410 protein-coding genes, 4 tRNA genes and 1 other RNA gene (2 of these 415 running past the window's edge) are annotated in these 461,373 nt (G+C 58.3%); 211 read left to right on the top strand and 204 right to left on the bottom strand.

All coding sequences use genetic code 11. The features are described 5' to 3' along the window. The 5 genes from KI792_02805 to KI792_02785 form a co-directional block, all read left to right on the top strand. On the top strand, positions 1–95 hold the end of the coding sequence (locus KI792_02805) for a branched-chain amino acid ABC transporter permease (protein ID MBV6631944.1). Its footprint begins 1,117 nt before the window's first position; the window shows 95 of its 1,212 coding nt (coding positions 1,118–1,212); the start codon falls outside the window, past its left edge; it ends in the stop codon at positions 93–95. Positions 96–131: 36 nt separating this feature from the next. Then, on the top strand, positions 132–887 hold the full coding sequence (locus tag KI792_02800; protein MBV6631943.1) for an ABC transporter ATP-binding protein: 756 nt from the start codon (positions 132–134) through the stop codon (positions 885–887). After that, positions 884–1,735 (top strand): ABC transporter ATP-binding protein, encoded by an 852-nt coding sequence (locus KI792_02795; GenBank protein ID MBV6631942.1) that lies wholly within the window; start codon positions 884–886, stop codon positions 1,733–1,735. The genes KI792_02800 and KI792_02795 overlap by 4 nt, the downstream gene beginning before the upstream one ends. A 28-nt stretch (positions 1,736–1,763) precedes the next feature. Further along, complete coding sequence (locus KI792_02790; protein MBV6631941.1) at positions 1,764–2,234, top strand: cupin domain-containing protein; 471 nt, start codon at positions 1,764–1,766, stop codon at positions 2,232–2,234. A 139-nt stretch (positions 2,235–2,373) separates the two neighbouring features. Continuing rightward, the gene (locus KI792_02785; GenBank protein MBV6631940.1) at positions 2,374–2,787 is read left to right on the top strand and encodes a response regulator; all 414 of its coding nucleotides are present in this window, start codon (positions 2,374–2,376) and stop codon (positions 2,785–2,787) included. A gap of 44 nt (positions 2,788–2,831) precedes the next feature. On the opposite strand, the gene KI792_02780 is transcribed toward KI792_02785, so the two are convergent. Further along, positions 2,832–2,916 (bottom strand) — tRNA-Tyr (locus tag KI792_02780). 177 nt (positions 2,917–3,093) lie between these two features. Here KI792_02780 and rlmB point away from each other — a divergent pair. Continuing rightward, positions 3,094–4,008 (top strand): 23S rRNA (guanosine(2251)-2'-O)-methyltransferase RlmB, encoded by a 915-nt coding sequence (rlmB, locus tag KI792_02775; GenBank protein MBV6631939.1) that lies wholly within the window; start codon positions 3,094–3,096, stop codon positions 4,006–4,008. Here the strand turns inward: rlmB and KI792_02770 are convergent. Next, a complete protein-coding gene (locus KI792_02770) occupies positions 4,005–4,577 on the bottom strand; it encodes a hypothetical protein (GenBank protein MBV6631938.1) in 573 nt (190 codons plus the stop codon). The two genes, rlmB and KI792_02770, sit on opposite strands and share 4 nt — an antisense overlap. Positions 4,578–4,878: 301 nt before the next feature. Between KI792_02770 and KI792_02765 the strand changes: the two genes are divergently transcribed. Then, positions 4,879–4,954, top strand: a tRNA-Thr gene (locus tag KI792_02765). A gap of 55 nt (positions 4,955–5,009) precedes the next feature. Here the strand turns inward: KI792_02765 and KI792_02760 are convergent. The 7 genes from KI792_02760 to KI792_02730 all read right to left on the bottom strand — a co-directional run bounded on the left by KI792_02760 (position 5,010) and on the right by KI792_02730 (position 12,602). After that, complete coding sequence (locus tag KI792_02760) at positions 5,010–5,879, bottom strand: Brp/Blh family beta-carotene 15,15'-dioxygenase (protein ID MBV6631937.1); 870 nt, start codon at positions 5,877–5,879, stop codon at positions 5,010–5,012. Then, entirely contained in the window at positions 5,876–7,024 is a 1,149-nt protein-coding gene (locus tag KI792_02755; GenBank protein MBV6631936.1) for a lycopene cyclase, read from the bottom strand. Before KI792_02755 ends, KI792_02760 begins: the two co-directional genes overlap by 4 nt. Then, a complete protein-coding gene (locus KI792_02750; protein ID MBV6631935.1) occupies positions 7,011–7,913 on the bottom strand; it encodes a phytoene/squalene synthase family protein in 903 nt (300 codons plus the stop codon). The genes KI792_02755 and KI792_02750 overlap by 14 nt, the downstream gene beginning before the upstream one ends. Further along, positions 7,913–9,406, bottom strand: coding sequence for a phytoene desaturase (gene crtI, locus KI792_02745; protein ID MBV6631934.1), 1,494 nt, complete (start codon positions 9,404–9,406; stop codon positions 7,913–7,915). The genes KI792_02750 and crtI overlap by 1 nt, the downstream gene beginning before the upstream one ends. Positions 9,407–9,440: 34 nt before the next feature. Further along, the gene (locus KI792_02740) at positions 9,441–10,310 is read right to left on the bottom strand and encodes a polyprenyl synthetase family protein (GenBank protein ID MBV6631933.1); all 870 of its coding nucleotides are present in this window, start codon (positions 10,308–10,310) and stop codon (positions 9,441–9,443) included. Between the two features lie 173 nt (positions 10,311–10,483). Next, on the bottom strand, positions 10,484–11,233 hold the full coding sequence (locus KI792_02735; GenBank protein ID MBV6631932.1) for a bacteriorhodopsin: 750 nt from the start codon (positions 11,231–11,233) through the stop codon (positions 10,484–10,486). A gap of 418 nt (positions 11,234–11,651) precedes the next feature. Further along, complete coding sequence (locus tag KI792_02730) at positions 11,652–12,602, bottom strand: LysR family transcriptional regulator (protein ID MBV6631931.1); 951 nt, start codon at positions 12,600–12,602, stop codon at positions 11,652–11,654. A gap of 225 nt (positions 12,603–12,827) precedes the next feature. Here KI792_02730 and KI792_02725 point away from each other — a divergent pair, with 225 nt between their 5' ends. From KI792_02725 to KI792_02710, 4 genes are all read left to right on the top strand, one after another. Beyond that, entirely contained in the window at positions 12,828–13,532 is a 705-nt protein-coding gene (locus KI792_02725) for a hydrolase (protein MBV6631930.1), read from the top strand. 125 nt (positions 13,533–13,657) lie between these two features. Next, positions 13,658–15,454: an amidohydrolase gene (locus KI792_02720; protein MBV6631929.1), complete on the top strand. Its 1,797-nt coding sequence runs from the start codon at positions 13,658–13,660 to the stop codon at positions 15,452–15,454. A gap of 70 nt (positions 15,455–15,524) precedes the next feature. Continuing rightward, positions 15,525–17,225, top strand: a complete 1,701-nt coding sequence (locus KI792_02715; GenBank protein MBV6631928.1) for an amidohydrolase — start codon at positions 15,525–15,527, stop codon at positions 17,223–17,225. A 9-nt stretch (positions 17,226–17,234) separates the two neighbouring features. After that, positions 17,235–18,851, top strand: coding sequence for an MFS transporter (locus KI792_02710; GenBank protein MBV6631927.1), 1,617 nt, complete (start codon positions 17,235–17,237; stop codon positions 18,849–18,851). A gap of 26 nt (positions 18,852–18,877) precedes the next feature. On the opposite strand, the gene KI792_02705 is transcribed toward KI792_02710, so the two are convergent. Next, on the bottom strand, positions 18,878–26,146 hold the full coding sequence (locus KI792_02705; GenBank protein ID MBV6631926.1) for a DUF4347 domain-containing protein: 7,269 nt from the start codon (positions 26,144–26,146) through the stop codon (positions 18,878–18,880). A gap of 268 nt (positions 26,147–26,414) precedes the next feature. Here KI792_02705 and KI792_02700 point away from each other — a divergent pair, with 268 nt between their 5' ends. Then, positions 26,415–27,059, top strand: a complete 645-nt coding sequence (locus KI792_02700) for an N-acetyltransferase (GenBank protein MBV6631925.1) — start codon at positions 26,415–26,417, stop codon at positions 27,057–27,059. A 1-nt stretch (position 27,060) separates the two neighbouring features. On the opposite strand, the gene KI792_02695 is transcribed toward KI792_02700, so the two are convergent. The 5 genes from KI792_02695 to KI792_02675 form a co-directional block, all read right to left on the bottom strand. Further along, positions 27,061–28,062 carry an asparaginase gene (locus KI792_02695; GenBank protein MBV6631924.1) on the bottom strand — a complete coding sequence of 334 codons (1,002 nt, stop codon included), beginning with the start codon at positions 28,060–28,062 and terminating at the stop codon, positions 27,061–27,063. A 17-nt stretch (positions 28,063–28,079) separates the two neighbouring features. Next, entirely contained in the window at positions 28,080–29,258 is a 1,179-nt protein-coding gene (locus tag KI792_02690; GenBank protein ID MBV6631923.1) for a PLP-dependent transferase, read from the bottom strand. A gap of 27 nt (positions 29,259–29,285) precedes the next feature. Next, entirely contained in the window at positions 29,286–30,695 is a 1,410-nt protein-coding gene (locus KI792_02685) for a pyridoxal-phosphate dependent enzyme (GenBank protein ID MBV6631922.1), read from the bottom strand. Between the two features lie 161 nt (positions 30,696–30,856). Beyond that, entirely contained in the window at positions 30,857–31,327 is a 471-nt protein-coding gene (locus KI792_02680) for a hypothetical protein (GenBank protein MBV6631921.1), read from the bottom strand. Positions 31,328–31,362: 35 nt separating this feature from the next. After that, positions 31,363–32,529, bottom strand: coding sequence for an SPASM domain-containing protein (locus tag KI792_02675; GenBank protein MBV6631920.1), 1,167 nt, complete (start codon positions 32,527–32,529; stop codon positions 31,363–31,365). A gap of 285 nt (positions 32,530–32,814) precedes the next feature. On the opposite strand from KI792_02675, the gene KI792_02670 reads away from it, so the two are divergent. Then, positions 32,815–33,387 carry a hypothetical protein gene (locus KI792_02670; protein MBV6631919.1) on the top strand — a complete coding sequence of 191 codons (573 nt, stop codon included), beginning with the start codon at positions 32,815–32,817 and terminating at the stop codon, positions 33,385–33,387. Positions 33,388–33,516: 129 nt separating this feature from the next. Here KI792_02670 and KI792_02665 read toward each other — a convergent pair whose 3' ends face one another. Further along, complete coding sequence (locus tag KI792_02665) at positions 33,517–33,759, bottom strand: hypothetical protein (GenBank protein ID MBV6631918.1); 243 nt, start codon at positions 33,757–33,759, stop codon at positions 33,517–33,519. 105 nt (positions 33,760–33,864) lie between these two features. After that, positions 33,865–35,172 carry an isocitrate lyase gene (gene aceA / locus KI792_02660; GenBank protein ID MBV6631917.1) on the bottom strand — a complete coding sequence of 436 codons (1,308 nt, stop codon included), beginning with the start codon at positions 35,170–35,172 and terminating at the stop codon, positions 33,865–33,867. Positions 35,173–35,552: 380 nt separating this feature from the next. Between aceA and KI792_02655 the strand changes: the two genes are divergently transcribed. The 5 genes from KI792_02655 to KI792_02635 all read left to right on the top strand — a co-directional run bounded on the left by KI792_02655 (position 35,553) and on the right by KI792_02635 (position 41,192). Next, on the top strand, positions 35,553–36,290 hold the full coding sequence (locus tag KI792_02655) for a hypothetical protein (protein MBV6631916.1): 738 nt from the start codon (positions 35,553–35,555) through the stop codon (positions 36,288–36,290). Between the two features lie 169 nt (positions 36,291–36,459). Next, positions 36,460–37,956: a hypothetical protein gene (locus KI792_02650; protein MBV6631915.1), complete on the top strand. Its 1,497-nt coding sequence runs from the start codon at positions 36,460–36,462 to the stop codon at positions 37,954–37,956. A gap of 89 nt (positions 37,957–38,045) precedes the next feature. Continuing rightward, on the top strand, positions 38,046–39,488 hold the full coding sequence (locus KI792_02645; protein ID MBV6631914.1) for a DUF2083 domain-containing protein: 1,443 nt from the start codon (positions 38,046–38,048) through the stop codon (positions 39,486–39,488). A gap of 171 nt (positions 39,489–39,659) precedes the next feature. After that, complete coding sequence (locus KI792_02640) at positions 39,660–40,052, top strand: hypothetical protein (GenBank protein MBV6631913.1); 393 nt, start codon at positions 39,660–39,662, stop codon at positions 40,050–40,052. A gap of 21 nt (positions 40,053–40,073) precedes the next feature. After that, entirely contained in the window at positions 40,074–41,192 is a 1,119-nt protein-coding gene (locus tag KI792_02635; GenBank protein ID MBV6631912.1) for a hypothetical protein, read from the top strand. On the opposite strand, the gene KI792_02630 is transcribed toward KI792_02635, so the two are convergent. Continuing rightward, positions 41,149–44,334 (bottom strand): glycosyltransferase, encoded by a 3,186-nt coding sequence (locus tag KI792_02630; protein MBV6631911.1) that lies wholly within the window; start codon positions 44,332–44,334, stop codon positions 41,149–41,151. The genes KI792_02635 and KI792_02630 overlap by 44 nt on opposite strands. Before the next feature lie 226 nt (positions 44,335–44,560). On the opposite strand from KI792_02630, the gene KI792_02625 reads away from it, so the two are divergent. From KI792_02625 to KI792_02610, 4 genes are all read left to right on the top strand, one after another. Continuing rightward, complete coding sequence (locus KI792_02625) at positions 44,561–45,388, top strand: sulfotransferase (protein MBV6631910.1); 828 nt, start codon at positions 44,561–44,563, stop codon at positions 45,386–45,388. 354 nt (positions 45,389–45,742) lie between these two features. Next, entirely contained in the window at positions 45,743–47,038 is a 1,296-nt protein-coding gene (locus tag KI792_02620) for a pentapeptide repeat-containing protein (GenBank protein ID MBV6631909.1), read from the top strand. A 157-nt stretch (positions 47,039–47,195) separates the two neighbouring features. Continuing rightward, a complete protein-coding gene (locus KI792_02615) occupies positions 47,196–49,709 on the top strand; it encodes an SLBB domain-containing protein (GenBank protein ID MBV6631908.1) in 2,514 nt (837 codons plus the stop codon). Further along, positions 49,709–50,506 (top strand): hypothetical protein, encoded by a 798-nt coding sequence (locus KI792_02610; protein MBV6631907.1) that lies wholly within the window; start codon positions 49,709–49,711, stop codon positions 50,504–50,506. The genes KI792_02615 and KI792_02610 overlap by 1 nt, the downstream gene beginning before the upstream one ends. On the opposite strand, the gene KI792_02605 is transcribed toward KI792_02610, so the two are convergent. The 3 genes from KI792_02605 to KI792_02595 are packed head-to-tail and all read right to left on the bottom strand — an operon-like array spanning position 50,500 to position 53,706. Next, positions 50,500–51,360 carry a glycosyltransferase family 2 protein gene (locus tag KI792_02605; GenBank protein ID MBV6631906.1) on the bottom strand — a complete coding sequence of 287 codons (861 nt, stop codon included), beginning with the start codon at positions 51,358–51,360 and terminating at the stop codon, positions 50,500–50,502. The two genes, KI792_02610 and KI792_02605, sit on opposite strands and share 7 nt — an antisense overlap. Positions 51,361–51,364: 4 nt before the next feature. Then, the gene (locus KI792_02600) at positions 51,365–52,411 is read right to left on the bottom strand and encodes a hypothetical protein (protein MBV6631905.1); all 1,047 of its coding nucleotides are present in this window, start codon (positions 52,409–52,411) and stop codon (positions 51,365–51,367) included. Beyond that, the gene (locus tag KI792_02595; protein MBV6631904.1) at positions 52,411–53,706 is read right to left on the bottom strand and encodes a glycosyltransferase; all 1,296 of its coding nucleotides are present in this window, start codon (positions 53,704–53,706) and stop codon (positions 52,411–52,413) included. Before KI792_02595 ends, KI792_02600 begins: the two co-directional genes overlap by 1 nt. Before the next feature lie 342 nt (positions 53,707–54,048). Between KI792_02595 and KI792_02590 the strand changes: the two genes are divergently transcribed. Further along, a complete protein-coding gene (locus KI792_02590) occupies positions 54,049–55,254 on the top strand; it encodes a hypothetical protein (GenBank protein MBV6631903.1) in 1,206 nt (401 codons plus the stop codon). Here the strand turns inward: KI792_02590 and KI792_02585 are convergent. The 4 genes from KI792_02585 to KI792_02570 all read right to left on the bottom strand — a co-directional run bounded on the left by KI792_02585 (position 55,223) and on the right by KI792_02570 (position 59,930). Continuing rightward, positions 55,223–56,512: a hypothetical protein gene (locus KI792_02585; GenBank protein ID MBV6631902.1), complete on the bottom strand. Its 1,290-nt coding sequence runs from the start codon at positions 56,510–56,512 to the stop codon at positions 55,223–55,225. The genes KI792_02590 and KI792_02585 overlap by 32 nt on opposite strands. A 9-nt stretch (positions 56,513–56,521) precedes the next feature. After that, positions 56,522–57,331: a sulfite exporter TauE/SafE family protein gene (locus tag KI792_02580; protein ID MBV6631901.1), complete on the bottom strand. Its 810-nt coding sequence runs from the start codon at positions 57,329–57,331 to the stop codon at positions 56,522–56,524. 122 nt (positions 57,332–57,453) lie between these two features. Continuing rightward, positions 57,454–58,677: an EAL domain-containing protein gene (locus tag KI792_02575; GenBank protein MBV6631900.1), complete on the bottom strand. Its 1,224-nt coding sequence runs from the start codon at positions 58,675–58,677 to the stop codon at positions 57,454–57,456. A gap of 155 nt (positions 58,678–58,832) precedes the next feature. After that, the gene (locus KI792_02570; GenBank protein MBV6631899.1) at positions 58,833–59,930 is read right to left on the bottom strand and encodes an agmatine deiminase family protein; all 1,098 of its coding nucleotides are present in this window, start codon (positions 59,928–59,930) and stop codon (positions 58,833–58,835) included. A gap of 338 nt (positions 59,931–60,268) precedes the next feature. Here KI792_02570 and KI792_02565 point away from each other — a divergent pair, with 338 nt between their 5' ends. The 3 genes from KI792_02565 to KI792_02555 are packed head-to-tail and all read left to right on the top strand — an operon-like array spanning position 60,269 to position 62,538. Next, on the top strand, positions 60,269–61,441 hold the full coding sequence (locus KI792_02565; GenBank protein MBV6631898.1) for a hypothetical protein: 1,173 nt from the start codon (positions 60,269–60,271) through the stop codon (positions 61,439–61,441). Between the two features lie 38 nt (positions 61,442–61,479). Then, positions 61,480–61,917 carry an MmcQ/YjbR family DNA-binding protein gene (locus tag KI792_02560; GenBank protein MBV6631897.1) on the top strand — a complete coding sequence of 146 codons (438 nt, stop codon included), beginning with the start codon at positions 61,480–61,482 and terminating at the stop codon, positions 61,915–61,917. Between the two features lie 9 nt (positions 61,918–61,926). Next, positions 61,927–62,538: a cobalamin biosynthesis protein CobQ gene (locus KI792_02555; protein ID MBV6631896.1), complete on the top strand. Its 612-nt coding sequence runs from the start codon at positions 61,927–61,929 to the stop codon at positions 62,536–62,538. A 31-nt stretch (positions 62,539–62,569) separates the two neighbouring features. Here KI792_02555 and KI792_02550 read toward each other — a convergent pair whose 3' ends face one another. Beyond that, positions 62,570–63,223 carry a heme-binding protein gene (locus KI792_02550; GenBank protein ID MBV6631895.1) on the bottom strand — a complete coding sequence of 218 codons (654 nt, stop codon included), beginning with the start codon at positions 63,221–63,223 and terminating at the stop codon, positions 62,570–62,572. Positions 63,224–63,486: 263 nt separating this feature from the next. Between KI792_02550 and KI792_02545 the strand changes: the two genes are divergently transcribed. Continuing rightward, a complete protein-coding gene (locus KI792_02545) occupies positions 63,487–64,332 on the top strand; it encodes an EF-hand domain-containing protein (GenBank protein MBV6631894.1) in 846 nt (281 codons plus the stop codon). 14 nt (positions 64,333–64,346) lie between these two features. Here KI792_02545 and KI792_02540 read toward each other — a convergent pair whose 3' ends face one another. Further along, complete coding sequence (locus KI792_02540) at positions 64,347–65,219, bottom strand: hypothetical protein (protein ID MBV6631893.1); 873 nt, start codon at positions 65,217–65,219, stop codon at positions 64,347–64,349. Positions 65,220–65,313: 94 nt separating this feature from the next. Further along, on the bottom strand, positions 65,314–66,213 hold the full coding sequence (locus tag KI792_02535; GenBank protein MBV6631892.1) for a LysR family transcriptional regulator ArgP: 900 nt from the start codon (positions 66,211–66,213) through the stop codon (positions 65,314–65,316). Positions 66,214–66,321: 108 nt separating this feature from the next. On the opposite strand from KI792_02535, the gene KI792_02530 reads away from it, so the two are divergent. After that, a complete protein-coding gene (locus KI792_02530; protein MBV6631891.1) occupies positions 66,322–66,918 on the top strand; it encodes an amino acid transporter in 597 nt (198 codons plus the stop codon). Positions 66,919–66,975: 57 nt separating this feature from the next. Continuing rightward, on the top strand, positions 66,976–67,329 hold the full coding sequence (locus KI792_02525; protein MBV6631890.1) for a (2Fe-2S)-binding protein: 354 nt from the start codon (positions 66,976–66,978) through the stop codon (positions 67,327–67,329). 40 nt (positions 67,330–67,369) lie between these two features. Here KI792_02525 and KI792_02520 read toward each other — a convergent pair whose 3' ends face one another. From KI792_02520 to KI792_02510, 3 genes are all read right to left on the bottom strand, one after another. After that, the gene (locus tag KI792_02520; GenBank protein MBV6631889.1) at positions 67,370–68,269 is read right to left on the bottom strand and encodes a hypothetical protein; all 900 of its coding nucleotides are present in this window, start codon (positions 68,267–68,269) and stop codon (positions 67,370–67,372) included. A gap of 43 nt (positions 68,270–68,312) precedes the next feature. Next, positions 68,313–69,254 carry a hypothetical protein gene (locus KI792_02515; protein MBV6631888.1) on the bottom strand — a complete coding sequence of 314 codons (942 nt, stop codon included), beginning with the start codon at positions 69,252–69,254 and terminating at the stop codon, positions 68,313–68,315. A gap of 91 nt (positions 69,255–69,345) precedes the next feature. After that, complete coding sequence (locus KI792_02510) at positions 69,346–69,777, bottom strand: SufE family protein (protein ID MBV6631887.1); 432 nt, start codon at positions 69,775–69,777, stop codon at positions 69,346–69,348. A gap of 174 nt (positions 69,778–69,951) precedes the next feature. Between KI792_02510 and fumC the strand changes: the two genes are divergently transcribed. From fumC to KI792_02485, 5 genes are all read left to right on the top strand, one after another. Then, positions 69,952–71,352 (top strand): class II fumarate hydratase, encoded by a 1,401-nt coding sequence (gene fumC, locus KI792_02505; protein ID MBV6631886.1) that lies wholly within the window; start codon positions 69,952–69,954, stop codon positions 71,350–71,352. Between the two features lie 38 nt (positions 71,353–71,390). Next, the gene (locus tag KI792_02500) at positions 71,391–72,029 is read left to right on the top strand and encodes a LysE family translocator (protein MBV6631885.1); all 639 of its coding nucleotides are present in this window, start codon (positions 71,391–71,393) and stop codon (positions 72,027–72,029) included. Positions 72,030–72,340: 311 nt separating this feature from the next. After that, positions 72,341–73,684, top strand: coding sequence for a pentapeptide repeat-containing protein (locus tag KI792_02495; GenBank protein ID MBV6631884.1), 1,344 nt, complete (start codon positions 72,341–72,343; stop codon positions 73,682–73,684). Positions 73,685–73,719: 35 nt separating this feature from the next. Continuing rightward, entirely contained in the window at positions 73,720–74,019 is a 300-nt protein-coding gene (locus KI792_02490; GenBank protein MBV6631883.1) for a ribbon-helix-helix domain-containing protein, read from the top strand. Between the two features lies 1 nt (position 74,020). Then, positions 74,021–74,197, top strand: a complete 177-nt coding sequence (locus tag KI792_02485) for a DUF4169 family protein (protein ID MBV6631882.1) — start codon at positions 74,021–74,023, stop codon at positions 74,195–74,197. Positions 74,198–74,221: 24 nt separating this feature from the next. Here KI792_02485 and KI792_02480 read toward each other — a convergent pair whose 3' ends face one another. The 4 genes from KI792_02480 to KI792_02465 all read right to left on the bottom strand — a co-directional run bounded on the left by KI792_02480 (position 74,222) and on the right by KI792_02465 (position 80,883). Further along, a complete protein-coding gene (locus KI792_02480; GenBank protein MBV6631881.1) occupies positions 74,222–75,151 on the bottom strand; it encodes a hypothetical protein in 930 nt (309 codons plus the stop codon). A gap of 174 nt (positions 75,152–75,325) precedes the next feature. Next, entirely contained in the window at positions 75,326–78,985 is a 3,660-nt protein-coding gene (locus KI792_02475) for a hydantoinase B/oxoprolinase family protein (protein MBV6631880.1), read from the bottom strand. 29 nt (positions 78,986–79,014) lie between these two features. After that, on the bottom strand, positions 79,015–79,449 hold the full coding sequence (locus tag KI792_02470) for a GNAT family N-acetyltransferase (GenBank protein MBV6631879.1): 435 nt from the start codon (positions 79,447–79,449) through the stop codon (positions 79,015–79,017). Positions 79,450–79,458: 9 nt separating this feature from the next. Continuing rightward, positions 79,459–80,883: a hypothetical protein gene (locus tag KI792_02465; protein ID MBV6631878.1), complete on the bottom strand. Its 1,425-nt coding sequence runs from the start codon at positions 80,881–80,883 to the stop codon at positions 79,459–79,461. A gap of 223 nt (positions 80,884–81,106) precedes the next feature. On the opposite strand from KI792_02465, the gene KI792_02460 reads away from it, so the two are divergent. The 25 genes from KI792_02460 (at position 81,107) to KI792_02340 (ending at position 111,086) form a co-directional block, all read left to right on the top strand. Continuing rightward, positions 81,107–82,024, top strand: a complete 918-nt coding sequence (locus tag KI792_02460) for a TerB family tellurite resistance protein (GenBank protein ID MBV6631877.1) — start codon at positions 81,107–81,109, stop codon at positions 82,022–82,024. 11 nt (positions 82,025–82,035) lie between these two features. Beyond that, complete coding sequence (locus tag KI792_02455; GenBank protein ID MBV6631876.1) at positions 82,036–82,764, top strand: N-acetylmuramoyl-L-alanine amidase; 729 nt, start codon at positions 82,036–82,038, stop codon at positions 82,762–82,764. 13 nt (positions 82,765–82,777) lie between these two features. Continuing rightward, positions 82,778–83,191, top strand: an RNA gene (rnpB, locus tag KI792_02450) — RNase P RNA component class A. A gap of 423 nt (positions 83,192–83,614) precedes the next feature. Further along, complete coding sequence (gene mraZ / locus KI792_02445; GenBank protein MBV6631875.1) at positions 83,615–84,082, top strand: division/cell wall cluster transcriptional repressor MraZ; 468 nt, start codon at positions 83,615–83,617, stop codon at positions 84,080–84,082. Further along, on the top strand, positions 84,082–85,104 hold the full coding sequence (gene rsmH / locus KI792_02440) for a 16S rRNA (cytosine(1402)-N(4))-methyltransferase RsmH (GenBank protein MBV6631874.1): 1,023 nt from the start codon (positions 84,082–84,084) through the stop codon (positions 85,102–85,104). Before mraZ ends, rsmH begins: the two co-directional genes overlap by 1 nt. Next, a complete protein-coding gene (locus KI792_02435) occupies positions 85,101–85,577 on the top strand; it encodes a hypothetical protein (protein ID MBV6631873.1) in 477 nt (158 codons plus the stop codon). The genes rsmH and KI792_02435 overlap by 4 nt, the downstream gene beginning before the upstream one ends. Beyond that, positions 85,574–87,505 (top strand): penicillin-binding protein 2, encoded by a 1,932-nt coding sequence (locus tag KI792_02430; GenBank protein ID MBV6631872.1) that lies wholly within the window; start codon positions 85,574–85,576, stop codon positions 87,503–87,505. Before KI792_02435 ends, KI792_02430 begins: the two co-directional genes overlap by 4 nt. Positions 87,506–87,509: 4 nt before the next feature. Next, entirely contained in the window at positions 87,510–89,024 is a 1,515-nt protein-coding gene (locus KI792_02425; GenBank protein ID MBV6631871.1) for a UDP-N-acetylmuramoyl-L-alanyl-D-glutamate--2,6-diaminopimelate ligase, read from the top strand. Continuing rightward, the gene (locus KI792_02420; protein MBV6631870.1) at positions 89,021–90,493 is read left to right on the top strand and encodes a UDP-N-acetylmuramoylalanyl-D-glutamyl-2,6-diaminopimelate--D-alanyl-D-alanine ligase; all 1,473 of its coding nucleotides are present in this window, start codon (positions 89,021–89,023) and stop codon (positions 90,491–90,493) included. Before KI792_02425 ends, KI792_02420 begins: the two co-directional genes overlap by 4 nt. A gap of 31 nt (positions 90,494–90,524) precedes the next feature. After that, positions 90,525–91,610, top strand: a complete 1,086-nt coding sequence (gene mraY / locus KI792_02415) for a phospho-N-acetylmuramoyl-pentapeptide-transferase (GenBank protein ID MBV6631869.1) — start codon at positions 90,525–90,527, stop codon at positions 91,608–91,610. Between the two features lie 10 nt (positions 91,611–91,620). Continuing rightward, a complete protein-coding gene (locus KI792_02410; protein MBV6631868.1) occupies positions 91,621–93,039 on the top strand; it encodes a UDP-N-acetylmuramoyl-L-alanine--D-glutamate ligase in 1,419 nt (472 codons plus the stop codon). After that, positions 93,036–94,208: a cell division protein FtsW gene (locus tag KI792_02405; GenBank protein ID MBV6631867.1), complete on the top strand. Its 1,173-nt coding sequence runs from the start codon at positions 93,036–93,038 to the stop codon at positions 94,206–94,208. Before KI792_02410 ends, KI792_02405 begins: the two co-directional genes overlap by 4 nt. Further along, entirely contained in the window at positions 94,205–95,392 is a 1,188-nt protein-coding gene (murG, locus tag KI792_02400; GenBank protein ID MBV6631866.1) for an undecaprenyldiphospho-muramoylpentapeptide beta-N-acetylglucosaminyltransferase, read from the top strand. The genes KI792_02405 and murG overlap by 4 nt, the downstream gene beginning before the upstream one ends. Next, a complete protein-coding gene (locus tag KI792_02395; GenBank protein ID MBV6631865.1) occupies positions 95,389–96,837 on the top strand; it encodes a UDP-N-acetylmuramate--L-alanine ligase in 1,449 nt (482 codons plus the stop codon). The genes murG and KI792_02395 overlap by 4 nt, the downstream gene beginning before the upstream one ends. Further along, positions 96,834–97,778: a UDP-N-acetylmuramate dehydrogenase gene (murB, locus tag KI792_02390; GenBank protein MBV6631864.1), complete on the top strand. Its 945-nt coding sequence runs from the start codon at positions 96,834–96,836 to the stop codon at positions 97,776–97,778. Before KI792_02395 ends, murB begins: the two co-directional genes overlap by 4 nt. Continuing rightward, on the top strand, positions 97,775–98,707 hold the full coding sequence (locus tag KI792_02385) for a D-alanine--D-alanine ligase (protein ID MBV6631863.1): 933 nt from the start codon (positions 97,775–97,777) through the stop codon (positions 98,705–98,707). The genes murB and KI792_02385 overlap by 4 nt, the downstream gene beginning before the upstream one ends. Continuing rightward, positions 98,695–99,609, top strand: a complete 915-nt coding sequence (locus tag KI792_02380) for an FtsQ-type POTRA domain-containing protein (protein ID MBV6631862.1) — start codon at positions 98,695–98,697, stop codon at positions 99,607–99,609. Before KI792_02385 ends, KI792_02380 begins: the two co-directional genes overlap by 13 nt. Before the next feature lie 35 nt (positions 99,610–99,644). Then, positions 99,645–100,916 carry a cell division protein FtsA gene (gene ftsA, locus KI792_02375; protein ID MBV6631861.1) on the top strand — a complete coding sequence of 424 codons (1,272 nt, stop codon included), beginning with the start codon at positions 99,645–99,647 and terminating at the stop codon, positions 100,914–100,916. 160 nt (positions 100,917–101,076) lie between these two features. Further along, positions 101,077–102,894 (top strand): cell division protein FtsZ, encoded by a 1,818-nt coding sequence (ftsZ, locus tag KI792_02370; protein MBV6631860.1) that lies wholly within the window; start codon positions 101,077–101,079, stop codon positions 102,892–102,894. A gap of 299 nt (positions 102,895–103,193) precedes the next feature. Then, entirely contained in the window at positions 103,194–104,126 is a 933-nt protein-coding gene (locus KI792_02365) for a UDP-3-O-acyl-N-acetylglucosamine deacetylase (protein MBV6631859.1), read from the top strand. A 176-nt stretch (positions 104,127–104,302) separates the two neighbouring features. Beyond that, positions 104,303–105,139: an outer membrane protein assembly factor BamD gene (locus tag KI792_02360; GenBank protein MBV6631858.1), complete on the top strand. Its 837-nt coding sequence runs from the start codon at positions 104,303–104,305 to the stop codon at positions 105,137–105,139. Positions 105,140–105,235: 96 nt separating this feature from the next. Beyond that, positions 105,236–106,903: a DNA repair protein RecN gene (gene recN, locus KI792_02355; protein ID MBV6631857.1), complete on the top strand. Its 1,668-nt coding sequence runs from the start codon at positions 105,236–105,238 to the stop codon at positions 106,901–106,903. A 14-nt stretch (positions 106,904–106,917) separates the two neighbouring features. Further along, entirely contained in the window at positions 106,918–109,032 is a 2,115-nt protein-coding gene (ligA, locus tag KI792_02350) for an NAD-dependent DNA ligase LigA (protein ID MBV6631856.1), read from the top strand. 151 nt (positions 109,033–109,183) lie between these two features. After that, positions 109,184–109,792, top strand: a complete 609-nt coding sequence (locus tag KI792_02345) for a hypothetical protein (protein ID MBV6631855.1) — start codon at positions 109,184–109,186, stop codon at positions 109,790–109,792. A gap of 151 nt (positions 109,793–109,943) precedes the next feature. Further along, the gene (locus KI792_02340) at positions 109,944–111,086 is read left to right on the top strand and encodes a hypothetical protein (GenBank protein MBV6631854.1); all 1,143 of its coding nucleotides are present in this window, start codon (positions 109,944–109,946) and stop codon (positions 111,084–111,086) included. Between the two features lie 9 nt (positions 111,087–111,095). Here the strand turns inward: KI792_02340 and KI792_02335 are convergent, their stop codons facing one another. From KI792_02335 to KI792_02315, 5 genes are all read right to left on the bottom strand, one after another. After that, the gene (locus KI792_02335; GenBank protein MBV6631853.1) at positions 111,096–113,879 is read right to left on the bottom strand and encodes a DUF2339 domain-containing protein; all 2,784 of its coding nucleotides are present in this window, start codon (positions 113,877–113,879) and stop codon (positions 111,096–111,098) included. Between the two features lie 174 nt (positions 113,880–114,053). Then, on the bottom strand, positions 114,054–115,442 hold the full coding sequence (locus KI792_02330; protein MBV6631852.1) for an NAD(P)(+) transhydrogenase (Re/Si-specific) subunit beta: 1,389 nt from the start codon (positions 115,440–115,442) through the stop codon (positions 114,054–114,056). A gap of 16 nt (positions 115,443–115,458) precedes the next feature. Further along, positions 115,459–115,929 carry an NAD(P) transhydrogenase subunit alpha gene (locus tag KI792_02325; protein ID MBV6631851.1) on the bottom strand — a complete coding sequence of 157 codons (471 nt, stop codon included), beginning with the start codon at positions 115,927–115,929 and terminating at the stop codon, positions 115,459–115,461. 17 nt (positions 115,930–115,946) lie between these two features. Beyond that, positions 115,947–117,272, bottom strand: a complete 1,326-nt coding sequence (locus KI792_02320) for a Re/Si-specific NAD(P)(+) transhydrogenase subunit alpha (protein MBV6631850.1) — start codon at positions 117,270–117,272, stop codon at positions 115,947–115,949. A gap of 218 nt (positions 117,273–117,490) precedes the next feature. Then, positions 117,491–118,843: an AarF/ABC1/UbiB kinase family protein gene (locus KI792_02315; protein MBV6631849.1), complete on the bottom strand. Its 1,353-nt coding sequence runs from the start codon at positions 118,841–118,843 to the stop codon at positions 117,491–117,493. A gap of 302 nt (positions 118,844–119,145) precedes the next feature. Between KI792_02315 and KI792_02310 the strand changes: the two genes are divergently transcribed. Beyond that, the gene (locus tag KI792_02310) at positions 119,146–120,366 is read left to right on the top strand and encodes a hypothetical protein (protein MBV6631848.1); all 1,221 of its coding nucleotides are present in this window, start codon (positions 119,146–119,148) and stop codon (positions 120,364–120,366) included. Here the strand turns inward: KI792_02310 and KI792_02305 are convergent. Further along, complete coding sequence (locus tag KI792_02305; protein ID MBV6631847.1) at positions 120,363–122,180, bottom strand: M3 family oligoendopeptidase; 1,818 nt, start codon at positions 122,178–122,180, stop codon at positions 120,363–120,365. The genes KI792_02310 and KI792_02305 overlap by 4 nt on opposite strands. Before the next feature lie 306 nt (positions 122,181–122,486). Here KI792_02305 and KI792_02300 point away from each other — a divergent pair, with 306 nt between their 5' ends. Then, positions 122,487–126,032, top strand: coding sequence for an indolepyruvate ferredoxin oxidoreductase family protein (locus KI792_02300; GenBank protein ID MBV6631846.1), 3,546 nt, complete (start codon positions 122,487–122,489; stop codon positions 126,030–126,032). Positions 126,033–126,148: 116 nt separating this feature from the next. Next, positions 126,149–126,979, top strand: coding sequence for a hypothetical protein (locus KI792_02295; GenBank protein MBV6631845.1), 831 nt, complete (start codon positions 126,149–126,151; stop codon positions 126,977–126,979). Between the two features lie 3 nt (positions 126,980–126,982). On the opposite strand, the gene KI792_02290 is transcribed toward KI792_02295, so the two are convergent. From KI792_02290 to KI792_02255, 8 genes are all read right to left on the bottom strand, one after another. Further along, positions 126,983–127,276 (bottom strand): DUF2312 domain-containing protein, encoded by a 294-nt coding sequence (locus tag KI792_02290; GenBank protein ID MBV6631844.1) that lies wholly within the window; start codon positions 127,274–127,276, stop codon positions 126,983–126,985. Between the two features lie 101 nt (positions 127,277–127,377). Next, a complete protein-coding gene (locus KI792_02285; GenBank protein ID MBV6631843.1) occupies positions 127,378–127,719 on the bottom strand; it encodes a tRNA-binding protein in 342 nt (113 codons plus the stop codon). Between the two features lie 118 nt (positions 127,720–127,837). Next, positions 127,838–128,275, bottom strand: a complete 438-nt coding sequence (locus KI792_02280; GenBank protein ID MBV6631842.1) for a phasin family protein — start codon at positions 128,273–128,275, stop codon at positions 127,838–127,840. A 248-nt stretch (positions 128,276–128,523) separates the two neighbouring features. Then, complete coding sequence (locus KI792_02275) at positions 128,524–129,201, bottom strand: TetR/AcrR family transcriptional regulator (GenBank protein MBV6631841.1); 678 nt, start codon at positions 129,199–129,201, stop codon at positions 128,524–128,526. Between the two features lie 71 nt (positions 129,202–129,272). Further along, complete coding sequence (locus KI792_02270) at positions 129,273–130,106, bottom strand: pyrroline-5-carboxylate reductase (GenBank protein MBV6631840.1); 834 nt, start codon at positions 130,104–130,106, stop codon at positions 129,273–129,275. A gap of 32 nt (positions 130,107–130,138) precedes the next feature. Beyond that, on the bottom strand, positions 130,139–130,645 hold the full coding sequence (locus KI792_02265; GenBank protein MBV6631839.1) for a YbjN domain-containing protein: 507 nt from the start codon (positions 130,643–130,645) through the stop codon (positions 130,139–130,141). 301 nt (positions 130,646–130,946) lie between these two features. Next, positions 130,947–131,492 (bottom strand): glycine zipper 2TM domain-containing protein, encoded by a 546-nt coding sequence (locus KI792_02260; GenBank protein ID MBV6631838.1) that lies wholly within the window; start codon positions 131,490–131,492, stop codon positions 130,947–130,949. A 275-nt stretch (positions 131,493–131,767) separates the two neighbouring features. Continuing rightward, the gene (locus KI792_02255) at positions 131,768–132,331 is read right to left on the bottom strand and encodes an accessory factor UbiK family protein (protein ID MBV6631837.1); all 564 of its coding nucleotides are present in this window, start codon (positions 132,329–132,331) and stop codon (positions 131,768–131,770) included. A 170-nt stretch (positions 132,332–132,501) separates the two neighbouring features. Between KI792_02255 and rfaD the strand changes: the two genes are divergently transcribed. The 10 genes from rfaD to KI792_02205 all read left to right on the top strand — a co-directional run bounded on the left by rfaD (position 132,502) and on the right by KI792_02205 (position 144,585). Next, complete coding sequence (rfaD, locus tag KI792_02250; GenBank protein MBV6631836.1) at positions 132,502–133,488, top strand: ADP-glyceromanno-heptose 6-epimerase; 987 nt, start codon at positions 132,502–132,504, stop codon at positions 133,486–133,488. 117 nt (positions 133,489–133,605) lie between these two features. Next, complete coding sequence (gene lgt, locus KI792_02245; GenBank protein MBV6631835.1) at positions 133,606–134,517, top strand: prolipoprotein diacylglyceryl transferase; 912 nt, start codon at positions 133,606–133,608, stop codon at positions 134,515–134,517. Positions 134,518–134,541: 24 nt separating this feature from the next. Continuing rightward, positions 134,542–135,666, top strand: coding sequence for an SAM-dependent methyltransferase (locus KI792_02240; GenBank protein MBV6631834.1), 1,125 nt, complete (start codon positions 134,542–134,544; stop codon positions 135,664–135,666). Continuing rightward, positions 135,663–136,430 carry a peptidoglycan editing factor PgeF gene (gene pgeF / locus KI792_02235; GenBank protein ID MBV6631833.1) on the top strand — a complete coding sequence of 256 codons (768 nt, stop codon included), beginning with the start codon at positions 135,663–135,665 and terminating at the stop codon, positions 136,428–136,430. The genes KI792_02240 and pgeF overlap by 4 nt, the downstream gene beginning before the upstream one ends. Positions 136,431–136,574: 144 nt before the next feature. After that, positions 136,575–137,510: a ribose-phosphate pyrophosphokinase gene (locus KI792_02230; protein MBV6631832.1), complete on the top strand. Its 936-nt coding sequence runs from the start codon at positions 136,575–136,577 to the stop codon at positions 137,508–137,510. Positions 137,511–137,753: 243 nt separating this feature from the next. After that, complete coding sequence (locus tag KI792_02225) at positions 137,754–138,428, top strand: 50S ribosomal protein L25/general stress protein Ctc (GenBank protein ID MBV6631831.1); 675 nt, start codon at positions 137,754–137,756, stop codon at positions 138,426–138,428. Between the two features lie 173 nt (positions 138,429–138,601). Next, entirely contained in the window at positions 138,602–139,243 is a 642-nt protein-coding gene (pth, locus tag KI792_02220) for an aminoacyl-tRNA hydrolase (GenBank protein MBV6631830.1), read from the top strand. Further along, entirely contained in the window at positions 139,240–139,884 is a 645-nt protein-coding gene (gene ddpX, locus KI792_02215) for a D-alanyl-D-alanine dipeptidase (protein ID MBV6631829.1), read from the top strand. Before pth ends, ddpX begins: the two co-directional genes overlap by 4 nt. Before the next feature lie 32 nt (positions 139,885–139,916). Then, a complete protein-coding gene (gene ychF, locus KI792_02210) occupies positions 139,917–141,017 on the top strand; it encodes a redox-regulated ATPase YchF (protein ID MBV6631828.1) in 1,101 nt (366 codons plus the stop codon). 394 nt (positions 141,018–141,411) lie between these two features. Then, complete coding sequence (locus tag KI792_02205) at positions 141,412–144,585, top strand: ATP-dependent Clp protease ATP-binding subunit (protein MBV6631827.1); 3,174 nt, start codon at positions 141,412–141,414, stop codon at positions 144,583–144,585. Positions 144,586–145,194: 609 nt separating this feature from the next. Here KI792_02205 and KI792_02200 read toward each other — a convergent pair. The 3 genes from KI792_02200 to KI792_02190 all read right to left on the bottom strand — a co-directional run bounded on the left by KI792_02200 (position 145,195) and on the right by KI792_02190 (position 147,975). Continuing rightward, the gene (locus tag KI792_02200) at positions 145,195–146,394 is read right to left on the bottom strand and encodes an MFS transporter (protein MBV6631826.1); all 1,200 of its coding nucleotides are present in this window, start codon (positions 146,392–146,394) and stop codon (positions 145,195–145,197) included. 118 nt (positions 146,395–146,512) lie between these two features. Further along, the gene (locus KI792_02195) at positions 146,513–147,373 is read right to left on the bottom strand and encodes a VOC family protein (GenBank protein MBV6631825.1); all 861 of its coding nucleotides are present in this window, start codon (positions 147,371–147,373) and stop codon (positions 146,513–146,515) included. Positions 147,374–147,378: 5 nt separating this feature from the next. After that, complete coding sequence (locus KI792_02190; protein MBV6631824.1) at positions 147,379–147,975, bottom strand: DUF924 domain-containing protein; 597 nt, start codon at positions 147,973–147,975, stop codon at positions 147,379–147,381. A gap of 178 nt (positions 147,976–148,153) precedes the next feature. Here KI792_02190 and KI792_02185 point away from each other — a divergent pair, with 178 nt between their 5' ends. Further along, complete coding sequence (locus KI792_02185) at positions 148,154–148,771, top strand: hypothetical protein (protein MBV6631823.1); 618 nt, start codon at positions 148,154–148,156, stop codon at positions 148,769–148,771. Positions 148,772–148,790: 19 nt separating this feature from the next. Here the strand turns inward: KI792_02185 and KI792_02180 are convergent, their stop codons facing one another. From KI792_02180 to petA, 3 genes are all read right to left on the bottom strand, one after another. Beyond that, on the bottom strand, positions 148,791–149,585 hold the full coding sequence (locus tag KI792_02180; protein MBV6631822.1) for a cytochrome c1: 795 nt from the start codon (positions 149,583–149,585) through the stop codon (positions 148,791–148,793). After that, positions 149,585–150,862 carry a cytochrome b/b6 gene (locus tag KI792_02175; protein MBV6631821.1) on the bottom strand — a complete coding sequence of 426 codons (1,278 nt, stop codon included), beginning with the start codon at positions 150,860–150,862 and terminating at the stop codon, positions 149,585–149,587. The genes KI792_02180 and KI792_02175 overlap by 1 nt, the downstream gene beginning before the upstream one ends. Positions 150,863–150,949: 87 nt before the next feature. Next, positions 150,950–151,534: a ubiquinol-cytochrome c reductase iron-sulfur subunit gene (gene petA / locus KI792_02170; GenBank protein MBV6631820.1), complete on the bottom strand. Its 585-nt coding sequence runs from the start codon at positions 151,532–151,534 to the stop codon at positions 150,950–150,952. 305 nt (positions 151,535–151,839) lie between these two features. On the opposite strand from petA, the gene KI792_02165 reads away from it, so the two are divergent. Both KI792_02165 and hemF read left to right on the top strand, forming a co-directional pair. Beyond that, a complete protein-coding gene (locus KI792_02165; GenBank protein MBV6631819.1) occupies positions 151,840–152,331 on the top strand; it encodes a hypothetical protein in 492 nt (163 codons plus the stop codon). Between the two features lie 13 nt (positions 152,332–152,344). Then, positions 152,345–153,259: an oxygen-dependent coproporphyrinogen oxidase gene (gene hemF / locus KI792_02160; GenBank protein MBV6631818.1), complete on the top strand. Its 915-nt coding sequence runs from the start codon at positions 152,345–152,347 to the stop codon at positions 153,257–153,259. Between the two features lie 11 nt (positions 153,260–153,270). On the opposite strand, the gene rapZ is transcribed toward hemF, so the two are convergent. The 4 genes from rapZ to KI792_02140 all read right to left on the bottom strand — a co-directional run bounded on the left by rapZ (position 153,271) and on the right by KI792_02140 (position 157,460). Further along, positions 153,271–154,140 (bottom strand): RNase adapter RapZ, encoded by an 870-nt coding sequence (rapZ, locus tag KI792_02155; GenBank protein ID MBV6631817.1) that lies wholly within the window; start codon positions 154,138–154,140, stop codon positions 153,271–153,273. A 12-nt stretch (positions 154,141–154,152) separates the two neighbouring features. Continuing rightward, the gene (locus KI792_02150; protein ID MBV6631816.1) at positions 154,153–154,665 is read right to left on the bottom strand and encodes a hypothetical protein; all 513 of its coding nucleotides are present in this window, start codon (positions 154,663–154,665) and stop codon (positions 154,153–154,155) included. Beyond that, a complete protein-coding gene (locus tag KI792_02145) occupies positions 154,665–156,590 on the bottom strand; it encodes a stimulus-sensing domain-containing protein (GenBank protein ID MBV6631815.1) in 1,926 nt (641 codons plus the stop codon). The genes KI792_02150 and KI792_02145 overlap by 1 nt, the downstream gene beginning before the upstream one ends. A gap of 123 nt (positions 156,591–156,713) precedes the next feature. Beyond that, positions 156,714–157,460, bottom strand: coding sequence for a response regulator transcription factor (locus tag KI792_02140; GenBank protein ID MBV6631814.1), 747 nt, complete (start codon positions 157,458–157,460; stop codon positions 156,714–156,716). 323 nt (positions 157,461–157,783) lie between these two features. Here KI792_02140 and KI792_02135 point away from each other — a divergent pair, with 323 nt between their 5' ends. Further along, positions 157,784–158,641, top strand: a complete 858-nt coding sequence (locus KI792_02135; GenBank protein ID MBV6631813.1) for a DUF2470 domain-containing protein — start codon at positions 157,784–157,786, stop codon at positions 158,639–158,641. Here the strand turns inward: KI792_02135 and KI792_02130 are convergent. The 13 genes from KI792_02130 to rpsA all read right to left on the bottom strand — a co-directional run bounded on the left by KI792_02130 (position 158,638) and on the right by rpsA (position 171,500). Next, on the bottom strand, positions 158,638–159,435 hold the full coding sequence (locus KI792_02130) for a DUF1223 domain-containing protein (protein ID MBV6631812.1): 798 nt from the start codon (positions 159,433–159,435) through the stop codon (positions 158,638–158,640). The genes KI792_02135 and KI792_02130 overlap by 4 nt on opposite strands. 87 nt (positions 159,436–159,522) lie before the next feature. Continuing rightward, positions 159,523–160,827, bottom strand: a complete 1,305-nt coding sequence (locus KI792_02125) for a bifunctional folylpolyglutamate synthase/dihydrofolate synthase (GenBank protein ID MBV6631811.1) — start codon at positions 160,825–160,827, stop codon at positions 159,523–159,525. A gap of 5 nt (positions 160,828–160,832) precedes the next feature. Then, a complete protein-coding gene (gene accD / locus KI792_02120; protein ID MBV6631810.1) occupies positions 160,833–161,777 on the bottom strand; it encodes an acetyl-CoA carboxylase, carboxyltransferase subunit beta in 945 nt (314 codons plus the stop codon). A 72-nt stretch (positions 161,778–161,849) separates the two neighbouring features. Further along, positions 161,850–162,671 (bottom strand): tryptophan synthase subunit alpha, encoded by an 822-nt coding sequence (gene trpA / locus KI792_02115; GenBank protein MBV6631809.1) that lies wholly within the window; start codon positions 162,669–162,671, stop codon positions 161,850–161,852. A 26-nt stretch (positions 162,672–162,697) separates the two neighbouring features. Then, complete coding sequence (gene trpB, locus KI792_02110) at positions 162,698–163,939, bottom strand: tryptophan synthase subunit beta (protein MBV6631808.1); 1,242 nt, start codon at positions 163,937–163,939, stop codon at positions 162,698–162,700. A 72-nt stretch (positions 163,940–164,011) separates the two neighbouring features. After that, on the bottom strand, positions 164,012–164,710 hold the full coding sequence (locus KI792_02105; protein MBV6631807.1) for a phosphoribosylanthranilate isomerase: 699 nt from the start codon (positions 164,708–164,710) through the stop codon (positions 164,012–164,014). A gap of 50 nt (positions 164,711–164,760) precedes the next feature. Then, on the bottom strand, positions 164,761–165,504 hold the full coding sequence (pyrF, locus tag KI792_02100; GenBank protein ID MBV6631806.1) for an orotidine-5'-phosphate decarboxylase: 744 nt from the start codon (positions 165,502–165,504) through the stop codon (positions 164,761–164,763). 49 nt (positions 165,505–165,553) lie between these two features. Next, positions 165,554–166,723 carry an FAD-dependent oxidoreductase gene (locus tag KI792_02095; GenBank protein ID MBV6631805.1) on the bottom strand — a complete coding sequence of 390 codons (1,170 nt, stop codon included), beginning with the start codon at positions 166,721–166,723 and terminating at the stop codon, positions 165,554–165,556. Between the two features lie 17 nt (positions 166,724–166,740). After that, positions 166,741–167,688 carry an ornithine cyclodeaminase family protein gene (locus KI792_02090; GenBank protein ID MBV6631804.1) on the bottom strand — a complete coding sequence of 316 codons (948 nt, stop codon included), beginning with the start codon at positions 167,686–167,688 and terminating at the stop codon, positions 166,741–166,743. 38 nt (positions 167,689–167,726) lie between these two features. Then, positions 167,727–168,128 (bottom strand): LapA family protein, encoded by a 402-nt coding sequence (locus tag KI792_02085; protein MBV6631803.1) that lies wholly within the window; start codon positions 168,126–168,128, stop codon positions 167,727–167,729. 26 nt (positions 168,129–168,154) lie between these two features. Continuing rightward, the gene (gene ihfB / locus KI792_02080) at positions 168,155–168,436 is read right to left on the bottom strand and encodes an integration host factor subunit beta (GenBank protein MBV6631802.1); all 282 of its coding nucleotides are present in this window, start codon (positions 168,434–168,436) and stop codon (positions 168,155–168,157) included. A 378-nt stretch (positions 168,437–168,814) separates the two neighbouring features. After that, positions 168,815–169,645, bottom strand: a complete 831-nt coding sequence (locus KI792_02075; GenBank protein ID MBV6631801.1) for a class I SAM-dependent methyltransferase — start codon at positions 169,643–169,645, stop codon at positions 168,815–168,817. A gap of 121 nt (positions 169,646–169,766) precedes the next feature. Continuing rightward, entirely contained in the window at positions 169,767–171,500 is a 1,734-nt protein-coding gene (rpsA, locus tag KI792_02070) for a 30S ribosomal protein S1 (protein MBV6631800.1), read from the bottom strand. A gap of 352 nt (positions 171,501–171,852) precedes the next feature. Between rpsA and KI792_02065 the strand changes: the two genes are divergently transcribed. Together KI792_02065 and KI792_02060 are read left to right on the top strand one after the other, a co-directional pair. Continuing rightward, entirely contained in the window at positions 171,853–172,398 is a 546-nt protein-coding gene (locus KI792_02065) for an AAA family ATPase (GenBank protein ID MBV6631799.1), read from the top strand. Positions 172,399–172,477: 79 nt separating this feature from the next. Beyond that, positions 172,478–172,780 carry a hypothetical protein gene (locus tag KI792_02060; protein ID MBV6631798.1) on the top strand — a complete coding sequence of 101 codons (303 nt, stop codon included), beginning with the start codon at positions 172,478–172,480 and terminating at the stop codon, positions 172,778–172,780. On the opposite strand, the gene aroA is transcribed toward KI792_02060, so the two are convergent. After that, complete coding sequence (gene aroA / locus KI792_02055; GenBank protein ID MBV6631797.1) at positions 172,777–174,165, bottom strand: 3-phosphoshikimate 1-carboxyvinyltransferase; 1,389 nt, start codon at positions 174,163–174,165, stop codon at positions 172,777–172,779. The genes KI792_02060 and aroA overlap by 4 nt on opposite strands. 186 nt (positions 174,166–174,351) lie before the next feature. Between aroA and KI792_02050 the strand changes: the two genes are divergently transcribed. From KI792_02050 to KI792_02035, 4 genes are all read left to right on the top strand, one after another. Continuing rightward, positions 174,352–174,855, top strand: a complete 504-nt coding sequence (locus tag KI792_02050) for a TIGR02300 family protein (GenBank protein ID MBV6631796.1) — start codon at positions 174,352–174,354, stop codon at positions 174,853–174,855. Then, complete coding sequence (locus KI792_02045; GenBank protein MBV6631795.1) at positions 174,842–175,954, top strand: lipid A deacylase LpxR family protein; 1,113 nt, start codon at positions 174,842–174,844, stop codon at positions 175,952–175,954. Before KI792_02050 ends, KI792_02045 begins: the two co-directional genes overlap by 14 nt. Before the next feature lie 51 nt (positions 175,955–176,005). Further along, a tRNA-Ala gene (locus KI792_02040) sits at positions 176,006–176,081 on the top strand. A 125-nt stretch (positions 176,082–176,206) separates the two neighbouring features. Next, the gene (locus tag KI792_02035) at positions 176,207–178,342 is read left to right on the top strand and encodes a mechanosensitive ion channel family protein (protein ID MBV6631794.1); all 2,136 of its coding nucleotides are present in this window, start codon (positions 176,207–176,209) and stop codon (positions 178,340–178,342) included. A 2-nt stretch (positions 178,343–178,344) separates the two neighbouring features. Here KI792_02035 and KI792_02030 read toward each other — a convergent pair whose 3' ends face one another. From KI792_02030 to KI792_02015, 4 genes are all read right to left on the bottom strand, one after another. After that, entirely contained in the window at positions 178,345–179,574 is a 1,230-nt protein-coding gene (locus KI792_02030) for a hypothetical protein (protein MBV6631793.1), read from the bottom strand. A gap of 36 nt (positions 179,575–179,610) precedes the next feature. Further along, a complete protein-coding gene (locus tag KI792_02025) occupies positions 179,611–180,420 on the bottom strand; it encodes an outer membrane lipoprotein-sorting protein (protein MBV6631792.1) in 810 nt (269 codons plus the stop codon). Between the two features lie 29 nt (positions 180,421–180,449). After that, a complete protein-coding gene (locus KI792_02020) occupies positions 180,450–182,831 on the bottom strand; it encodes an MMPL family transporter (GenBank protein MBV6631791.1) in 2,382 nt (793 codons plus the stop codon). Between the two features lie 173 nt (positions 182,832–183,004). Then, the gene (locus tag KI792_02015) at positions 183,005–183,673 is read right to left on the bottom strand and encodes a TetR/AcrR family transcriptional regulator (GenBank protein ID MBV6631790.1); all 669 of its coding nucleotides are present in this window, start codon (positions 183,671–183,673) and stop codon (positions 183,005–183,007) included. Between the two features lie 234 nt (positions 183,674–183,907). Between KI792_02015 and KI792_02010 the strand changes: the two genes are divergently transcribed. Beyond that, the gene (locus KI792_02010; protein MBV6631789.1) at positions 183,908–184,828 is read left to right on the top strand and encodes a LysR family transcriptional regulator; all 921 of its coding nucleotides are present in this window, start codon (positions 183,908–183,910) and stop codon (positions 184,826–184,828) included. A gap of 141 nt (positions 184,829–184,969) precedes the next feature. Continuing rightward, a complete protein-coding gene (locus KI792_02005; protein ID MBV6631788.1) occupies positions 184,970–185,500 on the top strand; it encodes an SRPBCC family protein in 531 nt (176 codons plus the stop codon). A gap of 439 nt (positions 185,501–185,939) precedes the next feature. Here the strand turns inward: KI792_02005 and KI792_02000 are convergent, their stop codons facing one another. Further along, complete coding sequence (locus KI792_02000) at positions 185,940–187,058, bottom strand: hypothetical protein (protein MBV6631787.1); 1,119 nt, start codon at positions 187,056–187,058, stop codon at positions 185,940–185,942. 377 nt (positions 187,059–187,435) lie between these two features. Between KI792_02000 and KI792_01995 the strand changes: the two genes are divergently transcribed. Together KI792_01995 and KI792_01990 are read left to right on the top strand one after the other, a co-directional pair. Further along, the gene (locus KI792_01995) at positions 187,436–187,912 is read left to right on the top strand and encodes an Hsp20 family protein (protein MBV6631786.1); all 477 of its coding nucleotides are present in this window, start codon (positions 187,436–187,438) and stop codon (positions 187,910–187,912) included. 115 nt (positions 187,913–188,027) lie between these two features. Beyond that, entirely contained in the window at positions 188,028–188,264 is a 237-nt protein-coding gene (locus tag KI792_01990) for a DUF1150 family protein (GenBank protein ID MBV6631785.1), read from the top strand. Between the two features lie 58 nt (positions 188,265–188,322). Here KI792_01990 and ptsN read toward each other — a convergent pair whose 3' ends face one another. The 9 genes from ptsN to KI792_01945 all read right to left on the bottom strand — a co-directional run bounded on the left by ptsN (position 188,323) and on the right by KI792_01945 (position 196,230). Beyond that, positions 188,323–188,784 carry a PTS IIA-like nitrogen regulatory protein PtsN gene (ptsN, locus tag KI792_01985; GenBank protein ID MBV6631784.1) on the bottom strand — a complete coding sequence of 154 codons (462 nt, stop codon included), beginning with the start codon at positions 188,782–188,784 and terminating at the stop codon, positions 188,323–188,325. An 85-nt stretch (positions 188,785–188,869) separates the two neighbouring features. Continuing rightward, complete coding sequence (raiA, locus tag KI792_01980; GenBank protein MBV6631783.1) at positions 188,870–189,475, bottom strand: ribosome-associated translation inhibitor RaiA; 606 nt, start codon at positions 189,473–189,475, stop codon at positions 188,870–188,872. A 344-nt stretch (positions 189,476–189,819) separates the two neighbouring features. After that, positions 189,820–191,388, bottom strand: coding sequence for an RNA polymerase factor sigma-54 (rpoN, locus tag KI792_01975; GenBank protein MBV6631782.1), 1,569 nt, complete (start codon positions 191,386–191,388; stop codon positions 189,820–189,822). Between the two features lie 52 nt (positions 191,389–191,440). Then, positions 191,441–192,295, bottom strand: coding sequence for an LPS export ABC transporter ATP-binding protein (gene lptB, locus KI792_01970; protein MBV6631781.1), 855 nt, complete (start codon positions 192,293–192,295; stop codon positions 191,441–191,443). After that, positions 192,295–193,149 carry a hypothetical protein gene (locus KI792_01965; GenBank protein ID MBV6631780.1) on the bottom strand — a complete coding sequence of 285 codons (855 nt, stop codon included), beginning with the start codon at positions 193,147–193,149 and terminating at the stop codon, positions 192,295–192,297. The genes lptB and KI792_01965 overlap by 1 nt, the downstream gene beginning before the upstream one ends. Further along, positions 193,149–194,249: an LPS export ABC transporter periplasmic protein LptC gene (gene lptC, locus KI792_01960; GenBank protein ID MBV6631779.1), complete on the bottom strand. Its 1,101-nt coding sequence runs from the start codon at positions 194,247–194,249 to the stop codon at positions 193,149–193,151. Before lptC ends, KI792_01965 begins: the two co-directional genes overlap by 1 nt. A 3-nt stretch (positions 194,250–194,252) precedes the next feature. Continuing rightward, positions 194,253–195,362, bottom strand: coding sequence for a KpsF/GutQ family sugar-phosphate isomerase (locus tag KI792_01955; GenBank protein MBV6631778.1), 1,110 nt, complete (start codon positions 195,360–195,362; stop codon positions 194,253–194,255). A 146-nt stretch (positions 195,363–195,508) separates the two neighbouring features. Then, the gene (locus tag KI792_01950) at positions 195,509–196,123 is read right to left on the bottom strand and encodes a ribonuclease D (GenBank protein MBV6631777.1); all 615 of its coding nucleotides are present in this window, start codon (positions 196,121–196,123) and stop codon (positions 195,509–195,511) included. A gap of 20 nt (positions 196,124–196,143) precedes the next feature. After that, positions 196,144–196,230, bottom strand: a tRNA-Leu gene (locus KI792_01945). A 211-nt stretch (positions 196,231–196,441) separates the two neighbouring features. Between KI792_01945 and KI792_01940 the strand changes: the two genes are divergently transcribed. After that, entirely contained in the window at positions 196,442–197,437 is a 996-nt protein-coding gene (locus tag KI792_01940) for a complex I NDUFA9 subunit family protein (GenBank protein MBV6631776.1), read from the top strand. A gap of 3 nt (positions 197,438–197,440) precedes the next feature. On the opposite strand, the gene KI792_01935 is transcribed toward KI792_01940, so the two are convergent. The 6 genes from KI792_01935 to groES form a co-directional block, all read right to left on the bottom strand. After that, a complete protein-coding gene (locus tag KI792_01935; GenBank protein ID MBV6631775.1) occupies positions 197,441–198,604 on the bottom strand; it encodes a tetratricopeptide repeat protein in 1,164 nt (387 codons plus the stop codon). Positions 198,605–198,685: 81 nt separating this feature from the next. Next, the gene (locus tag KI792_01930) at positions 198,686–199,984 is read right to left on the bottom strand and encodes an MFS transporter (protein MBV6631774.1); all 1,299 of its coding nucleotides are present in this window, start codon (positions 199,982–199,984) and stop codon (positions 198,686–198,688) included. An 8-nt stretch (positions 199,985–199,992) separates the two neighbouring features. Further along, complete coding sequence (locus KI792_01925; GenBank protein ID MBV6631773.1) at positions 199,993–204,837, bottom strand: NAD-glutamate dehydrogenase; 4,845 nt, start codon at positions 204,835–204,837, stop codon at positions 199,993–199,995. A gap of 301 nt (positions 204,838–205,138) precedes the next feature. After that, positions 205,139–206,299: a hypothetical protein gene (locus tag KI792_01920; GenBank protein MBV6631772.1), complete on the bottom strand. Its 1,161-nt coding sequence runs from the start codon at positions 206,297–206,299 to the stop codon at positions 205,139–205,141. Between the two features lie 206 nt (positions 206,300–206,505). Further along, on the bottom strand, positions 206,506–208,152 hold the full coding sequence (gene groL, locus KI792_01915) for a chaperonin GroEL (GenBank protein ID MBV6631771.1): 1,647 nt from the start codon (positions 208,150–208,152) through the stop codon (positions 206,506–206,508). A gap of 62 nt (positions 208,153–208,214) precedes the next feature. Next, complete coding sequence (gene groES, locus KI792_01910; GenBank protein ID MBV6631770.1) at positions 208,215–208,526, bottom strand: co-chaperone GroES; 312 nt, start codon at positions 208,524–208,526, stop codon at positions 208,215–208,217. A gap of 364 nt (positions 208,527–208,890) precedes the next feature. On the opposite strand from groES, the gene KI792_01905 reads away from it, so the two are divergent. After that, positions 208,891–209,151, top strand: a complete 261-nt coding sequence (locus KI792_01905) for an usg protein (protein MBV6631769.1) — start codon at positions 208,891–208,893, stop codon at positions 209,149–209,151. Between the two features lie 15 nt (positions 209,152–209,166). Here the strand turns inward: KI792_01905 and KI792_01900 are convergent, their stop codons facing one another. Continuing rightward, positions 209,167–210,291, bottom strand: coding sequence for a hypothetical protein (locus KI792_01900; protein ID MBV6631768.1), 1,125 nt, complete (start codon positions 210,289–210,291; stop codon positions 209,167–209,169). A gap of 288 nt (positions 210,292–210,579) precedes the next feature. Here KI792_01900 and KI792_01895 point away from each other — a divergent pair, with 288 nt between their 5' ends. Next, complete coding sequence (locus KI792_01895) at positions 210,580–211,692, top strand: COX15/CtaA family protein (protein ID MBV6631767.1); 1,113 nt, start codon at positions 210,580–210,582, stop codon at positions 211,690–211,692. Positions 211,693–211,765: 73 nt separating this feature from the next. Here the strand turns inward: KI792_01895 and KI792_01890 are convergent, their stop codons facing one another. Continuing rightward, entirely contained in the window at positions 211,766–212,338 is a 573-nt protein-coding gene (locus KI792_01890) for a DJ-1/PfpI family protein (GenBank protein ID MBV6631766.1), read from the bottom strand. Positions 212,339–212,889: 551 nt separating this feature from the next. Between KI792_01890 and KI792_01885 the strand changes: the two genes are divergently transcribed. Beyond that, positions 212,890–213,717 (top strand): hypothetical protein, encoded by an 828-nt coding sequence (locus KI792_01885; GenBank protein ID MBV6631765.1) that lies wholly within the window; start codon positions 212,890–212,892, stop codon positions 213,715–213,717. Positions 213,718–213,729: 12 nt separating this feature from the next. On the opposite strand, the gene KI792_01880 is transcribed toward KI792_01885, so the two are convergent. The 3 genes from KI792_01880 to KI792_01870 form a co-directional block, all read right to left on the bottom strand. Beyond that, positions 213,730–214,641 (bottom strand): calcium-binding protein, encoded by a 912-nt coding sequence (locus tag KI792_01880; GenBank protein ID MBV6631764.1) that lies wholly within the window; start codon positions 214,639–214,641, stop codon positions 213,730–213,732. 80 nt (positions 214,642–214,721) lie between these two features. Then, positions 214,722–215,246, bottom strand: a complete 525-nt coding sequence (gene msrA, locus KI792_01875) for a peptide-methionine (S)-S-oxide reductase MsrA (protein MBV6631763.1) — start codon at positions 215,244–215,246, stop codon at positions 214,722–214,724. Positions 215,247–215,421: 175 nt separating this feature from the next. After that, on the bottom strand, positions 215,422–216,237 hold the full coding sequence (locus tag KI792_01870) for a hypothetical protein (GenBank protein ID MBV6631762.1): 816 nt from the start codon (positions 216,235–216,237) through the stop codon (positions 215,422–215,424). A 181-nt stretch (positions 216,238–216,418) separates the two neighbouring features. Here KI792_01870 and KI792_01865 point away from each other — a divergent pair, with 181 nt between their 5' ends. Beyond that, complete coding sequence (locus KI792_01865; GenBank protein MBV6631761.1) at positions 216,419–217,072, top strand: outer membrane lipoprotein carrier protein LolA; 654 nt, start codon at positions 216,419–216,421, stop codon at positions 217,070–217,072. Here the strand turns inward: KI792_01865 and KI792_01860 are convergent. Further along, positions 217,031–217,876, bottom strand: a complete 846-nt coding sequence (locus tag KI792_01860; protein MBV6631760.1) for a sterol desaturase family protein — start codon at positions 217,874–217,876, stop codon at positions 217,031–217,033. The genes KI792_01865 and KI792_01860 overlap by 42 nt on opposite strands. A gap of 72 nt (positions 217,877–217,948) precedes the next feature. Here KI792_01860 and KI792_01855 point away from each other — a divergent pair, with 72 nt between their 5' ends. The 6 genes from KI792_01855 (at position 217,949) to KI792_01830 (ending at position 222,987) form a co-directional block, all read left to right on the top strand. After that, positions 217,949–218,791, top strand: coding sequence for a gamma-glutamyl-gamma-aminobutyrate hydrolase family protein (locus KI792_01855; protein ID MBV6631759.1), 843 nt, complete (start codon positions 217,949–217,951; stop codon positions 218,789–218,791). Positions 218,792–218,841: 50 nt separating this feature from the next. Beyond that, on the top strand, positions 218,842–219,543 hold the full coding sequence (locus tag KI792_01850; protein ID MBV6631758.1) for a fumarylacetoacetate hydrolase family protein: 702 nt from the start codon (positions 218,842–218,844) through the stop codon (positions 219,541–219,543). A 27-nt stretch (positions 219,544–219,570) separates the two neighbouring features. Next, positions 219,571–220,371: an exodeoxyribonuclease III gene (xth, locus tag KI792_01845; protein MBV6631757.1), complete on the top strand. Its 801-nt coding sequence runs from the start codon at positions 219,571–219,573 to the stop codon at positions 220,369–220,371. A gap of 4 nt (positions 220,372–220,375) precedes the next feature. Continuing rightward, entirely contained in the window at positions 220,376–220,990 is a 615-nt protein-coding gene (locus KI792_01840; GenBank protein ID MBV6631756.1) for a histidine phosphatase family protein, read from the top strand. A gap of 2 nt (positions 220,991–220,992) precedes the next feature. Next, entirely contained in the window at positions 220,993–221,571 is a 579-nt protein-coding gene (locus KI792_01835; GenBank protein MBV6631755.1) for a PH domain-containing protein, read from the top strand. 159 nt (positions 221,572–221,730) lie between these two features. After that, positions 221,731–222,987, top strand: coding sequence for a hypothetical protein (locus KI792_01830; protein ID MBV6631754.1), 1,257 nt, complete (start codon positions 221,731–221,733; stop codon positions 222,985–222,987). A gap of 21 nt (positions 222,988–223,008) precedes the next feature. Here the strand turns inward: KI792_01830 and KI792_01825 are convergent, their stop codons facing one another. Continuing rightward, positions 223,009–223,179, bottom strand: a complete 171-nt coding sequence (locus tag KI792_01825; GenBank protein MBV6631753.1) for a DUF1674 domain-containing protein — start codon at positions 223,177–223,179, stop codon at positions 223,009–223,011. Between the two features lie 175 nt (positions 223,180–223,354). Between KI792_01825 and htpX the strand changes: the two genes are divergently transcribed. Both htpX and rsmB read left to right on the top strand, forming a co-directional pair. Further along, on the top strand, positions 223,355–224,305 hold the full coding sequence (htpX, locus tag KI792_01820) for a zinc metalloprotease HtpX (GenBank protein MBV6631752.1): 951 nt from the start codon (positions 223,355–223,357) through the stop codon (positions 224,303–224,305). A 66-nt stretch (positions 224,306–224,371) separates the two neighbouring features. After that, a complete protein-coding gene (gene rsmB, locus KI792_01815) occupies positions 224,372–225,784 on the top strand; it encodes a 16S rRNA (cytosine(967)-C(5))-methyltransferase RsmB (GenBank protein ID MBV6631751.1) in 1,413 nt (470 codons plus the stop codon). Between the two features lie 9 nt (positions 225,785–225,793). Here the strand turns inward: rsmB and KI792_01810 are convergent, their stop codons facing one another. The 5 genes from KI792_01810 to KI792_01790 form a co-directional block, all read right to left on the bottom strand. Next, on the bottom strand, positions 225,794–227,389 hold the full coding sequence (locus KI792_01810) for a hypothetical protein (protein MBV6631750.1): 1,596 nt from the start codon (positions 227,387–227,389) through the stop codon (positions 225,794–225,796). A 185-nt stretch (positions 227,390–227,574) separates the two neighbouring features. Beyond that, on the bottom strand, positions 227,575–227,931 hold the full coding sequence (locus KI792_01805; GenBank protein MBV6631749.1) for a hypothetical protein: 357 nt from the start codon (positions 227,929–227,931) through the stop codon (positions 227,575–227,577). Between the two features lie 131 nt (positions 227,932–228,062). After that, positions 228,063–232,676: a glutamate synthase large subunit gene (gltB, locus tag KI792_01800; GenBank protein ID MBV6631748.1), complete on the bottom strand. Its 4,614-nt coding sequence runs from the start codon at positions 232,674–232,676 to the stop codon at positions 228,063–228,065. Continuing rightward, positions 232,610–233,101, bottom strand: coding sequence for a response regulator (locus KI792_01795; GenBank protein ID MBV6631747.1), 492 nt, complete (start codon positions 233,099–233,101; stop codon positions 232,610–232,612). The genes gltB and KI792_01795 overlap by 67 nt, the downstream gene beginning before the upstream one ends. A gap of 129 nt (positions 233,102–233,230) precedes the next feature. After that, positions 233,231–234,688, bottom strand: a complete 1,458-nt coding sequence (locus KI792_01790; protein ID MBV6631746.1) for an NAD(P)-dependent oxidoreductase — start codon at positions 234,686–234,688, stop codon at positions 233,231–233,233. 436 nt (positions 234,689–235,124) lie between these two features. Here KI792_01790 and KI792_01785 point away from each other — a divergent pair, with 436 nt between their 5' ends. From KI792_01785 to KI792_01765, 5 genes are all read left to right on the top strand, one after another. After that, entirely contained in the window at positions 235,125–235,925 is an 801-nt protein-coding gene (locus KI792_01785) for an undecaprenyl-diphosphate phosphatase (protein MBV6631745.1), read from the top strand. 356 nt (positions 235,926–236,281) lie between these two features. Next, on the top strand, positions 236,282–237,955 hold the full coding sequence (locus tag KI792_01780; GenBank protein ID MBV6631744.1) for a mannitol dehydrogenase family protein: 1,674 nt from the start codon (positions 236,282–236,284) through the stop codon (positions 237,953–237,955). Between the two features lie 163 nt (positions 237,956–238,118). Then, positions 238,119–239,600 (top strand): mannitol dehydrogenase family protein, encoded by a 1,482-nt coding sequence (locus tag KI792_01775; GenBank protein ID MBV6631743.1) that lies wholly within the window; start codon positions 238,119–238,121, stop codon positions 239,598–239,600. 111 nt (positions 239,601–239,711) lie between these two features. Next, positions 239,712–240,578 carry an HAD family phosphatase gene (locus KI792_01770; GenBank protein ID MBV6631742.1) on the top strand — a complete coding sequence of 289 codons (867 nt, stop codon included), beginning with the start codon at positions 239,712–239,714 and terminating at the stop codon, positions 240,576–240,578. A 55-nt stretch (positions 240,579–240,633) separates the two neighbouring features. After that, complete coding sequence (locus KI792_01765; protein ID MBV6631741.1) at positions 240,634–241,062, top strand: hypothetical protein; 429 nt, start codon at positions 240,634–240,636, stop codon at positions 241,060–241,062. Positions 241,063–241,084: 22 nt separating this feature from the next. Here KI792_01765 and purH read toward each other — a convergent pair whose 3' ends face one another. The 3 genes from purH to KI792_01750 all read right to left on the bottom strand — a co-directional run bounded on the left by purH (position 241,085) and on the right by KI792_01750 (position 244,509). After that, positions 241,085–242,668 carry a bifunctional phosphoribosylaminoimidazolecarboxamide formyltransferase/IMP cyclohydrolase gene (gene purH, locus KI792_01760; GenBank protein ID MBV6631740.1) on the bottom strand — a complete coding sequence of 528 codons (1,584 nt, stop codon included), beginning with the start codon at positions 242,666–242,668 and terminating at the stop codon, positions 241,085–241,087. Positions 242,669–242,792: 124 nt separating this feature from the next. Continuing rightward, positions 242,793–243,692 (bottom strand): glycosyltransferase family 2 protein, encoded by a 900-nt coding sequence (locus tag KI792_01755; GenBank protein ID MBV6631739.1) that lies wholly within the window; start codon positions 243,690–243,692, stop codon positions 242,793–242,795. Positions 243,693–243,789: 97 nt separating this feature from the next. Beyond that, positions 243,790–244,509: a TetR/AcrR family transcriptional regulator gene (locus KI792_01750; GenBank protein MBV6631738.1), complete on the bottom strand. Its 720-nt coding sequence runs from the start codon at positions 244,507–244,509 to the stop codon at positions 243,790–243,792. A 221-nt stretch (positions 244,510–244,730) separates the two neighbouring features. On the opposite strand from KI792_01750, the gene KI792_01745 reads away from it, so the two are divergent. Together KI792_01745 and KI792_01740 are read left to right on the top strand one after the other, a co-directional pair. Then, positions 244,731–245,933: an efflux RND transporter periplasmic adaptor subunit gene (locus tag KI792_01745; GenBank protein ID MBV6631737.1), complete on the top strand. Its 1,203-nt coding sequence runs from the start codon at positions 244,731–244,733 to the stop codon at positions 245,931–245,933. Between the two features lie 14 nt (positions 245,934–245,947). Continuing rightward, on the top strand, positions 245,948–249,097 hold the full coding sequence (locus KI792_01740) for an efflux RND transporter permease subunit (GenBank protein ID MBV6631736.1): 3,150 nt from the start codon (positions 245,948–245,950) through the stop codon (positions 249,095–249,097). Positions 249,098–249,109: 12 nt separating this feature from the next. On the opposite strand, the gene KI792_01735 is transcribed toward KI792_01740, so the two are convergent. The 6 genes from KI792_01735 to KI792_01710 form a co-directional block, all read right to left on the bottom strand. Beyond that, on the bottom strand, positions 249,110–249,598 hold the full coding sequence (locus KI792_01735) for a nucleoside kinase (GenBank protein MBV6631735.1): 489 nt from the start codon (positions 249,596–249,598) through the stop codon (positions 249,110–249,112). Positions 249,599–249,611: 13 nt separating this feature from the next. Then, entirely contained in the window at positions 249,612–250,475 is an 864-nt protein-coding gene (locus tag KI792_01730) for an ornithine carbamoyltransferase (protein ID MBV6631734.1), read from the bottom strand. 77 nt (positions 250,476–250,552) lie between these two features. Continuing rightward, positions 250,553–250,987, bottom strand: coding sequence for a hypothetical protein (locus KI792_01725; GenBank protein MBV6631733.1), 435 nt, complete (start codon positions 250,985–250,987; stop codon positions 250,553–250,555). A gap of 158 nt (positions 250,988–251,145) precedes the next feature. Continuing rightward, positions 251,146–252,852: a heparinase II/III family protein gene (locus tag KI792_01720; GenBank protein ID MBV6631732.1), complete on the bottom strand. Its 1,707-nt coding sequence runs from the start codon at positions 252,850–252,852 to the stop codon at positions 251,146–251,148. Continuing rightward, the gene (locus tag KI792_01715; protein MBV6631731.1) at positions 252,849–253,523 is read right to left on the bottom strand and encodes a ribulose-phosphate 3-epimerase; all 675 of its coding nucleotides are present in this window, start codon (positions 253,521–253,523) and stop codon (positions 252,849–252,851) included. The genes KI792_01720 and KI792_01715 overlap by 4 nt, the downstream gene beginning before the upstream one ends. Positions 253,524–253,576: 53 nt before the next feature. Further along, entirely contained in the window at positions 253,577–254,476 is a 900-nt protein-coding gene (locus tag KI792_01710) for a LysR family transcriptional regulator (GenBank protein ID MBV6631730.1), read from the bottom strand. Between the two features lie 137 nt (positions 254,477–254,613). Between KI792_01710 and KI792_01705 the strand changes: the two genes are divergently transcribed. The 4 genes from KI792_01705 to KI792_01690 all read left to right on the top strand — a co-directional run bounded on the left by KI792_01705 (position 254,614) and on the right by KI792_01690 (position 257,360). Next, a complete protein-coding gene (locus tag KI792_01705; protein MBV6631729.1) occupies positions 254,614–254,847 on the top strand; it encodes a hypothetical protein in 234 nt (77 codons plus the stop codon). 98 nt (positions 254,848–254,945) lie between these two features. Continuing rightward, positions 254,946–255,617, top strand: a complete 672-nt coding sequence (locus tag KI792_01700) for a glutathione S-transferase family protein (GenBank protein MBV6631728.1) — start codon at positions 254,946–254,948, stop codon at positions 255,615–255,617. A 60-nt stretch (positions 255,618–255,677) separates the two neighbouring features. Next, complete coding sequence (locus tag KI792_01695; protein MBV6631727.1) at positions 255,678–256,460, top strand: hypothetical protein; 783 nt, start codon at positions 255,678–255,680, stop codon at positions 256,458–256,460. 24 nt (positions 256,461–256,484) lie between these two features. Continuing rightward, positions 256,485–257,360, top strand: a complete 876-nt coding sequence (locus KI792_01690) for an SDR family NAD(P)-dependent oxidoreductase (GenBank protein ID MBV6631726.1) — start codon at positions 256,485–256,487, stop codon at positions 257,358–257,360. A gap of 30 nt (positions 257,361–257,390) precedes the next feature. Here the strand turns inward: KI792_01690 and KI792_01685 are convergent, their stop codons facing one another. Both KI792_01685 and lepA read right to left on the bottom strand, forming a co-directional pair. Continuing rightward, positions 257,391–258,269: a methyltransferase domain-containing protein gene (locus KI792_01685; GenBank protein MBV6631725.1), complete on the bottom strand. Its 879-nt coding sequence runs from the start codon at positions 258,267–258,269 to the stop codon at positions 257,391–257,393. Beyond that, the gene (gene lepA, locus KI792_01680) at positions 258,266–260,068 is read right to left on the bottom strand and encodes a translation elongation factor 4 (protein ID MBV6631724.1); all 1,803 of its coding nucleotides are present in this window, start codon (positions 260,066–260,068) and stop codon (positions 258,266–258,268) included. Before lepA ends, KI792_01685 begins: the two co-directional genes overlap by 4 nt. Positions 260,069–260,403: 335 nt before the next feature. Between lepA and KI792_01675 the strand changes: the two genes are divergently transcribed. The 3 genes from KI792_01675 to KI792_01665 all read left to right on the top strand — a co-directional run bounded on the left by KI792_01675 (position 260,404) and on the right by KI792_01665 (position 264,583). Continuing rightward, positions 260,404–262,788: a hypothetical protein gene (locus tag KI792_01675; protein MBV6631723.1), complete on the top strand. Its 2,385-nt coding sequence runs from the start codon at positions 260,404–260,406 to the stop codon at positions 262,786–262,788. Between the two features lie 183 nt (positions 262,789–262,971). Next, positions 262,972–264,240, top strand: a complete 1,269-nt coding sequence (locus KI792_01670) for a hypothetical protein (GenBank protein MBV6631722.1) — start codon at positions 262,972–262,974, stop codon at positions 264,238–264,240. 37 nt (positions 264,241–264,277) lie between these two features. Next, entirely contained in the window at positions 264,278–264,583 is a 306-nt protein-coding gene (locus KI792_01665; protein ID MBV6631721.1) for a hypothetical protein, read from the top strand. Positions 264,584–264,669: 86 nt separating this feature from the next. Here KI792_01665 and acnA read toward each other — a convergent pair whose 3' ends face one another. Then, a complete protein-coding gene (gene acnA / locus KI792_01660) occupies positions 264,670–267,381 on the bottom strand; it encodes an aconitate hydratase AcnA (GenBank protein ID MBV6631720.1) in 2,712 nt (903 codons plus the stop codon). 497 nt (positions 267,382–267,878) lie between these two features. Here acnA and KI792_01655 point away from each other — a divergent pair, with 497 nt between their 5' ends. From KI792_01655 to KI792_01625, 7 genes are all read left to right on the top strand, one after another. Then, positions 267,879–269,846 (top strand): AMP-binding protein, encoded by a 1,968-nt coding sequence (locus KI792_01655; GenBank protein ID MBV6631719.1) that lies wholly within the window; start codon positions 267,879–267,881, stop codon positions 269,844–269,846. Beyond that, entirely contained in the window at positions 269,843–270,697 is an 855-nt protein-coding gene (locus tag KI792_01650) for an ABC transporter ATP-binding protein (GenBank protein MBV6631718.1), read from the top strand. Before KI792_01655 ends, KI792_01650 begins: the two co-directional genes overlap by 4 nt. Continuing rightward, positions 270,690–271,625, top strand: coding sequence for a branched-chain amino acid ABC transporter permease (locus KI792_01645; GenBank protein ID MBV6631717.1), 936 nt, complete (start codon positions 270,690–270,692; stop codon positions 271,623–271,625). The genes KI792_01650 and KI792_01645 overlap by 8 nt, the downstream gene beginning before the upstream one ends. 10 nt (positions 271,626–271,635) lie before the next feature. Continuing rightward, positions 271,636–272,715 (top strand): branched-chain amino acid ABC transporter permease, encoded by a 1,080-nt coding sequence (locus tag KI792_01640; protein MBV6631716.1) that lies wholly within the window; start codon positions 271,636–271,638, stop codon positions 272,713–272,715. A gap of 141 nt (positions 272,716–272,856) precedes the next feature. Next, positions 272,857–274,191 carry an ABC transporter substrate-binding protein gene (locus KI792_01635; protein ID MBV6631715.1) on the top strand — a complete coding sequence of 445 codons (1,335 nt, stop codon included), beginning with the start codon at positions 272,857–272,859 and terminating at the stop codon, positions 274,189–274,191. A 93-nt stretch (positions 274,192–274,284) separates the two neighbouring features. Beyond that, positions 274,285–275,142: an ABC transporter ATP-binding protein gene (locus KI792_01630; protein ID MBV6631714.1), complete on the top strand. Its 858-nt coding sequence runs from the start codon at positions 274,285–274,287 to the stop codon at positions 275,140–275,142. 37 nt (positions 275,143–275,179) lie between these two features. Next, positions 275,180–276,412: an AMP-binding protein gene (locus KI792_01625; protein MBV6631713.1), complete on the top strand. Its 1,233-nt coding sequence runs from the start codon at positions 275,180–275,182 to the stop codon at positions 276,410–276,412. Between the two features lie 6 nt (positions 276,413–276,418). Here the strand turns inward: KI792_01625 and KI792_01620 are convergent, their stop codons facing one another. Continuing rightward, complete coding sequence (locus tag KI792_01620) at positions 276,419–277,066, bottom strand: hypothetical protein (GenBank protein MBV6631712.1); 648 nt, start codon at positions 277,064–277,066, stop codon at positions 276,419–276,421. Between the two features lie 175 nt (positions 277,067–277,241). Here KI792_01620 and ccmA point away from each other — a divergent pair, with 175 nt between their 5' ends. The 9 genes from ccmA (at position 277,242) to KI792_01575 (ending at position 283,989) form a co-directional block, all read left to right on the top strand. After that, entirely contained in the window at positions 277,242–277,940 is a 699-nt protein-coding gene (gene ccmA, locus KI792_01615) for a heme ABC exporter ATP-binding protein CcmA (GenBank protein MBV6631711.1), read from the top strand. After that, positions 277,937–278,641, top strand: coding sequence for a heme exporter protein CcmB (locus tag KI792_01610; protein ID MBV6631710.1), 705 nt, complete (start codon positions 277,937–277,939; stop codon positions 278,639–278,641). The genes ccmA and KI792_01610 overlap by 4 nt, the downstream gene beginning before the upstream one ends. Before the next feature lie 91 nt (positions 278,642–278,732). After that, on the top strand, positions 278,733–279,482 hold the full coding sequence (locus KI792_01605; protein ID MBV6631709.1) for a heme ABC transporter permease: 750 nt from the start codon (positions 278,733–278,735) through the stop codon (positions 279,480–279,482). 104 nt (positions 279,483–279,586) lie between these two features. Continuing rightward, positions 279,587–279,724 carry a heme exporter protein CcmD gene (gene ccmD / locus KI792_01600; GenBank protein MBV6631708.1) on the top strand — a complete coding sequence of 46 codons (138 nt, stop codon included), beginning with the start codon at positions 279,587–279,589 and terminating at the stop codon, positions 279,722–279,724. A 41-nt stretch (positions 279,725–279,765) separates the two neighbouring features. Then, a complete protein-coding gene (gene ccmE / locus KI792_01595; GenBank protein MBV6631707.1) occupies positions 279,766–280,242 on the top strand; it encodes a cytochrome c maturation protein CcmE in 477 nt (158 codons plus the stop codon). Further along, positions 280,239–282,251 (top strand): heme lyase CcmF/NrfE family subunit, encoded by a 2,013-nt coding sequence (locus KI792_01590; protein ID MBV6631706.1) that lies wholly within the window; start codon positions 280,239–280,241, stop codon positions 282,249–282,251. Before ccmE ends, KI792_01590 begins: the two co-directional genes overlap by 4 nt. Further along, positions 282,248–282,856 (top strand): redoxin family protein, encoded by a 609-nt coding sequence (locus tag KI792_01585; GenBank protein ID MBV6631705.1) that lies wholly within the window; start codon positions 282,248–282,250, stop codon positions 282,854–282,856. The genes KI792_01590 and KI792_01585 overlap by 4 nt, the downstream gene beginning before the upstream one ends. After that, a complete protein-coding gene (locus KI792_01580) occupies positions 282,853–283,338 on the top strand; it encodes a cytochrome c-type biogenesis protein CcmH (GenBank protein MBV6631704.1) in 486 nt (161 codons plus the stop codon). The genes KI792_01585 and KI792_01580 overlap by 4 nt, the downstream gene beginning before the upstream one ends. Positions 283,339–283,356: 18 nt before the next feature. Beyond that, positions 283,357–283,989 carry a hypothetical protein gene (locus KI792_01575; protein ID MBV6631703.1) on the top strand — a complete coding sequence of 211 codons (633 nt, stop codon included), beginning with the start codon at positions 283,357–283,359 and terminating at the stop codon, positions 283,987–283,989. Positions 283,990–283,997: 8 nt separating this feature from the next. Here KI792_01575 and KI792_01570 read toward each other — a convergent pair whose 3' ends face one another. From KI792_01570 to KI792_01560, 3 genes are read right to left on the bottom strand one after another with little or no spacing between them, the layout of a single operon-like run. Further along, positions 283,998–284,678, bottom strand: coding sequence for a hypothetical protein (locus tag KI792_01570; protein ID MBV6631702.1), 681 nt, complete (start codon positions 284,676–284,678; stop codon positions 283,998–284,000). Further along, on the bottom strand, positions 284,669–285,337 hold the full coding sequence (locus KI792_01565) for a hypothetical protein (GenBank protein ID MBV6631701.1): 669 nt from the start codon (positions 285,335–285,337) through the stop codon (positions 284,669–284,671). Before KI792_01565 ends, KI792_01570 begins: the two co-directional genes overlap by 10 nt. 42 nt (positions 285,338–285,379) lie before the next feature. Then, entirely contained in the window at positions 285,380–286,117 is a 738-nt protein-coding gene (locus tag KI792_01560; protein MBV6631700.1) for a hypothetical protein, read from the bottom strand. Between the two features lie 269 nt (positions 286,118–286,386). On the opposite strand from KI792_01560, the gene KI792_01555 reads away from it, so the two are divergent. From KI792_01555 to KI792_01540, 4 genes are all read left to right on the top strand, one after another. Further along, positions 286,387–287,223, top strand: coding sequence for an ATP-binding cassette domain-containing protein (locus tag KI792_01555; protein MBV6631699.1), 837 nt, complete (start codon positions 286,387–286,389; stop codon positions 287,221–287,223). A gap of 64 nt (positions 287,224–287,287) precedes the next feature. Beyond that, a complete protein-coding gene (locus KI792_01550; GenBank protein MBV6631698.1) occupies positions 287,288–288,094 on the top strand; it encodes an ABC transporter substrate-binding protein in 807 nt (268 codons plus the stop codon). 83 nt (positions 288,095–288,177) lie between these two features. Further along, the gene (locus KI792_01545) at positions 288,178–288,900 is read left to right on the top strand and encodes an ABC transporter permease subunit (protein ID MBV6631697.1); all 723 of its coding nucleotides are present in this window, start codon (positions 288,178–288,180) and stop codon (positions 288,898–288,900) included. 17 nt (positions 288,901–288,917) lie between these two features. Then, positions 288,918–289,709, top strand: coding sequence for an ABC transporter permease (locus KI792_01540; GenBank protein ID MBV6631696.1), 792 nt, complete (start codon positions 288,918–288,920; stop codon positions 289,707–289,709). Between the two features lie 11 nt (positions 289,710–289,720). On the opposite strand, the gene KI792_01535 is transcribed toward KI792_01540, so the two are convergent. The 4 genes from KI792_01535 to KI792_01520 all read right to left on the bottom strand — a co-directional run bounded on the left by KI792_01535 (position 289,721) and on the right by KI792_01520 (position 292,409). Beyond that, positions 289,721–290,218, bottom strand: coding sequence for a hypothetical protein (locus tag KI792_01535; GenBank protein ID MBV6631695.1), 498 nt, complete (start codon positions 290,216–290,218; stop codon positions 289,721–289,723). A gap of 56 nt (positions 290,219–290,274) precedes the next feature. Beyond that, a complete protein-coding gene (locus KI792_01530) occupies positions 290,275–290,805 on the bottom strand; it encodes a response regulator (protein MBV6631694.1) in 531 nt (176 codons plus the stop codon). Positions 290,806–291,070: 265 nt separating this feature from the next. Then, entirely contained in the window at positions 291,071–291,646 is a 576-nt protein-coding gene (locus KI792_01525) for a hypothetical protein (GenBank protein MBV6631693.1), read from the bottom strand. A gap of 244 nt (positions 291,647–291,890) precedes the next feature. Further along, positions 291,891–292,409, bottom strand: coding sequence for a response regulator (locus KI792_01520; protein ID MBV6631692.1), 519 nt, complete (start codon positions 292,407–292,409; stop codon positions 291,891–291,893). Positions 292,410–292,679: 270 nt separating this feature from the next. Between KI792_01520 and KI792_01515 the strand changes: the two genes are divergently transcribed. Continuing rightward, a complete protein-coding gene (locus tag KI792_01515; GenBank protein ID MBV6631691.1) occupies positions 292,680–292,964 on the top strand; it encodes a YggT family protein in 285 nt (94 codons plus the stop codon). Between the two features lie 43 nt (positions 292,965–293,007). Beyond that, positions 293,008–293,919, top strand: a complete 912-nt coding sequence (gene folD / locus KI792_01510; protein ID MBV6631690.1) for a bifunctional methylenetetrahydrofolate dehydrogenase/methenyltetrahydrofolate cyclohydrolase FolD — start codon at positions 293,008–293,010, stop codon at positions 293,917–293,919. Here the strand turns inward: folD and KI792_01505 are convergent. The 4 genes from KI792_01505 to KI792_01490 all read right to left on the bottom strand — a co-directional run bounded on the left by KI792_01505 (position 293,916) and on the right by KI792_01490 (position 296,854). Further along, positions 293,916–294,188: a DUF3253 domain-containing protein gene (locus tag KI792_01505; protein ID MBV6631689.1), complete on the bottom strand. Its 273-nt coding sequence runs from the start codon at positions 294,186–294,188 to the stop codon at positions 293,916–293,918. The two genes, folD and KI792_01505, sit on opposite strands and share 4 nt — an antisense overlap. Before the next feature lie 9 nt (positions 294,189–294,197). Beyond that, the gene (locus KI792_01500; GenBank protein MBV6631688.1) at positions 294,198–294,779 is read right to left on the bottom strand and encodes a hypothetical protein; all 582 of its coding nucleotides are present in this window, start codon (positions 294,777–294,779) and stop codon (positions 294,198–294,200) included. 55 nt (positions 294,780–294,834) lie between these two features. Continuing rightward, on the bottom strand, positions 294,835–295,392 hold the full coding sequence (locus KI792_01495; GenBank protein MBV6631687.1) for a response regulator: 558 nt from the start codon (positions 295,390–295,392) through the stop codon (positions 294,835–294,837). Positions 295,393–295,633: 241 nt separating this feature from the next. Then, positions 295,634–296,854 (bottom strand): argininosuccinate synthase, encoded by a 1,221-nt coding sequence (locus tag KI792_01490; GenBank protein MBV6631686.1) that lies wholly within the window; start codon positions 296,852–296,854, stop codon positions 295,634–295,636. A gap of 250 nt (positions 296,855–297,104) precedes the next feature. On the opposite strand from KI792_01490, the gene KI792_01485 reads away from it, so the two are divergent. Beyond that, entirely contained in the window at positions 297,105–299,198 is a 2,094-nt protein-coding gene (locus tag KI792_01485) for a M10 family metallopeptidase C-terminal domain-containing protein (protein ID MBV6631685.1), read from the top strand. Positions 299,199–299,214: 16 nt separating this feature from the next. Here KI792_01485 and rlmN read toward each other — a convergent pair whose 3' ends face one another. Both rlmN and KI792_01475 read right to left on the bottom strand, forming a co-directional pair. Next, positions 299,215–300,381 carry a 23S rRNA (adenine(2503)-C(2))-methyltransferase RlmN gene (gene rlmN, locus KI792_01480; GenBank protein ID MBV6631684.1) on the bottom strand — a complete coding sequence of 389 codons (1,167 nt, stop codon included), beginning with the start codon at positions 300,379–300,381 and terminating at the stop codon, positions 299,215–299,217. Between the two features lie 150 nt (positions 300,382–300,531). Then, positions 300,532–301,065: a hypothetical protein gene (locus KI792_01475; protein ID MBV6631683.1), complete on the bottom strand. Its 534-nt coding sequence runs from the start codon at positions 301,063–301,065 to the stop codon at positions 300,532–300,534. 331 nt (positions 301,066–301,396) lie between these two features. On the opposite strand from KI792_01475, the gene KI792_01470 reads away from it, so the two are divergent. Both KI792_01470 and KI792_01465 read left to right on the top strand, forming a co-directional pair. Next, positions 301,397–301,981 (top strand): sigma-70 family RNA polymerase sigma factor, encoded by a 585-nt coding sequence (locus KI792_01470; GenBank protein MBV6631682.1) that lies wholly within the window; start codon positions 301,397–301,399, stop codon positions 301,979–301,981. A gap of 88 nt (positions 301,982–302,069) precedes the next feature. Further along, on the top strand, positions 302,070–302,768 hold the full coding sequence (locus KI792_01465; protein MBV6631681.1) for a ChrR family anti-sigma-E factor: 699 nt from the start codon (positions 302,070–302,072) through the stop codon (positions 302,766–302,768). Between the two features lie 24 nt (positions 302,769–302,792). Here KI792_01465 and KI792_01460 read toward each other — a convergent pair whose 3' ends face one another. Beyond that, the gene (locus KI792_01460; protein MBV6631680.1) at positions 302,793–303,326 is read right to left on the bottom strand and encodes an RNA methyltransferase; all 534 of its coding nucleotides are present in this window, start codon (positions 303,324–303,326) and stop codon (positions 302,793–302,795) included. Positions 303,327–303,331: 5 nt separating this feature from the next. Then, the gene (locus KI792_01455) at positions 303,332–304,867 is read right to left on the bottom strand and encodes a hypothetical protein (protein ID MBV6631679.1); all 1,536 of its coding nucleotides are present in this window, start codon (positions 304,865–304,867) and stop codon (positions 303,332–303,334) included. A 481-nt stretch (positions 304,868–305,348) separates the two neighbouring features. Here KI792_01455 and KI792_01450 point away from each other — a divergent pair, with 481 nt between their 5' ends. Continuing rightward, positions 305,349–305,888 carry a tryptophan-rich sensory protein gene (locus KI792_01450; protein MBV6631678.1) on the top strand — a complete coding sequence of 180 codons (540 nt, stop codon included), beginning with the start codon at positions 305,349–305,351 and terminating at the stop codon, positions 305,886–305,888. A 117-nt stretch (positions 305,889–306,005) separates the two neighbouring features. Continuing rightward, complete coding sequence (locus KI792_01445; GenBank protein MBV6631677.1) at positions 306,006–306,830, top strand: SDR family oxidoreductase; 825 nt, start codon at positions 306,006–306,008, stop codon at positions 306,828–306,830. Positions 306,831–306,839: 9 nt separating this feature from the next. Here the strand turns inward: KI792_01445 and KI792_01440 are convergent, their stop codons facing one another. Further along, positions 306,840–307,484 (bottom strand): hypothetical protein, encoded by a 645-nt coding sequence (locus KI792_01440; GenBank protein ID MBV6631676.1) that lies wholly within the window; start codon positions 307,482–307,484, stop codon positions 306,840–306,842. A gap of 93 nt (positions 307,485–307,577) precedes the next feature. Here KI792_01440 and KI792_01435 point away from each other — a divergent pair, with 93 nt between their 5' ends. Beyond that, positions 307,578–308,360, top strand: a complete 783-nt coding sequence (locus tag KI792_01435) for an SDR family NAD(P)-dependent oxidoreductase (protein ID MBV6631675.1) — start codon at positions 307,578–307,580, stop codon at positions 308,358–308,360. On the opposite strand, the gene KI792_01430 is transcribed toward KI792_01435, so the two are convergent. Both KI792_01430 and KI792_01425 read right to left on the bottom strand, forming a co-directional pair. Beyond that, the gene (locus KI792_01430; protein MBV6631674.1) at positions 308,357–309,529 is read right to left on the bottom strand and encodes a hypothetical protein; all 1,173 of its coding nucleotides are present in this window, start codon (positions 309,527–309,529) and stop codon (positions 308,357–308,359) included. The genes KI792_01435 and KI792_01430 overlap by 4 nt on opposite strands. Before the next feature lie 349 nt (positions 309,530–309,878). Continuing rightward, the gene (locus KI792_01425; protein MBV6631673.1) at positions 309,879–310,523 is read right to left on the bottom strand and encodes a CoA transferase subunit B; all 645 of its coding nucleotides are present in this window, start codon (positions 310,521–310,523) and stop codon (positions 309,879–309,881) included. 225 nt (positions 310,524–310,748) lie between these two features. On the opposite strand from KI792_01425, the gene KI792_01420 reads away from it, so the two are divergent. Next, positions 310,749–311,819, top strand: a complete 1,071-nt coding sequence (locus KI792_01420) for a hypothetical protein (GenBank protein ID MBV6631672.1) — start codon at positions 310,749–310,751, stop codon at positions 311,817–311,819. 82 nt (positions 311,820–311,901) lie between these two features. After that, a complete protein-coding gene (locus tag KI792_01415; GenBank protein ID MBV6631671.1) occupies positions 311,902–312,747 on the top strand; it encodes a hypothetical protein in 846 nt (281 codons plus the stop codon). 100 nt (positions 312,748–312,847) lie between these two features. Here KI792_01415 and KI792_01410 read toward each other — a convergent pair whose 3' ends face one another. Continuing rightward, complete coding sequence (locus tag KI792_01410; GenBank protein ID MBV6631670.1) at positions 312,848–313,555, bottom strand: CoA transferase subunit A; 708 nt, start codon at positions 313,553–313,555, stop codon at positions 312,848–312,850. Positions 313,556–313,829: 274 nt separating this feature from the next. Between KI792_01410 and KI792_01405 the strand changes: the two genes are divergently transcribed. Together KI792_01405 and KI792_01400 are read left to right on the top strand one after the other, a co-directional pair. Continuing rightward, the gene (locus tag KI792_01405; protein MBV6631669.1) at positions 313,830–314,471 is read left to right on the top strand and encodes an RNA polymerase sigma factor; all 642 of its coding nucleotides are present in this window, start codon (positions 313,830–313,832) and stop codon (positions 314,469–314,471) included. A 512-nt stretch (positions 314,472–314,983) separates the two neighbouring features. Continuing rightward, a complete protein-coding gene (locus KI792_01400; GenBank protein ID MBV6631668.1) occupies positions 314,984–316,681 on the top strand; it encodes a VWA domain-containing protein in 1,698 nt (565 codons plus the stop codon). Between the two features lie 57 nt (positions 316,682–316,738). Here KI792_01400 and KI792_01395 read toward each other — a convergent pair whose 3' ends face one another. Beyond that, on the bottom strand, positions 316,739–316,915 hold the full coding sequence (locus tag KI792_01395; GenBank protein ID MBV6631667.1) for a hypothetical protein: 177 nt from the start codon (positions 316,913–316,915) through the stop codon (positions 316,739–316,741). A gap of 214 nt (positions 316,916–317,129) precedes the next feature. Here KI792_01395 and KI792_01390 point away from each other — a divergent pair, with 214 nt between their 5' ends. The 9 genes from KI792_01390 (at position 317,130) to KI792_01350 (ending at position 328,420) form a co-directional block, all read left to right on the top strand. Further along, on the top strand, positions 317,130–319,409 hold the full coding sequence (locus tag KI792_01390; protein ID MBV6631666.1) for an NADP-dependent malic enzyme: 2,280 nt from the start codon (positions 317,130–317,132) through the stop codon (positions 319,407–319,409). 178 nt (positions 319,410–319,587) lie between these two features. Continuing rightward, complete coding sequence (locus KI792_01385) at positions 319,588–321,126, top strand: PAS domain-containing protein (GenBank protein MBV6631665.1); 1,539 nt, start codon at positions 319,588–319,590, stop codon at positions 321,124–321,126. Positions 321,127–321,463: 337 nt separating this feature from the next. Then, positions 321,464–322,483, top strand: coding sequence for a substrate-binding domain-containing protein (locus tag KI792_01380; protein MBV6631664.1), 1,020 nt, complete (start codon positions 321,464–321,466; stop codon positions 322,481–322,483). A 161-nt stretch (positions 322,484–322,644) separates the two neighbouring features. Further along, positions 322,645–324,027 carry a phosphate ABC transporter permease subunit PstC gene (gene pstC / locus KI792_01375; protein MBV6631663.1) on the top strand — a complete coding sequence of 461 codons (1,383 nt, stop codon included), beginning with the start codon at positions 322,645–322,647 and terminating at the stop codon, positions 324,025–324,027. After that, positions 324,027–325,373, top strand: a complete 1,347-nt coding sequence (gene pstA, locus KI792_01370) for a phosphate ABC transporter permease PstA (protein ID MBV6631662.1) — start codon at positions 324,027–324,029, stop codon at positions 325,371–325,373. Before pstC ends, pstA begins: the two co-directional genes overlap by 1 nt. Before the next feature lie 11 nt (positions 325,374–325,384). After that, entirely contained in the window at positions 325,385–326,215 is an 831-nt protein-coding gene (locus tag KI792_01365; GenBank protein ID MBV6631661.1) for a phosphate ABC transporter ATP-binding protein, read from the top strand. A gap of 62 nt (positions 326,216–326,277) precedes the next feature. Further along, positions 326,278–327,042 (top strand): phosphate signaling complex protein PhoU, encoded by a 765-nt coding sequence (gene phoU / locus KI792_01360; GenBank protein ID MBV6631660.1) that lies wholly within the window; start codon positions 326,278–326,280, stop codon positions 327,040–327,042. A gap of 67 nt (positions 327,043–327,109) precedes the next feature. Beyond that, positions 327,110–327,823: a phosphate regulon transcriptional regulator PhoB gene (gene phoB / locus KI792_01355; protein ID MBV6631659.1), complete on the top strand. Its 714-nt coding sequence runs from the start codon at positions 327,110–327,112 to the stop codon at positions 327,821–327,823. Between the two features lie 138 nt (positions 327,824–327,961). Then, entirely contained in the window at positions 327,962–328,420 is a 459-nt protein-coding gene (locus tag KI792_01350; GenBank protein ID MBV6631658.1) for a cyclic nucleotide-binding domain-containing protein, read from the top strand. Here KI792_01350 and KI792_01345 read toward each other — a convergent pair. The 3 genes from KI792_01345 to coaBC form a co-directional block, all read right to left on the bottom strand. Next, entirely contained in the window at positions 328,417–329,148 is a 732-nt protein-coding gene (locus KI792_01345) for a HesA/MoeB/ThiF family protein (GenBank protein MBV6631657.1), read from the bottom strand. The two genes, KI792_01350 and KI792_01345, sit on opposite strands and share 4 nt — an antisense overlap. Before the next feature lie 23 nt (positions 329,149–329,171). Continuing rightward, the gene (dut, locus tag KI792_01340; GenBank protein MBV6631656.1) at positions 329,172–329,678 is read right to left on the bottom strand and encodes a dUTP diphosphatase; all 507 of its coding nucleotides are present in this window, start codon (positions 329,676–329,678) and stop codon (positions 329,172–329,174) included. A 65-nt stretch (positions 329,679–329,743) separates the two neighbouring features. Continuing rightward, the gene (gene coaBC / locus KI792_01335) at positions 329,744–330,988 is read right to left on the bottom strand and encodes a bifunctional phosphopantothenoylcysteine decarboxylase/phosphopantothenate--cysteine ligase CoaBC (protein ID MBV6631655.1); all 1,245 of its coding nucleotides are present in this window, start codon (positions 330,986–330,988) and stop codon (positions 329,744–329,746) included. 202 nt (positions 330,989–331,190) lie between these two features. Between coaBC and KI792_01330 the strand changes: the two genes are divergently transcribed. Next, positions 331,191–331,403: a hypothetical protein gene (locus tag KI792_01330; protein ID MBV6631654.1), complete on the top strand. Its 213-nt coding sequence runs from the start codon at positions 331,191–331,193 to the stop codon at positions 331,401–331,403. A gap of 1 nt (position 331,404) precedes the next feature. On the opposite strand, the gene KI792_01325 is transcribed toward KI792_01330, so the two are convergent. Next, complete coding sequence (locus tag KI792_01325) at positions 331,405–332,262, bottom strand: class I SAM-dependent methyltransferase (GenBank protein MBV6631653.1); 858 nt, start codon at positions 332,260–332,262, stop codon at positions 331,405–331,407. Positions 332,263–332,338: 76 nt separating this feature from the next. Between KI792_01325 and mutM the strand changes: the two genes are divergently transcribed. The 5 genes from mutM to dnaA all read left to right on the top strand — a co-directional run bounded on the left by mutM (position 332,339) and on the right by dnaA (position 337,519). Continuing rightward, positions 332,339–333,202 (top strand): bifunctional DNA-formamidopyrimidine glycosylase/DNA-(apurinic or apyrimidinic site) lyase, encoded by an 864-nt coding sequence (mutM, locus tag KI792_01320; GenBank protein ID MBV6631652.1) that lies wholly within the window; start codon positions 332,339–332,341, stop codon positions 333,200–333,202. An 89-nt stretch (positions 333,203–333,291) separates the two neighbouring features. Continuing rightward, on the top strand, positions 333,292–333,690 hold the full coding sequence (locus tag KI792_01315; GenBank protein ID MBV6631651.1) for a hypothetical protein: 399 nt from the start codon (positions 333,292–333,294) through the stop codon (positions 333,688–333,690). A 59-nt stretch (positions 333,691–333,749) separates the two neighbouring features. Further along, a complete protein-coding gene (locus KI792_01310) occupies positions 333,750–334,526 on the top strand; it encodes an enoyl-CoA hydratase (GenBank protein ID MBV6631650.1) in 777 nt (258 codons plus the stop codon). Positions 334,527–334,843: 317 nt separating this feature from the next. Further along, positions 334,844–335,107, top strand: coding sequence for a 30S ribosomal protein S20 (gene rpsT, locus KI792_01305; protein MBV6631649.1), 264 nt, complete (start codon positions 334,844–334,846; stop codon positions 335,105–335,107). Between the two features lie 828 nt (positions 335,108–335,935). Next, positions 335,936–337,519, top strand: a complete 1,584-nt coding sequence (dnaA, locus tag KI792_01300) for a chromosomal replication initiator protein DnaA (protein ID MBV6631648.1) — start codon at positions 335,936–335,938, stop codon at positions 337,517–337,519. A gap of 38 nt (positions 337,520–337,557) precedes the next feature. On the opposite strand, the gene KI792_01295 is transcribed toward dnaA, so the two are convergent. The 3 genes from KI792_01295 to KI792_01285 are packed head-to-tail and all read right to left on the bottom strand — an operon-like array spanning position 337,558 to position 341,424. After that, a complete protein-coding gene (locus KI792_01295; GenBank protein MBV6631647.1) occupies positions 337,558–339,684 on the bottom strand; it encodes a hypothetical protein in 2,127 nt (708 codons plus the stop codon). 7 nt (positions 339,685–339,691) lie between these two features. After that, complete coding sequence (locus KI792_01290; protein MBV6631646.1) at positions 339,692–340,192, bottom strand: low molecular weight phosphotyrosine protein phosphatase; 501 nt, start codon at positions 340,190–340,192, stop codon at positions 339,692–339,694. Then, positions 340,189–341,424, bottom strand: coding sequence for an ion transporter (locus KI792_01285; GenBank protein MBV6631645.1), 1,236 nt, complete (start codon positions 341,422–341,424; stop codon positions 340,189–340,191). Before KI792_01285 ends, KI792_01290 begins: the two co-directional genes overlap by 4 nt. Positions 341,425–341,668: 244 nt before the next feature. Here KI792_01285 and KI792_01280 point away from each other — a divergent pair, with 244 nt between their 5' ends. From KI792_01280 to KI792_01230, 11 genes are all read left to right on the top strand, one after another. Beyond that, the gene (locus KI792_01280) at positions 341,669–342,811 is read left to right on the top strand and encodes a DNA polymerase III subunit beta (GenBank protein MBV6631644.1); all 1,143 of its coding nucleotides are present in this window, start codon (positions 341,669–341,671) and stop codon (positions 342,809–342,811) included. Positions 342,812–342,875: 64 nt separating this feature from the next. Beyond that, positions 342,876–344,036 carry a DNA replication/repair protein RecF gene (gene recF, locus KI792_01275; GenBank protein ID MBV6631643.1) on the top strand — a complete coding sequence of 387 codons (1,161 nt, stop codon included), beginning with the start codon at positions 342,876–342,878 and terminating at the stop codon, positions 344,034–344,036. Between the two features lie 67 nt (positions 344,037–344,103). After that, positions 344,104–346,641 carry a DNA topoisomerase (ATP-hydrolyzing) subunit B gene (gene gyrB / locus KI792_01270; GenBank protein ID MBV6631642.1) on the top strand — a complete coding sequence of 846 codons (2,538 nt, stop codon included), beginning with the start codon at positions 344,104–344,106 and terminating at the stop codon, positions 346,639–346,641. A 53-nt stretch (positions 346,642–346,694) separates the two neighbouring features. Continuing rightward, positions 346,695–347,912, top strand: a complete 1,218-nt coding sequence (locus KI792_01265) for a J domain-containing protein (GenBank protein ID MBV6631641.1) — start codon at positions 346,695–346,697, stop codon at positions 347,910–347,912. A 129-nt stretch (positions 347,913–348,041) separates the two neighbouring features. Then, on the top strand, positions 348,042–350,132 hold the full coding sequence (locus KI792_01260; GenBank protein ID MBV6631640.1) for a PBP1A family penicillin-binding protein: 2,091 nt from the start codon (positions 348,042–348,044) through the stop codon (positions 350,130–350,132). A 535-nt stretch (positions 350,133–350,667) separates the two neighbouring features. Beyond that, the gene (locus tag KI792_01255) at positions 350,668–351,216 is read left to right on the top strand and encodes a hypothetical protein (GenBank protein ID MBV6631639.1); all 549 of its coding nucleotides are present in this window, start codon (positions 350,668–350,670) and stop codon (positions 351,214–351,216) included. Between the two features lie 169 nt (positions 351,217–351,385). Then, entirely contained in the window at positions 351,386–352,126 is a 741-nt protein-coding gene (gene cobB / locus KI792_01250) for an NAD-dependent protein deacylase (GenBank protein ID MBV6631638.1), read from the top strand. Positions 352,127–352,363: 237 nt separating this feature from the next. Next, positions 352,364–352,651, top strand: a complete 288-nt coding sequence (locus KI792_01245; GenBank protein MBV6631637.1) for a GFA family protein — start codon at positions 352,364–352,366, stop codon at positions 352,649–352,651. Beyond that, a complete protein-coding gene (locus KI792_01240) occupies positions 352,648–353,235 on the top strand; it encodes a uracil-DNA glycosylase family protein (GenBank protein ID MBV6631636.1) in 588 nt (195 codons plus the stop codon). Before KI792_01245 ends, KI792_01240 begins: the two co-directional genes overlap by 4 nt. Continuing rightward, on the top strand, positions 353,232–353,702 hold the full coding sequence (locus KI792_01235; protein MBV6631635.1) for a DUF4149 domain-containing protein: 471 nt from the start codon (positions 353,232–353,234) through the stop codon (positions 353,700–353,702). The genes KI792_01240 and KI792_01235 overlap by 4 nt, the downstream gene beginning before the upstream one ends. A 49-nt stretch (positions 353,703–353,751) precedes the next feature. Next, positions 353,752–354,042, top strand: coding sequence for a 4a-hydroxytetrahydrobiopterin dehydratase (locus tag KI792_01230; protein ID MBV6631634.1), 291 nt, complete (start codon positions 353,752–353,754; stop codon positions 354,040–354,042). Between the two features lie 14 nt (positions 354,043–354,056). On the opposite strand, the gene KI792_01225 is transcribed toward KI792_01230, so the two are convergent. Then, positions 354,057–356,402: a primosomal protein N' gene (locus KI792_01225; protein MBV6631633.1), complete on the bottom strand. Its 2,346-nt coding sequence runs from the start codon at positions 356,400–356,402 to the stop codon at positions 354,057–354,059. Positions 356,403–356,600: 198 nt separating this feature from the next. Here KI792_01225 and fsa point away from each other — a divergent pair, with 198 nt between their 5' ends. Genes fsa through KI792_01210 form a run of 3 tightly spaced genes read left to right on the top strand, consistent with a single transcriptional unit; the run spans position 356,601 to position 358,969 of the window. After that, entirely contained in the window at positions 356,601–357,281 is a 681-nt protein-coding gene (fsa, locus tag KI792_01220) for a fructose-6-phosphate aldolase (protein ID MBV6631632.1), read from the top strand. Positions 357,282–357,284: 3 nt separating this feature from the next. Continuing rightward, a complete protein-coding gene (locus KI792_01215; GenBank protein ID MBV6631631.1) occupies positions 357,285–357,977 on the top strand; it encodes a DUF484 family protein in 693 nt (230 codons plus the stop codon). A gap of 5 nt (positions 357,978–357,982) precedes the next feature. Further along, positions 357,983–358,969: a tyrosine recombinase XerC gene (locus tag KI792_01210; GenBank protein MBV6631630.1), complete on the top strand. Its 987-nt coding sequence runs from the start codon at positions 357,983–357,985 to the stop codon at positions 358,967–358,969. 33 nt (positions 358,970–359,002) lie between these two features. Here the strand turns inward: KI792_01210 and KI792_01205 are convergent, their stop codons facing one another. The 12 genes from KI792_01205 to KI792_01150 all read right to left on the bottom strand — a co-directional run bounded on the left by KI792_01205 (position 359,003) and on the right by KI792_01150 (position 375,432). Then, positions 359,003–360,409: a dihydrolipoyl dehydrogenase gene (locus KI792_01205; protein ID MBV6631629.1), complete on the bottom strand. Its 1,407-nt coding sequence runs from the start codon at positions 360,407–360,409 to the stop codon at positions 359,003–359,005. A 158-nt stretch (positions 360,410–360,567) separates the two neighbouring features. Then, a complete protein-coding gene (locus KI792_01200) occupies positions 360,568–361,575 on the bottom strand; it encodes a hypothetical protein (protein ID MBV6631628.1) in 1,008 nt (335 codons plus the stop codon). Between the two features lie 177 nt (positions 361,576–361,752). Further along, positions 361,753–362,997 (bottom strand): 2-oxoglutarate dehydrogenase complex dihydrolipoyllysine-residue succinyltransferase, encoded by a 1,245-nt coding sequence (gene odhB, locus KI792_01195; protein ID MBV6631627.1) that lies wholly within the window; start codon positions 362,995–362,997, stop codon positions 361,753–361,755. Between the two features lie 93 nt (positions 362,998–363,090). Continuing rightward, on the bottom strand, positions 363,091–365,973 hold the full coding sequence (locus tag KI792_01190) for a 2-oxoglutarate dehydrogenase E1 component (protein ID MBV6631626.1): 2,883 nt from the start codon (positions 365,971–365,973) through the stop codon (positions 363,091–363,093). Between the two features lie 201 nt (positions 365,974–366,174). Then, positions 366,175–367,050, bottom strand: a complete 876-nt coding sequence (gene sucD, locus KI792_01185) for a succinate--CoA ligase subunit alpha (GenBank protein MBV6631625.1) — start codon at positions 367,048–367,050, stop codon at positions 366,175–366,177. Positions 367,051–367,052: 2 nt separating this feature from the next. Then, positions 367,053–368,222 carry an ADP-forming succinate--CoA ligase subunit beta gene (gene sucC, locus KI792_01180; protein MBV6631624.1) on the bottom strand — a complete coding sequence of 390 codons (1,170 nt, stop codon included), beginning with the start codon at positions 368,220–368,222 and terminating at the stop codon, positions 367,053–367,055. An 81-nt stretch (positions 368,223–368,303) separates the two neighbouring features. After that, positions 368,304–369,263 carry a malate dehydrogenase gene (gene mdh / locus KI792_01175; protein MBV6631623.1) on the bottom strand — a complete coding sequence of 320 codons (960 nt, stop codon included), beginning with the start codon at positions 369,261–369,263 and terminating at the stop codon, positions 368,304–368,306. Between the two features lie 251 nt (positions 369,264–369,514). Continuing rightward, a complete protein-coding gene (locus KI792_01170) occupies positions 369,515–370,819 on the bottom strand; it encodes a DUF2336 domain-containing protein (protein MBV6631622.1) in 1,305 nt (434 codons plus the stop codon). A 79-nt stretch (positions 370,820–370,898) separates the two neighbouring features. Beyond that, positions 370,899–371,801 carry a hypothetical protein gene (locus tag KI792_01165; protein MBV6631621.1) on the bottom strand — a complete coding sequence of 301 codons (903 nt, stop codon included), beginning with the start codon at positions 371,799–371,801 and terminating at the stop codon, positions 370,899–370,901. A gap of 330 nt (positions 371,802–372,131) precedes the next feature. Further along, complete coding sequence (locus tag KI792_01160; GenBank protein ID MBV6631620.1) at positions 372,132–373,295, bottom strand: AFG1 family ATPase; 1,164 nt, start codon at positions 373,293–373,295, stop codon at positions 372,132–372,134. 167 nt (positions 373,296–373,462) lie between these two features. Continuing rightward, a complete protein-coding gene (locus KI792_01155) occupies positions 373,463–374,239 on the bottom strand; it encodes a hypothetical protein (GenBank protein MBV6631619.1) in 777 nt (258 codons plus the stop codon). 230 nt (positions 374,240–374,469) lie between these two features. Continuing rightward, positions 374,470–375,432: a DMT family transporter gene (locus tag KI792_01150; protein MBV6631618.1), complete on the bottom strand. Its 963-nt coding sequence runs from the start codon at positions 375,430–375,432 to the stop codon at positions 374,470–374,472. 114 nt (positions 375,433–375,546) lie between these two features. Here KI792_01150 and KI792_01145 point away from each other — a divergent pair, with 114 nt between their 5' ends. Beyond that, on the top strand, positions 375,547–376,098 hold the full coding sequence (locus KI792_01145) for a hypothetical protein (GenBank protein MBV6631617.1): 552 nt from the start codon (positions 375,547–375,549) through the stop codon (positions 376,096–376,098). A gap of 79 nt (positions 376,099–376,177) precedes the next feature. After that, positions 376,178–377,302, top strand: coding sequence for a hypothetical protein (locus KI792_01140; protein ID MBV6631616.1), 1,125 nt, complete (start codon positions 376,178–376,180; stop codon positions 377,300–377,302). Between the two features lie 14 nt (positions 377,303–377,316). Here KI792_01140 and KI792_01135 read toward each other — a convergent pair whose 3' ends face one another. Continuing rightward, positions 377,317–378,582, bottom strand: a complete 1,266-nt coding sequence (locus KI792_01135; GenBank protein MBV6631615.1) for a malonyl-CoA decarboxylase — start codon at positions 378,580–378,582, stop codon at positions 377,317–377,319. A gap of 88 nt (positions 378,583–378,670) precedes the next feature. On the opposite strand from KI792_01135, the gene KI792_01130 reads away from it, so the two are divergent. After that, positions 378,671–379,237 (top strand): cysteine hydrolase, encoded by a 567-nt coding sequence (locus tag KI792_01130; protein ID MBV6631614.1) that lies wholly within the window; start codon positions 378,671–378,673, stop codon positions 379,235–379,237. On the opposite strand, the gene KI792_01125 is transcribed toward KI792_01130, so the two are convergent. The 10 genes from KI792_01125 to KI792_01080 all read right to left on the bottom strand — a co-directional run bounded on the left by KI792_01125 (position 379,229) and on the right by KI792_01080 (position 391,540). Then, positions 379,229–379,762 (bottom strand): hypothetical protein, encoded by a 534-nt coding sequence (locus KI792_01125; GenBank protein ID MBV6631613.1) that lies wholly within the window; start codon positions 379,760–379,762, stop codon positions 379,229–379,231. The genes KI792_01130 and KI792_01125 overlap by 9 nt on opposite strands. A gap of 40 nt (positions 379,763–379,802) precedes the next feature. Then, complete coding sequence (locus KI792_01120; protein ID MBV6631612.1) at positions 379,803–380,909, bottom strand: alanine racemase; 1,107 nt, start codon at positions 380,907–380,909, stop codon at positions 379,803–379,805. Between the two features lie 15 nt (positions 380,910–380,924). After that, the gene (locus KI792_01115; protein MBV6631611.1) at positions 380,925–382,166 is read right to left on the bottom strand and encodes an HlyD family secretion protein; all 1,242 of its coding nucleotides are present in this window, start codon (positions 382,164–382,166) and stop codon (positions 380,925–380,927) included. A 4-nt stretch (positions 382,167–382,170) separates the two neighbouring features. Next, positions 382,171–382,638 carry a hypothetical protein gene (locus KI792_01110; GenBank protein MBV6631610.1) on the bottom strand — a complete coding sequence of 156 codons (468 nt, stop codon included), beginning with the start codon at positions 382,636–382,638 and terminating at the stop codon, positions 382,171–382,173. A gap of 184 nt (positions 382,639–382,822) precedes the next feature. Further along, positions 382,823–383,122 (bottom strand): hypothetical protein, encoded by a 300-nt coding sequence (locus KI792_01105; GenBank protein ID MBV6631609.1) that lies wholly within the window; start codon positions 383,120–383,122, stop codon positions 382,823–382,825. Between the two features lie 354 nt (positions 383,123–383,476). Beyond that, positions 383,477–384,127, bottom strand: coding sequence for a hypothetical protein (locus tag KI792_01100; GenBank protein ID MBV6631608.1), 651 nt, complete (start codon positions 384,125–384,127; stop codon positions 383,477–383,479). Positions 384,128–384,217: 90 nt separating this feature from the next. After that, the gene (locus KI792_01095; protein MBV6631607.1) at positions 384,218–385,180 is read right to left on the bottom strand and encodes a ribonucleotide-diphosphate reductase subunit beta; all 963 of its coding nucleotides are present in this window, start codon (positions 385,178–385,180) and stop codon (positions 384,218–384,220) included. A gap of 305 nt (positions 385,181–385,485) precedes the next feature. Next, on the bottom strand, positions 385,486–387,429 hold the full coding sequence (locus KI792_01090; GenBank protein MBV6631606.1) for a ribonucleoside-diphosphate reductase subunit alpha: 1,944 nt from the start codon (positions 387,427–387,429) through the stop codon (positions 385,486–385,488). A gap of 721 nt (positions 387,430–388,150) precedes the next feature. Next, on the bottom strand, positions 388,151–390,622 hold the full coding sequence (locus KI792_01085) for a DUF1217 domain-containing protein (protein MBV6631605.1): 2,472 nt from the start codon (positions 390,620–390,622) through the stop codon (positions 388,151–388,153). A gap of 105 nt (positions 390,623–390,727) precedes the next feature. Next, positions 390,728–391,540, bottom strand: coding sequence for a hypothetical protein (locus tag KI792_01080; GenBank protein ID MBV6631604.1), 813 nt, complete (start codon positions 391,538–391,540; stop codon positions 390,728–390,730). A 239-nt stretch (positions 391,541–391,779) separates the two neighbouring features. Between KI792_01080 and KI792_01075 the strand changes: the two genes are divergently transcribed. Next, complete coding sequence (locus KI792_01075; GenBank protein ID MBV6631603.1) at positions 391,780–392,286, top strand: MmcB family DNA repair protein; 507 nt, start codon at positions 391,780–391,782, stop codon at positions 392,284–392,286. A gap of 3 nt (positions 392,287–392,289) precedes the next feature. On the opposite strand, the gene rfaE2 is transcribed toward KI792_01075, so the two are convergent. Genes rfaE2 through KI792_01060 form a run of 3 tightly spaced genes read right to left on the bottom strand, consistent with a single transcriptional unit; the run spans position 392,290 to position 395,847 of the window. Continuing rightward, positions 392,290–393,810, bottom strand: a complete 1,521-nt coding sequence (gene rfaE2, locus KI792_01070; protein MBV6631602.1) for a D-glycero-beta-D-manno-heptose 1-phosphate adenylyltransferase — start codon at positions 393,808–393,810, stop codon at positions 392,290–392,292. A gap of 49 nt (positions 393,811–393,859) precedes the next feature. Continuing rightward, on the bottom strand, positions 393,860–394,453 hold the full coding sequence (locus KI792_01065; protein ID MBV6631601.1) for an ActR/PrrA/RegA family redox response regulator transcription factor: 594 nt from the start codon (positions 394,451–394,453) through the stop codon (positions 393,860–393,862). Positions 394,454–394,509: 56 nt separating this feature from the next. Continuing rightward, positions 394,510–395,847 (bottom strand): ActS/PrrB/RegB family redox-sensitive histidine kinase, encoded by a 1,338-nt coding sequence (locus tag KI792_01060; GenBank protein MBV6631600.1) that lies wholly within the window; start codon positions 395,845–395,847, stop codon positions 394,510–394,512. A 145-nt stretch (positions 395,848–395,992) separates the two neighbouring features. Here KI792_01060 and KI792_01055 point away from each other — a divergent pair, with 145 nt between their 5' ends. From KI792_01055 to KI792_01045, 3 genes are read left to right on the top strand one after another with little or no spacing between them, the layout of a single operon-like run. Beyond that, entirely contained in the window at positions 395,993–396,829 is an 837-nt protein-coding gene (locus KI792_01055) for an ABC transporter ATP-binding protein (GenBank protein MBV6631599.1), read from the top strand. 56 nt (positions 396,830–396,885) lie between these two features. After that, entirely contained in the window at positions 396,886–397,674 is a 789-nt protein-coding gene (locus KI792_01050) for an ABC transporter permease (GenBank protein MBV6631598.1), read from the top strand. Positions 397,675–397,682: 8 nt separating this feature from the next. After that, a complete protein-coding gene (locus tag KI792_01045; GenBank protein ID MBV6631597.1) occupies positions 397,683–398,411 on the top strand; it encodes a histidine phosphatase family protein in 729 nt (242 codons plus the stop codon). An 8-nt stretch (positions 398,412–398,419) separates the two neighbouring features. Here the strand turns inward: KI792_01045 and KI792_01040 are convergent, their stop codons facing one another. Both KI792_01040 and nhaA read right to left on the bottom strand, forming a co-directional pair. Then, positions 398,420–399,427, bottom strand: coding sequence for a cobalamin biosynthesis protein (locus tag KI792_01040; GenBank protein ID MBV6631596.1), 1,008 nt, complete (start codon positions 399,425–399,427; stop codon positions 398,420–398,422). 20 nt (positions 399,428–399,447) lie between these two features. Next, complete coding sequence (gene nhaA / locus KI792_01035) at positions 399,448–400,728, bottom strand: Na+/H+ antiporter NhaA (GenBank protein MBV6631595.1); 1,281 nt, start codon at positions 400,726–400,728, stop codon at positions 399,448–399,450. Between the two features lie 515 nt (positions 400,729–401,243). Between nhaA and KI792_01030 the strand changes: the two genes are divergently transcribed. Further along, positions 401,244–402,539: a polyhydroxyalkanoate depolymerase gene (locus KI792_01030; protein ID MBV6631594.1), complete on the top strand. Its 1,296-nt coding sequence runs from the start codon at positions 401,244–401,246 to the stop codon at positions 402,537–402,539. Between the two features lie 79 nt (positions 402,540–402,618). Here the strand turns inward: KI792_01030 and KI792_01025 are convergent, their stop codons facing one another. The 4 genes from KI792_01025 to KI792_01010 form a co-directional block, all read right to left on the bottom strand. After that, the gene (locus tag KI792_01025) at positions 402,619–403,494 is read right to left on the bottom strand and encodes a class I SAM-dependent methyltransferase (protein ID MBV6631593.1); all 876 of its coding nucleotides are present in this window, start codon (positions 403,492–403,494) and stop codon (positions 402,619–402,621) included. A 76-nt stretch (positions 403,495–403,570) separates the two neighbouring features. After that, a complete protein-coding gene (locus KI792_01020) occupies positions 403,571–404,008 on the bottom strand; it encodes a VOC family protein (protein MBV6631592.1) in 438 nt (145 codons plus the stop codon). Positions 404,009–404,029: 21 nt separating this feature from the next. Continuing rightward, positions 404,030–405,202, bottom strand: a complete 1,173-nt coding sequence (locus KI792_01015) for a TMEM43 family protein (GenBank protein ID MBV6631591.1) — start codon at positions 405,200–405,202, stop codon at positions 404,030–404,032. 31 nt (positions 405,203–405,233) lie between these two features. Further along, the gene (locus KI792_01010; protein ID MBV6631590.1) at positions 405,234–406,076 is read right to left on the bottom strand and encodes a DUF3445 domain-containing protein; all 843 of its coding nucleotides are present in this window, start codon (positions 406,074–406,076) and stop codon (positions 405,234–405,236) included. Positions 406,077–406,147: 71 nt separating this feature from the next. Here KI792_01010 and KI792_01005 point away from each other — a divergent pair, with 71 nt between their 5' ends. The 3 genes from KI792_01005 to KI792_00995 all read left to right on the top strand — a co-directional run bounded on the left by KI792_01005 (position 406,148) and on the right by KI792_00995 (position 409,150). Next, on the top strand, positions 406,148–407,431 hold the full coding sequence (locus tag KI792_01005) for a multidrug effflux MFS transporter (protein MBV6631589.1): 1,284 nt from the start codon (positions 406,148–406,150) through the stop codon (positions 407,429–407,431). Further along, positions 407,394–408,101 (top strand): M48 family metallopeptidase, encoded by a 708-nt coding sequence (locus KI792_01000; protein MBV6631588.1) that lies wholly within the window; start codon positions 407,394–407,396, stop codon positions 408,099–408,101. Before KI792_01005 ends, KI792_01000 begins: the two co-directional genes overlap by 38 nt. Before the next feature lie 83 nt (positions 408,102–408,184). Then, complete coding sequence (locus KI792_00995; GenBank protein MBV6631587.1) at positions 408,185–409,150, top strand: DMT family transporter; 966 nt, start codon at positions 408,185–408,187, stop codon at positions 409,148–409,150. Here KI792_00995 and KI792_00990 read toward each other — a convergent pair. Continuing rightward, positions 409,147–409,725, bottom strand: a complete 579-nt coding sequence (locus KI792_00990; protein ID MBV6631586.1) for a DUF3429 domain-containing protein — start codon at positions 409,723–409,725, stop codon at positions 409,147–409,149. The two genes, KI792_00995 and KI792_00990, sit on opposite strands and share 4 nt — an antisense overlap. Further along, a complete protein-coding gene (locus tag KI792_00985; protein MBV6631585.1) occupies positions 409,722–410,024 on the bottom strand; it encodes a DUF1232 domain-containing protein in 303 nt (100 codons plus the stop codon). Before KI792_00985 ends, KI792_00990 begins: the two co-directional genes overlap by 4 nt. A gap of 315 nt (positions 410,025–410,339) precedes the next feature. On the opposite strand from KI792_00985, the gene KI792_00980 reads away from it, so the two are divergent. The 5 genes from KI792_00980 to KI792_00960 all read left to right on the top strand — a co-directional run bounded on the left by KI792_00980 (position 410,340) and on the right by KI792_00960 (position 413,894). Next, positions 410,340–411,191: an SPFH domain-containing protein gene (locus KI792_00980; protein MBV6631584.1), complete on the top strand. Its 852-nt coding sequence runs from the start codon at positions 410,340–410,342 to the stop codon at positions 411,189–411,191. A gap of 112 nt (positions 411,192–411,303) precedes the next feature. Further along, the gene (locus KI792_00975) at positions 411,304–412,068 is read left to right on the top strand and encodes an SDR family oxidoreductase (GenBank protein MBV6631583.1); all 765 of its coding nucleotides are present in this window, start codon (positions 411,304–411,306) and stop codon (positions 412,066–412,068) included. An 85-nt stretch (positions 412,069–412,153) separates the two neighbouring features. After that, a complete protein-coding gene (locus KI792_00970) occupies positions 412,154–412,855 on the top strand; it encodes a hypothetical protein (protein ID MBV6631582.1) in 702 nt (233 codons plus the stop codon). Between the two features lie 25 nt (positions 412,856–412,880). After that, entirely contained in the window at positions 412,881–413,567 is a 687-nt protein-coding gene (locus KI792_00965; protein ID MBV6631581.1) for a 1-acyl-sn-glycerol-3-phosphate acyltransferase, read from the top strand. Between the two features lie 3 nt (positions 413,568–413,570). Further along, positions 413,571–413,894 (top strand): hypothetical protein, encoded by a 324-nt coding sequence (locus KI792_00960; protein MBV6631580.1) that lies wholly within the window; start codon positions 413,571–413,573, stop codon positions 413,892–413,894. A gap of 2 nt (positions 413,895–413,896) precedes the next feature. Here the strand turns inward: KI792_00960 and KI792_00955 are convergent, their stop codons facing one another. The 3 genes from KI792_00955 to KI792_00945 all read right to left on the bottom strand — a co-directional run bounded on the left by KI792_00955 (position 413,897) and on the right by KI792_00945 (position 415,925). Then, the gene (locus KI792_00955) at positions 413,897–414,724 is read right to left on the bottom strand and encodes a carbon-nitrogen hydrolase family protein (GenBank protein MBV6631579.1); all 828 of its coding nucleotides are present in this window, start codon (positions 414,722–414,724) and stop codon (positions 413,897–413,899) included. After that, positions 414,721–414,990, bottom strand: coding sequence for a glutaredoxin 3 (grxC, locus tag KI792_00950; GenBank protein ID MBV6631578.1), 270 nt, complete (start codon positions 414,988–414,990; stop codon positions 414,721–414,723). The genes KI792_00955 and grxC overlap by 4 nt, the downstream gene beginning before the upstream one ends. A 95-nt stretch (positions 414,991–415,085) precedes the next feature. Next, positions 415,086–415,925, bottom strand: a complete 840-nt coding sequence (locus tag KI792_00945) for a ComF family protein (GenBank protein ID MBV6631577.1) — start codon at positions 415,923–415,925, stop codon at positions 415,086–415,088. Between the two features lie 19 nt (positions 415,926–415,944). Here KI792_00945 and KI792_00940 point away from each other — a divergent pair, with 19 nt between their 5' ends. The 7 genes from KI792_00940 to KI792_00910 all read left to right on the top strand — a co-directional run bounded on the left by KI792_00940 (position 415,945) and on the right by KI792_00910 (position 422,654). Then, complete coding sequence (locus tag KI792_00940) at positions 415,945–416,946, top strand: methyltransferase domain-containing protein (protein MBV6631576.1); 1,002 nt, start codon at positions 415,945–415,947, stop codon at positions 416,944–416,946. A 43-nt stretch (positions 416,947–416,989) separates the two neighbouring features. Continuing rightward, a complete protein-coding gene (gloB, locus tag KI792_00935; GenBank protein MBV6631575.1) occupies positions 416,990–417,757 on the top strand; it encodes a hydroxyacylglutathione hydrolase in 768 nt (255 codons plus the stop codon). 57 nt (positions 417,758–417,814) lie between these two features. Continuing rightward, a complete protein-coding gene (locus KI792_00930) occupies positions 417,815–418,435 on the top strand; it encodes a 2-hydroxychromene-2-carboxylate isomerase (GenBank protein ID MBV6631574.1) in 621 nt (206 codons plus the stop codon). Beyond that, the gene (locus KI792_00925) at positions 418,419–420,479 is read left to right on the top strand and encodes a hypothetical protein (GenBank protein ID MBV6631573.1); all 2,061 of its coding nucleotides are present in this window, start codon (positions 418,419–418,421) and stop codon (positions 420,477–420,479) included. The genes KI792_00930 and KI792_00925 overlap by 17 nt, the downstream gene beginning before the upstream one ends. Before the next feature lie 2 nt (positions 420,480–420,481). Beyond that, entirely contained in the window at positions 420,482–421,477 is a 996-nt protein-coding gene (locus KI792_00920) for a glycosyltransferase (GenBank protein MBV6631572.1), read from the top strand. Between the two features lie 107 nt (positions 421,478–421,584). Beyond that, positions 421,585–422,196 carry a glutathione S-transferase N-terminal domain-containing protein gene (locus tag KI792_00915; GenBank protein ID MBV6631571.1) on the top strand — a complete coding sequence of 204 codons (612 nt, stop codon included), beginning with the start codon at positions 421,585–421,587 and terminating at the stop codon, positions 422,194–422,196. Beyond that, entirely contained in the window at positions 422,196–422,654 is a 459-nt protein-coding gene (locus KI792_00910; protein MBV6631570.1) for a cupin domain-containing protein, read from the top strand. Before KI792_00915 ends, KI792_00910 begins: the two co-directional genes overlap by 1 nt. A 16-nt stretch (positions 422,655–422,670) precedes the next feature. Here the strand turns inward: KI792_00910 and KI792_00905 are convergent, their stop codons facing one another. From KI792_00905 to KI792_00880, 6 genes are all read right to left on the bottom strand, one after another. Then, positions 422,671–424,407, bottom strand: a complete 1,737-nt coding sequence (locus tag KI792_00905) for an EAL domain-containing protein (protein MBV6631569.1) — start codon at positions 424,405–424,407, stop codon at positions 422,671–422,673. Between the two features lie 183 nt (positions 424,408–424,590). Continuing rightward, positions 424,591–425,016, bottom strand: a complete 426-nt coding sequence (atpC, locus tag KI792_00900) for an ATP synthase F1 subunit epsilon (GenBank protein MBV6631568.1) — start codon at positions 425,014–425,016, stop codon at positions 424,591–424,593. A gap of 39 nt (positions 425,017–425,055) precedes the next feature. Then, positions 425,056–426,486, bottom strand: a complete 1,431-nt coding sequence (gene atpD, locus KI792_00895; protein MBV6631567.1) for a F0F1 ATP synthase subunit beta — start codon at positions 426,484–426,486, stop codon at positions 425,056–425,058. 63 nt (positions 426,487–426,549) lie between these two features. Continuing rightward, positions 426,550–427,470 (bottom strand): F0F1 ATP synthase subunit gamma, encoded by a 921-nt coding sequence (locus tag KI792_00890; GenBank protein ID MBV6631566.1) that lies wholly within the window; start codon positions 427,468–427,470, stop codon positions 426,550–426,552. 36 nt (positions 427,471–427,506) lie between these two features. Further along, entirely contained in the window at positions 427,507–429,039 is a 1,533-nt protein-coding gene (atpA, locus tag KI792_00885) for a F0F1 ATP synthase subunit alpha (GenBank protein MBV6631565.1), read from the bottom strand. Next, positions 429,039–429,599 carry a F0F1 ATP synthase subunit delta gene (locus KI792_00880; GenBank protein MBV6631564.1) on the bottom strand — a complete coding sequence of 187 codons (561 nt, stop codon included), beginning with the start codon at positions 429,597–429,599 and terminating at the stop codon, positions 429,039–429,041. The genes atpA and KI792_00880 overlap by 1 nt, the downstream gene beginning before the upstream one ends. Before the next feature lie 394 nt (positions 429,600–429,993). Here KI792_00880 and KI792_00875 point away from each other — a divergent pair, with 394 nt between their 5' ends. Further along, complete coding sequence (locus KI792_00875; protein ID MBV6631563.1) at positions 429,994–430,809, top strand: hypothetical protein; 816 nt, start codon at positions 429,994–429,996, stop codon at positions 430,807–430,809. Positions 430,810–430,819: 10 nt separating this feature from the next. Here the strand turns inward: KI792_00875 and KI792_00870 are convergent, their stop codons facing one another. From KI792_00870 to KI792_00850, 5 genes are all read right to left on the bottom strand, one after another. Further along, positions 430,820–431,743 carry a phosphatidate cytidylyltransferase gene (locus KI792_00870; GenBank protein ID MBV6631562.1) on the bottom strand — a complete coding sequence of 308 codons (924 nt, stop codon included), beginning with the start codon at positions 431,741–431,743 and terminating at the stop codon, positions 430,820–430,822. A gap of 85 nt (positions 431,744–431,828) precedes the next feature. After that, positions 431,829–432,437 (bottom strand): CDP-alcohol phosphatidyltransferase family protein, encoded by a 609-nt coding sequence (locus KI792_00865; GenBank protein MBV6631561.1) that lies wholly within the window; start codon positions 432,435–432,437, stop codon positions 431,829–431,831. Between the two features lie 99 nt (positions 432,438–432,536). After that, positions 432,537–434,459, bottom strand: coding sequence for a bifunctional tRNA (5-methylaminomethyl-2-thiouridine)(34)-methyltransferase MnmD/FAD-dependent 5-carboxymethylaminomethyl-2-thiouridine(34) oxidoreductase MnmC (gene mnmC, locus KI792_00860; protein ID MBV6631560.1), 1,923 nt, complete (start codon positions 434,457–434,459; stop codon positions 432,537–432,539). Between the two features lie 41 nt (positions 434,460–434,500). Further along, entirely contained in the window at positions 434,501–435,607 is a 1,107-nt protein-coding gene (locus tag KI792_00855) for an alkene reductase (GenBank protein ID MBV6631559.1), read from the bottom strand. A 204-nt stretch (positions 435,608–435,811) separates the two neighbouring features. Further along, positions 435,812–437,959: a hypothetical protein gene (locus tag KI792_00850; GenBank protein MBV6631558.1), complete on the bottom strand. Its 2,148-nt coding sequence runs from the start codon at positions 437,957–437,959 to the stop codon at positions 435,812–435,814. A 336-nt stretch (positions 437,960–438,295) separates the two neighbouring features. Between KI792_00850 and kdsB the strand changes: the two genes are divergently transcribed. The 4 genes from kdsB (at position 438,296) to KI792_00830 (ending at position 442,503) form a co-directional block, all read left to right on the top strand. Next, positions 438,296–439,099: a 3-deoxy-manno-octulosonate cytidylyltransferase gene (gene kdsB, locus KI792_00845; GenBank protein ID MBV6631557.1), complete on the top strand. Its 804-nt coding sequence runs from the start codon at positions 438,296–438,298 to the stop codon at positions 439,097–439,099. A gap of 40 nt (positions 439,100–439,139) precedes the next feature. Further along, the gene (locus KI792_00840) at positions 439,140–439,817 is read left to right on the top strand and encodes a histidine phosphatase family protein (protein MBV6631556.1); all 678 of its coding nucleotides are present in this window, start codon (positions 439,140–439,142) and stop codon (positions 439,815–439,817) included. A gap of 141 nt (positions 439,818–439,958) precedes the next feature. Next, positions 439,959–440,795 carry a mechanosensitive ion channel gene (locus tag KI792_00835; GenBank protein MBV6631555.1) on the top strand — a complete coding sequence of 279 codons (837 nt, stop codon included), beginning with the start codon at positions 439,959–439,961 and terminating at the stop codon, positions 440,793–440,795. Between the two features lie 82 nt (positions 440,796–440,877). Then, on the top strand, positions 440,878–442,503 hold the full coding sequence (locus tag KI792_00830) for a rhomboid family intramembrane serine protease (GenBank protein ID MBV6631554.1): 1,626 nt from the start codon (positions 440,878–440,880) through the stop codon (positions 442,501–442,503). Here the strand turns inward: KI792_00830 and KI792_00825 are convergent. Continuing rightward, entirely contained in the window at positions 442,469–443,374 is a 906-nt protein-coding gene (locus KI792_00825) for an aminoglycoside phosphotransferase family protein (protein MBV6631553.1), read from the bottom strand. The genes KI792_00830 and KI792_00825 overlap by 35 nt on opposite strands. Before the next feature lie 111 nt (positions 443,375–443,485). Between KI792_00825 and KI792_00820 the strand changes: the two genes are divergently transcribed. From KI792_00820 to KI792_00805, 4 genes are all read left to right on the top strand, one after another. Continuing rightward, positions 443,486–444,505, top strand: coding sequence for a flippase-like domain-containing protein (locus tag KI792_00820; GenBank protein ID MBV6631552.1), 1,020 nt, complete (start codon positions 443,486–443,488; stop codon positions 444,503–444,505). Between the two features lie 65 nt (positions 444,506–444,570). Then, the gene (locus KI792_00815) at positions 444,571–446,409 is read left to right on the top strand and encodes a hypothetical protein (GenBank protein ID MBV6631551.1); all 1,839 of its coding nucleotides are present in this window, start codon (positions 444,571–444,573) and stop codon (positions 446,407–446,409) included. Between the two features lie 82 nt (positions 446,410–446,491). Beyond that, on the top strand, positions 446,492–447,049 hold the full coding sequence (locus KI792_00810) for a thioredoxin family protein (GenBank protein MBV6631550.1): 558 nt from the start codon (positions 446,492–446,494) through the stop codon (positions 447,047–447,049). 147 nt (positions 447,050–447,196) lie between these two features. Continuing rightward, positions 447,197–448,102: an alpha/beta hydrolase gene (locus KI792_00805; protein MBV6631549.1), complete on the top strand. Its 906-nt coding sequence runs from the start codon at positions 447,197–447,199 to the stop codon at positions 448,100–448,102. Here KI792_00805 and KI792_00800 read toward each other — a convergent pair. Continuing rightward, entirely contained in the window at positions 448,091–448,663 is a 573-nt protein-coding gene (locus KI792_00800; protein MBV6631548.1) for an N-acetyltransferase, read from the bottom strand. The two genes, KI792_00805 and KI792_00800, sit on opposite strands and share 12 nt — an antisense overlap. A gap of 412 nt (positions 448,664–449,075) precedes the next feature. Between KI792_00800 and KI792_00795 the strand changes: the two genes are divergently transcribed. The 4 genes from KI792_00795 to KI792_00780 all read left to right on the top strand — a co-directional run bounded on the left by KI792_00795 (position 449,076) and on the right by KI792_00780 (position 452,969). Then, entirely contained in the window at positions 449,076–449,927 is an 852-nt protein-coding gene (locus KI792_00795) for an OmpA family protein (protein ID MBV6631547.1), read from the top strand. Positions 449,928–450,111: 184 nt separating this feature from the next. Continuing rightward, positions 450,112–450,510, top strand: coding sequence for a Co2+/Mg2+ efflux protein ApaG (apaG, locus tag KI792_00790; protein MBV6631546.1), 399 nt, complete (start codon positions 450,112–450,114; stop codon positions 450,508–450,510). A 178-nt stretch (positions 450,511–450,688) separates the two neighbouring features. Further along, a complete protein-coding gene (folE, locus tag KI792_00785) occupies positions 450,689–451,336 on the top strand; it encodes a GTP cyclohydrolase I FolE (protein ID MBV6631545.1) in 648 nt (215 codons plus the stop codon). 178 nt (positions 451,337–451,514) lie between these two features. After that, entirely contained in the window at positions 451,515–452,969 is a 1,455-nt protein-coding gene (locus KI792_00780) for a TrkH family potassium uptake protein (protein ID MBV6631544.1), read from the top strand. A gap of 9 nt (positions 452,970–452,978) precedes the next feature. Here KI792_00780 and KI792_00775 read toward each other — a convergent pair whose 3' ends face one another. From KI792_00775 to KI792_00740, 8 genes are all read right to left on the bottom strand, one after another. Then, positions 452,979–453,617, bottom strand: a complete 639-nt coding sequence (locus tag KI792_00775; GenBank protein ID MBV6631543.1) for a hypothetical protein — start codon at positions 453,615–453,617, stop codon at positions 452,979–452,981. After that, positions 453,604–454,668, bottom strand: a complete 1,065-nt coding sequence (locus tag KI792_00770) for an Hsp33 family molecular chaperone HslO (protein ID MBV6631542.1) — start codon at positions 454,666–454,668, stop codon at positions 453,604–453,606. The genes KI792_00775 and KI792_00770 overlap by 14 nt, the downstream gene beginning before the upstream one ends. Positions 454,669–454,732: 64 nt before the next feature. Next, positions 454,733–455,695 carry an ornithine carbamoyltransferase gene (argF, locus tag KI792_00765; protein ID MBV6631541.1) on the bottom strand — a complete coding sequence of 321 codons (963 nt, stop codon included), beginning with the start codon at positions 455,693–455,695 and terminating at the stop codon, positions 454,733–454,735. 2 nt (positions 455,696–455,697) lie between these two features. Then, on the bottom strand, positions 455,698–456,858 hold the full coding sequence (locus KI792_00760) for an aspartate aminotransferase family protein (protein ID MBV6631540.1): 1,161 nt from the start codon (positions 456,856–456,858) through the stop codon (positions 455,698–455,700). A gap of 330 nt (positions 456,859–457,188) precedes the next feature. Further along, positions 457,189–458,118 carry an exopolyphosphatase gene (locus KI792_00755; GenBank protein ID MBV6631539.1) on the bottom strand — a complete coding sequence of 310 codons (930 nt, stop codon included), beginning with the start codon at positions 458,116–458,118 and terminating at the stop codon, positions 457,189–457,191. Positions 458,119–458,319: 201 nt separating this feature from the next. Beyond that, positions 458,320–459,027: an EamA family transporter gene (locus KI792_00750; protein ID MBV6631538.1), complete on the bottom strand. Its 708-nt coding sequence runs from the start codon at positions 459,025–459,027 to the stop codon at positions 458,320–458,322. Between the two features lie 27 nt (positions 459,028–459,054). Next, a complete protein-coding gene (locus KI792_00745) occupies positions 459,055–459,291 on the bottom strand; it encodes a hypothetical protein (GenBank protein MBV6631537.1) in 237 nt (78 codons plus the stop codon). Continuing rightward, entirely contained in the window at positions 459,288–460,088 is an 801-nt protein-coding gene (locus tag KI792_00740; GenBank protein MBV6631536.1) for an ABC transporter permease, read from the bottom strand. Before KI792_00740 ends, KI792_00745 begins: the two co-directional genes overlap by 4 nt. A gap of 344 nt (positions 460,089–460,432) precedes the next feature. On the opposite strand from KI792_00740, the gene KI792_00735 reads away from it, so the two are divergent. Then, a protein-coding gene (locus KI792_00735) for a L,D-transpeptidase family protein (GenBank protein MBV6631535.1) crosses the window boundary here: on the top strand, positions 460,433–461,373 show its 5' portion. Its footprint extends 484 nt past the window's final position; 941 of the gene's 1,425 nt are visible here — the first part of the coding sequence; the start codon lies at positions 460,433–460,435; its stop codon lies off the right edge, out of view.

The following is a 461,373-nucleotide window of genomic DNA, read 5'->3' as shown; positions in this document are numbered from 1 at the left end:
GCGCACAACGTCTTGCACGCCTATTCAAGCAGCGTCGCGACAATAAGAAGTCGGACGAGCCACCAGCGGCCGCTACCCCAGCACCAACAGAGTAATCGGCACCCGATAGGCCGAGTGAGAAGAGACAGCGTATGGGCATTCTAGAGATTAAAGACGTCAACAAACGCTTCGGCGGCCTAAAGGCGCTCGACGCGGTGAATATCAATGTGGAGGAAGGCAAGGTCCACGCGATTATCGGCCCGAACGGTGCCGGTAAGTCGACCCTGCTGAACTGCCTGATTGGTCGCCTCGAACCCGATACCGGGACCGTGCAGTTTGATGGCCAATCCCTGATGAACCGTAAGCCGCATGAGATCAATCAGATGGGCGTCAGCCGGGTGTTCCAGACACCTGAGATCTTTGGCGACCTAACCCTGATTGAGAACGTCATGATCCCAGCCCTAGCGAGCCGTGATGGTGCGTTTACGGTGAATGCCTGGGGCGCACTTGAAAAGGATATCGAGGTTCGCGACCTCGGCATGCAAAAGCTGGCGGAGGTGAACCTCGCCGATAAGCATGAGGTTCGTGCCGGTGAGCTAAGCCGTGGTGATAAGCGGCGGCTAGAGCTGGCCATGTGCCTAATCCAGAACCCGAAACTGCTGCTGCTTGATGAGCCAACCGCTGGCATGTCACGGGCAGATACCAACGACACCATTGAGTTGATGAAGACCATCGCTGACACCGGCGTGACCATGGTCGTGATTGAGCACGACATGCATGTGGTCTTCTCACTCGCCCACAAAATCTCAGTGCTGGCACAAGGCACCGTGATTGTTGAGGACCTGCCCGAGAACATTAAGGGCAACCCGAAAGTACAAGAAGCCTATCTGGGAGGGGCTCACCAATGACCGCGTCAGACAGCCAAACCCCAGAAGCAGAAGCTACCGAAGCAGAGGGCAAGCCCAAGCAAGTCGGTGAAGGTTCCCTCGGTTTTGATTACGCCAGCGCGAAGGCACCAGGCGTCGATCCTGTAACCGCGCGTGGTAGCCAGCCAGCCTTCTTCTCTTGCTGGGATCTGCAGGCCTATTACGGCGAAAGTTACATCGTCCAGGGCATTAGTTTTGAGGTCCGAGAGGGTGAGATCCTTGCCCTGCTTGGCCGGAACGGTGCCGGCAAGACCTCCACCCTTCGCGCAATCGCTCGGGTCGATAACCCTGAGCTGCGCCACGGTGAAATCTGGCTCGACCATAAGCCACTACATGAAATGAAATCCTATCAGGCGGCACAGGCTGGCCTGGGCCTCGTGCCAGAGGATCGCCGGATCATTCAGGGCCTAACGGTTGAAGAAAACCTCAAGCTGGCACAGATCGCCCCCGGTCATGGCTGGTCGTTGGAGCGTGTCTATGACCTGTTCCCACGTCTTGGCGAACGCCGCACCCAGGAGGGCACCACCCTCTCCGGTGGTGAGCAACAGATGCTCGCCATTGGCCGCGCCCTATCCCGGGATGTGAAACTGCTGCTGCTCGATGAACCTTATGAGGGCCTCGCCCCTGTGATCGTTCAGGAGATCGAGAAGACGCTTGAGAAGATTAAGACCCTGGGCATGACCACAATCATCGTTGAGCAGAACGCCATTGCCGCCCTGCACCTCGCTGATCGGGCAATCATCCTTGATACCGGTCAAGTCGTCTTCGATGGTGTCGCCAAAGAAGTGCTCGATAACGAGCAGCTTCGTAAGGATTACTTGGCGATCTAAAGCCTCACCGTTACGGGATGCATCTGACATGGGTGGACGGTTCAGCCATTTGCCTCCGGGCGAGGGCGTCGATTACGACCGGGAAAATGACCACACCTTCGTGAAGGTTGCCGCAGAGGATACCGACGGCGCCTACACGCTAATGGAAGATAACCTCAAGGCATCTTTCCAGCTCGGCCTCCACCGCCACGACCACCATGCTGAGACGTTCTATTTCCTCGAAGGGGTGGTGGACTTCTATGCCGATGGACGATGGATCAAGGCCGTGCCCGGCACCACAATCCATGTGCCACCTGGCATGCCGCATGCCTGCCGGGCCGGCAATGGTGAACCAGCTAAGATGCTGATGATCTATCAGCCCTCAGGCTTCGATGGTTTTTTGGCGGAACTCGGTCAGATGGCCGAATCAGACTTCCAGGACGAGGCCAAGATGATGGCGCTGAATGAGCGCTATGACATCATTATGATGGGACCTGTTCCCCCACATCCCGACGACTAACCTCGCAAAGCGATCACGGCCGATCACAAACCGGTCGTGATGTCTCACGCGCCCTCAACAGCCTGTGAGAGCCCCTAGTCGAACCACGTACCAGAATAAACAATCCCTTAAGCGACGCAGCGACAAGGGAGAGCGCGCAATGTTGGACCGCCGAGGCCCATCACTGGATTTCATTCGGATATTGGTCGTGGAGGATGACCACGGCCTCTGCGATGTGATCGCCGAGACACTGCGATTTCTTGGTATCCGGCATATTCGCACCGCCAATGACGGTGGTGAAGCATTTGAGGAGCTGATTGGCCAACGGCCGGATATGGTTCTCTGCGATATCGATATGGAACCGGTCTCAGGCCTAGACTTCCTCGCCAAGCTTCGCGGCGTGGCAGATCGTGATGTCGCAGAAACGCCGGTTGTCTTCCTAACCGGTAACACAGAGGAAATGACCGTGATGCGGGCCAAGGAATTGGCCGTAAATGGGTTCCTGGCCAAGCCACCGCGGGCAGGCACCATTAAGACCGCGATCAATCGCTGCCTGGGCACCGTATTCGACTAAACTGATTGTCCTGGAAGACTGGGTCGTCGCCGCTTAAGGGCTGATGGTGGAGGGGGTAGGATTCGAACCTACGTACGCTATGCGGGCAGATTTACAGTCTGCTGCCTTTAACCACTCGGCCACCCCTCCAAACCGGGTCCCATCGTCTGGGAAGGCCAGGAGCAGGGAAGTAAGGCGATTGCCCCCGACCTGTCAACGGCTAAGCGCCAAGAATCTCCGCTTTCGCTTTCCACTTGGCGCGTAATGGCAAACTGCGATAGTGCACAGCGCTAGACAACGCCTTCGCGCCAACCTGATCAGCCCCATATGAACGACCAATCCAAATCCAAGAACCGCCGTCGGCGGCGCCCCCATCGTCCGGATGGTAAGGGTGGTGGCAAGCCGCAGCATCAGCGCGGCGGCAAAGGTGGTGGCCAGGATCAACGACGCGGCCGTGGTGGCAGCGGCGGCGGTGGACAGATGCTGCAAGCCAAGGGTTATTGGTTGCACGGCCTGCATGCGATCGCTGAGGCCCTCCTGAACCCCAAGCGTCGGATCTATAGCCTCAACACCACCCAGTCGGGCTTGGAACTGCTGCAGCCGCATCTAGATGCGGCCGTGGCCGCTAAGATGGGTCGCCCAACCCCAACCCTGATGAGCCCGCCGGATTTCAACGCCAAGATCACCGACGCCCCTGGCCATAACGGTATCGCAGCCGATGTGGCTCCCCTTGATCAACCAGACCTACCATCACTGATCGACAAGCTGCCAGATGGTGCGGGGGCGGCACTGGTCATCCTCGACCAGGTGACGGACCCACATAACATTGGCGCGATTATCCGCAGTGCCGCGGCCTTTGGTGCCGTTGCCGTTATTGGCCAGGATCGGCATGCGCCGGATGAGACGGCAATCATGGTCAAAACCGCATCCGGTGGGATGGAACATGTGCCCTATGTGAAGGTGACCAATATCGCGCGCACCCTCACCTGGCTCGATGAGCATGAGTTCCTAAGCGTCGGTCTGGATGAGCGTGGTGAGACAACCCTAGCTAAGGTTGAGATGCAGCCACGCATCGCCTTCGTGATGGGCGCTGAGGGTAGTGGCCTTCGCCGGCTGGTTTCTGAGCGATGCCAGAAATTGGTCCGCCTGCCGACCCAACCACCGATTGCCAGCCTTAATGTCTCCAACGCCGTGGCGGCCAGCCTGTATGAATGGCGACGGCTTGATGAGCCGGGCGCCTAAGCAAAGTAGTCGACGATATCGCCGGGGAACCGGCGATCAACGGCGCTGTACGGCCCACTCATCTCCATAAAGCCTGATGTACCGCCACCGGTTGCACCCTGTGATGCGGGCATCGGCGTCGCCAGCACGCCATCCGGCGTCATCTCAAAGGCGACGATTGCGTCATCGCCCGTCGAAACTGGTGGTGCCAGATCAACGTCGACAAAGCCTGGCTGAGTTAGCTTTGGCACTTCTGGAAAGTCAGCTTGCGGTGCGCGGCTAGCGCCCGCTGGCGGCGCATCGAACAGGCCCAAATAGGCCGTCACGGCAAAGCCTGTGCGATCAGTTAGGTTACTGGGCGTGCGGCCATAGACCGGGGCACCGAGCTGCAACTGCTCATCCGCGGCCCGTCCGGCCATCAAGGCACTAACCTTGTCCCGGGCGGAAAGCTGGGACCAAATCTCGGCCCGCTCTGTCGCGATCAATCCCATATTGGGCAGAAAGGTTGCCGGTGCGGTTAGAGGCCGAACCTCCGCCGCCACCGACAAACCATTCCCAGATGGCCGCCCACTGGCCATCTGCCCGGACATCGCCGCTTGCGCTAAAGGAATGCTAACACCCACGTTTCTCGCTTCCCCGAACCAATCCGTGTCAAAATGCGTTCTGCATCACCAAGCGGCGTTCAACACCAACCCGGTGACAAAGGTTTACAAGTGATGAACGCCCCATCGCCAACCTGACGTGCCATTCATCTTGGTAAACAAGTGATGCCCGATTTCGGTTAACGGGCCCTGAATTGACCGGAACTGAATTAAGAAATGAGTCAGCTGAGAGCGGTTGCCACAAAGCGCGCGTAGCGTTAGTTTCCCGCGCAGCCCATATGTGGCCATGGCCGGCTTAGCTCAGTTGGTAGAGCAGTGGTTTTGTAAACCGAAGGTCGGGGGTTCAAGTCCCTCAGCCGGCACCATTCGCCTTAAAGCACCGAGCAGCTCAGCTTTGACCACTGCGCCCGACAGTGAAAGTCAGCTGGCTAGATCCCGGCGCCATAGGCTCTCAACCAACAGCATATGCGGCACCGTTAGCGCGGCGAGGCCGATAAAGATCACCTGAACGGTGGCCACGGATAAGGCGGCCGGCAACAGCACGACCGCGCCCCCAGCCCCAATCATCGTGACCAGCCAAATGGGCAAGGCCCGACGGATACCGTTGGTGAACGGCATTTTAAGCGCTGAAAGTGTGTCGCCAATATGCTTGGGCGAATGCGCGATACAGAAATAGACGGTGAAGAACACCAATGGCGGCGCCAATAAGCCCAGCGCCATAAGGCAGGTGAACTCAACCAGAACGACCCGCTCAACACGAGTTGCGAGCATGATGCCAATACTGGCCGGCACCACCGCACATGCCGTCCACTTCATGGCCAGTGCGATGCTAACGGCCCAATCTTGCGGGGCCAAGAAGGCAAGAATCTGGATCGTCTGCTCGATCTGCAGAAGTGCAGCAACCGAGATGATGGCAAAGCCGGGGAGCAGATGCAGGCCGCGCTTCAAATGCTGACGCCAGTCACCGCCAAAATGCACCGCTGAATAGATCAGAAACGCAACCAGCGCCGGTCCGGGCGCCGCCATCCAGGCAAGCAGCACAGCGCCAGCAATCAGCAGGTAAAGGCCCAGAAAGGCGACTATAGATTGCACTGATGGCAACGGGCGTAAAACCTTGGCAATCTCAAGGTCCAGGCATCCATGGGGCAGCCCCAGCACGGCAATCATCGGCACGATGAACCACAGCTGCCAGGTTAGGTCGTTGCCCAGCAAGACGCTCGCCATCACCGCAGCCGCGCAGCTTGCGATAAGGATAAGGGGCCCAACCCTTGGCTGGCTCTCCGAACTCATGATTGCAACCTTAGGCCCAGCGCTTGCTGCAGGAATGGTTGCATTGGCAGCGCCCGCATCACCGCATAGCGATCGGTCATCCTCTGCGGCCCACTTAAGAACCGCTCAAGCCGGTCTTGGGGCACATGCTCAAACAACTCATTAAACATGGCGGGTGCGCGATCTGGCATGGCTTCCAGGACCCCAAGGAACACACGGTCCATCCAGCTGGTGAAGAAGCCATCTAGCTTGGCCCTCGGCGCCTGCTGTCCAGCTGCGACCTGTGTTGCCAGTTGTTGCGCCTGATCAAGAATACGGAGGAAGGCGTAGCCGGTGCTGGCCCGCGCACCACCACCTGAGAGGCCAATCTTGCAGTAGCCGGGATCCCGTGCGCCATCGGTTCGGTATCCAGCCACCATTGGTATGAAGCCCTGTTCCCGCCGATACTCGGTGACCATGCTGCCATCCGTGATCAATGCCAACTCATCAATCAGCCAACGTTCCATCTCGGCCTGATCCGGTTGGCTGGCGCTAAACCTCGTTACCTCGATCAGTGCGTGATCCGGTGCAAATGGCAGGAGGTAGAGGAAATCGATGGCGCCTGGTTCAGCTGTTTTACGAAACTGCATGAGCTGCACTGTTACATGGTCAAAGCATCGGCGATCAGTGCGAACCTCACAGCCGAGGAAATGCTGGCCATACGGCAGCGCATTTGAACGGCCGGGGCGGCTATCGAAAACGACCTGTGAGCGGATTTGGCCGTCACTCGTCTCAGTCACCCAAGTCTGTGACCCAGGGTCAAAGCTGGGCATGCCATGGGCTGTGTGGCCCAGCTTGAGGTCAACCACACCAGGCAAGTCGAGCAAGGGCGTGGTCAGGTTTTGATAAACCCTGGCGGAGTCTAGGGTGGTGTAGCGGTAGCGATCGCCATGCCGTATGATCTGCCGCTCACCAACACCAACTGACCAACATTGCCATTGCCCTTGAATGGCATCATCGAATGGTGGCCGCCCTTGATGCCAAAACGACCAAGTACGGTCAGCTGCATACTGCTCCCGCGGTTCAACGATGATGGCACGGATATTGCGGGCCCATAGGGCGTTACCAAGGGCCAGGCCGGACAGGCCACCGCCCAGGATAACCGCATGGGTATCAACCGCTGGCATGGGCAATATCGGTCAGCGCCGCCTGAAGGTTTGCATCATGGGGGGCTGGCCATCCCTTATCGCTAGAGAGGGTGATAACGGTTTTGGCCGATACCAGTGCTTTCCGCCACTTCGGCACGACGACCCGCTTGCGATCATATCGGTAACCCCGACGGGTTATTGTTTGACCAATCTCGCGATAGACCGCCGCCGCAATTGCAATACCCTGGCGGGTGCGTCCCGGTAGATAGTCGAGACCAGCTTGGCCAGATTGATAGTACCGCTCGGCCAGCGTCAGCAGGCGTTTCAGGGCCTGTTCAATCTGCGTTTGCTGTTCCGATGATGGGGCAAGCAGGTCATCGGGTTCCAGTCGAACCCAGCGTGCTGGCAGATAGCGCCGGTCCATCCCGGCATCCTCATAAACATCGCGGCCGATATTGGTCAGCTGCATCGCAATGCCAAGGTCAATGGCATGACGCCGTGCGACCGGGTGATCAATGTCGAGCACATCGCACATCATCAGACCAACCGTGCCGGCGACGCGGTAGGCATAACGGACCAACGCATCCTGATCCTTTAGCCTCACCCGGGTCAAATCCTGCTCGACGCCATCGATCAGATGATGAAGCGCTGACATGGTCAGGCCGACCGAGCCTTGCAGTTCAACAATTCGCGCGGCCAATGGGTGATGCCCCTCACCAGCCAGCGCAGCGCGAAGACAAGCAAGCTCAACCCTCGCCAGATTGGCCGGCTGATCATCGGCGATATCATCAATGGTGCGGCAAACGGCATAGAGGCGCGCCGCCTGTTCGGCCTGGCTTGACGGTAAGAACCGAGCGGCCCAGGCAAAGCTTTTGCCGTGGCGTGCCAGCGCCTCATCGGCCGATTGCTGAAGCGCCCTCTGTTCCATCACAAGGCCTCAGTCGCTGCCGGGATCAATTGATCCACCACCTTCGCTGAGGACACCACGCCCGGTAGCCCCGCACCGGGATGGGCGCCAGCACCAACCAGGTAGAGCCCAGGTATCGCCTCGGCCCGATTGTGAAACCGGAACCAGGCTGACTGGGTGAACTGGGGTGCGATGGAGAAGCCAGCGCCGTCAACGCTCAGATAATCCTGTGCGAAACTGTCTGGGGTCATCGCAAACTCCGAGCAGATGGACCCTTTAAGCCCGGGTAGGATGCTGCCATCCAGCGCATCCACAATGCGCTGCCGCAGCTTTGGCTCCTCAACCGACCAATCAATTCGGCCCTGCTGATTTGGCACCGGGCAGAGCACGTAGAAGCTGTCACAACCATCGGGGGCAAAGCTTGGGTCCGTCGCAGTCGGCCGATGCAGGTAGAGAGAGAAATCATCGGCCAAACGCTTACGGTTGAAAATATCGTCCAGTAGACCGCGATGGCGTTTGCCAAACCAAACCGTGTGGTGTGCCACATCTGGCCATTGATGTTTTGCGCCGAAGAATAGGACGTAAAGGCCCATCGACAGCCTTGCGTGTTTCGAGCGCAGCTTGGCCGTCGCATTAACTGCATCGGCGGGCAACATGTGACGATAGAGGTGAACCGGATCCGTGTTGGAGATGATCAAATCAGCACGATGGATTTGCCCGTCCTCAAGGCGGATTCCAGCCGCGCGACCATTCTCAATCACGATCTTATCGACCGTGGTGCTGGTATGGATGCTGATCCCCTCCTCACCCATCAGCTTAGTCAGGCCATCAACCAGCGCCCCCGTGCCGCCCATGGGAAACCAAACCCCATGCTCCCGCTCAAGGTGATTGATCAGACCATAGATGCTGGTTTTCTGATACGGGTTCCCGCCCAGCAGAAGTGGCTGAATTGAGAATGCCCGGCGGATGCGGTCATCCTTCATAAACCGGCAAACCATCTGCCAAACCGTCTCGTAGCTGCGCAAACGGAGCAGCGACGGCAGGTACTTCACCATCAGTTTGGGATCATGAAACGGTGCATCGGATAGCTTGGTGAAAGCGAGGTCATAGATGCGGCGCGCATGCTCGTTAAAGCGGCGATACCCCGCCACATCAGCGGGGTTGATACGGGCGATCTCAGCTTCGGTCGCTTCCTGTGTCGGGCCATAATCGAACTGGGTGCCATCCTCGTGAAAGAAAAAGCGGTACCATTGCTCTGGCTCAACCAGCGTCACATAGTCCTTCAGCTGCTTGTCATAGAGGGCAAATAGCTCCTCAAACAGGAAGGGGGCGGTAACGACCGTGGGCCCGGCATCATGGTGAAAACCATCACGCTCAAACACCTGTGCGCGGCCACCCAGCCGTGGGCAACGGTCAAAGATATCGACCTCATAGCCCTTGGCCCGTAAACGCAAAGCGGCGGCAATGCCGCCAAAACCGCCACCGATGACTATGGCATTCTTCGCGCCACGCATGGAGGATTGGGGTGGTTCCCCAATGATTTCCGGATCACGGGGCATCGGCGAGAAGATCCTTAAGCTTTGCCTCTAACCGGTCAGCAAGGCTGGCCAGTACTGCACCGCAATCGCCATGCAACATCGCGGCTTGGCGTCTGGCGAAATCTAGGTGCTGTCGCGTCGTGGTCGCGGCTTCTTGGATTGCGATGCCAATGTTGTTCTCATGGCCTTCCGCCAGAACCCAAACGCCATTCATGGCGCCCTGTTCCGCATCCTCGGCAATGTCACCGAGATCATCGACCAGCTGATAGGCGATGGCGATAGACCTAACCGCTTGGTTCAAGACCTCAACCGATTGCAGCTGACCCGCAATCACCAAGCTCAACTCGATCGGTAGGCCAAGCAGCGGGCCAGACTTCTCTGAGGCGATCGTCTCGTAAAGGGTGAAGTCATCGAGCTTTTGGCCGCGCTGCTCAATGTCGGCGGTCTGACCATTGATGGTTCTGGCAACCGCCTGATAGGTGCGTTGTAGCAACTGACCGAGGCCACCCTGCACATCAACATGGGCAAGCGCCGCATAAGCAGCCGAGAGCATAAGATCACCAGCACACAAGGCATGCTCGGCGCCATGGGTGGCCCAAAGTGATGGACGATTTCGGCGCTCTAAGTCCTGATCCTGAATATCATCATGGACGAGCGACGCGTTGTGTAAGAGCTCACAGCAAGCCGCGACGGCGACTGCGCTTTGCTCATCAATCTGAAGTTTCTGGCCGGCATCTAGGGCCATTAGGGCGCGTATACGTTTGCCACCGGCGGCAAAGTGTTCGCGGACCGCTTCCGCGGTTGTGGTGGATCCAGCGGAGGCAGTGGTTGCCAGATCCAACATCAGTGCTTCAACCTCGCGCAGCATTTGCTGCAGCATCGCCGGGTGCGAAGAGGCCAACTCCCGATTTGATAATGTTGATTGCATAAATTTCACCGGCGGATACCCGTAGGATTTAAGCGAGCTACGGCGGCGCTGATCATCAACGCCGCCGCAACCAAACTCACTTTAACAAGCGAGATCCAAGCTTACTCAGCGGCAGCCGGAGCTACTTAGTGGCCACCATCATGCGCGGACTTACGAACCGCAATCATGTAGATCAGGACACCAAAGCCAGCCTTGGAAACGATGTCAGCAATGGTGTAGCCGACTTCCACAACCGTGGTTGCGGTCGCGCCATCAAGGCCGATTGCACCGGCGAAGAAGACAACCGGATAGAAGCTCCAAGACAGAACCAAAATCCAACGGGCGGAGTTCACAAGCCCGCGCACATCTTCTGGCTGGCTACCGATTGAATCCCGCAGACCCGTGAACAGTGAGAACACGATGTACAGGAATGGGATCATGGACAGACCACCCCAGAGCCAGCGATCACCAGCGGAGGCCGCAACCTCACCTGGATAACCAAGGATAATCATGAGAGCTGCAGCTGCACCAAGCTTGGTTGCCTTTGAGAACGTCTCTGAGCGGGAGAGGTTCATCACGAGGATAAGCTCAATCAGCAGAAGCGGAACGGTCAGCAACCAGTCGACATACCGATAGGCCGCGTTGAACGCATAACCCGTCGCTTCAATGGTGCCGTTATTGACCTCGAAAGCTGCTTCCCAGCTTTGGAAAATACGAAGGTAGTGATACGCCGCAATAAAGGTCACCAGACCGGTAATGGTCATGGCCGTCTTATAGGCCGGGGCAACCTGGCTTCGGCCAAACCAAAAGAACAAGGTCGCGGCCGCCATTGTGGCAAAGGTAAATGAGAAAGCGTTGTAGATAAGGTCGTATTGACCGACCGAAATTGATTCCATGTGATCCTCCCTGCGGTCTTGGCGGCCGCAGAATTAGTTTAGTTACTCCTTTTAATTACTAGTACTGACCGGCGATTAGATCATTTGCCTGCGTATGAAAAAACTGGGAAAAACGTGCAAAGAAACCTATAAGCATCTAATTTTATTGAATTAATTAGAGTGAAATATTTTTATAGATTGGCATTAACACAGCCAAAACGACTACCAAATACACAAATATTTTACAGAAGAAAGGTCGCTGCAATGCAGCATTTATTTGCCAAATAGCAAAATTTGGTAATTTTTCAATTCTTGCTTATAGAATTTATTGCACTGCACTATGTATTTTCTACCAGACTACTTGAAAACGGTTCTCATCGAATTCTTGTACGTCACAAACGACCCGTCCCTAGTGGGCAGGGCTGCCTTTAAAGGCAGCCTAACTGGCGACAATGCCAGCCAAGAACTCATCACGGATGCGGAGGTTTTCAGCACTCTCGCCTTCCAGCCAATTCATGAAGGTTTGCAGGCATTCCCGGTCGGCAAATTCGCGCGGGCAAACGACGTAATAGTCACTGCCGGTTTCCAGGACCGGCCCAAACGGACAGACCAGTAGCCCCGCCCGGATGTCATCAATCGCTAAGCCCAAGCGACCCAACAAAACCCCTGCGCCGGAGATTGCAGCATTTAGGGCAAGATCGGCGGCACCGACAAACCGGGTGCCATGCCCAGCATTTCGAGGGTCCAACCCCACCTCTGCAAACCAATCATCCCAGGTCGGCATTGTTGCCACCACATGGGAGTGGCTGAGGTCATGGATCAGCGGTGCCCGCATGATGTCGGCGGGCTTCTCCAGATCTAATTGCTGCACTAGCCCTGGGCTGGCCAAGGGCAGCACAAGCTCTGAGCACAGTTTTCGGAAATAGAGTTCTTCACCCGGCTCTCGGCCACAGCGCACCGCCACACTAGGTCCGCCATCCCCCAACGGCACCACATCATAATGGGCCATGATTTGCGGTGTTAGCTCGGGGTACTGCTCACTGAACTTATGAATGCGACGGCTCAACCATTTTGAGGCAATGGCCGGGGATGTTGCGATGGCAAGTTCTGGGGACTGGCTCTGCAGCAACTGCTCAACCGTGTCCCGCATCTGAAAGAATGCCTGACTCAACCCCTGGCTAAGCTTTGCACCATCTGGGGTTAAGGACACGGCGCGGGCACCGCGATTGAATAGATTTACCTGCAGATCCTCCTCCAGCGTTTTGATCTGCTGACTAATCGCTGCCGGGGTCACCGATAGCTCGGCAGCGGCCTCTTTGAACGACCCCAACCGGGCGGCCGCTTCAAAAGCGCGAAGAGATGACAGGGGTGGCAGGCGACGAAACGGCATAAGGCAAAAGTGTAGCTGGAGGGACAGTTAAGCTGAACTTACCTCAGAAGTTAGAACTCCTCATTTGTCGAAGAATAGGTGTGCACCCATTTGACGCCGCGTAACGAGATCCCGAACACCAACATCTAAAACAGAATTTCAGCTTTGTTTTCAAAATATTGAGATGAGAGCCGATCACCGGCGCACCGTTTGAGAGTTGGTTCCCACAGCGAAGGCGAGGAACAAATGAGCAAGAAATTAGAAGTACTAACCCCAGAGAATTCACAGCTGATCTTTATCGATCAGCAGCCGCAGATGGCGTTTGGCGTGCAATCCATCGACCGCCAGACCCTAAAGAACAATGTGGTAGGCCTGGCCAAGGCGGCGAAGATCTTCAACGTTCCAACCACCATCACCACGGTTGAGACCGATAGCTTCTCCGGCCACACCTTCCCTGAGCTGCTTGATGTGTTTCCCGATGCGCCATTGCTTGAGCGTACCTCCATGAACTCCTGGGATGATCAGAAGGTTCGCGATGCCCTGGCCGAGAATGGCCGTAAGAAGGTCATCGTCTCTGGCCTATGGACTGAGGTGTGCAACACCACCTTTGCCCTCTCAGCGGCACTTGAAGGTGGGTATGAGATTTACATGGTCGCGGACGCTTCCGGCGGCACCTCGGTTGATGCCCATAACTACGCGATGGATCGGATGACCCAGGCTGGCATCGTGCCAATGACCTGGCAGCAGGTCCTGCTTGAGTGGCAGCGTGATTGGGCCCGCCGCGACACCTATGATGCGGTCATCGGCCTGGTTCAGGAGCACTCTGGTGCCTATGGCATGGGCGTCGATTACGCCTACACCATGGTTCACAAGAATGCTGAACGGGCGAAGCATGGTGAGACCCTGGCCCCAGTGCCAGCCCCGATCACGCCATCTGTAGCCGCAGAGTAATGACCTAAAGGGATGGGGGTGCCAAAGCCCCCATCCACCCGTTTCACCAACGCTTACCGTCGGTTGTGCTGTTTGCCCCTAGGCAAGCAACCCCACCGCTCGGCCTGATCAAAGGGGAGCAAGCCATGGACACGCCCGTGAACACATCTATGAACCGCCGCCATATGATGGCTGGCCTCTCCACCCTCATTGCCGCATCGGGCGCACCGCTTGCCTATGCGCAAAGTGGTGGTGCCGACCTCGTTCTACTGAATGGTCGCATCACAACCATGGATCCGGAAAAGCCGGACGCGACCGCGCTCGCCGCCCGTGATGGCCGGTTCATTGCCGTTGGTTCTGATGATCAGATGCAAAGCTTGATTGGCCCGTTCACCCAGGTGATCAATGCCCGGGGCCAGCGGGTGATCCCCGGCCTCAATGACAGCCACACCCATGCGATCCGTGGTGCGGTAAACTACAACCTCGAGGTTCGCTGGGACGGTGTTGATAGCCTGGAAGAAGCGCTGCACCTGCTGCGTGTGCAAGCCGAGCGCACACCCGAGGGCCAGTTTATCCGGGTTGCTGGTGGTTTCTCTGAGTTCCAGTTTAAGGAAAAACGGCTGCCAACCATCGCTGAGTTGGATGCGGTTGCGCCCAACCATCCGGTTCTGATCCACCACCTCTATAAGCTGACGCTGCTCAATACCAAGGCGGTAGAATGGTATGGCTACGACACGCCTGGTCACCCTGAGTATCCAGGCGGGATTATTGAGAAGGATGCGGGCGGCAATGCCACCGGCCGCCTACTCGCCGCCCCCTCGGGCCTGGTCATGTACAAGACCCTAGCCGCGGCGCCGAAGCTCTCCATCCGTGATCAGATCAATAGCTCACTCCAATACTTTGACGAGCTGAATAGCCTCGGCATCACCTCGGTCTCTGACGCCGGTGGCGGCGGGATGGAGTTCCCGGATGCTGATCCCTACAAGGTCATCCGCTGGATGCATGGCGAGGATCTGCTGACCACCCGTATCGGCTATCACTCCTTCCCCCAGCATAAGGGGCAAGAGCCCGACGACTACAAGCGCTGGACCGCCGATACCCGCGCGGGAACCGGCGATGACATGCTGAAGTTTGTCGGTGCCGGTGAGAACCTTGCCTGGGCGTCCTACGACTTTGAAATCTTCGCCGACGCACGGCCGGATATCGACCGAAATGCGGAGGAGTACCAACACCAGGTCATGACCGTACTGGGTGAAGGTGGTTGGCCATTCCGCCAACACATCACCTATGAGGAAACCGGTGATCGCCTGCTGCCCGTCTATGAGGATGTGGCCAAGGGCGCCGGCCTAACCCCAGGTTGGTTCGTTGATCATGTGGAGACCTTCAGCCAACGGAACCTGGAGCGGATTGCCAATCTGGGCGGCGGTATTGCGCTTCAAAACCGCATCCAATTCCAGGCAGAGGACTTCGTCGCCAATTACGGTGCGGAGGCACTTAAGAAGACACCGAACTTCCGTGCCATCCTTGATCTCGGCGTGCCGGTTGGTGGCGGTACCGATGCCACTCGCGTGACCTCGTTCAACCCTTGGTACTCAATCCAATGGATGACCACCGGTCTCTCACGCGGCGGCCTCAACATGTATGACGACGCCAACCTGCTAACCCGTGAAGAAGCCTTGCGCATCTGGACCACCGGCTCGGCCTGGTTCACCGGCGATGCGGGCAATAAGGGCGCGATCCAGGCCGGACAGCTGGCCGACTTCTCTGTCCTCGACCGGGATTACTTCACCGTGACAGATGCCGAGATTGCCCGTCTGCAGTCTGAGCTGACCGTCGTTGGTGGTGAGGTGGTCTATGGCGCCGGTGCTTTTGCCCGGGAAGACCTGAAGCATATCCCGGCAGTCAGCCCGGATTGGTCGCCCGTCATCATGCAACAAGGCTAACCAACAGTTAGGGGCGCGGCATCGGCTGCGCCCCTCTTCCCACGATGATCGCCGATAAGAGCTAAACCCTATGGAACCGACCCTTATCCTGCGCAATGGCCGTGTCACCACCTTCGACCCAGACAAACCGGAGGCCGAGGCAGTCGCTATCCGCGATGGCAACATTCTGTCGGTCGGGACCGATGCTGAGATCATGGCCAATGCTGGGGAGGCAGAGGTTATCGATCTCGATGGCCGCCGCGTTATCCCAGGGCTAATCGATAGCCACACCCACATCATCCGCCAGGGCAATAACTTTGCGATGGAGTTGCGCTGGGACCATGTGCCGTCGCTCGCCGATGGCCTGGCCATGTTGAAACAACAGGCAGAACGAACACCAGCCGGCCAATGGATAAGAGTAGTCGGCGGCTGGTCAGCCGATCAGTTCGCTGAAAAACGCCTACCCACCCTGGATGAGATCAATGCCGTGGCACCGGATGTCCCGGTCTATGTGCTGCACCTCTATGATCGCGCCTGGTTGAATAAGGCTGCTTTACGCGCGCTGGGCATCGACAAACATTTCTATGAACCCTTCGTCTCCGGCAGGTTGGAGCGGGATGATGACGGCAACCCCACCGGACTTGCCATGGCCCGGCCGAATGCACAGCCGCTCTATGCCCTGCTCGACATGGCGCCCAAGCTCGATTTTGAACAGCAAGTGCTATCGACCAAGCACTACTTCCGCGCACTAAACGGTCTGGGGCTAACCTCAGCCTTGGATTGCGCTGGCGGCTTCCTCAACTACCCGGATGATTACGGTGTGATCACCGAGCTAAACCGACGCGGCGAGCAAACCGTCCGCATCGGTTATCAACTCTTTGCGCAACGCCCAATGTTTGAGCTTGATGACTTCAAACGCTGGCATGACATCGTCAAACCCGATGAAGGCAACGAGTACTTAAAGTGTGTTGGGGCGGGCGAGATGCTGGTCGCCTCCGCCTATGATTTTGAGGACTTCTCATACCCGCGTCCAGACTTGCCCAAGCGGATGGAGGGGGACCTCCGCCCCGTTCTGGAGTTCCTGCTAGAGAACCGTTGGCCGATCCGCTTCCACTGCACCTATGAGGAAAGCGCGCAACGACTGCTGACTGTGTTGGAAGAGGTTGGCCGCGATAAGGGCCTCGAAGAACTGAACTGGATCTTCGACCATGGTGAAACGATCACCGAGAGCACGATGGAATGGGTTGCGCGACTAGGTGGCGGTATCTCTTACCAGAACCGGATTGCGTTCCAGGCAACCGCCTATCGGGATCGCTATGGTGAGCAGGCCCTGCGGGAGGTGATGCCGGTGCAAAAGATGATGGCATCCGGCGTGCCGCTGGCCGCTGGCACTGATGCGACCCGTGTCTCTTCCTACAATCCGTGGTTGGCTATTCACTGGGCCGTCTCAGGCAAGGGACGCGGTGGTGATGTCATCTGGGCCAAGGACAACACCTTGAGCCGTGAAGACGCCCTCCGCCACTGGACCGCCGCCGGTGCCTGGTTCAGCCGCGAGCAAAGCATCAAGGGCCAGATTAAGGCGGGGCAGTTTGCCGATATCGCTGTGCTGGATCGTGATTACTTCGCAGTTACCGAAGATGAGATTGCGGATATCACCGCCGACCTCACCTTAACCGGCGGTAAGGTGGTTCATGCCAAGGACGGGCTGAAGGCCCATGGGCCGGAGGCGCTGGGTGAACTCCCCGACTGGTCACCAATCAACGCCTTTGGCGCGCCGGGCGCTGCGGCCTAAGGTGACATGATGAACGCAACCTCTAAAGCAGCATCAGACGGCGCCACTAAAGCGACAAGCAACAGCGCCTGGGCACCGTTTGGCGAACGCGCCTTCGCTGTCCTATGGGTCGCCACGGTCGTTTCCAACATCGGCACCTGGATGCATGATGTTGGCGCGGCCTGGTTGATGACAGAGTTATCGCCCTCCCCGGCCATTGTCTCCTTGGTACAGGCGGCGACGACGCTGCCGGTCTTCCTATTCGCCGTTTTGGCCGGTGCGGTTGCCGATATCTGTGATCGCCGCCGGTTGCTGATCGTTGTTAACATTCTGATGGCCATCACGGTGGCGATCTTTACCGGGCTAGTTGCAGCCGGTTTGGTAACGCCCGTTGTGCTGCTGGTCTTTACCTTCCTGCTGGGCACCGGTGCGGCCTTCATGGCGCCAGCCTGGCAAGCGATCGTGCCTAGCCTGGTTTCACGCGACAGCTTACCGGCCGCCGTTTCCCTTAACTCCGTTGGCATCAATGTCAGCCGGGCAATTGGCCCTGCCTTAGCGGGCATTCTCATCGTCTCCGTCGGGATTACGGCGCCCTTTGCCCTTAACTTCATCTCAACAATCGGCATCGTTGTTGCGCTGATTTGGTGGCGCCCACCGCCGGTGAAGCAAAGCAAGCTGCCGCCTGAGCATATTCTGGGCGCTATGGGCGCCGGTCTTCGCTATGCCCGGCATAGCGCGCCATTGAAACAGACATTGGTGCGAGCCGTTGGCTTCTTCCTGTTCGCCAGCGCCTATTGGGCCATGCTGCCGCTTATCGCACGGGATGTGCTGCAAGGCGGTGCCACGCTCTACGGCATCCTAATGGGGTGTGTTGGCGCTGGCGCGGTGGCCGGGGCCATGGTGATGCCGCCCATTCGTAAGAAGCTGGGCGCTGATAAGACGGTCGCCGCTGGCTCTATCGGCACGGCCTTGGTGCTCGCCATTTTTGCTGTTGTACCCAATCAAATCCTGGCGGCTCTCGCGGCAGGGTTAGCCGGGGCAAGCTGGATTGCCGTGCTCTCCACCCTCAATGTCTCGGCGCAAACGTCGCTGCCCAATTGGGTGCGTGCCCGAGGGCTGTCGGTGTTCCTGATGGTATTCTTCGGCACCATGGCGCTCGGCTCGATCCTCTGGGGTCAGGTTGCCAGCTTCTATGATGTCAGTACTGCCATGCTGATCGCCGCCGCCGGCCTTGTGCTCGCCATTCCGGTTACTTGGCGGGCGAAGCTGGGCACTGGCGCTGGCACGGACTTCACCCCCTCCATGCATTGGCCAACGCCAGTACACGTAGATGAGGCCGACCATCACCAACCGGTGACGATCACAGCCACCTATCGCGTATCCGATGACAACCAGGATGCGTTCTTAGACCAAGTACAGAAGCTGAAGCATATCCGTCAGGGATATGGCGCCTATGGCTGGCATATCCTGCAAGATGCGGATGATCCAACCGTGTTCGTGGAGAGCTGGTCCGAGAGCTCATGGACTGAGCATCTACGCCATCATGAGCGGGTATCGGTTGCCGATCAGGCGGTGCAGGAGGCCGTGGCCGCCCTAACCATTGACGGTCAGGGCGCCACCATCGCGCACCTAATCCAGAAGCGCTGACACGCGGGTAAGGGCGAGGGCCGCCCCTATCCAAACACCACATCATTGATGCTGGTCACACCGATTAGCAGCAGCGTTGCGCCAGCTTCGTTTTGGATCAGCAGGCCCTCATTGGTCAGCGTCACGGTATCAGCGGCATCGAAGCCGTTTCCGATGATCACATCACCCGTGCCGCCGTCATAGTCGGTGATAACAGACGCACCGCTATTGGTACCAAAGTCGAAACTGTCGGCGCCCGGACCACCGGTTAGGGTGTCATCACCAACGCCCCCGACTAAGGTATCGGCACCTTCGCCACCGCTGACCTGATCATTGCCCTGACCGCCGAACAGAAGGTCGGCGCCACGATTGCCAAACAGCTGATCCTCACCCTGGTTGCCATAGACGATGTCATTGCCTTGGCCACCGAAGGCAACATCATTGCCGGTACCAGCGATAACCGTGTCCTGCCCCTCATTGCCATAAACGGCATCGTCGCCGGGACCACCATTCACAAGGTCATCGCCGCGATTACCGAAGAGCAGATCATTATCGGCACCACCACCGACAAAGTCGTCGTCCTGCCCGCCATAGAGGGTGTCCTGACCATTGGCGCCTTCGAGACTGTCCTGCCCCTGATTGCCGTAAACAAGATCGGCAAAGATGCTGTCACCGGCAGTATCGTTGCCGCCCTCAAGGCTGATTGGCACGTTAGGCAGCTGGCTTAGATCAACGAAATCCGAGCCTGATGTCACCACAGACTCCGGTGACGCACCGCCACCACTGCTTGGCACCGTAACGGTGGCGGTGACGGAGGCCACCTCACTCGTATTGCCGGTTGGGTCGGTGATGGTCACATCAAAGCCGCCGGCTGACGCAACATCGCCGGTGAATTGCAGGTTCTGCAGGAAGGCCGTCTGGGTCGCCCGGGTCGCCGCCACGGTGTTGAGCGCCAGTGTTAGGGCGTTCGTGCCCTGGCCATCCGCTGTCACGGTGGCAATTGCCAGGCCACCAACAAAGATCGTGTCACCAAGGGTGATGACGGCATCAGCTGTGCCCACCGTCGTGCCAGAGGTCGCGGTAGTGCCGTCCAGCGAGAAATCGCCGCTGATCGTACCGGTGCGCGCAATGTTGAGCGTGCCACCAGTGAAGTCATTGGTGTCGGTATCGCCAACCGCCACATCGGCATCGAACTGGGTCAGCACACCCACATTCGATGAGATACTGCCGCCGTCCAGGTTGATCAGGGTTGGGCGGTCGGTGACGTTAACGGTGAAGGTGTCACTGTCGGTGTCCGTGCCATCATTGGTCAGCACCGTCACCGTCTGGGCGAAGGCAGCATCAACCGCCGGGGTGTAGACCAGATTACCAAGGGTCGTGTTCACGTCGGCGACCGAACCGACCAGCTGGATTGAGTTCGTGTTGTCACCCGTGATGGTCGCAGCACCGGTCGTGGAGAAGGTGCCATCGCCACTGGTGACAGAGACGGTGGTTGTTACGGTGCCACCATCGGCATCGGCAACGCTGATGCCTGGAATGGCGAGCGCCGTGCCATCCACGGCGGCTTGCGCCCCCGGCACAGTGTTCACCGGCAGGGCATTCACATTGATGGTGAAGCTAGACGTGAGGGAGGTGGCGCCCGTGCCATCAGCGATGGTCACGTCGAAGCCCTGGGCACCTGGTGCCGTGCTGGTATAGGTCAGCTCTTGCAGCACCGTGGACAGCCGCGCCGGGGTGGCGTTGGCGTTCAGGGTCACCTGAAGATCTTCGGTCCCTTGCCCCGTGTTACTGGCGACCAGCGTGCCAATGGCCGTGCCACTAACCGAGAGGGTTGCACCAGCGCTGAAGCCGGGGCTCACGGTTACAGAAGTACCGTCGAGGCCAAAATCACCGGCGAGCCCACCCTGCCGGGCAATGGTCAGCGTGCCGGTGTTGAAATCGGCTGAGTCCGCATCGGTGACGGCGGCATTGCCCCCCACATCCACATTCGCGGTACCACCATTGGCGAGGGTCAGGCTGTCGCCATCCAGGCCAGCAATGACCGGCGGGTTCGGTGTCACGGATAGGCTGAAGCTACCGGTAACATCCTGATCACCACCGCCGACAACACCATCATTGTCATTCAGCGTGAGATCAAAGGCGCGGGTATCAATCACGCTTGGCGCGTCAAAGGTCAGATTGCGGATCAGTGCTTGGATCGCCACATCATCCGCACCAGCCGTGTTGAAGTTGATGGTCAGATCATTCCCGCCCTGGCCATCATCGGTGACATTGACGGTACCGATCGCGACGCTGCTAACTGAAATCACCTCACCCGCAGAGATCGTTGCGTCACCGCCAGAGGTGACAGTGGTGCCATCCGCGCCCCAGCTGCCATTCGTCGTGCCGGAGGTCTGCGCAATGGTGAGAAAGCCACCATTGTGGTCATCGGAATCCGGGTTGCTAACCGTCGCATCATCGAGGCCGACAAGGTTGCCCGGGCCAGTGCCAGCAACAACCTGTGAGCTGGTATCGCCGAACACACCACCGATCACTGGTGGATCATTCACCCCAACCACCGTCACGGTTGATACGGTGTTTGGTGCTGCCGTCGCGTCACCTGAATTCGCCGTGCCACCATCATCGATCAGCTCAGTGATCGTCACTACGCGGTTGCCCAGGGTGGTTGGGTCATCCGATGTGTTTTGATAGGTCAGCGTATCAATCAGCGTACCCATCTGTGCGCTGGACAGTGAGGCACCCGTCACCTGAACCGTCGCGGTCGTGCCAGCAACGCTAACATTGGCGGTCAGGCTGTTCGTTGCTGTGGTGACGCTGTTGCCATTGGTGAGGGCGACATTCGAGCCATCAAAGCTCAAAATCTCATTGGCGCCGTCATTCACATTAGTGACCGTAAGCGTGATGCTGGTGAAGTTCTGGCCAGTCTCGACCGTGCTTGCCGTGACTGTGTTGAACAGATCTTGGGCACCGCCATCCTCCGTGAAGGTCGGGTTACCGCCAGTGGCAATCAGGGTCGGCTCATCGTTTACATCGGTGAGGCTAACCACCACCTGGTTGGTACCAGTCGACGGAGCAGTTCCATCATTAAACGTATAATCCAACGTGACATTGGCTGGCTGGTTATCACTCGTGTTCTGATAACGAACCGCCTGCAGCACCTCATCAGCCAGGGCAGAGGTTGGGATGGTGCCGGTATTGGTAAAGGTGACGGTGAGTGTACCGGTCGTGCTGGTGAAGGTGGCGATGGTATTGCCGCCCGCCTGGATGTTGCCGCTTGAGACAGTGAGGTTGCCACCGGTGACAAAGCTGAACACATCGTCACCGTCCGCACCGCCATTGCGTGCGACGGTGAAGCTAGCGCCGTCATAGTTGCCAACCCCTGTGTTAAGCGCATCAAGCTCCGTATCCGACACCGTCGCATCGGTATCGAGCAGGACGGCAGCCGCGCCCTCGATATAGCTTGGCGTACCATCAACACCGGCCAAAACAGGCGGGAAATTAGCCGTCGTAAAATCGATGGTGGTGTCGCTGCCATCATTACTAACACCAATATCGAGGCTGGCACCCGGCGTATTACTAAGGTTGATCTGAACCTCAAACCCGTTGCCCGTATTCCCGTCAGTATCGATCCGCAGAACGTCGTTACTGCCGTTGAAGCTGACTTCTGACGAGCCGAGTGCAAAACCAGTCAGGATAACGGTATCACCGGCCTCAAGATCGGCAATGGTATCACCATTGAGGTCGCTGTCGCTGCCGGTGAAGGTGTCATTGTCGAACCCACCGGTCATGACATCGGCACCGCTGCCGGGGGCAATCAGATCAGCTTGATTGTTGCCGTTGATCGTATCGGCACCAGCACCACCGTAGATGGTATCGGTACCCGCACCACCAAAGAGTGTGTCTGAACCCGCCGAGCCATTGATGACCTGGTTACCGGCGGCACCAGTGATGTTGAAGGCGTCGCTGCCGGTATCGGCGGCGGTCAGTGTCTTATTGTTAACAATGCTCGCTGATGCCTGAATGATCTCCGTGCCACCGCTGGTGGTCGAGAGCGTCTCAATGGCACCAAGATTGGTATTGGTGATCGTCCCGCTATTGGTCAGGTTGATCGCATTGGTACCGGTCGCCGTGATCGTGCCGGTAAAGGCATTCAGTTGCGCCACGGTCATGGAAACACTGGCGCCAGAGGCGATGGTCAGGTTTTCAATATTGCTAAGCGTGGCACCACTGACATCGGTGCCATTGACGACTGACAGCGTGTCATTGGTGAAGCCATTGCCAATAAGGCGACCGGTGAAGGCGCCGGTGCCAAGGCTGAACGTTACCGCATCATTGGCGGCGAATGCGGTGACATCAGTGTCGCTGCCATTGATCGTGATGGTCCGTGTGTTGGTACTGTCATCCCCGACGGAGAATTCCTCAACATCGGCGAGCGTGGTGAAGTCGCCATCGCCGCTGACATTGACAAACTGCGGGCCAACATTGGCGGTCACCGTGCCGGTAAAGGAAGCCAACTGTGCGGCCGTCATGCTGACGGTGGCGCCATTGGTCAGCGTCACATTCTCAATATTAGTGAGGGTGGCACCGGTAATGGACGCGCCATTACCAAGGGTGACGGTGTCATTGACCGTTCCGTTGCCAACCAGGGTGCCGGTGAAGGTCAGGGTACCAATGTCAAAATTGATGGCATCATTGCCGGTGGTCGCGGAGACGCTAGCATTGGCTGATGCAACCGTGATGGTCCGCGTGTTGGTCGTGTCATCGGCAACAGAGTAGACCTCAACATTGGCGAGGGTGGTGAAATCACCATCGGCATTAACATTGATCTGTTCGGAGCCTGCAGCCGTGATCGTACCCGTGAAGCCGGCTAGCTGTGCTGCGTTGAGCGTTACCGTCGCACCGGTGGCCAGGGTCAGGTCTTCGATATTGTTGAGCGTTGCGCTTGAGACAAAGGCACCGTCAGCGAGCGAGAGAACATCGTTAACCGTCCCCTCACCGGTCAGCGTGCCGCCATAAGTAATTGAACCAATGGCAAAGGTGATCGCATCGGTCGCTGAGGTTGCCGAGACATTAACGCTTATCTGATCAACCGTGATGGTACGGGTGTTTGTGCTGTCATCACCAACGGAGAAGCTCTCGATATCAGCCACGGTGGTGAAATCGCCATCGCCGCTGAGATTGACCTGTTGCGTGCCTGTTGCGGTTACGCCGCCGGTGAATGAATTCAGCTGCGCCACCGTCATACTGACGGTCGCGCCACTCGCGATTGTTAGGTTCTCAATATTGGTCAGCGTTGCGCCGGTGATGTTGGCGCCATTGCCAAGCAACACCGTGTCATTCACCGTGCCGTCACCGATCAGGGTGCCGGTGAAGGCTAGCGTGCCGACATCGAATGTGACCGCATCGGTTCCTGAAGTGGCCGAGACATTCGTCCCCGCCTCCGCGACCGTAATGGTGCGGGTGTTGGTGCTGTCATCACCAACAGAGAAATCCTCAACATTGGCGAGCGTGGTGAAGTTGCCATCGCCCACCACATTGATGGTCTCGCTGCCTGCCGCCGTAATGGTGCCCGAGAAGATGCCGAGCTGGGAGGCGCCAAAGGTGAAGGTGCCACCGCTTGCCAGCGTCAGGTTCTCAAAATTACTGACCGTCGCCCCACTTAGATCGACACCAGTAACCAACACCAGCGTGTCGCTGCCCGCCTGACCGTTAAAGGTGGACCCGGATCCATGGCTCGCATTGGCAACGGTCAGCGTTTCATTGGCAGTGTCAAAGATGATGCCGGGGGAGAGGTTGGCGCCGGTATTGGTATTGGCACCGGCCGCGGTCGTGCTGGCTGATGTGCCGTTGTTCAGCGTGACCGACACCTGGTTGGTGCCAATGCTGTCATCGGTACCGTCATTGAAGGTGTAGTCGAGCACCGCCGAGCCAAAGGGTGACGGGTTGGTATTGCTGTAAAGAATGCGCTGCACCACCTGATCGACCAGGGCAGAGGTCGCCGTGGTGCCAGAGCTGGTGAAGTTAACGGTAAGCGTGCCACCAGAGTTGGTGAAGGTGGCAAAGGTCAGGCCACCGCTTTGCAGATTGCCGCCGCTAACCGTGAATAACGGGCCGCTCTCACTGAAGCTGAAGCTATCGTCGGTATTGGCGCCGCCATTACGCTCAACGGTCAGGGTTGCCCCGTTGTAATCCCCGGCCGTGCTGAGGGCATCCAGCTCGGTATCCGACACCGTCGCATCAGCGTCCAAGAGGACCGGCACACCCTCATTGTAAACAACAGTGCCGCCTAACCCGGTGAACACTGGCTCACTGTTGGGAATGCCTAGACTAGAGACAACCAAGTCATCGAAATGAGCGTAAGCGCCAATGCTACCGGTGACGGTAAAGCTCGTAATGCCGGTAAAGCCGCCAGCTGTGGCCAGATCTATAGACTGTGTTCCGTTAGACGGCACAGATCCTGAGGTATAGTTGCCACCAGCGTTGCTGGTGAATGTGAATGTCTGGGGTGCCAGAAAGTTCAATATAGAGAGCGAGGAAATGTCGAATTGATACCCGCCAGAAAAAGAGAAAGTTACCGACGTTTCTCCACTAGATGAATAGGCATACCCATTCGTGGGATCTGCATAAATACGCGTATTGCGTACCGCGCCGTCGACTACCAGGGTATATCCACCATTAGTGTAGGTAGCATTGACCGATCCATCGCCACCGCCACTGCCGGCATTGGACGCGGTGGCAAACGCAATAGTTCCCGGTATCGGCAGCAGGCTCGACATCGACGCAAACACGCTTGGCGCAATGGCGGCCTCGGCATCCACATCACCAACGGTAATTTCCAGCTCACCATCACCGCCCAGATGGGCCGCACCGGTTAGGTCATCGGAGGCGGCGACATCAACATTGGCGCCCTCGCTGATGATGGTCAGCAGCTCCTGGCCAGAACCATCCCCGCCAACCTCACAGCCATAGAGAAAGACATCACCACCATCGACCATGGCGGCATCCAGATTGGCGAGCAGGCCGCCATTGGCCTGAAGGGCAGCGGCATCGACCAGCGTGTCGCCCAGCTGGATCGCACCCGCCTCACCGTGGGAGACGACGTGCAAGCTCTCAAGCCCGCTATAGTCGCCCAAGATTCGATCCAGCTCGGCCAGGCCATCGCTACCAGCGGGGATTTCGACGATCGCCACATCTGCTGATTGCTGGGCATAGAACAGATGCTTATCCGGCGCCGCGCTATCGATAACGATCAGCTCTTTAACGGATGAAGAGCCTTGGGTTACACGCAGATCGGCGGGCGGGGTGATCATGTTCATTTTGGGCACCTTAAGCGATGGCGACACAGCTTGCTTAGCCAACGGCCAAGTGGGGATTTTGCTGTTTTGATTCTGGGCCTCGGGAACCAAAGCGATTGGGCGTCGGTATAGCCCTTAATCGCGGAAGCCACAATGTGGGTAACTAGGGCGTGTCGGGGCATGCCTAACGCGCGGTAAATATGGCCCGCATGCGCTTTTATGCTGAGGGCTTTCATTGTTGCCGCCCTTAATACCATTAAGAGAAGATTAATGATCATTAGAGCAGACCGTGACGCAATCTGACTTCGCGCCCATCCCGCTTCGGCCCGGCCAAGCGATGACAGCAAACCAAGCCACCGGCAACGGCGGCCAGGACCAATCCATGCCAGAAATTATTGGTACGCAGGACGACCTCGCCATCCGGCATGAGGCGCCAACCGATTGGCCGGTTATTGCCCAGCTAAACCGCGATGCGTTTGGTGGGGATTTTGAGGTAACGCTGGTCCAGGACCTCCGCCAGGACGGCCTGATCGCGGCTGCTTACGTTGTCATCGCCGAACAACAGATTGTTGGTCATGCCATCTTTAGCCACCTGCCGGTTAAATTGGATGACCGCCCGGTGAAAAGCCTCGCCCTCGGCCCGATCTCAGTGCGGGAAGACTACCGCAGCAAGGGTGTCGGCAAGTTCCTGATCAATACGGGCCTTCAGGCCGCACAGGCCCAGGGCACCAAAGCCGTGTTCGTCCTCGGTGATCCCGCCTATTACGGTCGCTTTGGCTTCAACGCTCATCTCGCATCCCACCTCAACGCACCGTTTGAGGAAGATAGCTTCATGGCGTTGGAGATAGTTGATGGCGCCCTGGACGGTGATCGTGGCGTGGTTACCTATCCCGATGCTTGGGGCCTAAACACGCCTGGCTCAATCAGCCTTTGACCTAGCTGGCGACCACCACCTCAATCCGACCGATTTGATCACCCCGCGCATTTGTCAGGGCACGGGTCGCTGGCTTCCAATGCTTGGCCAGCTCTGCATCCGTTAGGTCCAGCACGCCCTCATTAGCTAATAACTCGGCCATGGCCTGCTCCGCCGCCCGCTGCCCACCATCTAATGCCTTGGTCGCCAGGGCCACACCAGTTGATGGAATCAGGGCGGCCTGCACCCCCTCCGCACCGCATTTGGATAGGATCTGACTATTGGTCGCCAGCATGACGGCGGTATCAAACCGATCAGCGCCGGCAATAAGGTCAGGTCGTTTAGCCCAGGCATCGAGCAGGCGACCACAGGCATCCGCCATATCATCGGGTGGTGCGTTCAGCCTGGCATAGCCAATGGCCAGGGCGGAAAGGTGCATCGCATAATTCGGCACGGCGCAGCCATCAGCCGCCCAAGGGGCCGCGCCCAAATCCACATCCAAAAACCGCTCTGCGATCTCTCGTGTCTTCACCTGAACCGGGTGATCGTAATCTTCATAGTCCGGCGCAGCACCGAGATGCTTCATCAGGGCCAACATGCCCGTATGCTTGCCAGAGCAGTTGTTATGCCGCGCCGTTGGCTCACCACCGCTGCGATAAACATCGGCGGTTGCCTTAGTGCCCATTGGTATATGGCTGCCGCAATGCAGGTCCTGTTCAGTAAGTGACAACTGATCCAGCCAGGCGGTTACTGCCTCCACATGGCGCGCCTCACCATTATGGGACGCCATGGCCAGGGCAAGCTGATGCGTCTGCAGATCAAACGCATCGGCGGCACCCAAGGCAATAACCGTCAGGGCCTGAAATGGCTTAAAGGCAGAGCGTGGGAACACCGGATGGGAAACATCGCCCCATCGGGCCTGCACCCCGTCCGTAGTGGCGCGAACGGCCACCACCTCATGGGTGCTCTCAACCGTGTCACCGCGGGTATAGTGGACCTGGATCGGTCCATACTCTGTGGCCATGGCTTAGCGGACCGGCCTTAGGCGAGCGCCTGGGCCAGATCAGCCTTCAGATCATCAATATCCTCAACACCAACGGACAGCCGGATCAGGGTATCGCTGATGCCGAGCTCGGCCCGTTGCGCGGGTGGGATTGAGGCATGGGTCATAATCGCCGGATGCTCAATCAGGCTCTCAACACCGCCAAGGCTCTCAGCAAGAGCAAAGACCTCCACCCGCTCTAAGAACCGGCGGGCATCATCGAGGTCGCCCTTGATGAAGCAGGTGATCATCCCGCCACCGGCCGGCATCTGCCGTTGCGCCAGCTCATATTGCGGGTGGGATTTGAGACCCGGATAGATCACCCGTTCGATCTTGTCATGGGCTTCCAAGAACGCCGCGATCTCGCCGGCGCTTTGGCAATGCCGCTCCATCCGCAGATGCAGGGTCTTCAAGCCACGCAGGGCAAGGAAGGCATCAAAGGGACCCTGCACAGCACCAACCGCGTTCTGCAGAAACGCAATCTGATCGGCGAGTTCCTGGTCCTTACCAACCACCAGAATACCGCCCACCATATCGGAGTGACCGTTTAGGTATTTGGTGGCGGAGTGCATGACCATATCGATGCCGAACTCTAGCGGGCGCTGAACCCAAGAGCTGGCAAAGGTGTTATCGGCGCAGGTCAGAATGCCCTTGGATTTCGCCAGCTGGGCAACCGCTTCCAGATCGACCAATTTCAGCATTGGGTTGGTCGGTGTCTCAATCCAGATCAGCTTGGTATTGTCCTGGATCGCCGCCTCAACTGCCGCCAGGTCGCCCAGATCAACGAAGGTAAAGCTGAGGCCAGCGGTGCGGCTGCGCACCTTGTCAAACAGACGGAAGGTGCCGCCATAGACATCATCCATAACGATGATGTGGCTGCCTTGGTCAAACACCTCAAGCAGGGTCGCGGTCGCGGCTAGTCCGGAGGCAAAAGCAAAGCCGCGAATGCCCCCCTCAAGATCGGCGATGCAGCCCTCATAGGCAGCGCGGGTTGGGTTATGGGTGCGGCTATACTCATAGCCCTTATGAACGCCGGGGCTCTCCTGCACATAGGTGGAGGTGGCGTAGATCGGCGTCATGATCGCGCCAGTGGTTGGGTCTGGCCGTTGGCCCGCATGAATGGCACGGGTGCCAAAGCCAGCGCGGTTGCCGCGCTTGGTGTCAACGCTGTCAGGCATTGTTCTTATCTTTCGTGTCAGTTGCGCTTACGCATTCACCTTGCGGCGCAGATGGTTCAGCAGATCAATTCGTGTGATCAGGCCTAAGAACTGGTCACCATCCATCACGATCGCAACCTTATCGGCATCGAAAATCGGCAAAAGATCGGTAATGGGGGAGCGAACCGGCACGGTTTCCAGCTTACCCGTCATGGCAGCGGCTACAGGATCACTGAACCGTTTCTCATCCCGCTCCACATGGAGCAGCAGGTCACTCTCATCCAAAATACCGGTCAGGGTGCCGGTCTCGTCCATCACGGGGAGTTGCGAGACGTCGTACATCTTCATCCGGCCCATCGCCATTAACAGCGTGTCCTTAGGACCGATGGTGACGGCACTGCCCTGATCGTGGCGGTAGGCAATCAGATCGCGCAGATCATTGGCGACCTCACGTTGCTTAAAGCCCTGATCATAGAGCCACAGGTCATTGAACACCTTGGTCAGGTACTTGTTCCCGCTGTCACAGACAAAGGTGCAAACCCGCTTTGGCTCGGTCTGCTCCCGGCAATAGCGAAGGGCGGCGGCGATCAGTGTGCCGCTTGAAGAGCCAGCGAGAATGCCCTCTTTCTCAAGCAGTTCACGGGCGACGGCCATCGCCTCGGAATCATGGATGGTGTAGGCGTCATCGGCGAGCGACATATCGCAAACCGGTGGGATGAAATCCTCACCGATCCCCTCAACAGTCCAGCTGCCAACCTCGGTCAGCAGCTCACCCGTTTTGACGTAATGCGCGACGATGGAACCAACGGGGTCGGCCACGATCATCTGGGTCTTGGGCGAAACACGCTTGAAGTAGCGGCCCAAGCCGGTGAGCGTGCCGCCAGAGCCAACGCCACAGATCATGGCGTCGATATCGCCGTCCATCTGCTGGAAAATCTCGGGCCCCGTGGTGTCCTCATGGGCCTGCGGGTTTGCGTCATTGCCGAACTGGTTCACATAGAACGCCCCGGTTTCCTCCGCAATGCGGGCGGCAATGTCCTGGTAGTATTCGGGGTGCCCCTTACCCACGTCTGAACGGGTTAGTCGCACATCGGCGCCCATGGCCTTTAGGTGGAAAATCTTCTCCCGCGCCATCTTATCCGGCACGACGATGATCATCTTATAGCCACGCTGCAGGGCGACCAGCGCCAGGCCGAGGCCGGTGTTACCCGCCGTTGCCTCAACCAAGGTGCCGCCCGGCTTCAGCGCGCCAGAGGCCTCAGCGTCGGCAATCATGGATAGGCCGATACGGTCCTTGATCGAACCGCCGGGATTTTGGCTATCCAGCTTGAGGAACAGCTCACACGGGCCGGTGTCGAGGTTGCTTACTTTGAGCATCGGCGTATTGCCGATCATCTCAAGCACGGACGTAACCGGTGCCGGGGCATTCACACCGGACGTGGAGGACATATCGTTCATTGTTCCTTACCTCTAGGCTTAGCCATGACCTGCAAATCAATGCAGCGTCTTACCGCGAGACGAGGCCGAGCGAAAGAGGCGACAACAAACAACAACCCAGCTGCGTGGTTAGATCAGCCCGGTCACAAAGCTTTAAAGTAGGTCGAACAACCCGTTACGGGTCAGCGCATCTGACGGTGTAGTGGACCGTTGATGATCAAGCCGGCGTACTCAGTATCGGCTTTCTGAGCCAGCTCATCACGCTGATAGCGGGCCGAATAACCTTCATTGCCGCTACCCAGCGCTTCAAGCGCGGTATCGTAATTCGCCTTGGCAAAGGTTGAGAAAGACGCGGCACCGTCCTTGGGTTCCATCTTCAAGGCGCCATCAAGCTCGCGATGGGTGGCCTGTAATAGTGTCTGCGTGCCCTGTGGCAGTGGTGACCCAGCCTTACGCTGATCACGCAGAACCTCGGCAATGTCATCGCGCATTTTCATCGCGTTCTCGGTGAAAGTATCTGCCGGGGATGAGGACATGCTGCGCGCACCGGTGATGTAGCCAATTGTGCGCAAAACCACCTCATCTTGGCGATCAGAGGCTTCCTGCCTGGCTGAGGCTCGTGCATCCCGTGCAGCGTACTGTTTCGCAAACATTTTTGTTCCCCCGGCTCTTTGGCCTTCTCAGCGATCTATTCGGCCGCGACCTGCGGCGCCATCTTTGGTGTGGCGATATCCCGGCACCATTGTGCCACAGCTTCAACGCCTTCGCGTTCAATTAGTGCATCAACATGTGAAAACACCGACTCCCAAACATTGCATAGCTCCGTCCTGCCATAGGGGGAGCCAGTGTGATGCACCGCTTCAGACATGCAGCCACCCTGGCAGGAAGCGAGCCATTTGCAGGACCGACACTTCTCGTCGAAATGGTCACGACGGTTGGCTAGCCCTTCCCAAACTTCACGCTCAAATCGGCCCTCAACAGCGTTGCCAAGCTTAAACTGGTCACTATCTGCCATGTCGAGGCAGACATAGAGGTCACCATTCGGGTCCAAGTTAAGAGAGACAAAGGCGCAGTTCTTCTGGAACGGGCAACCAAAGTTAGCCTGGTACAGCCCCTCATCCTGCGCGATATCGGAAAGCCTGGTGGTCAACAGCTGATAGAGCGGCTGAACCATCACCCGGCCCTTCATAGCCCAGGCATCAAAGATATCAGTATAGAGCGTGGCTAATTCCGGAACAGTGGCAGCCCCAACGTCCCGACCGCCATGGAAAACCGCTCGAAGGGTTAGGTCGTAACCTTCCTCATTGGCGATCTCATACTCTGCCATCGCATTGGGCAAACCCTCGGCATCCACAACAAAGATCGCGGGTGCATTGAGGCCGCGGCGGCGTTTTAGCTCTTTCCGGCTCTTATTCATCATGGCGCGGTACAGCTCTGGCGAGCCCTTAACCGTGCGTTGTGAGCCGAAGTTGTCGACCGACGTACTAAGCCGATGACCAAACAAGGTTTGGAGTGCAGCAATGCGGTCGGATGAGCCAATAAGGTTGGTTTGGCACCCATCGGTGACCACATCGAACATCGAGCCAAACCGGTCACGGGCGTAATAGACTGAGCGGCGCAGCTGTGCCTTGGGCACAAGCATGATCTCACCACCGACATACTGAATAGAGAGGTGACCGCCATCGCCCTGGCGCCACCCCATTAATGGCAGCACCTCCTCTGCGATGAAGTCGACGGCACGCGCGTAATCCGCCGCACTCATGTAGCGGTCTGGATATTCCTGCCATGATGAGCAATAGCTGCAATCAGCGTTGCAAGCCTTGGTCATCCGCATATGGAGTGTAAAGCGCTCCATTTCCCCCCGAAATCGTCAGCCCGTTCAATCCCTTAACTGGCTGAAAGTCATGTAGACCGCCAAACGGCCCAGACTAGACAGACGTGCCTAAATGGCGCCGTCTGACGGCATGAAAAAGACTATACCCGAGTTTTTGCTTTGTTTCACGGCAATCACCACCGACAAACGAAGCGTTTACTGGCGACATATGATATCATGGCGAAAATGTGGCTAGACGCAGTTAGCAAACGCCACGCTCGGGGGTTTAACAGCGATCAGATGATGCATTTGACGGGAATGCAGAAGATGAGAACGCCGCGCCGCAAATCGCTGCGCAACGCGCGTCAGCGTGGCCTAACGCTAACCGACACTATTCTTGTTTTGGTCATCTCTGGCATCCTGATTTCCGGGGTCGGCATCTTGTTTTTGCGCGGGCTCACCGACACCAAGACCAATGTCGGTTTTCAGCAATTCATCTCGATGCAAAAATCCGTCCGCGAACTCTATTCCGGCTCCGCAAATTTTGCCGGCCTCGACAACACCGTGATGGACAACTCCGGCTTTGTCCCGCCAGACATCAAGACCACAACAGTTGGTGAGTTCAGGAATACCTGGGGCGGCGAAGTCATCGTTGAGACCAATGGCGGCACACCCGACCGGTTTGATATCGCGTTCGAAGGCGTTCCGTCTGAGGCCTGCTCTCGCATCATTTCCTACAGCGGTAATCAGACCGGCACTACCGATGGGCTGGACTCCATCATCGTTACGGCCAATGGCTCTGATACGACATTTAGCAGCTTCCCAACCGATGTTGCTGCAGTCGTGGCCGCCTGTGATGACGGGTCCGATGAGGCCACCATGCGCTGGGTTCTCTACTAATCATCAGCGCCAAGCTTTAGCTACACATAAAAAAAAGGGATGATGCCGAGGCACCATCCCTTTTTGCTTTAGCCCGGCCATCCAGCGTGCACGGACCAAAATTCGTTAATCCCTAACTCAGACCGTTGTTCAGGCGCCCATTGGTTCGCGGGCAATCGAGAACCGCGCGGTGCAGATTGAGCGGCTTGCCTCTGATAGCGCCTGCCATTCTTTGCGCGCCTGGCGGTAGCAATCGAATGGGCCGACGACGCGACGGGTTTGCTCAACGATCTGCTCAAACTTGGTGTCGACATACTCACCGCCGACAATCCAGAAGCGCTCGCCCATGCTTGGCTGCGTTGAAATCTCTGGGTTGTAAGTACGGTTTTGCATTGGTCTTCTCCTCTGCGTTACGCGCCTTCCGGCACCTGAATAGTGTTCCTTTACTTTGGCTTTGGACGGGCCGGGTATCCGGCCCGTCAGCCAATTGTTATTGGATTAGAATTGTTGGGTTTCGGTGCTCTCGCCCATGGCGGTGGTGGAGCTTTCGCCCGCTGAAATCGCCATGCTGACCGCATCGAAGTAACCGGTACCGACCTCACGCTGGTGACGGGTAGCGGTGTAGCCATCCTTCTCAGCGCCGAACTCAGCCTGCTGCAGCTCAGAGTAAGCAGCCATGCCGCGCTCTTTGTAGCCTTTAGCCAGCTGGAAGGCAGCGTGGTTGAGGGAGTGGAAACCAGCCAAGGTCACGAACTGGAACTTGTAGCCCATGGCACCCAGCTCACGCTGGTACTTCGCAATGGTTTCGTCATCCAGGTTGGCTTTCCAGTTGAAGCTCGGTGAGCAGTTGTATGCCAACATCTTGTTCGGGAACTTCTCGTGGATCGCTTCAGCGAACTTACGAGCATGATCCAGGTTCGGCGTGGACGTCTCCCACCAGATTAGATCGGCATACTCAGCATAGGCCAGGCCACGGGCGATGCAGCGATCAACGCCATCATCTGGGCTTGGCTTCAAGCGGTAGAAGCCTTCTGGGGTGCGGCCGCTCTCGAAATCGATAAACGGTGCATCACGCTCATCATGATCAGAGGTGATCAGTTGAGCAGACTGCGCATCGGTACGGGCAACCAGTAGGGTTGAGGTACCGCATACATCAGCCGCCAGGCGTGCCGCGTTTAGGGTACGAACGAAGGTCTTGGTTGGGACTAGGACTTTACCGCCAAGGTGGCCACACTTCTTCTCAGACGCCAGCTGGTCTTCGAAGTGAACGCCAGCGGCACCGGCCTTGATCATGCCCTTCATCAGCTCAAAGGCATTCAGCGGGCCACCGAAGCCAGCCTCAGCATCGGCAACGATTGGCGCATACCAGTGGGTTGGGTCATCGCCCTTACCATCCATACGCTCCATCTGGGCGATCTGGTCGGCACGCTGCAGTGCGTTGTTGATCCGCTCAACAACCATTGGCACAGAGTTGGCCGGATAAAGGCTTTGGTCAGGATACATTTGACCAGCGATGTTGGCATCGGCAGCGACCTGCCAACCGGAGAGGTAAATTGCCTCAAGGCCAGCCTTAACAGCTTGCACAGCCTGGTTGCCGGTTAGGGCACCCAATGAATTTACATATGGGCGGGTGTTAAGCAGCTCCCAAAGACGGCGGGCAGTGTGCTCGGCGATCGAATAATCGACTTTCAGCGTGCCACGCAGGCGCTCAACATCACGCTCGGTGTAGTCGCGTTTGATGCCGTCAAAGCGGCGAGCATGGATCTCAGCAGTATCTGCTGCCTGGTTCTGATCTAGCGGTGCCATTGTTCTAAACCTCTCAAAAAACGGGCAAAATTGGGTTTCTCTTACAGCGTCGCCCACTATTTGGGTAAGGCGCTAGTTTCTTCCTCAGCGGCCAAACCGGCCGGATGATTTCTGGGTGCGCCCGCTTTCCGGGTCGTTCTATTAATCGTAAGCTGGCAAACTAAATCCCGCGATGCAACAAAGCCGATTGAAAAAGCGGTCACATTGAAAATGTTGATACAATTATCTTTGTGTAATTTGTAAATTTGTAAATATTGAGGTTGATTTCTGCCCCTTGGCCAGACCGCCGAACCCAACACTCAATACATTGAAAACATGACAATCTTGCCGCCGAACCCGCATAGTAACCGGCGATACAGGCACCAGGACCTTGCTAGCCAATGCAGCCCAGCGGACACATGCAGCATGACGGCACCTCGTCAAATCTCGACGAGCTAGCCAAGTGCCTGATCGATCCGCGCTTCCCACGCTGGAATCGGGATCGCCCGATGGGCAGCCCGGCGGAGCTTACCTTCAGCTTCCGTCGCGACCGACCCCATGATGCCTATATCGATAAGATCCGCGACTTCCGGGTCTTCACACCAGAGATGGAAGCCGCCACACGCAGCATCCTTCGCCTGTTTGAGGCCAATACGGGCCTCCGCTTTACCGAGGTAACGGGCGATCCCGCCAGCCAATATCTGGGGGGCGAGCAACGGGGACATCTGGCCTTTGGGATGTATAGCGAACGGGATGACGTGCCGAGCAACATTCCTAATGACGGCGAATCCCTGCCCTTACCGATCAAGCAAGACCAGCGGGTCGATGTCTGGGTCAACTGGACCAGGGCTGATGACGAGGACCTAGTTCCAGAACCGGGCAATGACGGTTACTTCCTACTGACCCATGAGATTGGACATGCTCTGGGGCTCAAGCACCCAGGCAAATACGGAACCTTTGATGTTGGGCCGTTTCTGCCCGTCGCACTGGACCACACGGGAAACACGGTTATGAGCTATCGGCATACCGCCCCATGTGACGGACCAGCACCGCTGGATCTGATGTCGTTGCGCCAACTCTACGGCACTGGCGATAAACCAATTACTGATAAGCAGTTGATCTGGCTGGATAGACTTTGACCCAGGGGCAGACCGCCACACTGGCACCGCTCGGCAACCCATGATCACATTTTCCGGACGATTCGAACTGCGTATTGGCGCAACCAGACCATCAGCGTAAGAAGCATAGCTAACACACCAGACAACAGCCCCAGCTAGCGAGGATTGAGATATGTCCGGCGGCCTTACAATGTCTGATAACGCGCAAAGCGCAGAGATATCATCCCCACACGCTGTGACCTGCGCCTGCAGCCACTGCAAGATATCAGCAGTCGAGAAATCATCCGAGCTGGGTTTCAATGGCCGTGATGTGCCAATTGATGGGAATGGCGATCCGGTACTCACCGCTGATCCCATCATCAACGCCCTTGTAGGATCTGGTGAGTTCCGTTGGAACTGGCGTTTGCCAATCGGCACGCCAGTTGAAGTGACCTACAGCTTCCGCAACTCAGAGCCTGGCCCTAACTACTTCGATACGATCAATGACTTTCGGGTCATGACCGTGGAGCAGCAGATCGCCGTCCGGCAGATCCTAGACCAGTATGCCGCCAATACCGGCCTAACCTTCCGCGAAGTAAGCGCGGAAGATGGTGGCGATATGAATTTCGGCCTCTACAGCGGCCGAAACGGCATCCCAAGCGGCATCCCCAATGACGGTGAGGCAATTCCCCCGATTGAGAACCTGAATGGCAGTGGCGACGTTTGGATCAACTGGACCCAGGCCGACGCGGAGGATTTCGCACCCAGCCCGGGCAACCAGGGTTACTTCCTACTGACCCATGAGATCGGTCACGCCCTCGGCCTTAAGCATACGGGCAATAACAGCTTCTTTGACTCAGGCCCTTTTCTACCAGCGGAGTTGGACAATACCGCCAACACGGTGATGAGCTTTAATCAGACCGTTGGCACCACCGGCCCGGCCCCCTTCGATTTTGCCGCACTGCAGGCGCTCTACGGCACGGCAGGCGGTGCGTCTGCTGTCGATACGTTCCAGCTGTTCTTTGATCCGGCGATTACCTTCCAAGTCACAGAGGATTTAGTCCCGGTCGCGGCCAACACCTACTTGATCGAACTCGTACCCAGCATCCGATCCCATGAGTTTAAGGCAACCAACGCGAACGAAATCATTACGGGCGCCGCCAACCCCGATGGGTTTGAGGCAATCACCGCACTGGGCGGTAATGACATCATCTATGGCCGCCAGGGCACCGAGGTCATCTATGGCAATGTTGGCGCCGACCAGCTATTCGGCGGCCAGGATCGCGACACCTTGTTTGGTGGCAAGGATGGCGATCGTCTCTTCGGCAATAAGGGTAATGACATCATATACGGCAACAATGCCGAAGACCGCGTATTTGGCGGCCAGGGAGACGATTTGATCTTCGGCGGTAAAGGCGCTGACACCATCAATGGCAACCTTGGCAACGACACCATCAACGGTAACCGCGGCAATGACATCCTGATCGGCAATGACGGGGCGGATCAGTTTGTCATGCGGGCCGGCGGCGGCATCGACACCCTCGTCGACTTCAATGCCGCGGAAGGCGATACGCTGAACATCATTGCAAGCCAGGTGACAGCAATCTTCACCGACACCTTCGGCAATACCCAGGTGCAGTTCTTCGATGGCAGCATCCTAATCGTCGCCGGTGTGGATTCCTCCGCCATCAGCCCGCTTATTGGGTAGCGAGTCACACTGATAAATTTACAAGCCTGACGGCGCCTCTATACTGGCGGTTATAGGTGTTTACACCGTAATTAGGACAGTGGATCGCTATGGAAGCCAAGGCCATGCTGGGGCACAAGGTTCGACGCCTGCGTCGCGACCTGCAACTGACCCAAGCGCAGATGGCGGAAGATCTCGGTATCTCCGCCAGCTACCTCAATCTGATTGAGCATAACCAGCGGCCCGTCACCGTGCCGATCCTGCTCAAGCTTGCCCAGATTTTTGAAATCGACCTGCAAAGCTTTGCCGAGGATGAGGAGTCCCGCCTAAAGGCTGAACTCACTGAAATCTTTGCGGACCCTATGTTTGAGGCGAGCGAGGTTCGGAAAACCGACCTCCGCGACCTGGCGAATGTGGCACCAGGCATCGCACGGGCGGTTCAGACCCTCTACAGCGCCTATCGCGGCACGCGACAGGATTTGGAAAACCTAGCTGAGCGTGTGGCGGACCAGGAGCAGTTGCAAAACCTCGATATCCAGGTGTTCCCGGTTGAGGAAGTGCGCGACTTCTTTGAGGCCAGCCACAACCACTTCCCAGTCTTGGAGCAAGCGGCTGAGAACTTCTGGGCCGAGGCAAATATCAATCCAGACCACCTGTATCGCGGCCTGACCGACCATCTGGAAAATACCCTGAATGTGCGGGTGAAGGTCATGCCCATTGATGTGATGGGCTCCCTTCAGCGGCGCTTTGATCGCCATGCAAACCGGGTCCTGTTGTCAGAAATGCTACCCCAGACCGCCCGCAATTTTCAGATCGCGACTCAGATTGGCTACCTGACGCAAACTGAGGCGATCGACGACATCATCAGGGCGGCCGATTTCAGCAATGACGATGCGAAGCGACTGGCGCGCCTCGGCCTAATCAACTACTTCGCCGGCGCCATTCTGATGCCGTATCAGCGCTTCCATGAGGCAGCGAAAAAGCTGCGCTATGATTTGGATGTGCTGTCACGGCGCTTCCACGCCAGCATCGAACAGGTATGCCATCGCCTCACCACCCTGCAGCGGGCCGGGGCAAAGGGCATTCCCTTCTTTCTGATTCGGGTCGATAAGGCTGGCAATGTCTCCAAACGCTTTAGCGCCGGCGGGATGCGTTTTGCCCGCTATGGCGGCGCCTGTCCGCGCTGGGCTGTCCATGATGCCCTACGCCAACCGGATCGCTTCCTCACCCAATTTGGAGAGATGCCAGACGGCACCCGCTACTTCTCTATCGCTTGCCAGATTGGTAAGCCGAGCCTGGGGCACCACCTGCCCGCCAATGAGTATGCCATCGGCCTGGGCTGTGAGATCAGTCATGCTAAGGACCTGATTTATGCCGACGGTATTGACCTAGGCAAGACCGCCAAGCCCGTCCCCATCGGAGTCAATTGCCGCCTGTGCGAACGCCTGGATTGCAGCCAACGTGCCTTCCCACCGCTGAACCACCGGCTACAAATTGAAGACCATCTGCGTGGGCAGTCACCCTATGGCTTCTCCCCCGTGGTTGAAGCCTAAGGGAACCAGGCATTCGGCTATGCGAGTTGCCTGGTTTGGAGCGGCCAATTAAACCTTTCTCTACGGCCTTCGAAGCCCACCCCGCCCGTTAGTGGCAATTTCCCGCGCGAGAGCCTATGCTATCTCTGTGCATCATATACCTATTACCGCTTGTTACTTTCGATGATTGATGTGCTTATAAGCCCAGGGAAAACGCCGATCATCGTTGGGGAGGAAGAGGATCTGAAAGGGATCAGCCTCCTTGTCATCGGGGAAGACGGCAAATCAATCTGGATGGAGCAAGCGGACACCACCCGCAAAAACCTTGGAATCCTAGCGGATGAGGTCATCACCGGCCTAAATGACGGTTTTGACGAAATGGTGGTAGCAGCGCTCGATGGGGATGACCTCGCATGGTCTTACGCCGTTGATTTCGGCACCTTCCGGAACCCGCCGCGGGCACTCCTCGAGGAGACGATCCAGCGGCTTATGGATGAGATGGCCGATCAAGATGTAACGTTCGCCGTTAGCCAACCGGCAGAGGACGAACGAGCAAGAAAGAAAAGAGAAAGGACGCGGCGCTAAGCCTCGTGAGAAAAACCGAAGATGTCAGACAGACCAAAACGTGCAATTCGCCTCGCTAAAGCTGTTAAATCACCAAAAGTGGTTGCCATGGGGGCCCTCGCCATCCTGACCCTTGGCGGTTGCGCGACCGTGACACCACAAACCGGCGCTCAATCCACTGTGCTGCGAACTGGCCCGCTGGCCGATGCCCGCGCTGGCGGCAACTACACCTTGCCAGCTTACAACGCGCCTGAGACCACCGCTGGTCGTCCAATCTTCGGAACCTATCGAATTCCAAACCGCGTTGACCCTTATGGCCGCCGCGACTATGGCGCGAATAAGGACCGCATCACCCGCTGGCTTGGCGGTCAGGGCGTCTTTGGCGGCATCGCTGAGCAGCACCCAGAGACGATCCGTGAGGTCACGCGCGGCGCCCTGGATCGCGCGCGCCTTACCGAACGGCGCGAGCCATGGATGGATCAGGTTACCCGGGACAACAACGTATTTGCCCAGGGCGGCACGGTTGGCAGCTTCTCAGCCCTTATGGTCATGGAAGATCCACAAGACTTCGCAACGATCTATAAGAACCTCTTTGACCGTGCTACGGGCCCAAATGCCAATGAAGAGCGCACCCGCCTATTGCAGGCCTATCGCGACACCATGGCAGCACGTGAGAACACAGCCCTATTGCTGCAAGCCGACCCACGGGTTGAGAACTTTGTCGATTACGCCCGCTTAGAGCTTGGCCGTCGCCTATTGGGTGATGTCTTAGAGCGGTCTGGAGTGTTGGTCAGACGTGAGGTCCGGCAGGACGCCGTGCCAACATACGGCTTCTTGCAATCAACCGCGATTGGCCTCGCAGGGGCTCAAAGCCCTTATATCGGCCCAACGCAGTCCTTGCTCGCCGATGATCGCGCCCAGCGCTTTGGCGGTCATTACTCACCGAAAGCAGGTACTGAGGCACGCTATGTGCGCGGTATCTACCGCCAGATCCAGCGTGAGGCTCAGCTGTTCAACCAGAACCGCAATCGCGCTGCACAAGAGCGTCGCGATGCCAATGGCCCACTGATCATCGGCAGCGCCTTTGATCAGATCCATGATCCGAGCAAAGAAGGCGCTAACTGGGGTTCGAAACCGAGCCAACCAAGGCGTCGGGCTTAACCACTTCTTTAATCAGGCTACTGGCATCCGGCTGCGTCGGTCCCTTCGGCGTGGTGCGGGTGCGCGTTAGCGCCTTCCCAGCTTTTGGCCATTGCTCACGGCTCCACGGGCGGTATGCACGCGGCGGGCTTGCCAGGGCGAAGTTCTCGCTCTCTAACCCCAGATTGGGGTTGTAGCTTGGATCGACCTCTAAGAAGTCGCCCCATCGATCCAGCATCTCCTGCACTTCACTGTTAAAGCGCACGATCTTATCCGGTGTATCCTCAAGCCCGCGGCTAACCGACTCTAGGTGGTAGAGCTCAGCATGCGGGGTGTAGAGGTTGCGGTAACCAGCCGCGGCCACGCGCAGGCAGAAATCAATATCGTTGAAGGCAACGGCGAGGGTTTCATCCAACCCGGCCACCTGCTCATAAACCTCCCGCCGGACGAGGAGACACGCCGCGGTCTGGGCGGTGAATTGATGGGCCAATACCAAACGACCGAAATAGCCGGGTGCTGAGCGCGGGAAGTACTTATGGGCATGGCTCGCAACGCCCAAAAGACCACAGATGACGCCAGCATGCTGAACCGTGTCATTGGCGTAATAGAGGCGCGCACCAACACAGCCAATCTCTGGCCGCACCACATGGCGCACCATCTCTTGCAGCCAATCGGCGTGAATGACCTCAATATCATTGTTAATTAGGCCAATGATGCTGCCGGTCGCCTGCTCAGCGGCGAAGTTATTGATGGCCGAAAAGTTGAAGCGGCCACCAAAAGGCAGCACGCGCACCCGCTCATCCACCGATACCTGCTTGAAGTAGTCGAGGGTGGCCTGCTCTTCACTGTTGTTATCGACGATCAGCACTTCCAGATCGTCGTAGTCAGTGTCGTTCAACAGGCCATCAACACAGCCTTTAAGCAGCTCAACCTTATCCTTGGTCGGCACGATGAGGGAGACACGCGGCAGTTTCGCTGGCAGCCCGTGTTTGGCCCGGTGGAATGCCTCAATACCCAGCTCAGGCGCGGCGGGTACCATCTCAACCGGCATCCTCAGGCGCTTGAAGTGATCCTCCAGCGCCCGCTTGGCGGCATCGGCGGCGTAGTCCTTCTCCCCCGCCCCGGCGGCAACAGAACCGGCAATAGCACGCCAGTGATAGAGGATCAGCGGGATGTGGATGATCTTCTCATCCGGTACCTGTTCAATGATCCGCAGCAGCAAATCATGGTCCTGCGATCCCTCATAGCCAAGGCGCCAACCGCCCACATCACGGATCCGGGCGGCACGAATAACGGTGAGGTGGTTCAGGTAATTCTGGGTCCAAAACAGATCCCGGTCCCAGGCAGCTTTGAAATGGGGATCGTAGCGACGCCCCTTCTCATCCACCTTATCCTCATCACTATAGATGATGTCGGCGTCGGGATGTTCCTCCAATGCGGCGGCCACCATCAGCAGGGCGTGGGGGCGCAACACATCATCATGATCCATCATCGCCGCAAAATCACCGCGGGCCAGGCCAAACGCGTCATTCGTGGCGCCAGAGATATTCTGGTTATGGGCATTCACCTGAAGCTTGATGCGCGGCTCTTCCGCCGCCTGTGCCTCAAGGAATGCAATGGTGTCAGCATCACCGGCACCATCATCGACCAGGCATAGCTCCCAGTTCTGATAGACCTGATCGCGCACCGACTGGATGGCCTCCTGCAGTACATCCATCGGCGGCTTATAGACCGGCATAATGACCGAGATCAGCGGCTGGTCCTGCATGGTATCGGCATAGGCGCGCAGCCGACGCATATCCTCAACGCTGAGCGTGTCGTATTGCGCCACCCATTGGTCATAACCCTTAACCGGGCTGGCCGCCGCAGCGCCGCGCAACACGCGCTTGATTCCCCGCCCAATGGCCCGCCAATCGCCCTGACGCAGGGCGCAGAACAACCGAACCATCAGGTAGCGATAGCGGGCCACCCGGACCTTGAAGAAATGGGTCACGGCCCGCAGTGGTGCTGTAATCCGCCAAGACTTCGACGCGTAGGTGATCTCAAGCGTCTGCTTCAAGGCATCGCGCTGTTCAGTCACCGCTGCGATATGGGATTGGCTATCGACGATGGTGGTGCGGTGACGCACAGCCTCAGCCTTCAGCTCTTCCTCAAGCCCGTCGATGTAATCCTGCTTTTGATCCAGCGCCTGGTCGTAATCTGTGATGATCTGATTGATGCGGGTATCCCGCTCCTCAATCATCTGATCACGCGCCTCAAACTCGGCAATCATACCGGCGCTACGGCGGGCCCAATCACTCGCCTCATTCCGCGCGGTCATGAAGGCACGGCTTAACTCATTCACGATATCGGGGGCCGCGTCGACAGCCTCGAAATAGGCGGTTAACGGCGCGATATCATCATCCGTCAACGCCTCACCGGGGCCGAGGTTGAGAAGCCGCCGATAGAGCGCGACACAATCGGCCGCCAAACCGGCTGGCGGGTCGGCAGGTAGGTTGTGACGAAGGTCACTGGCGACAAACGCATCCGCATCCTCTGCCATGTCATCGAGGCTAACTGGCCATTCGAGATCGAGGCCCTTGCCAATGCGGCCGATGGTGGACCGCCAATCGCGTAGACAATCATCGTAATCGATGACCACACGCGGCATGCCACGGCTATCCCGCTCTGACTCAAGCGTATGCCGAAGCCATAGCAGCAGGGCGTTGTTGAAGCCCATGCCATCCCGCTTAATCAGCGAGTTAATAACCGCCATTGGGTGGCGCAGGCTGAGAATGACGGCAAGGTCACGATCGGTGGCGGTGGCCACACGCTGCCAAATCGGGATCAGTCGACAAATCTTGGGGTCTTTTACCGCCGCAATAGGATCGGCGAACTCATCCTCAATAACCGCTGCGAGGTCCTCAACCGCACGGCCGCCGATACCGCCGTCAAAGGCATCCGCAGGCAACGCAGACGGTGTGTTCCAGGCAAGACCAAGATGGTCGAACAGCGCTTCTTGGATCTTGAAGCAGCTTAAGTTCTCCCAATACCCCTTCGGATTGGCATCCTGGGCTGGCAGCATATCACCACCCAGATCGGCGCCCGCAAGGTTGACCAGACGGGTCACCAGCGACGTGCCGGAACGATGCATCCCTGCGATGAGCAATAAATGTTTGGCCATGATCTCGCTTGATCACCCAAAAAGCCTAATGCGCCTAAACCATAGGCGCGTCCAATCATAAAGCATAGCAAAGGCCAGCAAATCGCGGCCCTTGGCAATTCACTGGCGCAACGTCGCCGCATCGCCTAATGCTTGCCGCTGATAAGTCACGCTAAGCACCCTGCCAGCGGCGTGTTCCTAACCGTTTTCCGCGCCGGATGCCAGCCCAGCGCCCATTCTGACAGTTATGACCGACGTAGCGACCCCAGCAGCAACAACCACCAAATGGCAGCCCGTCGTTATAGGCGCCACGGGCGGATCGGGGACCCGGGCGTTCCATGGGATTATGGGTGAGCTTGGCCTGTTTATGGGCGAGCGGGTGAATGGCGCCGGCGACGCCATGGATTTCGAGCCGTTTTTGGACCGCTGGATCAATCCGATCATTAGCAGCCAAGGGCGCCTGGATTACGATTGGTCGCAGACCAGCTGGTGGATGCGTCTGCGCGCCAACACTGGTTTTAATCGGGCCATGAAGCAGTTCCAAACCGAACGGCCAGGCGGGTCGCCCTGGGGCTGGAAGAACCCGCGCTCCATGTATGTGCTGCCGATGATTGCCGCGTTAGTGCCGGGTATCCGGTTCATCCATGTGGTGCGCGACGGCCGGGACATGGCGTTCTCAGACAATCAAAACCAACGCCGTAAACACTTCGCTGCCCTGTTTGGTGAGGGCCCCCAGCACACCTTTGACCCCGACACACCGGCAGCTTCAGCGGCGTTATGGGCAACGGCAAACATGCAGGTGGCTGATTGGGGCGAACGGCATCTAGGGCCGTCACGCTATCGCCGAATCCGGTTGGAAGAACTCTGTGCCGATCCAACCAGCACGGTCGCTGGACTGGGCAACTGGCTGTTCCCTGATGCGGCACCCTCAGGCGATCAAACGGCCTCTGCGGCCGCCACCGTTAAGGCGCCTAGCACCCTCGGCCGTTGGCAGGGGGAGCCGCAAACATCACAGGACGCGGTAACGGGTGCTGCACAAACCGCACTACAAAGATTTGGCTATATCACCGGATAGAGCCGAATAGCCCTATTAAACCAAACAGTTCTAACGGATCCGTCCGGAACATCGGCATGCAGAACTGTTTTTTGATCCAGCAAAATTGCGCTATAACTAGAAGCGGATTGGGGATCAAATTAGGAAATCAGGTAGCGATTGATCATGGATAGGGAATGACCTGTCCTTTGGTCACAGCAGCAACCGGTTCGCACAAACTGTGACCGGGTACGCTTGACGACGCCAGGTACAATGGCAATCTGACAATAACAAACACGTCAAACGCACGCTGCGAGACATTACCTAAGCCTAATAACCACCTCTGATCCGAGATGGTTTGTTGACCGGGTAGCCGATTAGTTTTTTGGGACGCATATGACCCCCCACGAGTTGCTGGATATTCTTCAAAAGCACAATCGCTGGCTTAACTCTAAGCCAGGCGGCGCACGCGCAAACCTGTCTTTTGAGACACTTGAGGGTGCATCCCTGAGCCGCGTTAATCTGAGCCAGGCTAAGATGTCTGGATCAAACCTCGCCAATTGCGATCTGACCGGCGCTAATTTGAGCGAGGTCGACCTGTTCGCCGCCAACCTTTCCGGCGCCAATCTGACCGATTGCGATCTGACCAATGCCGATCTGCGCGGTTGCGACCTAAACGGCGCAATCCTCAAAGGCGCGATCATGAAGGGCGTGGACTTACGCGGTGGCGCGCTGTTCGGCACGAAGCGTAAGACCGAGGGCGCGGTTCGTGCATCTGACCTCTCCGGTGCCGATATGGATGAGGTGACGCTGACCCGTGCGAATGTCAGCGGGGCCAACCTCGCGAATGTGAGTATGGTCGGTGCAACCTGTGAGGGCGCCAAGATGGATGGCGTGAACTTCGCCAATGCCAATCTGGCCGATGTAAGTTTTGATGGCGTCGACCTCAAAGGTGCAAACCTTCAGAACGCATCCCTTAAAGGTGCCAAGCTAGGCAAGGCCAACCTGACCGGCGCGGATGTGACCGGCGCCAAAATCGAAGGTGCGCATCTCGATGGTGCCAACCTGACCGGCGTTGATATCAGCACGGCAATTGCGCAATCGACCGATGCGGGCAAAACCCCATCATCGCTGATCGAAGATGAGCGTATCGATAAGCTGATTAAGGACCATATTGAGTCCCATATCGAATGGCTGCAGACCAACGGCGCTAAGGGTGAGCGGTGTAACCTGCCGGGTGAGAACCTCTCAGGTATCGATCTATCAGGCGTAAACCTTTCCGGCGCCAATCTGGCTGGCTGCGACCTGACTGATGCCAACTTCTCCGGCTGTGAGATGCTGATGGCTGACCTGTCCAATGCCAAGATGGCTGGGGTCAACCTAACCGGCGCGAACCTCAACGGTATCAACCTGCGTAAGAGCAACATGACCGGTGCCGACCTAACCGACGCAACGGTTAGCGGCGTTGACTTGAAGAATGCTAACGGCAAATCAACCGGCCGCATCTGGGCCTCGAACCTATCCGGTGCAATCCTGAAGGGTGCCACCATGGTTCGAACTAAGCTGGATGGCAGTAACCTCGCAGAGGCTGATCTGACTGACGCTGATCTAAGTGATGCCGTGTTAAGCAACGCAAATACTGATCGCGCCAGCTTTGAGGGCGCCATTATGGACAACGTTGTCCGCGGCTAACCGTTAAGCGCCAACGCTCAAACGCACACCCAAATATTGCTGTATTCTGCTACATTAGCAGTATACGATTTACCCCGATGAACAGCTTGTCTGCGGCAAGGCGCTGTCGTGACGTCACGACAGCCCAAGGCACAAGGTTCTCAGGGGGCTTTTAACAATGATTGGACGACGCGCAGGACGCGGCCTTCTACGCGTGGCCTCATGCGGTGCGGTGCTGTCACTTGCGGCTTTGCTTGGGCACGCCAACCTAGCGGGCGCGCAGAGCTTTGAGCGCGATGTACCAAGCATTCAAACCGAACCGCTAGGGGCCTTGGAGAACCCGGTTGGTCAGCCCTCAGACGCATTCACCAGAACTGACCGAGACCAACAGTTCGACCGCCGCCTCCAAGCAAACGAACAACGCCTCTCGACGAGAGAGGAAGAGCCACCCCATCCGCTAGCAGAACTGTTTAGTGAGCGAGCTGGAACGGAGCTTCGTCTATTCGGCGCAGCGTTACGGCAAAGCCTCGCCCCCAAAGACGAGTCGACTACAACACGGGCTGACCGACAGCCCCCACCCGTTTTGGGGCGCATCAGTGATGATTATCGATTGGGCGTGGGTGATCGGCTGGTTATCCGCCTGCGTGGCCAACAAAACGCCACCGAGACCGTTACGATTGATCCCACAGGCGAAGTCGCCGTTGATCAACTGCCGCCCATCGCAGCGGCTGGCCTGACCCTTGGCACCTTCCGCGCCCTGCTGGCGCAAAGCTTGGAAGACCGGTTCCTCGACACCCAAGCCTTCGTCACCGTCAGTGGCATCCGGCAAATTGCCGTTACCGTGACCGGCAGCGTCGCGAAACCGGGCCTTATCCAACTTAGTGCCCAGAGCACAGCACTCGACGCCATCGCAAAGGCTGGCGGTATCGATGCACTTGGTAGCTTACGCGGTATTCGCCTGTTCCCCGCCGATGGCGGACGCGTATCTGTCGACCTGTATGACCTCCTACTAGGCGGAGCTGCGACGGGTGCTAGCCAGCTGCTCAGCGATGGGGACCGACTTCATGTGCCGCCGATTGGGGCCACCCTCGCCCTCACAGGCGATATCAAACGCCCTGGCATCTTTGAACTCGCACCCGGGCAAACGAGCATTGATCTAACGGAAGCGATTATCATGAGCGGTGGGCCACTCAGCCCCGGCGCCCATGATGTGGTGGTGTCGCGCCTCGGCGCCGATGGGCTTGAGCAGCACATGCCCGTTTCACGCACCGGCCAGATACGGTTTGGCGATGGTGATTTGGTGATCTGGACCACACCGAAGGCCGTTGCCCAAGGCCGGGTGCGAATTTCAGGCTATGCCGGAAGACAGGGCACCGTGGCCCTGGATAAGGCAGTCTCGCTAAGCCGTCTGCTTGCCGAACCTGGGGTTATGCGCCCCGACACCTATGGTTGGTTTGCGCTAATCGGACGTCATGGTGCGCCCAGTGGCGGCATCCGCTACATCGCCTTTGCCCCCCAGGCAATCATCGATGGCCAAAGTGACCGACGCCTTCAGGACCGTGATCAGATTATTCTGTTCGAGGCAGACCGCTTCCCAATGCCTGCGGTTGATACCGTCAGTGTTGATGAAGCGCAGTCAGAGGATGAAGTGCTGGACCGTGCAGGCTTAACAACCGATGGGCTGCGTGAGCTGACCACACCGCTGCTGGTTGATTTAGGCGGTGCCGTTCAGCGGCCAGGTCGGTATCCCGTGGCAGCCGAGATCGGTGGTAGTGACCTATTGGCGCTTGCCGGTGGTCCTCGACCCGGTGCCGATATCGACCGCATTGCCCTGCGGCTGAACGAGCGTGGCAGCCAACCCATTGATCCCATCACAAACCTGGCCGCGCTCGACAGTGTTCAGGTATCGGCTGGCGGCTCCCTAAGGTTGCAGGCTGGGGAACCAACCACCCTTCGGCAGGTCTCAATCACCGGTGCCGTTCGGCATCCGGGTGATTACACGGTCACCCCAGGCGATCGCCTATCTGACCTAATTGCGCGTGCTGGTGGCCTTACCAACCAAGCCTTTGCCGCCGGTGCCGTGTTCACCAGGGCCGCCGCCCGCCGGGAAGAGCGACAACCGAACCAGCGCGCTGCACGGGAACTGGACCAAGCCGTTGCCCGCCTATTGATCCGTGAGGAAGAACCGGACCGCGACCTCGTCTCCATGAGCCAGCGCCTGGCGGAGGAGTTGCGTAGCGCTGGTGCCTTGGGCCGGATTACCGTGACCGCAGACCCGGACACGCTGGCCACGCGGCCCGACCTGGACCCCTTACTGCGGGACGGGGATGCCATCTTCTATCCTGAGCGTGATTTGACCGTGCGCGTTGCCGGTGAGGTGCTGTCCCCCGCCGCCCTGCAATTCACGAGTGAAAAGACGCCCACCGATTACCTGCGCGAAGCTGGCGGCTTCACCCGCCTCGCCGATAAAAGCCGGGCCTTCATCGTCTATCCTGATGGCAGTGCGCGGCCACTCAGCATCTCCGCCTGGCAGTACGACCCGGCCAATGTGGTGCCAGGCTCAACAATCGTGGCCCCCAGGGATCCGAAACCCTTCGATGCCGTGGAGCTGACCGCAAATATTGGCAACATCCTCAGCCAGATCGCCGTCACCGCCGCCTCAATCGCGGTGATCGCAGATGATGACGACTAATGACCGGGAGCGCCGCCCCACCGCTGCTGACCATCATCACGGTCACTGAGAATCCAAACTCACCGGCGTTCTTGGATACCGCACGTAGTATCGGCGACGCCCTTACCACTGACATGCCGGTTGAATGGCTAATTGTCCCGGGCAAGGCAGGTGCAAACTCGCCAGCGGGCGCAGACATTCTTCCCACCAACAATCAGGGCATTTACCCGGCCATGAATGACGGCCTGACCGCCGCCAAGGGCACGTATGTTTGGTTTCTGAACGGTGGCGACCGGCTAGCCAGCCCGGCCGCGCTGGAGGCCGTTTTGGAGTGCCCCAGCTCTGAGCAACCAGATTTCCTATACGCTGATAGCCATGAGTTCGGTGGAACAGTACCTGCTGACGTCAGGCTAAAACCCGCCCGCCCGGCACTCGCCTGGCCGCTTGGAATGTTCACCCATCACCAGGCAATGATCTATCGACGGATGCTAGTGCCCGATGCCCATTATCCTACCCACCACGATGTGGCGGCCGATTACGCCTTCACCATTCAGCACCTGCAATCGGCGGCTAGGACAGTCCGATTACCGATGGCCATTGCCGATATCTCGGTTGGCGGCTTCTCCAGCCAGAACTCGGCACGAGGTAGAGAGCAGCAGCACCAAATTCGCTGCCAGCTTGGCGGTGTTCCCAGGTTTCTGAGCCTGACGATTAGGGGAATGCAGTGGTGCAGTCAGGGCGTTCGGGCTCGTCTTCCCTGGGTTTGGCATCGATTGCGGATGGAGCGGCCAACACGGTCAGCCACTACCAGCTACTGAACCCGCTGAACGCGATGCGCCCGGTCGATGGCCCGATAATAGCGGAAACGATCAGCCGCATAGGCTAGACCAGCACGACCATCCCGCCATCCCTGTTGCCAGAGGTAACTATCAGCCCAGGCCAATAGGGGCTTGGCCGGAACCCGGTTTAAGGTACGTTTAGCGACCCGGCGGCCCAAAGGCTCGGCAGCCTCGACATCCCGCAACGCATCCCGGCGTCGCATCTCAGCCGCCCAGAGGGCATAGCGCCGATGGCGGGAAATCCAGGCGTCACGTCCCTTGGCATCCAAATGGATGATCGGGGCAGCAAAGCGGCCAATCGGGCCATTAATGATGGGCTGATAATGCCCCTCAACCTCCCACATCGCTTGGATGTCGAGGTCATCAATCTCTGGGAAACGCGCCGCGTCGGTTCGGAACAGGGACAGCTTTCGATGCTTTCGCCCGTGGCGCAGAATTCGCCCGTCATAGCCGACCTGGGCGGTGATATAGAAGCCCAGCTCAACCGCATCATCACTCAGTCGTTCAGCCATCTCCGTGCGCATGGCGGGGGTCAGCTGCTCATCAGCATCCAACAGCATGGTCCAGGGTTGGCTGATGTTTAGGTTCTCCAGGCACCACTGCTTCTTCTTCGGGTACCGGCCGTTCCAGCGGAAATTGATAATCTCCACCCCGTGCTTGGCCGCGATTGCTGCCGTGCCATCGATGCTGCTGCTATCGACCACAACCACCTGCGCACAATATGGGACACAGCTGGCGAGACAGGCATCGATATTCACCGCCTCATCCCGGGTCATGACGATGATCGTCACCGGCAGCTTGGCTGATCGACCTGTTGGTAGATGTGCAGTCATCGCTCTACTCATCCACCCCTCGGTTCTTCAGGGCGATTGCCAAGCCAAGCCCAGCAAATAGACCAAACAGCGCGGATACGCCCAGCATCGGCAGAACCGCCGGCCAATCCGGGCGTCGTGGTGCCGTGACCTGCTCAATCACATCACGGGCAAAAGGCAAATCGACCGCCAACATCATGGAGAGTTGAAGCTCTTGGGTCAGCAGGCGGCTCAATGCTTCCCGATGGCTGGCAAGGTCAGCCCGCGCCATCTGGGTCGTCAGGTGATCAATCTGAACCGCAACACGGCGCCTAGCCTCTGCGCGCAACAGCGCATCGGCTTGATCGGTCAGCCAGGACAAGGTGGCAATCGCAACATCTCGGTCCCGGTGCCGAAGCGACAACCGGTACAGCGCCGTCTCCCCCACCTTCACGATGGAAACTTCCTGGGATAGCCACTGGGACAGATGCACCCCGTCATCGCCATAGGCACCGATGTAGCGAGCGGCATTACCTGGGCTATCACCTGCATCAACACCCCTAATCCAATCAGCAAGGCGGTGGTGCCAGGCGCTGCCAGCTGGCACCCAATGGCCAGAGCCATCGGAGGCTTCCGCTTTCCACAGGTTGAAGCGAAGCGCCCGCATCGCCGCCTCATCCTTGGCCAGCCCCATAGCGGTTACTGGCGAGACCAAGAGCTGGCGGAAATGCTCAAAATCCGTAAGCACCTCATCGGCCCGCCGTTCCATCGGATTTGCGGTAACGTCATTGGCCGTGCCAGCGGGAATACGAAGCCCCATTCCAACTAAGCCGGCCTGTGCTGTTGGTCCCACCACAATCGTCGCGGTGTATTCGGCATCGACGGCGCGCAACCAAATCATGGCGGCCAGCAGCGCCAACACCAATCCCGCCAAGCCCGCGCCAAGGGCCAACCTGAAGCCAGGCAGAATGAGAGGCTGGCTGCCCCAGCGAAGCAGGCTTTGGTTGGATTGCTGGGAGATAGCGTCATCAGTCGTGGCTGAGTTCGCCTCGGCAGTGATCGACGGGTCTTGGCCTGGGGGGTGGTCTAGCATTACGCAGCCTCCGGCATCGCCAGGGGACGCTCTGCAACGGTGTCTGTTGGGCCTTCTCCGGTCAGCAGTGTGACCAAGCGGGACGCCCCATGCTCAAGACCCAATGATTGGCCGAGCACCATGGCGTTCGCCCCCATGGCCTCGAGTGCGGATCGTTCGGCCGACATCCAGTCCAACCAATCAATCAACCCAGTGGCATCACCGGGTTTTGCCACATACCCAGCGCCACCCTCTTCGATCAGCTTGGCCATGCTGCTCTTCCCAGTGCCCAGCAAGATCAAGGGGCGGCCAACACGGCATGCTGCCAGCGCCTTACAGGGAAACACGGTTCCCTCTGCCCCCGGCTTAATCGAGACAACATGGATATCGGCCGCTGCCAAATGATCCTGCAGGTCAGCATTAGCAACCTGGCCGCCAATGGTGAGGTTACCAATCTGTTCGGCCATCGGATGGCGAGACAGGAAGCGCTGAAGCCCCCGCTCGGATAAGGCGAGGTGGATATCAATGGGGAACCCACTTTGCCCAATCAACGCGGCAGCCTGAACGAGGTCGGTCAGATCATGGGCAACCCCATAATGGCCTGAATACAAAACCCGGATGCGTTGATCAGCGGTTGTCGACGTCGGGGCACTTGGTTTCAGATCGGCCTCTGCCCAGTTGGAGATAACCTCAACCGCTCCATCAAAGCCGTGGTCGCATAGCCGGTCCCGGAGGCATTCGCTCGGCACCACTACCCGGTCACATCGCGCCATGGATCGACGGTGTAGTAAGCGGAGCGGCGCCAAGGCGAAACGAAGGAATGATCCCGCCCATCCGGACCGTGCTTCAAGCACATCCGGATACAAATCCTGGCACCAATAAATCACCGGCATCCTTAGAGCCGTGCCCAACATCACGACGAAAGGCAGCATCAAGGGCGGGTCGGTCATGACAACCAACGTCGTCCCGCGTCGTTGCGATGGATGGCATAGCAGCCGCCTAACCAAACGAGTGGCCTGTCTTAGATAGCTAGCCAATCGCGAGGTAGGCATCCGGTGCTGGTCATCGGCAATCAATTCAGCCTGGTACCCAGCATCGGCAAGGCCCCTGCACAGGTCGCGGGCAAGGCGGCCAGTTGGTGGGCCAACACCATCGATACCGCGATCATAAGTGACCGCACGACCAAACCGGTTGAGCACTAGGAACCGTTGCGGGGCCTCTGCCCTCGCCCGTTCCAGCGCATAACCGTCACCTGGATCGCCCACAGATTTTGGCATCCACGCCCAATCACCGGCGCGGTTTAAGATGCCAGACATTGAAATTTGCCCCGCCCAATAAAATCCGTGATTACCCCCGTTGGCACCGCGGATTTCAAAGCCCAAACATTTATTACTTCTTGCTAATGATCCTATCGGCTTGGACCCGGAAAGTCATCTGAGATCGTATGCAAATTTCCTAAAATACAAGGGATTTCAAGGCTTCTAGCGCTATGAAGCAAATTGCGATACGCTACACCCCGTCGCGGCATCAAAAATTTATGCTTGTTTGAAACGCTTTACCTGCCGCAGCCGAGCATTCGCATAGCCCTATCGTGCAGCTAAATTGCCTGCATAAGATAGCACCGCCTTGCCAGGTTGCGCCTGAACCATACGGACCCGATGAAGGACAAGTATCTCCGCTATACGCTTGAGGCAGGCAGCGCGCGTATTTTCAACTGCCTTGCGATCACCCGCGAAATCCTTGGTGAGACCATGGATGATGGCGCCGGTGACACCGCCGTTTTGGATGCCCCAGAGACATCGCTTAGCAACGGCAATCGCGCTGCCTATCACAATGGTAATGGCGCAAATGGGGCTAACGGCAGTTCCCGCCTGTTCTTTGAGAATTTGGGCCTGAACTACACGATCTTCATCAAGGATCTGAACCCCAACTATCGCCGGGATGATGAGGAGTCAGACGAGAAGCCAATCGGTACGAAGATTTATGTGCCGTTTGACCTGAACAACATCTATGGCGGCGGCAAGTCGATCTTTGCCAGCGATCGCGGGTTCAGGAACGCAATTACCGAGCTTATCGGTGAAGGTGATCATATCTGCCCCCAGGCCATCGCGCGTGATCTGGAACTAATAGAAATCCTCGACAACATGCCGGCGCTGGACCCGTTCCTGGTCCGCGACATGATGCAATCACGGGGCATGACGCTAGACGATCGCTACTTCCAGATCGCCGAGGCTGAATGGGACCGCATTCAGGACCATATCCGCCAACGCATCCGCCCAATGGTCGCGCTTGCCTTGCCGGATGGTGTCATGCACTCCGACGAACGCATGGCCGAGATGATTGATGCGATCTGGAAAGCATCAGACATGCGGCGGTTGGAGCCGCTGATTAAGGCCTTCCTCCTGCCGGTTGAGAAGACGAGCGAAATTTTCCATGCCTGGAAGGGTGTCGCCTTCTTCGAGTACCACTACATGCAGCTGTCAGAGCCTGCGATCCAGTTTGCCAAATGGCTGCAGACCGGCGCCGTTCCTTCACACTCGGTCAACCGGGATGAGCAGGCGGTTTTAGACGACCTCCGCGATGCGGTGCGGGCTAAGCTGAAGACCCATTGGGGTAAGGCGACAGAGATCCTGAAGAACTACAACTACTCTTACGAGCGGCTGTTTAAGCAGCAGGGTAGTGCGGTCGACTTCATGAAGTTCATGGCCAATGCACCGAACCATTTCTGGCATCTCGGCGATGCCATCATTCGTCTTCAACATGCGATTGAGACATGGGAACGGATGACCGGCCTGGTGCCGGAACGCAAGCTTGAGGCCGAGAGCCTGCGCGTCATGCTGATTGTGATGGATGATCTGCTTTAGACGCAGCCGCACTGATCAGCAGCAACAGCACCCCCAACCCCAAGTGCTTATAGCTGGTGTAGAACAGCAGCGCTGGTATCAACGCCGGTAAGCTTGCCAGGGCAATAGCGGCCGATAGGGCCGATATACGGCAGCATTGGACCAGCCAGCGCACCACCACGACAAGCCAAAGTGCCAGGGCTGCTAGCCCTATTAGCCCCAGCTTGAGCAATAGATAGGGTGCAAGACCATGGGCATAGCCGACTTGGTAGTTGCCAACGGCCGGGGACGCATAATGGGCACCCCAACCAAGCCCCCAAATCAAATCCATTGGGTTGGCGGAGATTGCCTGCCAAACCGCCGACCATTCCAGAAGCCGGGCGTTACCGCCAACCAGGCGGGTTTTCTCAATAAAGGCAGGGCCAATGGTGCCCGTCAGGTAAGCCGCCAAGGTAAGCAACGGTATGCCAACGGCCAATGCGATCAGCACATCGGACCGGCTGACCTGCCCCCTTGCCGTCCGCACTCCAAAGACGGTGATTGCCGTCATCAGGATCACTAGGCTGATCCCAAGGGGCGCCCGCTGGGTCGTTGTCGCCATCGCGGCCCAGGCGAGCAGCGCAATTGCCAGCAGGGCCATTGCCAATACCGGTCGGCGCAATACCGTGCTTGGCCTGAACACCAGCCAGACCGGTCCAAAACAGGCGGCAAACGGTACCAAGGGCGAGTTAGCTAGATAGTTGAGGCCGGTAGGGTGTGACACCTGCCCCCAAAGCTCGATTGGTAGTTCGGTCCAGATGAAGAAACGCCAAGCAAACAGGGCACCGCCAACGCAACAAATGACCGCGATCAGTAAGATCGGCAAGTTGGTTCGCAATCTGGGCGCCACCAACAAACACAAGAACAAGAAGGCTAGCGGAATAAAATCGCGCAGCGCATCGTCGATGCTGGCACCAGCTGCCGTAGCCCGAAGGGTACCCAGCCAAACCATGATCAGAAAGACGGCACCAAGCAGTCGCTCGTTGAGAGAGAATGATGCCTTGGTAAGTGTCCCCACCGTCATAACGGCAAGCGGTTGGCGCCAGCCACAGAACAGCATCAGCAACAGCCCAATGGCGATCTCAATCATACCAAAACCGGCTGGTGCCGGTTGCGACAGGCCAGCGTGGATTAGGATCAGCGACGTCAGACAAAGCCAGGCAAGATCAACGCCCAACCGGGGTTGGGTTCCGGGTTGGCTTACGATGCTCGTCAATGTTGAGGCGGTTGGCTCTGCCATCGCCTACCCCTAACTACCGTTGATCAATCCATAGATCATACGGACAGCAACGATCAGGAGGAAGCAGGCAAATACCTGCTTCAATCGCTGCCCAGGAAGCGCGTGCGCCAACTTTGCGCCCCAAGGGGCCGCCAGCATGGTCAAGGGAACGATCAGCGCGAAGCCGATTAGATTTACATAACCGACCGAGCCGAAGGGCAGACCAACAGACCCAAAGCCATTAACGGCGAAGCTGCTGGCCCCAAAGATTGCGATGACCAAGCCAATGGCCGAGGAGGTGCCAACTGCGGTTGTCGGGGTGACGGCACACATCACCATCGTCGGTACCGACAGCGTACCACCGCCAATGCCCATCAATGATGAGACCACGCCAATGGTCGAGCCAATACCGGCGCTACCAACCGGTCCAGGCAGGCCCTGACGCAATGGCTTATGGCTCGGGGCCAGCGCCATATTGATGGCAACCAACATCGCCAAACAGGCAAAGAAGGCGGTTAACCCCTCACCCGATACGAAATTGGCAATCACCCCACCCGCAACAGCACCCAATGCGACGAAGGGTGCCCAGGCGCGCACGATGCTAAAATCAACGCTGCCCCGCTTCTTATGGGCACGGATTGAGGAGATAGAGGTCGCGATAATGGTCGCCAGCGAGGTGCCAATCGCGCTGTGCATGCGCACCTCATCCGCCACGCCCATAACACCGTAAAGCTCAAACAGAACCGGGACGAGGACAATGCCACCACCGACCCCAAGCAGCCCCGCGAGCAATCCTGCAAAAAGTCCAGCCGCCGTCAAACCGGCCAGCAGAACCATCATGGTCTGGGCGTCGAAATCCACTTACTGGGTATCCTTGGGCAGCTATAGGGGAAACTGGCGAATGCACGATAGCACCCGGGCGCATAGCATGGCCGGGTGCCGTTTGCCCAGAGAGGCCTAGCTTAAGCGTTGGCTGACTGGCTCATAGCTGCCTGCTCATCAATCAACCAGCCCTGATACATCTCAATGCCCAGGGTGCGGCCAACGGTGATGGCCCCCTCATGGTCACAGCGGCTGAAGACGATCTTCTCAGGCGGCAGCTGGCGTAGCGCCTTCACGCATTCATCATCCTGCAGCAGGCGAACATGGTCGCGGAACAGGTGGATCTTGATGAGTTCGGTGTTGAGCTTTGCCACCCGAACATAAGGCAGCAAATCGAGCGTCATGCCATCGATTGCCACCCCGAAACCAAGGCGATGTAGTTTGGTGATTGCCTCAACCGCGCGGGCAATATCCTGAAACACCTCACCGCGATGGATCTCAAAGACCAAATTCTCGCGCTCTTTGACGTCCAGATGGCTAGCGAACATGTCGAACAGGCTGTCGAACACCGTATCGAGGGCCAGATTCACGCTGATCTTATGGGTAATCCGGGTCTTGGCCACCATCAGGTAGTGCAAGAGCCGCTCATCCAACAGTCGGCAAAGCTGGTTAAACAGTGGATCCGACGGGCGGATAATGACCTGCGGGAACAGCTTCCGCTTTAGATCGGCCAGGCTGACAAACCGCTCTTCAAAGACTGGCCACCAACCGGTTTGACCGCGATTGATGAAGACATCCTGCTTTTTCAGGAAGGGCCGTATTTCACACCGGTTAATCCGATACTCAATCCGGCTCAACATGGCGGCGTTTAGCGGGCCATCCAGCTCAACATCCGGTTCTTCATCTTCCTCAGTGTCATTGCTGAGGTCGATTTTCGCCTGGGTACCACCTTTTAGGTAGCGATTGGTATTCTCCCGAAACTCCGGATAGGCATCTGGGATCTCATAGGACTCAACCAGCTTCCTGATCTTCTTCTCCGGTACATCCGGGTCGCGCAGGATCGAGGTGACAAGCTCGTCGACCAGGGACTGCGCGTTATCGATCATGTCATGGCGAACAACGATCACGGCATCGCCATTGTTCATGATGAAGCACTGGCCGCGAAAACGGTTGGTCATCTCCTGAACCAGGCTCTGCTGTAGGCGGATTAGGCGTGAATTACCGCGCAGCTGAGAGAAGGTCGCCAACCCAATGGTAATGGCAACATACTTATACTGCGTTCGGATCAGGCGCCGACAAAATGCCAGCAGCTCTTCTTCTGCACTCATCTGGCGTTCCTGCCAGGGAATGAACGGTCCCATCATGCCGATGAACTCGGCGATCAGAGTTGCGCTTTATCCCGATGGTTGGGGGGTGTCATTCGTTGATCAAATGATCCGCCCAAATTGCTAAAGCTAGCCTAACACAGACCAACTTGGTTGTTGATAATGAAAGCTTATTCAGGCCACCGCTGCTTTGATTAACTGCTCTCTTCAGGGGTTTCGGCGGTTTCATTTGTCAGAAGGGCTGGCTGCTGTTGCGTAATGCAATGAATGCCGCCGCCGCCGCGAATAATGTCGAGGGCAGGCACCTGCACCAGATCACGGCCTGGGAAAGCCGCGCTGATTAGCTTTGCCGCCTCATCATCCGTGGATTGGCCAAAGCTCGGCATCACAACCGCACCGCCGCCATCTTCACCGCCAGCCAGGTAGAAATTGATGTATGACGCAGAAAGGCGGCGCCCGGCCTCAAAAATCGGCTTCGGCTGGGGGATGGTGGTCACCTCAACCTCGCGCCCTCTTGCATCCTCTGAGCGTGTCAGGCGGGACAAGGCATCCTGGCCAATCGCGAAATTTGCGTCTGCCTCATCGCTCGGCATGTTTAACAATACATGCCCAGGCCCGGCGAAACAGGCGATGTTGTCGACATGCCCTCTGGTCTCGTCCTCTTCAAACCCTTCAGAGAGCCAAAGCACCCGTTCAGCGCCGGTGTAGTCGAGCAGCATTTGCTCAACCGCATCGCGTTCCATATCGGGGTTGCGGGCTGGGTCTAGAAGGCTGGTCTCAACCGCCAGCAACGTGCCCTCACCATCGGTATGAATGGCGCCGCCCTCGGTTACCAGTGTCGACTCAAAAACACCCCAGTCAAACCGGGTCGCTAGGGCCTGAACCAAGGCCGCATCCATGTCGAAATCATCAGACAGGCCGCCCCAGCCATTAAAGGCCCAATCAGTAACGGCACGGCGGCCATCCGGATGCAATAGGAAGGTCGGGCCCGTATCCCGGGTCCAGCAATCATTGAGATCAACCGGCAGGATATCAATGCCGCTACCCACCATCATGGAGGTGTCGGCCACATCCTCTTGTCGGCACATCATGGTGACAGGCTCGAAGGCGGAGATGGCCTTTGCCACCTCGGCGACCGCCTCGCGGCCGGCTTCGATATCGCCATCACTATTGGCCCAGCTTTTCTCACGCGTGGGCCAGGCCATGAAACAGCGCTCATGCGGTGCCCATTCCGCTGGCATGAAAAAGCCAGCAGCACGCGGCGTGCCGCTCAAAATCGTCGTTTCTGTCATGCAGGTTCCGTGGGCGGTTGCACTAAAGATCGGGCCGATCGTGCGTTGACTTCACACGTTTTTTGCTTGGCCTCTTGTCATCACCGGCGAGAAATTACCGCTCCTGGCCAGTCGGTGCAACCCACGGCAGATTGATGTGATGCCAGACGACCGGAAACACCTGTCCCGATTTTAGGTCACAGCACTGATCACAATCGATGCAGAATGGGGCAATTAGTTTGAGCTCGATAAGCTCTTCGCATACTGTTCAATGCTCACGCGCCAACGCAGAAGGCAGCTGGCACCCGCGTCGCACCAATGCGCCGCTTAAGAAATTCTGGCCACTGATTCTTGCCCCTATGCTGTTTGGAACACGCAACAAAGCCCGATATGAGATCCAGATTCTGAGCCGTGGCCGATGGAGCCAGCGGGAGAATGTGGCCGAGCAAGAGCACGCGATCGCAAAGGCCCGCGCCTTGTCTCAGAACGATAAGACAGCTGAGGCAATTAAAGTCGTGCAATGCACAACGGAAAAGAGCGGCGCTGTCTCCGAGACTGAAATCCTGCTGATCGACCGGCCGGAAGCATTCCGCCGTGCGGAGTTCCAGGTTGGTGCCATCGATGAGGTTGAGCCCTGTGCGACCCGTGATGACCTATTCAAACTAGATGCCCGCCGGGTTATGGAGCGCCAGCTGCGCCCCTATCTGGGTGCCGAGGCCCTCACCCCCACAGAATTTCTGCATATCGCCACCTATCACCGGCAGATTGAGCAGCAGGGCAGTCTGGTTCTGGCGGCCGCCCACACCGCCGCCCGGGTCCGCAGCAAGGCTGACGGCTCCGTCATTGCTGAAACTAAAGAGCAGATCCTGAACTGGGGTGATGAGATCACCGAGATGGCCCAGGACTTTGCCAAGAACGGCAAGAACCTGCCCAAGCTCTCAGACACGCCGTTTCAGGACGTTGCTAAAGCGGTTAACGAGGCAGCACCCGAAGGCCGTGAGGGCTACTGGCTAACAGCGGCCGTCTGTATGGATCTAACCCAGCATCGGGCGATCAATGACAAGCTTGAGCGCCTCGTGGCGTTGTTGAGCAGCAGTGATACATCCGGCGTTAGCATTCTCGATAAGCTGTTCGCCGATTGCATCCTGTCACCAGAGAGCCTGCGGGAGATGTTGGGCCAACAGGTCTCCCTGCTCGCGCAGATTGAGCTGTGCCTCGGCATTCTTCGCGGTCAGTTCACCGGCAAGACCGCCATGGGTGGCAACTTCCTGCAGGTGATCAGCAAACTGGTGGCCGCTGGCCTATGCCCAGATACGGCCGGGGCGCTACGCCTTCACATGATCAGGGCACTCGCGAGCAACACACCTCTCGATAGCCGTGAGCCAGACCCAAACCCTGAGCGGGGTAAGCTGATGCGGCTAACTGCGGCCATCTCGGATGACCCGATGATCCGGCCTGACTGGCCAAAATTCCAGGCACAGATTGACCGGCGTGAGCGGCGTCTAGTTAATGATCTTGAGAGCTACGGCTAACCGCAGCCTTCGATCACTGATCTCATCAAACTGCCTTTATGCGACCCGAAGCGTTCAATGATTTCTGCGGCTCCCTGCTCGCCACCAACCATGTGGTCCAATGGGGCGGTGCCGATGTTTGGAAGGTAGCGGACAAGATGTTCGCCATTGGCTTCTTCGGCACCGATTATCGGAACTGGCCCGGTGGAAAACCACCCAAGGGTGATGATCAGCGACCGACACCGGACCATGGCTTCTTCACCTTTAAAGTCTCGCCGCTGTCTTTTGACATTCTGAAAGATCAGCCGGGCCTGCGCCCCGCCCCCTACCTAGCCTCACGCGGGATGAGCTGGATCCAGCACTATGATGATCCTGGTCTGAGCGATGACGATCTCAAAGCCTATCTGACCCGCAGCTACTATTTGGTGGCAGCAGGGTTGAGCCGGAAGAAACGAGACGGCTTGGGCATCACCATACCGGATGGCCTAGATGGCTAATCCGCACAGATGAACACCCCTACACATATCGCCCTGGGCTTCTTTGCCCTCTGCCGCCCCGATCTAAAGGGTGAAGGCCAAGATCAGGTTGCAGTACCGGGCTTACGTGATCATCTGGTGGTTTTGGCCGGATCACTAGCCCCAGATGCCATTTTGTACGTGCTGTACGCCTATGCGCGTTTAGTGCAGGGGCTTACCGACGAGCGCATCTTCCGGGTCGAGTACTTTTCTGATAGCTGGCAATCGGTCCTCGCCATCGGTAACAGCGCGCCGCTTTATGCCGCGCTGTTGGCGGCTGGGGTCGCCGCGAAGCTTCGGCCGCTCTGGCTATTTGCCGCCGCTGCCCTGCTGCATATCGCAACGGACCTTCCGCTGCATCATGATGACGGCCACGCGCATTTATGGCCGTTCACGATGTGGAAGTTCGAGAGCCCCGTCTCATACTGGGACCCAGCGCATTTCGGAAACATTGCCATGCCGGTCGAGGCGGCCCTGTTCACCGTCCTCTGCGTCGCACTATTCCGCCGCTATCAGAACATCTGGGCTCGCGGCGGCATCCTGCTCGTCCTCACGGCCCAGCTGATCGGCTTTGCCTACTGGGCGTTCATCTTCGGCGGGTAGCTCGGCGAGCAGCAAGAGGGCCAAACCGCAACTATTCAGCGATTTTGAACATTACCTCGTTGCGGCGTAGGAACCATGGGGTGAAAGGCGCGTTGTAGATGGCGTAGATGGCCGGCTCTTCAATTTGAACACCCTCGGCCTCGATGAAGGCACGCAACTCCGCCTCGCGCTCGGCCATCCGCTCATCCGTTGGTCGGCCTGAGAAGCGCAGCACGACGCGCTCATCGCCCGGTACTGTTAACAGCTCAATTCGGTCATCATTGGGGATTGGTGCCGTGTCCGGCGTGAACTCGCGCGGCAGGAAGAAGGCCATGCTCCACCCCTCTGCCTCCGGCACCTGGGTGACCGGTGTGGTCATGGCGATCTCTGTTCCAAGATCCGAACCAGCTGTCGGGGTTTGGGTAACCGGCGCGGTCATGGCAATCTTCCGATCACCACCATTATTGCCCCGGATGTAATCGAACAGAAAACGGAAGGCCTGGCCGGAGGATGCCTCGCGGTCAGCGGCCACCGTCACCTGAACAGCCACCGATGGCTGATACTGCCGAAACTCCACATCACCGACAGTGCGGGTGACCTCATAGGCCGGTCCGGCATCAGCGGCCATGGCAGCTTGCCCCCATGTTAAGGCGATCAGAATGCCGGCGGTCAACGCGGCAAAGGCAAACAAACGTGTGAAGGGCATGCATCCAAATCTCGTCCATTAAGTAACTGACCTCAATACGCCAGCAAGGACCAACTGGATCGCAAATCAAGTCCCGCCAATAGGCGCAAACCGGCAGAAAACTTATGTCCGGACAAAATTTTGCCGCTGTTCTGGCACGATAATGGTTGCGACTTGGGCCCGGGCTGCGGCCTCATGGGCGCAGTTTTGAACGGCAGTTCTAATAACCGCCACCTGATTGGCAACGCACCAACTGCCCGCTTAAGCGAATGGAGGATTTGGCCATGAGCAAGAAAACCGAAACCATTGAATTCCGCGTCGCACCGGAGACCAAGCAGCGCTGGGCATCCGATGCCGCCGATGCTGGCCAAAGCTTGAGCGAGTATATCCGCAGCCGGGTTGAGACCGCCAATACGCCCCCGCTGGCAAAACCATCGGCCTGGCAGCGCTATCAACCGGTCGCGATTGCGGCGGCGGCGATTGTGGCCCTAACCGTTGGTTGGCAGCTGGGCGGGCAATCAAGTGCCCAGGCCCAGAGCGAGATGCGCGTCTGGTTCTCAGAGATGGATCAGAACCTCGATGGCCAGGTGGTGTTCGGTGAGTTCGAAGCCTTCCACCGCCAGGAGCACCTGATGGAAGCGCGGGAGATACAGGCCATGGGGCGCCTCAATGGTTGCGCTAATGATGCCCAACGGATCCTGGCAGAGTTCCAGCAAGAACTGTCCGAGGGGATGGACTGGATCAGGGAAGACTTTGCCGAAATGGATCGGAACCGCGACCAACGCTTGAGCTACCCCGAGCTAATCGCCATCGAACAGGCAGAGCGGACCGAATTCTTCGCCGAGGTCGATATGAACGGTGATGGCCGGATTGAAATCGCCGAGTTCCGGCAGATGATCGAGGCTGACATTGCAGAGGAAGCCGCCGAGGCCTCAGAAGAGTTCGATGAGGAGGATGAGTTCGCCGAGCTAAGCCCGACCTGTCGCAACACGATCCAGGCGCTAGAAGCGGCAGAGAATGTTGAGGATGACGGGCCAGAGGCTATGGAGCGGATGGTCCGTGCCGAGTTTGCCGCCATGGATGCCAATTACGACCGGCAGATCACCCGGGATGAGTTCCTAAACCACTAGGTCGACCGGTAACCTTAGAGCCGCTGACCAGGCGGCGGCATCGACCGCTGCTGCCGCCGATCTTCCTCCCGCTGCCACTCGCGGTAGAGCTGGTTGAGGTTTGAAGCGAAGCCCTGGTCATATTGCAGGATACTTCGACGACGGTCGGCTAGCTGATCACCATTGACCGCCCGCTCCATCGCCGCTTGCAGATCGGTGCAGAGGCCGGGATCCAATTCTTGCCCGGCTGCCTCAAGCACAGATCGAACCGCGTTGGTTTCACGCTCCAACGCCTCGGCACGCCCACCCGGAAACAGCACCGATCTCAACTGCTGCATCAGTGGCTTGGACCGGAAATGCCCCTCTGGCATCTCAAACTCTGGGTTCACGGCTTGCGCCGCCCGGGTTAGGCGGAAGCTTAAATTGGCGAGGTCGCGGTGCAGCTCGATGAAGTGATCACGGGCAGGCGTACCTGGGGTTGGGCTTGGCGGTCCCTCACCCAGTGGCGACACGCCCCGGCTGAAGCGATCAACACCATCCCTGGCACAGATACGCGTTACAGTATTCTCATTAATCGGTGCGGTTTCAGCCAGCACTGGGCTGTCAAACCAGATGCACTCGACGCCTGGGGTTGTCGGTAAGAACTCATTCGATGGAACCGGTGGGATACCGGCCCGCAGATCGCAGGCCATGGCGGCGGTGGGCACCACAACGCTGGTCAGGGCGATGGAGAGTGCAACGGCTCTCTTTGACGGAAGTGCGTTCCCAAGCCCCTCTAGGGCCTGCTTTAGAATGCCGAAAGGTCCAGATTGCGGAGTCTCGGCCGTGCCCGCCAGGTTTGGCAGGGGACCAGACGGCAGAACCGCAGAGGGCCGAAGCAAATCAGCCGTTATTGATCCGTCGGGCATAGGGAGAACGACCGCAAAAGTGATCAATCAAATGGACTAGTCGCGACCCTAGCTGCCATTGATGAAAACACAAGCGCCCAATTGCTGTTCGGGCCTAATCCAACTGATCCTCGAGGGGTTCAAGCTTAGCGTGCGCAATCTCCCGAACGGCCTTGTTTAGATCGCTTAAGGCCGGGGCCGCCAGGCGACTGCAATGCCAGTAGAGCGGCACATCCAGCGGATGGCCGGGCACCAACTCCGCAAGGCATCCATCGGTAATCAAGGGCTGTACCAGCACCTCTGGGTTCATGCCCCAGCCGAGCCCAGCCTGGGCGGCATCAATGAACGCCTGCGTTGAGGGTAGAAAATGGCTCGGCAGAACAGGCTCCGCCCCCACCGCACTTTGCGCCCAGTTATCCTGCAACCGGTCCTTCACGTTGAACACCATGCTGGGTGCCCGCTCTAACGCCTGTGTAGTCACACCGTCAGCGAACCATTTATCGATAAAGCCCTGACTCGCCGTCGCCACGTAGCGCAGCGCGCCGAGCGGACGACAATCGCAGCCCTGAACCGGTTTGGCCTGACTACTAACCGCCGCCACCACCTCCCCTTTGGCAAGCCAGTCGGCACTGTAATCCTGATCATCCACCACTAGATCGAACAGCAGCCCGTCAACCTCGGCGAGGGCCGCAACGAACCAGGTGGCAAGGCTGTCGGCATTCACCGCGATCCGAACCGTGGTGGCCTGGGCAAGCGGTGCCGGTTCACCAAGGTCGCCCTGCACCGCCCGTTCTAAAAGCTCAACCTCACCCACATGCTGCACTAGGCGATGCCCAGCCTCGGTCGCCGTACAGGGCTGGCCGCGTTTGATCAGCACGGTGCCCATCCGCTCCTCCAGCTGGCGAATGCGTTGGGAAACAGCCGAGCGGGTCACACCAAGCTGACGCGCTGCCTTCTCAAAGCTGCCGGTGCGGATAATGGCGGTGAGGGCCGAGAGGGCCTGGTAATCCAACATGGTTAGATTTTCTAAACGAACAAAAGATTTTTGAGCTTAACTTATCGAGCGGCATCGCGATATCTGAAACCATCCATCGGCTATCAATACAAACACGACCAAGGCCCCATGAGTGCATTCCTCCCCGGCTTCTTTCTCGGCCTCAGCCTGATCATCGCGATTGGCGCGCAGAACGCTTTTGTTCTGCGTCAGGGGTTGCGGGGTGAGCATGTAATGATGGTGTGCTTTGCCTGCGCGACATCTGATGCGCTGCTGATTGCCGCCGGTGTCGCTGGCTTTGCCGCGATCACCGCCAATGCCCCATGGATTGAGCCTGCGTTCCGCTATGGTGGTGCCGCGTTCTTGCTGGTCTATAGCCTGCGCGCGTTTTGGTCGGCGACCCGCCCAGGTGGTGCCCTGAACCCGGCGGATAAGGCCCCCGGCGCCTGGCAGCCCGTGCTCGGCACCACGCTGGCACTCACCTGGCTGAACCCGCATGTTTATTTGGATACGCTGGTCCTACTGGGTTCAATTTCGACCCAGTATCCGGGGGCAGAGGCGATCTTCGGCATCGGCGCCGTCACGGCATCCTTCACCTTCTTCTTCGCCCTCGGCTACGGCGCCAGCCTACTTCGCCCCATCTTTGCCAAGCCCGCCGCCTGGCGCATCCTCGACGTGATTGTCGGGCTGGTCATGCTGACCATCGCGGTGAAACTGATCATCTAAGCTTTCATCAGCAGCGGCCATGGTGTGTCCATCGACCTTTGAGGGCACCGCCACCCTATGTATGTCTGCCGCTGCACCGGAATTGGTGAAAAGAGACTAGAGGAACTCATTGATGATGAGGGCGCCCGGTCTGTGCGCGATGTCTTCAGAGGCCACGGCGCCCGACCCCAATGCGGTAGCTGCGCTGTCGAAATTCAACAAATTCTCAAAGACCGCGAAGATCCAGATGTCACGACGGCAGACGCCATCGCAAAATGGAAGCGCCCCATTCTGTCGAGCGGGCCCCAAGCGCCCAAGCCAGAAACGCCAAAGGATGATCCAGGCACGGCCAAGAAATCTGAGGGCTCAGCGCCCCCAGATTTGAGCGGCACCCCAATCAGCCCAAACTGCACAGCCAATAAGAAGCCCTAAACCGCTAGGCTAGTCTGAAATCTGACGAATTGAGTTGAGTTCATTTCTGCGAGGCAGGAAGCGCGAGCTCGCAGTAGCCGAAGTCGTTGTAGTCGCTTAACCCAAGCTGATTAAGCGGCGCCAAATTCACCTTCCCCCCAACCATTGACGTGCTCAACACCCTAGCTTGATAGGCCTCATCGGTCATTTGCAGGTAGTCAGACCTGGACAATCCCGGTTGACCAGACAGCCCTATGGACGGGCCCGAAAACACAGCATAGGCCTGGTCTTCGTAAAAGATGATCTCGGTGGCGGGGGCCGACCCCACAAGGGCAGAGTTATCCATAAACAGGGTACTGAAACTCTCAGCATCCGGGCTTGGTTCAAACGGATGCACGATCCTAGAGGCACCGTGATAAATCAGATGGGGATGTGAGCCATGGAAGCGAAACGCCCAGCCATGCGGATCGCTAACACGCACTAAGGCTACCGTCTGATCACCAAGTGGCACGTCAGCTGTTTCAAGAAACAGACCGCTCTCCAACCAGACACGCCACCACTTATAGAGCTGGTCCTGCTGGAAGTAATGCGCATACAACCCCTGTAGCAGGCCATATCGCTCAATGAGGAGCTGCCAAAGCGCGTCTCGATAAAAGGCCTGCTGCTTTTCAGTTGCAGGGCGCCATTCCGGCAGCGTCACGCCTTCCGGGTAGATCAGCCCAAGATCACTCGAGAAGCGAAGGTTGGCCGCCAGGAAGCCACAAACCCCGTCCTCATCCCCCCGCTGAAGCTGGAAATCGTCGAGCTCAAACTCAAGCTGAACCAAACCCGAGACAGAGCCACCGCGCTCATCCGGGCTTGCGAACGCAGCAAGGGGCTGAAACGCCAGCAGCAGGATAACAATCCAAAGGGTCCCTCTGCCCGCAAGGTTGGGCAGTTTCAACAACGCATCGCTGATCATTCCACGTCCTAACACTGCCGCCCAACAGCTTTAGCCGAGATGGCTAAGGCAGGCTGATCCCATAGAGCCAAGACTGTTGCCGCGGCTGTCCAGGAAAGTACAAATGGCAATAGTTTCCATTGCCGTTTCTTTGCAGCCCTAACTCTTTCAACGGCGATACCAGTACGCGCCCCCTCAGATTTTCCTGAGGTTCAATCAAAGCACGAACTTGGTCATCACTCAGGGCTAACCAAGGCTGCGGGCTAAAACCCTTAGACAGTGATAGCGGCCCGCCGACATCTGCACGAACGCCATAGGGCTCGCCTTGGTAGATGACCACGTCGTTCGCAGGCACAAATCCAACATTAGGCACGTGCAAAATGTTGAGGCCTTCCAAATGGTTAAGATTATAGAGATTGAGGCCCTCAATAAGCTCTGGCGCTCGGTCCAAATCGTATGGGCTCACCATAGGGCCATTGCCCCTATAGTTGATGATTGCTCCGTGTTTCCGAACAGAAAAACGCCACATATGCGGGTCGCTAAGCCGTATTAACCGAGTACTCTCACCCGCGATCGTTACCTCGGTGGCTTCAAGGCTCTGCCCCGGAGGCAGCTGGAAAGACCATTTTGGCGTCGTACTACTGTCGTCAAAAAACGTGACCTGCACCCATTCCATGAAGCCAATTTGGCTCACGGCAAAAAGTCGTGCGCGCTCCCTAAAAAAGGCGAGCTCTTCTGCTGTCGCTGGCTGCCATTCAGGAACTGTGATCTCGTCCGGAAAAATCAGACCCTGCTCCGTTGAGAACCGGAGGCGGCCTGAGAGGTATGCACAGATCCCGTCCTCAACACCGTAGGCACGCTGGATATCGTGAACCTCAACATCCAAGGAAATTGTTTGGGGCTCCCCAAGTTCCCGAGGCGTCTGGGCGAGCACATTTGAGCCAGCCGTTAACAGCGCCAGAAACGCGATAACGCTCAACCAACCAGCCGTTAACCTATCGGGCATATCAAAAACCCAAGCATCAAAACTGCACTACAAGATATGTAGCACGGAATGACCCCATCCGCAGCGAGATTCTGTTGATTTCAGCTCGAACTTAAGCCGCCTGGGCGAGAGCGGCGACGGTTTTGATGCGGTCGATCATGGAGAAGAAGCCGTTGCGACGGTTGGGACTTAGGTGTTCTTCCAACTGCAACTGGGCGAAGGCGGCATCGATGTCGACGGCGAGGATCTGTTCCGGTGTTTTGTCAGAGAACAGCACGATCAGAACGGCGATCAACCCCTTCACGATATGGGCGTCGCTATCGGCGGCGAAATGGATTACCGCCTGCCCCTCAATCTCACGCTTATCATAGGTCATCCAGACCTGGCTCATGCAGCCCTTGACCTTGTTCTCATCGGCATAGGCGGCCTCGGGCAGTGGTTCCAAATCCTTGCCCAGATCGATGATGAAGCGATAGCGCTCCTCCCAATCATCAAGGAATTCCAGGGTCTCAACCAAATCGTCAAAATCGGTAGGTAGGGCCATGAAGCGTACAGGTCGGTCTTGGTTTCAGCGACAGCTTGGAAGCTAGCTGCTTTCTGCCGAAGGGCAAGTGGTTACGGCAACTCAGCTTCCGCCAATTAGCGAATTGCCTTGGGCGTTGTGCCGCCTTACAACTGCGTCGTCCTTTTCTCGCCGATCCACATCATCATTCAGGCCATGACCGCAAAAGACGTCCGCATCGAAACCGACAGCATGGGTGAGCTCGAGGTTCCCAATGACCGTTACTATGGCGCGCAGACCGCACGCTCGCTGATCAACTTCAAGATCGGTGGAGAGACCATGCCAGCGCCGCTGGTCCGGGCCCTCGGCATCGTTAAGAAGGCGGCGGCCGTCACCAATGTTGAGCTTGGCGCGCTGGAAGACAAAATCGGCAACGCCATCGCCGATGCGGCGGAAGAGGTGATCGACCTTACCCTGCTCGACCATTTCCCACTGGTGGTTTGGCAGACCGGTTCCGGCACCCAGTCGAACATGAATACCAATGAGGTGATCGCCAACCGCGCGATTGAGATGCTGGGCGGTACGCTGGGCTCAAAAGACCCGGTGCACCCAAATGACCATGTGAACCGTGGCCAAAGCTCAAACGACACCTTCCCAACCGCGATGCATATCGCAGCGGTTGAGCAGATCCATCATGAGCTGATCCCCGCCCTGCAGCGCCTGCACGCCGCGCTGAGTGAGAAGGCGGGTGAGTTTGATGAGATCATCAAGATCGGCCGGACCCACCTGCAAGACGCGACCCCGCTGACCCTTGGCCAAGAATTCTCCGGCTACGCTAAGCAGATTGAGAATGGCATCACCCGCGTCCGGGCCTGCATGCCGCATCTGTTGGAACTGGCCCAGGGCGGTACCGCCGTGGGTACCGGCATCAACTCAAAGCGTGGCTTTGCTGAAGGCTTCGCCGCCGCTGTCGCAGAGATCACCAGCCTACCCTTTGTCACCGCACCCAATAAGTTTGAGGCGCTGGCCGCCCATGACGCGTTGGTTGAGACCTCAGGCATGCTGAATGTGCTGGCCGTCTCCCTGATGAAGATTGCCAATGATATCCGGCTGCTCGGCTCTGGCCCACGCTGCGGGATTGGCGAGATTTCCCTGCCTGCGAATGAGCCTGGCTCATCGATTATGCCGGGTAAGGTGAACCCAACCCAGTGTGAGGCCATGACCATGGTCTGCACCCAGGTGATGGGTAACCACTCAACGGTCAGCATTGCCGGTTCCAACGGTCATTTTGAGCTGAACGTCTTCAAGCCGGTGATGATCTACAATGTGCTGCAGTCGATCCGCCTAATCGCCGATGCGTGCAACAGCTTTACCGATAACTGCGTTGCTGGCATCACCGCCAATCCTGAGCGGATTGAGAAACTGATGCGTGAGAGCCTAATGCTCGTTACCGCGTTGAACCCGCATATCGGCTACGACAACGCCGCCAAGGTGGCGAAGAAGGCGTTTGAGGACAACTCAACCCTGGAAGAGGCCTGCGTCGCCATGGGGCTGATGACAGCCGAGGAATTCCGGGCCGCGATCAAGCCGGAAGAGATGATCGCCCCGAAGGACTAAGGCGAGGCAAACGAATGAGGCTGGAGGGCTGAACAACAATGGAATGGTCGCAAATCATCGCCTTCACCATTGTTGCCAGCCTGTTGGTGATGTCGCCGGGACCCAACGGCGTGTTAATCGCCAAGACGGTGCCCACCTCTGGTCGTTTGGCTGGGTTTGCCAATGTCGGCGGATTTGTTGCCGCCTTCTATCTCCACGGCGCGTTATCGGTGCTGGGCATCTCGATCATCCTGGTCCAATCGGCCACCGCCTTTGCCATCGTGAAGTATCTTGGGGCCGCCTATCTCTGCTGGATTGGCATCAAGGCGTTGATCGCCGCCTATAAGGGTGCAGCGGCACCACAAGTGACGGAGCCCGCCAAACGCCCGCGTACATTGGGCAAGGCGTTTATGGAGGGGTTGCTGACCAACGCCCTCAACCCAAAGGTCTCGATGTTTTACCTCGCGGCCTTCCCACAGTTCATTAATCTCGGTGCCAGTTCGGCCGCATCATCCTTCACCCTGGTGTTCATCCACTCACTGCTGAACGCCATCTGGTTTTGCGCCATGGTGCTGGTGCTTGATCGATTAACCGCCCTCACCAGCAGCAACCGGGCTCAGCGCTGGTTGAACGGGATTACCGGCCTCGTCTTCATCGGCTTTGGGGCGAAGCTGGCCACCGTTCGGGCAGCCTCTTAACCGGGGCGCTTAAGCCAAAATCCAGTTTTCTCAGGATTTCCGTTTTTTGCGGCAAGTTGAGACAGGCAAAATGCTTTCTCTAGGCGGATCAACTGCTTGCGCCAGCCAAGTTCTCGCAAAATGCGATTTAGACTTAAAAAAGCTAAAATTGAAGTATTTGTAAGCCCCGCCGAAATCGGTCATAGCTGATTTGACGCAAACGCTGAAAGTATTTGTAACACTCTTATCTCAAGCTTTTACGGGCCATGCCTAAAAGTCAGATTTGATTAAGTGTTTAGCGCCATTGTAGGCGTTTTAAGGTGACTGTTTGAATGGGTGATAGCACCGTATCAATGTTGGCGGAGGCCGGCGGCGCCGAGGCGGTAAGTCGGCTAAACCAAGAGCAGCTCGACAATCTGATTGCCGAGCATCAGCAATACCTGGCCAACCGACGGGGCGGGCCACGGCTCGACCTCACGCGCCATGACGTCAGCCAACTCGATTTCTCTCATCAGAATTTGGCTCTGGCCGAGCTGGCATCCAGCGACCTGTCAGGCAGCAATCTGAAAGGCACCGACCTTTCCAACGTCAATTTGTTCGGCACCAAGCTGACCGATGGCGATTTATCGAGCGCCAACCTAGCCAATAGCGACCTTCGCGCGGCTGGTCTGCGCAACGCCAATCTGCGGCACGCCAACCTGCGTGGTGCCGACCTCCGTGAGGGGGTGATTGAGCATGCCGATGGCACCTTCACCTTCCAGAAGGCGGATTTACGGTTTGCTGATCTGAAGGGTGCCAACCTGACCGATGTTTTGGCCTATAACGCGGATATGTCGCTTACCGACATGACCAATGCCCGGCTGAACAATGCAGAGCTTAGTAACTGCAACCTGCGTGGTGCTGAAATGGAGGGGGCAGACCTGACCGGCGCCAACTTCGCTGGCTCCAACCTGCAGGGCGTCAACTTTGCTAACGCCATTCTTGACCGCACCAATCTGGACGGCGCCGATTTGACCGCTGCCATTCTTGAGGGTGCCAAGGTCCGGCGCACCGATCTAAGCCAGGCGAAGATGTCTGAGCAGCTGGAGAATTTGGAGGAGGCGCTGCGCTCAGTCCTCAAGCAGCACGCCCAATGGATTGAGAGCCTGGGCCGGATCGGGAAGCGTGCCGATCTAAGCCGCTATGATTTGAGTGAGGCAACGCTGGAGGGCGTTGAGCTGTCTGCTGCCATCCTCTGCCTAACCCTACTGCGTGGCGGCAAGATGGATAGCTCTAAGCTCGCCATGGCTGACCTTACCGCCTCCAACGCGCCTGGCTTAACCGCAGTTGGTGGTGACCTCCGCGGCATTGTTATGTGTGAGGCAAACTTGCGGAACGGTAAGTTTGACCGTGCCGATTGCTCGCCGCTCGTCGTCCGCCGCCCCGAGGGTAAGGTGGATTGTGAGGCGAACTTCGCTGGGGCCAACCTATCTGGTGCCAGTTTTGTGCAGGCTGACCTTCGGGATGTGGACTTCACAAGTTCTATCCTGCGCCGGGCCAATCTTCAGGACGCGGATTTATCGGGTGCGGTCCTGCGCAATGCTGACTTAACCGGCGCCCTGTTTGATGGTGCACGGCTCGACGGCGCCGACACCACCGGTGCGATCGGCCTGCCAGATCATATCCGCAACGCCTAAGGCATCGGGACTTCCCGCTTATCAGCTAGGTCGATATGCTTGATCGCATGTCGAGCGACCTGCTTTCCGAACCCGTGATCGATCAAACCGTGCGCAAGCGCTCGGTGCGCCTGTTCGGGCATATGACATCGGTTAGTTTGGAGCCACTATTCTGGGAAGAGCTCAACCGCCTGGCCAAACGCGACGGCGTCACCCTGACCGCGCTGATTGAGCGGATTGATAGCGCCAGAACGACAACGTCGGGGGCTGATGCCAGTAACACAACTACCGGCAGCCTATCCAGCGCGCTGCGCCTCTACATCCTCACCGAAATTATCGCCGAACGGGATCACTGACATGGCCGACATCGTCAATCTTCGCCAGGCCCGCAAGCAAAAGGCCCGGGAAGAAAAGGCTAAGCAGGCAGAGGCCAACCGAACCGCCCATGGCCGCACCAAGGCTGAGAAGTCGAAAACAGCGGCACAGAAGAAGATTGAGGCCGACCGCCTAGATGGGCATCGGTTGGATGACTAGCCCCACAGAGCCCCAGAAAGCGTTCTAGTTGGAGCTCTGATCAAAGGCGTCAATCAACTCAAGCCGATCAACAATCTCAGATGCCTGTTCATCTGAGATTAATCGAGGTGCCCCAGACGCCGAGGCGGTCTGATCAGCAGACGTCGGCGAGAATAGTGGCTCACCGTCCATATAGTCTCGTGACAGATCTCGGTTTCCAGCGACAAACTGATTAGCAAACTCCACAGCGCCTGGATCAGACAACACACCGCCCAGCAAAAGCGGATTGGATAAAATAGCGTCCATAACGTCAGCAGATACTACCGGTGCCTGACCACCACTTGATTGGCGCCTATTGTAGAGCCGAAGCACCTTGGCCTGATCGGCGGTGAGCTTTTTGTTCTGAACCTTGGTAGAGAAGTTAAAGCCGGCCTCATCAGCCATGCCCAAGGCGTGACGAAGAAAATCACGCCGGCTATCTCCCCACTCTAGCCACTGAGCCCCATACCGACGAACCAAGAGGTTCTCTCGACCAAAGACGGCAGCCCAGCGATCGAGGCTTGCCTTATAGTCATAGTAAACGGTGTCCAGGCCTAGGTCTGATAGCCTTTGATTGAACTCAACCAGCCCCAAGGGAGAGCCAGACTTCAGGGCCGTTGAGTACAACGATAGCCGGGCATCAGATTGTTCACGCAGGTAACAAACGACCCGGATACTCGTGAAATGAGCGTTGAGAAAACCAGCCAGAGCTGAAATGGATTTTTCGCTCCTGAAACGACTGTGGAAATGCTCCGACGAGACAATCATTCGATCGAAGCGAGAGCTTTCGACCCTGATCTCAGCAGATAGCCTCTCCAGAAAGGGGACACACACAGCCCGCCGCTGCTCTTCATCAAAGATGTCATTGGCAGCATGTAGGTCGTCTAGATCATCTTGAAAGCACGCAGCGAGTTCGCGATTTACACCCGGTAACATGACCCGGCTTTGAAAAACCCCATGCGCTTCTAGCTGCGACTGGTTCCCGCTCAACCAGGTCTGAATGGCCGTTGAGCCGGTCTTCTCAGCGCCAATATGAAGTACGCATCTCATGCGCGATCGATCCGCAACGCAATATTCTGATGGCCTAGACTATGGGGGTAGAAGACGAGATCACACGCCAAAACCACCACCACCTGGCGTTTCAATAGTGATGAGCTCACCGGTTTCCATATCTACGCTTTCGGTACTGCCCAGCATCTGCTGGCTGCCGTCTAATCGCTGGACATAGGTTTTGCCAGGGGCGCCTGGTGCGCCGCCCTCTAAGCCGAAGGGTGGCTCAATCCGCCGATTAGATAGGATCGAGGCCCGCATAGGTTCTAAGAACCGAAGTTGGCGGATGACACCCTCGCCACCTTGATGCTTACCAACGCCGCCCGACCCGTGTCGCAGAGAGAACCGCTCCAACAACACGGGATACCTTGCCTCCAGCACCTCAGGATCGGTAAGGCGGGAATTGGTCATATGGGTGTGTATGCCCCCGCAGCCATCGAACGTACGCCCGGCACCAGCACCACCACAGATCGTCTCATAATACTGATAGGTATCGTTGCCGAAGGTGAAGTTATTCATCGTCCCCTGGGCCGAGGCCAGAACGCCCAAGGCGCCAAACAGACAATCGGTTACGCATTGTGAGACCTCAACATTCCCGGCCACCACCGCAGCCGGATAGTCAGGGTTCAACATTGAGCCGGCGGGAATGCGAATATCCAGAGGCTTTAGGCAACCGGCATTAAGTGGAATATCAGCATCGATCAGGGTCCGAAACACATAAAGCACCGCAGCCCGGCAGACAGCGGCAGGGGCGTTGAAGTTGCTGCCTTGCTGCTCGCTGGTCCCAGCAAAATCGATGGTGGCGGCGCGTGCGGCCTGGTCAACGGTGATTGCCACGCTGATGTTGGCGCCGCTATCGAGCTTTACGGTGTGGCTGCCACCCTCAAGGCTTGCCAGAACCTCCCGCATCAGGCGTTCAGCATTATCTTGTACGTGCCGCATATAAGCACGTACGCGTGACAAGCCAAATTGCCCAACCATCTTGGTGAGTTCAGCAACGCCCTTTTCATTGGCCGCAATCTGCGCCTTCAGGTCACCGATGTTTTGTTCGATGTTTCGAGCGGGGTATTTGGCGCCGCCAAATAGATCACGCACCACCTGCTCCTGAAACGTGCCTTGATCAACCAGCTGCACATTGTCGATCAGTACCCCCTCATCATCGATATGGGTGCTCATCGGTGGCATGGATCCTGGGGTTAGCCCCCCAATATCGGCATGGTGACCGCGAGAGGCGACGTAGAACAGCACGGCTGTGCCCGCCTCATCAAAGACCGGGGTGATAACGGTGACATCGGGTAGATGGGTGCCGCCATTATAGGGGTCGTTCAGCATGAAAACGTCGCCCGGCTTAACGCCATCCCCACGCCGTTCGATAATCGTGCGAACGCTGTCGCCCATGGAACCTAAATGGACCGGGATATGCGGCGCGTTAGCGACCAAACCGCCCTCGGCATCAAAGACCGCGCAGGAGAAGTCCAGCCTCTCTTTGATGTTCACGGAATAGGACGTGTTCTCAAGCGTTGTGCCCATCTGCTCGGCAATCGCCATGAACAGATTGTTGAAAACCTCCAGTAGCACTGGATCGGGTCTGGCGTCGGCATCCTGACCCGCTTCAACATCGTTGGCTGCTGTGCGTGCCTGATAGCGGTTGATCACCACGGCACCCGAGGCGCGGATCTCCGCTCGCCAGCCCGGATCCACCATAATGGTGGAGGTATCCTCAAGCAGGATTGCCGGCCCCTCAATCTGCGTTCCCGCCGCTAGAGCATCACGTTTGAAGACAGCGGTGTCGTGATACCGATCCTCAGTAAACACCTGCACAACCGTGACTGGCTCGGGTGCCGGCGCGTTACCTGAACTGGCTGACTTATCGCCCTCGACCTCAGTACCGGAGGCACCAATCGCCTCCACCGCCACCATCTCAACAATCAGATCGCGGTCGGCCATGGTGAAGCCAAACTGCTGGCGATGCAGATCATTGAACGCGCTGGCCATCGTGGCGGGATCAGCCGCGGCAACCGGCAGGGCCTTATCCGTACCGGCATATTTCAGGTGATAGCGGATCTCTAGCCGGATATCGGCCGGATCTACGCCCTGCTCCACCAGCTCTTGCCGCGCCTGTTCGCCGACGTCATCGGCGCTCTTTCCGGCCTTGGCGGCGGTTTCGTCATTCAACGGTGCCTCAACCGATATCTCACGCAGGGAGCGACGATCAGCGAGCCCCATGCCAAAGGCTGAGAGAACACCGGCAAACGGGTGCAACAACACCGTCTCAATGCCCAGCGCATCGGCGACCAGACAGGCATGCTGGCCACCGGCACCGCCAAAGCTGTTTAGGGCGTATCGGGTCACATCATGGCCGCGCTGCACCGAAACCTGGCGGATCGCGTGGGCCATATTGTCGATGGCGATCCGCAGAAAACCGGCGGCAACGGCCACCGGTTCCCGTTGATCACCCGTCTTATCCGCAATCTCAGCGGCCAACTCAGTAAAGCGGTGGCGCACCGCATCGGCGTCCAAGGGCTCATCGCCGCCAGGGCCGAACACCCGGGGGAAGAAGTCCGCCTGCAACTTACCCAGCATGACATTGCAGTCGGTCACCGTAAGTGGGCCGCCACGGCGATAACTGCACGGGCCGGGGTTGGCGCCAGCACTCTCTGGCCCGACGCGGAAGCGACTGCCGTCAAAATGGCAGATGGAACCACCGCCGGCCGCAACCGTATGGATATCCATCATGGGTGCGCGCATCCGAACACCCGCAACCACGGTCTCAAAGCTGCGTTCATACCCGCTGCCCTGGGTGCCATCATAATGGGCCACATCGGTTGAGGTGCCGCCCATATCAAACGTGATGATCTGGTCAAACCCATGGGTTCTGGCGGTTTCAACCGCACCAACAATGCCACCGGCTGGGCCAGATAGGATGCAATCCTTGCCCTGGAAGCGCTCAGCCTCAATCAGGCCACCATTGGACTGCATGAACAACAGGCGCGGCCCGTCTTCACCGGCGGCTTCTAAGTCACCGGCTACCTGCTCCACGTAACGGCGCAGGATGGGCGAGAGATAGGCATCAACCACCGTCGTGTCACCGCGCCCGACAAGCTTAATCAGCGCGCTGACCTCATGACTAACGGATACCTGGGTGAAGCCAACATCTTGGGCGATCTTGGCCGCCGCCTGCTCATGGGCTGGATAGCGATAGCCATGCATAAACAGGATAGCGCAGGCACGAATACCATCGGCATAGGCGGCCTCAAGCCCCTGCCGCAGCACCTGTTCATTCAGCGGCGTCTCCACAGTACCATCGGCACGCACCCGCTCCGGCACCTCGAGCACCTGCTCATACAGTTGCTCTGGTAGCTTGATATCGAGATCAAAAATGCGGGGGCGTGCCTGGTAACCGAGGCGCAGCGCATCCTTAAACCCCTCTGGCACAATAAGCAGGACCCGCTCACCCTTACGCTCCAACAGCGCGTTAGTGCCGACGGTGGTGCCCATCTTCACCGCCTCAATATTGCTGGCGGGAATATCCGTCACCGCCTCAGCATCAAGCAGATCGGCAATGCCCCGGATGGCAGCATCGCGGTACCGCTCAGGGTTCTCAGAAAGCAGCTTGTGGGTGGTCAGCGACCCGTCAGGGCGCTTGGCCACAATATCGGTGAAGGTGCCACCGCGATCGATCCAAAACTGCCACTTCGCATCAGGGGCGGTGTTACTCATAGGTCGGTACTTATCTTTAGACGGGTGAATTAGCGGTCAAACTCAAGGCGCATATGTAGGTGGGAGATACCAGCATCGAGGAACTCTTCCCCCTCCTCGACAAAGCCTAGACGCCGATAGAAATCTAACGCCTGTATCTGGGCGTCTAGCCGAATGGTTGAGAGCTCACCGCGCTGCCGCTCATATTCGATCATGAACTTCATAATCTCAGCGCCGAGGCCGGTCCCCCGCGCCTCCTTCAGGATGCAAACACGCTGAATCTTCGCGTAGTCCGGCAGGTATTTGATCCGTGCGGTACCAACCGGCAGACCGTTATGCCTGGCCAGAATCTGGACACATTGATCATCCAGGCCGTCAATCTCCTCAGCCTCCGGCACCCCTTGCTCTTGGACAAAGACGGTGCGGCGAATATCAAAACAGGCGGCGATATCCGCCGGGTTGGTGACAATGGAAATCTCGGTCATGGCGCTTGATCAGTAAGGCAGAACAACAAATGAGAGGCGATGATAGGCGCGGCGGGCATCACCGCCAGTGCCGTCGGTTGAGCCGATAACATAGTCACCTGGCTCTAAAACCCGGGCGCATCGGAATTCGCCCCGGTTGGCCCCGGTGCGGGCAGGTACCGAATTCTGACAGGCTGCCCCGTTAACTTGAATGCCAGCGTTCCCCGTAAGCGTAATGCCCTGCTGTCCGGCAACCGGGCCAATGGCGGCATCGGCCACCAAATAGCCACGTTGGGACAGGGTAAAGCGCTGGCTGTTTACCGTTGGGCCAGTTTGACTGAGACCACCGTAATGTAAGGCGATCGGCAAGCTCACGGGCTGCCAAACCTTGCTTATACAGACAAGGGTCTGATTCCGGTTGTCGGTTGATATGGCAAGCGACCGCTCTGGGGCGCAGGCACTACCGGCAATCGCTGCGGTGTTATCTGACTTCACCGGCGCGCGCGTTGGCGCGATAGGGGTGAAGGTGGGCTCAGGCTCCGGTGGTGGCTCGGGTGCCCGACGTGGCGCTGGCCTTGTTGAGGCTGGACGGATTGGTTCATCCAGGAAGCTTGTGCGGTCACGGCTGGTAAATGCATCAGCATTAAACGAACGACCAAAACTCCCGCCAATTCGACCAACTGGCTCCTCAGCTTGAGTATTGCTGCGATTATTGCGGCGGGTGTTAAGCCGATCCCGTTGCTGCTGGACCAAACTGCCAACCCCACCACGCGAGGCGATGGCGTCGGTGGTTGGCAATTCTTCATACTCATCCCGTCGCGAGGGAATATTCACAGCATAGGCGTCGACATAAGCGCCTGTTCCCGACCGGAAGTAAGCGATCATTGCCAGCGTTCCGGGCGCTATCCGATAAATCGGCGGAAGCTCAGCTAAAGGAATATCCCAGCTGCCATAAGCACCACTGATCCTGGTCCCATCAAGTGACATGCTGCCAGCCTCAGCGCCGGCGATGGATACAATGCGCCCAGCCTCGGTTGCGGTCAGCGGCTTCCCGCCATCGGTAACGGTTAACAGTTCCAAGGTTGGCGGCGGCTTATTGCCATCAGTTCGGCGGACTAACAACCGGTAGGTTTGGGCGTATGGGTTTAACCGGAGCACGCCATTTACGACCATAAAGTCGGGCAGATAGCCTTCGGCCAACAATCGACCCGGCAGAATTTCTGTCACGCCCCTCTGGGCCGTCTCACCCAGTAGTTCGCCGAGTTTATCGCGGACAAATCGCCGGGCGGCATAATGCACAATCCGGTGCTGCTGTGCCGCGACCGCGGCCTTCTCATAGTTGATCTGGCCGATTTGTAGCGTTGTGATGATCGCAAGGCCGGCGGCGATAACGCCCACACTCAACAGGCCCTCAAGCAGGGTAATACCGGCTTGACCGCGCCTTTGAGCGCTCACGTCTGCTTGGCGTAAAAATCTGCGCAAGGTCTTCAATAGCTTTGCAATGGCGACCTTTGCCGCCCCATCCATCTTCACTCTAGCCGTATCGGCAATGCCGCGCATCCTTTGCAATGATTACTGGGTTAATTGGCATGCTTGGCGATTGGCGCCAAAGAAAGCTATGGTTCGTGGCGTCATATAGGCTGTTATGCCCTCTCAATCATTTCGGTAGATAATTGTCGTGGTTGGATTTCTCGCCAAAGTAGCAATCGGTTTTGTTGCGGCCGCCGCCTATGGGCCAATATCTTATGTCCTGAAGGAAGCCTATGACGGCATCACTGCCGGTGACGGCGGTGAAGGCAATCCGCTGAAAGGCGGGTTACCGCTTGAGGACCTGACCGATCAGGAAAAGCTCGCCTTCTTCGTTGGCACGGTAAGCCTTATCGCCAAGATGACTGCTGCCGATGGCGATAGCAGCTTTGATGAGGTTCGCGTCTTTCGGCAGGTGTTCCGCATTGATGGTGACAACCTTGATGAGGTCACCAAGATCTACAACACAGCTAAGAAGAGCTCTTTTGGTTATGAAGAGTTCGCGGATGAGCTGGTTGAGATTTTCGGCGCGCGTCATGACACACTGGATGCCCTCCTCGACGCCCTGTTCTCAATCGCCTATGCCGACCATGTCCTCACCGGCGCTGAGCTTGAGTTCCTACGCGATGTCGGGAAGATCTTTGGCCTGAACAAGGTCGAGTTTGATCAACTGGCCGCCCAGCATGACGCGAAGAAGGTCACTGACCCATATATGGTCCTGGGCGTCCGAAGAACTCAGGCCACGGTTGAGATTGAGCATGAGTACCGGCGCCAGATGGAGCGTTACAGCCCACAGATCCTATCGGACCAGGGACTGCCCAACGCCTTTGCTGAATTGGCCGATATGCGCATGGCGCTGCTGACCGAGGCGATGGAGCGTATTCTGACCGAACGCGACCAAGGCGGGCTGGAAGATGGCGAGACACCGACCCAGCACTTCCAGCGCTACCTGGATCTGCGCCCGCTGGGAATGGACTTCAAAGGCTTTGGCGTTGGTGAGGACCCACGCTATGCCTCAGAGGAAGAGCGCGAGGTCTGGCGCGCCCGGAATGAGAAGTTCCGCGGATAAGCGGTCGGGCCATGGCCGACACCCTTAACATCATTGAGCATCCCTCACCTAACTTCAGCACCCGGCTGGAGGACGGTGAAGCCGCGCCCATTGATCATTTGATCCTGCATTATACTGGCATGACCAGCGGGGCCGAAGCCCTAGAACGGCTCTGCGATCCTGATGCCAAGGTCTCATCCCATTACCTTGTTGAGGAAGATGGCCGCATCTTCCGACTGGTCGATGAGCAGGAACGCGCCTGGCATGCCGGTGTCGCCTACTGGCGAGGCTCTAAGCAGATCAATCGACGCTCAATCGGTATTGAGATTGTTAATCCGGGCCATGAGCACGGGTACCGCGCCTTCCCAGACGTTCAGATCAATGCGGTCGTTAAGCTCTGCCAAGACATATTGAACCGCCACCCAATACCCACGCAAAATATCCTCGGTCATTCCGATGTGGCGCCCTGGCGAAAAGAGGACCCAGGCGAGCTATTCCCCTGGGCTGCGCTGGCCGTAAGCGGGATTGGTCAATGGCCAAATGAGCCAGGTGAGACATTAGACGCTAACACCGCCAAAGCTGCGCTGAGCAACATTGGGTATCTAATGGACGAGCCCAGCGACCTAACCAGCACGGTCATCGCCTTTCAGCGGCGTTACCGTCCGAAACTGCTCAACGGTCAGTTGGATGACGAGACATGCAGACTGATTGCAGCCGTCGCGCAAACGCTGGATATCGACGTTAGCGCCAACCCAGGCTAGATTGCCGTCACCGCCAGATGGTTGGATGATCGCGGTCGGGGCTTTGCCGCCGGTCGAGGAAAGTCCGGGCTCCACGGAAACACGGTGCCGGGTAACACCCGGCGGGGGCGACCCCAGGGACAGTGCCACAGAAAACAGACCGCCCACATGTCTAGGCATGGGGGTCAGGGTGAAAAGGTGCGGTAAGAGCGCACCGCGGCCCCAGCAATGACGGCCGGCAAGGTAAACCCCACCGGGAGCAAAACCGAATAGGGATGGCCGGGCAGAGCGGCTTGCCGCCGCTGCCAGATGGGTTTTCGCATCGCTATCCGGGTTGGTTGCTAGAGGCATTCGGCAACGGATGCCCCAGATGAATGGTCATCCAGGGGTTGGACTTTATGGTCCTTTGAACCCCGGACAGAACCCGGCTTACAGACCATCTGGCGGTTTTTCCCCTTACACATCGATTTCGCGCTTCAGGATGCAGCTGCGCCGTCGCTTGGGCATTCCATCGCAAACCCATGGGAATTCATGGGCCAAATTTTGCGAACATCGATGAAAAACAAGATCAAAAACAGAACATTTATAGAACAAATCGTCGTTTTGACTGTTCAGCAGCATAGAAGTGCTGTGGATCAGATTTAAAATCTCTTCAAACAATCGGCTAAAACACCTGAAAAACTAGGGTTTTTATTACTCATTTTATTGACGACCCATAAAATCCCATGATACCCCAAGATATCCCGTAGCGGTGGTATCAAGGGCTAGAACGGTGCCTGACTGCTCAACGGGGTGTTTGTGGGAACCGGTCGTGAGCGGGCTTTACAGCCAGATTTGATCAGCTGAACGACCACTGTTTGGGGATGGGTTGATGGCCCTATTTTTGGCCACACACCACAACCGAGTGGATAAGAAAGGCCGGGTTTCCGTGCCTGCCCAGTTCCGCACGGCCATCGCCGACCAAAGCTTCCAAGGCATCGTTGTTTTCCCATCCCATAAGGTGGGCGCGCTTGAGGGCTTCTCGATGGCGCAGATGGAAGAGCTGTCCTCAGGTATCGACAGCTTTGAGATGTTTTCCGATGCCCATGACGATCTAGCGACCACCATCTTCGGTAGTGCTGTGCCGCTGCCATTCGATGGCGAGGGGCGCATCGTCCTACCTAAAGAATTGTCGGCCCATGCTGGGATTGACGACCAGGCGGCTTTTGTCGGCCTCGGTCGCAAGTTTCAGATTTGGCACCCAGAGGCACTCGCCACCCATCAGGCCGCCGCTTACGAGCGGATGCGGGAGAAGGGGCAGACCCTGCCAGCCCGCAGCCCAGCGGAAGGTGGCAAATAATGAACCAGGCAGCCGCTCCCCACCTGCCCGTTCTGCTAAACCAAGTTTTGGCCGCGATGCCGAACAGCCAAGAAGCCGTGGCGGTTGATGGCACCTTCGGCGCTGGCGGTTATAGCCGCGCGATGCTCGAAGCCGGCCTGGGTCAGCTTTACGGTGTAGATCGCGACCCATCGGTGGGCGAATTCGCCGCCCTGATGAGCAAGGATTTCGGCCCACGCTTTAAACTGCTGCAGGGCCCGTTCAGCGATATGGAAGACCTGCTCGCTGAACAGGGCGTATCGGCGGTTGATGGCATCGTCCTAGATCTCGGCGTTTCCTCAATGCAGCTGGACCAGCCAGAGCGCGGGTTTAGCTTCCGCTTCGATGGCCCGCTGGATATGCGCATGGCCGATACTGGTGAGACCGCAGCCGATGTGGTCAACCAGGCCGAGGAAACAGAGCTCGCTGACATTATCTATCAGCTGGGTGAAGAGCGCCGCGCCCGTCAGGTCGCGCGCGCCATCGTCCATGCCCGTGCCGAGGCTCCAATCGAAACCACCCTACAGCTGGCTGAGATCGTCCGCGCGGTGGTGAAGCCCGGTAAGGGCCAGAAGATTGATCCGGCGACACGCACCTTTATGGCGCTGCGCCTTCATGTGAATGACGAACTCGGTGAAGTGCAGCGCGGCCTCCGCGCCGCTGAGCGCCTGTTGAAGGAAGGCGGCGTGCTCGCCGTTGTGACCTTCCACAGCCTCGAAGACCGGATCGTAAAACTGTTTATGCGGGACCGCTCTACCCCCCCTGACCGCGGTTCCCGCCATCTTCCTGCAACCCCCACGCCCTCCCCCCAGGGTCATTCGCAGGAGATGACGACCCGGCAGCCTAGTTTTCGGCTGCCGGGTCGCCAGGATAACCCGCTGCTCGGCGGCCGTAATGGCGCCACGGCGGATGAGGATGAGCTTGCCCGCAACCCGCGCTCACGCTCCGCACGCCTTCGCGTGGCATTCCGCACCGACGCCCCCGCTTGGGAGTCTGCGGCATGACCGGTTTTGCCCATCACATCGACGCTGATCGCAGCGAAGTTGAACGCCAGGCCTGGCGCCTGCTGCGTCATGGCCAGTTGGTTAGTGGCCTCACCCTCCTGGGCCTGATCATTGTTGCCGCCGGCACCATGATGGCCATTGCCCAGCGAGTTGATGGCCTGCGTGACCAGCGCGACCAGCTAACCGCCGAGATCGAGCATGAGCGCAAGGCGCTGCATATGCTGCAGGCGGAGTGGGCCCACCTAAACCAGCCAGCGCGCCTTCGCACCCTGGCATTAGAGATGACAGAGCTTCGGCCATTGACCCTAGAACAGTTGGTCGATTGGTCCGGATGGCAAACCGAGCAAGAAGAGCTCGCGCTTGCCCCAACGGCACCCCACTGCGCTGGGCTGCCACCACCACCGCGTAAGCCCACGGTCGATGGGAACGGCATTTTGCTGGCGACCTATGGGATGGGGGGAGATCCGATATGACGGGGTTTGATCAGGTTGGGCAGAATGGCCCTTCCACCCGCAGCTTAGACAAACATCGCCAAGGGTTTGGTGCCATGCATTATGGCGCCGCCGAGGAACCCGCAGCGACCGCAGCCGAGCAAGGCTATCAGCCGCCGCATCGGCGCGATCCGACTGAAACCCTGGCCTGCACGCCAGATTACGCCAATCAAAAGACCATGCGCTGCCATCGGATCGACAGCACCGACCGGCCAGCCCACAACCGCGCCCGCGGCCGCCTAATGCTGGCCGCCACCGTGTTTGCCTGCGCTCTAACCGGCGTTGCTGCGCAGCTGGTGAATGTGGCGCTGTCGGACGCCCCTAATGCCAAACGCATCGCCTCCCCACTTGAAGGTGACTTCCGCGCTGACATCACCGATCGCAATGGTGTGCTGATCGCAACCCAGGTTCAAACTGCCTCACTCTATGCTGATCCGGCCAAGGTTTTGGACCCGGTGATGACGGCTGAGAAGATTGCCAGCGTCATTGAGGGCACCGATGCCGACCGTCTTGCAAAGAACCTAACCCGCGATACCCGCTTCATGTGGATCAAGCGGCACCTGACGCCAGAGCAGCATGCCGCCGTGCACCGCCTTGGCCTGCCAGGCGTTGGCGTACGGGATGAGACCCGTCGCTTCTACCCGCAGGGCAACAGCATGGCCCACATCCTGGGCTTCACCTCTATCGACAATGAGGGCCTAGCCGGGGTTGAGCAGGCATTTGATGACCGCCTGCGTGAGCGTGAAGAGCCACTGAAACTGACCGTCGACACCCGGGTTCAGGCCGTTCTGCGTGAGCGTCTGGCCGATGCCATGGCAGAGTTCAGCGCGGTTGGCGCAACCGGCGTGGTGCTGGATGCAAAAACCGGCGATGTGGTCGCCATGTCCAGCCTGCCTGACTTCAACCCGATGCGTCCAGCGGAAGCGCCAAGCGACCATCGCTTCAACCGTGCGGTTCAGGGCGTTTACGAGCTTGGCTCCACCTTCAAGATTTTCACCACTGCCATGGCTCTCGACAGCGGTCGGGTCAGCATGCGCGACGGCGTTGATGCCACCGACCCGATCCGGGTTGGCCGCTTCACGATCAATGATTTCCACCCGCAAGAGCGTTGGCTCTCGGTTCCGGAAATCTTCATGTATTCCTCCAATATCGGCACCGCCAAACTGGCCATGTCCGTGGGCACTGAGGGCCAGCGCCGGTTCTTGAGCAATCTGGGCCTGACCCAGCGCGCCGCAGTTGAGCTGCCGGAAGCGGCCAATCCGCTGGTGCCGCGCACCTGGCGCGACGTGAACACGATGACCATTTCCTATGGTCACGGCATCGCCGTCACCCCGCTGCATCTGGTTGGCGCGGTTGGCGCCATGGTGAATGGCGGCGTTTACAACCCACCGACCCTGGTGGCCGACCATGATCATGAAAAGACCACTCGGGCGCCTTCTCACCGCATCGTTTCGCCTGAAACCTCCGCCAATATTCGCAAGCTAATGCGGCTGGTGGTTGAGCATGGCACCGGTGGCCGGGCAGAAGCCCAAGGTTACCTGGTTGGCGGCAAGACCGGCACGGCGGAGAAGCCAAAAGACGGTCGCTACGCTGAACGCTCCCTGATCTCCTCCTTCGTTGCGGCCTTCCCTATGCATGACCCACAATATGTCGTGCTCGCGACCCTGGATGAGCCACGGGGCACGAAAGACACCTTTGGCTATGCCACGGGTGGTTGGGTCGCAGCACCAGTGGTGGCGAAGATCATCTCTGAAATGGCGCCAATCCTGGGGCTTGCACCGATGAGTGCGGACGACCCCAAGATCCGTCAGGCGCTAGATATCCGTTTCGACCGCCCGGTGATCGAGAACCCGACACCAGCGCCTAACCCACCGACTCCGTACCGGGGAACAACCCTTGCGTCGTATTGATGTGATGACAGGAATCGCGGATCAGATAGCAACACCGCCCACCCCATCAGATGGGGGGCAGATTTCTGTGGAAAACGCCACGGGACTGCCGGACCAGCTCTCGATCACAGGCGTTACAAGCGATAGCCGTCGGGTTACCCCCGGCGGCTTATTCTGTGCCATCCCAGGCCATATCACTGATGGCCGCAACTTTATCGGCCAAGCCGTTGAGAAGGGTGCCGCAGCCATCCTCGCCCCGACAGGCACCGACTGGCCCAGCCTGAACGACAGTGTTCGAGCGCTAGAGGCAAAGGAACCACGTCGCGTTCTGGCCCTTGCAGCAGCGGCGTTCTATGGTCGGCAGCCAAATCACATTGCCGCAGTCACCGGGACTAGCGGCAAGACATCCACCGCACTGTTCACCCAGCAACTGCTGGAGATTGCGGGACATCGCACCGCCTCACTGGGCACGCTCGGCCTGCGCGCCGATGGCTTCCCAGAGACCGAGGCACTAACCACACCCGCGCCGGAAGACCTACACGACCTGCTCGCCAAGCTGGCCGATCATGGTTTTGACCACTGCGCGATGGAGGCGTCCTCCCACGGGCTCGATCAATATCGCCTGGACGGTGTGAAGGTACAGGCGGCGGGCTTCACCAACCTGGGTCGTGACCACCTGGATTACCATGCCGATGCTGATGAATATTTCGCTGCCAAGGCGCGCCTGTTCTCAGAATTGCTGATCGATGGCGGGACCATGGTCATCAATGCCGATGATGAGCGGTTTCCCGAGCTAAAGACCATCGCCGCCGAACGCGGCCTGCGGGTGGTTGATTACGGCTATGCCGCAGAAACGTTGAAGCTGGTTGAGGCCATCCCCCACACCACCAGCATCGCCCTGACGATCAGCGCGGCTGGCGAAACCCATCAGGTTGATGTGCCACTGGTCGGCACCTTCCAGGCCCATAACGTGCTGTGCGCCATCGGCCTTCGCCTCGCTTTGCGTGGTGAATTGGATGATCCAAGGGCGATCAGCGAATCGATAGCCGATTCTTCGCGACTCGTTGGTGCGCCTGGTCGAATGGACCATGTAACGACCCATAAAAGCGGTGCTCCAGTGTTCGTAGACTACGCTCACAAGCCAGATGCGCTCAAAGCCGTGTTGCACGCGCTACGCCCGCACACTGAGAACCGGCTAGTTGTGGTCTTTGGCTGCGGTGGGGACCGTGATCAGGGTAAACGTCCAGAGATGGGGCGGATTGCCGCTGACCTCGCTGATCGTGTGATTGTCACCGATGACAACCCACGCGGCGAAGACCCAGCCTTTGTTCGTTCCCAGATCATGGCGGCCTGTCCGGAGGCCACCGAGATAGGCGACCGTCGCGAAGCGATTGCCGCCGCCATAGAAGGGCTAGAACCCGGCGATGTCTTGGTTATCGCCGGCAAAGGCCACGAAACCGGACAGAAAATCGGCGACCGGGTTTTGCCGTTTGATGACACCACAACCGCTCAAGAATTGATCGGGGAGCCAAAATCATGACGCGCAAAGCGCCCGCCTCCATCCTATGGACCGCTGCAGAAGCAGAACGTGCCGTTAACTGCCTCGAGCCACAGGCCGCTGAGAACCCCTGGGAAGCCACCGGGATTTCCATCGACAGCCGCACCGTCAAACGCGGGGACCTGTTCATTGCCCTGGAAGGCGAACACTTCGACGGCCATGACTTTGTCGCTGATGCCTTCGTCCAGGGTGCCGCCGCAGCGATTGTGAGCCGCCGCCCAGATGATGTGCCAGAGGATTGGCCACTGGTGCTGGTCGAGGACACTTTCGAGGCGCTGAATGACCTCGCCCATGTGGCCCGCCACCGGAACGAGGGCAAGATGATCGCCCTTACCGGCTCGGTTGGTAAGACCGGCACAAAAGAGGCGCTGCGTCTCTGCCTCGGCGCCCAGGCCCCGGCCTATGCCAATGAAGGCAACTTCAACAACCACATCGGCGCGCCGCTTAGCCTTGCAGGCCTGCCAGCCGACAGCTTCTACAGCGTCTTCGAGCTCGGCATGAACCATGCCGGTGAGATTGAGCCGCTGGCCAAGATGGTCCGCCCCGACATCGCGATCATCACCAACGTCCATGACGTGCATATCGAGTTCTTTGAGAGTGAAGAGGGCATCGCCGACGCGAAGGCTGAAATCTTCGCCGGGCTCGGCCCGAACGGCACGGCGATCCTAAACGCCGACAACCGTCACTTCCCTCGCCTCTTGGCCCATGCCAAGACCCGCGGCATTCGCAACATCCTGACCTTCGGCACCGATCGCGATTGCGATGCCTACATCGTCGATGCGCAGGTACACGCAACCTCCAGCGCGGTATCAGCCGTGGTGCGCGGTGAGCGACTGATCTACAGCCTCTCTGTCCCTGGTAAGCACTGGGTGATGAATAGCCTGGCCGTCCTGCTAGCGGCCAATGCGGCTGGGGCTGACGTCCCAACCGCCGCACGGGCGCTCAGCTATCTGAAGCCAATGAAGGGTCGCGGCTCACGTAGCCGGGTCGCAACGCCGTTTGGCGCCTTCACCCTGATTGACGAGAGCTACAATGCCAGCCCGATTGCCATGAAGGCAGCGATTGGCGTTCTGGACAAAACTGACCCACAGCCAGGTGGCCGCCGGATCGCGATCCTGGGCGATATGCTTGAGCTGGGTGATGATGGCCCACGCCTCCACGCCTCGCTGAAGCGTGACCTGGTCCGTGCTGGCATCGATACCGTTCACTGCAGCGGCCCGCTGATGGCCAATCTGTATGAGCAGCTCGATGAGCGGATGAAGGGCTACTACGCTGAAGACAGCCTGACCCTCGCCCCGCTGGTCGCCAATGATGTGATGAGCGGCGATGTGGTGCTGGTCAAAGGCTCCTATGGCAGCCGCATGCGTGCGGTGATTGAGGAGCTGACATCCCTTTCCGATGAAGAGCCCATCTTCCACGTCTCAACCGCGCAAGCGGTTAATGACGGCTGATTAACCGAAGTGAGGGAAGCAGCCTGGCCCCATGCTATTCAACCTGATCGCTCCTTATGCCGGTGATATCCCGCTCGCCAACCTGTTTCGGTACCTAACCTTCCGAACTGGTGGCGCGATTATGACCGCGCTGCTGATCAGCTTTATCTTTGGGCCCGCCATCATCCGTTGGTTGAAATCCAAGCAGGGTGAAGGCCAACCAATCCGGGAAGACGGCCCGGAAACCCACTTCGTGAAGAAGGGTACGCCGACAATGGGCGGGACGATGATCCTGCTCGCAATCTCGGTCTCAACCCTGCTTTGGGCCGATCTGACCAACATCTATGTCTGGATCGTTCTAGGTGTGACCGTCGGCTACGGCATGCTTGGCTTTGTCGATGATTATCTGAAGTTGACCAAGCGCAACACCAAGGGCATGCCGGGCAAGGCGAAGCTTGCCGGGCAGATCATCATCGCAATCATCGCCGCCTGGGTTTTCACGGCCAACACCGCAGATCCACTTGCAACCGGCCTCGCCATTCCTTTCGTTAAGGACCTGCTGGTTAATCTCGGCATCTTCTTCATCCCGTTCGCGGTGTTCGTGATCATCGGCTCATCCAATGCGGTGAACCTGACCGACGGTCTGGATGGCCTCGCCATTGTGCCGGCCATGCTGGCGGGGCTTTGCTTTGGCTTGATCGCCTATCTGACGGGTAATGCAATCTTTGCTGAGTATCTGCAGATCCACCACGTCCCGGGCGTGGGTGAGTTGGCGGTGTTCTGTGGTGCACTGGTTGGTGCCAGCCTTGGCTTTCTGTGGTTCAACGCCCCACCGGCCATGGTGTTCATGGGCGATACCGGTTCACTCGCCATCGGCGGCGCCCTGGGCTCGATCGCTGTGATCACCAAACACGAGCTAGTGCTCGCCATTATTGGTGGGTTGTTCGTATTGGAGACTGTGTCAGTCATTGTGCAGGTGGCGTCATTCAAGCTGACCGGCAAGCGGGTATTCCGCATGGCCCCGCTACACCACCATTTTGAGAAGAAGGGTTGGCAAGAGCCGACCATCGTTATCCGGTTTTGGATCATCGCCTCGATCCTGGCGTTGATCGGCCTCTCCACCCTCAAGCTTCGTTGAGGCGGGTGGCATGGCGGATCATGACACCATCGCGATCCAGGCGGACGGCAAAACAGCCGTTCTTGGCCTTGCACGCTCAGGCCTCGCAACGATTAAGGCTTTAGGGCGCGGCGACAGCAAGGTTGTCGCCTGGGACGATAATGAGGAGCGGCGCAAAGAGGCTGCCAAGCTTGGCGCTGAGATTGCCGATTTAGGTAGTGCCGATTTCGGCGATATCGAAACCCTGGTCATGGCACCGGGCGTGCCCCTCACCCATCCAACACCGCATCCGGCCGTGGTTCAGGCGAAGGCCGGCGGCACCGAGATTGTTGGCGATATTGAGCTGCTGTACCGGGCCCAGCCAGCGGCCCGCTATGTCGGCATTACCGGTACCAATGGCAAATCAACCACCACGGCGCTGATCGACCACATCCTAAGAAGTGCTAAGCCAGAATGGCACTCTCTGATGGGTGGTAATATCGGTCAGCCAGTGCTCGACCTCCCCATGCCAACGGCCAATCAGCCGGTTGTACTGGAGCTATCCTCCTACCAACTCGACCTTACCGTGAATGGTGTGTTCTCCGTCGCGTGCCTGCTCAATGTCACGCCGGATCATTTGGACCGGCATGGCGGAATGGAAGGTTATATCGAGGCGAAGAAACGCATCTTCCGCCGCGGTGCCATGGTTCAGCATGCGGTGGTTGGCATTGATACCGCCCCCACCGGCACCGTCGCGACAGAGCTTGAGCGTGGCGGCCATTGGAAGGTGACGCGGATCAGCAGTGAGGGCCGGGTTGAGGGCGGTGTCTATGTCCTAAACGCCGTCCTTTATGATGATCTCGATGGGTTTGATAAGGCGATTTGCGACCTCTTGCCGATTGAGACGCTTCCCGGCATGCACAATTGGCAAAACGCCGCCGCCGCCTTTGCCACCTGTCGTCACTTAGGTGTCGAGGCAGAAGCCATTGCAGAGGCCATTGCGACCTTCCCGGGCCTCGCCCACCGCCAGCAGATTGTTGGCCGGTACAAGCGCATCACCTTCGTCAATGACAGCAAGGCGACCAACGCAGATGCCGCCAGTAAGGCCCTTGGCTCCTACGCCAATATCTATTGGATTGCCGGTGGTAAGGCTAAAGATGGCGGGCTGAACGGGCTTGAGGGCCTGGTGGACCGGGTTGAGCATGCCTTCCTGATCGGTGAGGCGGCAGATGATTTCGCCGGTTGGTGCGACGGTAAGCTTGAGAGCACGATCTCATCCACCATGGATAAGGCAGTTGAGGCCGCAACCGCCATGGCGGTTGAGACCCGTAAGCCATCCATCGTTCTGCTATCACCCGCCTGCGCGAGCTTTGACCAGTTTGATAGCTTTGAACAACGCGGCGATGTCTTTGCCAAATGTGTTGAGGATACGATCCGTAAGCGCCAGCAAGCGTTGGAGGCGCAGCAATGAGCCAACTTCGCTCTGCTCCCGCAAACTCTCAACTCGCTGTCTGGTGGCTAACCATTGATCGGTGGCTGCTCACCGCCATTGTCGGCCTCGCCTTATTCGGCGTTCTCGTCATTGCGGCAGCTAGCCCGCCGGTGGCTGAGCGTATTGGCCTTCACGGCAGCCACTTCCTAAACCGCCATTTAATCCTGCTATTGCCGACACTGGCCATCATGGTGGGCTTATCCTTCCTCTCCACCGCCGGTGTGAGACGGGCTGGTATCCTGGTTTTCCTGGGCGCGCTGACCCTGCTGATCCTAACGCCATTCCTGGGCAATGAGATCAAGGGGGCGAGCCGCTGGATGCGGATTGCCGGCTTCTCAATCCAGGGCTCTGAGTTCATGAAGCCGGCCTTTGCCATTATGGCGGCCTGGCTCTTTGCCTTGCATCAGAAGGGGGAGGGTTTCCCCGGCAACTGGGTGGCCATGGGTGTTTGCGGCCTGGTGGCGAGCTTGCTGCTAATCCAGCCTGATTTGGGTCAGACCTTCGTCCTGCTGACGATTTTTGGGGTTCAGTTCTTCCTTGCTGGCCTGCCAATCCTACTGGTCATTTGCCTTGGCGTGACCGGGCTTGCGGGCTTGGTTGGCGCCTATTTCACATTCGACCACGTGCAGAGCCGAATTGATCGGTTCCTCGACCCATCAAGCGGCGACACCTATCAGGTTGAGAAGTCGCTGGAGGCGTTCCGCCATGGCGGCTGGTTTGGTACCGGCCCCGCGCAAGGCGAGGTAAAGCACCAGCTACCCGACGCCCATGCTGATTTCGCATTCTCCGTCTTAGGTGAGGAGATGGGGCTGATCGCCTGCATTCTCTTGCTAATGCTGTTTGGCTTTATCGTGCTGCGCGGTTTCCTCCGCGCCAGCCGTCAGCCAGACCTTTTTGTCCTGCTGGCCACCGCAGGCATCCTGACCCAGTTTGGGGTTCAGGCGCTGATCCATATGGCCTCCGCCCTGCACCTGATGCCGACCAAGGGCATGACCCTGCCGTTCATCAGCTATGGCGGTTCATCCCTGCTTAGCCTTGGCATTGCCATGGGCTTTGTTCTGGCGCTGACGCGGTCACGCCGTGCCATGCCGGTGAACATCCGCCTTCAGGCCGATGCCGCCCCACCGATTGGGGGGCAAACAGCATGAGTAAGCAGCGCCCCATCATTCTGGCCGCTGGCGGCACTGGCGGGCACCTATTCCCAGCCCAGGCACTTGCCGAAGCACTCATCGCCCGTGGCCACCGCGTCATCCTAGCGACCGACCGTCGCGGCCTAAACTTCGGTGGCGGCCTCGCCTCACTTGAACTGCACCATGTGCAGGCCGCTGGTCGCAAGCCTGGCCTGAAAGGCCTGATCCGCATGGTGATTAAGCAGGGGCTCGGCTACCTGCAAAGCCATTGGCTGCATTTGACGGAAAGGCCCGCAGCGATTGTTGGCTTTGGTGGTTACCCATCCCTGCCAACCGTGATGGCAGCCCTTCACCAGGGTCGGCCGGTCATCCTGCATGAGCAGAATGCCGTGTTGGGTCGAGTAAACCGCCTGCTCGCCGCCAAGGTGAAGGCGATCGGCACGGCCTTCCCAACCGTTGAGCGACTACCCGCCAAAGCGGCACCACAGCATCAGGTCGGCAACCCAGTGCGGGCCGATATCGCTGAACTGCACGGCAAGGACTATGCCGCACCGTCTGAGGATGGCCCCTTAAACCTACTCATCATCGGCGGCAGCCAGGGCGCCACGATCTTCAGTGAGATTTTACCCAAGGCGGTGGAACGCCTGCCGAGCCATCTTCGGCAGCGGCTCGTCATCACACAACAGGCCCGCCCCGCCGATATTGAAGAGGCGCGCTTTGCCTACGCCCAGATCAATCAAAAGGTTGAGCTGCAAACCTTCTTCACCGATATGCCGAAGCGGCTGGCCGAGGCCCATTTGGTGGTCGCCCGTGCTGGCGCCTCAACGGTGGCAGAGATGACGGCAGCGGGTCGCCCGGCGATCCTGGTGCCCTACCCATCGGCCATGGATAACCACCAGCATAAGAACGCTGAGCAGATGGTTGAGCAGCATGCCGCCTGGCTGATGCCGCAAGATGGCTTCACGGCTGAAGCGCTAGCGACTCGCCTTGAGTTATTGCTTACCACGCCAGAAAAACTGTCCGAAACGGCCGCGAATGCGCGTAACGCCGCCCATATCGATGCCGCCGACAAACTCGCAGATCTAGTACTAGGCCTTACAGGCCAAGCGCTTAGCCACCCTGGCGCCAAGGCTGGTCAAGAAACCGCCTCAAATACGCCTAACGAAACCCCCAATCAGCTGGGTATGGAGATAGCACCATGAGAGCTATCCCATCCAATATCGGTGCTCTGCACTTCGTCGGCATTGGCGGTATCGGCATGTCCGGTATCGCGGAAGTGCTGCACAATCTCGGCTATATCGTTCAGGGCTCAGACATCGCCGACAGCGCGAATGTGAAGCGCCTGCGCGGCCTGGGCATTAAGATTGAGGTTGGCCACCGGACTGAGAACTTGGGCGACGCCGTGGTGTGCGTAATCTCCTCCGCGGTAAAGCCAGATAATCCCGAGGTTGCAGCCGCACGCAAATCCCGTGTGCCAGTTGTGCGCCGGGCTGAGATGCTGGCTGAGCTAATGCGGCTTAAATGGTCGGTCGCGATTGGCGGCACCCATGGCAAGACCACCACCACTTCCCTAGTCGCGGCAGTTATGGAAGCGGCTGGCCTAGACCCAACCGTCATCAATGGCGGGATCATCAATGCCTATGGCACCAATACCCGTCTTGGTGATGGCGACTGGATGGTGGTTGAGGCGGATGAGAGTGACGGCACCTTTGTGCGCCTGCCCGCGACCGCTGCTGTGGTTACCAATATCGATCCAGAGCATATGGATCACTACGGTGATTTTGATGCCCTACGCGGCGCCTTTGACCGCTTTGTCCTGAACCTGCCCTTCTATGGCTTTGCAGCTGTCTGCATTGACCATCCGGAAGTGCAGGCGATGATCCCACGGGTCGCCGATCGCTGGGTGATTACCTATGGCTTCTCACCCCAGGCGGATATCCGTGGCATTGACCTGACCACCGACACTCGTGGCAGCCGCTTTACCGTTCAGATCAGCGAACGCGCCGGGCGCGATGGGGCAGAGGGCGAAATCCGGGACCTGTTCTTGCCAATGTATGGCGACCACAATGTGCAAAACGCCCTGGCCGCCATCGCGGTTGCCCATGAGATGGGCGTCGGCGCTGATGCTATTCGCAAGGCCTTCACCACCTTCTCAGGTGTGAAGCGTCGGTTCACCACCACGGGTGAGGTGAACGGCATCCGCGTCATTGATGATTATGGCCACCACCCGGTGGAGATCGCCGCCGTCCTGAAGGCCGCACGCCAGGCCGCCGGTGAGGGTAATGTGATCGCGGTTATGCAGCCGCACCGCTACACGCGCCTATCCGATCTGTTTGAGGAATTCTGCACCTGCTTCAACGATGCCGACAGTGTGGTCATCGCCGATGTCTATACCGCTGGTGAGGATCCAATCCCCGGCGCGGATAAAGATTCCATGGTCGAAGGCCTGCGCATGCATGGCCACCGCGATGTCCAAGCGCTGAAGAGCCCAGAGGCGCTGCCAGAAGTAGTCGCCGCCATGGCCAAGCCTGGTGATCTGGTTGTCTGCCTGGGCGCTGGCAACATCACGGCCTGGGCCAATGCCCTACCAGACCAACTCGCCGAACGCTTTGATATGCCCGTTGCCAAGCAAGGGGGTGCCGCATGATGGCCGCACATGCCCTTGCCACCGATTGGCGCGATGCCCTGCCTGAACTAAACGGCCGGGTTAAGCATGATGCCCCGCTAGCCGCCCTCACCTGGTTCCGCGTGGGTGGCCCGGCGGAGCTGTTGTTCCGCCCGGCGGATACCCAAGACCTCGCGACCTTTATGGCGGCCCTGCCCGGCGATGTGCCGGTGACACCGATTGGCGTCGCGTCAAACCTGTTGATCCGCGATGGCGGGATCGATGGCGCAGTGGTGCGTTTCGGCGGCCCATTTGCCGAAATTAGAGTTGAAGGTGATGTGGTTGAGGCAGGTGCAGCGGCCCTTGACCTAAATGTCGCCCTAACCGCCCGCGATGCTGGTCTGGCTGGCCTCGAGTTTTTGGCCGGCATCCCTGGCACCATTGGCGGCGGCCTGCGCATGAATGCCGGCGCCTATGGTGGTGAGATCAAAGACCGATTGATTGAGGTCGAGGCCGTCACCCGAGACGGCGACATCAAACGCGTTCCGGCAGGTGAGCTGGGCCTAAGCTATCGCCATAGTGAGGCACCAGCCGATTGGCTTTACACCCGCGCATGGTTCCAGGCTGATCCCGGCGATACCGATGCGATTGCGGCCCGTATCACCGAGATCCAGACACAACGGGCGGAAACCCAGCCGATCAAAGAGCGAACCGGCGGCTCCACCTTCGCTAACCCCGAGGGGCATAAGGCCTGGCAGCTGATCGATGCGGCGGGTTGCCGTGGCCTGATGGTGGGCGCCGCCCAGATGTCTGAACAGCACTGCAATTTCATGATCAATACCGGTGATGCAACCGCCGCTGATCTGGAAGCCCTAGGTGAAGAGGTTCGCCGGCGGGTGATGGAGCATAGCGGCGTTGAGCTGCGCTGGGAGATCAAGCGGATCGGCAATCCGGCACAAATTGAGACAGGAGCGAAAGGATGAAGACCATGCCCAAAGGCACAGAGGTCGCCGTACTACTCGGCGGTTGGTCAGCTGAACGCGAAGTCTCTCTCGTCAGTGGCGCGGCGATCGCCGATGCCCTCGAGGCGCGAGGCCATAAGGTGCGCCGGGTCGATGTTACCCGCGATATCCAGGCCCTGCATGAGGCCCTAACGCCCAAACCAGATGTCGCCTTCAATGCCCTCCATGGTGAGGGAGGTGAAGATGGCGTGATCCAGGGCGTGCTGGAAATGATGGGCGTGCCCTACACCCATTCCGGCATTAGTGCCTCAGCAATGGCGATGAAGAAGCCGGGCGCGAAACGCGTCGCCTCCTTCGCTGGGCTTAACATTGCCGACGCACAGGTTTTGAGCCGGGCCGAGATCGAGAATGGCGGTATCGAGCTTAAACCGCCTTATGTGATCAAACCGGCATCGGAAGGCTCCAGCGTTGGGATCAGCATTGTCCATCCCGGCCAAAATGACCTGAAGCTTGAGCATGGTGATCCTGACACTCTGTTCCTGGTTGAGGACTTCATTCCCGGTCACGAATTGACGGTTGGTGTGATGGGTGACCGTGCCCTCGCCGTTACCGAAATTTTCCATGAGGAAGGCTTCTTCGATTACCACGCCAAATATACCGAGGGCGTTGCCCACCATGTGATCCCAGCCAAAATCCCTACTGAGATTGAGCAGGCGGCCAAGGAGCAGGCGCTGGCGATGCATCAAGCGCTGGGCTGTCGTGGCGTGACCAGGACCGATTTCCGCTGGGATGACACCAAGCCAAGCACCGACGGTCTGGTGTTCCTAGAGATCAACACACAGCCAGGATTTACGCCAATTAGCCTTGTGCCTGAGCAAGCGGAGCATATTGGCATTAGTTTTGGTGAGTTGTGCGAATGGTTGATGGAGGATGCCCTATGCCGCGTGTAAGCAAAGGCACCCAAAAATCCCAAACAGTTAAGAGGACGGCCAAGGCTGGCCAGTCAGATAAGCCAATGCCGGTTTGGCGACAAAAGCTGGCTGATTGGCGCCGCCAACAGATTGCCAAATGGCGCCGCCCGTTGATCGGGGTCGCCATGGCCCTGCCCATTCTCGGCACTGTCGTTGGCGCTGGCTATTGGGCCGTTGCGTCAGGCTGGGTTGCCCGCACCCAGAATGCCGTTGTCCACGACCTTTTGGATTGGAGCGCTGATCTCGGCTTCGCGGTCGCTGACGTTCGGGTTGTTGGCCGCCAAGAGGTGCCGAAGGAAACCATCCTCGCCATTTTGAATGTTGAGCAGGGTGACCCGATCCTGGGCTTTGACCCTGAAACCGCGCGCGTTCAACTTGAGCGGTTGAGCTGGGTTGGCTCGGTCACGGTGCGTCGGCAACTGCCCGACCTGATCCAAATCCGCTTGGATGAGCGTGAGCCCGCCGCCCTTTGGCAGCGCGACGGTGAGATTTCACTCATCGATGCCGATGGCCATGTGCTGGATACGGCTGACGTGACTGATTATCGCCACCTCCCACTCTTGGCTGGCCACGGTGCCGCGACCAAGACGCGGGACCTATTTGGCCTCATCGCCTATGCGCCTGAGATTGCTGAGCGTCTCGTCGCGGCTGCCTGGATCGGTGATCGGCGCTGGGATTTGACCTTAGATAATGAGGTGGTGATCCGCCTGCCTGAACTGGGCGCGTCTGACGCGCTTGAGCGTTTAATGCGGGTTCAGGGCGAGCACCAAATTTTGGACCAAGATGTGTTGAGCATCGACCTGCGCTTTGATGACCGGCTGGTGGTGCAAACCCCATCCCCGGAAGTGGCACAGCGCATCGATCCCCAGCAAAGCTTGTAACGGCAAGGCCTGAAGAGAAGAGAGACACGGGACCGATGGGCTTTACCAGCATTCGCCATAACCGGCGCCGACCAGCCGGCAGCTTAATCACTGCGCTTGATGTTGGCTCAACCAAGATCTGCTGCTTCATGGCGCGGGTTGAGGAGGCAGGCCATCTGCGCATTGTCGGGATTGGTCATCATGCCGCCGCCGGCGTTAAGGCCGGTGCCGTTGTTGATATGGAAGCGGCATCAGTGGCCATTAGCCATGCCGTCCATCAGGCTGAGCGGATGGCCGGGCAGGCGATTGAAACCGTGCTGGTAAACCTCTCCGGTCCGCATGCCCGATCCCACCGGGCTGAGATCGATATTACCGTCCCGGGTGAGCAGGTAACCGAGGCCGAGGTATATCGCGCCATTGGCCAGGCACAGGCCGTCGATCTTGGTGAGGATCAAGACCTCGTCCACGCTATGCCTGTTGGGTATTCCCTTGATGGGCAAGCCGGGATCGAAGACCCGCTCGGCATGTATGGCAAACGCCTAGGTGTGCATCTGCATCTCGTCAGCGGCGCCACCGGCCCCATGCGCAACCTCTCCGCCTGTATTGAGCGGTCTGAGCTGAATGTTGAGGCCTTCTGCCTTGGCTCTTACGCCGCTGGCCTTGCCAGCCTGACCGAGGATGAGATGCGCCTCGGCGTTACCCTCGTTGATATTGGTGGCGGCACAACGGACATCGCGGTGTTCAGCGATATGGGAACGGTTCATACCGATTGCCTGCCCGTTGGCGGTAGCCATGTGACCAATGATCTGGCGCGCGGCCTCGGCACTGCGGTTGGCCATGCTGAACGGATCAAAACCCTGTTTGGCAGCGCCCTGCCCGCCAGCGGAGATGATCAAGAGTTGATCGATGTACCACTGCTTGGCGATGACCAAGATGGCGGTGGCCAACATCAGGTCCCACGCTCAATAGTGGTTGGCATTATGCGCCCCCGGCTTGAGGAAATATTTGAACTGGTCCGCCTACGCCTGGAACGGGCCGGCGCCGACCAGATCGGTGGCCGCCGTGTTGTGCTGACCGGCGGATCGAGCCAAATCACCGGTATCCGTGAGCTTGCCGGTGTTATGATGGACAAACAGGTCCGCTTAGGCCGCCCGAATCGATTGCTTGGTTTGGCCCCAGCGACCACTGGCCCGGGCTTTGCCACCACGGCAGGTCTGCTGCATTACGGCCTCGAACACCGCATTGAAACCATCCCGGAAATGACCGCCGTGGCGACGGAAACGCCCTGGTATCAACGGGTTGGCAGTTGGCTGAAGGAAAATCTGTGATCCGCCTTGCGATGCACAAGACACACAGGGGCCCAAAAGCTGCCCTTACCCCGCCCAACCGGGGATGCATCACGGATTCCAGCCAGCCTAGCTTAATGAGTCCGGCCAATTACCGGCCGCCATCAGTTCACGCCCGCGCAGCAGCCAATCGGAGAGCGTTATGATCAATGTCACGGTTCCCCAGAATGAGGACTCAGCCCTGACACCTAAGATTTTTGTCATCGGGGTCGGTGGTGCCGGCGGTAATGCCGTCACCAACATGATCCGCTCAAATCTTGAGGGCGTTAGCTTCGTCGTTGCCAACACAGACGCGCAGGCACTGCACGGCAACCCATCGGACATGAAGGTCCAGCTGGGCCATGAAACGACGCAGGGCCTGGGCGCTGGTTCTCGCCCAGAGGTTGGTAAGGCCGCCGCTGAGGAAGCGCTGGCTGAGATCATGGATCACCTGGAAGGTGCCAACATGGTCTTCATCACCGCCGGCATGGGCGGTGGCACCGGCACCGGCGCTGGCCCGGTCATCGCACAGGCCTGTCGCGAAGCTGGCATCCTAACCGTTGGTGTTGTGACCAAGCCGTTCCAGTTTGAAGGCGCGCACCGGATGCGGACCGCTGAGGCTGGCATCAAAGAGCTGCAGGCCTATGTCGACACGCTGATCGTTATTCCGAACCAGAACCTGTTCCGCCTCGCGAATGAGAAGACCACCTTCGCTGATGCGTTCAAGATGGCCGACGACGTTCTGCACGCTGGTGTACGGGGCGTGACCGACCTGATGATCATGCCTGGCCTGATCAACCTCGACTTCGCCGACATCAAGACGGTGATGCAAGAGATGGGTAAGGCGATGATGGGCACCGGCGAAGCTTCTGGCGAGCGCCGCGCGACCGAGGCTGCAGAAGCCGCCATCTCCAACCCACTGCTGGAAGACACTTCCATGCAGGGTGCTCGCGGTATCCTCATCAACATCACCGGCGGCATGGATATGACGCTGTTTGAGGTCGATGAAGCCGCCAACCGCATCCGTCAGGAAGTGGACCCAGACGCTAACATCATCTTCGGCTCAACCTTCGATGAGGCGATGGATGGCCTAATGCGCGTCTCCGTTGTCGCCACCGGCATCGATGTTGAGGCAGGCGCCCAGCCACGCCCGATTGAGACCCCAGTGACCAAAGCCGTCGCCAAGCCGGTTGTTGAGGAAAAGGTCGAAGAGGTCATCGAGGAAGAGCCAGCGGTCGCCGCTGCGCTACCAGAGATGGATGAAGATGTGGTCGATCCAGTCCCAGCACTGGACGATATGGAACCAGCGGCAGAGCTAGGCCGTGATATGGATGACCCACAGGTCGATCTGGAAGATCTGACGGCACCAATGGCGAAGCCAGCGGCCGCAGCTGCACCAGTGGCGCCACCAGCAGCAGTTGCCCCACCTGTCGCACCAGCGGCGATGGTACCACCAAGCCTGCTGGACCAGGCCGCACCAAAGCCGGTTGAAGAGCCAGCTGCCAGCGCCCGCCCACTGCCAGAGCGCCGCGACGATGCGTTCATCCCACCCGCACCGGTTGACCCAGGCATCAAGCCAGAGGTTGCCCGTGACGCCCAGCCAGACCCATTTGCGGCAGCTGCCCTCGCCAATGGCGGCGGGAACGGCCAAGAGACCCGCAAGCGGTCCCTATTTGACCGGGTTACCGGCCTAGGCTGGAGCAAGGATGAGCAATCAAATGCTGACCAAAAAGTCACAGAAAAGGCACCACAGGCACCTGCAGCGGCCCGTCCCGTGAGCATGCCAGCGGCCGCTCGACCAAGCCTGGATCGTCCTGCTGCGGCAGCGCCCCAACCAGCCCGTCCGGCTGGGCCGGCCCGAACAGCAGCCGCCGCTGCGCAACCAAGCCTGAATATCGCCCCTGCCTCACCGGCTGAGAGCCCAGAGGCAGACGAGGAAATGCTTGATATTCCAGCATTTTTACGTCGTCAGGCTAACTAAGCGGTAGCTGATTACAAAATCGGGAGCTGGCCACAGCCTGTTATCCCCAAGCAATTAAGCCCCGGCCTCTAAAAGCCGGGGCTTTTTGCAGTGCACCATTTCGCTATCAAATTCGATTCGCTTATATTTCCGACTGTTACAGAGAGTAACAATGGTTGATTTGAGAGGTTGTGCTGCGACTGCTAAATCCGCATCGTCAACAAAAGCGACCACCTTTCGCGCTTCAGGCGTATTGGTCTGGTCACGATCACAGTTAGATGCGAGCCCCCGTGCACTATCTGAACAACACCGTGGAAGCGATGATGCAGCGGTCTATTAAGACCAGCATTCACTGCACCGGCATTGGCGTCCATTCGGGTCGTAAGACCTCACTGCGCCTTGTGCCTGCCCCGATCAACAGCGGTATCCGCTTTGTGCGTACCGATGTGACGGACCGGGACAATGTGATCCCAGCCGCATGGGACCGGGTTACCGAAACCCAGCTCTGCACGGTGATCAGCAATGACGCTGAAGTGACGGTTAGCACGGTTGAGCACGTGATGGCTGCCCTTCGTGGCTGCAGCATCGACAATGTGGTCGTCGAGCTTGATGGCCCAGAAGTGCCGATCATGGACGGCAGCTCTGAGCCATTTGTCTTCCTCATCGAATGTGCTGGTATTGAGGTGCAGAGCGCGCCACGCCAGATGCTGAAGATCCTGAAAGAAGTCGTGATTGAGGAAGAGGGCAAGTTTGCCAAGCTTCTCCCCAATGCCGAGCAGGTCTTTGGCTTTGATATCGATTTCGCGCCGCGCCTTGATGTGCAGCAGCGCTATGAACTGACCGTGACCCCGGCGAACTTTAAGCGCCATGTCAGCCACNCCCGCACCTTCGGCTTCCTTGAGGATGTGGACAAGCTGCGCGCTATGGGCCTCGCCCGTGGCGGGTCCCTGGACAACGCCGTCGTGATTAGCGGCGACAAGGTCATGAATAAGGGTGGCCTCCGCTATGAAGATGAGCTGGTTCGCCACAAGGTGCTGGACGCCGTTGGTGACCTCTATCTTGCCGGTGCGCCTATCCTGGGCCGGTATGAGGGCTACCGTGCCGGTCACGCACTGAACAACCAGCTGCTGCACGCCGTCTTTGCTGATCCAGAGGCCTATGTGCTGACCAGCGCTGCCGATGCGGGTGTGAGTGCCGTACTCACCGCCGATAGCGGCTCCTGGCAGGATGCACCGCTGGCGCGGACTGCATAATTTACGGGTAACAGCCCGCGCAGAACTGTTTTGCTTTGGCCGCTCAGCGTTGCGCTGTGCGGCCAAATGCTTAGAATGCCGCCAACTCGGGAACCAAACGACCACAGCCGCCAGCTGGCATAAGGCCAGGATGGCATAAGGATCGAAACACCATGGCTCGCCAGTTCTTGCCCCACATGTTTCTGCCCAGCTTGCGCACACTGCGCACAATCAGTCTTAGCGCCATTGCCGCGATTGTTCTGATTGCCTGCGCCGGTGATGATGAAGGCCTGGAATATGTCGAGCGGCCCGCTGAAGACATCTATACCGAGGCAGCCAACGCCATGGATGCTGGCAGCTTCCAAACAGCGGCCCAGCTGTTCGATGAGGTTGAGCGTCAGCACCCCTATTCCGAATGGGCCACCCGCGCCCAGCTGATGTCCGGCTATGCCTATTATTCGGATTTGGATTACGACCAGGCGGTGATCTCACTGGAGCGGTTTATCCAGCTGCACCCAGGGCATAAGGACATTGCCTATGCCTATTACCTGCGCTCGCTCTCCTATTATGAGCAGATCACCGATGTGAAGCGCGATCAGGCAGTCACCCAGAGTGCGATGGCCAGCCTGCGCCAAGTCTTCACCCGGTTCCCAGAGAGCAAATATGCACGTGATGCCAAGCTGAAGTTTGAGCTGACCGAGGATCACCTAGCGGGCAAAGAGATGAGCATTGGCCGCTACTATCTGGATCGCAAACAGTACCAGGCAGCGATCAATCGGTTTAAGCGGGTGATCGAGAATTATCAGACCACCAGCCACGTGCCAGAGGCGCTGCACCGCCTAACCGAATCCTATCTCGCTTTGGGCGTTATTCCCGAGGCCCAGGCCTCCGCCGCCGTACTTGGCCACAACTTCCCGGGTAATGAGTGGTACATCGACAGCTATGCGCTGCTGGTTGATGAGGGCGTAAGGCCCGCCGCGCCTGACCAAGGTTGGATGGCCGATGTTATGGACAGCATCGCTAGCGTTTTTTAGGCCGATTTCCGCCGGATCGACTTGCCAGCAGCACGGCCTGACCGCATCTTGAAACCAGCCGCCTAGCGGCCTCGTTTCACCTGCGCCAGGCGACCGATGCTGTCATCCCTGACCATTCAGAACATTGTGCTGATTGATCGGCTCACGCTCGATCTCGCCGATGGCTTGTGCGCGCTAACCGGTGAAACTGGGGCCGGTAAATCAATCCTGTTGGATGCGCTGGGCCTCGCCCTGGGTGCACGGGCCGATACTGGTCTTATCCGCCATGGGGAGGACCAAGCCGCCGTCACTGCCATCATTGAGGCGGGTGCCGTTAAGGACCTGGCTGAGGTGGTTGAGGATTTGGCCCTTGGCGACATTGATGACCTGATCCTTCGCCGTGTGATTACGCGGGATGGCCGCAGCCGGGCCTTCGTCAATGATCAGCCGGTTAGTGTCGGCACCCTCAAGACCATCGGGCAGCATCTGGTTGAGGTGCATGGCCAGTTCGAGACCCAAGGGCTGCTAGAGCCCGCCGCCCATGCGTCACTGTTAGACAGCTTTGGTGGGCTGGATAAGAAGCGGGTGAAGGTGGCGGGCGCTTGGGATAGCTGGCGCCAGGCTGAAACCGCAAAAGAACAGCTGGAAGCTGAGATCGCCCGCGCAAGAGCTGAGGAAGACTACACCCGTCATGCGTTGAGTGAGCTTGATGAGTTGGCGCCTGAAACCGGCGAAGAACTGGCCCTTGCCGACCGGCGAACCCAACTCATGCACCGTGAGAAGGTGCGTGAGGGGCTTAGCACCGCCGCGAGCGACCTTGCCGGTGATGCTGGTGCCGGACGCGCCATGGCTACGGCCAGGCGCTTGCTAGAGCGTATCGGCGATAAGCTGGGCAGTGCGGTGGATAAGGTGTTAGAGCCGCTGGACCGGGCACAGTCCGAGCTCGACGAAGCAATGGCCGCCCTGGATGGGCTAAGCGCGGATTTGAACCACGACCCGCGAGGGTTGGAGGAGATTGAGGAGCGGCTGTTCAGCATCCGCCAGCTCGCGCGTAAGCACAATGTGGGCCCCGATGACCTGCCGGTCTTGCGTGACCGCTTCGCTGAGAAGCTATCCATGATCGATGACCAGAGCGCCCATCTAGATCGCGCCGCCCGCGAGGCCGCTGCCGCCCGCGACGCTTATATCAGCGACGCCAAAAACCTCTCCGCCGGTCGGGAGAGTGCCGCATCAAAGCTGGATAAGGCAGTGATGAAGGAGTTGGAGCCGCTAAAGCTTGGCAAGGCTGTCTTTACCTCCGAACTAACTCAGCTTGATGAGGCGCAATGGGGTCCGGCAGGTATGGAGCGGGTCCGGTTTGCCGTTGCCACCAACCCAGGCCAAGCCCCTGGACCGATTGACAAGATCGCCTCTGGCGGTGAGTTGGCGCGCTTTATGTTGGCGCTCAAGGTTGCCTTACGCCGCGTGAATTCGGTGCCAACCCTGATCTTTGATGAGGTGGATTCTGGTATTGGCGGTGCAGTGGCCGATGCGGTTGGCGAACGCCTGGCACGTCTGGGCGAGGATGTGCAGGTGCTTGTTGTCACCCACTCCCCCCAAGTTGCCGCCCGGGCCGGCCATCACTGGCAGATATCTAAAGCCGAGCAGCGCGGCGGTCTCGCCTCAACCAGCATTACCCCCCTTGATAATCAAGCCCGGCGAGAAGAGATTGCTCGCATGCTGTCAGGTGCGGAGATCTCCGACGAGGCCCGCGCCGCTGCCGATAAGCTGCTTGCCCCCGCCTAAGACCAAATACCGCCATGACCATGACCAGCGCCCTTCGAGATCGGGCTATTGATGACCTGACTGAGGCCGAAGCCGCCGATGAACTCGCCGCCCTCGCTGCCGAGATCGCGTCCCATGACAAAGCCTATCACCAGGAAGACGCGCCAACGGTCAGCGATGCCGATTACGATGCCCTGCGGCGGCGTAACGAGGCGCTAGAGAGCGCCTTCCCCTCCCTGATCCGGGAGGATAGCCCGACCCAGAACGTTGGTGCGGCGCCAGCTTCCGGCTTTAGCAAGGTGCGTCACCAGGTGCCGATGCTGTCCCTCTCCAACGCGTTTGAGCGTGAGGATGTGGAGGACTTCTTCAAAACCGTCCGCCGGTTCTTCGATTTACCTGAAGATGCCAAAGTGCCTGTGGTGGCGGAGGTTAAGATTGATGGCCTCTCCTGCTCTCTCCGCTATGAGGGCGGAAAGCTGGTGCAGGCCGCAACACGTGGTGATGGTCAAGAGGGTGAGGACATCACCGCCAACGTCATGACCATTGATGACGCCTATATCCCCAAGACCCTGCCGCCAGGCTCCCCTGACCCAATTGAGATCAGGGGTGAGGTCTATATGGACCGGGATGAGTTTCTGACCCTCAATGAAGCACGGGTTGAGGCGGGCGAAAGCCCATTTGCCAACCCACGTAATGCGGCGGCCGGGTCCCTACGCCAACTGGACCCAAGCGTCACGGCCAAGCGTAAACTGCGGTTCTTCGGCTATGCCTGGGGCGCGCTACCAGCCCCGGCCAAGGAGCTATTCGGTACCCAGAGCGGTGCGCGCCAGCAGATCGCTCAAATGGGCTTCCCACTCAACGAACCATCGATCCTGTGTGAAACGGTGGATGAGTTGATGGCGTTCTATGAGCGTGTGCAGGTTGAGCGGCCCGACCTTGCCTTCGACATTGATGGCATCGTCTACAAACTCGACAGCCTGGATTACCAAGACCGCATGGGTTTCGTAAGCCGGGCACCACGCTGGGCCATCGCCCACAAGCTACCCGCCGAGCAGGCACAAACCGTGCTGGAGCATATCGACATCCAGGTGGGCCGCACTGGCGCGCTGACCCCCGTTGCGCATTTGAAGCCCGTTACCGTCGGCGGTGTCGTGGTCTCACGCGCCACCCTGCATAATGAGGATGAGATTGCCCGCAAGGATATCCGGGTGGGCGATACCGTCGTGATCCAACGCGCCGGGGATGTAATCCCACAGGTAGTACGGGTGGTGGAGGATCGCCGCCCTGTTGGCATCCAACCCTTCATCTTCCCAGATCATTGCCCCGCCTGCGGCAGCCTTGCCGTGCGTGAGGGGGATGATGTGGTCAAGCGCTGTACCGGCGGCCTCATCTGCCCCGCGCAAGCAGTTGAGCGCCTACGCCATTTTGTTAGCCGCGATGCCCTCGATATCGATGGCCTGGGTGCCAAGATCGTGCAGCAATTCTGGGATGAAGAGCTGATCAAGAAGCCCGGCGATATCTTCCGCCTGCGGACAGCAGATGCCAACAGCCTAACCCGGCTTCGGAACCGTGAGGGTTGGGGCAAGGCGTCAGCGGCCAAGCTGTTTGATGCGATTGATAACCGACGGCAGCCCGATCTCGATCGTTTCATCTTCGGCCTCGGCATTCGCCAGATTGGCCAGACCACGGCACGGCTATTGGCCCGGCACTACGCCACGTTTGATGCCCTACGCACGGCCATGGCCGCCGCCGCGGACCGTGAAAGCGACGCATACCAGGACCTGATCAATATCGACAAGATCGGTGCGCTAATGGCCGATGACCTAATCGCCTTCTTTGCAGAACCACATAACCAAGAGGTTCTCGACGATCTGTTGAGTGAGGTGCAGCCCGCCCGCTTTGAAATCGAGATTGATGAGGGCTCTGCCGTCTCCGGCAAAACGGTGGTGTTCACGGGCACGCTTGAGACCATGTCGCGGGCAGAGGCCAAGGTGCAGGCCGAGAAGCTGGGCGCCAAGGTTGCCGGTTCGGTATCAAAGAAGACGGATTACGTCGTTGCGGGCGCCGATGCTGGGTCAAAACTGACCAAGGCGCGCGACCTCGGCGTAGCGGTGTTGAGCGAGGCGGAATGGGGCGAGTTGATCGCCTAAGCCCGCCGAATCGATTGATGATACAGGCCGCAAAACCTGCCGTTTTTCGGCATCTTTTTGAAGATTGGCAGTTGGGGTGACGGGTTTCCGGGGCTCACGCCCCTACCTTTAGGCGCAAACTGGCCTGTGACACCGCCGCTTGGCTATTCTGATGGCAGTATCTAGCCAACGGATTGAAGCCGCCATGCGTCTGCCAGCCCACCCATTTGCCATCTTGGTTCTTGCCCTCGCCCCGCTTCTCATCGCGTGCGAGCCCGATACCGGCACGGCGATTGGTGAGCGTGCCCGCATCGTCTCGGACAAAGACCCGACCGGCCAGAAGCTTGAGGAAGAGATCTACCGGACGCCGAGCCGCCTCGTTGCCTCAATCCAAACCCTAACCGGTGCCGACCTCTACGAGTTCCAGCTTGTGGAGCTCGTTAAGATTGATGCCGCCCTGGCAGCTGGCTTTGACCAGATTTCCCGTAACTACATCGCCGACCTGTCACGGGTAACCGGTGTGGAGAGGGAGCGGCTCGAGCCGCTACGCCGTCAGTTTGATACCCAGACCGTGTCAGTCGACAAGACCGTGCTGTTCCCCTTTGTTGAGGCGAAACGCCAGCGGCTACTGTCTGAAGATCAGAAAGAGCTCATCCGCCGCCTGGATCGCCAACGGCGCCTTGATATGACCCATCTGCGCAATCGCTATGTCCAGCAGGTGGCCGCGATTACAGGCCTGCCAATCCCCGATGTGGCTGGCGTTCTGACCCGCGAATTCTGATTGAATTCAGCCCGATTTCTAAGGCTTGCGGCGGTGTTAAACCGGTCCGGGCTGGCTTTCACAAAACTGTCATAGTATCCCTGGCTAATCGACAAGCCACTTGATGGCTATTGGTCGCCACAACGCCAAGAAACCCAGGGATTCCAACCCGGTGACAGACGACCCGCTCTGGCAAATGATGGATGAGTTTGAGCAGGCCTTCCCCAGCATCTGGGCGAAGACCTGGATCATTGATCCACGGGTTGAGGAAGACTGGAAGGCAGCGGATCAATGGGTCCGTGAACGCCTCCGCCAGTCCGGCATGGCTGAGCGAGATATCCAGAGCAAGTCTAACAACCTATTCGTTAACCTGCGCACCCGATCGCCGCAGTTCTTTGGCGCTGGGAAGCACCTGAATGGCGTTATCGCAGGTGTCATCGTGCCGGTGGTCAGCAAAAGAAGTTGGGCCGAGCGCATCCCCGATGCGATGACCTATATGGATCAGCAGAAATGGTCGGTGCCCGAGCTAGAGCCCTTTGAAAACCTGTCCCGACAGTATGCGGTCTATACCTTTGATCATGAGACGGCCCACGCCGTATTTCATGAATTACCCCAAGCGGATCGACCATCTGCCCGAGGTTTTGAGCGCTACACCTTAACCAAGCAGCAGGATGAAACCTTCGCTGATATGGCTGGTGGCCTGGGCCTCGTTCGCCATTTCGATGCTGAAGAGGCTATCGATATGATTAGGCGGATCTCCCATATGCGCGCGATATCAGCCATTAATCACCGTGATACCGAACACCTAACAACGCGCGGTCTGAAACGCGCTCTAACCGCCATTGCTAACCCAACTGATCAAGTTATTCGCTGGCAACAGGATGGGATGGATGGAGCCAAGGCCCTAGCCAAGGATGTGCACATCTACGCGCTGAGCAAGCAACAGCAGCAGGCTATATCAGAGGTGTTTCGACAAACGGTGCCTGGCGACACCTTCAGTCCAGAACGAGCATTGGAAACATTCTCCACCATTGGCGGCGAGACCAAGAAGTCGACTGTCTATGAGTTGATGCGGGACTACATTGACGCCATTGAAGCCATGGTCCCGGCAGACCGCTATGACGCAGGCCAGATGATGCGGGCCAAGTTAAAACTGCGGCGCAATCCAATTGCTAAGGGCGTGGACGAAGCCCACCCCAGGGTCGAAACCATGGTCGCCGAAGCGCGGGAGCGCGTTGCGATCCATAAGGCGAAGAGCCTTGCGGCGAACCAGCTTGGTGGACCACCAAGAGACCGCGCCGCGCCAACTCTTTAAGTTCGCCCACTAGCCCGGTTGCTCAATCTCTGCCTGAAGGCGTGGTTTGATCTGGTTGTTGAGCCAAGCGAGGCCAGCCAGTACCAGACCGAGGCCGAGGAATGAGACCACGCGCAGCAGCCCCTCAAGCCCCGCCATATCCACCAGAAATGCTTTGGCCAAGGTAATCGCAACGGCCGCGAGCGCCAGGCGGTACAGATCAACCGACCGACGGAAATAGGCAAGCAATAGCAGCGCCGTCGAGGCAAGCAGCAGCAGCACCGTATAGCTGTAAAGCTCTGGGTCGGTTGTACCCGGCACCGATAGGATATCCCCGCGCCAGAAACGCCTAGTCTCAAGGCCAAGGTAGAACACCACAGACAGGGCCACGACGCCCTGCACCAAACGTTGGGCCTCACTCCGCAGGGTTGGGAACAAGCGCAGTGAGCCAGCCAGCACCAGGGCAGGCAGGACATAGGCAACAAACAGCGTGTCGAGGATCATGGGCCCACGGACCAGTTGATCATCAAGTACCAGCGGGTTGTAGACGACGATGGCACCGAGCCAGCAGGAGGCCGCCAAGAACCCAAAGATCAGGGCCAAGCCATAGCGCAGATTATAGAGCCACCCCTTCGACACCGGCAGGCGGTAGATCTGCGCCATACTGGCAATCAAGAAGGTGCAGGCGAACAGGCCTTGTACTGCATGGCTCTCCACATCCCCATCAAGGGCGCGGAACAACATGATGACCACAAAGATCGCAGGCACGCTGAGCAGGACAGATTCCGTCACCGTTCTGGCCGCTGGACGCTCCGCCGCCGATAGCTGCCACCAGGCTGCGAATAAGGCAGCGAGACTACCACCAAAGGCCAGCAGTACTTCCGGCAATGGTGCCTCAACCGCCCAATCAATGCCGGGCAACAGGACCAGCCTAGCCGACACCACCACAACACCGATCTGAACAAAGATCGACATCAGTGGCAGGTTAAAGCGCTTATCAGCCAACACGGCCAAGGCGATGGTAATCGCCAGTGCCACGGTCAGCGCAACCTCAGTCAGCAGGATGATCAGGGCAAAGCTCAACATGCCGACGGCGGCCAAGGCGGCCAGGGCGACACGCCCTCTCTCCTCACCATCAACCCGCGATAACTGTCCCGCAGCGATGGTCATCAAGGCCGCCAGGCCAAGCGCCATGCCGCCCCAGGCGAAAGAGCCGATCAGATCAGTTGGCTTCCAAGTAAGCTCAAGCACCACCAGGACCAGCGGCGCGAAGAGCGCCATGCCATAGGCCCAATACAAGCCGTACTGGGTTGGCTGTGTTGCCCGCCATAGCGCCAGGGCAGAGCCCAAAAGACCAACACCGGCAAGGCCCAAAACAATGGGCATCGGGTCCATACCGGAATCCAGGGCGCCGGTATCAAGATAATGCTGGAATAAGGAGCCCTCATTCACCGCATGAATGCCGAGGATGGCGAGGTACAGAACCGGTGCAACCAAGTTCAGATCGGTGAGCGCATGGGCTGGACGAAGCCAGACCGCCACCATGACCTGCAGCAGCACCAAAATGACCATGGCGGTCAAGAACTCAGTCATGCCGCGATCAAGCAGGGCAACCAAGGTGACCGAAGCAAAGGCCGCCAAGCATGCGGCCATGGCGATTAGGGTTGGTGGCTTGAGCGATAGCGGCTTTAGGGAATACATCACCTCGCCCAGCATCGGGCCATCATGGGCGGGCTGCAGTTGGCGATAGGGAATGGTCAGCGCACCCAACGCCACAAGCAGGGCAAAGGCGATGAAGTGCGGATCATCCGCCCCGACGAGATAGAGCAGTAAGGCGGCAGTGTAGGTGCAGACCAGCCCTAGGATTGAGGGCCAGAGCCACTGCTTCATCGTATCAATGCCAAGACCTGTCAGGGCAATTAGAGCGAAGTAGTAGAAGAATGCCTCAGGGCTATCGCTGGACCCGCCAACAATAAAGGGCGTCAGCGTGGCACCGACCAAACCAATGGCGGTCAGAACCGGGCCATAAACCCAGCCCAAAACAACCGTGCCGACAGACACGGCAACCAGCGCCATGAACGAGGTATCAGCACCAATGAGGCCATAGAGATACCTGGCGCCCAGGATCGCCGCAAACAGCACGATCACCCCTGCCCCGGATAGGGTTGAGGGCAGATAGGCGGTATGGCTGGCGGCGTCATCGCCAAAGCGGCGACGGATAACCTCACCCGCCATGATCAGGATTGCACCAAGGGCGAGTGCGGCAGCCACACGTGCGGTGGGCGTCAGCAACCCGCGCTCAACGCCATAGATAATCAGGAAAATGCCCGCCAGGCCGAGGCAGACGGCAGAGATGGCATAGAACCAATTCTCTTTAAGCCATCCCTCAAGCCGATCGGTCCAACCATCCCCATCATTGGCGGGTGGTCGGTATTTTGGCGGTGTGGGAATATCCAGGGGTTCATCGATACTGGCGCCCGGTTCGGTCAGCAGTGGGCTTGCCACCGCAGGTTCACCATCATCGATGGGCAGGTTGGCAACCGCATCGCCATAATCAGGCACGTCATTGGATGGCGCCGCAGGCTCTGGCTCCAATGCGGGTTCTGGGACATCGGGCACTTCTGGTGCCGCTGGCCGTTGGGCCGTTTCAAACGGGTTGGGCGTTTCGGTCTGGGTGGGCGCAAGCGCTTGGCCCTGGCGCAGTAGGCCGACAGTCTCGGCCAGCTCATCGGTCTTACGCTTCAGCTTGGCCACCCGGCGGAACAGCACAAACACGGCCACGATCAGCGCCAAGATAATTAGTTCGTCGTCCACGGTCCTACACCCGTCACATTGCCCAAGTTAGCAACCTAGGACGGTGATTGCCGGGGATGCAACGGCACTGGCGAGAGCCGCACTCCTATTGCCCGCAACCGTTGCGCCAACAAATGCAAAAGGCCGGGCAGTTGGCCCGGCCTTTCGACAAATCTCAATCACGAGATAGATGGCTTATTCCATCGCCTTCACGATGTCCTCGGACATCTTCTTCGCATCGGCGAGCAACATCATCGTGTTGTCAGCAAAGAAGAGTGGGTTCTCAACCCCCGCATAACCGGAACCCATGGAGCGTTTAACGAAGAGCACGGTCTTCGCTTTCTCAACATCCAGGATTGGCATGCCGTAGATCGGTGAGGAGGTATCGGTTTTGGCGGCCGGGTTGGTCACGTCATTGGCGCCAATCACGAAGGCCACATCCGCCTGACCGAAGTCGCGGTTGATATCCTCAAGCTCGAACACCTCATCATAAGGAACGTTCGCTTCTGCTAGAAGGACGTTCATGTGACCCGGCATCCGGCCAGCGACAGGGTGGATCGCGTATTTCACGTCCACACCCTCAGCCTTAAGGATATCCGCCATCTCACGCAGCGTGTGCTGTGCCTGGGCGACGGCCATACCGTAGCCAGGCACGATAATGACTTTACCGGCGTTCTTCATGATGAAGGCGGCATCATCAGCCGACCCCTGTTTGAAGGTCCGGTCCATATCATCGGCACCGCCACCCGCGGCCGCTTCACCACCGAAGCCACCAAGGATCACGTTGAAGAAGGAACGGTTCATGCCCTTACACATGATGTAGGACAGGATCGCACCAGAGGAGCCAACCAGCGCACCAACGATAATCAGCAGCGTATTGCCGAGGGTGAAGCCGATACCAGCAGCAGCCCAACCGGAGTAGCTGTTCAGCATCGAGACAACCACCGGCATATCCGCACCACCGATTGGGATGATCAGCAGCACACCGAGGGCCAGCGCAATCAGGATAATCGCCCAGAAANCGACATCAGAATTGGCCGAGGCCATCACAGCGATCAACGCGATCAAGGCCAGACCAAGTGCCGCGTTCAGCGGGTGCTGACCGGGGAACACCACCGGCTTACCGGAGACGAGCCCCTGCAGCTTGGCAAAGGCGACAATCGAACCGGTGAAGGTAATGGCACCAATCGCGGTACCGAGAGCCATTTCGATCAGGCTGGCGAGGGCGATATTGCCTCGCTCACCGATGCCATAGGCTTCCGGCGCGTAATAGGCGGCCATGGCGACGAAAACAGCGGCCAAACCAACCAGCGAGTGGAAGGCAGCGACAAGCTGCGGTAGCGCCGTCATGTCGATGCGCTTGGCGATCACGGTACCGATGGCACCACCAATGGCGACGCCAATAATGATCATCCAGAACGAGACCACACCAGGCAGCATCAGCGTGGTGCCAACGGCAACCGCCATACCGGCGATACCAAACTGGTTACCGCGACGGGCTGTTTCTGGGTGGGATAGGCCCCGGATGGCCATGATGAACAATACCGAGGCGACGATGTAGGCTAGGCCTGCAAAGGTTTCCATGGAATGCGGCCCCTACTTAACTTTGTTTTTTCTTGAACATGGAGAGCATTCGGTGGGTCACGATAAACCCACCAAATATGTTCACCGAGGCGAGAATAACGGCAAAGAAGCCCATCACCTTGGCAAAGCTCATCCCCTCAGGACCGGCGGCGATCAGAGCGCCGACGATGATCACCGATGACACCGCATTGGTCACCGCCATCAAAGGCGAGTGCAGCGCTGGGGTCACGGACCAAACCACGTAATAGCCAACGAAACAGGCCAGAACGAGGACGGTCAGCGCGGTGATAAAGAACCCATCGCCGTGGCCACCACCATGGGCAGCTGCGGCGGTTGCCGCTTCCATACCGGCATGGGCAACATCGCCCATTTGGGTGGCAACATTGGCCTCAATCTCATTCAGGCGGGTTTGGGCGGCATCAAGGGCGCGGCGGACGATGTCCAACTCACCCTGTGCATCAATTTGCGGCGCGCTTGGAGCGGCCACTGCTGCTTCCTGTTCGCTCATGATTGCTTGTCATCCTTGCTCGCGGTGTCGTTGGCCGCGCCGTCAGGCTTGGCCGCTGCCGCTTTGGTGGTTGCTGGCTTCTTAGCTGCCAGCTTACGCGTCGTGGTCTTAGCGGCCGTGGTTTTCTTGGCCGCCGGCTTACGCGTGGTCGTCTTCTTCGCGGTTGAGGAGCCGGTGGCGCCCTTAAACTGCTCATGGACGATGCTGCCATTCTCGGTCAGCAGGCAGCCGGCAATGATCTCGTCCTCGCGGTCGAGTTTAATCGCCTTGCCCTCATCGGCCACGACGAGACCAAGCAGGCTCAACAGGTTTTTAGCGAACAGGGCCGAGGCATCAGCCGCCAAACGTGATGGCACATTGATATGGCCAACGATCTTCACGCCGTTTGCCGTCTCAACCACCTCACCCGGCTTGGAGCCTTCACAGTTACCGCCTTGCTCAACGGCCAGATCGATGATCACCGACCCCGGCTTCATATCGTCGACCATGGCTTTGGTGATCAGGCGCGGGGCCGGACGACCAGGGATCAGAGCGGTACAAATAGCGATATCGGTTTTCTTAAGCGCGTTGTGAACGGCCTCAGCCTGGCGCTTTTTGAAGTCGTCACCGGCTTCTTTCGCGTAACCGCCAGCGGTCTCCATATCCTCCATGCCCTCAACCATCAGGAAGGTGGCACCAAGGCTCTCAACCTGCTCTTTCGCGGCAAGTCGGACATCAGAGGCGGTCACAACGGCACCAAGGCGACGCGCTGTTGCGATGGCCTGAAGACCGGCAACGCCTGCACCCATGACCAGCACGCGGGCTGGCGCCACGGTACCGGCCGCGGTCATCATCATTGGCATGGCCCGGCCATATTCGGCAGCGGCATCCAAGACAGACTTATAACCAGCCAGGTTGGATTGGGAGGACAGAACATCCATCGCCTGGGCCCGGGTGATCCGTGGCACAAGCTCCAGCGCGAGTGCGTTGATCCCAGCCTTGGCATAGGCAGCGATATCATCGGCTGACTGGTAGGGGTTCAAACCCGCGATCAGCACGGCGCCCTTAGGGATCAAGGCAACCTCATCCAAATCACCTTCGCCAGCCATCAAGGGCTTCTGCACCTTCAAGACGATCTTGGCGTCCTTATAGGTTTCCTTCGCATCTTTAGCGATCTTGGCGCCGGCGGTTGTGTACTGCTCATCGGTGATCGACGCACCTTTACCGGCACCGGTCTCGATGACTACATCGAGGCCCATTCCGACCAGCTTCTTAACCGTGTCTGGGGACGCCGCAACACGGCGCTCATGGGGGCGCCGCTCTAGCGGCACTGCCAATTTCATCTAGGGCTCTCCCGGTAACGGGCCGCATTGAAGGCATCGGCTGATGCAAGTGACGCGGCTTATTGATTGGCAAGGGGCAGCGATGTGCCCGAGGACACGGCAATTTGCATGATGCGGTGGTTGAGCGCAAGCAGACGCTAATGCGTCAGGCACAATTTAGGTACGTACGGCACGCATTTCGGCGGCAATGTACGCGTACGGGGCCAAAAGATCGGGTTTCAGGCCGCTTCAACCGGTGGCAGATCATTTGCCGCAAGCAGTTGCGACTGGCGCTGACGCAAGCTGTCTTCATCGAAATCTTTGATCACGCTCTGAAACAGCTCATACCAATTGATATTGGCCTTAAGGTGCAGAAACACTGATCCAAGGCCGATTGCCGCCCGGTCCATAAAGACAAACTCGCGGGGCACCTCGACACCACCAACCTCACGCAAGGCCATATGAACCTTCCGTGCCGTTTCCCGGCCATACATGCCGGAGTTGGTTTCCTCAATCAGCCGCGTACGATCCTCAAGAATTGGGGCATAGATAAAGTTTGCCCAGATATTGAGGACGTCGATCAGCTCTTTGGTCAGGTTCTCAAAGCCCCAAGTCTCATAGGCATGGACCGCGAGATCCGGATCATCATCCTTCAAGGCGTTGTAGAGGTCGATGACACCACGCACGAAATGCGCCGGGAAGACCCGGATACAGCCGAAATCGAGCAGGTTGATCGAGCCATCCTCGCGCACCTGGTAGTTACCCAGATGGGGGTCACCATGGATCAGCCCGTAATTATAAAACGGGATGTACCAAGTGTAGAACATGTTCATGGCGAGCTTGTTGCGCAGCTCTTCATGACTATCGACGAAGTTTAGGATCCGATCGCCCTCAAGCCAGCTCATGGTTAGGAGGCGCTTGGTGGTCAAATCGTGGTGGACGTCGGGAACAAACACTCGGTCGTCATCGGCAAACACATCGCGATACATGGCCATATGCTTGGCCTCACGGGTGTAATCCAACTCTTCACGCAGGCGCTCAGAAATCTCAGCATGGATTTGCTTGGTTGAAATCGCCTTATCTGAGCGCTCAAAAATGCCGAGGATAAGCTTTAGCTGCTTCAAGTCAGCCTCAACCGCTGACTGCATGTCGGGATATTGGAGCTTACACGCCAAGGCTTCGCCATCCGGCGTGGTGGCGCGGTGCACCTGGCCCAACGAGGCGGCGGCGCAGGCCTCTTTCTCAAACTCACCAAAACGGGATTGCCATTTCGGCCCTAACTCATTGGCCATCCGGCGCTTAACAAACGGCCAGCCCATGGCGGGCGCGTTGGACTGTAGCTGCGAGAGCTCGTGCACATATTCCTTCGGCACGGCATCCGGAATGGTGGCGAGCAGCTGCGCCACCTTCATCAGCGGGCCTTTCAGGCCACCCAGCGCTGACTTTAAGTCCTCTGCTGCTTTCCCACGCTCAACCTTGAGTCCTAGATACCGTTCACCCGCCATCCGGGCAGCGATACCGCCCATGGCACCAGAAACGCGGGCGTAGCGGGCAACGCGCCCGGCTAGGGTGTTCTCTTCATTATCGCTCATGATAATCCGGCCAACGGTATCAATGGGTTGTGCTGATGATTGCGTTTAGTGGGGCGTATAGCGGTACGTCGCTCAACGCCACATCCTTCATATAACTCACACGGCGAGCATTCCTAGCACTGCGCTGATATTTCCGCGCTTTTGGACAATGGTGCGGGGGGCACCAATCGTCATACAGCAGAAGCATGACTGATCTGTGTATCCGGTGTCTTTTCCACCATCGCTACTTTCGAGCAGTTGAAACACCATGCGCCTAGATCAACGCTCCGGCTCGAGTGTCGGCGCCCTAGGGATTGGAAAGCATGGCGAACCCAGACCGCCATACAGCAAAACGCTGGCACAGCGGACCAAGCGGTGAGCAACCCTCACCGCTTGATCGGTTTATGGCGCTCTGCCGTGCCGAGGCGAAGGATCCGCGTGGCCCGCTTATGCGCGTGGGGTTGAGCGGTGTGATCCTGATCGGCAGCACGACCCCGACGAAGAGCCCAGCGCCACGGGGTGAAGACCCGCGCCTGGGCGCGCCGTTTGATCCCCCATCGCCACCAGATGGCCAAAGCCATATCCGGGTGCAGGTTGACCCGAATGGCAAGACCCCACCTCAGGTTGTGGTAACGCAACCGGCGGCGAATGATGAACCGACGACAGATCAATCAGCGGCAGAAGAACCAATGGCTGAAGAAAAGGTTGCGGTCGTTGCGGCACCGCCAGCCATAGCCGTACCGATCCCAACACCAAGCCCTCATGGCCCGCCACAATCAGTTGAAACCCTGAACCCCGAACCCTCAGCGACCCAGGGCCCTTTCCGCGCAGGCATGAGCACCGGGTTCCATAACGCGCCGACCCTGACCGCACCGATGGCCGCCTCCATGAACCTGGTTTATGACCGGCTGCGCGATTTTGGGTTCACCCGCAACGCGTCGCTCGCCTGGTCCCTCCATGGCATTCACGAGAGTGAGGGCGGCACAATCTTTACCCAGATTGGTGGTGGCGACGGGGTTGGTTATTTCCAGCTGTCTGGCTGGCGCGGCGGCGGGGCTGGCAGCTTTACCTCACAGTTGATTAAGCCTGGAACCGACCGCAACTGGGCCCGCAGTGATTTCGAGGTTGATACCGGCGCCACAGACGCCCTGGCTGACCGAGAGCGTATCCTGATCAACTCAGCGGACGCCCTGGTTCACCTATTGGCCGAAGATGGGGATGAAACCTATCGGCGGCTCTACAACCGCTCTCGCTTAGAACGCTATAGCTTGAGCGATATTGCTGATCGATCCACGCGCGATTTCATCCGCCCCGGTGCCGTATCCTACAGCGCCAGGGCCCGCGATATCCGCGAGACCTATCAGCAGAACCAGGCTGCGATTGACGCGAATACAGACGCGTTCGAGGGACTGCGCGCAGACCATCGCAGGACGCTGCTGCCGAACGGCAATCCGTTCCCGGTTCCCGTTCCGCGCCCTGCCGATCTGGGTGTGTCCCAGGATGAGGCGGCACCACGGCAAGAACCAGCCCTGGTCTCGCCTTAGGCGACAGCCTCAAGCTCGTCGATCATGCTGGCGATGATATCCAGACCCTTGTTCCAGAACGCTGGATCAGTGGCGTCGAGGCCAAATGGCGCCAGCAGCTCTTTATGCCGCTTGGTGCCACCGGCACGCAGCATGTCCATATATCGCTCGGCAAACCCCTCATCCGCATCTTGGTATACGGCATAGAGTGCGTTCACCAGGCAATCGCCGAAGGCATAGGCATAGACATAGAAGGGCGAGTGGATGAAGTGCGGGATATAGGCCCAGAAATGCTGGTACTCATCCTCAAACTGCAGCGCCGGGCCTAGGCTCTCAGTCTGTACATCCATCCAGATCTTGCCGATCTCCTCTGCGGTCAGCTCCTGCTTCTGCCGGGCGTTGTGCAGGCGCTTCTCAAACTCGAAGAACGCGATCTGGCGCACAACGGTGTTCAGCATGTCTTCAACCTTGCCAGCCAGCAGGATGCGCTTTGCCTTCGGATCGGTTTCGGCATCAAGCAGGGATCGGAAGGTCAGCATCTCACCGAACACGCTGGCGGTTTCAGCCAGGGTTAGCGGTGTTGATGCCTGAAGGTGGCCCTGGCTGCCCGCCAGCACCTGGTGCACGCCATGGCCTAACTCATGGGCAAGGGTCATCACATCCCGAACCTTGCCGTGATAGTTCAGCAGCAAATAGGGATGCGCGCTCGGCACCGTCGGATGTGCGAAGGCACCGGGTGACTTACCCGGGCGCGGCGGCACATCAATCCAGGCGTTGTCGAAGAACTTCCGCCCCACATCGGCCAGCTCTGGTGAGAACTGACCATAGGCATCAAGGACAATCTTAGTTGCCTCGGGCCAAGTGATCTCACGGTCCACATCATCGGGCAGCGGCGCATTGCGATCCCAATAGGCCAGTTTCTCATCACCTAGCCACTTTGCCTTCATCGCATAGTAGCGGTGGGACAGCTTGGGATAGGCAGCGGTCACCGCACTGCTCAAGGCCTCAACCACCTCATCCTCAACATAGTTACCGAGGTTGCGGGCAGAGACCGGGGTGGCATAGCTCCGCCAGCCATCATCGATCTGCTTTTCCTTCGCCAGTGTGTTGGTGATCAGGGTGAAGACGCGAATGTTGTCGCCGAAAACCTGCCCCACAGACTTCGCCGCATCCTTACGCTTATCCGCGTCAGGGTCGCTCATCAGGTTGAGGATCTCACTGGAGGTCAGCTCCTCGCCCCGGAACGGGAAGCGCAGACCGGCAACCGTCTCATCAAACAGCCTGGTCCAGGCAGAGCGCCCAACCACATGCCGTTCATGCAGCATGCGCTCAATTTCATCATCAAGCTGGTGCGGGCGGAAGACACGGATATCGCGCAGCCAGCTGGCGTACCCCTGAAGCGCCGGGTCCTTCAGCTTTGCATCCATTGCATCTTCTTCGATCTTGTTGATCTCAAGCGTAAAGAACAGCAATGGGGTTGAGATGGTGGTCACCCGCTCCTGCATGGATTGATAAAACCGACCAATCTCTGGGTCGGTCATATCACCGGCATAGGTCAGATGGGCAAAGCTCATGATCCGCGAGAGCGTCTCATCAATATCTTCGTAAGCCTCAATCGCATGGGCTAGGGCGGCACCGTCTAGGCCAGCAATCTTACCCTTAAACTCCTCATGGAATTGCTGGGCTGCTGCCTCCATCCGGTCCAGATCTTTGGCGAGCTCACCGGACTCCATACCAGGGTAGAGATCATTGAGATCCCAGCTCGGCAGGTCGGCATCCATATTGGCTGCGGTTGCACCATCGGGTTGGTGGGGAATTGTGGTCTGGCCAAACATCAAGGCAGCTCCAGGTGACGGGCGATTGATCTGATCTGTTTCAGGTATGCCGTTTTACCCCGGCTTTCCAGGGGAGATTTAATCGCAGCCAAATCGGCTGGGGATTTCGCCGCCGCCAAAGGCATCAAAATGGAAATATATTTGCCAATTGCTGCGGTGCTTCCGTTCGATCCTTGCTTTTTGACCCAAGGGCTCGCCGCCTTTCTCGCCAAATAGGTCAGCAAGCATTACCTTTTTGTGACCAAGGCAGCCCCGGATCAAAGTGAGGGCAGCCAATAAGACAAATGTGATCGGGAGCAGCGCAAGATGGCCTCAGACATCGCCACGGCTGACGTAACGCTTCGCGACGTTAAGCTCGACGACAAATACACCCTGGAAGATGGCCGGGCCTACATGACCGGCACCCAAGCATTGGTGCGCTTGCCCATGCTGCAGCGGGCACGGGATGCCGCCGCCGGGTTGAACACGGCTGGCTTTATCTCCGGCTATCGCGGTTCCCCCTTGGGGGCGTTGGACCAACAGCTTTGGCAAGCCGCCAAGTTCCTGGATCAAAATCACATCAAGTTCCAACCAGGCGTGAACGAAGACCTGGCCGCCACCAGTGTTTGGGGCAGCCAACAGGTCGGCCTGTTCCCCGGTGCCAAATATGATGGCGTCTTTGGCATGTGGTACGGCAAAGGCCCGGGCGTTGATCGCTCCGGTGATGTGCTCAAACACGCTAATGCCGCTGGCACGGCGAAGCATGGCGGTGTCCTGGCGCTCGCCGGTGATGACCATGCCTGCAAATCCTCAACCTTCCCGCATCAGTCTGAGCAGGCGCTAATCGCCGCCATGATCCCGGTGCTGAACCCCGCCAATGTGCAGGAGTTCATCGACCTGGGCCTCCTCGGCATCGCGATGAGCCGCTACGCCGGTATCTGGGTTGGTTTCAAAACCCTGGCCGATACGGTTGATAGCTCCGCCTCGGTAATGATCCACCCGGCCAATCTAGAAATCGCCCTGCCAACCGATTTTGAGCTACCGCCCGGTGGCCTCAACATCCGCTGGCCGGACCCGCCACCAGACCAAGAGAAGCGCCTAGTTGATCTGAAACTGCCCGCGGTTCAGGCCTTCGCTCGGTTCAATCCGGTTGACCGCACCATCTTCCGCAGCGACAAGCCACGCATCGGCATCATCTCCACCGGTAAAACGGTGACTGAGATTGGCCAGACACTCACCGATCTTGGCATCTCAGATGAACAGGCCAAGGCCATGGGCCTGTCGCTTTATAAGGTCGGCATGGTCTGGCCCTTGGAGACGGAGGGCCTCAAGCGCTTCGCCGAGGGGCATGAAGAACTGCTGGTGATTGAGGAGAAACGCTCAATCATCGAGACCCAGGTGAAGGACGCGCTCTACCACCTGCCGGCGGATAGCCGCCCACGGGTGATTGGCAAGACTGATGAAACAGGTCGGCCCTTTATCAAATCCACTTATGAATTCGCGCAGATCGAACTGGCGACCGCGATCATGGATCGCCTTGGTGACCTTGCCCCATTAAATGCGCGCGAGCGCATGGCACGGATGAAGAGCCAAGAGGATTTGCGGACGGTTCCAGCAAAGACGGAACGGATCCCCTATTTCTGCTCAGGTTGCCCGCATAACACCTCGACCAATGTGCCAGAGGGCAGCCGTGCCATGGCCGGCATTGGCTGTCACTACATGTCGGTTTGGATGGATCGGCGCACCGAGACCTTCACCCAGATGGGTGGTGAGGGCACGCCATGGATCGGCCAGGCGCCGTTTACCGAAACCGACCATGTCTTTGCCAATCTAGGCGATGGCACCTTCTATCACTCTGGCTCGCTCGCCATCCGGGCCGCCGTCGCGGCCAAGGTGAACATCACCTATAAGCTGCTCTACAACGATGCTGTCGCCATGACCGGCGGCCAGCCTGTGGACACCCGTGACCAGGGCATTGCCGTGCCGCAGGTCCTGAAGATGCTGGTTGCCGAGGGCGTGGACCGGATTGAGGTCATGACCGAGGAGTTGGAGCGCTATAACGGCGTCGCCCTGCCCGGCTTCACCGGCCTGCACCACCGCGATGATCTGGACAAGGTCCAGCGCGAGCTGCGCCAGACAGAGGGCGTTTCCATCCTGCTCTATGACCAGACCTGCGCGACTGAAAAGCGCCGCCGTCGGAAGCGTGGCCTGATGCACGACCCGAATGAGCGGATCATCATCAATGAGTTGGTCTGTGAGGGCTGTGGCGATTGCGGTGAGAAATCGAATTGCCTGTCTGTCGTGCCGGTGGAAACCGAGTTCGGCAGGAAGCGGAAGATCGACCAATCGACCTGCAATAAGGACTTCTCTTGTGTGAACGGCTTCTGCCCAAGCTTTGTCACCGTGAAGGGTGGCCAGCTGCGCAAGCCGAATAGCGGCATTACCAAGGATAGCGGCCCAGAGCTGGTCATCGACCTGCCTGAGCCAAAGCTGCCCAGCCTGGATAAGAATTATGCAATCCTGGTCACCGGTGTTGGTGGCACGGGCATTGTGACCGTTGGTGCCCTTCTCGGCATGGCGGCGCATCTTGAGGGGCGCGGCATCTCCGTTCTCGACCAGGCTGGCCTGGCGCAGAAGGGGGGGCCGGTGATTAGCCACCTCCGTTTTGGCAAGACGCCTGAGGCGGTTCAGGGCTCCCGCATTCCTAGCGCTGGCGCCGATCTGATCCTCGGCTGCGATCTGCTGGTTGCGGCGGGTGGTGAGGCCATGGCCAAGATTGATCCAGGCCGCACCCATGCGGTGATCAATGGCCACCGCACCATCACCGGCCAATTCACCAAGAACCCGGATCTGCAAATCCCTGGTGAAGCAATGCTTGAAGACATTGCGAGCCAGGTTGGTGACGGCAAACTGTTCTCAATCGACGCGACTGAGATGGCGACCCGGATGATGGGCAACTCTATCGCCACCAACCTGTTTATGCTGGGTATTGCCTATCAACGCGGCCTGATCCCGGTATCCGCCAACGCGATCATGACCGCGATTGAGCTGAACGGCGTTGCGGTGAAGATGAATGCTGATGCCTTCCTATGGGGCCGACGGACCGCAGAGGACCCAGAGGCCGTGCAGCGGGTCATGGAGCGTCGCCGCGCCATGGCGCGTGAGCAGCTGGGCGTTACCGCCAACAAGCCGAAGCACCGCCAACTGTCCCAGTCATTGGATGAGTTGATCGACCGCCGGGTTGATGACCTGACCATCTATCAAAACCGTGCCTATGCCGACCGCTATCTGAAGCTGGTGAAATCAGTCCGGGCAGCAGAAGCCAAGCTGGGCATGGACACGACCGACTTGGCCGCTGCCGTCGCCCGCTATGGCTACAAGCTGATGGCCTATAAGGACGAGTATGAGGTTGCCCGGCTATACAGCGACGGCCGCTTCCTGGCCCAGCTGAACGAGCGGTTTGAGGGTGACTTCGCACTGAACTTCCACCTGGCCCCGCCCATGATCGCCCCCCGTGATGAGCGGACGGGCGAGATGAAGAAGGTAAGCTTTGGTCCCTGGATGCTGCGTGCCTTTGGCCTGCTGAAGCACTTCAAAGGCCTTCGTGGCACCCGCTTCGACCCGTTCGGCAAAACCGAGGAACGGAAGATGGAGCGGCAGCTGATCGCAGACTATGAGCAGCTGATGGAAGGCCTGGTCGACCGCCTGACCCCGCAGAACCATCATCTGGCCGTCGATATCGCCAGCATCCCAGAGATGATCCGTGGCTATGGCCATGTGAAAGAGCGGCATTTGGCCAAGGCAAAGGCACGTGAGGGCGAGCTGTTAGCAGGCTTCACCGACCCAACGCCACAGCCCGTTGCGGCCGAGTAGGTAGCGGCTCACCTCACGACAAGGTGTATGGCGGCAGGGTTGCGATGGTTGCAATCGCCCCTGCCGCTGCCAACCTATTCGTTAAGCATCCTGCCTTAACGGATAGGAGAGAGACCGTGTCTATAACCACGACAAGGGCCGTCCGTTTGGACGGCAACAGCAACTCGAGCCCATTCGAAACGCTGTATAACAACCCACTACCCCACCACTATTTTGGTTTCCTGGCACCGGTGAGTTACCGCGCGCCGGATGAAACCATGGCTGTCTTACGGCCCTGGCTCGCCGAGAAATGGCGTAGCAATGGCAGTGAGCCCGTTCGGGTTCTCGATTTCTTCAGCGGCTACGGCGCCAATGGCATTCTATTGCGCACTGGCTTTGGCATGGCTGAGATCAGTGAACTCTATAGCCGTGGCGCCTTATCGACCGAAGATTTAGACGCCCATACAGCGTTCTTCAAAGACGCTGCGGTTGGCCCCGACAAATTGCACCTAAGTGCACTCGACATCGCACCAAACGCCCTCGCCTACTCAAAAGAGAGCGGCGTCTATCAGAACGCGTTTGGTGAGAACTTGTTGGAGAATGCGCCGAGCGAGGCGTTAAGCGAGGCTGCTTATAACGCCGATATCATCATTGAATCCGGCGGGCATCATGAGGTGTCACCGGCGATCATCGATGGGCTGCTTGGTGCCACCAATCCCGACAAGCGGCCACCACTGGTCATGAGCGTGGCCCGCGACTTCGATCTGGTGCCGATCAGGGCCGCACTAGCCAAGCATGGTTATGAGGCCAGGCTAGTGAAGCCTGACTTCCTGCTTCGTACCTTTGTCGATGATGTTGAGAAGGCGACGAAGCATGAGCGGACGCGCGCCCTTGGCCTGCCAGAGGGCGGTGTGCTCGGCGATAATGTCCGTTACGCGAATTTGTTTTGGGCTGAGTTTGCGGGCTAGGGATTAGCCGCCAGGCTGCATGCCGATGGCTGCCAGATAGAGGTCGAGCAGTTGCTCCTGCTCTTCCCTGTCTTGGCGGTCCATCTTGCGCAGCTTGACCACCTGGCGCATCACCTTGGTGTCAAAGCCAACGCCCTTTGCCTCAGCATAGATTTCGCGGATATCAGCCGCGATGCCTTGCTTCTCTTCCTCCAGACGCTCAATCCGTTCGATGAAGGATTTCAGGCGATCACCGGCGACGCCGCCCACATTGCTGGTTTCGGGCTGGTCGTTCTGGTTGATGGCTGGGTCAGACATGGGACGCCTTTTGGTCGGAAGGAATTCGGAGGGGTTGGATGGCGGATGGTAGCGGGTGAGTCAAGCCGCCATAGCGCGCAGCCTGACCGCATTGCACCGGGTCAGTACATGCGCCCGCCATTGGGCACGTCGAGGCTTGGCTGCAGCAGGACCACTTCCCCATCCTCATCCGGCACACCTAGGACCAGAAACTCAGACATAAACTTACCGATTTGCTTAGGCGGGAAGTTCACCACGGCGACAACCTGACGACCGGGCAAGGTTTCCGGATCGTAATGCTTAGTGATCTGGGCAGAGCTTTTGCGCTCCCCAATCTCCGGGCCGAAATCGACCCAGATTTTGATCGCTGGGCGACGCGCCTCGGGATAGGGCTCTGCCTTAGTGATGGTGCCGGTACGGATTTCCACCTTGAGGAAATCATCAAAGCTGATGTGATCGGTCATGGGCTTAGCCTGGGCGATATGCGTTTCAGAGAGCGCCAACCAATAGAAAACGGCGGTGTCAGGCAAGACTACCCGGACACCGCCGTTTCAGATTTCTGTGTAAAGCCGTTAGTCGGGCTTACTTCTTGATCGCTTCGACCTGATTTTTCAGCTCAGAAAGGCTCTCAGAGAAACGCTTGGACAGAACATCAGCGCAGTCATTGTTGGACTTCGCCATCAGCTCAGCCAGCTCACGCATGTTCTCAAGCAGCTTCTCGAAGTTGTCTTGCAGCAGTTCGGTCTGCTTGGCGACTTTGTCTTCTGGCGCAGATTGGGTCATCAGCTCATTCAGGCTGCCCTGCATCTCACCCATCATTTGCTGCATGATTTCTTGCTGGCGACGCATCACGGCCTGCATGCCCTCAAAGGCAAGACGGTTGGCCTGGGTCACCGCATCGATGTTGCGACGCTGGGTGCTGATCACCTGGTCCATATCGACACCAGGGACCTTCATGTCGGTCATGATTTTAGCAAAGTCAGTTTCAAAGAAGTTCATCGGGTTGCTACGCGCGTTCATGGTCGATGTCTCCGCATCTTGGGGGGCGCCATAAAGGGGAGCGAGACGCCCGGAGTTATCCGTGAGCGTGCATGTGGCAATTTCCAGCAAGAAGGTCAAGCTTTTTGTGCGCTGCACAATAAAACTGTGAACAGCAAAACTCGTTCTGTTTCAGATGTTTGTGTGCCTATGAACTTGAGAGCACCGAAAAATCTGCCGCAAATTGTGCGTATGCACACAAAATACGAATGGCATATCAAACTATGCGCTTACGACGCTTGTGCACCATCGTCGGTCTTACCGGACCGTAGGGCTGTTAGCATGCTGCGGATGAAGCTGAGCGGCCCGTCATTGAATGAATTGGCCAGGATCTCAGCCTGCCCCAGTGCCTTGTCCAGCGCGGCCATGGTTTGCGCCTGATCTTCGCTATCATCATCCAGCCATTTACGCATGACAGTCAGCCAGATCAGGCCAGAGGCCGCGATCTTTGATTGCACACCGCGACCGCAAGGGTCCTCGCCCGCCGCTTCCAGCATACGGGACATGGATCGGCCCAGCTGTGGCAAGACCGGCAGGATCAGCTGTGGCTTCTGCCGTGCTTCGGTCAGGATCGCCTTCAAGCCTGGCTTAAACGGTGTCAGCGCATCAAAGCGGCGCATCAGCAGATCAAACAGGGCATCACGCACCGTCTCATCCAGAAGATCATCGGTGCCATCGGCCAACACATCGGCATCGGCCTGCCGCGCCAGGGCCAACAGGATATCACTGCGGTTACTGAAGTGGCGGCGTACCTCGCCCAAGGGCAGGTCTGCCGCTTCCGCAACATCGCGTAGACCAACCTCTGACCAGGGACGTTCAGCCGCCAGGATCATGGCTGCCTCAATCGATTGGCGCACCGGATCTGTAACGGCTTTACCGTTAGATTTTGATGTGGATTTTGCGGCCATGGTTACTGCTCATACTCATCAGCGGTGGGAGACTGCCTTTAGCACACATATATGACCGGAATGGGCAGCGTCTAGCCGCCAAGCTCACGGGAGCGGTTGGCCGCGGCCGTAACCGTTTCAGTCACCAGCTTGGTTAGGCCATCATCCCCCATCAGCACCTTTAGACCAGCCTCGGTGGTACCCTTCGGGCTGGTGACATTCTTACGCAGGGTTGCAGCACTCGCCTCATCAGTTTCCATCAGGGCGCCAGCACCGGAGACGGCGGCGCGGGCCAGCTCCATCGCAAGATCGGGCGCTAGGCCATTTGCCTCACCAGCGGCGGCCAAGGCCTCCACCATATGGAAGACATAGGCAGGGCCACTGCCAGCGACACCAGTCACGGCATCGAACTGGGTTTCATCTTCAAGCCAGACGCCCGTGCCAGCGGCATCAAGCAGCCGGTCAACCATGGAGCGGTGGCGGCTACCCACATGATCATTCGCAAAGGCGGCAGTGATCCCCTTACGAACCGCTGCCGGCGTATTCGGCATGGTGCGAATAATCGGCGTGTCCTTACCGAGATGCCCAGCGAGCCCATCAATAGTGACGCCTGCCATGATCGACAGCACGGCGGCATTATGGCGCCGGGGCACAATGGCTGACATTGCATCGGCCACCATCTGCGGCTTGATCGCCAACATTAGGATGTCGGGCTCAAACGTCTCTGGCACCTCATCAAGGCTAGAGACCAACGGCACATGGCCGGGAAGATCCAGGCGTTCGGCGCCGGGATCCACGATATAGGAGAGGTTTAGGAGGTCAGCGGCAATCCATGCATCAAGCAGTGCGCCGCCCATCTTGCCGCAACCGATCTGCAGGAGATTGATCGGTGTTTCGATCTCAGCTGTTTTGCTGTCAGCTGCCATCGCATCAGACATCGCGGATAGGGGTTTGTGACTTAGGCTTCGCCCAAGATATCGACGATCGCGGCACGCAGAGCCTGATCCGCATCGCCGCCGCCCATGATCACATACTGGAATGCTGGGTAGAAACGCTCAGCTTCCGACAGGCCGAAATCAACCAGGTCTTCGATCTGCTCAAGACTGGCACCGCTGGTACCACGCATCAACAGGGTATGGCGGAAGACCGGTGACACTTCATCAGCCGGGAACATGAAATGGCCGAGCCAAAGACGCTCATTCACCTTTGCCAGCAGCGGGTAGAGGTTTGGTCGGATCGCCTCAGGCACCGCGATGCAGTACTGACAGAAGAACTGCAGCGAGCTGAAATCATCCTGCCAGATGAACAGGAGGCGATAGTTACACCAAGTGCCCGCCACTTCGACCGCTAGCTCATCACTATCGGCGCGCTCAAACACCCAATCATTGGCCAGCACGATTTCTTCAACCAAATCGAGCGGGTTGACGGATGTTGGCTCGACGGCCTCACTCCACTGAATGGACATACCGGTTAAGCTCCTTCTGGGTTACCGGCGTGGGGATGTGGCGACCGACCGAGAACCGATGCCGCCTTAAGCGCGTTCAGCGCTTTCATCAAAACGTCATCGAGACGGTGCCAGAGCCCTTGGGCGCGGACAATCCGGGGGTTTGAACGTGACTGGCGCGAGCGCGCAACAGCCCGATCATTAATCAATAAATTCAAAGCGTTAAATGCCGCCGCAATTGCGCCACACCACCAGGAAAACGGATTGGACCCGGTGGTTGTGTCAGCCATGACACGGAATTGGGCATGTGCGGCGGCGTAAATCACGGACGATAGCTCCAACCGCCAAATCGATCCGGGCAGTAACGAAGCATCCGACCATCGGGATTAGCGACATGGGTACAGCCATGGAGGCTGAGTGGCGCCGTGCCCTGCTGATAGACGGTCACGTCAGAAACCGGGGACCAGACCACCTCGCGATAGGCGGGGTATTGGTACTGAACCGTTGGCACTGAGAAGACATTGTTCTGGATGGTCTGTGACACGCGAGGTGGCTGACCAACCAGATAGGCGCCGTGATGTGGGTCACCCCGATAGGCATAGCCATAAGGGGCGTAATATCCGGCGTGATAGTAATTTGGATAATAATTGGTGGCATCGATCTGCGCACCGGCGGCATTGCCGATACCGGCACCGACCAGCGTACCAATCGCGGTTGCCGCCAGTTGCCCGGAGCCGCTGCCAATCGTGGAGCCGATGAGGCCACCAGCAGCTGCGCCCAACAATGTGCCACCCGTTTGATGCGGGCCACCATATGGGCTGTGAGTACAACCAGCTAACAGCACCACCGCTGCCGCTACAGCCGTCATCCGGCCAACTAAACCAGCACGCAACCGCTTAGAAATCGCCCGGAAACCACCACGCGTGGAGACCTGGGCGCCGGATTGCGGGCCCACACAAGAATTGTGCATGGAACCTTCCCCTTTACCGCCAAGATGCTCGATAGACCGCCGCCAAGCGGCCCTGAACATCGTAATTCCGGTTTGATCCTGGGTTAAGCCCGGCACCATCCGCGATTCCCCAACCGCAGCGATGCCCGCCAAGATCTCACCAACTCAGTAAGCCCGAGGATAGGTGATCGACCTTACTTTGTCGTCTTGCCTTTTGCGCTACTGCGCGTGGTGGTGGTCTTGCGTGTTGTTTTGGTCGCGGTCTTGGTCGCGCCTGTCGCCTTTGCGCCACTCTTTGCCCGGGTTGAGGTGGCTTTCGCTGCCGTCGTCTTCTTGGCAGCCGGCTTCTTCGGCGTTGCTTTCGTTGTTGTTGCCTTCTTGGCTGGGGCCTTTTTCGCTGCCGGCTTAGCCGTGGTCTTTGCAGGCGCTTTGGCTGCCGCCTTTGGCGCCGCCTTTGCTGTGCTTCGCGTGGTCTTCGCCGCTGGCTTCTCAAGCGCAGCCAGGCGCTTCTCCAACGCCGCGATGGTCTCAACCGCCTCTTCGGCTGCGATCTTCGCATCCTGGGCAACGGCGCTCATCGCGTCGAAATCCTCACGGCTAACGAGGTCAAAGCGTTGCATGACCCGCTCAACATTCTGGCGAACCTGGGCCTCAAACTCTTCCCGCAAGCCAAAGATAGTGCCCATGGCACCGGAGGCGAGCCGCGCCATATCGTCGAAGAATTTGTTGTCAGTGAATTTATCCTGATCGCCAGACATGAGTGTTTTCCCGGTTTGATAATGCGTTCCACGCGGCACGCATCTTACGCGGCTGCGCTTGTGCGGCCAAGCGGGACCGGGGCTATTGCGGCAATTCAGTTGCCCGTTTATCAAGCGCCCCTGGCCGCACCGATCCGGCCACATCGAAAACGCGCATTGGATAGACCCCCATGTATATCGTCACTGGCGGCGCCGGCTTCATCGGCTCAAACATCGTTGCAGGGCTTGAGGAAGCGGGCCTCGGCCCCATTGTCGCCTCCGATTGGTTTGGCACCGATAACAAGTGGCGCAACATCGCCAAGCGGGCGCTGTTCGATATCGTGGTGCCCGAGGCGCTACCGACCTTCCTGGCCAACCATGCGGGGGAGATTAAAGGTGTCATCCATATGGGTGCCATCTCCGCGACGACCCATAAGGATGTCGACGAGATCGTTCAGAACAATGTGCGCCTTAGCCTGGACCTCTGGGAATGGTGTGCCCGCGCACGCGTGCCATTTATCTACGCCTCGTCGGCCGCCACCTATGGTGATGGGAATGAGAGCTTTGATGATCAGCGTGATGCCAAGGGCCTGACCCAGCTGCAGCCTCTCAATGCATATGGTTGGTCTAAGCATATCGTCGACCGACGTATTCAAGCTGACCTCGATGCCGGTCGCCCCCACCCGCCCCAATGGGTTGGGCTGAAGTTCTTTAATGTCTATGGCCCGAACGAATTCCATAAGGGCGACATGATGAGCGTGCCGTGCAAACGCTATCCTGAGCTGAAGGCTGGTGAGCCGTTTCGCCTCTTCGCCTCAGACCGTCCTGACTATGAAGATGGTGGGCAGCGCCGTGACTTTGTTTATGTGAAGGACTGCATCGACGTCATTCTTTGGGCCCTAAAGAATGAGCAGGTGAGCGGCCTGTTCAATTGCGGTACCGGCCGGGCCGAAAGCTTTAAAGACCTGGCTGAGGCGACCTACGCCGCCATGGGGATGACACCCAACATCGAATACATCCCCATGCCCGATCAGCTGAAAGGCAAGTACCAGTACTTTACCCAGGCTGAGATGGGGAAACTGCGCGATGCTGGCTATAACGGCCAATTCCGCACGGTTGAGCAGGGCATGCAGGACTATGTCGCAAATTATCTAAGCCAGGCCGACCAATATCGCTAAGCCGTGATGTGGCCCCGGGCCCCACTCTATGGCACAGTGCCTGGCGGTCAGATGCCCCCTGACAATGGCCAGCAAGCGGTTGGTCATCTCACTGATGAGAACGGATAGTCGCCCCGTATGGCGCTTGAATACCCGACAATCGATCCGGTCGCCCTCGACCTCGGCGTGATCCAAATCCGCTGGTATGCCCTCGCCTATATCGCGGGCTTCCTCGCCGGTTGGCGCTATGTGGTCGTGCTGGCCAATCGCCGGGCCAAGCTTCTTGGCTTAAACCCGAAGCTTGAGGTTGATCGCGCATTTATGCGGCCCTCGGCGGATCAGATCGCTGACCTCGTCAGCTGGATGATTATCGGCGTCATCTTAGGTGGGCGGCTTGGCTATGTGCTGTTTTATCAACCCGCCTACTTCCTCGAGCACCCGCTAGAGATCATTCAGGTCTGGCGGGGCGGCATGGCGTTCCATGGCGGCCTGCTGGGCGCCATCGTCTCAATCATTCTGTTCGCCAGACGCCAGGGCATCCCGATGATGGTGCTGGGTGACTTTGTAGCAGCCGCCGCTCCTATCGGCCTTTGTTTGGGCCGGGTCGCAAACTTCATCAATGGCGAGCTTTATGGCCGGGTCGCAACCGATGTGCCCTGGGCCATGGTGTTCCCCGGTGGCGGCCCCGACCCACGTCACCCAAGTCAGCTTTACCAAGCCAGCCTGGAAGGCCTCGCCCTCTTTATCATTATGGCAGTGCTGGCCCTGTTCCCGCAGGTCATGCGCCGTCCTGGCATCATGGCGGGAGTGTTCCTCACCGGCTATGGCATTGCGCGCAGCATTAGTGAGGTGTTCCGGGAACCGGATCCGCAGCTTGGCTTTCTATTCGCAGAGGTGACCATGGGTCAGCTGCTGTCAGTGCCGATGATCTTACTCGGCATCGCCCTGACAATCTGGGCGGCCCGGCAACCAGCGCAGATGACGGCGAAGGCGCCCGATGCAAAGGCAGCGACCCCCGGCGCCAAGCTGGCGGACCAGCCAAGCAAGTAACCACCACTGGTCACCATCCCAACCATGACAGATAGCGCCCTCACCCCGCTAGACCTTCAAATACGCGCCCAGATTGCGGCCAGTGGCCCAATGCGTCTGGATGAGGTGATGGCCATCGCTCTCGGCGATCCCGACCATGGTTACTATCAAAAGGCAGAGCCGTTCGGTCAGGATGGCGACTTCATAACAGCGCCTGAGATTAGCCAATGCTTTGGTGAGTTGATTGGCCTTTGGGCCGTTCAGCTTTGGCGTGATGCCGGAGCGCCAGCGCCATTTAACCTGGTTGAGCTTGGCCCGGGACGCGGCACATTGATGGCCGATGCACTCCGCTCAGCGCGGTTAGACCCAACGTTTATCCAGGCTGCACAGATCCATCTGGTTGAGACATCAGAGCGATTACGCGAACAACAGGCAACCAAGCTTGCAAATCTCGCGAGCCCAACCTGGCATGACACGATCGATGGGGTATCGGACGACTTCTCAATCTTTATCGCTAATGAGTTTTTCGATGCTCTCCCCATCCGTCAGTTCCAACGCCTGACCTCAGGCTGGGCAGAGCGGATGGTCACCGATAATGGCACCAGCCTAACCATCGGCGCTGAGGCTATCGATAAGAGCGCAGCACCACTCGACCGCACACAACAAACCGCCCCCATGGATAGTGTGGTTGAGGTCTCCGAAGCCTCAATCGAGGTTGCCCAGCAGATCGCCAAACGGATCGTGAGCCAGGGCGGCGGCGCCCTGATCATCGATTACGGCTATAGCGATCAAGATCGCCCAACGGGTCAACCCTGGGCGCAGACGTTACAGGCCCTGCATGGACAGAAACCGGCCCCTGCCCTTACACGGCTGGGTGAGGCAGACATTACCGCCCATGTTGATTTTGGCCGATTGGCACGTGCCGCCGTGGAGGTTGGCGCAGCCGCCTCGCCCGTCATTCCCCAAGGCACTTTTCTAGAAGCGCTCGGCATCGGTGTCCGCCTTCAACAACTCTTGGCCAATGCCAAAGATGGTGAGCAGGTTGAGCGGTTAAGAAGTGGGGTTGCGAGGCTGACGGACCAGACCCAGATGGGTAGTCTGTTTAAGGTGCTCGCCTTACATCATCCGCAGCAACCACCGCTCGCCGGTTTTCCAGTGACAACGCCATGATCACCCTGAATGCCCTAAACACACTGTCCGGTATTCGCCACGGCTTCTTCACCCGGCGCGGCGGGGTCAGTACTGACTTCTATGACTCCCTGAACTGTGGTCTGGGCTCAAATGATGAGCTGGAGACTGTGCGCAAGAACCGGACGATTGCCGCCGAGAAATTCGGCGTAGCTCCAGAACAACTCGTCACGATGTTTCAGGTACACGGCAAAGAGGTGGCCAGGGTGACCGAGGCATGGGCCGACACATCAGCGCCAAATGCCGATGGCGTGGTGACGGATCAACCCGGCATCATGTTGGGGGCGCTGGCCGCCGATTGTGCGCCGCTGCTATTTGCTGATCCGGACGCCAAGGTGATTGGCGCCTGCCATGCCGGGTGGAAGGGGGCCCTCGCCGGGGTTGCGCAAGAGACCATCACCGCGATGGAAGCACTGGGTGCGGATCGCTCAAACATCACAGGTGCCATTGGCCCCTGCATCTCCTTTGTCTCTTATGAGGTGGGACCGGAGTTCCGGAAACCGTTCATGGAGCAGGACGAGGCCAATGATCAGTTCTTCGCCGCCGGCGATCACGGTGATCGGGAGCGGTTTGATCTGGCCGGGTACCTTACCCATCGGCTGGGTGAGTTTGGCCTCGGAACCCTGGTCACCGCCAATCGCGACACCCTAACGGATGAGGCATCATTCTTTAGCTATCGCCGGTCTTGCCATCGCCAGGAACCTGATTACGGGCGCAACCTTTCCGCAATCATGCTTGAGGGTTGAACATGGCAGGGTCAGCGCCGCACTGATCACTTGTATGAAACGGCGCATACAGCTAATTCTTTGATCGCCTTTCAGCCCGGTCACAAAGGCGCCTTATCGCGCCTGCCATTCCGTGCCCGCCAAACCAGTTCCGGCCGTCATTCCATGAAGCTGCTCGCCTGTAACAGCAACCGCCCACTTTCCGAGGCGATTGCCGCTTCCCTTAACCTCCCTCTGACGAAGGCGAGCATTCGCCGCTTCTCCGATATGGAGGTGTTTGTCGAGATCTTGGAAAATGTGCGTGGTGAGGATGTGTTCGTCATCCAATCAACCTCTTTCCCGGCGAATGACAACCTGATGGAGCTGCTGGTCACCCTGGATGCCCTGCGCCGTGGCTCGGCCCGCCGGATCACCGCGGTCGTTCCTTATTATGGTTATGCGCGCCAGGATCGTAAGACCGGCCCACGGACACCAATCTCCGCAAAGCTGGTCGCCAATCTGATGACCGTTGCCGGTGCCGACCGCGTCCTGACCATGGATTTGCACGCCGGTCAGATCCAAGGCTTCTTCGACATCCCGCTGGATAATCTGCTGGCCGCACCTGTGTTCGTTAAGGACATTAAGGACCAGGTTGGTAGCGGCAAAGACATCGTCATCGTCTCACCTGATGTTGGCGGTGTGGTTCGCGCCCGTTCAGTGGCGAAGCGCCTCGATGCTGATCTGGCGATCATTGATAAACGCCGCGAGCGCGCTGGCGTGTCAGAGGTGATGAACATCATTGGTGACGTGGATGGCCGCGAGTGCATCCTGCTTGATGACATCGTCGATAGCGCTGGCACCCTCTGCAACGCCGGTGTCGCGCTAAAAGAGGCTGGCGCCAAATCAGTCCGCGCCTATGTCACCCACGGTGTGTTGAGCGGCGGGGCCGTTGCCCGGGTTGGTGCATCCCCGCTGGTTGAGCTGGTCACCACCGACAGCATTACCGCCACCGAGGCCGTGCGCGTTGCCACCAATATCCGTCAGCTTTCCATCGCGCCGCTAATGGCCGAGGCAATCAGCCGGATCTCTGATGAGCGGTCGGTTTCCAGCCTGTTTGACTGATCCGGCAGCGCCGAACCCCGGCACCGGTCAAAAACAATAAAAAACTGGCACTAATCGGCGGTTTGGGCTATTTCCCCCGGCCTAAGGCCGGATTAAGTCCTGCCATTGGCGTTTGAAACCGCACCCCTGGAGGCGGCAAAGGCCAGTTTCGCAATGATGCAAGAACCTCGGATGGGCCTCACCATTGGTTGGGCAACGCCCCGCTTTTGGCCAAAACCCATCCCGAACCACGAGTTTTGAACAATGAGCACTGAAGTTCGTAATTTGGAAGCGGAAGCACGCGAGCGGGTCGGTAAGGGGACCGCCCGGGCCGCACGCCGCGCCGGTCGCATTCCAGCCGTTATCTATGGTGATAAGAAAGAACCTGTCACCATTACCCTGTCTGATCATGAAATCCGCATGTTGCTGCAAAAGCCAGGTTTCATGACCACGCTTTGGGACATCAAGGTGGGTAAAGACACCCACCGCGTGCTGGCCCGTGATGTGCAGGTCGACCCTGTGATGGACTTCCCAGTCCACCTCGACTTCCTGCGCGTGACCGCGAAGACCAAGATCGCGATTGAAGTGCCGGTGAACTTCGTTAACGAAGACACCTCCCCAGGCCTGAAAGCTGGCGGCACCCTGAACGTCGTCCGCTACGCTGTTGAGTTGCTGGTTAGCGCTGGCAACATTCCAGAGAGCCTGGAAGCCAATGTCGGCGAAATGGAACTGGGCGATGCGCTGAAGATCAGCGATATCGACCTGCCAGACGGTGCGACCCCGACCATTACCGATCGGGATTTCACCATCGCCACCGTCGCCGCTCCATCCGCACTCAAGTCCGAAGCTTCCGAAGCTGAAGATGGCGAAGAGGGTGAAGAAGGCGAAGCCACTGAAGCTGCAGCTGATGGCGCAGCTGAGGGCGACAGCGAAGAGTAAGACCGACCAGGTGCCATTGGCGACCTCTAGGTCTCGACCAATGGCGCGGACGGAACTAAGTATCTCGGGCCGCGTTGTGCCACCATCGGTTCTGACTGGGACCGTGGTTGCGCGAGCGGCCCGAAGTCTTTGCGGCCAACAAATCTGAAGCCTGCATATCTGAAGTAAGTGACATGTTGATCTTCGCCGGCCTGGGCAATCCCGGGCCCAAACATGCAAAACAGCGGCACAATATCGGCTTTATGGCCGCCGATGCCATTGCCTCACTGCACGGGTTTGATGCCTGGCGCAGCCAATTTCGCGCGCTAACAGCACAGGGGCGTATTGGCGGGAAGAAGGTGCTGTTGGTGAAGCCGCAGACCTTTATGAATGACTCAGGTGCCGCCATTGCCGGTGCCATGCGCTTTTATAAGGTCGATACCGACAACCTTATCACCTGCCATGATGAGCTGGACCTCGCCGCCGGGAAGCTGCGCATGAAGCGCGGTGGCGGGCATGCTGGCCATAATGGCCTGCGCTCAATCGACAGCCATCTGGGCCCGCATTATTACCGCCTGCGCCTTGGCATTGGGCATCCAGGTGAGAAGTCACGGGTGTTGGGCCATGTGCTGGGCGATTTCGCCAAGAGTGACCAGCCGTGGCTCGTCGCCATGATTGGCGGCATCGCGCAGGAGTTTCCGAGGCTGGTTGAGGGTGACCACAACGGTTTCACGAGCCGGGTCGCAATGATCATCCATGACGCGACCAAGCCACCAGCGCCACCTAAGGAAGCCAGTAAAGCGGCAGACACAAAAGCAAGCGGATCACCGGCATGAGTGAGCAAACCGAATTCGATCAAGACGCGACCCTAGTGCGGATCAATTCACCGGCCATGCCGATTGACTGCCAACCCGTCTATGCCTCCACGCATAACGTGATCCACCATCCGATCTATAACCGGCTGGATTGCTATCTGCGCCCACAGGCGGCGGAAGCATTGGCGGAGGCCTGCCATATGGCGGCAAAGGATGGCTTTACCATTCGCCTGTTCGATGCCTATCGCCCGCTAGAGGCGCAATACATCTTCTGGGAGCACACACCGCATCCCGACTTCGTCGCCGATCCGCGCCTGGGCTCAACCCATGGCCGCGGTGTGGCCGTGGACATCACCCTGCTTGATGAGCAGAAGATGCCCCTGCCGATGGGAACAGAATTCGATGACTTCACCGAAGTCGCCCATCACCGCTACACCGACCTACCCGAAGAGGTGTTGGCCAACCGCCAGCGCTTGCGTGGCTATATGGAGATGGCGGGATTTGTTATTCACGCGCCGGAGTGGTGGCATTACAACCTGCCCGCCGCTGACCGGTTTGACCTTATTGCTGACGGCACCGCCGTACCGCCAATGCTGCGACCTGAGATGGCGGCACGGGCACAGGCCGTCATGGCCAAGCTTGGCGTCAGCCCTGGCGCCTAACCCCTATTCACCCCAACCCGAGCTAGAAAATCATGGGCTTTAAATGTGGGATCGTCGGCCTTCCCAATGTTGGTAAGTCGACCCTGTTCAACGCGCTGACCGCAACCGCCGCCGCGCAGGCTGAGAACTTTCCGTTCTGTACCATTGAGCCAAATGTTGGCCGGGTCGCGGTGCCCGATGCACGGCTCGACACGATCGCCAGAATCGGTGAGTCAGCCAAAATCATCCCAACCCAGCTTGAGTTTGTTGATATCGCTGGACTGGTCCGCGGCGCCTCTAAAGGTGAAGGGCTGGGCAACCAGTTCCTCGCCAATATCCGCGAGACCGATGCCATTGTTTACGTGCTGCGCTGTTTTGAAGATGGCGACATCACCCATGTGGAAGGCTCCGTCGACCCCTTACGCGATGCCGAGATCATTGAGACCGAGCTGATGCTCGCCGATCTGGAGAGCATTGAGCGCCGCATGCAGAACGCCGTTAAGAAGGCACGCGGCAACGATAAGGAAGCCAAAGAGCAAATGGCGGTGATGGAGCAGGTCAAACCCCTGCTTGAAGACGGCAAACCAGCCCGCATGGTCGATCTCTCCGATGATGAGATGCGCACCTTCAAGATGCTGCAACTGCTGACCGCGAAGCCCGTGCTTTATGTCTGTAACGTGGAAGAGGACAGCGCCGGTGACGGCAATGACCTCAGCGCTAAGGTCGCCGAGATGGCGACCGAGAAGGGCGCGGAAACCGTTGTGATCTCTGCCAAGATTGAGAGCGAGATTGCCCTGATTGAAGACGCGGCAGAGAAAGCTGAGTTTCTCGAGACCATGGGGCTGGAAGAGCCGGGCCTCAACCGGGTGATCCGTGCGGGCTATAAGCTGCTCGACCTGGTTACCTTCTTCACTGTTGGCCCGAAGGAGGCGCGCGCCTGGACCGTGCGTCGCCACTCCACCGCACCGGAGGCCGCCGGGGTCATCCATACTGATTTCCAACGCGGCTTTATTCGTGCCGAAACCGTCGCCTATGACGAGTTTGTCGAATTGGGTGGCGAGGCCGCAGCCCGGGAAGCAGGAAAGCTACGTCAGGAAGGCAAGGAATACGTCACCCAGGATGGCGACATATTCCACTTCAAATTTAACGTCTGACGACACAAAACGACCTGCGCTAGCCGCAAAAACATAGCCAAAATTATCGATTAAAAGCCGATGCCCACGCGTCGGCTTTTTTGCGTTTTTGGGTTTTGACATCAACAAACACCAACATCGTCAACTTAAGCGACCATCAACCCGCTTGCTTATCAGCTATGCAAAACGCGCAGATGGGCCATAATTTAGACGCATATCGTGTTTGTTATATAATCTTCCCATTCTCAGAAAAATTATTTCTCAAAACCGTAACAATCGCGCTTTCCGCTTTCGGAAACGGCATTTTAGCTCGTGAGGGTCACCGCCCTGACAACGCTGCCATGCACTAAACGAATAAGCAGTGAGGGGTGGTGGAGGAAATCGCTCCCCATTCTGCATGAAAGTAGATTGATTTATGTCCCAACGGTCGCTCGATCCGAGCACGTTCTTTTCTGAGCTTGGCATCTATTTGGAAGCCAGCCGGGAAGAGAGAAACACCGACAAGATCGATATTGATGATCTTTATTATGCGCTCACCCTGATTGATGAGGGTGGGTACATGGCGCAGACCCGTACCCTGGATCAGTTTGGCCTGACCAACGATCTGGACTACGTCCAGCAATTCGGTCGCCCGAAGGGTTATGAGCGCCCAGACCTGACCCAGGCCATCGCTGAGGCCTATGTCGAGGTAGCCCCCGCCGTTCACGCTGACTTCGAACAGCGTATGGCCGACGTGATCGACAACCTGGATGAAGGCTATGAGGCCTATGCCGCCGCTGCCCTGGATCATGGCGAAGAGCAATATATCGAGCAGGCCACCGAAGATTATTACGGTGAGACACCGCCATCGCTCCACGGCCTGGCCCAATACCTAGCCCGCCGCATCATCGTTGCCGCCCAGAAGCAAGAGCGGGCCTCAACAAAAGACGATCTACCGCTTGAGATCACCCAGACGGTGACGTCTCGCGCGCAAAACCATCTTTACGCCCTCGCCCGCGATCCAGTGCTGCTGCTTCAGGGGCTTGAGGGACGCGGCAGTGAAGTCAGCCAGGTCAACATCCGTCGGTTTGCCCAGGCCGTTGATCCCGATTTCTACCGCCTCATTACCGCCCGCAATAACACCCAACTCGCTAATTCTAGTGCCGTTCCGGAGTCCGATATGCCATCTCAACAGCTCATTAAGTTCGTCATGAAAGCCCAGCGCGAAGCACGCGCCATGGGTGATGATAAGCTGCTGCCAAAGCACCTATTCGTGGCGCTGCTCTCTGATGATCAGGTGCAGTCCGAGCTGAACCACCTCAATCAGAGTGCTCGCAAGATCAACTCTGCTGAGATCCGCGAGGCACTTCGCGCTGATGTTGATGATGCCACCCTGTCCAACGATGACGAGGAAGCGGATCTGACCTCACCTGAATTCGTTGAGGCGCAGCTGAAGCTGGATGACATCTTTGAAGCGGAGCAAGGCAAGTTTGCTGCCTCTAAAGCCGTTCAGCAGATGCTGGAAGACTACCCAGAGCTGGAAGATGCACTGCGTGAGGTTGGCTTCACCGACCGCCGCCTGAAGCGTTGGGGCGAAATCTCTGGCAACGAACTGCCAGTGTCCTCAACCACGCCGTTCAAGATTGATGAAGGGCAATTCCAAGCGGTTCTGCGTGAGTTCACCACCGACATCACCGAGCAAGCCCAGAACGGTAAGCTGGACCCAATTATCGGTCGTGACCAAGAGCTGGAGCAGATCAAGACGATCCTGACCCAGCGGAAGAAGAAGAACCCAATCGTAATTGGCGAGCCTGGTGTTGGTAAAACCGCCATGCTGCACGCCTATGCCCAGGCAGTTGTCGCCGGTGACGTGCCAGACTCTCAGGTTGGCGCCAAGGTACTAGAGCTGGATGTGGCTGGCCTGGTTGCCGGTACGCGCTATCGCGGTGACTTTGAAGAGCGCCTGAAGGTTCTCGTCAACGGCATCGCCGAGCGTAATGCCCGCGGTGACCGTCCACCGATCATTCTTGGTGTTGATGAGGCGCACATGCTGGTTGGCCTCGGCGCCAATAGCGGCGACGCCCAGGGTGCCTCACAGTTCATCAAGCCTGCACTGCAGCAGGGTGACCTGATCACCATGATGTTCACCACTGAGGACGAGTATCGCAAGTTCATCGCCAAGGATGGCGCGCTTGAGCGTCGTATCCAGCCGGTGAAGGTCGATGAGCCATCCCCAGAGGACACGGTCACGATCCTTAAAGGTCTGCGCACCAAATACGAAGATCACTACGATATCACCATCACCGATGAGGCTATTGAAGCCGTGGTGCAGCTGGGTGGTCGCTACATCCATGACCGCAACTTCCCAGACAAGGGCCTCGATGTGATCGATGGTGCCGGTGCTGCCGCCCTGCGCGATGGCAAAGAAACCGTCGACCGCGAAGCGATCATCGAGACCGTGGCCCGGATGGCCAAGCTGAAGAAGGAGTATCTGGGCGAGGAAGATAATGCCCGTTACGCCGCTCTTGCTGAGCGCCTCAGCGAGGACGTCTTTGGTCAGGACCAAGCGATTGAAGAGGTCGCCCTATCCCTCGCCGTTGCGAAGGCTGGCCTTCGTGAGCCGCACAAGCCAATTGGCTCATACCTGTTCGTTGGCCCAACCGGTGTTGGTAAAACCGAGCTTGCTAAAAGCTTGGCGAAACACACCTCCGGGTCCGTTGACAACCTGGTTCGCATCGACATGTCCGAGTACATGGAGAAGCACTCGGTCAGCAAGCTGATCGGTGCCCCTCCAGGCTATGTCGGTTATGATCAGGAAGGTGAGCTGGTTGGCGCGATCCGCCGCAATCCAAACTCTGTCATCGTGTTCGATGAGATCGAGAAGGCGCACCCAGACGTCCAGAAAATCCTGCTGCAGGTGATGGATGACGGCAAGCTGACCGACTCTCAAGGCAAGACGATCGACTTCTCAAACAGCCTGATCGTCATGACCTCCAACCTGGGCGCGCAAGCGGCCAATGAGGCAGAGGCCAAGCGGACCATCGGCTTCACGCAAACCGAAGAGAAGGTTGATCGCACCGCCATTATGACCGGTGAGGTTGAGCAGTACTTCTCACCTGAGTTCCGCAATCGCCTCGACGGTGTGGTTCCATTCGGTGAGCTGACCAAAGACGTCATGGCACCGATCCTGGACAAGCAGATCGACCGCCTGGTCAACCAGATGGAAGAGGCCTGGGGCATGAAGCTCGAGCTTTCTGACACTGCCAAAGAGCAGCTGATGGATGAAGGCTTCGACCCGAAGATGGGTGGTCGCCCATTGAAGCGTGCTCTGAACCAGTTGGTTGAGCGTCCGCTATCTCTATGGCTACTGAAGAACAAGAACATGCGCGACCGGCCAGGTACGACCCTCAAGGTCGATGGCATCGGTGCCGAGTTCTCAGTGACCGAGGACAAGCCAGATCAGCTGATCGATCCAAAGCGGATCCAGAACCGTGGCCCAGACACCGACCTGCCAGGCGATACCGTCGCGCGACTGCGTCGTCGCCGCGAAGGTTATCGGGACCAGCGCCGGGAGCCACCAGCACCTGCACCGGGTAAGCGCTTCGGCTAAGCCTTAACTNTAAGTGTTAGAGAATAAAGAACGGGAGTGACCGGTAACTTGGTCACTCCCGTTCGTCACTTCGAGACCTGGACCACCAGGGGTCGGGCAGGATCATCGGCCGTGTGAGGCAGGAAAGCCGATGAATTGGTAACCCAAATCTCGAACTATGGGGCCTCGACGTACAGTGGGCACGGAACGTGTCGGCCTTGTTCACATATCAGCGCTGAAGGAGGCTTCTCGGGGGGTGTTGGGATGGCCGCCCTCACTGCTGATAGGTGAATAATTGGCCAGTTTTTATTGAGCCGCAAATATTTTTATTTAGCTTATACAAGCATAAAAATCGGAATTACTTTAGGGAAATGTTGCGGCGAATATGGATAAAATTTGCCGCTATTTTTTCAGCCCAAATGGCGCCATCAGGCGCCGTATGCGGCCACAACTTAAAGCAACTCAAGATACTGATTTAAAACAATAGTTTTTGGCCGCACTAGAAGCAGTACTGGGCGATGCCGGCCAGTAGGATGGTCACCCCGTGTATCGACCAGAGGTAACTGGCGCCCATTAAGGGCAGGCCCAGCGCAAGAATCAGCATCGATTTTTTTATTAGATTACTTGTCATCATGCGGCCTGACCCACCGGTTTATGCACTGGTTTGTCCTCAATCGGGAAATGCAGAACCGCCGCAATGATACCAAGCGCGATGCTCGCCAGCCAAATCGGCTCATAAGAACCAAAGCGTTCAAACGCCTCCCCGCCCAGCCAGGCACCAAAGAAGCTACCAACCTGGTGCCAAAGGAAGACCACGCCATAAAGGGTGGATAGGTAGCGGGTGCCGAAGATCTGGCCGACCAACCCGCTGGTCAGTGGCACCGTGGCAAGCCACAGGAAGCCAATGACAGCGCCAAACACAATCCCACTGGTCGCGGTAACCGGCAGCATCAGGAAGACGGCAATCGCCACCGCCCGCGCCATGTAAAGGAAGCTCAGCAAATACTTCTTCCGGAACCGGCCGCCCAGCTCCCCGAATAAGAAGGAGCCAAAGATGTTGAACAGGCCAATCATGGCAAAGCCAATGGCCGCGTCGAAGGCCGTGACCCCCTGATCCAACAAATAGGGCTGATAGTGAACCGCCATAAAGGTGACGTGGAAGCCGCAGACAAAGAACCCGGCATTCAGCAACCAATAGCCGCGATGCCGAAACGCCTCCCGAACCGCATCACTGAGGCTCTGATCACGCCCGGCATCCGCGGCCGCTACCGGCTTACCTGACAGGCTGTAGGCCAAGACCGCCATAATTGAGAGTAGGATTGAGAGGCCAACCAACGCGCCCTGCCAATCCACCTGCTCAATCAGCGCTTGGGTACCAGGGACAAGGGCAAACATGCCAAAGCTGCCAACCGCCGTGGTCACACCAAAGGCCCGGGACCGGTGCTCCAACGGCACAGCACGTCCAATGGCCCCCAACACCACCACATAGGTTGTGCCCGCAAGACCAAGACCGGTCAGCACCCCAAGTGTTAGATGAAGGCCCAGCGGGTCGGCACTTACCGCCATCAGCAGCAAGCCAGCAATATAGAGTGCCGTACCGCCAACAATGACCCGGCCGGCGCCATATCGGTCAGCGATGGCACCAACCAAGGGCTGGACCAAACCAAACACCAGGTTAGAGATGGCGATCGCTAGGCCCATCACATCACGACCGACGGCAAGGTCCATGCCCACGGGCTGCACAAACAAGCCAAAGCTCTGCCGCACACCCATCGCCACCATGACGATGATTGAGCCGCATATGATGATGGTCCAATGCCTGGCCGTCATAACCCTATCCTTGATTACGTGAATACCGAGTGTGCGCCCTGCCCGCCCCATCTGCAATCGAATAGGCGCCGGAATTATCCCGCTCAGATCAACGCTGCTATCAGGCCCGGACTCGCAATCAGCTCATCGCAAATTCAATGACGGTGCCATCGGCATCATCCGGCCCAACAACCAGACGCAACCCCTGCTCCGGGATGATTGCGATGCCTTGCGCGGATAGATAACGTTCGGTCTCGGACAGATCACTGACCAGGATGGTGGTGACCAGGGGGCCTTCCCGGTCCAACCATTTGGGATCAAGCCCCCGATATCGACGCGCCGCCCGGTCCGGGCTTAGGAAGCGAAGCCAGCAACCATCACCAACGGGCACATCAAGGCGCCCCTGACCGGCCAACATCTCATTATCCGGCATGTTCAGCGTCGCCAACAGCCGGCGATACGGCACCTCTAGTGAGGCGGGATCAGGGTGGAGGAGTGTTACCCCTTCAATGCCGTAGGCCCCGTTGGGATGCTCCAACCAATCGGCCTCACGGATCAGGTCACGGGATAGATGCTGGCACCAGAAGCAACTTAGCCCCGGAGTGGCGTCGGTGGTCCCATATGCAAGGCGGAAAGAGACATCACGGGTGCCGTCGGGATGTTCAAGCAATCTGGACAATTCGGCCTGCCGGTCAGCTAAACCACCCTGCCCTAACCCCTCAAACACCCGCTGGGCATCATGGGTGGCGAAAGCGAGGCCAAGCAGACCAGGCCCCCGTCCCTCCAGCTTCTGGTCAAAACCATTGAGTGGCTGGCTCGGGTCAACAATGCCCAGCAGCTCCAGATAATCTTCTGGAAACATCACACAGTAGTTTGCCGTGCCCCACCCCACATGACGGCCAAGGGGCGTCAGGGTAAAGCCGAGCCGCCGGTAGGTCCCGGCAGTCGCCTCAAGATCACTGGAGATGGCCAAGGTGTGGTCGAAACCAGAGCTAAGCATGGGGTTTAGAAGCCACCGGGCTTCTCTTCCAACCAAGCAGCTTCAGCCTTGGTCGTCTCTCGACCCAAAACCGCGTTGCGGTGGGGGAAGCGGCCAAACTTCTCAATCGGTGCGTGGTGACGCCGGGCATATTCGGTCAGCTCCACCCAATGCTCCGCATCCTCGCCGCTATACCGGTCAGCGAACTGATCAAATAGCTGCACACAGCGGTTCTGCAGGTCTAGATCCTCCGCATGCTCTAGTGGCAGTAGGACGAACAGCATTTCAAACGGGCCAAGACTGGCCAGCTCATCGGCATAACGCTCCAACGTAAACAGCGCCAAGGACTGCGCCAGCCGATCATAGGCAAAGGCCGTTGCATCATCGCGGAAGCAATTGCGTGGCACCTGGTCCAACAGAATCAAAAGCGCCCGCACACTGTCCAGGCTGTCGCGCCAGCTATGCAGCGAGCCTTTCTGGGCAAATGGCAGTAATGGGGTAAACCGTCGGCGGATTTCATCATCCACCGCATCGCTGCGTTTAAACCAATCCTCCATCGTTAGCTCATCGAACCAGAACGACAGCAAGGCACGGAAACGGGGGTCGGGTGGGAAGGTCTGCATGCCCCCTATTTGAACCAAAGCTGCCAAAATACCAATGGTTGATGGCACGGTGTTTGGGTAAAACCCGCCAATCGCCTATACTTTTTGGTTCATGCAGGCAGGTTTTAGGGTGCTTTGGCCCGTTCCTCGCATTAAGCATGGCCTAAATGGCAGGCATTTAACGACCGGCAGCTAGGCTTTGGATCAGTTCGAAATCGACCATCGCGCCTATGAGGCAATAAATGAGGGATCGGCGGCACTCGCCAACCTTGTGCTGTCTCACCTCCGGGCTGCCAGCAAGTTTGACCCATCGACCATTCTGGCCGGTATCGGCTTCGTCCTCGGCGACACCCTATTGCGGGTGTCCGGCCAGGATCTGGACGAGTATGAGCCGGGCACACCGGTTGAGAACCCGTGGATCGATGCCAATGGCCAACGGCTTAGCATCCTAATGGCGGGTTGGCTGACGGCCCAGGGGCTTAAGGTCCTGCCACCTGGCTTTCCCTCAAATGACCAGGCCCGTGGTGGGATTGAGGGTATCAACCCCGCTTATGAGCCAGCTCAGCTTGCCAATGAGCTGCGCCCCTCCATCAACCGGTTGATGGAGAGCCGGGATCTCGGTTTTGAGGATCGGGTGCTGACGGCGTCCCTGGCCGCTGTGCGCCTCTTGATTGGCCTCCGGGAGGCTATCGGGCCTGAAGAGGGTGCCAGCATCATCATGCGCGCCGTTGCCATTGCAGGCCGCCATGCACCCATGAAAAAAGCCGACGAGCAGGTGCCGCCGGCTTTATCCATGATGTCTGTCGCGAACGGTTAAAACCGCCGCTACGCCCAGCTTAGTGGGCGACGTCTGCCCAGATCCGACGCTTCACACCGTACATGATGCCGGTGAAGACGATCAGGAAAAGGATAACCTTAACGCCAGTTTGCTTTCGCTCCTCAAGGTGCGGCTCAGCTGACCACATCAGGAAGGCAGACACATCGGCCGCCATCTCTTCTGGGGTTGGCTCAAAATCAGCCTCGCCATCTAGGCCCTTATAGGTGACCAGACCCTCAACGATTGGGTTAGCCATGGCGATCAGGTGACCTGGGTAATACTCGTTATAGTGCATGCCCTCTGGCACATCCTTGCCCTCAGGCGCGTCGTGGTAACCGACCAGCACACCGTAGATGTACTCAGCGCCATAAGGACGGGCCTTGGCGAGGAGTGACATGTCTGGGGGGTAAGCACCGCCATTGGCAAAACGAGCGGCCTGCTCATTCGCAAATGGGTTTACAAAGCGATCTTTTGGCAGGCCTGCCCGCTCAAACATCTCACCTTCGTCATTCGGGCCATCAACCACCGTGTACTGGGATGCTAGAGCACGGACCTCTGCTTCTGAGAAGCCAAGATCAGCGAGGTTACGATAGGCCAGGAGGTCCATGGCGTGGCAGCCGGAGCAAACCTCTTTATAGACCTGGAAACCGCGCTGTAGTTGAACCCGGTCATAGACGCCGAAAGGCCCCTCAAAGGAGAAATCAACATCGGGCGGGGTAACCTGCTCACCCGCAGCCTGGGCGGTGCCCATGCTGGTGATTAGCAAGCCAGTGGCCAGGGCGGCTGCCGCAAGGAAGTGTCGCGCAAAGCCCATCAGGGTTTCTCCATCGGTTTTGTAGCAGGTGCAGCCCCGGCAACGCCGTGGGATCCACCACCTTTAAGAACGGCCTCACTAATACTCGCCGGTAAGGGCAGCGGTTTCTCGAGTTTACCGAGAACCGGCAGCACCACCAGGAAGTGGGCGAAGTAGTAAACGGTCGCCAGCTGACCAACGATCACATACCAGCCTTCAGCAGGCTTAGCACCGACATAGCCGAGAACCAGGCAGGTCACGACCAACAGCCAGAAGAAGAACTTGTAGATCGGACGGAAGGTGGTTGAGCGAACCTTAGACGTATCAAGCCATGGCAGGATGAACAGCACAGCAATCGCGGCGAACATCAGCACCACGCCGCCAAGCTTGTCCGGCACGGCACGCAGGATCGCGTAGAACGGCAGGAAGTACCATTCAGGGACGATATGCGCCGGCGTCACCAGCGGGTTGGCCGGGATGTAGTTGTCTGGGTGGCCGAGGAAGTTTGGCGCGAAGAAGACAAACCCAGCGAAGAAGATCATGAACACCCCAAGACCGAAGATGTCCTTCGACGTGTAGTAGGGGTGGAATGGCAGGGTGTCTTTCTCAGACTTCGGCTCAACGCCCAGCGGGTTGTTAGAACCCGTGATGTGAAGCGCGGCAACGTGAAGAACCACAACACCGACAATCACAAATGGCAGCAGGTAATGCAGCGCAAAGAACCGGTTCAGCGTTGGGTTATCAACCGAGAAGCCGCCCCAGAGCCAGATCACAATCTGCTCCCCGAATATCGGGATGGCCGAGAATAGGTTGGTGATCACCGTGGCACCCCAGAAGCTCATTTGGCCCCAAGGTAGGACGTAACCCATGAAGGCGGTGGCCATCATGAGGAGCAGGATCACAACGCCCAGCATCCAAAGCAGCTCACGCGGCGCTTTGTAGGAACCGTAATAGAGGCCACGGAACATGTGGATATAGACCACGATGAAGAACATGCTGGCGCCGTTCTGGTGAACATAGCGGAGCAGCCAACCATGGTTCACATCGCGCATAATCCGCTCAACGCTCTCAAAAGCGTAGTCGGCATGGGCGGTGTAGTTCATCGCCAGCAATATGCCGGTGATGATCATGGTCACCAGGACGAACATGGCGAGGGCGCCAAAGTTCCAGAAATAGTTGAAGTTCCGCGGTGTTGGGAAAACCCCATACTCGCGTTGCATCAGGGTGAAAATAGGCAGGCGGCTATCCACCCACTCAATCACCGGATTTTCAAACTTCGCGCGTTCGCCGCCAGCCATGGCAACCTCTTCTGCGTTTTCTCTCAGCGGTAAATCCGCTGGGGTTAATCAAAAACCGGGTCAATGCCCCGGTCATCTGACGATGATTTAGCCAATCTTGATCGTCGTATCGTTCTCAAAAACGTACTCAGGAACTTCTAAGTTAGTTGGCGCAGGGCCTTTTCGGATGCGACCAGACGTATCGTAGTGCGAACCGTGGCACGGGCAGAACCAACCATCGTAGTCGCCCTTGTTGTCAGCGGCCTTCTGGCCAAGCGGGACGCAGCCAAGGTGCGTACAAACGCCAACCATGACCAACCACTCAGGTTTCTGGACCCGATCCTCATCGGTCTGGGCATCGCGAAGCTCGTCAGGATTGACGGCGCGCGCCTCTTCGATTTCTTCCGCCGTCCGGTGGCGAATAAAGACCGGCTTACCACGCCAGGTAACGGTGATCGCCTGACCTTCGGTGATGCTGGATAGGTTCACATTGATCGATGCCAGCGCCAGGGTATCAGCCGCTGGGTTCATGCTATCGATCAGTGGCCACGCCACGCCACCCGCTGCAACCGCGCCCATAGCGCCCGCAGACAGAAACAAGAAATCGCGCCGGGAACCAGCGGTTTCATTGTGGTGGGGATCATCGGCCGCGCTGGTTTTCCAGCCATCATCCGTGACATTCGTGTCGGTCATTACTCAATACCTGCTCGTCAACCTTAAGACCGCTAAGCTGCCTCGAGAGTGAGGCCAAAAGCTTGGTCATCGGTAAATAACTCATATCATGCCGGGACGCAGCGTGAATGCGGCGCGGGGCCGCATAAAACCTGGATTTAAAAGCCGTTAACAGAAAGCCCGGTCAAATCCCAAGGGCCAGAGATAACAGCGTTTCAAGACCGCCCACCCGACAACGCAAATCCTTGCCAAATCTCGCGTAGGAAGCTCTATACAAAAGCTACGTCTGCATTGCCAGTGGGCGGCTCACCAAAAACGATTTGATCATGCCCAGACTGTGTCTGTTTCAGCCCGATATCGCCGGTAATGTTGGCAGCATGCTTAGGCTCGCCGCCTGTTTGGCCGTGCCTTGCGAGGTGATTGGTCCCTGCGGATTTCCTTGGGATGACCGCCGATTGCGGCGTGCCGGCATGGATTACATCGACCAGACCGATTACCGATTTCACACCGATTGGGCGGCATTCGGTCGCTGGCGCGAAGAAAACCTCCCTAAATCACGGCTGATTCTCCTGACCACCAAGGGTGACGGCGCCCTTCCTGACTTCACATGGTCAGAGGGCGATCTGATCATTCTTGGCCGGGAGAGTGCCGGGGCGCCGGAAGAGGTGCACCAAGCCGCTGACGCTAGGCTTCGTGTTCCGGCGGCGGCGCGGTCACTCAATGTTGCAACAACGGCGGCCCTTGCCTTAGGTCATGCGGTCAACCAATTGAACGCCTGGCCGGTGAACGCGCCCGCCAGCAATAGTGCCGTCAGTTAAGGACCGAAATTCGATGCCGGATGGAGCCACACCGGATACGCCAGAGCGACGGCAGCCCACCACCAAACCAAGCGACGCGCAGAAGCAGCAAGCCGCAACCTGGTTTGCAACGCTGCGCGACCAAATCTGTGAGAGCTTTGAACGGCTCGAGGATGAGCTGACCGGAACCTTTGCCGACAAACCGGCTGGTCGGTTCGGGCGCAAAGACTGGCAGCGCACGGACCAAGTATCGGGTGAGCCCGGCGGCGGTGGCACCATGTCGATCATGCGAGGCCGTGTGTTTGAGAAGGTCGGCGTCAACATCTCCACGGTTCATGGCCAGTTTTCCCCTGAGTTTCGAGGCCAGATCACCGGTGCTGGTGAAGATGGTCAGTTCTGGGCTAGCGGCATCAGTCTAGTCGCCCATATGCACTCCCCACTCGTGCCAGCCGTGCACATGAACACACGGCATATCGCGACATCTGTCGGGTGGTTTGGCGGCGGCGCTGATATGACCCCCACCTTCCCGGATGAGGCGGATACGGCGGCTTTCCACAACGCGTTGAAGTCGGCCTGTGATGCCCATGATCCGAGCTATTATCCGGACTATAAGGCCTGGTGTGATCGCTATTTCTATCTGCCGCACCGGCAAGAGCCGCGCGGCATTGGCGGCATTTTCTACGATCAGCTGGATACCGACGATTGGGCTGCGGATTTTGCGTTCACCCAGGATGTAGGCCGCGCCTTTGCCGAGGTTTATCCAGAAATCGTGCGGCGACACATGAACCAGCCCTGGACGGACGAGCAGCGCGAGGCTTTGAGGGCTAAACGGGGCCGATATGTTGAATTTAACCTGCTCTACGACCGCGGAACGCTGTTTGGCCTAAAAACCGGCGGGAATATTGAGGCGATCTTGATGAGCCTGCCGCCCGACACCGCCTGGCCGTAATCAAACCCGACCTATTTCGGTAAGTCCCGATGGGCGATCTGGGGCGTGAACTCCCCATCATTGAGTGCGGCACCCAGCCTCTCAGCCAGGAAAACCGACCGGTGACGGCCGCCGGTGCAGCCAATCGCAATGGTCAGGTATCGCTTGCCCTCAGCGCGATAGCGGGGCAGCAGCGGCCGCAGCAGGCCCAGCAAATGCGCCTCAAAATCCTCAAAGCCGGGGTCGGCCTGTACGGCATCGGCCACGGCCTGGTCCAAGCCAGTTAGTGGCCGCAGCTCTGGGTCGTAATGTGGGTTCTTAAGGAACCGGACATCGAAGACCAGATCAGCCTCTCTCGGCACCCCACGCTTAAACGAGAAGGAGGTAACAAAGATCGAGAGACCACCGCGCCCCTCCTCACCAAAATGCCCGGCCACAAGGCGCCGAAGATCATGGATTGAGAGGTCGCTCGTATCGATGGTGAGATCGGCGGCATCCCGAAGCGGGCCAAGCAACTGCCGCTCATGGGCAATGCCATCAGCGACGGGCCGGTCCAAGGCCAAGGGATGGCGGCGGCGTGTCTCTGTAAAGCGCCGGGTCAACACCTCATCACCGCAATCTAGGAACAAGAGCGCTGCTTTAACACCGCTTTGCGCCATCAACTCATCCCTAGCACTGATCAAGGTTGGCACCTCGAAACCACGGGTTCGGGTATCAATGCCAACCGCCACATGACGGCGGAGAAAATCGCCCTGGGCGATCAACCCCGCTAGCAAAGGCAGCGGCAGGTTATCAATCGCCTCAAAACCCACATCCTCCAGGGCCTTAAGCGCGCTGGACAGGCCAGCGCCAGACAGGCCGGAGACAATGACAAATTGTGGGGTATCCGCCTGGTCGCGCATGGGGTGGGGCTATCAGTCCGCACCTATCGGCGCGGTTCGCGGGTCAGATTGCGATGCGATCTTGGACCAATGCCCGGCGGCAAGCAATCGCAACCCGGCAATAACCCGTAGGCCCAGGGCATCAATATCTGTGGGCAGGGTCAGGGATGGCACTCGAACACCAAGCACCTCGGCGAAGGTTGGTTCTGGCAGCCGTTCAACCAGATCCGGTCCGCCCCGTACTAACTCAATAACCAGATCGATGGGATGCGGCTTCCCAACATACGGGTAAGGCACCAAACCGACACCACGCACCTCTAGCAATCCAGCTATATTTGCCGGACAATCCGACCAAACACTACCATTATATGTTTTAGAAACAATAACTTGATCATCGGCAATCAGGAGGGCGTCAGATTGCTCAATCAAGGTTAATGCTAGGGTCGATTTGCCAGTACCGCTCGCCCCGACGATCAAGGCGCCAAAGGCAGCATCGGTGCCAGAGAGCGGCACCCGTAGGGCAGTGCCGTGTTTGTTGGTTCGCATCAGGCCGCGCTCTTGCGCTTGCCGCGCCCCTTCTCAACGGGACGATCACGGCGGGCAGCGCGGGTGACACTTGGGTCGGCCGCAGGTAGGTCGATGATGAACCGGGCGCCAATCACATCCTTGCCGCTATACCGGTTTTCGACACGGATGGTGCCGTTATGGGCCTCGATGATCTGCTTTGAGATCGAAAGGCCGAGGCCAGAATGAGTGCCGAACTTCTCCGTCTTTGGTCGCTCTGAATAGAAGCGGTCAAAGATGGCATCGAGCTTACCCTCTGGAATGCCAGGACCATCATCTTCAACTGTGATAATCGCCCGCTCACTGTGATGGGTGGCGGTCAATATGATGCGCCCACCGGCGGGGGAGAATGACATCGCGTTGGTGATCAGGTTCTGAAGCACCTGTACCAAACGCCCCTCAAGGCCCAACACATGCAGCTTACCGGCTTGCGGGAGCGAGAGAATGAACTCAACCGGCGCCTCATCCTCACCATCGCTGGCGATCGTATGGCGATACATATCCGCAAGCATCCCAAGCATCTGGGATAGATCAATAACCTCAGCATTCGCACGGGACAACTCCGCATCCAGACGTGAGGCATTGGAGATATCAGTGATAAGGCGATCAAGACGGCGAACATCATCCTGAACAATCGCCATCAGTTTCTGTTGCTGCACCGGATCCGTGACCCGCGAGGCGGTCTCGACCGCCGATCTAAGCGACGTCAGCGGGTTCTTAATCTCATGGGCTACATCGGCGGCAAAAGCCTCAATCGAGTCTAGCCGCTGCCAAAGCGTTTCGGTCATCTCGCGCAGGGCGAGAGACAGATCGCCAATCTCATCCCGACGGGCTGTAAAGTCGGGAATTTGGCTGGTTCGGCCGGGGCTGTTGCGGACACGGTCAGCGGCCCGCGCAAGGCGACGTAACGGCCGCTCAATCGTACCAGCCAGGTATAGCGAGAGCAGCACGGTGACCGACAAGGCGATCATAGAAATATAGAGGATCGAGCGCCGAACCTCGGTCATCGCCGCTTTTAACTGGCTACCATCACGGATTAGCAGAACGGCGCCCAGCACTTGTTTAAACTGCTGCACTGGCGCGGCGGCGGTGAACGCAACATCATCGCCATCAGATGCCCAAGCGGTGGAGCTTACATGGCCAACCAGCGCGCGGTTAACATTCTCCATCGCCGATTGGGTGATGGCGGTTCCCCTGGCTAACTGCCGTCCACCATCATCTTCGGCCGGGGCTGGCATGCCGAGCAGATCTGCCCAGCGATCAGAGAGGTGCCAGGAATTGTTCCAAACCGCCGTCTCATCATTAACAAGGGGTGGCAGTTCCTCAATCTCAACAATGCCTAGGCCACCGCGCAGCATGTGGCTGTCCGCAACCACCTGGCCATTGCCTAGGAATAACCTTGAGCGGGTTTGCGTGGTTTCGTTAAGACGGCGGACCATCTGTCGGCCAAGCGGTGGCGACAGGACAATCTCGTTATCAACATCTTCAACCACCGCACCCTCACCGACCATCGCGGCAAAGATCTGTGCTTCCGTGGCAAGGTTTGTCAGCTCCCGCTCAATCAACTGACGACGGTATTGGTCGAGGAACATCACGCTGCCGACCAGCACCAAAAGCGCCATTAGATTAACCGCGAGGATGCGCAGCGTCAGTGTTGAGAAAGCCCGCTGTCGGTTGCCTTTAACCGGCTCTGCGTCGGCTGGGCGATTGTCAGCGCTCGGGCTCTCTAGCTCGGGCAACACATCGCCCGGCGCCGGGCCAACATTCAGGCGGGTGTTTGGGTTGAACGGACCAGCGGCGGCAAGCGGACGTGCGGCGCTGGCTGAGCCTGCGCCACCATCTTGGCCCAAATCCCGCTTAATCTCGTTCAAGACCGCTGCCCTTCCAAACCACAGCCCTGGCGGCATCGCGCCAGGATGGGTTAATCGCGATAACCCTTATGGGGTGAAGTATACCGCACAGCAAGCCAGCACCACAAACCAGCGCGGCCTGCGGTGCTAGCGATTCATTTGTGCTGGTAAGAATTGCCCTTAAGCGACGGACTCTGGCTCATCACCAGGTGCATCATCAAGCTGATCGCCCGCCTGACGATACCGGTACCCCACACCGTACAGCGTCTCAATGCCCGCGAAGTCGTCATCGATGGATTTGAACTTCTTACGAACTCGCTTCACATGGCTGTCGATCGTCCGATCATCCACATAGATGTGCTCGCCGTAGGCGGCATCCATCAACTGGTTCCGGGTCTTAACATGGCCGGGTCGGTCGGCGAGGGTTTTAACCAACAGGAACTCCGTCACGGTTAGCGGCACCTCAATGCCCTTCCAGGTGCAGAAGTGTCGGTCCATATCGAGGACCAACTCACCACGCACCATGGCGTTCTCTTCCTTCTTGGAAGACTGGCCACGGGCTGCTTCCCGGCGCAGCAGGGCGCGAATACGCTCAATCAGCAGACGTTGTGAGAATGGCTTCTTGATGTAGTCATCGGCACCCATGCGAAGGCCGAGTAACTCATCAACCTCGTCATCCTTAGAGGTTAGGAAGATCACCGGCACTTGGCTTGTCTGACGTAGCCGAGCCAGGGTTTCCATTCCATCCAGACGCGGCATCTTGATGTCGAGCACAACAAGGGAAACAGGCTTTTCGGCAAGGCCGCGTAGGGCCTCATCACCATCGCCATAGGTATCCACGAGGAACCCTTCAGCCTCTAAGGCCATCGAGACCGAGGTCAGGATGTTCCGATCATCATCCACCAGGGCGACCGTGGCTTGGTCCATGATTTCATCCTCAATGCTGCCGGCGGTTGCGGCTAAAGCCATACTCATCACGATTGATCCTTAAAAACACCTGTCATTGCCAGGGTCATCCGCAGACCAACCGCGTTTTTGCCGAGTTATTCTAGGCGAATAAACGCGTGTTTTTCCGGTGATGCCCCGAAACCGTCACGATTGCTAGTGTTGAGCGCCATTATGGCGGCAATTCGGCGGAATTTCGGGCATCTAGGGCAATATCCCATGGTCGTTTCATGGCAATGCTGCCCCTTCCCTGCCATATTATGGGTGACAGGGCGGTGATTAGGCAATTTCGGGAATTCTCAGCGATGGCAGAACCAGGTTCCAGCCCGGAAACAAACAAGCCGCGAAAACACCGCGATGCCACAACCCAGCCAGCCCGTCTGGCCAGACTGCTGATCCGGCGGGCCCGCTTCGGCGCCCTTGGTACCGCAGATCATGGTCACCCCCATGTCTCCCTGATCGCAGTTGCATCCGATCAACGTGGCCAGCCCCTAATGCTGATCTCTGATCTGGCGAAGCATACCCAGAATATCGGCCGGGATGTCCGCGCCTCCGTCCTGATTGAGGTGGCGCAACCTGGCGTGATCCAGGATGTCGGAGACCCGTTCAATAACGGCCTCCCAACACCCCAGCGGGCGGACCAAGCAGACCCGCTGACCTTGGCACGGGTGACCTTAACTGGCCGGGTAGAGGCCGTGCCGGCCGAGTTACGTGCCGCTGATCAAGAACGCTTTTTGGCCCGCCATCCGGACGCCCAGCGCTATGCTCATTTCAGTGACTTCAACCTGTACAGATTGGTGGTTGAAGAAGGGCATCTGGTCGCCGGTTTCGGCGCCATTAACGACCTGACCGCCGAACAACTACTAATCGCGGAGGAACGGGCACAGGCCCTGGCAGCAGCGGAACCAGGCATGATCGACCATATGAATGCCGACCATGCCGATGCCATCGCCGATATGGCGACCGGCCTGCTAAACCTGCCTAAAGGCACCTGGCGGATGACCGGCGTAGATTGCGAAGGCTATGATCTGGTTGACGGTAATCGAGGTTGGGCGCGTGGCACGTTTGAGCAGCCGTTGCGGAACCCAGCCGGGGCCAGGGCCGTTTTTGCAAGGCTGACCAATCTGGCACGCGGGATCGATTTGACGGATGACGCGCCTTAAATGATGGCGTCGGGTCGCAGCTGACCAGCCCCAATAATCGGGCCGTAATTCCGCTCCTGCACCAATACGGCAAGACCGGCATTGTCGTAGCCTGGCTTTGGCACCTTGAACTGCACAGGCTCACCGCGCCAACGACCCAGCACACGGCGTTCGCGCACCACATGGTGATAGTTGAGGGTCCGGCCACCATTCTCACCACGACCGATCTTGGTTTGATGCAGTTCGTCGTAACGCATCAGCAGTACTTCAGCCTCGACATTGTTCGCCATGCCGCTGAGGTCGACGGTCACCTTCTCACCATTGGGTATGAAGGCAACCTTCACCCTTGGCTGATGCTGGGCTTTTGCCAGCTCGTCCTCAACCGCGCGCAGCACCATGTTGCGGCGGGAGCCGATCACATCGACCTCACCATCCACAATCATCTGCGGGGTATAGTTGTTCCGGCGGTTATGCCGGCGGCTATAGCTGGATTGCAGCTGTGTTGCCCAGCTTGAGGAAAATGGATCCTTCCACCCCAACCGGTCCCAATAGTCCACATGATAGGCAAGGGCGATCACGTCCTGGCGTTTGGAAAGCTCAGCCAGGAAGGCATCCGCTGGCGGACAGGATGAACACCCTTGGGAGGTGAACAACTCCACAACCACAGGATAATCAACGGGGGCGCCACGGAACTGCGCTTGCGCGTCACCGTGGCTGCCCTTGGCACCAAGCAACCAACCACCGAGACCGGCGGCGGCACCTGCCAAAAGGGATCGACGCCCAACCGGGCGAATTTGGGGGCTTTGCGATGTCATGCCCTATAATGAAGGGAATCTCGAAGCCTGACGCAACCCAAGCGGCGTCACAGCTGCGTTATAGGTTGTGAACAGTCGATCTGCCGCTTACGTGCCGACCAGGGCAAGCCGTTGATTTTGATCATCTTGATCGCGAAGGATGCCGCCGATCAGATAAAGCGATCCGGCGATCAATAATGGCGCCTCAGTCTGGCCAAGCTGGGCTAGGGCGTCTTGCCAGCCACTGGCCACTCGAGTCGGAATGTCGTGGCCAGCTAGGTGCTGACTAATCGCATGCGCCAAATCTTCGGCTGGCAGGCCAGCATCGGTGTCCGGCACCGGCACAGCAACGATCCGGGCAAAGCGGCCGACAATCGCATCCAGCATAGGATCCAAGGCCTTATTGGCCATCACGCCGATCACCAAATCACCCTTAGGCTGGCCAGCTGTCATCTGATCCCATGCGCCCATCACCGCACGCATCCCCTCAGGGTTATGGGCACCATCGAGATGAGCTTGCCTATGAGTGCCGTCGGTCGTCAGCGTGACCGGCTGCAAACGACCCGGCCATTTGGCCATCGCGAGCCCTGCTGACAGCTTGTCATCAGTGAGAGGGACCGAACGGTCCGCGGCAAACTGCTTAAACGCCGCCAGGGCCGTGCGGGCATTATCTTGTTGGTGAGCACCTGTCAGGCCAGGCTCACCTGGTAACTCATCTGGTAGGGCAACGATGGGGGCCTGAAGCTCCGCCGCCCGCGCCTGGATGACCGAAAGCGCCTCGGGCGCTTGTGGGCCGATGACCACGGGGCGTCCGGGCTTGATAATGCCGGCCTTCTCACCCGCAATCGCGGCCAAGGTCTCGCCCAGGAAGCCCATATGGTCCATCCCAACCGGGGTGATGGCCGTCACCGCCGGGGCGAGCAGCACGTTGGTTGCATCGACACGGCCACCTAGACCCGTCTCCAGCAACAGCAAATCAGCCTGATTATCGGCAAAGGCCAAGAATGCGGCCGCTGTGGTGATTTCGAAAAAGGTGATCGGCTCACCGCCATTGGCTGCTTCTACCTTGGCGAGATAGGCCTCAAGCGGCGCGTCATCAATTGGTTGCGGCAACTGTCCCGCGCCGGGTGAGAGTGCGATCCGTTCGTTGAACCGGGTTAGATGTGGCGAGGTATAGCAGTGAACCCGCAGCCCATGGGTGGCGGCCAGTGCGGCGATGAAGGCAATTGTTGAGCCCTTGCCATTCGTACCCGCCACATGGATTACCGGTGGCAGCTGTTGATCCGGACGCCCTAGAGCATCAAGCAGCCGCTCGATCCTGCTTAAAGACAGGTCGATTAACTTGGGGTGCAGGGTCAAAAGCCTGGCAAGGATCGCGTCGACCGGATGGTCCGGTGTCCCTGGCCCGGCCATCACATTTAAGCCTTATCGGCGGTTTCAGCCTCAGCCGTCTCGGCTGGTTCAGCAGTAACCTCAACGGGCGCTTCTTCCGGCTCGGCCGTCAGCTTGCGAACCGGTTGACGCAGCAGGGTCAAAACCTGGCCGAGGGTCTTACGCAGTTCACGGCGGTGCACGACGATATCAACCATGCCGTGGCTGTGCAGGAACTCCGCACGCTGGAAGCCGTCTGGCAGGGTTTGGCGCATGGTTTCCTCGATTACCCGGGCACCGGCAAAACCGATCTGAGCACCACGCTCCGCGATATGGATATCGCCCAGCATTGCAAAGCTGGCGCTAACACCACCGGTGGTTGGGTCAGAGAAAACAACGATGTAGGGCAAGCCAGCTTCTTTGACCTGCTGGGTTGCCACCACGGTGCGGGGCATTTGCATGAGGGATAGAATCCCCTCCTGCATGCGCGCACCACCGGAGGCTGGGATAACGATTAAGGCGGCATCTTGCGCCACGGCGAGCTTGGCAGCGGCAACGATACCCTCACCAACACCGATACCCATCGAGCCGCCCATAAAGGCAAAGTCAAAGGCCGCAACAACCGCGTTGTTGCCACCGATGGACCCATGGGCCACGGCAATTGCATCATCCTGGCCAGTTTTCGACTGGGCATCACGCAACCGGTCGACATAGCGTTTGTTGTCACGGAATTTCAGCGGATCAACTGGGTTTTTTGGCAGCTCAATCCGCTCATACTCACCATCGTCGAACACCATCTCCAGGCGCTCTTCAGCGCGCAGGCGCATGTGGTGATCACATTGGGTGCAGACCTTCATATTGGCGATCAGGTCTTTGCGGAAGATCATCGCATCGCAGGACGGGCACTTATCCCAGAGGTCTTCAGGCACATCACGCTGGGCACCAACCAGAGCGCGAATACGCGGACGTACATAGTTGCTAAGCCAGTTCATTGGCGGAAATCCTCGTCCCACAACGGCCAGGACAACCCAGCCGTACGTGTCAAAATCAAAATTCCAAAGGGGTTAGCGCTGACGTACCGCGTCACCCAGCGTACGGACAAACTCAAGCGTGGTGCCTGCAGCACCTGCTGGATCGCTTTCATAGGCGTTTTGCAGCCGATCCACAATAGCGGAGCCGACAACAACTGCATCTGCAACATCGGCCATGTCACCCGCTTGCGCCGGTGTTTTGATGCCAAAACCGATGGCGATCGGCAGATCGGTGGATTGACGCAGGCCATCAACGGCTGCCTGTACGCGCCCCATATCGGCAGAAGCCGTACCGGTGATGCCGGTAATCGAGACGTAATACACAAAGCCAGAGGTGTTGGCCAAAACCGCTGGCAAGCGCGCCGCATCAGTGGTCGGTGTGGCCAGACGGATAAAGCTCAAACCAGCCTCAAGCGCGGGCAGGCAAAGCTCCTCATCCTCTTCCGGTGGCAGATCAACGACGATAAGACCATCAACGCCGGCCTTGGTTGCCGCCTCTAGAAACGCACTGACGCCGAAATGATGGATTGGGTTGTAGTAGCCCATCAGCACAATCGGCGTGGTTTGATCCTTGGTCCGGAAGGCCGACACCATATCCAGGGTCTTGGCGAGGGTCATACCAGCCTTTAGGGCCCGCTGGCTTGCCGCCTGAATGGCGGGACCATCAGCCATGGGGTCGGTAAATGGCATGCCGAGTTCGATGATATCGGCGCCTGCAGCTGGCAAACCGTCCAATACGGCCTGGCTCACACCCGGCTCTGGGTCACCAGCGGTGATAAAGGTGACGAGCCCGGAACGCCCTTCCGCCTTCAGGGCTGCGAATTTCGCGTCAATCCGTGCTTGACCGCTGACCATTTGTGCCTGTCCTTCTGGTACCGCGCTCATTCGCCTGCCCCAATCTCAACACCCAGGGCATCGGCGACGGTGAAGATATCCTTATCGCCCCGACCGCACATATTCATCACCATCAGGTGGTCACGCGGCAGGGTTGGTGCGCGCTTAATCACCTCAGCCAGGCAATGTGAGGGTTCCAGGGCAGGCAGAATGCCCTCGGTTTTGGCGCAGACCTGGAACGCCTCAAGAGCCTCAGTGTCAGTTGCGGGCACATACTCAACCCGCTCCTGATCATGGAGCCAGGAATGCTCTGGCCCAATGCCGGGATAGTCGAGACCAGCGGAAATTGAGTGGGCTTCGGTGATCTGCCCATCATCATCCTGCAGCAGATAGGTGCGGTTACCGTGCAGAACACCAGGCGCGCCACCGGTTAGGGAGGCCGCATGCTTGTCGGTATCAATCCCCTCACCACCTGCCTCAACCGCGATCATTTTGACATCACGGTCATCAAGGAAGGGGTGGAACAAGCCAATCGCGTTCGAGCCACCACCAATACAAGCAACCAGGCTGTCAGGCAGGCGACCTTCCGCTTCCATGATCTGTGCACGGGTTTCATCGCCGATCACCGACTGGAAGTCGCGCACCATGGCGGGATAGGGGTGCGGGCCAGCCGCCGTACCAATCAGGTAGAAGGTGTCTTCCACATTGGTGACCCAGTCACGGAGCGCGTCATTCATCGCATCCTTTAGGGTGGCAGAACCGCTGGTCACGGGCCGCACTTCGGCACCTAGAAGCTTCATCCGGAATACGTTCGGGGCCTGCCGTTCAATATCGGTCTTGCCCATATAAACAACGCAGGGCAGGTCAAACAGGGCACAAACCGTGGCCGTCGCAACGCCATGCTGCCCAGCGCCAGTTTCGGCGATAATCCGGGTCTTACCCATGCGTTTGGCGAGCAAGATTTGGCCAACGCAGTTATTAATCTTATGCGCGCCGGTGTGGTTCAGCTCATCCCGCTTGAAATAGATCTTCGCCCCTTTATCCGGGTCGGCATCTTTGCGCAGATAGTCGGTAAGGCGCGCCGCATGGAACAGTGGGCTCGGCCGACCAACATAATGCTTCAGATAATATTCAAACTCGGCCTGAAACTCAGGGTCCAGCTTGGCCGCCGTATAGGCTTCCTCAACCGCCAGAATAAGCGGCATGAGGGTTTCAGCGACGTAGCGGCCACCAAAGATGCCGAAATGGCCATCTTCACCTGGCCCAGCACGATATGAATTAATGTTCATGGCAGTCGTGTTGGTGTTGTGATGCGCGATTGAAGTTAGGCGCTAAGGGCAAAGCCCACGCGGGTCGCGACCTTAACGGTCAGCAGCGCCTAAGCCAAGCAAAGCGGCACCTGGGAGCGGCGATTTGCCAGCCTCCCGCGCGGCAGCAAGCAGCGCCTCAATCTTCTCAGGGCTTTTGCGGCCGGGATGATCCTCAACGCCGGAGGACACATCAATGGTTGTGGCACCCGTCGCCGCGACGGCCTCGGCCAGATTATCGGCGTTTAGACCGCCAGACAGCATCCATGGACGGCCAAAACTACGCCCGGCCAATAGTTGCCAATCAAAGGCAATGCCATTGCCACCGGGGAGTGAGGCAACATTCTTTGGCGGGCGGGCATCAAATAACAGCCAATCGGCCACCGCCTCATAATCCGGCACCACATCAAGGTCGGCAGCAGACCCGACCGGAAATGCCTTCATAAGGGGGATTGAGAACTTCTCACGGATCTCGCGCACACGGCCCGGTTGCTCATCCCCATGCAGCTGGATCATGTTGAGCGGCATCTGGGTAACCACCTCATCGAGGAAGTCATCCGATGGCTCAACGAATAGGCCGACAATCCGGCTCGTCGTGCCAACTTGCCAGGCCAGCTGGCTCGCCTGTTGTGGTGGGACGAAGCGTGGCGACGGCTCATAGAACACAAAGCCGACATAGCGGGCACCACCATCCACCGCCGCACGCAGTGAGTTAGGCTCGTTAATCCCGCAGATTTTTACATCGACCGGCATGTCGTTAGTTCCTTGGCTTGGCTTCTGTTTTGAAGGTAGGGCCTTCCGCCTTAAACGCCAGCGGCAATCTCTTCAGCGATGCGTTTTGCCGCTGCCGCCTGATCATCAGCGGCGGTGATTGGGCGGCCGATGACGAGATAGTCAGCACCGGCCTCAACAGCCTCAGCTGGGCTCATCACCCGCTTCTGGTCATTCTTCGCAGCCCAGCTGGGGCGAACGCCAGGCACGACCAACACCACATCGGGGCCCAAAGCATCACGAAGGAAACCAACCTCAAACGGCGCACAAACAAGGCCGGTCGCACCAGATTCAACCGCTAACTCACCGAGGCGCTTGACCTGGCTGGCCACATCGCTGTCTTGGCCAACGGATTCCAAATCACCCTGGTCCAGGCTGGTCAGCACGGTAACCGCCAAGAGAATTGGCGTCGCAACACCTTGGCCTTCCGCTGAAATTGCGGCGGCATCGCTGGCAGCGCGGATCATCGCCGGGCCACCGCTGGCATGAATGGTCATGAAGGCCGGTGTCGGCTCCATCGCAGAACGAACGGCACCGGCCACCGTGTTGGGAATATCGTGAAATTTAAGGTCGAGGAAGATCGGCAGACCCAAACCCGCAATCGCACGGACACCATCGGTGCCAAGCGCACTATGGAATTCCAGCCCCAGCTTAATCCCACCAACCAAGGGCTCACCCTCCGGCGTCAGGGTGTTCACCAAGGTCTGGGCCTTATCGAGTTCCGGGGTATCGACAGCGCAGAGGATACGTTGGGCGGGGGTCAGGTCGCGGGCCATGGCGATCTCATTCATCAGACGGGGAAGGATGGCCCCGTATGTATCGCCTTTAGGCGGCGGCGGCTAGCCCAGCCGCCCAACGTGCGACCGCATCGGCGTCCTGACGCGCGGTCTTGCCTAGCACCAGATCAGCCATGGTTTCCCCCATCACCGCGCCAAACTTAAACCCGTGGCCGGAGAAGCCGGACATGACAAAGCCAGCACCACCAATCGGTTCAAGCAGGAACCGCTCTTCCGGCTGGACGGTGTAGAAGCATGCCTTTGCCGCGTTCAAGCGCTCTGGACCCAAATCATTGATCCGTCGCCCGGCCCAATGCAGCACATTCTCGGCCTGTTCAAGCGCCACTTCGCGGTCGTCATCGGGGTCACCGATCATGGTGAATTTGTGATCGCCAATCTTAAGCCGGTCAGAAGTTCTGGGCGGCACGGTGTAGAAGCCATTCTCTGGGTCAATATCAAGGATCATTGGCCCGTCGCGCCAGGTTGCCAACTCCTCAGTCGTAAGGTCGACATAGACGACCATCTGCCTTGATGGCGTCACCCGCTGATTGAGGTTGGGAAGCAAGCGGCCGACCCATGGACCAGCCGCGATCACCACGGCATCGGCGCCCTCACTCGTGCCATCACCAAAATCGACGATCGCGCGTTCAACATCCACAGACTTCACCTGGCGATGCGGGTGAATACCGATACCTGCCTTCATCAAATAATGGCTCGCCAACTCAACAATCCGGCCCGCATTCAGCACACCGCCAGCGGGTTGGTAGAAGGCATCCAACACAATGTCTGGCTTCAGGTTTGGCACTAGCTCGGCGCATTGCGCACCGGTCAAATCCTGAAAGGGGATATCGAGCTTGCTTAGACACTCACGGGCCTGCACCGCCCATTGGCTGCCACTACCGCGCCCATCAGCGGCGGCGGTGTCCAGCACCAGTGCACCCGTCTCATGATAGAGCTGCTCGCCCGGTGCAACGCTCTCCAAATCGCCAAACAGCCGGTCCCAGGCGGCAAAGGCATCAGCCACCATTCGGGTGTAACCAAGCTCACCGCCATAGGGGTACCGGATCAGGCGAGTCTCATCGATTGAGCTACCTTTCGGGTTTGGCACCGGCCCCTGCTCAAACACCTGCACCTCAGCCCCGTGCCGATGCAGGGCCCAGGCAGTCGAGATACCCATAATGCCGGCGCCGATAACACTGATCTTTGGCTTTGATGACATGAGGTCTCCTCCGCCGGTTAGGCGCGCTCAAAAGCGAGTTCGGCGGCGGCCAAGTCTTCCAGCGCCGTGCCAACAGATTTGAACATGGTGATCTGGTCGTAAAAGCGACGGCCACCGCGATCCCCGCGGGTCAGGTCAAACAGATCACCGGCGATATCATCCTCGCTAAGGATACCACTCTCTATCGGCTGCATGATGTCGCCCGCCTCACTTAAGGCACCGTCGCGGGTGTCGACAAAGACCCGCGCACGCTCCACGACCCGATCATCAGATTCCCGCATATTCGGCCGGAACGCGCCTACCAAATCCACATGCACCCCATCTTCCAGCCAATCACCATAGATCAACGGCGCGGCGGATAGGGTGGCACAGGAGACGATATGGGCGCCGCCCACGGCAGCCTCCAAATCATCGGTTGCTTGAATACTGAGCCCACGCTTGCCAACGAACCGGGTTAGCTTCTTTGCTAGGCTCTTCGCCTTATCCTGGGAGCGACCCCAGATCAGCACCTCATTAATCGGACGCACGGCGGCGTGGGCGAGGATCAGATGTGGCGCAAGTGCGCCCGTTCCCACCATTAAGAGCCGGGTTGCGTCACTACGGGACAGGTAGGCCGATGCCAAGGCAGAGGCACAGGCGGTGCGCTTAACAGTCAACGCCGAGCCATCAATCAGCGCCTTAGGCTTACCGGTCTTAGCATCCATCAGCATGTAGCTGCCGATTACCGCTGGCAGGCTCTGGCTCGCATTGTCAGGAAAGACTGAGACGAGTTTCACACCAATATGCCGCCCAACCTGCCAGGCTGGCATGATCAGCAGATTGCCGTCATTCTCACCATGGGTGGGGATGGTTAGATGCTGGCGCAACGGCACCTCAGCGCCAGACCGAAACGCCTGACGCAACCGCTCGATTAGCATGGGGTAGTCCAGGGCGGCCTCAACCTCAGCGGCGGAAATAATGCGCATGGCTGAGTGTTCGCTCCCTGATCTTTAGCTGCTTGGGTTTAAGAGGCTTTGGCCTCTGGCTGCTCTTGAACCAATAGTGGGTTCGGCGGGCTGAGCACAGCCTGCGGTGCCGGTGGCGGTGGCCGCTTAGCCAGCTCGGCGTTTAAGCGTTTGGTATCGTCTTCCAGCTCACGCACCCGGCGTTCAGCGGCCCGCTTTGCCTTGCGGGCTGCAGCCCCGTTACGCCAGGAGACAAAGCCACCAATGAAGGCGCCCAAAAGCATGAAGACGAGCAAGGGCAAGAACATCGGCATTGCCACCGCACCCGGCAGCGGGAACAGCGACAGCTCAACTGGCCCTCGGTTGCTAAGGGCAAAGGAGATCAGAACCAGCGAACAGATCGCGATAACCGGCATGCCGATAACGCGCCCTAAGAAGCTGCTTTTCTTACTCTCGGTCATTGGTTTCCAGCGTAACGGTTTCTGGCTTAATCGGTGTTCAGACGCTCGCGCAGCTGCTTACCGGTTTTGAAGAATGGAACGGACTTCGCTTCCACATCGACGCTGGCGCCGGTGCGTGGGTTACGGCCGGTACGGGCCTCACGATGCTTTACTGAGAAGGCACCAAAACCGCGAAGTTCAACCCGGTCACCACGTGACAGGGCATCGGTGATTTCATCGAAAACGCATGCAACCAAGCGCTCAACATCGCGTTGGAACAGATGTGGATTGCGTTCGGCCAGCCGAAGAATGAGTTCGGATTTGGTCATGCGGGTCGCTTCCTCCTAAAAATTACGGGCGCCCCTGATTAGGCGGCGGGCCCGTGATGGCCATCTGGTTCACCAGCGACCGGTCTCATCTTAAATGCCGTCAGGCTTATTGCCCTTGATGGCCACTTGCGATGGCTGCTTGTTACTGAACCAGTTGATCAGACAATCCGTGTTGGAAAACCGTTTCGGGGACCCAGTGAGGATTTATCCAATAGCCAGAATTTTATGATTTAAATCATAGCGTTGGCAGAGTGCCAAAGCGGGCCATGGGGCGTCAAGCGTGGCGTTGGGGGTTTTTGAGCAAAAAAGCGGTTGCATCGGAAAAATCGCCCCAAATTGGGGCGACACCACCCGAACCAATCACTTTTTCAATGATTTTTAAGCCGGTTTCTCCAACACGCAGACGGTCTGACCAAAGGCGGCGCTCTCTTTCAGAACCGTGCCATCATCCAGTTTGGCGGGTGCGGATAGCATGATTGCCTCCTCATTCCCCGGCACAATCTGATGGATGGTCAGCCCCAGATGCTCGGCCCAAAGCTCCAGAACCGGACGCTCAATAAAGACATTGAGGTGGGTTCGGGTGTTGGCCTTCGCCTGGTCCTTGGTGACGGTGAACACATTCCAATGCGACAGCATTGAGAATTCCAAGAATGAGAAAACAATCCGGCCGCCCGGCTTCAGAACCCGCGCCACCTCTTCCAGGTAGAGGTAGGTTTCCTCATGCTGCAAATGGGTGAACAGGCTGAAAGCGGAGATCAGATCGACCGAGTTATCGGGTGCATCGATGTCAAAATTCTCAGAGATCACGAAACGGAAATGCTCAGGCGTGATCTTGGCGGCATAGGCGATCAGATCCGGCACCACATCAACGCCGAGATACTCAACCTCATGATGCTTTGCGATTGCAGAGGCTGTGCGCCCTGACCCGCAGGCCAGATCAACAAACGAGATGCCGTCCTTCAGGCCGAACATCCGCAGCAGGTCGAGCTGGATCTGACCGAAGCCCTCAAACTGACCACCGATAGCGAGCGCCATGGCGGTCTTCTCGTCGGTCGCTGATTTCAGGTGGCTTACGTAATTCCGATAGTCCGACACAAAATGGCGGGCAGGCGTGCCATCACCCTCTGCCTCAGCTTCCTCAGCCGCAGGCGGCGGTGGTGGGGCGGGTCGGAAAGGCCGGGTCAAACGAAACCAAACACGACGAAGCATGGCGTCAGTCCGCTATATGGAATGTGTGGGGGTGGGTAACGGCCAGAACGGCCAATCACCAAAGGCATAAAAACAACCGGCGGAGCGCTGCTTAGCGATCCGCCGGTTGAGTGTTTAAGGCTTACTTGTCGGCCTGTTCAGCGTCGTCTTCGCCGGCGCCCTCGGCTTTCGCCATGGCGGCACCGAGAATGTCGCCGAGTGAAGCGCCGCTGTCGGTAGAACCGAACTCAGCCATGGCTTGCTTCTCTTCAGCGGCTTCGCGCTGCTTGATCGACAGGGTGATCTTACGACCACTGCGATCAACATTGGTGACCAACGCGTCGACCTTCTCGCCAACGGCGAAGCGGTCTGGACGCTGCTCAGAGCGATCGCGGGACAGCTCAGCCTTACGGATGAAGCCGGTGACGCCTTCGCTGACTTCGACTTCAATGCCGTTGTCTTCGAGCTTGGTAACCGTACAGGTAACGACTGCGTTCTTCTTAACGGAGCCAGCGGCACCTTCGAACGGATCGTCAGAAAGTTGTTTCACGCCGAGGGAGATACGCTCTTTCTCGGTGTCGACCTCAAGGACTTTAACCTTAATGGCATCGCCCTTGTTGTAGTCCTTGATCGCTTCTTCACCGGACCGCTCCCAGTCCAGATCGGAGATGTGGACCATGCCCTCGATATCGCCAGGCAGGCCAACGAACAGGCCGAACTCGGTGATGTTGCGGACATCGCCATCGATCTCTGCGCCAGCTTGGAAGTTGGCGGAGAAGCTGTCCCATGGGTTTTCCATGGTCTGCTTGAGGCCGAGGGAAATACGACGCTTGTTCGGGTCGACATCCAGGACAGCCACATCGACTTCCTGGCTGGTGGACACGATTTTGCCGGGGTGGACGTTCTTCTTGGTCCAGGACATCTCAGAGACGTGGACCAGACCTTCGATACCGGCTTCCAGCTCAACGAACGCACCGTAGTCGGTGATGTTGGTAACGCGGCCAGAGAACTTGGCACCGACTGGGTATTTGGCTTCAACGCCATCCCATGGATCAGCTTCCAGCTGCTTCATGCCAAGCGAGATACGCTGGGTTTCAGCATTGAAGCGGATGACCTGAACTTCAACCGACTGGCCGATTTGCAGGGCTTCCGATGGGTGGTTGATGCGACGCCAAGAGATATCGGTGACGTGCAGCAGGCCGTCCACACCACCCAGATCAACGAACGCTCCGTAATCGGTGATGTTTTTGACCACACCTTGCAGGACCTGGCCTTCTTTGAGGCTGGAGACCAGCTCGGACCGTGCCTCGGCGCGGCTTTCCTCGAGGACAGCACGACGTGAGACAACGATGTTGCCGCGGCTGCGATCCATTTTGAGGATTTGGAATGGTTGTGGCGTACCCATGAGTGGGGAGACATCGCGCACTGGGCGGATATCAACCTGGCTGCCTGGAAGGAACGCAACAGCGCCGTTCAGATCAACGGTGAAACCACCCTTCACGCGGCCAAAGATGGTGCCGGTGACGCGGTTGTTGTCGTTGAAGGCAGTCTCAAGCTGCTGCCAAGCTTCTTCGCGGCGAGCTTTCTCGCGCGACAGCATGGCCTCGCCATTCTTGTCTTCCATCCGCTCGACGAACACCTCAACGGTGTCACCGACCTTCAGATCAGCCTTTTGACCTGGTGCAGCGAATTCACGAAGCGGCACACGCCCTTCGGATTTCAAGCCCACATCGATCAGGGCGGCGTCGCTATCCAGGGCGATCACAACACCCTTAATAACGGTACCCTCAAAACCTTCAGAATCCCCGAGGGACTCATCCAGCATATCCGCAAAAGAAAGCTTTTCTTCTTGCGCAGCAGCGGCAGCTTTAGCCATGAAAACTCCAGTTATCACGCGACGGGTAAGAGGTTGATGGAGACCCGTTGGCAAAACCATCAAAGTCCCGCACCGGTCGCGTAAGCGGCGCGTCTTCAACGGCTTTAAGGTCGTTTGTGTTCAGCGGCGTCCCTGCCAGCGCTTCAAAAATGAAAAACGCCCGAGGGTCAGATCACACCTCGCGCGCCGGCAAGCAGCAGAGCAGGATGTGTAAGCCAAACCATTGAACGCCGCGGGTTATAGGCGTCACGCTGGCGAATTGCAAGCATCGTGGCGGCCATGCTGGCGGGCGCGAATTCCTGGTGCTACAACCCCGGCCCAGATCCACCCCAATCACTGGTTACTTACCACCATGATCATCGCAGCTGTAGGCATGCCCGGTTCGGGCAAATCCGTGTTTTCTGAAGAGCTTCGCCGTCGCGGCTTGCCGATCGTCTATTTCGGCGGCTTGGTCCTGCAAGAGGTGCGTGATCGCGGCCTACCCGCAACGCCGGAGAATGAGCGCGCGGTGCGCGAAGAACTGCGGGAAAAGCACGGTATGGATGCCATGGCACAGCTAGCCCTGCCAAAGCTGCGCACTCACCTCTCAACCGAGAAGGGGGTTGGCATTGACGGGCTCTATAGCTTCTCAGAGTACAAAACCCTGCGCGCTGAGTTTGGTGAGCATCTGGTTCTGGTAGGGATCGTGGCACCCCGCAGCCTACGCCACCAACGCCTGGCGGAACGGGAAGTGCGCCCCCTCACCTTTGATGAGGCCCGGCAGCGAGATATTGCCGAGATTGAGAAGCTAGAAAAGGGCGGGCCTATCGCCATCGCTGAACACTACATCCACAACCATGGCGATTTGGATGATTTCATCAGCGAAACCAACACCTTACTCGATCAACTGCTAACCTAAACCCGCAATCGGTACGCGGATTGCTTGTTCGGTCATATCGGGCAGACCTTTTGGTGTGAGGCATCAGGGAGGTTTTTGCATGACCGACATGATCAATTGTCCGCACTGCCAGACAAGAATACCGGCAGTTGCAACCCATTGCCGAGGCTGCGGCGCGAAATACGGCTACCGCAGCTATTTCGGCGTGCAATCATCACTACATGCCAAGCCAATCGCTATTTTCGTTGGTTTAACAATAGCTTTGGCGGTCTACGGCTTCGGCATGGAAGACGCGTATGTGTCGATGATGGTGCTGCCTATGCTGGCTTTTTCAGCGATTTTCGCGCTGAAACTCAGCATTGAGCTGATCATCAACTCAAGCGGGAAGCAGTGGTACCGCTAAATCGGCGCGCGCTGCAGTTTCGCCCCTAGCCCTTCCATCAAACTCGTGAAGTTTGGGAAGCTGGTGGCGATTGGGCTGGCATCATCGACAGTGACCGGTTCTGCAGTAGATTGACCCAAAATGAGAAAACTCATTGCAATTCGGTGGTCTAAAGCCGTTTCCACCTCTGCACCGCCGCGTGGCGGTTCTCCCGTTCCGCGAATGGTAAGGTCCTCTTCACCCTCGGTGAGATCAACACCGCAAGCGGCCAGACCCTTGGCCATCATCGCCAGACGATCACTCTCCTTCACCCGCAACTCATGCAGACCCGGCATATAGGTTGTGCCCTTGGCACAGGACGCCGCCGCCATCAGCACGGGATATTCATCAATCATGCTTGCCGCGCGCTCGGCTGGCACCTCAATGCCTTCAAGTTTGCTATAGCGAACCCGCAGATCAGCGACAGGCTCGCCGGCCTCAACCCGCTCGTTCAGGATGGTGATATCAGCACCCATTTCCTGCAGCGTGATGAACAAGCCGGTCCGGCGTTCATTCATGCCCACCGCCTCAATCGTCACATCCGACCCAGGCCGCAGCAGCGCTGCAACCAATGGGAAAGCAGCCGAGGATGGATCGCTCGGCACCTGGATCGCGGCGGGAACCAGCTCTTGCTGCCCTGTGACCGTGATCTTGGACGCACCGTCATCAAGCTCGGTGATGCTGGCTGGAATGCCGAAATGCTTGAGCATGTTTTCCGTGTGGTCACGGGTTGGCACATCCTCAATCACGCTGGTCTCACCTGGCGTGTTCAGACCGGCCAGTAGAACCGCTGACTTGACCTGCGCCGAGGCAACCGGCAGGCGATACTCAATCGGGATTGGTAGTTCGGCACCAATAACCGACATGGGCAAACGCCCCGTACCCAACTCACCTGAGCGGGTGAGGAAGTTCGCCCCCATCTGACCCAGCGGCACGGTAACCCGGGCCATGGGGCGCTTCACCAGCGATGCGTCGCCGGTGAAGAAGGTGGTGATTGGATGGGTGGCAACCAGGCCAACCAACAGCCGGGCGGCGGTACCGCTATTGCCCATATCGAGCACACGGTCAGGTTCGGCGAGTGCACCAACACCAACACCGTCAATACTGACCGAGCCGCCCTCGCTGCTCATCCCGCCACGGCCCTTGCGGTACTCAATGCGGGCACCGAGCGCTTGCATGGCAGCCATGGTATTTAGGACGTCTTCCGCCTCCAAAAGGCCGGTGACTTCGGTTCGACCAACGGTCAATCCGCCGAAGATTAGAGAGCGGTGGGAAATCGATTTGTCGCCAGGTACCCGGATAGTGCCGGTTAGCGCATCGGAACGGCGCGCCACCATTGGGCGCTTCATTGTGGCATTCGAGGCCATGGTTTTCGTGGATCATGTCGTAAAAGCGACGCGTTTTGCGCGACCGAGATGTACCCCCGGATTAAACCGCCAATTTGACTTTGACAAGGCGTCCCGCCCATGGCAAACGCCCTAATCACCTACCGATTTATCCGAAACATCCCCGTTTCGGCCCATAAAGCCTTATCCGATCAGGAGCTTGACCCCGTGAGCAAGGTTGACCTTGGCATCAAACGCATCTGCCCTAACTGCGGCACTCGCTATTACGACATGGCGAAAAATCCACCGGTTTGCCCATCATGTGGCACCGAATACGACCCTGAGGCGCTGCTGAAGTCACGCCGCAGCCGGACCGCACCGGACGACAAACCTGCACCGAAGAAGGCTTCCAAGAAGAAGGCTAAAGAGGCGGAGGTCGAAGAAGAGGAAGAAGATCTCGAAACCACGGCGGCTGAAACCGACGAGGACGAGCTCGAGGAAGAGGAAGACGAGAACATCAAAGAGATTGATGAGCTCGACGGCGATGACGACGCAGTTGCCGCTGGCGCCAAGGACGAAGACGAAGATGACGATGGCGATGATGACGCCGACGATCTTGATAGCGACCTCGGCGATGACATCGATGATGATGACGTCCTCGTCAGTGATGACGACATGGATGGTGACGAAGACCTCGGCGATGTGAAACGGCGCGGCGGTGACGACGAATAAGTCACCCAGCTACGTCACCGGACGGATGACTAAAATCCGAAAAGCATTGGGGCCAGTGGCGGTGGTAATCACCGCCCTGGCCTTTTGCTTGCCATCCCTCAGCGCCCTTGCAGATGAGGTGGCACAGCGCCTCGATGATAGCGACCGCCGCAACCTGATGCCGGATGAGAAAGGCACCTTCACCTTCATCTGGGAGAACGACACCTTCGGCGGGACGGATCGCAACTACACCAACGGCAACCGCATCTCGTACCTGTCACCAACACAGAGGTTGGGCGCTGACGCGTCAAAGGCGGCGCGACTGCTGTTGGATGCCGACGGCACAGACAACATCCGCTTTGGCCTCGCCGCCGGGCATAGCATCTTCACGCCAGAAGATATCGAGGCGACCCAACCCCTGCCCGACCAGCATCCCTATGCTGGTTATCTCTATGGTGAGGTTGCACTGCAGGTTGAGCGACCACAGGCGCTGGATACCCTAACCCTGCAATTGGGCATCGTCGGCGATGCCGCACTGGGCGAGCAGGTTCAGAACAACTTCCACAAACTGATCGGTGTCGATGAGGCGAATGGCTGGGACAACCAACTGGCAAACGAACCAGCGCTGCTGATCAGCTATGACCGAAGCTTCCGCAGCGTCTTCGACTGGCAGGGCGCTGAAGACGACCTGTTTGACGGTTACGGCTTTGACATCACGCCCAGTGCGGGCTTCTCCGTCGGTAATGTGCTTACCCAGGCGCAGCTCGGCGTCACCTTCCGGTTTGGCCAAGATCTCCGCAATGATTTTGGCCCGCCGCGGGTAAGGCCAGCGCTTGCGGGCGGCGGCTTCTTTGATCCAAAGGATGATTTCAGCTGGTATGTGTTTGGCGGCGTTGTGGGACGCGCTGTTGGCTACAACATCTTCCTGGATGGCAACCTGTTACGCAGTGGCGGGCCCAGCGTTGATCGACGTCCGTTGGTCGCTGATTTTCAGGTTGGTGTCGCCATGCAGGTTCGAGGCGTGCAGCTGGCTTACACCTATGTCACCCGCACTGAGGAATTCATGACCCAGGGTGGTCGCCAGCAATTCGGTGCCTTTAGCATCTCAGCGAAATTTTGAGGCTTGCCAGGCCGGTGCTAACCGCCTAAATACCTCCGCTCAGACTGGTGCGGGGCTATAGCTCAGCTGGGAGAGCGCCACAATGGCATTGTGGAGGTCAGCGGTTCGATCCCGCTTAGCTCCACCAGTCTTAATCTTCCCAACATTTCGACCATCAACCGATGCTCACACAGCCATATTGTGGTTGTGAGTTGGCGTGACCGTGGCTAACCGCCTAAACTGAAAAGAAAAAGCGGGAGCATCGAGACGGCCATGGCCGATACCAACACGGATCAATTGACCGCCGAGGATTTGGCGCGCCTCTCAGATGGTGAGCTGCGCACCCTGTTTGTTGACCGGCTGACCGAGGAAACCGCCAACCAGGGTGCCGCCTGGACCCCGGCCGATCTCGCCTATCAGTTCCAACAAGCCTTCACCACGGTCCAGACCCGCCTTGGCGATATCTTTGGCAGCTATGGCGAGCTGGGTGACGCCCTTACCGCCGCCACCACCGCCCTGACCCAGGGCCGCGAGGACGGCGGGTTGATGCAGTTTGTCCTGCTATTCCTGCTCTCGGTCGGTATTGGCTGGGCTGCTGCCCATTTCGCCTCGCCCCGACGGCGCCCACCACCCGCTGGCGCTAATGACGCCGCGGTGCCCCTATCACGCAAACTACGCGTGATGGCGCTAAGCCTGAGCCGTGATGGCGCTGAGATGGTGATCTTTGCCGTTATCGCGACCACTGTCTTCATGCTGTTGGGCGGTGCGGACCCGCGGGACCGCGTGGCCTTTGCCTTCTATCTGGCGGCCATCCTGATCATGCGCGTCGTCTCTGGCGGTATGCGCGCCTATCTAAGCCTACCGGCCCCGGCCTACCGCATTCCGGCCTTTGACGATCCATCGGCCCGGCGGTTGAACACGACAATCTTGTTTGCCACCGCCCTTGGCGCCTTTGGCTTCTTCACCTGCTCACTGTTCGGCGTGTTGGGAGTTACCGGTGATGCCCATTACCTGTTCCTGACCTCGGTCGGCTTAGCACTCGCCGGTGGCCTCGCCGCCGCATTCGTTATCAATCGTGGTGCGTTGAGTGAGGCGCTGTTGGCCGATGATCCTCGCTCTTACCGGGGGCGCATCGCGCGATCCTATCCTTGGCTTCTGGCCACTGCCGCCATTGTGCTCTGGCTGGCCGCGTTGGTGAGTGGCCTGCTGGGTTTTGTCCCGCTATTTGGTGCTGCCCTATTCACCGTGGTTCTGGGCCTCACCCTGCCGCCTGTGGATGCGGTGTTAGGGCGTGAGGTGCGCGGGCTTGAGGAGCCAATTCCGGCGGCCATCACCCGTGTGGTTCGCCTTGGCCTTTGGGTGGCTGCCATCTTTGCCCTCACCGTCGCTTGGCGGGTGAACTTCTTAGGTGCCGCTGATGATGCCAGTGTTGGCGCCTTGATCATGCGGGCACTGACTGAGGTGGCGGTCGTTGTGCTGCTCGCCTACGCGACCTGGGAGAGCTTGCGGATCTGGCTTGATAAGAAGATCGCCGATGAGAACGAGGCCTTCGCCGCTGAACAAGGAGATCTGGCTGAGATGGAGATCGGCGGCGCCGGCATGTCCCGCCTTGGCACCCTATTGCCGCTAATCAAACGGACCGGCCAAGCCATCATCCTGGTGATCGTCAGCATGATGATCCTGTCCTCCCTCGGTGTAGATATCGGTCCGGTTCTAGCCGGTGCTGGTGTTGTGGGCCTCGCCATCGGCTTCGGCTCCCAGACCCTTGTCCGGGATATCGTCTCCGGTGCGTTCTTCCTCATCGATGATGCCTTTAGGCAGGGTGAGTACATCGATCTGGGCTCGGTGAAGGGCTCAGTTGAGAAGATCAATGCCCGTTCCCTTCAACTCCGCCACCACCGTGGGGCACTGAACACCGTGCCGTTTGGTGAGATTGCGACCATCCAGAATTACAGCCGCGATTGGGCGATTATGAAGCTGCGCTTCCGCCTCGCCTTCGACACGGATTTGGAGAAGGTGCGCAAGCTGCTGAAGCGTACCGGGCAAGAGCTGTTGGACCACCCGGATGTGGGGGAGGATTTCATCCAACCCTTTAAATCCCAGGGTGTGATTGAGGTGGATGATTACGGCCTCGTCATCAGCACCAAGTTCATGTGTAAACCTGGCAAACAGTTCCTGATCCGGCGTCATGCCTATGCCGCCGTGCAGGCTGCCTTCGCTGAGAATGGCATCGAGTTCTCAACTCCCGAGGTGCGTGTCGCCATTGAGGATGAGGATGAAGAGAGCCGCAACCAGCGCGCCGAGAAACAGGCCGCCGGAGCTGCCGCCCTCAAGCATCAGCTGCGCCAAGAAGCAGCGGAGCAACAGGGCTCAACAGGCGGTTCAGGCTCTAGTTCCGGCGCCGGGTAAGTTTAGAAATACTTGGAAATGCGCAGGGTGACAAAGCTGTCCCGGTCAAAGACCGAGGCAGGATTATCCGGATCATCTTCAAGGAAGGCCTGCGCCTCAAGTTCAACGAACCAGCTATCGCCAAATCGGCGCTCAGCCTCTAACCGGAAGCCGCCCAGGCCATCCTCAGTATCAACCGTCACACCAAACAACATGGCGGTGTCTTGGATATCGTTGAGGGTCAGACGCGTGCCCATGAAGACATCACGCTCAAGCACGGAGGGGAAGACCGACGGGTCATCATCATCCCGGCCGTCATAAAGCACCTCACCGAGAAAACCGAGATCGGCATCACTCTCCAATACCTGGAACAGCGTGTACTCAAACCCGGCAACGGCGGCGGCAAAGGTATCGCCCTGCCCCTCACGCACCAGGCCTTCAAATTTCCAAAGCCAGGCATCGGTTGTGTATTGGAGATCAGCGCCAACCTGATTGATCACCACATAGCGGGGGATCAGGCGTGTGCCATCGGCGGATAGGCGGAAGTCAGGCTCCCGCCCAGTGCCGTGGAAGTAGTGCAGGCCGACATCGAAATCACCGATGAAATGGGCATAGCGGAGCGCAATATCAGGGCGCAGCTCTTCCAAATCGCTCTCATACTCTGCCCGGTCGGTATCAACCGGCAAGGGACCACGCAGGCGCCCGTCAGGACCGGCGAAGGTCCGCTCCCGGAAATACGGCATTAGGAACGCATCAAAGCGACCGATATCGGTTTGGTGCCCTACCTGCACCATGGGCTGGCCGAGGAAATCCTCCTCAGCCGTGTCTTCCAGCGTATCGATCTGATTGATGATGTTGACTAGGTGGCGGGATTCCGTAACGCCCCAGAAAACCTGGTTCAGGCCCACCAACACTTCCCAATCATCAATGATGCGGCGGAAGTAGGCTTCCCGCATGTCGAAATGGGTGCGTTCATCATCCTGGGCATCGAGGCGCAGGAATGGGGTCAAGGCAACCTGGGCATCCCTGTCATCATTCTCCCAGAAGATTTCAGGTTGAATGAAGCCCGAGAACTGAATGCCATCAAACTGATCGGGGAAGGCCGGGTCACTGGGGAACCAGCGCGGCTCAAAGGCGAGCTGGGTGCTGATATCCGTGTTCTCCCACACCCCACCCAGATCAAGTTCCTGGGCCAGGGCAGGCGTCGCAATCAGTGCCAGCAAGGCCGCACTGCCTCTCGTAAACCAACGCATAAGCTTGCCTACCCCTTAAAGCCCAAGCCCCCAGCCTTAACGCTGACGGCGCAGCACACCTTTCACAAAGTCACCATCGTCGAGGCCCACCTCAAAGATGTAATCGCCAAAGATTAGATCGGTGCTCTTACCGGTTTGGTGGTTCACCATCCGGAACACCTGGGCACGCCAGAACTTGTCGTTATAGAGGCGGTAATCCTCAAAAGTCTGGGTCTTCAGCAGATCATCCTTGCGGTCGTAGTACTCAACCTTACGGACCTGGAAGTCGGTTTGGTCAATCCAGGCAACCTGACGGGTATAGCCAGAGTTTTCGTAAAGCGGGTACCGCTCGACCACGTCACAGTTCAGATCACCGCAGGCCTCTTCACGCAGCCAGACATAGTCGAACTTGTTCAGCTCTTGCGAGGTGATGTCCTCAAACGCGAATTCAGACCCGACGAACGGGCCAGATTTGTTGGCTGAGGAGATGCGCTTCACCCGCTTCAGCGCTGGCAGATAAAGCCACTGATCATCGGGATCCAAGATGCGAGCATGGGACAACAGCGCCGTGCCTTCGATATCCCGTGGGGAGGAGAAGGTTAGCAGACTGCGGTCACCGATATCTTCATCGGGCAGCTCCAAGGTGGAGATTTCCATGTCCCGGCTGGTTTCAGCGCCGGCGGCATTGCGCAGCACCATCTTCAACTCAACCCGGCTATCACCAAAGCCACGGTCGGAGCGATCGGAACGGGCCGCAATCTCAAAGCCCTTCTCCTTCGCTTCCTGACTGGCATCGACGGCCCAAACCATCTCAGCTGGCAAGGCGATGAGGGCCGTAACGGCCAGCGTCGCGAGTAGTTTCTTCATCGTATTACTCCGGTCGTATTGCGTTGGGTTTAAGCGGGTTGGGCGGCGGTGTCATCCACCGGCTTACTTGCCGTGTCGACCGCTTTATCAGAGGTCTTCTCACCACGGCCATGGCCGAACAGCAGTAGGGCCGGCAGCAGTAAGAAGTCGAGGATCAGGGCAACAACGATCGCGATGATGGTCATCAGGCCCATATCCACATTCATCTTGAAGCTTGAGTAAGCCAGAACCGAGAAGCCGAGCGCCAAGACAATTGTATTGACGATTAGAGCAGAGCCCACGGTTTCAAAGGCATAGCGGATCGCGTCCGGCGGCTCGAGCGCCTTCTCTCGCCGAGCACGTTGATACTTGGTCAAGAAGTGGACCGTGTCATCAACAATGATACCAAGCGAGATCGAGGCAACCGTCGCAACCGAGAAGCCAACCGTGTTGACCAACAGCGCCCAGATACCAAAGGTCACCAAAATCGGCAGCCCGTTCGGGATCAATGACAGCAGTCCGAGTGAGAAACTCTGCAGGCTGAACATCATGATCACCGAGATTGCCAAAATGGCGATGGTGGTGCCCAGGATCATCTGCTGCACATTCCGGTCGGTGATATAGGTGAACATCACCTGGGCAGAGGTTGGCTTGGCCTGCTGCTCGGGTGGGAAGTTCTCTGCGATATAGGTATTCGCCGCTGCCAGAAACTCCTTGGTTTCCGCCGTGGTGATATTGCCAAAGGTCACGGTGACCCGGGTCGCCGACTTATCAATATTCACACGGTCATTGAGGTCCAGGCCATAGGGTAGCGACAGCTCATAAAGCAGGAGATACTGGGCCGAAAGCTCACGGTCCTGTGGTGTGCGGAAGTAGCTCTGATCATCGGCATGCATGTTCATATTCAGCCGCTTGAAGATGTCAGACAGCGAATAGACATGGGTGACGTTTGGTTGCTCACGCAGCCAGATCGTGAAGGCCTCAAGCCGGTTCAGGAAGTCGGGCTCTGAGATACCGCCCGGCGCCCCGGCTGGGATTGAGAACTCAATCGGATAAACGCCAAAGTGCTTAACAGCCTGGTCGGTATCGCGGCGGAATTCCACCCGCTCATCGAAATACTCAACCCACTGATCGTTGAAGGTGATGGTCGGGATCATCGCGATCAGACCAGTGACCACCAGAATGCAGATAACGGCCAAGCTACGATGCCGTTCGATCACCCAATCGGCAAACCGGCGCATCACCGGGTCGCGACCATCCTGATCCGCAACCTTCACCTTCATCGGCAGCAGGCTGACCAGGGCCGGTAGCAGGGTGATTGAGAACAGCCAGGCGGCGAAGATGCCACTCGCGGTGATATTGCCCAGATGCCAGAACGGTGGGGCATCAGAGAAGTTGAGCGCAAGGAAGCCAACTATCGTGGTCAGCGAGGTGATTGAGACCGCCAGGAAGTTGATCCGGATCGCATCGACCAGCGCCTCACGCTTCGCCATGCCACGCCGCATATTCGATCGCATCGACATCATGATGTGAATGGAATCTGCCACCGCTAGGGTCATGATCACGGTCGGCGCGCTGAATGAGATCGGCGTCATGTCGATATGCATGAGACCAGCCGCACCCATGGCAAACATCACCGACAGGGTGATTACCATAAGGGTTGCAAACACTGCCGAGAGTGAGCGCAAGGCGACAATCGATGCCAAGAGGACAACTAGATACATCAGCGGCACGAGAGAGCTCATATCGCCCAAACCAGCCTCTGAGAACGCGTTGTTCAACACGGCCACGCCGGTCAGCTTGATCTCAAGATCTGAGAATTGAGACGCAATCTCCGCTCGCAGCTCACGCGCGGCATTCACCGCCGAGGGCACCTCGGTCAAATCCTTCTCAGGGAATTGGAGCACCACATTAACAGCGGTGGCATCGACCGATGGGGTGATTAGCTGATTGCGCAGCAGCGGCTCCGCTAAAGCGATCTGCTGCTTCTCCGCCCGGGTTTGGGCATTGAGCCCCGCACCATCAATGACTAGGTCTTCGACGATCAAATCGTCTTCAATTGCCCGGGTTGATTGGAAATTCGTGATGCTATCAACGCGGATGGCGAAGGGGATTTTCCAGGCCTCGGCGGTCAGCGCCTCAACGGCCGCAAGGGTACTGTTGTCGAAGCTCTCACCGCTCTTAGGGCGGATCACAAAGAGGATGTTGTCATTCTTGGTGTAGGTGGTCTGGAACTCCTCAAACGCCGTTAGCTCAGGATTATCGGCGGAGAAAAAGACCCGGTAGTTATTCGCGATGCCCAGATTGGCGGCGAAGGTAGCCATACCAAAGGCAAGGCCAATACAGGCCAAAATGGTCAGATAGCGCCAACGGATGACGAACTCAGCCAACGCGACAGCAAAGCCGTCCAGCGCCTTAATTGTCTCTTTCATCGAGAGGTTCCTTTTGGACAACCGCGCGGCATGGGCAGCCTGCGGCGAGAAAATTTCAGAGTTGAGGCTCTCTTACAGACTTTCCAAACAGATGACCAGAACGTTCATTCTGTTTTTAGATAGATTACGAAAATTTGTCGTCAACTCGCCGTGATCGACACGCTGTCAGCGGATCAATTGGGTACCGGAGCCTTTGGAAATGAGGCGATCATCTCTTCAGGCAGGACGATCTTTGGCGGATCAATTGGTGACCAGGCACCAGGTGCTGAGATTGCCGCCATCGCCGCATGGGCAATGCTCTGCAGGGTCTCGCGGGGCGCTGCCGCCTGAATGTAGAGCCCCATGCTCATCTCAGCGGCAAAGACGATGCGTGCCGCCATCTCGGGCGTCAGGTTGGGGTTCAGATGCCCAGCCTCCATCGCATCCCGCATAGGCATGGACATGGCCTCCAGGATGCGATCGAAGAATTCATTCACCGCGGCACAGACGGTCTGGTCGCGGTCACTCTCCTTCACCGCGACATGGCAGATGTAACAGCCCTGCCCCTGATGGAGGGTCAGCTCAATCATCGTGTAGAGGCCATGCTCAATCCGCTCCAGCGCGGGCCGGCTGGTGTCGTTGATGATTGGATAGAACAGCGCCTCGCCATGGGCGAAGTATGATTCCAGCGTTGCCAGGAATAAATCACGCTTGCTGCCAAAGATTGAATAAATGGCATAGCGGTTCAGGCCGGTCGCCTCGACCAGCTCGGTCATTGAGGCCTCTTCATAGCCATTGCGCCAAAACACATCGCGGGCGGCCATGATGGCATGGTGCCGCTTATCGGAAGTCACTTGGGTCATCGGCGTTGAGATAGCCTGATCTGGGGGCGAAGAAACCATCATTGCTCAAGAACGGTTGTTCTACCTAATCTGAAAATAGTTTTCAGAATGGTCATTCTAAGCCCTGTTTGAAAAAATGTTAGGGAAATCTGCAACCATGCAGGCCTGCCTGCCGTGGCGCCGATTGAATTCCCGAACCGCAAACGGTGACTATCAAGTTCCCGCCAGGACGTCGCGCAAGAAAGAGAATTAGGAATGGTTAACCGCCTGATAGATCAGATCGACTGGAATGATCTGCGCCTTATCTCTGCCATGGCAGAAACGAGGCAAGTGTCCCTGGCTGCCAAGCTACTGCGCATTGATCCGACCACCGTGACCCGGCGCTTGCGCCGCCTAGAGCTTGATATCGGCATCAAGCGGGTTGAGCGGATCAAGGGTGGGATTGAATTCTCAACCGAGGGCGATGACCTGGTCCTGGCCGCCAGGCAGCTAGAGCGGACAATGGAGGATCTGCTGCCCAATCTTGATGGGCAGGATCAGATAGAAGGGACGGTCCGGGTCTCCAGCCTCGATTTTCTGTTTGAATTGATGGCCCCAAAGTTGGTCCCGATCATGAAGGCAAATCCAGGCATCCATCTGGAGCTTCGGGAAAGCTACGAGAATGTAAGCCTGGATCAACGCGAGGCCGATATCGTTCTGCGGTTCACCGAAACCCCCAGCCCAGGACTGTTTGGCCGCCGACTGGGTTATGCAAAGTTTTCGGTCTTTGGTGCCGCCGATCAACCGGACCAGCAGTTGGGAACGTCGCCCTGGATGTCATACATGCAACCGCACGCCCATTCGGTCCATGATCGTTGGATTAATGACATTGACCCGGGGGCCAAGATCATTGCCCGAACCACCTCTATCATCACTCAGACAGCCGCGATTAACCCGGGGCTAGCGATTGGTGCGTCCTCTGACGCTTATATTGAGTACCGGACCGACCTCACCAACCTCCGCTCCTTGGGCCACTCTTTCTGGATTAGCCTTTGGCTGCTGACCCATGAGGAACTTCGCCATGTGCCCCGCATCAGGGTGGCCATGGATATGCTGACCCGGGCGACCAAGCACGTACTTGAAGCCAATGGGAATGAGACGGCAGAACCAGCCAGCCAAGCCCGGGGCGGCCAGTAACCGCGCCTCCCAACCTGCATCCTTGCAGATCAGCATGCGCAACCCTCCATTGAGCGGGCTCTAAGCTGCGTCCCATCATCGGCGCTAGTGAAGCGGCACGGATCAAGAGGCCGCACCAACATTGCGAAGGATGACGTGACCATGAAGATTACCAATGTGCTGGCAATTGATGCGCCGGTTGAGAGCGTTTGGGACGTGCTGGGCCCGAACTTTGTGCATGCTGGCGACTGGGCCAGCAATGTCTACGCCTCCACCCCACGCCCTGGTAAAGCGAGGGTAGCAGCCGCCCCCTGTGCTGGCCGCATCTGCGAAACCAGCATGGGCCCGTTTAACGAGACGATTGTTGGCTATGACCCCAGCCGGTATCGCCTGGCCTATGCGGCAACTGGCGCCAAAATGCCTGGCTTCATGCGCTCAATGGTGGCGTCATGGTCCCTAGCGCCAAACAACGTTAACGGCACCAATGTGCGCATGACCCTGAACGCAGATATCGCCCCACCCTTCAACATTCTGATGGGGTGGATGATGCGGATGCAGTTCAAGAAGGCCATCGATGAGAGCTTAGAAGAGCTCAAACACTTCATCGAAACCGGGGAGAAACATCCCCGCAAACTGAAGGTGGATGGCACCAAGAAGGCGGGCCTGGCACGTCAGCAAGCAGCAGCAGCTTAATCCCAACACCGCATCTGGTGAGAGGCCCCAAACATCAGAGCTGACCATTGCATTTTGGCAGCCTAGCAACCCATACCATGATGTTCGCTAAACGTGCTTTAATGTTTAAAATCCAATGCTTACGCATCACGGGCGAAAGGATGCTCGGCATTCGCACAATGCGTTACCGCCGCAGAAAATCTCGCAGAACGCATGGCCAAGTCGTTTTTTCTCTCAAAACCCTTGGTTTTTAAGCGATTGCCCTATTGTGAACGCAATTTTTATTTTTATATGTAAGTCCGGACCGTCGGGATGTCCCCCTTCCCTTCAACGGGAACTTGGCTGAAGTCCCTTGCCCCCCTACCCCAGACTTCACCGGCCCGGCGGTCCGCCCCTATTTTCCGATTTAACTGATTTGTTCGCCACTTGTTCCGACAAAAGTGGCACTTAACGGCGCGTATTAGAGCTCGTTCATTGGCACTTCATCGAAGGCCCGGTTGTTACGCGCATCGGCGGTGGGAAGGCCGAGATAGATTGAACTGCCATCATCGAAGTGGAAGTTGATCTTGCCGTTGAAGGCAATGTGCTTGAAGCCGTGCTTATCCTCGACGGCGAAACGATCGACCATATAGGTGCGATCCACCTGCCGACCGGTCAGATAGAATTTCGCCTCGCGCAGTTTCGATCCAAAGAGCTTACGGCCACAGAATGCCCGCAGCTTGTCATTCACAATCTCGACGAAATCCTTTGGCGTGAAGATCTCACCACCCGGTGTTGGGCGCATGAAATTGCCGATCAGAATCTGACCAGGATCGGCAGCTTCCATCAGGCGGGCCAGCTCAATCGTCACATCGCCAACAATGTAGTTGGAGCCACGCGGGTTAAGCCGCTCAACCGAGAAATAGGTGTAGTGCGATCCGATGGAGGCGCAGGTCTTGATGGTCGGGATGAACTTCTCTGTCTCGTGCTGCATCATGTATTTCAGCAAACAGAGGGTAATCGCCTTAAAGGCAAAGATACTGGCATCAGCGTCAAAGCCCTCCCGCCGGTTCCAGCAGTAGAAACCATCACCCGTTGTCGAACGGCTGATCTCAACATGGATACGGGCATCCGAGACAACCCGCTGCGCCACATTGATGGCGTGGTCGAGATAGCTCAGCTGTGCCACCTGACCCAGCGGTGGCAAACGGCCAAAGCTGGTGATGTCGAACAAGAGAACGCCGCGATGCTCGGTCTCAATAATTGAGTACCGGCGCATCAGCACCTCAACCGCCGACAGGCTGATCCGGCCGGGCCCCTCACCAAACTGTTTGGAGACCGACAGGCTAATGGTTTCGACATTCAGCTGGCGGGCACGGCGATGCAGCTCATCCTGGCTCATCAACCGTTCACCACGCACGATACGTGGGTCAGTGCCAGCGACATGGAAAATGCGAGAGCGCGGGGCGATGATCAGGCGCAAGCCCACCCGCATGAGTGACCAGCCAACCACCAGGTTGCGGCCGTAACCCCATTGCTTGGCAAGGAACGCATTCAGCTCGTCTACCGAGCCGATGGCGCTGTGCTCCAGCATCGACATGGCAAAAACCTATCCCCAAACCCGCATCAGGAGGATACGGGCCCAATTCCTGGCGACAGCCCCATCCGCGAAGCCCGGGCAAGCAGGAAAGACAGCCGGTATTGGGCAACCAGAACTGGTTGGGGTAACCGGGCAATCCACTGCATTTGTCACCAATTTGTGCAGTGTAGCATTAAACCCGGTCCAGCAACATCTCTGGCATCGCCAAATACTGCGTGATTGGCCCCGATATCATAGTCCTCGGCCGCCGATTGATTCCGCTTGATGGCACAAAACCACTCCCCACATAGAAGATGTGGCTGGTGCCTAATGCAGGGCTGGCCAACATCTGCCCTTTCATGGGCCGCTCGCTGATCTTGAGAACGGGAGTGACGGTAATGAGTGGACGCCTATCAGGCTTTAGCAGCCCATTTCTGCTGGGTTTTGACCATTTGGAGCAGACCCTGGACCGGTTGAGTAAGGCCGGTGCGGATGGCTACCCCCCTTACAATATCGAACAATTGAGCACCGGTGATCTGCGCATCAGCATCGCGGTCGCTGGCTTCACCATGGATGATTTATCGATCCAGTTGGAGGACCGCCAGCTGGTCATTCGCGGCAAACAACAGAGCGCCGCCGAGCAAGAGCGCGTGTTCCTGCATCGGGGAATCGCGGCACGTCAGTTCCAGCGCGCGTTCCTTTTAGCCGACGGTATTGAGGTTGATGGCGCCCATTTGAGCAATGGTTTGCTGCATGTCGACCTGCGCCAGCCCGAAATCACCACCAAGGTTCGCAATATTGAGATCCGTGATGGGGATAAGAGCCAGAAAAGTGGAAAAGCCACCGTCACAATCGACGAAGCGCAGGCATCGTGAGTTGAGGTTTATGCACGTTTCTTGCATGCTTCTAAGACAAGAAAAATCGTGTTGTAGACCTAATTTAATATTTATGTGCTGGCCTAGAGGGTCAGAACGACCGAAAGTCAAAACTATGAACGACACAAACGAAGATAAGTTAGGCGCCTTCAAGGCCCCAATCTCCCGAAGCGATTTTCTGATGTTCGGCATGGATGACGTTGCCTACATCAAATGCGTGAAGGATGAGCAGGGTGAGCGGCAATTCGCGATTTACGCGGCCGATGGCACTGAGATTGTGATGATGGAACATAAGGAAGCGGCCGTGGCTGCGATCCGCCATCATGAGATGGAGCCAGTTAGCCTTCACTAGGGCGCCCTCGCTGGGACTTGATTAGACCCAACAACTCGCTTCCACAGGGATGGAATACTCAGGCTGCGCGGCTATCCGCGTGCTGGCTCAACAGGGCCTCAATCGCATCTGACCCTTCAGCGCCGCGCAGTTTCTCACACAGCGCCTGTTCTTTCAGCAGACGTGAAACCTTCGCCAACGATTTTAGATGATCAGCGCCAGCGCCCATTGGGGCCAGCATGGCGAAGATGAGATCAACCGGCTGATCATCATGGGCGTCGAAATCAACCGGACGCTCAAGCCGCGCAAAAACCCCGACAACCTCATCCAGATCCTGCAGCTTGCCATGGGGTATCGCAATCCCACGGCCAACGCCGGTCGAGCCAAGGCGTTCACGTTCCAACAGGGTGTCAAAGACTTCCCGCTCAGCCAGGCCGTGGACCTTCGCGAAAACCGCGGCGATCTCCTGTAAGGCCTGCTTTTTGCTGGTCACCTTCAAGTCCGCGCAGATCGTATCGGCGGTCAAGTGTGGTGCGCCCATGAATGTACCCCTGGTGAGACGTTACGGTTTTGCCCAACGCGCTGCCCCAGCGCGACCGGTATCAAGCACAGATAAAGCGGCTGGCTTACTCAGCCGGCACCGCTTCGGGTTGTTTAGATTTGGTTTCGATGGCGTCAGGATCAATCCATCCGATATGGCCATCAGCGCGGCGGTATATCACGTTCAGGCCGCCATGGGCACGGTTACGGAACATAACCGCTGGTAGCTCACCCAGATCCAGGCGCATAACCGCCTCAGACACGGTTAGCTCTTCAATCATGATCGGCATTTCCGCGACGATTGTGGGCTCACCCTCGGTGACCTCACTATCGGGCTCTGACGCCTCGCTATGGTCGATCACATACTGGCTGGCCTTAATCTCCTCAACCGCATCACGGTTGTGGTCGCGCAGCTTACGCTTATAGCGGCGCAGGCGCTTCTCAATCCGCTCACCAGCCGCGTCGAAGGCTGGGTATGGCTCATGGGCACGGGCGCTCGCCTGCAGCAGGATATTGCGGCCTACATGAACCGAGATATCGACCATATACTGATTGGCATCCTTGGCAACGATAACCTTACCGTTGAGTGGGTTGGAAAAGTACTTCTCGGTCAATGCGCTGAGGTTCTCCTCAACGTATTCCCGGAGTGCTTCCCCGATATCCATGTTCTTGCCAATGATGCTGAGTTGCATAGTTATGCCCCTAATGTTGTTGCGGCGATGGCTGTTCAAGCGCTGGCGGATAACCCCGTTGCCGGGCGTTAAACCGATCTAACGCCCTAAACCAACGCTGGTCCCACTGGTTGAAGACAACCAAAAAACCGATTTTCTTGCCGCTTATTCGCGCGGGATTGCCGTGTCATTACAAGCCGTTAGCCATTGCGGACAGGCTGGCCGGGAAGACCGGCCACCGCATTACAGGTTTGTCCTATAACCCTGCGACGGATCATGCCCGGGGTCAATAGTAACCGGGAGAGATTAACCCTCTCCTGACCGATAATTGACCTGGCTCAAAGGATGGTAACCCCGGGAAACCGTTACAGATTAAGGCGTTTCTCACGTCGACGCTGTACGGAGGACGGGATCCGCATGGCCTCACGGTATTTCGCCACCGTCCGGCGCGCGATATCGACACCGTCATCACGCAGCAGGCTCACGATCTTGTCGTCCGACAAGATTTTGTCCGCTGGCTCCGCATCGATCATGGTTTTGATCCGGTGCTTAACCGCCTCGGCTGAGTGCGAGGCCTCACCATCAGCACCTGCAATGGCTGCGGTGAAGAAGTACTTCAGTTCAAAAATCCCGCGCGGGCAGGATAGGAACTTGTTCGTCGTGACCCGGCTGATGGTGCTCTCATGCATGTCCACCGCCTCGGCGATGTCACGTAGGACAAGCGGTTTCAATGCCTGCACCCCATGGCGGAAAAAGCCATCCTGCTGCCGCACCAGCTCAATCGAGACCTTCAGGATTGTTGAGGCGCGTTGGTGAAGTGATTTCACCAGCCAGTTGGCGGATTGGAACTGCTCGCTGACATATTCCTTATCCGTCTTATCGGTCAGCTTAGCGCTTACCTCGGCATGGTAGGCCTGGTTGACCAGAACCCGTGGCAAGGCATCTGGGTTCAACTCAACCAACCATTCACCGCGCGGGTTTGGCCGGACAAAGATGTCAGGAATAACCGGCGCCGCCGCTGGGATGTCAAAGCTGGCCGCCGGCTTGGGGTCGAGGGCACGGATCTCACCGATCATCTCGGACAGGTCTTCGTCATCGACCTCGCAAAGTTTACGAAGCTTGCCAAACTCCCGGGCCGCGAGGAGGTCGAGATTATCGAGCAGAGCAGCCATCGCCGGATCAAACCGATTCCGATCAATCAGCTGCAGTTTCAAGCATTCGGGCAGGTCCCGGGCAAAGATACCCGGCGGGTCCAAGCGTTGCAGTAGGCCTAGGACATCCTCAACCTGTGCTGGCTCGCAGCCGAGTTGTTCGGCCATCCCAGCGCAATCTATGTCGAGATATCCTGCCTCATTCAAATGATCGAGCAAGGACAGGGCGATCATCCGCGCCTGCGGGTCTGGAATCTCTAGCGGAATTTGTTCGTTTAGATGCTCGCGCAGATCTGGCGGACGGCTATAGCGCTGCTCTAACGCCTCATCATCCTCATCAAAGCGCTGGGAACCACCGCCACCACTGCCCGCCTGCTCCCAGCTGGGCATGGATGGGGTTGGCATCTCGGCATCCGCGTTGGTCCAGACATTCTCGTATTCGTCATCAAAGGCAGATTCAAACGCCTCACTGCTTGATGATTGTTCGGTAAGGTCGGGCGCCTCCGCCGGTGTCTCGCTCTCCACCGGCTTCTCAGCCGTCGCATCGGTGCCATTAACGGCCACGGCCTCGAGGCCGCTCTGCGCCTCTTCGGTCACCGGCGCGTCATCGCCGGTACCCTGCTCGGCCCGTTCCAGCAGTGGGTTGCCTTCTAACTCTTGATCCACATAGTCCTGAAGTTCGACCGCCGAGAGTTGCAGCAGCTTAATCGCCTGCTGCAATTGCGGCGTCATCACCAGCGATGTGCCAAGCCGAAGTTCGAGGCGTTGTCCTACCGAAGACATGGCTACCTACCCCGCCATGGCTGTGCGACCGTGGTCACCTGGTGGGTCACCGTCATAAACGGAACCTCTCACCTAGATAAACCCGGCGGACATCTTCGTTTTCCACGATCTCATCTGGCGCGCCCTCCATCAGGACGCTGCCATCGTGGAGGATATAGGCGCGATCAACGATCACCAGCGTATCGCGCACATTGTGGTCGGTGATCAGTACGCCAATGCCGCGATCCTTTAGATGCGCGATCAAATCCCGGATTTCGGAAACGGCGATGGGGTCAATGCCGGCCAGCGGCTCATCAAGCAGGATGAAATGCGGTTGGGAGGCCAGCGCCCGGGCAATCTCAACCCGGCGGCGCTCACCACCGGACAGTGCAACCGTCGGTGTATGGCGCAAATGGCTGATCGAGAATTCGGCCAGCAGCTCATCCAACATCAACTCACGGACCGAGGGATCTTCCTCAACCACCTCAAGCACGGCGCGGATATTGTTCTCCACCGTCATGCCCCGGAAGATCGAGGCCTCCTGCGGCAGGTAGCCGATGCCCATCCGGGCACGCCGATAGATCGGTAAGCTGGTGATGTCCTCACCATCCAATAGGATCTGACCATAATCGGGCCGGATCAGGCCGGTGATGATGTAGAACGATGTTGTCTTACCGGCACCGTTGGGGCCCAGCAGGCCAACAGCCTCACCACGCTGCAAAGCAATCGACACATCCCGCAGAACCGGGCGACCGCGATAGCGCTTGCCCAGATGCATGGCTTGAAGGCCGGCATTGCTGTGCACCAGCTGTGGGCCAGCGCTGTAATCTTCAGGCGCGTGATCAACCGGCTGGCCATCGGGGCCAACCAAGCGTGGGCCGGGGGGCACTTCGGCAGGACGTGCTGGGGGACGACGATCAAAGACCATTAATTGCCCCCATCCTGTTCAAGTTCTGACGGTGTCAGTACACCGCGCACCCGGCGCTGGCCATCTGGGCCGGGCAGGGTGAAGAGCCGGGAAACACCCGTCTCCATATCAACCTCGGCGCGATCACCATTCAGCTGCGTTGTACCCCGGGTCAGGCGTACATCGCCGGTAAGCGTCGCGATATTGCTGTCCACGTCGAACCATCCCTGGCTGCCCCGCACCAATTCCGTGGGGGTCTGGATCACCACACCACCCGTTGCATCCACCATACGCATGGCCAACTCACCGCCCTCATCTTTGACAAAGCGGGCAATAAGATTGTCGGACCGTAAGACATTTTCGGCACGGGTTGCCTCGGCATTCCCACGCGCCACCGCAAGGTTGCGGGCCTGCCAAAACTCTAGGCTGTCCTCAGCGGTGATCTGGTCGGTTTCAGTGCGCAGCACCAGCGTATCGCCGGTAATGACCGCAACCTCTTGTGCCACGTCATAGGCGGCCTCCGCCCCCTCAACCACGGCATCAGCAGAGGTCAGGCGTACATTGCCACGGGCATCGAGGCGGTAGATCTGGTTAGCGCCGCCATCATCGGGCCGGTAATAGGCGATTAGGATATCAGCGGCGACCTCAAGATCACCACGCGCCGCCACCGCATTGCCCCGGGCCACATAGGCCTGAGCATCGCGCTGCCATTCGAGCGCGCCATCGGCAATGATCTCAATCGGCCCGCCACCATCAGTACCCGGCAGGTTCACAGCAGGGCCAGACGGTGCTGCGTTCTGCGCAACGGCATGGCCAATCATCGCCAAGCCAGCGACCGCCGCAATTGAGCTGAGAGCGAAAGCACGGACCAGCATCAGCCGCCCCCATTGGTTGCAACTTGATCCAAGGTCAGGCGACCCGGACCCGGAAAGACCAGAAAACGGCCATTTTCCAAAATCTGAACGGCACTACCGGCGATACTGCCGCCGGGGCCAGTGCCGGTAACTGGCTGATCGGACCAGGCGGCGCGTTGGCTTGTATCCACCTGTAGGCGTGACGTGGTGAACTCAAACCCGTTGGGTTGGAACATATTCACATCACCCTGAAGCAACAGCTGCTGTCGTTCTTCGTCAAACCGGCCCTGATTGGCACGGATCGCAACGCGGGAGCCGTCATCGTAAGTGATGTCGGCCAGTGGCTGCTCTAGGTCGATGAGGTTGGTGTCGCCAGTCGATCGGGTGACCTGGTCAGCGGTGATCGAGACCAGACGGTCAGCATCGTCATACCCCTCAAACCGGGCATTCAACATGGCGCTCTCACCACGTCCCAACTGCCGGAGGCCATTCTGATCTGCATTGATCAGCGGCCAAACCAGCGTCCCGATCAACAGGACCGCTGCCAATGATGGCACTGCCACCCGCAGCATTCGGATCACAACAGAGCGACGCGGATTGACCCGGTCGGCGGCGCGCTGTCTGTACCAATCACTACCCTTGGCACCGGGGGCAGCCTGAATGCTCAACGGCTTGGCATCGGCGCGCGGTGTGGTTTGCAGCGTGGCGGGGCGTAGAGCCTCGGGCGGTGCCTGCTCAACAACCTCGTCAACGACAGGCGCAGCGGCCTCCAAAAGCGGCTCGGGTTCAGGCTCTGGTGCAGGTGGGGGGTCAGGTTGCGCTGGCGGCGATGGCTCAAAAACGGCCTCAGCCACCGGTGGCTCGACCATCTCCGGCTCGGCGGCGGCGATATGGATTGCTTCAGCTTCGAACAGCTCTTGGGATGAAACATCCTCGGCCAAAGCCTCGGGCACCGCTGATGTAGCTGGGTTTGGCCCAAGATAGCTTGGGCGGCCAGCATAGTATTCTGAGCCCGCCTCAAACCCACTCAACCCAACGGCACCGCCAGCAAGGTCGAGGGTTGGCTGCCGTTCGGCGCCTTTGCCTCTCTCTTTGGTGGTTGGGTCGCGCAGGTCTGTCATGGGTTAGGCAACACCCGAACGCAGCAGATCATGGACATGGATGATGCCAACCGGTTTGCCATCTTCCAGAACGAACAGGCTGGTGATCGATTTCTCATTCATCACAGCCAGTGCCTCAGCGGCCAGCGCCTGCGGCCGGATCGTCTTCGGCCCTTTGGTCATGATGTCCAAGGCCGGGCGGGTCAGCAGGTCGGGCGCCATATGGCGGCGCAAATCACCATCGGTGATAATGCCGAGCAGCTTACCGGCCCCGTCGATGAGGCCAGCACAACCAAAGCTCTTCTCACTGATCATCACCAGGATATCAGCCATGGAGGCATCTTCTGGCAGCAGTGGCAGCGCATCCCCCTGGTGCATCAGGTCAGCAACCCGCAGAAGCTTCTGCCCCAGTGCGCCACCAGGGTGGAAGATGCGGAACTCATCCGCTGAAAAGCCACGACGCTCAAGCAGCGCCATGGCCAGCGCATCGCCGAGAGCCATCATCATGGTGGTTGAGGTGGTCGGCGCCAGATGCAGCGGGCAGGCTTCCTCAAAACTTGGCAGGATAAGCGCAATATCCGACTGCTCAGCCAAAGGTGAGGCAGCATCCTTAGTCATCCCAATTAGTGGGATCTGGAACCGCTTAGCGTATGGGGCCAGGGTCGCCAGTTCGGCCATACGGCCAGAGTTTGAGAGCGCCAGGATCACATCATTCGGCGTGATCATGCCAAGGTCGCCATGCTGGGCCTCAGCGGGGTGAACAAACAGGGCTGGCGTACCGGTTGAGGCCAAGGTGGCGGTAATCTTATTGGCGACGTGACCGCTTTTCCCGATCCCGGTCACAACAACGCGGCCCTGCGCTTGACCTGGCGCCTGTCCAGGGGCAGCAACACCGCCGGTTACCTTGAAGATCAAATCAACAGCAGAGACAAAGACGTCATCGATTGATGCCGCGAGCGCCTCCAGCCCCTCAGCCTCAAGGCCGAGCGTCTTGCGGGCGACGGCCACGACGTCGACGGGCTTATCGGTAGCATCACCGGCATCGGTGGCTGCTGGATTTACTGCTGCGGGTTGGGTGCTCACGCGTAACCGCCCCTTAACCGAGGGCCCGAGGGTCACAAGGGCAAAAGCCATTGAAATATCGGGCAAAAATAATGGCGACCGGCAGGCGAGACATGTGTCTGCATGCAGAATACGTGCCAAACGTCAAAGAGTATGGGGACGGGACGGGTGCCGGTCAACCACCACATCACTTAAATTCGGCATGGATTAGCCAACACTTATGAGTGGCTGAAAATGTCCACTTCCGGCCAACCGGCTAGGTCTAACTGGCATCGGGTTGGCAGAAAATCAAAGCAAGAGAGCGCTAAATCGAGCCGCCCTTCACGCTCCAGCATCTCATTCAAACGCTCACAAAGCTGATGCAGATAGAGGACGTCACTGGCAGCGTAGCCCATCTGTTCTTTGGTCAGCTCCTCCGCTGCCCAGTCGGAGCTTTGCTGCTCTTTCGACAGGCTAACGCCCAACAGTTCCTGACACAGGGTCTTAAGCGAATGCCGGTCGGTATAGGTGCGCACCAGGCGTGAGGCGATCTTGGTGCAGTAGTTCGGTGCGCTCATCACCCCATAGCTGTCGAACAGCATGGCAATATCAAACCGGGCGTAGTGATAGAGCTTCAGCACCTTCTCGTCCGCCAGGATGCGGGTCAGGTTGGGGGCTGGCGCGATCTCTTTGCCCACCTTCACCAAATGCGCATCGCCATCGCCGGAGGAGACCTGAACCAGGCAGAGGCGGTCACGGCCAGGGTGCAGGCCAGTGGTCTCACTATCGATAGCGACAGCTTTGCCCGGATCGAAATCGTCAGGCAGGTCGTCTTGATGCAGATGAATTGTCATGATTTGAGTGCTGCTTGTAATGGTGCCCAGGAGAAGACTCGAACTTCCACGGCCTTGCGGCCACAGGTACCTGAAACCTGCGCGTCTACCAATTCCGCCACCTGGGCACAATCCAACGGGGTTGCCGTCGGAGAGCGAGCGGTTGACTTAGAACCGGGGCGCGCCGTTGTCAATCACCGTTGCGCATAACATGCGTGCATTCGCCATGTTAACAGCATGGTATTGGCCGTTTGATAATGGATTTAGGGGTTGGCTTGCGCCCAACCGCGCCATATCACTGCTTCATCATTTGATCACACCAGCCAAACGGCGGACATCATGACCCTCAATCAGTCTGGCAAGACCGCCACCGTCTTTGGTGGCACCGGTTTTCTTGGTCGCTACGTGGTGCAGGCCCTGACCCGCGCCGGTTATGAGGTGCGCATCCCAACCCGCGCGGCGGCCCGTGCTAACCGCCTTCGGGTTAGCGGTGTGGTTGGCCAGGTGGTGCCGATCACCGCCAACATCAAAGATGACGCGACGGTCCATCGCTTGGTTGAGGGCGCGCAGGTTGTTGTAAACCTAGTTGGTATCCTTGCCGAGAACCGGCGCCAGAAATTCCCGGCCGTCCATACTGACCTACCCGAGCGGATTGCCAAGGCATCGGCCGCCGCCGGGGTTGAGAAGCTGGTTCATATCTCTGCCATCGGCGCCGATAAGAACAGCAAGGCTGCCTATGCTCGCAGTAAGGCCCTGGGTGAAGAGGCCATCTTGGCGGCGTTCCCAAACGCCACCATCCTGCGCCCCAGCGTGGTGTTTGGACCGGAGGATGAGTTCCTCAACCGCTTTGGCGAGATGGCGATGCTGGCCCCTGCCCTACCGCTAATCGGTGGTGGCCATACCCGGTTCCAGCCAGTTTATGTGGGTGATGTCGCCGATGCCGTGATGGCCGCCATCACCCGGCGTGAGGCTGCAGGACAGACCTATGAGCTGGGCGGGCCGCGCCGCTACAGCTTGAAGCAGATCCTCGACTACATCAATGAGGAGACGGGGCGTCATCGCCGCCTGGTCAATCTGCCATTTGGCGTTGCAAAACTGCAGGGCGCCGTGTTTGAGCGCCTACCAGGCCAGATGCTGACCCGTGATCAGGTTGAGCTTTTGAAGAGCGATAATGTGGTGGCGGATGACGCCAAGACCCTGGCTGATTTGGATATCGAGGCGACCACGCTAGAGGTGATCGCACCGACCTATCTCTATCGCTTCCGCAAAGGTGGTCGCTTTGCACCGCGCAAGGCAGCAGGCACCACAACTGAGGCAGCGACCTCAGACAGCTAAGGCTTAAGCCAAGCGCTGCAGCAGCACCATCCAGCCCGCAATCGGCTTGCCATATTCTAGGCGCAGGGTCTCATTGGTGATCTGCATCACATCGAACCCATGTTCAGCGGCCAACCGCTCAATGTAATCGCGGTGCTGCGCATAGCGGCCGGAGTGACGGAGGATGTGGTCCACCGCGCCAGCATCAACCTCGTTATAGGTCATGGATTCAACGGTGAAGAGGAAACCACCCTGTGGCCGCACCAGGCGTGCAACCTGGGCAAAGGTATCCTCAAGCGCACCGATATAGCAGAAGACGTCACCGGCAACCGCGAGGTCGTAGCTGTTCTCTTCCAGCCCTTCCATAGCGCTGACCAGCTCGCCCTCGATTAGCTCGTTATAGATGCCCTTCTTGCCGGCCTCTTCCAGCATCACTGGCGATAGATCGATGCCGTCCAACCGGCTGGCGTTTGGCGCCAGAAACTCGCCGCAAAGCCCGGTACCGCAGCCGAGGTCGAGCACATCACGCTTATCACCATCGAGCAGACCAGCCTGAGCTGACACCTGCTTCAGGATCTTAGGCCCCTGGTAGCGCAGGACAGACGCCGTATGGCTGTCGAATGTCTTGGCATATTGGTCGAAATAGCTCGCCACGTATTTGTCATCGGCGCGGTCAGGACCGGCATTGTTACCGTCGAGGAAGGCCTCAACTGACTTCACCATATGGGCAGCCTTGGCGTCATCGGGCGCCAGCTCCAACCATCGCTTAAAGGCCACCAAGGCCTCAGGCAGGTTTTCAGCCGTGCGTTGACTGTCAGCCAGTTGCTGCCAGGCGGCAAGGTTATCGGGATCCTGATCGACAACAGCTTGCAGTTGCTCAATCGCCTTATTCAGACGGCCAAGCTTCTTGAAAGCGATCGAGAAATTGATGCGCCCCGGCGCGTAATTCGGGTTCAACTCAACCAACACCCGGTAATAGGGCAGGCATTCCTTCGGCATGTTGTTACTGAGCAGAAGGTTACCGAGGCGGAACAGCGCGCGGCCATCGCCCGGGTCCATGGAGATCAAGAACCGGTAGAAGGCGATGGCCTGTTGAACATCGCCTTTGCTCTCAAGTTCGGCGGCTTTATCCAGCACCTGCTGGGGCGTCATTTGCGCGGCTTGGGTGATCTGCTGCTGCGGCGACATGGGGCCATTCCTCTGGCATTGGTAATCTGGTGCCCGGCATAGCCCCCGACTGCCCGGAACGCAAGCGCCCACGCTAAGAGTTTACTGGGAAGTCTGCTTTGCAGGTGGGCGGACGGTGAGCAGTAGCAGCGCACCGGCGGCGAGGAAGACGATGATGGTCGCCATGCCCCAGCGCTGGCTATCCGTGGCGGTGGTCACCACCCCGAATAGGAGCGGGCCCAGAAAGGCAATTGATTTGCCGGTCAGGGCGTAGAGGCCAAACATCTCGGTTACCTGGGCGGGATCACTTAACCGCGCCAGCATTGATCGGCTGGCCGCCTGGGCCGGCCCGACGAAGATGCCGAGGCCAAGGGCAAGGGCCATAAAGACGGTCTTATCCGTCACCAAGAGCGTTGCGGTGCCAAGGCCAATCAGACCAGCCAAGGCCAACAAGATTGTTGGTTTCGGCCCAACCCAATCATCCACCCAGGCGAAGAGAGCAGCACCCAGGCCAGCGGTTACATTGAGCCCAATGGCGAAGATCAGGATCTCATCGAACTCCATCCCAAAAGTGCCCGCGGCATAGAGGCCACCAACGGCAAAAAGCGTGCCCAGACCATCGCGGTAGAGTGCTGACGCAATCAAGAAACGGAGCAGGTTTCGCTGCTGCCACAGCTCAACCAGGCTAGCCCGCAACTGCTTAAGCCCACGCGCCACAGCGTCACCCAACCCAACGCTGTCGCCACGCCGCTCTACTGGCGCAAGGAATAGCGGAAGGGAGAATAGGGCAAACCAAACCGCCACCAGCAGGGCCGTCGCCCGAACCGGCTCTTGCGCTCCCTTATCCAACCCGAACATGGGCGGGTCAGGCTGGATCAACAGCGTTAGGCAAAGCGCCAAACAGCCGAGCCCACCGAAATAGCCCAGGCCCCATCCCCAGCCGGAGATACGGCCCGTCATGGCGGTCGGCGCCACCCCGGTAAGCATGGCGTTGTAAAACACCTGTCCCCACTCAAAGGTCACGCTGGCAATGATCACAAGTGCCAGAACATAAAGGGCGAAACCGGGATCAGGCTCCGCAAACCAAAGGGCAGCGGTGGCAAGAACGGTGATGGCAGTGAACAGAGCCAACCACGGTTTGCGGGCACCGGCATGGTCGGCAATGGCCCCCAAGACCGGGCTGGTGAAGGCAACAATCAAACCGGCCAGGCCAATGGCAATGCCCCATTGGCCGCTGCCTGCTGCCTCATCCCCCACAACGCCCTTGGCGAAATAGACGCTGAACACAAAGGTCAGCACCACCGTATTGAAGGCAGAATTCGCCCAATCATAAAGGCACCAGGCACCGATCGCGGGCCAGCGTGGCCGGTCCGTAGCTGGCGCTTCAGCCGCCTCTACCATGGTGATCCCTAGACTTCTGAGAGGCTACGCAGCTGTCGGTTGGCAATGGCGAGCATGGACAAACCAACCTCTGGCGAGGATCGGAACTCGGCGAGCAGGCTATGCAGCCGTGCTACCTGCTGGGTCCGGTTGGCCGTCCACTTCTCAATGAGGTGCAGATTGCTAGCCTCTGGGCTGAACTCACCCTCAACACCGGTCAGGATCTCACGGGTCATCTTGGCCTGCAGGGCATAGAGGTCATCAAGAATGGCGATCACCGCCTGCTTACGCCAGTGATTGGCGCGCGGGAGGCCAATAGCCTGCAGTCGCAGCCAGGACGTGCCGAAGTAATCACCAATCTCCGTGTAAAGCTTGGCAGCAACTGCAACAGGCACCTCGGCATGCTCTGCCGTACGGGCAATATCACAAGCACCGAACAGCACCGGGATACGGGCCACGCGGCGCGCCAGCTCAGGGGCAGCACCAGCCGCCTCAAAGGCCTCACGCCGCTGCTTAATACCCTCGAGCTCCGGTTCTGGCGCCATAGTCTCAAGGCAACCAACAGCAACCTCCAGCGGCTCTTTAAACCGTTCGACGGTTGCGGCGATGTCCAGCGGCTGCGGCAGGTTGTTCAAGAACCAGGCGCTGCCCCGCTCAATCAACCGGATGGTCCAGCGCATCATGTCGCACTGATCGGCGGCGTTGATGTAGTTGTCGCCAGCCTGGATCTGGCCCCACATCTCCCGCAGGCTGAAACACTCACGAACCACGGCATAGGCGCGGGCAATCTCCGATGCCCCCATGCCGGTCTTGTCCGCCAGCTCAATCGCGAAGGTTGGGCCCGCGCGGTTGACGATGGAGTTCGCCTCAACTGTGGCAATGATCTCCCGGCGCAGCTGGTGGCTTAGAATATCGTCGCGGTACTGCCTGCGGATTGGACGTGGGAAGTACTTCACCAAATCAGAAACGAGGTAATCATCATCCGGCAAATCGCTCGCCAGCAACTCGTCATAGAGTTTGATCTTGCTGTAAGCGAGCAGGACAGAGAACTCAGGCCGGGTCATCCCGCGGCCATCGCGGGATCGTTGGGATACCGCCTCATCGTCAGGCAGCCCCTCGATCTTGCGGTTCAGGATACCCTGCCGCTCCATCTGCCGCATAAGGCGGACATGATCCTCAAACCGCTTTGGCCCCTCGGCCAAGGCGAGGCTAATCGCCTGGGTTTGGAGGTAGTTATCCATCAGGACCAGATCGGAAACCTCATCGGTCATATCGGCCAGAAGGGTGTTTCGATCCTCACGGTTCAGGCGGTTTTCGGCCATAACCTGACGTAGGAGAATTTTGATATTCACCTCATGGTCAGAGCAATCGACACCGGCCGAGTTATCAATGAAGTCGGTGTTGAGACGCACGCCATATTCAGCCGCCTCAATACGGCCAGCCTGGGTCACACCCAGATTGGCGCCCTCACCGATCACCTTGGCACGCAGCTCACGGCCATCGATGCGGATTTGGTCATTGGCCTTGTCGCCCACATCGCCATGGCTCTCGTCAGCGGCCTTGATATAGGTGCCGATACCACCGAACCACAGCAGCTCGGTTTCCGCCAGCAGGACTGCGCGGATAAGCTCCGTCGGTGTCAGCTTATCCCGGTCCAGGCCTAAGAGCTCTTGGATCTCTGGGGTAATGGTCAGGGATTTGGCGCTGCGGTCATAGACGGCACCGCCCTTTGACATCACCGCCTCGTCATAATCGGTCCAGGCACTGCGCGGCAGCTCAAACATCCGCTTACGCTCAGCGAAACTCTTGGGCGGATCCGGATCGGGATCGATGAAGATATGCAGGTGGTTGAACGCGGCAATGAGCTTGGTTTGCTCACTCAACAACATGCCGTTGCCGAACACATCACCGGACATGTCACCCACACCGACACAGGTGAAGGGCTCTTCCTGGATGTTTTTACCAATCTCGCGGAAGTGGCGCTTCACGCTCTCCCAACCGCCTTTGGCGGTAATGCCCATGCCCTTATGGTCGTAGCCTGCCGAACCGCCAGAGGCGAAGGCATCATCGAGCCAGAAATCATGCTCAGCTGCGACGCCATTGGCGATATCGGAGAAGGTTGCCGTCCCCTTATCGGCGGCGACCACCATATAGGGGTCGTCATCATCGTGACGTACCACGTCCTGCGGCGCCACAATGGCGCCGTCAATGATGTTGTCTGTTATCTCTAACAGCGCCCGAATGAAGAGCTTGTAGCAGGCCACCCCTTCGGCTTGGAACGCGTCGCGACCACCTTCGGTCGGTGGCTGCTTCAAAACGAAGCCACCCTTGGCGCCAACCGGCACGATCACCGCGTTCTTAACCATCTGGGCTTTCATCAGGCCCAGGACCTCGGTACGGAAATCGTCATTACGGTCTGACCAACGCAGGCCGCCACGGGCCACCAAGCCACCACGCAGATGCACCGCCTCAAAGCGTGGGCTGTAGACAAAGATCTCACGCTGCGGGCGCGGCAATGGCACCTCATCAATCGCGGCGGCATTCAACTTGAAGGCGATCCATGGGCGGATGCCGCCAGCCTTGTCCCGCTGGAAGTAGTTGGTGCGCAAGGTCTCACGGATCACGCTGATGAAGGCGCGGATGGCCCGATCATCGTCGAGGCTGTTCACATCCTCCAACGCATGGTCTAGGGCCACCAGATGGCCACCAACCGCACTGTCACGCGCGGCCTTATCCTCTGGGCCCGCCGGGTCATGCATGGCGTGGTGGAGGGATACCAGCTCTTTGGTAATCTTGGGATTAGCCGCCAAAATCTTGGCCAAGGCCAACTGGCTGAGCGGGAAGCGCAGCTGACGCAAATAGCGGGAATAGGCGCGCAACAGCGCGACCTCACGCCAGGTAAGGCCTGCCGATAGAATTAGACGGTTTAGCGGATCATTCTCCGCCGCCCCGGCCCAGATTTCGGCAAAGGCGTCGTGGAAGGCTTCACGGCGACTTTCCAGATCTCCATCGAAATCTACGGCGAGGCGACCTTCGAAATCATGCAGCCAGATGCTGTTGTCATGATCCTTGGGCCGGATCTCAAACGGCCGTTCCGTCGTGATTTGCAGCCCCAGATTATCCAGGGTCGGCAGCACCTTGGATAGTGAGAGCGGACGACCAGGATGGCATAGGCGGAAATGCAGCTGCCCAGCCTCGGCATCGACCGGCTTGTAGAGGCTCATCGCTAAGGGTGAGCCAGACAGAATGTTTTCGATCCGGGCGATATCCATAATCGCCTGGCGGGCTGTCTCACGCTCCCGGTAACCAGCTGGGAACGCAACGCCATAGAGTTCGAGCAGACGCTCGGCCTCCTCCTCACCATGCGCTTCAATCAATGCGTCCTGGAGGCGGTCTTCCCAGACCCGCGCAGCCTCGGCGAGGCGCTTCTCAACCTCTTCAACATTGACGTCATCCAGCGGATCCTGGGTTGTCAGGATGAACTGAATACGGGCAAGTACCGTCGCGTCGAGGGTGACGAAATAGCTTGATACCTCGGCGCCAAACTCTGTCTCCAGCAGCCGCTGCCAACGTTGGCGCAGGCTGGTGTCGTAGCGATCGCGCGGCACATAGACCATGCAGGAAACAAAGCGATCAAATGGGTCACGCCGGATAAACAGGGCAACGCGAGGTCGCTCAGTGAGGTGCAGGACGCCCGTGGCGATGTCCAGCAACTCATCATCCGTCATCTGGAACAGCTCATCTCGCGGATAGGTGTCCAGAATATGGGCGAGTGCTTTACCGGTGTGGCTTTGCTCTGGCAGGCCAGCAGCGGCAATCGCGCGTTGTACCTTGGCGCGCAGATAGGGGATGTCCCGGGCGCTGCGGTTATAGGCGATGGAGGTGAACAGGCCGAGCAGTAGGTGCTCGCCAATCGTCTTACCCTCGGCATCCCGCTCTTTCACGATGATCGCATCCATCGGCACCGAGCGGTGAACCGTCGCCGGGCGATTGGATTTGGTCAGGAATAGCGGGTTCTCGCGCCGGAATAGTTCTTGGGCGTTTACTGGCAGCTGCTGGAAGTTCCGCAGGCCGTCAAAGACGGAATAGGCCTGATCAGCCAGGATACCCAGGCCATCGGCATGGTTGATCTTCAGCATCATGCCATCGCCATCACCCTCAAACTGATAATGGCGATAGCCGAGGAAGGTGAAGTGGTTGTCAGCCGCCCATTTCAGGAAGGCCTGCGCCTCGGCGATATGGTCATCATCCTCGTCAGTGCCAATACGCTCCGCGATCTCAACGCAGAGCTCACGCATGGCGCTCCAGTCATTTACCGCCGCCCGCACATCATCGAGAACGGAGCGGAGGCGTCGGATAATGCTGTCCTGGCGCTCTTGATCCGTGGTGCGGTTGATCTCGATGTGCATGATCGATTCAAGGCCGAGATCTTCGCCGGGGCCGGTGATCTCCCCCTCAAGTGCCGGTGCCACCTCTTGCAGCAGCCCGGTATCATCGCGGGTTACCCGCAGCACCGGGTGCACAACCAGCTTAAGCGTCAGCCCCATGCGTTGCAGGGCCGCCGTTACACTGTCGACCAGGAACGGCATGTCGGCGTTAACGATCTGGATCAGACTAGCCCGTGCGGTCCAGCCGGCATCCTCGGTCTCGGGGGTGAAGATGCGGATCTTGGCGCCGGGGCCGCCGCGTTCTTGTGAGAACTGCCATAGTGACAGGGCCGCATGGGCCAGATGCCCAACCGACCGGCGAGACAGGTCATCGGGCGCCACATGGGCGAAGGTCTTGCGGGTAAAATCGGCAATGCCGTCGCGGCTCGCCTCTGGCACGAAATCGGCCTGGACCTCAATAATCCGGTCTAGCAGCGCGGCCTTCATCCCATCGTCTCGGTTAATTCGGTCGCGCATTTGCAGATTACTGCGTGGGCGAGGAATAGGATCGTTCAGAGGGGTATCAGGCGGTGTCATTGGCGACCTTTCAAGGGCAGTGTCTGGGGCGCGCTGTTTCCAGGGCGCGGTACCCAAAACCCTTAAGGCTAAGATGCTCGCGTTTCGCCTTGTGATCGGCGGTTAAGGCAGGCGCACCATGCCCGGTCTGGGGCCCAATCTCAATCATTGTCGGTGCTGCGGCGCAGCAGGGTTTTCATCCCTTGCGCGCAGATACCCGACCCCAAAGGCCTTACAGCAAATCGTCTAAGATCATGTAAAGATCGAGAAGGGGCTCACCCTTCATGCGTCGCCCAGGCAAACGGTGGGTTAGCTTGTCCCAGATTTCCACCGACTGGTAGAGCTTGGTGATCACATCACCGAGCGACCAGAAATATTGCGGCGCGTTCCCCATGAAGGTGGCAAACGGCGCTGGGCTGCCCTTACGAACGAATAACTCGTCATAGGATTCGTTGTACTCGCCAAAAATCCGGGCCGAGCGGGACCAACCCTTTTTGATCTTGTCCTTGGTCAGCTGCTTATACTCTTTCAGCAGCTGTTTCTGCTCTGGCTTCACATGGTCCAGCGGCTCAGCAGCCGTGGCGAGCCATTCGGCGATGCGCTTAATGCGGTCCTGGTTGCGGGCATATTGGAACTCGTAATAGGCGAGCCCCTTCCAGGCATAGAAGATGTCTTCGGTCTTATCGATCGGCAGGCGGAAAGCCTGGATCAACGGCACCATGTCGGACATATCCTCCATGTGCCAAATCTTATCGACGAACTTTTTGACCTGGTCCTGACCACCCTTTTGACCTTGCAGGGCCAACATGATCATCGGCTCTAGCTTGGCACGGATATGCAGCTGGATTTCGGCCCATTCTTCCGGCTGGATCGCAAAGTAGCGATCATCGCATTCGACGCCTTCCTTCTGCATCTTATCGCGCACGAGGAAAGGATCGAGGGTCGGCATTGAATTGATGATGTCGAGGATCTTCAGATCCGCCGCGTAATCATCCGGGTTCAGATTGGCATCCCAGCCAATATGCTCTTTGAGCGTGTCTAGGAACGTCTCTTCATTGAAGAAGATCGATTGCCCACCAGCGTAGATGTTGTTGTTATCATAAGGAAAATAGAGCTTGGTATTGACCTGATAGGTCACCTGCCCTGGTGCGGCGGCCACCTCTGTTTCCGCTGCTTCCTTGATGAAGATCACGTCATTCAGGTCCTTAAACCTGAACAGAAGATTTGGCTGGGTCGCATCCGAACCATCCGCCATTTCACCTTCAGCCGCTTTACTGATCTGGGCTGAAATCTTCATACAATTGAAGACACGGGCCGAGCCGGAATCCAGCGTATAACGCAGGAAGCGGTCGGCGCGCCCGGAAGTCTTCGATGAGCGGACAGAAGCGATCATTTGTTGTGATTCCTCAATAACCTGCCGGTCACGTTACCCTAACATTAGCACATTGGGAAAATCTTAAGGCTGGCCCTTCATAGCCAAAAACGAATCGGCTGGCGAATCGGCAACGTCTGAGTGGTTTGCCCCATGTGGCGGCAAAGAAAAAGGGGCCAGCGGATGCTGACCCCTCTCTCAATTCTATAGGCTTGGTGCCAGACTTCTTAGAAGTCCATGCCACCCATGCCGCCCATGCCGCCCATATCAGGGGCGCCACCGGCTTCTTTCTTCTCTGGCAGCTCAGCAACCATTGCTTCGGTGGTGATCAGCAGACCAGCGATAGAAGCGGCGTCTTGCAGGGCAACACGCACAACTTTAGCTGGGTCAATCACGCCGAATTTGAACATGTCGCCATATTCGCCAACAGCAGCGTTGTAGCCGAACTTAGCGTCGTTGGCGTCGCGGACTTTGCCAGCAACGATGGACGCATCAGTACCAGCGTTTTCAGCGATCTGACGGATCGGTGCTTCCAGTGAGCGGCGAACGATTTCAACGCCGGTGCGCTGGTCGTCATTGGCTGGGGACGTGGTGTCCAGAGCCTTGATGCCGTACAGAAGAGCGGAACCACCGCCAGCGACAACGCCTTCTTCAACTGCAGCGCGGGTAGCGTGCATGGCATCGTCAACGCGGTCTTTCTTCTCTTTCACTTCCACTTCGGTAGCACCACCGACGCGGATCACGGCAACACCGCCAGCCAGCTTGGCCAGACGCTCTTGCAGCTTCTCTTTGTCGTAGTCAGAAGAGGTCGCTTCGATTTGCTGTTTGATCTGGCTGACGCGCGCTTCGATGTCAGCTTTCTCACCAGCACCATCAACGATGGTGGTTTCGTCTTTGGTGATGCGGACCTTCTTAGCGGTGCCGAGCATCTCGAGGGAGACGTTCTCAAGCTTGATGCCAAGGTCTTCGGAAACCAGCTCACCTTTGGTCAGGATCGCCATGTCTTCCATCATCGCCTTACGACGATCACCGAAGCCTGGGGCTTTAACAGCAGCAACCTTCAGGCCACCGCGCAGCTTGTTGACGACGAGGGTCGCCAGCGCTTCACCTTCAACATCCTCAGCGATGATCAGCAGCGGACGGCTGGACTGAACAACAGCTTCCAGGATTGGCAGCATAGCTTGCAGGTTGGAGAGCTTCTTCTCGTGATAGAGAATGTATGGGTTCTCCAGCTCGCAGACCATCTTGTCAGCGTTGGTGACGAAGTAAGGGGACAGGTAGCCGCGGTCGAACTGCATACCTTCAACGACTTCCAGCTCGGTCTCGAGGGACTTGGCTTCCTCAACGGTGATGACACCCTCATGGCCAACTTTCTCCATCGCTTCAGCGATCATGCCACCGATTTCGGTGTCGCCATTAGCGGAGATGGTGCCAACCTGGGCGATCTCAGCGTTCTCGCTAACTTTGCTAGCGCGACCTTTAAGGTCAGCAACGACTTGCTCAACAGCCATGTCGATGCCGCGNTTGAGGTCCATTGGGTTCATGCCAGCAGCGACGGACTTAACGCCTTCGCGAACGATGGCTTGAGCCAGAACAGTAGCGGTGGTGGTGCCATCGCCAGCGAGATCATTGGTCTTGCTAGCAACTTCGCGCACCATTTGGGCGCCCATATTCTCGAACTTATCTTTCAGCTCGATTTCTTTCGCAACGCTAACACCGTCTTTGGTGATGCGTGGCGCGCCGAAAGCTTTGTCGATAACAACGTTACGACCTTTTGGGCCGAGGGTGACTTTGACCGCGTTGGCCAGAACGTCGACACCTTTCAGCATGCGCTGACGGGCATCGGCATCAAATTTAACTTCTTTTGCAGCCATTGGAATGTGGCTCCTCTTAGCAGAATTGATTGGTGACTTTTAAAGCGGATCGAACGCGCCAATTAGGCAGCGTTAGCGGCAGCCTTGCCTTCGATCACACCCATGATGTCGCTCTCTTTCATGACCAGCAGCTCTTCGCCGTCGATCTTGACTTCGGTGCCGGACCATTTGCCGAACAGAACGCGGTCGCCAGCTTTCACGTCGAGCGGCTGAACTTTGCCGGTCTCGTCACGGGCGCCATTGCCAGCGGCAACGACTTCACCCTCTTGTGGCTTTTCCTTAGCGTTGTCGGGAATGATGATCCCACCAGCGGTTTTCTCATCGCTCTCGATCCGACGGACCAGAACGCGGTCATGCAATGGGCGGAAGCTCATTGACGGTTCTCCCTCTCTCTTGGGTAGGTTGAATTCAGTAGCGCGACTCGGTGACCGAAAGCGGCGCCAAAACGCAAACTGGGCGCTTGTTAGCACTCTCGGTCGATGAGTGCCAGTTAGTTATGAAACCACCGCCGGGAGATCAAGGGTGGGCACCTGCTTAATCTTTGTGCATTCGTTGCTTTTTTTCGGCACAAAACGATAGGAAATTAGCAGCACTCTCATCCGCAGAGTGCTAAATAGCTGTGATTAAACGATTTTTTATTTGATCAGAGTACTTAATACACCTCAGACTTTTGATATGGGCATTCAAGCGATGCCGACGAAAGCCGAGAACCGGCCGAACAAGTCGAGAGGTGAAACCATGAGCTTGATAAAACAGCTAGATGATTACCGACTAACCACCGCCGAGATCCTGTACCACATGCCGGATCATCCAGACCTGCTGCAGAGCTTTGTCTGGCAGGACTACGACATGGCCCCCCGCTACCCTGTATTGCAGAAGTTTCTGACCTTTTGGGAGCGTGAGATCGAGGGCAAGCTGCATTCAGTGCAGGTCGCCAGCAAAGGCATCATCAGTGCCGGTGAGCTGGACATGGTGAACGCTGAGTTCACCATAAACTAAGTTTACTTGAACGATTTACGGCGTGCGCGGTGGAGTGGCGGTCGCCGTTTGGGCAGCGGCTGGCTTAGGTGCATGAGACTCACGCCAACCAGCGAGCACACCTGCGGTTTCAGCAGCTGGGGTCGCAACAGCGGCAACACCATCCGCCGTGGACGGAACTTCCGGAAGCCCCTGCTTCGTCTTAAACAGTGCACCGGAATCCTCAACGAAGGTTGCACGGCGCATCTTCTCTGCCCGCTTCTCCAACGGAACAACCGAGAAGTTACCAGAGCGCTTCGCACTATGGTCTGACATCAGACCTTGGAGTGATGCAAAGTTCAGATCACCGGACTTTTTCTCGACAAACGAATACTCGCCAGTCCCGGTATCCTTCTCGCGCACTTGGTAGGACCAACGCGCCTCACCCGGCTTATCGGGGTCTGACACCATATCAATCCGGCCACCACCGAAATGGAACCGGGCACCATGTTCTGGCACTGGATCGTCTTTGGAGCCCTTAGACGCCCCGGTACTAGGGCTGACGCTGTTGTGCGTGGATTCACGCAAGTTGAACTCGCCAATCATGGCCTTAGCGTTGGCGAGTGGTAAGGCGGGAGAGCCTGTAGATTGTCCGACGGCCGCTTCGGCGCGGTGGGCGAGGTGATCCTTTGCGGCGCGTTTGGCCAACAAACCAACCTCTTTGAAATACACACCTTCTTGGTGAAGCTTCACACCATCGCTACCGGTCACGCCTTCAAAACTGGCGTGATGGCCAAATACATCTTTGTCAAACGGGCCGATCTTGAACTCCACCTCACCCGGAATAAGCGCGCCCATATTGGTCTCGGCGCGTTCGGTGAGGATCGCTTTGCCGCTATCTTTATCTTGTTTGAAGGTATGGACGCTAATACCGCGCTCAGCGCCGTAAGCGAGAACTGCGCGGTCGAAGGCGTTTACGTAAGCCTGGGCCTCAACCCCGTCAGCAACTGGTGTCGTCCCGATATGCTGAATACCGCTAACGCCGGATAGCTTGGTCTTTGTCTCGACGACAAAACCACCATCGGTGCCCTTCAGAGAGTGCGTGTATAGCGGATCACGAAATACCCCGCTCTCCAGTGGTGAAGCGGCGTGTTGATCATCAAGCAAATCAAGTGCGTTCATAGAGCCCCCAGCGATCGATCGACAAACTCAATAGTCTCAAGTTTTTGAGCATTTTAGTCGAGATCTGAACACCTTCTTCCAAGTTAAACATTGGGCGGTAGCAAGGGGAGTAGGTTTAGGTTACCCAAGGCACAGGAAAGCGCAAGGGATATTTAAAAAGCGAACTGTTCATAAAACGCTAACCACTCCCTGACCAAACAGGGGTGCGGCGCTCAGGCGCGCTGTTCTGGCGGTTTTAACGATCCCAGATTATGACAACGCAGAATTTCTCACGTCATGGTCAATAAGATGTCAGACGCAGGCACGGCAGCCCTCGATGGCTCACAACAGATAGACTCCGCAGAGATTGATGATCGGGACAAGGCTCGCCGGGCCATTGCGATCTGGCTTTGGGCGAGTGCCGGGATGGTGTTTGCCATGGCCATCATTGGCGCGATTACCCGGCTTACCGAGTCTGGTCTGTCGATGACCGAGTGGCGGCCACTGATCGGGGCCATCCCTCCGCTGAATGAGGCGGAGTGGCAGCGTGTCTTTGACCTATACCGCGCCACGCCGGAGTATCAGTTTAAGAATGCCGGCATGGGCCTCGACCAGTTCAAGCTGATCTTTTTCTGGGAGTGGTTTCACCGGCTATGGGGCCGCCTAATAGGTGTGGTCTATGCCCTGCCCTTCTTCTGGTTCCTATTTCGTCGCCAGATTCCGCTTGGGTTCCACGGTCGGCTTTGGATCCTGTTGGTCCTCGGTGGCCTTCAGGGTGTGATCGGCATGTTTATGGTGATGAGTGGTCTGGTCGACCGGCCCTCGGTCAGCCATTACCGCCTAGCGCTGCATCTGGGCATGGCGACCTTTATCTTCGCCATGCTGGTGGTAACAGCAATCCAGATCGTGCGCCCCGCTGGCCAATCCCTGTCAACGGCGTCCAGGGGGCTGATAACCCATGGCTGGCTTGGCCTCGCCATGGTATCCGTGACGATTGTCTGGGGCGCCTTTGTTGCCGGGCTAGATGCTGGCCTGTTCTACAACACCTTTCCGTTGATGAACGGTGCCTGGCTGCCGAGTGAGCTCTTTGATGTACGCCCGCTTTGGTTTGGCCTCGTGGATAATCCAGCGCTGGTGCAGTTCACCCACCGCTATCTGGCCATTGCCACAGCCATCGTACTCGCGGCGTTTAGCCTACGGGCCTGGCGACAGACCGCGCTGCCAATGCCCATTCGGGTGTTAGGCGCCGGCGTGGGGGGCATGGCGCTGTTCCAGACGTTGCTGGGCATTGCCACCCTGTTAAGCCAGGTCTGGATACCCCTGGCTGCCGTACACCAGGCTGGTGCGCTTATCCTACTTGCCCTGTTAACGGCCTTTATGTGGAGTGTTCGGGGCGAGGCAAAATCAGCCGCCACCGCATAGAGTGGGCATAAACCGCGCATAGAAAAAGGGCCGCAAAAATGCGGCCCTTTAAACTTGGTGCTAGCTTGCTGACTTAGGCAGCGTCGGCGACTTGGCCGGTAGCAGAGATCAGCTCGATTGCTTGATCCAGAACCTCACGAAGTGGCTCTTCCTCAACAACGGTTGAGGTCATCAGAGAACCGCTCAGGGTGGTCATCTCTTCGCTAACGGTGGCGCCAGCGCCGGTCAGGCTCTCAGCGACAGCAGCTTCCGCGCTCACCTTGGTGCCAGCGGCGCGCTCGAAAGCGACCAGCAGGTTCGGTGCGTGACCGAAGGCCAGGACTGGCTTCTCAGCGTCAACGAAACCAGTCACGATGCGGCGCGCATGGGGGTTGGCTGCCAGCTTATCGATGCTGCGTTGACCACCAGGAATGATGATGGCGGTGTAATCAGCGGCGAGCACGTCGCTCAGCTGCTTGTCGATTGGGAAGTAATGGCCCCAGGAGCCTTCATGCCAACCGTTGACCAGGCCATTCTCTGGGCTGATCACAGTCACTTCGGCGCCAGTGCCAGCGAAACGACGCTGGGTCTCAGTGAAATGAACTTCTTCGAAGCCATTGGCGACGAGCATTGCAATCCGGGTTCCTGCGAGGGTGCTGTTGGTCATGTAAATCTCCTTACGATTTTCTGTCTCTAATCCGTATGTGGCTGGGCTGTGCAGAGCAGAGCAGCGTGCCGAGCCTAGCGATCCGGGTCTCTTAACCGCGCCGTAAACGGCTGCGCTGACCAGGATCGATCAATCGAAAGATCCGCCTATTACCGGGTGCCGGTTTGATGGCGCCGTCACCCAACTGTAAGCGGGGGCGCTTAACCGGTTCTTGATAGTTGAACGCGTGCCCCTGCAAAGCGCCTCATAAACGATGCAGTGCCGCGGAAGACCCAAAGTGGGAGGCCATTCCGATATGGCGGCGGGCGATCTCGTGATGGGCTTATAGATGGGGCCAATCTTACTTTCAGTCAATTGCCCAAGCCGGGGGGCGCCCATGCGTATAATCGATACATCACACAACATTCAAAAAAGCTTCGAAACGCGAAATATTCATGCGCTTGTAGGCAGTTCTGAGGCTAGTTGAGAGACATTCTGCGCCTGCCTTTTTGAAAACTTTCTAAATGATTCGTGGCGATCGATGATGAAAGCGCGATGAAACAGAAAGATTGATGGTCAAGATGACACCGTTCACCGGTCGACATGTCTTTCTAGCGATCACCGCCGCCCTTCTCAGTGTCGGCGCCACGATCACCTTCTGGTTGGACGCAGAGACCCCAAATCTGAATGCCTCGGTACGCCATGCGCAATGGCAGATCACCAGTCAAAACAGCTGTGACAGCGTCAAGGTTGAGCAGATTGACGGCTTGGTCGTCGCATTGGCCTACAAGCCCGGACAGTTGGAAGACCTAACCGCAATCGAGTTCAAACCCTATAGCGGCGAGGACGAGCTGACGGTTTCGGCCCAGCGCTCGAACGGGCGCCTTAAGGCAAACTTTGGTGCCTCCGGCTCTGCCACCTGGTTGCATAGCGAACCAGCCTGCCGCGACGGCTTCTGTGACGTTGATATCGCCCTCTTCCCGAACCAGCTTGGCCCCTGGCTCGAGGGCTTTACGATCACCGGACGCAGTGAAGGGGCCCCGCCGCTTGCCCTTGGCGACATTCCAGGCCCGCTGCCGGCGCTATCCGGTCAGCCCGCCAGCTTCGCCAGCATTCATGCCATTCAGGATAACGATACGTTGCGGGTCACGGCCTCCCCGGCTCAAAAAGGTGATGGATCGATGCAGCTGGCTCTGGAAGCCGATGGCATGACGGACTTCAGTGCCTTTGCGCTACCAACGGATGCGTTTGGCCCAATTGACCTCAGCATTCCAATGCCAAACGCGCCCCGGTATCTGGCGATCGCTCATGTGGCGCTGGATGATGTGCGCAATCGGCGCCTCGAAAGCCGTCTGATTCTTGCCGACGATCAAGACAGTTTCTTCAGCTGCGCAGAGTAAGCGGGCGCGATATCAAATCATCACTAAGCGCGCGGATAGGCTCGCCGCGTCGATGCCAAGTACGATTACCTCACTCACACCAGTGTTGATGATGGCGCCATTCTGGGTATCAAAAACGTCGATAACCTGTTCGGCACCGACCAGATCAATCCCCGCTTCAAAATCCAAAATCAGGTCAGCGCCAACATCGCCCCTGAGCACGAAGAAGTCGGCCCCCTCGCCGCCTACCAGGGTATCGGCGCCTGGTCCACCGTCGAGCACATCATCATCGCGATTGCCAAACAGGACATCGTCATCGCGATTGCCCTGCAGAACATCGGCACCCTTGCCGCCGAACAGCCTGTCACTGCCGGCGCCACCATAAAGGAAATCATCGGCCAAATTGCCGTAAAGCTGATCACCCGCCAGATTGCCGTAGAGGACATCCACACCCTGGCCACCGAACATGGCGTCATCGCCCTGACCACCGAAAAGGAAGTCCGCATCCTGGTTGCCATAGATGATATCGGCACCGCGATTGCCATAGATCACATCACCGCCGCCATTGCCGACGATGAGGTCATTACCCTCAAACCCGAAGAAACGGTCCGGGCCGATGCTGCCCAAGAGGTCGTCATTCCCCTGTAGGGTCTGAAAGACGATATCCCCAGCCTCACCACCAACCTGATCGAATGGCAGGGTGAAATCCGTCAGCGTAAAGACGGTGCTGTTATCAACAGAGTTCAGGAGTGAGTAGCCGGTGACCAACCCATCGGGCGCACCAAGATTACTGCCGGTATAACGGTCGATATAGCCGTTGAAGCGGAGGATCTCGATCACCCCAGCATCAGCGGTCAGTAGTTCAAAATCCGGGCTATCAAGATCGACAAGACCGGTCGGGTCAAAGGCGAGCCCGGTTGGGATCACCACCGTCAATACTGTCATACCCCGCCCCCATATTAGCTCATGCTAAAGCTAACAGCAGGGCGGTATCCCCGGCAACGACTTAACAGGCAGGCGCGGGGTTAGCTGGCCAGGCTTTCGCCGGTCAGCACCCAATCGGGGCGCACCCAATGGCAGGTATAGCCATTTGGCTGCTTCACCAGATAATCCTGGTGGAAATCCTCCGCTTCCCAAAACGGTTTTGCGGCTGTGATCTCAGTCACCACCCGGCCTGGCCAGCGGCCAGAGGCGTTGACGGCTTCCGTCACCTCTTCGGCAGCCTGCTTCTGCTCATCCGTTAGGTAGAAGATCGCAGAGCGATATTGGGTGCCGCGATCATTGCCCTGGCGATCCACCGTGGTTGGGTCATGGATCTGATAGAAGAACTCGAGCAGACGACGATAGGAAAGCGCGCTTGGGTCAAAGGTGATCTCAATCGCCTCAGCGTGGTTGGTATCGCCCTTCTTAATGTCGTTATAGGTCGGGTTCTCCAGCTCGCCACCGCTATAGCCGACACGGGTGTCACGCACGCCAGGAACCTTGCGGATCAAATCCTGCATGCCCCAGAAGCAACCACCGGCCAGGATCGCTCGCTCTAACTCTGCCATGATGCTTTTCCTTATCTTTCTGTCCTCATCCCGCCAGTCGGCGGGGGATGGGCGACGGTCGTCATCCGTCGATGTCTGATACTTTAAATCGGTGTTCAGAAGACAATTTGCCAGGGTCCAGCGCCACCAAACTGGCGTCAAATAACCGTGAAAAGCCTGTAGCGCGGGCTTTCGATCAGTCGACAAACCCAAAACGCGGGGTATCAGCCTGGGGCATCCCGGCAGATAGGGTCGCGTTCATCGCATGGAAATTGTGGAAGCTGATCAGGTTATCGATCACCTCAACCGATACAAACAGCACGCAGCCATTCACATAGATGAAATTCGCCGCATTCAGCTTCGGGATGTTGTAGATCCCGGCCACGTTCACCGTGCTCACATCATAATAGATGAAGTGCTCGTCATTCAGATAGAACGTGTTGTTAAACAGATAGTTAGCCGCACCATACTCAGCCGGCCGTGTCTTCTGCACCGTCTGCAGATAGTTCTTAACCTTCTGTGATCGCTCAACCAGGCCAGCCGCCACGCGTTGATTGATGCTTTGGAAATCCTGAACCGTGAAGGAGCCTTGCATCTCCTCATTCCGGTTCATGATGCCGACACTCACCGTCGATGGAACAGCCCACTGCTCATGCACGTAGAAGCTGCTTTGATAGACAGCTGAGAAGGTGTTGTTGATCAGCTGATCGTTTAAAAACTCAGTCAGTGTCCGGGACTTACTGACCGGCAGAAATGGCTCCGGGAGGCGCAGGGCAATCGGGTGCGGGCAGCCCGCCAGATCAATCTGGTCATGGTAGTAGCTTTGTACCTGACCGGTTGCGACAGAGCCGCTGTTCAACCCCTGGGCATGGGCAAGCATGGGCACCGGTGCCGCCAGCATGCCAAGGGCACAAGCAGCCCCAGTTAGCAGCCGACCAGCGCTTTTAAACGCGCTAAACCGATCCGATTTCACCGTATCGCGGATTGTTGTCATCCGGGTTTGCCCTGTCATCAACCTGTATTCACATCATGCTGAGTGCGACCCTGCACCCAGGAATTTGCTTGATATTACCCTAGATTAAGCCACAAGTGCCTCGCTTACCACCTTTGGCTGCCTGTCGCATAATGCCGCCATATTCGGTTGGCATTGGTAGAACACTCTTTCCCGCCCCCAATTCTCAACGCCCAACGACATGACCCTATTTCGCGCTGCTATCGCCATCACACTGACCGTTCTTCTTGGCCTCACTATGGCACCCCGGGCCATGGCCGAAACTGATTGGCAGAGCCCGGATGACATCATCAGTGATGTTCAGCGCTACCTGAATGAGTTGGACACCGCGACGGCGGGGTTCGAGCAAATTTATGAGGGCGGGGAGACCGCCACCGGCACCTTCTATCTGGATCGTCCAGGACGCCTACGCTTCCAGTACGATGTGCCGAATGAGAGCTTTATCGTCGCCGATGGGACCTTCATCTATTTCTGGGATGACGACCTGAAGCAGGTCTCACAGACCACGATTGGCGACACCCTGGCCTTTGTCCTGCTGCAAGAGGATATCCGCCTCTATCACGGCGCCGACGATGAAGAGGCCCCGCGTGTTGTCGTCAGCGAAGTTCAACGCATTGATAATGAGGTCTATCTGGTTCTAGAGCTGCGCGATGATCCCGGCCGCGGCCGCCTAACCGTCATCTTCGATGCTGAACCTCTCACCCTCTCACGCTGGGTCGTGCTGGATGCCCAGGGCTTCCAGACTGAGGTGCGCCTAACCGACTGGCTCGAGAACACAGAGCTCGACCGGGATCTATTCTTTTTCTCCCGCCCCGGCTTTGGCGGGGTTGAGTGACGGCGGATGCTGTCGGCTAAACGGGCGCAGCAAGAGCTCCTTCAACGGCCGATCGCCCAGCCCCTCAACACCGATGCGCATATCCACCTGACGCTCCGTCGCGCTTCTGGTCCCGAAAATTGGATCCCAGATCGATAGGATCGTGCCGTAATTGCTGTCGGTATCCGCGCGCTTAGCATGGTGATGCACCCAGTGGATCGATGGGGTTATCAAGACCCGCGACAGGGCACGTTCAAGCTTTAGCGGCAGTTTGATGTTGGAATGCTGAAAGATCGCGGAGATCAGGACCAGCAACTCGAACACCACAACGCTGGTGAGCGGGATGCCAAGCGCTAAAACCGGCACCGCACGGGCGAAGGCTGACAGCACCACCTCACCAAAATGGAACCGAACAGCACTGGTGGTATCCAGGCGTTCATCCAGATGGTGGATCTCATGAAACCGCCAGAGGAACGGCACCTCATGGTTGAAGCGATGCCACCAATAGATCGCCATATCCAAGATTAGGATATCGAGGACCAGGCCAGTCCAACCTTGCAAGAACTCAGGCCGGACGACCGGAGACAGACTGGCGGCAAGGGCGGTTACCGGCAGCACCACCATTGGCGATAGCAACAAGTTGCCAGCCCATAGCGTGCCATTGCGCAATAGGCGACGCCAACCAAACCGCCCCTCATTCGGCGGTGCTGGCTGCCGCAACTCATCCAACGCCTTCGGTCGCCACCGCTCAAGCGTGAACAGCAGGCCAAGCCAGCCGAACACGGCGGCAACTTTTATGATGAGGAAGAGGGTGCTCTGATCCATAACTCGCATTATGTAAACAGGCATGAGGTTAGGCCAAGGCTGGCTGAAGTAGTTGTGAAGGAGTGCGGCAAGATGGCCGTTAAGCAGACACCATCAGAACAGGGTCAAGTCAGGCCAATCATTGGTATTACGACCTGTTACGAGCCAGCTAAAGATCCGGACAAGAACATGCCGGCCTGGTTCACCAAGGACCCGTATGTTGAGGCGGTGATTAAGGCGGTCGGCGGTGTGCCTGTTCTACTGCCAAGTGCCGCAACGGCGGAGGCGAGCACCATCGCCGCCCTCATTGATGGTTGGCTAGGCGCCCTGGATGGCATTCTGGTCACCGGCAGCCCATCGAATGTTGAGCCCGCCCGCTATAACGGCCCGCCCAGTGCTAAAGGCACCGAGCATGACCCGGCCCGCGATGCCTACACGCTGCCACTGATCCGTGCCGCGATTGATCGGGGCGTGCCCTTGCTGGCGATTTGCCGTGGGCATCAGGAACTGAATGTTGCCCTAGGTGGCAGCCTGCATCAGTTGCTGCATGAGGTGCCGGGCCGATTTGACCATCGTGATGACGAGAGCAAACCTTTGCCCGAGCGCTTTGGTCCCGCCCATATGGTGAAACATCGCCCCGATGGGTTCTTCCAAATCGCCATGGATTGCGACGAATCCCTGGTCAATTCACTCCATACTCAAGGCATTGATCGGCTAGCCACCGGCCTACTGGAAGAGAGCGTGGCCCCCGATGGCACCATTGAGGCTGTCTCGGTTAAGGGCGCGAAAAACTTCGCGGTTGGCGTGCAATGGCATCCAGAATGGCATTACGAAACCAGCGAGACCTCAATGGCGCTGTTCCGCGCCTTCCAACAATCCAGCATCGCCCGACATTATGAACGAACTGGCCTTGCACCGGTTGCGGCCAGTGCCTAGGCTCCCGACCTCTTCGACCGCCCGTTTCTAGGGATGCCTTGCAGGCGCTTATGACCAACCAATTCGTTTTTGACCCACCGGCCACCGTCGCGGTGCCCGTGGCCGGATCGGCGGCCCAATTCCCAATCCGCCGCATCTTCTGTGTTGGCCGCAACTATTCCGACCATGTGCGGGAAATGGGCGGCGACCCAAGCGATACGCCGCCGGTCTTCTTCACCAAGCCAGCCGATGCGGTAGTCCGGGTCGATGATAAGGGCACCACTGGCGTCGCCTATCCCCCCGGCACTGACAGCCTGCACCATGAGGTTGAGTTGGTCGTGGCCCTCAAATCTGGTGGTAGCCACATCCCAGAAGCGGACGCGCTAAGCCATGTTTATGGCTACGCGGTTGGTGTCGACATGACCCGTCGTGACATCCAAAAGCGCGCCGCCGAGGCTGGCCAGCCCTGGGATATGGCAAAGGGGTTTGACCAATCCGCCCCGCTGGGCCCAATCCAACCGATGCCCGGGCAAGACATGCCAAAAGGCGGGATCACCCTTTCCGTGGATGGTGAGTTGCGCCAAAGCTCAGATCTCGATCACATGATCTGGAAGCTGCCGCCGATCATCAGCCGCCTGTCTGCCCTCATCCATCTTGAGCCTGGCGACCTGATTTACACCGGTACGCCGGATGGCGTCGGCCCGGTCACCAGAGGGCAGACGGTCAAGGCCGCGATTGACGGCCTGCCACCGATCAGCTTCGACATCACTTAACCCCCGACGTTTAAGGACACCAAAACCATGGCGCTTCGCGTTGCCACCTGGAACATCAACTCCGTGCGTCTGCGCATCGATATGGTCACGCGTTTCCTCGCTGAGTATCAGCCGGACGTGCTGTGCCTTCAGGAAACGAAGAGCCCAGATGGCGCCTTCCCGACCGCAGCGTTTGAGGAGGCGGGCTACCCCCATCTCGAGATTGCCGGGATGAAGGGCTATAACGGCGTTGCTGTCGTTTCAAAGCATCCGTTGAGCAATGGTGAGAGCTTTGATCGCTGCGGTAAGTCAGATTGTCGGCACGTGGCCGCCAGCCTCGCCGATGGCACGGAAATCCACTCAATCTACATCCCAGCCGGTGGTGATGAGCCAGATCGGAAGAAGAACGAGAAGTTCGATCACAAGCTGAACTTCGTCACCGAGCTGACCGAATGGTTCCCGGCGAAACGCAGTACCAAGAACCCGATCATCGCGGTGGGCGACTTCAATATTGCACCGCTGGAAACCGATGTTTGGTCACATAAACAACTGCTGAACGTGGTTAGCCACACACCGATTGAGGTTGAGCATCTGGACAAGATGCAGGCCAGCTTCAAATGGCACGACGCAGTTCGCGGCTATCTGGGTGAGGAAGATAAAATCTATTCCTGGTGGAGCTACCGCGCACGGGATTGGGAGGCCTCAGACCGTGGCCGTCGCCTTGACCACATTTGGGTGACCCCGCCACTTGCGGACAAGGTAACCAACGCCGAAATCTTAAAGCCGATCCGTGGCTGGGAACCAAAACCATCCGACCACTGCCCCGTGATGATCGATTTGGACGTTTGATCGGATGGCAGGCACCAAGGTTGTTATCTGCCGTCATGGGCCGACCAACTGGAACCGCACTGGCCGGGTTCAGGGCCATCGCGACGTCCCCCTGTCTGACCACGGTCGACAGCTTATCCGTGGCTGGCAGCTACCTACCAGTGAGCCAATCACTGCCTGGTGGTCGAGCCCCCTGATCCGGGCTGTTGAGACGGCTAACCGCCTCGGTGCCCAGAACCTCAAAACCGATGACCGCTTGATTGAGGGAGATTGGGGTGATTGGGATGGCCAACGCCTCGCTGATATCCGTGCCGCTATCCCCGATGTGATGGAAAAACTGGAAGCCAAGGGCCTTGACTTCCTGCCACCGAATGGTGAGAGCCCACGTATGGCGCGCGACCGCCTGGCCGCCTTCCTCACCGACATGGCCGGAACTGACGGCACCGTTGCGGTCGTTTGCCATAAGGGGGTGATGCGTGCCCTCTACAGCCTCGCCGTTGATTGGGACATGACCCACGACCCGGCGGACAAGCTGCGCGATGCTTGCTGCCATCTCTATGAGCTGGATGCCGGTGGCCACCCGACCATCCTGCAATTGAACATCCCATTGGCCCCAAATGCTGAGAAGCAGGCCTGGTGACCTTGGCTGACGACGATCAAAACTACTGGCCAGCGGCACTGGAGAACCTCAGCTATGACCGGGTTTCCATTACCGGGGATCTAGTCCGTGGGGTGTTTGGCATCGCGGCCACCTTTGGCCCCTTGCTACTGGTTCCCGATGTGCACCCGGTCTTTGTTGCCATTCTCGGCAGCCTGGGCGCCCTATTCAGCTGGTTCCTAATCCGCACGGGTATGCGCTGGCCGGTTCGGGTCGCGGTTAGCCCTAATGGGCTATCCCTGCGCAACGGGGTCGGATCGACCGAAACACTGGCCTGGCAAGATCTTCAAGCGGTCCAGCTTCGCTACTACTCAACCAGGCGTGACCGGGATGAGGGTTGGCTGCAGCTTGAGCTATCACACCGCAGCGGCCAAAAGCTAAAACTAGACAGCAATCTGGCTGAATTCGGCACGGTCGGTGAGTATGCGGCCATCGCCGCCCAGCGCCATGGGCTAACGGTGGACACCACCAGCGCCGACAACTTTTTGTTCCTCGGCGTGGCGCCACGCTGGTTAACAGACCGCACGGTTGGGGACGAAAACCCTGGCGAAACGACTACCTAAGACGACCACAAACATCGTGCAGGGCCGCAACACTCTGATGTGCGCCAAGTGGCGGCCTGCGGGTCGGCAAACACAAAGCCCCTCGTTTTTGGTACTGCTGTAGGCTACTGATAGGTGGGTCAGCCTGGTCTTAAACCCCAGTAATAAGCGCATTTTTGAATGAGTGGATTTCTGAACGGCATGAAGTCGCGCGGCAACGCAGCGCCCGGCACCGCGAGCGCGGGCGCCGATCCCATTGCCTCGGATATCCGGTTTCAAGCGCTGGACCAGCTGCCAAGTAACATTGCGATTGCGGACGCCAACACGCTTGAGATTCTGTATCTCAATCAGCAGGCGAAGCGTACGCTTGATAAGCTTCGCACTGTGATCTCACCCGAAGATGGGAAGATCACCGGCCAGTCGCTGCAGGTGCTCTATCCCAACATCGCCGCCCATGGCGCTGATCTTCAAGACCCTGACAAATTGCCGATCTCCGACCGTGCGCAGGTTGGCGAGGAATGGTTGGGCCTACGCTTATCCGCCGTGCTCGATGAGGACGGTCAGGTCGAGGCGCTGCTGATGACCTGGGCGATGATCACCAAGAATGTGCGCCACACCAATGAGTTTGAGGCGAGCATCAAGCGCATCATCGATGCGGTCGCCGATAGCGCGGGTTTCCTTCAGCGCACTGCGCTCGGCGTTAAAGAGGATGCGAGCAAGGCCAAGGATCAGGGCAATGACGCCTCTGGTTCTGCCCAGGATGCCCATGCCAACGCCCAATCGGCCGCTGTCGCTGCTGAAGAACTAACCACCTCCATCCGATCGATGAGTGAGCAGTTCCACACCTCAACTCGGCTAGTGGCCGCCGCCGTGAACCAGGGCGAGAAAACCCAGGATGTGGTCAGCAAGCTGACCGAGGCGACAGGCAAGATTGATGCGGTGGTGAAGCTGATCAATGAAATCGCCGGCCAAACCAACCTGCTGGCGCTCAACGCGATGATTGAGGCGGCGCGCGCCGGGGATGCAGGACGTGGCTTCGCCGTCGTTGCCGCCGAGGTGAAGGACCTCGCCAACCAAACCGCACAGGCGACCGAGGACATCCAAACCCAGGTTGATGCCATCCTGCGCGCAACCGAGGAAACCGTCGGCGCCATCGGTGAGATTTCCAGCCGGATTGGTGAGATTGATCAGATTACGACCTCAATCGCCGCCGCAGTTGAGCAACAATCCGCCGCGACCGCAGAGATCGCACGCTCTGTCGCCTATTCATCTGATGCCATGCGTAATGTCAGTGAGAACCTTGAGGCTGCAAATACCTCGATGGCGAGCACCAGCTCATCTGCCAAAGAGTTGCATGAGGCGTCAAACATGCTGACCGCCCAGGCAGAGGAGCTCCGCGATGTCTCGCAGAGCTATCTGGATCGCCTGAAGGTTTAGGCCGGACGCAGTACTAGCCGATCAAAAATCGGTACAGCGCCCCTTATTTTCCCAATCGCCATAACGCGTAGGCTCAGGCCCCGGTGGACCGCCGATCTCTTTCAGCTTGCGAGACTTCTTGGCCGCAGCGTCATCGGTTGTAGCCTCTTCACTAACCTGATCATTGGCGGCAGATTTGGTGTCGTCCGTCATGGGTCGTTCCAAAAATCATCGAATAAATACTGATAAATCAGCCTTGCTAGAGGATATGGCGCACGCCATGGCATTCGGCAACCGTTGAGCGAGCGGCAACGCGCCCCATATAGACGCGGGATAACGGTTGCCGCACCGCTGCCGTGACCAATGATGGAGGATGGTGGACCCAATGATGGGTTACGCAAAAACAGCAATGCTAATGGCGGGCATGACCGCCGTGTTCCTTATGCTTGGCTTTATGCTTGGTGGTGAGGGCGGCATGATTATGGCCCTTGTCTTTGCCATCGCCATGAACGGGTTTGCCTATTGGAACTCGGACAAGATGGTGCTGCGCATGTATGGCGCCCGTGAGGTTGATGAGCGTAGCGCGCCGAAACTATATGGCATGACCCGGGAGATGGCGGTTCGCGCGGGTATGCCTGTGCCGCGCGTCTATATCATCGACAATCCGCAACCAAACGCCTTCGCCACCGGTCGTAACCCCGAGAATGCTGCCGTTGCGGCCACAACCGGCCTGCTGCAACGCCTATCCGATGAGGAAGTGGCCGGCGTCATGGCGCATGAGTTGGCCCATATCGCCAATCGGGACACCCTGATCATGACGGTGACCGCAACAATCGCCGGCGCCATCTCCATGCTCGCCAACTTTGTCCTATTCTTTGGTGGGCGGGATCGGAATAGCCCCCTAGGCCCTATCGGCGTTCTTCTGGTCGCCATCCTGGCCCCGTTCGCCGCCATGATCGTGCAAATGGCAATCAGCCGATCGCGCGAGTATGAGGCAGACCGTATTGGCGCAGAGATCTGCGGAGAGCCGCGTTGGCTCGCCTCCGCCCTTCAACGAATTCAAGGTGCCGCCAGCACCATCGACTACCCGCGGGCTGAGGCAAACCCAGCGACAGCGCACATGTTCATCATCAACCCGCTGCATGTGCATGCGATGGATGGCCTGTTCTCAACCCACCCCAAAACCGAAGAGCGGATTAGCCGCCTGATGGCCATGGGCGGTGGTGGTCAGACAAAGGTTTCCAGCCAACCAAGCCGCATGGCACCCACCGCTGGACAGCGTATGGCTCAGCAGCGCTGGCGCGAGCCGCGACAACGTAAGGCAGGGCCCTGGGGCTGATCCAGCAGCCAAGTCGTTAGACTTTCGAAGGTTTAGGGTTTAAGAGCCCGGCTTATGAGACGACAAATGACAAGCCGACCGGCGCGCGAGAAGCCAGGGCGCAACCGACCGCCCCATGGCGGCCAGAAGCGTGGCCGTAGCCAGAGCAACCGTGGACCAGGCAAAGAGCCTGCGGGCCTGCCGCCACGGCTAGCGGCCATCAACCTGTTGCATCAGGTGTTGAACCAAACAGAGCCGCTGGATGACCTTCTTGATAAGGAGAAGAGCTTCACCCGGTTAAGCCCGCGAGACCGGGCGCTCTGCTATCGCTTGGTGCTGGCTGTCCTCCGCCATCTGGGCACATTGGATCTGGTAATTGAAAAATGCCTGACCAAGCCCAAGGACCTGCGTGAACATGATCTGCGTCAGATCTTGCGGATTGGCGCGGCACAGCTGCTATTCCTAGACACCCCACCGCACGCCGCGGTGGATACCTGCCTACATATGGCGGACGCGCGCAAACTTGGCCGGACCAAGGGGCTCGCCAATGCCGTTTTGCGCCGGATCGACCGGGAGCGCGAAACCATTCTTGAGGGCGCGTTGACCGGTGAGATCAACACGCCGGACTGGCTATGGGAAAGCTGGGTTGAGCAATACGGCGCCGAACAGGCCGAGGCCATCGCCGCCCAACACCGTGAACCACCCGCGATCGATATCACGGTTAAAAGCCCGGCACAGGCCACCGAACTGGCAACCAGCCTGGAGGCCGAGGCACTGCCGAATGGCAGCTTACGCCGACCGCTGGGTGGCGGGATTGATCAGCTACCCGGGTTTACCGAGGGTGATTGGTGGGTGCAAGACGCCGCCGCCAGCCTCCCAGCAAAACTGTTTGGCGATGATTTGAGCGGTAAGCGGATCGCCGATCTCTGTGCGGCACCGGGCGGTAAAGCGGCCCAACTCGCCGCTGCTGGGGCCGATGTGTTGGCACTTGATCGCTCCTCTGCGCGGCTTGAGCGCCTGCAAGAGAACATCATCCGACTAAAGCTGGATGAGCAGGTGAAAACCATGCGCGGCGATGCCCGCAGCTGGCGCCCACAAGAACCGCTCGACGGTGTCCTGCTTGACGCCCCCTGCTCTGCTACCGGCACCATCCGTCGGCACCCCGATGTGGCGTGGCTGAAAACCCCAGACGATGTCGACGCATTAGCAGAACAACAGGCAGCGATGTTGATCAATGCCATTGAGATGACAAAGCCTGGAGGGACCATCATCTACGCCACCTGTTCGCTTGAGCCCATGGAGGGCGAAGCCCAGGTAGAACGTTTACTATCCCTTGGTGCACCCATTGAAACCCAGCCGATTGAGGCGGGTTGGCAGGGTGTAACGGCGGATATGTTGACCGAAGAGGGCTGGTTGCGTGCGTTACCGAGCCATTGGCCAAACCAAGGTGGCCTCGACGGCTTCTTCGCCGCCCGGCTAACTCGGCTAGCGGATAAGTAGAAACCTAAATCAGGAAGCAATGCCCGGGCGGCGGGGTGATTCCTGCTCAGCGCCTCGGGTTGGATGCGGATCGGTTGGCGGAGCCTGATCTTTGCTGAACCGGGGCTGATCCGGATAGCGGGTGTCGTTGGCTTGCATCCATTTGGCATCACGTTCGCCGATAAGCTCTGCCCCGTCCCGGGTCAGGCGAACGATATCGCCATTGTCGACATATTTGGTTTCGATTCCCAAACGGGTCGCAATCTTGCCCAATGCTTCCTGCATTGCCGTGATCCCATGGGTTGGGATGATGGTTTTGGGCCTTAACGCCTCCAAAATGGCGTTTAAGTCCTCCTGACGGCCATGACCCTCACCAAAATCGGACCGTTTACTGTCCCGGCGCAGGTCGACACGCGCTTTTCGGTAGGCGCGCTCAACCATATCCATCTGGCGCCGATCAGCAGTGCGGAACCCCTCTGGCCAGATAACAACGTCATCTGCCGATGGCTTCCAGCCAATTAGGCGGCCATCGACAGCCTTGGCCAACGGTCCGGTCGCCGAACCATCCGTGCCACTGACAATCTGCAGTGCCTGATTGGGCTTCAGCTTCTCGGCCTCTGGGCTGCCGATCCGCATGATCTTCAGCTCTTTACCCGTCCGCTCTTCGATAAGCGCCTTAAGGTCGATGCCCGACGGGCCAAGTGTGGAGAGGTGGGTTTCGATATCCCGACCGGCATAAAGCAGGGCACGGCCGCTTTTGGCAGCTACTTCGGCCAAGCCAGCCAATTGCTCTACGTAAGAACCCAGCACGCCAAAGGTCACGCGCTTCGATGGATTATCTTCGACCACCGCGAGCGCTTCGGCACGAATGGCTTCCTCACGCTTGGCCCAGCCTTCTCTCGGTGCGCCGGTGCTATCAATGATGGCGGTATCGATACCGCGATCGCCGAACTTCCGTAAGACTTGCAGATCAGTGCCGCCGGCCACTAGCGAGGTATCATCAACTTTAAGGTCGCCCGAATGGAAATGAACCGCATCTGGGGTTTCGATCACAAAACTTAAGGCGCCAGGAATTGAGTGGGTAGCGCCCAGCACATGGATCTTCATCCGCTCGGTCACCTGCAACACATCGCCGGGCTTGATAGTGCGGTCAGCGGGTTGATCCTCGGCGGTAAGGCCGTTCTGGATCAGATTACGGGTGATCAGATGCTGGGTATAAGCCGTCGCGGCAACGGATGGGCCACTGCCCTTCGCCTTCACTTGGGGCGCCAGACCGGCAATGTGATCGGAATGGCCATGGGTTGCGAGGCGCAGCTGGATCTTTGGCGTGATCGGGTCCTGGATTTCGTCCTTGTGTGCCCCCTCATCCGCCAGATAGGGCAGGGAATTGGGCGTATCGACCCGCTCAACCTCATCACCATAGAAAGCGGAGCGGTGTAAAAGGCCAAAATCGATCTCAACCATATCCGCGCGCCAAACACCGTCGGCGTCGCGATAACGATCGATATACAGGTGGGAATTGCCCCCGACGCTATCGGCCTGATTGCCACCAGAAGGCGAGATCAATAGCTCGCCAGAGGCGCCATTGAGTGCACGTTCATCGACCGGTGGTAATTCAAAGCTCATAAAATCGTCGCGGCGGGTTCGTCCTTTTTCACGTCAGCACCATACGCGGTTGCGACGAAAGCAACGGGGTCACGGCCGGAGAAAAGCCGGGTTTCGAGAATGAACGGCAAAAGAAAACTGCATGATCGGAGGGATCATGCAGTTTCCACCTAGCTTTCCTGACGGGATTGGAGTGCTAGAAACCCTTAGAACGGTGAGGGTCGGCTTACCGGTGGTGGGCCACCCTTCTGACCTGGTGGGCCAGCGCGGTAGTAATCTTCCGCATCCGGCGGTGGCGCAGAAGCCATCGGGATCTGCTGCTCAGCCGGAACCTGATTACCGAGGCCGTTATTCGCACGCCAACGTGCCGTATCAAGTGTGTGCTGGTTCCGCTCAGCCATGCTGAGGCCGTTGGGGTCGGTTTCGCGGATGGCAGCGTCGCCAACCTTCTTGGCCGCGACAACGCCCGCGCCAACGGCAGCAAGCACGCCCAAGTCACCGGCTGTACCGCCAGTAATCTTGTTCAGCATCGCACCGACGCCGGATGATCCGAAATTTTCCATGGATAAGGCCCCCCTTATTCGCGTTAAGGGTATCCGTGGCACAATTTGGAGTCACGCTAAATTTTAGAACAATTTTAGTTAAATCTTAGGGCGACGCGTTCAGCGCAGCGCTAGACCATTGATTCTAATAATTATTCAGCGGGAATCGCCATCGGATCGGTAACCGGCACCTCAAGCTTGTTTAGCAGCTCACGCGGCACGATTTGCCAGAAATTGCCCTTCTCCCGGTCCCAATCATTGAGCAAACGACCCGCCAGTTTGGAGTGAGTCGCCTTTGCATGGGCTGAGATTAGGGTCTGCAGCTCCTGGTCATAATGCTCAACCTGCAGACGTTGCATGATGACGCTTTCATCATTGATCACCTCAGGCAGGGTTTCATCAGGATCGTAGATATAGGCCATGCCCCCGGTCATGCCGGCGGCAAAGTTCTCCCCGACCGACCCAAGGATCGCGACCTTACCCCCGGTCATATACTCACAGCCGTTGGAGCCGCAGCCCTCAACCACCGCCGTGGCGCCAGAGTTGCGGACACAGAACCGCTCACCAGCCTGGCCAGCAGCGTAGAGCTCACCCGCCGTGGCGCCGTAAAGCACCGTGTTGCCGATGATCGCATTCTCATGGCTGACCAGCGGGCTAGAGTTCAGCGGCCGCACAACGATGGTGCCGCCGGATAAGCCCTTACCCACATAGTCATTGGCATCGCCCAGCACCTCAATCCGGACGCCCTGGACGGCAAACGCGCCCAAACTTTGTCCGGCAGTCCCACGAAGTTTAACGGTTATGTGATTGGGTTTAAGGGTTTTTTGCCCAAACTGCCTGGTGATCAGTGAAGACAGGCGCGTGCCCACCGCCCGGTGCACATTGCGCACCGAATAGGCTAGCTGCAGCTTCTCACCATCTTTGAAGAGGGGCTTGGCATCCTCAACAATCTTGGCATCCAGAGTGTCCGGCACCGGGTTCCGCTCGGTCATGGTGCAGAACATTGGATTGTCACCCGGATCAGGACGGACCAGCAGCGGGTTCAAATCCAAATCATCCAGATGCGGCGCCCCCCGACTGACCTGGTGCAGCAGATCGGTTCGGCCAATCACCTCATTCAGGCTGTTCATGCCGAGGGAGGCCAGGATCTCCCGCACCTCTTCGGCGATAAAGGTGAACATGTTGACCACCTTCTCCGGCGTGCCGGTGAATTTGGCGCGCAGATCCTCATCCTGGGTACAAACCCCGACAGGGCAGGTGTTGGAATGGCACTGCCGGACCATGATGCAGCCCATGGCAATCAGGCTGCCGGTGCCGATCCCGAATTCTTCCGCGCCCATCATGGCCGCGATAACAACGTCGCGGCCGGTCTTAATCCCACCATCGGTGCGGAGCTTCACCCGGTGACGGAGGCGGTTAAGCACCAACATCTGATGCACCTCAGACAGCCCAAGCTCCCACGGGATACCGGCAAATTTGACAGATGTCTGCGGGCTAGCACCCGTCCCACCGGTATTACCGGAGATCAGGATGACATCAGCCTCGGCCTTGGCGACCCCGGCGGCGATGGTGCCAATACCTGTACGCGCAACCAGCTTCACGCAGACCTTGGCGTCTGGGTTGATCTGCTTCAAATCGTAGATCAGCTGCGCCAGATCTTCGATTGAGTAGATGTCGTGGTGCGGCGGCGGCGAGATCAGCATCACACCGGGCGTTGAGTGCCGCAGGCGGGCGATCATCTCGGTGACCTTGAAGCCGGGCAGCTGCCCGCCCTCGCCGGGTTTGGCGCCCTGGGCTACCTTGATCTCAATCTCACGACATTGGTTCAGATATTCAGCCGTCACGCCGAAGCGCCCCGAGGCCACCTGCTTGATAGCAGAGTTCCAATTGTCACCATTCTCATCGGGCTTGAAGCGCTCTGGCACCTCACCGCCCTCACCGCTATCGGATTTTGCGCCGATGCGGTTCATGGCGACGTTGAGCGTGCCATGGGCTTCTGGGCTCAAAGCACCGAGGCTCATCGCCGGGGTGACAAAACGCTTCCGCAGCTCGGTAATGCTCTCCACATCATCTATGGAAACCGGCTCTTCAATCGCCTGGAAATCAAGCAGGTCACGCAGATTGGTCGGCGGGCGGTCATTCAGGGCGTTTGAGTACTTTTTATACCCCTGATAGCTGTCCTTGGTGACGGCCGCCTGAAGCGTGTGGATCAAGCCACCTTCCCAGGCATGGCGCTCACCGCCCTTACGGTATCGGTAGAAGCCACCGATTGGCAGGGCGATAACCTCTTCATCGAATGCCTTCTCGTGCTGGTCAAAAACCTTGCGCTCAATACCGTTCAGGCCAATGCCCGAGATACGGCTGGTACAGCCGGGCAGATACTCGGCGACCAGCGCACGGGACAGGCCCAGCGCCTCAAAATTACAGCCACCGCGATAGGAGGAGACAATGGAGATGCCCATCTTGGACATAACCTTCAGCAGCCCCTCATCAATCGCCTTCTTGAACTGCTTCATACAGTCAGCGAGCGACATATCGCCGAATAGGCCACGGGCTTGACGATCGGCAATAGCCTCCTGCGCGAGATAGGCGTTCACACAGGTGGCACCGCAACCGATCAGCACGGCGAAGTAATGCACATCCATGCACTCGCCCGTCCGAACATTGAGGGAGGTGAAGGTGCGCAGGGATTGGCGGATCAGATATGTGTGAACCGCGCCGGTCGCCAGGATCATCGGCACTGGCGCCCGATCATCGGAGATATGCTCATCGGTTAGGATCACATGGGTCGCCCCCCGACGGACGGCATCTGCCGCCTCATGCCGGATACGGCCCAGCGCTTCTTTAAGCGAACCCTCAACACCCACGGGCATTGTGCAATCGATCACCACCGCCGTATCGCCCATATGCTCACGCATGGCGGCGAACTCTGCATTGGTTAGCACCGGGCTATCCAACTGTAGCAGCTCACATTGCGATGGCGACTCGTCAAGAATATTGCCTAAGTTACCTAAGCGAGTGCGCAGGCTCATCACCCGGCGCTCACGCAGGCTATCAATTGGTGGGTTGGTCACCTGGCTGAAGTTCTGCCGGAAGAAGTGATGCAGGCCACGATAGTGGTCGGACAGCACCGCAATCGGCGTGTCGTCCCCCATGGAACCGACGGCCTCTTTCGCCCCCTCAACCATGGGGTGGAGGATCATCTCCATATCTTCCATGGTGATGCCATAGGCGGTTTGGCGCCGACGCAGTTCCCCACGATCATAGTCCTGGGTTTCGCCTTTAGCGGCCTTGGCAACAAGGTCGTCAAGCTCAGTGACGTTGTTCACCCATTCGGCAAAGGGGCGGCGACCGGCCAGCTGATCCTTAAGCGCCTGATCGTACCAAAGCTTACCCTCTTGCAGATCGATACCGATCATCTCACCCGGGCCGATCTTGCCCTTGGCCTTCACGGTGGTCTCATCGACCTTCACCATCCCGGTCTCTGAGCCCATGATCAGTAGGCCATCACCGGTAATCGTGTAGCGCATCGGGCGGAGGCCATTTCGGTCCATGCCACCGATGATCCAACGGCCATCATAGGCCGCCAGCGCTGCCGGGCCATCCCAGGGCTCCATCACAGCGTTGCAATAGCTGTAGAGCGCCACATGGGCATCGGGCACCGTGTTCTTGGCGGAGTAAGCCTCCGGCACCAGCATGGATTTAACCATTGGCGCATCCCGACCAGCGCGGCACATCAACTCAAACACCGCATCCAGGGCGGCACTATCAGAGCTACCGGGGCGGATCACCGGTTTCAGGGCCGCGATGTTTTTGCCGAACACCTCATGGCTCATCCGGGTTTCATGGGCCCGCATCCAGTTGGCGTTGCCCTTCAGGGTATTGATCTCACCGTTATGGGCGAGAACCCGGAATGGCTGCGCCAAGGACCAGGTAGGGAAGGTGTTGGTGGAATAACGCTGGTGATAGAGCGCGAAGTTACTCTCAAACCGCTCATCCAACAGATCGGGGTAGAAGATGGCCAGCTGCTCAGCGAGGAACATGCCCTTGTAGATCACGGACCGGCAGGACAGGGAGCAGATGTAGAAATCATTGATACCGGCCTTGGTGACCGCATCCTCAATCTTCCGACGGATGATGTAGAGGTTGCGCTCAAACTTATCGAGATCGTTATCATCCGCGCTGTTATTCGCGATCATGATCTGCTCGATCTCAGGCCGGGTGGCATTGGCCTTCTCACCGATCACATCGATATTCACCGGCACGTGGCGCCAACCATAAATGCGGTAGCCATACTCGAGGATCTCGGATTCAACGATGGAGCGGCAGAGTTCCTGGGCGTCGTAATCGGTACGCGGCAGGAAGATCATGCCAACGGCGAGGTCGCCATCATCTGGCTTTTGACCCGAACGCTCCACCTGCTCATGGAAGAACGCCTGGGGCACCTGCACATGGATGCCGGCACCATCGCCGGTTTTACCATCGGCATCCACCGCCCCACGGTGATACAGCACCTTCAGCGCCTCGATGCCGGCGACCACCACATCCCGGCGGGGTGAGCCATCAAGGGAGGCGACAAAACCAACACCGCAGGAGGAATGCTCAAGCGCCGGGTCATAGGTATGCTGTGCCTGCAGGCGCTCGGTTTCAGCGCGCCAAGTCTCGGGCGTCCAGACGGAACCGGCAGTCACGGTAGGGCCTAGGCCCTCGCCTTGCCGTCCTGCGATTCCAGATTTGTGAGCTTTAGATAGCGTGGGTTTAGACATCGCTGCTGCAGATCCTCGCGCTTACGGTCGATATAGCGGATCAGCTTGCCTTTAACCCCGGCGGTCGAAATGGGCTTGGCGATGAAATCATCGGCACCGGCCCGTATCGCCTGGTTAACGCGCCACTCTTCTGGGAAGCCGGTAATGATGAACAGACCGATATCGCGATCCTGAAACCGCGTATCCTGTCGAACGAGGCGGAGGAAGTCGCCACCATCTAGTGGCTCCATCTCCCAATCGACCAGAATAATATCGGGCACGTTGTAGCGCATCTGTTCGAACGCCATGGCCGCATCGCTGCTGGTCTTAACCTCACCGACCCCACATCGGGTCAGCAGGCCCTTTACGATCTCAAGCATGGCTGGCTCATCATCGATGACCAATACCTTCAATGGCCGTAGATCGTAGCGTTCAATTGATTCCATAACCGTCGTCCCAATCGGAAATAGTTACTGCACCTAGAGTGAGCACTGTATTTCCCGGTGGGTAAGCGATCCGTTAATCGGCCTCCTTTCAAAATAGGTGGTTCGGGCTAAACGCCGGGTTTGCTTCAGTTATTCGGCGGCAACCAGCGGCACGGATGTGTCACCGGCACCAGCCTTAGCCTTTAAGTACTTATGCATTTGAGCAGCGGCATCGCGGCCATCGCGGATGCCCCACACAACGAGTGATGCACCACGCACAATGTCACCGGCGGCGAAAACACCATCCAGCTTGGTCATCATGGTGGTCCAGGAAATCGAGACAGTGCCCCAACGGCTAACCGGCAGATCATCAGCGCCGAACATGCCGGGCAGATCCTCTGGGTCGAAGCCAAGCGCCATAATCGCCAGATCAGCATCGATGTTGAAGCTGCTGTCTGGCACCGGCTCCGGCATCTGACGGCCCGTGGCATCGGGCATGCCGAGATGCATGCGTTGGGCACGAACCGCGCTCACCTTGTCGTCGCCGACAATCGCCTCCGGTGCTGCCAGCCACTCAAAAGTGACACCCTCTTCCTCGGCATTCATCACTTCACGTTGGGAGCCAGGCATATTCGCGCGGTTACGACGATAGAGGCAGGTGACGGCCTCAGCGCCCTGGCGCACGGCGGTGCGCACGCAGTCCATCGCGGTATCACCACCGCCGATGACCACGATCTTCTTGCTCTCAGCGTTCAGCAAGCCGCTGTCAAAATCGGCAACCTCATCACCCAAACCCTTACGGTTTGAGGCGGTTAGGAAGTCCAGGGCTGGTGTCACACCTGGCAGGCCAATACCGGGCATTGGGGCCTCACGCGGCTTATAGACCCCGGTGGCGATCAACACGGCGTCGTGCTTCTCCCGCAACCCCTCGAAAGTGACGTCGCGACCAATCTCGCAGTTGAGGTGGAAGTGGATGCCCTGGGCAACCAACTGCTCACCCCGGCGGACAACCACATCTTTCTCAAGCTTGAAGTTCGGGATGCCATAGATCAGCAGGCCGCCAATGCGGTCATAACGATCATAGACATGAACCTGATAGCCCTTGGCGCGCAGCATTTCGGCCGCTGCCAACCCGGCGGGGCCAGCACCAATGATGCCAACGCTTTGGTCGATCTCACGGCGAGGGAGGCGTGGCTTAACCCAGCCATTCTCCCAAGCGGTTTCGGTGATGTATTTCTCAACCGCGCCGATGGTGACGGCGCCATGTTGGGACTGCTCAATCACACAGTTCCCTTCGCACAGCCGATCCTGCGGGCAGATGCGGCCACAGATCTCCGGGAAGGTGTTGGTGGCGGAGGAGACCTCATACGCCTCTTCCAACCGCCCCTCGGCGGTTAGCTTCAGCCAATCCGGGATGTTGTTCTGCAGCGGGCAGTGCACCTGGCAGAAAGGCACCCCGCATTGGGAGCAGCGGTTGGACTGCTCTTCGGCCTTCTCAGCGGCGAACTCGCGGTAAATCTCACCGAAATCCTTTGCCCGCTCATTCGAGGCTCGTTTTTCGGGGGTTTCCTGGTCGGTATCAACAAAGCCAAGCATCTTGCCGGCCATGACCGATCTCCTTATTAGGTGGGTAGTGATCGCCGATCTGGGGCGACCATACCGATGTTTCCGCCACCGGCTGGGCCGGTAATTTTTGTTCGTTAGCCGGTCACCCGCAGCAATCAACGCCTTAAGGGACCGAATTCCAGCGGCCAATTTCGCCAATAGGTAAGAAATTGTGACCTTTTCTGGATTGCGTACGTTCCAGACAACCAAAAATCACGCTGCTATGCAGCATAAATCCAGCAATTAGTCTCATATCGGCCATAATACGCAGCATGCTTAAAATGCATGGCTCATTCCCGCAGCCATGCGCCAAAGAGTGGCCAAGGATGCGAGACAGGGCTTGCCCAGCCCGGCAAAACACGCTCAACAGACAGGGTGCCTCACCACTGCCGGGCCGATGCTCTCTATCCGTCCGGTTTAGACCGTCAGACCAAACACTATGCCCCTCTGGCATTTGGCCATTCTCGCCCTGATCCAAGGCATTACCGAGTTTTTGCCGATTAGCTCCAGCGCACATCTGGTGCTAGCACCCGTGGTTCTGGGCACGGCGGATCAGGGGCTCCTGGTCGATATCGCGGTCCATGTTGGCACGCTGGTCGCCGTCTGCGTCTATTTCTGGCGGGAAACGCTGCAACTGCCGGTTGGCACAGTGAAGCTGCTGGGCAAAAGCCGGAATGCGCCGGAGGCGAAGCTGGCGCTCCATGTGATCCTGGCCTCCATCCCCATTGTTATTGCCGGCTTCACCCTGCACAGCATTGCGCCTGGCGGGCTGCGGGCGATTGAGCTGATCGCCTGGTCGACCATCATCTTTGGCATATTGCTGGGCGTCGCGGATTGGATCGGCGCCAAGCGTAAGTCAGTTGGCAGTATGGACCGATTGGATGCGATTCTAATCGGCCTGGCCCAGATCCTAGCTCTGATCCCAGGCACAAGCCGATCAGGCATCACCATGACCATGGCGCGGTTCATTGGCTATTCCCGGCAAGAGGCAGCACGGTTTTCGCTACTGCTCTCAATCCCTGCGATTGGCGGTGCGGCCGTGCTGGGCGCCATTGACGTTTACCAGGCAGGTAGCTGGCGGCTGGGCCTGGACCTCGCCGTGGCAGCTGTATTGGCTGGCCTATCCGCCTTTGCCGCGATCGCGGTCATGATGCGCTGGCTATCAAAGGCTAGCTTTATGCCGTTTGTCGTCTATCGCCTGCTGCTGGGCGCGGTCTTGCTAGCCTATATCTACCTCTAGGCTTAACGCCGGATTAGCGCGGCTCTGCGTCATGCGGACTGAACGCCCCATTGGCTGCACGGTAATTTTCTAACTTCTCAACAGAATATCGCGCACGAAGTGCATAAAAGGCGCTACAGTATCAGCATAATCGCGAACATTGGTCGCACACAAACAAACCGGGGCTGGTTGCTTTCCCAATTTGCCCCAACACTACAGATCAAGGCGCAAAATAAGCGCATTGGATACAGGAAACACAGATACCCGTCGCAGGTTTTCAATACCCTGCGTGCAAGCAGAACCGCCGATCTAAAACCAAGAGCGGGCTGCCCAAAGACAGATTGGGAAACAACCAACAAGAGTAATAGGTCAGCTTCATGTCTACGCCTAACGCCCGCCCACTGTCCCAAGACATGGTGGACAACCCGCCAGAGAACGTGGCCATCGTTGAGAAGCCACCAGAGAATGGCAAGATCGGCATCGTCCACCTTGGTCTCGGCAACTTCGCCCGTGCGCATTGGGCTAGCATCATTGATGACATGCCAGCCGATCAAAAGGGTGATTGGGGCATCAGCGGCGTTTCCATGCGCTCCGCGCGCATCCGGGACCAGCTTGAGCCGCAGGACAATCTGTACACCCTGACCGAGCGTCGGCCAGAAGGCGACAAGACCCGCATTATTTCAGCGGTCAAAGAGACCCTCGTCGGTCCGGAAGATCCTCAGCGACTGATCGCTCGCATTGCCCATCCCGACACTAAGGTTGTGTCGATGACCATCACCCAGGGCGGGTATAAGCGCGATGATGACGACAACCTAGATCCGCAGGCCTATGCGATCGACAAGGACTATCTCGTCGATGGTGAAGCACCGCGGGTGGCCGATGAGATTGCTGGCACAACCCCACCTGTTTCCATGCCTGCCGTGCTGACCGAAGCATTGAAGCAGCGCAAGGAAGCTGGCCTGCCGCCGATCACCGTGGCCTGCTTGGATAACATTCCAGACAATGGCGCTGTGACCAAGAAAGTGCTGCAGCAGTTTGCCGAAGCCAAATACGGCAAAGAGCTTGCCGACTACATTGGCTACAACATCGTGTTCCCAAACTCGATGGTGGACAGAATCACCCCGGCCGCTAGCGCGGAAGATGCCCAAAGCTTGGTGGACAAGCATGGCATCAGCGATGCCTCGCCAGTGTTCACAGAGCCATACCGTCAGCTGATCATTGAAGATAACTTTGCCGAGGGCACCAAGCCGCCGATTGGCGATGTCCAAGGCGTGAAGCTAACCGAGGATGTGCGCCCGTTTGAGGCAGCCAAAATCCGAATGCTGAATGGCGCCCATATGATGATGGGTGCGCTGGGCCGGGTCGCCGGTTTCAAAACCGTTGATGAGGTGATGGCCGACCCTGACATGGGTGCGTTCACCAAACGCTTCCTTTCAGAAGTCGCAGCAACCATTGATCCGATCCCTGGCACCGACATGCAAGTCTATGCAGACGATCTGGTAGAGCGTTTTGACAACCCACAGCTGAAAGACAGCGTAGACCGGTTGGCTAATGATACATCCAAGAAACTCAAGCCACGCTTGATGGATGCGATCCATGCCTCAATCCACAAAGGAACGCCTAATCAAGCACTTGGCGTTGCTCTGGCTGGTTGGCAGCGTTTCATTGGTGGTGTCAGCCAAAACACCCCAACACCCGAAAGCTCGGACAAACCGACAGGCGTTACAGACACGGGACGTGTGTATGTGATCAGTGACCCTCGTGCTAAAGAACTGCAAGATTTGGCACGGGAAGAAGGTCCTAATGTTAATCGCGTTCATGAGGCAATGGGGTTTGGCCTGTCAATGTACGGCAAGAACGGCCAAGACCTTCGCCGACGCGTGCAAAGCTCGCTGGAAACCATGCTGAAAGGCGACGCCATGTCCGCTATTCGCGCGGTGACCATGCGCCTTGATGAACTGCCAAAACCGGTAGTTCCGAAAGACGATGGCGCCAGTGGTGGGCCGAAGCCACCGGGTCCGGAAGACCGCTCTGGTCCTAAGCTTAGCTAATCTCTCAATCCAGCTTTTTGTCAGAGTCTGGGCTTGGCCCTTGGGTCAGGCGCCGGACTGTGCGATAAGCGCGCCCGGTTGGCGGCTTTCACCTAACGGCCTACCGATCTAAGGGCAGCAAGCCGACACTGGAAGACGTTATCGAGGGAGCTCCGCTTCAGGCATGGGCAATACCGTCAAAGTTAACACCGCGAATCTGGCTGATTTGCCAGCACGCATTGCGCGGCCGACATTTGATCGCGCGCAGCTTAAGACCGGCATCGTTCACATCAGCCTGGGCGCTTTCCACCGCGCGCACCAAGCCGTCTACACCGACGACCTCCTCGCCAAGGATCCATCGGCCCTTGCCAGCTGGGGCCTGTGCAGCGTTGGCGCCCTACCCCACGACCAAAAGCTTTGCGATCAACTAAGCCGCCAGAACAACCTCTATACCGTGGTGACCCGCGACAGTGACGGCATGAAAGCCCGGGTCATTGGCTCCCTATCCGATGTCCTGTTTGCGCCCGCCGATCGCGGCGCGGTCCTCGCCCAGATGGCGAAGAAGACGACCAAGATCGTCTCCCTCACCGTGACCGAACGCGGCTATGGCCATGACCCGGCCACGGGTACCCTGGATAAGGGCCGCAGCGACGTTGCCGCCGACCTTATGATGCCAAAGAATCCCAAGACCGCCCTCGGCATGGTGGTTGAGGCGCTGAACCAGCGCCGGGAAATGGGCATCGCCCCCTTCACGGTCATGTCCTGCGACAACCTGCAGAAGAATGGCAGCCTGACCCGCGCCCTAACCCTTGAGATCGCAGAGCAGCGGGACCCGCGCCTGGCTGAATGGATCAGCGAGCATGGCGCCTTCCCGAACAGCATGGTCGACCGCATCACCCCGGCAACCAGCCCAAATGATGTGACCGAGATCCGCGATCACTTCGGTATCGATGATGCCGCCCCGGTGGTTTGCGAACCCTTCCGGCAATGGATCTTAGAAGATGAATTCACCATGGGCCGTCCCGCCTGGGATGAGGTTGGCGCCCAGTTTGTCAGCGACGTCTACCCCTATGAACTGACCAAGCTTCGCCTGCTCAACGTCGCACATTCGGCGTTTTGCTATCTGGGCGTACTGGCGGGTTATGACTTCGTTCATGAGGCGATCACCGATCCGGGCATCCAACGCTTCGTCCGCCGCCTGATGGATGAAGAGATTACCCCAACCCTGCCCGATGCCCCTGGCATTGATCTGCCAAGCTACAAGGACATGCTGATTGAGCGTTTCGCCAATCCCGCAATCCGCGATGGCCTGCCCCGCATCTGCATGGACGGCTCTCAGAAGATCGGCAACCAGATGATGCCGATTGTCCGTGATCGCCTGGCCGCTGGCGGCTCCGTCGACCTGCTGGGCCTGGCCGTTGCCAGCTTTATCCGCTGCTCACGCGGCACGGATGAGAAAGGGGCGACGATTGAGGTGAAAGACCCCCTCGCTGACAAGATCAAGCAAGCGGCCAAAGCCGGCGGCGATGACCCGACCCCATTCCTGGCGATTCCAGAGATCTTTGGCAGCGACCTGCCCCAGGCTGAGCCTTTCACCAAGGCTGTGGATTACTGGCTCAAACGCTTGCACAATAACGGCGCGAAAGCGGCCGTTGGCGAGTTGTGATCACTATCACAAACGCAAATTAGCCAGCATCTTTCACCCTAACATGGCATAGTAAGTCTGTAGCCAAATCGCGGCGACCAAGATCGCGATACGGATAACGAGGAAGCAAACATGCCTTTGGACCAAGCCCCGCCTGGACCCGCCGCCGCACAACCTGAAGGTGCGAAGTTTGATGCGCTGGTCTTCGACTGTGACGGGGTGTTCGCCAAGAACTCAGAAGACATTGCTTTCGAAGTCGTTGCCAAGCAGGTGAATGATTACCTGAGCCGCCGTCGCAAACCAGAGTATGAGCAGGCAGAGCTCGTTCGGGNGCTGGCCGGCAAGCATTTTAAGGACATCCAAGAGTGGGTTGCGGAAGGTAGGGGCGTGACCATCCCGGATTCAATGGAACACGATATTACTGTTGAAACGGCAACGCGGCTGCGAACTGAAACGCAAACTGACCCCGGTCTACACCGCCTGATTGATGCCTTCGAGCGCGATGGTGCTGAAATCGGCATGAACTCATCGAGCCCTCACCTTCGCCTAGCAGCCCCCATTCACGCTGCCCGCCTCACCAAGAAAATGAGCAAAGAGCAGGGTAATGTTATCAGCGCGCCGGAAGATACGGGCAAGGCGAAGCCTAAGCCTGATGGCTACCTTCTAGCCGCTGACCGCCTTGGTGCGGACCCCGAGAAAAGCATTTGTATCGAAGACAGTGACTCCGGGGTGAAGTCTGGCGTTGCCGCTGGCTACATGGTGATTGGCTATATGGGTGCGACCCATATCAAGCCAGAAGACTACGACTCCCACAAAGCAAGGCTCATTGAAAACGGTGCCACGATCGTTGTGGACACAATGGATGAGATTATCGAGATGAAGCCGTATCTCGAGCAGAAGCTGGCTGAGAAACTCGCCGCCCGTGCCGAGGCTGCACCTCAAGACCCGACACCACGGGGCTTGCCCGAACCGCCTCCAGCCGCCAGACTAGCGACCTAACAAACAAGGGGGCCGGATTAACTGGTCACCCCCGTGACTTAGGGTTGGTAGCGCCATGGTTGGCAAACTTCTTGATGCGCTCGGCGATGAGCGCAGCGACGGCAAATTCACCGGATCCGATTGGCAGACATCGCGGCCTGAGGTTGCGACCGTTCTCGGTCTGGCTGACAAGATGGCCAGCATCGCCAAGGACGCCCGGCATTCAGGCCCCAAAACCCTCGCCGTCAACATGGCGGAACTTAAGCGTCTGCACCCCAAACTGGCCGACAGCTATAAACGCCTGCGCGCAGTGATCGAGAGCCCGGCTAATGAGGCCCTCGCTAATGCCGATGGTGAGGTACATGAGCTAATGGCCGCCGATGATGCGGTCACCCTGCTCGGCGTGCTGCCAGACCAGCTGATTACCCGTGACGGGGTCCAACAGGTTATGGATAACCTCGCTGAGCTGAAGACAGCGATCCTAACCCTCGACCGCGCAGTCTAAGCGGGCCAGTTACTAGGCTGGCCTAGTGATTGAAGTGACGCCGGCCGGTCATGACCATGGCGAGGCCGGCCTCGTCAGCGGCGGCGATAACCTCATCATCGCGAACCGAACCACCCGGTTGAATAACGGCGGTTGCACCAGCCTCAGCGGCGGTGATTAGCCCATCGGCAAATGGGAAGAACGCATCTGAGGCAACAGCAGACCCAACGGTCAGCGCCTCACCAAGCCCAGCTTTCTCAGCGGCTTCCTTCGCCTTCCAAGCGGCAATGCGCGCACTGTCGACACGGCTCATCTGCCCCGCACCGATACCGGCGGTGGCGCCATCCTTCACATAGACAATGCCGTTTGACTTCACATGCTTCACGATCCGGAAGGCGATCAGCATGTCGGCCAGTTCGGCGGCGGTCGGTTCACGCTTCGTCACGACTTTCAGGTCAGCCTCGGTGATGCAGGCATTGTCACGGTCCTGCAGCAGGAAGCCACCAGCAATGGTCTTAACCTTAAGGCCAGGTGCTTCGGCATCGGCCATGGCACCGGTCTCAAGCACGCGGAGGTTCTTTTTAGTGGCAAAGATCGCCTTTGCTTCATCGCTGATCGATGGGGCGATCACCACCTCGGCAAACAGCTTGGCAATCTCAGTTGCGACGGCGCCGTCGATCACCTGGTTGGCGGCAATGATGCCACCAAAGGCACTGACCGGGTCGCAGCGGAGCGCTAGATCATAGGCCGCGTTCAGATCAGCAGCACTCGCGACACCGCATGGGTTCGCGTGCTTAATGATCGCGATGGTCGGCTCGGTGAACTCTGACACCAACTCAAACGCTGCATCGGTATCGTTGAGGTTGTTGTAGGAGAGTTCCTTGCCCTGCAGCTGGGTTGCGGTGGCAACGCCGGGGCGGTTGCTGCCGTCGAGATAGAGGGCGGCCGATTGGTGCGGGTTCTCACCATAACGCAGGATCGCCGCACGCTTACCGGCAACACTGATCCGTGGTGGGGTCACCTTCTCCTCTTCACCGAGGAACCCACGGCTGGCGAACCAACCAGAGATTGCCGCGTCATAGCTGGCCGTGCGGGCATAGGCGAGGCCGGCCAGGCGACGGCGAAGGCTGAAGCTAACCTGACCATCATTGGCATCAAGCTCGCCCAGGAACGCCTCGTAGTCTTCTGGGTCGGTCAGGACCGCGACATGGGAGTGGTTTTTGGCCGCCGCACGGATCATCGCCGGGCCGCCAATATCGATGTTTTCAACGCAGGCCAGGTCATCGCCACCCTTCGCCACCGTCTCTTCAAACGGGTAGAGGTTAGCAATCAGCAGGTCGATCGGTGCAATGGCATGCGCCTCCATGGAGGCCAAATGCTCAGGGTTATCGCGCAGGCCAAGCAGGCCACCATGAACCACTGGGTGCAGGGTCTTAAGCCGGCCGCCCATCATCTCAGGAAAGCCAGTATGCTCTGACACCTCACGGACGGTCAGGCCAGCGGCGGTGAGCGCCTTATGGGTGCCACCGGTGGACAGCAGCTCAACGCCCAGATCACTGAGCTTTTGGGCCATGGGAACAATGTCCCGTTTGTCGGAGACGGAAATCAGGGCGCGCTTGATACGCACAAAATCGGTTTTCACGGGATCGATACCTGGCGGCTTGAGGCGGGAGGGCTAAAAGGAAGTGGCTGTATGGCGCCGAACCGACCCAATGGTCAACCGGCATGGCCACATAACCCGCATGCGGTCTTTAGGCAGCACCGGCGGCCAGCGCCGCCTCAGCCCCCGCCTGCATCCGACCCATCACCTGATCGAAGGCTTTACGCGGCATATACCCGCTCAACCTATTGGCGGTTTGCAACCGGTTCAGCCAATCCAGCGCAGCGGTCGCCGGGAAGCCGGCATCATAGGCGATGCGCTCTTTATCAGCATCATCGAGGATGAAGTTAATGGCGATATCGGCATCGCTCGCCTCCACCCCAATCTCACCGGCAATGCGTCGGACGAGGCTGTCGGCCACGGCCTTCTGCTTTGGCCGGTTGGTGATGCCCACCTTCTTGTTATGGAACCGATATTTGGCCAGCACCCGGTCCATATTGGCGGCCTTGCCCCTTGCCGTTATCCGGCTAAACAGCCCCCAATCTTGTGAAAAGGGATGGGCTGGATCATAGGCGAGCCCCCAATCATCGAAGACATGGCGACGGATCATCGCTACTGGCTGCGCCACGGCACACCGGAATAGGAAGCAGCAGGCGACCATGTCCGGCTCAGTCTCGTAATCGAACAACATCTCCCGGTCGCCGAAGGTCTGCATGAAGCCACCAAGCAGATCGATATCTGGATTGGCCGCCATAAATGCCACCTGTTGGGACAGGCGGTCCGGCATATGCAGATCATCGCTGTCAGCCCGGGCGATCAATGGTGCCCGGGCGGCAGCCAGCGCATCGGTCACCGTTGGGACGATGCCTCGGTTCTGCTTAAAGAGCAGCGGCTTGATGCGGGGATCGGCGTCGGCCTTTGCCTGGATGAGCTTGGCGGTCTGATCCTGGGATCCATCATCGGCAATGATGAACTCTACATCCTCAAAATCCTGGGCAGTCAGGCTATCCAGCGCGGCGCCTAGAACATCGTCGGCGTTGTACGCGCTCATCACCACACTGACGGCGGGGGTCGAAGAACTGGGCAAGAGATGGGTCGCCTAAAACAGATTTGATGTAAGGAAGCGGTGCCGATGCCCGCCTGAGCTATCAGCCTTCGGTCAGCGGATACAGGGTTAGGAACTTGCCCACGGCGGCCTCTGCCAGCTCCTGGGCTTCCTTCTCCTCAACCGGGCCACGCATATGCAACACCCGCTGCATGAAGACCGGCATCTTGGTCATCTCCAGCAATTCACGGGCGGCCATGTCCGGATCCTCGAGCTGGATCAATCCCTCATCCCGGGCCCATTCGAGGTAATCGGCCATACGCTTAATCCCCTCACGCGGACCAGCATCGTAGAAGATCTGCCCCAGATGCGGGAAACGCACGGCCTCTGCCACCGCCATCCGATAACCGGAGGTGGGCATATCGCCGGTGACAAACATCAAGAACTGAGCAGAGACACGGGTAAGGACCGCCCGAACATCGGCGTCACCGGTCTTCAGCCCATAGAGCTGACCGTTATGCAGCTTACAAACCGCCCGGACGACAGAGCCGAACAGCGCCTCTTTATCGGCAAAGTAGTTGTAGAGCGTCCCTTTGGACACGCCGGCCTTCAACGCGATTTGCCCCATGCTGGAGCCGCCGAAACCATTCTCGAAAAACAGATCGGCGGCCGCATGCATGATCTGCTGGGCTTTCGGGCTCTGCCAATCGATATCGCCGCCATGGTCATCGGCAGCGCCTTGATCCGCGTTGGGATCAATCTTGGTCAGTGCCTCGCCAGCGGCGGGGGGTGGTGGGGTCTTGCTCACAGGCTCAACGGTCATGGCAACAGGGAACTCACGCTCAATTACTAAGATATTTCGTCAGCGACGTGAACCAACTGACTTTACGCCACGTAAGATGACCGAACCGTTCAGTCAATGGTTGAACTACCCGTATACAAGGCGTAGTTTAAAAATGACCGAACGGTTCGGTCAGTTCAAGATTTCAATCATTCCGCGCCGAGCTTTTTTATAGGCGCGCCAACAATCACTAGGCGAAACCCATGACCGATAAGCCCAGCGAAACCCTTGGTGAACCAAATGTTGAGCAAGCATCGGGGAAGCCGAAAAAGCTCATCGTATCGGGCCTAATTATCGCCGGGTTGGTCGGCGTGACGGCGGCAATTGGCGGTATTATCACCGGCAATGCAGCTGAAGAGGCGGAAGCACGACAGGATGTTGCCGCGGCGCGCCCCCTTCCCGTTGAGGCGCGCCGGATCAGCTTTACCGATGGTTATGACCAACAACGCCAATTCGCAGGTTTAGTCGCCGCCCAACGTCAGGTTGATTTGGGCTTTCAGATCAACGGCATGGTCGCTGAGATGCTGGTCGATGAGGGGGATGTGGTCGCCGCCGGTGATATCATTGGCCGCCTTGATACCGACCGCCTGGAAGCCGATCGCGCCCGCCTGGCCGCCAGCCTCGCCGAGCGTCGCGCCGACGCCAAGCTGGCGCGCCAAACCCTCGACCGTCAGCGTGACCTGAACAAGCGTGGCCATGCCAGTGACCAAGTCCTGGATGAGGCGGTCACCACCTCAGAACGGGCGCAAGCGGCCATCGCCGCAACCGAGGCACAGATTGCCCTACTAGATGTTGATATCGAGGATGCCAGCCTAACCGCCCCATTTGCCGGTACCATCACCCGCCGCATGGTTGATGAGGGCGCTGTTATCAGTGCGGGTGCCGCCGCTATCCGCCTGATTGAGACCGGCGCATTGGAAGCACGCGTGGGCCTACCGCCTAAGCTTGCCGCCCTACATTCGGTTGGCGAGCAGATGCAACTGATCTGGCGGGGTGAGAGCCATACAGCGACCCTGCAGAACGTCCTACCAGCGGTTGGTCGCAACTCCCGTACTGTTACAGCGATCCTCGATGTACCAGATGCCATGCGCCTCGCTGGTGCTACCGATGGTGAACTCTTGCAGCTGCAGATCACCGACCAGGTTTTTGAGCGCGGTGCCTGGCTTCCTAATGATGCGATGACCGAGGGACTTCGAGGCCTTTGGTCCGTCTACACCCTGATCCCAACGCCGGAGAATGGGGACCTCTACACAGTCCAGCGGGCGGAGGTTGAGATGCTCTATGCCGAGGCAGAGCAAAGCTATGTCGCGGGCACGCTGGCCAATGATGATTACGTTGTCTGGCATGGCGCCCATCGCCTGACACCAGGCCAAGTGGTGCGGGTCACCCCGTCACCAGAAAGCTAAGGGCAGCGCGATCCATGAAGACCCTATTCCTCGATTATCCCCGGCTTCTCGTTCTTGCCATCGGTGTCCTGCTGGCCGCTGGCCTAGGCTCAATCCTGACCGTGCCGAGGCTGGAAGACCCACGCCTAACCAACCGGGTCTCAACCATCGTGACGCCATTCCCCGGGGCTGATGCCGAACGGGTTGAGGCCTTGGTGACCGAACCGATTGAGGATGCCCTACGCACCCATGCCGACATCAAGACCATCACCTCATCATCCCGGGCTGGTGTATCGGCAATCACGGTTGAGCTTAAGGACAATGTCTACGAGCCAGAGCCGATTTGGTCAGAGCTGCGGGACGAGATTGGGGCCGTTGCCCCCACCCTACCGGCCGATGCGGGCGCGCCAGAACTCGATGATGATCGGGGCTATGCCTACACCCTGATTGCGGGGCTGCGCTGGGTTGGTAATGAGGCACCGAATTACCGGGTCATGAAGCGCTTTGCCGAGGCGTTGCAGGATAGGTTCCGCAATGTTGGGGGCACTGACCTTGTGCGGGTCTATGGCGCACCCGATGAACGTGTTGAGGTTGTGGCCGATGCCGAGGCGTTAGCCGCCGCTGGCCTCTCAATGGGCGATGTGGCGAGGGCTCTCGCCAGCGCTGATGCCAAGACCTCCGCCGGGGCACTTGATGGCGGGTCGAGTGGCCTGACCGTCGAAGTTGAGGGCTCATTTAAAGCGACGGATCGCATTGGGCGGATACCGCTAGTCGCCGATCAGGATGGCGGCCTGCGCCTTGCTGATGTGGCCACGGTTACCAGGGCCCTTCAGGACCCGCCCCTAAACCTCACCATCATTGATGGCGAACCGAGCGTGGTGGTTGCGAGCCGCCAGCTGCCCACCATCCGTGTCGATGTCTGGGCCGCCGATACCCGCGCCGTGTTGGAGGAGTTCCGAACCGAACTGCCCCAGGGCATCGAGCTGCGCACCCTGTTCGACCAAAGCGTCTACACCGAGAACCGCCTGGACCAGTTGATCGGCAATCTGCAGATCGGCCTGCTGATCGTCTTTGTGGTGTTGTTGATCACCATGGGCTGGCGTTCCGCGATCATCGTTGGCGCCGCTCTGCCGCTCACCAGCCTCATGGCCTTAGGCAGCTTCCAATTGCTTAACCTTCAAATTCACCAAATGTCGGTGACCGGGATCATCGTGGCGCTCGGCCTGATGGTCGACAATGCCATTGTCATGACCAATGGCATCCGTGCCGATGTTCAAGATGGGCTGGACCGACGCGATGCCGTCGCCCGCAATGTTAGGCGCTTTGCCGTGCCATTGCTTGCCTCGACCGTAACAACTGTTCTGGCCTTTATGCCGATTGTGCTGATGCCTGGCCCTGCGGGTGAGTTCGTTGGCCCAATCTCAATGGCCGTGATTGCGTCCCTGCTGAGCTCTTACGTGATTGCCATGACCCTAGTGCCGGCGCTTGCTGGCCTGATGGCACCCAAAACGCCACCCAAGCCATCCTATTGGCGGGAAGGGCTGGTGGTGCCAGCCATGTCCAATGCGTTTGCTTGGAGCATTGATCAAAGCCTGAAGCGCCCCTTCGTTTCCATCATCGCCGCGTTCTGCCTGCCGGTTCTGGGCTTTGTCGGTGCCAGCACGTTGAGTGAGCAGTTCTTCCCACCGGCTGACCGTGACCAATTCCAGATCGAAGTCTTCACCGCTGAGAGCAACTCAATCAGAGGCACCCAGGCGCTCGTGCAAGAGATCGACACGGCCCTCGCCACCGATGACCGGATCAAGGAACGCACCTGGTATATCGGCAATACGGCGGCGGCCTTCTACTACAACCTGTTGAGCAACCAGGACCGCAACCCCTCCTATGCCCAGGCCATGATCACGGCGCAGGATGCGCCCGCAGCGGCGGACCTGATCCTGGACCTACAAGACACGCTGGATGCCTCCTTCCCAGGCGCGCAGATCCTGGTTCGTAAGCTGGAGCAGGGCCCACCATTCGATGCCCCGCTTGAGGTGCGCATCTATGGCCCTGATCTGAAGCAGTTGCGTGAGCTGGGCAATGAGATCAAACAGGTGATGTTCAGCACCCCAGACGTCACCCATGTCCGCACCACCCTCGATGCGGGCGAGCCAAAGGTTATCGTCGACGCTGATGAGGATCAGGTGCAGCTGGCTGGCCTCAACCTAACCACGGTTGCCGGACAATTGAGCGATGCCCTAGACGGCCGCTTTGGCGGTTCCGTTTTGGAGACCACAGAGCAACTGCCCGTCATCATCCGCCTGTCCCAGGATCGACGCGGCAACCTTGATGAGGTGCGTGGCATTACCCTCGTCCCGAATGGCCAGGGGGTTGACCGGGCCGCACAACCAACGACTGACACCATTGGGGTGCCACTCGGTGCCCTGGGCGAGGTGAGCCTGGTGCCAGCACTGACCGGCATCCCGCACCGTGATGGCGAGCGGCTGCAAGAGGTCAAAGGCTACCTCTACGGCAACACGCTGCCTGCCCCGGCGCTGGCCGCCTTCCAGGCGCGGCTTGAGGCCAGCGGTTTTGAGCTACCCGTCGGTTATCGGATGGAGTTCGGCGGCGAGAGCGAGAAGCGCGGCGATGCGGTCGGCAACCTCTTATCCTCGGTTGCCCTACTGCTGGTTCTGATGATCACGACGGTGGTGTTGTCCTTCAACTCCTTCCGCCTTGCCGGGATCATCTTCCTCGCTGGTTTTCAGGCGATGGGCCTCGGCCTGCTTAGCGTCACCATGGGCGGTTATCCGCTTGGCTTTGTTGTGATCGTCGGCTTGATGGGCCTGGTTGGTCTAGCGATTAACGCCACCATCGTCATCCTGGCAGCGATCCAAGAGGATCCGATTGCCAAGACCGGTGATGTGCAGGCGATGCGTGATGTGATTATGCGCGATTGCAGCCGCCACATTATCTCAACCACCATCACAACCTTTGGTGGCTTCCTACCGCTCATCCTAACGGCTGGTGGGTTCTGGCCACCCTTCGCGATTGCCATCGCTGGCGGGACCCTGATGGCGACCGTGGTGTCCTTCTACTTCACCCCGGCCGCCTATCGCCTGATCAAGGCAAGGCAGTATCGTGAAGAGGCATCACGTGAGGTGTCACAACCCTTACGCCCAAGCCTGGCCATCGCGGCGGAGTGATCAGCAGGTCAACTACTCGCAATGATTAAGGATGGTATCGACCACCTTGGCCAACGGCACTGAGGTATCGATCCTGATCCCAATCTGTGGTGTGTCCTCACCGGTAGCTTGCACGCGTTTCACCAGCGCGCGCTCCTCCACCGTGCCGCCCCACTCATCATCCCCACGGGCCGCGAGGCGCTGCTCCAACACCGACCAGGCGACACCGAGCACGAAGACCTCATCAAACAGGTCGATAAACTGGCTGAAGTTGCGAGAGCCACCACAGAAGAACGTCTTAGAGTGGCTGTGGTCTTCGACGATTGAGCGGACCTTTGCCACATCCCAAATGTGATGCTCATGAGCCGAACCGGGCAAAGGCTCACCGGTTACCGGATCGCCCTGATAGGCAAGCTCCCGATCACCATTGATCCCTTGATAGCCACGCCGCGTCAGCTCATGACAAACCGAGGTCTTTCCAGTCCCCGACACGCCCTCAACAAGGTAGTTTTTGATGCCCATCTCTTCCGTCCCTTCAGGCCAAAGCGTGTTCGAGAAAAGCATTCTGGGCATGCATCAGGAACGCCTTCGCCTGGGTTGCGACACAGCAGGGATGATCCATCGCATCGGCTGACACCTCCTGCCCCCGGGTGACGGGCGGGCATGGGATAAACAGCACGTCTTGTTTACAACCGTCCAAGATATCAGCCGTGATGCGGAGCTTCGCAAACTGCTCAGCCTGATCCGGGTCAATATCAGCTGGCCAACAATCAGTGACAATGACATCGGCAGCCGCCAGGACACCCTTTTGATCGGTAGTCATTACCCCTGACGGCAACTCGTTAGCAGTAAAGGCGAACTCTGTCGGGCATATCTGTGTCACATGGATCGGCAGAACCTCTGCTGCGTCCAACCACGATCGGGCGATATTGCCTGCTGCGGCGACCACGGCAACCCGAAGCCCTTCGATTGATCCCCGCTTGGCGTGCACAAAACTCAGATCGCCCAAGGTCTCAAAGGGGTGATTGTGATTAGTGCGAAGGTTGAGGACCGACGCTTCCGCAGCAGCGGCAAAGCTTCGCAGACGATCCAGACTGGGTGTGCGGATGGCAATTGCATCAAACCAATTGTCCAGATACCCGGCGAGATCGGCAATCGCCTCCGCCCCCTCCAACCCTGCGGTTACGTTGACACAGCTGGCGCCAAGCTCAGCTGCGCCGAGGCTCAGGGCCGTTGGATTACGCCAACCTGGCAATTCAGCGATCAGCCCAATCCGCCTACCCTGCAGCGATTGGGGCAGCTCCCGCGCCTGCCAAAGATCCCCCAGCACCACCGCACGCGCAATCAGCGCTTGGCAGTCATCGGTGGTCAGATCGTTGAGGGATAAAAGATCAGGCACGGACGCCCCGCTTATTTGAGAGCGCCCGTCATAGCTGACAGAGGTTAGGGAGCGAAAGGCCCGATTGTCAGGAACCTTTAATCGGTAATCCGTGCCAGCACACGATCCCGAGCGTGGTCGAAATAGTAGTTCTCTTCATCCAGGAAATAGCGCGGGGTTGCCAGGAAGGCGAGTAGCAGGATCCCAGTGATCGCCACCATGCACCACGCCACAAGGTCGACAACCGTCATCGGGATAATCACCAGATAGGCAACACTGCTAAGCCAGACCGCAATCAGGGCGGGGATGCCAATCGCGGCACTATGCAGGCACAGGGTCAGCGTAATCTCACGCCGGAACATGCGAATAACGTCGTCGCGCGGCGGCAGGCTGTCATGGCCAGCTTCGGCCAGGCTCTGCCACTCTGCTTCCATCCGCTCACGCATGGATTTGAAGGTAATTGGCTTCCGGACGAGGGCGATAACGGCGATGCAAATCAGCGAGAGACCAATCAGAACCAGATCAACAACCATCACGCTACTCCTCTCACATCACACCATCCGTCTACTAAAGATGATGGTGCCGGATTGCGGCGACGCCAAGACCAGACGCCCGGCATTCGGCAAGAAATCGCCATAAAGCGGGCGGGTTCACGCCGTTTTGACCGTTGCCAGATCGAATAGGCTACGGGTTAAAGGGTTAACGCTTGATGATTTGTCGGGACTTTGGCGGGTTTCCGTTCCCGGGTTAGGGACCAGCCGAGATTAGCGCCGACCTTGCGATCCCCCTTAAGGGCGGAGGCGCTGTGATCCTCGGTCTCACCGGTTAGCACCAGTTGATAACAACGCCGTGGGGCACCGTCGCCAAGATAGATGCTCTCTTCCACATCCAAGCTTGCGCCCTGGGCCTGGAAGCGCCAGCCAGTGCCGCTTAACGGCTTTAAGAGGGCACCGCCTTGAATGGGAGAGACCTGAATATCCGGCGCAATGTGGAAACGAACGGAGAAGCGATGCCCAGCACGGCCATGGAGGCGGTCTTCCCCAAACACGGCCTCACCACTCTCAGACACCGTGATGATACGATCATAGGTCAGGCCAAAGCGGGGCAGCCAACCATCATGGCTCATCGCGATACGGGTGCCATAGGCGCCGGTTTCACGGGTGCTGGCGATGCGGGCGGGCTCCCGCTCAATCCCACCGCCGTCCGTCACGGCACTGGCATTTGTGTCGGCCACCACAAGCGTTGAACTCGCGGCGGTTGAGCGCAGCGGGTCGGTTAGCGCCCCACCAGCCGGATCATGACCGCAGGAGACGATGATCCGTTCCCGCCCATGGGACATCTCAAACCCGAACAGCCCGGCATGGGCGTTTGTGTCATAGGGTTTGGGCGGGGCACCCGCCGTATCGATGATCAGTGAGGTACGGCCAATGCCAACCCGCTCATACCCCGTCTCAACAAGGGAGCGGAGCGGGCGGCCACGCGCATCGGCCTGGGCCAAGGCGGTATCAATAACCAAGGGGTCCGCCTCTAACGCGCCATTCATCGTCGCCAACCCACCATCGCCATGGCGGAACAGGCGAAGGGCCGGGATCGTCCGATCAATGGCATCCTGAATGGCGGGCGGCACCACCTGTCCATCGGCCACCAAGGCAGCGCGAATATCGATCAGGTCGCGCACCACGCCCAACTGGTCCAAGGGGTTACGGGTGATATAGCCACCATCCGGCGCAATCTGCGCGGCCAAACGTTGGGAGATGACCGTGAGCGCCTGGCCCAGCTTCAGCCCATCGGGATCAAGGCAGAGCGCACCTAGCACCCAGCCCTTCAGCGCCACAATCTCACCTGCCCCCACGGTGTCGGGGTCATTCTCAGCGGGTAGGTTGCGCATCAAATGCCGGATCTGGCGGCCCAGCGCGTCCATCAGCAGAGCCTGTCGCTGATCATCCAGCGCCGGCTCATAGAAGGTGAACTGGCTTAACCAATGGGCCACCCGCGCCCCGGTCGTCGGCAATGCCCAGGCGGTTGCGTCCCAGCTGGGATAGGTGTCGAGCCAATTCATGATCGTATCGGCGGCGAGGCGCCGGGCGCTATCACCACCAGCGGCCCGCAAATGGCGCAGCCAATGGAAACCATGCAGCGCCGCCTGCCAACCAATCGGTGCCGCCAACTGACGACCATCAAAGGGGTTGCCGGCTAAGGCGCGCGCGCGGCCAAATAGGGTGAAGGCACCGCCCAGCATGGCCTGGCCACGATCAGCACGGCCGGGCCATGGATCGGGGGGTATCAGGCGGGGTGCCGGTGGCACCGGTCCCCGCAACCCGCGCTCATAGAGCNGGTTGGTAAAGGCAAAGGCACGGCCCTTTTGCTTCAGTTGGGCCCAGGCGCCGGGTTCACTCACCTGAGCGCCTCAATCGCGGTGCCGTAATTGGTGTGGCCAAAGACGGCACTACCGGCGACCAGCACATCAGCACCAGCCTCACGGCACAGAACGGCAGTTTCGGCATTCACCCCGCCATCAATCTGCAGTGCGATTTCGCGACCGCTCGCCTTAATCCGATCTGCGGCGGCTTTAATCTTGGGCAATTGCGGATGAATGAACTTCTGCCCGCCAAAGCCTGGATTGACGGTCATGATGCAGATAAGATCGATATCCTCGATCAGGTTATCGACCACCTCAATCGGCGTTGCCGGGTTAAGGGCAAGCCCAGCCTGGCAGCCAGCAGCCTTAATCGCCTGCACCGTACGGTGGGTGTGTGGCCCCGCCTCCGGATGGACAGAGATCATCGCCGCCCCTGCATCAACGAAGGCCTCGATATAGGCATCAACCGGTGAGATCATCAGATGCACATCAAAAGGCAGATCGGTATGGGGACGAAGCTGCTTGATCAGCTGCGGGCCGAAGGTGATGTTTGGTACGAAATGGCCATCCATCACATCAAGGTGCAACCAATCGGCACCCGCATCCTCAATCGCTTTCGCCTCAACGGCGAGGCGCGCGAAATCGGCGGCAAGCAGGGATGGGGCAATGGTGACGCCGTCATTACGGCGGGCAAGGTCACGGATTGGCATGGCAGTCTGGTCAGTTGGTGGTTGTTGCGTCGGCAAACAGGCTTGCCTGTCTGCTACAACTCCGTATCGAGCGCTGCAAGCGCATCGACCATAAAGTCGATGAAAACCCGGACTTTTGGTGACATTTGTTGGGCAGTTGGAAAAACCGCATAGACCGGCACCGCATCAACATGATGCCCGGTCAGCAATTCAACCAGCCGCCCATTCTTGATATCCGGCCCCACCACATAGGTCGGCAGGCGTGCAATCCCAAGCCCGGCAAGGGTCGCCGTTCGAAGCATGCTTAAGCTATTGCATTGAAGGGGGCCGGTGACCGGCGTGTCGGAATCCCCCTGATCGCCCTTAAACCGCCAAGACAGGCGCTGACTAACCTCACTAAAGGTTAGGCAATCATGGCTGGTTAAATCCGACGGGCGTTTGGGCACGCCGCGTTTCTCCACATATTCTGGGGCGGCAACAATGGTCCAGGTCTGGGTCAGCAGGCGCCTTGCGATCAGGGCGCTATCTGGCATTTCACCGACGCGGATGGTGACATCAAACCCCTCAGCCACCACATCCACACGGCGGGAGCTGGCCACAAGCTCAAGCTGAATATCGGGGAAGGTCTTCTGAAAATTAGCGAAGAGCGGCGCCAACACCCGCTCACCAAAGGTTGGCGGCGTAGACACCCGCAAACGCCCACGCGGCTGACTGCCCATGGAGATAACCGAATTCTCGGCATCATCCAGGCTTTGGACAATGTCCCGCGCCTTCTCATACAGCATCATGCCGATTTCGGTTGGCTGAACGGAACGGGTAGTTCGGTTCAACAGGCGGGTGCCGAGCCTATCCTCAAGTTGCGCGACCTGACGGCTTACAGCGGAGGGGGAGACGCCAAGACGCCGGGCAGCAGCGGAGAAACCATGCTGTTCCACCACCTGCACAAAAACACCGAGGCCATAGAGGCGATCCATCACCAGCCCTATTATTGATCTAAACGCAAAGGTTCATCGATTTTTATACCCATTAATGATTTTTGGAAAGTGGTTATCTTAATCATCAACGGGCGACGGCAGCACCGCCGCTGACAGCTTACACGATGGAGATAATCATGGCCCTCAAGCCTCAAACCGATCAAAACACCGGCGAAACCTGGTTTGGCGACAAGTTCTTCGGTCGCCCAAGCGACCTTAGCCCTGAATGCATCGACCAGTATATGCGCCATGCGCGCCGCCTGCGTGCCTCTGCATTCCACGGCCTGATGGCCGGTAAGGCCGCCAATGACGCCACCGATGACATGCGTGAGCGCCTGCCCGGCTGTGCTGACCGCGCCGCCTCTGCCTAACAATCAGAAATGATGACGGGTTAGGGCTAGGAGCGCGGGCGCGTTTTGTCTAAGGTCCGGCGCGTTCAAAAACCTGCCCAGCAGCCAACCCGTCCTTCATGCGCCTGCTTTACCACCTTTGGCTATCCGCACCCTCGCGCAAGGTCCGCATCTTCTTAGCTGAGAAGAACCTGGAGTTTGACCTGAAGGTCGAGAAGATCTGGGAACGCCGGACCGAATTCCTGGCCATGAACCCGGCGGGTGACGTGCCGGTTCTGATTGAACCGGATGGCACTACCCTCACCGATAGCCAGGTCGTCTGCGAGTATCTGGATGAGGTGTATGGCACCGACAAGCCGTTGCTGGGCGTATCGCCACTGCAGCGTGCGGAAACCCGACGGCTGATCACCTGGTTCGATCAGAAATTTGGCCGCGAGGTGACCGACAACCTAGTCGGTGAAAAACTGATGAAGCGGTTTTTAAAGCTGGGCGAACCGCACGCCCCCTCAATCCGCGCAGGCCATGCGAACATCCACTACCATCTGGATTACATCGGTTATCTGACCGAGCGTCGGCGTTGGCTTGCGGGCAATGACTTTTCCCTCGCTGATATTGCCGCCGCCGCCCATCTCTCCACCGTCGACTATCTGGGCGATGTCCCTTGGGATGAGCATACCCAGGCCAAGGATTGGTATGCGCGGGTGAAGTCCCGCCCATCGATGCGGGATATCCTGACCGATCATATCCCCGGCGCCCCACCGCCAAAGCATTACGACAATCTCGATTTTTAAAACTTCAGCATTCCCTGTTACACTGATCCCATCACCAGCTTCCGCAGCTTGGATGCCTTAATGGGAACCGCCCGCCATTTGATCCTGGCCCTTGCCTTGCTCGCCATCACACCATGGCAAGCGATGGCCGCTGACCCGAGCAGCGTGAAAACCGGCGATACCATCGCGCTGGCGCTAAAGTTTGAGGAATGGGCAGAGCCCAAATCGGCGCTCGTCACCGCCCGTATCGGGGTTGTTACCCAACAGAACCAGGCCGGCCTGATACAGGCGCGGATGAAGGCGGTGTCAGAGGCCGCATCAAACCATGCCGCTTGGCGCTTAGCCCGTTTGCAACCAGCCGCCGGTGCCCGTGGTGCCGCCCTTTGGCAGGGCATCATGGAAACCCGGATGACGCCGGATGAGTTAGGGCGGATGGAGATTGCGCTGCGCGATTATCGGAATGGCGCGGGTGAGGCCAGCTTTGCGATTGAGCGGATCGATTTCTCCCCCACCCTGGCGGAGAAGCAGGCAGTTCGCGCCGCATTGCGTGCCCAGGCTTATCACCAGGCCGCCCGGGAGTTGCAGCAGTTAAACAGCGCCTTCCCGGATAAGCGCTATCGGATCGCATCGATCAGCTTCTCAGATGATGAGGCACAGGATTTCCTTAATGCCCCGCTTTCGCAGATCCTCGGCGATGCGGCTGCCCGCCCGCGAGCCGTGACCAGCCCTAGGCGTGAGGGCGAGGCGAGCCATATCATGCTGACGGCCCATATCGTGCTTACTTCCGAGCCCCTGCCTGAGGAAGATGCAGCACTGGCCACCACCGGCACCAACCGCGAGCAAGCGGCGCTGAACAACCGTTAAGCCCTCAAACGCTAAGCCACCCCAATGACTGAGAACGATCTGAGCCTGGAGCTCGCACCGCGTGTGATCACCCATGATCTCGCGGCCCTTAGCGATCGAGTGCCAAGCGAGGCGCGCAATTTATTCATCTTCGGCCTTGGCTATACCGGCACCTATATCGCCCAGAAACTTGTCGACCTCGGTTGGCGGATCGGCGGTACAAGCCGCGATCCGGACACCAGGGATGCGATGAAGGCATCTGAAATAGAGGCGTTTGATTTCAGCGCGTTAGACAACAAACACATCAGACAATACGACAATTTTGTCGTGACAATTGGCCCCGATCGGCAGTCAGGTCAGGACCCAACACTGGGAGAACAGGGCAACCTGCTAGCCGAACTTGGCCCCCGCTGGATTGGCTACTTCTCAGCGACATCAGTCTATGGCGAGGTTGAGGGCTGGATCGATGAGGCTAGCCCAACCGAGCCGACAACCGAGCGCGGGAAGCGTCGCCTGGCTGTTGAACGAGCATGGACCGGCTGGGCAGAAACCAATGGCATAAACCTAAGCTTGCTGCGTCTCGCCGGTATCTATGGGCCTGGTAAGAACATCCTGGAACAGTTGCGGGCCGGCACCGCACGGGTCATCGACAAACCGGGCCATGTGTTTAACCGAATTCATGTTGAAGATATTGCCCGCTCGGTTCTGTACCGCCTGGCCACCCCGGCCCCAGTTACCATCGACAACCTGGCCGATGGCCAACCGATGAGCCAAATCGACTGGACCAACAAGGCGGCAGAATTGCTGGGCATGGATGCCCCATCACCAATCCCGTTTGAGCAAGCGCGGGCCAGCCTATCCCCGATGGGCCTAAGCTTCTGGTCGGAGAGCCGAAAGATCAGGGCATCTGAATTTTGCTAGGTACACCCAAAGAGCAGAGATCAGAAATCATCACGCGTCAGCTGGCCTGGTCATGACAACGGTAATTCCACCATTGTTGAAGAGCTTTCGGCCAGGATGTCGGCGCTCAAGCTCGGCCTGGGTTTCTGCAGCAATAGGATGCTCAAACATTGGCATGCACATATCGATCTGAAACGGGCATTTATCGAAGAACTCTAGATCGAAGAACTCTAGATAGTCTTCGGTGAACAGCCGATTGATGGCCGTCGAGTTGTAAATCCGGTCCGTGATCTCAACCGCCGTTTCGTCATCGGTATGCTGTTTCATGAAGCCCGTCATCTTATCAGGCGTCATCAACAGGTGCCCCCATGGCGGAATTGGTGAGTCATTGAACCAGAAGGTTCGACCACTTTTATCCGTGATGCCGTGAAGATGGTGGCCATTGAAGGATGACCAGATTGGCGAAAACATTGAGAACAGACGACCACCGGGTTTAAGAGCCCGGTACATCGCCTCCAATCCCGCAGGCAAATCCAAGATGTGCTCAAACGTGGCGATTGAGAAAATCGCATCAAAATAGCCATCTAGGCAGGTGGGCAATTCCTCAATACCGCCGAGCAGGATGTCACGCTTGGCCAGTGCGTCAGGGTCCTCAAGCTCGCCAATCGGAATGAGTTTGCGGTCGACTGCTTGGGTCGCGGCATCGTCGAGGGATGTAAACTCATCCCAATAACCTGGCTCTTGAACACCGATCCATTGATCGGCCTCAAGGGCATCGAAGACCACCCCCTCAGGCAGGCTGCCGCCGACTTCCAAGACACGCTTACCTGTGAAACCAATCGATTTATGGGCCAGGAAGACGTAGTCGATTTGATAGTTGAGGCCGTATTTGGATTTCAGCGCGGCCTTAACATCAAGCTCGGTTGTCATTCATCACCCATCTTGAGTGCGGCGATGAAGGCGCTTTGTGGGATTTCCACATTGCCGAACTGGCGCATCTTTTTCTTACCGGCCTTCTGCTTCTCTAGTAGCTTCCGTTTCCGGCTGATATCACCGCCATAACATTTGGCCGTCACATCCTTACGCATCGCAGAAACGGTTTCCCGGGCGATCACCTTGCCACCAATGGCGGCCTGGATGGCGATCTTGAACAGCTGCTTTGGGATCAGACCTTTCAGCCGTTCGCACAAGTCACGACCGCGGGTTTCAGCAACGGAGCGGTGCACCATCATCGACAGCGCATCCACCGGCTCTTGGTTCACCAGGATGTTCATCCGCACGAGGTCATCGGCGCGATATTCATCCATCTGATAGTCAAAGCTGGCATAGCCACGGCTGATCGATTTCAGACGGTCATAGAAATCGAAGACCACCTCAGACAGCGGCAGGCGGTAAACTACCATCGCGCGACTACCGGCATAGGTGAGGTCCAGCTGCTCACCCCGGCGATCCTGGCAAAGCTTCAGAATGCCACCCAGATACTCGTCTGGGACCAGGATGGTTGCTTTGATCCAAGGCTCTTCGATCTTCTCGATCTTCATCACATCCGGCATATCGGCCGGGTTGTAGAGCTCGATCATCTCACCATTGGTTTGATGGATCCGGTAGACCACCGATGGTGCCGTGGCGATCATGTCCAAATTGAACTCACGGTCCAATCGTTCCTGGATGATCTCCATATGCAGGAGGCCCAGGAAGCCACAGCGGAAACCGTAGCCAAGCGCGGCTGAGGTTTCGGCCTCATAATGGAAGCTGGCATCGTTCAGGCGCAGCTTGCCCAGGCTATCGCGCAAATGCTCAAACTCTGACGCGTCAGCGGGGAAGAGTGAGCAGAAGACGACCGGGATCGATGGCTGGAAACCAGGCAGCATCTCTTCGGCTGGTTTCTTAGCATCGGTAATGGTGTCACCAACGCGGGCGTCCTGAATATCCTTCATACCGGCGGTGAAGAAGCCCATCTCACCCGGCCCAAGCTCGCCAATGGTTTGTAGCTTGGGTGAAAAGACACCGACCCGGTCCAAAACCCGCTCGGCGTTAGTAGACATAAACTTCACCGTCTGCCCGGTTTTAAGCGTGCCCTCCATCATGCGGATCAGCATCATCACGCCGAGATAGCTGTCATACCAGCTATCGACCAAGAGTGCCTTGGGGCGGCTTTCCGGCTCATACTCTGGCGGGTTAAGGCGCTTAACGATGGCCTCAAGCAGCTCGTGGATGCCCTCACCCGTTTTGGCCGAGCACAGAATGGCGTCGGAGGCATCGAGGCCGATCACATCCTCAATCTGCTGGCGCACCCGGTCGGGTTCGGCGGCTGGCAGATCGATCTTATTGATCACCGGGATGATTTCATGATCATGGTCGATCGCCTGATACACATTGGCGAGGGTCTGTGCCTCAACGCCCTGGCTCGCATCGACAATCAGCAGCGACCCCTCACAGGCAGCCAAAGAGCGGCTCACCTCATAGGCGAAATCCACGTGGCCGGGGGTGTCCATCAGGTTCAGCTGGTACTCAACCCCATCATCAGCTGTGTACAGAAGACGCACGGACTGCGCCTTAATGGTGATGCCCCGCTCTTTCTCGATATCCATGTTATCGAGAACTTGCTCGCTCATCTCACGCTGGTTGAGGCCACCACAGGTCTCGATCAGCCGGTCAGCCAGGGTCGATTTACCATGGTCGATATGGGCGATAATGGCGAAGTTGCGGATATGGTCACGGGTGGCCATTGCGGCGTCGATCTCACGGTTAAAAGGTTAAGTGGCAATCACTAGCGAACAGAAATAGGGCCCTANGCAAAAAACGGCAACGGGCGCATGGTCGCGTAATAGCCTTTAACAGGGTCTATCAGGTGCTTTCCTAGCAATGGAAGCCGAAAGCGCGGCTGATTTGCCAACAATAGCCAGACAAAACAACAAGTTTTGGTTGAATCTCTGGCCGTTTGCGGATGTGGCGGCTAGTTTCAAAATCGGTATGTCTCGTTTTTTGCGTCAGTTTTAGCCGGATCGGCCAAAATCATAGGCGCGAACGGGGCGATTGGGGTTCGGTTCTACGTGGTCGCAACATGACATCTGGATCAGATAATACGCCTGGTGACGGTAAGCCGACCAACCAGTCTGATGATGATTTCGACGATTTCGATGACTTCGACGATTTCGATGATTTCGACGAAGCCGCTGGCCTCGATGCGTTCGATGAGGGCGATGACCCGTTTGAGGATGGCTCCGAAAGCGATATTGACGACCTGGACGCCGCCGCCGCTGAGCTAGACGCCTTTGCCGATGATGATGAGGGCACCGTCGACGATGCCCCCGCCGCTGCAGAAGCAGGGGCCGAACCAGCGGCCGATGAACCTGATGCGGAAGAGCCTGGTGCCGACTTAAATGCCGACGGTGATGCAGAGGCGGATGACTTTGCAGCTGATGATTTCTCAGCCGATGAGTTCGATACCGACGAATTTGATGCTGATGATTTCTCGCCTGAAGCGACAAGCGATGATCCCGTCGCTGAAGACACAGCGGATGATGATGACTTCTCAGCCGATGAGTTTGAGCCGGATGCCTTCACTCCGCCGCCCGCAGATCCAAGCGAGGCGCCACCGCTAGAAGCCACGGCGGAAGATATCGCCGATGATGAACCGGCAGCGGCGGAAGAGCCCGCCGCGGAAGACGATAATTTCGGCGATGTCGACCTGGACCAACCAGAAGCAACAGAACCGGAAGCGCCAGCCGAGGCCGAGGCTCCGGTAGCGGCGAGTGCCGATGACGACCTGGACGCCATGCTGCAAGCAAACGCCGGCGGTGAAGAGGTTGATGAAGCCGGCTTCCCAATTGACCCCGCCGCCGAAGAGGCCGCAGCGGAGGAGCCAGCAGAAGAACTAGCGACCGATGACGCTGAGCAAGCCAAGCCAGTTGCCGAGGAAGCGCTCGCAGCAGATGTCGCCGCTGACCTTGACCCGGATCCGGTGGATGAGGATGAAGCGTTCCTCGCCGATGATGAGCCAGTAAGTGAGGAACCCGCCACTGAGGAACCGGCTGCGGCAGAGCCCACTGCTGAAGACCTGGCTGCTGAAGAACCGGCTTCCGATGCACCAGCTGTGGACGAACCCACCGCCGGCGAACCAGTCGATGCATCGGATGACGATGATGATCTAATGCCCGCCGCCGATAATGTGGCCGGGTTAAGCGGTGATGATGAACTAAGCCAATCGGATGCAGCTGATACGCTGGCAACGGAACCCACTGTTGCCGTTGATTCCGATGAGGTCGAAGCCTCTGCCGAACCGCTCGCCGATGATGCTGGCGATGAACCAGCAGACGAACCCGAACAACCCGCCGCTGAGGAAGATGCTGCCGATGCTGATGAAGCAGCAGCTGTGGCAGCGGCCGCTACTGCCGCCGCCGCCACGGCTGACGACGCAGCAGAAGAGACAGAAGAAGCTGCGCCAGCGCCACGCCCTAGAAAACGCAGCCGCGGCCCGAGCATTCCGCTAATCGATATCGGCACCGATGGCTTTGACAAGCTAACTGAAGCTTATCCGAAGCGTCTTCGCGCCATTCAGGCATTGGCCAGCCGCAAGCTGACCAAAAATGGCCTGAAGTTCGCTGAAAAACTCTGCCGGGGCTGGAGTGGTAAAGCCACCGTTCCTTACCGGACAGAGATTGAACGGGTGAATGGCGCCATGGATGGCGAGCCAGGCGCTTACGTAATCAATCTGGCTTTTGAGATGGCCTGTACGACAGGTGCTGCCGAAGACCCAGAGGGCGGCCAGCGCCTGCTCCACACCATGGATTGGTCGCTGGATGGTATTGGCCGAATGTTGGTTGCCGCCCGCCGCCATTGCGATGCTGGCCTTTGGGTGAACTTCACCTGGCCTGGTTATGTCGGCACGTTGCAGGGCATCGCACCTGGCCGCTTCGCCGCCGCGATTAACCATGCACCGATCAATGGCGCTGGCCCTGGTCCGGTTGCCTGGGCGATGAGTAAGGCAAAATGGTACGGGCAGAAGGGCATGCCGCCAGCGCTGCTGCTGCGCCGTGTCTTTGACGAATGCGAAGACTTCGATGCTGCCGTTAATATGATTGAGAAGACGCCAATCTGTTACCCGGCGATCTTCTCCGTTCTTGGCGTTCAGGATGGCGAATTCTCAGTCATCGAACGGACTGAAACCGCGAAGAGCACGCAGAAACGCGCACCGGCCGTATCAAACCACTGGCTGAATAATGAGTTCAAAGGCACCGTAACGGCCTTCCAGAGCCCAGAGCGCCTTGTGGCCATGAAGAGCCGCATCGCCAAGGGTGTCGATGAAACCAATTGGTTGGTCCATCCGATCCTGAATCCGGATACCCGTCTGTCGGTCGATTTGAACCCGACAACCGGGCGCATGCGGGTCCGCACCTATCAGGGGCTTCAGCCAACCTCGGCGTTCCTTGATATCTACGCTGATTAACCACCACCCGCGCTTTAAACTGCCCCTTTGTATCCACGCTTTTACAGGGCGTTTTCAGGCTGTCTGACCGAAAATACTCCCCACTTTCGCACGTGCGTTTTTATATAGTGATACGCAATATGTAATTTTGGGCCCATTATGGCTGTAAGATCAGTCCGTAATGGTGGTTTGGGGAAAGTAAACATGTCAGATCCAGGCAACGGACATCGCGGCGATCCCCCGCCGCTGCGCGCCAATCCTGATGACCGGCTGGCCCCACCACCCGAGCCTGTACGCGACCTGATTAATCCCCAATGGTTCCAGCGCTTTAAGGGTATGATGCCCGGCAGCAAACGCCGCGAGGCCGGCCCCACCCCAACCGAGGGGTTCATGACCGGCGGCATGTCAGTTTTTCCAGGCGGCAGCGGTCGCCGTTCAGCGCGTGCACGGCCATCGGTTTCACTCTACCGCGCGATGCGTTTCGTCATGGGCCAGGTTGGCCAGATGACGGTTGGCAACTTCTCATCAAAACAGCGACAGGCGGCCCGCTACTTCCGGCAGGAAGGGAATGTCGCACTCGATAAGATGACGTCGTTCAATCGGCGTGAGGCCAAGGAATACCAGACTGGCCTGGCCGCGCTCGCGATCCATGCGAAGGAGCGAGGCGTATCGATTGATCTGTCAGTTATCGAGAATGGCGAACAACTAAAGCAGATCATGCTTCAGGCCCGCGTCAGCCGTAAGGCCATTGATCGCGCTAAGATGTCGGTTGAACGGCAAATCATGCTGCCTAAGGGAACCCTAACGCTTCGTGAAGTTGCCAACCAATTCAAGATGACCGACCCCAGTGAAGAGGTCGCCATCCTTGCCGCCCGCGCCGGATATAAGCTGAGCCGGGCAATGCGAAACCGCTCGATGCCACCGCAAGATGCCAGTGTTGATGGCGTTCTGGCCGATATTGAGCAAAAGGCCGCCCATAGCCCCTACCTCGCCCACCATGAACGGGTCAGCGAGCATGTGCGCCATACCTTCACCGGTATCCATGGCACCAAGCGTCTGAAAGATGTAATTGATGGCCTCGTCGCTATCGACCCAAGCCTAGCCAAGGGCCGTGAGATGCGTGAGATCAGGACAGATATGCGGGCGTTGGCCGATACTGGCCTGAAAGAGAGCGGCCGGTTCATGCAGCAATACGGCAATCAGTACGGCAAGGCCGTTCGTGACATGGTTCCACTGTCGCGCATGCAACCTGCTGATAAGCTGGTGCTGGCACGGATTAATGACTTTGTCTCAGCCAGTATTACCAAGCTTCATAGCGAGGGTAAGATCGATGATCGCCAGGGATCACGCCTTGTGGTTGCCGCAGATGCCGCGATCTCCGGCACGGCGCAGTTCATCGACATGCTGGACAACCGAAACACCGCTGAATTCACGCCGCCAGCGGCAACAGCAGCGACGCCGGGCGGTCGATAAACCGTCCTAAATCGACCCAGCAACCGGTCTTAAAATCATGAGTGAAGACGATCTGATCCATGTTGATGTCCATGACTTCATGGAGAACAACCGTGGGGAGCTGATGCTTGTGCTCGACGGTCAGCCGGAGCCACCAACTTCAGCCGCCCAACTGCGCCTTGCCCATAAGCGCGATGAAGCCGTGCTCCACCGCGGCGATGGCAAGGACATGCTGATCGACAAAATCCATCCAGAGGCGATGGAAAAGCTGCGCGATGTTGAAACCATCGTGGTGACCGAAATGGATGGCGAAGAGATACTCCATTCCTATTTCGCCAAGGTGCAGGAATTCGCCCAAGCCTAGCCTGTAATGCCTTACCTGACCGCCAAAGAAAAAGCCCCGCCACCAACTGGTGATCGGGGCTTTTCTTATCCTTAAAGGCCAGCTGTTTAAGCGGCCTCAGCCTCATTGGCGATGTTGCGCAGGACGTAGTGGAGGATGCCGCCATTGCGGTAGTACTCCAGCTCATCCAGCGTATCGATCCGGCAGAGAAGGTCGACCGTCTCGCTTGAGCCATCAGCACCGTGGATGGTCATTTGAACCGTGCCACGTGGCGTCAGCCCATCACTAATACCGGTGACGTCAAACGTCTCGGAACCATCAAGTTTCAGGGTCTCACGGGTGACACCATCTTTGAACTGCAGCGGCAACACGCCCATGCCAACCAAGTTGGAACGGTGGATACGCTCAAAGCTCTCGGTGATCACGGCCTTAACGCCCAATAGGCGTGTACCCTTGGCCGCCCAATCACGGGATGAGCCGGTGCCATACTCCTTACCGGCGATCACCACGAGGGGCACGCCCTCAGACTTGTACCGCATGGCGGCGTCGAAGATTGGCAGTTGGTCACCTGATGGGTGGTGCTTGGTATAGCCACCCTCAACACCGTCCAGCATCTCATTCTTGATGCGGATGTTGGCAAAGGTGCCACGGGTCATGATCTTGTCGTTGCCGCGACGGGAGCCATAGGAGTTAAAGTCCCGTGGCCGCACCTGATACTCGAGCAGGTACTCACCAGCGGGGCTATCCTTCTTGATCGCACCGGCAGGTGAGATGTGGTCGGTAGTGACACTGTCCGCCAGCTTGGCCAGCATCCGGGCGCCCTTCACATCGGCAATCGCCTCCGGCTCCGCCGTCATACCCTGGAAGAAGGGTGGGTTCTGCACATAGGTGGAACCCTCACTCCAATCATAGGTCAGGCCACCGCCAACATTGATGGATTGCCACTCTTCCGGGCCTTTGAAGACATCGGAATAGCGCTCCACGAACATCTCACGGGTTAGGCTCTTCTCCCGCACCGCCTGGATCTCGGCATTCGATGGCCAGATGTCCTTTAAGAAGACGTCGTTGCCATCATGGTCTTGGCCAAGCGGCTCTTTCATGATGTCGATATTCATGTTGCCAGCCAGAGCATAGGCAACAACCAGCGGCGGTGACGCCAAATAGTTGGCGCGCACATCCGGGCTGATCCGCCCCTCAAAGTTCCGGTTACCGGATAGGACCGAGGTTGCAACCAGGTCACCGTCACTGATGGCTTTAGAGATCGGTGCCGGTAGTGGCCCAGAGTTGCCAATACAGGTGGTGCAGCCATAGCCAACCAGGTTGAAGCCGAGGGCATCCAGATCATCCTGCAGCTCTGCCTTCGCAAGGTAGTCAGTCACAACCTGACTACCCGGTGCCAATGACGTCTTCACCCATGGCTTCACGGTTAAGCCCTTGGCCCGGGCATTCCGGGCGACGAGGCCCGCAGCCAGCATCACGCTTGGGTTCGAGGTATTGGTGCACGAGGTGATCGCGGCGATCACCACATCACCATGGCCGATTGAGTAATCCTCACCCTCAACCGGCACTTCCTTATCCACGTCATTGACGGCGAATTGGCCGGTCAGCTCACCTTTAAACGCCGGGGCCGCTTCGGACAGCAGAACCCGATCCTGCGGCCGCTTAGGCCCGGCGAGCGATGGCACAACATCGCCGAGGTCTAGCTCAAGCGTGTCAGTGTAGACCGGCTCTGGTGCGTTGGGGTCGAGCCACATGCCTTGTTCTTTGGCATAGGCCTCAACCAGCTTCACCCGTGCCTCATCACGGCCGGTGAAACGGAGATAGCGAAGCGTCTCGTCATCGATTGGGAAGAAACCACAGGTTGCACCGTACTCGGGCGCCATATTGCCGATGGTGGCCCGATCCGCGAGGGTCATCTGGCTAACACCAGGGCCGTAGAACTCAACGAACTTACCAACAACCCCACGCTCACGAAGCATCTGGGTGACGGTCAGAACCAAGTCGGTGGCGGTGGCCCCCTCTGGCAGCTTGCCGGTAAGGCGGAAGCCAATGACCTCTGGGATCAGCATCGAGACAGGCTGACCAAGCATGGCAGCCTCAGCCTCAATACCGCCAACGCCCCAGCCAAGCACGGCCATGCCATTCACCATGGTGGTGTGGCTGTCGGTACCAACCAGGGTGTCAGGATAGGCGCATTTGATGTTCTTGTTGGTTGGATCGGCTGGGTCCTTACCGGTCCAGATGGTTTGAGCCAGATACTCCAGGTTCACCTGGTGGCAGATACCTGTGCCTGGTGGGACAACGCGGAAGTTATCAAACGCCTCCTGCCCCCAACGCAGGAACTCGTAACGCTCACCATTACGCTCAAACTCCCGCTCAACATTCAGTTGGAATGCCGATGGGGTGCCAAACTCATCCACCATGACCGAGTGGTCGATGACCAGATCAACAGCGGAGAGTGGGTTAATCTGTTCGGCATCACCGCCCATGCCAACCATGGCATCGCGCATGGCGGCCAGGTCAACCACCGCCGGAACACCGGTGAAATCCTGCATCAGCACGCGCGCGGGGCGGTAGGCGATTTCCTTGGTGCTCTTCTTCTCTTTCAACCATTCAGCCACCGCGGCGACATCATCGGCGGTTACCGAGCGGCCATCTTCAAAGCGCAGCAGGTTCTCCAGCAGCACCTTCAAAGTGAAGGGCAAGCGAGAGATATCGCCCAGCTTCTCAGCCGCTGCTGGCAGGCTGTAATAGGTGTAGGTCTCACCGTCGACATTGAGTTCACGGCGGGCATCGTAGGAGGATTTAGTGGCAGCCACGGGTCGGTATCTCCTGCAAAGGCGGAAAAGAACGGTGAGGTCGGCTCAAGACCGTCAGACGGATGACAATATAGGGAGTGCTGCGGCCATCTGCGACCACACAAACACCCTATACTTGGTCGGAATGCACCCCTTCTGGGCACTGCACAGCAGCATAGTGAAATTGCTGCAGCGCACCATTAAAGCTCAATGAATTCCGCAAGTTATCCACTTGCAAACCGCATCGATTCCTATTGTCAGCGACGACCGTTCTACATATGGTTGCACGCTAACAAAAGCAGATCGGCCAAAGAGCCGACAAAAAACAGGCCGATTGGTCAGCCGTCGTTGGGAATACGTCCTTATGACTGGGCCATAGAAGATCGGTCAGGGATCGAAACGGCAAGAAGGAGCGGCGCAAGGCGGTAGCCATCGCGCCGTTAAGGCGTTGGCGAGAGCAATCCACCTGCACACAACCCAACACCATTTAATCGTTTGCCGGATGATGGAGGGCCCCCATGCCTGACGGCGCTGCTGCGATCATTTCCACCGGTACCGATACCTTCCCGAAGCTGCTGCTTGAGCATGCGGTCAACCGCCCGAACCACACCGCCATGCGGGAGAAAGAGTTCGGCATTTGGCAATCTTGGAGCTGGGCGCAGGCGCTCGACGAAATCCGCGCCATGTCTTGCGGCCTCGCCGCCATGGGCTTTAAGCATGGTGATCGCCTCGCGATCATTGGTGACAACCGCCCGCACCTCTACTGGGCCATGACAGCCGTTCAGGCGCTGGGCGGCGTGCCGGTCCCGATCTATCAAGACAGTGTCGCCGAGGAGATGTCCTACATCCTCAACCATGCCGAGGCGCGATTTGCCCTCGTTGAGGATCAAGAGCAGGTGGATAAGGTCCTCTCAATCCTGGATGAAGTGCCGGTCGACACCATCATCTATGACGATCCGCGCGGCATGCGGAACTACACCGAGGACTTCCTACACAGCCTGAGCGACCTGCAAGGTAAAGGCCGCGAGTGGCATAAGGACAAGCCTGACTTCTTCGAAGCTGAGGTCAAGAAAGGCCGCGGTTCCGATGTCTCGGTCATGCTCTACACCTCCGGCACCACCGGACGGCCGAAGGGCACGATGCTGACCTTCGACAATGTGCTGGTGATGTCGCGCAATGCGGCGGAGTACGAGAAGCTGTCATCGGATGAGGATGTGCTGGCCTATCTGCCTATGGCCTGGGCCGGTGACCATGTCTTCTCTTTCGGCCAACAATATGTGACCGGCTTTACCGTTAATTGCCCCGAGAGTGCAGAGACGGTGCTGATGGATCTGCGGGAGTTGGGGCCAACCTACTTCTTCGCCCCGCCACGGATTTTCGAGAACATCCTGACCACCGTCGCCATCCGGATGGAGGATGCCGGGCGGTTTAAGCGTTGGCTCTATAAAATCTTCATGGATCACGCCTCCAAGGTCGGCATCGACCTGCTTGAAGGACGCCCGGTTTCCGGCGGTGACCGGTTCAAATACTGGCTGGGTGAGAAGCTGATCTATGGCCCGTTGAAGAACGTGCTGGGTTTCACCCGCATCCGCATTGCCTATACGGCGGGCGAGGCGATTGGCCCGGATATCTTCAACTTCTTCCGGGCGCTCGGCATTAACATCAAGCAGATCTATGGCATGACCGAGGGCGCGGTGTTCGTCACCATTCAACCCTCCACCGAGGTGAAGTCGGATACGGTCGGCAAACCGGTGCCAGGGGTTGAGCTCAAAATCGCGGATAATGGTGAGGTGGTGTTCCGCTCACCCGGCGTCTTCAAAGAGTACTTCAAGAATGATGAGGCCACCGCCGAGGCCAAGACCGATGGCTGGTTCCATACCGGCGACGCCGGTGTGATCGATGAGCTTGGCCATCTGAAAATCATCGACCGGGCCAAGGATGTGGGCAAGCTGACCGATGGGTCGCTGTTTGCGCCGAAATACATCGAGAACAAGCTGAAGTTCTTCCCCTTCATCAAGGAAGCGGTCGCGATCGGCGATGGCCGGGATTACGTCTCGGTCATGATCAATATTGATCTGGAAGCCGCCGGTAACTGGGCCGAGCGGCGCAACCTTGCCTATACCGGCTACACCGATCTGGCGGGACGATCCGAAATCTATGACCTGATCAAAGACAATGTGGAGCAGGTCAATCGTGACCTCGCCAATGACCCGAACTTAAGCGGCTGTCAGATCAAGAAGTTCCTGGTGCTGCATAAGGAACTGGACGCCGATGATGGCGAGCTGACCCGCACCCGGAAGGTCCGGCGCAAGCATGTGGGCGATAAGTATAAGCCGCTGATTGATGCGCTCTACACGCAAGCAGACAGCGCCTATATCGAAACCGAGGTCACCTTTGAGGATGGCCGTAAGGGCATGATTAAGGCCGATCTGAAAATCGAAGAGGCCGATATCAGCGCGCCGAAGACGAAGGAGGCCGCAGCATGAGTGAGGTCGTGGACGCACCCGCCGGGAACGCCGCCGCCGCGCATAATGCCGAGGCTGAGGCCCGGCATAAGTCGCGCATCGGCGACACCCTGCTTGAGGTCAAGAACATCTCGCTTCGCTTTGGTGGGGTGAAGGCGCTGACCGATATCAGCTTCGATGTGAAGCAGCATGAGATCCGCGCGATCATCGGCCCGAACGGCGCCGGCAAGTCCTCAATGCTCAATGTTATCAATGGCTTCTACCACCCGCAGGAAGGCACCATCACCTACAAGGGTGTAACGCGGGAGAAGATGCGCCCGCATAAAGCTGCCGCCCAGGGCATCGCCCGTACCTTCCAGAACATCGCCCTGTTTAAGGGCATGTCGACCCTGGACAACATTATGACCGGCCGGGTGCTGAAGATGAAGCAGCCCTGGTTCATGCAGGCGCTCTATTGGGGCCCAGGCCAGCGGGAAGAGATCGAGCATCGCGAGTTCTGCGAGCACATCATCGACTTCCTAGAAATCCAACACATTCGCAAAACCCCAGTCGGCCGCCTGCCCTATGGCCTACAAAAGCGGGTTGAGCTTGGCCGTGCGCTGGCAGCGGAGCCTGAGCTGCTGCTGCTTGATGAGCCGATGGCCGGGATGAATGTGGAAGAGAAAGAGGATATGTGCCGCTTCATCCTCGATGTGAATGATGAGTTCGGCACCACTATGGCCCTGATTGAACACGATATGGGCGTGGTGATGGATATCTCCGACCGCGTTGTCGTGTTGGATTACGGCAAGAAGCTCGCCGATGGCACCCCGGATGCGGTGCGTTCAGACCAGGCGGTTATCGACGCCTATTTGGGGGTCGCCAATGATTGAAGCACTCTTCATCACGCCCTTTGTTGAGATTGCGGAATATCCGTATTTCTTCCTCGAGGTGCTCATCAGCGGCCTGCTGACCGGGGTTATGTATTCCCTGGTCGCCCTTGGCTTTGTCCTGATCTTTAAGGCGTCTGGCGTCTTCAACTTTGCCCAGGGCATTATGGTCCTGTTCGCCGCCCTGACCGTCGTTGGCTTCATGGATTACGGCGCGCCCGCCTGGCTTGCGATCATTCTCACCGCCGTGGTGATGGTCGGCCTCGCCTTCGGGGTTGAGCGGTATGTGATGCGGCCCCTGGTCAATCAGGACCACATCATCATGTTCATGGCCACGATCGGCCTCGCCTATTTCCTCGACGGGTTTGGGCAGACGATCTGGGGCTCCGATGTGAAGAGCTTTGCCTTCGATCTGCCGCGCGACAATTACCAACTCCTCGATGGTGAGGTGTTCGTAAACCAGCTCGACTTGCTGGGCGGTGTCATCGCGGCGCTGCTGGTTGGTGGCCTCGCGATCTTCTTCCAAAAGACCAAGATTGGCCGTGCCCTGCGGGCAGTTGCCGATGATCACCAGGCAGCGATGAGCGTGGGTATCCCGCTCAACCAAATCTGGGTAATCGTCTGGTCGGTCGCCGGTATCGTCGCGATTGTCGCCGGCATCATGTGGGGTGCCAAGGTGACCGTGCAGTTCTCGCTGTCCCTCATCGCGCTTAAGGCCCTGCCGGTTCTAATCCTGGGTGGTTTCACCTCCATCCCCGGCGCCATCATTGGCGGGCTGATCATCGGGGCGGGTGAGAAAATCGCTGAGAATTTCTGGGGTCCGGCCCTGGGCGGTGCCATTGAAGATTGGTTTGCCTATGTGTTGGCGCTGGTGTTCCTGCTGTTCAGACCGCAGGGGCTGTTCGGCGAAAAGATTATCGAACGGGTGTAGGTGACGAGACATGTTTTATCGTGAAGCCGGCCAGTTCAAGGCCACCTACGCCGCCGATCAGGCAATCTTCCCAATCCTGCAGGATAAGATCGGGATCGCGATCATTCTGGCCATCGCCTTTGGCGTGATCCCAGCCTTCGCCAGCGACTATTTCCTATCCTCGCTGATGCTGCCATTCCTGGTGTTCTCGCTCGCGGCACTCGGCCTCAATATCCTGCTCGGCTATTGCGGGCAGTTGAGCCTGGGCACCGGTGCGTTCATGGCCTGTGGTGCCTTCTTTGCGTACAAGATCACCACCGCCTTTCCGGAACTGAACATCATCTTTGTCTTCCTGCTGGCCGGTGCCGGTACCGCCGCCGTTGGCGTGTTCTTTGGCCTGCCCAGCTTGCGGATTAAGGGCTTCTATCTGGCAGTGGCCACACTGGCCGCGCAGTTCTTCCTGATCTGGATGTTTAACAAGGTCGATTGGTGGACGAATTTCAGCCCGTCTGGCGTGATCTCCGCCCCGCCGCGTGAGGTTCTGCCGGGCTTCGCCGTCACCGGTTCCTCAGCCACCCCCGTGGATCGCTACTATTTCGCGCTGGGCGTAGTGTGTGTGCTGGCACTGCTGGCGAAGAACATGGTCCGCTCACGCATTGGCCGGACCTGGATGGCGATCCGCGACATGGATATCGCCGCTGAGATTATTGGCATCCGCCCGATGGCGGCCAAGCTCTCCGCCTTTGCCATCAGCTCCTTCTACATTGGTGTCGCTGGTGCCCTTTGGGCATTTGTCTACACCTCTTCGGTGGAGGCGCTGGCCTTTGACATCAACCGGTCATTCCAAGTGCTGTTCATGGTGATCATCGGCGGCTTGGGCAGCATCCTGGGCTCGTTCCTTGGTGCCGCCTTCATCGTGCTTTTGCCGATCATCATCAACCAGGCACCGGCCGCCGTTGGCATCGTTATGGACACCGCCCTATTGGGACATATCGAGTTCATGGTGCTGGGCGCCCTGATCATCATCATTCTGATTGCCGAGCCCCATGGCATGGCCAGGCTTTGGCAAATCGGGAAGGAGAAGCTGCGGCTTTGGCCATTCCCGCATTAAAGGCCCAGCTTTAGAGCGTTTTTACCAATACCTCATGACGGCCGCTGGGACCGCGGCAACCGACAAAACCGGGTCATGGGGACAAACACAGGTCCCCCAAGAGTGTTTAAGCCTCGTCAACCAAATGGGAGGAAAACGAGCATGAACTTTAAGCGTTTAACCGCGCTGGCTGTCGCCACCGTTATCGGTGCCGGTGCCTTCTGGGCATCACAGCCAGCCGTCGCCCAGGCTGAGGATGAGATGTTCATCCCGCTGATGGTCTACCGCACCGGCCCTTATGCGCCGAACGGCATCCCGCTAGCTGACGCGTTCCAGGACTACCTGAAGGTCCTGAACGAGCGTGACGGCGGCATCAACGGCGTCAAGATGACCTGGGAAGAGTGTGAAACCCAGTACAACAACGACCGCGGCGTTGAGTGCTATGAGCGTCTGAAGAATAACGGCCCAACCGGTGCCGCAGCGTTCTTCCCGTTCTCAACCGGCATTACCTATGCGCTGATCGAGCGTGCCACCAACGACAAGATTCCGGTCTTCTCGATGGGCTATGGCCGCGCCGATGCGTCTGACGGTCGGGTCTTCCCCTATGTCTTCACCTCGCCCACCACCTACTGGGCGCAGGCTGATGCCATGATCAACTATATCGCCCAGCAAGAAGGCGGTTACGGTGATCTGGACGGTAAGAAAATCGCGCTGGTCTATCACGACAGTGCTTACGGTAAAGAGCCGATCAAGACCCTTGAGCTGCTGGCTGAAGAGCATGGCTTTAAGCTGACCCTGCACCCGGTGTCGCACCCAGGTCTGGAGCAGAAATCAACCTGGCTACAAATCGGCCGTCGGGTGAAGCCTGACTGGACCCTGATGTGGGGCTGGGGCGTGATGAACGCCACTGCCATCAAGGAAGCGTCCGCCGTCGGTTATCCAATGGATCGCTTCATCGGTGTCTGGTGGTCCGGCTCTGAGGTGGATGTGCGCCCAGCGGGCGACCAAGCCATCGGCTACAAGGCTGGTAACTTCCACGGTGTTGGCCAGGACTTCGGCGTGGTGCAGGACATCCTGACCCATGTCTACGCCAAGGGCCAAGGCACCGGTCCAGAAGATCAGGTTGGTGAGGTTCTCTACAACCGCGGCCTGATCAACATGTTCATCATCACCGAAGCCATCCGGACCGCCATGGGCCGTTATGGCGATAAGGCACTCACCGGTGAGCAAGTTCGCTGGGGCTTTGAGAACCTGAACATTGATCAGGCTACCCTCGAGCGTGCCGGTTTCGATGGCATGATGAAGCCAATCCAACTGAGCTGCACCGACCACGAAGGTGGCGGCCAGCTTCTCGTCCAGCAATGGAACGGTTCTGAGTGGGAGGTTGTCTCCGACTGGATTGAGCCAAATGGCGATCTAATCCGCGGCCTCTATGAGGCATCCGCTGAGCAATATGCCAACGAGAAGGGCATCGCCCTCGACCGCTGCACCTCGTAAGCGCAGCTGATCCAAACTTCTTCAGCCGGGGCGGTGCCCCATCGCCCCGGCTGTTTTACCCAAAACGAACCTGATTAGCGGAGTTGCCAGGCCATGGCCGAAACAGCGACCAAACATGTGGGACATTCGAACCCAGCAGAGGTGGCACCCGATGCCCTGCTTCAGGTTAACAATATCGAGGTCATTTATGACCACGTGATCCTAGTATTGAAGGGCGTGTCACTCGCTGTGAATAAGGGCCAGATTGTTGCCCTGCTCGGCGGCAATGGCGCAGGTAAGACCACAACACTGAAAGCGATTTCCAACCTCCTACGCGTGGAACGCGGTGAGGTTACCAAAGGCTCCATCACCTTCAGCGGCCAGCGGGTCGATACCCTGACCCCCAATGACTTGGTGAAGAGCGGCGTCATCCAAGTGATGGAAGGTCGCCACTGTTTTGAGCACCTGACGGTTGAGGAAAACCTCCTGACCGGTGCCTATACCCGCAGCGTTGGCCGGGGCCAGATCAATGCCGATCTGGAGATGGTCTACAACTACTTCCCGCGCCTCAAAGAGCGGCGGAAAAGCCAATCCGGCTATACCTCCGGCGGTGAACAGCAGATGACGGCGATCGGTCGTGCCCTGATGGCAAAGCCGAACATCATCCTGCTTGACGAACCCAGCATGGGCCTTGCCCCGCAGCTGGTGGAACAAATCTTTGAGATCGTCAAAGCGTTGAACGAAAAAGAGGGCGTTACTTTCCTCCTTGCTGAGCAGAACACCAATGTCGCGCTGAAATACGCACAATACGGCTACATCCTCGAGAATGGCCGGGTGGTGATGGATGGCGAGGCGAAAGAGCTGCGCGAGAATGAGGATGTGAAGGAGTTCTATCTCGGCGTGTCCTCGACCGGTAAGAAGAACTACCGCGACGTAAAGAACTACAAGCGCCGCAAGCGCTGGCTGACCTAAGCCGCCTACCGACCATTAAACGATAGAGACCTGCCCCATGACCGACGCTCATTACGACGCGCTCGAAACCCGTAGCCATGACGAGCGTGAGGCCAGATTGATGGCCGCCCTCACCGATCAGGTGGCCCATGCCAAGGCGAATAGTGCGGCCTATGCCGACATGCTGGCCGATGTGGACCCGGCCTCGGTCACCGACCGTGCGGCCCTTGCCAAGCTGCCCGTGACACGAAAAAGCGACCTAACCGAGCGGCAGTCGAGCGCGCCACCGCTGGGTGGCTTTAACGGGCAACCGCTTGAGCAGATCCGCCGCGTCTTCTCTTCCCCCGGCCCGATCTATGAGCCACAGGGTGACCAACCAGATTTCTGGCGCTTTGCCCGTGCACTGTACGCCGCCGGGTTCCGGGCCGGCGATATCGTCCATAACTGCTTTGCCTATCATTTCACCCCGGCGGGCTTCCTGTTCGACGATGCAGCCAAGGCGCTGGGCTGCCCGGTTTTCCCGGCTGGCACCGGTAATACCGAAGGTCAGGCGCAGGCCATGGCGCATTTGAAATGCAGCGGCTATGCGGGCACACCAGACTATCTTAAGGTGATCCTGGAGAAGGGTGATGAGCTTGGGCTCGACACCAGCAGCCTGGTCAAAGCCTCTGTCGGCGGCGGCCCGCTCATGCCCGATGTGAAAGCCTGGTATGAGACGCGCGGCGTCGCGGTTTACCAAAACTATGGCACCGCCGATCTGGGCTTGATCGCCTATGAAACCCCAGCCCGCGAGGGGTTGGTGTGTGATGAGGGCGCGTTGGTTGAAATCGTGCGCCCCGGCACCGGCGACCCAGTTGCCGAGGGTGAGGTTGGTGAGGTTGTGGTGACCCTGTTTAACCCGGCCTACCCGCTAATCCGCTTTGCCACTGGTGATCTCTCCGCCGTCATGGCCGGTGATAGCCCATGCGGCCGCACGAATATGCGGCTTAAGGGCTGGATGGGCCGCGCCGATCAGGCCACCAAAGTCAAAGGCATGTTTGTCCGCCCAGAGCAGATTGCGGAAGTTCTCAAGCGCCATGACGGCATCGGGAAAGCCCGACTGGTCGTTGATCGTGGTGACGGCACCGATGTCATGACGCTCAAGGTTGAGGCTGCGGATGCCGGGATCGCAAGCGCGGTCACTGACAACCTAGCGGCCATCGTAAAGCTAAAGGGCAATGTCGAGATCGTAGAGCCGGGCAGCCTGCCCAATGATGGCAAAGTGATCGATGATGTGCGTAGCTACGATTGATCTGCCTTAACCGGTCATCTTCTTGGCTGGCACGGTCTTAAGGTCGATCAGCTTGCCCTCGCTGGCATCCAACATCGTATCGGTGCGCAGGAACATCCAGACCCGGGACGAGCCACAGGGAAACCACCCGTTGTGGAAGCTCATCACATCCTTATCGGCATAGACGCGCAGCTTATGCCGGTGCCCAAAGGGCGGAACCCCATCGGGCAAGTAGCCAACAATCTCTTTCATGAACTTGGCGTCTGGCTTCTCAAACTCCTCGCCCGTTGCCCGCATCAGTTTGCGTAGGCTGACCTGGTTCCGGCCATTAATGATGAACAGAAACCCCTCGCCACTGCGACGGCCACGAAGCACTAGGGTTCGGTTGATCTGCCGAACCCCTGCCCGCAGGCGTAAGGCAACCTGCTTCGGGTCACGGACCGGATCGGGAAACACGCGGTGGACGAAGCCCACGCCCAATCCTTTGAGGACAGACTCAATAACTCCAGTGTCAACCGGCGAGGTCTTAGTTAAGGGCTGCTCCTCATAGGCGAAAGCATCATCGGTGACCCGCTCTGGGGTCCCGATCAAGGGTTGATCATCGGCCGGTGCCGGGGCCTCGCCCGTGGCGCCCTCTTGCGCTTCAAAGCTGCCGGGTTCAGCGGTGTCAGTCATGACAACAAACTCCTGACCAGGCGGTGGTGGGGGATTACGCCATCCTGGTTCTGCACCAAGGGTAGAGGTGTATTGGTTGCCGAATGGTTATTTGGCGCCGCACTACTCTTGGTTAGGGCGAAATCTGTGCTAATCCTCCGGCTTCAATTTCCAGCCTGGCCACTCGCCCAACCACATGACCGACCCAACCGCCCCGGCGGCCACAGCATCAAGCAGCAAACCGGCGATCACCCTCGACCAGGCAGTGATTTGCAGGGGTGGGCTCGCGCTAACCGCGCCGCTCAATCTGCGATTTGAGGCCGGATCGGTGACCCTGATCCAAGGACCGAACGGCGTGGGCAAGACCAGCCTGCTACGCGTGCTGGCCGGCCTTTTGCCGGTAATGGGCGGCGATGTCAGTGAGACGCTCTCCAGTGATCAAACCAAGGCGGTAATGCCCTTCGAACCAGTTTGGTTGACCATGGTCGGGTGGCTGCCCGTCACGCCGGGCTTGCCACCAGGTCTCAACAGCGCGGAAATCCTAAATCAGATGGCGCGCCTTCACGGCCCCGTTGGCAACCAGGTTGTCACAGCACAGCTGGACAAATGGGGCCTAGCCGAACTTGCCGATCTGCCAACCCAATACCTGTCGGCCGGGCAGAGACGTCGGGTTGATCTGGCCCGACTTTGCCTAAACCCGAAACCGGTCTGGCTGCTGGATGAACCAGCGGTCACCCTGGATAGCCAGGGCCGGGAGATACTAGGCCAAGCAATTGAACAGCACTGCCAGGCTGGCGGCTTGATTGTCATGGCGAGCCATGAGGATTGGCCACAGGATCATTGGAACCGCATCCAGCTTAATCAGCCTGCGCAGGTCGGGGGACAGGCCGCATGATCAGCGCCCCAACACAACCAAGCTGGTGGCAAAGCCTGTTCGCCCTGACCCGGTTTGAGCTGGTTCGGCAATGGCGTCGTCGTGGGGACCTCGCCACCGTCTTGGCCTTCTATTTCCTGATCTTAACCCTGGCGCCGCTTGGCCTTAGCCCGGCGAGCAATGTGCTGCGCGGCGTGGCACCCGGCCTGATCTGGATCGCTGCCCTATTGTCGGTAATGCTGGCCAGTGAGCGGGCCATCCGTATCGACCACCGGGATGGCTTGATTGAGCCCCTGCTGTTCAGCGGTGCCACGGCGGAGCTGATCATCGCATCCAAGATTGTCGCCGGATGGATCAGCATCGTTGTACCGCTGGTCATTGCCTCGCCGCTGATCTTTGCCCTGATGGCGGTGCCGGGTGACGCGATGGTTGCCGGCGCCATAACCATTGCCCTTGGCGCACCCAGCCTAATCACCACCGGTTTGGCTGCCGCTACGCTAACAGCAGGTGCCCGGCATGGCGGTGCCTTACTGGCGCTGCTGCTCTTCCCCTTGCAGTTGCCAGTTCTGATCTTTGGTGCTGCCGCCCTACGGCAGGTGTTGGCAGGGGAGCCAGCCTTCGGTGAATGGCAGGTGTTGGTCGCGTTCTGGTTGGGCAGTGTGCCGATCGCGATCATGGCCGGTGCCGCTGGCCTCCGCGCCCTGATCCGGGAGGGGGCGTGACCATGCGCACCACCCATATCGACCGGTTCCGCCTTGTATCCCGGCCTGCACCACGCCATTTTGCGTGCAAGATCGACGGATAACAGACCCCATGCACCGCTTCGCCAACCCAGCCCGTTTTCAGCGTATCAGCCGCGTCCTGCAGCCGATTTTCGGTTTAGGTGCGCTCGGCCTGATTGGCGTGGGTCTCTACCTATCGCTGTTTGCCTCCCCGCCGGATTACCAACAGGGTGACACGGTGCGGATAATGTATGTGCATGTGCCCGCCGCCTGGTGGGCCATGGGGATCTATAGCTCCATGGCCATGGCGGCGATTGCTGGCTATGTCTGGCGTCATCCCTTGGCCGACCTTTATATGCGGGCCGCAGCGCCGGTTGGTGCCGCCTTTACGGCGCTTTGCCTCATCACCGGTGCGATCTGGGGACAACCGATTTGGGGTGTCTGGTGGGTCTGGGATGCTCGCCTCACCTCGGTCCTGATCCTGTTCTTCCTTTATCTCGGCTTTGTCGGCCTGGTGGATGCGTTCGACCAACCGCAGCGCGGCGATAGCGCGGGCCGTATTCTGGTCCTGCTCGGCTCGATTAACCTGCCGATCATCAAGTTCTCCGTTGATTGGTGGAACACCCTGCATCAACCGGCCAGCATCACCCGCCTGGACAGCCCGGCCATTCACAGCAGCATGCTATGGCCACTGCTTGTTATGGCGCTTGGCATGCTGTGCATTGCTGCCTTTGCCATCTTGATGCGCTTGGATGGGGAGTTAGCGAGGCGCCGATGGGAAATGCGGATGCAGCGGCGCGCTATGAACCCAAATGCGGTTGCGGGTGTGACCGAAGCATAGGTCACGGTTGCGATAGAGGGTCGCAAATCCTGGCCCTTCGGCGTTTTTCGCCCTACATAAGCAGCACTCATAATTCGAGCTGACCAAAGACCCATACCGCTACCATGGACCAATACGCCGCCTATGTTTGGAGTGCCTATGCCGTCACCGGCGTGGTGACGCTTGCCGTGCTGGGGTTGAGTTGGCGGTATCGGCGTCGTTGGATGAGGGCAGCCGGTCAAGATGAGACCCCGGCAAAATGACGCTCGATAACGGTGCGGCAAACTCCCCTGACATGCAGCGCATGCCCGGGCCAAAATGGCAGGGCAAGCACAAGCGTATGGCCTGGCTAGGCCTTGGTGCCTTGGTTGTCAGCGCGGCCGCCGTGCTCGCCATCACCGCGCTTGAGCAGAACATCACCTTCTTCTACAGCCCCGCCGACCTGTCCGCCGCCGACCTACCCGTTGGGCGCGATTTCCGCCTTGGCGGGATGGTGGCGGATAACTCGATTGAGCGTGAACCCGGCGGCCTGGTGGTCCACTTCGTCGTTACGGATTACGAGGCCACAACCCCGGTTACCTACCGCGGCATCCTCCCCGATCTGTTCCGTGAGGGGCAAGGCGTCGTCGCAATCGGCAGCCTGGATGCGGAAGGGCGCTTCCAGTCTGATGAGATCCTGGCCAAGCATGATGAGAACTACATGCCGCCGGAGGTTGCCGCCGCGCTAGAGCGCAATCGCCCCAAGGGCCAGCTGCAAAGCACTGGGACCCTGCAGCCATGATCGCCGAGCTAAGCCATTTTGTACTGGTGCTGGCGCTTGTCATGGCGGCGGTTCAATCCTGGGCTGGTCTTGCCAGCCTTAACGTTAGCGATGCGGGTGTAAGGGCCGCCAGGGCAGCGGCGGCGAGCCGTGCCGCCTGGCTTCAATTCGGCCTCATCGCCACCGCCTTTATCGGCCTCACCTATAGCTTTGTGACCTCAGATTTTTCCCTATTGGTCGTGACCCAGAACAGCCATTCGGCCAAGCCGTTGATCTATAAAATCGCCGGCGTTTGGGGCAATCATGAGGGGTCGTTGTTGCTCTGGGTTCTAGTGCTAGCTGCCTTCGGCGCTGCCGTTGCTGGACGACCCGACCGGGATCGTGGGGACCCACCGCTGAGAACCGTTAGCGTTGGCGTGCATGGCCTGCTTGGGATCGGCTTTCTGATCCTGTTGATTGCCACCTCCAACCCATTTTCCCGGCTGCTGGAAGCGCCGGTTGATGGTCAGGATCTGAACCCGCTGCTGCAGGACCCTGCCTTGGCGCTGCACCCGCCGCTGCTTTATCTGGGCTATGTCGGGTTTGCGAGCGCCTTTGCCTTCGCTGTCGCAGGTCTTCTGATTGGCAAGATTGATCGTGACTGGGCCCGGGCCACTGGCCGCCCCGTGCTAGTCGCTTGGTCGGCCCTAACCGTCGGCATCTCCCTCGGCTCCTGGTGGGCGTATTACGAGCTTGGCTGGGGTGGATGGTGGTTCTGGGACCCGGTTGAGAATGCCAGCCTGCTGCCATGGCTGGCGGGCACCGCCCTTTTGCATTCAATCCATGTCCTGGCGAAGCGACAGGCCATGGCCAGTTGGACCGTCCTGCTGGCAATCCTAACCTTCTCCTTGTCCTTGCTGGGCACGTTTCTGGTCCGCTCTGGCGTGCTTACCTCGGTCCACGCCTTTGCACTGGATCCGGATCGGGGTGCCGCGATCCTCGTCCTGATCGGTGTATCGGTGACCGGTGCCTTAGCTCTTTATGGCTGGCGCGCTGGCCAGGCCAAAGCGATGCCACCAAACCCGGAATTCGCACCCGTTAGCCGTGAGGGTGCACTGATCCTCAACAACCTCTTACTGGCCCTCAGCTGTGCCGTGGTGTTGCTCGGTACGCTGTACCCACTCTTCCTTCAGATCCTCAACCTGCCGCCCGTCTCCGTTGGCCCACCCTATTTTGAGGCGACCGTGGTGCCCATCTTTGCCCCGCTCCTCTTAGCCATTGGTGTTGCGCCCTTCCTACCCTGGCGCCAGGCCACTTTGGCCCCGGCGATGAAGCGCCTCCGTTGGGCCGGCTTGATTTGCCTTGGGCTGGGTGCCGCTGTGGTGCGACCTGAGACTTTGGGGGGTGCACTGGCTGGGCTGGGTCTTGCCTCCGGTTTCTGGATCATCGCCACTAGCGCCATTCAATGGTGGGACCGCGCCGGTCAAAGCCTCGCTAAGGGCTGGCACCTGCCCGCCTGGCAGCAGGGGATGACCATTGCCCATCTGGGCGTTGGCGTCATGGTGCTGGGCATTGCGGGGTCAGCCGTGTGGAGTGAAGAAAAGATCCTGCGCCTTGAGCCCGGACAAACCGTGAGCCTCGCCGGCCATAATCTAGTGTTTGATGGGGCGAGCCGTGCCGATGGACCGAATTACGATGCCGATCGGGGCGTGTTAAAAGGTGATGGCTTCAGCCTGGAGCCAGAGAAGCGCTGGTACCCGGTCGCGCAGATGCGCACGACCGAGGCCGCAATCCGGTTTGATGGCTGGGGCAACCTCTATGCCACCCTCGGCCAGCCGGATGAGGTCAATGCCCCGCTTGAGCCTGGCAATACCAATGCGGCCGCCGCGTGGTCACTGCATCTGCAGTATCACCCGATGATCGTGCTGATCTGGCTTGGTTCCTTCATCATGGCCTTTGGCGGCCTGATCGCCGCGGCTGACCGGCTGTTTCAGCATAAGGCGCAACCAAAGACCGATGCCGTCACCGGTGCTAGCGAGGCCGTCACATGAGTGATGAAGCCCCCATCGATCCCGTGAAGACCGAGCGACGCTTGCTGGTCTGGCTACCGGCTGCCCTGGTATTGCTCTTGGTTGTCGGGTTTGCGATTGCCCTAAGCCGACCAGCACCAGACGCCCTGATCATCGGTCAGCTCGATACCACCTTGCAGGAACGCGCCTTACCTGAATTCTCACTCGATGGCACAGACGCCGATGGCCCGATCCAAGGCCTGGATATCGGCGCGGTTCTGTCTAGCGAGACGCCATTTAAGATGGTGAATTTCTTCGCGTCTTGGTGTGCCCCCTGCCGGATTGAGCACCCCTACCTTATGGCCCTGGCCCGGCGTGACGACCTCACCCTATTCGGCATCGCCTATCGTGATCGGCCAGAGGCGGCGGCCGACTACCTCGTGAAGGCTGGAAATCCCTTCGAGGCCGCGGGGCTGGATCCGCTTGGCAAGGCGGCGCTTGGCTTTGGCATTACCGGTATGCCGGAAACCTTCGTCATCGACCGTGCCGGGATGATCCGCTTCCGCTTTCAGGGCCCAATCACCGATATTCAGATCGACCAATTGGATGCCGTACTTGCACAGATCGAGCAAGAGAGCGTTCGATGAACAAGCACACGACACTTATATTTTTCATAGCCTTATGCCTACTTTTTTGCCCCATTGTCGGACAAAAATACAGTGCGGCAGGCACCCTACCGCCAGAGGAACTGCTGGAAGACCCGGCGCTGGAGCAACGGGCCCGGGCATTGGCTGAAGATCTGCGCTGTGTGGTTTGTGCCAACCAATCCATTGCGGATTCAGAAGCCACCCTCGCCCTAGATATGCAGCGGTTCATCCGTCGTGAGCTCTCCGGCGGGGCTGAGGATAGTGAAATTATCACGGCGCTGATCGATCGTTATGGTGAGCGGGTGTTGTTGAGCCCACCGGTGACAACACGCACCTACCTACTATGGGGCCTGCCAGCCGCCCTGACGCTACTGGTGTTGGCAACCCTATGGTTCCGTCGACGGGCCACCAATGCACCAGTCTTAGCACCGCTGCCGATCGACCAATGGGAGGAAGATGACCAACGGGAGGGGCGCGGTTAAACCCGCGTAGTTCCTGATATGTGTAGCCTCTGGATTGCCGCCGCTGTCATTTCTGCCTTGGTTTGTGCCGTTGTGGCGGCCCCACTGAAGCGTCAGAAAACCGCTAGCATGGTGATCATCGCCACGGTGCCCTTGGCTGCGATTGGCATCTATCTCTGGGCCGGTAACCCGGATTTACCTGATCAGCCACTCGCTGGCCGGGATCAGGGCTTCCTAAACCAACAGGCCATGATGGTTGCTGCCGCCGAAGAGATGGCAGCCAATCTGGGCAATGAACGAGGGGATGCGGCAGGCTGGGCGTTATTGGGGCAGGCTTGGGCCCAACTTCAACGGCACCGGGATGCCGCTGCCGCCTTTGCACGGGCGGCAGATCTTAGCGGCGGCAATACGGCCCTCAGGCTCGCCCAGCTTGAGGCGCTGATAGCCAGTGAGGAAGGGCTGGTAACGCCGGAAGCGATTGATCTGATCGATGACATCCTACGGGTTGAGCCGGACCAACAGGGTGCGCGGTTCTATGCTGGGCTGGCGCTATGGCAGGCGGGCAAATTGGATGCCGCCAGGGAGCGCTGGGAGGCGCTGTTAGCTGAGGCTAACGGCGATGAACCCTGGCTGCCAGGCCTGCGAGACCGCCTCGGCACCACTGATCAGTAGGGGATAACCTAGCTGCAAGCCCGGCTAAGACGAGCATACTCAGCTGGGTTATCAATCGCCTGCTGGGCCCGGTCTCTAGCTTGCGCAAACTCTTCCATGGCCGCATCAACCGTACGCCCCACTTCAGCCGAAAGCTCCTGCTGTACTTGTGATGCTAGTGAGACAGGTACGGGACCGGTTGCCCCCATCTCTAGCAGGGCAAGCCCTAGCTCTGTCTCAATGCGGCTCTGATAGGTTTCAAGCAGACGACGATCGGCGGCCACATGGCGCTGCTCATGCTCTAACAAAGTTCGATACCGGCAACTGCCACGCTGCAGCTCGCGGGCGATATAGATCACAGGTTCGAGCGAGATATTGATCGTTAAGCCACGAACCCAAAGGCATGTGTCACCGGAGAAGAAGTTTACTGAGTTGCCAAACTCAATCTGACTGGCAAGCCGGATATCACCCACCGACAGACCGCCAACCTGGTGCCCCTCGGTCAGGCCCAGCCGAGTGTTGTTAGGTATACGGGTTAGCTGGTCAAAGCTTCGCGTCGTGTTGGTATGGGTTGGTGCGATGTCTAGCAACACCCGTGCCTGGGGCACACCATCCATCAAGCAGCTGGCCTGGGCTTGGCTGGGCGCCATTACACCGATTGCTGCCAAGGCCATCGCAGCGATTGTGATCCCAAACATTCTCAAGGACATTGGCGCGCCACCCTCTCATACTCTTCCGGCGTATCGATGGCACTTTGCTGGCGATCACGCTCTGCTTCCACCTGATCCATCACCCGATCGAGCGGTGCCACAACCCGCCGTTGAATGTCATCCCTGGCCCGGGCCAGATCAGTTGCCCTTACCCGCATCGGCTGAGCCACCTTATCGAGACCGGCCTTTGCCGCATCTCGTAAACTAGGCACCCAATCACGTAGAATTCTGAGGTCGGTTGTCAGGTGCTTATATTCATGTTGTAGGGCAGCCTGATACTCGCAACTGCCTCTGGGCTTAGTCCGAGAGATGTAAATCACCGGCTTATAAACCAAAGACAGCTCAAGCACTTGAACACCAAGACAGGCCATTGATGAATCCGACCGTGTGGCCTGCAGCATCTTAATCTCACTGCGCAGGCGAAGTTCGCCATGGTGCAGGCCGCCAATCACGGCATGCTGGTTATCGGCGGGGCTGCTGCCGTAATGGCCATGGGCGCGGTTGTGTTGATCATACAGGCCCCGCAGCTGCTCTGGCCCCGCATTTTCGATGATCTGTACGTCTTGGCTATCGATGGCGAGAGTGTAGGTTGCCGCCGGCGTTTCAGGGCAGGTGAATGTTCCCTGCGCTTTTGCCTGGGCGCCCGGGACCATGACCATGCCAATTGTCAAAAGACCTAAACCGGCGATCCACGCAGTCACTCAGCCATCCTCACCAACTGCGTCGATCAGGCTTTGGAGGTCGGGGGCCTGGTGAACATAGCCACCACCCTCGCGACACGCCGTAAGCGTCTCGAGGTTCTCGATCGCGTTGTCATGGGCCGCGTGAAGCTCTTGCTGTTGGATGTTTAGCCGGTTGATCTCAGCTTGAACGGCGGCGGTGATGGCATCGCCAATTGGCTTGCCCTGTTGGCGTGCAGCCTCAGGCGGCATGGGGCCAACAACCCCAATCTCATCAACCTTAGCCATTGCCGTACGCTGTACGCTTGAAAGCTCTTGAAGCACAACCTGCTGGCTTTGCTGATAGTGCTCTAACTCATGTTCTGCGATGGCATCATGCATGCAACTGCCCGGTTGATACATCGCGTTAACGTACAGCGTACCCTGCAGGATCAAATCAACCTCAACCCGGGATGCCCAGATGCAGGCGCCCTCACCCTTTCGGGCATCAGCGCCACCAAACTGAACCCGGGTATCCGCCGTCAGCTCAACCGTCATCATACCGCCCAGCGCCGCCTGGGTGCCGGTCACCGGTGCCGTAATCTGGCTTTGTGCCACCTGGGCCAGCGCGGCGGAGGGTTTGGTGAAGTCGCTTTGCATTGGGCGCTCAAGCGGGCGCACAATCACCACCGGGTCAACCGGTGGCAATGGGCACGCCTGACCAGATAGGGCGAGACCAACACCGGTCGCCATCTGGCTTAACCATTCAAATGCCGACATGCCCTGTTCCCGCGTCGCGTCACAACTTAAGTGCCAAGATTATGCCTGTACCGTCATGATGGGGTCAAAGCCCCTAATCGCTGCAAGACGCGTCGATCGCTGGGTGAGGCCGCCTCGCACCTGCAAAAAGTGCTTTGCAGCCCTACGTTTTCCACTTAGCCTGCTCGCGCTGTAACGAAAGCGTCATCCGGTCCAAAGCGCAAAGCCCAAGGCCTGATGAAAGACGAGCTGAGCCACATCAGCCACGGCAATCGAATATAAGGACAGGCATGTCGACAACGACAGCGGCCGTAAGATCAGATGGTGATCAGGATGGTGCGGCAACCGGCACCAACCCATCAACCAACCCCGCCCTCGAAATCCACGACCTTCATAAGCGCTTTGGCGATCTTCACGTCTTGAATGGCGTGTCGATGAATGCTGCGGATGGGGATGTAATCTCAATCATTGGGTCCAGCGGCTCTGGTAAGTCGACCATGCTGCGCTGTGTGAACCTGCTGGAAACCCCGGATCAGGGCGTGATTAAGATCGCAGGCGAGCAAATCCGCATGCGCGCGCGCCGCGACGGCACCGCCGAGCCCGCTGACCGCCGACAAGTCGATCGCATTCGCGCCAGCCTCGGCATGGTGTTCCAGGGCTTTAACCTATGGAGCCATATGACCGCGCTTGAGAATGTGACCGAAGCACCAATCCAGGTGCTTGGCCGGTCTAAGCGCGAGGTCACCGAGGAAGCGCGTGAGCTGCTTGAGAAGGTTGGCGTTGGCCCCAAGGCCGATGCCTATCCGTCTGAACTTTCCGGTGGCCAGCAACAGCGCGTTGCCATTGCCCGTGCCCTTGCCATGCGGCCTAAGGTGATGCTGTTCGATGAGCCCACCTCCGCCCTGGACCCTGAGTTGGTCGGCGAGGTGCTGCGGGTCATGCGCGCCCTGGCCGAGGAAGGCATGACCATGCTGATCGTCACCCATGAGATGGGCTTCGCCCGTGAGGTCTCGTCAGAGGTCGTCTTCCTGCACGAAGGTCAGGTCGAGGAGCGTGGCTCACCACAAAAAGTCTTTGAGCGCGCCGATAGTGAGCGTTGCCGTCAGTTCCTGGCCAGTCAGCTGTAATCAAGCAGCCCTGGCCGGAGGTCTTCATCTCTTTAATCGAACCGATAACAAGGAGCTTTGTTCGATGAAAAAATTTCTCACCATTGCCGTGGCCGGTGTGACCGCCGCCGTCATGGCATTCTCCATGGCTGGCGATGCCGCCGCCCGTGACAAAATCCGGATCGCCACTGAGGGCGCCTACCCTCCATTCAACATGAAGGACACGGCCGGCAACCTCATCGGTTTCGATGTTGAGATCGCCAATGCGATGTGCCGCTATCTCAAGGTTGAGTGTGAGATTGTTGCCCAGGATTGGGATGGCATTATCCCGGCCCTGCTCGCCAACAAATACGATGCGATCATCGCCTCCATGTCGATCACGGAAGAGCGTAAGAAGCGCGTTGCCTTCACCGACAAGTACTACCAGACCCCAGCCCGTTTCGTAGTTGAAGACGGTGCCATCGCAGACTTTGACCTGGACGGTATGAAGGCCGCCATGGACGGTAAAGTTGTGGGCGTTCAGTCCTCAACCATTCACGCCAATTTCCTCGAGGATAACCTCGATGGCGTGGTTGAGATCCGCTACTACGACACCCAAGAGCAGGCCAATCTGGACCTCGCCGCCGGTCGTGTCGACGCCCTGCTGGCTGACAGCATCGTCCTGGATGAGAGCTTCCTCAAAACCCCCGATGGCGAAGGCTATGGCATGGTTGGCCCAGCCCTGGACGGTAAAGTCTGGGCCGGTTTCGGCGAAGGTGTTGGTGTTGCCATCCGTAAGGAAGACCAGGACTTGGTCGATATGTTCAACCGCGCCATCAAAGGCATCCGGGAGAATGGCGAATACCTGACCATTCAGAGCAAGTATTTCGACTTTGACATCTATGGCGGCTAATCACCGCTAACACGGGATTGCGGGGCCTGGATCAAGTGACCAGCGCCCCGCTTCTCTTTGGGCCTTAAGGGAAGAACCAACCGATGGAAGAGACACTCGCACTCTTCGCGATAGGGGATACAGGCTGGGGCGATGAGCTCTTACGCGGTCTGCAGATGACCGTGATGCTGGCCCTCGTCTCCTATGCCATTGGCTTCCTCATCGGCCTGCTTGGCGCCGCCGCTAAGCTTTCAAAATACGCGGCCCTTCGTGGTGCAGCTGAGGGTTACACCACGATCATTCGCGGCGTTCCCGAAATCCTAATTGTCTTTCTGATCTTCTTTGGTGGCAGCATTGCCCTGCAGAACATCCTGCAGTTGATCGGCTACACCGAGTATATCGAGATCAACCAATTTGCCGCTGGCGTGGTGGCGCTGGCCACCGTCTCTGGCGCCTACCAAACCGAGGTTTTGCGCGCCGGCATCCTCGCCGTGCCCAAGGGGCAGATTGAGGCCGCGCGCGCCGTTGGCATGCCGGGCCTCCTCCTCTTCCGGCGCATCATGCTGCCCCAGGTGCTGCGCTATGCCCTGCCGGCCCTCGGCAACCTCTGGCTCGTCATGCTGAAAGACACGGCGATCATTTCGGTTGTTGGCCTGGAAGAGCTGATCCGCGCCACGGATGTCGCCGGTCGTTCAAGCCGCATGCCGTTCACCTTCTTCATGGCTGCTGCCCTGCTCTACCTGGCACTAACCGCCGTCTCCATGGCCGGTATCCAGCTGCTTGAGCGGTTCACCATGCGGGGCGTCCGCCCCATGGCTAAATCGTGAGTGGGGGAGGACGGTAGATGGAAACCCTTCACTCAATCCTCGACTTCCTGCTCGGTTGGGCTCTCGATGTTGAGCTGATCATTGAGGCGGTGCCAAAGCTGGCTGGTGGCCTGGTCACCACCGCACAGCTGATGGGTGCCAGCCTGGCCATTGGCATGGTCCTGGCCCTGTTGCTTGCGGGGATGAGGCTGTCTGGCAAGGCCTGGCTCAATGGCCCAGCCTATGCCTATGTCTTCTTCTTCCGTGGTACGCCGCTCTTAGTACAGATCTTCCTGATCTATTACGGCCTCGCCCAGTTTGATGCGATCCGGCAGAGCGATATCCTATGGCCGATCTTCCGTGAGCCATTCTACTGCGCGGTCTTTGCCCTCTCGCTAAACACTGCCGCCTATACGGCAGAGATCATCCGGGGTGGCATCATGGCGGTACCACCGAATGAGGTTGAGGCCGCCCGGGCTATTGGCATGTCGCGGGGCAAAGTCTTGCGGCGGATTATGATCCCCCACGCTATGCGGGTCTCAATCCCAGCTTATGCGAATGAGGTGATCTTGCTGCTGAAGGGCAGCGCGCTCGTCTCCGCCATCACAATCCTAGATATCGCCGGGGAGGCGCAGCGCCTCTATGCGCGCACCTATGCGCCGTTTGAACCGTTGATTGCGGCGGGCCTGTTCTACCTGGCCATGACCTACGGCATTACCAAACTAGCCAAATTTATTGAGTTCATGACGACACCCGCGGGCAAGCGCTGGTGGCGCGGCCTGTTCCAGCACGGCGGTGCCGATACGGGTACTGAACTGAAGGCGGGCTAATCGCCAGGCACTTAGTCCTGCTTGAACTTCTCGATCGCGATATCGAGGCCTTTTTTGAGCTGCTGACCAACGGGTCCGCCCTCACCACGCATATTGTGGCTGAGCACGGCGCTCATGGCATCCACATGGGCCTGAACAACCGCTAAACGCTTTGTGCTCAGATCACTCATCCCATCGGTGAATTTGAAGAGCCCATCACCAAAATGGGACAGTAAGGGGAAATTGAAGGTCGCGGCTTCACCCTTAACCTCACGCGCGGTCATGGCAATCTCTTGGATTAGGGCGGGTGTCACCTCGCCACCGGCAGCCTTCTTAACCAGCTCACGCAGCTGCTGAATATCTTCACGCACCTTGGCCAGATAGTCCTCACCACGAGAGGCGACAGCCTTCTCGGTGCGTTCAATCACCTTGGCGCTGAACTTGGCATTGCCGCCACCGCCAACCTTATTCTTTAGCCTGTTTGACGGCTTGATGATCTCAACATCATCGCCGCTCCCGCCATTGCTCATACCGGGCCTTCCTTCCCGGGCCATCCGCCGTTTTTGCGCTTATTCATGGCCATTCATTAAGTTCCTCGAACACGCCGGTCAGGACCAGAGAAGTTGGCGCTGCGTCGCCGCCGGTCGGGGCCGAAATAGTCACCTGATTTAACGAACGCCCGGGGACGCTCAATAATACTCGTTAGACGTGAGACGAGCTGCTTTACCGAAACCGGTTTGGTCAAAAACTCACTCACCCCAGCGTCGCGCGCCGTGATCACCCAGTCGAGGGTTGAATAGGCGGAAACCATAATGAACGGCATGAACCGGATCTCTGGGTTTGGGTGGCTGCGCACCCATTGCAACAACCGGAGGCCGTCCATTGGCTCCATCGCCCAGTCCGAAAACACCGCATCAAACAGCTTATCATCACCGCCTTGTTCATCATCGACGGTCAGATTGATCTCGTTGATTGCCTGCTGTCCGTCCTCAACACCGATCACATGCTTGCAGCCGAGCTCTTCAAAAATCTGGCTCATCAAATCCCGCATGAACTCACTGTCATCGACAACAAGTACGCGCAGCCCGGTTAGGTCATATTCACCGGTATCATGCATGGGACAGGATCATCTTCAGCATATGTCAGACGTTACCACTCGCCGGACTTAGGTTTAGTCGCCTTGCTGAAACGGTCACCAAGACGGAACAATCGCAAAATATCATCCCTTAGTGATAACCGAAAACACCCGTGTTCAGCCGGTTAGAACCATCACGCGAAGCTCAGCGCATATCAGCCGATGCATTGATCACACAGTGCACAAAGGCTCGGGCGCACCAGAAATCTGCCTTCACCTGTAAACAAACCGAAAAATGGGGGGCCATTTAGCCCTCGGCGGCGACCCGTTGGATTGCCGCGCGCAGGGTGTTTGACAACTCTTCACCAAGATCGCCGCCGCTGCCGCGAATGTCCTGGGTGACAACGATTTCGATCGCGTCGATATGGGCCTTAATCAAATCCATATGCCGGTCGGAAATGGCATTCATGCGGCGGGTCAGCTCATAAAGGCTGTCACCAAACCGGGTTAGAAGATGGAAGTTGAAGGTGCCAGCCTGCCCCTTCATCTCACGGCCAAGGCGGCTCAAATTGTCCAAGTATTGGGTGGGCGATTGCCGGTCACGTCGCAGCTGATGATAAGTGGCTTGCAAGGTGGCGAGGTCGCGGCGCGCCTGCTCAAGATAGCGGTCGGAATGTGCCTCAACGGATTTCTCAGCCCGGGCTATGGCAGCGGGGCTGATGAAGCCCGACCCACGTTCGGAGCCGCCTAATCGCACTTTCAAGGAATTCGGGCGCTTTATGACCTGGGCGCCGCTCAGCTTATGAATGACAGAATTCGCAGGCAGCTCTGTCGCGCCTAGGGCGGCGACACCAATACGGTCGTAGCCGGTTATATCAACCATAGTAAGCGTGACCCCCCGATCACCCGCTAAAACCGCCAGGCCCCAACCCGGCGTACCCCACATATTGCCCCTTAAACCCAACAAGAGCGTCCGGTTAGGAACAACATTATTAAAAGTTAACATAAAATTGCGCCTAATACCGCTCGAAATCTTACTATCAGTCAGCGCAGGGCCAAAGTCGGCCATCAGCGATGCCGCCCGAATGCTGTCTGATGATGAATTTTCCCGGTGATGGACAGGCCGATTAACGGGCCTTGCGGCGCTCCTGGCCACTGAAGTCGATCTTCTGGCGGCGACGGTCTGGGCCGAAATAATCACCGGTTCTGATAAAGGGCCGTGGACGCTCAATCACGTTGAGCAGGCGCCGGGCAACCGCCTGGGCAGAGACGGGCTTGGTCAGAAATTCGGTCGCCCCCCAATCGCGGGCCTCGCAGACCCAGTCAGCGGAGGAATAGGCCGTCAACATGATGAAGGGCATGAACTGAATGCCCTCATTATCGTGAGAACGAACCCATTTGAGCAGGTCGAGCCCACTCATTGGCTTCATCGCCCAATCTGAGATAATCACGTCATAGCTGGAGTTACTATCGATGCCATTATTGGTCGACAGCATCAGCTCAGACATGGCGTCCTCACCATTCGGCGTGGTTGTGATGTTCCCAACTTCCAGGCTTTCCAGAAGTGTGGTCATCAACTCCCGCATAAACGGGCTGTCTTCCACCAAAAGGATAGAGAGCGGTCGCAGATCGTAGACAACATCCATAACCTTAACCCAACATGGCACGCCCTTACGGGTCGCCTCTCCAATGCCTGATCCCAGAAAACGACATAACGCCGACATAAGGGATGTAGCAACATTTGGCCGTTATCACCAGATGATCAAGCTGGTTTGCTTGCCTCAAACCAGTGAGCAGCTTAGGTTGCGACCCGACGTCAAACCGCTTGGCTCCCTGCAAGTTCCGCACCGAAACGCCGCTTTAAGGCTGGGATGTTACTGGGGAACCAAGCCAATAACCTGTGATCCGTTGCGACCATGAGCGATCCATTTCTCTGGCTAATCCTGACCGTTATCGGGGTTTATAAATTCATCGTGTTCGTGGCGGTGGTTGTGCAGTTGCTGGTCCAGTTTGATGTGATCAATACGAGCAATCGCTTTGTCTACCTGATCTATGATTTCCTGCGCCGCGCCACTGAGCCAGCGTTCAGCAAAATTCGACAGTACCTGCCAAGCCTTGGCGGTATTGACCTATCACCGTTGGTCTTGCTGATCGGCCTTGAGTTTCTCGGTCGGTTGATCGACTATTATTGGCCGCTGTAAACCAACCCAAAGCCCCTACCTGCCGCTTTTTTAAGAGCCTGCGATTATGAGCAAGATCATCGATGGCAAGGCCATCGCCGCCGATGTGCGTGGTGCCGTTGCGACCGCCGTTGCCACCCTGACAGCGGCCGGTGGACCCAAGCCTGGCCTCGCGGTTGTTCTGGTCGGCGAGAACCCTGCCAGCCAAGTCTATGTCCGCAGCAAGGGCAAGGCGACGGTCGAGGCAGGCATGGAAAGCATCGAGCACCGTCTAGCCGATGATGTGCCTGAGGCTGAGCTACTAGCCCTTATCGAAACGCTAAACCAATCTGAGACGGTGCATGGCATTTTGGTTCAGCTGCCACTGCCAAAGCATATTGATGAGGCAAAGGTTATTGCCGCCATCAGCCCGGCCAAGGATGTGGATGGGTTCCACGTCAGCAATGTTGGCGCCCTAGCTATCGGACAGCCTGTCTTGGTGCCTTGCACCCCGCTTGGGTCGCTACACCTTATCCGCGGTGTCCATGGGCATGACCTAAGCGGCCTCAACGCCGTTGTCCTTGGCCGCTCAAACATTGTTGGTAAGCCGATGGGGCAGTTACTGCTCGGTGCCAATGCGACCGTTACCACCGCGCACTCGCGCACCGCTGATCTGCCCGGCCTTTGCCGCGAGGCAGATATCCTGGTCGCCGCCGTGGGCCGCCCAGAGATGGTTCAGGGTGATTGGGTGAAGCCGGGCGCCACGGTGATCGATGTCGGCATCAACCGACTAGACCCAACCGATAGCCACCCCAAGGGGAAGTTGGTTGGTGACGTCCATTATGCGTCAGCTGCCGAGGTAGCGGGTGCCATCACCCCGGTACCGGGTGGCGTTGGCCCGATGACCATTGCCTGCCTGCTGGTGAACACCGTCATGGCCTATTGCAAACAGCGTTGTGACACCCTGCCGGAAACCCTGACTAGCTTTGCCAGCTAAGCATCGGGCATTGCTGTTGGGCCGCCAAGACGTATTGGCCCCTTAAGCTCCAGACTTGGATCTTGGACAACACCACCTTGCCGGATGGTGATTAAACCATTGCTGGCAAGCTCAGTTGCGACGGCGCGGATATCGCCCATCAGATCGCGCCATGTATCGGGGGCCAGGGCTCGTGCAACTTCTGAGGGGCAAAGGGTCTTATCGGGCCCACGCCTATGGACTGCCTCGATAATGGCAGTGGCAATGACGTCCCGGTTTAGATCAGTCAAGGTAGTGGGTTAGCGGCGATCGCCGCCCTCAGCGGCTTTCCCACCAGCGGCAGCCTCGCGCTCTTGCTGTTCGCGCAGCTGGGCACGGCGATCAACCACCGGCGGCACGCAGGTATCGGCGGTCGCCTTCAACCCGCGAAGCAGGGCACGACCGGCGGAGCCGCCATCACCGCGAATTTTCTGCTTATAGACCAGGAACAGCGCATCACAATGCGCCTCAATGGTCGGGATAAACTTCGCATGATCTGGTGGCGCATGCTCTAAAACACGGCCTAGAGAGCCGCTGATAAAGGACATGACCTCGTAATTGAAGATGCCGGCCTGGCCTTCCATATCGTGGACGAGGCGAAGCAAGGGTGGGCCCCATTCATCATGGGGGCCGGTGGTGACCTGAACGGCCAACTCACGGAGGCGATCAATATCGGCCTGCAGGCGGCCATCATATTCCTCAGCCATCACAGCGATGCGCTGTTCGGCCTCTTCAATAGCCTCTTTAGGCGAAATGCCCTCTTCCTGGCTCGCCTTGTTCTTCAGGTTGTTGCGAATTTCGATGATGCGAAACGGTGCACCAGCGTTGTTTTCTTCTGCCATTCCTAAATTCGCCACAGAGGTTGGTTGGCATACACCAACGCTTAATCAGGCAGCCTTAACGGCGCCCTTTGAAAATTGCTTCAATCTCTTCTTGGGTGAGCCCGACACCCTTTGAATCAACCGCATTTGGTATGCCGCGCTTCTCCACACCGTGGAAATCAGCACTGACCCGCCGCCGTCGATCTGGCCCGAAATAGGTACCAGCCTGAATAAACGGTCGCTGGTGCTCAATCACGTGCACGACACGATCATATATCACAGCAGGGGCCACCGGCTTCACCAGAAACTCCGTCGCACCCGCATCCCGTGCCTTCAAGACTGAATGCATATCGGCATGGCCGGTGACAAAAATAATCGGCAGATAGCGGTTTGGAAGATCCGGATTGTTTCGAATGGTCCGGGTCAGCTCATAGCCGTCGATCGGCTCGATCATGCTGTCACAGATCAAGACATCGACATCCATCTCATCAAAGGCTTTAAGGGCGGCCTCGCCGCTCTCCACCGTCTTGATGTTGACCACGCCAAAGGCCAGCAGCATCTCATTTAAGATATGCCGCATGAATTGGCTCTGGTCTGCGACCACAACCGATACTTTGCCTAGGTCATAGGCCATTCTTGATCCAACACTCTCCGTAGTAACCAAACAGTGCCGCAGGAAATCGGCTGGTTACTTCGTCTTGTTTAGCTGGCAGCGCCCGAACTGGATACCCCCGGATAACCCAGTATTGTGAATTTCATAAAATTCTATGCCGGTCAAAGGCAAGAGCCTTGCGAAATGCAATAGTTGAGCGGCTGTGGCGACAGAATAACAACCGCTCGGCTAACCCTGATACCGGCATTTTCAGAAAAACTGATTAACTGCCCTCTTGCTGACGCTGCCGCAGCTTAAGCCGCAAGGCGTTCAGCTTGATGAAACCAGCTGCGTCGACCTGGTCATAAACCGCATCTTCTTCAAACGTCACATGCTCAAGGCTGTAGAGGCTGTAAGGCGACTTCCGACCCACGATTGAGGTGGAGCCTTTGAACAGCTTAACCCGAACGGTGCCGGTCACATGTTCTTGGGTTTGATCGATCAGCGCCTGTAGGGCCTCACGCTCTGGGGAGAACCAGAAGCCATTGTAAATCAGGCTGGCATAGCGCGGCATGACCTCATCTTTGAGGTGCCCGGCCTCACGGTCCAGGGTCAGGCTCTCAATCCCACGGCGGGCCACGGACAACAGGGTACCACCAGGGGTCTCATAGATGCCGCGGCTCTTCATGCCCACGAACCGGTTCTCAACCAAATCAAGGCGGCCAATGCCGTGGCGGCCCGCCAGCTCGTTCAACTTGGTCAGCATCGCGGCGGGACCCAAGGCCTCACCATTGATGGCAACGGGATCACCGCGCTCAAAGTCGATCTCGATAAACTCTGGCGTGTCCGGTGCCTTCTCAGGTGCCACGGAGCGGGTGAACATGTCGTCCTCAGGCGCAACCCAGGGATCCTCGAGCGCCTTACCTTCATAGGAGATATGGAGCAGGTTGGCGTCGGTGGAGTATGGCGGCTCACCCCGCTTGTCTTTAGCGATTGGGATCTGGTGCTTCTCGGCATAGTCGAGCAGCTTGGTCCGGGAACTTAGATCCCAGTCACGCCATGGCGCGATAACCTTGATGTCAGGCTTCAGCGCGTAATACCCAAGTTCAAAGCGGACCTGGTCATTACCCTTACCGGTCGCACCATGGGCGACGGCATCGGCACCAACCTGGCGCGCAATCTCAATCTGCCGCTTAGCGATCAGGGGCCGTGCGATTGAGGTACCCAATAGATAGGTGCCTTCATAAAGCGCATTGGCACGGAACATTGGGAACACGAAGTCGCGAACAAACTCTTCGCGCAGATCATCGATGAAGATCTCTTTGACCCCCATCATCTCTGCCTTCTTACGGGCTGGCTCAACCTCCTCACCCTGGCCGAGATCGGCGGTAAAGGTCACCACCTCGCAGGCATAGGTCTCTTGCAACCAACGGAGAATGACAGAGGTATCGAGGCCGCCTGAATAGGCGAGCACGATTTTTTTGATCGGGCTATCGCTAGACATAAGTTTGCCGGATTGAAGAACGGACCCGCAGAACGCGGAAAAGCGCCAGAACGTTAGGGGGTAAGGCGCCGCAAATCAACAGCGCAGCCACCGGTCAGACCACCTATGTAGCCGATGCAATTGCCACAGCGGCGAATCAATGCAACGCCCGATTCGATGGCTGTTTTGCTGAACTCCCCGCAGGCAGTATCGTTTTACTAGCGAATGAACCGCATCGCGCCCAGTTGTTAACCGCCCTTGGAACAGAACCATGTCGCTGACCCAGGATAGCTTTCCAGATACCGCGAACATCATCATCGGTACCGAGGGTATCGATGCCATTGAAGGCACGGCAGGCGCTGACGGTATCTTGGCCCTTAACGGCGCAGACGTGGTTGAGGCCGGGGATGGCGCGGACAGTGTGGATGGCGGTTTGGTTGGCGACCGGATCAACGGTAATGCTGGCAACGACCTACTCTACGGTAATGTTGGTGCCGATACCCTCGATGGTGGCGACGGCAATGATCGGCTGCGCGGCGGTGACGATTTTGACCGACTTTTGGGCGGGCAAGGGGCTGATACGGCCTTTGGCGATGACGGCTTTGACACCATCTATGGCAACCAGGCCAGCGACCTACTGAATGGTGGAACTGGTAACGACCTACTCTATGGCGGTCAGGATGCCGACCGCCTCGAAGGCGGCGATGGCGATGACCGCCTCTATGGCAATTTCGGCAATGACACGCTGGTCAGCGGGGCTGGCGCTGACACCCTGTTTGGCGGACGGGATGATGATGTGTTCATCCCGAGCACCGGTGCGGATGTCTTGCTTGGCGGCTCTGGCTTCGACACGGCTGATTACTCAAGCCTCACCGGCACGCTAGAGGTTTTCCTGTTTGACGGGACCATCCGCTTCAACACCGGCCTCGCCATCGTCAATCACAGCTTCACGAGCCTTGAGAATATTGTCGCCACCACCGGGAACGATAATCTGGTGGGCGCCTCCACCTCCAACGTGCTGACGGCGGGTGCCGGCAATGACCGCTTGGATGGGTTGCAGAATGCTGACTTCCTTGATGGCGGTGATGGCGATGACACCATCATCGGCCGTGCCGATAACGACACCATCATCGGTGGTGCGGGCACAGACATCGTCGATTTCACTGTCCTTGGCGCCGCAAACCTTATCGTTGAGTTTGAGACCAGTGCCGTCAGCTTGCTGGTTGATGGCGTGGTTCAGAACCGCGGTCAGATTTCTGGCATTGAGAACCTGGTCGGCACAGCCGGTGCAGATACCCTTGCCGGGGACAGTCAGGACAACCTGTTCTTCGGCCAGGATGGCGATGACCACTTCATTGCGACCCGGGGCAATGACGTCATGGTCGGCGGTGCAGGCACGGACAGCATCGACTTCACCTTTATCGGCCTCGCCCTGACCATCAATCTCGACCCAGTGGCAGGGGCCACGGTCACGTTTACCGACGAGAGCAGCGTTACCAGCACCACATCACTGAGTGAGATTGAGGTCCTGATCGCCGGCGGTCTTAACGACACGATCACCGGCGCAACGCTGAACGAAAACATACGGGGCGCCTTCGGCGACGACGTGATCTCAACTTCTGCTGGCAATGATCTGGCCTATGGCAACCAGGGCGCGGATACGATTGATCTCGGCTTCGATAACGACACCGGCTTTGGTGGTAAGGACGCAGATCTGGTGATCGGCGGCAGCGGCGATGACGTGCTGTATGGCAACCTCGCCAACGACACCCTAATCGGCGGCAGCGGTGATGACGCCCTATTTGGCGGTAAGGGTGATGATCTTCTGCAGCCAGAAACCGGCAGTGACACCCTGAATGGCGGCCTGGGCGACGACACTGTCGACTTCAACGGGTTTGAAAGCGCATTGGACATTGATTTGGTGGCCAGCACGGCGACCTTCACCAACTTCCAGGGTGAGGAGCAGGTCCTTGCCCTAACCAGTATTGAGAATGCTTTTGGCGGCGATGCCGATGATCAGATCGTGGCTGGCAATGGCAACAACACAATCTCAGGCGGGGCAGGGATTGACCGTCTAACCGGTGGCTTTGGCGCGGACACCTTCCGCTTCGGCCGGGGTGATGGCGATGACATCATTCTCGACTTCGCCGGGGGCGAGGATCAGCTGCTGATCGATGTCGAACTTGGCGTCACATCATTTGAGGATGTGTTGGCGCTGGCGACCGAAAATGCGTCTGGTGATTTGCAGTTCGTGTTCAACCCGCCGGGCGCGATGACAACGGAATCAATCACCCTGGTTGGCACACCGTCCAGCGCAGCGGCGACGCTGCAGATCCTGTTCTTCGACAGTGATCCGACCAACTAACTCAGTTGATGCTTAACTAGTCTGCCGGTTCAGCCTTGGCCCGGTTGGCCGCGATGGCGCGCAGCTTGTCCGCCGCACGCTGGCGCTGGCTGGCGGATTTAAGCTGACCACAGGCGGCCAGGATATCTTGACCACGGGTCGCGCGGACTGGCGCCGGATAGCCAGCCTGAACCACGATATCGCCAAAGGCGGTGATGGCCTTAGGCGTTGAGCACTCATACGGCGCGCCAGGCCACGGGTTGAACGGGATCAGATTGACCTTCGCCGGAATACCGCGCAGCAGGCGGACCAACTGACGGGCATCGGCCGGGGTATCGTTCACCCCTTTCAGCATCACATATTCAAAGGTGATACGGCGCGAATTGCTGACGCCGGGGTACTCACGGCAGGCACGCATCAGCTCTTTAATCGGATACTTCCGATTGATCGGCATGATGTTATCGCGCAGCTCGTCAGTAACAGCATGCAGCGAGATGGCGAGGTTCACATTCAGCTCGTCACCACAGCGACGGATCAACGGCACCACACCAGAGGTCGAGAGGGTAATGCGACGCTTGGACCAACCAATACCATCGGCATCCATCACAATGCGCATGGCATCAGCCACATTGTCATAATTGAACAGCGGCTCGCCCATACCCATCAGGACGATATTCGTGAGGCGCCGGTCTTCTTTCCCCGATGGCCAATCATTCAACGCATCGCGGGCAACTAGCACCTGGGCCACAATCTCGGCCGGGCCGAGATTCCGAACCAGCGGCTGGGTGCCGGTATGGCAGAACTTACAGGTAAGCGTGCAGCCAACCTGGGAAGAGACGCAAAGCGTGCCGCGATCATCCTCAGGGATGAACACGGTCTCAACCTCTTGCCCATCAGCCATACGCAGCAGCCATTTACGGGTGCCGTCCGTGCTCTCCTGATCCTCAATGATCTCAGGCCGGGCAAGGGTGAACATGTCCGGAAGCTTGGCGCGCAGGTCCTTAGCTAGGTTGGACATGTCGGCAAAGTCAGTAACGCCGCGCTGATAGACCCATTTCCAGATTTGATCAGCCCGGAAACCCTGAATACCCAGCGCCTTCATCTCGGCGCGCAGCTCATCCCGGGATGGCCCGATTAGCGGGCGCAATCCGTCGGCGCCCGCAGCTGGGGCGGCAAAGGCTTCGGCGTGGGCGTCGGCACCCATGGGTCTGGCTCTCAACTCTGTTTACAGATCGGGCATATGAAAAACGCCGGTGCGACAGCTCCGGCGTTTGTTCTATGCGATGCCCAGACATTGCCCGAGCAACATGAATTTGTCGAGTGGCTTAGAAAGGCAGCTGCCTCGCGCCAAGCGTTACGGCGTGACGCCGCAGGCCTTGCTGATGGCCTCATATGCGGCGGAGGAGCCGGACAGGCTATAGGTGTCGGTGGTCAGCGTGCCCCGGCTAGAGGTGCCGCGCACAACCATGCGATTGCCCTTGCGGATTGAGCTAACCAGCGATTGGTCCGTCTCGGTATCACGGGTCCAGGCGGTGTCGCCCTGGGTGAACAGATCGAAGCTGCTGCTACCAACCTGGACGGACACATCAGAGCCAGCCTGGTGGGTATAGCCTGCGATAAAGCTGGCCACATCAAAGCTACGGTCGTCTGGGCGATGAGTCACCAGCGCGTAGATTTCGCCGCGGCGGGTGTAGTTACCCTCATCCTTAATCGGACGGGACGCCATGTAGCAGACCTTACCGCTGTTATCTTGGAACTCATAAGCGCTCCAATCACGGAAGGTACCAATCAGGCGTGGTTCAGCGGCGCGCGCGTCGACCGGGCCACCGGCCTGCCAGATTGCGAAAACAGAGGTCAGGGCCAGGAGAGAAAACAACAGATTACGCATGGGGGCCATACTTCATCAGAGATAAAAGGTGGGACGGTGTAATGTCCGACAAATGCCGAAAACCACCGTGGACGCCAAGGTTGTCCTAACCAAGATCGCGGTTTGCCGCAACCATTGGCAAGGGCAATTTAGCGCCCGTTCTTCTGGGATAACGGAAATCCCAGGCAAAAAGTAGCCTCAAATACGGCCATGGCGTGATCCAAACTGCGGGTTTGCGCGAAAAAGGCATATGACTGTGGTGCAACCCATCCAATCTCGGACCGGCAAACCGGCTTCAGAAAGTGCTAATATGCCTCTTGTAAAAGGGGCTTCCGCACTTTTGAATGGCCGCATGCCAGACAGTGCATCCTTTGGACCGACCGGCGAGCCGCGCTTTGATCTGATGATCACAGCAATTGCGGAACGAACGGATCGGGACGCTTTCGCCGCCCTCTTTGAGCACTTTGCGCCCCGCGTGAAGGCTTATTTGCTGCGACTCGGCATGGCCAACGCAGCGGCTGAGGATTTGGCACAGGAAGTACTGTTAACCGTGTGGCACAAGGCAGCGACTTACGATCCGTCGCAGGCTGGTGCCAGTACCTGGATCTTCACCATCGCCCGGAACAAGCGCATTGATGTGCTGCGTCGGGAGAACAGGCCGGCATTGGACCCCAATGATCCTGCCTTGGTGCAAGAACCAGATGCCTTAGCTGATGAGGTGGTTTCGGCCTCCGACCAGGCTAAGCACATCCGTGCCGCGATTGCTGAGCTGCCCGCAGAGCAAGCTGAGCTGGTCCGCCTCGCCTTCTATCATGATCATGCCCATGGCGTGATTGCCGAGAAGACGGGTCTACCGCTCGGGACGGTCAAGTCGCGTTTGCGCTTGGCCTTGATCAAGTTGCGAAGGGCGCTAAACGATGACGACCAACCGGAATAATTGGCAAGAGGCCGGCTATTCTACCGACGGTTGCAAATCACACTCTGATTTGCCCGCCGGTCTTGGTGCCGGACAGCAAATAAGGGTAATGTCAGCAGAGGACGAAAACCGGCTGGGCGAGATGGTACATCACCACCCTGACGATTTACTGCTGATGGATTATGCGAGCGGCGCGCTTGGCGAGGCGGAGAGCCTAGTCATTGCGACCCATGCTGCGCTCTGCCCGCTATGCCGTCGTAAAATTGCAGAATATGAAGCCGTTGGCGGTGCCGCCTTGGGCGAGTTGGATGCTGCCGAAATGGCTGATGATGCCCTCGCTGGCGTTATGGCCCGGCTGGACCAGTCGCTTGAGAAGCCGGTTGAGCAAGCCGTGGCCAGTGCCCATGCAGATGGCGGCGATATGACGGTGCCACAGCCACTGCGTGGCTACCTCAACGCGGCACTTGAAGACCTACCCTGGACGAATGTCCTACGCGGTCTGGACGAAGTTACCCTGCAGGTTGGTAGCAACGATATGGTGCGCACCAAAATGATGCGCATCCAGCCCGGTGCCGCCATGCCCCAGCATACCCATGAGGGTGCGGAGCTGACGCTCGTCCTGAAAGGTGCCTTCGCGGATGAGCGCGGGCATTTCCAGCGCGGTGATCTTGCCTTCACTGACAGTGATGTCGAGCATAAGCCGATCGCCGATGATCATGAGGTTTGTTACTGCCTCGCGGTCACCACGGCACCGCTGCGCCTCACCGGTCCAATTGGCCGGTTGATCAACCCGTTCATTCGGTACTGAGCTTAAGCTGAAAATTGAGCCACATTACTGGCGGTTGGATCGAATGATCTGACCGCCATGTTTGTGTTTGGTAAGCACCTCGGTCGGCCCACCCGCGCGGACCGGCCGCTCTGCAAAGCGGCCCATGGAGATCATCCGGTCATACATCACAATGGCACCCGCCACGCCGACATTGACGCAGAAGCTCATCGGGATCTGCACGAGGAAATCGCACCGCTCCTGCATCTCCGGCGATAACTCCCCACGCTCTGGGCCCAAAACATATGCAGCCCGGGTTGGGTGGCGGAAGCTAGGCAGCGGGATTGATGCGTCCACCAGCTCAATCCCAACCAATTGCGCACCCTTAGGCAGCTCTAGCGCTGCTGGCGTTTGGTATTGGTAGAACGGCAGATGCTCAAACGCATCGGAGGTATCGGAGGACCGGACCTCGCCAAAATCCACCACTGGGGCGATCGCGAAGAACGAACTCGCGCCAAAGGAATGGGCCGTACGGATGAGGTTGCCAGCATTGCCGGGCTTACTCATCCCCTCAACGCCAACTGAGAAGAAACCACGCATAGATTTTAGGCCGAGATGATAGCTGCCACTTGGTCGAAGGTAGTGGCATCGACACCGGCCAGGATCAAGGTGCTGCCGTCACTAATCTGAACCAGGGTATTGGCGCCCGATGCCTGAACCGTGAAGGCACCAGTGTTTAAGACCACCCGGTCACCGGCGAGGAAGTTGAAGTCGTTGACCGTGTCCACACCCTGCCCGGCACCAAAGTGGAAGAAGTCAGCACCGCTGCCGCCAATTAGGACGTCATCGCCCTTATTGCCGAACAGGGCATCATTATCGAGGTTGCCACGAAGGGTATCGTTACCCGCACCGCCAAAGATGCGGTCATCCCCCTTGCCACCAAACACCACATCATCGGCAAGGTTGCCGTAGATGTTATCGGCCTCGAAATTGCCGTAGATGATGTCGATATCCCGGCCGCCAAAGATCGTATCTTCATCCCGGCCACCGAATACGGTATCCGCGCCCACATTGCCGTAGATGAGATCCTGACCGGTATTGCCATAGATCAGGTCATCACCGCCCAGGCCACGCACCACGTCATTCCCGGCCAGCGCCGTCATAATCTCGCTGGCGTCGGTCATCTGCACCGCATCTGATCCATTCGTCCCGGTGATGGTTTGCACCACTGGTGGCACGGGATCGGCGGTTAGCTGTGCATCGATACCAGCGTAATCGCCATCATCACGCACCATAAGCACGGCAGTGTTGGCATCACCCACCAGGGCCAAGTCCACCTTCCGGTTGGTTGATCCAAGATCAATCGTGGTTGAGATGGGGGCCGCCAGAACGCCGCCACTGAACGTCACCGTCACCGGGCCGCTAACACCCGGGTCAATCTGATAACCACCGCTGGCCCAGCTTGCCGTGGCCTGACCATTCACGGTGACGGTAATCCCGGCCAGCCCCTCACCCGCATCGTATTGGCCATCGCCATCATTGTCGTCGAAGGCGACACCAAGCACGAACGGGCCCACATCGGGGGTACGGATAAAATTCTGGGTCGTCGAAATCTCATTCGCTTGCGACAGCCCAACGGCAAACCCAGCCATATTAAAATCGCCATTGGTCATGCTGTTTAGGTGACCAGCTGGTTGCTGAATACCGGTTGAGGTAAAGCCCCAATCGATCACATAGGCAGCGTGGGAGTGGCTGACACTCTCACCGAACAGAAAGACATTCTCAGCGACGAAATTGACGAACTCGGGGGTCGTTGCCTGTACCCGGTCGAGGAGCCCCGCCTCACCTGGCAGCTGATGGCTCTGATCATTATTGGTGATCATCAGGTTGTTGTGGATGGTCGCCGCATCAGCGGTACCACTGTTCCAGGCCAGCGCCTGCACCTGGCTCAAACCTGCGAAGTTGGCCTGCAGCGCATTAGTGTCCACACCAAAGAAACTGACCGCCTGCTGCACCAGCGGGTCGACGGCCTGCAACGGGTCCAGGCTTAAGAAAAGCCGACCAAGCTCACCCGCCGGATCGACCCGAATACGGTTCGCCAACTCAAGTAGTTCTTGTTCTTGTGCGGAGGGTAGCGCCATGGGTTTTAGTCCAATCCTGCGGTCATCAATGCTGTCCTTATGCCATGGATGCCAACACAACGAAACCTTGCCCCTAGGCGCACCGCGGCGTTGGGCCGGTGGAACGCCGGTTAGGCACTTTCTTAATTATGGCTTATCAAGAATATACAACACGAGCTTTGTCGCTCGCCCAACCGAAGCCGGGCACCGCGACAAGGGGGTCTGAGCCAAGGCATTTTCCCACGCGGGTAGGCCGATAACGGTCACACCACGTTTGCGGGCACAGACTGGGGCAAGGGCCGAACGATCATGGCGCTGGTGCTACGAGGATCCCAATTAACCCGACCACGCCATGATCGTTCGCTTCTTCCAAAAGCAAATCAGCACCAACGCATAAGCCAGACAAATCAACGCGATATTTGCATCGCGCGGGACCTTTAACGCTGCTAGAGATAACGGGTCAGGGAAACCACCTGGCCAATGATAAGGGCTAAAAGCAGCAATGATCGCCATCCCAAAGCAAGCAATCGCCGACGAACTTGTTTCACAATTAGAGACGACAGTTTGGCGCCCCAACCGCCTCTGGTTGGTTGCGATGATTGTGCTCTCGGTCGGGGTGAATGGCGCCCTATCCCGGGTTGCCCGCTTAGGCCTTGCGGATTGGTATCAAGCGCTCGCTAAGCCCAGCTTTGTGCCACCTGACTGGGCCTTCGCCGTTGCCTGGACCAGCCTTTACGCCCTGATGGCGGTATCACTCTGGTTCTATTGGCGGGCAACGGCGGACCGTCCCGCCGCCTGGCGGGGTGGCACCACCCTCTTCGCGGTTCAGTACCTCACCTGCTCTGCCTGGCCATTCATGTTCTTTGGACTGCAGTCCACCCTGCTCGGCTTTGTTGGCACGCTTGTCTTAGTGCCGATGATCATTGCGACGATCATTCTATTTGGCCGCTATAGCCGCCCAGCCGCCCTCGCGCTTGTCCCCTATCTGCTGTGGTCCACGCTTGCGATCGCCATGTCCTATCAGGTCTGGCAGCTGAACTAGCAAAGGCGCTGGACGCTGATGGTTGGGGCGTGCCAAGCTCCAGCCAAGCAACAACAACGCCTGGACCAATTGGCACAATCAAGCCACCCGCCAGGCCATCTGACATGAGGAAATCCCATGACCGGTTCGACCACCGCGCAGTTCGACTTTTCCGGTGCCAAGGTCTTTGTCTTTGGCGGTACCAGCGGCATCAATCTCGGCATTGCCGAGGCGTTCGCCAGCCGTGGTGCGATTATGGGCGTCGCCTCACGCAGCCCTGAGAAAGTGGAGGCCGCTGCGGAAAGCCTGACCAAGCTGGGCGCCAAAGCATCCGAGGGCTACCCGCTAGATGTTCGGGATCACGAGGCCGTGGCCAAGGCCGCCGCTGATTTCGCGGCAAAGCACGGCACCATCGATGTGCTGGTTTCTGGTGCTGCTGGCAACTTCCCTGCACCGGCCGCCGCGATGAGCCCGAATGGCTTCAAATCTGTCGTGGATATCGACCTGCTTGGCACCTTCCACGTGATGAAAGGTGTCTTTGAACACCTTACCCAGCCGGGGGCGAGCATCATCAACATCTCCGCCCCGCAGGCGATGATCCCGATGGCGTTCCAGGCCCATGTCTGCGCGGCGAAAGCCGGTGTCGACATGATCACCCAAACCCTGGCTATTGAATGGGGGCCGCTGGGCATTCGGGTGAACTCGGTTATTCCAGGCCCGATTGATGGCACCGAGGGGATGAAGCGCCTCGCGCCAACCGAAGAGATCCGCAAGGCCGTGCTGAAATCGGTTCCCGCCCGGCGCATGGGCTCACCCGATGATGTGGCCCAGCTTTGCTTGTTCCTTGGCTCCGATGCAGCCGCTTATGTGAATGGTGCGATCATTCCCGCCGATGGCGGCTGGGCGGCCAATGGCGCCCGCATCGATTTTGAAGCCTTGATGAAGGCCGCTGGCGGCGCTTAAGGCTGCTTGCTACTGCGAGCCTTCGGGCACTGGCTCAGGTGGTGCGATATCGCTTGGCGGCTCTGGATACAGCTTGAAGCGATAGCGGACGGTGCCGCTAGAGGCGCCGCGCGCCTCAAACAAGTTATCTCGAACCTGGAAGATTACCCGGCAGCGCCTGGAAACATCCTGCGAAGCTGGTGCCCGGCAGATGCCCGCCCGCCCGCTCGGCGTACCTGCAATAAGGAAATGCCCGGTTTGGTCGCGGCTGTTGCCATCGGCGTAGCTTAAGCGACCGCTCGGCTCCCCCTCCTCACCTGCCGCCTCATCAAAGGCGTACTCCATCCGGTATACCTCGCCATCCTCACCAAAGTCGCGACTAGCGGCATTGATGATCAGGCCAACTTCAACCCGACCAGTAAACAACTCGGTCAAGGTATCGATGCTCAGCGGGCGGCCGCTAAGCGGTTGGGAAGTCCGGGGTATCTGACGGGATGCTGCGGGTATGTCGACAATCACCCGCCCGGTCGAGGCAAGGGCGCCAGTATTCAACTCATTGGCACGCACATCACAGGCAGGCAGCGCGATCAGCAGCGCCAAGGCCGAGGCGAAACCAGCGCAAGACATCATCCGATAGGCTTGCCGCATACTGATCCATCCCTCGTTAAGCGTCATCAACCCAATCTGATCAGCATCATGGGTTGGCCGATCCCGCTGCGCAACTATTTCAATTCAGTACGAAAAATCCGTGAATTCGAATGATGCATCATGACGGTTACCCATCATGACCAACTACAAAGCTTCACCGGCCTGAACTCATTTGGCGAAAGCATCCGTGTTGCCGTCTTTGGCGCCAGCGGTGGCATCGGCAATGGTTTTGTCGAACACCTGGCCAGCGATCCATCGGTCAGTGAGGTGTTTGCTTTCTCACGAAGCGGTACGGCAGCCACGAATAGCAAGGTCACCACCGGCCTGTTTGATCTGACGGACGAGGCGAGCATCGCAGATGCTGCCAAGATGATTGGGGATGGTGGCGCGCTAACCCTCGTGATCTGTGCCGTTGGCATGCTGCATGACCAGGATGGTGCCGTGGCCCCGGAGAAGAGCTGGCGCGATCTAAGCGCCGATGGTCTCGCCCGCGCCTATCAGATCAATGCACTTGGCCCGGCCCTGCTGATGAAGCATCTGCTGCCACTTCTACCGCGCGACGGTAAGGCTGGTTTTGCCGCCCTATCGGCCCGGGTCGGCAGCGTGTCGGATAATCGGATCGGCGGTTGGTACGGATACCGGGCCGCGAAGGCAGCACTAAATCAACACATCAGATGCGCTGCCATCGAACTGGCGCGTAAGCATAAGCAGGCCTTCTGCATCGGCCTACACCCGGGCACCGTTGATACTGGCCTGTCGGCACCGTTCCAGAAGGGCGTGCCGAACGGCAAGCTGTTCACACCAGAGCAGTCCACCGGTGCCATGCTAACCGTAGTTGATCAGCTAACGGCGGAGGATAGCGGAAAACTATTCGGCTATGATGGCGAAGAGATTGCGCCCTAAATCGATACACTGAGGACGTAGTCTTCCGAGAACTCGTAGACACCAACCAGGATCACCTGGGCCCCGGTATCGATCTGCTGCACCAAGGTGCCATCAATGCTAGGCGCGTACTTCAACCCGCCTGCCACAACAATCCGGTCACCATCAAGTGGTTTGAAGTCGAAGATGACGCTGGTTTCGGCCTCACCATTAATGACGAAAAGGTCGGAGCCATCGCCACCATAGAGGCCATCACTACCGCGATTGCCGAACAGGATGTCATCGCCCGGACCACCGTAGAGGAAGTCTGAGCCACGGCCGCCATAGAGCGTATCGGACAGGGCCCCGCCATAAAGCGCGTCGGTCCCCAAATTGCCGTAGAGCACATCGGCACCTTCACCGCCGAACACCATATCGCGGTCCTTACCGCCATAGGCCACATCATCATCACGGCCACCGTACAGGGTATCGCGCCCCTGATTGCCATAGAGAATGTCGGCGCCACGGTCGCCGGTGATCACGTCGTCGCCAAGCAGTCCACGAACCTCATCATCGCCACGAAGGGCGACGATCTCATCACTCGCGAGGCGCCCAACCAGCACATCATCCTCGTTACTCGCGACCGGCAATGGCTCGTCAGAGCCACCATCGGTCAGCTCACTGGTGTCGATGGAGGCCCGCTCCAAAAGCTCAAGCAAGAAGGAGCCGGAGGTACCTGACTCGCCAAGGCCTGCCAGCTCTAAGCTACCGGCCAAGGCACGAGCGCCCTGGGTCAGGGCGAGGCTGGTAGAAAAGGTGATGACGTAAGGCTCAGCATCGTAGGTATCGATACCGCGATCACCGCTAGGCACATCGGTGATGACTAGGAACAGTTCCTCATCCCGGCCACTGATCTCAACCTCAACCGCGCGCTCCTGGGTACCGGCTTCGATCCGCTGGACAACTTCGGTTACGCCGTTCTCATCGCGGGACACCAATTCGATGTCCATCTCACGCAAGCGGCCACCAACGAAGATGCTGTCTTCAACCCCACGCGGAATGAAGCCCAGGGCGTAGATGTCCCGGTCAACCAGCTCATCGGTTGGGGTGCCAACAATATTGAGGAAGCCGTATTGGGGCGAGCCCATCAAAGGGGCGGTATTGAAGTCATTGGCGAGGTCGAAATCGACCAGCGGGGTATCTTGGGCCATGGTGCAGCGCCGGAAAAACTTTGGGGATTACAGTTTATCCGGCCCAAACTCCCACGCACAAACTCAGCGCCCAATTGTGCTAGTTGCGGCGTGATCTCAAACAACCCCAAACGGCCTGGTATCCGTTCGGTTGGCGAGGTGCTCACCATCGCCAAGCCAAAAACCCCTTAGCGTAAACCATTGGAAACAGACGCCAATTCAATGAGTGGCCCAGCGCAAATGCGAAACCAGTACGATTGAATGTTGACGCATTGACCAAAGACGCCAAAGCGTCACGGCGGCTTATCGTAAGCTCAAAGGTAAAGCCAAAGGCGTTGATTTGGCCCAAACCAGCCTTTGGATTCGGCGCTTAGCTCAGGCTGCCACCAACGGTGAACTCTGCCTCGGTGCGGGTGCGGATTTCGTCGACGGTGACGTCCGGTGCGATCTCAATCAGGGTTAGGCCCTTCTCATCAATCGTGAAGACGCCAAGGTCGGTGATGATCAGATCAACCACGCCCTGACCAGTGAGCGGTAGGTCGCACTCTTTCAAGAGCTTGGCCGAACCGTCTTTAGCGTTATGATCCATGACGACCACCACACGCTTAACGCCAGCAACCAAATCCATGGCGCCGCCCATACCTTTGACCATCTTGCCCGGGATCATCCAGTTGGCGATGTCACCATTACCGGCAACCTGCATGGCACCAAGGATAGACAGATCAATGTGGCCACCGCGGATCATGCCAAAGGAGGTGGCGCTATCGAAATAGCTGCTCTCTGGCAGTTCGGTGATCGTTTGCTTACCAGCGTTGATTAGGTCTGGGTCAACCTCATCCTCATAGGGGAATGGGCCCATGCCCAGCATGCCATTTTCAGACTGCAGCGCGACCGTGATGCCATCAGGGATGAAGTTTGCAACCAGGGTTGGGATGCCAATGCCCAGATTGACGTAGAAGCCGTCTTCCAGCTCTTGCGCGGCGCGTTCAGCGATTTGATCACGAGTCCAGGGCATGGGGGTAATCCTTATGGTTGCGTTGCAGCAATTTATGTCCTGGCATGCCGTTTAAGGGGCTGTGCGCCCGCTGTCAAATCCCGGAAGCGCATTAATTCAATCAAGCGATCAGCACCCGGATGAAACTGATTGCGGCCATCACATGGGAAGACCAATGTTTGGCACTTTCTGCCGGTTGTTAGATACCCAAATCACGTCAACAAGGCAGACGAGTAGCAGATCATCATGGGCCGCTACACGGACTACATAACTGATGAGCCCGGTTACCTGGATCAGGTAGGCGAGGCGTTGCAGCGCAATTTGGTTGAGGCCGCCGCCAATGCGGAGCTCGACGTGACCGAACCTGTGCTCAATCTATTGCCCAGCGTGCGCAACGATTTACCCGTGCGCGGCCCACAAATCCGTATTGTGACCGGCAATGCCATTCCCGATCTCGCAACCTCAACCGGCAGCCTAGCCAAGGATCGGTTGATTGCCTTCAATCGTCAGGTACGCCTCGCCAATTGGACCAGCGACATCTTAGCTGATCCCAAGATTGCGACAGCGGTTGCCCAATCACGGCAGACCCAACTGCAGGTGGAGCGGCTGAAGAAGAGAGCCAGCCTCCAAGAAGCGCTAGCGATTAGGGCGGGTGAGAAGGTCCTTAACGAGGAGATGATCTCGGCCGCCTATGTCGACGGTTTCGATGCCATGGTGAATATGCGTCAGATGGCAGCCGATCACGGCGCCTACGGGCCAGTGGCCGAAGCTCTGCGCGAAGACCCCAAACAGTTCGGCAAGATGAAGAGATCACTCGTACTCTCTCGCTTCTTCCCGTCATTGGCTGGCGTCACCCCGGCCAAGTATATGCAAACGACCATTGCTGATCGGCTTGAGGACGCGGGCGCCCGCCAGACCTTTGCCGACAATGCGCGCCTATCGGCCGAGGACTGGATTAAGCGGCAGCCGATTAATCGACGCCTCTTAGCATTCGCGCGCCGGGCCGAAAGCTTCCTCCGTATCGTCGAGCGGGAGCGGTTTACGGAAATGGCCGAAGACATCGCCACCCATCAGATGGTTGAGGATCTAACCGCCAAAGATCCGGTTGGTGCGCTTCAGCTGGTGGCAGCAAGGCTGCAAGAACCAAATGTCGGAACGGTATGGAAAGATATGGCCCAGGGCCTTGCCGAGCATGTTCGCGATGATCCGTATTTGGCTGATCTTGCAGAAAGCCGCGGCATCCTCCCAGAACTGCATCTGCCGCGTGATGCACGCAAGATGCCACCGCCTCCGGGACTTAACCGGCGCGCTGCTTAACCCGCTATCCAGCGTTTGATTGCATTGAGAGCAGGCATCGCTAAAAGGCTACCAACCTGATTATCAGAACCGGATATGTGCCATGAACCCGTTGCTGAGCCCAGACCTGACCAATGCGTTGACCGATAGCGTGATCGACGCTGCCAAGGCGGCGGGCCTTCCGGTGCCCTCCACGGTTAGCCGCCTGCACAGCAATGGCAGCCCACATCACCCCAATCTTTGGCACCGGGCCCAGGGTGCCGCCAACCGGGATACCACCATCGCCCCCAGCTATCGTAAGCGTGCGCTTGCGGATCTGAAGCATCTGACCGATTGGGCGGTCAGCCTGCGTGATAGTGCGCCGGTTCAGGCCTCCCTAACCCATGAACGCGGCCAGCAGCAGCGCCATAAAGCGGCAACCAGCACCGCCGCCGGCAAAAGCATGGCTGGCGGTATGAATGTGGCGATGGCCATCGACGATGCCATCAAGCTGTTTGTTCTGGAGAAGGTTTTCGAGGAACCAAAGATCGCCCGCGCCAACATTCAGGCAGATCTGGCCAAACACGATGATCCGGCCGCTGTGATCGCCCAGCTTGAAAGAACACCGGATGTCTATGGTGAGGTTCTGGGCAATCGGCGTTTTGGCACCAATAGTGGAACACGCCACAATGCCCTGGTCACCATTCGTGAACAGATGGTGCGCCCCATCAAGACAGCCCTGGCCGAGGCCGGCGCATCAAACCCAGCACAGCCTAGGGATCTGCCAGACCCGGCCGCACCGATACGGGTAAACCACCATCTGCTCGCCTTTGATGACCGGGTGACCAAGCTTGCCGAAACCCATGCCGCCCTAATGCGCACAGATATTGAGCGGGATATCCAAGAACAGCCAGCTGGTGGTTATTGGGCTGGCCATGCCGGTCCACCAAAACGGCGCCCCGGCGCGTAGCGAACCCAGCGCCTAGCGAACCCAGCGCCTAGCCCCGAATAGAAAAAGGCACGCTGTCACCAGCGTGCCTTTTCACTAACTTTATATGTGCGTCTAACGCTTAGGCGGCGTGACGATCACGGGTCGTGCGCTGCTCAATCCGCTTCTCATGCTCACCCTGGATCATACGCTTCACGAAGATGCCTGGGGTATGGATGTGATCGGGATCGATCGCACCTGGCTCAACCAGTTTCTCAACCTCTGCGACGCAGATCTTACCGGCGGTTGCCATCGGCGGGTTAAAGTTCCGCGCGGTCTTGCGGTAAACGAGGTTGCCCTCAGTATCCCCGATATAAGCCTTCACGATGGAGAGATCCGCGACCAGACCGGTCTCCATGATGTACTTCTCGCCGTTGAACTCACGCTCTTCCTTGCCTTCAGCCACCTTCGTGCCGACACCGGTCTTGGTGTAGAAGGCGGGGATGCCAGCACCGCCAGCGCGGCAACGCTCAGCCAGGGTGCCTTGTGGGTTGAACTCAAGCTCAAGGTCACCGGCAAGGAACATCTCAGCGAACAGCTTATTCTCACCGACATAGGACGAGATCATCTTTTTGATCTGGCGGGTCTCCAGCAGACGGCCAAGGCCGAAGCCATCAACGCCCGCATTGTTTGAGATGAATGTGAGCCCCTTCACGCCGCTCTCACGGATCGCCTCGATCAGGTTTTCCGGAATACCGCAGAGGCCAAACCCACCGGCCATGATCACCATGTCGTCGTGTAACAGGCCAGCTAGGGCCTCGGTCGCATTGCTATAAACCTTCTTCGCCATGGGATCCTCGATCGGTTTTGAGTAATTGGGTGCAGTGCAAAATCTGGCCTGGGGTTTAGCGGTATCCAAATAGGGCGTCAACTTGTGGGCGACCCGGGTCACCACCGCAAAAGTGAAAAATCGACAATTTGACCCCAAGGATTGGCGATGACGGGTCGTCCGAGGCAGTATGAGAACCGCGACGATCATCCCGTTGCCCGATTTGGCAGGGTCAGGGCCAGCACTCACTGGCCTACCAGACCGGCAAATGGATGGGCGGCAAAAGGGAACCAATATGGCGGATGGCGAGGGGCCACCCACCTCAACGAGCTTAAGCAAGCCGGGCCCAACTGATTGGCGACAATCGGACTGGCCGGATGACAAGCTGATCAGCGCGGCCGTGAATGGCGACCGCGATGCTTTTGGCTGCCTGATTGACCGCCATTATGACCGCATCTATCGCCTCGCCTATGGCTGGATGGGCCAGCGGGAGGCGGCAGAGGACGCGGCCCAGGATGTGGTGGTTAAGCTGGTGAACGCCCTGCCCAAATTTGGCGGGCAATCAAAATTTACGACCTGGCTGCATCGGCTGGTGCTGAATCACCTTCATGATATTGCCCGGAAGAATAAGCGCCGGCGGATTGACCCGGGCGTTGTGTTTGAAGACTTGCAGATCGCCGCCAATGAAATGGCAACGGATGATGCCTTGGCCTCCCGTCGCGCCCTGGCCGCGGTGAATGACCTGCCTGAGAAGCTGCGCGATGCCGTCCTCCTCGTCCATTGGGAGGGGATGACCCATGAGGCAGCGGGCCAAGTTCTTGGCTGTAAGGGTGGCACCGTGTCTTGGCGTCTTAACGAGGCGAAGACCAAGCTAAGCGAGTTACTAGGGGAACCGATCGAGAAGCGGGACAGTGCCCGCGGGAAAAGCAAACCATGACTAAAGATCGGCGAGACCACGAATTAGACGCCTTGCTCGGCGGTGCGGAACCACCCGCACCCTCTGACGCTGCGCGAGAGAAGGCCATGTCGGCGGCCATGTCGGCCTTTGATGCCGTACAGGAAGCCAAGGAAGAGCAGGCTAAAGCCGCCCTGCATCAGGGCGCTGACGAAAAAACTTTTGCAGATATCCAAGCATCCGAACCACAGCCACGTCAGAGGTCCCGGGAACAACGGGGTCGTCGTGGTTGGTCCGGGCTTTTCAAACGCCGTCCGGGAACACGTGACCCAGAACAGGAGTCACGACCCATGCGCACCTACTCTTACCGCAACCGATACGCCATCGCCGCCACTGTACTAGCCGCGCTGGCGACACCCTATGTGCTGACAGGCAAGATTATCCCTGGCGTTGACCAGGATTTGGCTTCACTTCTTCCGACATCCTCAACTGCCAGTCAGCGACCACCACCTATCTCGGCACGTGGAGCAGATCCCACACTCGAGCGACAACGGATGGCTGCATTGAGAGCTCGAGAGAATGAGCGTCTTTCATCGCAGATACCAACCAATAGCCTCAAGGGCATGCGGTTGCGCGAGCAGCTTCTGGTTCAGAATGCACAACCAAACGCAATAGCTGAGAGCTTTGATAGCGCTCAGCTAAACCATGTGGCGCCGACCAATAACCTTACGGTCGCGCCGAGCCCAAGTAGACAGGAGATTATCGGCAACCGTGATCGGTTTGAGGCGGCACCGGTCAACCCGTTCCAGCAAACCAAGCAGGAGCCGGTCTCCACCTTCTCAATCGATGTGGACACAGCGTCCTACAGCTTCGTCCGCCGTACTCTCCGTGGCGGGCAATTGCCGCCTCCTGAGGCCGTGCGGATTGAAGAGATGGTCAATTATTTTGACTATAGCTATTCCACACCGTCGGATCCAGCCACGCCGTTTGAACCAACGGTTGCAGTCTATCCCTCACCTTGGAACCAAGGCACGCAGATCCTGCATGTCGGGATTAAGGGCTATGAGGTGCCGGTCGCTGAAAAGCCTCGCTCAAACCTGACCTTCTTGATCGATACCTCCGGGTCCATGACCTCGGCCGATAAGCTGCCATTGCTGCAGCAGTCCCTGCGGATGATGGTTGAGCAGCTAAACCCCGACGATACGGTGGCCATCGTCGCCTATGCCGGGAATGCTGGCACGGTGTTGGAGCCAACACCGATCAGTGAACGCAGCCAGATCTTAAGGGCGATTGATCGCCTGGCCGCTGGCGGCTCCACCGCCGGGGGTGAGGGTATCCGACTGGCCTATAAGCTGGCGCGGCAGAACTTCGATGATGATGCGGTCAATCAGGTGATCATCGGTACCGATGGCGACTTTAATGTTGGCATCACCGACCCCAATGCGCTGCAGGACTATATCGAGGCTGAACGTGCCAGCGGCGTGTTCCTGTCGGTGCTGGGCTTCGGTCAGGGCAACTACAATGACGCGCTGATGCAGCGCCTAGCCCAGAATGGCAATGGCTTTGCCGCCTATATCGATACGGCGGACGAGGCGCGGAAAGTTCTGGTTGATGAGCTGACCAGCACGCTGGTGCCAATCGCCAAGGACGTCAAAATCCAGATCGAGTTCAACCCAAACCAGGTCTCAGAATACCGCCTGGTCGGTTATGAAAGCCGTATGTTAGCGCGTGAAGATTTCGACGATGATCGGGTTGATGCAGGCGAGATTGGCGCTGGCCACACGGTGACCGCCCTCTATGAGATTGTGCCGGTTGGTGCGCTGGTCGCTGAGCGTGGGCAGCAAGAGAGCCTGCGTTACGCCGATGCCTACTCAACAGCAAATATCCTCCAGCAACGCGCTGAACCTGAACCAGCCGAGCTAAGCGAAGCGTTGAGTGGTGAACTTGGGTTCCTGAAACTGCGCTACAAGCTACCGAATGAGGACACCTCCCGCCTGATCACTCGGCCAATCCAATCCGATGAAGCCCAGTCGATCGAGAGCACCGGCCAAGACGTGCAATTCGCCGCGGCGGTGGCGGGCTTTGCCCAGCTACTGCGCCGCAGCTCAGCGGTTGAACGTGGCTTTGACTATGGTGATGTTGAGCGCTTGGCTCGACGCAGCGAAGGGGCAGACCGCTCCGGCCGCCGCGCTGAGTTCTTAAGCCTGGTGCAACGTGCCGCCGAGTTGAGCAACCAGGGGCGCTATCGCTAGGCAACGTCAGATCAGATGAATGACTTTAGGGGTCGGGGCCAGCTTGGTTCCCGGCCCTTACTTATTGGCGAGATCAGAGAGCGCGATCTCATCGGCAGAACGACCATCGGCAAAGACATAAATCAGGGCTTGGACCACACCGAAGGTAATCAACCCAACAATGATGACCCGGACCACGAAGCCGTTGCGGGCACGATGGACCCGGTTCTTTGCGTCTTTTGTCTGCTTTGCCATCTCAATATCCAACCACAGCCTGTCTCGGGCGTGCCTGCCACAGCCTACCACCAAACCCATTTCAGATATGCAGTGAGTCTGGTGGAAACCAGCTTTACGGGTTACCTGCAGCGCGCTAACACGGTCAATGATTTCTGTGATGGCCAAGGCGTGGCCAAAGCAGCACCGAATAAAAAGCCAAAAACAAACGACCTACCGGGACGGGCGCTAAGCGATGAGTGACGAAACAGGACAAGTGCGAGTAACCGATGAAGAGGCACTCGCCCTCCATGCTAAGGGCCGCCCTGGCAAGCTGGAGATCACGGCCACCAAGCCAATGGCGACCGGCCGCGACCTGTCCCTCGCCTACTCACCCGGTGTGGCTGCCCCCTGCCTGAAGATCGCCGAAGATCCGTCAGACGCCTACAAATACACCTCCAAGGGGAACACGGTTGCCGTAATTTCTAACGGTACGGCTGTGCTTGGCCTTGGCAATCTTGGTGCCCTCGCCTCCAAGCCGGTGATGGAAGGTAAGGCAGTTCTGTTCAAGCGCTTTGCTGATATCGATGGCCTCGACATTGAGGTCGACACCGAAGACGTAGATGAGTTCGTCAATTGCGTCCGCTTCCTCGGCAAAAGCTGGGGCGGTATTAACCTTGAGGATATCAAGGCGCCCGACTGCTTCATCATTGAGCAGCGCCTGCGTGAGGTCATGGACATCCCGGTGTTCCACGACGACCAGCATGGCACCGCAATTATTGCCGCAGCCGCCCTGATCAACGCACTGCAGATTACCGAGCGCGACATCAAAGACGCCAAGATGGTGATCAATGGCGCCGGCGCCGCCGCTATCGCCTGTGTTGAGCTGTTCAAGGCCATGGGCATGCCCCATGACAATGTCATCCTCTGCGATACCAAGGGCGTTATCTATCAGGGCCGTGAAGCGGGCATGAACCAGTGGAAGTCCGCCCATGCGGTCGCCACCGACCTACGCACCCTGGATGAGGCCGTTGAAGGCGCTGATATCTTTGTCGGTGTCTCGGTTAAGGGCGCGCTGACCAAAGAGATGGTCGCCAAGATGGCCGAGAAGCCAATCATCTTCGCCCTCGCCAACCCTGATCCAGAAATCACGCCGGAGGAAGCGCGCGAGGCACGGGCCGACGCCATCGTTGCCACCGGTCGGTCCGACTATCCGAACCAGGTCAATAACGTCCTCGGCTTCCCCTATATCTTCCGGGGTGCCCTCGATGTGCAGGCGCGTGAGATCAATGACGCGATGAAGATTGCCGCCGCTGAGGCTATCGCCGATTTGGCACGCGAGGATGTGCCTGAAGAGGTGGGTGAGGCCTATAGCGGCCGCCACCTGCAATTCGGGCCGGATTATCTGATCCCCGTGCCATTTGACAGCCGCCTGATCGTTAAGATCCCTGAGGCTGTTGCCCAGGCCGCCATGGATACCGGGGTGGCGAACAAGCCGATCCCGAATATGTGGCAGTACCGGCATGAGCTTAAGAACCGCCTCGACCCAACCGCGGGCTCGCTGCAGGACATCTTCAACAAGCTTAAGGAAGAGCCACGCACCGTGGTCTTCGCCGAGGGGGAGGAAGAGCAGACAATCCGCGCGGCTGTGGATTATGCCAATGCCGGGTATGGCAAGGCCATCCTGATTGGTCGCGAAGAAGGCGTCGCGACCACCATGCGCCGCATGGGCCTTAACCCAGAGCAGGATGGCATTGAGATCCACAATGCCCGGCTTAGCGACAACAACGACGCCTATACCAAGTTCATCTATCGCCGCCAGCAGCGGCGCGGCGCGCTCTACCGCGATTGCCAACGCATGGTGAACCAGAACCGGAACGTGTTTGCATCCGCCATGGTTGCCCATGGTGATGCCGATGCCATGGTCACTGGCCTTACCCGCGCATTCTCCGTCTGCATCGACGATATCAAGCGGGCGGTCAGCACCCGACCGAACCAGGTCGTCTTTGGTCTGTCCATTATGGTGCGCCGGAACCGGACGATCTTTATCGCCGACACCCTGGTACATGAGACGCCAACCGCCCAACAGCTGGCCGATATGGCCATTCAGGCAGCGGCGAAGGCCCGCCGCCTGGGCCATGAGCCACGGGTCGCCCTACTCTCATTCTCAAACTTCGGCCAACCACTGCATGAGCGTGCGGACCGCATCCGGGAGGCCGTCGCGATCCTCGGCGCACGTGAGGTGGACTTTGAGTTCGATGGTGAGATGTCGGCCGATGTGGCGCTCGACTATGATCTGATGAAGCGCCTCTACCCGTTCTGTAACCTGACCGGGCCGGCCAATATCCTGATCATGCCGGGGCTCCACACCGCCAATGTCAGTGCGAAGTTGCTGCAGAAGATGAGCGCCTCAACCCTTCTTGGCCCACTGCTGCTTGGCCTTGAGCAGCCCGCACAGGTGGTACAGATGGGTGCAACGGTATCAGACATCGTCAACGCCGCTGCCCTCGCCGCCTTCCAGGCATCAGAGAAATAGTAGACTTTTCCGGACCTTAACCGTCATCGAACCGTCATTTGACCTGACCAGTTCCCAGGTTCAGGATGGGGGATCGGGTGCTATAAGGTTGGGCGGATGCCCGCCTAGCACGTTACCTAACACATTGATTTAGAATTGTGTTTCTGGGCGCATGACTGAAAACAAACGCTCTTTGACCATGTTGCAGACGCTGATGGCGCTGGGGCTAATGACGCCCCTAGTGCTGGTTCTGCTTGTCCTGGTTGCGTGGGGCGAGATCGGCTTGACTCCGGCGGGCGTGATTATCGGTGCCGTGTTCCCGGGCATGATGCTGATGCTCTGGGTCTATGGACGGCAGTTGCAACGCCTGTCTAGCCACCTGACCCGGCTGGTCACACCTGGCTCAGCTGAGGATGAGAGCGATCCAGAAGCGCCCACGCGGCTTGAGACGGATGAGAGCAACCCATGGTTGCCGCAGCTACGGCGCTTATACCGTCGGATCGCTGCCAATGATGTGATCTTCGATGCGATCCCCGATCCGGTCCTCCTGCTTGATGCTGAGCGTCGGATCACGCAGGGGAATGCCGCCGCCATCGCCCTATTCGGCCATCCAACCATCGGCCGGGATATCACCGTCGCTTTGCGCAACCCCGACGTCCTGCAGGCCGTGGATGGCGCCCTGGCCAAGGGTGAAGAGAAGCGAATTGAATTTGCCCTAACCGGCCCGGTCCCACAGATCTTTGAGGCACGGGTTACCCCGTTTGGCCACCGGATGCGCCATGTGGTGGATGCCGAACGTGCCGAGCGTCGTCAGCGCATCGCCGATGGTAAGGAAGGGGCGGACGCAAGCCTGCATCAAGCCTATGACCCGTTCGGGTCGGTCATGCTGACGCTCCACGACATCACCGCCGTTCGCCGGTCAGAGCAGATGCGCGCCGACTTTGTTGCCAATGCTAGTCATGAGTTGCGTACCCCGCTTGCTTCCCTGCTTGGCTTTATTGAGACCCTACGGGGACCAGCCCAGGATGATGGTGAGGCGCGTGGCCGTTTCCTTGGCATCATGGCAGACCAAGCTAGCCGCATGGCCAAGCTGGTCGAGGAGCTGCTTTCCCTCTCTCGTATTGAGACAGATGAGCACCGCCCACCAACCGACCCGGTCGATATGGGCGAAGTCCTTCAACGTGTGGCAGCGGGCCTGGAGCTGCGGGCCGCCGGCCGAAAGATGAAGATTGAACTGGTTGGGGAGGATGACTTGCCACCCATGGCCGGTGATGGTGACCAGCTGGCCCAGGTGTTCCAGAACCTGATTGATAACGCGATCACCTATGCCGACCCTGAAACCAGCGTGACGGTCACGGCCAAGTCCCATGAACCCGCCAGCGCCGTGGCCAGGCAAATGGGCGGCGGTAGCGATACGCCGCTAATTGAGATTGCAGTGCAAGACCGTGGCCCAGGCATCCCGCGTGAGCATCTGCCCCGCCTAACAGAACGCTTCTATCGTGTGGACCCAGCGCGCAGCCGCGCGGCCGGCGGCACCGGCCTTGGCCTCGCCATCGTGAAGCACATCATTAACCGGCACCGCGGCCGGTTAAGCGTTGATAGTGTGGTTGATGAGGGCAGCACCTTCACAATCTACCTGCCTGCGCTGGAATTTGAGGGCGATCAGAAGGCGGCTGAAGCGCCGCCTGACTCTGCCGACAAAGAGGAAGATCAGACCGCAAAGGCGGTGGCGGAGTAGCGCATTCCTGCGGCCTGAAGCGGATAATCAATTTGGTTGACTACTAAATTGTGGATTGGCTAAAACCGCTAGCTAGATGAAAATGTTTACCTTTTCGGAAGCTGACGTGTTTCAGATATTGTTTGCGCGATCTTGTCATAAATCTGAAATCTATCCTTCATAAATAGGCAATGAGTAGGGGGATAGGTTCCGCCCGCGCACAGATTTGTGCTGGCTAAAAAGCGCTTGGGCTTTTGCCTAAAATGCATCGATAGCCAGGCAGGTAGTGCACCCACGGATGACGCGGCCCCTTGCCCATAAACCCTTGCCGCGCATCGATTTTTTTGGAGGTTCAGCAATGAACAAGGCACTTGTCTTCGGCGCCGCCCTCGTGGTTGCCGGCTCTTTCGGTCTAGCTGATGCGGCAAATGCACAAAGCCGCGACCGGATTAGCATCGTCGGTTCGTCAACCGTCTTCCCTTTCTCCACCGCTGTCGCTGAAAACTTCGGCCGCCTGACAAACTTCCCAACCCCAAAGGTTGAGAGCACCGGTTCCGGTGGTGGTTTGAAGCTGTTCTGTGCCGGTGTTGGCACCCAACACCCAGACATCACCAACGCTTCCCGTGCGATCAAATCCTCAGAGGTTGAACGTTGCGCTAGCAATGGTGTCGAGGACATCACCGAGATCAAGATTGGTTTTGACGGTATCGTCTTCGCCAATTCCAAAGAAGCTGCCCGCTCTTCCCTAACCCGTGAGCAAATCTTCCTGGCCCTGGCCGCTGAAGTGCCACAGGACGGTAAGCTGGTTGCTAACCCTTACCAGCTCTGGTCCGAAATCGACCCAGCTCTGCCAAACAAGGCAATCGAAGTGCTTGGCCCACCGCCAACCTCCGGTACCCGCGACGCGTTTGTTGAGCTGGTCATGGAAGAAGCTTGCGAAAGCTTGCCCGAATACGCTGACAATGGCGATGCCTGCGCAGCGGTTCGTGAAGACGGCGCCTATGTTGAAGCGGGTGAGAACGACAACCTGATCGTTCAGAAGCTGAACGCCAACAAAGAAGCCTATGGCATCTTCGGCTTTAGCTTCCTCGATCAGAACTCTGACAAGCTTCAGGGCTCACTCGTCGATAACACCGAGCCAACTTTCGACAACATCGCAGCCGGTGACTATCCGGTTTCGCGCTCCCTCTTCTTCTATGTGAAGAACGCCCATGTTGGCGTGATCCCAGGCATCGAGGAATACCTCGCTGAGTTCACCTCAGAGCGTGCCATGGGTGAGGAAGGTTACCTGTCTGAGCGGGGCCTGATCCCACTGCCAGCAGCAGACCGCAATGAAGAGCGCCTGGACGCTGCCAACCTGCGGGCTCTCGGCAGCTAATCGGCTTTCGCCAACTAGCAAGAAACTCGGATACGGGGCCGTGCCAAATGGGCGGCCCCGCTTCCCCATAAAACCAAAAGAACAACAAGACGGCATAAGCCGCAGCAAACAGAGCCTCGCGTTGTTAGGCGCCAGGCCCAACTTGGATCGGAAATCCGGCCATGTCCGCCACTATCTTGATCGCTATCTTGCTGATCATCGCGGCTTTCGCCTACCAGACCGGACGCCAACGCGCCTTTGCTGTCGCGGGCAACAAGCGGTCCGTTTTGCATTCCCTGCCCGTCTATCACGGCAGCTTCATGCTGGTTTGGGTGCTTCTACCCGCCATTGCCGTGCTGGGCATTTGGACGGCGATCCAATCCACTGTCGTTGATTTCCTAGTGCTGGACCAGCTGGGCCCAGCCTATGCCGATCTCTCACTCAGCGATCGCAACATAACCCTGGCCGAAATCCATAATCTGGCCAGTGGCGATTTCAATATGGATCAAGCGGCGCCAGAGATTGCCGCCGCAGCTGAGCTGCACAACCACTTATCAGCCTTGGGGCGCTGGCTCTCGACGGCCGTCGTCTTGGGCCTTGCGGCCGCTGGCTTTACCCTGGCACGCCGCCAGATTGGCACCCGGTTTCGCGCCCGCCAGCAGGTTGAGCGCGTGGTTGACGTGCTGATGCTGGCTTGCTCAGTCATCGCCATCCTGACCACCATCGGGATCGTGCTGTCGCTGCTGTTTGAGGCCTTACGCTTCTTCGTGCGGGTGCCGTTTTATGAGTTTCTATTCGGCCTGCAGTGGAGCCCGCAAACGGCCCTACGCGCCGATCAGGTTGGTTCCTCCGGCGCCTTTGGCGCAATCCCACTTTTCGCTGGCACGCTTCTAATCAGCTTCATCGCCATGATGGTGGCGGTGCCAATCGGCCTGTTCGCCGCGATTTACATGGCAGAGTTCGCCGATCGGCGGACCCGTTCAATCGCCAAGCCTGTGCTTGAGGTTCTGGCCGGTGTTCCCACCGTGGTCTACGGCTTCTTCGCTGCCCTTACCGTGGCGCCGGTTTTCCGGGGCTGGGGTGATGCGGTTGGCCTTGATGTCTCATCGGAATCTGCCTTGGCCGCCGGGATGGTGATGGGGATCATGATCATCCCCTTTGTCTCCTCCCTCTCAGATGACGTGATCAATGCGGTGCCCCAATCCCTGCGCGATGGCGCCTATGGCTTGGGCGCCACCAAGGCCGAAACGGTGACACAGATCATCTTGCCAGCCGCCCTGCCAGGCATTGTCGGCGCGATCCTTCTCGCCGTTAGCCGGGCAATTGGTGAAACCATGATCGTGGTTATGGCCGCTGGTCTCGCCGCCAATCTGACCGCCAACCCGCTTGAGGCAGTGACGACAGTGACTGTCCAGATCACCACCCTGCTGGTCGGGGATCAGGAGTTTGACAGCGCCAAGACCCTGTCGGTCTTCGCCCTTGGCCTAGTGCTGTTTATCGTCACCCTCTGCCTCAATGTGGTCGCGTTGAAGATCGTGCAAAAGTATCGGGAGCGTTACGAATAATGACCGCCAATATCGCCGATACCGCTTACATCCGTTTCGTTCCCACCGGCGTCCGACACGCCGTTGATCGGGGCCCAGGCTCGCCCAGCTTCACCGATGGTTTGAAGAAGCGTCGCGCTAAGGAACGGAATCTCATTTTGGCAGGCCAGGCGGCGATCCTGATCGCCGTTGCCATGCTGATGACCCTAATGGTCAGCATCGTTTCCAAGGGCTATAGCGCCTTTGGCCAAACCGAGCTGCAGCTTGAACTCTACCTGGAAGAGGGCTTGATTGACCCGAATGGCAATCGCGATCCGGAAACGATCCTGCGCGCCAATTACCAATCAATCATCCGAACCAGCCTTCGGGCAATCTTCCCCGATGTGTCTGGCCGCACCGACCGGCGCCTACTGAACAATATCGTTAGTAACGCAGCGCAGTTTGAGCTGGCGCGTATGGTGGTCGACAATCCCGACTGGATTGGAACAAAGCGGGTGATCTCGCTTCCCGCCTCAGATGATATCGATCAGCTGATGAAGGGTAAGATCGATGCGAGCCTGCCTGAGGATTCCCGCCGGGTCTCAGATAAGGAAGTGGCCTGGATCGACACGCTTCGAGAGCGTGAGCAGATCGGCATCACCTTCAACACCCGCCTATTCACCAATGCGGATAGCCGCGATCCGGAGGTTGCGGGCATCTTGGGCGCCGTCATGGGCTCCCTCTTCGCGCTAATGATCTGCTTCATGATCAGCTTCCCATTAGGTGTTGGGGCAGCGATCTATCTGGAAGAGTTCGCACCGAAGAATAAGTGGACGGATATTATCGAGGTGAACATCAACAACCTCGCCGCGGTCCCATCGATCATCTTTGGGCTGCTGGGCTTGGCGGTGTTCCTAAACACCTTTGGCTTGCCCCGGTCTGCACCGCTGGTTGGCGGTATGGTGCTCGCACTCATGACCTTGCCGACGATCATTATCGCCTCCCGTGCGGCGTTGAAGTCGGTGCCCCCCTCCATTCGTGAGGCTGCACTGGGTCTTGGCGCATCAAGGCATCAGGTGGTCTGGCATCATGTTCTGCCGCTAGCCCTGCCTGGCATGCTGACCGGCACCATCATCGGCATGGCCCAGGCGCTGGGTGAGACGGCACCGCTGCTGATGATCGGCATGGTTGCCTTTATCGCCGATGTTCCAGGCAGCATCACCGACCCGGCCACAGCCCTCCCGGTACAAATCTATATTTGGGCCGATAGCCCAGAGCGCGCCTTCACTGAGCGGACTTCCGCCGCGATCATGGTGCTGCTCACCTTCCTGATCACCATGAACGCCGCCGCTGTCTGGCTGCGCCGTAAACTTGAACGCCGCTGGTAAGGATTAGAACCATGAGCCAAGCTGCTATCGATTACACACAGACCCAGGACAATGTGGTGCCACCCGCGCCGCTGGCCCTCGCAACCGTGCCCAAGATGATCTGCCGGGATGTGCACGTCCATTATGGCGATGCGCACGCCCTTAAAGGCGTCGACCTGGATGTGAATGAGCAAGAGGTGCTGGCACTTATCGGGCCATCGGGCTGTGGTAAGTCAACCTTCCTGCGCTGCCTGAACCGGATGAATGACACCATCATCGGTGCGAAGGTTACGGGCTCAATCACCCTGGATGGGCAGGACATTCACAGCCCCAACCTAGACGTGGTTGAGCTGCGGGCTCGGGTCGGCATGGTGTTCCAAAAGCCAAACCCCTTCCCAAAGTCGATCTATGACAACGTCGCCTATGGCCCCCGTATCCACGGCCTAACCGACAGCAAGGCTGAGCTGGACCATGTGGTTGAGCGGAGCCTGACCCGCGCTGGTTTATGGAATGAGGTGAAGGATCGTCTGCATCAGCCTGGCACTGGCCTCTCCGGTGGTCAGCAACAGCGTCTGTGCATCGCCCGCACGATTGCGGTCAGCCCCAGCGTCATTCTGATGGATGAGCCCTGCTCGGCCCTCGACCCAATCGCCACGGCGAAGATTGAGGAATTGATCCACGAGCTTCGGGCCAACTTCACCATCGTCATCGTGACCCACAACATGCAGCAGGCCCAACGGGTGGCCCAGCGCACCGCCTTCTTCCACCTCGGCACCATGGCCGAGTTGCGGCCGACCGCTGAGCTGTTCAATGATCCGCAGGATGAGCGGACAAAGGGCTACATCACTGGCGATTACGGTTAAGCCGCACAGCCACCAGATGAAGACCTTGCGCTTTACCAAATCGGACGATACCGATGGGATACATGGCCCGCACCAAACGCACAGTTCCTAACCCCACCAAAGACATCGCCCGGCAAGAGCCGAATGCGGTGCTGTCACCGCTGGTCATTCGCATGGCGGGTGAGGCGGAGAACCAGGTTGAACTGGCCGTTGGCACGGTGATGCGCCGGGATACCAGTGCGGCCGAGCGGGTGTCAGCCAATGACCGTATCCTGGATGATCTAGAGCACCGGATTGATGAAGAGGCGCAAAAGCTGCTGATGGCCCAGCAGCCGAGCCAGACTGACCTTCATGAGATTCTGGGCGCCATGCGCATTGCCGGCGATCTTGAGCGGATTGGCGATTATGCCGCCAATATCGCCAAACGGGTTCGCCCCTTAGCTAGCTTTAGTGATCTGCCGCGGGTTGGGGCCGTCGAACGCATGGGCCGCCTGGTTCGTGAGCTCTTGAGCGCGGTTGTAAACGCCTATAGCCGCCGTGATTTGGCCGGGGCGATCGATGCCTGGCACCGGGATGAGGATCTGGATGACCTCTACACCAGCCTGCATCGTGAAGTTCTGACCTACATGCTGGAAGACCCCCGAAATATCACGGGTTACATCCATCTTTTGTTCATCGCCAAAAACCTTGAGCGGATTGGCGATCATGCGACCAATATTGCCGAAGTAGTGCATTTGATGTTGAGCGGTGAACCGTTCGACAAGGCCCGCCCAAAAGGCGATGACACCAGCTATCAGCTGGTGCGCCCAGGGCAGAAATCGGCGTTGAAGGATAGTGAGAACACCTAGTCGTCAATGCAGGTGACGATAAGTTTAGGGACGATAAACCAATCTGGTGGGAATTGGGGTAGGACCGATGAATGACACGCTAAAGCCTATTGTACTGATCGTTGAGGATGAGGCCGATATCGTTACCCTCCTCCAGTACAACATTGAGAAAGAGGGTTTCCGCACCATCGTCGCCAATGATGGCGATGAGGCACTGATGGTGATCAAGGAAACCACACCGAACATCGTCCTCCTGGATTGGATGCTGCCGCTGACCTCAGGCATTGAGGTCTGCCGGCAGATGCGCCGCAATCCCAAAACCCGGGATGTGCCGATCATCATGCTGACCGCCCGCGGTGAAGAGGCGGATAAGGTGCGCGGCCTGAACGCTGGCGCCGATGACTATATCGCCAAGCCATTCTCCGTCGCTGAGCTCATCGCCCGGATGCGGGCCGTGATGCGCCGGTCTAGCCCGGCCACCGCTGATGAAGCGCTGGAATTCTCAGACATCGTCATGGATCTGGCAGCCTTTAAGGTGAAGCGCGGTGAGCGTGATGTTCACCTTGGCCCGACCGAGTTCAAGCTGCTGCGCCATTTCATGACCTATCCCGGCCGGGTATTCAGCCGCGAGCAACTGCTCGATATGGTCTGGGGACAGGATGTCTATGTTGAGCCACGGACCGTGGATGTGCACATTCGGCGGCTGCGCAAAGCGCTCAATGATGGCGGTGAGCCAGACATCATCCGGACCGTCCGGTCGGCCGGTTATGCGCTAGATGCCACCAATAAGGTGGATGCCTGAGACGGGCCCAACCCACTAAAACGAAAGACTTTTCGCCTTACGCGTGAAATGCCTCGCAATTTGCGGTACCATCCGTGGCGAGGCGTTTTACAAAAGGCAGCTTATGGCTTTCGAGCATAAGTCACTGTCATCGCGGCCATGATCGGCGCGATTGGCACGGCCATCCTGGACCGTCGTTGGTTTGCTACGGGGCGCAATGTGTGTCAGGCGGGCGATCAAGCGGACGCGTTCTGGATGATCCTAAACGGAACCGCACTCCTCTCCATTGGCGAGGAGCCTGGCGCGCGTGTGATTAAATCCGCGGGCAGCCTTTACGGCGACATCGAGTGTCTTCTCGATATCCCCTATGAGGGCACGTTGACCGTGACCTCACCTGAAGGGTTGGAGGCCGCCCGCCTGTCTCCAGCTAAGCTCAAAGAGAACATCAGCGGCGCGCCTAAAATGGTGCAGGCATGGGTGCAACTGAATGCGTTGCGCGTCTTGAAGTCAGGACGGCAGTTTCACGCCGATGCGCAAGCGCTCAATGAGTGCCATAGCCTGATCGATGGGTTGGAAGAGATGTTGGACGAGTTATTGGCCGAAGAGCCAAAGAACTAGAGCCGCGTTTCAAACACGTTGCCGTAGAGGCCATCCACATTGATGATCCGCCCAATCGGCGTTTCACCGGCTCCGGTGATGAGCTTAACTGCGACCATCGCTTGCCAGGCGCCGATGATCCCGGCGATTGCGCCTAAGACACCAGCCTCTGCACAGGCAGGCAGAGCGTCTGGTGGTGGCAGCTCTGGGAACAGGCGACGATAATCTGGCGCACTCTCAACCCGTGGGTCGAAGACGGCGACCTGCCCCTCAAACCGGATAACGGCGCCCATAACCCAGGGGGTCTTGAGCTCCGCGCAAGTGTCATTGATCGCATAGCGCGTGGTAATGAGGTCGGTTGCATCAACCACCACATCATGCCCATCCAGAAGCGTGGTCGCGTTCTGATCGGTAAGGCGGGTATTCTGCTGCTCAATCTCACAGCGGCTGTTCAAGGCATTCAGACGAGTGCTGGCTACCTGCACCTTGGGCTTGTCCAGATCAGCTTCCGTAAACAGCACCTGCCGCTGCAGATTACTAAGATCGACCGTATCGTCATCGATCAGCGTTAGGGCGCCGACACCGGCCGCGGCCAGATACTGGGCCGCCGCACTGCCGAGGCCACCGACACCAACTACTGCGACGCGTGAAGCGGCCAGCCGCTGCTGACCAGCACCACCAAGCTCGGGTAGCACCACATGGCGCGCATAGCGTATCGCCGGGTCGTGAATGTCGATTGTGTCACTCATAATGAACCTACAGATCCATCTAGTTACTTATCAGAAGCTCGTTCCCGGACATTCGCCGGATGCTGTACGCCGGTGGAGCCAAAACCACCCGCGCCACGATCGCTTTCTGCGAGTTCAGCGACACGCTGCCAACTAACAGGCATATAGGCCGCGATCACCATCTGGGCAATCCGCATGCCCCGGGTGATTTCAAAGTCCTGATCCCCATGGTTAATCAGGATGACCCCAACCTCACCCCGGTAATCACTATCGATTGTACCAGGGCTATTCAGTGCCGTGATCCCGTGCTTTAGGGCCAAACCAGAGCGTGGGCGAACCTGTGCCTCATACCCGGCCGGCAGGGCAATCGCGATACCGGTTGGGATCAACCCACGGGCGCCAGGTGCCATGGTAACCGGCGCGTCAACGGCGGCGAGCAAATCCATGCCAGCGGCACCGCTAGTGGCAAAAGCAGGTAGACCAAGATCTTCAGCATGGTCCAGCAGTCGGACAGGAATGTTAAGTGGCTGGGCAGCCCAATTCGGTGACATAGATCGGAATATCTTCATGCGGGGACCGGCAGGCGCCAGTCAGTGGAGAGAACTCAAAGGTAGGTTTAACCCGATTGGGCAGCAAAGTAAGCGGTGATTTGATCGGTTAGGCGGGTGGCCACTTCAGCCTTGGACATGCGGGGCCAATCCTCCGCCCCGCCATCGCGGGTCAGGAAGTGAATGCTGTTGCTGTCACCGCCAAAGGTATCGGTCCCGGTGCCAACATCATTGGCCAGCAACCAATCGCATCCCTTGCGCTCAAGCTTGGCCTTCGCATGCTCGGCCACCTTCTCAGTCTCGGCAGCGAAGCCTATGACGAGGCCAGGGCGATGTTCATTGCGCTGACTAAGCCGGGCCAGGATGTCTGGATTTTCAGTCAGCTCAAGGCTGGGGGGAGCATCACCGTTCTTCTTCAGCTTCTGCTCACCCGGCGAGGCGGCGCGCCAATCAGCCACGGCAGCCGCGCAGACAGCAATATCGGCAGGCAGGCCGTGTTCACAGGCGGCCAGCATCTCCTCTGCCGTTTCAACTGACCTGTGAACCACACCGGCTGGAATTGGCTGTGTTGTTGGACCAGCGACTAGGATTGTTTCAGCCCCAGCACGCTGCAGGGCTTCGGCAATCGCATGCCCCTGCTTACCTGACGAGTGATTAGAGATGTAGCGGACGGGGTCCAATGGCTCGCGGGTGGGACCACTGGTGACAATCGCCCGCCGCCCCGCCAAGGCGAGGGAGGCGCCAAGCAACTTCTCAGCTGCGGCGACAATCTCAAGCGGCTCAGCCATACGCCCAGACCCGGTTTCACCACAGGCCATGTCGCCGCTACCGGGCCCAACCTGGTACAGGCCCCGCGCCTTAAGCGTCGCCACATTCTCTTGGGTCGCCGGGTTTGCCCACATCATCTGGTTCATGGCCGGTGCCAACAAAATCGGCTTATCAGCCGCCAAGAGTGTTGTTGTGGCCAAATCCTGAGCCAGCCCCTGAGCCATCTGCGCCATGATATTGGCGCTGGCCGGGGCGATGATAATTAGGTCAGCCTCACGAGATAACCTGATATGCCCCATCTCGCTCTCATCCTTGAGGGACCAGAGATCGGTATAAACTTGGTTTTCTGATAGGGAGGCGACGGAAAGCGGTGTGATGAACTGCGCCCCACCTTGGGTCAGCACGCCGCGCACATCCGCCCCTCGCTCACGCAGGCGGCGGATCAAATCCAGCGATTTGTATGCCGCAATACCGCCAGCGATAACCAGCAGGATCCTGCGGCCAGCAAGGGTTTGGGCTATGTCTGCGCTCTCAATGGAACTCATCGACCGGGGGCCTTAACACCATCGGGGGAACTCTATATTCGCCCGTATCTTCCTATAGTTAGGCGCCAAACACCATCATACAACGCGGTATGGCCCATGCTTTACGCTGGTCACCCACATCAAAAACAGATACCTTCAATTTTAGACAAGTGCTGGATTTGCGCGTAACGCAGAGCCAGCGCGGATGATGAGAGGGTTCATCATGACTGGTTTACCACCGGGGCTTCAGGGCCTCGCAGGCGATATCAACGCGGCAAGTGGCGGCTCTTCCGATAAGGGTGCCGAGATTAATGCTGCGTCTGATCTGGTTGATGTGAACGCCTGGCGTGGCGTTAAACGCCTAATGGGCAGCATCTCAAGCGCGCTCGGTGGGGACAGCGATCCGCTTGGCCCCTCACCAATGCGCAGGCGCTAAACTAGATCCGCCAGCCGCTGTGAATAGCGGCGATCCCCGCTGACAGATTTTCATACCGCACCCGATTAAGGCCGGCCGTTTGCATGCGTCCGGCCAATTCTTTTTGGCTTGGGAACTTACGGATGCTCTCAACCAGATATTGGTAGCTTTCCCGATCACCCGCGATCGCGGAGCCAAAGCGCGGGATGAAGTTGTAAGAATATGCATCATACAGCTTGCGCAGCATCGGCTGGGTAACGCGGCTGAACTCAAGACAGAAGAAACGACCGCCGGGCTTCAGTACCCGGTGGGCCTCGGCCAGTGCCGCATCAATATCGGTGACGTTTCTGAGCCCGAATGAGATCGTGACCCGGTCAAAGCTGCGGTCCGGAAACGGTAAGCTCTCAGCATTGCCGCAGCTCCAACGCACCTGATGTTCCAACCCACGATCCAATGCACGGTCGCGGCCAACGGCCAGCATTGATGGGTTAATGTCGCAGATATTCACCGGCGGCTTCAAAACAGCGTCGCCCGCACCCTGCTCACGCTGGGCCAAACGGCGCAGCCGCTCAACAATCGCAAAGGCGATATCGCCGGTGCCGCCAGCCAGATCGAGCACAGCCATACCGGGCCGCAGGCCAAGGCTGCGGACAAACCGCGCCTTCCAAAGCCGATGGATGCCGCCGGACATGACATCATTCATCAGGTCATAACGGCTGGCCACGCTGGCAAACACATCGCCGACAAGCTGGGTTTTCTCATCAGCCGTGACCCGGCGCTCGCCAAAATGGGTTTCGATATCCCCGGTTAGGCGCTGCGGTTGTTGATCGCTCACTTGCTCACCCCTTTTTGGGTGTCCATATTCCACACGGCTGTCCATATCGCGCGGCCGTCGCGCGAACACCAGCGTAAATTTTGTCTCACGCCTTAGCATCCCCGAACATCAATAGATCACCATGCCTGAGTTACCCGAAGTTGAGACGGTGGGCCGCGGCCTATCAAATGCCGTGCTGGGCGCCACCATTGCAGAGGTTGATCAAAGGCGGCCGGACCTGCGCTGGCCCATGCCGGAAAATCTGCCCGCCCGCCTGGCTGGGCGCCGTTGGGCAGACATAACGCGGCGTGGCAAATACCTGCTGATCACCATGGATGATGGTCAGGTCATGCTGCTGCATCTGGGTATGTCGGGGCGCATGGTCATCCTAAAGCCAGGACACAATGCGCCGCCGCCGGAGAAACACGATCACGTCGTGTTCGATTTCACCGATGGCCACCGGGTTGTGTTCAATGACCCGCGCCGGTTTGGCGCCTTGCTAATGGCCGATGATGTGACGGCAATGGCAGAGCACAGCTTGCTCGCCGGCATGGGGCCAGAGCCGTTCGATCCTGCCTTCACGGCGGAAAGCCTCAGCGCGTCAATCGAGGGCCGGCGCAGCCCGATAAAAACCACCCTGCTGGACCAGAAGGTCGTGGCCGGTCTCGGCAACATATATGTGTGTGAGGCACTGTTCCTGGCACGGATCAGCCCGCGCCGCCTCGCCCATACGGTGGCGGGTGAAAGGGCAAAGCGCTTGGTGCCAGCCATCCGCGCTGTATTAACCGATGCGATCAAGGCGGGCGGCTCAACCCTGCGCGACTATGTTCAGGCCACGGGTGAGCTTGGCTATTTCCAGAAGCAGTTCGCGGTTTACGACCGGGAAGGTGAGCCGTGCCAGCAATGCGATGGCTGCCTGTTAAAGCCAGGCGCCCCGGCACCGCCGGTTCAGCGAATTGTGCAGTCTAACCGCTCCACCTTCTTCTGTGGTCACTGCCAACGATGACCCACCAGGCAACCGACCAACTGAAGTTGCTGGACCATTATGTTTTGCGGGCATTGTGTTCGAGCGGGGCAGAGGGTAATCAGCAGAGCATGAATTTACGCCGCACCCGCTTCCGCCATACCATCGCAGCACTGGCCATCACCTTGATGGCGCTGCCTGGCCTCGCCCATGCATTAGACTATGTTGAGGGGTTTGATGCCCTGCCACTAATGCCGGGCCTCGCACCGAGTGCGGCTGGCAGCCTGATCTTCGATAAGCCCGACGGCCGCATTTTAGAGGCGGTATTAATCGGCCAGGTGAGCGCCAGCGACACCTTTTCCTACTACGAACCGACACTCAGATCCCTTGGCTGGGAAGCCGTGGACGAAAGCGGTGCAGAGCGCCACTACCGTCGCGGCGTTGAGAACCTACAGCTGCTTTATCAAGAAGGTGCGGGCACAGCACCGGCACAACTGATCCTGCGGTTGAACCCAGCCCCCGCCAATTGAACGACCAAACCGACAAGACGTCTTAATAGACACGTCGCCATACCGATAAGGAAACACCCATGGCTTATGAAACCATTCTGACCAGCACCGATCATGGTGTCGGCGTTATCACCCTGAACCGACCGAAGGCACTGAACGCCCTATCAACCACCCTGATGCGTGAACTGGGCCAAGCCCTACAAGAGTTCGATGGCGATGATGCTGTCGGTGTGATCCTGATCGCGGGCAATGAGAAGGCCTTCGCCGCAGGTGCTGACATTAAAGAGATGGCTGAGCGCGACTTCATTGATGTCTATGGCTCGGACTTCATCACCTCAGAGTGGGAAACCATCCTGCAGATCCGTAAGCCGGTGATCGCAGCGGTCGGCGGCTATGCCCTGGGCGGTGGTTGTGAGCTTGCCATGATGTGTGACTTCATCATCGCCAGCGACAACGCCAAGTTCGGCCAACCTGAGATCAATATCGGCATTATCCCAGGCTCCGGTGGCACCCAGCGGCTAACCCGCGCGGTTGGCAAGGCCAAGGCCATGGAAATGTGCCTAACCGGCCGGATGATCGATGCGGAGGAAGCAGAGCGCGCTGGCTTGGTCAGCCGCATCGTCCCAGGTGATGAGCTGATGGATGAGGCCATGTCCGTCGCGCACAAGATTGCCAAGCTGTCCCGCCCATCCACCATGATGTGTAAGGAAGCGGTGAACGCCGCGTTTGAAACCACCCTACGCCAGGGTGTGATGTTTGAACGCCGCCTGTTCCACTCCCTGTTTGCCACGGATGACCAGAAGGAAGGCATGTCCGCCTTCATCGAAAAAAGGCAACCGAATTTCAAGCACCGGTGATACCAACAGGTCAGGCTGTTTTGGGTCGCTGGTAACGGTGGCCCCGCAGGCCAATCATTCGTCCAAGAATGAAATCGGATGGATGGGCAAGTCGTTGACGGATTTAACTTCACCCGGCATGTCCACGTTATCCCCGCTTTTCGTCCCTTGACGCCTGATTACGGCTTGCATATAACCCCAGCCTCACTGGAATTCGGGGCAGATGTGCCCCACACCGGCAGTGCGATAGAGCCCGGCTATTGGGCGTTGTTGGCGGTAGGTCGCCAAACGCTCAAAGGTTTTTGTCGCCCCGGCTTTTTGTTTGGAGTTTTGAAACCATGGCAAACCACAAGTCTGCCAAGAAACGTATTCGTCAGACCGAGCGCCGCACCGCTGTGCGCCGCATTCGGATCAGCACCATCCGCACCTATGTGAAGCAGGTGGAGCAAGCCATCAGCGGTGGTGACCAATCAGCTGCTCAAGAAGCACTGAAAGTCGCTCAACCACACATGCAATCAGGCGTGACCCACGGCGTTCTGCACAAGAACACCGTAGCCCGGAAGATCTCCCGCCTGGCTCAACGCATCAAGAAAATGGCTTGACGGCGAGCGCCAAATAGGGCTCACTGTTACCTATAAAGTTTAAGTAAAACAGCTCGCTGCAATTCGCGGCGAGCTGTTTTTTATTTGGTTATTATTTTACGTTTTTTAAAAGCGTTCTGAAAAAATATTTATGTGTTCTGTTTTCGTCCCATTGCCTTTTTCCGGACAAGACGCTTTACTCAAACTGTCGCAGCGAGAGGTTGTTCACCAACCGCGGCAACCCATCGGGAAGGGTGGGTTAAAACCAATAACCGTTATAACAGGCCGGGACTTAATGACTTCGCTATAAAAAATTGGCGAAACATTAATATTCACCCAAACCTGTAATTTTAATTCGCCCTTTAGCGGAGCGCTTTTCTGCGGCCTTATTTTGCCTTTATTGGCAATGACTTGGTCATTATTTGAAAGCGCTTCTACTGGGAAGGAAAGGACGAGCTGATGGGGCAATCCAACGATCGACCAACCGCCATATCTGCCACCAGTAGCAGTCTTGGGTATAAGCCCAAGGATGCGAGTAGGCACCGGTATCGACCGCTTGATCGGATTGCGCTTAGTAGCCGCCTCCTTAAACGTAATGCCTCCAACATCCTTTTGTGGTTGTAGCGAGGCTGAGTAGCGAAAACCGCCGCATTATGTCGGCATCACGCGACCAGTAGACGAACCCACCCCAAGGTTCTCTTCCATTCTGTCATGTGATTGCCAGGCACCGCGAACCACCCCTCGCCGTGCCTTATGACCTCGTTTGGTCAAATGCGGCTGGCCTGTCGTTCTCCCCGTTTCAGACACACCAAAGCCCCCAATCCAACCGCTAGCCCGGATAGCTAAAACATGATCGCCGCCCAAAACGCCCCCTCGACCAACGCTGCCGCCCTTCCCCAGGCGACAGACGGCCAGACTGCCATCAACGCCGGTACCCAAGACGGCGCAGAGATCAATCCAATCCTGCATCGCCTGTATCATCAATGGCAGGCAGTCCAAGAGCGGATGCGTGGTGAGATTGGCGACAACAACCATAAGAATTGGTTGGCGCCACTGGTCCCAACGGGCCAGGTGGGCAGCGAGGTTATGCTGGCAGCACCAACCCGTTTCATGCGCGATTGGGTCAATCGTCATTATGTTGATCGGCTTCGTCAGCTTTGGGCTGCTGAGGATGGTTCGGTCCGCCGGGTTGAGTTGATCATCTCCCCGAATGCCGCGGCCAATCTGGCAAAAGCGATTAGCGAGGCGCCACCACCGCCACCAGAAGCTCTAAAGCCAACCCCGCCAGCCAACCAAGAACGCCCCTTCAAAATGCATGCGAGCGTTCGCCAGGCGAGCGATGAGGGCAATTTCAATGCCTCCGCTAGCGGTGGCGCGTCCCTCAATGCCGGTATGGGCAGCGATGACGCCCTCACCGCACAGCTGGACCCACGCTTCACCTTCGACAACTTTGTGGTTGGTAAGCCGAACGAACTGGCCCATGCCGCCGCCCGTCGCGTCGCGGAAAGCGATGCCGTACCGTTCAACCCGCTGTTCCTTTATGGCGGTGTTGGCCTTGGTAAAACCCACCTGATGCATGCCATTGGTTGGGCCATCCGCAACAAGACGCCCGAGCGGAAGGTGCTTTATCTAAGCGCTGAGAAGTTCATGTACCAATTCATCCGCGCGCTCCGCTTTAAGGACACCATGGCGTTCAAAGAGCAGTTCCGCAGCGTTGATGTCCTGATGATCGATGATGTCCAGTTCATCAGCGGTAAAGAGAGCACCCAGGAAGAGTTCTTCCACACCTTCAACGCTCTGGTTGATCAGAACCGTCAGATCATCATCTCTGCCGATAAAAGCCCATCAAACCTGGAAGGCCTTGAAGAGCGCCTGCGCTCTCGCCTTGGATGGGGTCTGGTCGCTGATATCCACCCAACCAGCTATGAGCTGCGCCTCGGCATCCTGCAGGCCAAAGCCGATCAGCTGAAGGTGAATGTCCCGCAGAAGGTCACCGAGTTCCTGGCGCACAAGATTACATCCAATGTGCGTGAGCTTGAGGGCGCACTGAACCGCCTGGTCGCCCATGCTGATCTGGTTGGTCGGGACATTACCCTCGACACCGTTCAAGAGGTTCTGCAAGACCTGCTGCGGGCCTCTGACCGCCGGGTGACCATTGATGAGATCCAACGCCGTGTCGCTGAGCACTACAACATCCGTGTCGCTGACATGCACTCTGCCCGCCGGGCCCGTGCCGTCGCGCGTCCACGTCAGGTGGCCATGTATCTGGCTAAGCAGCTGACCTCCCGTTCCCTGCCTGAAATTGGCCGGAAGTTCGGTGGCCGCGACCACACCACGGTGATGCATGCGGTTCGGAAGATCGAAGAGATCTGCTCAACCGACAGCGCATTCGCTGAGGATGTGGAACTGCTGAAGCGGATGCTGGCTGGCTAAACCAGCCAGGCTAAACCCACTGTCCAAAACCTAACGCCTTATTGCGCATCGCCACCGCCGCCGGTTGCGCTATCGATCAGATTATCTAGGCGGTCGGCGATACCCTTGATGCCGCTTGGCCCGTTATCGGGCTGCTGCATCATCTCGGGCAGATCATCATCAATCTCGAACACAAAGCCAAAGCCGGCATCGCCCTCGGGCGGTGCGGGGATTAGGCCGAAATCGCTATTGCCGAAGGCGACACCTCGGCTAATGGCACCAAATGGCTGCACGGTGCCTGCAAATCGCATTGTCCAATCCAGGGCATGGCCCGCCGGTGGCGCCGCCGACAGTGGTTGGACCACCCGCCCATAGCCCGGATATCCAGCCATCCCGATTGGCAGAAATAGCGGCACCGCGAAACCACCGAGGATGCTGCCAACAGCCACCATGCCAATCAGCTTGTTGCCACCGGCAACCCGCTCGGCTGGGAACTTGATGGCGCCACCAACCGCCCGCCAGATCACTGCGGCAGCGGCCGACAGTCCGACAACCCCACCAACCAATCCGGCGAATGCGCCGGAGAACAGCAGTAGCGCGATACTAAAGTGGGTGTTCAGCGCCTTGGTAACTTCGGTCGATAGACGATTAATACCAGCGCCCGGGTCAAAATCATCCAGCGGCGCCATGATGTCGGCAGCCAACGCCTCGGCTGGCGGCCGAATGATGCGCGGGTAAATCTCGGCATTGAAGGTTGCACGATCAACGCCGGGATCAATCCGCAGGTCGGTTGGCAGATCAATGGTGCGACGGATGATGTTCTGAATGCCTTCCTGGGCGACAAAATCGGCGTAGCTCAAATCCGGCGGCAGTTCAGTCTCAAACCAGCCGCGGATGGCACGCTCATAGGTCTGCTCAGCCGCAGTTGGGATATCGCGCCGGGCGGCAGCAACCAACTGATCACGGCCTGCGACGGTCAGCGCCCAATCCTCAGGTAGGGTCACGCCGCTCTGCTGCACCTCGGTCCGGATTGCCGCGACGACACTCGGATGGGCGATGTACTGCGCCTCGTACATACCGAGGGCAATTTGGTTGTTCTGCCGGGCGAAGCTTTGTGACAGAACCTGTGAACCGCGTTGGCTCAGAAAAGCCTCATCACCCGGGCACCCCGTTGGGCCGCACCAGGTTTGCGGATCAACAATCTCACCAAACAGCTCTGTTGAAAGGGCTTCGTATCGGCTCTGCAGCTCATCGATCCGACCGCCGCGCTGTTTGACCCGAAAATAGACCACCATAAAGTCACGCAAATCGGGCACCCGCACCCGAAGCTGGGTCAGAACGCTGTCCTGCCGCCGCTGGTAGTCTGCCCAACGAAGCCGGGCAGCCTGCACTACCGCCGTCCAAAGTTGCGCAATCTGCTGATCTAGCGAGTTGATCACCGTGAGGTAATTGTTCGCCGCATTTCGATAGCGCTCATAGTCTCGAACGGTTTCATCCGCCGCCAGCCGGAAGCTGGCCCAGGCACTATCGGGATCGAGAGCACGCCCGGTTACCGTCTCGGCCATATCAAAAAGGTTGCTGTCCATCCGTTGATAGACATCGGGGTCAAAGACACCGAGCGCGCCAATTCCCCCCATCAACAGCTTAGCATCCGGGTCATTGGAAACCGTTGGCAACTCACCCGCCTGGAATGAGTTGGCCGCCAGCATCTGATGCATGAAGTTGCCTTTGAGGGCCGCCTGCCGCCCCTCAGCCCCAATCGAGCCATTCATCGCCTGAAATAGCTGGGGCGCCAGGAATGATGCAGCGGCGGTAGCGCCGCCGACCAAGATCGCGGCTGCAATCAGCCCGCCGATAAGGCGCATCTTGGGGATCATGATCCAGGCAATGATCAACCCAATCGTGGCCGCCAACAGGGATGGCCCCAACCCAATTGCCGCCTCGGCAATACCATGGCGCCCGCGAACAATGCCAAGCTCAAGCCCACGGTCCAACACTGCCAAACCGGTTGCCGCCAGGCCGATGCCGAACAGGCTTAAGACCAGCAAGCCACCGATGTTGAAGCTCGCGTCCTTGGACACTGCCTTTGATGGGGCCGCCTTCGCTTTGCCCTTGCCGTTCTTTGACGGGGCTTTGCCCTTGGCCTTGCCAGCCGGTTGTTTCTTTTTGCCTTTAGGGGCTGCCATAGGTGGCCTAGCGCTGTTCTAGCAAATCTCGAGTTTCCGCGACCAAACCGTCGGCCGCCTCCTCGATCATATCCAAAACCAGCCCAAATCCATCAACTGCCCCATAATAAGGGTCAGGAACGTCGGGTGCCTGTGGCCCACCAGCCGATGCGGTGTCGCGGCCATAAGCCATCATCATCTCGCATTTGGCCCTCGCATTGGCCGGGGCTTGCGCCTCAAGCGCAGCCAGATGCCCGCCATCCATGGCAAGGATCAGATCAAACTGATCATGATCCGATAGCTCTACCCGACGGGCTCGTTGGTCCGACAGATCATACCCACGGGCAAGTGCGGCCTCTTGGGAGCGGGGGTCAGGCGACGATCCAATGTGATAGCCATGGGTGCCAGCACTATCGATCTCGACCTGGCTACCGAGGCCCGCCGCCTCAAACTTCGCGCGCAGCACACCTTCGGCGGTGGGTGAGCGACAGATATTGCCGGTGCAAACACATAAGATGCGATAGGTCATGAGACACCTTTCATATGGGCACCCTCACGCGCCTCGATGCGTTTGATTGCCTCTTCGGCCCCCTCAAACACGAGCGAGCCATCCTCAGTCTTGGCAGCCTTTAGCGCGGCGGTCCGTAGATCGGGATGTCGCTCAATCAGATCGACGAAGTCATGGAGGGGCAGTTCGAGCAGGCGCGTCTCAGTGATTGAGGTCGCGCTCAATTGCGGCCGATGGGCGCCATCGACAAGATCCACGGCGCCGAACAACTGACCACTGCTGAACACACGCACCGGTGCAAGCGGCAGGGCAATCTCAACCTCCCCGGTCTCCACAAAGTAGAGACGATCTGGCTCTTCACCTTTGCGAATGATGGCATAGCGGGGCGGCACCGTTCGGGGCTGCAAGCGCTCGGTGACATCGGCGATGATATTCTGATCCAAACCTGCAAAGAGGGGGACGTCAGCCACCACCCCAAAGGTCACTCGGAAATCCTGCCGGTTCATCTCCCGCACAAAGCCAGAGGCGAGGATACCGGCGGGCAGCGCAAACATCCCGACGCCGAACAGCGCCGTCACACCACCCAATAACTTCCCGAGCGGCGTCACCGGCACCACATCGCCATAGCCAATGGTGGTTAGGGTCGCCATGCCCCACCACATGGCAGCGGGGATTGAGGCAAAGGCCTCAGGCTGGGCCTCCCGCTCCAGAATCCACATCAAGGTGGAAACGACGGTAAGCGCCATCACCATGATCATGATCACAGCAAAGGCAGCCCGGCGTTCACTATGCATCGCGTTGCTAAGCGTTCGGAGCGCCGGTGAGTAGCGCATGATCTTCAGCATCCGGGCCATGCGCAGCAGACGGATGGAGTAAAGGCCAGAAGTTCCGAACAGCGTTAGCAGGGACGGCAAAAACGCGATCAGATCCACCAAGGCCATCGGGGTCAGGGCGTAGCGGAGGCGCCCCTTAATCGGATGGCGGTAGGCGGCGTGGCGATGCTCAACTGAAACCCAGACCCTGGCGATGTATTCGATGGCGAAAACGAATACCGCAATTCGCTCAATCAGATGGAACCCATCGCCGAATCGTGCGTTCAAAGACGGCACTGTTTCAAGGATCACGGCCCCTACACTGACCGTGATCATGACGATAATGAACCAGTGCAGGATGCGTGCTGGGGCCCGCTTTGGGACCTCATCTTCAAGGGCCAGGTACAGCCGATGCCGAAATGTGCTGGTATCAGAATGCATGCAATAACCGTGCTTTTCCGCGCCAGCTGGGCCTGCACGGGATAACTCTGCGGATAGTATCGGGAGCCTGGGAAGAAATGGCCAGGAAACGCCGAAATTCCCCTCTTTACCGGGAGGGAATTGTTGCGCTTTAGTCCCGTGGGCGCTATGCCCGTAGAGCCCGGTTTCAGGGCCCATTCACCGCCCGCCTAAAGCCTAGCCGTCGCGCTTGGACAACGAAGCTTAGACCCCAGAAGTTACGACCATGAAACTAACCATCGAACGCGCCGTCCTGTTCCGTGCCCTTAGCCATGTTCAAAACGTTGTCGAGCGACGGAACACTATTCCGATCCTCTCCAATGTCCTCATGCGCGCCGATGACGGTAAGCTGTCACTGACCGCGACCGACATGGATCTCGAGATGGTTGAGGCCGTCACCGCAACGGTTGAACGTGAAGGCGCAACCACCGCCCCTGCCCACACCCTGTTCGATATTGTTCGCAAGCTGCCCGATGGCGCACAGGTTGAGTTAGAGGTTGCGGGCGACGGCTCCCTGCTCATGATCCGCGCGGGCCGCTCTTCCTTCCGCCTTGGCTGCCTGCCAACGGAAGATTTCCCATTCATGGCGTCTGGCGAGATCAAGGCAGAATTCAACCTGACCGCTGCCGACCTTCGTACGTTGATCGATCGCACCCGGTTCGCGATCTCAACCGAAGAGACCCGCTACTACCTCAACGGTATTTATCTGCATAAGGCAGAGACCGATGGCGCCGATGTGCTTCGCGCTGTCGCTACTGACGGTCACCGCCTAGCGCGGGTTGAGATGCCACTGCCTGAAGGTGCTGCTGGCCTTGGTGAGGCCGAAGGTGATGGCCAGGCTGGCGTGATCATCCCACGTAAAACCGTCGGTGAGATCCGCAAGCTTATCGATGATGCTGATGACGACATTAAGATCGGCGTCTCCGCGACCAAGATCCGCTTTAGCTTTGGCGATGCCATCCTGACCTCAAAGCTGATCGACGGCACATTCCCGGATTACCAGCGCGTGATCCCAGAGGGGAATGACAAGACCCTGGCCGTCGACGCCAAATCATTCGGCAGTGCCGTTGACCGTGTCGCGACCATCGCGACGGAAAAGTCCCGCGCGGTCAAGCTGAGCCTGAACGCCAGCACCCTGACCCTTTCCGCCACCTCGCCAGAAAATGGCAGCGCATCGGAAGAGGTTGAGGTCACCTATGATGGTGGTGAGCTGGAAATCGGCTTCAACTCCAAGTACCTGCTCGACATCACCGGCCAGATCGAAGGTGATGGCTGCCAGCTGATCATGGCTGACGGTGCATCCCCAACCCTGATCCGCGACCCATCGGACCCACAGTCACTTTACGTGCTGATGCCGATGCGGGTCTGATTGAACGGGCCCGAATGCCAACAGCTTGGCAACAAGCTGACCGGCATAAGGGCGGTGATGCGATATGACCGCCCTAGCCTTACGCGATCTTACCCTTACCAATTTCCGCAATTACCAATCGCTGAACCTTGAGTTTCCAGCGAGCGATGACGCGTTCGCGGTTGTCCTAACCGGTGACAATGGCGCCGGGAAAACCAATCTGCTGGAAGCGGTCAGCTTGTTGACCGCCGGCCGCGGCCTACGTGGCGCCAAGCTGAACGATCTACCCCATATCAACCGAACACCAGCAAGCGCCTGGGGCATTGCGGCTAATGCCGATGGCCGTCTGGGCCCAGTGCGCCTCGGCACGGGGCAAGAGGGTGCAGCGGCTGAGAACAAGCGGCAGGTGCGCATCGATGGCGAGACTGTTAGCGCCCAAACCCGCCTCGCCGATCATTTGGTTATGGCCTGGTTGACCCCCGCCATGGATGGGTTGTTCCGGGAAGGGTCGTCGGAGCGACGCCGCTTTGTTGACCGCCTTACCTTCGCCTTTGATCCAAGCCATGCCGGCCGTGTCACCCGATACGAAAAGCTGCTGCGCGAACGGGCCAAGCTGCTGCGTGAGGCGCGAGAGAACGGCACCACACCGGACGCCACATGGCTCGACAGCCTTGAGGCAGGCATGGCCGAAACAGCGACAGCGATCTCCGCCGGACGGCTTGGCCTGATTGAGCGTCTTAACCGCGTATCCGCCACCGCATTGGATCCGTTCCCAGCCGCCGACCTCGCCCTTGAGGGCGCACCTGAGCGTTGGCTGGCCGATGGCATGGCCGCCGGCATGGCCGAAGATAAGCTGCGCGAGGCGCTAAACCGCTCACGGCGCGCAGACTCAGAGGCAGGTGGTGCCGAAACTGGCCCGCATAAGACTGACCTGCTCGCCAGGCATCGCCTCAAAGACATGCCCGCCCATCTCTGCTCAACCGGCGAGCAAAAGGCACTTTTGTTGGCCATTACTCTGGCCCATGCACGCCTGGTAACCGCCGAAATTGGCCATGCGCCAATCTTACTTTTGGATGAGGTTGCAGCCCATTTGGACGAGGCCCGAAGGGAGGCTTTGTACGACCGTTTGGCAGCCCATGGGGCCCAGGTGTGGATTACCGGCACAGATGCCAATATTTTCAATGCCTTGGGCAATGCCGCAACCCATCTGATAATACGTGATGGTGCCGTGCAAAAAGGTGCTTGAATGGCGGAAATCCGGTATACTCCAATGATTCGGGCATATGCCCGTTCCGTGACCAGTTTTGGCCTGTATGAGCGACCCTAAAAGAGAAGAATCGGCCCCTGAAATTGAGGCTGATCAGAACCAAGAAGCCGCCGCTGGCGAGACCTCCGATCCAGATGCTTATGACGCGAGTTCGATTAGCGTTCTTCGCGGCCTGGAAGCGGTGCGCAAACGCCCCGGCATGTATATCGGCGATACCGATGATGGGTCCGGCCTTCACCACATGATTTATGAGGTGGTGGATAACGCGATTGATGAGGCGCTGGCCGGTCATTGCGATATCGTCACCGTCACCCTGAACGGCGATGGCTCCGCCACCATTACCGATAATGGTCGTGGCATCCCGGTCGGCATCCACCCTGAAGAGGGCGTGTCGGCGGCTGAGGTCATTATGACCAAGCTGCATGCTGGCGGTAAGTTCAACCAGAACTCTTATAAGGTCTCGGGCGGCCTGCACGGTGTTGGCGTCTCCGTTGTGAACGCCCTCTCCGATTGGCTTGAGCTGCGGATCTTCCGTGATGGCACCGAGCACATGATGCGCTTTGCCCATGGTGAGGCCGATGCCCCGTTGGCCGAGGTTGGCCCAGCGCCAGAAGTAGACGGCAAACCAAAGACCGGGACTGAGATCACGTTCCACCCCTCGGCCGAGACCTTCTCGATGACCGAATTCAAGTTTGAGACGCTTGAGCATCGCCTGCGTGAGCTCGCGTTCCTCAACTCCGGTGTTCGGCTGCTGATCACCGATGGCCGCGAGGATGAGCCTCGCGTCGTCGATATGAATTACGAAGGCGGGTTAGAGTCTTTCGTTACCTATCTAAACCGTTCGAAATCCGCCCTGCATGGTGAGGTGATCGGCTTCGCCCATGAGCATGACAAGATCATGGTCGAATGCGCGATGCAGTGGACCGATAGCTATGCGGAGATGACCCAGTGCTTCACCAACAACATCCCACAGCGGGATGGTGGTACGCACCTAGCCGGTTTCCGCGGTGCCCTGACCCGGGTGATCAATAACTACGCCAGCGCCACCGGCCTGCTGAAGCGGGAGAAGGTTGCGCCAACCGGCGATGACATGCGCGAGGGCCTGACCTGCGTCTTGTCAGTGAAGATGCCTGACCCGCGCTTCTCCTCCCAAACGAAAGATAAGCTCGTCTCCTCAGAAGCCCGTGCGGCGGTTGAGAGTGCGGTTGGTGAGGCCCTGGCCACCTGGCTGGAAGAGCATCCGAATGAGGGTAAGCGCATTGTCGCCAAGATCGTGGAGGCTGCGGCCGCCCGTGAGGCAGCCCGCAAGGCCCGCGAACTAACCCGTCGTAAGGGTGCCCTCGACATGGCAAGCCTGCCCGGCAAGCTTGCGGATTGTCAGGAGCGCGACCCATCCAAAGCCGAACTATTCCTGGTTGAGGGTGATAGTGCGGGCGGGTCGGCCAAACAGGGCCGGGACCGTAAGTTCCAGGCGATCCTGCCGCTACGCGGTAAAATCCTGAACGTTGAGCGCGCGCGCTTCGACAAGATGCTATCGAGCCAGGAGATTGGCACGCTGATCACCGCGCTCGGCACCGGTATCGGGGCGGATGAGTTCAATATTGAGAAGCTGCGCTATCACAAGATCATCATCATGACGGATGCTGATGTTGATGGCTCCCACATCCGGACGCTGTTGCTGACCTTCTTCTTCCGTCAGATGCCGCAGCTGATTGAGAATGGCTACCTCTACATCGCGCAGCCACCGCTGTTTAAGCTCAGTCGCGGTAAATCCTCGCGCTATCTCAAAGATGAGCATGAGCTGAATGCCTATCTGATTGAATCAGGCACCGACGGTGCAGTTCTGACCCCAGCCGATGGCCAACAAGTGGCCGGCAATGACCTTGTCGACCTTGCCGAAAAGGCCCGTCAGGCTGCCTCTGGCATCGAAATTTTAGGCCGGAAGCTTGGTGACCCAATCGTTGTTGAGCAGATTGCCCTAGCGGGTGCCTTTGACGCTGGCTTGTTCAATGACACAGCGCAGGCACAAGCGATCGCTGAGAAGTCGGCCGAGCGTCTAAACAAGGTGTTCGCCGATAAGGGTGCGGGCTGGAGTGGCCAATTCCTGCAAGGTGAGGATGGTGCCGCCGGTGCGCTGGCGAAGCCACGCATGGAAATCGCCCGCACGCTTCAAGGTGTTCGCCAATCCTACGTCCTGACCGAAGATCTGCTCACCGCTGGCGATGCCCGCCGGTTGCACCAGCTTGCGACCCAGCTGGACACCGTCTTCTCCGGCCCTGCAAAGATTGAGCAGAATGCCAAGGTGGTGGAAGACATCTGGGGCCCCCTCGGCCTGTTTGGCTTCATCACGGAGAGTGCACGGAAGGGGTCAGCCCTCCAGCGTTATAAGGGGCTGGGCGAGATGAACCCGGATCAGCTTTGGGAAACCACGCTTGATCCGACCATCCGTTCACTGCTTCAGGTGCGAGTTGAGCAAACCGAGGAGGCGGCCGATCTATTCTCCACCTTGATGGGGGATGTGGTGGAACCGCGCCGCGAGTTCATTCAGCAAAACGCGCTGCGCGTGGTGAACCTGGATATCTGATCAGCGATAGGCCATTTCATTGGTGGGATTACACATAACCAAGCCGTCCTGCCGTGGCTGACCATCTCGATTATGAAGGGCACTATAAAGCGCTCGATGTTTTGCCGACGGCAAGCAACGAGGAGGTTAAGCGTGCCTTCCGCCAGCGCGCCCGTGACCTGCACCCGGACCGCAATCCAGGCAAGGACACAACCGCCGCCTTTCAGCGCGTCACCGCCGCGTATGAGGTCCTAAAGGATCCCGATAAGCGCCGGGAATATGATGCAGAGGGCGTAAGGCGAAGCCAGGCCAAGTCACAAACCAGCGCTCGAAGCACTGGCGGCAGCAGCAGTTCCAGCGCAAGTGCCACCGGTACCAAGACCCGAACCTCAACCTCGCGCGGCGCCAGTGGCGGCACTGATACCCGGCGCAAATACACCCCACCACCCGAGGTGGGTTTGCGCATGTGCGCGGAGTGCGGGTGCCTATCTGCACAGCTGCGCGCGACCTTTTTCCACTCGGTTCGCGGGTTCGGCATTCAGGTTAAGCGCAAGCGCAATGGCGGCGTGTTCTGCCCCAGCTGCGCCATGAAGCTTGGGCTAAAGAACAATCTCTACAACTGGTTACTTGGCTGGTGGGCCCTGCCCTTAGGCCCGCCACGCACGGTTGAGGCCAGTTTCGTCAACATGGCGGGTGGCGAGAAGCCTCTCGCTGACAATGTAAATCTGCTGTTTCAGCAGGCGGTCGGCTTCTTCCACGCTGGGCATAGTAAGATTGCCCTTGGCATTATTGAAGATGCCCTGCGCATGGCGCCCAGCCTTGATATGCGGGACCGCCTGATTGAGCTGCGAGAGCGCATGGGCCAGAAGGGCCGTGGCCCGAGGCTGCGCAATGAGTGGCGCCTTATCGATAAGCCGGTGTTCTGGGGACAGGCGCTCACCCTCTTCCTGATGTTCTATCTGGTCCTGCGGCTGGTTTTTGGCGGCGTGAACCTACAGCTGCTCGACTTCTCCAATATCTGGAGTGGCATCCCCGCGCCAAACTTCACCGTCTCAACCGACTGGGATGGCGGGGGTAGTGTTGAGACGCTGCCCCATCGGGTGACCAGCGCGGCGCTGACCGCCTATGTGGCACCTAACCGCCGTTCGGCAGAGCTGGCGCGCTTCTTTGAGGGCGATGTGGTTGAGGTAATACCAGACGCCAGTGTCGGTGGCTGGACCGCCATTCGCCTGCGCAGTGGTCGTCAGGCCTATGTTACTGCGACGGGTATTGCGGAAGTGGTTGATCCCTAAATCCGCGCGCCCTGATACCTGAACCGCACAGCCAGCCTTAATCACAGCGTGTCATGACCCAGCCGCATTGACCCGGCATGGTCGGTTAATCAGGCTGTTTACTCAGTCTCCGTTATGGAAAGTCGGATCATGGCCGGGTCTTCGAAGAAATCGAAAACCAAAGCCGGTGGCAGCAAGCCAAAAGCCAAAGGGAAGGCAAAAGCTAAGAAGCCCGCCAAACGCGGCTCTTGGCTAACGCGCAGCATTTGGTTTGTGACGCGCTGGTCGCTGGTTGCCGCCGTTTGGGTCGGCATCGCCGCCGGTGGTGCCATGCTGTATTTCGCCCATGACCTGCCCGATATCCGGGACCAGATGGTGCTGGAGCGCCGACCATCGATCACCATCCTAGCCTCCGATGGCTCTGAAATCGGTCGCTATGGCGATCTGCACACCAGCACGGTCACCGTCGACGAGCTACCTGACCATCTGATTGAGGCGGTATTGGCCATTGAGGATCGACGGTTTTACTGGCATCCGGGCATTGATCCCATTGGCCTGACCCGAGCTGCTGTCACCAATTACCGGGCTGGCCGTGTCGTGCAGGGCGGATCAACCCTGACCCAACAATTGGCTAAGAACCTGTTCCTCCAGCCCGAACGCTCAATCAAACGTAAGGCACAAGAGGCCCTGCTCGCGCTATGGCTTGAGCTGTCCTACACCAAGGATGAAATCCTGGGCGCCTATCTGAACCGGGTCTATCTCGGCGCGGGCACTTATGGGGTCGATGCTGCTGCCCGTACCTATTTCGGCAAATCGGCCCGCGCACTCAGCCTGCGCGAGAGCGCGCTGATCGCTGGCCTGTTGAAGGCCCCCTCCCGTTACGCCCCAACCAACAACGCCAAACGCGGCTGGCAGCGGGCCCGCACCGTGCTCGCCGCCATGGAAGATGCTGGGTATATCAACGCTAATCAGCGCAGCCGTGCTGCCAGCGGCCGCCCACCAATACGAGCCGTTGCTGGCTCTGGCCTGCGGTATTTCGCTGATTGGGTGATGGAGCAGTCCGGTGGCTATACCGGTCGTACCTCAACCGATTTGATCGTCAGCACCACCCTTGATGGCGGTATCCAGCGGGCGGCAGAGCGCGCAATTGCCGACAGTATGGCAAATGGCGGTCGCAAGCGTGGGGCACGCCAGGCCGCCGCCCTGATCATGGCGCCAGATGGCGCGGTCAAGGCGATGATCGGTGGCGTTGACTATAGCCAGAGCCAGTTTAACCGGGTCACCCAGGGCCAACGGCAACCTGGCTCTGCCTTCAAACCCATCTTATTCCTGGCTGCGCTTGAGCGTGGTCGCCAGCCCTTCAGCACGATCTCTGATGACGAGCTAACCATTGGTGGCTGGAGCCCTCGCAACTATGGCGGACGGTTCCACGGCACGGTGACCCTCGCTGAGGCACTGGCGGGTTCCTACAACGTCGCCGCCGTGCGTCTGCTCGACCAGATTGGCACCAGCCGCCTGCGCGACATGTCACGGCGCCTGGGTATCACCGCGCCGTTGGGCAATGATCTCAGCTTGGCACTCGGCACCGCTGAGGTCTCAATGCTCGAACTAACCGCCGCCTACGCCACCATTGCCAATGGCGGTCGCAGCATCTGGCCCTATGCGATTACCCAAATCAGGGAGAAAGGTGGCCGGGTGATCTACCGACATAAGCCTGAGCAGGGCGCACCGGTGGTCAATCGCGGTGCCACCCAGGCGTTGAGCGGCATGCTGCAAAAGGTGGTGACCGAAGGCACGGGCAAAAAGGCCGCGCTGGACCGCCCCGTTGCCGGCAAAACCGGCACCACACAGGGCTTCAGGGATGCCTGGTTCGTTGGCTATACCGCCGATTACGTTGGCGCGGTCTGGTTCGGCAATGACAATAACCGCGCCATGGACCGAATTGAGGATGAGGAGATTACCGGCGGCTCCTTACCTGCGGAGACTTGGGCCAGCATCATGGCAAGCGCCCATCGCGGGAAGCCAGCCCGGGCCCTGCCTGAGATTGGTGCGATCCCAACCATCGTTAGCACTGCACCGGTAGCACAAGCGCCAGATATCGAGCGTTCTACCGACAGCGGTGCTGTGGGCAACCGGGATATTGGCGCCCTTGGCCGGTTCATTGAGGGGCTGGGTAGCGAGCCCGGGATCAGCGCTGAGAGCGAGCCCACCACGGCCCCATCTGGCCCACGCTGGGACTGATTTTTCAACCAATCAACGCTTAGAAAGCAGTCATTTCGCCTGACGAAATATTTTTTTCGTTTCAGCTACTTAGGCTTTTCAGATCTTTCTTATTTATAGGTAACACACTGCAAAAACACGAAATTACAATCAGGGACCATAGGTAAGCAGTATCACGAACGCTATCACCCTGAATTTTCAGAAAATTTTAGGTAAATTGATTATTGAAGAACTTTCAAAAACCACCCGTACCCTAAAAATGTCGATGGATGGTTTGAGAGTGATCGACACTGCTGACCCCGACCATCCGGTAAGACAGGTGCCTGGTTTAAAGGCCACAGCAGAAGTTGGGGAACGGATGATGTGGCGGCCAGATACCTACCGGGGATGGGGTCTTAGGCGCTGGTAATCATTGGGGATTTGCCAACGCCATTTAAAAGCAGCCCGATCATGGGCACCCGCCGATCATGGGGGTCGGTGGCACCCACCCATCCAGCAATCGACATGATGCCGGGTACGGCTCTCTCAGCTTCCACCCGGCGATATGGGGAGACTTATGTCTGCTGTGACTGCCCTTGGTGGGAACCACCTTACTGGACAGCCTCGCTTCCTATCCGCCTATCTTGATGATCTAGGCGACTATATCGACCGGACGGCGACCAGGATTACTGAAAAGGGTCCGTTTGGTGTTATCGGCGGCCTGTTAACCGGCCGGATTAAATCCTTCAAACAGTTCAAAAGCGCGCTCAAAACCTCGGTTAGTGCCGTCTGGCAGACCGTCAAAGAAGCAACAGCCTGGGCCACCGTCGGCCTATCCATTGCGAATGAGCGTTTGGGCAAGCTTGCCTGGGCGATCCTGCCGAACAGCTTCAAGGATCCGCTACCTGAAATTGTTAAGGACCATATGGAGAGCCCGATCAGCAAACTCCTTGACGAGATTCTGGATCAGGTGAACCCAAAGACCGAGACACCCGCTGAAGACAAGCGTCGTAAAGTGCATTTACGGCGTGCCCTGCGCGATTGGCGTAGCGGCGATCGCCCAACGCAAGAGGCAACCAGCAAAGCTCCAAAGCCAATGGCTGGCCTCGCCATGGGCCCGGCTTAATCGCCTGGCCGCCTGTGCGCTGACCCTCTAGGTGTCATGTCATCGCAGCTGTCCTGCGGTGATGACAGGATCAAAAAGCTAGGGCATGGTGCGCCTCTTGGGCGTATCATGCCTGCTTTCGTTTTACCGCTATCCTTAGCCCGTTACCCGCAATCCATGGCCTGTTGATATGGCACGTCCCAACCTCTCCCACGATAGTACGATCGTTATCCTGACCGGTGCCGGCATCTCAAAAGAGAGTGGCCTCGACACCTTCCGTGATCCCGATGGGGTTTGGTCCAAATACAGCGTGGAAGAGGTAGCGACACCGAACGCTTTCGCGCGGGACCCAAAGCTGGTCCATGATTTCTACAATATGCGGCGCAAAACGCTGCAAGACCCAGAGATTGAGCCAAATGCCGCCCATATCGCCATCGCCCGGTTACAGGCCGATTGGCCCGGCCGTGTGGTGCTGGTCACCCAGAACGTCGATGATCTGCATGAACGCGGCGGCTCAAAGCAGGTGCTGCACATGCATGGTGAGCTGCGCAAGATAGAGTGCCAGCACTGCACCATCGTGACGTCCCATGATGGCGATTTGTCCGTGGATGACGTTTGCCCGGATTGCGGGACCGTCGGCAGCCTTCGCCCCCATGTGGTTTGGTTCGGCGAGATGCCCCGCCATATGGAAGAGATCGCCATGGCTCTCGCCGATGCTGACCTTTTCATATCTATCGGCACTTCAGGCAATGTGTATCCGGCCGCCGGCTTTGTTGCTGAGGCCCGCCAAACCGGCGCCCATACGATCGAGCTGAACCTTGAGCCATCAGAGGGCGCAACCCTCTTCGCGGAAACGCGTTATGGCCCAGCCTCTGAGCTGGTGCCTGATTATGTCGAAGAGCTCCTCGATCTCGCGGCGGCCCCGACCTAGCCCCCAAACCAACCCAAGACATCGCTAAGGAAGCGGATAATGCGACGGATAACGGTTCCACCACTGCCACTTACTGGTGGCTGCCAATGCGGTGCCGTCCGCTATACCGTCAATGCCCTGCCCCAAACGCTTTATGCCTGCCACTGTACGGAGTGTCAGAAACAGTCATCGAGCGGGTTTGGCATGTCCTTAAGGGTTTAGAAATCAGCCGTTGAGCTGGTGGGTGAGGTCGCGCTGATGGAACGCACCGATCCCGACGCGCCATACACTGAGGGCGTGTTCTGCCCAAAATGCGGTAGCCGCATCCTCCACCAACGCCCAACCCGGGATACCGTAAACATCAAGGCAGGCACGCTGGATAACACCAGCTGGCTCGACCCCATCGGCCACCTTTGGACCAGCAGTGCCCAAGCTGGCTTCAATCCCAAGCCTGGCGACATTACCTATGCTGGCCAGCCGCGTAACTATGATGAGTTGATTGACGCCTGGGGCCAGGCCACCGGCACCGAAGCCAAGCAGGCATGAGTGACCTGGCCTCACTATTGGCCAGGATCGGTAAGTGCCGCCACTGTGCAGATCTTGCAGAAAGCCCCCTACCCCATGAACCACGACCGGTGGTGCGAGCACAGCCGAGTGCGGAGCTGCTGATCATCGGCCAGGCGCCCGGCACCAGGGTGCATGAAACCGGTATACCGTGGAACGACCCGAGCGGTGATCGCCTCCGCCAATGGCTGAGCATAGATAAAGAGCGTTTCTATGACAGCGGTCAGATGGCCATCATGCCCATGGGCTTCTGCTTTCCCGGTCAGGATGATCGCGGCGCTGACTTACCCCCCAGAAAGGAATGCGCTCCGCTTTGGCATGATCAGATATTGGCCGCACTCCCCAACATCCGAACCATTTTGCTGATCGGCCAGTATGCCCAAGCACGCTACCTCGGTAAGGCACGCAAGCGGAATATGACTGAGACCGTGGCGGCATGGCGTGACTACGCGCCCAAGTTTTGGCCAACGCCACATCCAAGTTGGCGCAACAATGCCTGGCTGAAAAAACATCCTTGGTTTGAGGCGGATTTACTCCCAGCGCTTCGGCACCATATCGGTGGGTGAGTCGTTATCCCGCCGCAATCGCCCGCATCACCATCATGAATGAAACGATCACCGTCCTTCTGGACCTAACGCTTGGCTGCCTTCTAGGCGCGATGATCTTTTTCCCGTCGGTTGTCGCCCCAACGGTGTTCAAGGTTCTATCCGGTGCCGATGCGGGTAAGTTCCTGCGCCGCCTCTTCGTTGGCTATTACACCTACCTAATCATTGCCTCCGGGATCGGCGCGCTCCTGCTGTTCCGCGACCCAATCGCCGCCGCGGCCATTGGGGCGATAACGATCTCCACCCTCTGGGTGAAACAGATCCTGATGCCCAAACTAAACGCCTGGCGGGATGCCGAGCTTGAAGGTGATGAGGAGGCAAAGGTCAAATTTGCCAAAGGTCACCACCTCTCCGTGATTATCAACGTTACACAGATGCTGGTACTGATCGCGGTGATCATCGCGCGTGGCGCGGGCTACATCGCCTAGCGTCAGTATAACGATCCCTACACACCTAACTCGTTAAAAGGAAAAGAAAATGGCTGAGAAGCTAAACGAAGCTGAGAAGGCCGTCATGCTGTCAGAGCTTGATGGATGGAGTGTGGTTGACGGTCGTGACGCGATCGAGAAAACCTTCACCTTCGGCAACTTTATTGAGGCTTGGGGCTTCATGAGCAGCGCTGCGCTTCATGCCGAAAAGCTGAACCACCACCCGGAATGGTCCAACGTCTATAAGACGGTGGAGGTAACGCTCACCACCCATGACGCCGGGGGTTTGAGTGAACTGGACATCAAGCTCGCCAAGGCGATGGACAAGCTGGCGAGCTGATGCCGCCACCTAATCTATAGGAATGAATATGGATCGATATCGATCTGTACCCGGGTCTGGCTGGGCAGCTTCACCGCCGCCAGCCAGGGCTCGATCAACCGGGCCAGGACCGCGTTGCGCCCCCCCTTAATCAAGAACCGTTGTCGATGGCGACCTCGCAGCATCGCGAGTGCTGCGGGCGCGGGTCCCAGCACCATGACGCCATCAACCTTCGGCGCGGTGCGCGCCAACATTGCCGCCGCATGGTCTAAGCGACCAGGATCGGTATCCGAGATAATCAAGGCGGCCAGACGCCCAAAGGGTGGCATGCCGTGCAGGCGGCGATCTGACTCCACCGCCTCCATGAACCCATCACGATCCTGGGCAACCAGGGCCTGAAGCACCGGCTCGTTCGGCAGTCGGGTTTGAACCAGCACACGCCCGGGCCGATCGCCCCGTCCGGCACGGCCTGCAACCTGTTGAAGCAGTTGAAAACTACGCTCTGGTGCGCGGATGTCGCCACCACCGAGGCCCATATCCGCATCAATGATCCCAACCAGGGTCAAGCCTGGGAAATGGTGACCCTTCGCCAAGATTTGCGTGCCGATGATGATGTCCAGGGATTTGGTCTGGATCTTCGCCACGAAGTCGCGCATCGCCATGGGGCCGGTCAGGCTGTCAGAGGTCAGCAAGCCCATGCGTGCCTCTGGGAAACGGCGTTGCACCTCTTCCGCCACCCGCTCAACCCCAGGGCCGCAGGCGATGATGCTGTCCTCTGCCCCGCATTCCGGGCAGTGGGGCGGCAGGGGCGTTTGGTATCCGCAATGGTGGCACTGCATGCGGTAAGCCAGCCGGTGCTCAACCAACCAAGCTGTACAGTTCGGACAGCGCCATCGATGGCCACAGGACTGACAAAGGGTCAACGGGGCATAGCCACGGCGGTTTAGGAACAGCAGGGTCTGCTCACCCGCCGCCAGGGTTTCACCAATTGCATCGACTAGCGGCGGTGCCAGCCAGGCCGGGCCCATCCCTTCAAAACCGGCCTCCTCCGGTTTCTCAGGTGGGGTTTTGGTCAAATCCACCAGCTGAATATCTGGCAGCTCGGCAGTACCATGCCGCTCTGGCAGGACAAGCGCCTCAAACCGATCCTCGGCCATATTCACCACCGTCTCCATCGACGGGGTGGCCGAGGCGAGTACCACCGGGTGGTCCGCTAAACGGCCGCGAACAATGGCCATATCCCGGGCGTTATAGGCGACACGGTCATCCTGCTTATAGGAGGCATCATGCTCCTCATCGACGATGATCAGCCCCAGATTTGAAAAGGGGAGGAACAGGGCAGAGCGTGCACCGACCACCACATCAACCCGGTTTAGCGCCACATTGCGCCAAGTATCCCGCCGTTGCGCCGGGGTTAGATCTGAGTTCCAAAGCGTGGGCGTGGCCCCAAACCGGCGGGCAAAGCGGTCTAGCCATTGGGCACTTAAGGAAATCTCCGGCAGCAGCACCAAGACCTGCTGGCCCTTGGCGAGTGCCGCAACAACGGCCTCAAGATAAACTTCTGTCTTACCGGCGCCGGTAACCCCGTCGAGGACGGCAATATGACCACCGCCATCCTCAACCTCCGCCACCAGACGCTTAGCGCTGGCATCCTGATCGGCGGATAGGACCGGGCCTGGCAGGCTCAAATCCGGGCGCCCTTCCCTTGGCGGCAGGCTGGGCAGGCTGACCGCGCGCAATCCACCAGCCTCGGCCAGACCCGCAACCACGGAAACACCGCAGCCCGCAGCATCGGCAAGCTCCCGACCCGTCATCACCGGCATCTCGGCAAAGGCAGCGAGCACACGCTTGCGCGCTGGCGTCATCCGCAGATCAGCGGGAAGCGTCTCAACCAACTCATAAGCCGTGGTTGGCGGCGGTGTCTCAAGCGCGCTCGGTGTATTTAGAAACATCTTAGCGACGGACCCAGCAGCCGCCGCGTAGTACCCCGCCATCCAGGTGATCATCTCCCGATTGATCGCCGGCATGGCCGGAAGGTCAAAGACGCGCTCAACCGCCTTTAGGGTGATCTTGCGCGGCTTCTTACCCGACTTTGGCGCCTTCCCGTCGCCAGCCATCGCTTCTGGCGTTGGGTCCCAAATCACTGCGGGCAGGAGGCGTTTGCCAACCGGCACCTCAATATAGGTGCCAACCTCAATGGAACCCGCCCCTAGCACACTGTCAGGCAGCCAATAGTCATAGCGACCACCAGTATTGGTTCCCACTGGCAGGGGGACAAGCACGGCGACTCGCCTGCCTGGGCCGTAAGCCTCAGCCGCTGCGGCTTCCGCAGCCGCCAGCCGATCTAACTTATCGTCTATTTTTGTCGGACTGACGGACATAAATACGCTGTTTATCCCCGGTTAGGGGCGATGAAAGCACGGTTTTGCCTCGGATAGCACGAGAACGGTCATTACGCCTATGGTGACGTGACGCTGGCTTTTGTATGGTGCCGAAATTGAGCGCCAAGATACGATGCGGCGCGCCCCATTAAAACACGCTGATCCAGCACTTAAGAACCAGCCAACAGGACCGCCGCCATGAAGTTCTTTATCGACACCGCTGAGCTAGACGAAATCCGTGACCTTGCCACCACCGGCCTGGTTGACGGTGTCACCACCAACCCAAGCCTAATCGCCAAGAGTGGTGCCGATTTCCAAACCCGGATCGCTGAGATCTGTGAAATCATCGAAGGTCCAGTTAGCGCCGAAGTGGCTGCCACCGATTTTGAAACCATGCTGGCTGAGGGGCGTCACCTCGCCAAGATCGCCGATAACGTCGCGGTTAAGGTGCCGCTGACTGAGGCTGGTTTGAAAACCTGTAAGGCGTTGAGCGATGAAGGCACCATGGTGAATGTCACCCTGTGCTTCTCGGCGAACCAGGCGCTGCTAGCTGCCAAGGCCGGCGCCACCTTCATCTCACCCTTTGTTGGTCGCCTTGATGATATCGGCCAGGACGGCATGGGGCTGATCGCTGACATCATTGAGATTTATTCGGTCTACCCAAATATCGACACTGAGGTTCTGGTCGCCTCAATCCGCAGCCCCGGCCATGTTGCTGAATCCGCCAAGATGGGCGCCGATGTCGCCACCATCCCACCTGGCGTGCTGCGCCAGCTTTATAAGCATCCGCTGACCGATAAGGGTCTGGATGCCTTCGTTAAGGATTGGGCCGCAACGGGCCAGACCATCCTGCCAGGCAACGCCAAGGATGTTGCCTAAGCCATGGCCTCCGACGTTGCTGATCAGAAGCTAAGCGATGCCCAAGTTCGTGCCTATCTGCGTGCGAACCCGGACTTCTTCCAGGCCAATGATGATTTGTTATCGGCCCTGAACCTGCCGGCGCGACCAACCGGTGAGGGCATTGCCGACTTCCAGAAGTTCCTGGTCGATCGCCTGCGTAAAGAGGGCGAGGAGCTGAAGGCGGAGCAAGGCGACTTAATCGCCAATGCCCGGGCCAATATGAACACCCAGAACCGGGTGCATTCGGCCATCCTCTTCCTGCTCGATGCCCGTAATTTTGAGCAATTCATCACCACCATTACGACCGACCTCGCCGTCCTTCTCGACGTCGATACCGTGGTTTTGGCGGTTGAGAGCACTGATCTAACACTGCCAGGGGTCAATCAGCCCGGCATTCGTGTGGTGCCGAACGGTACGGTCGATCTTTGGTTAGGCGCAAAGACTGTGCGCCTGGATAGCGGTGTCAGCGGCGATCCAACCCTGCTTGGCCCGGCGTCCGACCTGGTGCAAAGCCAGGCCATGATCCGCCTGGATGTCGACCCGCGCATGCCCGTTGGCATGCTAATCCTCGGTAGTCGGACACCGGAGATGTTCGATCCAGGCCAGGGCACTGAGCTGGCGCAATTCCTCGGCCGGGTGGTTGAGCGGCAATTGCGGCACTGGCTACAGGTTTAAGACGGATGAGCGAGGGCGACCTAACCCTCGACCTATTGCCGGTTCAGGCTGACCTCGCCAAGGCTATTGACGAATGGCGCCGCTGGCTCAGTGATGAGCGGCGGCTGTCCGATCACACCCACCGAGCCTACCAAACAGATCTGTTTGATTGCCTGCGGTTTATGGCCGATCACGGCGGCGGCGCGCTTAGCCTAAAAGACCTAAGCGGCCTCGGGTTAAGCGCCTTCCGATCCTGGCTAGCGTCCCGCGCTGGTGATGGCGCAACCGCTGCCACCAGGGCCCGAAACCTTTCAGCACTGCGCAGTTTCTTTGGCTGGCTCGACCGCACGGGTCGGGCGTTTAACCCGGCTATTAGTCAGTTATCGGCGCCTAAGCGTAAAGCCCCACTGCCCCGCCCCGTCAGCGCGCCTGATGCCAATGCTATTCTGGATATGGCAGAGGAACTGGCGACCGCCCCTTGGGTGGGTAAAAGGGATAAGGCACTCTTAGCCTTGCTATACGGCGCCGGGCTTCGGATTGGCGAGGCGGTTTCACTGAACAGAGGTGACCTTCCCTCCAGTACAACTGACGCCATGATCCGGGTTCGCGGTAAGGGCGATAAGGATCGTCAAGTGCCGGTACTTCCGGCCATTCTCGGGTCGATGGCGCGTTATCTTGAGACCTGCCCATATGCGGGCAGCGATCCAGCCGCACCGCTATTCTACGGCGTAAAGGGCAAGCGATTGAGCGCTGATGCCGCCCGTAAAATGGTGCGGCAAGTCAGGGCGACGCTTCAACTGCCCGATAGCGTTACGCCCCACGCCATGCGACACAGCTTTGCGACACATCTGCTGGCTGCTGATGTCGATTTAAGGGTGATCCAGGACCTACTGGGCCATGCAAGTCTGGCCTCAACCCAGCGTTACCTGGACGCTGATTTTGAACGGTTGAACCAAGTCTATGCCCAGGCGCATCCGCGGGCTCAGCGCAATAAGACGGGCGAGGCCGACTAGGTGAGTACCCTAGTCGCGGCCCCACCAGGCTTCTTACATATGGATTGGACGACCATGGACGGCGAGGGCCGCTTCCTTCACCACCTCATTGAGGGTTGGGTGAGCATGGCACGTGCGGAATACGTCTTCTGACGAGGCGGCAAATTCCATCGCGGTGGCAATCTCGGCAATCAGGGTGCCAGCCTCTGGCCCAATGATGTGAGCGCCCAACACGCGATCGGTTTCTGCATCGGCAAGGATTTTGACGAAGCCGTCGGTTTCACCCATCGCCCGCGCACGTCCATTAGCTGAGAAGGGGAACTTGCCCTTCTTATACTTCACGCCCGCGTCTTTCAGCTGCTCTTCAGTTTGGCCAACCTGCGCCACCTCTGGCCAGGTATAGACGACACCGGGGATCACATCGTAATTCACATGGCCGCTCTCGCCGCCGAGGATTTCAGCAACGGCGACGCCTTCCTCTTCCGCTTTGTGGGCTAGCATCGGCCCAATCACCACATCGCCAATGGCATAGATGCCTGGGACAGAGGTTTCGAAATGTTCATTGATCTCCACCCGGCCGCGCTCATCCATCTTCACACCAGCCTTATCAAGGCCGAGTTTGTCAGTGTGCGGCTTACGGCCAACGGCAACCAGGACCACATTGGCCTTAATGGTTTCACCATCACCGCCAGCAGCTGGCTCAACGGTAACATCAACGCCGGCCTTGGTGTTCTTAACGCCCGTGACCTTGGTCGATAGTTTGAACTTGATGCCTTGCTTCTCGAGGATCTTTTTCGCCTCTTTTGAGATCTCACCATCCATGCCAGGTAGCGCGCGGTCGAGATACTCAACCACGGTGACCTCAGAACCCAGACGACGCCAAACCGTGCCCATCTCAAGACCGATATAGCCGCCGCCGATAACCACAAGATGCTTTGGCACCTTGGCGAGTTCGAGCGCGCCGGTAGAGGACACAATCTTCTTCTCGTCGATATCGATGCCCGGCAGGGACGCGACGTCAGAGCCGGTGGCGATTACAACGGCACTGGTCTTGTAGGTGGTGGATTTACCTTTGGCATCTTTAACGGCGACGGTTTCGGCATCCTTAACCGTGCCCTCACCCTTCAGCCAGGTGACCTTGTTCTTCTTAAACAGGAACTCAACGCCCTTGACGTTGGCTTCCACGGTCTTGTGCTTGTGACCCATCATGGTTTTAAGGTCGAGCTGAACACCGCTGGTCTTAATGCCCATCTCAGCAAAGTGGTGGCCCGCAGCCTCATAATTCTCAGACGCTGCCAGCATCGCCTTGGACGGGATGCAGCCAACATTGAGGCAGGTACCGCCGAGGGTGTCGCGCTTCTCAACGCAAGCGGTCTTCAAGCCAAGTTGGGCACAACGAATGGCGCAAACATAGCCACCGGGGCCGCTACCAATAATGATGACGTCAAACTGCTCAGACATAACGGACTAACCCTCGGATGGATGCGAAGCTGGTTCAAGGCATAGCCAAGCGCGCTGAGAACCAGCGCGCGGGCGGGCCACTTGGATATCCCGCCCAGCTAATAACAGCAAGGGTTTACGGCGACTTAAACCGCCGAAATCAGGCTGAATTTGCCTGATTACGTGAACAGGATGCTGTCACCGATCAGGCCGGTGAAGTCACCGCCCACGATCACCACCGTGTTCTGGAAGGTACCAGCGGATTCAAACAGGACAGAGCCATCGGGCTGACGCAGGAACTGACCCTGGTCAAATGCCACATCGGAACGGATGAGCGTGGCGTTAGCGCCAGCATCAAACGCCGCCGCAACACCGCCAATCGCGGTGTTCACAACGGTGATGCGGTCCTCACCGGCGGTGAAGTCGCTGATCACATTGGCACCTTGGCCAAGGGCGAAGTTGAACCGGAACTCATCAGCGCCGGAACCGCCAGCCAGGGTGTCATTACCTCGGTTACCAGCGAGGAAGTCGTTACCCGCTTCGGCGTTCACATTGTCATCGCCTTGACCGGCAAAGATCGTGTCATCGCCGTCGCCGCCCAACAGCACATCGCTATCGAAGTTGCCGTAGAGGACATCATTGCCCTGCTCACCAGCGAGGAAATCATTCTGCTGACCGCCGAAGATGGTGTCGTTGTCGAGGCCACCGAACAGCTGATCATCATTCCTGTTGCCATAAATCAGGTCATTACCCGCCAGGCCAGCAACGAAGTCATTGCCGTCAAAGGTTAGAATGATGTCATTGCCACCGTTTGAGCCGGTGAAGTTATCGGCACCCGCAAAGAAGGTCCGGGCCAGGTCCTGGCCAGCATTGGGATCAGTGTCGAAATCGGTCTGCAGCATGACCTGGGAGAACGGGACCGCTGTTCCAGTGACGGAAAGGATGCCGTTGCCACCAACGTCAAAGCTGGTGATGCCGGTCACCGTGCCAGTTAGCGCCAATGGATCGCCATTGACATTACCACCGATACCGGTACCGATAATGTTGAACGTGCCGGTGGTTGGGCTGAACAGGGACACCAAATCAGGCGTGAAGGATGCGATATCCCCATCGACCGATTGGAAACCCAGCGGGTCAGAGGAGAAACCGTTATAGCCGGTCAGGGAGAGAACTTGGACGATAGCCATTGGGAGGGGGACCTTTCTTGCAGAGCCTCACATGTGGGCGTTGCATAATGCAAAAGCCGCACCGGCTCAACGCCTGATGCGGCTTCTCATGTGCGGCGCGATGATTTCGACCGGCACCCTGTGTACTGCCAACAACACCGTCAGGAATGCGGTGCCGATGGCATACTATATTGCGCGTTACAGCTCAAGCAGAACGCGGCGTGGATCCTCAATGCAGTCCTTGATGCGCACCAAGAAGGACACAGCCTCGCGGCCATCAATGATCCGGTGATCATAGGACAGCGCCAGATACATCATCGGCCGGGCCTTCACCTCGCCATCAACAACCATTGGCCGCTGCTTAATCGCATGCATGCCCAGGATGGCAGATTGTGGTGGGTTAAGGATTGGCGTCGACATCAGTGAGCCGAACACACCGCCATTGGTGATTGAGAAGGTGCCGCCAGACATCTCATCGAGGCCGAGCTTACCATCACGGGCGCGCTTACCCATGTCGTTGATGGAAGCCTCAATATCGGCGAAGTTCTTCTCGTCGCAATCACGGACAACCGGCACGACAAGGCCGTTCGGGGTCGAGACGGCAACGCCGATATCGTAGTAATCTTTATAAACGATATCGTCGCCCTCGATCTCAGCGTTGACAGCTGGGAACTCTTTCAGCGCCACAACGGCAGCCTTCACGAAGAAGGACATGAAACCAAGGCGAACACCGAACTTCTTCTCAAACAGCTCTTTATACTCAGAGCGCGCGGCCATCATGTTGGTCATATCCACCTCGTTAAAGGTGGTCAGCATGGCAGCGGTGTTCTGGGCATCCTTCAGACGCTCGGCGATACGCTGACGCAGGCGGGTCATGCGCACCCGCTCTTCCCGATCAGCGCGTGGCCGTGGGCCGGTTGGCACCGGCGCCTTCGCTGCCGGGCGTGCGGCGGCACCACCCTTCATAAAGGCCAGGACATCGGCCTTGGTCAGGCGACCATCTTTGCCAGTAGCCGGGATTTTTGAGGCATCCAGATTGTTTTCTTCAACCAGCTTCCGAACCGCAGGGGCGAGCGGGTAGCTCATATTGGCAGCTGAAGACTTGGCCGGTGCAGCGGGTGCTGGTGCCGGTGCGGCGGCAGGCTTTGGTGCCTCTGCCTTTGGCTCCGCCTTCTTCTCTTCCTTGGCCGCTGGTTTGGCCGGCGCGCCGGAACCTGCACCAAGCTTGGCGATCAGGGCGCCAACCTCAACCTCGGCACCCTCATCGGCGAGGATCTCTTCGAGCACACCCGCTTCTGGGGCATTCACCTCAACGGTGACTTTATCGGTCTCGAGCTCGACCAGCGGCTCATCCCGCTCGACTGCCTCACCGGCTTTTTTCAACCATTGGGCGACGGTGGCTTCGGTGACTGATTCACCGAGGGTAGGAACGACGATATCCATAGCTTTGGGACTGCCTGTTGCTCGTTTGACTAGCGTTGATGCGGTCGGGCACGAACGGCCCGACCAGGTAGGTGGTTAAGGGTTTTAACCGGGTTACTTCTCGATGGTAAGGGCCTCATTGATCAGCGCCGCTTGTTCTGTGTTGTGGCGCTTGAGCAGACCGGTCGCCGGGGACGCGGCCTCTGGACGACCGGCATAGCGAACACGGGTGTTCTTATGCCCGATCTCAACCAAGACATCCTCGAGGCGGCGATCAACAAAGTACCAAGGGCCCATATTCTTAGGCTCTTCCTGACACCAAACCATCTTGGCGTTCGGGAACCGGCCCAGCTGCTCTTTCAAGGAGTTGATCGGCCAAGGGTAGAGCTGCTCCATCCGCAGGATATGGACGTTGTGGGCCCCGCGCTTATCGCGCTCTTCAGCCAGTTCGTAATAGACCTTACCCCAGCACAGCACGACCTGATCGATCTTCTTATCGGCCGCCAGGTCCTTATTGTCTTCATAGAGGACCCGGTGGAACGTTTCCTTCGCGCTGAACATGGTCAATGGCGACACGCAGGCCTTATGGCGCAACAGCGATTTTGGCGTGAAAATGATCAGCGGCTTCCGGAACGCGCGGTGCACCTGACGACGCAACACGTGGAAGTAGTTCGCCGGGGTCGTACAGTTCACAACCTGGATGTTGTCTTCAGCACAAGCGGCCAGGAAGCGTTCTGGACGGGCGGAGGAGTGCTCCGGACCGTTGCCCTCATAACCATGGGGCAGCAGCATCGTCAGACCTGACATCCGCAGCCACTTCGCCTCAGCTGAGGTGATGAACTGGTCGATCATCACCTGCGCGCCATTCACGAAGTCACCGAACTGCGCTTCCCACAGATTGAGGGCATTCGGCTCGGCGAGCGAGTAGCCATACTCAAAGCCAAGCACGGCGAATTCGGAAAGTGGGCTGTCGATCACCTCGAAATGGCCCTGCCCGTCCCGGATGTTCAGCAGCGGTAGGTAACGCTCTTCCGTCGACTGGTCACGCAGCACCGCATGGCGCTGTGAGAAGGTACCGCGACCACTATCTTGGCCCGATAGTCGGACAAAGTAGCCCTCATCCACTAGGGTGCCAAAGGCCAGAGCCTCTGCGGTTGCCCAGTCAATTGACTGGCCCTCATCCAGCATCTTGGCTTTCGCCTTCATCTGGCGGGTAATCTTAGAGTGCGCCTTGAAGCCATCGGGAAGGGTGCTCAACACCTTGCCGATCTTCTTAAGCTTATTCGCTGGAACGGCGGTGGTACCCTTGCGCTCATCCGATGGCGCGGTGGTCATACCGGTCCACTTGCCTTCCAACCAATCGGCCTTATTGACCTTGTAGTTGGCAGCCGCATCGAAATCGCGTTGCAGGTCATCCATGAAGGCCTGCATCACCTTCTCTGAGTCATCCGCCGTCTGCACGCCCTCATCGGCCAATTGCTTGGCATACAGTTCGCGAGTGGTTGGGTGGTCGGCGATGGTCTTGTACATGAGCGGCTGGGTAAAGCTCGGCTCATCACCCTCATTGTGGCCATGACGGCGATAGCAGACCATATCGATAATCACGTCTTTGCCGAATTCCTGACGGAATTCGATCGCCATCCGTGCCACATGGGTGACCGCCTCGGCATCATCACCATTCACGTGGAAGATCGGGCATTGCAGCATCAACGCGACATCGGTTGGGTGTGGCCCAACGCGAGAGAAGTTCGGATTGGTGGTAAAGCCGATCTGGTTGTTGATCACAAAGTGCAAGCAACCGCCGGTCCGGTAGCCCTTTAGGTCCGAGATCGCCATCGTCTCGGTCGCCGTACCCTGACCGGCAAAGGCAGCATCACCATGGACCAGGAAGCCCATGACCTGGGTGCGCGTGTCGTCGCCGCGCTGTTCCTGCTTGGCCCGCACCTTACCCAGAACAACCGGGTTTACCGCCTCAAGGTGTGAGGGGTTGGCGGTCAGGGATAGGTGAATGTTGTTGCCGTCAAAGTCGCGGTCGGAGGAGGTACCGAGGTGGTACTTCACATCACCGGAACCTTGCACATCCTCAGGGTGGGCTGAATTGCCCTGGAATTCGGAGAACACGGCGGTGAATGGCTTGCCCATCATATTGGTGAGCATGTTCAGTCGGCCACGGTGGGCCATTCCGATCACAATCTCTTTCAAGCCCAGCTGACCGCCGCGCTTCATGATCTGCTCAACCGCCGGGATCATGGCTTCACCGCCCTCAAGGCCGAAGCGCTTGGTGCCGGTATACTTAATCTGCAGGAACTTCTCGAAGGCCTCTGCCGCCATTAGGCGTTCATAGATTGCCTTCTTACCCCGCTCGGTGAAGTCGGTTTTGTTCTGCGCGCCCTCAATCCGCTCTTGCAGCCAGGCTTTCTGGGCTGGGTCTTGGATATGGATGAACTCAACACCGATGCGACCACAATAGGTCCGCTGCAGCACCGCATGGACTTCACGCATGGTGGCGTATTCAAGTCCCAGAACATGGTCGAGATAGATCTGGCGATCCATATCGTCATCGGTGAAGCCGTAGCTTTTTGGATCTAGCTCTGGATGCGGCTCTTTCTCGGCAATGCCTAGGGGATCGAGGTCAGCTTCCAAATGCCCGCGTACACGATAGGCGCGGATCAGCATGATGGCACGCAGGCTATCAAGCACGGCCTGGCGGACGCTGGTGCTGCTGGTCGAAACCTCGGCCATCGCGGCCGATGCGGCGGCTAGCTCACCAGCTTCAGCGGCGAAATCTGGCAGGGTGTCATAGGGATCATTGATTTGATTAGCGATGCGTTCATCGCGCCAACTGGCGCCTTGCATCTCGTCTAGCAGTGCCCGCCCATCCTCATTCAACTGGGCGAAAAACTCGGCCCAGCTATCGTCAACGGATTGAGGGTCACTCAAATAACGCTGATAGATATTGGCGATGAAATCGGCATTCGCGCCGGTGAGGAAGCTCAACTGATCGGCGCCATAGGGCAGCCGGGTTGTCTGGTTCACTGCTTATTCTCCCCTGCCCCCAAACCGCATGGAGGCAATATTCCCACGTGTTACTTGCCCATTAGCTGGGCCGTTATAGTGTTCCGAAGGGGCGGCGGTGACAAGCGAATGCGTTAATCGCCGCCCTTTCAGGCCATGTTTTAGGTCGCCCGAGGCGCCCAATTAGGCACCCATGGCCTCAACCATGGTGGTACCTAGTGCAGCTGGTGATTTCGAGACGAGAAAACCAGCCTTTTCCATTGCTTCCATCTTGGCCTCTGCCGTGCCCTTACCGCCGGTAATGATCGCACCGGCATGGCCCATGCGCTTACCTGGAGGGGCCGTGGTACCAGCGATGAAGCCGATGATTGGCTTACGGTTTGGTTGGGCTGCGTAGAATTCGCAGGCCTCTTCCTCTGCCGTGCCACCGATTTCACCGATCATCACGATGCCTTCGGTCTGGTCATCATCCAGGAACATTTGCAAAGCATCGGTAAAGTTGGTGCCATTAACTGGGTCACCGCCAATACCAATACAGGTGGATTGACCAAGACCAGCCGCCGTGGTTTGCGCCACCGCTTCATAGGTCAGGGTGCCGGAACGCGACACGATGCCGATCTTACCGGGCTGGTGAATGTGACCGGGCATGATGCCGATCTTGCACTCACCCGGGGTGATAACACCTGGGCAGTTCGGGCCGATCAGACGGGTGTTCGAGCCGTCTAGAGCCCGCTTCACCTTGATCATGTCCATCACTGGAATGCCCTCAGTGATGCAGACCGCGAGCTCAATCTCAGCGTCGATTGCTTCCAAGATCGCATCAGCCGCAAATGGTGGCGGGACATAGATCACGGTCGCATCGCAGCCGGTCTCAGCTTTCGCGTCGGCAACGGTGTTGAACACAGGCAGGTCCAAATGCTTGGTGCCGCCCTTACCAGGGGTCACGCCGCCAACCATCTTGGTGCCATAGGCGATGGCCTGCTCTGAGTGGAAGGTGCCCTGGGCGCCGGTGAAGCCCTGGCAGATGACTTTGGTCTCTGAATTAACGAGTACGGCCATGATTAAGCGGCCTCCTTCACGGCCTTGACGACTTTTTCAGCAGCATCGGCGAGGTTGTCAGCAGCCAGAATTGGCAAGCCGCTTTCCGCCAGAATTTTCTTACCTAGCTCCACATTGGTGCCTTCCAAACGCACGACTAGCGGAACATGCAAGGACACTTCCTTGGCCGCGGCGATGACGCCCTCGGCAATCACATCACAGCGCATAATGCCGCCGAAGATATTGACCAGGATGCCCTCAACATTGGGGTCGGAGAGGATCAGCTTGAACGCGGTGGTCACCCGCTCACGGGTTGCGCCACCACCAACATCGAGGAAGTTGGCAGGCTCACCACCGTAGAGCTTGATGATGTCCATGGTCGCCATGGCTAGGCCAGCGCCGTTCACCATGCAGCCGATGGCACCGTCGAGCTTCACATAGTTCAGCTCATGCTTGGTGGCTTCCAGCTCAATTGGGTTCTCTTCGGTTTCATCCCGCAGCTCTTCAACGTCTGGATGACGGAACAGTGCGTTGTCGTCGAAGTTGATCTTGGCATCGAGGGCCATGACATCGCCGTCGCCGGTAACCACCAGCGGGTTGATCTCAACGATCGCGCAATCCAGCTCGGTGAAGGCCTGGTACATGGCCATCATGAAGCGAACCGCTTTTGAAACCTGCTTGCCCTCAAGGCCAAGGCCGAAAGCGAGTTGGCGCGCGTGGAATGGCTGTAGGCCGGTTACCGGATCGATGGCAACTTTGAGGATCTTCTCTGGGTTGGTTTCAGCAACCTCCTCGATTTCCATACCACCTTCGGTTGAGGCCATAACGGTGACGCGTGACGTCGCGCGGTCGACCAGCATTCCGAGGTAAAGCTCGCGGGCAATGTCGGAACCAGCCTCAACATAAACCCGGCTAACCTCTTTACCCTCTGGGCCAGTTTGGTGGGTGATCAGGTTCATGCCGATCATCCGGGTTGCCTCGCTGCGGACATCGTCATGGGATTTGACGACGGCCACGCCGCCGCCCTTACCGCGGCCACCGGCGTGGATTTGTGCCTTCACGACATAGACTGGGCCGGGCAGGCTCTCGGCGACCTTCACCGCTTCCTCAGCGGTGTAAGCGACACCGCCTTCCGGCACGGCGACACCGTATTTACGAAGCAGCGACTTCGCTTGGTACTCATGAATATTCATCTCTGATCCCTTGGCGTATTGCGGGGTTAGATCTTACGAAAAACAAACGCCGGCCCCTGTTTGTTAGGGCCGGCGCTTAACTCATCCTTTGGCGCGGATATCGGCGACGGCCTGTTTAAGGCCCTTCACCGCATCGACCGATTTATCGAACATGGCTTGCTCATCAGCGTTGAACTCAATCTCAACGACGCGCTCAATGCCGCCCTCACCGATCACCACAGGCACACCGATATAGAGGCCATCAACACCGTATTGGCCGGTCAGCAGTGCCGCACATGGCAGCACGCGCTTTTTATCGAGGAGGTAGCTCTCAGCCATCGCAATGGCCGAGGAAGCGGGCGCATAGAAAGCGGAGCCGGTTTTCAGCAGGCCAACGATCTCAGCACCACCATCGCGGGTACGTTGAACGATCTGATCCAGCTTCTCTTGCGTGGTCCAACCCATCTTGACGAGGTCAGGCAGTGGAATACCGGCAACCGTGGAATAGCGGACCAACGGCACCATCGTGTCGCCGTGACCGCCGAGGACGAAGGCAGTGACGTCTTCAACGGAGACGCCAAACTCTTCTGCCAGGAACCAGCGGAAACGGGCGCTATCCAGCACACCGGCCATGCCGCAAATCTTCTTCGGGTCGCCGCCAACGGCTTCCTGCATCACTGCAACCATCGCATCCAGCGGGTTGGTGATGACGATAACGAAAGCGTCCGGGCAGTTCTCTTTAATGCCAGCGCCAACCTGGTCGATGATGCCGGTATTGATGCCGATTAGGTCATCGCGGCTCATCCCTGGTTTGCGCGGCACACCGGCGGTGACAATCACCACATCGGCACCGGCGAGGGCGCTGTAGTCATTGGAGCCAGCCATCGCGCTGTCGAAACCCTCAACCGGGGAGGCTTCAGCAATATCGAGAGCCTTGCCCTGGGGCACGCCCTCGGCAATGTCCACCAGGGTAACGTCACCGAGATTCTTAAGGCCAGCGAGCAGGGCCAGGGTACCGCCGATCTGGCCAGCACCGACCAGGGCTATTTTGTTTCGCGCCATGGGAGTTCTCAAACCTTTCGATTTTTAAGCGCGCGATATAGCCGGGAAGGCCCAATTTGAGCGCGCCACAGACTAGCCAGAAGCAGATCGATTTGGTGATGTTAGGGCCAGTGGGGAACCGGCCGATCCCACCCCACGCGCTTAAGCAAAGCGCAACCGCTTACAGCCAAGAAAAGACGGTCATCTAGGTAGCGCGTTCAAGCCTAAGAGAGCAAGGGTTAAGCATTGCTTTTCAAGCGGTTCTGATGCCCTCAAACCGCATTGGCGGAATTCCCGATCCCGAAGAATTCCAAATACCAGGTCATCTCCTCCGGCCGCATGGGGTAACTGCCGTCCCGGGCCGGGGCCAAACGCCGTTTTGCGTCCATGCCAATCGCCCTGCCGCAGATGGCCTCAGCGGTCGCCATGGCAAAGTCTGCGCGCCATGTAAGGGCGGTGACAGCCTTCGCACTATCACTCTGCAGGATGCGTTTTACGACCAGCGGATGGACCTGACTTCGGTAGGCGAGTGCGCCGATCATGGCGGTCCAATCATCGGGATCTAGCTGCTCGCGCAACCAATCATCGGTGAGCGCCCCCTGCTCATGGAGGCGTTTTGCCTCACCCACCGCATCGGCATAGGTTGCGTGCCGCCGCGCCTTTGCGAGACCAGCCGCCGCCTCCTTGGCCAGACGCTTGGCTGTCTTGGGGTCAATTTTCTTGGCCTCTTGCAGCATGATTAGGATCCGCTCCCCCGCCACATAGGCAAGACGCATCGCCTCATCACGCAGTAGCGCCGGGTGTACGGCCAGCGGTTCCTGCAACTCTTGATGGGTTTCCGCCATGTCGACCATGACCGCGAAGCTCGCGTCATTGATGACGGCGCCATCATTGTCGAGGATCAGGCCAGCCGTCTCAGCGTCCCGATGCTCAACGATATCTTGGGTCAGCCCAGCCCCCAGCTGCTTGCGCTGGGCAATGGCCTTCAAAACCCAGGGCGGTGGGTAGTGCTCAACCACCTGCTTCAGCAGCTTCTCATCCACATTGGGGGCGCTGGTCAGGATTGGCTCAGCCACCGCACGGTCGAGATCCTGGGCCAGGATATTCACCACCTCACCCACCGGCTTGGATTGGCCCATGATCTCAGCGCTCAATGCCCGGCGAACAACCGCCAACTCATCCTCAGCAAGGACAGCCAAGGCATCGATGATCTTCTTATCCTGCGCCAGGGGACGATTACCCGCATCGCCAGATAGTCGCCCGACCAAGCCCGGCACGGTCGCCGTGCGGATCTTGGCTTCTTTGTCCTCGGCCAGGGTGATGAGGGTCTTCGTGTCAGCAGATTTGTTCTTGGCAACAGCCAGGCGGATCGGCGGCGATTTATGCTTGGCGATCTCATGCACCATGACCGGCGGCAAATCGCTACGCGATGCCATGGCGGCCATGGTTTCCTGACGGCCATGGCGCAGAATGGCCTCGACCAGATCAGGCTGCATGGTCATCGGCAGCTCATCAGGGCGAAGCTGTGCAGCCTTCTGCTTTAGGGTTGGATCGATTGTGGATTTGGTCTCACTCACAACGCGCGCACCATTGGCCCAAATTTATGCCAACGCCACTCTAGTCGACTGAGTTGTGATTGCGTGACGCCGCCTTGGCTTAACAGCTATGGGCGAGATTGGCGTATTTATCGCGCAACAGCACCTCGTGCCATGGCACGGCTGGCTTATCAGCGCCGTATGTCGCGGCGGCCCGAGATGGGCGCCGCTTCATCGGCGATGGCAGGGCCTTGGTGATGGTGTCCGCATTTGGCCGCAAAGTGAGGGTTGGCGGCGCCAAGCCCCGCTCTTTAAGCGTGAACTCAATCTCCCGGCGGATATAGGCACTGTCTGTACCGTCGGCGAGCGCATCAATCTTGGTCACCAATTCCAAACGCAGCTGCATCGGCAGCAGGTGCAAACGGTCAATGACCAACAGCTTCACCCGGGCCCGAACCTTGTTCGACAGCAGGACCTTAACCAGCATGTCACGGAACGTGTCCGTGCGCAGGTCACAACGGAAAGCGAGAGAGAACAGCTCATCGATGAATTGATCATCTACAACTTTGCTCTCGCTTAACTCTCTCACATGCTCAACCAGGCTGGAGAGTGAGACCTGCCGGACATTATCGATATGGGTAACAGCACGGTCGCGAAGATTGGTGACAATCGCCGGGGCAAATTCCTGGCGGATCGCGGTATCGCAGGTTTCCTGAACAATCTCGTGGCGACTTACCTCACCAACCAAGCCGACAATGGCGCCAACAAGCTCTTGATCCCGGGCACCTGGCATCATGCGGACCGACGCCGCGAGGGACATGCCCTCAAACGGATCCTTTGCCGCCATCACGGCCAAAACCAGCGGGGTATCGAGCGGGCCGATCTTCTGACGCGGGTCAATCACATCCTCGGCACGCACAGGGTCAGCCCCCGCCGCCATGGTGATAACCGGCGCTTTATTGCGATACAGCTTGTTCAGACCGCGGGCGATTTCGACCGCTTGGTCGCTAAAAACGAATGACATGTGGCTTAGCCGTTAAACTTCCCGACACCTTTTCTACACGATTCTCGCGGCAACCATAAGGTCACAAAGGTGTTTTAGGTGGTTTATGCGCGCAATTCTGGCGTGCCTTACCGTCACATTTGTCAATAGCGAGTCAGAAACCCCGCCCGCAGGCAAGTGCTGATTCATGCAAAATGCCGGGCGTGATTCATGGCGTCGCGCAGACACCACATTTGTAGCGGTAAATGGCTTTAAAGCGGCTTAACGGGCACAGCCGTCGCTCATGAATCGGCAAGAATTCTGATGAAAAAGCAGAAACCGGGCCCCGATTTGGCCAGGTCTCGCGCACCCTCAATCGGCCTCGCGGATCTGATCCAGATAGTCCCGGCCTTGCATCTCTTGAAGGCGGGATAGGGTTCGCTGGAACTCAAAACTGTGGTCGCCCTCAGGGTAGAGATCATCGACGGGTACGGCACTGGAGAGCATGAGGCGACACCTTGCCTCATATAAGGCATCGATCAGCAGGATGAGACGCTTGGCCTCATTTCGCTTATCCGTCGTGAGTGCTGGCACATGCTCAACAATCACCGATGGGTAGGCCTTTGCGACCGCAATATAGTCCGAAGCGCCGAGCGGCTGCTCGCAAAGCTCAGCAAAGGTGAAGCGAGCCACAGCACCGGCCTGCCTAGGTACTGCTAGCTGTCGGCCACTGACGGTCAGCGTGACCTCAGTCGGTGCCTGCCCACGGCTCAGATCATCAAAGGCCTGATCGAGGGCGGCCGTTGCCGCAGCATCATCGGGGCAGTGGAAGACCGGCATACCCTGAATGCGGGCCTGGCGGTAATCGACCCCCTGATCCAACTCAATGATATCCAGCTGCTGCTTCAGGATCGCGATGAAGGGCAGGAACAGCTCACGCTGCAGCCCATCCTTATAAAGGTCATCAGGCGCCCAGTTTGATGTGGCAACCACCACCACCCCGCGCTCAAACAAGGCCTCAAACAAGCGGCCGAGGATCATGGCATCGGTGATGTCGGTGACATGGAACTCATCAAAGCACAGCAGCCAGGTATCGGCTGCGATCTGATCGGCGACACTGGGGATCACCTGAATATCGTCATCTTTGCGGGCAGCTTTACGAAGCTGGTGCAGCTTGCCGTGCACCTCCGCCATAAAGGCATGGAAATGCACCCGCCGCTTCTTCGCGACCTGGGTGGTTTGATGGAACAAATCCATCAGCATGCTTTTCCCGCGCCCAACACCGCCAAAGATATATAGACCTTGGGGCGCTGGCTCCTGCGGGCGTCGGGTGAGGCCGAGGCGCGCCCGCCAGCCGCCGCCATTACTACTGCCCGGCTTATATTCAGCCACGGCGCGATGCAGGGTCTGCAGGCGCTCCGCGACATAGGCCTGGGACGGGTCAGGTTTCAGCACACCAACATCAAGCAAATTGCGATAGGCCGCGATCGGCGCATCGACACCGGCAGCCTCAATCTGCTGGGCGATGGGGATCATCGCCTCAGTTTCCATGTCACTTGATTTGGACGCCGGGTTGCTCATGGCGTGGGAGATGACGGCTTTTGCGGATGGATGCAAGGGTGCTGCGCGCAGACACGACAAAGCCTGCGCGGTCTAGGCACAAAACCGCACAGGCTAAAACCCTATTGGGTGCGCGAACGCTTCTAGACGTTGAAGGTCAGCGTTGACCCGGAACCGCCGAGGCTTCCGATCAATGAGTTCAGCGCCTTAAAGTCACCATCGCGATAGCTCGACAACGCTTCCTGCGTCTGACGCAGGCTGGCGATAATGTCGTCCACCTCTGATGGCTGACGGGCCAGAACTGGGTTTTGCTGTTCTTCCACCGTGGCGGTGCGGGCATAAAGACCGGTGACAAGACCGGTTTGCGCCTCACCATCGGTCAGGCTGATGCGCTGACCATCCAAGGCAAACAACCGAACGCTGCTGGATGACACGGTGTTCTCGGTCCGCGACACGGCGGTCAGCTCAAGAGCGAACTGCCGGGTGGAGCCAAAAACCTGACCATTCGCATCTGAGAATGTTGTCTCAACAGATGCGAAGCGGAATTGAAACGCGTCAAACTCACCGCTGGTAACCCGATCGATCAGATCAGTTAGAGCATTCACCACCTTGCTGGTGATTTCCTGCTGCTGATCCGCGACCTTGTAGAAAATTCGATAAAAAGCGGAGAGCTGCTCATCCAGCCGCGCCTTGATCTGACCAACGCTGCCGGCGGGATGGCCGAACTCAACATTGATGACAGGCGTAGCAGCACCACCAGCGGAACGCTGGGATACCGGCTGAAATAGTGCTGATTGAGCAGCTGGTTTTGTGGCGACTTGACGACTTTGGGCTAAGCCACTGTTCTCATCGCCGCGTGGTTGGATCGAATTGACCCCACCTAGGCCGCTATTGCCTAGGGATGTGCCTATTTGCGACATGGTACCTTACCTCGATGTTCTCACCGTTGCAGGAACCGCTGTGCCTGTATTCTGCGCCCTGAATTGTTCATGGGTGCCAGACCAGCGATCACGATCACGCTTCAGACGCCTTTCTGCGCCGCGCGATCCAGGTATTAATACCATAAAAAGGGGAATTTCCACCATTTCCGTCCATACAATCTGCCATTGCCACCATACAGGGCCCGGGTAAACGCATAGTTAACAGCGGACTAGCCATCATCAGCGGCCGATTTCCGACTGGCGACATAGATGCCGGCCAACACCAAAACCCCACCAAAAAGCTGAACAGAACCTAGGGATTCGCCCAATAATGGCCAGGCGAGCGCTGATGCCCATACCGGCTGGATTAGGACGGAAGCACCCGCAAACCGGCCTGGCAGATGGGCCAAGGCAAAGGTCATCAGCCCATGGCCAAAAACTTGGCTAATCAGCGCCAAGGCAAGGACGACCGCCCATCCCTCCCCCGTCTGCGGCAACCAACCGCCCGCACCGGCGATCCAGCCCGGCAGCATGACAAGGCCGAGGGTCATGGCACAGAATAGTGAACTACCGGCGATAACCGGTATCGCCCGATACCGTCGCCGCAACCGGGTCAGCGTCACAAAATAGCCCGCCAGAGAGACAGCAGAGATTAGGCAATAGAGGTCGCCGATAAGGGCAGTCTGGCTAATGGCGCCAGATTGCAGGGTGAGGCCAGCAACACCAGCAATGGCCAACACCATGCCCAACCAGAACCCTCGACCGATAACCTCACCAAATCGCCAGGCGAGAAACGGCGCCGCCAGAAGCGGTGTTAGGGCCAAAAGCAAGGTCGCATTGGCCACCGAGGTGTATTCCAGCCCGATGAACCACATCATCTGCGCACCGGCAAAACAGGCACCGGACAGTGCCATAAAAGCCCAGTCGCGCGCGCCTGAGACAACGAGTTCTCGACCGTCCTTAGGGCCTGGATCATTGTTTACGACCCAAATCCAACCAATCACCAAAAGTGGCGCTGCCAGGGCAAACCGCCAGAACGAGCTGGCAACCGGGCCAACTTCACTGACCTTAGCCATCAACGCGGCAGACCCGGCGGCGCAAGAACCAACCAGCAGGATGACCAACGCGATGGTAAAGCTGAGCTTCCAAGGTTGGCGCGGCGTTGGCGCCTTGGCATCGGGTGTTACGTCCATACTAGAAGCGATGGCGGAAAACCCAGGACCTGGCAAGCATGGCAGCATATTCACGCTGATCCCGCTTCCTGCTATGGTTTCGCATCGGGAAGTTTGGGGCGCCGATCAGAAATCATGAGCAGCGGTAGCGCGCTGGCCGCGCGGCACGACGATTTATTCAACGACCATGTTGTCGATTATCTCGGCGACTACTTCCGTGACTGCCCAGAGCGGTTTGGCAGGCTCTACAACCGTATGTGGCAGCGGAAATCACCCTGGGTGCCCAGCTTTAGCCTTATGGCCATGGTTATGGGCCCAGCCTGGTTTGCCTATCGCCGCCATTACATCGCCATGGGCTTGAGCATGTGGGTAATCAACACGATGCTGATGATCGGCTATTTCAGCGATCATGAGGGCTGGTTGGCCATCGCCACTGCCACCGCGGTTGCCACCTGGGCATTTTGCGGCCTGTTTGCGCGGGCCATTGTGCTGACCCATGCCGCCCGCTTAATCACCCGCACCGCAGAGCGCTTGGGTGAGCCACTGCTTCGCCGCCGGGCGATTTGGCGAGCTGGCGGCGTTGATCGGGTAACCGGCTTTGGCATGTTGGCAGGTCAGGCGACCATGATGTTCCCACTGGCCTGGGAACTGGTTAACGGCCCAATCCTACTCTGGCCGATCCTCTAACACCGCCCACCCGGCCAAGCTTGGCCTGGAATCTGCTTACCCCCATACCCAAGACGTTGGCTAATGGAGGAAGGCGGCCATGTCCCTGATTGATGGCACCAATGATGATGACCAGATCATCTCTGGCGCGCTGACCAGCGATACGCTGATCGGCGGTAGCGGTAATGACACGCTCGGCAATGACCCCACCTTGCCCGATGGCTTTGTACTGACCGATGCGTTCCTGCCCGGCGATTTTTTGGATGGCGGGGAAGATGACGACCTGCTGCTCGAAAACCCACTCGCCCCTGACACAATCGAGGGCGGCGACGGCAATGATGAGGTTAGCGGGTTCAACATCCCGGAGGGTGTTCTGATCCAGGGCATTGCCCTTGGCCCCGGCGGCATTAGCCTACCGACCGACATGATCCGAACCGGCGATGGCGTCGATATCATCCGCGGCTTCTTTACGCCCTTTGTTGCCTTCGCTGGGCATGGTGACGACCTGCTACTTGGCGGAGATGTGGGTTCAATCGTCTATGGCAATCAGGGGTTGGACACGCTGATTGGTGGGCTGGGTGATGACACCCTTTATGGCGGCCAGAATGGCGGAACCCTTACCCTTGATGTGCTGGGCCGCCCCCTACAGCAGGACGGCATTGAATACATCTTTGGCGACAATGCCGGGGCCGCCGTGGGTGACGAGTTTGGCGGCACCTCGGTCCTGGTGGATGGCATTGTCGTGACCGTCGACAACCTGCTCGCCGGCGGCGGGTCAGACCTACTCTATGGCAATGTCGGAAGCGATGTGATGGATGGCGGCAATGGCGCTGACACCCTATTCGGCGGCCAGGGTGCGGATACCATCGTCGGCGGCGATGGCAGTGACGTGCTGTTCGGTAATCGCGGCGATGATGTGCTCGCCGGTGGCGGCTTCTCAACCAGCGGCAACAGCGATATCGATCTTGGCCTCGGCCCAACCTTCCCGTTCGATGAGCGCGATGGCGCCGTTGATGAGTTCCGGTTCGGTCAGGCTGGCCGGGTTGGCAACGATACCATTCATGGCTTTGAGACCGGCATCGACAACATCGTGCTGGCAGCCGGCACAGTGTTCGAAGTCTCTGACCTATTCGACGATAAAGTCATTATCCTTGTCGAAAGCGGTGAGACCATCACCCTAATCGGCCTGGAAGATGTCGATATCAGTGGCGACATCACCGCATAGCGAAGCCCTGGGCTCTAGCTAGCACCCTGAGCTTGGGTGAATTGTTTTGCGGCCTTCTGCACCGTGGTGGAAGCGGTCACCTTGCCATCATTGGCATAGGCCTCGTGGTTCACCTCAATCTGGTCAAGTTTATAAAGATAGTTGACCATGATGCCAAAGCTCTGGGACTGGCCATCATCACTGGGGTTTGCCGCCCAGTTAATGCGTTCCAACCGGGCGCCGTTGCCAAGATGGAAGCGGGCGACCGGATCCTGTGGCTTGCCGCCACGCGCCTTCTCTTCCAACAAGTAATGGGCCGCGGCGGACATTAGGTTGTCGGCATCAGCCTCAATCCCAGGCTCCAGTTTCTCAACCCAGCGACGTAGGGATGGCAGCGGGGAGAGGGTGACGAATTGTTTGATCGTCGGGAACTGGGCCCGCACGTCCTCAACAACCTGCTTGATCAGGAAGTTGCCAAGCGGGACACCGCGCAAGCCCGTCTGACAGTTGGAGATTGAGTAGAACACCGCTGTCGTAGCCTTCTCCGGCGCCAGATACTCGCGCTCCCCCTCCAAGATGCCTGTAATCTCATTCGGCATATCGGTGGTCAGGGCCACCTCAACAAAGATCAGCGGCTCATGCTCCAGCTGCGGATGGAAGAAGCCATAGATCATTCGATCCGGCGGCAAGATGCGTTTGCGTAGATCACGCCAACCCGCCATGCCGTGCACCGCTTCATACTCGATCAGCTTCTCAAGCAGGGCGGCTGGCATCTGCCAATCAATACGGCGCAATTCGAGGAAACCCTTGTTGAACCAGGAGCCGAAGACATGGGCGAAGTCATCATCAACGGCCTTGAGCTCTGGGTTGGCGCGCAGGCGATCGATCAGATCAGCGCGCATCCGCACCAAATCCATGGTGGCGTTTGGTGCCGGGTTCAGATGCTCCAGCAGCGCCTGGCGCCGTGGGGTCGTCGCCTCATTAAGCTTGGTTAGCGCCGTCGGCGTTGGATCCTTCAGGTAGCTATCCGCCGCCTGTTTCACAACGGCGCTATCGGGCGCAAATTCCCATAGCAGCGCGTCGAAGAAGCTTGTCTTCTCTTCCTCATCAAACCGGCGATAGCTGTCGAGAACGGCAAAGGCGAGGGCGATTTCCGCCGCCTCACCACGGCTGGATAGCAGGCGGTGGCAATTGGTAATCACCTGCTCAACATTCCGGCCCGTTGATGGGTCCGCGCCCAGGATCGTGCGACCTTGTTCAGCGATGGTGTTCAGGAAATCGAAAAGTCGTGCGGCTGCCATGTCTTGAATGATATGTCGAAATAGTGGTTTGGCTTAAGCCCAAATCATTGCTGCACCGCCTGCATATCCTCTAGCCACCGGTATTGCCATGTCTGATCACACCAACCGCGCCTTGATCCTTGTCGATATTCAAGTGGGCCTCGAAGGTCCCTATTGGGGTGAACGGAACAATCCAGAGGCGGAGGCCAATGCCAGCCGCCTGCTGACCCATTGGCGCGAACAGGGTTGGCCCCTGGTCCATATCGGCCATGACAGCCGCACGCCGGGATCACCACTTAAAGGACCGGGCACCGCGTTCAAGCCACCGGTTCAGCCACTCGATGGTGAGGTGGTGATGATGAAGCATGTGAACTCTGCCTTCATCGGCACCAATCTGGAAAACCACCTGCGCGAACATGGGATTGAGAGCTTGGTGATCTGTGGCCTCACCACCCCCCATTGCGTCTCAACCTCGGTGCGGATGGCGGCCAATCTTGGGTTTACGGTAACGCTGCCTGGCGATGCCTGCGCCACCTTTGCCCGTAACGCTGACACCAGTTTTGATGCCGGGGAGCCAATCACGGCGGATCAGCTGCACCGCGCCGCCCTTTCTGCCCTGCATAATGAGTTTGCGACCGTCACCACCACCGATGCGGTCATCGCCGGTTCAGCCTAGTGGCGCTTGGTAAATCAAGAAGATCACCAGCATTACGACGCCAAGCACGATATAGGGCAGCACACCGCCCAGCTTCGAGACACCACCGCGTTGGCTGAGATAGGCGCGGCGCTCTGCTGGGTCTTCGATCCGGCTGCGTGCCTGGGCGAGGATGCCGCGATACCGCTCCATCACGTATTCCTTGCCGAATAGCGCGGTGAACAGGCCAAGGATGACGTGGAAAAACAGCGTCGGCGTTTCAATGATCAGGCTGTTGATTAAACCGGCAATGGCGAACCAACCGGCGGTGATCAACAGACCATCGAGCCAAAGCTTGCGATACCAGAAGTAAGAGATCGGCAGCAAAAGGCCGAGCCAGGCAGAGCGTTCAAAGTTCAGGCGCTTGGCGCGGGCACGCCGGGCATCCATCGGCTCCATCTGATTAATCTCAGCCATGGAGAGCATGAGGTGATCGTAAGCCTCGGCATTATGGCCAATTAGGGTCCGCAGCTCGTCATCATACTGCACCCGTTCTGCCTTGCTCATCACCGGCAATTCCATTGCCAACCCCTTTGATACACAACAGTCAGAAACAGCCCCGGGCATCGACGGTCCAATGCTCGGCAATATCACCATCCGCCTCAATCGCCAGCCGGTCCACCAAATTGACCACGGGGCAGGCATGGTTGGGGAAGACTGTGAGCCGTGTGCCAATGGGCAGCGGATTGCCCTCATGGGCGATCCAACCATGCTCTTCAGACAGCTTGGTCACCGTCAGACCGGTATCGCGGCCCGGCTGCTGATCGGCGGTATAGGCCTGGCCATGACCGCTGATTGATTGATTACCATGGGGGCCAAGATCGGAGGTCAGCACCTTGGAGCCCGCATCAATAATCAGGTAGGTGTCGTTGGCACTAACCACCGTGGCGGCAACGCTAAGCGCCAGGCGCTCCCAATCCACCACACCAATGGTCAGCTGGGTCAGGTCGTTCAGCACATAGTTGCCCGGCTTAATCTCAGTAATCCCGGTGAAGTCCTGCTGTGCCCAAAGGCTGGGGGTGGAACCAACGCAGATCTCTGGCACTGGCATGCCCAGCGCTTCCAACCGCGCCTTCGCCTTCAGCATGGCCTGCCGCTCAGCCTCCGCCACACCCGCGGCCTGGTCAGCGCCCGTCACGCCATAGGCATGACCAGCATGGGCGGTGAGGCCGACAAATGTGAGCGAGGGCGCTGCTGCAACCCGGCCAGCAAGCTCAACGAGGGCTAAACTGCTGGGCGCCACACCACAGCGGCGCAGGCCGACATCAACCTCAACATAGACCGGCAGCTCAACCCCATGGGCTGCCGAGACCTTCATCAAGGCATCGATGCCCTGATCACTATCAACGACGAAGATCACCTCAGCCTGATGCTTCTTGGCGGCGGCCAAAACAGCATCGAGTGGCTCTTCCTCAATCACCGGATAGCAAAGCTTAATCGAGGGGATGCCAGCCTCAAGGAAGACAATCGCCTCGGCTGGTTTGGCGACGGTCAGGCCAACCGCCCCCGCCGCCATCTGACGCCGCGCAATCTCAACCGATTTATGGGTCTTGGCATGGGGGCGCAGCCGCACTCCGGCACTATCCGCAATCGCCTGCATATCGGCGATATTGCGGTCGAGGATGGCCTGGCTGATCTGAACCCGGGGTGACAAGACGGCCCCCGGCAATCAATGGCCGCCGGAGAGCACGAGGGTGCGGACCGGCAGGGTCAGGGTCTGGGAACGCAGAATGCCCGCATGCAGGATCGCCAGTGTGTCCACCACATGGAGGGCGATATACCGGATCATGCTGATATTCGGGTCCTGCAGCTTCTCATGATTGTTGGTGTAGGCATTGGCCATGCAGCTAGCACCCGGTGGCAGGCCGTCCAACCCGCCCTCATACAACGGCTCCATATAGGCGAGCACATTGCCCGGTGGCCGGTTGCCGCGATCACCCACATCGGCGAGGCGGTCGGAGGTGCGGATCTGGCCACTCGCGATCTCTTCCTGCACATCGGTGATGATCATTGGAATGATGGTCAATGGCAGGGCAGCGCAGCTGATCTCTGCCTCCATCCCGACCTTTAGCACCTGGGCCTCAATCTGGCCGAAGGCACCAACCACGGTGGTACGGCCAGCATCGGATGGGATGAACACCCCGGCAGGGCGCATGAACGGGTTCACGAAGTCACCGACACGAAGGGTGAACTGCTCAACCCGGCCATCAACACCGGCGCGGATCACCATCTTATCGAGCTTAACAATCGCTTCTTCAAGCTGGGCCTGGGCGGTTTGGCGCTGGGCCGGCAGGACCGTGGTGATGGCAAGATCGGCCGCCTGCTGTGCCGCCTGGGCAGCATCCACCGCACCCTGTCGGGTCTCAACGATGGTTTGCAGGTTTTCGATCTGGCGTGTCGCGACAATGTCTGGGTTACGACGGCGCAGGATCTCTTTGCTCTCCAGCTCTTCCAACGCCTGTTGATAGGCGCCGAGGGCCTGGCGCAGCTGACCGGTGGCGGCACCCAAATCGGCCTTGGCCTGCAGGATCAGGGCATCAACCTCGGTGATCCGCTGATTAGCAGTCTTCACCTCTGCCTGTGCCGCGGAGGGGTCGAGGCGGAAGATCGGGTCACCGGCCTTAAGCTCACCGCGTGGGCCGACAAACACTTCCTCAACCCGGCCACTAATCTCGGTAATCACCGGCACAGCACGGAAGACGAGAGTCGCATTGGAGGTTGAGGGGTGGTTGTAGAACACCACTGTGATCAACAAAACGGTCAGCGCGGCACAGCCGGTAATGCCGTAACGCAGCTCAAACCAGACGGAGTAAAACGTAATCTCTTTGCCGATACGCTTACCCTGCACATAGCGGCGGATCAGGTAATCCGGCAGCAAGGTGAAGATTGAGCAGAGCATAACTTCAAACATGTCGTTACGCCCCCACCGCTGGTTCTGAAGCCGGCGCGTCCTTCTTCTCACCCGCATTTGTTGCCTCTGCCGTCACTGTCGACGCCGGGGCGGCATCCGTCTCGCCGTCACGCTCAGACTTCTTAGACCCGGATAGGCGCTCCAACGCATCGGCCATACGGCCAATGGGGTTGGAGAGGTCGGGCAGCTCAATCATCGCCAGCAGCAAGGCGGCGATCCAAAAGATGTTGTTATGGGTGAACAGGCCAATCAGGCCCAGCACGGCCACCAGCTCCATCTGCGTGCGTTGGCGGCCATGGGCGATCCGCTCTGGCAGGGAATGCAGCCAGAAGTAAAAGCCACCAAGGCCCAGCACGACCAGCACCAGAATGCCAGCGACCACATAGAGCATCTGGTCAAAGCCACCGGGTGCGGTGATGAAGTAATGGATATGTTCAGACGCCAAGGGGTGGCGGCCAGCCTCCAAAGACATGGTTTGGCGGTGCTTTTAGGTTCCGGAACGCATAACGGCGCCGAACCTAGCGGCACAGCCCGCCAAACGCCAAGCCCTATATTGCAAGGGGCAGCGCGCAACGCGCCTCAGGCACAAAGCCGGGGATCAAGATAGGGTCGCGCCGGCCGCCCCACCGCACCAACCAGGCACCCGGTTGCGACGATCAATCCGCCGTCCCGCAAATAGCGAGCAAGACACCACCAACAAAAAGACTTGCAAGACCAACACCACCAATCACTGGCATCGCCAACAATGCTATCGCGCCGCCTTCGTCCATACGAGCAGACAAAAAGGCTCCGAGTATGAAGAGCGCTGTCGCTGTCGCGAGGCCACCACCCAACAAGAATAATGAGGCAAAGAAAGTACCAATTTTACTAATGATGTTCTGCTCACGCGCTGGTCCGACTTTATACTGATATTTACTTATCTTTCGGGCAGTCAGCCACGGTTTGTCGCTCGTCATAACTGATACCTCCTAGTTGGGGTTCACTCCGGGGAAGCATAGGCATGACGGTGAGTATATTGCCCATTACCTGACAAGACAGTTGCGAGATGAGAGTGCCACTCACATGGGAGCGATGGCTCTAAACCTCAGGCTTTCGCCCGAACCGTTTTGCTACCCATCGGAAGCAACCAATGATGAACAGCAGAATGACCACCATCGGGGCTAGGATGATTAGCCCCAGATTGAACCACCCAGCCCCAGCGGGCGCGGTGTAGAACTGATACATCAAAAACCCGAAGGCAGACGCGATAAGGATCATCACAATAGTGAGGATCAACGAAGCAAACCGAGCGATAAAACGAAGGATAGGCATTATTTTGACAAAATACGTTCCATTACATCCAAGGATTTCTTGGCTTTTTTGATACGCTTAGGCTTTGCATGTCGAACAGCATATCCGTCATCGATTATACACTGAATAATATCTATCAATTCTCGAGAGTGAATTTTGATCAAATCCACCTCTATTAGCCATCCCGATGGTGAAAAATGAACGAAGTTATTTCTCAAACTACAAATAGAGGCCCATGATTTTAGGTGCTTTTGACTTATGGGGATTATAGAGCCAGCACCGTGTTCAACCCGCTTAGCCTGTTTACCCATTCTATTAAGCAGAGTTTTAGGATCAGCCAGGCGGTCATCAGGATAACAGTCCTTGGGATTCTTCACTTGGAAGACAGGAAGATCAAATTCATCTCTACCGACAACCTCCTTTTCAATCTCTCCCTTTCTGTCCCTCTCATGCCATTCGAGTTGCTCTTTAACTCGCCTCATATCATTTGCACCCAAACCGGCAGAGCCGCTCAAATGGCAAACCATTCCGGCTTGAAGTGCATTATGGATTGATACAGCAAACCACTTCCAATAGTGCAAATTCTTCCTGGCCAGCTTTAAGAACTTTTTCGATGACATTACAGAATTTAGAAAGTCATCATATTCGCTTGTTTCCAGATATTTAGACATCAACCTAACCTCATAGACAAAGCCCCGCCAGATTGCTCTGACGGGGCTTTTTGTTGCTCGTTCAAGTCAAGCCAGCGGTGGCGTCACCGCTTATTCGAAGGCTTCTTCCCAGTTACCTTGGGTCGCGGCCTTGGAGTATTCGGTCGCGCGGTTTTCGAAGAAGTTGGTGTGCTCAATGCCGTTGAGGATCACATCCATCCATGGCAGTGGGTTGTTTTCCACCCGGTAAATCGGCTGGAGGCCCAGCTGCATCAGGCGGCGATCGCCGATCCAGCGGATGTAGTCTTTGACCTGTTGTGCCTCGAGGCCTTGGACCGGGCCCAGTTCGAAGGCGAGGTCAATGAAGCTGTCCTCATGATTGATGACGGTCTCACACTCTTTGTAGATCGTCTTCTGCAGCTCATCATCCCAGACATCTGGATTTTCAGCGATGAAGGTGCGGAACAGGCGGATGACCGAGTGGGTGTGCAGGGTCTCATCACGCGCGGACCAGGTCACGATTTGGCCCATGCCCTTCATCTTGTTGTGGCGTGGGAAGTTCAGCAGCATCGCGAAGGAGGCGAAGAGTGCCAGACCTTCGGTGAACGCACCGAACATGGCGAGGGTGCGGGCGATGTCGCGCTTGGTCTTACAGTTGAAGTCCTGCAGGTGCTCCCACTTATCCTTCATCTCTTGATACTGAAGGAATGCGGAGTACTCGACCTCTGGCATGCCGATGGTGTCGAGGAGGTGGGAGTAAGCAGCGATGTGCACGGTCTCAATGTTTGAGAAGGAAGCGAGCATCATCTGCACTTCCGTCGGCTCAAACACCTGGGAGTAGTGCTTCATGTAGACGTTGTTCACTTCCACATCGGCCTGGGTGAAGAAGCGGAAGATTTGGGTGAGCAGGTTACGCTCAGCTTCTGACAAATCATGCTTCCAGTTCTTTACATCGTCGGCCAGTGGCACTTCCTCAGGCAGCCAGTGGATGCGCTGCTGGGTCAGCCATGCGTCGTAAGCCCATGGGTAGGAGAAGGGCTTAAACACTGGATTAGGGGTTAGAAGCTTGGACATCTCTTCGGTCTCTCCACAAATACGATCGGTTTTGGTCGTTTGACGTTAGTCGTCGGTTACGGTGATCACAGTTCGAGCGTGGGGGCTCTGCATTGGTCACGGATAGTAGTGTTAGATCGTTCCCGCTGATACGGGCGCGGCGATTGTTTTTATGTGCCGCGACCGGTTTTGGCCTGTGCGTTATGTGAATAACGGGGGCCAATTGGGGGCGGCTTATGAGTCAGCGGGCCGCCCGCAGATTTTCCAGTCGTCTTGGTTACTTTTGGTGGGGCCGGTCTTACGTCGCCGGTCCTAACCTGCAGGCCTTACTGGCAGGCCAAGCATTCTTCGTAATCGGCGCTGTTGCCGCTGCCGCTACCACCCTGGGCGCGAGCCGACATATTGGCGGCCATTTCAGCCAGGGCACCAGCCTCGGCTGACGCTGCCAGTGGCAGTTCGCCGTTAACATCACCGCTTTCCGCCGCGATGGCTTCTGCCAGGATGTTGTTCTGCTCTGCTGCCTGGTTCGCCGAGTTGTGGCTCTCAGCCCGTTGGATGGACTTGGAGCGGCAGTAGTAAAGGGACTTGACGCCCTTCTTCCAGGCTTGGAAGTGCAGGCGGTGAAGGTCACGTTTGTGCACATCGGCCGGCAGGAAGACGTTGAGCGAGGTTGCCTGGCACACATAAGGGGTGCGGTCGGCGGCCAGCTCAATCAACCAGCGCTGGTCGATTTCAAACGCGGTGCGGAACACAGCCTTCTCATCATCGGTGAGGAAGTCAAAGTGCTGGACCGACCCCTCATGGGTGAAGATGGAGGACCAAACCTCATCGGTGTTTTGACCCTTCTCGTCCAGCAGCTTGGCGAGGTGGCGGTTACGCACCTCAAACGAGCCGGAGAGGGTTTTGTGGGTGAAGGCATTGGCCGCAATCGGCTCAATCCCCGGTGAGGTACCACCGCAGATGATTGAGATTGATGCGGTTGGTGCAATCGCGGTCTTGTTGGAGAAGCGCTCCATGATGCCGTAATCGGCAGCATCTGGGCAGGCGCCTCGCTCTTCAGCCAGGGTCTTGGAAGCGGCATCCACACCAGCTTTGATGTGCTTGAACATCCGCATGTTCCAAGACTTCGCCATGACGCTATCGAACGGCACCATGTTGGCCTGAAGGAAGGAGTGGAAGCCCATAACACCGAGGCCGACCGAACGCTCACGCATCGCGGCATATTTCGCCCGGTGCATGGTGTCTGGTGCCTTGTTGATGAAGTCTTCCAGAACATTGTCGAGGAAGCGCATCACGTCTTCGATGAAGGTTGGGTGATCTTTCCACTCGAGGAAGGTCTCAACATTCAGGGAAGACAGGCAGCAAACCGCGGTCCGCTCATTGCCCAGGTGATCCTTACCGGTTGGCAGGGTGATCTCAGAGCAAAGGTTAGAAGTCTTAACGGTCAGGCCGGCGAGCTTGTGGTGCTCTGGCAGCTGGCTATTCACCGTGTCGGAATAGATGATGTAAGGCTCACCCGTTTCGATGCGGGCGGTCAGGATGCGGATCCACAGATCGCGGGCGCGGACCTTGTCCATCACCGTGCCATCTTTCGGGCTCTTCAGCTTCCAATCTTCGTCGCGTTCAACGGCGCGCATGAAGTCATCGCTGATCAGGATACCGTGGTGCAGGTTAAGCGCCTTACGGTTTGGATCACCACCGGTCGGGCGGCGCATCTCGATGAATTCTTCAACTTCCGGATGGTCGATCGGCAGATAACAAGCAGCCGAACCACGACGGAGGGAACCCTGGCTAATGGCGAGGGTCAGGCTGTCCATGACGCGGATGAATGGGATCACGCCAGAGGTCTTACCATTGCCCTTCACCATCTCACCGATGGAGCGGAGGTTACCCCAATAGGAGCCAATGCCGCCGCCGCGTGCTGCTAGCCAGACATTCTCATTCCAGAGATCAACGATACCTTCGAGGCTGTCTTGGCTCTCATTCAGGAAGCAGGAGATCGGCAGACCACGATCAGTGCCGCCATTGGACAGAACAGGGGTAGCCGGCATGAACCATAGGCGGGAGATGTAGTCATAGAGCCGGTTTGCGTGCTCGGTATCATCGGCATAGTAGGATGCCACACGAGCAAACAGGTCCTGGAAAGTTTCACCAGGCATCAGATAGCGGTCGGTAAGGGTCGCCTTACCAAAAGCGGTCAGCTTATCGTCTCGCGCGTTATCGACATTAACCTGCGCGCGGTCACTCATCTGGATCGCTTCGTTCAACATATTCCTTGCCCTTGCTCTGCTAGCGATTGCGACCCACTACATACTGACGGTCCACCCGTCGGGATCTGCAACCACGGTTGCTACTATATATAGGTGTTTGGTGCCAGTTGGCCACGATTGATGAGGGCCACCCCATCGTCATCGTTTAACAGCCAACTGCCCCGGCTATCCGGCGCCCTTCCCCTTATCCTGGCCCTTTTGCCCCCGTGATATATGGCCGGTCCGTTCGAACTCGGACCGTGATTGGCGTGCTAGCCTTACCTGGCTGCGGCCTTTCGATCACGGAACTGTGTGGCCAGAGACACACTATCTGTAGAGGTCACTGCGTCATCTAGCTACCACATATAGTGTTTCGAGGCCACCAACCTGTCAACGACGATTTCAACAAAAAAAGCCGCACCCGGAATGGGCGTGGCAGCCATGCCATGGGGCAATTTGGCAACCAGTGCTGGGGCTGGCGGTTTCCCTGCCTTATTAGCAGATCAGTCGTGAAATCCCGGCGCGGAAAAGCTGTTGCAGAAGGCAAAAAAGCCGGTCACTTGGACCGGCTTGTGCACCTTATTCCGAACTTATCAACACATCAGAGACACAACATATAGGGGCTACCCCCTAAAACCACTCTGTGCGGCGACGGGTCGATACCCAATACTAGATGTTGTGTCTGCTAAATCTAGGGTTGGGACTCGGGAATCTGGCCAAAATCGAGTTAGCGGCTGACGAATCAGATCAGCAAATTGATGCCGCTTGCCCCACCGCTGTCGCTAACCTGCCCATCCCGGGCACCTTGCAGCAATTGCAGGATCGGATCATTGGCACCAGCCGCCTGCTGATTGGCCAAATCGTTCAGCGAGATGTAGCGCTGCACGAAATCCAGGGTGAACTGGTTCGCTGCCGAATAGGGGTTAGCAAACTCACTGGTGGCTGGCGGTGGCTCAGGCGGGGCCAGGGTATCAATAATCGTCTGGTACTGATCGGACTGCGCCTGCACTGGGTTCAGATCGAGGCGTAGCTGATCGCGCAACGCGATGGCGTTGGTCAGGGCGGTCGACAGCTCAGCCGTCGCGCCGACAGAGTTTGAGAGCAGCTGACCATTCGCACTGATGATCAGGTTCTCAACATCCTCGACATAACTATTAAGCGCCTCAATCTCGAACGAAATGCCAGTGTTGAGGAACACCCGGGCATCACTGCCCCCAGGGGATAGCAGGTTGATGCCACCTGAGGAGTTACCATCCTCATCCTCTTCCGCACCAATCGGTCCGGCCGCGCCAGCTAAAGCCGCGGGCAAGCCATCAACCAAGCTTTGCAACTCATCCGTCAGGGAGGCGATTGGGTTGGCCTGGGTTTCGATGAACTCAAGCGCGAACCGGTCGGTGTTTAGCCGAGCTTGCAACTCCGCTGCATCATCAACGATTCCACCCAGGGTCGTCGCCAGGGTTGCAGCATCGGCAGCGTTAAGCGGCACAACACCCGGATCAAGATCTGCGTAAAGAACCGGATCGTTGAAATCGATGCCGCGGATGTTGATATCGCTGAAGCCGTTAACCGTAATTGTGGCGCCACCATTGGTGACGTAGTTGTCTGGGTCTGGCGGGTTCAGAATGTCATCAAGCAGCGCTTGGGTATCGCTGAATTGTTGTTCAAGATCGGCACGATCAGCGGCAGACAGCCCAGCATCAGAGAGCTGAATCGCCAACTGCTCAAGCGTGCCAACCAAACCCACAATACTGGACGCATTGGTGGCCGACTGCTGTGCTGCTAGGCGTGCCTGGGACACCGCATCGATATCCACCTCGCCTAAGAACTGAGGCAGGTTGTTTTCGAGATTATTCTCAAAAGCGTCGCGCTGGTTCGGCAAGTCGTTACGCGCTGCGTAAAACTGCCCGCGTGTCGCCAAGATCTGTGTATCTGCGCCAACAAAGTTACCGGCTTGGAAATCAGCATTGGCGGCCTGCACATCAGCTAGGAAACCACTTAGGTCATAACCTGTGATGGTCTCCGCAGGGGCCGTACTACTGGGCTGGTAGTTAACTGTGGTGACACCTGGGCCCGGAACCGGCAGCAGCAGGTTCTCGGTTACACCGGTCTCTGGGTTAACAATATCAGCGGTATTCAGCTGAAGGACGATGTCTTCGACAAGAGCGTTGTACGCTTCCTGGTTTTCGGTGATCTGGGCAGCGTCAGCAACCGGGTCTAGACCGACGGTCTGTTGGTATAGGCTGCGCAGCTGATTAATGTTTTGGTTGATCTGATTGGTCGCTTGCTCAGCCGCACCTAGCAGTGCATCAGCGGTTATCAACTCGCCTAAGGCATCGGTCTGGAACGCGACTTCAGCCGCGTTCGGGCCAAGTGGGTCTGTGTCCTGCTCGATCTGGGTAAGCTGCCCCTCAATCGACTGAATCTGATCAATAACACTGTTTAAGACGTTCAACGCATTGCTGCCTGTCTGCAGCAATGGGCTTAACCGGCCTACATTGTCTTGTGCAGAGCTGAGCTGGAAAGCCTCTGTCGTGCCTTCGTCATCTTCACCGAAGAACTTATCGACATCGATCCGCTGCTCCAGCGTCCGGGCTTGCTGATCAATATCGATACCGGCGAACTGTGAGGGCAGCTGCAGACCACCCTCAATAACAGAGCGCAGTGCCTGGTTGCTCAGCAGCTGGAAGGTATTCTCAAACTCACCGACCGAACGGGCAAAGAATGCAGCCTCACGCAGGCCAGGATTGCTCTCGCCTAGAGATTTCTCGAACTCATTGACCACAAAGCGATCAATAATCTCATTCAGCACCACACCACTGGTGAAAACCGTATTGCCGCGGCCTTGGAAATCAAATGCCTCAGCAAGTTCCCGATAGCGCGGATCGATCAGCTGATTAACGATGCTGTCTTCGGAACCCTCACCCTCGTAAGGCTCCTCGATGATCTTCTGATTTCGCGCCGTGAAATTGATCTCTTCCTCAAGCTGAAACGCTGAGAGGACGACCTGCATGGAGCCGTAATCGTCCACCAACTCTTCGACAGAGCTGAAGCTTCTGAACTTCTCACGGAATTCTTCGATTTGGGATTTCACGGATGGCTGATTACGGAACTGCGTCAGCTGCTGTTCCGGGTTCTTAATGAACTGTTGCCAAGCCGTTAGGCCGGATACGCCGGGTAATCCTGCGACCATGTCGATCTCTTTCTGATCTCGCATTCGGACCAAGCTATTTTAAGCTGATCCGTGGTGTCCAAACCGTTCTGCGAACCACGCACATTCTGTGCCAGCGCAGAACTTCAATAACTATACATCATCCAACTGCTAAACAGCGAATGAATTTGCCGGTTGATCGCCGCTTCCCCGCAGCCCACCAACAGTGTCATAAACCGACGATACAAGGCCAGCCACACCACTTTGTAGCTCACCTGAACCAGTGCTCTCACCAGCGTCAACTGGCGCAACGGCTGGGGCCTCAGCTGCATCATCGTTGATGCCGGGCCCCTGATCATCCTCACCCGATAGCCGGGCCTGGAACTCTTCGCGCTCTTCCGCTCGCAATTCAGAACGTGCACTGGCTATTGTTTGGCGAGCACCAGCGGCAACACGCAAATCCTGGGCCGATGGTTCGGCCGGTGCGAGGGCTGCCCGAATAACGACTTCCATTTTATCAATGGTTGCCTGCGGATCATCAGGGACTGGCGCCGTATCAATCGGAACCTCACCGGCAACCGCGTAGCGACCGCCATCTGGTCCAGTTTCATAGGTATAGCTTGCCTGGCCGGCATACTGACCACCGGCGTTCATATGCGCCTGCTCGTGCCGACGCACCTCGGCATCGATACGCTGCAACTCTTGAACGCGGGCCTCTTCCTCAGGGGTCAGGCCCAGCGGATTATCAGGCGTGGCCTCACCTTCAGCGGGTTCATCGTCAGTTTCAGCGGCGGCACCAACGGCCGGAATGGCGTTTGGCACCAAGCTACGAACCGGTGCCGCGGTTACAGCATTTTGGGCACTCGCATCGCGCAAGGTGCTTGGCAGCTCATCGGGCGTTACCCCGCTGGCGGTTACAAGTGTGCTCGGCAATGTGGAGGGCGGAACGGCGCCAAGGCCGGATCCCAAACCGGCGCCAATCATCGCAATGTTAAACCGAAGCCATTCATGGCTGCGGCCTCCCGTTTCTCGTGCGCCACATCGCTCAACCCTTAGCCGGTGGCGGAAAATGGCCGTTACTGGTCCTTGGCAGCTATTCTAGAACAGCTGGGCAAAGGATCGGTTGACGCTGTGACAATCACACTGTTTCGATGGCATCGTTCAGCGATGATCAACAGCATCCCATATGCGCTTCTTCGCATATTCTTTATGTTTTACGCCAAATGACCGCCGATTTGAAGCCTAGCGATAACCCCAGCACCAGCACGACGCAGCCATCGGAGCCCGAAGGCGGTGCTGCCCGCATCTTTCGCGGCACCCGTCGGATGCTGCTGGCAGCCCGCTGGGCTAGCCTGGCTGAGGTGACCCTACCTGATGGTCACCGGGCCGATATCATGGCCATCAATGACCGGGGTGAAATCACGATTGTTGAGGTGAAATCCTCGGTTGCGGACTTCCGAAGCGACAGTAAATGGGAGAGTTACCTCGCCTATTGTGATCGCTTCTACTTCGCCGTTGATCAGCGCTTTCCAGACGAAATCCTGCCAGAGGATACGGGGCTGATCCGGGCTGATGCTTATGATGCGGTGATCCTGCGCGAGGCCGTCCCGGATAAGTTGGCCGCCGGTCGGCGCAAGGCGCTGATGAACCGGTTTGCTATGCTTTCAGCACAGCGTTTGCTTATCGCAGAGGATCCGTGGTGTGAGAGTTTGCGGGCTGGTCTTACCTAGCGCTTAGGCGCCGGCTGGCTCATCCGCTTCTTCTTCACCCTTCTGAAGCCGCTCAATCGTGTTCGTGGTGCTGACACCCGGCGTTAGGTCGGCGAGGTGAACACGGCCGCCATAGCTCATCACGATATCCGCGCCGACCACGGTCTCAACCGTGTAATCGGCCCCCTTGGTCAGGACATCTGGGCGGATCGCTTCAATCAGCTTAATCGGCGTGTCTTCACTAAAGACGATCAGCAGATCGACACTCTCAAGCGCGGCCAAAACATTAGCGCGGTCGGCCACGGTGTTGACCGGGCGGGTTGGACCTTTGAGGCGCGAGATCGACGCATCATCATTGAGGCCAAGGATCAGGCGATCACACTGGCTACGCGCCTGCCGAAGCAGGGAGACATGGCCAGGGTGCAGGATGTCGAAGCAGCCATTGGTGAAGCCGACACGCAGGCCCTGACGACGCCATTTGGTGATTTGGTCCAACGCCTCAGGCAGGGACATAACTTTTGTTTCGCGGGCGGAGGCTCTGTTCTGCTTTTGCAGGGCGTGCGACAGCTCATCACGCGAGCAGGTGGCCGTACCGACCTTACCGACGACAATGCCACCGGCTAGATTGGCTACAGCGGCAGCGCGGGTCAGCCGCTCATCCATATCGAGATCACGGTCGAGGCCAAGGGCTGCGGCCATGCTAGCCACCACCGTATCGCCAGCGCCGGACACATCCCAAATCTCACGGGCATGGGTTGGCATGTGCTTGATCACACCGGTGCCGCTGACGACCGAGAGGCCCTCTTCAGACCGGGTGGCGACCACGGCGTCGATGCCGCAGGTATCAATAATGTGCCAGCAGGCGGACTCAATCTCGTCATCCGAACCGGTCGGCATTGAGGTGGCTTCCCACAGCTCTTTCCGGTTCGGGCTAACCGCGCTGGCACCGCGATAGCGACCGAAATCGCGAACCATTGGGTCAACGACGACGGGGATTTCGCGGGCGCGAGCGGCCTCAATAATCTGCTTCACGCTCTCAGCGTCCAACACACCCTTGCCGTAGTCAGAGAGGACAACGGCGGTCGCCTCTTCAATCTGTGCGAGGGCCGTGTCGATCAGCTTACGACGCGCTAGGGCTGGTAAGGAAACCGTGCTCTCTTCATCAGAACGCAGCAGCTGCTGGTTCCGGGCGAGATAACGGGTTTTCTGCGTGGTCGGACGATCATTACTGGTGATCAGACCATTATCGGTGCCAATCAGTTCAGCCGTCATGGCGCGGATATCCGCACCGGCGCCATCGTCGCCGACAACGGCGGCAATCATAACCTTCGCGCCCAGCGCGTGCACATTGGCAGCCACGTTGCCGACACCACCAAGGGAGGTGGTCTGACGGGTCACGCGAATAACCGGGATTGGCGCCTCAGGCGAGATGCGGTCAACCGATCCGTAGACGAAGCGGTCCAGCATGATGTCGCCGATGCAAAGCACGGATGCCTGGTTCAGGCGCCCGACCAGCCCGGTCAAAATGTCGTTCATATCTGTCATAGCGGTTGGGGTTCTACGACCATCCCCCCGGAAATGCTAGAGCGAAAGCCTACGCACCTTCGCGCGGCGCATGCTTGGCCAGAATACGTTGCAGGGTACGGCGGTGCATTCGCAGGCGTCGCGCCGTTTCCGACACGTTGCGATCGCATTGCTCATAAACCCGCAAGATATGCTCCCACCGAACGCGGTCGGCCGGCATTGGGTTCTCTGGCGGTTCCGGCAGGGCCCGATCACCAGGCGACAATAACGCAGCCTCAACCGCATCAGCATCGGTCGGCTTAGAGAGGTAATCAACCGCACCGGCTTTCACCGCTGCCACCGCCGTCGCGATATTGCCGTAGGCGGTTACCATGACAATTCGGCAATCGGGCCGCACCTCACGCAGGGCACTCACAATGTCCAGGCCACTGCCATCGGTTAGGCGAAGATCAAGGACGGCAAAGCGCGGCTGAACCTGCCTGGCCATGTCCATGCCTTCATCCACCGTATCGGCTTGGCTAACGACAAAACCGCGCTTCTCCATCGCGCGGGCAAGGCGCTCGCGATACGGCCGATCATCATCGACGATCAGCAGGGTTTGCGAGGTGTCAAGCTGACCAGCGGGGCCAGGTGTTGGGTGTGGGGCGGTGAATTGGCTCGACATAACGGGCCTCAAATCCCTGGTGGTTGTTCTTGCTCTCTTATCACTCGAGAATTGATTTAGGTCGTTGGACCCTGCTCGAAAAGCTTTCGCGGCCAATGAATCGTCACCCGTGCCCCACCAGCCGGTGGATTACTGAAGCTCAGATCAGCGCCCAGGCTCTCCAAAAGCGTCTGGGCGATAAAGATACCAAGGCCCAAATTCTCGCCCTTCGTCGCACGACCTGAGACATAGGGCTCGCCCAATCGATCAAGGATATGGGCTGGATAACCGGGGCCATCATCCTCAATCGTGATCATGACCACCTGGTCGGTCCAATAAAGGCGGGCCGTTACCTTCCGCCCGGCAAACTGGCTGGCATTCTGAATGATATTGCCCAGGCCATGCTGAAGCTCCGGCCCGAAATAAGCTGCGGGTGGCTCAATCGCCGGATCCGCATCAATCTCCAGCGCAAACTTCACCGTTGGCGGCAGCCTAGGGCGTGCGACTTCCTCAACCAGGGTTGGTAGGGCAAGGCGATCAAACGGGTTCGCGGTTGCTGGTTCCGGCTTGCGTGATAGTTCCGTCAAAATGGTCCGGCAGCGGTCGCTCTCACTGACCAGCAATTCCACATCTTCCTTCAACGCACTGTCGGGCGGCAGGTCACGGACCAACTCTTTCGCCACCAGCCTGATCGTTGAGAGTGGGCTGCCGAGCTCGTGGGCGGCGGCTGCCGCCAGTGCACCCAGGGCCGACACCTTCTGTTCACGGATCAACGCCATTTGCGTCGCCGTTAAGGCATCCGACATGCGTCGTGCTTCCCGCTCAATCAGGTAGACATAGGCGCTGATGAAAAAGCAGCTGAGCGCCAAAGCGGTCCAAAATCCGGCGAGGTAGGTCGGCGGAATCACCCAGGACAATCCACCCGGACCAGGCAGCGGCTGATAAAAGACGGCAAGCACACTGAGGCACGCAATCGCCAACCCAACAACGGCGAAGACGGCCTGTCGCGCCAACATGGTGGCGGCCACGGTAACGGGCGCCAGCATTAGAACCGCGAAGGGGTTCTGCAACCCGCCGGTCAGATACAGTAACGCGCTGAGCTGCAGGATATCGAAGGCGAGATAGAGTGCCGCCGCACGATCATCGAGGCGGGCCGCCCTGCTGCGCTGCGCCATCACCACCACGTTGAGCATAACGGAGGCCGAGATCAGCAGACCGGTCGAGACCAGCGGCATATCAAAGCCGAGGCCGTAATGGACCACGATAACAGCAATCGTCTGCCCAATAATCGCGATCCAACGGTGCATGATCAGCAACCGTTGGCTGATCCGGCCCCGCCGCCCCTCGCCTAGCCTGCGGTCAGTGGCATCGGCACCATCATTGCCAAACGCACGGGGCGCTTGGGCTGGCGACATGGGTTCGGCGGCGGCCATATCGGCCTGGGTTAAATCAGTTGGCATCGGTGCAATGTCGGTTTCAGCAGCTTTCGACTGTGCCACAGAGGTAGTACCAGAATGGACACTGGCCAAGCGTTGATGATCCGCGCATATTCCGGCCATCATGCCTGACACGGTCTCCACCGCCCCAAATCCCAAGCTTCCGAAGCCGCCAAAAGACCTAGCGGAGCGGATCACCTTGCCCGATGGGCAGGCCACCATCAGCACCCGGGATCTGGTCAAAGATTACGAGCAAGAGCGCGCGGTCGATCATGTCTCTTTTGATGTGGGTCCGGGATCCGCGACTGCCCTGCTTGGTGGCAATGGCGCCGGTAAGACCACCACCATGGCGATGCTGCTGGGCCTACTGACGCCCACATCAGGTAAGGCGATTATCCTTGGCGCCGATATGGCGAAAGATCGTTATGCCGTCGCCGCACGGATGAACTTCTCCTCCCCCTATGTTGAGCTTCCCTATCGACTGACGGTTGAGCAGAACCTCTCGGTCTTCGGTTCACTCTACGGTGTGCGGAAGCTTAAGGATCGGATTGCCGAACTGGCTGAGGACCTGGACCTGACACGCCTGCTCAAACGGCCATCGGGTCAGTTATCAGCGGGGCAGAAAACCCGCCTGACCCTCGCCAAGGCATTGATCAACCGGCCAGAGGTGCTGCTGTTGGATGAGCCAACGGCCTCCCTCGACCCCGATACCGGCGACTATGTCCGGCAATATCTGCGCCGTTACCTGGCAGAGACGGGGGCCACCATGCTGCTCGCCAGCCATAACATGACCGAGGTTGAGCGGTTGTGTGATCAAGTGCTGATGATGCGTGACGGGCGCATTCATGATGCAGACTCACCGGCGGGGCTGATCGAACGCTACGGTCGCCAGAACCTTGAAGAGGTGTTCCTCGATATTGCCCGGCAGGGTCGGCAAGGACCTGATGGGGATGAGGCATGACCGATCTTAGCCAAACGGAAAAGCGACCCACCTCCCTAGGCGAACGTGATGGCCGCATGGGCGCCCGGGTGTCCGCCATGGTGTTGCGCCACTGGTACCTGCTGCGTGGCTCCTGGCCACGGCTGATTGAGTTGATTTACTGGCCTCTCGTTCAGCTGCTGATCTGGGGTTTCCTAAGCGGCTTTCTGGTCGACAACAGCTCATGGGTGGCGCAAGCCGCCGGTGTACTCGTTGGCGCGGTCCTGCTTTGGGAAGTGGTCTTACGCAGCCAACTGGGTGTCACCCTCTCCTTCCTTGAAGAGATGTGGTCGCGCAACCTTGGCCACCTGTTTGTCAGCCCATTGCACCCGCTTGAATGGACCACCTCTCTCGTGGTGATGAGCATGATCAGGAGTGCAATTGGCCTGGTCCCAGCCTTTATCGCCGCCGCATTCCTGGCCGGCTTCTCAGTCTTTGACCTTGGCATGCCGATGGTCGCCTTCTTCGCCGCTCTCATGATGATGGGCTGGTGGCTTGGCATCCTGATTATGGGTGTCATCCTGCGCCACGGTTTGGGGGCGGAGAGCATCGCCTGGATGTCGCTTTTCGTCCTGGCGCCGTTCTCTTGCGTCTACTATCCGCTGGAAGCGCTGCCGGGTTGGTTACAGCCTGTGGCCCTCGCTATCCCGGCAACCCATGTGTTTGAGGGCATGCGCGCGATCATGTTTGGCGGTGAGGTTCGGCTGGACCAACTCGCCATCGCAATCGGTCTCAACCTTTTCTATCTCATCCTCGCCATTTGGCTGCTGCAGCGATCCTTCGCCCATGCGCGCAAGGTGGGGAAAATCCTGCAAATGGGGGAGTAAGCCCAACCATGTCTGCCTCTACAAACCGGGCCGCCAGCGCTGGCCAGGCCGGAAACCGCAGCCGTCGCACCGACACCACCCGTTGGTGGTGGATCCGCCATGCCCCGGTGATCAACCCATCCGGCACGATCTATGGCCAGGGCGATCTGCACGCCGATACCGACGATCCAGAGGCCTATGCCTCCCTCGCCGCCTTGCTGCCGCAGGATGCGGTTTGGATGCACACCTCGCTTCTGCGCACGATCGAGACTGGGGAAGCGGTGATCGCGGCACGCAAAGCAGCCGATCCAGGCTTCACCCCACCACCCTGGCAGATTGAGCAATCCTTCATGGAGCAGAGCTTTGGTGATTGGCAGGGCCAGAACCGTCAGGACATCCGGGACCAGCTAGGCCGCGACCACCCACTTTGGCTTGCGCCGGCCCATCTCCGCGCACCGGCGGGGGAGAGTTTCCTCGACCTACTCGCGCGCGTTGGCCATGGGATTGAGGAACAGAATAAGCACCATGCCGGTAAAGACATCATCTGCTTTGCCCATGGCGGCACCATCCGGGCGGTCATCGCCCATGTGATGGGTATCGCGCCAGAGACCGCCTTGGGTTTCCAGATCGACAACCTGTCAATCACCGAGGTGACGTTCTTCCCAGCAACCGCCACATCGGCGGCGCATTGGACCGTGGGTGTCGTGAACATGCCGCCCCGCTACGGCATCCGGTTTGATATGCCGCAATCGGTCTAGCGGTCGGGCTACAACCCTACCGTCACGGCACCGATAAAAGCGGCAGCCATGGCGGCGGTGAGCAAGAGACCGGCAAAGACGATTAGCAGCTTGGCCCGCCCAATAGCTTCAGGCTCAAGCCGTGCGGTGCCATCACCAATCCAGGCGCGTTCCTTCATCGCCTTGCCCGGACCGGCCAGGGCCATGTCCAGGCCACCGGCAAAGGGGGCCAAGGCCCAACGGCCATTTAGCATGACCCCAGCCTTAGCGGCGGCCACAAGGGCCTTAAGCGCAGCGCCGACGCGGCCAGGTTTGGCAAGCGCCACACCACCGATAAGGAACACACCGGCAACACGCGCCGGGATGAGATGAAGGATGGTGTCGAGGCGACTAATCACCATGCCGAATGCCTCGGTACGTTGATCACCGCGGCCAACCACATCATCAGCGGCCTGGACGACAATCACCGCGAACAAGCCGGGCAACCCGAACAGTAAAAACCAAAACAGCGGGGCGATCAGACCACGATCCCAGCCACGTGCCGCGAGCTCCACCGCCTCACGAACCACGGCGTGATCGTCCATAGCGGCGGGGTCGAGGCGGCCATGGGCCCTGATCAGGCGATTTGCCTGCTGGCGATCAGCGGCGGCAACGGCCTGACGCAACGCGCCCGCCACCGACCAAGCAGCACCAAATCGCAAGCCGCCAGCCAGGATCAGGCTAACCAATAGGGCCGCAATCGGTGGCGGCATATTGCCAATGAAGAAGGTAAGTATCGCCCCAACAAACAGGGCCGGCAGCAATAGGGTTAGGGTCAGCAACAGCCCCCGGATCAGCCGCGCGCTGTCACTACGTTTTTGCCGATTGAGCCGACGCTCAAGCCCACGGCAGAAACCATGCAATGCCACCTGCCACCGCAGCCCGCGCAAGCCCGCCGCCTGACCAAAGATCAGCTCGATCAGGATTGCCAACGCACCAATGGCCAGACTGGCCGAGAGGGCGTTCAACGCGATGATTTGTTCAGGCAGGTTTCCCACGCATGTGCCCGTTGCTGGACCTACTGTGCGGGCACTTCCTTAGCCGTTGAGCCGCCATCTTGTACACCGGCATCTTCCGCAGGCTTCATCCGCTTGGGCGATCCGGCCCATCGCAAGAGTGAGTAGCCACAGACAGCCGAGAGGATGGAACCGGCCAACACACCGAGGCGTACATCGGTTGCCAAAGCCGGGTCGGCAAAGGCCAGGTTGCCGATAAACAAACTCATCGTGAAACCAATACCGGCGAGCATCGAGACGCCGTAGAACTGCGCCCAATTCACCCCATCCGGAAGATTGGCAATCTTGGCCTTAATGGCGATATAGCCGAAGCCGACGACGCCCACCTGCTTACCGAAGAATAGGCCAAGCAGAATGCCGAGCGGCACCGGCTCAAGCAGGGCCGAGGGCTGCAGGCCAGCAAGCGACACACCCGCATTGGCAAAGGCAAATATCGGCAGAACTGCAAAGGCCACAAAGTAGTGCAGCGAATGCTCCAGCACCTCTAGCGGGCTGCTATGCTTGGTGATCGCATCGGTATCGACATCGGTTTTGCATTTGAGCGGGATACAGAAAGCCAGTGCCACACCAGCCAGCGTAGCATGGACGCCCGATTTCAGAACGGCGGTCCAGAGGATCAGCCCGATCAACATGTAAGGGGTAAGCCGCTTAACGCCAGCGAGGTTCATGGTCGCCAGAACGGCAAGGGCGGCACCGGCAACGTACAGCGCCTGCATCTTCACATCGGCTGTATAGAAAACGGCGATGATCGTAATAGCCCCCAAATCATCCAAGATCGCGAGCGCGAGCAGGAAGATCTTAAGGGATGCCGGGGCCCGGGTGCCGAGCAGGGCAAGAATGCCAAGTGCAAAGGCGATATCGGTGGCCGCCGGGATCGCCCAACCGTTGATCGTATCGGGATTGCCCCAGTTCACCGCCACATAGAACAGCGCCGGGATCGCCATACCGCCAATCGCGGTGAAGACAGGCAGCGATGATTTCTTCCAGCTGGATAACTCACCAACCAGCAGCTCCCGCTTAATCTCCAACCCAACCAAGAGGAAGAAGATCGCCATCAGGCCATCATTGATCCAAAGCAGCAGCGGCTTATCGATATTAACCAGACCCGCAATGGCGAAGGTGATCTTGGTATCCAGAAGACCAAGGTACAGGCCAGATGCAGGCGAATTCGAAATGATCAGCGCAACCGCCGCCGTGATCATCAGGATGATCCCGCCCGCCGCCTCAGTTTTGAGGAAGTCCTTGATAAAGCGGAGTGGGTTGGGGATCGACGAATCGCTCATGGTGGGTCCTTAGTCAGAATTTCTGGGTCAGCCGCCCTCAACCACCATCAGCGTGTATTGGTGAGCAAGGATGACAGACACCCATGCGATATTGGGGAGTGGGGCCGTAGAGGCAAGCCAAACCGTGGCAAAATGCTGCGATTACAGCATGATGGGACACTCTGGCTGCATGGACTCGGTGGAACGATTCGGCAATTCAGCCCAAAAACGCTCACCGTCCGGTCACGCATAGCTGCCATGCAGAATTGAAAACCCAGCAGCTCTCAGCCTTCGCAACTGCAAAAAACTCTTTTGGGTCAGTTAGTTGAGTAATTTTTGGCAAATCAAGCGATAACCACGCCCCCAGGCGAAAACCGCATCAAACCGTATTCCCATTAGCTGGCGGCGATTGTTTGCGGCCATATTAACGTAATGGGAATATGTCGATTGCATCGTATTGAGACCGCAAAGACGGCAGTGCCAAAACAAGGCGCAAGGCGATGGTCGGGGCAGGAACAACATTGAGGTCCCAACACTTGCTTTATCATCTATACGATATGAATCAGGCCGCATTGGCGCCCATGCGCCTTGCCGCCGAAGTTACTCAAGCCGCTTTTCAACACCCTATGTTTCCGCTGTCCTACACCCAATTGGGCAGGACAGTTGCGGCCGGCGCCGAAATGTTCGAGCGTACTACACGCCGCTTCGCGAAGCCGGATTTCGAGCTTGCGACAACTGAGATTGACGGCAGAGAAGTGGCGGTCACCGAACAGGTGGTCGTTGAGAAGCCGTTTTGCCGCCTGATCCGGTTTGCCCGGGACACTAAGCGGAACGACCCAAAGCTGCTGATCGTGGCACCAATCTCTGGTCACCACGCAACCTTGCTACGTGGCACGGTTGAAGCGCTGCTACCGCATCATGATGTTTACATCACCGATTGGATCGATGCCCGGCATGTGCCGCTGATCGATGGGGTGTTCAACCTGGATAGCTACATCGATTACGTGATCGATTTCCTATCCACGATTGGCCCCGATGCCCATGTCATGGCGGTTTGCCAACCTGCCGTGCCAGTGCTGGCCGCAATCTCGGTCATGGCGTCCAACGACATGCCGCATCAACCGCGCTCAATGACCCTGATGGGTGGGCCGATTGATACGCGTGAGGCAGAGACCGCCGTCACCAAATTCGCCGAACAACGGCCAATGAGCTGGTTTGAGCGGAACGTGATTGCCGTGGTCCCGCCCTATTACAAGGGTGCTGGCCGCGCGGTTTATCCCGGCTTCCTGCAGCTATCCGGCTTCATGTCCATGAATATGGACCGGCATATCGGCGCGCATCTGAAGATGTTCCAGCACCTGGTTAAGGGTGATGGTGAGAGTGCCGCCGCACACCGCAAGTTCTATGACGAGTATCTCTCGGTCATGGATCTGCCAGCTGAGTTCTACCTCGACACCGTTCAGAAGGTGTTTAAGGAGCATTCACTGCCGCGCGGTGCGATGCGCCACCGCGGCGATCCGGTTGATCCGGCGGCAATCCGTAAGACGGCACTGATGACCGTTGAGGGTGAGCTGGATGATATCTCGGCGGTTGGTCAAACCGCAGCGGCCCATCGCCTCTGCCGTAACCTGCCAGAAGATATGAAGCGCCATCACCTGCAGAAGTCGGTTGGCCATTACGGCATCTTCAACGGCCGCCGTTGGCGGGAGCAGATCATGCCACGGGTTCGTGACTTCATCCGGGATAACGATAAAAAGCGCAGCGCCGCACCACGTGTTGAGCCAAAGGCATCGGAAGACGGCAAGGTGATCAAGCTTAAGAACGCAAGCTGATCGCTGCTTAAGACAATTAAGCAAAAAGGCGCTGTCCCATCGGACAGCGCCTTTTTCTTATTCCGAGATCCGGCAGCGCCTAGCGTCGCTGGGCGTAGAGCATCATGCAGGCACCATGGGCGTGATCCGGCTGATCATTACCAATATCCGTATCAAAGCCGAGTAGATCGAAGGCTTTGACGATATCGGCCTGTGGCACCCAATTGGCAAAGGGTGCGGTACCACCGCAGAAGCCAGCCCAACCCAGCGTGCCCTCATAATCATAGCGATGCTGATGCAGTGTCTGGCCGTGGAACTCAACCTCCTGTGGCTCGGTTGAGATGTGCTGCGCCAGCGTCTGGTTGGTCGTCGCGACATTCGGGTCGTAGTAATGGGTCCAAATACCAATCCGGTCGGCGACCCGGGCCATCCCCTCAATTACCTTGAACGGCTCTTTCATGTGATAGAGCACACCAGACGCGACCAGCAGGTCAAAGCGATCCTCGGTCTCGCCCAGGTAAGGCACAAAATCGCCGAGCATGAACTCCGCATCGATGCGAAGCGCATTGGCTGCGACCAGGCACTTCAAGAAGGCACGTGTGTTCGCCTCAAGCGATAGCAGCCGCTTCGGCTTCTCTTTGGCGATGATGTAGGTGTGGCCAGCTTCCAGCGGGCCCAGCTCCAAAATCGTCTTATCGGCATAGCCGCCGCAGCGCTTGGCAATCCAGTTCAGCCGCGCATCATCGAACAGGGTCGCATGGCCGGTGTCATAGCCCGGCACATCAGACGACCACTCGCCCTTGAACAGATCGAAGCCATGCTGATGGTGCGGTGGGTCAACCAGATAGAACTGATTGGGCAGATCGGCCGTGGCCGCCGCCGGGGCTGGCGCGGCTGGCTCAGCTTCAGGTTCAGCAGGTGCTGGCTCAACGGGTGCCGCAGGCGCAGCAGCTTGGCGTTTCTTACCGAAAAACATGGGACGGATCACCGGCTGTGGGATGGTGTGATGCGGCCCTAACTGCACCTATTGGCCGGTGATGTCCAGGCCGGTTTCACGCAAAAACTTGGGCATCATCCCGGAAGGATTTGAATTCCAAGGCATTGCCGCTTGGATCGGTGACAAACATGGTCGCCTGCTCACCTGACTCACCCTTAAATCGGATCTTTGGCTCGATGATAAAGCGGGTGATCCCATCGGCCACGGCAGTCTGCAGCCGCTCTGACAGGCTCTCCCATTTATCCCAAGGCAAGATGCAGCCGAAGTGACGGGTTGGCACCGCATCGCCATCCACCGCGTTGGTGGCGGCACTATCCATCTCATCGACCAGATGGGCGGAAATCTGATGGCCGTAGAAGTCGAAATCGATCCACCGCTCCGCTGAGCGCCCCTCACGACAGCCAAGGATATCGACATAGAATTGCCGGGTGGCCGGGATGTCATTCACTGGGAAGGCCAGGTGAAAACGGGTGTCCAATTGCGGTGTGCTCATCACGTCGATCCTTCAATCTCGCTAGGCCTTGGCCAGGCTGTTGTTCTGCTTGACCTTCCGCCTACCGAAGAAACCACCAGCGATCAATGTCGTCGCGGCCACCGCAAGCAATCCCATGGCAAAAACCGGACGTGCGGCAAGCCAAGCCATGGCGATGGTAAGGGAGCCGAGGGTGATGGCCACCATCACACCGGCAATGAACCCAATGCCGCCGGCCAGACCGCGAACAAATGGAATGAAGCCAAGCAGGGAGCCAAGCAGGGCGAAAACCGACTGCACGCCAATCGCCATCATGATCATCCCAACGGCGCGAATAATCCAAGCCTTCAGCTCTTCCTCACCGCGACGCTTTTCAATCAAATCCTCAGCCGTGAACTGGCCCTGCCCAACCAATAGGTATTCCAGGTTGTTCGCGGTGCGGACAGATTGAAGGCGATTGCCACTCTGACGGGCAATCATGCTGATCGGGTCGAGGGCGACATACCGAAACACGGTGCGGTAATCGCCGATCTGTGGGCTGTTCAGACTACCGGCGCCACGAAACAGGTATGTCTCACTCGCCAGCTGGAACCCCTCAGGTGGGGTGATTGAGTAGCCGCCCAGGGGCAGGTCGCGCGTCTCATCAAGCTGGCCGATGACATTCTGCTCTAACCGAAAAACACCGAAACTGGCGTTTTGGGCGTTATGCCAGCGGCTTTGATACTCCATCGTTGGCGGGTTCGGATGCTTATCGGCGTAGCGGAAGCCACTGCTGTCATAGAACTGCTCTGACCACACCCGGTCGTAAGTGTATTCCTTCACCGTACGCGAGCCGCCGCCGGCGGTATCCTCAGTGCGGGTGGTCTCCGTTTTCTTCCATTGGAACATCTCCACCTCACGCTTAAGGCGCAGCAGGCTATTCAGCGCTAAGCCAAAGCGTTGATCACTGATTGTCTCGTCGGTTTGCGGGGTGCCGATCATATGGACGGATTGGCCATCAGTATCGGCCGCCGCTTCACGCGGGTCGATGCTGACCGTATTGGTTTTCAGCCAATCCAGCCCCTCATGCTGTTCTTTAAGCTGCCCCTTATTCCACCAGAGCAGGGGAAACGCGAGGATGAAGAGCAGGATGCCAATGATGGCGCCCTTCCCACGGCGTTTGACATTGCCACCCCAGCCGGTGGAGCTCACAACCTCGGTGTATTTTGCCGCCATAATCCGGTTCCCCCCTTATTGATGGCCAGTATTACGGTCGCTGCTCAGCAAGCCAAGCGCGGACCGGGGCCACCAGCGTATCCATTGATTTGTAGGCCAAAAGGGCCGCAGGCATGGTGGCCAGGGCATGATCTAAGCGATGAACACGATCCAGATCGGTCAGGACAGCACCCAGCGGTGCAACCATCGTGCGGATGGTGAATAGGACCGTTGCGGGCCCAACATCCTCAATGCGCCTGATTGTTTGACGCTCAGCCCGCAGGAATACTTGGGTTGAGACATCATCAGCCTCAATTGATGGCTGCTCTTGAGGTGCTACGGGATGGAACAACACCGCATCTGGATGCAGGCTCCAATTCATCCGCATGGTGATGTGGTCGGGCTTTAACCGGGCGAAGAAGCGATCCACCGCCGGGCCCAGTTTGCGATCGTAATCTGGCACCGGGTCATGGATCGCCATCAATGGTTTGCCAAGCTTGTCCGCCAGGCACCATCGATTTGGAAAGCAAAGAACACCGCCCATCAGGTGATAGGGCTGATCATCACCATCACTCTGCAGGATGCACATATCCTCCTGCACCGTTCGGCCAATTGCCTCTAAAGCTTCCAAGCCCGTGCCGGGTGCCGCCTCACCGGTCACCAGACGGTGCAGGACGCACGCGGCTGCCTCGGCGCTGGGTTCACAGGCCACCACATCCTGGGGCTGCTGATCGAATAGGCGATGCCGCTCCGCCATCTGCTGGTCGTGGTCAGGCCCCTTAAACAACCAGTCGCTGGGCTGAACCGGGCGGAGGCCCATGGCAAGGCGGAAATCGCCCGCCTCAATCGGGAATGGTGGAAAGCTCTCTAACTCCATGGATTTGTTCTGCGACACGCGCGGCTGCCATGCAAGGGATCGGCGCGGCTAGCCTTTAGCGCAGCCTGCCGCCATATCTGAAGACAGCTATGGAAATCGCACAGCAAACCACCCCACCCCGCTACACCACACGGCATCCGATCCGATACCTGCTGGCCAGCTTGATCGCGCTCGGCCCATTGACGATGTCGCTCTATACCCCATCCATGCCAGCCATCACCGAAGCGTTGGCGACCAGTGAGGGGTTGGTGCAGGCAACAATTGGCATCTTCCTCACCATGGTGGCGATCGGTCAGCTGATCTATGGCCCGATATCAGACCGCCACGGTCGTCGGTTGGTTTTGTTCGTTGGCTTCTCAATCTATGTGCTCGCCTCCCTGGCCTGCGCCATGGCGACGACGATTGAGCAGTTATTGGTCGCCCGCGCGTTTCAGGGCCTTGGCGCCTCCGCTGGGGCCGTAATGTCCCGGGCCATCATCCGTGATCTTTATGAGAAGGGCGACATCGCCAAGATGCTGTCCTTCATCGGCATGGCCTTGGCGGCGGCCCCTGCCATCGGCCCGCTGCTCGGTGGTCAGTTGGAAACGCGGCTGGGTTGGGAAGCAAACTTCCTCGTCCTCGCGGCAGTTGGTGTCAGCCTACTGATCCTTGTTGCCAAGGTACTGCCCGAAACCAATCTCGACCGAACGCGAGAGCCGTTCTTAAGCGCCTATCAGACCCTAATCCGAAACCGGTGTTTCCTAGGCTATGTCGGGCCGGTTGGGGCGGCGCTGGGCGGTATCTTCTCATTCCATAGCGTTGGCCCCTTTGTCCTGATTGATGAGCTTGGCGTGCCGCCGACGCTTTATGGCTTCTATACCGTGCTGAGTGTCAGCGGCTATTTCATTGGCTCCTTCATCAGCAACCGTGTGGCCGGTGAAGTGCATCATGACGTGCTGATCAAAATCGGCCTTAGCATTGGCCTGGTTTCTGGCATTTCAATGTTGAGCCTGGGCCTGACCACCAGCGGCGGCCTTATCACCCTGACGCCGCTTTTGTTCATGGCGCCCTGTATCCTTTGGGCCTTTAGCGCAGGCTTAGTGCTCCCGAATGGGGCAACTGGAGCGATCCAACCGTTCCCACGAATCGCTGGCTCAGCCTCCGCCCTGGTTGGTGGGATTCAAATCGGCGCGGGGGCAGGCATGTCCTTTGCCATTGCCAAGATTGGCGGTTTCCTACCCCTCACCTTCGGAATTCTCACCACCACCCTGGTGAGCATCGGCATCGCCTTCTATCTTTGGGGTGTTGTTTTCAATCGAGCCACACCGGGACCACCGGCACCCAACAGCCCCAACGATGGCACCAGACCAGACCCTATCCCTACAATTGAGTGATGGCCGGGACCTGCCGGTTCAGTGGCGCCACCATGGTCGCTCGCAGCGTCTCACCGCGCGGTTGGACCCACGCGGCCAGGGTTTGCGGGTGACGACCCCACCGGGTATCCCGGCGCGCGAGGTGCAACGGTTCATCGATGAGAACCGGGATTGGGTAGAGGCACAGCTGGCGGATAAGGGCGAGCGCATCGCCCTGGAACCCGGCACTGAGATACCGATTGAAGGCATTCCAAGGGTCATTGCCCCCACCGGCAGCCTGCGTGGCCTGCCCGAACTAACCGACACCCATTTGCATGTGCCGGGTGAGCCGGACCGCCTTGCCGCCCGCATCACCCGGTTCTGCCGCAGCATGGCTAAAGACCGGATCGTGCCATTAGCTGAGCGTAAGGCAGAACAATCGGGCCGTGCTGTGCGCCGGGTTACCGTGCGGGACACCACCAGCCGCTGGGGTTCCTGCACCCATGATGGCTGCCTCTCCTTTTCCTGGCGGTTGATCTTGGCGCCACCTTCGGTCCTCGATTACGTGGTCGCCCATGAGGTTGCGCACCTCACCCATATGGATCACAGCGAGGCTTTCTGGTCTCTGAATGCCCGCCTCGCCGATGGGACCATGGCCGAGGCTAAGACCTGGCTGCGCCGCCATGGTCGTACGCTGTTTTTATATGGCTGATACGCGGTAATAGCGCCGGGCGCATACCTGCCAACCGCGTTGACGGGCTGTGTAAATAGGTCAGCCATGCTTAACTATTTTCTATGGCTGCTAACACCAACCCACTGTCATCCATACGTGACCTGCTGACAAAGCAGGGGTTGGCCTTGTCGAACCCGACCAAGGGCATGCTGTGGATGCTGGCTGGCGGCGTCTGCATGACCATCATCATCACCCTGATCAGATACATCCGCGAAGAGGTGCACGCGCTAGAGATTGCGTTCTTCCGCAACCTCTTCTCGCTGCTCTTGATGGTGCCGTGGATGATCAAGATGCCGCGGGAGACGCTGCAGACCAAGCGCCCGGTGATGCATGCGCTTCGCTCCGCTGTTGGTCTGACGGCCATGTGTACCTGGTTCTACTCCGTCACCATCATGCCGTTGGCCGAGGCGGTAACGCTGAGCTTTACGACCCCGCTCTTCGCCACCATTTTGGCCGCCATCTTCCTCGGTGAGACGGTGCGGGCACGGCGCTGGACGGCCACGATTATTGGGTTCTGTGGGGTGCTTATCGTCCTCCGCCCCGGTGTTGCGATCATTGATGAGGGGGCGTTTATCGTCCTCGGCTCCGCCCTATGCCTGGGCATCACCATGATGTTTATCAAATCGCTCGCGCGGACTGAGAGCACAGCGACAATGCTGTTCTACACCATGTTCTGGATGACCCCGCTTTCGCTAATACCGGCACTGTTCGTTTGGACCACGCCGAGTTGGGAAGTCCTGGGCTTCCTCGTGGTAATCGGGGCGGTGGCAACGGGTGTTCAGGGGTGCCTGGCGCAAGCCTTCCACTATGCCGATGCGAGTTTTCTAGCCCCCTTCGACTACGCCAAATTGCCCCTGACCGCGCTTGCCGGGTGGATCGTGTTTGGTGAGGTGACGGATATCTGGACCTGGGTCGGCGCCGCCGTCATTGCCGCCTCCACCGTCTACATCGCACGACGGGAAGCCAAGTTGGCCAAGGCTGACAGCAGTAAGGCGCAAACGAAAACGCCAGGCTGCTCCCCCAGCTAGGGCGCGTCATAGCTCAGAATTCGGATCAGGGAGATCGCCAGGCTGGCCACGGCGCCAATGGTCAGGTGCCAGCGTAGGCGCCGAAACCAGGCGGGCCAACGCGGCGGTGCACCGGCGTCTGGTGTCCGGCTATGCTTCAGATCAATCAGCAGCGTCAGCAGCAGTAACGCCATCATCAGGGACACGGTCTGGTCCAACGCCAGCATCGTATCACCGGGTGCGGTACTGGTGGGCCAGGCCGACAGCACCACAATCACCCAGGCCAGGATCGCCGGGGTGACGCCCCAGGCATAGGGTTCCCAGCTGGTAGTCGGGGCATCGAAATCCTTCATGATCGCCCAACCCCAATGAACTGCGCCTAAGAACCCAATGATAATAGCGGCATAGAAAATCTGCGCGCTAACCACAAAGGTGGCGATTGAAACCGGCAGCAGCCAGATGCCGAGTGCCGACAAGACAAAGGGTGTTAGGCCACCGTAGCCAAGCACCGCCGCCGGCAGTGGGATTTGATCACCCGGCACTTGGCGCGTTGGTTCGACGATTGGCGTGGTTGCTTCTGTTCCAGACATACTCATTTGGGGGGCTCCTGAAACGGGTCTTGCCTCTCCCCTGCCCTAACTTCAGCCAGTGCCGCAGCAGCACGCTGCTGATGCTCTGGAGTTATGTGGGTGAAAATCATCTGCATGGTGGTGGCGAGCACCGCCGCATCATCGGTGAAGCCAATGCCGAACAGGAAATCCGGCATCGCGTCGGTCGGGATGATGAAATAACCCAACGCTGCCAAAAGCCAAGCCCGCACAAAGGCTGGCGTCTCAGGATCCGTGGCCGCGTAGTAGGCGGCGGTTAGGTCACCGGTAAACGGGATCTGCGCCATGTAGCGCACGACCTTGGGCCAGAAGCCATCGGCCACAAACCGCTCTTGCTCGCTCAAAACCTGGGCATCGACATACTCATCCCCCTGACGCACCAGCTCAATAATGTAGAGCGATGCATCATCGGCGCTGTCATTCTGATCAGCGTCCTCGGCTTGCGCTTTGGTCTTTTTCCGTCCCATCATGGCGCCGGATTATGCGGGTAGTGCAGGTCGCCAACAAGCGATTACCGCACCCGCAAGCCCAAGAAAACCCAAGAAAAATACGCTGCGGCGCGTCAACAACTTAAGCGTGTGCAGTTCATAAGGGACCATCAAATGACTAAGCAGAGCATCGACGACGTCCAGGAATTCAAGGCCTTTGGCATCAATGGCTTCTTCATGCTGGCGGTGTTTATCGCCATTGCCGGGCTTGCCGCCCTCGGCATGACCGTTCGTCCGTTCTCCGGCATCATGCTGGGTATCATCGCCTTTCTCATCATGACCGGCTTCACCGTTGTGCAGCCAAATGAGGCAAAGGCGATTGTCTTCTTCGGCAAGTATAAGGGTTCAATCCGCACCCCCGGCTTCCAATGGACCTGGCCGCTATCGGCCCGCCAACGCGTTTCGATGCGCCTGATCAACTTCGATAGTGAGAAGCTGAAGGTGAATGATGTGCGCGGTAACCCGGTTGAGATTGGTGCCATCGTGGTTTGGCGCGTGGTTGATAGCGCCAAGGCCGTATTCAACGTCGATGACTACACCGAATTCGTGCACACCCAGTCAGAAACCGCACTCCGCAACGTTGCTGCCAAGTACCCCTATGATGGCAGCGATGATGAAACCACCCTGCGCGGATCGAGTGATGAGGTGGCCGCCGACCTGATTGAGCAGCTTCAGGGCCGGTTGGAAATCGCCGGTGTGGTGCTGGAAGAAACCCGCCTGTCGCACCTGGCCTACGCCCCCGAAATCGCCGCCGCCATGCTGCGCCGTCAGCAGGCCGAGGCCGTGATCGCCGCCCGCCGCTTCATCGTTGAGAATGCGGTTGGCATGGTTGATGACGTGCTTGGCCACTTCGGTGATTCCGGCACCGTGAACCTGGATGATGACCGCAAGGCGACGCTGATTGGCAACCTGATGGTGGCCCTCGTCTCTGACCGGGACGCAGAGCCAGTAATCCGGGTCGGCTAGGGCGCCATATCGCTTGGCCCGCTGGCCCCGCCTCTGCTACACCATCGCCCTCACCTGAGCGTGCGGGAACCTCCCGCATGTCTATCAGCAAATAGATAAATGAGGGTCCGACATGGATGTGCAGGGTTTAGCCGCGATTGTAACTGGCGGTGGATCGGGATTGGGTGCCGCGACGGCCAAGCTCTTGGCCTCCAAAGGCGCCAAGGTTGCGTTGCTCGACGTCAATCAGGAAGGCATGGACGCGGTTGCCAAGGAGATTGGCGGCCTCGCGATCAAATGCGATGTGACCGATGACGACGCGGTGAAGGCTGCGGTTGATCAGGCCAATGCCGCCCATGGCGTTGCCCGTATCGTGGTCAACTGCGCCGGTGTTGCCACCGGTGAGCGGATCGTTGGTCGTGAAGCGCCTTATGATATTGGCCGCTTCCGTAAGACGGTTGAGATCAACCTGATGGGCACCTTCTCGGTCATGAACTACGCCGCCAATGCCATGGCGAAGGAAGAGCCGGTTACCGATGACGGCGAGCGTGGCGTGATCATCAATACTGCCTCCGTCGCTGCCTTTGATGGCCAGGTTGGTCAGGCCGCCTATAGCAGCTCGAAAGCCGCTGTCGCTGGCATGACCCTGCCGGCCGCGCGTGAGCTGTCCAAATTTGGCATTCGGGTGAACACCGTGGCGCCCGGCCTGATGGAAACGCCGATGATGTCCGGCATGCCGCCACAGGTTTATGAGAGTCTGGTTGCCACAACCCTGTTCCCGAAGCGTCTGGGCAAGCCAGAAGAGTATGCGGAACTAGCCCTGCACATCTGTGAGAACAGCATGCTGAACGGCGAAACCATCCGCCTCGACGGCTCGGTCCGCCTGGCACCGAAGTAAGCCTTATTGGCTCACAATAAGAAACAATGAAGGCGCCATCAGCAATGATTGGCGCCTTTCTTGTATACAGCGCATGTTGTACCTCATGCGCAATCAAGCTCTTGAAGATCTCAGGCAGCATGCGGAACGCCTATATGAGTTGGTGAACCAGCCGGGCATTCCCTACGCCAATAATGGCTCCTACTGCCATGACCGCGCCTATGCCATGGCCACCCTGGCAGAGCGGGCGGGTCTAGACTTTGAGATGGCTTACTTCCTGCCCGCCAGTGATGAGGGCATGCAAGTTGATGGCCAAGTGCCCTGGACCGCCCATGTGGTCATCGCCACGCCCGAGGTCATGATCGACGGCAGCCCGCGACGCTTCTTTATCGACCCATCCCTATTCGAGGGCGGGCCGATTGGCCTGCAGCAGATGCAAGACCGCCTGAAGTCACCGCTGGAGACCGAGTACTTTAAGTTCGGTACGTTCAAACCCAAGGATCGGCCGCCTCATCAGCGGGATGATTGGTACCCGTTTGAATATTTCGGCGAAGGTAATCGCGGCCGCCAGATGCAGCGCAAGGTTCAAGAGAACCTGCGGCAGGCCCAGCGAGAGCTGGCCGGTAAAGCCCCGATGCCTGGCGACCCCCTGCCCGCAGAGCCTGCAAAGCCAAGCGATGGTTCAGTACTGGTTCAGACGCCAGCACCAAAAACCGAAGCCCCTGCAACCCGCCATGGCTTGATTGGCCGCCTCCGTGATATGGCTGGCCATGTTGGGCTCGCGCCAAGGCCATTGCCGAGCCCTTAAGCTTAACCAAGCTATTGGGACCGCCATGCGCTGGCTGCGCCTGACCATCATCTTGCTGATTTTGCGCCCGGCCCTGTTTCTGGTTACCGGCAGCGGCATTCGCGGCCGCCATCGCCTGCCCTCAAACGGCCCTGGCATTGTGATCGCCAACCACAATAGCCACCTCGACGCCCTGGTCCTGATGGCCGCCCTGCCCTGGCGTGGCATCCTTCGCGCCCGTCCGATCGTGGCCGGGGACTATTTCGCCACCACCCTATGGGGCCGCATTCTGGTTCTCGGCATCTTGGGCGGCGTGCCCATCGCGCGCCAGCGGAAGGGGCCCGATGACGACCCACTGGCACCAGCGAAGGACGCGCTCAATAAAGGCTCGATCCTGATCTTCTTCCCCGAAGGCACACGCGGCGAGCCAGAGCAGTTTGGCGAGGTGAAGAAGGGGCTCGGCTACCTGATCGCCGCCATGCCGGACACAGCCGTGACGCCGGTCTGGCTAACCAATCTGGGGCGTTCCTGGCCCCGCGGTGCGCCGGTACCGGTGCCGCTCGCCTGCCGTGGCTGGGTTGGCAGGCCGATGAAGTGGACCGGTGCTGTCGACAGCTATATCGAGCAGGCCGAGGCACGTTTGCTGCGGCTATCGGCACTGGTCAGCCGGGACCTACCGCCCGCCTATGATTACGATCCCGAATACGCGCCCAAGACCAACGCTAAGGAGTGACCCATGGCTATCCCGGTTATCGCCTATGTCCGTTTCCCCAAACCAAGCGATTGGGATGAGGAGAAGCTGTTTGCCAAGTTCGTTGATACGGCACCGCTCTACCACGATGTCGATGGGCTGATGCGCAAGGACTATCACTATGATCCGACCACCGGCCTATGTGGCGGCCTGTACTTCTGGGATGACGAAGCCAAAGCCCGAGCTTTCCACCAAGGCATGTGGCTCGAGCGATTAGCCGCCAATTACGGTGCGGAGCCTGAGATCACTTGGCTGCAAATCCCCGTCACCGCCGATGGCGAGAACGCGAAGACGATAGACCGTCGATAGGTCTAGCCAATTGGCCGATCATGCTGAAGCGATGGGATGGTCCGGCGCGCCTTGGTAACCGCCTCAAGATCAAGGCTGGCGGTGATGAAGCCGGGCTGATCATCAGCTTCCGCCAGCACCGCACCCCAGGGGTCGATAATCATTGAATGGCCATAGGTCTGGCGCCCGCCCTCGTGCTCACCGGTCTGGGCTGGCGCGATGACAAAGGCACCATTCTCTATCGCCCTCGCCCGTAGCAGCGTTGACCAATGCGCCTGGCCGGTCGGCACGGTAAAGGCCGAGGGCACAGCGAGGACCGTCGCACCCGCCTGGGCCAAGTAACGGTACAGCGCCGGAAAGCGCACATCGTAGCAGATGGTCAGGCCGAGCTTAGCAGTTCCAATATCGGCCAATGCGGTTCTATCACCGGGACGGTAGGTGCTGCTTTCTCGGTAGGTTTGGCCATCCTCAACCTCAACATCAAACATGTGCTGTTTGTCATAGGTGACGGCGATTTCCCCAGCGGGGTTCAACAAGACCGAGCGGTTGGCCAGTCGCTTTTCATCCTCAAGCTTGATCGCGACGGAACCGATTAACACCCAGCTTTGATGCGCCCGCGCCTTCTCGGCCAACGCACCAATCATCGGGTGATCATCCATAGGCAAGGCCCGCTCAATCTGGCGGTCGCGCCCCTTGAGCAGGCCAGAGGTCATTTCCGGTGTGGCAATCAGCCGGTCGCCGTCAGGCAACACGTCGGCAGACTGGTCAATCAGCGCAGAGCTATCTTGGATATTGTCTGTGAGATCCGGCCCGGTGGTGAGTTGCAGGCAGGCCGTATGGAGCGTGCTCAAGCTGATGCAGACGCTAGCTTAGCGTCCAGCTTGCCCGCATCCTCAAGCGCGTAAAGATCATCGCAGCCGCCAATCGCCTCACCATTGATGAAGATTTGGGGCACGGTCATCCCGCCGCCGGATCGCTGGACCATCTCAGCCTTCAGCTTCGGTTTGAAAGAGATCTCAGTCATTTTGACGTCCACCCCCTTCTTATCCAGGAGTGCCTTGGCCCGATGACAGAACGGGCACGTCATTTTTACGTACATTTCGACCTGGGCGGTCATGTCACTAACCCTCGCTCGTATAAGTTGAACGCTTACCGATTAAATTGCGGTTTGCGGGTAGTTTTGCAAGGCGCGAGGCGTGCATTTTCGCGTGATCAGTCATTCAATCCAACGCGGGTGACCGTGACCACATCGACCCGGGCGGCGCCAGCGCGCTTTAAGGTCTTCGCGAGCTCATTCACCGTGGCGCCAGTGGTCATCACATCATCAACGATCAGGATATGAGCATTGGCAACCTTAGCGGGCCTGGTTACCTCAAAAGCGCCCCGGATGTTCATACGGCGTGATGGGGCCTTGGGCGAGCCTTGCGGTGGTGTCGCCCGGCGACGGCGAACCAAGAGGGGCTCATAGTGCAGCACTGGCCTATCCGTGGCCGCCCCCTGCCGCCCGTGCCAGCGAACCAGGTTACGGGCGAGTTCCGCCGATTGATTATGCTTGCGGGAAATCATCCGGCGCCAATGCAAGGGCACCGGCACCACTTGAATGGACCCGGCAGGAAGCTCAGGAATGGCAGCAACAGCGCGGCCCAACCAAGGGGCCAGAAACGGCGCTAAGAACAGCTTATCGGCATGTTTAAGGCCCAATACCAGCTGACGCGCCACCCCCTCATAGGCAAAGGCAGCACGGGCGTGATCAAAGGCGGGCGGTTGGCTTAGGCAATCGAGGCATCGATCATCCTTATGCCCTTCAAAATCAAAGGCAACACCGCAGCATTGGCACCAGGGTGGCTCCATAATCCGGAGGTCGGGCCAGCACTTGCCGCAGATGAGGCCCGTTGCCTCAACCTCCTCACCGCAGGATGGGCAACGCGGCGGCAGGATCGCATCAACAATCCGCATCACTCCACCCTGCACCCGCCGGACACCAGCGCGAACAGTCAGCAAAGCCTGGCTAGACGGTTTTTTCTCGGCTGCGATGTCTGGCGATGCGCTCATAGCCCGCTATATTGCCCCCATGGCGACCAACACACCATCCCCTGCTGCACCGACAGCGTCAGAACCCGATCAATTGGTGGAACCATTTGACCGGCGACTGATGCGGGCACGGCGTGAGCGTCTGGCCAGAAGCTTGGAAACAGGGGTGATGCCAGCGACCGACTTCTTATTCGAAGAGGCGGCAAAGCGCTTGGTCGAGCGGCTTGAAGATGTTCGCCGCACATTCCCAACTGTGTTGGAGCTTGGCGCCCGTCATGGCGCGCTAGCTAAACATCTCCCCGCCGAACGGCATGGGGAATTGTTCCTAGCAACCGAGCTGTCGCCGACCCTCGCCAGTCGGTTGGCGGCACCCTATCAAGTAGTGGCCGCGGATGAGGAACAGCTGCCCCTCGCGCCCAGCAGCGTTGATCTGGTCCTGGCCAATTTGAGCCTTCATCACGTTAACGACCTGCCTGGCACACTCTGGCAGATTACCCAAACGCTTAAACCGGACGGCTTCTTCCAGGGGGTCATGTTGGGCGGCAATACGCTGCAAGAGCTTCGTGCTAGCCTGACGGCGGCTGAGAGTGAGATTACCGGCGGTGTACACCCTCGCCTCTCACCCATGGCCGACCTTAGGCAGATGGCGGGCCTACTCCAACGCGCTGGCTTTGCCCTACCGGTGGCAGATCATGAGCGAATTACCGTCCGCTATGCCGAACCGCTGACCCTTTTGGCCGAGCTTCGTGCCATGGGGGAGGCAAACATTCGAACCGACCGCGCTAGATCCCCACTTCGCCGGGACGTTCTGTTCCGGGCGTTGGAGCTTTATCGCCGGCATTATGGGGGCGATGATGGCCGGGTGCCGGTCAGCTTTGACCTCATCTTTATGGCTGGTTGGCGGCCCGATGCCTCACAACCCCAGCCACTCCGCCCCGGCTCTGCCACGACCAGGCTGGCCACGGCATTAGGGGTTACCGAGCAGGCGGTTGATGATCCGGTTGCGCCATCCCAACAAACCCGGCAGTCTGGGCCCGACTAAGGACGGCCGATGACGCCGTCACGCGAGATAAGGGCAGGCGGCAATGAGCCTACAGGTCCAGGTCATCCCGGCCTTAAACGATAACTACATCTATCTGCTGATCGCCGAGGATGGCGAGCATGTGGGCGTTGTTGATCCCGGCGATGCCGGACCGGTGATCAAGGCCGTGGACCATGCTGGTCTGAAACCCACCCATATCTTCAACACCCATCACCATGGTGACCACACCGCCGGTAACCACGCCCTAAAACAGCGGTTTGATGCAACGGTCATCGGCCCAGCCAGCGAGACCGGCCGCATTCCCGAACTGGATGAGATGGTGCGCGAGGGGGAGACGGTTAGCTTCGGCCCACATACGGCCAAGGTGATTGAGACGCCCGGCCATACCAGCGGCCATATCATCTTCTGGTTTGAGGAAGAGAAGATCGCCTTTGTCGGCGATACCCTGTTCGTCATGGGCTGCGGGCGCCTGCTTGAAGGCAATGCCGACCAGATGTGGGACAGCCTGACCAAGCTGATGGCCATGCCTGCCGACACGCAGCTTTATTGTGGGCATGAGTACACCGTGGCCAATGCCCGGTTTGCCCGCTCTGTTGACCCCACCAACGATGCCTTATCCGACCGCCTGCGGATGGTTGAGGGGTTGCGGTCCCGTGGCCTTGCCACCGTTCCCACCACCATGGCAGAAGAATTGGCCACCAACCCGTTCTTGCGGGCCGGTGATGCCGACATCCAGGCACATCTGGACATGCAAGGCGCCGACCCAAACGCCGTCTTCGCAGAGATCCGTCGCCGGAAAGACGCGGCCTGATCCCAGCCCTTTGGCACCCGCCATTCTATGCCAACCAGTCTTCGTTAAGAGAGCCCAATGCCACGCACGATTTCCTACTATTTCTCGGCCTCATCGCCCTGGACCATGCTTGGCCATGATCAGTTCATGGCACTGGTGGCAAAGCATAAGCTGGCCGTGGCCTATCATCCCATTCGCCTCGCCGATGTCTTCGCCGAAACCGGTGGCGTGCCCCTGCCAAAACGGGCCCAAGCCCGAAAAGACTATCGGATGCATGAGTTGAAGCGCTGGCGCGACTATCACGACATCCAGATCAATTTGGAGCCCACCCACTTTCCCGTCGATGACCAACGCGCCAATCAACTGATCAACTATGCCGAAGATCAGATGGCAGAGGTGGCGCCGTTAGTGCGTGCCATTGGCCGCGCCGTTTGGCTGGAAGACAAGAACATCGATGATCCAGAGGTGCTGCGCGCCATTCTGGTTGAATTGGGCGATGATCCGAACTGGGTCGAGGAAGCGGCAGAAGACGAAGAGGCCGCCGACCGCATCACCCGTGAGAGCAAGCAAGCGATCGAGGCAGGCGTTATCGGTGCCCCCTGCTACGTGTTCCGGGGGGAACCGTTCTGGGGCCAGGACCGCCTTGACCTTCTAAGCTGGCATCTCGACCGGGTATTCCAGGATGACGCCGACAGCTAAACCTACCATCTGGCAGGGCGATACGCTCTATCTGTTCGCCATTGTTGTGTTCGCGCTCGGCTGGAACTTGGTGTTTGGCGAAGCGTGGCCAGGCTCTCTGGTTGAGAGCATCTACACCGACACCTTTACCTACATGATCCGGGTGACGGAGGCCGAATGGTGGTCCGACCGCGGGCAGTTTGCGGCCTACAACACCCCCTTCGGTACGGTTCTGCACTGGACGTTTCCGTTTCCGGCCTTGATCACAGCCCTGGCAGCACCGTTTGCACTTATTCTTCCCTGGGGTGATGCGGTAGCCATAGCTGGCTCCTTCTCATCATTCCTTTGCTTGATTGCCGTCGCCTTTGGGCTTTATCGGCTCACTCGGTACCTAACGACACCGGGATGGGCGGCCATTGGCACCGTGGTGGCGATTAGCTGTCAGCCGATATTTAACTACGGTCAGTTGGGGCGGCCCGATCACCACATGCTGGCCCTCGCAACGGTGGTTTGGTTCTGGGTCGCGCTTGCTGGGATGGAGCTTGGCGAAAGGCGACGCCTTGCCAGCATCGCCGCGGGCTTAGTTGCCGCCCTGGCGCTTTGGACAACCCCAGAAACCATGCCCGGCCTGGTCGGTGGGATCGCACTTCAGATCTGGTACCGGCTCTGCCAAAACCTAGAGAAGGTGGTGGTGTCGGCACCGACAGACCGATTGATTAATGATGGCATCTTGGCAGTGACCTGGTTGTTGGGCACCACCGCAGCGGTCCTTATAGACCCGCCTTTTGAGGGGCAATGGGCGCCAGCTTATGATCGCATTTCGATTGTTCACCTGGCCTTTGTCTGCTGCACCGGGATGTTGCTGGTCGCGAGGTCCCCGCTTGCCCAAGCAATAAACCCTTCGTTGCCCGGCAAACGCTTCATTCAGCGCGTCCTGGCAACCGGCATACTTGGGCTATCGGTTGTTGGCCTGTTCCTATTCGCGTTCCCAGAATCCCCTGCTGGCGCCCTTAATCATGTTTCACCAGCGATGGAACCCTGGATCAGTGCGATCCAGGAGATGCAACCTGCAACTAAGATCACCGATATATTGATCAACTACACCGGCCCGATTTTTGGCCTGATTGCGCTCGCCCTTTTGCTTGAAGATCAGGAGGAAGGGATCAGTGTCCAAAAGCTGCTTCTGCTTGGGGTAATCGGCTGCTGTGCTGGCCTTACTCTGGTTGGCATCATTCATTATCGCTTCAGCTATTACGCCGTCGCGGCAGTAGCACCGTTCATCTTCCACTTGCCAAAACGGCTAGCTGAATATGGCCATGAATGGCTTCAGCCCGACAAGACAGTGGCCCTCATGCTCGCCTTGCCCTTGGTCACGGTTGCGATCAACAAGGCGGTGAGTGAAGAGCGGGAGCCAACATACAACCTGTTTGGACGCAGTGCGGTCGAATTGGCCCTGGCTGCCAATGGCGAACTTGAGCAGCACTATGAGCAAGAGATCGGCGGCCGCCCGAACAGTCCGGCTACCTTTCCCGGTGGCCAGGCGGCCTGCGACAGCTTCCCCATGGTGCACCAGCTGGCCGAAATTGTGCCACAACTCAGCGTGGCGAGCGGGTCGGACCAAAAGTTGAACGGCATGTTCCCGCAGAACCCTGGCCCAGCTCTTGTCTATACGGCGGGCATTCGGGTGGTCGCCGCACCCTATCACCGGAATGAGGATGGCCTTCTCGCCAGCCAAAGCTTCTACAGCGCCTATGAGATAGAAGGCGTGCCGCAGATGATTCTGGAAAACCGCTCGATTGATCTGGTTGGCGTCTGCGTCAAGCCAGTGATTGATCAACCGGACCTAGAACGACCGGGCGTTTACAGCTGGGCCCTCGCCGGTGGTGATGAGGATTACGCACCAGCATTGATCATTCCCGGTCGCTGGGTCATTCTCGCGCGGCGCAGCCTTCTTGGCGACTGGGCCCCTGTGTTCTTTGTCGATGAACGCGATCTAGAAGACGCTAACACCGAAGAAGCAGGCTACTCAAACTCGCCAGCCGCTCCCGAAGCAAACCAAGAATAAAAATGACCGCCGTTGCCACCGACCAACCTGAGAACCAAGCTGCCCATTTGGATCATCAAGTGGCGGTTCTAATCCCCTGTATGGATGAGGAAGCGGCGATTGGGGATATGGTATCGCGGCTAAAGCAGCTGCTGCCGACAGCTGACATCTATGTCTATGACAACAACTCAACCGACAAGACGGCCGAGGTGGCGAGCGCCGCCGGCGCCATTGTTCGGCAAGAAACCCGGCAGGGTAAGGGCTTCGTCGTCCGGCGGATGTTCGCGGATATTGAGGCCGATGTGTATGTCATGGTCGATGGTGATGGTACCTATGACATTGACGCCGCACCGACCCTGATTGATCGGCTAGTGGATGATGGCCTGGACATGGTGAATGGCGCCCGCGAGGCCGTGATCGATGAGGCCTTCCGCCCTGGCCATGCCGCGGGCAACAAGGTGCTAACCGGCATTGTCCGCTCCCTTTTCGGTAAGGGTTTTAGCGACCTGTTCTCCGGTTATCGGGTGTTTTCCCGCCGCTTTGTAAAATCCTTCCCGGTCATGTCTCGTGGCTTTGAGATTGAGACCGAACTGACCATCCATGCCCTGTCCTTGGAGATGCCGGTTACTGAGGTGAAGACGGATTTCCGTGATCGCGCGGCCGGATCGGCCAGCAAGCTGCGCACCTATAGTGACGGCACCCGCATCCTGTTCACGATTGTCAATCTGCTGCGTCAGGAGCGGCCGCTGCCGCTCTTCGGATTAGTGGCTGGTTTGTTTGCTCTGGCCGCTGTGATTTTGGCGCTCCCGTTGTTGCCAACGTTCTTGGAAACCGGGCTAGTTCCTCGGTTGCCTACGGCAATCCTGGCAACCGGCCTGATGGTTCTTGGCTTCTTAAGCCTGGCTTGTGGCCTGATCCTCGACACCGTTTCCTATGGTCGGCGGGAGGCTAAACGGATGCAGTATCTGTCACTGCCCAGCATTCACACTGTCCGGCAGAAAGCCGAGAAAAAGGATTAGGGCCGCGCATATCCGCCCTTCCTTGGCAAAGGGCCAGTTAATCGGCTAAGCCTAGCGCAAAGACGCCGATCACCGGCTATTCCCCATTTAATGGCAAGGTCATAACGATGCTTACGCTCTTCTACAGCCCAACCTCCCCTTACGTCCGCAAGGTTGTCATGGTTGCAATTGAAAAGGGCATTGACGACCGCCTTGATAAGGTTCCGACCAATCCGTGGGAGTCTGGCGATAAGCTGCTAAAGAACAACCCGCTCTCAAAGGTTCCCTGCTTAGTGCTGGATGACGGCCTGACCCTGTTCGACAGCCCGGTTATCTGTGAGTACCTCGAGACCTTAAGCAACTCGCCGGTTCTATTCCCACCAATTGGCCGCGATCGCTGGCGCTCACTGCGCCTGCAGGCCCAGGCCGATGGCATTATGGACTCAGCGGTTTTGCGCGTGCTTGAGGGCAAGCGAGAAGAGAGCCTGCGCTCAGCCGATTGGGTTACCCGTCAGAAGGATGCAATCGACCGAACCCTTGACGATATTGAGAGCTATGCTGGCGATCTAAGCCCAACACCAACGATTGGCACAATCTCCCTGGCCTGCGCGTTGGGTTATCTCGACCTCCGCCACCCCGGTGATGAGTGGCGCGCCCGTGCACCTAAGACTGCCGCCTGGCATGAGAAGTTCGCCAAGCGGGATAGCTATCTGCAAACCGAACCACCGGCAGGTGCCTAATGCTTCCCGGCACCGGCGATATCAGCAGCTGGGATGCGAAGAAGGTCATTGAGCATCTCGACCTGCAGCCCCATCCAGAGGGCGGGCATTTTCGCGAAACCTGGCGTGACCAGCCGGCCGATGGTGGCCGGGGTCATGGCACAGCTATCTATTACCTGCTGGCGGCTGGTGAGCTATCAGCCTGGCACCGCGTTGATGCCGCCGAGATTTGGCATTGGTATGCGGGTGGGCCGCTGGCGCTAACCTTGTCTTCCAACGGCCACGATGCTGAAGCGATCCATCTGGGTGCACAGCTAGATTTGGGCCAGAAGCCACAGGCGATTGTACCGCCCAACTATTGGCAGACCGCTGAGAGCCTAGGCACCTGGACCCTAGTTGGGTGCACGGTTAGCCCGGCCTTTGAATTCTCAGGATTTGAAATGGCGCCGAAAGGCTGGTTCCCTAAGCCGAGGGATTAAGCCATCTAAGCTTAACCTATGAGGTGGCCGCAGCCTGGTTCGCCTCGGCCTCCGCCTCATCAGGCGGTTCGGCGTCGAGATTGGCCTTATCCTCGTCCAGCAGTTCTTTCTTGCTGATGGTGTCGCGCTTGCGGCGGAAGAACTGTTCGATGTTCTCGTCGGGCTTGCCGAACAGCCAGCCCTGGCCTTTATCGATACCGATGGTACGCAGAACCTGTGCCTGATCAGGCATCTCAACCTTCTCAGCGACCGTTTGAATGCCCAGCTCAGAGCAGAGGCGCTGGATCGCGAGGACAAGCGCCCGATCACGATCGGCCCAGAGAATGCGATCGATGTAAGAGCCGTCGATCTTCACCACATCCACATCAAGGGTGCGGAGATATTGGAACGCGGCAGCACCGGAACCGAAATCATCGATACAGACTTTGTTCTTCTTCTCGCGGAACCCTTGCAGGATCTCATTCACTGCGGCGAGGTCCTTAATTTCAGAGGTTTCTGTCACCTCTAGGATCAGCTGCTCACGAACACTAGCATTGGCGTCGAGCAGGTCGGAGACGGCCTCAACGAAGATATTACTCTGCAGTGACCGGCCGGAGATGTTGACCGCAATCAGGGGACGAATGCCGCCCTTATTGGCGTCATGGACGCATTCAACGGCCTGTTTCAAAACGGCAAGATCGAAATCTTCAATCACGCCAGTACTTTCAGCCAGGGTCAGCGCCTCATGGGCTGAGGATCCATCGGCCAGGCGGCTAAGCGCTTCCACATGGGTGACGCGCTTGGTCTTCAAATCGACAATCGGCTGATAGACCAGCTTAAAGCCGTTGGAGTTGATGACAGAGCGCAGCTCTGCCATCCGCTGTGTCGTGGATTTCGTGAGTTCGGTGACACTCTCATAGAGGCTATCGATATCGAACTCATCTGCGCTGTCGGCCTGGGCAAACTGCTCCATCGCATATTGCAGGGCGCGCTGCGCATCGGATTTTGAGAGGTTCTCCTGCTCAAGATCGATTGCCTTAGTCGTCGCGGCAATCTTGGCGGCGTCCGGGTGCGTTGCCTGAACTGTCTGCGTGACCTTGGACTTGAGGTCGTCGGCATTAATCCATTCAGGGTGGAGGACGCCAAACCGATCCTCGCCAAGCTTACCAATCGCCTTGGACGACACCTCACTCGATTGGAGGAGGTTCAAGAGGTTATCAGTGACTTCAGCGGACACCTCTGGGTTCTCAATATCCGAGAGCCCATCAAGGTCGAGCAAGGTAAGTGATAACCCCTCAGACGCCGTGGTCTCACCGGTCGCCAGCGCAATCATATCGTCCATGCTGACGAATTCGTTGCTGCGGTCATCGCCGAGCGCGCCAACAAACGAAATCTGAGCGCCACGCGGGAAGTTGGCCGAGATATGGATCGAGGAGGTACCCTCATCCCCATCCGGCATCCGGAAGCCCGCTAGCACGGCGTCGATTGAGTTACCGTCCCGGTTCAAGAACTGCAGGCGCAGCGGCTGCATACGGCGGCCAGCCCGAATGGAACGAAGCGCGGAATGCACGCGGGGGCGATCAGATACGGCAATCACATCGACCAAACGACGGTCGACTAGTTCTTTCGGCTTATAGTTGAGGATCGATTGGCACGCGCCAGCAACGAACCGCATGTGTTCGCCGTCAGGTGATACCTCGATCAACAAATCGGCGGTGGCAAAAGCAAATGCCAGAAACCGATCTCTATCATTGCGAAAGTTATTCTCGGTCACAGGCCCCGTGCCGGCTACCCCAAAGACGTGCGGTGATGAACACGCGCTAATATTGCATCATACTGCTGATCTGCCGGGCATACAATGTATCCAGGGCGCTGGATGCGAGGTTGTTACCCGACTGACTAAAATGGGGCCAAGTTTGGCCCCATCCGCATCGATATCGATGAAAGACTTTATTTACTAGTAGGTTGCGACGCTTTCGCCGGTAACCGCGGCCAGCTTTGCCTCTGCAACGTCAAGCTTACGTCGCGCGAGGATCGTGGCGGCCTCACCATCGGCGCCGTCCAGATCCTCTTTGAGGTTGCGGCACTCTTGGCGGACATCATCAGCCTCTAAGCTGTCCAATGGCATGGCATCTTCAGCCAGCACGATGCAGCGCTCGCCATCAACTTCGACGAAACCGCCGGAGACGAAGATACGCTGATCGACTTTGCCGTCCTGATAGACATCAATCGCACCAGGATCGAGGGTTGAGACCAGTGGGATATGCTTTGCCAGCACACCAAACTGACCGTCGGAGCCAGGCAGAATCACCATGCCAACCTCTTCGGTCAGCAAGAGCTTCTCTGGTGAAACCAGCTCTAGGCGAATTTTCTCTTCTGCCATGCCTCTAGGCCCTCAAACTCTACAGATGCGATGCTGCAATTAAGCAGCTTCAGCAGCCATTTTCTTCGCTTTTTCAACTGCTTCTTCGATCGTACCGACCATGTAGAACGCAGCCTCTGGCAGGTGGTCATACTCACCAGCGCAGATTGCCTTAAAGCCTTTAATGGTGTCTTCCAGCTGAACAAACACACCTGGGAAGCCGGTGAAGACCTCAGCAACGTGGAATGGTTGGCTCAGGAAGCGCTGGATCTTACGGGCGCGTGCCACGATCAGCTTATCTTCCTCGGAAAGCTCATCCATACCCAGAATGGCGATGATGTCCTGCAGGGACTTATAGGTCTGCAGAACGCGCTGAACCTCACGGGCAACCGCATAGTGCTCATCACCAACAACCCGTGGATCAAGGATCCGGCTGGTGGAATCCAGTGGGTCAACCGCAGGGTAGATGCCAAGCTCAGCGATCTGACGCGACAGAACGGTGGTTGCATCCAAGTGGCTGAACGAGGTTGCTGGTGCCGGGTCAGTCAAGTCATCCGCAGGGACGTAAATGGCCTGGACCGAGGTGATCGAACCATTCTTGGTCGAGGTAATACGCTCTTGCAGCGTACCCATATCGGTAGACAGGGTTGGCTGATAACCCACCGCTGAAGGAATACGACCGAGAAGCGCCGACACCTCTGCACCCGCCTGGGTGAAGCGGAAGATGTTATCGACGAAGAACAGGACGTCCTGGCCTTCTTTATCGCGGAAATACTCAGCCATGGTCAGACCGGTCAGGCCAACACGGGCACGCGCACCTGGCGGCTCGTTCATCTGACCGAAGACCAGGGCCACCTTAGAGCCGTCGCCGTCTTTCTGAATGACGCCGCTATCGACCATCTCATAGTAAAGGTCATTACCTTCGCGGGTCCGCTCACCAACACCGGCGAACACGGACACACCACCGTGGCCCTTAGCGATGTTGTTGATCAGTTCCTGAATAAGAACGGTCTTACCAACGCCAGCACCGCCGAACAGGCCGATTTTGCCGCCCTTTGCGTAAGGGGCGAGGAGGTCAACGACCTTAATACCGGTGACGAGGACTTCAGCTTCGGTTGCCTGATCGACAAACTCTGGCGCGTCGCGGTGGATCGGTGCGGTCTCAGCAGCGTTCACTGGGCCCGCATCATCAATCGGCTCACCAATCACGTTCATGATCCGGCCAAGGGTGGCTGGGCCGACCGGCACGGAGATGGCGTTGCCGCTATCGGTAACTTCCTGGCCACGAACCAGACCATCGGTGGTGTCCATAGCGATCGCGCGAACGGTGTTTTCACCGAGGTGCTGCGCCACTTCGAGAACCAACTCCCGGTCATCGATTTTGGTGGTCAGCGCGTTCATGATCGCCGGCAGGTCGCCTTCAAACTGCACGTCGACGACAGCGCCCAGAACCTGGGAAATCTGTCCGGTAACGTTGCTTGCCTTAGCCATTGTTTAATCCCCTATGGATCGTCGTCTCTAATACGAGGTGTGTCTGTTAGTCAGTAGTAGCCGTTAGACAGCTTCAGCACCGGAGATGATCTCAATCAGCTCTTTGGTGATCTGAGCCTGACGGCTGCGGTTGTAGTCGAGGGTCAGCCGGTCGATCATATCGCCAGCGTTCCGGGTAGCGTTATCCATGGCGGTCATCCGTGCTGCCTGCTCACCGGCAGCGCTGGACAACAGTGCTGTGTAAACCTGCACAGCCAAATTCCGTGGCAGCAGCTCGGTCAGGATGGCTTCTTCATCCGGCTCGAACTCATACTGCTTTTCAACACCGCCAGCGTCGTCAGACTTGGCAGCCGGTGCATCATTATCGTTCTCGGCATCGGTTTCGTCATCGAGTGCGACAGGCGCAATCTGCTTAACCGATGGCTCTTGGCTGATAACGGATTTGAACTCGTTATAGATCAGCTCAGCGACATCGAAATTGCCCGCTTCAAACTGAGACAGGACGATGTCGGTAACGTCTTTCGCCTCTTCAAACGCGATGTTTGAGGTGGTCAGATCCTTCGGCGGCTCCAACTGCTCAACATTCGCGGTGCGGCGCAGCTGTTGGCGTGCCTTGCGGCCCAGCAGCAGCATTTTCACGGTCTTACCATCAGCCTGAAGCTCGGCCACCCGCTTACGGGCAAGGCGAACAGCCTGGGTGTTAAAACCACCGCAGAGGCCACGGTCAGCGGTGATCACCACCAGCAGGTAGGTATCTTCCGCGCCGGAGCCAGCCAGCAGCTTAGGCGTGGCGCCATCGAATGACACACGACCCGAGAGCGAGCCCAGAATGGTCGCCATCCGGTCAGCATAGGGCTTACCTGCCTCGGCCTGCTCTTGGGCACGGCGTAGCTTGGACGCCGCGACCATTTTCATGGCCGAGGTGATCTTCCGCGTGGATTTCACGCTGTCGATCCGGTTCCGTAGGTCCTTAAGGCTCGGCATGTCCGATCCGTTGCTCCTGGTTCACCCAGCCACCAATTAGGCGGCGAAGCTCTCGGTGTAGTTGCCGATGAAGGTTTTCAGCTCAGCTTCGATTTCATCGGTGAGCTTCTGCTCAGCGGCGATCTTGTCAAGGATGCCCTTGCCACCGGCACGCAGCTCTTGCAGCAGACCTTCTTCATAGGCAACGACCTGCTTCACCTCGATATCGTCGAGGAAGCCGTTCACACCGGCGAAGATCACAGCAACCTGCTCTTCAACCTTTTGCGGGCTGTACTGGCCTTGCTTCAGAAGCTCGGTCAGGCGGGCACCACGGGCCAGAAGGCGCTGGGTTGAGGCATCAAGGTCGGAGGCGAACTGTGCGAACGCTTCCATCTCACGATACTGGGCAAGCTCAAGCTTAATCGAGCCAGCAACCTGCTTCATCGCCTTAATCTGTGCGGCGGAACCAACCCGGCTCACCGAGATACCGACGTTAATCGCAGGGCGAACACCCTTATAGAACAGGCCGGTCTCGAGGAAGATCTGACCGTCGGTAATCGAAATCACGTTGGTCGGGATATAGGCCGAGACGTCACCCGCTTGAGTTTCAATGATTGGCAGGGCGGTTTGTGAGCCAGCGCCGTAGTCTTCATTCATCTTCGCCGCACGCTCGAGCAGACGGGAGTGAATGTAGAAGACGTCACCAGGATACGCTTCACGGCCCGGTGGGCGACGAAGCAGCAGGGACATCTGACGATAGGCAACCGCCTGCTTGGACAGATCATCATAAATGATCAGGCTGTGCATGCCGTTGTCGCGGAAGTACTCGGACATCGCGCAACCGGCATATGGCGCCAGGAACTGCAGCGGTGCCGCTTCAGACGCGGTCGCAGCGACGACAACAGAGTATTCCATCGCGCCGTTTTCTTCGAGCGTCTTAACAATCTGGGCGACCGTGGAACGCTTCTGACCAATCGCGACATAGACGCAGTAGAGCTTCTTGCTCTCGTCATCGCCTTGGTTGATCGATTTTTGGTTCAGGATCGAGTCAATCGCGACCGCGGTTTTACCGGTCTGACGGTCACCAATGATCAGCTCGCGCTGGCCACGACCAATTGGCACCAGGGCATCAATTGCTTTGAGGCCGGTCTGCATCGGCTCATGGACCGACTTACGTGGGATAATGCCGGGGGCCTTAACTTCCACACGCTTCATTTCAGCGTCTTCGATCGGGCCTTTACCGTCGATTGGGTTACCCAGCGGGTCGACAACGCGACCCAGCAGACCCTTACCAACTGGCACTTCCACGATGGCGCCGGTCCGCTTGACCTGGTCACCCTCTTTAATCGTCCGGTCTTCACCGAAGATCACGACACCAACATTGTCGCTCTCGAGGTTCAGCGCCATCCCGCGGATTGCACCCGGGAATTCGACCATCTCACCGGCCTGAACGTTGTCCAACCCGTGGACACGGGCAACACCGTCACCAACGGAGAGCACGGTGCCCACCTCAGCGACATCGGCTTCAGCACCGAAGTTCTCAATCTGTTGCTTAAGGATAGAAGAAATCTCAGCGGCGCGGATTTCCATCAGCCAACCCCTTTCATGGCCAGTTGCAGCCTTTGCAGCTTGCTGCGGATGCTGTCATCCACCAGCTTTGAACCTACTTTGACAATCAGCCCGCCCAGGATCGCTGGATCCACGGTTGGGTTGATTGAGACCTTCGCGCCGAACGTCTTCTTCAGAGTGTCGGTCAACGCGCTCAATTGCTCATCAGACAGCTTAACCGCCGAGGTAACATCGGCGGTCAGCTCGCCGCGGCGCTCAGCCAGGTCGGCGAGGAAGCGGTCGATGATTGGGTTCAGGGCAAACAGCCGACGATTGGCGGCGATAACCCCTAAGAATTTCGTGGTGATTGGGTTGGCCTTACCGGCCTCCAAAATAGCAGCGACAGCCTTGGACTGTTGCTCTCGGCTGATAACCGGGCTGTGGGTCAAGCGACGGAGGTCGTCACTTTCGCCCAGCAGCGATTTCAAACCACGCAGATCAGCCTCAACGGCATCAACCTGCTTGGCCTCATCGGCTAGCTCGAACAACGCGGCTGAATACCGCTCAGCGATTTCGGAAAAACCCCGGCTTTGGCTGGCCATGGGTAGCCCTCGGTCAAGATGTTTCGTCAAAAGGCGGCCCACCTTGAACTGGTGAACCGTTTATTCGTTGCGTCTCGGCCGGGTCGACAGGGCACAAACGTTGAATTTGCGCGCGGCTGGACCGCCCATCCCAAACTTGGGGCGGTGATTAGCATAGGGTTTGACGCCATGCAACATGGCGAGGGCCCCGAAATGCTATGTTTTTGTCGCATGCCGTCACAGAGTTTGCGCAAAACCGTCACGGCGAAGAAAACCAGCCTGAAAACAGGCAGAAAAACACATCTGACGCCTGATATCCGAGCCGCGTCCGTTTTCATGGTCGTATTGTCGCGACCGGGCTAGTTTAGACCTTGCTAAACAACGCTGATCATCAAAGAGATCTGGGGCCCTAACGGTGTCTGAAATAGCAGAACCGCCCGCTCAACCAGAAGAGCAGAAGACCAAGAAGCACTGGTTTGCAAGACAGCACGGGCCGGAGTTGACCTCACTCGACCTGCTGAAATGCTTCGCCGTGCCGATCATGGTGATCGACCACATCGGATCATTTTTCTTCGTCGATGACATGTGGTGGCGGGCGGTTGGTCGGGTTGGCTTTCCAATCTGGTTCTTTTTGATTGGCTATGCCCGCGGGCGGGACCTGCCGATGCGGCTGATCGGCGGCGCCATACTGTTAGTCCTAGTTGATGGGCTGACCGGCTATGACCTTCTGCCCGTAAATGCCCTGGTCACCATTATCTTGATGCGGATTACGTTGAGGATCATGGACTTCCCGGCTGCCCGAGCGAACGACATGATCATCCTCCAGATCTTCATCTGGTCGTTCCTGATCTTGTTTACCTATGACCTGTTTGAGTATGGAACGCTGGCCTTCCTGTTCGGCCTGATGGGCTATTTCGTTCGGAACAATCAGAACGGGCCTTGGTACCAGCTGTTCTTCGTCTACATCTTCATCGCCTTTATGTACGTCCAGGTGATCGTGTTTGAGTTCGCGGTGCCCCAGGCAATTACGGCGGGGATTGGCACCGCGGCGGTAATCTTCATCCTGTCCAAGACCAAGCTAGTGATCTTCCCAAATACCGGATCTATCCCGGTGATCTCACCACTGTTCCGCCTTATGGGTCGGTACACGCTGGAGATTTACATCATTCACCTGACGGCGTTTGGGTTCCTGGGCTTTTGGTTCGGCCTCCAAGCACTCACCCAGCAATAAGCTCGAGTTCCTAGCTATAGAAGAAGTAGCGGCACACATGGAACATAAGCGGTGCGGTGAACACCGTGCTGTCCAAGCGATCTAGCAAGCCACCATGGCCGGGCAGCGCCGTGCCCGTGTCCTTCACGCCCAGATCGCGCTTCACCGCCGATACCGTGACATCACCAAGGAAACCCGCGGCGGCCAAACCAGCCCCCAGAGCGGCGGCCATCCAACCCTCAATTGGTGAGAGGATGGGGGCAATTAGCACGGCGACCAAGGCGCTGGTCACCACCCCACCGACAAACCCTTCCCAGGTTTTGTTTGGGCTGACCTGGGGCACGATCTTGCGCTTCCCGAGAAGCTTACCCCAGCAATACTGCGCCACATCATTGCCGCCCGTGATGATGAACAGCAGCAATAGCAGGCCAAGCCCCTCACCCACCGCGGCGGGGCCGTTATGCATCTCAGGCAACATGAGGAGGAATGCAGCATGACCGAGGGCGTAGACGGCCATCATCACCCCCCAATGCAACGTGCCGAGGGAGACGATGAACCGCTGGGTCTCGCCCATTAGGACAAGGGCAACCGGCAAGATCATAAAGAGGTAGACGGGCACCAGGATAATGAAGAACCCGTACTCCATAGTGACGATGAAGAAGGTTTGGACCGGCACCGCTAAATAGGCCAAAGCCAAGGCCCAGCGATCAGCGGGGCGGAGCGGCATGATCGAGGCATATTCACGCAAAGCCAGGAAGGCGATCAGGGCCAGTACGATCACCCCAACCACCGGCGGACCAAACAAGACAGGCGTTAGGAAGCCGAAGATAATCCACCAGCCCAGAATGCGGGCGGTCAGTTCTGCCGTCTTGGCCTTACCGCGCCGCTTCTGCAGCACCAGGGTCAACCCGGTGGCCAGGGCAAGCACCAACACAGCGCCAAAAATGACCTTCATAATCCCAATGGCTGGCAGCACCACCCCAAGGCTGGTCAGTGTGGTCACTACTGGTTCGATAACGGCTTCCAAGGGCTAGGCCTCCTCAATTACCTGGCGGCGGCCCAACTGGCCGAACAAGACGGTTTCGAATGGTGAGAAGATGCATCGCGGTCAGCGTCACCAGATAAACCGTGACAAGCAGCATCGGTAGGCTAACCAACAGCAGCACCGCCAGCAGACCAAAGGCAAAGGCCCGGTCACTCTTACCAAGCGGCCCATGATAGGCACGATAGCCATCACCCTTGAGGCGCCAGATGCCCGACAGCTCAACCACAACACCGGTTAACACCGCCGCCAGCAGAGCCACGTAGTCAACGCCGATCACGGCGAGAAATGGCACATACATGGCGACATCGCTGGTGATGTCCGCCACCTCATTAAAGATCATCCCGGCACGGCTACTGGTCCCGGTTTGACGGGCCACCAGCCCATCCAGAGCGTTCAACGCCATGCGAAGGAATAAAAGCGGCAGGTAACAAAGCAGGGCCCAAGCGGCACCACCGCTAACCCAGAGCATGGCGCCACCAGCGATAGACAGGCCAAGCGCCAGCGCCGTTAGCGCATTTGCACTGATCCGCCAGGCAATGCAGGCATCAAGCACTGGCTGCAAGAAGCGCTGAAAAGCTGGCTTGATATCGTAAAGGCTTGGCATGGCTCGCCCTATCAGATGAACGATTGAATGAGTGAGCACTCACTTACACACCAACGCTAACCCTCCACCAGGTACCGGCACAGCGCTTTGATGAGAGTGTCACTCACCACCACTGACAAGGTTGTCGAGGGTGCCACGCTTGGCAGCGCGAGTTAGAAAACGCCGAGGTTCAACCGCAGCGCTCGTTGCCATGGTAAGCGGCGACGGTTCACCCAACAGGGCCGACGCGATATGGGCTGCGCAAAGCGGGGCTGTAACCAAACCGGTAGAGCCCAACCCAGTGAGCATGAACAGGCCCGGCAGATCGTCCGACAGCGACGCGGCATTGGGCGCCGCCCCGGCTAATGGCAGGTGGTCAGGCGTTGTTGCCCGAAGCGATGCGCGTGCCTTGCCACCTAAGGACACCTGGGCCGCCAAGACCGGCAATGCTTCACCCAAGGCACTCAAGTTCTTATCGTCACTTTCACCCAGCGGCACTGGCCAAGCAATCGGACGTTCGTCATCCCATTTGTCATAGGTGGCGCCCAAGGCACGACGGCCATTGATCACCGGCCCCAAATAGCTTCCGAAAGTAACGACACAATCAGGCCCCTGTGTTGGGTCGGTCTGTTCAACCAAACTAAGCTGACCCCGCTTCGGCCTTAGCGGCTGCCAGGACAGTTGATCAAACACCCGGCTGTTTAGGCCATTGGCGACGACAACCGTCTGCGCCTCGCCAACAACCTCGCCGCTATTATCCAGAAGCTGCCAACCATCGCCTGATTGGATGAGCGAGCCAATCGCCTGCTGATGAACCGTGATCGAGGGATGACCCAAGAGATGCGGGCATAATGCGGCTGGGGAAACCCACCCCGCCTCAGGTAACCAAAGCCCGCCGAAAGCGACCGGCTCGCCAACCTTCTCAGCCGCGGCGGCGGCGTCGACCCAGACACCATATCGACCAACGACATTGCTTGCGGCGGCGAGGCGCTGTTGGCGCTCCGCTTCTTCTGCACTACGCGCCAATTGCAGAACACCGCAGCGGTCGAGCCAGTCACCAGTGCTATTCAGTCGGCCATACCAGTCCGTGGCATAGCGCCAGGCTGCCCGGTTGAACTCAGCTACCGGATCCTCACCCAGATGCAGGCGCGGCATAACAATGCCAACGGGATTATAGGATGCCGATTGCGCACCGTCCGGGTGCGGGTCATAGACTGAAACGGTCAGACCACGTTGGGCAAGCACCTGGGCCAGACAGGCGCCCGCAATACCGGCACCGATGACCGTGACCTTACCATTAGGGTGGCGCAGCGATGGCCGTTGGCCTGACCGGAACGCCTTCAAACAATCTCGCTTCCGGCCAAAGCCAGCTGCCTTCTCGACCGTGAAGCCTCTGGCCTCGAGGCGATCACGTACCGCACGGGCGACGGTGAAACTTGCGGCAACCGCATCGGGCGCACTCAACCGCGCAACTTGGTCCATCACCTCATCGCGCCACATTTCTGGATTGCGAGCGGGCGAAAACCCATCGAGAAACCAGGCGTCGACCTTAGCCTCAAGCTTACCAAAAGCCTCTGCCGCCTCACCAACCACAAGGGTCAGCAGGACACGATCATCATCAAAGCTATAGCGATAGAGGCCTGGTTCGGCTGGCCCGTATTGCGCCAGCAAGGCATCGGCTAACCCGGCCAGCTCCGGCCATGGCTTAAGTGCCTTGGCCAAGTCATCAACGGCCAGCGGATACCCTTCAACCGAGATGAAATGAAGTCGCTTACAACTGCCTGGTGCTTCCCGGAACGCCTGCCAGGTCGTCAGAAAGTTGAGGCCGGTGCCAAAGCCTGTCTCACCAATCGTAAAGACGCGACGGTCTTGCCAACGCTGCGGCAGGTCGCAGCCTTGCAAAAACACATGCTGGGTTTCGGCGAGCCCGCCCTCAACCGAGAAATAGACATCATTAAACCGGCCAGAGATCAGCGTGCCATCGTCACGCCAAGTCGCCAGCGGGCCATCATCATGCTCGGCTTTTGGTGGGTTGGTTGTCATGGCGCCGGACCATAAGCCCGGCGCCTAACAAGTACTAGAGCTTAGGCTGCGGCCTCTTGCTCCAAGGTTGGATAGTCGGTGTAGCACTTGCCATCACCACCATAGAAGGTGGTTTGGTCTGGCTCAGTTAGGCTTGCACCCTTTGCAATCCGCTTAGGCAGATCAGGGTTTGAGATGAAGGGACGGCCAAAGGCAACCGCATCGGCAGCGCCTGAGGCGACAGCGGCATCAGCCTTTGCGGCATCAAACCCGCCATTGGCGATATACGCCCCGGTCCAAGCCTCGCGCACCGCTTTATTCACCGCCTGATCCTCGGCACTGCTTTCCTCGCCTGGGAATTCCTCAACCATGTGCAGGAAGGCGAGACCATAGGCATTCATCGCCTTTGCCACCGCAGAGAAGGTGGCCGCCGGATCGCTATCCGACATGTCGTTGAAACCACCGGTTGGTGATAGGCGGAAACCCACCTTATCGGCAGGCCAGACCTCAAGCACGGCCTCGGTCACCTCTTTCAAGAACCGGATCCGGTTTTCAATCGGGCCGCCATACTCATCGGTCCGCTTATTACTGCCATCCCTGATGAACTGGTCGATTAGATAGCCATTGGCGGAGTGGATCTCGATTGCATCAAAACCTGCCTGTTTGGCCAGTTCGGCGGCATGCCGGTACTCGGCAACAGTCGCCTTGATCTCCTCAACGGTGATCGCCTGCGGCTCTGACACATCAACCATCCCCGTCTCAATAAAGGTCTGGGACTTGGCGGCTATCGCCGATGGGGCATAGGGCTTGGCATTGTTAGGGAGCAGCGAGCTATGGCTGATCCGGCCAACATGCCAAAGCTGGATGGCAATCTTGCCGCCAGCCTCATGCACGGCATCCGTAATCTTCTTCCATGCAGCGGCATGGCCGTCGGTGTAGATACCAGGGGTGTTGATATAGCCCTTACCCATGGCACTAACCTGGGTCGCCTCAGTAAAGATCAGGCCGGCACCAGCACGCTGGCGATAATACTCAATCGCCATCTCAGCGGGGGTGCCGTCAGGGTGGGCTCGGTTACGGGTTAAGGGGGCCATTAAGACCCGGTTTAGCACATCAATCCCGCCGAGCTTTAGCGGCTCAAACAGGGCGGCATGGTTCGTATTGGTCATCATTCGATCCTAACAATTCCATTGCTTTTCAAGCTGAAACGAGGAGGCCAAGACGCCAGAAGCGGCGGCGGCCTGAAGGTTTCGGTCATTGCTGGAGATGTTGCGCCACGCCCCTGGATACAAGAGGAGATTGCCATTGCTTGCGACAACAAAATGTTACCGCGAGCTGAGCTCTATCGGTCGATCGGCGGCGCTTTGGTTGCCTTAAGAGCTACGCTCTTGAGCCTCGGTCGCCTTGCGAACGATGGTGGTCAGGGTCCGACCAAGCTGGCCCGTCTCATTACTGAGCTCATCGGCACTGCTTTTCACAAACTGGGCAAGGCGACTGGTTTCACCCACCTCTGACAGCAGGCGCTGCATGCGATCCGCCACGTCATGGGACACATCAGCCGAATGCCGGATGGCCGAGGCAATCTCTTGGGTTGAGGCCATCTGCTCATTGATGCTGGCCGCAATGGTGTTTGAGATGTGACCCAGATCCTGAATGGTCTTGGTAATCGTTGAGAAGGTGGTCGCGGCCTTATGGCTGCTGCGCTGGATCGCATCCACCTGCCCAGCGATTTCATTGGTCGCATCTGCCGTCTGTTGGGCCAACCCCTTCACCTCAGAGGCAACGACCGCGAAGCCACGGCCAGCCTCACCAGCGCGCGCCGCCTCAATCGTCGCGTTGAGCGCCAGCATATTGGTCTGATCGGCAATACCGGAAATGATCTCAACCACCGACCCAATCTGCGCGGCGGTGCGGGCAAGACCCTTCACGACGTCCTGCACATCAGCCGTCTCAGCAACCGCAACTTCGGTCTTTGAGTGGGCCTGGTTCACTTCCATAGCGATGGTGTCGATCGCATCAGACAGCTCACCCGCCGCAGCAGCAACGGTTTGCGCCGTGTCCAAGGCATCTTGGGCAACGCCAGCTGCCTCGGTTGCCTCTTCGGCCATCCGGCCGGAGGTGGCATCCATATCAATGGCAGCGGATTGCATCTCACCAGCCTTAGCACCAACCAGTCCGACGACCTTCTCGGTCTCGCGGTCGATGCTCTCGGCCATCTCAGTTAAGGCCTGACGTCGGACGGCATCCGCCTCGCTCCGCGTCCGCTCTTTCTCTTTATCCGCCTCATCGGCCTGGATGATGTAGTCACGGAACCGGCGCAACGACGTCACGATCGCGCGCAGCTCATCCATCCGGCGCAGCTTGTCGATATCAACGTGGCGGTTGCCTTCGGCCAACTCGCGGGTGGCACCGGCGATCTGGCGAATTGAGCTAACGGTGGCCGTACCCAGGATGAAGGCTGCAATCGAAACGATCAGCACCGCGATACCTGCGCCAGCCACAAAGACCAGTCGGGTGTAATCGCTTGCTTGCTCAGCGATCCGAACCTGCCGCTCACCCGCGGTTTCGATGGTGCCGACACTCTCTTCAAGCGCGGCACTGACCTCAGCAAGGTTCTCATCAAACGAGATCAGCAGCTCAGTGCCAAAATTATTGCCTGCCGTACCCTCGGTCTCAATCGCGACTGCCAGGGCTGGCAGCTCAAACAGCAGGTTGTCGATTAGCTCGACCAACTCTTCCAACTGGGCAAACTGGTCGTTGCCAGGAAACCGTTGATTGTAGGTCTGGATACGCTGCGACAGCGCTTCAATGCTCGGGGTTAGCTTGCTGAACTCAGCGGCCAGCCCGACCTCGTCTTGGCCAACAAAGAGATTGCTGCCACCGATGTCGCCATCCCCTGTTGATGGAACAATCAGACTATCGTCACCGCTGGGCGAGGGGACGATCAGGCCGCCGCCCAGATCCGGTTCTGCCTCCGGCACAGGACTAATCAGGCCTTGTAGCTCGCGCTCCAGGCTATTACCGCCGAACGCGTTTGGATCGACCACTGGCGGCGATGGGGCAATCAGGGCACCCAGACCCGGATCAATATCGGTGACCGCCGCTGATTGATCCTGCTGCCCGATATAAAGGCTGATCGCGCGATAGACCGCCGCGTTGAGGACGAACAGTTCTTTATTGATCTGGGAAATCTCCAGACCGCTGTTCAGGTTGTTGGTGACAACCTCATTCAGGCTTTGCTGCTGACGCTGCAGCGCCAAGCTACCGAAGGCGGCAATAATGGCCAGGAAGGCCATCGCGACCAAGGGAGCGACGGAAAACTTAATCCAGAACGGCCAGTTGCGGATCAGTAAGTAATCGACCGCACGCTTACGATAGATTTGCTGACGGAGTTTCTTCGCTTCATCACTGGAACCGGCCGGGTCGATCCCCTTACCCGTTGGCACAACAACAGGCATCGCCTCTTCGGGCGACGCATCTGTTGCATCATTCGATGCCGGGTTGGCCTGGTTGTTATCCATGCGATCTCGGATTGGTCATATCGGTCGACGGTGATGTTTCCTGCGATGGCAATGCGCGCATCACTCAAACATCCACGGCGATAAAGACGTGTCCACCCGTCCTTTGCATGCTTGTGGGTTCTGAGAACCCTTTGGAAGATTGTCAGTCTTGGGAAGACTGCGCCAACAGATCAACCTTATTCAATCCCTTACGGCATGGAAGCGCAAACCCGTTCATCAATGATGGCATGGCGCCAACACCTATGAATGTGAGCGCGTGGTAGCCAGGTTGACAAAAGGGCGCAAAACCGGGCAAGGCCCACCCATCAAGCAACAAATCAAACCCGACCCGTTCTCATGGCCAGCGCCCATCAACAAACCGCGATCATCATACCTGCCCGCTATGGCTCATCCCGTTTTCCGGGCAAGCCAATGGCAAAGATTGCTGGCACCGCCATGCTGGAGCGGGTCTGGCGCATCGCTAAGGCGGTAGAGCGGGTGGATGCGGTTTATGTCGCCACTGATGACGACCGAATTGCCAAGCTAGTCACCGATTTCGGCGGTGAGGCGGTGATGACCCCGACCACTTGCCGGAACGGGACGGAGCGATCACTGGCGACCCTGGCAGAAATCGACGTACAGCCAGATATCGTCTTGAACCTTCAGGGCGATGCGGTCCTAACCCCACCCTGGATTTTGCAGGCGCTGGTTGATGCGATGCAGGATGATGTCGGCCTCACGATGGCAACCCCGGCGGTACGAATGACGGCAAAACAAGTGGCAGATTTGGTCGCCGCGAAAGCTGACGGCCAAGTTAGTGGCACCACCGTCACCTTCGACAGCAAATACCGCGCCCTCTACTTCTCCAAACGGGTAATCCCCTATGTCCGTGGGCGATCAGATGCACCGCCGATCTACCGCCACATTGGCTTATATGCCTATCGCCGGGATGTGCTGGAAACGCTGTGCGGCCTGGAGCCAGGACCGCTTGAGCAGGCAGAGCAATTGGAACAACTGCGCGCCCTCGAAAACGGCATTGGTATCCAGGTAGTTGAAGTTGATTACCGAGGTCGAACCCATTGGTCGGTCGATGCCCCAGAGGATGTGGTGAAGGTTGAAGAGCTAATCGCCGAGGAAGGCGAGCTGGTCGACCTCACCTGACCATTCAGAACCGCCTGGCGCTGAAAATAGGAAGCCCGTTATGAACCTGCTACTCGCCCGTCACGGCAACACCTTTGGTCCCGGCGATACACCCGTCTGGGTTGGTGCCGACCAGGATTTGCCCCTAGTTGAAACCGGCAAGGCCCAGGCTGAAACGCTTGGCAAGGCGTTGGCGGAAGCCAAACTGGTGCCAACCCGCATTGTCGCTGGCCCGCTCAAGCGAACGGTCGAGTATGGGGAAATCATCTCAACCCTCATTGAGGGCCCATCAGTTGAGATCGATCCACGGCTTCGTGAGATCGACTATGGCAGCTGGGGCGGCAAAACCACCGAGGACATCATCGCCAAACATGGTGAGAGTTCAGTCCAAGCCTGGAATGCCCGTGGCCAATGGCCAGAGCGCGGTGATTGGCAGCCCGATTTAAGTGATCTGCGCCGTGATCTGAAGTTGCTGGTCAATGATATCAGCGGTTCGATGGGGCCGGATGAGACGGTTCTGATCATCTCCTCAAACGGTATTTTACGGTTCTTCCTGGATATGGTGCCGGGCGCTTTCGCCCTCCGTGCCCGCGATGAAACCTTGAAGACGGCGACCGGCGCCATTTCCGCCATCGGCCAAGATGGTGGCGCCTGGATAGAGCGGTTTTGGAACCAAAAACCCACTGCCGACCTGCTTAAAGGGCTAATGCCAGCCGAGGCGGACCAGCCGGTCGCTTAAGAATTTTTCTCGAAACTGCGGTCAAGGCTTGCTAGACAACCGCCCGGCTGAGGCGGCCTGTCGCAGGTATCACCTGTTCGTCCCCCTCAGAACAAGACACAGAACAAGCGCAATCATATTTCAGCTTAAGGAATTGGAACCATGGAAGAAGCGACCACGCAGCTTCAAGCCGCAACCGACCAGGCCGTCCAGCTGGTGACCCAGTATGGCCTCGACGTCGTTGGCGCCTTTGTCATCCTTATCTTTGGCCTTATCGCCGCCGGTTGGGTCAGCAAGGCCGTCCGCACTGCCCTCAGCCGCGTTAAGCGGGTCGACAGCATGCTGCGCGGCTTCTTCGCCAGCCTCGCCAAATATGGCGTCATCGCCATCACCGTCATCGCGGTCCTCGAGCGGTTTGGCGTTGAAACGACCAGCTTTGTCGCCCTGATCGGTGCCGCCGGTCTTGCCATTGGCTTGGCCTTGCAAGGCACCCTGTCGAACGTCGCCGCCGGCGTGATGCTGCTTCTCTTCCGCCCGTTCAAAAATGGCGATTATGTTGAAGCTGCTGGCCTCGCCGGTACGGTTGCCGATGTCACCCTGTTCACCACCGAACTGACCACCCCTGACAATGTTCAGATCGTGGTGCCAAACGGCGATATCTGGGGTGCGGCGATCAAAAACTTCTCCCACCATGAAACCCGCCGCGTTCAACTGATTGTTGGCATTGGCTATGGCGATGACATGGATAAGGCGATGGGCCTGCTGCACGACGTGATTAAGGCTGATGACCGTATCCACGCTGATCCGGAGCCATTCGTCGCTGTCTCAAACCTCGGCGCAAGCTCGGTCGATATCACCGTGCGCGTCTGGTGCGATGCCGACAATTTCTGGCCAGTGACCTTCAGCCTGCCAAAGGCGGTGAAGGAGTCTTTCGACAAGAACGGCGTCTCCATCCCGTTCCCACAGCAAGACGTCTACATGCATCAGGTCGCCAGCTAAGACCTGCGACCTCAAGCGTATGGCAAGCCGTGGCATCACGGCTTGCCATCTTTTGTTGGGGGTCCCACTATCTTGAACCGATATGACCCCTGACATCATTTTCCTTTGGGTGCCGTTGATCACCTTCGGCATTTTCGCCGCCCGCTACATGCGGGTGCGCGCCTGGCAGATGGCTGCCTGGTATGGGGCCCTAATGCTCGTGGTGCTGGGCTGGCACTTACTTGAGTTACCCCAAGCCGTCACTGTCTCGGTCATTCTCTGGATCTTATACGCCTTTGTGGTGCCGCGGCTTTACGCGGTGACTTTTGGCGCCCTGCTACGCCGTGACTTCGATAAAGCGTTTAAGAGCGAGCGTTGGCTTCGCCTAGTCATGCCGGTCCCCTCCCTCGCCCGGCAGCGCCGCCTGATGCAGGCCTATGGCCTGATCCAAACCAACCAGGTTGAGGCAGGGCTAGATGCACTTGAGCAGATTGCCAATGGCACCGGCAAGGATGCCGCCAGCGCCGCCGCACAGCTGCACCTGATCAAAGGCGAGTATGAGCAGTTGGTTGAGATTGCGGCTGGCCCCGCCGGCCAGGCAGACCCGTCAGTTCGCCTTATGGGTATTCGGGGGCTCGCCGAAATTGGCCGATTAAGCGACGCGATTGAGGCTTACCGCCTTGAGGCCAACCGCTTCCAGGCATTCACAACGCCGATGGATCAGGCGATGACCAAGCTGAACCTATTCACCCATGCTGGTGATGTGGAAGCAGCTGAACAGTATTTGAACGGTGTGTTGCGCATCCTGCCCGATGCGGAGCGGCAGCTGATCGCTGCACGTGCTGCCTATTTCGCCGATGGCGATTGGACTGTCTTCAACGCGACCATGGAACGGCTGCGACCCAATATCGGCGGCGCAATGACGCCACGAATTGAGCAGTGGTTGGCCGGCGGCTCACAGCCGCGCCAAACGGTCAGTGATGAGGATCGGGAGAAGCTGCAGGCCCTAAGGCAAGAGCAGGTTAACGCCCGCGCCTACTACCAAACCCGGGTTAGCAAGCCGCTCGCAGCTTTGGCCTTTATGGGCCTCAATGTCCTGATATTTCTCTTAACCACGAGCTTTGGTGGTGAGATCAATATCGAGAGTGGCGTGCTGCAAGACGCCATCTTCGTTTACCCCTACATCGCCGAAACGGGTGAGTGGTACCGGTTGCTAACCGCCACATTCCTGCACCTGAATTATCTGCATGTCGGCTTTAATATGCTGGCCCTGGCGCTGTTTGGCTTCGCCGTTGAGAAGCGGATCGGCCATGGACGGTTTATCACCATCTATCTGTTGAGCGGCATCGGCTCCATGGTGGCCGCCGTCATCAATTATGAGATGTCTGAGGCAACTGAGCCCCTACTGGCCATGGGGGCGTCGGGATCAATCTTCGGCATCTTAGGCGCGGTTTTGGCCATGGCGATCCTGACCTACCGCCGGACCAAACTGTTCCAGGCACGCCAAGATGTGACCGCGATCCTAATGATTGTCGCCATTCAGACGGTGTTCGACTGGACCTATCTCGAAGGCTCTTCGCCGCTACACCTGTCCGGCCTGATCAGCGGTTTCGTCATCACCATGCTGATTGCACCGCGCGATAGTTTGGAACCAGCGCCGCCACCACCTTCGGGTGAGGCACCATCCGGCCCACCTAACCCGCCAGCCCCGCCCGCTCAAGACAGGTAAGCAGGCTGCCCTCGCCACGTTTGACGGCGGCTGTATCACCAAGGCGACGATCTAGGACCAGGCCAATCATGGCATTGATGGCACCGACCACACCCAGGGCGTCGTCGTTAAAGGCCGGGCCGCCAGCCGCCCAATAGCTGTCCAAAACCTGCTGATCCAACCAGCCAAGGGTGACCCAATGGGCAAAGTCGACAGCCGGCAAGTCCCACCCACTCTCAGCGAAATCGACGAGCCCAATGCCGGTTCCACCGGCAAACAGCATATTGGTCGGGTTCACATCACCATGGGCCAGCACCGGGGTTTCACAGGCTTCAAGCAACTGGCGATAGCGGGCACGCAACCGTTTGGCGATCACCTGATCCTCCGCTGACAGTTCATGCATCATCTCATCGAACAGCCAGTCCCGGCGGCTGGTCGCCACCAGCTCCTCCGTGGACGGTCGGGCATCGGGACGCGATAGGCTTAAACCATGATAGGTGGCCAACCCAGCACCCAACGCCATGCTTAGCGCCTGCTTTTCAGCCGATGACATGGCCTTGTATCGGGCCTCATACATCCGCTCACCGGGCAGTTGATCCATCAGCAACCAGCAGGAGAAGCCGCCGCGCAGTGCATCAAATTCGCCATGTCCGTGATAGGCCGGCAGGGCAAGTACATCGCCTCGGTAGCCTTCAAAAAAAGTTAGCGCCGCAGCTTCACGCCGGATCAGGTCACGGCCATCGCCGATGCCGCCCTCGGTCCGCGACAACTTTAGAACCTTACCACCGGGTAGGTCATAGACCTGGCCCCACAGACCATCGCCAAGGGGCTCACCGAACTGGCCATCCAAAGCTTGGGCAACCAACGTAGCAATGTCATGTGGATCTGCCATGTCGATATCTCCAGCGCCCACACCATCCTGGTGGGGCGATAGGCTTGATGATAGCTAGACGAGATAAGGGCCAGCGACCGCTGCCCAAAGTAAGAGATAGGTACAACTGCGTTGAGTAACACTGATGCCATTCTAGAAGGCAAGGATGAGGACGATGCGGTAGCCACACCCAGCGTGTCTGAGCGGCCCCAACGCTTACGCAACGCACTTATCCTGATTGTACAGATTGCCGTATCAATTGGCTTGCTGGCCTGGGTGCTAAGCGACGTGGATATCGCCAGCCTTGGCAACGCGATCGCCGGTTTGAACCCCTGGTTCATGATCGCGGCAGCAGCCGTACTACCGTTGCATATCCCGGCCAATGCCTGGCGTTGGCGTTACGTTTGGCCCCCGGGCAACCAATCACCTTCACTCGCTACCTTAAGCCACCTGATCACCATTGGGCTGTTCTTCAATCAGGTCCTGCCGCCGCCGGTTGGTGGCGATGCGGTTCGCACGGTGGCGGCGAGGCGCTATGGGTGCAGCTTGCCAACCGCCGCCCTCAGCATTCTGATTGAGCGGACCTGGGGCCTGATCGTGGTCACCTTGATGATCTTGCCCACCCTGCCCCTTCTGATGCCAAACCAACTGCCCAGCGGCCAGAGCCCGTGGACGAGCGCTGCACTGCTAACGCTGTTGGCTGGACTGGGATTGGTTGCAACCTTCTACATTTTTCTCTGGGGCTGCCGACGGTTGGAGGCGCGGTTACAGCGACCGCTGATCCTCAAACTGCTTGAGCAATGGCGGGTTTCAACGCTTCAACCTGGCCGGGCCATTGTGTTGTTGATGCTATCGGTGATCGGTCAGGCACCGCCAATCATCGCGATAGTTCTTATCGCCATGGCCTTGCCGGTTGGGATTGATCCTACCAGCGCACTATTGGTGGCCCCATTGGCCCTGTTTGCGACGGTCATCCCGCTATCCTTCGCCGGGTGGGGTGTCCGCGAAGGGGTGATGGTGACTGCGCTTGCGGGCCTTGGCGTCAATTCTGCCGCTGCCCTCTCGCTATCCCTCACCTTCGGCATGCTACTTCTACTGATCTCACTGCCGGGCGCCTTGCTTTGGCAATGGCGACGACCGGTTAAGGGCTGATTGACCAACACCTTAACGATCCGCGCATTAAGTTTTCAGTAGCTTGAGCAGGTCACGATGCGGGCATGAGCCAGCCCGCTTCCAGACCCAACACCTCTGCGTTCCAGCAGGATACGCCCCGGCAACGCAATGTCATGACGACGGATGGCGCCAGCGCCTCACGTCAGGCGGCACCCGCTGCTGTCTATGAATATCAGGCGCGTGTTGATGGGCGTTGGCAGATCCAACAGGTCTTCAATGATGAGCCGGATGCCATTGGCGCCGCCCAAACAGACATCATCGCCGAACGTCACGCCCATGTCCGGGTTCTGAAGACCTGGCCAAATGATCCTGATCTGAACCTGAAATCCCGTGTGGTCTACACAAGGGAGACGGTCATTGAGAACACACGAAAGCCAGGCCAGCTGGGTAAGCCGCCTGCCAATCCGCCGCTCTGCCGTGACCCACATGACTTGTATGAAGCAGGTGCCAGGCTAACCCTGAACCGTCTGTTCGCTGGCTATTGTGATGAGCATGGCCTGCTGGTTTCAGACATCCTATATGACAAGCGGTTGCTCGACCGATTACTGCAGCACTCCTCCCTGATCGGTCAGGCGATCAACCTGACGGCACAAGCGCAGGCCAAGACCAAGAACCTGCGCAGGCGCAGGCGCCAGACGATCATGGATATCGTCCAAGCCATGCGCCAAGTGACCCAGGCGATGCCACGGCCGCCCGCCGATGCCGATGCCATGCTGGCAGAGCGGTTGCAGTTCCTGCCGGACCTGCGCGACCTGCCGCCTGAGGAACTAGCCAATCAACGGCGTTTACTATCCCACGCATTACTGATGCGGGTGAAACGTGAGGGCTCAACGACTGACCAGTTCATCTACGCTCTCAGCCTGATTGATCTCTATCATGATCCCATGCTGGACGAAGCCGTGGACCTGCTGCTGTCTGATCTGGTCCATGCGAGTGAACTGTCCGAAACCATCACCGGCCTCAGCAGCAATCTGGGCGAGCGGCTGATCCGCCTTATGCGCCTGGCTGAGGGCGCTGAGCTAACCGAAGACGGTAAGCGACCGACCAAGGATCAAGAGCTCAACATCGCCATCGCTAGGCTGCGCGTCGCCTTGAAGCGTGGCCGCCTCCCCTCGCTGCGCCACCATCTGATTGATCAGGTGAACTCAGTTCTGACCAGCGGCAACGCCCTCGAAGCGCGGGATGAGAATACCGATGATCAGCTTTACCGAATGGTGCTCGAGACGGCGGCCCGGTTCTATCACCTGTTGGAGGAACCCGACTTCGTTGAGGCAATCACCAGCCGCTTCCACCGCCATAGCGAGATTGAGTGTAATGACCGGGTCGCCGCTGCCCGCCATGTCTCCAACATCCTAGAGCAACCGGGCCTCACCATCCTTTATCAGGCCACACTCTATAAGCTCTTCGAAGACCCTGATTTGCGCCGCTATCTGATGGGCCATATTCGTGAGGTGCTGGAGCACAGCATTGATCTAAACATGCTGCTACCCGCAAAGATGAGCCACCGCGCCCGCCTTGCCCGCATGCGCGCTGCCTTTGATTCAATCGCCCGGATGCCAGCCTCACCAGAGTGGCGGCGCAGCACGCTGAGCCTCGTGGATGAGGCCATGTGGCTTTACATTGAAGAAAGCGGCATTACGGCCAAGCCGAGCCATGACCCGGCCACGGCAAGAGACCAGATCTTCAAGCTGGCAGAGCTCTGCAGTGCCGATATCCTGCCCGAGGGATCGGCCCTCAATCACTTACGTGATCGACTTCTAAAGCAAGTTCGCCATCCGGATTTCGATAAGAAGCTAACCGTCGATATCTCTGACCCGATCCGGGCAGAGGCCGCCAGAAAAGCATTCAAACAGAAGTTCGCCGCAACCGGCCTCCGCACCTGATGCCAACGGGGACTTGATTGATCCATCATCGCTCTCCACGTTGGGCTTAACGTAAGTCCCAACGCTCGAGAGACCGATTGCCATGGCCCTTCTTCACTCACCCGCCGCTGAAAACGGCTTGATCGGCCCTGATTTTGCCCTGCCGGATCTTCAAGGGGACACCGTCACCCGGGATGGTGTGATGGGCGAGCACGGGCTCGTCGTGGCCTTTATCTGCAATCACTGCCCCTATGTGAAGGCGATCATCGATGGTCTGGTGAGTGACGCGAAGGAACTTCAGGAGGCTGGTATCGGCGTGGTTGCCATCATGCCGAATGACTTCCGATCCTACCCTGATGATGCGCCGGATAAGATGGCGGCCTTCGCCAAGCAACACGGCTTCACCTTTCCCTACCTGCTTGATGAGGATCAGTCGGTCGCCCGGGCCTATGACGCGGTTTGCACACCCGATTTCTTTGGTTTGGACGGGAATGGACAGCTGGCCTATCGCGGCCGCCTGGATAGCCGCCGCAACCCAAATGAAAGCGACCGTGGGCAGCTTGAGCTGCGCGATGCCATGCTGGCCTTAGGCAAAGGCGAGAACCCACCAGAGGCACAGATGCCCTCCATGGGCTGCTCTATCAAATGGCGGATTAGCTAAGCCAGCCAACGACGTCTTCATCCGGTCACAATGCGCAACGCGTATATGCGAGACTGCTAAAGCGACTTGCGTATGTCGTTGAAAACCCCAGGTTATTCATATGACTATTGGGCAGTGATCTAGCGCTGCGTTGAGCCGGGAGCATGTATGGCGTCGCTTTTCGAGGGTTTTGAAAGCGCGTTTCAACAGGTGGGGGATGTAACCCTCCATTATCGGCGGGCCGGGTCCGGCCCACCCCTGGTGCTGCTGCATGGATATCCCGAAACCCATGTGATGTGGCACAAGATTGCCCCGATCCTGGCCGAGGATTTCACCGTCATCCTGCCTGACCTGCGGGGCTATGGGGATAGTGACAAGCCTGCGGGTGGTCCAAAGAACGGCGATCCTTCCCACCTCTTTTACGCCAAACGACAGATGGCCGCCGATATCGTCGGCCTTATGGATGCGTTGGACATCGGGCGATTTGACCTGGTGGGTCATGACCGGGGCGCGCGGGTCGCGCACCGGCTATGCCTCGATCATACCGATCGGGTCAGGCGCGTGGCCTTTCTCGACATTGTCCCCACACATGCGATCTTCACCGGCACGGATCAGGCCATCGCCACTGGCTTCTATCACTGGTTCTTCCTAATCCAGCCGAGCCCCCTGCCAGAGACCATGATCGGCCGTGATCCAGCTTGGTGGCTGCGGGCCAAGCTTGCGGCCTGGGCTGAAAGTTTCGACAGCTTCGACCCCGCCGCCGTGGCGGAGTATGAGCGGTGTTTTGCTGACCCGGCCGCCATTCACGCCAGTTGTGAGGATTACCGCGCCGGGGCAACCAGTGACCTTGAGCATGACGCCGCTGATTTCGGCCAGAACCTCGTCACCTGCCCCGCCCTGGTGCTTTGGGGGCAAGGCTTCATCGGTAAGCGTTTTGAGGTGATGCCACTTTGGCAGCGCTATGCCACTGATTTACGGGGGCAGGCTCTCAACTGCGGTCACTTCCTGCCAGAGGAAGCGCCGACCGATACCCTGCTCAGCTTGAAGCAGTTCCTAACCAGCTCAAACCCGTGAGGCCTGACTGTTATCGGCGGCCATAGGGCGGATCAAACCAGCCTGGTGGTCCAGCACGCCAGCGGTGAATTCGAGACCCAACAGCCGGGAGCGATCAACCGGACCCGGTAGCCGCAACCCATCCATTAACTCAGCACTAAAGCCAAATTGGACGTAATAGGGCCGATCCCCAACCAGAACCACGGCGGGGTAACCCAGGGCCCGGGCGCGCATCAGGCCATGGTGGATCAATCGGCTGCCATAGCCCGTACCACGCAGGTCACTTTGCACCGCAATTGGGCCTAGTAGCGCGGAAACCGAACCATCCGGTAAAACTGCTGGCCAAAATCGAATGCTGGCCGCCACCTCGCCCGAGCCGGGCGCATCCGGTGGCTCAATGACAAAGCCAAGCGGCGCAATTGGCGGGATGCCATCGCGAAACCTATAAGCCGTCTTGGTAAGGCGATTGGGGCCAAAGGCACGGTCATTCAGCCGTTCAATTGCGGCGCCATGGCTAGGCCGCTCAGCCACCACATCCAGCAATTTGATCATCGACGTCTCGCCGTCATCCCGGCCGATCATCGGCCCCAGTACTCAATAATCATGAGTACCGGCTGATAAGCCGACTGTCAGCCCCGTTCCGTGCTTGGCAGCCAATCGCCACCGTGGCAGCGGCACAACAACCATGGTAATCCTGCAACACCCTGCCCGGAAAGCCTTAAAAATAAAGGTTTATGGTGGTGTCAGAGAGCTGATAGCGGTGAATCGGCATGGCTTATGTCGTCCACCACCTTTTGCGAGCGGACACCGGCCAAAAATCAGGGCCGTCGGCTGCACGAACGTTTCGATAATTTGTGACGTTGGCGCGCTGTCGGAAGTTCCGCTAGTATCTCGGCGTTATCTCTGGCGCGGTGGTTCTCACCGCCCAAAAACGTCGGGCGCAGCTTTATCAGGCGTAGAAACTGTTTCGACGTCATCACCATTGGGGAAGATCATGAAATTCAAGAATTTGATCGGTGCCTTCGCTGGCATCACCTTGCTTGCCGGTTGTGCTGCTGCAACCAGCATCAACGACGTTGAGAAGCTCAACGACACCGCTGCTGTTGGTAGCGAGTTCACCCGCGCACTCGCTAGCGAGTACCGTGAGCTGGCTAACTTCGAGCAATTCGAAATGTTCGATTACCGCGATGCCCGCTACCACGCCGCTAAAGGCCTGGCTGCTGCTTCCGGTGAAGTTGTTCTGCCATCCGAGCTGAGCGAGCGTTACATCGAAGCCGCTGACGCTGGTGAGCTTTCCGCTGCTCGCGGTCGCCTGATGTCAGTGTTCAACCGCGATGCCCGCAACCTGTTCCCGAACGAAGCTGCGGTTGCACAAACCCGCTTTGATTGCTGGCTCGAGCAGCTGGAAGAAGGCTTCCAGCTCGACCACATCCGCGCTTGCCGTGAAGAGTTCCGCGCTGCACTGGCTGCGATCGAAGACAAGCTGAATGCTGGCCCAGCTGTTGCTGCTGCTTCACCTGACCGCTTCATCGTCTTCTTCGGCTTTGACAGCGTTGAGATCCCAGCTAGCGCTGCCAGCATCCTGGCGAACGCTGCCCGGGTGATCGGCGACAGCGACGGCGCAGTTGTCGACATCGTTGGCCACGCTGACACCTCCGGTGCTGCTGCTTACAACCAGGCCCTGTCTGAGCGTCGCGCAGCTGCGGTTCAATCCGCTCTGTCCTCACGCGGTATTGATGTTGGCTCCATGACCACCTCTGGTCGTGGTGAGCGTGCCCTGCTGGTGGAAACCCCAGACGGCACCCGTGAGCCATCCAACCGTCGCGCTGAAATCATCCTGCGCTAAGACCGATCCAAGATCGGTTAGCTAAACGAATAAGAGGGGCCGGTATCACCCGATACCGGCCCTTTTCTTTGCCCAGGCGCCATACAAGGCTGGGCTTTTGGGTGTTGTATGCGCGCAGACTGACCTATATCTGAGCGCAGGAACCAAGGTTACGTTGGGCCGCAAGGCCACCAGGACCCAGTTAATGAGCAGCTATACCGCCACCACCTTCGACATACAGGTTGAGGTTGAGCCTGAGTTTCTCAATGAGCGCTCATCGCCAACAGAGAACCACTATGTCTGGGCCTATCATGTGCGGATTGAGAACCAGAGTGAGCGACGCGTGCAACTGCGCAGCCGCTACTGGCGTATCACCGATGCCAATGGCCATGTGCAAGAGGTGCGTGGCCCCGGCGTTGTGGGGGAAGAGCCATGGCTGGAACCGGGCAGCAGCTTTGAGTACAGCTCCGGCGCCCCGCTCACCACGCCCAGTGGGATTATGACGGGCAGCTACTCGATGGAGGATGAGAGCGGCGATCAGTTCGATATCGATGTGCCCGCTTTCTCGCTCGACAGCCCACACCAGGCTGTTCGACTGAATTAACAGGGACTTAGACCCCCGAAACGGTCACACGCAGCAATAACGCAAAAATGAACGTTTTTTGCGCCGTATTGACCGCAGATATGGAAAAGTGGCGCTTGATTAGTGCGAAGCTAAGCTGGCGTACTATCTCTAATGGCTGGCAGTTGTGCCGCAACCTGCTGGGAAGGCAGAAAAGCAGATGAACGAGTTCTCTAAAACCAAACCCACGGCCGAAACCGGTCAGGTCACCACCGCTGATGCGCCAAAGGAAACGGCCCCTAGCCGTGAAGAGGCGGAAGCAGCAGTCGCGACCCTTATCCGTTGGATTGGCGACAATCCGGAGCGTGAGGGGCTGATCGATACGCCATCACGGGTCATTCGCGCCTATGAGGAACTGTTTGTCGGCTATACCCAAGACCCGATGGATATCCTCAACACCACCTTTGATGAGGCTGGTGGCTATGACGAGATCATCGCGCTGACCAACATCCAGATTAACTCGCATTGTGAGCACCATATCCTGCCAATCACCGGCCAGGTGCACGTTGCTTACCTGCCAAACCAGAAGGTTCTGGGCCTATCAAAACTGGCCCGCCTGGTTGATGTATTCGCCAAGCGCCTGCAGATTCAGGAGCGCCTGACCGCGCAAATCGCCGACACTATTCAGGAAGCGCTGCAACCGCGCGGTGTCGCCGTGGTCGTTGAAGCGACCCACCAATGCATGACTATGCGTGGTGTGAAGAAGCAGGGTGGGATCATGAAGACCAGCCGTATGATCGGCGCTTTCCGTGATGACCCAGAAACCCGTCGTGAGTTCTACGCGATGATTGATCGTGGCCGGGACTAACAGGGCCAACAACTCTTTAAATTATCGCGGATAGCTGTGTCTGGGCTGGACAGGGCAGGCGCTTTGCCGTTTGCTCGACAGTCGTAAGGTCGCCTGTTTGTGCTGTTTGGCGCTCGCGGCCGCGTGTTTTGCCCAAACCAGGGTCCTTAGGGTGACCAATGTCACCCCGTGTCACCCAATGATCAATTTCCGCCTCATCTTCTTTGTGACCGGCATTCTGGTCACCACGCTCGGCGCCACCATGTTGGTGCCGGCGGCGGTCGATCTGGTCTTGGGCAACCCGGATTGGAAGGTCTTCGCCACCTCCTCTGCCATTACCATCTTCCTCGGCGGCTTGCTGATGCTGACCAATCGCAGCTCTACCAAGGGCACGATGCGGGCACGGGAAGCCGTGTTGATGACCAATGTGGCCTGGCTCTCCCTATCGATCTTCGCCGCCGTACCACTGGCCCTGTCAGAGCTTGAGCTGAGCGTCACCGACGCCTTCTTTGAGGCGGTGTCCGGTATCACGACCACCGGTGCCACGGTTATTACTGGGCTTGAGGAGGCGCCACCGGGCATTTTGCTCTGGCGGGCTGTTCTACAGTGGCTAGGTGGGATCGGTATCATTGTAATGGCGATCTCAATTCTGCCCATGCTGTCCATCGGCGGCATGCAGCTATTCCAGCTGGAATCTTCCGAGACGTCTGAGAAGGCGCTACCGCGCACCGCGCAGTTGGCCTCAGCAATCGGCCTTTTCTACACCGCCCTAACCTTGCTTTGCGCGATCTGCTACGGGCTTGCCGGCATGGGGTCATTTGATGCCGTGGCCCACGCCATGACCACGATCTCAACAGGTGGGTTTTCGACCCGGGATGGCTCAATTGGTCATTTCGATAGTGTGGCCATCGATACCATCGCGATCACCTTCATGATCACCGGTGGCCTGCCCTTTATCCTGATGATCATGGCGTTGCGCGGGAATTGGCAGCAATTTGTCTATGACCGCCAGGTCCACTGGTTCCTGGCGATCCTGGCCGTCGCAATCATCGTCATGACCCTCTACACCACCGGTCGGGAAATCGCCGATAACCCAGGCCAGGCCTTACGTCTCTCCGCCTTCAACGTGGTGTCGGTGATGACCGGCACTGGCTATGCAACCGACAGCTATGATGGCTGGGGCGCGTTCCCGCTGATGGCCTTCTTCTTCCTGATGTTTATCGGCGGCTGCGCTGGATCGACCACCTGCGGGGTGAAGATCTTCCGGTTTCAGGTGCTATACGCCGTCGCAAAGGCCCAGCTGCTGAAGCTGTTGCAGCCCCATGGTGTCTTCATAGCTTACTATAACGGGCGCCCGATCCCCGATGATGTCCCGCTCGCGGTGATGAGCTTCTTCGCCATGTTCGGCCTAGCCTTCGGCCTATTGGCAGTGGCTCTGGGCATTTTGGGCTTGGACTTCCTGACCGCCATTTCGGGTGCGGCGACCGCCATTTCCAATGTTGGGCCTGGTTTGGGTGCAAATATCGGCCCGGCGGGCACCTTCCAGCTGCTGCCAGATACCGCCAAATGGCTACTCGCCTTTGGCATGTTGCTCGGTCGGTTGGAGTTGTTCACCGTGCTGGTGCTGTTCCTACCGCATTTCTGGCGCCGCTAAGCACCAGATTTACGCTGCGATAAGGGCACCCAGATTGCGCTGAAGCTGGGCAACGAAGGCCCGATCCAGATCCGCAATCGTCAGATCCATCAGATCGATGAGCGCGCGCTCGCGTTGATCAAGCGTACTTTGGTCATCAAGGCGTAACCGCCCCTCGGCCCGCGCCTCGGCAAAACCACTCAAATCCCAGAAGGGTGAGACCGCATCCATCCGAACAGCGAAATTCGCGAAATACTCATAAACCGGTTGGCTGACGGTGATGGGCCCAAGGCGCTTGCCACCTGCAACCTGCTGCTCGGTCATGCTGGCATCATGGATGACCAGCAAGGCCTCACCATTGTTTGCCACTGGCTGAATGCGCCGCTTAGCCCATAGATCCATCGCCTCATAGGGCGGCTGGACCAGCTTATGCTCAACATGGGGTGGGAAGAATTTAGGTTGGTAGTTATTGCGCACTTCAAGCTGGGCCACATCGAAGCGGATGGGGCGCAGCTGCTCAAAGGTCAGACGTGGCAGGTCGGCGGTTGGCGGTGGTGAGGCACAACCCGCAACCGTCACGGTAACACTGGCCAGGCCACCCTGAATGAGGCGGCGACGATTGATCACCAGTTGCCGATCAGCCTTCTGGCCAGGGTTAGCCATCGTCATCTTTGAAATCCTTAATCGTCATGTCGTCCCGCAGGATATCGCCGAGAGGGACGGCGTAGAGCGTGCTGCAGAACTCACAGGTGACCTCAAGTGCCTTACCATCAACGGTGTCCGGATTATCCGCACCGTCCTCACCCTCAACCGGCAGGGCCATATCCTTCAGCGCATCGGGTGGTAGCCCCTTCAGCATGCGACGGATCTTCACCTCATTGCAGCGGCACTCGCGCTCAACTGCCGACCGCTCAAAAACACGGACGCCATCCTCATTAAACAAGCGATACAGCAGGTCATTGGCCGGTAAGCCCGCGTCCACCATCTCATCGGTGGTAAGCGATCCCAGCATCACCATCGCCCGGCGCCAGCCATCTTCTTCATCATTACCGAGGCGGCGCTGAACAATCGCCTCCTGGTCGTCGGGCATACGCTGCAGCATTAGGCCACCGGCGCGCCAATGGCCGTGATGGTGCTGCACCTTAACTGAGACGCCGGTATCCAACTGCTCTGACTGCTTGAAGTAGTTCACTGTGCAATCGGCGATGCTGTCGCCGGTCAGCTCGGTGATGCCCTGATACCGTTCAGTATGATCACCCTGATCTACGGTGAAGGCGAGATACCCCTTACCCAGAAGCTTGTTCAAGCCGATTGCATGGGAAGGCCGCTCGCCGTCTAGCTCCACATCTTTCAGCAGCTCGGCCAGCTTCTCTTCATCGAACTTGGCATAGCCGCGTAGCTTACCGTCGCTGGTCACATCGGTAACCAGCATGGGCACGGCACCATCGCCCCGGGTCTGTAGGGTGAAGATACCCTGATACTTAAGGGCGGAAGACAAGACCACGGTGACCGTCAGCGCCTCAGCGAGCAGATCGCTGATCACCAAGGGGTAGTCATGGCGACCCAAGATATCGTCCAGCACCTCATCCAAGCGAACGAGACGACCGCGCAGATTGGTCGCCTCGAGCTGAAATGGCTGAATGATATCGGTGTCTTGCTTAAACGAGGCCTCTAATCGAGCTGATTCTGGGCGGTCGGATTGTGGTGTCTGATCGTCCATTGGGATTAGTGATCTCGTCTCAGTAACTAGAGTGCTTTAACCAGTAGCTTTAGACCGCCAGCGATCATACCGCCAGTGGCGCATCACCCAGCAGGCACCAGTGCAAGATACCCTTTTGCGAGTGTAGGCGGTTCTCCGCTTCATCAAAGACCACGGAGTGCGGGCCTTCAATAACGGCGTCGGTGACCTCTTCACCCCGGTGTGCCGGCAGGCAATGCATGAATAGTGCATCATCTTTCGCCAGTGCCATCAACGCCTCGTCCACCTGGAATGGTGCCAAGAGTTGATTGCGGGGAATGCCATCTCCTTCCTGGTGCATGGAAGTCCAGGCATCGGTAACCACGCAATCCGCGCCTTCCGCCGCCGCTTTGGGGTCATGCATGACCGTGACCGTGCCGGTGGCACCGGCCACCTTCTCACCCTCAACCCAGTCGGTGAGCCACGCGGGCGGCGCTAGTTCGGCGGGACAGGCAAGCCTAAACTCAAAGCCGAGTCTAACCGCTGCCTCAGCCCAGCTGGCGGCCACATTGTTGCCGTCGCCGGTCCATGCAACCACCTTGCCGGTGATCGGGCCGCGATGCTCTTCAAACGTCATGATGTCGGCGATGATCTGGCAGGGGTGGGTGTCATCGGTCAGGCCGTTGATCACCGGGATCGTGGCATGTGCGGCCAGTTCGGTCATCTTACGCGGCATATCGGTGCGCAGCATGACGGCATCAACATAACGGGAGAGCACCCGCGCCGTGTCCGGCACAGTTTCACCACGGCCCAGCTGCATGTCGTTGGGCAGCAGGTTCACCGTGTGGCCGCCCATCTGGAACATGCCGACATCGAATGAGACACGGGTCCGGGTCGATGATTTCTCAAAGATCAGCGCCAAGCTCTTACCCTTAAGGGTTGGGGTTTCCTTCCCCGCTTTCAGCGCCTTTTTATAGCTCGCGCCCAAATCGACCAGGTGCCGAAGTTGTTCGCTCGTCAGGTCCCGGATTTCCAGGAAGTGCCGCCCTTTCAGGCCAGGTTGGATCATGGTCATTGGCTCAGCGCTCCCAGCGCTTTAGCGATCGCGGCGACCGCCTCATCAATATGGGTTTGTTCGATGGTGAGTGGCGGCAATATCCGCACCGTGTTGTCACTTGCGGGCACGGTCAGTAGATGCTGATCACGCAGTGCCTGGACCAGGTCACCGGCGGGCAACTCATCCTTAAGCTTGATGCCCAGCATCAGCCCCTTACCGCGCACGGTTTCAATCACCGGGAATTGGTTGTGCAGGCCGGTCAACGCCTCTTGAAGCGCTTTACCCTTGGCCACCACTTGATCAAGGAAGCCAGGCTCAAGCATCACATCGAGCACCGCATTGCCAATGGCGGTTGCCAGCGGATTGCCGCCATAGGTTGAGCCATGGGTACCGGCAACCATGCCGGATGCAGCCTCGGCCGTGGTTAGGCAGGCCCCCAGCGGAAAGCCGCCGCCAATACCTTTTGCGGCACACATCACATCGGGGGTGATGCCAGCCCATTCATGGGCAAACAGGCGGCCAGTTCGGCCCATCCCACACTGTACCTCATCAAGATAGAGCAGCAGATCATGTTGGTCACATAGGCCACGGACGGCTTTGAGGAACTCGGGATCTAGCGGGCGAATACCGCCCTCACCCTGCACAGGCTCCAAATGGATTGCCGCCGTGTTGGGGCCAATTGCATCCTCAATCGCAGCCAGATCACCGAATGGCACCACATCAAAGCCATCAACGAGAGGGGCAAAGCCCTCAATCATCTTGGCCTGGCGGGTGGCGGAGATACCAGCCAGGGTCCGGCCATGGAACGCACCATCCAAACAGATGATCCGATACCGATCAGGCTGTCCCTTATGGTGGAAGTATTTCCGGATGACCTTCACCCCGCACTCCCAAGCCTCGGCCCCGGAATTGGTAAAGAACATCGTATCGGCGAAGGTCGCGGCGGTTAGCCGGGCGGCCAGCCGCTCAGCCTCCGGAATGCGGTAGAGGTTTGAGACGTGCCACAGCTTCTCACCCTGATCCTTAAGGGTTGCGACCAGATGCGGGTGATTATGGCCGAGGGCGTTAACGGCAATACCAGCGGCGAAATCCAGGTACTTCTCGCCATCGGTGGCGAAAAGGTAGGCGCCGTCCCCACGTTCAAAAGCCAATGGGGTACGGTTATAGGTTGGCATAACCGGTGGGAAATCGGTCTGCTCACTGCCTGCTGATTGGTTCGCTGTATTGGTCGCCATGGCGGATGGTTTTGTAATGGCTGACATTGGTTATGTCCTTGATTGGGTTCGATAGCACTGCGGCGCTCGAAAAAGAACCGGGTGTGGAAAAAGAAAATGGCCGGTCGCTGGATTGATGCGGACCGGCCATTGGTAAAAACAAACACTGGGATGACGTTATCGTCGTCGTCGGAACCCAGGCAGCACCAAAGCGGTCGCGGCCATACGGCGGCGACGGCGTCGGTTGGTGCTGTTTGTTGCGCTCAACATGTTCGTCTCAAAATCTCGAAATCAGCCTGATGTCAGGCGGTCGATTAATTCGACCATAGTTTCGTTGGCCTTGTCATTATCAATCTGACAGGTGCCAGCCGCCTCATGGCCGCCACCGCCATATTCGAGCATCAGTTTGCCGATATTCGACTTGTTGTCCCTATTAACAATCGACTTACCAACCGCGAAGACGGTGTTCTGCTTCTGCCGCCCCCACATGATGTGCATAGACACATCGCATTCCGGGAAGAGCGCATAAATGATGAAGCGGTTACCAGCGTAGAGGACTTCCTCCTCTCGCAGGTCGAGAGCAATCAGGTTGTCATACTTCTCAGAGCAGGCATGAACCTGGTTGATGTAGTTCTCGACATGCTCCTCATAGAGGTCCACACGCTCAGCAACATCAGGCAGGGCGAGGATATCGTCCACATCCTTATATTCGCGGCAGATATCCACGAGCTTCAGCATCAGCTGGTAGTTCGAAACGGTGAAGTTCCGGAACCTACCGAGGCCGGTGCGGGCATCCATCAGGAAGCTCAGCAGCACCCAACCTTGCGGGTCGAGGATCTCTTCCTCAGTGAAATTTGCGCTGTCGGCTTTGTCGACCGCCATCATCATGTCGTTGGAGACATTAGGGAACCGGGTCCGGCCGCCGTAATATTCGTAAACCACCCGGGCCGCGCTTTCGGCATGGGGGTCGAGGATATGGTTGTTCTTATCTTCGTTGCGATAGAACTCACTCACATGGTGATCAAAGCAGAGATGGACGCCATTCTGATAGGGCAAGTTACAGGTGATATCCCGCCGGCTAACCGGAATTTTGCCGTCCTGCATATCCTTTGGGTGCACGAATAAGATCTCATCGATCATATCCATTTCCCGGAACAAAACCGCGCAGACCAGCCCGTCAAAATCACTTCGCGTGATCAGACGAAACTTCTGTTGGCTCATGATGCGCCCATCGGGCGTCTTGGATGGTGGCTTGGCCGATAGATCCGACATGCTGCCTTCCCTTATTTGCGGGTGTTTTTAGCCCGGCCCTCTAGCGTCAAGGACCAACCCGCCATGTTTTTGCCGCATTCCCAACCCGGGCAACCTAACCCGGATTGGAGCCGATGCGAAGCCTAAGCCGCCATCTCGGTGGTCGAAAACTCAATCAGCCGATGCTTTTGGGCGACGGGTGCCAAGGATCAGACCCACAACAATCAGGGCGGTGCCGGCAAAATGATACCCGGCAAATGGCTCACCAAAGAGCATGACAGAGAAGGCCGTACCCATAATCGGCATCAGGTGGAAATAGAGCGAGGCGCGATTTGCACCGATCAGCTCAACCCCACGATTGAAGAAGAGGTAGGCGAGGAAGGACGGGAAGATGCCGATGTAAATCAGAGCAATGATGGTCTTTGGCGTGAACTCAATCTGCGCAACGAACAGATGCTCCCAGATAAAGAATGGCAGGATGAATAGGTTGCCGAGGGCAAACAGAGCCACCAGCATCGACATCGGGTGAATGCTTGGCTTCAACCGCAGACAGGTTGAGTAGATAGCGTAGAGAACCATCGCTAACAGGATTACCGCATCCCCTTGATTAACGGTGAGGTCTAACAGGGTCGCCAAATTCCCCTGCAGGATAATGGTCACCGCCCCCACCATCGCAAGCGCGATGCCTAGCCCCTGCCAGCGATTAACCCGGTCGCGAAACAGCAGAAACGAGAAGGCCGGGATCAGCAGGGGCACAGTGGCGTTCAACAGGAACAGGTTCACGGCCGTTGTTTTGTACTGGCTCCAATAGACCAGGGTGTTAAAGGCGGTAATCCCGAACACGGCCAATAGGATCAGCGGCCAAATCTTGGCCCGCATGGCGGGCAAATCGCCCGGCAGATGGCGCTAGGCGAGCGGCAAAACCAGCAAGAGAGCCAGGTTCCAGCGCCAGAACGCAGCGGCGACCGGTGGTAGGTCGCCATCAAAGGCAATCCATTTGCCGACGACCCCATTTCCTGCCCAAAACATCATGGTGCAGAACAGCAGCAACGGTGCTGTGCCATAGGCCCAGCGCGCAAAACCGACCGGGCTCAAACTAAAGGCGGGTTTGGCGTTATCAACCGAACGCCCCTGATCACTCATGGTCGCAACTTATAGCCGCTCTGCAGCATACGTAGTGCCAGGACAAGCAGAACCGCATTGGTCACAACGCCAACGATGATGCCGGTGGTTAAGTCACCATCCGCATGGCCGATGAAGCCCGCGCGGAACCCATCGATCATGTAGAAAACCGGGTTTAGGTGGGCCATGAACTGCCACTCACTCGGCAGGCGTTCGATTGAATAGAACGTGCCCGACAAGAAGGTCAGCGGCGTAACGATGAAGTTGGTCACGGCAGCGATGTGATCAAACTTATCCGACCAAATACCGCCGATCACACCCAGGGTGGAGAGCAACAGCGATCCGCTAATCGCGTGGAACAGGATCAATCCGGGATTGTGGATCGGAATACCGACAAAGATGACGAGCGAGATATAGATAAATAGCCCGACCACGATGCCTCTGGTAACACCGCCCAAAATCCACCCCATGGCCAGCTCAAGCGAGCTTAAGGGCGGCAGAAGCACATCAACGATATTACCCTGAACCTTGGCGATAATGACGGTGGAGGAGGTGTTGGCAAAGGCATTCTGTGTAATGCCCATCATGATCAAGCCGGGCGCCAGAAACTCCAAAAACGGCACACCGGCCACGCTTCGGTTCCCAGCATCAAGCGCCAGCGCAAACACGGTGTAGAACAGTAACGTGGTGATCACCGGCGCCAAAATGGTCTGGAGATAGACCTTGATGAAACGCTTCACCTCTTTGGCATAGAGCGTCCAAAACCCGATCCAGTTAACCCGGCCATGGACACGGGGCCCCAAATCACCATCAGGCATGGCCAAGCTCGCGGCATTGCTAGCGGCCAGATCGGCGGTGCCAGTGTCAGTCTTTGGGGCGGTCTCGTCGGGGGTCATACCGGTTCTTTATCGTTCTTCGGGCGATCTTGTTGTCTTTGAATATTGCCCAACCGGCCTGAATTCAAAGCTCTTGTTGGGCGCGACTGCCATGCAGCCGGCCCTGTAGCCCGGGTGACATGACGGTCACCACCGCTAAAGCCAAGGTGTGGCGCAGGTTGCGCAGGCACGAATTTTTGAAAACTGCCGCGGCGGTTTCGTTTGTCAGTTGATGCAATTCGGGTCAGGATTCCGGCTTAATGACACGGGCTAAAGGATAAGACACCATGAGCCGTGGGGATTCTGAACCAGGGCGGACCGGAAACCGCAGCAGCCATATCTCGCGCCGCGACTGTTTGCGCGCGGGCTTTGCCGCTGGCCTGGCCGGTGGTTTGGCTGGTTTGGCCAAGCATCCCGCCGTGGCGCAAAACCTTGCAGCCGGTATCACCCCATCAGCGCGTGGCTACTTCCATCCCTGGCTTAATGACCCAATTGTTGAGGCGGTCGCCGGTGGCGTACCGCCGCAACGGGTGCAGCTGACCCCCGATGGTCTGACCAGTGGGCTATGCGGTGCTGTCCAACACTACCGCGCCGTGGTCGAGGCTGGCGGCTGGCCAGTAATTCCTGATCCTGGCCTGGTGTTAGAGCGTGATGTTACCGACCGTGCGGTTGGCCTTCTGCGGCGCCGGTTGCGCCTAAGTGGCGATCTGCCGGGTGTGGCCGATCAGACCAGCGACACCTTTGATGTCAGCCTTGAGAATGCGGTTAAAGCCTTCCAATCTCGCCATGGGCTTGAGGCGGATGGTGCCGTGGGCCCGGCAACGCTGGCTGAACTGAACGTCCCGGCCAATGTGCGGCTGGCGACCCTGGTCATCAATGTGGAGCGGGCCCGGCAATGGGCGAAGGATTATGGCGACCGCTTTATCGCCGTGAACATCGCCGCCGGTCGTCTGCATCTGATTGAGGGTGGCAACACTGTTTTCGACACCCGTGTAATCGTCGGCCGGATTGATCGGACCACGCCGATTATCCATTCCAAGATTACGCGCCTCGACTTCAACCCGTTCTGGTATTGCCCGGACAGCATCGCCCGTCGCGATCTACTGCCCGCGATCCAAACCGACCCCGACTACTTCTTCAATAACGGTATTCGGGTGCTGACCAGTTTTAGCAACGGTGCCGAGGAGATCCCGCCGGAGGAGATCGACTGGTTCTCCTATGACGGTAT

The sequence above is a fragment of the Alphaproteobacteria bacterium SS10 genome, assembly GCA_019192455.1.
Taxonomy (GTDB): Bacteria; Pseudomonadota; Alphaproteobacteria; order TMED2; family TMED2; genus TMED2.
Note: the sequence above shows the minus strand (reverse complement) of the source record. Positions and strands in the feature narration are given on the sequence as shown.

Bases quoted from the DNA above. Each gene is read 5' to 3' on its own strand.
- KI792_01230 (MBV6631634.1), top strand. From the start codon at position 353,752: ATGGCTGAGAAGCTAAACGAAGCTGAGAAGGCCGTCATGCTGTCAGAG.
- KI792_01555 (MBV6631699.1), top strand. From the start codon at position 286,387: ATGTCGACAACGACAGCGGCCGTAAGATCAGATGGTGATCAGGATGGT.
- mdh (MBV6631623.1), bottom strand. From the start codon at position 369,263: ATGGCGCGAAACAAAATAGCCCTGGTCGGTGCTGGCCAGATCGGCGGT.
- KI792_01885 (MBV6631765.1), top strand. From the start codon at position 212,890: ATGGTCAAGATGACACCGTTCACCGGTCGACATGTCTTTCTAGCGATC.
- KI792_02755 (MBV6631936.1), bottom strand. From the start codon at position 7,024: ATGCCAGCGGTTGATACCCATGCGGTTATCCTGGGCGGTGGCCTGTCC.
- KI792_01495 (MBV6631687.1), bottom strand. From the start codon at position 295,392: ATGGCCTATGACCTAGGCAAAGTATCGGTTGTGGTCGCAGACCAGAGC.
- KI792_01900 (MBV6631768.1), bottom strand. From the start codon at position 210,291: ATGAACGCACTTGATTTGCTTGATGATCAACACGCCGCTTCACCACTG.
- KI792_01080 (MBV6631604.1), bottom strand. From the start codon at position 391,540: ATGATTGGCGCCGGTTTGGGATCCGGCCTTGGCGCCGTTCCGCCCTCC.
- KI792_01100 (MBV6631608.1), bottom strand. From the start codon at position 384,127: ATGTCTAAATATCTGGAAACAAGCGAATATGATGACTTTCTAAATTCT.
- KI792_01580 (MBV6631704.1), top strand. From the start codon at position 282,853: ATGAACAAGCACACGACACTTATATTTTTCATAGCCTTATGCCTACTT.
- KI792_01725 (MBV6631733.1), bottom strand. From the start codon at position 250,987: ATGGTTGTTGATCTGGTTCTGATTGGTCTCTCGCTGATTTGCATCGCC.
- lepA (MBV6631724.1), bottom strand. From the start codon at position 260,068: ATGGCCACCCGTGACCATATCCGCAACTTCGCCATTATCGCCCATATC.
- KI792_02265 (MBV6631839.1), bottom strand. From the start codon at position 130,645: ATGTCCATTCAGTGGAGTGAGGCCGTCGAGCCAACATCCGTCAACCCG.
- gyrB (MBV6631642.1), top strand. From the start codon at position 344,104: ATGAGCGACCCTAAAAGAGAAGAATCGGCCCCTGAAATTGAGGCTGAT.
- KI792_00960 (MBV6631580.1), top strand. From the start codon at position 413,571: ATGGCTATCCCGGTTATCGCCTATGTCCGTTTCCCCAAACCAAGCGAT.
- KI792_01450 (MBV6631678.1), top strand. From the start codon at position 305,349: ATGATCGCCATCCCAAAGCAAGCAATCGCCGACGAACTTGTTTCACAA.
- KI792_01400 (MBV6631668.1), top strand. From the start codon at position 314,984: ATGGCTGCATTGAGAGCTCGAGAGAATGAGCGTCTTTCATCGCAGATA.
- ftsZ (MBV6631860.1), top strand. From the start codon at position 101,077: ATGATCAATGTCACGGTTCCCCAGAATGAGGACTCAGCCCTGACACCT.
- lptC (MBV6631779.1), bottom strand. From the start codon at position 194,249: ATGACAGACCTGCGCGACCCAACCACCAAAGAGAGAGGCAAAGGCGCC.
- petA (MBV6631820.1), bottom strand. From the start codon at position 151,534: ATGACCGACACGAATGTCACGGATGATGGCTGGAAAACCAGCGCGGCC.
- KI792_00755 (MBV6631539.1), bottom strand. From the start codon at position 458,118: ATGAGCCAACAGAAGTTTCGTCTGATCACGCGAAGTGATTTTGACGGG.
- KI792_01870 (MBV6631762.1), bottom strand. From the start codon at position 216,237: ATGACAGGGCAAACCCGGATGACAACAATCCGCGATACGGTGAAATCG.
- KI792_01545 (MBV6631697.1), top strand. From the start codon at position 288,178: ATGGAAGAGACACTCGCACTCTTCGCGATAGGGGATACAGGCTGGGGC.
- KI792_01330 (MBV6631654.1), top strand. From the start codon at position 331,191: ATGACTGGTTTACCACCGGGGCTTCAGGGCCTCGCAGGCGATATCAAC.
- dut (MBV6631656.1), bottom strand. From the start codon at position 329,678: ATGTCACCGAATTGGGCTGCCCAGCCACTTAACATTCCTGTCCGACTG.
- KI792_01085 (MBV6631605.1), bottom strand. From the start codon at position 390,622: ATGCGAGATCAGAAAGAGATCGACATGGTCGCAGGATTACCCGGCGTA.
- apaG (MBV6631546.1), top strand. From the start codon at position 450,112: ATGAGCAGCTATACCGCCACCACCTTCGACATACAGGTTGAGGTTGAG.
- KI792_01225 (MBV6631633.1), bottom strand. From the start codon at position 356,402: ATGTCCGTCAGTCCGACAAAAATAGACGATAAGTTAGATCGGCTGGCG.
- KI792_01535 (MBV6631695.1), bottom strand. From the start codon at position 290,218: ATGAGCAATGGCGGGAGCGGCGATGATGTTGAGATCATCAAGCCGTCA.
- KI792_02095 (MBV6631805.1), bottom strand. From the start codon at position 166,723: ATGTCATCAAAGCCAAAGATCAGTGTTATCGGCGCCGGCATTATGGGT.
- KI792_01825 (MBV6631753.1), bottom strand. From the start codon at position 223,179: ATGACGGACGACACCAAATCTGCCGCCAATGATCAGGTTAGTGAAGAG.
- KI792_00990 (MBV6631586.1), bottom strand. From the start codon at position 409,725: ATGAGTATGTCTGGAACAGAAGCAACCACGCCAATCGTCGAACCAACG.
- nhaA (MBV6631595.1), bottom strand. From the start codon at position 400,728: ATGAGCGATTCGTCGATCCCCAACCCACTCCGCTTTATCAAGGACTTC.
- KI792_00750 (MBV6631538.1), bottom strand. From the start codon at position 459,027: ATGCGGGCCAAGATTTGGCCGCTGATCCTATTGGCCGTGTTCGGGATT.
- KI792_00870 (MBV6631562.1), bottom strand. From the start codon at position 431,743: ATGAAGGTCATTTTTGGCGCTGTGTTGGTGCTTGCCCTGGCCACCGGG.
- KI792_02750 (MBV6631935.1), bottom strand. From the start codon at position 7,913: ATGGAACAGAGGGCGCTTCAGCAATCGGCCGATGAGGCGCTGGCACGC.
- KI792_01685 (MBV6631725.1), bottom strand. From the start codon at position 258,269: ATGACAACCGAGCTTGATGTTAAGGCCGCGCTGAAATCCAAATACGGC.
- KI792_02515 (MBV6631888.1), bottom strand. From the start codon at position 69,254: ATGCCCGATAGGTTAACGGCTGGTTGGTTGAGCGTTATCGCGTTTCTG.
- KI792_02490 (MBV6631883.1), top strand. From the start codon at position 73,720: ATGCTTGATCGCATGTCGAGCGACCTGCTTTCCGAACCCGTGATCGAT.
- fsa (MBV6631632.1), top strand. From the start codon at position 356,601: ATGAAGTTCTTTATCGACACCGCTGAGCTAGACGAAATCCGTGACCTT.
- KI792_01205 (MBV6631629.1), bottom strand. From the start codon at position 360,409: ATGTCTGAGCAGTTTGACGTCATCATTATTGGTAGCGGCCCCGGTGGC.
- KI792_01805 (MBV6631749.1), bottom strand. From the start codon at position 227,931: ATGGAAAATTTCGGATCATCCGGCGTCGGTGCGATGCTGAACAAGATT.
- KI792_02435 (MBV6631873.1), top strand. From the start codon at position 85,101: ATGACCGGTTTTGCCCATCACATCGACGCTGATCGCAGCGAAGTTGAA.
- KI792_01430 (MBV6631674.1), bottom strand. From the start codon at position 309,529: ATGGCCCAAGATACCCCGCTGGTCGATTTCGACCTCGCCAATGACTTC.
- KI792_01715 (MBV6631731.1), bottom strand. From the start codon at position 253,523: ATGCCAATCCGTGACCTTGCCCGCCGTAATGACGGCGTCACCATTGCC.
- KI792_02195 (MBV6631825.1), bottom strand. From the start codon at position 147,373: ATGCTTAGCTCTGGTTTCGACCACACCTTGGCCATCTCCAGTGATCTT.
- KI792_00855 (MBV6631559.1), bottom strand. From the start codon at position 435,607: ATGACCAATACGAACCATGCCGCCCTGTTTGAGCCGCTAAAGCTCGGC.
- KI792_02150 (MBV6631816.1), bottom strand. From the start codon at position 154,665: ATGCGAACCAACAAACACGGCACTGCCCTACGGGTGCCGCTCTCTGGC.
- KI792_01110 (MBV6631610.1), bottom strand. From the start codon at position 382,638: ATGTCTTTGGAGGCTGGCCGCCACCCCTTGGCGTCTGAACATATCCAT.
- ptsN (MBV6631784.1), bottom strand. From the start codon at position 188,784: ATGGGCGCACCACACTTGACCGCCGATACGATCTGCGCGGACTTGAAG.
- KI792_00940 (MBV6631576.1), top strand. From the start codon at position 415,945: ATGGCGACCAACACACCATCCCCTGCTGCACCGACAGCGTCAGAACCC.
- hemF (MBV6631818.1), top strand. From the start codon at position 152,345: ATGCCGGATGGAGCCACACCGGATACGCCAGAGCGACGGCAGCCCACC.
- KI792_02575 (MBV6631900.1), bottom strand. From the start codon at position 58,677: ATGATGGGACCGTTCATTCCCTGGCAGGAACGCCAGATGAGTGCAGAA.
- KI792_01950 (MBV6631777.1), bottom strand. From the start codon at position 196,123: ATGACAATTCATCTGCATCAAGACGACCTGCCTGACGATTTCGATCCG.
- KI792_01695 (MBV6631727.1), top strand. From the start codon at position 255,678: ATGGGAACCGCCCGCCATTTGATCCTGGCCCTTGCCTTGCTCGCCATC.
- KI792_01420 (MBV6631672.1), top strand. From the start codon at position 310,749: ATGGGCCGCTACACGGACTACATAACTGATGAGCCCGGTTACCTGGAT.
- KI792_02255 (MBV6631837.1), bottom strand. From the start codon at position 132,331: ATGTCTGGCGATCAGGATAAATTCACTGACAACAAATTCTTCGACGAT.
- odhB (MBV6631627.1), bottom strand. From the start codon at position 362,997: ATGGATATCGTCGTTCCTACCCTCGGTGAATCAGTCACCGAAGCCACC.
- rpsT (MBV6631649.1), top strand. From the start codon at position 334,844: ATGGCAAACCACAAGTCTGCCAAGAAACGTATTCGTCAGACCGAGCGC.
- KI792_01940 (MBV6631776.1), top strand. From the start codon at position 196,442: ATGACCCTCAATCAGTCTGGCAAGACCGCCACCGTCTTTGGTGGCACC.
- KI792_01525 (MBV6631693.1), bottom strand. From the start codon at position 291,646: ATGGTTGATATAACCGGCTACGACCGTATTGGTGTCGCCGCCCTAGGC.
- KI792_00880 (MBV6631564.1), bottom strand. From the start codon at position 429,599: ATGGCCAGCCAAAGCCGGGGTTTTTCCGAAATCGCTGAGCGGTATTCA.
- KI792_02260 (MBV6631838.1), bottom strand. From the start codon at position 131,492: ATGACGGCTGTAGCGGCAGCGGTGGTGCTGTTAGCTGGTTGTACTCAC.
- KI792_01005 (MBV6631589.1), top strand. From the start codon at position 406,148: ATGGAAATCGCACAGCAAACCACCCCACCCCGCTACACCACACGGCAT.
- phoU (MBV6631660.1), top strand. From the start codon at position 326,278: ATGGCCCGCACCAAACGCACAGTTCCTAACCCCACCAAAGACATCGCC.
- KI792_01415 (MBV6631671.1), top strand. From the start codon at position 311,902: ATGAACCCGTTGCTGAGCCCAGACCTGACCAATGCGTTGACCGATAGC.
- KI792_01860 (MBV6631760.1), bottom strand. From the start codon at position 217,876: ATGGATCAGAGCACCCTCTTCCTCATCATAAAAGTTGCCGCCGTGTTC.
- KI792_01750 (MBV6631738.1), bottom strand. From the start codon at position 244,509: ATGACCGTTGAGCCTGTGAGCAAGACCCCACCACCCCCCGCCGCTGGC.
- KI792_02475 (MBV6631880.1), bottom strand. From the start codon at position 78,985: ATGAGTAACACCGCCCCTGATGCGAAGTGGCAGTTTTGGATCGATCGC.
- KI792_00980 (MBV6631584.1), top strand. From the start codon at position 410,340: ATGACTAAGCAGAGCATCGACGACGTCCAGGAATTCAAGGCCTTTGGC.
- KI792_01635 (MBV6631715.1), top strand. From the start codon at position 272,857: ATGAACTTTAAGCGTTTAACCGCGCTGGCTGTCGCCACCGTTATCGGT.
- pstA (MBV6631662.1), top strand. From the start codon at position 324,027: ATGACCGCCAATATCGCCGATACCGCTTACATCCGTTTCGTTCCCACC.
- KI792_01045 (MBV6631597.1), top strand. From the start codon at position 397,683: ATGTCTGCCTCTACAAACCGGGCCGCCAGCGCTGGCCAGGCCGGAAAC.
- KI792_02770 (MBV6631938.1), bottom strand. From the start codon at position 4,577: ATGTCCGGGCAGATGGCCAGTGGGCGGCCATCTGGGAATGGTTTGTCG.
- KI792_00760 (MBV6631540.1), bottom strand. From the start codon at position 456,858: ATGCCAACCTATAACCGTACCCCATTGGCTTTTGAACGTGGGGACGGC.
- KI792_01125 (MBV6631613.1), bottom strand. From the start codon at position 379,762: ATGAGCAAGGCAGAACGGGTGCAGTATGATGACGAGCTGCGGACCCTA.
- KI792_01470 (MBV6631682.1), top strand. From the start codon at position 301,397: ATGCCAGACAGTGCATCCTTTGGACCGACCGGCGAGCCGCGCTTTGAT.
- KI792_01200 (MBV6631628.1), bottom strand. From the start codon at position 361,575: ATGGCTATCGTCCAAGTTCTCTCCCTGACCGGCTATAACGGTTTCTCC.
- sucC (MBV6631624.1), bottom strand. From the start codon at position 368,222: ATGAATATTCATGAGTACCAAGCGAAGTCGCTGCTTCGTAAATACGGT.
- KI792_02555 (MBV6631896.1), top strand. From the start codon at position 61,927: ATGAACACCCCTACACATATCGCCCTGGGCTTCTTTGCCCTCTGCCGC.
- KI792_02065 (MBV6631799.1), top strand. From the start codon at position 171,853: ATGATCATCGCAGCTGTAGGCATGCCCGGTTCGGGCAAATCCGTGTTT.
- KI792_02345 (MBV6631855.1), top strand. From the start codon at position 109,184: ATGGCAGTATCTAGCCAACGGATTGAAGCCGCCATGCGTCTGCCAGCC.
- KI792_01050 (MBV6631598.1), top strand. From the start codon at position 396,886: ATGGGCGCCCGGGTGTCCGCCATGGTGTTGCGCCACTGGTACCTGCTG.
- KI792_01610 (MBV6631710.1), top strand. From the start codon at position 277,937: ATGATCAGCGCCCCAACACAACCAAGCTGGTGGCAAAGCCTGTTCGCC.
- KI792_01365 (MBV6631661.1), top strand. From the start codon at position 325,385: ATGAGCCAAGCTGCTATCGATTACACACAGACCCAGGACAATGTGGTG.
- ychF (MBV6631828.1), top strand. From the start codon at position 139,917: ATGGGCTTTAAATGTGGGATCGTCGGCCTTCCCAATGTTGGTAAGTCG.
- pstC (MBV6631663.1), top strand. From the start codon at position 322,645: ATGTCCGCCACTATCTTGATCGCTATCTTGCTGATCATCGCGGCTTTC.
- ccmD (MBV6631708.1), top strand. From the start codon at position 279,587: ATGGACCAATACGCCGCCTATGTTTGGAGTGCCTATGCCGTCACCGGC.
- rsmB (MBV6631751.1), top strand. From the start codon at position 224,372: ATGACAAGCCGACCGGCGCGCGAGAAGCCAGGGCGCAACCGACCGCCC.
- KI792_02570 (MBV6631899.1), bottom strand. From the start codon at position 59,930: ATGACAGAAACGACGATTTTGAGCGGCACGCCGCGTGCTGCTGGCTTT.
- KI792_01285 (MBV6631645.1), bottom strand. From the start codon at position 341,424: ATGCATTCTGATACCAGCACATTTCGGCATCGGCTGTACCTGGCCCTT.
- KI792_01880 (MBV6631764.1), bottom strand. From the start codon at position 214,641: ATGACAGTATTGACGGTGGTGATCCCAACCGGGCTCGCCTTTGACCCG.
- kdsB (MBV6631557.1), top strand. From the start codon at position 438,296: ATGGCCAGCGCCCATCAACAAACCGCGATCATCATACCTGCCCGCTAT.
- KI792_01530 (MBV6631694.1), bottom strand. From the start codon at position 290,805: ATGCATGATACCGGTGAATATGACCTAACCGGGCTGCGCGTACTTGTT.
- KI792_02020 (MBV6631791.1), bottom strand. From the start codon at position 182,831: ATGAAAGAGACAATTAAGGCGCTGGACGGCTTTGCTGTCGCGTTGGCT.
- KI792_01795 (MBV6631747.1), bottom strand. From the start codon at position 233,101: ATGGAATCAATTGAACGCTACGATCTACGGCCATTGAAGGTATTGGTC.
- KI792_01295 (MBV6631647.1), bottom strand. From the start codon at position 339,684: ATGGCAGCCCCTAAAGGCAAAAAGAAACAACCGGCTGGCAAGGCCAAG.
- KI792_01990 (MBV6631785.1), top strand. From the start codon at position 188,028: ATGAACGACACAAACGAAGATAAGTTAGGCGCCTTCAAGGCCCCAATC.
- htpX (MBV6631752.1), top strand. From the start codon at position 223,355: ATGGGTTACGCAAAAACAGCAATGCTAATGGCGGGCATGACCGCCGTG.
- KI792_00930 (MBV6631574.1), top strand. From the start codon at position 417,815: ATGCCACGCACGATTTCCTACTATTTCTCGGCCTCATCGCCCTGGACC.
- KI792_02675 (MBV6631920.1), bottom strand. From the start codon at position 32,529: ATGGAGCGCTTTACACTCCATATGCGGATGACCAAGGCTTGCAACGCT.
- KI792_00800 (MBV6631548.1), bottom strand. From the start codon at position 448,663: ATGATCGGCCGGGATGACGGCGAGACGTCGATGATCAAATTGCTGGAT.
- KI792_02010 (MBV6631789.1), top strand. From the start codon at position 183,908: ATGGTTAACCGCCTGATAGATCAGATCGACTGGAATGATCTGCGCCTT.
- KI792_02635 (MBV6631912.1), top strand. From the start codon at position 40,074: ATGTCAGACAGACCAAAACGTGCAATTCGCCTCGCTAAAGCTGTTAAA.
- KI792_01025 (MBV6631593.1), bottom strand. From the start codon at position 403,494: ATGTTTTTCGGTAAGAAACGCCAAGCTGCTGCGCCTGCGGCACCCGTT.
- pyrF (MBV6631806.1), bottom strand. From the start codon at position 165,504: ATGGCCCGCGACCTGACCCCCGCCCAACGTATCCTCTGCGCTGTCGAT.
- KI792_02495 (MBV6631884.1), top strand. From the start codon at position 72,341: ATGGGTGATAGCACCGTATCAATGTTGGCGGAGGCCGGCGGCGCCGAG.
- KI792_02625 (MBV6631910.1), top strand. From the start codon at position 44,561: ATGACCGACGTAGCGACCCCAGCAGCAACAACCACCAAATGGCAGCCC.
- KI792_02655 (MBV6631916.1), top strand. From the start codon at position 35,553: ATGCAGCCCAGCGGACACATGCAGCATGACGGCACCTCGTCAAATCTC.
- KI792_00890 (MBV6631566.1), bottom strand. From the start codon at position 427,470: ATGCCGAGCCTTAAGGACCTACGGAACCGGATCGACAGCGTGAAATCC.
- KI792_01935 (MBV6631775.1), bottom strand. From the start codon at position 198,604: ATGTCGCCGCAGCAGCAGATCACCCAAGCCGCGCAAATGACGCCCCAG.
- KI792_02425 (MBV6631871.1), top strand. From the start codon at position 87,510: ATGACAGGAATCGCGGATCAGATAGCAACACCGCCCACCCCATCAGAT.
- rpsA (MBV6631800.1), bottom strand. From the start codon at position 171,500: ATGGCTAAAGCTGCCGCTGCTGCGCAAGAAGAAAAGCTTTCTTTTGCG.
- KI792_02030 (MBV6631793.1), bottom strand. From the start codon at position 179,574: ATGCGTTGGTTTACGAGAGGCAGTGCGGCCTTGCTGGCACTGATTGCG.
- KI792_00865 (MBV6631561.1), bottom strand. From the start codon at position 432,437: ATGCCAAGCCTTTACGATATCAAGCCAGCTTTTCAGCGCTTCTTGCAG.
- atpC (MBV6631568.1), bottom strand. From the start codon at position 425,016: ATGGCAGAAGAGAAAATTCGCCTAGAGCTGGTTTCACCAGAGAAGCTC.
- trpB (MBV6631808.1), bottom strand. From the start codon at position 163,939: ATGAACATTAATTCATATCGTGCTGGGCCAGGTGAAGATGGCCATTTC.
- pth (MBV6631830.1), top strand. From the start codon at position 138,602: ATGTTGATCTTCGCCGGCCTGGGCAATCCCGGGCCCAAACATGCAAAA.
- KI792_01765 (MBV6631741.1), top strand. From the start codon at position 240,634: ATGGTTGGCAAACTTCTTGATGCGCTCGGCGATGAGCGCAGCGACGGC.
- KI792_01830 (MBV6631754.1), top strand. From the start codon at position 221,731: ATGAGTGGATTTCTGAACGGCATGAAGTCGCGCGGCAACGCAGCGCCC.
- KI792_02395 (MBV6631865.1), top strand. From the start codon at position 95,389: ATGAGAGCTATCCCATCCAATATCGGTGCTCTGCACTTCGTCGGCATT.
- KI792_01380 (MBV6631664.1), top strand. From the start codon at position 321,464: ATGAACAAGGCACTTGTCTTCGGCGCCGCCCTCGTGGTTGCCGGCTCT.
- KI792_01130 (MBV6631614.1), top strand. From the start codon at position 378,671: ATGTCTGATCACACCAACCGCGCCTTGATCCTTGTCGATATTCAAGTG.
- mraY (MBV6631869.1), top strand. From the start codon at position 90,525: ATGCTATTCAACCTGATCGCTCCTTATGCCGGTGATATCCCGCTCGCC.
- KI792_02565 (MBV6631898.1), top strand. From the start codon at position 60,269: ATGCTGTTTGGAACACGCAACAAAGCCCGATATGAGATCCAGATTCTG.
- coaBC (MBV6631655.1), bottom strand. From the start codon at position 330,988: ATGAGTTCCATTGAGAGCGCAGACATAGCCCAAACCCTTGCTGGCCGC.
- KI792_01675 (MBV6631723.1), top strand. From the start codon at position 260,404: ATGACATCTGGATCAGATAATACGCCTGGTGACGGTAAGCCGACCAAC.
- KI792_01490 (MBV6631686.1), bottom strand. From the start codon at position 296,854: ATGTCTAGCGATAGCCCGATCAAAAAAATCGTGCTCGCCTATTCAGGC.
- KI792_01650 (MBV6631718.1), top strand. From the start codon at position 269,843: ATGAGTGAGGTCGTGGACGCACCCGCCGGGAACGCCGCCGCCGCGCAT.
- KI792_01785 (MBV6631745.1), top strand. From the start codon at position 235,125: ATGCCCCTCTGGCATTTGGCCATTCTCGCCCTGATCCAAGGCATTACC.
- KI792_01065 (MBV6631601.1), bottom strand. From the start codon at position 394,453: ATGTCGAGCCAATTCACCGCCCCACACCCAACACCTGGCCCCGCTGGT.
- KI792_02560 (MBV6631897.1), top strand. From the start codon at position 61,480: ATGCGACCCGAAGCGTTCAATGATTTCTGCGGCTCCCTGCTCGCCACC.
- phoB (MBV6631659.1), top strand. From the start codon at position 327,110: ATGAATGACACGCTAAAGCCTATTGTACTGATCGTTGAGGATGAGGCC.
- KI792_01605 (MBV6631709.1), top strand. From the start codon at position 278,733: ATGCACCGCTTCGCCAACCCAGCCCGTTTTCAGCGTATCAGCCGCGTC.
- murB (MBV6631864.1), top strand. From the start codon at position 96,834: ATGATGGCCGCACATGCCCTTGCCACCGATTGGCGCGATGCCCTGCCT.
- KI792_02580 (MBV6631901.1), bottom strand. From the start codon at position 57,331: ATGATGGTTCTGCTGGCCGGTTTGACGGCGGCTGGACTTTTTGCAGGA.
- KI792_01905 (MBV6631769.1), top strand. From the start codon at position 208,891: ATGAGCTTGATAAAACAGCTAGATGATTACCGACTAACCACCGCCGAG.
- KI792_00780 (MBV6631544.1), top strand. From the start codon at position 451,515: ATGATCAATTTCCGCCTCATCTTCTTTGTGACCGGCATTCTGGTCACC.
- KI792_00910 (MBV6631570.1), top strand. From the start codon at position 422,196: ATGCTTCCCGGCACCGGCGATATCAGCAGCTGGGATGCGAAGAAGGTC.
- KI792_02730 (MBV6631931.1), bottom strand. From the start codon at position 12,602: ATGCCGTTTCGTCGCCTGCCACCCCTGTCATCTCTTCGCGCTTTTGAA.
- KI792_02530 (MBV6631891.1), top strand. From the start codon at position 66,322: ATGAGTGCATTCCTCCCCGGCTTCTTTCTCGGCCTCAGCCTGATCATC.
- KI792_01150 (MBV6631618.1), bottom strand. From the start codon at position 375,432: ATGGACGTAACACCCGATGCCAAGGCGCCAACGCCGCGCCAACCTTGG.
- dnaA (MBV6631648.1), top strand. From the start codon at position 335,936: ATGATCGCCGCCCAAAACGCCCCCTCGACCAACGCTGCCGCCCTTCCC.
- KI792_02510 (MBV6631887.1), bottom strand. From the start codon at position 69,777: ATGGCCCTACCTACCGATTTTGACGATTTGGTTGAGACCCTGGAATTC.
- KI792_02545 (MBV6631894.1), top strand. From the start codon at position 63,487: ATGAGCAAGAAAACCGAAACCATTGAATTCCGCGTCGCACCGGAGACC.
- KI792_01625 (MBV6631713.1), top strand. From the start codon at position 275,180: ATGACCGACGCTCATTACGACGCGCTCGAAACCCGTAGCCATGACGAG.
- ligA (MBV6631856.1), top strand. From the start codon at position 106,918: ATGACCATGACCAGCGCCCTTCGAGATCGGGCTATTGATGACCTGACT.
- KI792_02735 (MBV6631932.1), bottom strand. From the start codon at position 11,233: ATGGAATCAATTTCGGTCGGTCAATACGACCTTATCTACAACGCTTTC.
- accD (MBV6631810.1), bottom strand. From the start codon at position 161,777: ATGAACTGGCTTAGCAACTATGTACGTCCGCGTATTCGCGCTCTGGTT.
- raiA (MBV6631783.1), bottom strand. From the start codon at position 189,475: ATGCAACTCAGCATCATTGGCAAGAACATGGATATCGGGGAAGCACTC.
- KI792_01140 (MBV6631616.1), top strand. From the start codon at position 376,178: ATGTCCCTGATTGATGGCACCAATGATGATGACCAGATCATCTCTGGC.
- recN (MBV6631857.1), top strand. From the start codon at position 105,236: ATGCTGTCATCCCTGACCATTCAGAACATTGTGCTGATTGATCGGCTC.
- KI792_00850 (MBV6631558.1), bottom strand. From the start codon at position 437,959: ATGGATAACAACCAGGCCAACCCGGCATCGAATGATGCAACAGATGCG.
- KI792_00945 (MBV6631577.1), bottom strand. From the start codon at position 415,925: ATGAGCGCATCGCCAGACATCGCAGCCGAGAAAAAACCGTCTAGCCAG.
- KI792_00775 (MBV6631543.1), bottom strand. From the start codon at position 453,617: ATGACGATGGCTAACCCTGGCCAGAAGGCTGATCGGCAACTGGTGATC.
- KI792_02650 (MBV6631915.1), top strand. From the start codon at position 36,460: ATGTCTGATAACGCGCAAAGCGCAGAGATATCATCCCCACACGCTGTG.
- KI792_00985 (MBV6631585.1), bottom strand. From the start codon at position 410,024: ATGGCGCAGATCCCGTTTACCGGTGACCTAACCGCCGCCTACTACGCG.
- KI792_01590 (MBV6631706.1), top strand. From the start codon at position 280,239: ATGATCGCCGAGCTAAGCCATTTTGTACTGGTGCTGGCGCTTGTCATG.
- KI792_01090 (MBV6631606.1), bottom strand. From the start codon at position 387,429: ATGTTGAACGAAGCGATCCAGATGAGTGACCGCGCGCAGGTTAATGTC.
- KI792_01460 (MBV6631680.1), bottom strand. From the start codon at position 303,326: ATGCGTGGTTTCTTCTCAGTTGGCGTTGAGGGGATGAGTAAGCCCGGC.
- KI792_01570 (MBV6631702.1), bottom strand. From the start codon at position 284,678: ATGTCCTTGAGAATGTTTGGGATCACAATCGCTGCGATGGCCTTGGCA.
- KI792_01465 (MBV6631681.1), top strand. From the start codon at position 302,070: ATGTCAGCAGAGGACGAAAACCGGCTGGGCGAGATGGTACATCACCAC.
- KI792_02380 (MBV6631862.1), top strand. From the start codon at position 98,695: ATGCCGCGTGTAAGCAAAGGCACCCAAAAATCCCAAACAGTTAAGAGG.
- rlmN (MBV6631684.1), bottom strand. From the start codon at position 300,381: ATGGGTGCCGACGCCCACGCCGAAGCCTTTGCCGCCCCAGCTGCGGGC.
- KI792_02670 (MBV6631919.1), top strand. From the start codon at position 32,815: ATGAGAACGCCGCGCCGCAAATCGCTGCGCAACGCGCGTCAGCGTGGC.
- KI792_01755 (MBV6631739.1), bottom strand. From the start codon at position 243,692: ATGAGCGCGTACAACGCCGACGATGTTCTAGGCGCCGCGCTGGATAGC.
- KI792_02125 (MBV6631811.1), bottom strand. From the start codon at position 160,827: ATGGCCGGGCCAGGGACACCGGACCATCCGGTCGACGCGATCCTTGCC.
- KI792_02540 (MBV6631893.1), bottom strand. From the start codon at position 65,219: ATGCCCGACGGATCAATAACGGCTGATTTGCTTCGGCCCTCTGCGGTT.
- KI792_01245 (MBV6631637.1), top strand. From the start codon at position 352,364: ATGGAACGCACCGATCCCGACGCGCCATACACTGAGGGCGTGTTCTGC.
- KI792_02610 (MBV6631907.1), top strand. From the start codon at position 49,709: ATGACCGGGAGCGCCGCCCCACCGCTGCTGACCATCATCACGGTCACT.
- KI792_02615 (MBV6631908.1), top strand. From the start codon at position 47,196: ATGATTGGACGACGCGCAGGACGCGGCCTTCTACGCGTGGCCTCATGC.
- KI792_01575 (MBV6631703.1), top strand. From the start codon at position 283,357: ATGTGTAGCCTCTGGATTGCCGCCGCTGTCATTTCTGCCTTGGTTTGT.
- KI792_01345 (MBV6631657.1), bottom strand. From the start codon at position 329,148: ATGAGTGACACAATCGACATTCACGACCCGGCGATACGCTATGCGCGC.
- atpD (MBV6631567.1), bottom strand. From the start codon at position 426,486: ATGGCTAAGGCAAGCAACGTTACCGGACAGATTTCCCAGGTTCTGGGC.
- KI792_01260 (MBV6631640.1), top strand. From the start codon at position 348,042: ATGGCCGGGTCTTCGAAGAAATCGAAAACCAAAGCCGGTGGCAGCAAG.
- KI792_02290 (MBV6631844.1), bottom strand. From the start codon at position 127,276: ATGTCTGACCCAGCCATCAACCAGAACGACCAGCCCGAAACCAGCAAT.
- msrA (MBV6631763.1), bottom strand. From the start codon at position 215,246: ATGGCAGAGTTAGAGCGAGCGATCCTGGCCGGTGGTTGCTTCTGGGGC.
- KI792_02585 (MBV6631902.1), bottom strand. From the start codon at position 56,512: ATGGCAGAGCCAACCGCCTCAACATTGACGAGCATCGTAAGCCAACCC.
- KI792_01240 (MBV6631636.1), top strand. From the start codon at position 352,648: ATGAGTGACCTGGCCTCACTATTGGCCAGGATCGGTAAGTGCCGCCAC.
- KI792_02105 (MBV6631807.1), bottom strand. From the start codon at position 164,710: ATGCCGGTCGATGTAAAAATCTGCGGGATTAACGAGCCTAACTCACTG.
- rapZ (MBV6631817.1), bottom strand. From the start codon at position 154,140: ATGCGCGACCAGGCGGATACCCCACAATTTGTCATTGTCTCCGGCCTG.
- KI792_02800 (MBV6631943.1), top strand. From the start codon at position 132: ATGGGCATTCTAGAGATTAAAGACGTCAACAAACGCTTCGGCGGCCTA.
- KI792_01055 (MBV6631599.1), top strand. From the start codon at position 395,993: ATGCCTGACACGGTCTCCACCGCCCCAAATCCCAAGCTTCCGAAGCCG.
- crtI (MBV6631934.1), bottom strand. From the start codon at position 9,406: ATGCGTGGCGCGAAGAATGCCATAGTCATCGGTGGCGGTTTTGGCGGC.
- KI792_02300 (MBV6631846.1), top strand. From the start codon at position 122,487: ATGGCCTCAGACATCGCCACGGCTGACGTAACGCTTCGCGACGTTAAG.
- lgt (MBV6631835.1), top strand. From the start codon at position 133,606: ATGGCGCTTGAATACCCGACAATCGATCCGGTCGCCCTCGACCTCGGC.
- KI792_02000 (MBV6631787.1), bottom strand. From the start codon at position 187,058: ATGTCGATGCTGGAGCACAGCGCCATCGGCTCGGTAGACGAGCTGAAT.
- KI792_02145 (MBV6631815.1), bottom strand. From the start codon at position 156,590: ATGCCGCCAGGGCTGTGGTTTGGAAGGGCAGCGGTCTTGAACGAGATT.
- KI792_01700 (MBV6631728.1), top strand. From the start codon at position 254,946: ATGCGCCTGCTTTACCACCTTTGGCTATCCGCACCCTCGCGCAAGGTC.
- KI792_01475 (MBV6631683.1), bottom strand. From the start codon at position 301,065: ATGCGTAATCTGTTGTTTTCTCTCCTGGCCCTGACCTCTGTTTTCGCA.
- gltB (MBV6631748.1), bottom strand. From the start codon at position 232,676: ATGTCTAAACCCACGCTATCTAAAGCTCACAAATCTGGAATCGCAGGA.
- KI792_02200 (MBV6631826.1), bottom strand. From the start codon at position 146,394: ATGACGGCCAGGCATTGGACCATCATCATATGCGGCTCAATCATCGTC.
- KI792_01500 (MBV6631688.1), bottom strand. From the start codon at position 294,779: ATGGCAGAAGAAAACAACGCTGGTGCACCGTTTCGCATCATCGAAATT.
- KI792_01790 (MBV6631746.1), bottom strand. From the start codon at position 234,688: ATGGCCGGCAAGATGCTTGGCTTTGTTGATACCGACCAGGAAACCCCC.
- KI792_01310 (MBV6631650.1), top strand. From the start codon at position 333,750: ATGGCTTATGAAACCATTCTGACCAGCACCGATCATGGTGTCGGCGTT.
- KI792_00835 (MBV6631555.1), top strand. From the start codon at position 439,959: ATGGAAGAAGCGACCACGCAGCTTCAAGCCGCAACCGACCAGGCCGTC.
- rsmH (MBV6631874.1), top strand. From the start codon at position 84,082: ATGAACCAGGCAGCCGCTCCCCACCTGCCCGTTCTGCTAAACCAAGTT.
- KI792_01020 (MBV6631592.1), bottom strand. From the start codon at position 404,008: ATGAGCACACCGCAATTGGACACCCGTTTTCACCTGGCCTTCCCAGTG.
- KI792_01105 (MBV6631609.1), bottom strand. From the start codon at position 383,122: ATGACGAGCGACAAACCGTGGCTGACTGCCCGAAAGATAAGTAAATAT.
- KI792_01865 (MBV6631761.1), top strand. From the start codon at position 216,419: ATGACCCTATTTCGCGCTGCTATCGCCATCACACTGACCGTTCTTCTT.
- KI792_01855 (MBV6631759.1), top strand. From the start codon at position 217,949: ATGGCCGTTAAGCAGACACCATCAGAACAGGGTCAAGTCAGGCCAATC.
- KI792_02190 (MBV6631824.1), bottom strand. From the start codon at position 147,975: ATGCAGACCTTCCCACCCGACCCCCGTTTCCGTGCCTTGCTGTCGTTC.
- KI792_02620 (MBV6631909.1), top strand. From the start codon at position 45,743: ATGACCCCCCACGAGTTGCTGGATATTCTTCAAAAGCACAATCGCTGG.
- KI792_02285 (MBV6631843.1), bottom strand. From the start codon at position 127,719: ATGACCGATCACATCAGCTTTGATGATTTCCTCAAGGTGGAAATCCGT.
- gloB (MBV6631575.1), top strand. From the start codon at position 416,990: ATGAGCCTACAGGTCCAGGTCATCCCGGCCTTAAACGATAACTACATC.
- KI792_02230 (MBV6631832.1), top strand. From the start codon at position 136,575: ATGAAGCTGCTCGCCTGTAACAGCAACCGCCCACTTTCCGAGGCGATT.
- KI792_01955 (MBV6631778.1), bottom strand. From the start codon at position 195,362: ATGGCTTTTGCCCTTGTGACCCTCGGGCCCTCGGTTAAGGGGCGGTTA.
- KI792_00825 (MBV6631553.1), bottom strand. From the start codon at position 443,374: ATGGCAGATCCACATGACATTGCTACGTTGGTTGCCCAAGCTTTGGAT.
- KI792_01775 (MBV6631743.1), top strand. From the start codon at position 238,119: ATGGGCAATACCGTCAAAGTTAACACCGCGAATCTGGCTGATTTGCCA.
- KI792_02520 (MBV6631889.1), bottom strand. From the start codon at position 68,269: ATGATCAGCGATGCGTTGTTGAAACTGCCCAACCTTGCGGGCAGAGGG.
- KI792_02550 (MBV6631895.1), bottom strand. From the start codon at position 63,223: ATGCCCTTCACACGTTTGTTTGCCTTTGCCGCGTTGACCGCCGGCATT.
- KI792_01920 (MBV6631772.1), bottom strand. From the start codon at position 206,299: ATGATCGCTTCTGTCCGCTCATCGAAGACTTCCGGGCGCGCCGACCGC.
- KI792_01390 (MBV6631666.1), top strand. From the start codon at position 317,130: ATGAGTGACGAAACAGGACAAGTGCGAGTAACCGATGAAGAGGCACTC.
- KI792_02535 (MBV6631892.1), bottom strand. From the start codon at position 66,213: ATGTTGGATTACCAGGCCCTCTCGGCCCTCACCGCCATTATCCGCACC.
- xth (MBV6631757.1), top strand. From the start codon at position 219,571: ATGGCGCTTCGCGTTGCCACCTGGAACATCAACTCCGTGCGTCTGCGC.
- KI792_01485 (MBV6631685.1), top strand. From the start codon at position 297,105: ATGTCGCTGACCCAGGATAGCTTTCCAGATACCGCGAACATCATCATC.
- KI792_02305 (MBV6631847.1), bottom strand. From the start codon at position 122,180: ATGTTTGGCCAGACCACAATTCCCCACCAACCCGATGGTGCAACCGCA.
- ftsA (MBV6631861.1), top strand. From the start codon at position 99,645: ATGGGCTTTACCAGCATTCGCCATAACCGGCGCCGACCAGCCGGCAGC.
- KI792_01015 (MBV6631591.1), bottom strand. From the start codon at position 405,202: ATGGCGGCAAAATACACCGAGGTTGTGAGCTCCACCGGCTGGGGTGGC.
- KI792_00795 (MBV6631547.1), top strand. From the start codon at position 449,076: ATGAAATTCAAGAATTTGATCGGTGCCTTCGCTGGCATCACCTTGCTT.
- KI792_02785 (MBV6631940.1), top strand. From the start codon at position 2,374: ATGTTGGACCGCCGAGGCCCATCACTGGATTTCATTCGGATATTGGTC.
- KI792_02420 (MBV6631870.1), top strand. From the start codon at position 89,021: ATGACGCGCAAAGCGCCCGCCTCCATCCTATGGACCGCTGCAGAAGCA.
- argF (MBV6631541.1), bottom strand. From the start codon at position 455,695: ATGATCCAACCTGGCCTGAAAGGGCGGCACTTCCTGGAAATCCGGGAC.
- KI792_01645 (MBV6631717.1), top strand. From the start codon at position 270,690: ATGATTGAAGCACTCTTCATCACGCCCTTTGTTGAGATTGCGGAATAT.
- KI792_00815 (MBV6631551.1), top strand. From the start codon at position 444,571: ATGAGCCAGCCCGCTTCCAGACCCAACACCTCTGCGTTCCAGCAGGAT.
- KI792_01095 (MBV6631607.1), bottom strand. From the start codon at position 385,180: ATGTCCAAGCTTCTAACCCCTAATCCAGTGTTTAAGCCCTTCTCCTAC.
- KI792_01210 (MBV6631630.1), top strand. From the start codon at position 357,983: ATGAGCGAGGGCGACCTAACCCTCGACCTATTGCCGGTTCAGGCTGAC.
- lptB (MBV6631781.1), bottom strand. From the start codon at position 192,295: ATGGTCTTTGATCGTCGTCCCCCAGCACGTCCTGCCGAAGTGCCCCCC.
- KI792_02360 (MBV6631858.1), top strand. From the start codon at position 104,303: ATGTTTCTGCCCAGCTTGCGCACACTGCGCACAATCAGTCTTAGCGCC.
- KI792_00840 (MBV6631556.1), top strand. From the start codon at position 439,140: ATGAACCTGCTACTCGCCCGTCACGGCAACACCTTTGGTCCCGGCGAT.
- KI792_01890 (MBV6631766.1), bottom strand. From the start codon at position 212,338: ATGACCAACAGCACCCTCGCAGGAACCCGGATTGCAATGCTCGTCGCC.
- KI792_01670 (MBV6631722.1), top strand. From the start codon at position 262,972: ATGTCAGATCCAGGCAACGGACATCGCGGCGATCCCCCGCCGCTGCGC.
- ccmE (MBV6631707.1), top strand. From the start codon at position 279,766: ATGCCCGGGCCAAAATGGCAGGGCAAGCACAAGCGTATGGCCTGGCTA.
- KI792_02315 (MBV6631849.1), bottom strand. From the start codon at position 118,843: ATGAGCGATAATGAAGAGAACACCCTAGCCGGGCGCGTTGCCCGCTAC.
- KI792_00965 (MBV6631581.1), top strand. From the start codon at position 412,881: ATGCGCTGGCTGCGCCTGACCATCATCTTGCTGATTTTGCGCCCGGCC.
- KI792_02605 (MBV6631906.1), bottom strand. From the start codon at position 51,360: ATGACTGCACATCTACCAACAGGTCGATCAGCCAAGCTGCCGGTGACG.
- rfaE2 (MBV6631602.1), bottom strand. From the start codon at position 393,810: ATGACAGATATGAACGACATTTTGACCGGGCTGGTCGGGCGCCTGAAC.
- KI792_01895 (MBV6631767.1), top strand. From the start codon at position 210,580: ATGTCAGACGCAGGCACGGCAGCCCTCGATGGCTCACAACAGATAGAC.
- KI792_01665 (MBV6631721.1), top strand. From the start codon at position 264,278: ATGAGTGAAGACGATCTGATCCATGTTGATGTCCATGACTTCATGGAG.
- KI792_02130 (MBV6631812.1), bottom strand. From the start codon at position 159,435: ATGACATCGCAAAGCCCCCAAATTCGCCCGGTTGGGCGTCGATCCCTT.
- KI792_02795 (MBV6631942.1), top strand. From the start codon at position 884: ATGACCGCGTCAGACAGCCAAACCCCAGAAGCAGAAGCTACCGAAGCA.
- KI792_01620 (MBV6631712.1), bottom strand. From the start codon at position 277,066: ATGACTGACACCGCTGAACCCGGCAGCTTTGAAGCGCAAGAGGGCGCC.
- KI792_02135 (MBV6631813.1), top strand. From the start codon at position 157,784: ATGGCAGAACCAGGTTCCAGCCCGGAAACAAACAAGCCGCGAAAACAC.
- KI792_02410 (MBV6631868.1), top strand. From the start codon at position 91,621: ATGGCGGATCATGACACCATCGCGATCCAGGCGGACGGCAAAACAGCC.
- KI792_01160 (MBV6631620.1), bottom strand. From the start codon at position 373,295: ATGATCCCCATCGCCCAGCAGATTGAGGCTGCCGGTGTCGATGCGCCG.
- KI792_01255 (MBV6631639.1), top strand. From the start codon at position 350,668: ATGTCTGCTGTGACTGCCCTTGGTGGGAACCACCTTACTGGACAGCCT.
- aroA (MBV6631797.1), bottom strand. From the start codon at position 174,165: ATGGCCTCGAATGCCACAATGAAGCGCCCAATGGTGGCGCGCCGTTCC.
- KI792_02175 (MBV6631821.1), bottom strand. From the start codon at position 150,862: ATGGCTGGCGGCGAACGCGCGAAGTTTGAAAATCCGGTGATTGAGTGG.
- KI792_00970 (MBV6631582.1), top strand. From the start codon at position 412,154: ATGCGCAATCAAGCTCTTGAAGATCTCAGGCAGCATGCGGAACGCCTA.
- KI792_01445 (MBV6631677.1), top strand. From the start codon at position 306,006: ATGACCGGTTCGACCACCGCGCAGTTCGACTTTTCCGGTGCCAAGGTC.
- KI792_02430 (MBV6631872.1), top strand. From the start codon at position 85,574: ATGACGGGGTTTGATCAGGTTGGGCAGAATGGCCCTTCCACCCGCAGC.
- KI792_02205 (MBV6631827.1), top strand. From the start codon at position 141,412: ATGTCCCAACGGTCGCTCGATCCGAGCACGTTCTTTTCTGAGCTTGGC.
- KI792_02270 (MBV6631840.1), bottom strand. From the start codon at position 130,106: ATGGCAGCTGACAGCAAAACAGCTGAGATCGAAACACCGATCAATCTC.
- KI792_02630 (MBV6631911.1), bottom strand. From the start codon at position 44,334: ATGGCCAAACATTTATTGCTCATCGCAGGGATGCATCGTTCCGGCACG.
- KI792_02455 (MBV6631876.1), top strand. From the start codon at position 82,036: ATGGCCGACACCCTTAACATCATTGAGCATCCCTCACCTAACTTCAGC.
- KI792_02405 (MBV6631867.1), top strand. From the start codon at position 93,036: ATGAGCCAACTTCGCTCTGCTCCCGCAAACTCTCAACTCGCTGTCTGG.
- KI792_02310 (MBV6631848.1), top strand. From the start codon at position 119,146: ATGGCGAACCCAGACCGCCATACAGCAAAACGCTGGCACAGCGGACCA.
- trpA (MBV6631809.1), bottom strand. From the start codon at position 162,671: ATGGTCAGCGGTCAAGCACGGATTGACGCGAAATTCGCAGCCCTGAAG.
- KI792_00745 (MBV6631537.1), bottom strand. From the start codon at position 459,291: ATGAGTGATCAGGGGCGTTCGGTTGATAACGCCAAACCCGCCTTTAGT.
- KI792_01395 (MBV6631667.1), bottom strand. From the start codon at position 316,915: ATGGCAAAGCAGACAAAAGACGCAAAGAACCGGGTCCATCGTGCCCGC.
- KI792_02180 (MBV6631822.1), bottom strand. From the start codon at position 149,585: ATGGGCTTTGCGCGACACTTCCTTGCGGCAGCCGCCCTGGCCACTGGC.
- KI792_02710 (MBV6631927.1), top strand. From the start codon at position 17,235: ATGAACGCAACCTCTAAAGCAGCATCAGACGGCGCCACTAAAGCGACA.
- KI792_02320 (MBV6631850.1), bottom strand. From the start codon at position 117,272: ATGAAATTGGCAGTGCCGCTAGAGCGGCGCCCCCATGAGCGCCGTGTT.
- KI792_01930 (MBV6631774.1), bottom strand. From the start codon at position 199,984: ATGGTAGAGGCGGCTGAAGCGCCAGCTACGGACCGGCCACGCTGGCCC.
- KI792_01655 (MBV6631719.1), top strand. From the start codon at position 267,879: ATGCCTGACGGCGCTGCTGCGATCATTTCCACCGGTACCGATACCTTC.
- KI792_01145 (MBV6631617.1), top strand. From the start codon at position 375,547: ATGAGCAGCGGTAGCGCGCTGGCCGCGCGGCACGACGATTTATTCAAC.
- KI792_02720 (MBV6631929.1), top strand. From the start codon at position 13,658: ATGGACACGCCCGTGAACACATCTATGAACCGCCGCCATATGATGGCT.
- KI792_01135 (MBV6631615.1), bottom strand. From the start codon at position 378,582: ATGGCAGCCGCACGACTTTTCGATTTCCTGAACACCATCGCTGAACAA.
- KI792_00995 (MBV6631587.1), top strand. From the start codon at position 408,185: ATGGCTGCTAACACCAACCCACTGTCATCCATACGTGACCTGCTGACA.
- atpA (MBV6631565.1), bottom strand. From the start codon at position 429,039: ATGGAAATCCGCGCCGCTGAGATTTCTTCTATCCTTAAGCAACAGATT.
- KI792_01995 (MBV6631786.1), top strand. From the start codon at position 187,436: ATGAGTGGACGCCTATCAGGCTTTAGCAGCCCATTTCTGCTGGGTTTT.
- KI792_01640 (MBV6631716.1), top strand. From the start codon at position 271,636: ATGTTTTATCGTGAAGCCGGCCAGTTCAAGGCCACCTACGCCGCCGAT.
- KI792_01410 (MBV6631670.1), bottom strand. From the start codon at position 313,555: ATGGCGAAGAAGGTTTATAGCAATGCGACCGAGGCCCTAGCTGGCCTG.
- murG (MBV6631866.1), top strand. From the start codon at position 94,205: ATGAGTAAGCAGCGCCCCATCATTCTGGCCGCTGGCGGCACTGGCGGG.
- aceA (MBV6631917.1), bottom strand. From the start codon at position 35,172: ATGGCACCGCTAGATCAGAACCAGGCAGCAGATACTGCTGAGATCCAT.
- cobB (MBV6631638.1), top strand. From the start codon at position 351,386: ATGGCACGTCCCAACCTCTCCCACGATAGTACGATCGTTATCCTGACC.
- KI792_02005 (MBV6631788.1), top strand. From the start codon at position 184,970: ATGAAGATTACCAATGTGCTGGCAATTGATGCGCCGGTTGAGAGCGTT.
- KI792_02035 (MBV6631794.1), top strand. From the start codon at position 176,207: ATGGCCGATACCAACACGGATCAATTGACCGCCGAGGATTTGGCGCGC.
- KI792_02060 (MBV6631798.1), top strand. From the start codon at position 172,478: ATGACCGACATGATCAATTGTCCGCACTGCCAGACAAGAATACCGGCA.
- KI792_02600 (MBV6631905.1), bottom strand. From the start codon at position 52,411: ATGCTAGACCACCCCCCAGGCCAAGACCCGTCGATCACTGCCGAGGCG.
- KI792_01515 (MBV6631691.1), top strand. From the start codon at position 292,680: ATGAGCGATCCATTTCTCTGGCTAATCCTGACCGTTATCGGGGTTTAT.
- KI792_01350 (MBV6631658.1), top strand. From the start codon at position 327,962: ATGATCGGCGCGATTGGCACGGCCATCCTGGACCGTCGTTGGTTTGCT.
- KI792_02500 (MBV6631885.1), top strand. From the start codon at position 71,391: ATGGAATGGTCGCAAATCATCGCCTTCACCATTGTTGCCAGCCTGTTG.
- KI792_00740 (MBV6631536.1), bottom strand. From the start codon at position 460,088: ATGCCTGATGGTGATTTGGGGCCCCGTGTCCATGGCCGGGTTAACTGG.
- KI792_02470 (MBV6631879.1), bottom strand. From the start codon at position 79,449: ATGACCGAGATTTCCATTGTCACCAACCCGGCGGATATCGCCGCCTGT.
- KI792_00805 (MBV6631549.1), top strand. From the start codon at position 447,197: ATGGCGTCGCTTTTCGAGGGTTTTGAAAGCGCGTTTCAACAGGTGGGG.
- KI792_02595 (MBV6631904.1), bottom strand. From the start codon at position 53,706: ATGTCTGGCATCTTAAACCGCGCCGGTGATTGGGCGTGGATGCCAAAA.
- KI792_01550 (MBV6631698.1), top strand. From the start codon at position 287,288: ATGAAAAAATTTCTCACCATTGCCGTGGCCGGTGTGACCGCCGCCGTC.
- KI792_02025 (MBV6631792.1), bottom strand. From the start codon at position 180,420: ATGAAGAAACTACTCGCGACGCTGGCCGTTACGGCCCTCATCGCCTTG.
- pgeF (MBV6631833.1), top strand. From the start codon at position 135,663: ATGATCACCCTGAATGCCCTAAACACACTGTCCGGTATTCGCCACGGC.
- KI792_01425 (MBV6631673.1), bottom strand. From the start codon at position 310,523: ATGCCCTGGACTCGTGATCAAATCGCTGAACGCGCCGCGCAAGAGCTG.
- KI792_01710 (MBV6631730.1), bottom strand. From the start codon at position 254,476: ATGGATCGCCTCTATGGCCTCGGTGTTTTTGTGCAGGTGGTGGAACAG.
- KI792_02665 (MBV6631918.1), bottom strand. From the start codon at position 33,759: ATGCAAAACCGTACTTACAACCCAGAGATTTCAACGCAGCCAAGCATG.
- KI792_02090 (MBV6631804.1), bottom strand. From the start codon at position 167,688: ATGCGCATTATTTCCGCCGCTGAGGTTGAGGCCGCCCTGGACTACCCC.
- KI792_01705 (MBV6631729.1), top strand. From the start codon at position 254,614: ATGGCCCTCAAGCCTCAAACCGATCAAAACACCGGCGAAACCTGGTTT.
- sucD (MBV6631625.1), bottom strand. From the start codon at position 367,050: ATGGCCGTACTCGTTAATTCAGAGACCAAAGTCATCTGCCAGGGCTTC.
- rpoN (MBV6631782.1), bottom strand. From the start codon at position 191,388: ATGTCTTCGGTAGGACAACGCCTCGAACTTCGGCTTGGCACATCGCTG.
- KI792_01740 (MBV6631736.1), top strand. From the start codon at position 245,948: ATGAAGACCCTATTCCTCGATTATCCCCGGCTTCTCGTTCTTGCCATC.
- KI792_01520 (MBV6631692.1), bottom strand. From the start codon at position 292,409: ATGGATGTTGTCTACGATCTGCGACCGCTCTCTATCCTTTTGGTGGAA.
- KI792_02280 (MBV6631842.1), bottom strand. From the start codon at position 128,275: ATGAACGCGCGTAGCAACCCGATGAACTTCTTTGAAACTGACTTTGCT.
- KI792_00925 (MBV6631573.1), top strand. From the start codon at position 418,419: ATGACGCCGACAGCTAAACCTACCATCTGGCAGGGCGATACGCTCTAT.
- KI792_02015 (MBV6631790.1), bottom strand. From the start codon at position 183,673: ATGACCCAAGTGACTTCCGATAAGCGGCACCATGCCATCATGGCCGCC.
- ihfB (MBV6631802.1), bottom strand. From the start codon at position 168,436: ATGACCAAATCCGAACTCATTCTTCGGCTGGCCGAACGCAATCCACAT.
- KI792_01000 (MBV6631588.1), top strand. From the start codon at position 407,394: ATGGCACCAGACCAGACCCTATCCCTACAATTGAGTGATGGCCGGGAC.
- mutM (MBV6631652.1), top strand. From the start codon at position 332,339: ATGCCTGAGTTACCCGAAGTTGAGACGGTGGGCCGCGGCCTATCAAAT.
- rfaD (MBV6631836.1), top strand. From the start codon at position 132,502: ATGTATATCGTCACTGGCGGCGCCGGCTTCATCGGCTCAAACATCGTT.
- KI792_01840 (MBV6631756.1), top strand. From the start codon at position 220,376: ATGGCAGGCACCAAGGTTGTTATCTGCCGTCATGGGCCGACCAACTGG.
- KI792_02485 (MBV6631882.1), top strand. From the start codon at position 74,021: ATGGCCGACATCGTCAATCTTCGCCAGGCCCGCAAGCAAAAGGCCCGG.
- KI792_01735 (MBV6631735.1), bottom strand. From the start codon at position 249,598: ATGGGCATCAAAAACTACCTTGTTGAGGGCGTGTCGGGGACTGGAAAG.
- KI792_01075 (MBV6631603.1), top strand. From the start codon at position 391,780: ATGACCGCCGATTTGAAGCCTAGCGATAACCCCAGCACCAGCACGACG.
- groES (MBV6631770.1), bottom strand. From the start codon at position 208,526: ATGAGCTTCCGCCCATTGCATGACCGCGTTCTGGTCCGTCGGATCGAG.
- KI792_02590 (MBV6631903.1), top strand. From the start codon at position 54,049: ATGAAGGACAAGTATCTCCGCTATACGCTTGAGGCAGGCAGCGCGCGT.
- KI792_01435 (MBV6631675.1), top strand. From the start codon at position 307,578: ATGACGGTTACCCATCATGACCAACTACAAAGCTTCACCGGCCTGAAC.
- KI792_02165 (MBV6631819.1), top strand. From the start codon at position 151,840: ATGCCCAGACTGTGTCTGTTTCAGCCCGATATCGCCGGTAATGTTGGC.
- KI792_01585 (MBV6631705.1), top strand. From the start codon at position 282,248: ATGAGTGATGAAGCCCCCATCGATCCCGTGAAGACCGAGCGACGCTTG.
- KI792_02740 (MBV6631933.1), bottom strand. From the start codon at position 10,310: ATGCTGCAGCAAATGCTGCGCGAGGTTGAAGCACTGATGTTGGATCTG.
- KI792_01540 (MBV6631696.1), top strand. From the start codon at position 288,918: ATGGAAACCCTTCACTCAATCCTCGACTTCCTGCTCGGTTGGGCTCTC.
- KI792_02725 (MBV6631930.1), top strand. From the start codon at position 12,828: ATGAGCAAGAAATTAGAAGTACTAACCCCAGAGAATTCACAGCTGATC.
- KI792_02225 (MBV6631831.1), top strand. From the start codon at position 137,754: ATGAGCACTGAAGTTCGTAATTTGGAAGCGGAAGCACGCGAGCGGGTC.
- KI792_01780 (MBV6631744.1), top strand. From the start codon at position 236,282: ATGTCTACGCCTAACGCCCGCCCACTGTCCCAAGACATGGTGGACAAC.
- KI792_02085 (MBV6631803.1), bottom strand. From the start codon at position 168,128: ATGACCGAGAGTAAGAAAAGCAGCTTCTTAGGGCGCGTTATCGGCATG.
- KI792_01115 (MBV6631611.1), bottom strand. From the start codon at position 382,166: ATGTTTGAAGTTATGCTCTGCTCAATCTTCACCTTGCTGCCGGATTAC.
- KI792_02715 (MBV6631928.1), top strand. From the start codon at position 15,525: ATGGAACCGACCCTTATCCTGCGCAATGGCCGTGTCACCACCTTCGAC.
- KI792_02760 (MBV6631937.1), bottom strand. From the start codon at position 5,879: ATGAGTTCGGAGAGCCAGCCAAGGGTTGGGCCCCTTATCCTTATCGCA.
- mraZ (MBV6631875.1), top strand. From the start codon at position 83,615: ATGGCCCTATTTTTGGCCACACACCACAACCGAGTGGATAAGAAAGGC.
- KI792_02140 (MBV6631814.1), bottom strand. From the start codon at position 157,460: ATGGACCAAGCCACGGTCGCCCTGGTGGATGATGATCGGAACATCCTG.
- KI792_01315 (MBV6631651.1), top strand. From the start codon at position 333,292: ATGAATTTACGCCGCACCCGCTTCCGCCATACCATCGCAGCACTGGCC.
- KI792_00920 (MBV6631572.1), top strand. From the start codon at position 420,482: ATGACCGCCGTTGCCACCGACCAACCTGAGAACCAAGCTGCCCATTTG.
- KI792_00975 (MBV6631583.1), top strand. From the start codon at position 411,304: ATGGATGTGCAGGGTTTAGCCGCGATTGTAACTGGCGGTGGATCGGGA.
- KI792_01165 (MBV6631621.1), bottom strand. From the start codon at position 371,801: ATGTCATTCGTTTTTAGCGACCAAGCGGTCGAAATCGCCCGCGGTCTG.
- KI792_02685 (MBV6631922.1), bottom strand. From the start codon at position 30,695: ATGAACGATATGTCCTCCACGTCCGGTGTGAATGCCCCGGCACCGGTT.
- ddpX (MBV6631829.1), top strand. From the start codon at position 139,240: ATGAGTGAGCAAACCGAATTCGATCAAGACGCGACCCTAGTGCGGATC.
- KI792_01405 (MBV6631669.1), top strand. From the start codon at position 313,830: ATGGCGGATGGCGAGGGGCCACCCACCTCAACGAGCTTAAGCAAGCCG.
- KI792_02705 (MBV6631926.1), bottom strand. From the start codon at position 26,146: ATGAACATGATCACCCCGCCCGCCGATCTGCGTGTAACCCAAGGCTCT.
- KI792_01325 (MBV6631653.1), bottom strand. From the start codon at position 332,262: ATGGACAGCCGTGTGGAATATGGACACCCAAAAAGGGGTGAGCAAGTG.
- KI792_02690 (MBV6631923.1), bottom strand. From the start codon at position 29,258: ATGCCTGACAGCGTTGACACCAAGCGCGGCAACCGCGCTGGCTTTGGC.
- KI792_02275 (MBV6631841.1), bottom strand. From the start codon at position 129,201: ATGGCCGCAAAATCCACATCAAAATCTAACGGTAAAGCCGTTACAGAT.
- recF (MBV6631643.1), top strand. From the start codon at position 342,876: ATGACCGCCCTAGCCTTACGCGATCTTACCCTTACCAATTTCCGCAAT.
- KI792_02645 (MBV6631914.1), top strand. From the start codon at position 38,046: ATGGAAGCCAAGGCCATGCTGGGGCACAAGGTTCGACGCCTGCGTCGC.
- KI792_00830 (MBV6631554.1), top strand. From the start codon at position 440,878: ATGACCCCTGACATCATTTTCCTTTGGGTGCCGTTGATCACCTTCGGC.
- KI792_01850 (MBV6631758.1), top strand. From the start codon at position 218,842: ATGACCAACCAATTCGTTTTTGACCCACCGGCCACCGTCGCGGTGCCC.
- KI792_02075 (MBV6631801.1), bottom strand. From the start codon at position 169,645: ATGCTTCGTCGTGTTTGGTTTCGTTTGACCCGGCCTTTCCGACCCGCC.
- KI792_02240 (MBV6631834.1), top strand. From the start codon at position 134,542: ATGACAGATAGCGCCCTCACCCCGCTAGACCTTCAAATACGCGCCCAG.
- KI792_01565 (MBV6631701.1), bottom strand. From the start codon at position 285,337: ATGGTCATGGTCCCGGGCGCCCAGGCAAAAGCGCAGGGAACATTCACC.
- folE (MBV6631545.1), top strand. From the start codon at position 450,689: ATGAACGAGTTCTCTAAAACCAAACCCACGGCCGAAACCGGTCAGGTC.
- KI792_01290 (MBV6631646.1), bottom strand. From the start codon at position 340,192: ATGACCTATCGCATCTTATGTGTTTGCACCGGCAATATCTGTCGCTCA.
- KI792_01965 (MBV6631780.1), bottom strand. From the start codon at position 193,149: ATGCTGGTCCGTGCTTTCGCTCTCAGCTCAATTGCGGCGGTCGCTGGC.
- KI792_01455 (MBV6631679.1), bottom strand. From the start codon at position 304,867: ATGGCGCTACCCTCCGCACAAGAACAAGAACTACTTGAGTTGGCGAAC.
- KI792_01925 (MBV6631773.1), bottom strand. From the start codon at position 204,837: ATGAAGGCCGCGCTGCTAGACCGGATTATTGAGGTCCAGGCCGATTTC.
- KI792_02695 (MBV6631924.1), bottom strand. From the start codon at position 28,062: ATGGCCACAGAGTATGGACCGATCCAGGTCCACTATACCCGCGGTGAC.
- grxC (MBV6631578.1), bottom strand. From the start codon at position 414,990: ATGACCGCCCAGGTCGAAATGTACGTAAAAATGACGTGCCCGTTCTGT.
- KI792_01280 (MBV6631644.1), top strand. From the start codon at position 341,669: ATGAAACTAACCATCGAACGCGCCGTCCTGTTCCGTGCCCTTAGCCAT.
- KI792_01690 (MBV6631726.1), top strand. From the start codon at position 256,485: ATGACTGAGAACGATCTGAGCCTGGAGCTCGCACCGCGTGTGATCACC.
- ccmA (MBV6631711.1), top strand. From the start codon at position 277,242: ATGACCGACCCAACCGCCCCGGCGGCCACAGCATCAAGCAGCAAACCG.
- KI792_01630 (MBV6631714.1), top strand. From the start codon at position 274,285: ATGGCCGAAACAGCGACCAAACATGTGGGACATTCGAACCCAGCAGAG.
- KI792_02525 (MBV6631890.1), top strand. From the start codon at position 66,976: ATGTATGTCTGCCGCTGCACCGGAATTGGTGAAAAGAGACTAGAGGAA.
- KI792_01060 (MBV6631600.1), bottom strand. From the start codon at position 395,847: ATGTCGCCAGCCCAAGCGCCCCGTGCGTTTGGCAATGATGGTGCCGAT.
- KI792_01560 (MBV6631700.1), bottom strand. From the start codon at position 286,117: ATGTCGGCATTTGAATGGTTAAGCCAGATGGCGACCGGTGTTGGTCTC.
- KI792_01155 (MBV6631619.1), bottom strand. From the start codon at position 374,239: ATGTCGCAAATAGGCACATCCCTAGGCAATAGCGGCCTAGGTGGGGTC.
- KI792_01385 (MBV6631665.1), top strand. From the start codon at position 319,588: ATGTTGCAGACGCTGATGGCGCTGGGGCTAATGACGCCCCTAGTGCTG.
- KI792_02790 (MBV6631941.1), top strand. From the start codon at position 1,764: ATGGGTGGACGGTTCAGCCATTTGCCTCCGGGCGAGGGCGTCGATTAC.
- KI792_00770 (MBV6631542.1), bottom strand. From the start codon at position 454,668: ATGGACGATCAGACACCACAATCCGACCGCCCAGAATCAGCTCGATTA.
- KI792_01440 (MBV6631676.1), bottom strand. From the start codon at position 307,484: ATGACGCTTAACGAGGGATGGATCAGTATGCGGCAAGCCTATCGGATG.
- rlmB (MBV6631939.1), top strand. From the start codon at position 3,094: ATGAACGACCAATCCAAATCCAAGAACCGCCGTCGGCGGCGCCCCCAT.
- KI792_01215 (MBV6631631.1), top strand. From the start codon at position 357,285: ATGGCCTCCGACGTTGCTGATCAGAAGCTAAGCGATGCCCAAGTTCGT.
- KI792_01745 (MBV6631737.1), top strand. From the start codon at position 244,731: ATGACCGATAAGCCCAGCGAAACCCTTGGTGAACCAAATGTTGAGCAA.
- KI792_02680 (MBV6631921.1), bottom strand. From the start codon at position 31,327: ATGTTTGCGAAACAGTACGCTGCACGGGATGCACGAGCCTCAGCCAGG.
- KI792_00915 (MBV6631571.1), top strand. From the start codon at position 421,585: ATGCTTACGCTCTTCTACAGCCCAACCTCCCCTTACGTCCGCAAGGTT.
- KI792_01810 (MBV6631750.1), bottom strand. From the start codon at position 227,389: ATGAGCTTTGAATTACCACCGGTCGATGAACGTGCACTCAATGGCGCC.
- KI792_00810 (MBV6631550.1), top strand. From the start codon at position 446,492: ATGGCCCTTCTTCACTCACCCGCCGCTGAAAACGGCTTGATCGGCCCT.
- KI792_02385 (MBV6631863.1), top strand. From the start codon at position 97,775: ATGAAGACCATGCCCAAAGGCACAGAGGTCGCCGTACTACTCGGCGGT.
- KI792_02480 (MBV6631881.1), bottom strand. From the start codon at position 75,151: ATGTTACCGGGTGTAAATCGCGAACTCGCTGCGTGCTTTCAAGATGAT.
- fumC (MBV6631886.1), top strand. From the start codon at position 69,952: ATGACCGCAAAAGACGTCCGCATCGAAACCGACAGCATGGGTGAGCTC.
- mnmC (MBV6631560.1), bottom strand. From the start codon at position 434,459: ATGACAACCAACCCACCAAAAGCCGAGCATGATGATGGCCCGCTGGCG.